This is a genomic window from Pseudomonas putida, assembly GCF_030159595.1.
Taxonomy (GTDB): domain Bacteria; phylum Pseudomonadota; class Gammaproteobacteria; order Pseudomonadales; family Pseudomonadaceae; genus Aquipseudomonas; species Aquipseudomonas putida_AC.
On sequence record NZ_BSKJ01000003.1, the window covers coordinates 1 to 449,298 of the forward strand.

Below are 449,298 nucleotides of genomic sequence, written 5' to 3' on the forward strand. Positions count from 1 at the left end.
TGAGAGTAGGTCATCGTCAAGATTCATTTCGCAAAACCCCTATCTGCGCATGCAGGTAGGGGTTTTGTCTTTGTGGGCCGAAAAAGATCCGCCGGATTCACGCAATCCCTGTAGGAGTGGCTACAGCCGCGAGCACCGGCCAAGCCGGTGCCATCCATCCACCGTGTCGCCCGCTCCTCCAGTTCATGAAATGTGCGTCATTTATGCCTGACGAATCGCGGAGCAATGCTACGCTCGCGGAAATACTCAGCACGGATATCCACCATGGAAATGAACTGGCACCAGGCCTTGCAAGAGAGCCTGAGCTGGCTGGCGATCGCCTCGTTCATCACCCTTCTCTGCTTCGCGGCAGCCGCCACATTGGCGGTGCGTTGCACGCGCTGGGGCAATCAGTTCTGGCAATTAGCCGGTCCCTACTTCAGTTTCAGGCGCAGTTGGCGACCGTTGTTGGTGTTTGCCCTGTTGCTGGTCCTTACCCTGTTCTCGGTTCGCCTGAACGTGCTGTTCTCGTTTTGGTACAACGGCTTCTACAGCGCCCTGCAGGGCCTTGACCAAGCCGCTTTCTGGTACCTGCTCGGCGTCTTTGCCGTGTTGGCCACCATCCATGTGCTGCGCTCGCTGTTCACCTTCTATGTAAGCCAGGCCTTCAGCATCAAGTGGCGGGTATGGCTGACCGAACGCCTGACCCACGACTGGATGCAGGGCGATGCCTACTACCGGGGCCAGTTCCTCGCCGAGCCGGTGGACAACCCCGACCAGCGTATCGAACTGGACATCAACGCCTTCGTCACCAACTCGGTGAGCCTGGCGCTGGGCGCGGTCAGTGCGCTGGTTTCGCTGGTGGCATTCACCGGCATCCTCTGGGGCCTGTCGGCACCGCTGGCGGTGGCCGGGGTGGAGATCCCCCGGGCGATGGTGTTTGCCGTTTACCTGTATGTCATCGTCGCCACCTGGGTCGCCTTCCGTCTCGGGCGCCCATTGATCCGCCTGAACTTCCTCAACGAAAAACTCACCGCGAACTTCCGTTATGCGCTGATGCGCTTGCGTGAGAACGCCGAGAACATCGCCTTCTATCAAGGTGCTCAGGTCGAGCGGGGCACCTTGCTGGGCCGCTTTGCTGCCTTGATCGTGAATGCCTGGGCCTTGGTGTTCCGAAACCTCAAGTTCAGTGGTTTCAACTTAGGTGTCAGCCAGGTCGCCGTGGTGTTCCCGTTCATTCTGCAGGCGCCGCGCTTCTTCAGTGGGGCGATCAAGTTGGGGGATGTCATGCAAACGTCCCAGGCCTTTGGCCAGGTACAGGATTCGTTATCGTTCTTCCGTGAGTCGTATGATGCGTTTGCCCAGTACCGGGCGACCCTCGACCGTCTGACCGGGTTTATCGATGCCAATGAGCAGGCGAGCGCATTGCCACGCGTTCTTACCGACGACCAGCCGCATGCGCTGCAGATCATCCGCCTGCAGGTGCTGCGTCCGGACGGGCACGCCCTCATTGCCGACCTGGACCTGAGCCTGCACGCGGGTCAGGCGCTGTTGATCAAAGGGCCATCGGGCAGTGGTAAAACCACGCTGCTGCGGGCCCTGGCGGGCCTTTGGCCGTATGCAGAAGGTGAGGTCAGGCGGCCAATGGGTCATCAGGCACTGTTCCTGTCACAGCGCCCGTACCTGCCACTGGGTGACTTGCGTGCTGTCATTGCCTACCCGGCAGCCAGCAAGCCTGAGGATGAGGCGCGCATGCAGCAGGCGTTGCGTCAGGTCAACCTGGCTCACCTGGCCGAGCGCCTGGACGTCAGTTGCGACTGGTCACACATCCTTTCGGTGGGTGAGCAACAGCGTCTGGCATTCGCTCGGGTGCTGTTCAACCGGCCGCAGGTGGTGTTCCTCGACGAGTCTACCTCGGCGATGGACGAGGGCCTCGAACATGCCTTGTATGCGTTGTTGCGCTCGGAAATGCCGGGGGCACTGCTGGTCAGTGTCGGCCACCGCAGCACGCTGACAGCGTTCCATACCCATCGGCTGGAAGTGGATGGGCATGGCGGTTGGTCGTTGCTGGAGCAGGAGGCTGCGCTGGCCTAGTCCGCGTCCGGGCGCTGATCTCCGTCCAGCATGGCGATCAGCCGGGCTCTTTCCAGGCTCAGCGCAGCAGTATCAACCCCACCAGGGTGGCGCCAGCGAACCCCGCGCCCACCAGAAAGGTTGCCTGAAATCCTGCACCATCCCATAGCAACCCAGCTACCACGCTGGCGGCCAGCAACGCCACGCCGGTCAGCAGGTTGAACAGGCCGAAGGCGGTACCACGCAGGTTGGCCGGGGCACTGTCGGCGATCATGGCCGCGAAGACACCTTGGCTGAAGCCCAGGTGCAGGCCCCAGGCTGTAACCCCCAGGGCCAGCCCGCCCCAGCCTGGTAGCAGGGCCAGCAGCAGGTCGGCTGCGACCAGCAAGCCCAACCCGGCCATCAGCACACCACGGCGCCCCACCCGGTCCGACAGCGCCCCGGCAGGGTAGGCCGACAGTGAGTAAGCCAGCGCCATCACGACCAGCACCGCCGGGGCCCACAGCGGTGCCAGGCCCATGTCCTGGGCACGCAGCAGCAGGAACGCTTCGCTGAAGCGGGCGAGGGTGAACAACGTGGCCAGGCCGATCAGTCGCCAATACGCCGACCCGAGGTGCACCATCTCGTGCAGTGCCAACGGTGTGCGTACCGGACGTGTTGCAGGCGGCGTTTCAGGTTCGCGAACGAAGGCGATGAGGATGTACACCGCTACAAATGCCGGGATCACCGCTACCCAGAATACGGTTTGGAAATGGCTCGCGGTCAGCCACATCAACGCGATTGCCAACAACGGTCCGAGGAAGGCGCCTACGGTATCGAGCGCCTGGCGCAGGCCGAACGCAGCGCCCCGCAACTCGGCGGGGGTGACATCGGCCACCAGTGCATCGCGCGGCGCCCCACGAATACCTTTGCCGATGCGGTCCACGAAACGTGCTGCGGTCAGCCACTCCAGCCCGGAGGCAATGGGGAATACCGGCTTGGTCAGCGCAGCCAGGCCATAGCCGAGCACCGTCAGCAGCTTGCGCTTGCCCAGCCGGTCGCTGAGGGCGCCGGAAAACACCTTGGTGATCGATGCAGTCGCTTCGGCAATGCCTTCGATAACGCCCACCGCTACGACCGACGTACCGAGCACGGTGACCATGTAAAGCGGCAGCAGGGCATGGATCATCTCCGAGGAAATGTCCATGAACATCGATACAAAGCCCAGTGCCCAGACGCTGCGAGGGATCTTGGGCAGGTTTCTGGTGGCACCTGCGGCGCTGCTTTCTTCATGTCTGCGCATGTGGGGTCCTGGCAGAGTTGCTACGTTCGAAACTGTAGGAGCCGGTGCGCAGGATGCAAGACTTCGCACGTTGCGAACAGCAACTGCTCTATCCCAGGTTGCAGCAAAGTTCCGTTACAAACATGTAAACTTCGTAAATAAGATTTACTCGCATTTGCATCTCTCTATATTTACCACCCCTGTTGGCCACCAAACTGTGTTTGTGGGGCCGGTGGGCGAGGGCTCCCGGTTTCCGACAGGGATGTGCCTTTTCGCTCATGAATCGCAGGAGATGTACCCATGCAGTGCAGAACTTCACCCAACAGCCTGGCCCTGGCGTTCGTCGCGCTGGCGTCGCCGGCCATGATGGCCACCGCGGCGGAAGCCGAGGAGCAGCGTGCGGGTGAGGTGCTGGAAGTGCCGGTCGCCGACAACGCGCTGGTGATCCAGGACACTCTGGTCACCGCCGAGCGCGAGGCGCGCCAGGCCTTGGGCTCGTCGATCATCACCGCCGAAGACATCAAACGCCACCCGCCGGCCAATGACCTGTCCGATATCATCCGCCGCGAGCCCGGTGTCAACCTGACCGGCAACAGCGCCAGTGGCGCGCGGGGCAACAACCGCCAGATCGACCTGCGTGGCATGGGCCCGGAAAACACCCTGATTCTCATCGATGGCAAGCCGTCCAGCGCACGCAACGCCGTGCGTTATGGCTGGAACGGTGACCGTGACACCCGTGGTGAAACCAACTGGGTGCCGGCCGAAGCGGTCGAGCGCATCGAGATCCTGCGCGGCCCGGCTGCCGCACGCTACGGTTCCGGCGCCATGGGCGGGGTGGTCAATATCATCACCAAACGCCCCACCGACGAACTCAAGGGCAGTGTCAGCCTGTACACGCAACTGCCGGAAGACAGCGCCGAAGGCGCCAGCCGCCGCGCCAACTTCAACCTGGGTGGAGGCCTTACCGACAACCTTGGGTTCCGCCTGTATGGCGGCGTGGCCAAGACCGACGCCGACGACCTCGATATCAACGCGAGCCACGCCAACAGTGCGCTGGTTGCCGGCCGTGAGGGCGTGCGCAACAAAGACATCAACGGCCTTCTGAGCTGGAAACTCAACGACGAGCATCGTCTCGAAGCCAGCGCAGGCTACAGCCGTCAGGGCAACCTCTACGCTGGCGACACCATGAACAGCAACGGCGGCAGCGATGTCGTGTTGATTTCCAGCCTGTATGGTCATGAAACCAACATCATGCAGCGCAGCACTTACGACCTGACCCACTTGGGCGACTTCACCTGGGGCACCAGCAAGACCACCCTGGCGTATGAATATGTGCGTAACTGGCGCCTCAACGAAGGCTTGGCGGGTGGCCCTGAAGGGGCGATCAACGACAGCGGCGCGGCGATGTCGCGGCTGCGCAACACGCGTTTGAGCAGTGAGGTCAACGTGCCGTTCGCCATGGGCAGCACTGAGCATGTGCTGACCTTGGGCGGCGAGTACCTGTACGAGTCGCTCAACGACCAGGGTTCGTTCCGCCCGCAAAGCTTCGATCCGAGTGAGTCGGGTAGTGACGCGATCAGCGGCTTCGACCGCAGCGAAACGAAGATGACGGCCAGAAGCTATGCCGTGTTCGTCGAGGACAATATTGTCCTGGGTGATACGACCGTGACGCCTGGCTTGCGTTTTGACCACCACGAGATGTTTGGCGACAACTTCAGCCCAAGCCTGAACCTGTCGCACAAACTGACCGAGGCGCTGTCGATCAAGGGAGGTATTGCGCGTGCCTACAAGGTGCCGAACCTGTACCAGTCGAACCCCAACTACCTGCTCTACAGTCGCGGTCAGGGCTGCAGTGTGCAGCAGACCAACTCCGGCGGCTGCTACCTGCAAGGTAATGCCGACCTCAAGCCGGAGATCAGCGTCAACAAGGAAATCGGCCTGCTGTACGACCGCGGCACATGGCGTACCAGCGCGACCTACTTCCGCAACGACTACAAGAACAAGATCATCGGCGGGACCGATGTGCTCTACGCCATCAACAGCGGTCGCCGCGTGACTCAGTGGGAGAACGCGGGCGAGGCGCGAGTGGAAGGTATCGAAGGCAACTTCTTCATCGAATTGACGCCGACCCTGGACTGGAACACCAACCTGACCTGGATGCTCGACAACGACAACCGCGAAACTGGCGAGCCGCTGTCGGTGATCCCGGAATACACCGTCAACACCACCCTCGACTGGCGTGCCACCGAGCAGCTGTCGTTCCAGGTGGCGGGCACCTACTTTGGCAAGCAGAAGTCGCCGACCTACAACTACCGCACCCAGCAGGACTACGACAAGACCGCGCAGCAGGACGTCGAGGCCTATGGCCTGGTGGATCTGAGTGCCGGGTACAAGTTCAACGCCAACTACGACGTGCGGGTCGGGGTGAACAACGTGTTCGACAAGCAGATCCTGCGGGGCGGCAACGCCAGCAGCTCGGGGGCCAACACCTATAACCAGCCGGGCAGGGCGGTGTTTGCTGCGCTGAATATCAACTTCTGATCCAAGGGGCCGCTTTGCGGCCCAATCGCCGGCAAGCCAGCTCCCACAGAATCTGCACAGTCATCGAGCCCTGTGCAGTCCCTGTGGGAGCTGGCTTGCCGGCGATTGGGCTGCGCAGCAGCCCTGGCCTCATCACTGGACTCAAGGAGCCCTCCGATGATCAAAGCCCCCGCCTGGCTACAGATTCTCTCCCGCAGCACCGCCGCGCTGCTGGGTGGTTATGCCCTCAGCTACGCCGCCAGCGCGTGCCTGGCCCGCATCATGCCGTTGGCTGCCACCGACGCGGTCATCGTCGCGACTCTGCCGACGTTCATCTTCTACACCGCCGCCATCCTCTGGGCCTTCGCCTGCCGGGATGCCCTGCGCGCCTGGGCGCCGCTGGTACTGGCCACGCCCCTTGCCCTGATCGGCTTCTGGCCACAGGTACTGGAGCGACTGGCATGAAGAACACCTTCACCCAATCGATGGCCTGGCTGCACACCTGGGCGGGGCTGGTCTTCGGCTGGCTGCTGTTCGCCATCTTCGTCACTGGCACCCTGGCGGTGTTCGACAAGGAACTCAACCACTGGATGCAGCCGGAAATCCCGGCCACCCAGGTGTCCCAGGCTGACGCAGCCCAGCGTGCCATCGCCTACCTGCAGGCCCATGAACCCAAGGCCGGCAACTGGGGCATCAGCCTGCCGAGCGAGCGTTCGCCCGGCCTGCGCGTGTCCACTGGCGAGCGTCGCCATGGTGGTGGCGTGCAACTCGACCCGCGCACCGGCGAAGCCATCGAGGTGCGTGACAGCGTTGGCGGCAACTTCTTCTTCCGCTTCCACTTCACCCTCGACCTGCCACGCAACTGGGGCATCTTCGTGGTCGGCGCGCTGGCGCTGGTGATGCTGGCTGCGTTGGTCACCGGTATCGTCATCCACAAGAAGATTTTCAAGGAGTTCTTCACCTTCCGACCGAACAAGGGCCAGCGCTCGTGGCTGGATTTCCACAACGCCAGCGCGGTGCTGTTGCTGCCGTTCCACCTGATGATCACCTATACCGGCCTGGTGATCTTCATGCTTATTTATATCCCTGCCGGGGTGGATGCACTCTTTGCCGGTGACACCCGCGCCTACTTCCAGGCACAGGGTAATGCCCGACTGGAACAGCCGCGTGGCCTGGCCAGGCAGCCGGCCACCCTGGTCGATGTGGCGCCGTTGCTGGCTCAGGCCGAGGCGCGGCTGGGGCCTATTGGCGGCTTGAACATCCGCAACCCCAACACCGCAGCGGCGCGTATCGAAATCCGCCCCGAACTGGGCAACCGCATCGCCCTCGCCAAGGGGCAGGCCATGGTCTTCGACGGCGTCAGCGGGGCGTTACTCAGCGATGTGCCTGAATGGCGTGCGGCACCGCTGACCCAACGGGTCATGGTCGGCCTGCACTTCGCCCAGTTCGGCGGCTACCCGATGCGCTGGCTGTACTTCATGTGCGGGTTGGTCAGTTGCCTGATGATCGCCAGCGGCCTGGTGCTGTTCTGCGTGAAGCGTGGGCGCAAATACGCCAGCGCCACCGCCGAGGCATCGGCACGGCGTTGGTATCGGGTGGCCGAAGTGTGCAACGTGGGCTTCATCAGCGGCCTCTTGCTGGCATGCGTCGGGCTGCTGTGGGCCAGCCGCTTGCTACCTGTGGAATGGGTGCACCGAGAGAGTTGGGAGGTGCGCGCGTTCTTTGGCGTATGGCTGCTGGCATTGTTGCATGCCGGCGTCAGGCCGGCACGGCGGGCCTGGGTCGAGCAACTGCTGCTGGCGGCATTGCTGTGCATCGGTCTGGGTGCATTTGGCGGCCTCGAAGACGCGATGCGCCTGGGTGTGGCGGGCTGTGCGCTGGCGCTGGGGGTGTTGCTGGGTCTGGTGGCCTGGCGGGTTTGGCACGCGCAGCCAGCGCAACAGAAGACCAGGCTAGGTCGGCAACAGGAGGCCAAGGCATGATGATGTGGATCATCGGCGGTGTGTTGTTCGCCTACGCCGGCATGTTCGGGCTGTGCCAAGGGCTGGAGCGGCATTACAAGCAGGTGTGGAACCGGGCCAGCCCACGGCTGTTGTGTATCGGCTTGCGCGGCGCTGGGTGGCTGGCATTGCTGGTCAGCCTGGTACTGTGTGCCCGGGCCTGGGGTTGGGCGATGGGGGCGGTGGCCTGGTTTGGCGCGATGTCGCTGGCGGGGATGGTGCTGGTGATGGTGCTGCCGTACTGGCCACGGCTGGCGGTGGGTTTGATGGCGGCGGTGCCAGTGTGGGGCTTGGTGTCGCTGCTGACCTGACTGTGCCTCATTGCTCTAAAGGCAACTGCCACATAGTTACAGCCAAATGCGACGCGGCGTGCTAAACCATGGGCCCCAGCCCGCTGCGAGAGAGCCCCGGTGAAAGCCGTCCGCCTGACCCTGATCTGCCATGCCCTGACCCAGGCCCAGAAGACCGGGCGCCTGCACTGTACTGATGACGACATCTTGCCGTTGGCCCACCGACCAGACGCTATCCTGCCCGGTACGAGGGTGCTGACCGCGCCAGAGCGGCGAGCCCGTGCGACAGCGGCGTGGTTATCGGGGCTGGCGCAGGTCGAGCCGGCGTTGGCCGATTGCGATCTGGGGCATTGGCAGGGGCTGGCGTTGAAGCAATTGCAGGCTGAGCAGCCTGAGGCGTTGGCACAATGGTTACGGGATCCGGCCAGTGCGCTGCATGGGGGGGAGTCGTTCGCCGCACTGTGCCAGCGCCTGGCCGCCTGGCTGGCAGCCTTCGACAGGCCGGGCGATTGGCTGGCGGTGACCCACCCCATGGTCATGCGCGCTGTGTTGGTACAGGTGCTGGGGTGCCCGATGAGTGCCAGTCAGTGTATCGACGTGTTGCCGCTGTCACGCCTGGAACTGAGCTTTACCGGGCAATGGCGACTGCGCCTGGGCTAAGGCTCAGAACGCCAGCTTGTAGCCGATCAACAGCAGCATCGCCGCCAGGCACGGCCGCAGCACGCGGTCGGAGATGCGCCCGGTGAGGTGGCTGCCCAGGTAGATGCCTGGCAGCGAGCCCAGCAGCAGGTAGCCCAGCAGCGACCAGTCCATATTGCCCATACCCGCGTGGCCAAGGCCTGCTACCAGGGTGAGTGGCACGGCGTGGGCGATCTCGGTACCGACCAGGCGGCGGGTGACCAGGAACGGGTACAGCAGGAACAGCGCCACGGTACCCAGGGCGCCAGCACCGATGGAGGTGAGGGTGACCATCACGCCCAGCACCACGCCGGTCAGCACCGTGAGGGTGTTCAGGCTGCGGTCGCTGAGGTGGTAGTGGTCACCGGCATGACGGCTGGCGAACGCCTGCAGGCGCGATTTGAACAGAATGGCCAGCGCGGTCAGGATCAGCACCACTGCCAGGCCTTGCTTGATGATGGCATTGAGTGCCGAGGTGTCGGTGTGCAGGGTGCTGAGAAACCACAGGGTCAGCGCCGCCGCAGGCACGCTGCCCAGGCTGAGCAGGCCGGTGATCTTCCAGTCGATGTTCTTCTGGCGCGCATGCACCCAGACGCCACTGGCCTTGGTGATCGCCGCATAGAGCAGGTCGGTGCCGACGGCCGTCGCCGGGTTGATGCCAAACCACAACAGGATAGGGGTCATCAGCGAGCCGCCACCGACGCCGGTCATGCCGACGATGAAACCCACGACCAGGCCAGCAATGGTGAAACCGAAAGAACCTACATCCATACGCTACTCGACTGCCCAACTTTGCCCGTTATCGGATGCAGCCAGCATATAGATTTTTTTATAGCCAAATAGACTTGTTCGTTATTAGGTTATAACCGGGTGCACCCTGCATGCTGCACCCGGTCAGCGATCGGTCATCACCACCATCACATGCGCATCGCCACCGTCCTCGCTTTCCGACAGGTAGATATGCCCCACCTGGCTATCGAAATACGCAGTCTCCTGAGGCCCGATACTCACGGCCTCACCGGTTTCGAACTCGATGCGCACGCGCCCGCTCAGCACCAGCGCGAACTCCTGCCCCGGGTGGCGGATAAAATCGTCGAACTGGCCGCGCTCGCGGGCAATGATGCGGGCATACGCCGGTGTCATGCGCCGTTCGGGGAAGTCGCCTGCGATGGGGTGGTAGTCGTAGGTACCGGTCGAGTAGCCCGCCGCCGCCGGCAATGAATCGACCACCACGGTCACCGGCACCGGGGCGCTGACCGTGCCGCTGGCGCGAAACAGCTGGGCAATGTCGACGTTCAGCGCCCGCGCAGCAGCGGCGAGTTTTTCGTAACTGACCGACACCTGCGCCAGCTCCATCTTCGACAAGGTGGACAGCGGTACGCCACTGGCTTCTGACAATTGCTTGAGGGTCATCTGGCGCGCCTTGCGCACCTGGCGCAGGCGCTGGCCGACTACGGCGCGGTCCAGCAGGGGTAGGGCAGCGGGCATTCAGGTTTCTCGGCATACGGCGTTGGTCGGGCATCTTACCTTGGACACTTGCGCATTTCTAAATTCTCATATATTAGAATTCTCATAAATGATAATTTTCCCGGCAGGAGCGTGCATGACCCCGACCTACGACACCCTGATCATCGGTGCCGGCATTGCCGGTGCCTCCTTGGGCTATCGCCTGGCAGGCCAGCAGCGGGTGCTGTTGCTCGAGCGCGAATCGCAGCCTGGCTACCATTCCACCGGGCGTTCGGCGGCCATGTTCATGGAGGCTTACGGCACCCCACAGATCCAAGCGCTGACCCGCGCCAGTCGGGCTTTCTACGAAACGCCGCCGCAAGGCTTCTGCGAGCACCCGCTGCTGGAGCCGCGTGGCTGCCTGTATGTGGCCAGCCTGGAGCAGCGGGAGCTGCTTGAGCACACCCACGCACAGAACCTGGCCAATGGCACTGAGGTCAGCCTGCTTGACCGTGACGCCGCGCTGGCACTGGTACCCAGCCTGCGCAGCGAAACCCTGGCTGGCGCAGTGCTGGAGCCGGGCGCGATGGACTTGGATGTGCACGCGCTGCATCAGGGCTTCTTGCGCGGTTACCGCGCTGCCGGTGGTGAGCTGCGCTGCAACGCCGAGCTGATCCAGGCCTGGTACCTGGACAACTTGTGGCAGGTGGAATTGGCTGATGGCAGCCGTCTGCAGGCACGCCAGCTGGTGAATGCCGCAGGCGCCTGGGCGGACCGTGTGGCCGAGCAGTGCGGCGTGGCGCGCATTGGCCTGCAACCGTGCCGGCGCAGCGCGTTCACCTTCCCTGGCCCGGCAGACCAGGACTTCGCCCGCTGGCCAGCGGTGATCGGCGTCGACGAAAGCTTCTACTTCAAACCCGACGCCGGCCAGCTGCTCGGTTCGCCTGCCAATGCCGACCCGGTCGAGCCGCAGGACGCCGCGCCGGAAGAGCTCGATGTGGCGTTGGGCATCTACAACATCGAAGCCATGACTACCTTGGCGATCCGCCGCCCCAGCCACACCTGGGCCGGTCTGCGCTCGTTCGTCGCTGACGGCGACCTGGTGATCGGGTTCGATGCGCACGCCCCCGCGTTTTTCTGGCTGGCGGCGCAAGGTGGCTATGGCATCCAGTCGGCCGCTGGCGCTTCGCGCCTGGCCGCCGACCTGCTGCTCGGTCAACCCCTGTGTTCTAGCCTTGTCAGCCAGGGCGTGGCGCCCGAACGCCTGTCCCCGGCCCGTTTCCAGCAACCTTGAAAGGAGCATCCCATGAGCAATGACATCCAGCGTTTCCCCAGCAGCCTGCCGTTCCCGTTTTCGCGTGCGGTGAAGGCAGGTGGTTTTCTGTTCCTCTCCGGCCAGGTGCCGATGAGCACCAGCGGTGAAGTGGTGCGCGGAGATATCCAGGCCCAGACCCGCGCTGCCTGTGAGCGCATTGCCGAAAGCCTGGCGGCTTGCGGTGCGCGTTTCGACCAGGTGGTGAAGGCCACGGTATGGCTGTCGGACATGAGCCACTTCGCCGGCTTCAACGAGGTCTACAAGGAATTCTTCGGCGCGGCGCTGCCGGTGCGCTCGACGGTGGCCTCGGCGTTGGCGCTGGGGGTGGATGTGGAAATTGAAGTGCAGGCGTTTGTCGGCGATTTGTGACCGAACAAAGCGCCCATGCGTGAGCGGCCTTGTGTCGTAAAGGGCCGCAAGGCCGCTCACACAAAAGCTATGCCGTGCCAGTGACACAACAATAATTCCAGAGGTTCACATGCAAGAGCAGCTGAAGATTGCCGGCGCATTTGTCGGCGTGATCGTGGGGGCGGGGTTCGCCTCGGGGCGGGAACTGTTGTTGTTTTTTGTCGATTTCGGTCTCTGGGGGCTGGTCGGCGCGCTGGTCAGCGCGGCCCTGTTCACCTTCCTCGGGATGGCCTTGGCAGGGTTGGGTAACCGCCAGCAGGCCACCTCGCACAAGGATGTGATTCAGGCCATTTGCGGCCGCCACTTGGGCCTGTTCGTCGACTGGCTGATCACCTTCTTCATGTTCGCCGTCACCGTGGTGATGCTGGCCGGTGGTGGTGCATTGCTGGAGCAGCAGTTCGGCGTTCCGGCACTGGCTGGTAGCGTGCTGGTAACGCTGGTGGTGGTGGCGATCGTGTGCCTGGACGTGCGCAAGGTGATCCTGGCCATTGGCGCCATTACCCCGCTGTTGATCCTGGTGGCTTCGGCCATTGCCTTGTATGCCGTGTTCACCCGCGAGCAGAGCTTCGCCGCGCTCGATCACCTGGCCAGCCAGCAGCAAGCCGGCACCCGCCACTGGCTGTTGGGGGCGTTCCTGTATGTGTCGTACAACATCGTCGCCGGAGCGCCGATCCTGGCCATTCTGGGTGGTTCGGCCACGGGCGAGAAAACGGCTGTATGGGGTGGCCTGCTCGGTGGTGCGGCGCTCGGTGGCCTGATGCTGGTAATGAGTGCCGGGCTGCTGTCGCGCCTGGACAACGTGGCCGACTTGCCGATGCCGATGCTGTCGATTGCCAACGAAGTGTCGCCGCTATTGGGGCTGGTCATGTGCCTGATCATCTTCGGCATGATCGTCAACACGGCGGTGGGTACGCTGTTTTCGTTCCTTTCGCGGCTGTTGCCGGCGGGCACGGCGAAGTTTCGTTGGGGCTCGGTGGTGACCGGCACGGTAGCGTTCGCCTGCAGCCTGGTGGGGTTCATCAGCCTGGTGGGGGAGGTGTACCCGTTGTTTGGCTACCTGGGGTTCGTGCTGATGGCGGCGGTGTTGCTGGCGTGGGTGCGGCGGAGCAGGGCAACGAAAGCGGCGGTGGCATGAAAAAGGGGCGCCAAGCGCCCCTCTTTGGGCCCATCAGATCCTGAAGCTGCCTACCAGCTGCTTCAAGCGCCCGGCCTGCTGGGCCAGCTGGTCGCAATGACGCAGGGTGTCGTTGAGGTTCTCCACCCCTTGCTGGTTCAGGGCGTTGATCTGGGTGATATCCAGGTTGAGGCTCTCGACCACGGCGGTCTGCTCTTCGGTCGCGGTCGCCACCGATTGGTTCATGCCATCGATTTCGCCGATGCGTTGGGTCACGCTGGCCAGGCGCTCGCCGGCCTGGTTGGCTACCTGCACGGTCTGCTCGCTGGACACCTGGCTGGTGTTCATGGTGTGTACCGCTTCACGTGAACCCACCTGCAGGCTGGTGATCATGCGGTGGATCTCTTCTGCCGATTCCTGGGTACGGTGCGCCAGGTTGCGCACTTCGTCGGCCACCACGGCAAAGCCTCGGCCGGCTTCACCGGCACGGGCCGCCTCGATCGCGGCGTTCAGTGCCAGCAGGTTGGTCTGCTGCGAAATACCCTTGATCACGTCGAGAATCTTGCCGATTTCGTCAGTGCTGGCGTTGAGTGTTTCGATCTGCGCGCAGGATTCGCTGATGCGCTGCGACAGGGCGGTCATGGCGCTGATCGCTTCTTCCACCACTTCACGGCCACCGTGGGCCTGCTCGCTGGCGCCGCTGGCGTGCTGCGAGGCATCGGCGGCGTTGCGGGCGATTTCCTGGGTGGCGGCGCCCAGTTCGTTGATGGCCGCAGCCACGCTGTTGGTGCGCATGCTTTGTTCTTCCGAGCCGCTGATCGACGCGTTGGACGCGCTGACCACCTTTTCCGACAGGTCATGCACCAGGCGGGTGGCCGAGGACACTTCGCTGATCGAGGCGTGGATGCGCTCGACAAAGCGGTTGAACGAGGTGGCCAGTTCGCCGAACTCGTCCTTGTTCTGCACGGTCAGGCGGCGGGTAAGGTCGCCTTCACCCTCGGCGATGTCGCGCATGGCGCGGCCCATGGTGGTCAGCGGGCTCATCAGCACCGGGATCAGCAGGCCAAGCAGACCGGCGATAGCGGCCACGGCAATCAGCATGGCGATGATTGCCGAGGTGCGGAACTGGCTGAGTGCGGCGTAAGCCTTGTCCTTGTCGATCGACAGGCCGATGTACCACTGCGCCGACGGCAGGCCGGCAACCGGGGCGAAGGAAATGATGCGGTCCTGGCCGTTGAGGGTGACATCCTGCATGCCAGCGGCAACCCGCAGGTTGCTGCCGGGGTAGATATCCTTGAGGTTCTTCATCACCTGGCCTTTGTCGGGGCTGACAATCACCTGACCATTGGCATCTGCCAGGAAGGCGTGGCCAATGCCGCCGAAGTCGACCGAGTTGATGATCTCGACCAGTGTATCGAGGGTCACGTCACCCCCGACCACACCGATCAGTTCGCCATTGCCCTTGCTCTTCACCGGGGTGGCGATGGTCACCATCAGGCCACCGACCGCGCCTTGGTACGGGGCGGTCAGCACGGTCTGCCCGGCGCTGGCGGCGGCGCCATACCAAGGGCGCTGGCGAGGGTCGTAACCGGCGGGCATCTGGGCGTCCGGGCGCTGGGTGAACGCACCGTTGGCCTGGCCCAGGTAAGTGAACAGGAAATTACGCGTGTAAGAAGGCTGCTCGATCAGCCCGGCCAGGGTCTCGCCGGCACCTTGCTGGCCAATGTCCTGGGCCAGGTTTTCCAGCACCAGGATGCGCCCGCTCATCCAGTTCTGCACGCTGCTGGCGGTCAGTGCGCCGGATTGCTGCACAGAGGCTTCGATGTTCTGGCGGATGGTGTTGCGTTGCAGGTAGTCGTTGTAGAGCGTGAACAGGGCAAATGCCAGGACCACGACGCCGCAGGCGCTGAGCAGGATCTTGTGGCGAAATTTCAGGTTCATGTTTCGAGACCTTGAGCCAATGAGGGGAGGGCGCAACGCGCTCATGACGCACTGCGGGGCCTGTCGACCGGGATATCGGCTAAAGGGGTAAAATATTGAAGCACTTACAGAAATTTCTTACGGCCGTTTCGACAGACGGTAATCAACGGCTACTCAGCCGCTCAATCAGCAGCCGTGCGGCTTGCTGCAGCGGTTGTTGCTTGCGCCACAAGATGTGCACCGGCAACTGCAACTCGTTGCGCGTATTGCGAAAGCCCAGGCGCACCAGGCGCCCACTGGCCAGTAGCGGCGCAACCCGCGACAACGGCAGGTCGCCCCAGCCCAGCCCGGCTTCCACCATTTGCAACGCCAGGTCGAAGCTGTCGGTGGACCAGTGCGTGGCACCGATCAGCGGGCGCGGGTCGGTCAGCGGTAAGTCGCGGCTGCGTACCAGGATCTGCCGAACTTGGGTCAGGTCTTCGAGGTACTGAATGCGCCCCTCGCGCAAGGCTGGGTGAGCCGGCGACAGGGTGGCTACCAGCGACTCCATGCCGATGTGCTGAAAGCCTCGGCGGGCGTCGACTTGCAGGCCGGCAAAGGCCACGCAGAGGTCGGCGCGGCCACTGTCCAGCAGGTGCAGGGCTTCTTCCTGCGGGGCGCTGAGCAGGGTGATGTCCAGCAGCGGGTGGCGCTCGCCCAGGTTGGCGATGGCTGCCAACAATGGCTGGTGGTCGATGTCCGGCACCACGGCCAGCGTCAGGCGGCTTTCCAGCCCTTGGGACAGCTCCAGGGCATGTACCTGCAGCAACCCCAGTTGTTCGCCAATCAGCCTGGCGTGTGGCTCCAGGGCCAGGGCCTGTGCAGTAGGGCGAACTTCTCGCGAGCCGCGTTCGAACAGGCTGTAGCCGAGTTCAGCTTCAAGGTTGCCGATGGCCATGCTTACGGCGGAAGGCACGCGTTTAAGGGCGCGCGCGGCGGCGGAAAATGAACCCCGGTCGAGCACGGCAAGAAACAGCTGGATGTTGTCGCTGGAAAAATTCATGGCAGCCTCCTGTCAATAGATCTGACAGCTGCTGACTTTTTCTGTCAAGTATGGTGAAGCATGATCGCGCCTCATCGCTTTTGTCATTGGAGGTAATCCCGGGTGCAGGGACTGAAACGCAAACTGGTCTATGTGACTTTCTATGAATTGATCGGGCTGTGCATGTCCACCCTCGGGCTGGCCTACCTGTCGGACACCCAGGCGTCACATACCGGGCCGCTGGCCGTGATGATCACCACCATCGCCATGCTCTGGAACCTGGTCTACAACACCTTGTTCGAGCGGTGGGAGAGCCGTCAGGTCAAGCGCGGGCGCAGCCTGGCGCGGCGGGTGGCGCATGCCATCGGCTTCCAGCTGACCCTGGTGGTGTACCTGATCCCGCTGATCGCCTGGTGGCTGGACATGTCGTTGCTGGAGGCGTTGCTGGTGGACATGGCATTCATCGTGCTGGTGCCTTGCTACACCTTTGCCTACAACTGGGCGTTTGATCGGATCTTCGGGTTGCCACGTTCTGCCATGGCTACTGCTTGATTCAACCTGTACTGACCTCTTCGCGGGTTTACCCGCGAAGAGGCCGGCACAGGCAACCCTTAAGGCGGCAGGCGAATGATCAAAGGCTCTTGCTGTTGTTTCACCTGCTGTTCTACCTGTTGCTCCACTGGCTGCGGCATACTGGCCAGCAAACTGTCCTCAACCTGCCCTGACAGGTAATACACCCCCGACATGGCCCCGCTCTGACGGTTTTCCATCAGTTCCTGCCATTCCTGGTTCAGCGCCACGTTGAGGATCACCCGCAGCTGCTCGACCATCTGCGGGTGTTCGCGATCGTGGGTCATCATGCCGTAGCCGGCGGCTGCGATTGAAATCATCGCCCCCGCCACCTTGCCCACTGCCGACGCCACGGCACTGGCGATGCCGCGCGGGGCCAGGGTAGCACCGAGTTTTTCGCTGGCCTGGGTGGCTACCGAGTTCAGCCCGACATCGGTCCTGCCGGGGCCTTTGCTGGCCTGCAGATGCAAGTGCTGGCGCAAGGCTTGCCAGGCCGGTTGCTGGTCCAGCGACTTTGCGCGTAGCAGTTGATACAGGCTGGCATTACGCGCGTCTGGTGGCCCCAGGTGGATGGCGGGGATGCGGTTGAGGCGCTGGCTGAGCTGCTCGGGCGGCGCGTTGTAGCGGCTGATGATGGCCGGCAGCTGCTGGCCGAGCAGTTGCAGGTACAGCTCGCAGGCGCGGTCGCGGATGCCCTCTGGGTTGATCTGTTCGGCCACCGGCTCGATCACCCGCTCGTGGTATTGCTCTTGCAGGTACAGGGCCAGGCGCTTTTCCGCCGGTTCACGGCCTTCGCGACTATCGAGCTTGTACCAGGCTACCTTGAGGGTCAGCCATTGCTGGGTCCAGTAGCCGGTGAACCAGGGGATGAAGTCGCTTTCGGTGCGCTGCTGTACCTGCTCCTTCCACACCCGCATGGAACGCCGGGCATAGTCGTTGGCCGAACCGGCGGCACCGACCGAGGCATCGATCAGTTCCTGGTCGATGCGTTGCCAGGCGGCGGGCGTCAGCACTGCGGGCGGTGGCGGGGCAGGCGGGCGCTTGCTCGCGCAGGCGGCGAGTGCCAGCAGGAGGCACAGCAACAGAAGGATTCGAGCACTCACGCAGCCGCCTCCCTGATAGAGGCTGGGGTGGTTCTCGCAGTATAGGGTGGGGTTGTTGGGGCTGCTGTGCAGCCCATCGCTCGCTCAGCACAGACATAAGTTTCTGTCGGGACGCGGTCTCTGTGGGAGCGGGCTTGCCCGCGAACACGGGCGAAGCCCGTGCCATCCACCGCGTCAGCTTCTTCGCGGGCAAGCCCGCTCCCACAGGGGAACGCTGATTCATTCCAGGTCGAGCTTTTCTTCCAGGCGGTCCAGGTGCTTGTGCATCAAACCCAGCGCTGCCTCGGCATCGCCTTGCTCCACGGCATCGATGATGGCCGCATGCTCTTCCCATGCACAGTGGTCGCAGCACGGTGATTCGTAGCGGGCGATGATCAGCGAGGTCATCGGCACCAAGCCATTGAGAAACCGCGCCAGCGGCGCATTGGCAGCCACCTGCGCCAGTTTCAGATGAAACTCGCCGCCCAGACGGATCGCCGCGCAACGTTCGCCGCTTTCATGGTGCTGGCGCTCACGTTCCACCAGCTGCCGCAACTGGCGCACTTGCGCCGGCCGGGCGCGCTGGGCGGCCAGGGTGATCAGTGTGGTTTCAGCCAGGCGCCGGGCGCTGAGCACCTGGCGCGCTTGATCCGGGTCGGGTGCGGCCAGGTGCGCGGTGTGGCTGGGGCGCTGCACCACCACCTGCTGGTCGGACAGGCGCCCAAGCACTCGGCGGATCACGGTGCGGCTGACACCAAAGGCATGGCCCAGCGCTTGCTCGGGCAACAGGGCGCCCGGCGGCAGGCGCTGCTCGAGAATGGCGTCGAACAGCCGGGGGTAGATCTGCTCGGCCGACAGGCGGGTTTCGCCAGCCGCAAGCAGGGCTGGCAGGTGGGGGGCGGCGTTCATGGTCGCTCTCCTGGGGTCATGGATGCGGGTGTTCGTCCGGAATGTTCAGCGAAATGCCCATGCGCTGGCCTTCGGCGAGGATGTGCTGGCGCATCTGGGCACTGGCCTGGGCGCTGTTGCGCTCACGTATGGCGCGTACCACCGCCTCGTTTTCCTTCAGCCGCGCCGCCAGGTGCTCTGGCGAGTTGCGCAGCATGTCGGCGCTCTGCTTCAGGGCATTGCCGGTCTGCTGCACCACGCTCTGGAAAATCGGGTTGGTGGTGAGGGCGAACAGCGCTTCGTGGAAGGCGATGTAGGCCTTCACCCCGGCTTCGCTGTCATCAGCCTCCAGCGCTTCGCGCATGTCCATCAGGGTCAGGCGCAACTGGCCGATGTCCTGGCTGTTGGCCGACTGCGCCACCAGGCCAACGATGAAGGGTTCCAGGGTGTAGCGCAGTTCCAGAACGTCGGCCAGGCTGGCTGCAGCGCTGGTGTCCATGCCCGGTTCCTGGCTGGCGGCATCGGCATCCAGTACCAGTACACCCTTGCCTGGCAACGAGCGCACCAGGCCCAGGGTTTCCAGTACGGTCACCGCTTCGCGCAGGCTGGGGCGGCTGATGCCCAGTTGTTCGGCCAGCTCGCGCTGGCCTGGCAGCATGTCGCCGGTTCGCCATTGGCCCCGGGCCAGGGCCTGGCGCAGTTTTTCCACCACTGAGTTGACGACGGTCGATGAGCTGATCACGGTTCGCTCCTGCAAGGGCCGGCGTTACCGCCGGCCACTTTGGTTCAGAATTCCTGTTGATGGTGCGTGTTGGGCTGCTTGCGCGGCGTGGGCGTGAAGCCCAGCTTGCCGTCAAGCACGTTCTGCGCACGCTCCAGGTCTATGTCCTTTTCCCAGCGGGCGATGGCCACGGTGGCCACGCAGTTGCCAATCAGGTTGGTCAATGCCCGGCCGATACCCATGAACCAGTCCACTGCCAGTACCAGCACCAGGCCTACCACCGGAATGGCTGGCACGGCGGTCAGGGTGGCGGCGAGGATTACCAGCGCCGAGCCTGGGATGCCGTGAGCGCCCTTGGAAGTCACCAGCGACACCAGCAGAATGGTCAGCAGGTCGGTCATTTCCAGCGGCGTGCCGGTGGCGTTGGCAATGAACACGATGGCCAGGGTCAGGTAGATGGAGAAACCATCGAGGTTGAACGAATAGCCGGTTGGGATCACCAGGCCAACGGTGGAGCTGCCAATGCCCAGATGCTCCAGCTTGCGCATGATCTGTGGCAGCACAGCGTCGGAAGAGGCAGTGCCCAGCACGATGGTCAGCTCTTCGCGCAGGTACTTGATCAACGGCAGCAGCTTCAGCCCCGACAGACGCATGACTGTACCCAACACGATCAGCACGAAACCGGCACAGGTCAGGTAGAACAGTGCGACCAGCCCGCCCAGGTGCTGCAGCGATTCCAGGCCGTATTTGCTGGTGGTGAAGGCGATGGCGCCGAATACGCCGATGGGTGCCAGGCGTACGATCATGCCCATGATGCGGAAGATCACATGGCTCAGTTCGTTGATCAGCCGCGAGATACCGGCTGCCGAGTCACCTACCAGGTTCAGCGCGCTGCCGAACAGCACCGAGAACAGCAGCACCTGGAGAATGTTGTTGTCGGCGAAGGCACCGATCACCGAAGTGGGGATCAGGTCCATGAAGAAGGCCGTGGCGCCATGGATGTGCTGGCCACGCTCTGCGAGGCCGTTGGCGTCGGCGCTGGACAGTTGGTCCAGGTGGATGTTGGCGCCGCTGCCAATGCCGCTGCTGAAGGCGAACACCAGGCCGATCACCAGTGCGAGGGTGGTCAGCACTTCGAAGTAGATCACGGACTTCAGGCCGATGCGCCCGACCTTTTTCAGGTCGCCAGCGCCCGAGATACCGCTGACCACCACGCAGAACACGATCAGGCCGATGAGCATCTTGATCAGCTTGATGAAGCCGTCGCCGAGGGGTTTGAGTTGCAGGGAAAGGTCGGGGAAGCTGAGACCGCAGGCGATGCCGAGGGCAAGGCCGAGTACGACTTGCAGGAAGATCGAACGCGAGCACCATTTGAGCATGGGATTATCTCTGATCGGTGTCCTTGCTTCGGTAGCCGCACGGGGCGAAAGAGCGCAGGACTTAATTATTGTGGTCTTACCGGTTTGTTCAGCGCGAGGCCATAAAAGCGCGAAAAATCCCTGATTGCAAGGGTTTTTGGCCTTACCGGTCTGACCAGTTATGGGGCAGTCTGGCCTGCCAGGCTCTAGTTCGGTGCGTGCCGTGAAATGGGTAGACGCGAATTTGTTCAGGGCTTGGCCAGTGCCTGCTCCACTGCTGCAATCAGCTTGCCAAGATCCTTGGGCGGGGCGTTGTGAATGACGCCGAACAGGTAGGCGCGCTGCTCCTCTTCGTCGTCCGGCTCGGCGAAGAAGTCCTTGGGTTTGACGCCCAGCACCTGAGCGAACTCCATGAGAGCATCGATGCTGGGGGTATAGGTGCTGGTTTCGAAGCGGCTGATGGTCTTGGGATCGAAGCCGGTCCGTTCGGCCAGTTGTGCCTGGGTCAGGCCCGCCAGCTTGCGGTAGCGGCGCAGGGCGGTACCCAAAGCTGATCTCGTCATCACTTAATTCCCATTTAGAATCAAGAACTTAACGATATCTATCAGCATGGCGCAACGCCATGATCGATCACCTTTGTTTTATTTATGTGATGAATTTCGTAGAATTCACGGCTTGACCGGTCAGTCATCGTCACCTTCCCTGCGTTGTTCGGCCTCGTGCCCTGACGGCGGGAAGCGCATTTGCCATTTGGAGCGGATCGCTACGGATCGGTTCCGATGGCTGTCGATGAGCTGAATGCCGGCACGTCAGTGAATGGAGTCTCATCGTGCGCCTCAACTTGCCGGTTACCCCGGTCGAGCAACGTTTCCCCCCCGATCAGCGGCTGATTTCCGCTACCGATACCGCGAGCCTGATCACCTACTGCAACCCCGAATTCGCTGCTATCAGCGGCTACAGCGAGGCCGAGCTGATCGGCAGCCCGCACAACCTGGTGCGCCACCCGGACATGCCGCCGGCGGTGTACGCGTTGATGTGGCGTTACCTGAAAGCTGGCAAGAGCTGGATGGGCATCGTCAAGAACCGCTGCCGTAATGGCGACTACTACTGGGTCAATGCTTACGTCACGCCCATCCTCGAAGGTGGGCGGGTGGTTGGCTACGAGTCGGTGCGGGTGTGCCCCACGCGTGAGCAGGTGGTCCGCGCCGAAGCCCTGTACGCGCGCCTGCGCAACGGCCAGGCGGCATTGTCGGCGCCGCGCCGTCTGAGCTTGCTGGCGCAGGCCCTGGCCTTGCCACTGGCGGGCGGGCTGCTGGCACTGGGCGCCAACCAGCTGTGGCCAGGCTTGGTGGGGCAGGGGCTGACCCTGGGTCTGTTCCTGGCCTACGGCCTGTGGGCACGCGATGCCCTTGGCCGGCAGCTGCAGCAGGTTGTGCAAGGCGCCGAAGGGGCCTTCGCCGACCCGGTTGCAGCCTTGACCTACAGCGACCTGCCCGGTGCCGCCGGGCAACTGCAACTGATGCTGATCAGCGAAGAGGCGCGCCTGAAAACCGCCTTGACGCGGCTGAGCGACCTAGCCGTGCAAATGGCTGTGGCCGCCCATGATGCCGGGCAGTTGTCGCGCAGCACCGAGGCGGCATTGCTGAAGCAGCGTGCCGAAACCGACCTGAGCGCCACGGCGATGAACCAGATGGCCGCCTCCATCGGCGAAGTGGCCAACCACGTCCAGTTGACCGCCGCCGAGGCACACACTGCGCACCTGCTGGCCGAGCAGGGTAGCCAGGTGGCTGACGCCAGCGGCGCAGCCATTCGTACCCTGGCCAGCACCGTGACGCAGATTAACCAGGCGGTCAGCCAGCTGGCCGGTCAGACCGGTGCCATCGCCGAGGCTACCGGAATGATCCGCGGCATTGCCGAGCAGACCAATCTGCTGGCCCTCAACGCCGCCATCGAGGCAGCGCGTGCGGGCGAGCAAGGGCGCGGCTTTGCCGTGGTCGCCGATGAAGTACGGGCGCTGGCCGACAAGACCCGCCAGTCGACCCTGCACATCCAGGCCATCATCGATGCCCTGCGCAGCGGCGCCGAAGAAGCCGTAGCGATCGCCAGCCAGGGCATCGACGGTGCCGAGCAAGGCGTTGCCCAGGTGCAGGAAGCCCGCCAGGCGCTGCATGGCATTCGCGACGCGGTGCAGCGCATCAGCGACATGAGTCAACAGATGGCGACCGCCTCGCAGCAACAGTCGGCGGTGGCTGAAGACGTTTCGCGGCAGATCAACGGCGTAGCCGGTATTGCCCAGCACAGCGCCCACAGCGCCAACGCCGCCGCCTCGCGCGGTGCCGAACTGGAACAGGTGTGCGCCGGATTGCGCGCCCTGGTGGAGCGCTTCAACCGCTAAGGCAGGATGCTTAATGGATGATATCTATCGCGCGGCCGTGGACGCGGCCGCGATTTTTTCGGAAACCGACCTGCGTGGGAACATCACCTACGTCAACCAGCAGTTTTGCAGCATCTCGGGCTACAGCCGCGAGGAGCTGCTGGGTGCCAACCACCGCATCCTCAATTCCGGCCTGCACGAGCCGGCGTTCTTTGTCGGTATGTGGCGGGCCCTGGCCGCCGGGCGGGTGTGGAAGGGCGAGATCTGCAACCGGGCCAAGGACGGTTCGTTGTACTGGGTCGACAGCACCATGGTGCCATTGGTCGACCCGCTGACCGGCCTGGTGCGCAAGTATGTGTCGATCCGCTTTGACGTCACCGAGAAGCGCCAACTGCTGCATACCTTGCAGTGGCGGGTGGGACACGATGTGCTCACTGGCCTGCCCAACCGCGCCTACCTGTCCGACCTGTTGAACCAGGCCCTGGCCTACTCGCGGCGCGAAGACATCCCGCTGGCGGTGTGCATGCTCGACCTGGATGGCTTCAAGGCGGTCAACGACGGCTACGGGCATGCCGTGGGCGACCTGCTGCTGGTGGAAGTGGCGCAGCGCCTGAAGCGCATCCTGCGCGGTGGTGACGCCGTGGCCCGGCTATCGGGCGACGAGTTCGTGCTGATCCTGCGCGATGTCGATGATGAGCGAAAGCTGCATGCCGCCCTGCGGCGGGTGTTGCGGGCATTGGCGGCCCCCTGTGCGGTACGGGGGCACACGCTGTCGCTCAGCGCCAGTATCGGCGTGACTCTGTACCCGCAGGATGACGAAGATGCCGACACCCTGGTGCGCCATGCCGACCAGGCCATGTATGTGGCCAAGCAGCGCGGACGCAACCGCTATCATGTGTTCGACGTGTCGCAGGAGCAGGAACTCAAGGCCACTCACCAGACGGTCGCGCGGGTGCGACGGGCCCTTGATAACCGTGAGCTGTGCCTTTACTACCAGCCTAAGGTCAACCTGCGCAGCGGCCAGGTGCTGGGCTTCGAGGGCTTGCTGCGCTGGCGCCGACCAGGCCGTGGCGTGGTGCCGCCCGGCGATTTCCTGCCTTGGGTAGAGCAGACCGACCTGATCGTCGAAATCGGCGAGTGGGTGCTCGGCCAGGCATTGAGCCAGTTGCAGGCCTGGCAGCAGCAGGGGCAGCCTTGGTCGTTGAGCGTGAACATCGCCGCGCGGCATTTACAGCGCAGTGACTTTGCTGAGCGCCTACAGCAGCTGCTGGCAGAGTACCCGGCGGTGGACCCGGCGCGGCTGGACCTGGAAATCGTCGAGTCAGTGGCCATCGACAACCTGCAGCACGTCAGCCGTTGCCTGGACGCCTGTCGTGCATTGGGCGTGCGCTTCTCACTGGACGATTTCGGCACCGGCTATTCGTCGTTGAGTTACCTGAAGCGCTTGCCGACCCAGACGATCAAGATCGACCAGTCGTTCGTGCGTGACATCCTCCATGACCAGGACGACCTGGCGCTGACTGCGGCGGTGATCGGCCTGGCGCGGGCGTTTGGCCGCGAGGTGATCGCCGAGGGGCTGGAAAGTGTCGAGCACGGGCGGGTGCTGATGGGGCTGGGCTGCGAGCTGGCGCAGGGGTACTGCATTGCCCGGCCGATGCCGGCCAGTGAAGTGCAAACCTGGGCACAGGCTTACCGGCAGCCGGTGCAGTGGCGTGATCCTTGAGCGGCCGTGCACCGCATCGGCCACGGGCTTCAAGGCAATAGATTCAACGCTCACGCAGTCGCTTGTAGAGGGTGGTCCGGCTGATCCCCAGGCCGCGCGCCACTGCTGACAGGTTGCCATTGGCTTGTTCAACCAGCGTTTGCAGGTCTACCGCTTCAGTCGCCACCCGCACGGGCACCTGCAACTCGGTCAGAAAACCCGCAGGCAGGTGCTCGACGCCGACTGGCCCGTTGCCCGCCAAGGCCAGTGCCACCTGCAGCACACTGACCAGTTCGCGCACATTGCCAGGCCAGGGGTGCTGATCGAGCAACTCGATAATGGCCGGGGGCAGCCGTGCCGGTTGCCCAGGCTCGCGGTAGCGGGCATGTACCTGATCGATCAACTGCCGCCGGTCCGCACGCTCGCGCAGCGGCGGCAGCACCACCGCCAGCCCTGCGATGCGGTAATACAGATCCTGACGAAAGCGCCCGGCACGCACCTCTTCGGCCAGGTCGCGGTTGCTCGCCGACACCACGCGGATATCCACCGGCACCGGTTCGCCGCTGCCCAGCGGCTGGATGCTGCGCGTTTGCAATACACGCAGCAGGCGGGCCTGAGTTGGCAACGGCATGTCGCCGACTTCATCGAGAAACAGGATGCCGTGGTCGGCCTTGCGGATCAGCCCAGGATTGCCTTTGTGGTGGGCGCCGGTGAACGCGCCTTTGTCGTAGCCGAACAGCTCCGACTCCACCAGTTCGGCCGGGATAGCCGCGCAGTTGACGGCGACCAGGGGCTGGTTGGCCCGGCTGCTGGTCCGATGCAGGGTTTCTACGAACACTTCTTTGCCCACACCGGTTTCACCCTGCACCAACACCGGGATGTCCTTTTCCAGCAGCAGGCCAGCCTGTACCCGCGCCTTTTCCAGGCGCGGCTCACCATTGCCGGGCTCGGCGCGGCGGGGCGCCTCGCGTGGCGGCTGCCACTGGCAATGAAAGCGGTTGCGCCCGGTGGCCTGGAGGGCGAAGGGCTGTTGCCGGGGATGGCTGAGCAACTGCTGCAGGGGCAACTGGAACAGCTGCTCGATGTTCTGCCGCAGCGGGTTACCGCCCAGCAGGCTGTCGGCCCGGTGATTGGCGGCCAGCACCTGCCCGCGCTCATCGAACACCAGCAGGCCGGCCCAAGGGCTGTCGAGGTTGTCGGAAGCGCTGTTGAACATCAGTTGCGCATGCTGGTCGGCATGTTCGGCGAGAATCAGGCGGTTTTCCAGGCTCTGGCTCATCATGCGCACCAGTCCCAGCGTCTGGCTGGCCGGCAGGTAGCCGTCGCTGGCCACGTCGAGCACTCCGACCAGCTGTCGCGCAGCGTTGAACAGGGGGGCGGCGGCGCTGGACATGTAGCGGTTCTGGCGCAGGAAGTGCTCGTCCTGGCCGACGTGAATGGCCTCGGCACAAATCAGCGTGGTGCCCAAGGCATTGGTGCCAACGCCGCGCTCATGCCAATGGGCCCCGGCGCTGAAACCGTGCTGCTGACGCGGTTCGATGAACCGCCGCGAGCCCCAGCTGTCGAGCAGGCAGCCGCTGGCATCGGCCAGCATCACCAGGTAGCTGGCGTTGCCGAGCAGATGTGCGTATTGCGGCAGCACTTCCTCTCGGGTGAGGCGCAGCAGGGCCTGGCGCCGCTCCAGCAAGGCGCTGAGTTCGGCGCGGGTCAGGCAGTCGAAGTCCGGTGCGTGCTGGGGGTGCAGGCCATGTTCGCGGCAACGGGCCCAGGAGGCCTGGATCAGTTGGGCATGGGTCGAAGCGGATGCGGCCATGGGCCTGTCCTGTGTGGTTGTTGTTATGGGCGGACCGCTGTTGAGTGTTGTTCACGGGTGTTCATTGTCAAACCGGCGAGTGTTCAGTTGTTCAGTGATTGTGTTCACTTGTGAACCCGCGATTTACCCAGGCTGCCGTCCGGGTCCCGGACCAGAGCATTGGGGCGCAGCTGGCACGGAACTGGCTGAGCACGGCAGACAACAACGACAAGAAGGACACGCCATGTCCCTGGTGTTGGAGCAGGTCAGCCGTAGCGTCGACAACCAGCCGTGGATCGTCGATGCTTCACTGCGATTCGAGCCCGGTTCGTTCAACGTGCTTCTGGGCCGCACCCTGGCCGGCAAGACCAGCCTGATGCGCCTGATGGCCGGGCTCGACCGCCCGGACCGGGGCCGGGTGCTGATGGATGGTCAGGATGTGACCGGCGTGCCGGTGCGTCAGCGCAACGTGTCGATGGTGTATCAGCAGTTCATCAATTACCCGACCTTGAGCGTGTACGAAAACATCGCCTCGCCGCTGCGCCAGGCGCGCATGGCCGAGCCGGAAATTCGCCGCCGGGTGCATGAAACCGCCGAAATGCTGCGCATCGAGCCCTACCTTGAGCGCCTGCCGCTGGAGCTGTCTGGTGGCCAGCAACAACGTACGGCGATGGCCCGTGCGTTGGTCAAGGATGCCTCGCTGATCCTCTTCGACGAGCCCTTGGTCAACCTCGACTACAAATTGCGCGAAGGCCTGCGCCAGGAGCTGCGCGCGCTGTTCGCGGCGCGCCATTGCATTGCCGTGTACGCCACCACCGAGCCCAACGAGGCGCTGGCGCTGGGCGGCACCACCACCCTTGTGCATGAGGGTCGCATCGTCCAGAGCGGGCCCACCACCGAGGTGTATCAGCGCCCAGGCAGCGTGCTGGCTGCCGAGCTGTTCTCCGAGCCGCCGATCAACCTGGTGCCTGGCCGTATCAGTGGCAATGAGGTGAGCCTGGCCCAGGCCGTGCACTTTGCCCGCAATGCCGACTTGCAGCCGCTTGCCGAGGGCGACTACCGCTTTGGCGTGCGCCCCAGCCATATCACCCTGGTGCCGGCCCATGACGATGACCTGGAGCTGGCGGTGCTGGTCGAGCTGGCCGAGATCAGTGGTTCGGAGACTTTTCTGCATGTGCGCAACGAACACTGGCGCATGATCCTGCACCTGCCCGGGGTGCACGAGTACCAGGTGGATACGCCGATCCGCGTATTTATCCCCACCCACAAGCTGTTCGTCTTCGACAGCGCCGGGGCGTTGGTGCAGGCCCCGGGGCTGCGCCAGGCAAGGAGAGGGTGATGGCCGAGATCCGCCTGCGCCAACTGGCGCACAGCTACAGCCGCCAGCCCGCCAGCGAGGCGGACTATGCCCTGCACGCGCTGGAGCATGTTTGGGAGCAGGGCGGCGCCTACGCGTTGCTTGGGCCGTCGGGCTGCGGCAAGTCGACCTTGCTCAACATCATTTCCGGGCTGCTGACGCCGTCCCATGGCGAAGTGCTGTTCGACGGCAAACCGGTCAACCAGCTGTCGCCACAGGCGCGCAACATCGCCCAGGTGTTCCAGTTCCCGGTGGTGTACGACACCATGACGGTGTTCGACAACCTGGCCTTCCCGTTGCGCAACCAGGGGCTGGGTGAAGCCCGTGTGCGGGCCCGGGTGGAAGAAATTGCCGAGGTGCTCGACCTGTCTGCCGTGCTGCGCAAGAAGGCGCACAACCTCAGCGCCGACGAAAAGCAGAAAGTCTCCATGGGCCGCGGCCTGGTGCGCGACGACGTGTCGGCGATCCTGTTCGACGAGCCGCTGACGGTAATCGACCCACACCTGAAGTGGAAGCTGCGGCGCAAGCTCAAGCAGATCCATGAGCAATTCAACATCACCATGATCTACGTCACCCACGACCAGCTGGAGGCATCGACCTTCGCTGACAAGATCGCGGTGATGCACGGTGGGCGCATCGTCCAGTTCGGCACCCCGCGTGAACTGTTCGAGCGGCCCCGGCATACCTTTGTCGGCTACTTCATCGGTAGCCCGGGCATGAACCTGATCGAGGTGCGCGCCGAAGCGGATGGGGTGGTGTTTGGCGATGTCCACCTGGCACTGCCCGACGGCCTGCGCGAACGCCTGGCGGCAACGGCGGGCGGGCGCTTGCAAGTAGGCATCCGGCCAGAATTCGTACAGTTGTGGGACAGCCCGTTCGATGGGGCTTACCCAGCACGCGTGCTGGATGTCGAAGACCTGGGCACCTACCGCATTGTCACCGTCGAACTGGGCGGTGTCGCGCTGAAGGCGCGCCTGGGCGAGGACCGCCCGTTGCCCGTGGATCAGGCCTGGGTCAGCCTGCCTTCGCAATGGCTGATGCTGTACGTCGACGATGTACTGCTGGAGACTGGCTGATGAACAAGGTCCAGAACAACAAGGCTTGGTGGCTGGTGCTGCCGGTGTTCCTGCTGGTGGCGTTCAGTGCGGTGGTGCCGATGATGACGGTGGTCAACTACTCGGTGCAGGACATTTTTGACCAGTCCAACCGCTACTTCGTCGGCGCCGACTGGTACCGCCAGGTGCTGCGTGATCCTGCCTTGCAGGATGCGCTGCTGCGCCAGTTCATCTACTCCGCCTGCGTGCTGCTGATCGAGATACCGTTGGGCATAGGCATTGCCTTGACCATGCCGACCAAGGGGCGCATGGCCTCGGTGTGCCTGATCGTCATGGCCATCCCGCTGCTGATTCCGTGGAACGTGGTGGGCACCATCTGGCAGATCTTCGGTCGTGCCGACATCGGCCTGCTCGGCGCTACCCTGGCCAAGCTCGGGGTCAGCTACAACTACGCTGGCGACCCGTTCGACGCGTGGCTTACGGTGCTGGTGATGGACGTATGGCACTGGACGTCGCTGGTGGCATTACTGTGCTATTCGGGCCTGCGCGCCATCCCCGACGTGTACTACCAGGCTGCGCGTATCGACCGCGCCTCAAGCTGGGCGGTGTTCCGCCATATCCAGCTGCCCAAGCTCAAGAACGTGCTGCTGATCGCGGTGATGCTGCGCTTCATGGACAGCTTCATGATCTACACCGAGCCGTTCGTGCTGACCGGTGGCGGGCCCGGCAATGCCACCACCTTCCTCAGCCAGACCCTCACGCGCATGGCCGTGGGGCAGTTCGACCTGGGCCCGGCGGCGGCGTTCTCGCTGGTGTACTTCCTGATCATCCTGCTGGTGTCGTGGCTGTTCTACACAGCCATGACCCATGCCGACAAGGAGTAGCCCATGAGTACGCGCAAAACGCTGGCCCTGCTGCTGTACTTCTTCTTCCTGCTGGTGCCGATCTATTGGCTGCTGAACATGTCGTTCAAGAGCAACACCGAGATCCTTGGCGGCCTGACCCTGTGGCCGCAGGCGTTTACCCTCGACAATTACCAGGTGATCTTTACCGATGCCAGCTGGTACAGCGGCTACATCAACTCGCTGTACTATGTGTGCCTGAATACGCTGATCTCGCTGCTGGTGGCGTTGCCGGCGGCCTATGCCTTCTCGCGCTACCGCTTCCTCGGCGACCGCCACCTGTTCTTCTGGCTGCTGACCAACCGCATGGCGCCCCCGGCGGTGTTCCTGCTGCCGTTCTTCCAGCTGTACTCGTCGATCGGCCTGTTCGACACCCATATCGCCGTGGCCCTGGCCCATTGCCTGTTCAACGTGCCGCTGGCGGTGTGGATCCTGGAAGGGTTCATGTCGGGCGTGCCGAAGGAAATCGACGAAACGGCCTACATCGACGGCTACAGCTTCCCGCGCTTCTTCGTGAAGATCTTCATTCCGCTGATCGGCTCTGGCATCGGCGTCACGGCGTTCTTCTGCTTCATGTTTTCCTGGGTGGAGTTGCTGCTGGCGCGCACCCTGACCTCGGTGAATGCCAAGCCGATAGCCGCGGTGATGACGCGCACCGTGTCGGCATCAGGCATCGACTGGGGTGTGCTGGCGGCGGCGGGGGTACTGACCATCTTGCCGGGCATGTTGGTGATCTGGTTCGTGCGCAACCATGTGGCCAAGGGCTTTGCCCTGGGCCGGGTGTGAGGAGGGCAACGCATGGAGTGGATGGCCTGGACCTTGCCGACGGCGCTGTTCTTCGTCGCCGTTGGCCTGCTGCTGCTGGGCATGAGCCTGCTTGAACTGCGCCGACCCTGCGTGGAACGACGGGGCTTCTTGCCGCTGGTCACCAGTCGCGGTGACCGCTTGTTCATCGGCCTGTTGGCCAGCGCCTACCTGCATTTGCTGGTGGTCGGTGTCAGCGACTGGCCATTGTGGGTGGCCTCGCTGTTGTCGCTGGCGTGGCTGGTGGTGGTGCTGCGCTGGGGCTGAGCGAGCGGCCCTGTGGAATAACTGAAACGGGAGATCACAATGTTCGATAACAAGCACAACACGCGACATTTGACCCTGGCCGCGTTGCTGGTACTGGCCAGCGTGCATGGCACAGCCTGGGCCGATCAGTACGAGGACGCGGCCAAGAAATGGCTTGGCAGCGAGTTCAAGCCTTCGACCCTTACCCCTGAGCAGCAGATGGCCGAGTTGAAGTGGTTCATCAAGGCGGCTGAGCCGTTCCGAGGCATGAAGATCAACGTGGTGTCGGAAACCATCACCACCCATGAGTACGAGTCCAAGGTGCTGGCCAAGGCCTTCAGCGAAATCACCGGCATCCAGCTGACCCACGACCTGCTGCAGGAAGGCGACGTCGTGGAGAAACTGCAGACGCAGATGCAATCGGACAAGAACATCTACGATGGCTGGGTCAACGACTCCGACTTGATCGGTACGCACTTTCGCTACGGCAAGGTGGAATCGATCACCGACCTGATGGCCAATGAGGGCAAGGACTACACCTCGCCGACCCTGGACCTGAAGGACTTCATCGGCATTTCCTTCACCACCGCGCCAGACGGCAAGGTCTACCAGCTGCCTGACCAGCAGTTCGCCAACCTGTACTGGTTCCGTGCCGACTGGTTCGAGCGGCCGGAACTGAAGGCCAAGTTCAAGGAGAAATACGGGTACGAGCTGGGTGTGCCGGTGAACTGGTCGGCCTACGAGGACATTGCCAAGTTCTTCACCGAAGACGTCAAGGAAATCGACGGCAAGCGCGTCTATGGTCACATGGACTATGGCAAGAAAGATCCATCGCTGGGCTGGCGCTTCACTGATGCCTGGTTCTCCATGGCTGGTGGTGGCGACAAGGGGCTGCCCAATGGCCTGCCGGTGGATGAATGGGGCATTCGCGTGGAGGACTGCCACCCGGTCGGCTCCAGCGTAACCCGTGGCGGTGACACCAATGGCCCGGCTGCCGTGTATGCCACGCAGAAGTACGTGGACTGGATGCGTGCCTACGCCCCCAAGGAAGCCCAGGGCATGACGTTCTCCGAAGCAGGCCCGGTGCCGGCGCAGGGCAACATAGCCCAGCAGATCTTCTGGTACACCGCGTTTACCGCCGACATGACCAAGCCCGGATTACCGGTGGTGAATGCCGACGGCACACCGAAGTGGCGCATGGCGCCCTCGCCGAAGGGGCCTTACTGGGAGGAGGGGATGAAGCTGGGCTACCAGGACACCGGCTCATGGACGTTCTTCAAGTCTACCCCCGAGAAGCAACGCCTGGCGGCGTGGCTGTATGCCCAGTTCGTCACGTCCAAGACCGTGTCGCTGAAAAAGACCATCGTCGGCCTGACGCCGATTCGTGAGTCTGACATCAACTCCCAGGCCATGACCGACCTGGCGCCCAAGCTTGGCGGGCTGGTGGAGTTCTACCGCAGCCCCGCGCGGGTGCAGTGGACGCCCACCGGCACCAATGTGCCGGATTACCCGCGCCTGGCGCAGCTGTGGTGGAGCCACATCGCCGAAGTGGCCAGCGGTGAGAAGACCCCGCAGGAAGCGCTGGATGGCCTGGCGCGGGACCAGGACCGCATGATGGAACGTTTGCAGCGTTCCAATGCCCAGGCCACCTGTGCGCCCAAGCTGAACCCTGAGAAGGATGCACAGTACTGGTTCGACCAGCCTGGCGCACCCAAGCCCAAGCTGGCCAACGAGAAGCCCAAGGGTGAGACGGTCAGCTACAACGAACTGCTGAAATCGTGGGAGGCGGCCAGGAAGTGATCGGCTGGGCACCGCGCTGGCTTCTTCGCGGGTAAACCTGCGAAGAGGCCGGCAAAGCCACTGCATAAACCACAGGCAAAAAAAACGGCACCTGCCAGAGGTGCCGTTTTCGCATTACGCCGTGTTACTTGTGCAGCTCTTCCGCCGCATACAGCGTGTTTTCCAGCAGGCAGGCGCGAGTCATCGGCCCGACGCCACCCGGCACTGGCGTGATCCAGCCAGCGCGTGGCAGGGCAGTCTCGTAGACCACGTCGCCAACCAGCTTGCCATCTTCCTGGCGGTTGATGCCCACGTCGATGACGATGGCGCCTTCCTTGACCCACTCACCCTTGACCAGGCCCGGCTTGCCAGCAGCCACGACCACCAGGTCGGCACGCCCGACGTGGCCAGCCAGGTCCTTGGTGAAGCGGTGGCAGACGGTGACGGTGCAGCCGGCCAGCAGCAGTTCCATGGCCATTGGGCGGCCCACGATGTTGGAGGCGCCGACGATCACCGCATCCATGCCGTACAGGTCCTGACCGGTACTTTCCAGCAGGGCCATGATGCCTTTTGGCGTGCACGGGCGCAGCAGCGGGATGCGCTGGGCCAGGCGGCCGATGTTGTAGGGGTGGAAACCGTCCACATCCTTGTCCGGGCGAATGCGCTCGAGCAGCAACGAGGCATCCAGGTGCGCCGGCAGCGGCAATTGCAGCAGGATGCCGTCGACAGCCGGGTCGTCATTGAGGCGGTCGATCAGCTCGGTCAGGGCCTGCTGCGTGGTTTCGCTGGGCAGGTCGAATGCCTGCGAAATGAAGCCGACCTCTTCACAGTCCTTGCGCTTGTGCGAGACATAGACTTGGGAGGCGGGGTCGGTGCCGACCAGGATCACTGCCAGGCCCGGCGTACGCAGGCCTTGCTGGCGACGCTCCACGACACGTTGAGCGATCTGCTTGCGCAGGTTGGCGGCGATCGCCTTGCCATCGATTAGGTGTGCAGTCATAGACGCGTGATTAACCATCGAGAAGGAAACAATAAAGAGGGCGCATTCTCGCACGACACGGCCCAAGGGCAAAGGCGGGTGGTCGGGCAAATCCCCTAACCCCTTAAATAATTTAAATTTTTTTGAAAAAGGTGTTGACGACATCCAGGGTCGACTATAAGATTCGCCGCACTTGTCGGGCACAGCCTAGCACTGGTTGGCTAAGTCGGGCAGAATGAGTGGTTTAACAGTTGCCTGTTAACTGTCTCGTTCGGTTAGGCTTCAAGCTTAAGCGCCCGTAGCTCAGCTGGATAGAGCATCCGCCTTCTAAGCGGATGGTCGCAGGTTCGAGTCCTGCCGGGTGCGCCATTAGGCAGCTTTGGCAAGCAAGTAGGCGGTAATGCAATATGGTGGGCGTAGCTCAGTTGGTAGAGCGCTGGATTGTGATTCCAGTTGTCGTGGGTTCGATTCCCATCGTCCACCCCATATTCTTCAAGGGCGCCTCGATAGCATCTGGCGCCTTTGTTTTAAGCGTTACGCGGACGTGGTGAAATTGGTAGACACACTGGATTTAGGTTCCAGCGGCGCAAGCTGTAAGAGTTCGAGTCTCTTCGTCCGCACCATGCTTCTGTAAGGCTGTACCGCAACACTGCAATATGGTGGGCGTAGCTCAGTTGGTAGAGCGCTGGATTGTGATTCCAGTTGTCGTGGGTTCGATTCCCATCGTCCACCCCATATTCTTGAAAAGGCGCCTTGATCGTGAGATCGGGCGCCTTTTTTGTTTTCGTGCTGTGTATTCCCCCTTGCAATCCTCTGGTGACACCCCAATAAAAGCTGTTAGATTTCAGCCGGTTGAAACACCGGCCCGTTTGGCCGGCAGAGGAACAACCCGATGATCGCAAAAGAAGCCCGTCAGGCCTTGGCGCTGCAGCGCTTTGCCGAAGCCAATCCGCAGATGCTCGAAGAAATCCGCGAGCTTGATGCACATGAGCAGGCTCAGCAGATCGAGTGGGCGTTCGAAGATGCAGCCGAGGAGCAGGGCATACAGCCCTGGGAGCTGGCGCTGCAATTGATCGCCGAAACCCCGGAGCAACTGCAGGCCATGCGCCTGGAGACGCACCGCGAGGTGGCTGAGGCGCTGGGGCTGGAGTGGGAAGAATACTGTCAGTACAACGAGATCGATCCTGAATAAAGGAAGCGAATTCGTCACTGGCAGTTGTTTGACGAGGTATTTCGGCTGCAGGGCGCCGCGGGTGTCGTGCAGCCCTTATTGAAACAGGCCTGGCGGTGCGCCGTGCGGGCCTTGAAAGTTAATCGACCGGCGTGGTTTCCCGTCGTCCCGAGTGGGGTGACTTCTGCCGCGCGACTCACTAGAATGCTTGCCCTTGATTCTGGAGTCGGGCTAACGCCGGCTAACGTCTGTGCAACGAGGAATATCCATGCAAGTTTCTGTTGAAAACACTTCCGCTCTCGAGCGCCGCATGACCATCGCCGTTCCGGCCGAGCGCGTCGAGAACGAAGTCAACAAGCGTCTGCAACAGACTGCCAAGCGCGCCAAGGTTGCCGGCTTCCGTCCAGGCAAGGTGCCAATGAGCGTGATTCGTCAGCGCTTCGAAGCCGATGCCCGTCAAGAGGCTTTCGGTGACCTGATTCAGGCTTCCTTCTACGAAGCCATCGTCGAGCAGAAGCTGAACCCGGCGGGTGCCCCGGCCGTAGAGCCGAAATCCTTCGAAAAGGGCAAGGACCTGGAGTTCGTCGCCATCTTCGAAGTGTTCCCAGAGTTCACCGTTGCCGGCCTGGAGTCGATCAACGTCGAGCGCCTGAGCGCCGAAGTGGCTGACGCCGACCTGGACAACATGCTGGAAGTGCTGCGCAAGCAGAACACCCGTTTCGAGGCTGTCGAGCGCGCTGCGCAGAACGATGACCAAGTCAACATCGACTTCGTTGGCAAGGTAGAGGGTGAAGTATTCGCGGGTGGTTCGGCCAAAGGCACTCAGCTGGTGCTGGGCTCCGGCCGCATGATCCCAGGCTTCGAAGATGGTCTGGTTGGCGCCAAGGCTGGCGAAGAGCGCGTTGTCAACGTGACCTTCCCAGAGGACTACCAGAACCTGGACCTGGCTGGCAAAGCTGCCGAGTTCACCATCACCGTCAACAGCGTTGCTGCCCCTGTGCTGCCAGAACTGAACGAAGAGTTCTTCGCCCAGTTCGGTATCAAGGAATCGACCCTGGAAGGCTTCCGCACCGAAGTTCGCAAGAACATGGAGCGTGAACTGCGCCAGGCGATCAAGACCAAGGTCAAGAACCAGGTCATGGACGGTCTGCTGGCTGCCAACCCGATCGAAGTGCCGAAGGCCCTGCTGGAAAACGAAGTCAACCGTCTGCGCGTGCAGGCTGTTCAGCAGTTTGGTGGCAACATCAAGCCTGAGCAACTGCCAGTCGAGCTGTTCGAAGAGCAAGCCAAGCGCCGCGTAGTGCTGGGCCTGATCGTGGCCGAAGTGGTCAAGCAGTTCGAGCTGAAGCCGGACGACGCCAAGGTTCGTGAAATGATCGAAGAAATGGCTTCGGCTTACCAAGAGCCTGAGCAGGTCATTTCCTGGTACTACAAAAACGACCAGCAACTGAACGAAGTGCGTTCGGTTGTGCTGGAAGAGCAAGTTGTAGATACTGTTCTGCAGAAAGCGACTGTGACCGACAAGTCGGTCTCGTACGAAGATGCCGTTAAACCAGCCCAGGCGCCTGCCGAAGCTGAGTAATACGGTTTTCTCGTAGGAAGCCCCCACAAGCCAGCCTTCGAGCTGGCTTGTGCGTTATCAAGCCATGACTTTTGGGAGTGAGCGCAGGACATGTCCCGCAATTCTTATATTCAGCAGAGCTCTGACATCCAGGCCGCAGGCGGCTTGGTCCCGATGGTTATCGAGCAGTCCGCCCGTGGCGAACGCGCCTATGACATCTACTCGCGCCTGTTGAAGGAGCGAGTGATCTTCCTGGTGGGTCCTGTAGAAGACTACATGGCCAACCTGGTAGTGGCGCAGATGCTGTTCCTCGAGGCGGAAAACCCGGACAAGGATATCCATCTTTACATCAACTCCCCGGGTGGCTCGGTGACTGCTGGCATGTCGATCTACGACACCATGCAGTTCATCAAACCGGACGTCTCGACCATCTGCATCGGCCAGGCCTGCAGCATGGGTGCCTTCCTGTTGACCGCTGGTGCCAAGGGCAAGCGTCACTGCCTGCCTAACTCGCGGGTGATGATTCACCAGCCGCTGGGCGGCTTCCAGGGCCAGGCTACCGATATCCAGATCCACGCCCAGGAAATCCTCAGCATCAAGGCGCGTCTCAACGAGCTGCTGGCCTACCACACCGGCCAGGACCTTGAGACCATTCAGCGTGATACTGAGCGTGACAACTTCATGAGCGCCTCGCGCGCGGCCGAGTACGGCCTGATCGACTCGGTCTACGACAAGCGGCAACTGGCCTCCTGAACCGGGGTGTCAGAGCAGGTAGGCGCGGAAAGCGCCTACCTGCGGACTTGAAAAAGCCCGCAATTGCCTTCATCTTGTGTTGCAAGCCTACCGGATTGGATCGATCGAATGACTGACACCCGTAACGGCGAGGACAGCGGCAAATTGCTCTATTGCTCCTTCTGCGGCAAAAGCCAGCACGAAGTGCGCAAATTGATTGCCGGGCCCTCGGTATTTATCTGCGACGAGTGCGTCGACCTGTGCAATGACATCATCCGTGAGGAGGTGCAGGAAGCCCAGGCCGAGAGCAGCGCGCACAAATTGCCTTCGCCGAAAGAAATCAGCGGCATCCTGGACCAGTACGTCATTGGTCAGGAGCGCGCGAAGAAGGTGCTGGCCGTAGCGGTGTACAACCACTACAAGCGCCTGAACCAGCGTGACAAGAAGGGCGACGAAGTCGAACTGGGCAAGAGCAACATCCTGCTCATCGGGCCGACCGGCTCGGGTAAGACCCTGCTCGCCGAAACCCTGGCACGCCTGTTGAACGTACCGTTCACCATTGCTGACGCCACCACCCTGACCGAAGCCGGTTATGTGGGTGAGGACGTCGAGAACATCATTCAGAAGCTGTTGCAGAAGTGCGACTACGACGTGGAAAAGGCCCAGATGGGCATTGTCTACATCGACGAAATCGACAAGATCTCGCGCAAGTCGGACAACCCGTCCATCACCCGTGACGTTTCGGGCGAGGGCGTGCAGCAGGCGCTGCTGAAGCTGATCGAAGGCACCGTGGCCTCGGTTCCGCCGCAAGGCGGCCGTAAGCACCCGCAACAGGAATTCCTGCAGGTTGATACCCGCAACATCCTGTTCATTTGCGGTGGCGCCTTCTCGGGCCTGGAAAAGGTCATCCAGGGCCGCTCCACCAAAGGTGGCATCGGTTTTGGCGCCGAAGTACGCAGCAAGGAAGAGGGCAAGAAGGTTGGTGAGTCCCTGCGTGAGGTCGAGCCGGACGATCTGGTCAAGTTTGGCCTGATTCCGGAGTTCGTCGGCCGTCTGCCGGTGCTGGCTACCCTCGACGAGCTGGATGAGGCTGCGCTGATGCAGATCCTTACCGAGCCGAAGAATGCCCTGACCAAGCAGTATGCCAAGCTGTTCGAGATGGAAAGCGTCGACCTGGAGTTCCGCAGCGATGCACTCAAGGCCGTTGCCCGCAAGGCCCTGGAGCGCAAGACTGGCGCCCGTGGCCTGCGTTCGATCCTCGAAGGCGTGCTGCTCGACACCATGTACGAGATCCCTTCGAAGAAGGATGTCAGCAAGGTGGTGATCGACGAAAGCGTCATCGAGGGTACCTCGCAGCCGCTGATGATCTACGAGAACAGCGAGCCGCAAGCCAAGGCCGCGCCAGACGCCTGATTCAGGCAAAGGCCGGTTGACGGTTGCAAGCAAGGAAGGGGCCTACGGGCCCCTTTCTGCTTTTCCTGCGCTAGCGCTTGTAATTTCCAAAGCGTGCCCCCACATTAGGTCCAAGCATCATTTCCACCGGTTTCCGGCCACAAGGCCGCTGTAGAGGCGAAATCATGAAGACCACCCTCGACTTGCCTCTTTTGCCATTGCGCGATGTCGTTGTTTACCCGCACATGGTTATCCCGCTGTTCGTGGGGCGCGAAAAGTCCATCGAAGCCCTTGAGGCGGCGATGACGGGCGAAAAGCAGATCCTCCTGCTGGCCCAGAAAAACCCGGCCGACGACGACCCGGGCGAGGACGCCCTGTACCGCGTCGGTACCGTTGCCACCGTGCTGCAACTGCTGAAGCTGCCTGATGGCACTGTCAAGGTGCTGGTCGAGGGCGAGCAGCGTGGCGCGGTCGAGCGTTTCACCGAAGTAGAAGGGCACATCCGTGCCGAAGTTTCCCTGATCGACGAAACCGACGCCGCCGAGCGCGAGTCGGAAGTGTTCGTGCGCACCTTGCTGTCGCAGTTCGAGCAGTATGTGCAACTGGGTAAGAAAGTTCCTGCTGAAGTGCTGTCCTCGTTGAACAGCATCGAAGAGCCAGGGCGACTGGTCGACACCATGGCCGCGCACATGGCCCTGAAGATCGAGCAGAAGCAGGAAATTCTCGAAATTGTCGACCTGACCACCCGTGTCGAGCATGTACTGGCGCTGCTGGATGCTGAAATCGACCTGCTGCAGGTCGAAAAGCGCATTCGTGGCCGAGTCAAGAAGCAGATGGAGCGCAGTCAGCGCGAGTACTACCTGAATGAGCAGATGAAGGCCATTCAGAAAGAACTCGGTGACGGTGACGAAGGCCACAACGAAGTCGAGGAGCTGAAAAAGCGCATCGAAGCCGCAGGCCTGCCCAAGGATGCCCTGGCCAAGGCCCAGGCCGAGCTGAACAAGCTCAAGCAGATGTCGCCGATGTCGGCCGAGGCCACCGTGGTGCGTTCGTACCTCGACTGGCTCGTGCAGGTGCCGTGGAAGGCCCAGAGCAAGGTGCGCCTGGATCTGGCCAAGGCCGAGGAAATTCTCGATGCCGACCACTATGGCCTGGAAGAGGTCAAGGAACGTATCCTTGAGTACCTTGCCGTGCAGAAGCGCGTCAAGAAAATCCGCGGCCCAGTGCTCTGCCTGGTCGGCCCGCCCGGCGTCGGCAAGACCTCGCTGGCTGAGTCGATCGCTGCAGCCACCAACCGCAAGTTCGTGCGCATGGCCTTGGGTGGCGTGCGTGATGAAGCCGAGATCCGGGGGCATCGCCGGACCTATATCGGCTCCATGCCTGGCCGTCTGATCCAGAAGATGACCAAGGTGGGTGTGCGCAACCCGCTGTTCCTGCTCGACGAAATCGACAAAATGGGCAGCGACATGCGTGGCGACCCGGCCTCGGCACTGCTGGAAGTGCTCGACCCGGAGCAGAACCACAACTTCAATGACCACTACCTGGAGGTCGACTACGATCTCTCGGACGTGATGTTCCTGTGCACCTCGAACTCGATGAACATCCCGCCAGCGCTGCTTGACCGGATGGAAGTCATCCGTCTGCCGGGTTACACCGAGGACGAGAAGATCAACATCGCGGTCAAGTACCTGGTGCCCAAGCAGGTCAAGGCCAACGGCTTGAAGAAGGAAGAGCTGGAGGTCGACGTTTCGGCGATCCGCGACATCATCCGCTACTACACCCGCGAAGCCGGTGTGCGTGGCCTGGAGCGGCAAATCGCCAAGGTCTGCCGCAAGGTGGTCAAGGAGCATACCGGGCAGAAGCAGGTCAAGGTCAAGGTGGCCAGCGAGCAGCTGGAGCAGCTGCTGGGCGTGCGCAAGTTCCGCTACGGCCTGGCCGAGCAGCAGGACCAGATTGGCCAGGTAACCGGCCTGGCCTGGACCCAGGTGGGCGGCGAACTGCTGACTATCGAAGCGGTGGTCATTCCCGGCAAGGGCCAGCTGATCAAGACCGGCTCGCTGGGCGATGTGATGGTCGAATCGATCACCGCCGCACAGACCGTGGTGCGCAGCCGCGCGCGTAGCCTGGGGATTGCCGCCGACTTCCACGAGAAGCGCGACGTGCATATCCACATGCCGGAAGGCGCTACGCCGAAGGACGGCCCGAGCGCGGGTGTCGGCATGTGCACCGCACTGGTGTCGGCGCTGACGCAGATTCCGGTTCGTGCCGATGTGGCCATGACCGGCGAAATCACCCTGCGTGGCCAGGTACTGGCCATTGGCGGGCTGAAGGAAAAACTGCTGGCGGCACACCGTGGCGGGATCAAGACGGTGATCATTCCAGAGGAGAATGTTCGCGATCTGAAGGAGATTCCTGAAAATATCAAACAGGATCTGCAGATCAAACCGGTCAAATGGATTGACGAAGTCCTGCAAATTGCGCTGCAATACGCCCCGGAGCCCTTGCCAGATGTGGCTCCGGAGATTGTCGCGAAAGATGAAAAGCGCGACGGCGATGCTAAGGAAAGAATCAGCACGCATTAGTAGTTTTTGGCTGGGGGGCTTTCCTTGACAGTTTTTTCGGGGCCTTGCTATAAAGCGGCACGCTATTGTCATCAGGCCACCCAGCGCACGTTTCATAAGCTTTTCATTACATACTTAGAAACAAACTCAATAGAGAAATAAGGGGACTTAGAGTGAACAAGTCGGAACTGATTGACGCTATCGCCGCATCTGCAGACATCCCGAAAGCTGTAGCCGGCCGTGCGCTGGACGCAGTCATCGAATCCGTCACCGGCGCCCTGAAGCAAGGTGACGATGTGGTACTGGTTGGTTTCGGTACCTTCTCGGTCAAGGAGCGCGCAGAGCGCACCGGCCGTAACCCGCAAACCGGTAAGGCGATCAAGATCGAAGCCGCCAAGGTTCCAGGTTTCAAGGCAGGCAAAGGCCTGAAAGACGCCGTCAACTAAGTCGTCTTTCAGCCGGACCCGGCCAGGCCTGGTCCGAGCACGGTGAAGGCGGGGCGCAAACGTTCCCGCCTGACACGTTTGCTAAGCAAAGGCGCATCCTCGGATGCGCCTTTCTTTTATCAGGATTCTACCCACGCTCCGCGGTTGTCGACGCAGTGGTACAGCCGTTTCTGGGGGACGCATGCTGCAAAATATCAGGGACAATTCACAAGGTTGGATTGCCAAGACCATCATCGGCCTTATCGTCGTCTTGATGGCATTGACCGGTTTCGAAGCCATTTTCCAGGCCGCCACCCATAGCCAGGACGCCGCCAAGGTGAACGGCCAGACCATCAGCCAGAACGAGCTGAGCCAGGCCGCCGACATGCAGCGCCGTCAGCTGATGCAACAGTTGGGCAAGGACTTCGACCCGGCGCTGCTGGATGACAAATTGCTGCGTGAAGAGGCTCTCAAGGGCCTGATCAGCCGCAAGTTGCTGCTGCAAGGCGCCGAAGATGCCAAGTTTGCCTTCTCCGAGGCTGCGCTGGATCAGGTGATCCTGCAAACGCCGGAATTCCAGGTGGACGGTAAGTTCAGTGCTGACCGTTTCGACCAGGTCATCCGCCAGATGGGCTACGGCCGCATGCAGTTCCGTGACATGCTCGCCGAAGAAATGCTCATCGGCCAGCTGCGCACCGGCCTGGCCGGCAGCAGCTTTGTGACCGACCAGCAGGTGGATGCTTTCGCCCGCCTGGAGAAGCAGACCCGTGACTTCGCCTCCCTGACCTTCAAGGCCGACCCGGCCTCGGTCAAGGTCAGCGAAGAAGAGGTCAAGGCGCACTACGACCAGCACGCCAAGGAGTTCATGTCGCCTGACCAGGTGGTGATCGACTACATCGAGCTGAAGAAGTCGGCGTTCTTCGACCAGGTCAAGGTGACCGACGAAGAGCTCAAGGCCCAGTACGAGAAGGAAATCGCCAACCTCGCGGAGCAGCGCCATGCCGCGCACATCCTCATCGAGGTCAACGACAAAGTCACCGACGCCCAGGCCAAGGCACGCGCTGAAGAGATCGAGCAGCGCCTGGCCAAGGGTGAAGACTTTGCCGCACTGGCCAAGGAGTTCTCGCAGGACCCAGGCTCGGCCAATAACGGTGGTGACCTCGGCTTCGCCGGCCCAGGCGTATACGACCCGGCCTTTGAAGAGGCGCTGTACAAACTGCAGGATGCTCAGGTATCGGCGCCGGTACGCACCGAGTTCGGCTACCACCTGATTAAACTGCTGGGCGTGCAAGCGCCAGAAGTGCCGAGCTTCGCCAGCCTGAAGGACAAGCTGACCCGCGACCTGAAGATCCCGCTGGTCGAGCAGCGTTACGTCGACGCCAGCAAGCAGTTGCAGGATGCTGCCTACGAGGCTTCCGACCTGGCCCAGCCGGCCCAGGACCTGAACCTCAAGGTGCAAACCTCCGCAGCCTTCGGCCGCGAGGGTGGCGAAGGCATCACTGCCAACCGTTCGGTGGTACAGGCTGCGTTCTCCGAAGAAGTGCTGGACGAGGCTGCCAACAGCACCGCCATCGAGCTCGACCCGGAAACCACCGTGGTACTGCGCGTCAAGGAACACCGCAAGCCGGAGCAGCTGCCGCTGGAGGCCGTGGCCAAGAACATCAGCGAGCACCTGGCCAAAGAGAAGGCGACTGCCGAACTCAAGGCCAAGGCGGACAAGCTGATTGCCGGCCTGCGTGACGGTTCCATCGCAGCAGGCAGCGTGCATGAAGGGCAAGGCTGGAAGGCCTATGAAGCCGTGACCCGTGGCGAGGACGGTATCGACCCGGTCGAACTGCAGGCACTGTTCCGCCTGGGCAAGCCGCAAGCCAAGGACAAGCCGGTGTATGGCAGCGTAGTGCTGCGTGACGGTAGCCTGGTCGTGCTGCAGCTCAAGGGTGTCAACGAAGGCGCCACCGCCACCGACGAAGAGAAGCAGCAGATCCGCCGCTACCTCGCGTCGCGTGCTGGCCAGCAGGACTTTGCGGCGTTCCGCAAGCAGCTGGAAGCCAATGCGGATATCACCCGTTACTAAGGTGATTGCAGCATGAAGAAACAGGCCGCCTCGTGCGGCCTGTTTCATTTCTGTCGCCTTTACCGGCCCTTTCGCGGGTAAACCCGCTCCCACAGGTACTGCACAAGACTGAAGAGATGTGCGGTCCCTGTGGGAGCGGGTTTACCCGCGAAGAGGCCAGCACAGGCGCTATGGAATCTACCGCTTCACCCCTTCGTAATTATCCAGCGTATCCCGCGCAATCTCCCGCCCCAGGGCAATCAGCTCCGGCGCCTTGTAAAACTCGAAAAACCGGCACACCCGCTTGGGCACGTTGATCAGCACATCAGGTGGATAGCCGGCGATCTTGTACTGTGCCAGCGAGGTCTGCATGACTTCGAAACTCTGGTTGATCAAATCCAGCAGCGACGCCGGCCCCACGTTGTCGATGATGAACGAGCCGGTCGCCGACTTCGGCGCGCCCTCGCGCTCGGGTGCTGCCGCCGGTTGCTGGGCCTCCGGGTTGGCGGCATCTGCCAGCCACGGGTTCGGCGGTGCCAGCCCTTCGGCAACGATTTCCTGTTCGATGCGCATCAGCTCTTCCGCCGGCTTGCGCCGGAACGGCAAGCGAGAGCCTAACGAGCTCAGCAGGGAGTCAAAACGCATCTTGAAGGCCGCCGGGCGCTCGATTACCGGCAATTGATACTGCTTCTGGTTGGTGGCGTTGAGGTTGACCGCAATGATCAGGTCACAATGGCTGGACACCACCGGCACGATCGGCAGCGGGTTGAGAATGCCGCCGTCGACCAGCATGCGGTTGCCTTGCATCACCGGCGTGAACAGGCTGGGGATGGCCGCCGAGGCTCGCATGGCCTGGTGCAGGCAACCTTCCTGGAACCAGATTTCCTGCTGGTTGGTGAGGTCGGCGGCAACCGCCGTGTAGGGGATGCGAAGTTGCTCGATGTTGATCTCGCCGACGATCTTGCGGATCTGCCCGAACACCTTGTCGCCACGAATGGCGCCGAGGCGAAAGCTCACGTCCACCAGGCGCAGTACATCCAGGTAGTCCAGGCTCTGGATCCAGTTGCGGTAGTCGTCCAGCTTGCCTGCGGCGTAGATGCCGCCAACGACCGCGCCCATGGAGCAGCCAGCGATGCAGGCGATGTCGTAGCCCCGACGCTCGATTTCCTCGATCACGCCAATGTGTGCATATCCCCGGGCGCCGCCCGATCCCAATACCAGTGCCACGCGCTTACTCATGAACTTTCCTCGGGCCGTGCAACCATGGTCCTACAATGCACCCTTAGCGGCCTGTGCTTCAATGTAGATCGCGCTGAGCTACTGTGATAATGCTGTCCACGCAAAGTTGGCTGGGCGGGGCACTTTTCAGTTGCCCGGGCGTCGAACAGCCACCCTTTTTTCCATTGAGGTCATACTGATGAAAGCCTGGATCTGCCTTCCATTGATTGCCCTGGCGCTTGCTGGCTGCGCGGGCAAGACGGCGTACCGTGACAGCTGCGCCACCCAGCTGGATGCCGCCTGGAAGGAACTGGACCTCGCCAAGGCCGAAGGCTTTGCCGGTGCCGTGAGCTACTCCAAAGCGTTGTCGTTGCTGACCGGAGCGAAGACCCAGCAGCAGTTCGAAGGCTACGAAAGCTGTACCCGTAAGGCTGAAAAGGCGCGGTTTTACATTCGTGAGTCTCGCGCCGGGCGCTGACCAAGGAGCGTCGTATGTCTGCCATGCTCGACCATGTAGTTGCCCAGATGCTGGCCGTGCAGGTTCGTCTGCTGGCCTGTCGCGAACGCCTGGCTGCCGATACCGACAGCGAGGCCCTGCACGACCTGCGTATCACCTTGCGACGCCTGCGCAGCCTGCTAAGGCCATTGCGCGGGCTGCCTGGCGTGGAGCAACTGGAGGATGCCGCCAGTGCCTTGGGTACCCTGACCACGCCGCTGCGAGACCGTGAGGTGCTGGCCGCCGAGTTGATCAGGCGCGGCCACGCTGCAGCCGGGCAGCGGCGACTGGAAGGGCGGGACAGAACCTTCGCCAGTGTCGCTGCCAGCCCGCAGCTGGCGCGTGTGCTGGCGATTGTCGACGCGTTTCCGTTGTTTCTGCGTGCAGCAGGTCGCGAGGGGTTGGCCAAGTCGCTGGACACGCGGATCGACAAGCGCCTGGTCAAGCAGTGGCGCCTGTTGCACCAAGCCTTGCAGGACCCGGCCCACGACCGCCACCGCCTGCGCTTGCTGATCAAGCGTGCGCGCTATGGCGACGAAGCGTACCCTCAGCTCGACCATGCCGGGAAGAAGCTGCAGCGCTTGTTGAAAACGGCGCAGGGTGATCTGGGCGACTGGCATGACCGCCTGCAGTGGTTGCTGCAGGCGCGCGACCATGCTGACTTGGTGCCCTGCAAGGTCGATTGGGAGCAGGAACTTCACGCAGCCGAACGCCAGTCGGACGTGACGCTGGATGCCTTGCAGCAGGCGCTGGCGCGTCGTTAGCCCGAAAAATGACCGATTTGCGGGCTGATTGCCCGGGGTTTGCTGGCTAGGATGGGCAGACCTTATTCGCTGTAGGCAGGAGCCGGCCAATGAACTTCAACCAACTGCTCGACGCTGTGCGGGCCAACCCTGACGCCGTCAGCATCCCGCCCAGCTGGGCCCAGGGCCGCGCGGCCTTTGGCGGGCTGATGGCGGCCATGGTCTATGAAGCCATGCGCCTGAAACTCACCGATGACCGTCCCGTACGCTCCCTGGCCATCAGCTTCGTCGCGCCCGCAGCAGCGGATGTGCCAATCCGTTTCGATGTGGAGGTGCTGCGTGAAGGCAAGGCGGTGAGCACCTTGCTGGGCCGCGCCGTTCAGGATGGCCAGGTGGTGACCCTGGTGCAGGGCAATTTCGGCGCGGGGCGGCCATCTGTCGTCGATGTGCCGGCGTTGCCGGGCATGGAGATGAAAGCACTTGAGGATGCTGCCCCCGAGCTGCCTTATATCAAGGGCATAACGCCCGAGTTCATGCGGCATGTGGCCTTGCGTTGGGCGGTGGGTGGGTTGCCGTTCAGTGGCAATCAGTCGCGCAGGATGGGCGGCTGGGTGCGGCTGCGGGATGTGGCAGAAGAACAGGTCAACGAGGCGCACTTGTTGGCGTTGGTCGATGCCTGGCCGCCGAGCCTGATGCCGTTTCTCAAGCAACCGGCAGCGGGCAGTACGCTGACCTGGACCATCGAGTTCATCCAGCCCACGGCGAAAGTGTCGACCCTGGACTGGTGCCGCTATTGCGTGGAAACCGAGCATGCACGGGACGGTTATGGGCATGCCGCCGCAGCCCTTTGGACGGCAGAGGGCGAGTTGCTGGCCCTGAGCCGGCAGACGGTCACCGTGTTCGCTTGATCGATCCTGGGAGCGCAAAACAGCCCCATGGCATCAAGGCCGGTGCTTGTGCCGCTCCCGCCACGCTTTCCACCACGCCCCGCTTAGCACAAAGCGCGGAAAGGTAATGAATTGCTCGGTCAGCAACCGCTGCACGGCATCCTGGCGATTGGCGAACGGCTCCGGTTGCTCGGCCTCCAGGCGGTGCCCCTGGCGCTGCAAGCCTAGGCCTGCAATCACGGATATCACGCCAACGGCAATCTGCCCCAGGTCCAGGGCGAACAGTCCGGACAGAACCAGTAGCGCCCCCAGAATGAACAACGGCACCGCAATCAGGTGCAGCACCAGGTTGGTTGGGTGGCGGTGGTTATGGTGGTAGCCACGCCATTGCCAGGCGGGCAGGTTGGGCAGGCGTTTGCTCATGGGCATTTCCTCACGGTCATGCCCAAAGCTTAGTGCGCCCCCCGGGCGGGGGCCAATCGAGGCTGGCTATGGTGACTATAGCTTGAGCTGGCCAATAGCCTTGCTGAGTTCGCCGGCCAGGGTCGCCAGCTCGCTGCTGGTGGTTGCCGACCCCACCGTCTGCTGCACAGTCTGCTCGGTGACATCGCGGATGCTCACCACGGCGCGGTTCATTTCCTCGGCCACCTGGCTTTGCTGTTCTGCGGCCACGGCAATCTGGGTATTGCTTTCGCGCATCTGCGCCACGGCGCCGGTAATCTCGGCCAGCGCTTCGCCGGCCTCCTGGGCCTGTCGCACGCAGTCGTCGGCTTTGTAAGAGCTTTCCTGCATGAACTCCACGGCGTCGCGGGTGCCCGACTGCAGGGCCGAGACCATGGTGGTGATCTCGTCGGTAGAGGTTTGCACGCGCTTGGCCAGGTTGCGCACCTCATCGGCCACCACGGCAAAGCCGCGGCCCAGGTCGCCGGCGCGGGCCGCTTCAATGGCGGCGTTGAGCGCCAGCAGGTTGGTCTGTTCGGCGATGCTGTGGATCACGCTGACTACGCCGTTGATCTTCTGGCTGTCGTCGGCCAGTTGGCGAATCATTTCGGCGGTTTGCTGCACACCGCTGGAAAGCCCGGAAATCGAGTCCTGTACCCGGCTGACCACTTCCTTGCCGCTGCCGGCCAGGGTGTCGGCGGTCTGCGACAGATCACGGGTGGCGCCGGCATGCTGTGCAATGTGATGCACCGTCGCCGACATTTCGTTGATGGCGGTGGCGGCCTGGTCGGTTTCGCTCTGCTGGCCGAGCATGCCGTGGCGCACGTCGCTCATGCTGGCGGCCAGGCGTGCGGCGCCTGAGTCCAGTTGTGCTGCCGTGTGGGCGACGGTGCTGACCACACGGTGGTAGGTGGCCTGCATGGCGTTGAACGCCCCGGCCATCTGGCCGACCTCGTCGCCACAGGCCAGCGGCACGCGGGCAGCCAGGTCGCCGGTTTTCTCCACATGCAGCATGACGTCTTTCAAGGTGTTGAGCTGGCTGAGCAGGAAGCGGATCAACAACTGCGAAGCGCCAAGCATGGCCAGCATCAGGATCAGCACGCACACCGCGTAATTGGTAAAGCGGTCGATGAATACCTGGCGCAAGCTGGGTGACTGGGCCAGCACGGCCATTTGCTGGTTACCGTTGCGCAGCACCTGTGCACCGCGCAGCGGGTTTTCTCCGAGGATCCAGGCGCTCGGCAGCTCGACCCAGCCCTGGGCGTTGCGCAGGGTATCGAGCGCCTCACCGGCGAACGTCGGCGTTTGCCCGGCCGACCAACTGATGACATTGGCTGAGCGTGGCAGTGCTTGCCCGCTTGGCCAGACAGCCAGCAATTGAGCTTGTACCGTCGCTTGGGCCTGCGCCGCCTCGGCCCGGGCGCGCTGCTCCAGGTGCACCGCGTAGAGCACCAGCAGCAAGGTCGTGATGAAGGCCACCGCGTTGACGGCCCAGAATTTGTATTTCAGGGAAACATTGCTAAGCCAGGCACCCATGGGCAGGTCTTCTCTGAGTTGAGCGGAAACAATATTGGCAAGGTGCCATCATTGTGCCTTCATCTGCTCAGCAATGTGTTGATGCATATCAAAAGCCAGCGCACAGGATTCAGGGGAGTTGAAAGAACGCCCGCGCCGTCGCTGTAGTATGTGCTGCCGTATGCTCGACTGATTCACCCCGGTGCAAGGCTACTTCACGCAACACCTCCGGTAAAAACGCCGGTTCGTTGCGCCCGTTCTTCGGTTTCGGCCGCAGGCTGCGTGGCAGCAGGTACGGCGCGTCGCTTTCCAGCATCAGTCGCCCTTCGGCAATGTTGCCCACCAGTGGGTGCAGGTGGGTGCCGCGGCGTTCGTCGCAGATCCAGCCGGTAATGCCGATGTGCAGGTCCATGTCCAGGTAGGCAAACAGCGCCTCGCGTTCGCCGGTAAAGCAGTGCACCACTGCGCCGGTCAGGTGGTCGCGGTAGTCCTTCAGGATCGCCAGCAAACGCTCGCTGGCATCGCGCTCGTGCAGGAACACCGGCAGGCGCAGTTCCGCAGCCAGTGCCAGCTGGGCTTCCAGGGCTTTTTCCTGCAGCGGGCGAGGGGAGAAGTCGCGATTGAAATCCAGGCCGCATTCGCCCACCGCACATACGCGCGGCTCATTCAGCAGTTGGCGCAACTGGCGCTCGCTGCCGGCATCCCAGGCCTTGGCATCGTGAGGGTGCACGCCCGCAGTGGCGAACAGGTGCGTCCCGTCGTTATCCAACTGCTGGCACAGCTCCAGCGCTTGCTCGCTGACCGCCAGGCTGGTGCCTGTCAGCACCATTTGCGTCACGCCGGCCTCAAGTGCGCGCTCGACAATGGCTGCCTGCTGGTCGTGGAAACTGCTGTTGGTCAGGTTGACGCCGATATCGATCAGTTGCATGGTGCTATCTCGTGCCGCGGGGCGGCCAGCATAGCAAAAACCGGGTTTTTCTGAAAAAAACCAAGAACTTCATCCTGTTGCCGCGGTCTTTTACCGTCATTTCTCACCTGGCGGTGCAACCCATGGATGCCGCCCACCGACCATGGACACTTTTTCGCATGCTGCGATGCTGGCTTGTTTTCCTGCTTACGCTCGGGCTGAGCTTTACCGGCCCCGCCCAGGCGCGCGCGCCTGGGCCGCAGCAGAACATACCGCCTGCCAAGGTCCGTGACCTGCAGCAGATTCGCGCCGCCAAGGTGCTGCGGGTACTGGTCAACCAAAGCCGCAACAGCTCCGGGGAGGTCAAGGGCGAGCCGGTGGGCATCGAGTACTATCGCCTGCGTGCTCTGGAGCATTACCTCAATGCCCGCACCGCCGACGACCAGCAAATCCAGCTTAAGCTCATCCCGCGGGCCAAGGAGCAATTGCTGGGCGCCTTGGCCCGAGGCGAGGGTGACCTGGCTGCGCCAGGCGAACTGCTGGACCCCAGCACGGTGCGTGGCGTCAGCAGCAGTGCGCCGATACTCGACCAGGTACCGCTGATGCTGGTTGGGCGCAAAGGCGAGCGAAGCTTCAGCAAGGTCGAACAGCTGTCCGGACGTACCGTGGCCTTGACCAGTGCCAGTGCGGCCGGGCCGCTGATCCAGCAAGTCAACCAGCAACTGGCCCTGCGCAAACGGCCGCCGATCAAGGTGGAATGGGTCGACTCGACGCTGGCAGTGGAGGATGTGCTGGAGATGGTACAGGCTGGCATCTACCACCTGACCGTGGTCGAACAGCCGATTGCCCGGCGCTGGGCGCGAGTAATGCCGCGCCTGCGCCTGGACAGCCGGGTTCATATGGGGACGCCGCAGGCCATGCGTTGGTATGTGGGGCGCGATGCACCGCAATTGCTCGTCACGGTTGACCGCTTTTTGCAGGGCTACCGCGCGCCAGACAACCAGGACGCCGCTTTCGAGCGCATCTATCGCCGCCAGTACCGGGTACACAACCCGCTGGCCAGCAAGGACCGCCAGCGGCTGGCATCGGTGCGGGCAGTGCTGCAGAAGCATGGCCAGGCACAGCAGATCGACTGGCTCAACCTGGCCGCGCTGGCCTTCAAGGAATCGACGCTCAACCCGGCAGCGCGCGGTACTGGCGGTGCCCACGGCCTGATGCAGATAACGCCCTCGGCGGCCCAGCGTGTCGGGGTAAGCAACACCGCCACGGTAGATGGCAATGTCCAGGCCAGCGCTCGCTACCTGGCCCTGATCCGGCGCAAGTTCTTTGCCAGCCCCAAGATCAACGAACGGGAGCGCATGGCGTTCGTGCTGGCAGCCTACAACCTTGGCCCCGAGCGGGTTCAGGCCATGCGCGCCGAGGCCAGGCGACGCGGCCTCAACGGCGACCAGTGGTTCTTCCAGACCGAGCGCATTGCCATGGAGCAGGTGGGCATGGGGCCGGTCAGCTTCGTCAACAGCGTCAACAAGTACTTCCTGGCGTTCAACCGCGAGCGCGCTGTGCTGGAGCGTGTGGCAAAGCGTTGATAAATCGATTTTATTGATTGTTATGTTGGGTTTTTTGCGATTTTCATATCTACAGAATTGATTATGATGGCGCCCATCCCAACACAACTTCTCTGCTTCAAGGACGCTTCGACATGAACAACACTACCCTCAACGCCCTGTTCTCCACCCGTGCCGGCGCTGGCCTCAGCGTGATACGTATTCTGGTTGGCATCATCTTCATGGCGCATGGTGCGCAAAAGCTGTTTGGGTTGTTCGGCGGTTATGGCCTTGAAGGTACCGGCCAGTGGATGGAAAGCATCGGCCTGGCCCCGGGCTACCTGATGGCGCTGCTGTCCGGTAGTGCCGAATTCTTCGGCGGCCTGGCCCTGGTGATTGGTCTGCTGGCCCGCCCGGCCGCCCTGGCGCTGACCGTGACCCTGGTGGTGGCGATCTTGTCGGTACACATCGGCAACGGCCTGTTCATGTCCAACAACGGCTATGAGTTTGCCCTGGCCCTCCTGGCCGGCACTGTCGCGGTCATGATCGAAGGCGCTGGCCGCTTCTCGCTGGACCGCCTGATCGCCCGCTGATACAACGCATGCGGCAAGATACAAGCCTTGAGCCGATCACTTTCAGCTTGAGGCTTGTATCTTGCCGCTCGTAGCTCTAGCATACCGCCTGCGCCGATTTAAACAGCTACTTGCGGGGCGCAGGAAAGCCCCCCCTCCGGGTTATCCGAAATACCGCTAAAGCGCTGGTTCGGTGACGCCTCCCACCGCTGCCCAGCGGGATTCGCGAGGCGGAGAGAAGCTCCATGAGTTGCCCACGTACCAGTGTCTGTTTAAGCCCTTTGCCTGCCAACCAGGCGTCCCGCACACCGCGCATTCTGCTCGGCGGCCAGCATCAGCCCACCCTTTTGCGTCACCTCGAAGGCCTGTCCCGGCGCAAGGGCCAGGCGCGTGCATTTTTGATCCAGTTCGCTGATACCGGCTGCCACCTCGCGCAGTACGGCAATGACCGTTTTGACCTTGCTGTCATCCAGGCCCCGGCAACGGACGAGGCCGCAGAGGTTATTGGCCACCTCACCCGAATCGCGCGCCAAGGCCTGATTACCCGCCGTTAAGGAGTGCGCTGTTGAGCACCAACATCATTACCACGGAAGGCCATGAGGCGCTGAAGAAAGAGCTGGACCACCTGTGGCGGGTGTATCGCCCGGAGATCACCCAGAAGGTGGCCTGGGCGGCATCCTTGGGTGACCGCAGCGAAAACGCCGACTACCAGTACAACAAGAAGCTGCTGCGCGAAATCGACCGCCGGGTGCGTTACCTGCGCAAGCGTCTTGAAGATGTGAAGGTGGTGGCTTATTCGCCACAGCAGGAAGGCAAGGTGTTTTTTGGCGCTTGGGTCGAGATCGAGAATGACGAGGGCGAGGCCATGAAGTTTCGCATTGTCGGCTACGACGAGATTTACGGGCGCAACGATTACATCTCGATCGACTCGCCCATGGCCCGTGCCTTGTTGAAGAAGGAGGAGGGCGATGAGGTGGTGGTGCAGACGCCGACGGGTGAAGCGACCTGGTATGTGAACAGCATCACCTATGGTCAGTGATTATGGGTTGCCTGTGCCGGCCTCTTCGCGGGTTTACCCGCGAAGAGGCCAGTGCATGTAACACTTAACTTTCACGCAGCACCGCCAAAGGGCTGGCATTCAACGCCCGCCGCGTCCCCAGCACCCCCGCGCCACCCACCAGCAGCGCCCCCACAAGCGGCAACATCAGCAGCCAAGGATGCGGGCTCCACTGCAAATCAAAGGCATAGCGATACAGCACCAAGGTAATCAGTTCACAACCCACGGCCGCTAACAGCCCACTGGCCGCGCCCAGCAAGCCGAACTCGATGCGCCGGGCCTTGACCAGCAATGGCCGCGCCGCGCCTAGTGCGCGCAGCAGCGCCCCTTGGCGGATGCGCTCGTCCAGCGTTGCCTGCAAGCCGGCGAACAGTACCGCAAGCCCGGCGGCCAGGACGAAGAGCAGCACATACTCCACAGCCAGTGTCACCTGAGCGAGGATGCTGCGTAGCTGGTCGAGCAAGGCATCCACCTGCAGGATGGTCACTGCCGGGAATGCCCGCGACAGCGCTACTACATCCAGGTCATGCCCCGGCGCCAGGTAGAAGCTGGTCAGGTAGGTGGTCGGCAGCCCTTGCAGCGTGCCGGGCTGGAAGATCATGTAGAAGTTGGGCTGGAAGCTGTCCCAATGCACGCTGCGCAGGCTGCTGACCCGGGCCTGGCGCTGCTGGCCGCCGATGTCGAAGGTCAGCAGGTCGCCCATTTGCAGTTTCAGGCTGGTGGCCAGCTCCGCTTCCACCGAAACACCTGGGATTTCGCGGTCGGCGGGTAAGGCTTGCCACCAGTTGCCAGCAGTAAGTTGATTGCCTTCAGGTACCTCGGCGGCCCAGGTCAGGCTAAGGTCTCGCTGCACGGCGCGTTCACCCGCCGAGTCCTTGCTGACGACCTGCTGTACCGGTTGTTCGTTGATTTGCACCAGGCGCCCGGGCGTTACCGGGTACAGCGGTGCTGAAGCGGCGTTGACCTCATGCAGGCGTTGCGCAAACGGTTCGCGGTCAGCCGGCAGGATGTTCAGGGCGAAATGGTTGGGCGCATCCTTGGGCAGCTGCGCTTGCCAGGTGTCGAGCAGTTCTGCGCGCAGCAGGGCGACCAGGGCCATGGCCAGCAGGATCAGGCCGAAGGCCAAGGCCTGGCCGACGGCTGCCGTGGGGTGGCGCAGCAACTGGCCCAGCCCCAGGCGCCAGGTCAGCGGCGCCCCGGCCAGCAACTGGCGCAGGCTGCGTAATCCGAGCAACAGCAGGCCGCCGAGCAGCAACGCGGCGACCAGGCCGCCACCGAGCAAAGCGAAGGTGAGCAGTAGGTCAAGGCTCAGGCGCCACATGATCAGGCCCAAAGCAAGCAGGGCGGTGCCATACACCAGCCAACTGCTGGGCGGTATCGGCAGCAGGTCGCGGCGCAGTACGCGCAGTGGCGGCACTTGGCCCAGTGCGGCAATCGGCGGCAGGGCGAAGCCGGCCAGCGCCACCAGCCCGGTACCGATACCCGCCAAGGCGGGAACGATACCACCGGCAGGTACCACACTGGGCAACAGGCCTTGCAGTAGGTGGAACAAACCCAGTTGGGCCAGCCAACCGAGCAGGGCGCCGGCCAGGGCGGCGACCAGGCCGAGCAGGGCCAGTTGCAGGCAATACAGGCCCAGTGCCTGGCGGCGCGACAGGCCCAGGCAACGCAGCAAGGCACTGGCATCCAGGCGGCGTGCAGCGTAGCGGCTGGCCGACAGGGCCACGGCAACGCCAGCCAGCAGCACCGCGACCAGGCTGGCCATGTTCAGGTAGCGTTCGGCCTTGCCCAAGGCGCCGCCGATCTGCTGGTTACCATCGCGGGTATCGCGCAGGCGCTGGTTGGCGGCCAGGTCTTTTTCCACGGCTTGGCGGTAGTGGGCCAGTGCCTCGGTATCGCCACGCCACAGGTCGCGGTAGGTCACCCGGCTACCCGGCTGGATGACGCCAGTGGCTTCGAGGTCAGCCAGGTTCATCATCACCCGCGGGGTAAGGCTGTAGAAATTGTTGGCGCGGTCAGGTTCGTAGGTCAGCACGCGGCTCATGCGCAGGGTTTTCATGCCCACGTCGATGCTGTCGCCTATCGTCAGCCCCAGCGCCGCCAGCAGGCGTGGCTCGACCCACGCTTCACCAGGTGCCGGGCCGCCGCCGGGCGTTTCTTCGGCATACGGCACCGGAGCGCTGCGTACCTGCCCGCGTAATGGGTAAGCGCCGTCAGTGGCCTTGACACTGGATAACTGGATGCCATTGTCACCGCCCACCACACTGGTGAACTCGACCACCTGTGCGTGGCGCAAGCCAAGTGCCTTACCAGTATCGATCTGCTGTTCGCGGGCCGGGGCGCTGCCTTGCAGTACCAGGTCGGCGCCGAGGAACTCGCTGGCGCGCAGCTGCATGGCGCCGTTGAGGCGGGCGCCGAAATAGCCGATGGCGGTGCTGGCAGCCACCGCCACCAGCAGGGCAAAAAACAGCACGCGCACTTCGCTGGCGCGACTGTCGCGCAGTAACTGGCGCAGGGCCAGGCCGCACAAGCGGGACAGCGGCATGTGGGTCATCAGGCCTCCACCGGCGCCACCAGGCGCCCCGCGTCCAGGCGGATCTGGCGGCGGCAGCGCCGGGCCAGGCGTTCGTCATGAGTGACCAGCACCAGGGTGGTACCACGCTCCTTGTTCAACTCGAACAACAAATCGCTGATGCGCTCGCCCGTGTGGCTGTCGAGGTTGCCGGTTGGCTCGTCGGCAAACAGCACCGCCGGTTGTGCGGCGAAGGCGCGGGCGATGGCCACCCGTTGCTGCTCACCGCCCGACAGTTGGCGCGGCGTGTGGCTCAGGCGCTTGCCGAGGCCGACCCGCTCGAGCAAGGTGCGCGCGTGTTCGCGGGCATCCCGGCGGCCGTCCAGCTCCAGTGGCAGCATCACGTTTTCCAAGGCGTTGAGGCTGTCGAGCAGCTGGAACGACTGGAACACGAAGCCCACATGTTCGGCGCGCACCCGGGCGCGCTGGTCTTCATCCAGGGGGGCCAGGTCGTGGCCGGCGAGGATGACCTTGCCCGCACTGGGCTGATCGAGGCCGGCGAGCAGGCCGAGCAGGGTCGACTTGCCCGAGCCCGAGGCGCCAACGATGGCCAGGCTGTCGCCCTGGGCCAGGTCGAGGGAGAGTGCGTGGAGGATGGTCAGGTCACCTTCCGCACTGGGGACCACTTTGCTAAGGTTCTGCGCAACGAGAATGCTGGGGCCCATGGAGAATCCGATGCGAGTGTGGTGGTTGAGTGCCGGTCTGGCCCTGTATTGCCTGGCCCAGAGCGCGGCGGCGGGAACACTGCTGGTTGTTGGCGATAGTATCAGCGCCGGTTTTGGCCTGGATACCCGTCAGGGTTGGGTGTCTCTCTTGCAGACCCGGCTCAAGGACGAAGGTTTCGACGACAAAGTGATCAATGCCTCGATCAGCGGCGACACCAGTGCAGGTGGCCAGGCGCGGCTGCCGGCGCTGCTTACAGCACATAAGCCGAGCCTGGTGGTGCTGGAGCTGGGCGGCAATGATGGCCTGCGCGGGCAGTCGCCTGCGCAATTGCAACAAAATCTTGCCTCGATGATCGAAAGCTCGCGCCAGGCGGGTGCCAAGGTAGTCCTGCTGGGCATGCGTCTGCCGCCCAATTACGGTGTGCGCTACACCACCGCGTTTGCGAAGGTGTATGAGCAGCTGGCGATGGACAAGCAGGTGCCTTTGGTACCTTTTTTCCTCGAAGGGGTAGGGGGTGTGCCTGAGCTGATGCAGGCCGATGGCATCCACCCGGCGCAAGGTGCCCAGCAGCGCTTGCTGGAAAATGCCTGGCCGGCGATAAAACCCTTGCTGTGACGCTTTAAACGGGGCCGGCTTTCGGCTAATGTTGCGCCCCCCGTTTCGAGTGCCCCTGATGCCGCGCCCTGCCTGGTCCCTGTATGCCTACCAACTGATCGAGCCCGATGAGCAGCTCGACCTGTTCGCCTGCCAGGAAATCCGCGTTCACCTGGTGGCCCGCCAGCTTGAGCTGGGCGTGCCGGTAGACCGCACCTTGTGCGGCGGCCTGCTGCCTGCGCAGCCGCGCTGGTCGGCCGTGCCACGCGCCATCTACCGTGACAGCCGCCTGTGCGACTTGTGCCGTGCCATTCTCGACGCCCAGCGGCGCGGCATGCGCCCGGTCTGGCCAGAGCTGCAGGCCAGCTGAACGGCAAGCACCTTTCATCATCTGAAACGCTTGCGTGGGCGCCAATGCCTCCCGCTTGCATCAAGGCGGGTGTACAATCGTTTCTCTTGACCTATCTTTCGAAGGATTTACCGGATGTTGCCGCGCTTTCCTGCCGTCACCCGTAGCCTGTCCCTGGCCGCCCTGCTGGTAGCGGGCCCCGCTGCTGCGCTGGAACTGCCACTGCCACCGCCTGGTGAAGACATCGTCGGCCAGGTGCATGTGATCAAGGCAAAGTACGAGGACACGTTCGCCGATATTGGCACCGCCAACGACCTCGGCTACCTGGAAATGATTGCCGCCAACCCGGGTGTCGACCCTTGGTTGCCGGGTGCCGGCACCGAGATCATCCTGCCGACCCGCTACATCCTGCCGCCGGGCCCGCGCGAAGGCGTTGTCATCAACCTGGCCGAGTACCGCCTGTACTACTTCCCGAAAGGGCAGAACGTGGTGCATACCTTCCCGCTGGGTATTGGTCGTGAGGGTTGGGGTTCGCCGATTGCCAACACCAAGATCACCGCCAAGACCCCCAATCCGACCTGGACGCCGCCCGCCTCCATCCGAAAGGAGCACGCGGCAGACGGTGACATCCTGCCGGCCGTGGTACCTGCTGGTCCGGATAACCCGCTGGGGCCGTTCAAGTTCACCTTGGGTGTGCCAGGCTACCTGATCCATGGGTCGAACAAGAAGTTCGGCATTGGCATGCGTACCAGCCACGGTTGCTTCCGCATGCTCAACAACAACGTGCTGGAGCTGTCGAAGATGGTGCCGGTAGGTACGCCGGTGCGCATCATCAACGAGCCTTACAAGTTCGGTATCAGTGGCGGCAAGGTCTATCTGGAGGCGCACACGCCGCTGGACGATCAGGGTAACCCGTCGGTGGTCGACAAACACACCGCCGTTATCAACGCCTTGCTCAAGCGAGAAGACCTGGCCAATAACCTGCGTATGAACTGGGACATGGTGCGTGATGTGGTGGCTGCCGAAGATGGCATGCCTGTAGAAATCGCCGTGCCGGTGGAAAACCAGGGCAATGCGCCGATGGTGACGAGCATACCGCCTGAACTGCAGTAAGGTATTTGCGACACACCCGGGCCCGCCTTAGTGCGGGCCTTTTCGTATCTGCGTGGCGCGTTTGCCTTGTTCGCAGGCAATAAAAAAGCCGACCCACAAGTGGGTCGGCTCCTTAACAATCCGTGAGGATTATTACTTGCGGCTGGCTTTGTCCAGCATACGCAGAGCGCGCTCGTTGGCTTCGTCAGCGGTCTGCTGAGCCTTCTGAGCGGCTGCCAGTGCGTCGTCAGCCTTACGGTAGGCTTCGTCAGCACGAGCTTGAGCGCGAGCTGCTGCGTCTTCAGTCGCAGTCAGACGAGCTTCGGTTTCTTTGGATACGCTGCTGCAACCGGTAGCCAGAACTGCGGCCAGAGCCAGAGCAGAGAATTTCAGAACGTTGTTCATCGTGTTCCCCTTCAAGGACTTTCTATTAAATAGCCATCTCTCAGGAAAGAGAAACTGGCCGGCGTACATAGTACCCATTACTTGTAGTAAGTAAACTGACTCAGCGCAAGAACTGCAAAAAAAATGTTGCTTGACGCCGTGCTGACAAGATTTGAGACGTGCGTGTGAAAAAAACGTGCAGGGTTCGCAAGCGATTGTAGTACAGGAACTTTTTTGTTGAACTAAGGGTGACTTTAACTGTCGTTCGACGTCTTAAGCCCTAGAACATCCGGCGGCTGTTGGGCGGGCTGGGGAAAGTCGCCCTCGCAGCGTTTTGGCCATTTTTAACCGCCACCACCTTGAGCAATCCCGCCTGCGGCGCCTACTATCTTGTGAATGTCACAGGATCCGAACGATTGCAATCGTCCAGTGGTCCAAGGGGCAACAGGTGGCGTAGAGGATTCTGTGCCGGATAAACCACTATCGGTTAAGGTATGGGTCTGCCAGAAGACCTACGAGGAGTAGTGATGAGCGAAGCGCTGACCATCCACCATGACCAGGCTGGTCATCAGTTCGAAACCAACGTGGACGGTCATCGTGCCTATCTGACGTACATGGATCTGGGCAAGCAGACGCTGGACATCTATCGCACCTTCGTACCCAACGCCTTGCGCGGCCGCGGGATTGCTGCTGCATTGACCGAGCAGGCCTTGGCGTACGCCGAGCAGATGGGCTACACGGTGATTCCGTCCTGCTCATATGTGGAACGCTACATGGAGCGCCAGCAACGGCATTCCAGCAAGGCCTGAGCTGCCGGCAGGCAGCAGACGCAAAAACGCCGGGCAATGCCCGGCGTTTTGGTTATGGCAATGCTTAGCCGCGCTTACGCTGCGGTAGCACATCCTTCAGCTTGGCGTGCATGCTGCGCAGGGTCTTTTCGGTCGCGGACCAGTCGATGCACGAGTCGGTGATCGACACGCCATACTGCAACTCGTCCAGGTTCTTCGGAATCGACTGGCAGCCCCAGTTCAGGTGGCTCTCGACCATCAGGCCGATGATCGACTGGTTGCCTTCGAGGATCTGGTTGGCGACGTTCTCCATCACCAGCGGTTGCAGGGCCGGGTCCTTGTTGGAGTTGGCGTGGCTGCAATCGACCATGATGTTGGCCTTGATCTTGGCTTTGGCCAGGTCCTGCTCGCACAAGGCGACGCTGACCGAATCGTAGTTCGGCTTGCCGTTGCCGCCGCGCAGTACCACATGGCCGTACGGGTTGCCCTTGGTGGTGACGATCGACACACCGCCTTCCTGGTTGATACCAAGGAAGCGGTGTGGCTTGGACACCGATTGCAGGGCGTTGATGGCAACGGTCAGGCCGCCGTCGGTGCCGTTCTTGAAGCCGACCGCCGAGGACAAGCCCGAGGCCATCTCGCGGTGGGTTTGCGATTCGGTGGTGCGGGCGCCGATGGCCGACCAGCTGATCAGGTCCTGCAGGTACTGCGGGGAAATCGGGTCGAGTGCTTCGGTGGCGGTCGGCAGGCCCATCTCGGCCAGGTCCAGCAGCAGCTGACGGCCAATGTGCAGGCCGTCCTGGATCTTGAACGAGTCATCCAGGTACGGGTCGTTGATCAGGCCTTTCCAGCCAACGGTGGTGCGTGGCTTTTCGAAGTACACGCGCATGACCAGGTACAGCGTATCGGACACTTCTTCGGCCAGCACCTTCAGGCGCTCGGCGTATTCGTGGGCGGCCTTGATGTCGTGGATGGAGCAAGGGCCGACCACGACGAACAGGCGATGGTCCTTGCCGTCGAGAATATTGCGCACCACTTCACGGCCGGCAGTCACGGTCTGCAGGGCCTTGGCGCTGAGGGGGATTTCCTTCTTGAGCTGATCGGGGGTGATCAGGGTCTCGTTGGAGGCAACGTTCAAGTCATCGATCGGTAAATCAGCCATCGTGTTACTCGTCAGGTCACGGGTGCCGGCCGCCAGCTATCCCCGTGCGGCCCAGCAGCAAGAATATTCGCAGCGGGGAGCCGAACCTTAGCGCGTTACAGGTGGCGCGACAATGGGCTTGGCCCAGTCATTGTGGGGTTTTTCCCTGATCGAGTGCGTTGAGCGCGAATGGGCTGCCCAGCGCTGCGTAACCTGTGTAAAAAGAGGGCTGACTTCATACTCGGAGATCGGCATGCATCCGCACACCCCTCGCATCGGTATCATCGGCAGTGGCGCCATCGGCGGCTTCTATGGGTTGATGCTGGCCCGGGCCGGCTTCGATGTGCATTTTCTGTTGCGCAGCGAGTACCAGGCCGTCAGTGAGCAAGGGCTGTCCCTGGACAGTGACGTGCATGGTGCGTTGCAGATGCAGGTACAAGCCTATGCCAGTACCGCCGACATGCCGCCTTGCGACTGGTTGCTGATCGGTGCCAAGGCCACCAGCAATGATCAGCTCGCACCGCTGATCGTGCAGGCTGCCGCACCCGGCGCCAAGGTCGTACTGCTGCAGAACGGCCTGGGCGTGGAGGAGCAATTGCGCCCGGCCTTGCGTAGCGACATGCATCTGCTGGGCGGCCTGTGCTTTATCTGCGTCAACCGTCATGCGCCAGGTGTGATCCGCCATCAGGCGCTCGGGGCTGTCAACCTGGGTTATCACAGTGGACCGGCCAGCGATGGCGGTGCCGCGCTGGTCAGCGAAGGGGTGGGGTTGTTCAAGGCCGCAGGCCTCGACTCGCAGGCCATGCCGAACCTGGAGTTGGCACGTTGGCAGAAACTGGTGTGGAACGTGCCTTACAACGGCCTGTCGGTACTGTTGGGCGAAGGTACTGCCAAGCTGATGGCCCACAGCCACAGCCGTGACTTGATCCAGGCCTTGATGGCTGAGGTGGTGCAAGGCGCTGCAGCCTGCGGCCATGTATTGCCTGAGGGCTATGCCGAGCATCTGTTCCAGATGACCGAGCGCATGCCCGACTATTGGCCAAGCATGTATCACGACTATGCCCTGATGCGCCCGCTGGAGCTGCAGGCGATTTATGCCGAGCCGCTGGCGCGTGCGCGCGCGGCAGGCTGCTGCTTGCCGCGCATGGAAATGCTCTACCAGGCGCTGAGTTTCCTCGACAGCAATGACCGGCCTTGCTGAGGGCAGCATTGGCCTCGGCTGGGTGCTTCAGCCCACGCCAGCAGCGCGCCGGACGGCAAAGCGTGCATCCGGCGCGCTGCTAAGCTGAAGCTTGCTCTGCCGTTGCGGCAGTCGAGGAGGTCGAATGATCCGCTCCATGCTGTACGCCACCGACCTCGGTGTCTACGCACCTTTCGTGATGCAACACGCGCTGGCCCTGGCGCGGACTTTCAATGCCGAGTTGTATGTGATTCATGCGGTGGAACCGATGGGCCAGTTCGCCGAATCCCTCCTGCAAAGTTACCTCGATGAGCAGACACTCGACCAGTTGCACAGCCAGGGGGTGAGCACGGTGATGGCCAACATCGAACAGCGTGTACTGGAAAACTTTCGTGATGAGCTGGGCGAGGAGGCCGACCTGGCAGTGATCAAGGCGGTGCGTGTACGCCAGGGCGACCCGGCGCAAGTGATCCTCGACCAGGCACAACGGCTGAGCGTCGACCTGTTGATTTTCGGCAGCCACAGCGCGGGTGCTGGCGCGGATGTACCCCTGGGCCGCACGGCGGTGAGGCTGCTGCAATTGTCACCGGTGCCGGTGTACATGGTGCCGCTGTCACAGCACTTGGGGCGTAGGAAAGCATGAAAATGGCTGTAGGCTATTTCCGGGGGCATGTAACAAAATAGTTCTAGATTTATTTCCAGAACCACTAATATAGTTATATATCGTCGCTGCCTGCTGCCGCGGACTCATCGCTGAACCGAGGGGAACCTATGAAGCTTCAACAACTGCGCTACATCTGGGAAGTGGCGCACCATGACCTCAACGTCTCCGCGACGGCGCAGAGCCTGTATACCTCCCAGCCAGGTATCAGCAAGCAGATCCGCCTGCTCGAAGATGAACTGGGTGTTGAAGTATTTGCACGTAGCGGCAAGCACCTGACCCGCGTGACGCCGGCCGGTGAGCGCATCATCAATACCGCTGGCGAAATCCTGCGCAAGGTCGAGAGCATCAAGCAGATTGCCCAAGAGTTCTCCAACGAGAAGAAGGGCACGCTGTCCATCGCCACCACCCACACCCAGGCGCGCTATGCCTTGCCGCCGGTGATCAGCAGCTTTATCAAGCAGTACCCGGAAGTGTCCCTGCACATGCACCAGGGTTCGCCCATGCAGATTGCCGAGATGGCAGCAGACGGTACGGTCGACTTCGCCATCGCCACCGAGGCGCTGGAGCTGTTCGGCGACTTGATCATGATGCCGTGCTACAAGTGGAACCGTTGCGTGGTGGTGCCACAAGGCCACCCGCTGGCCAAATTGCCAAAGCTGACCTTGGAAGCGGTTGCCGAATACCCGATCGTCACCTATGTGTTCGGCTTCACTGGGCGCTCGAAGCTGGACGAAGCCTTCAATCACCGCGGCCTTACGCCGAAAGTGGTGTTCACCGCGGCAGACGCCGACGTAATCAAGACTTATGTACGCCTGGGGCTGGGCGTGGGGATCGTCGCGGGCATGGCTGTGGACGCCAAGCTCGACAGTGACCTGGTGGCCCTGGATGCCAGTGAGCTGTTCGAAGCCAGCATCACCAAGATCGGCTTCCGCCGTGGCACTTTCCTGCGTGGCTTCATGTGCGACTTCATCGAGAAGTTCGCCCCGCACCTGACGCGTGAAGTGATGGCCAAGGCCATTCAGTGCCATAACAAGCAGGAGCTGGAAGAGCTGTTCGAAGGCGTCGAACTGCCAGTGCACTGATCCGGAAATGCTGGGGCTGCAAAGCAGCCCCGGCTATCTCAAGCCTTGCTGATCAGGTTGCCCGCGTGCAGCCCGCATTCCTTCTGCGTCGACTCTTCCCACCACCAGCGCCCTTCGCGCTCATGCTGGTTCGGCAGCACCGGTCGGGTGCAAGGCTCGCAGCCAATGCTGATGAAGCCGCGCTCATGCAGGCTGTTGTACGGCAGCTCAAGCATGCGGATATAGCCCCACACTTCCTCGCTGCTCATCTGCGCCAGCGGGTTGAACTTGTACAGCGTGCGCTCTGGCGTGGAGAAGGCGCTATCGATTTCCAGTGCTGCCACCTGGCTGCGGGTGCCCGGGCTCTGGTCACGGCGCTGGCCGGTGGCCCAGGCGCTCACGGTAGCCAGCTTGCGGCGCAGCGGCTCGATCTTGCGGATGCCGCAGCACTCGCCGTGGCCGTCCTTGTAAAAGCTGAACAGACCCTTTTCCTTGACGAACGGGTCGAGCTTGTCGCGGTCGGGGCTGAGGATTTCAATCGGCAGGTTGTACTGCTCGCGCACCTGATCGATGAACCGGTAGGTCTCCGGGTGCAGTCGACCGGTGTCGAGGCTGAACACCTTGACCTGCTTGTTCAGCTTCCAGGCCATGTCGACCAGCACCACGTCCTCGGCGCCGCTGAAGGAGATCCACAAGTCATCACCAAAGTGCTCGAAGGCGAGCTTGAGAATGTCCTGTGGGGACTTGTTGGCATAGGTCGCGGCCAGGGCGGCGACGTCGAAGGGTTGGCTCATCAGGCGGTTTCCATCTTGGCTGTGGCGCTGTGCGCTCGTAGTAAGGTGATGGTAACAAAAAAACGCGGGCTAGACGGACTCACAAGCCCTGCAAGGTCTGCATCAGTACCCGCACTTTGGCGATCGACTCTTCATATTCAGCCTGCCATTCGGAGTCGGCCACCACGGCGCCGCCGCCCCAGCAGCTGACCTGGCCGTCCTTGACCAGCAGGCTGCGAATGGCAATCGAGCTGTCCATCTCGCCGCGCACGTCCACATACAGCAGCGAGCCGCAGTACAGCGCCCGGCGCGCTGGTTCCAGCTCGTCGATGATCTGCATGGCGCGGATTTTCGGCGCGCCAGTGATCGAGCCGCCGGGGAAGCTGTCGCCGATCAGGTCCAGGGCGTCCTTGTCGCTGGCCAGTTGGCCGGTGATGCTGCTGACCAGGTGGTGGACGTTGGGGTAGCTTTCCAGGATGAACAGCTCCGGTACCTTCACCGAGCCGATCTCGCAGGTGCGCCCCAGGTCGTTGCGCAGCAGGTCGACGATCATCAGGTTCTCCGAGCGGTCCTTGGGGCTGCGTAGCAGCTCTTCGGCATTGCGCTTGTCTTCAACCGGGTCGCTGGCGCGTGGACGGGTGCCTTTGATTGGCCGGGTTTCCACCCGGCCCTGGCTGACGTGGATGAAACGCTCGGGCGAAAAGCTTAGCAAGGCGCTGCCGTCGGCCAGTTGTTGAAAGCCGGAAAACGGCGTAGGGCAGGCCTGGCGCAGGGCTTGGTAGGCCCGCCACGGGTCACCCTGGCAGGGCGCGCGAAAGCGTTGGGTGAGGTTGATCTGGTAGCAGTCACCGGCCTGAATGTAGCGCTGCACCTGGTCGAAGGCGGCTCGGTACTGTTCGGGCTGCAGGTCACCCGTCATCGGCGCGAGCAGCTGGAATTCGCCGCTTGTAGCGTTGCAGCTGCCTTCGAACAGCGCAATCAGGCGATCGCGTTCGCGGCCTGCCAGGCTGGGGTGAAATACCAGCTGGCTGGTGCCGTGCAGGTGATCGCTGACCAGTGCCCAGGCATACAGGCCCAGTTGTGCGTCGGGCAGGCCGAGGTCGTCTACGGCCAGGCTGGGCAGGTGTTCCAGGCGGCGGCCGAAGTCGTAGCTCAGGTAGCCGATCAGGCCGCCGGCGAAGGGCAGCTCAACGCTGTTGGGCAAGTCGGCGTGGCCCAGTTGTGCCAGGCCGGCGCGCAGGCGCTGGAGAAAGGTGCGGCCATCTTCATCGGGCTGCGCCTGCAGCTGTTGCAGCGGCCAAGCGCTGAGCAGGTCGAAGCGACCCCGTTCGGCACCGGGGCGGGCGCTGTCGAGCAGGATCGCGCCGGGAGCCTGGCGTAGGCGGGCGAAGTAGGCAGCAGGGTCGGGCTGGTAGGGCAGGGGGTGCAGCGTACAGGTCGGCATCAGTGTGGACGGCGATGTAAAAGCGAGGAGGGCGATTGTAGACCTGTGTAGGAAAAGCGCCTAGCACTGGGCGCGACATTCAACAGTGTGTTTTATGCAGGGGCCGCTATGCGGCCCCTGCAATTCAGCGGTTAGGCACATGCCCGAACAACCCCTGCGCTACACGAACGCGCTGTTCGGCATCTTCGGTAATGCCGTCCTTCGCCAGTGCTTCGATGTGCGCTTCGATGGCATGGGTGCGCTGGGTCAGGCCGCAGTCGTTGGCAATCTGGATGTTCAGGCCCGGGCGGGCGTTGAGTTCCAGAATCAGCGGGCCTTTGTCCTGGTCCAGCACCATGTCCACGCCAATGTAGCCCAGGCCGCACAGCTCATAGCAGCCGGCCGCCAGCTTCATGAAGCCGTCCCAGTTCGGCAGTTGCACGCCGTCCACCGCGTTGGTGGTGTCCGGGTGCTTGCTGATGATGTTGTTCAGCCAGGTGCCGCGCAGGGTCACGCCGGTGGCCAGGTCGACACCCACCCCGATGGCGCCCTGGTGCAGGTTGGCCTTGCCGCCGGACTGGCGGGTCGGCAGGCGCAGCATGGCCATGACCGGGTAGCCCATCAGTACGATGATGCGGATGTCCGGCACGCCTTCGTAGCTGATGCTCTTGAAGATCTGGTCAGGCGTGACGCGGTATTCGATCAGCGCGCGGTCGCGGTGGCCGCCGAGCGAGTACAGGCCGGTGAGGATGCTCGAGATCTGGTGCTCGATTTCTTCATGGCTGATGATCTTGCCCGACACCGTGCGGTAGCGGTCCTCGAAGCGGTCGGCAATCACCAGGATGCCATCACCGCCGGCGCCTTGCGCCGGCTTGATGACGAAATCGCTGCGCCCGCCAATGATCTGGTCGAGCTTCTCGATTTCCTTTTCGGTTTCGATGATGCCGTACATTTCCGGCACATGGATGCCGGCCGCCAGGGCGCGCTCCTTGGTGATGATCTTGTCGTCGACGATCGGGTACAGGTGGCGCTTGTTGTACTTCAACACATAGTCCGCGTTGCGCCGGTTGATACCCATGATGCCCCGGGCCTCCAGGGCTTTCCACGTCTTGATCAGGCCAAACATCAGGCGTCAGCCTTCTTCAGGAATGCCTTGAAGCGCACGAGCTCGGTCAGGCGGTAACCGCGGTAGCGGCCCATCGCCAGCATGAAGCCCACCAGGATCAACAGGACGGCCGGGAAGGTGAACACGAAGTAGACCAGCTCCGGCACCATCATCAGCAGGTGTGCCACGGAGGCGGCAAACAAGGTGCCGATGGCCACTTTCATGGCATGGCCACCGCCACGCTCCTCCCAGGTGATCGACAGGCGTTCGATGGTCATGGTCAGGATCACCATCGGGAACAGTGCCACCGACAGCCCGCGCTCAAGGCCAAGCTTGTGGCTGAACAGGCTGATAGCGGCGATCAGCACCACGACGAAGGTCAGCACCACCGACAGGCGCGGCAGCATCTGCAGCTTGAGGTGTTCCAGGTACGAGCGTAGCGACAGGCCCAGCGCCGTGATGACCGTGAACAGCACGATACCGAAGCCCAGTTGGGTCTCGCGGAAGGCCAGGGCGATCAGCACCGGGGTGAAGGTACCCAAGGTCTGCAGGCCGATCAGGTTGCGCAATACCAGGATCACCAGCACGCCGATCGGGATCATCACCATGATCATGAAGGTTTGCTGGGTCTGCAGCGGCAAGCCGTACAGCGAGTATTCGAGGAAGTCGGCGTCGGTGTTCTCGTCGGTCAGCTTGGCCAGGCGGATGGCGTTCATCTCGCTGTTGTTCATGCTGAAGGTGACGTTGGCTTTCTTGCCGCCATCGACGGTGATCAGGTTGTCGTCACCGGTCCACCACAGCAGGCGGTCGCTGGGCAGGCCCTGCTCGCCGGTGTCCGGGTTGAAGTACAGCCAGTCGTTACCGTTGAAGCTGCGCAGCCACAGCTCGGGGGTTTGCGGGGTATCGGCCACCAGGCGGATGGTGTGCACCTTCTCCATCGGCACATGGGCAATCGACAGCAGCAGGTCGATGATCTGGGCCTTTTTCATGGGCGAGGTGTCGCCGGCCAGCAGCAGCTTGACGTTGTCGTCGTTGAGGTTGTTGACCCGCTTGATGGTTTCGCTGACGAAGGTCTCGACGTCGGCGGAGTGCTGGCGAATCGGCGCCATCAGGGCTTCGGCGGCAATCTTCTCGGGGCCTTCGATCGCCAGGCTGTCACGGAAGGTTGGGCCTTTGACCGTGGTCTTCTCGTTGCTGTAGCGCTTGGTCAGCACCAGGCGGTAGTACAGGGTCTGGTTGCCGCTGGCGCGGCGGGCCGACCAGGTAACCTTGCGATTGCCGTCGGCGCGGTTGACGCTGACCCCGTAGTTGTTGGAGATGAAGCTCTCGTTGAGGCTGACGTAGTCGCGGTTCAGCGGTGGCACGAACATCTGCACCTTGACCGGGTCCTTGGTGCTGGCCACGAACTCGACCTTGGCGTCGATGTTCCACAGGTCGTCGGTTTCATCCTCGGTCACCGGGATACCGAGGAAGAAGATCTGATAAGCCGTGACCGCCACGCCCAGTAGCACCAGCACGGTGATCAGGACTTTCAGATGGAGGGTAAGAGAGCGCATCGGGATTACTCTGCTTTGGGAGCGTCGGTGGCACAGGCAGGTTTGCCGGCCGCATATTTAAGGCTTGGGTCGACCAGCGCGTCGAAGTGCTTGAGCGCCTCGGAGCCGATCAGCAGCGGGAACTGGAACGCGCTGCGGTCGGTGAGGTTGACTTCGATGGTGCGCATGGCCTGGCCCATGCAGATTTCGAGTTCGATGACCGGGCGGGCGGTATAGGCCTTGCCCGATTCGGCATCATAGTCGCCGGCCCGGCGCTTGATCTTGCTCACGCGTGCCAGTGGGCGTTCGATCGGGTGCGAGTGCGCCGCATCGATGGCCAGGTAGAAGCGCACCCAGCTTTCGCCGTTGCGCTTGAAGCGCTTGATGTCGCGGGCGCTGAGCGATGCGGTCTTGGCACCGGTGTCGAGCTTGGCGGCCACTTCCAGGTCCAGATCGCCCAGGCGGGCGTATTCGTTGAGACCGTACACGGTCTTGCCCGCCGCCTGGCCAAGGGCCGGCAGCAGGGTGAGGCATAGCAGCAATAAAACGGGTGTAAGTCTCATATTCCTGGCGCGGTGCAGTGCAAGGTTCGGGCTATGTTCAGGGCAAGGCGACTGGCAACGACTGCGCAAGCTTCCTCGTTCTTCTGTCAACAAGCATGAATGGATGACAGACAGGCTATCCATACCCCATCGGAGGCGCGGCATTCTATCACGCCGACGTCTTGACGCCAGCGGTGCGCGATCTGACAGCGCGGGGCCTGAGTTAGTTCGTTCTTAGACGATTGTCGACAATATTCATTTTGTCTTTGACTTGAAGGTCTCTGTTCGCTAATTTCTGGCGAAGAGTTTTTCAAGGTGTCGACAATATGCAGGACCTTTCCCTCCCCAGCCCGGTGCAGGCAGACGAAACGGAAACCTTGTCCGAAAACGTCTTTCGGCGCATCCAGGCGGCCATCGTCAAGGGTGAAATCGCCCCCGGCAGCAAGATTTCCGAGCCGGAGCTGGCGCGCACCTATGGCATCAGCCGCGGGCCGCTGCGCGAGGCCATTCACCGCCTCGAAGGCCAGCGCCTGCTGGTGCGCGTACCGCATGTTGGGGCACGCGTGGTTTCGCTGAACCACGCCGAGCTGATCGAGCTGTACGAAATTCGCGAGTCGCTGGAAGGCATGGCCTGCCGTCTGGCTGCCGAACGCATGAGCCAAGCCGACATCGACGAGCTGCGCCGGGTGCTCGACACCCACGAGCGCGATGCCGCATTCCAGGCCGGCCTGGGTTACTACCAGCAGGAAGGCGACTACGACTTCCATTACCGCATTATCCAGGGTAGTGGCAACCAGACCCTGGTCAAGATGCTGTGCGGCGAGCTGTACCAGCTTGTGCGCATGTACCGCATCCAGTTTTCTGCCACACCCAATCGACCACGCCAGGCCTTTGCCGAGCACCACCGCATTCTCGATGCCATCGCCGACCGTGACGGCGAGCTGGCCGAACTCCTGATGCGCCGTCACATCGGCGCGTCCAAGCGCAATATCGAGCGTCACTATCTGGACGCCCACAACAACAGCCCACGAGGTGAGAAATGACTGTGAAGAGCACCCCCGGTCAGCGATTCCGCGACGCCGTTGCCGCCGAACATCCACTGCAGGTGGTTGGCGCCATCAACGCCAACCATGCCCTGTTGGCCAAGCGCGCCGGCTTCAAGGCCATCTACCTGTCTGGTGGCGGCGTGGCCGCCGGCTCCCTGGGCCTGCCGGACCTGGGCATCACCGGCCTGGATGACGTGCTCACCGACGTGCGCCGCATTACCGATGTCTGCGACCTGCCGCTGCTGGTGGATGTCGACACCGGCTTCGGCGCCTCGGCCTTCAACGTCGCCCGCACCGTGCGCTCAATGAGCAAGTTCGGTGCTGCCGCCATCCATATCGAGGACCAGGTCGGCGCCAAGCGTTGCGGCCACCGCCCGAACAAGGAAATCGTCAGCCAGCAGGAAATGGTCGACCGCATCAAGGCCGCCGTCGATGCGCGTAGCGACGACAGCTTCGTGATCATGGCGCGTACCGACGCCCTGGCCGTCGAAGGCCTGAACGCTGCCCTTGACCGCGCCGAGGCCTGCATCGAGGCGGGGGCCGACATGATCTTCCCGGAAGCCATCACCGAACTGCAGATGTACAAGACGTTCGCTGATCGGGTGAAGGCACCGATTCTGGCCAACATCACCGAATTCGGCGCCACGCCGCTGTACACCACCGAAGAGCTGGCCTCGGTCGACGTGTCGCTGGTGCTGTACCCGCTGTCGGCCTTCCGTGCCATGAACAAGGCGGCCGAGAACGTCTACACCGCGCTGCGCCGTGATGGCACCCAGAAGAACGTGATCGACACCATGCAGACCCGCATGGAGCTCTACGATGCCATTGGTTACCACGCCTTCGAGCAGAGCCTCGATGCGCTGTTTGCCCAGAAAAAAGGGTAAGTGATGCTGCCTGTGCCGGCCTCTTCGCGGGTAAACCCGCTCCCACAGGTAAAACACAAGTTTCAAAAGCTGTGCTGTACCTGTGGGAGCGGGTTCACCCGCGAAGAGGCCGCCACAGACGAACCGAATTAGCCAGCAAGATATCCATAACAAATTCAAGAAAGGAGAAACACCATGGCCGAAGCGAAAGTACTCAGTGGCGCAGGCCTGCGTGGTCAGGTGGCCGGCCAGACCGCACTGTCGACCGTGGGCCAGGCCGGTGCCGGGCTGACCTACCGTGGTTATGACGTGCGTGACCTGGCAGCCGGTGCCGAGTTCGAAGAAGTCGCTTACCTGCTGCTGTACGGCGAGCTGCCAACCCAGGCCGAACTGGCGGATTACAAGCGCAAGCTCAAGGGCCTGCGTGACCTGCCGCAAGCACTGAAGGAAGTGCTGGAGCGCATCCCGCGTGACGCCCACCCGATGGACGTGATGCGCACGGGTTGCTCCGTGCTGGGCACCCTGGAGCCCGAGCTCACCTTCGAGGCCCAGCGCGACAAGACTGACCGCTTGCTGGCACTGTTCCCGACCGTGATGTGCTACTGGTACCGCTTCACGCACCATGGCGTGCGCATCGATTGCACCAGCGACGAAGACACCCTCGGTGGCCACTTCCTGCACCTGCTGCACGGCAAGAAGCCGAGCGCGCTGCACGTCAAGGTGATGAACGTGTCGCTGATCCTCTACGCCGAGCACGAGTTCAACGCCTCGACCTTCACTGCTCGCGTCTGTGCCTCGACCCTGTCCGACCTGTACTCCTGCGTCACCGCTGCCATCGGCTCGCTGCGCGGCCCACTGCACGGCGGTGCCAACGAGGCGGCCATGGAGCTGATCGAGCGTTTCCAGAGCCCGCAGGACGCCACCGCCGAGCTGCTGCGCATGCTGGAGCGCAAGGACAAGATCATGGGCTTTGGCCACGCGATCTACAAAGAGTCCGACCCGCGCAACGAGGTGATCAAGGGCTGGTCGAAGCAGTTGGCCGACGAAGTGGGCGACAAGGTGCTGTACCCGGTGTCCGAAGCCATCGACAAGACCATGTGGGAGCAGAAACGCCTGTTCCCCAACGCCGATTTCTACCATGCCTCGGCGTACCACTTCATGGGCATTCCGACCAAGCTGTTCACCCCGATCTTCGTCTGCTCGCGCCTGACCGGCTGGGCGGCGCACGTCTTCGAACAGCGTGCCAACAACCGCATCATCCGCCCGAGCGCCGAGTATGTCGGCGTCGAGCAGCGCCAGTTCGTACCGATCGAGCAGCGCTGATAAGTCGAACCTGTGGGGTGGCCTGTTCCGGCCTCATCGCCGGCAAGCCAGCTCCCACAGGTGTTGCACCGCCCATGAGGCCAGTGCTGTACCTGTGGGAGCTGGCTTGCCGGCGATGAGGCCGGAGCGGCCAGCACAGGACAGTAATTAGAAAGTTTTCCACGACCGTACCGTGACCGAGCCCGATAACCCTATGAACACTGCATTCCGCAAGCACCTGCCAGGCACCGACCTGGACTACTTCGATGCCCGTGCCGCGGTCGAGGCGATCATGCCCGGCGCCTACGACGGCCTGCCCTACACCTCCCGCGTGCTCGCCGAAAACCTGGTGCGCCGCTGCGACCCGGCCACCCTCGATGCCTCGCTGAGCCAGTTGATCGAGCGCAAGCGCGACCTCGACTTCCCATGGTTCCCGGCCCGCGTGGTGTGCCACGACATCCTCGGCCAGACAGCGCTGGTCGACCTGGCCGGCCTGCGTGACGCCATTGCCGACAAAGGCGGTGACCCGGCCGCGGTCAACCCGGTGGTGCCGGTGCAACTGATCGTCGACCACTCGCTGGCCGTCGAGTGTGGTGGCTTCGACCCACAGGCGTTCGAAAAGAACCGCGCCATTGAAGACCGCCGCAACGAAGACCGCTTCCACTTCATCAACTGGACCAAGAAGGCGTTCAAGAACGTCGATGTGATCCAGCCGGGCAACGGCATCATGCATCAGATCAACCTGGAGAAGATGTCGCCTGTCATCCACAGCGATCGCGGCGTAGCCTACCCGGACACTTGCGTCGGCACCGACAGCCACACCCCGCATGTCGACGCCCTGGGCGTGATCGCCATCGGCGTCGGTGGCCTTGAGGCTGAAAACGTGATGCTCGGCCGTGCCTCGTGGATGCGCCTGCCGGAAATCGTCGGCGTCGAGTTGACCGGTAAGCTGGCACCGAACATTACCGCTACTGACCTGGTGCTGGCCCTGACCGAGTTCCTGCGCAAGCAGAAAGTCGTTGGCGCGTACCTGGAGTTCCACGGCGAGGGTGCCCGCGCCCTGACCCTGGGCGATCGCGCCACCATTTCCAACATGGCCCCGGAATACGGCGCCACCGCAGCGATGTTCGCCATCGACCAGCAGACCATCGACTACCTGCGCTTGACCGGCCGCGAAGAACAACAGGTCAAGCTGGTGGAAACCTACGCCAAGGCCGCCGGCCTGTGGGCCGACAGCCTGGGTGCTGCCGTCTATGAGCGCACCCTGAACTTCGACTTGTCGGGCGTGGTGCGCAACATGGCCGGCCCGTCCAACCCGCACGCCCGCGTTGCCACCAGCGACCTGGCGGCCAAAGGCATCGCCGGCAGCTGGGAAGACGTGCCGGGGCAAATGCCTGACGGCGCGGTGATCATCGCGGCCATCACCAGTTGCACCAACACCAGCAACCCGCGCAACGTGATTGCCGCAGGCCTGATTGCACGCAATGCCAACAGACTGGGCCTGGCCCGCAAGCCGTGGGTCAAGTCGTCGCTGGCGCCGGGCTCGAAGGCTGTGCAGTTGTACCTGGAAGAGGCGGGGCTGGAGAAGGAGCTGGAGCAACTCGGCTTTGGCATCGTCGCCTTCGCCTGCACCACCTGCAACGGCATGTCCGGTGCCCTGGACCCTGTGATCCAGCAAGAAATCATCGACCGCGACCTGTACGCCACCGCTGTGCTTTCGGGTAACCGCAACTTCGACGGGCGTATCCACCCGTATGCCAAGCAGGCCTTCCTGGCTTCGCCGCCGCTGGTGGTGGCCTATGCCATTGCCGGTACCATCCGTTTCGACATCGAGAAGGACGTGCTGGGCGTGGTCGATGGCAAGGAAATTCGCCTCAAGGACATCTGGCCAAGTGATGAAGAGATCGACGCCGTGGTGCGTGCTGCGGTCAAGCCAGAGCAGTTCCGCAAGGTGTACATCCCGATGTTCGCCATCGAGGAAGACCGTGGGCCGAAGGTAGCACCGCTGTACGACTGGCGTCCGATGAGCACCTACATCCGCCGCCCGCCATACTGGGAAGGTGCCCTTGCCGGTGAGCGTACCCTGCGCGGCATGCGCCCGCTGGCGGTGCTGCCGGACAACATCACCACCGACCACCTGTCGCCGTCCAACGCCATCATGCTCGACAGCGCCGCCGGTGAGTACCTGGCTAAAATGGGCTTGCCGGAAGAGGACTTCAACTCCTACGCCACTCACCGTGGCGACCACCTGACCGCCCAGCGCGCCACCTTCGCCAACCCCAAGTTGTTCAACGAAATGGTGCGCAAGGAAGACGGCAGCGTGAAGCAGGGTTCGCTGGCGCGAATCGAGCCAGAAGGCAAGGTTACCCGCATGTGGGAGGCCATCGAGACCTACATGCAGCGCAAGCAGCCGCTGATCATCGTTGCCGGTGCCGACTACGGCCAGGGTTCGTCGCGTGATTGGGCGGCCAAGGGCGTGCGCCTGGCGGGTGTCGAGGCGATCGTCGCTGAAGGCTTCGAGCGCATTCACCGTACCAACCTGGTGGGCATGGGTGTACTGCCGCTGGAATTCAAGCCGGGCACCGACCGCAAGACCCTGGGCCTGGACGGTAGCGAGACGTATGACGTGCTGGGTGCGCGCACGCCAAGGGCGACATTGACCCTGGTGGTTACCCGCAGCAATGGCGAGCGCCTGGAAGTGCCGGTGACTTGCCGCCTGGATACCGCCGAGGAAGTGTCGATCTACGAGGCGGGTGGCGTGCTGCAGCGCTTTGCCCAGGACTTCCTCGAAGCGACCGCCTAACCAAGAGCAGCGCGGTCTCTTGTAGGAGCGGCTTTAGCCGCGAATGCGATAGCAGGTACAACACTGTTGCCTGATCGGACGCATTCGCGGGTGAACCCGCTCCTACAGGGGGCTGTGCAAGACAGGAATTGAACATGGCTCACGTACCGCAAGTGAAAATCCCCGCCACCTATATCCGTGGCGGCACCAGCAAAGGCGTGTTCTTCCGCCTTCAAGACCTGCCTGAGCAGGCGCAGATCCCAGGCCCGGCACGCGATGCACTGCTGCTGCGGGTAATCGGCAGCCCCGACCCCTACGGCAAGCAGATCGACGGCATGGGCGGTGCGACGTCCAGCACCAGCAAGACGGTGATCCTGTCGCAAAGCATCAAGCCTGGGCACGATGTCGACTACCTGTTCGGCCAGGTCAGCATCGACAAGGCCTTCGTCGACTGGAGCGGCAACTGTGGCAACCTGTCCGCAGCGGTCGGTTCGTTCGCCATCAGCAGTGGCCTGGTTGACTCAACGCGCATTCCGCGTAACGGCATCGCCACGGTGCGCATCTGGCAGGCCAACATCGGCAAGACCATCATCGCCCATGTTCCGATCACAGAAGGTGAAGTGCAGGAAACCGGCGATTTCGAGCTGGATGGGGTGACCTTCCCGGCGGCCGAGGTGCAGTTGGAGTTCCTCGACCCGGCGGCCGACGAAGACGGTGACGGCGGTTCAATGTTCCCGACCGGTAACCTGGTCGATGACCTGGAGGTGCCGGGCGTGGGTACCTTCAAGGCGACCCTGATCAATGCCGGCATTCCGACCATCTTCGTCAACGCGGCCGATATCGGCTACACCGGCGCCGAACTGCAGGACGCGATCAACGGCGACCCGCAGGCGCTGCTGCGTTTCGAGACCATTCGTGCTTACGGTGCCGTGCGCATGGGCCTGATTGAGAACGTCGACCAGGCAGCCGGACGTCAGCACACACCAAAAGTGGCGTTCGTTGCGCCGCCGAGCACCTACACTGCGTCCAGTGGCAAGGCGGTGCAAGCGGGTGATATCGACCTGCTGGTGCGCGCCTTGTCCATGGGTAAGCTGCACCATGCGATGATGGGGACGGCTGCGGTGGCGATTGGCACTGCGGCGGCCATTCCGGGCACGCTGGTCAACCTCGCGGCTGGCGGGGGTGAGCGTAGCGCCGTGCGTTTCGGCCACCCCTCGGGCACCTTGCGGGTCGGGGCCGAGGCGCGTCAGGTGAATGGTGAGTGGACAGTGACCAAGGCAATCATGAGCCGCAGTGCTCGCGTGCTGATGGAGGGCTGGGTTCGCGTGCCTGGCGATAGCTTCTAACGCACCACTGGCGCTCGGCTTCAAGAGGGGCCGCTGTGCGGCCCTTCGCGGGCAAGCCCGCTCCCACAGGGTAATCACAGGGTTTGAATGCTGTGTTATTCCTGTGGGAGCGGGCTTGCCCGCGAAGGGCTGCACAGCAGCCCCCTTCACAGGAGCTGGATATGAGCGCCAACGTTGACCTCAACGACCGCCCGGACTACGACCGGGTGCTGCAAACCCTGGCCGACTACGCCCTCGGCTACCCGGTCGATTCCGCCGAAGCCCTCGACACCGCACGCAACTGCCTGATGGACACCCTGGGCTGCGGTCTGCTGGCGCTGCGCTTCCCCGAGTGCACCAAACTGCTCGGCCCCCAGGTGGAAGGCACGCTGGTCCCCAATGGTGCCCGCGTCCCCGGCACCGCTTACCGCCTCGACCCGGTCAAGGCCGCCTGGGATATTGGCTGCACTGTGCGCTGGCTGGACTACAACGACACCTGGCTGGCCGCCGAATGGGCGCACCCCTCAGACAATCTCGGCGGCATCCTGGCTGTTGCTGATCACCTGTCACAGAAGCATGTTGCTGCAGGTGAAGCGCCGCTGCTGATGCGTGATGTGCTCGAAGCCATGGTCATGGCCCATGAGATCCAGGGCGTGCTTGCACTGGAAAACGCCTTCAATCGCGTCGGCCTCGATCATGTGATTCTGGTGAAGGTGGCCTCAACGGCTGTATGCGCCAAGTTGATGGGCGCCAACCGCGAACAGATGCTCTCGGCGTTGTCCCATGCCTTCGTCGATGGCCAGGCCCTGCGTACCTATCGGCACGCGCCCAATGCCGGCTCACGCAAGTCCTGGGCGGCTGGTGATGCGTCCAGCCGTGGCGTGCGCCTGGCCGATATCGCCCTGCGCGGTGAGATGGGCGTACCGGGTGTGCTCACGGCGCCACAATGGGGCTTCTACGACGTATCGTTCAGCCATACCAACAAGGACCTGGCGCTCAAGCCCGCCGGGCAGTACGAACTGCGTCTGCCTCAGGCCTTGGGCAGCTATGTGATGGAAAACGTGCTGTTCAAGGTCAGCTTCCCTGCCGAATTTCACGCCCAGACTGCCTGCGAAGCGGCGGTCACCCTGCACCCACGGGTACGTAACCGCCTGCATGAAATCGACCGCATCGTCATCACCACCCAGGAGTCGGCAATCCGCATCATTTCCAAGAGCGGCCCGCTGGCCAATGCCGCTGACCGTGACCACTGTTTGCAGTACATGGTGGCAGTGCCGTTGATCTTCGGGCATCTGGTGGCAGAGCACTATGAAGATGCCTTCCATGCCAGCCACCCCAGCATCGACCGCCTGCGCGAGAAGATGGAAGTGGTGGAAGACCCGCGCTTCAGCCGCGAGTACCTGGAGCCGGACAAACGTTCGATCGCCAATGCGCTGCAGGTGTTCTTCAAAGACGGCAGCAGTACTGAGCAGGTGGTGGTGGAGTACCCGATCGGGCACCGACGGCGGCGAGGGGAGGGTATACCCCTGCTGGAGGCAAAATTCAGGGCCAACCTGGCGACGCGGTTTGCGCGGCAGCGGTGTGGCGAGATTGTAGAGGTGTGCAAGGATCAGCAGAGGCTGGAGGGGATGGCTGTGCACCGGTTTGTGGATTTGTTCGTGATCTGAGGTTGTCTGTACTGGCCCTATCGCCGGCAAGCCAGCTCCCACAGGTACTCCACAGGCCTTGAGAGCTGTGGAGTACCTGTGGGAGCTGGCTTGCCGGTGATAGGGCCGGAGCAGGCATAACAAAGAAGCCCCGGCATTTCTGCCGGGGCTTCTTGTAGCTTGCAGCTTACAACTTGCCGCTCACCTTACGCCTGAACCACCGGGATCTTGGCGTTGGCTGCCGCTTCGCGGAACTCGGCGATCTGGTCGAAGCTCAGGTAGCGGTAAACGTCGGCAGCCATGCTGTCGATGTCTTTCGCGTACTGCATGTACTCTTCAACAGTCGGCAGCTTGCCGATGATCGAAGCGACAGCAGCCAGCTCGGCCGATGCCAGGTACACGTTGGTGGCGTCGCCCAGACGGTTCGGGAAGTTACGGGTCGAGGTGGAGACCACGGTCGAACCGGTCTGCACACGTGCCTGGTTACCCATGCACAGCGAGCAACCTGGCATTTCCATGCGCGCACCGGCCTTGCCGTAGATGCCGTAGTAGCCTTCTTCGGTCAGCTGGTGAGCATCCATCTTGGTTGGCGGAGCCAGCCACAGACGGGTCGGGATACCGCCCTTGACCTTGTCCAGCAGCTTGCCGGCAGCGCGGAAGTGACCGATGTTGGTCATGCACGAACCGATGAACACTTCGTCGATCTTCTCGCCCTGTACCGAAGACAGCAGGCGGGCATCGTCCGGGTCGTTCGGCGCGCAGAGCACAGGCTCTTTGACGTCGGCCAGGTCGATTTCGATGATTTCGGCGTACTCGGCATCGGCATCAGCCGACAGCAGCTCCGGCTTGGCCAGCCAGGCTTCCATGGCCTGGGCGCGACGCTCCAGGGTGCGTGGGTCGCCGTAGCCTTCGCCGATCATCCAGCGCAGCAGGGTGATGTTGGATTGCAGGTACTCGGCGATGGCCTTCTCTGGCAGCTTGATGGTGCAACCGGCAGCGGAACGCTCGGCCGAGGCGTCGGACAGCTCGAAAGCCTGCTCGACGGTCAGTTCGTCCAGGCCTTCGATTTCCAGGATGCGGCCGGAGAAGGCGTTTTTCTTGCCCTTCTTCTCGACGGTCAGCAGGCCTTTCTGGATGGCGTAGTAAGGGATGGCATGAACCAGGTCACGCAGGGTGATGCCAGGTTGCAGTTTGCCCTTGAAGCGCACCAGGATCGACTCTGGCATGTCCAGCGGCATGACGCCGGTGGCAGCCGCGAAGGCCACCAGGCCGGAACCGGCCGGGAACGAAATGCCGATCGGGAAGCGGGTGTGCGAGTCGCCACCGGTACCCACGGTGTCAGGCATCAGCATGCGGTTCAGCCAGCTGTGGATGATGCCGTCGCCTGGGCGCAGCGACACACCGCCACGCGTGCGGATGAAGTCTGGCAGGGTGTGGTGGGTGGTGACGTCGATCGGCTTCGGATAAGCCGCGGTGTGGCAGAACGACTGCATGACCAGGTCGGCGGAGAAGCCCAGGCACGCCAGGTCTTTCAGTTCGTCGCGGGTCATCGGGCCAGTGGTGTCCTGGGAACCGACGGTGGTCATCTTCGGCTCGCAGTAGGCACCTGGGCGCACGCCCTGGCCTTCTGGCAGGCCACAAGCACGGCCGACCATCTTCTGCGCCAGGGTGAAGCCCTTGCCGGAATCGGCAGGCTGCTCTGGCTTCTTGAACAGGTCGGAAGCACCCAGGTTCAGCTCTGCACGGGCTTTTTCGGTCAGGCCACGACCGACGATCAGCGGGATACGGCCGCCAGCGCGTACTTCGTCCAGCAGGACTTCAGTCTTCAGCGCGAAGCTGGTGACCAGCTCGTCGCTTTCGTGACGGCGCACTTCACCTTTGAACGGGTAAACGTCGATGACGTCGCCCATGGCCAGGTTGGTGCAGTCGAATTCGATCGGCAGGGCGCCGGCGTCTTCCATGGTGTTGTAGAAGATCGGGGCGATCTTGGTGCCGAAGCAGAAACCACCGGCGCGCTTGTTCGGCACGTACGGGATGTCGTCACCGAAGAACCACAGGACCGAGTTGGTGGCGGATTTACGCGACGAACCGGTACCGACCACGTCACCGACGTAGGCAACCGGGAAGCCCTTGGCCTTGACGGCTTCGATCTGGGCCAGCGGGCCGACCGAACCTGGCTGCGACGGCTCGATGCCGTCACGGGCCATTTTCAGCATGGCCAGGGCGTGCAGCGGGATGTCAGGGCGCGACCAGGCGTCCGGGGCAGGGGACAGGTCGTCGGTGTTGGTTTCGCCGGGCACCTTGAATACGGTCAGGGTGTACTTGTCGGCGATGGCCGGGCGCGAGGTGAACCACTCGCCGGCAGCCCAGGATTCCAGCACGGCCTTGGCGTGAACGTTGCCGGCCTTGGCTTTTTCGGCCACGTCGTGGAAGGCATCGAACATCAGCAGGGTGTGCTTGAGCTGTTCGGCCGCGACGGCGCCCAGTTCGGCGTCATCCAGCAGTGCGACCAGCGTTTCGATGTTGTAGCCGCCCTGCATGGTGCCGAGCAGTTCGGTGGCGTGCTTGCGGTCGATCAGTGGCGACGTGGCTTCGCCCTTGGCGATGGCAGAGAGGAAAGCGGCCTTGACGTAGGCAGCTTCGTCGACCCCTGGCGGTACGCGGTTGGTGATCAGGTCTACGAGGAAGGCTTCTTCGCCGGCCGGCGGGTTTTTCAGCAGCTCGACCAGGCCTGCAGTTTGTTCGGCGTTCAGCGGCTGGGGCACGATACCCAGGGCGGCACGCTCTTCGATGTGTTTGCGGTAGGCTTCAAGCACAGTTATTTCCCTCATCAGTGGTCCCTAAAGGGGGTCCGGGACGCTTATCCAGCATTCAATGCACCCATGCGCTGCCACGGCTTTGTGGGCCGCCCAGCCAGGGTCGCAAGGAATCCTTACAGAAGCTGCTTTCAAAGTTTTACGCCTGCAGAACGGGGAGCTGATGAGGGCTGGCGCGGGCATGCGAGGGATGCATGGCCCGGGCCAACGCCGTTCTACCGGATTAACTGTGCTCGTGACGCTTTGAAAACAGCTTCCAACGGACATTGTTGCCTTTGAAAAGGCGGGTTGATTCTACGGCAAAAAAAGCCCGAAGGTAAGGCGCCGAAGATGACTTTAACGAGTGACCCTGGTTAGACAAAGGGCTAACATGGGGCCGTGTTCCACCGCCAAGCTGTTGTTTTTCATGTCCAACAAGTCCATCAAGACCCCTTGCGTCGGCCTGTGCTCCACGGTGTACGGAGACACGGTGTGCCGTGGCTGCAAGCGTTTTCACCACGAAGTGATCAACTGGAACGGTTACGACGACGCGCAGAAGCGTGCGGTGTGGCTGCGTCTTGAACAGTTGCTGGTGCAGGTGATGATGGCCAAGCTGGAGGTGTTCGACAAAGGCTTGCTGCGCCAGCAACTGGAGCAGCGTTCCATCCGCTTTGTCGAGCAGCAGTCGGAATATTGCTGGGCGTACCAGCTGATTGCCCGCGGGGCGCGGATGATCCGTGACCTGGAGGCCTACGGCATGGTATTGCTGCCGGAGTTCCGCGACTGGGAACTGCCGCAATTGCGCGATGCCATCGACCGCGAATTTTTCCTGCTTTCAGAAGCGCATTACCAGCGCTACATCGCCCCCAGCTTCCTGCGCGATGCCTTGCAAACGGGGCAAGGCTGAAGCTATTCAATAACGCTACCAGCCTCTTCGCGGGCAAGCCCGCGAAGAGGCCAGTGAAGCGACCGAATCAGTCGCCGGTGTATTCACACCCGCTGGTGCAAGTTTCGTGGATGCGCACCTTCGACAGCTCCGGCATCAGCGGCTTGACCTGTTCCCAGATCCACTTGGCGATCACTTCGCTGGTCGGGTTTTCCAGGCCAGGGATGTCGTTCAGGTAGTTGTGGTCCAGTTGCTCGTAGATCGGCTTGAAGATCGCCTTGACCTCGGCGAAGTCGCGGATCCAGCCGGTGTGCGGGTCCAACGGGCCGGTCAGGTGCAGGCCGACCTTGAACGAATGACCATGCAGGCGGCCGCATTTGTGCCCTTCGGGAACGTGGGGCAGGCGGTGGGCCGATTCGAATGTGAATTCCTTGAAGATTTCCACTGGTGGACCTGTATAGCTGGTGGGATAAGGGTTTGAGCGGAAATTGGCGTTTCAATGTACTGCTCAATGTACTGATTGGTCGTCGCTGGGGCTAAGTGAGGCCATCCACTGGTTGATATCCGACTGGCGCCAGGCGACCGATTTGGGGCCTATCTTAACCTGTTTTGGGAATGCTCCTTCGTTTATTCGTCTGTACACCGTGTTGCGTCCCATGCCAGTGATGCGGAGCACATCGGGCAGGCGAAGCAGGTGATCAATTTGAATTTTTGAACGATCACGCTCTGGTGGCCGGGTCGATTATCAAGATGGAGCGACTGGCCTCGTTTACCTACCGGTTCACGGCAGGCTGAAATAACCCAATTACCTAACCCGCTTCGGCGGGTTTTTTTTGCCCGCAGGCAGGGCCTGCCCCAACGTCTCTGGGAGACAGCAATGACCTTGAAATTCCAACTGGAGAGCCTCGAAGGCGTCGAAGAGTCGGTAGCGGCCCTGTACGTCGAGAAGGACGGCAAGTTCGTCCTCGGCATTGATGGGCTCCCGCAGCAGGAAGGCGTCTCCGGCCTAAAGGCCGAGGTGGATGAACTGCTCGGCGAGAAGAGGGCGGCCGAGAAGGCGCGCAAAGAGGCTGAGGAAGCCGCTCACTGCCGGCCTGCTGGCGCGGTATGAAAAGCCCGGCGCTCGGCCGGGCTTCGATAAGGCATGAGGCTATGCGTGCGTTGCTTCTTGCTCTGGCACCAGCCTCACTTCAACGCGCTGGCCAAGGGCGCGAGCGGCGCTGGCCAAGGTCGCCAGCGTCATGCCTGGATCGTCTTGGTCCAGTGCGCGGTCCACTGCCGTGCGGCTGGTGCGCATGCGCGCAGCTAGGGCTTTCTTTGTTACCTTCTGGCTTTTCATAGCTTCAGCGATTTGCCAAGAGATGACTCGCTTGAGGGCAGCAGCAGACACTTCCTCTGCGAGACCTTGCTCTGCAAGGAAATCGTCGAAATCGGAGCCGATATGCTGGTTCATTGCTTGTTCCTCTCTAGTGTTGCTTTGCGTTGCCTGGCGGTTTCCAAATCAGACGCTGGTGTTTTCTGGCTCTTCTTGATGAAGCCGTGAAGCAGAACCATGACGTTCCCGTCTACGGTGAAGAGCACGCGGGCTATGGTGTCGACAAGGTTTACCCTGACTTCCCATAGGCCTTTCTCAAGCTTTCTGACAACCGGCATCCCGATAGGCCATCCGATCTGAACCGTTTTGATCTCGGTTCCGATCATCCGCTTGTGGTCGCGGGGAATTTCAGTCAGCCATTCGCGCACCGGTTCGTTGCCCGCTTCCGTGCGATAAAAGCTGACGCTCAAGGTTGGTGGCACTTTATCCATGCGCCTCAGTGTACCAAAAATGGTGCATTATTCAACTAGGAGTTGAATACGGAGAAGGATTCGCCGCCCGGTGGCGCGGTCTTGACCTGCGCTATCATGCTGCCAGCTGTTTTCAGGTTGAATTAAGGACCGGTGGTTAATCTTAACCGCGTAGACAACTTGCACAGTTCTCAGGAGAGAAGAACGATGAAACACATGACTGCCCTGTTCACCGTAGCCGCCGCCCTTGCCCTGGGTGCCCATTCCGCTATCGCCAAGGACGTGCAGCCCGACGAAGTGGTCAAGCTGGTCAATGCCAAGACCGTCAAGTCGCTGGACGAACTCAAGGCCGCCGCCGTGGCCAAGCACCCGGGTGCCACCGTCACCGACTCGGAGCTTGAAGACGAGTACGGCCGCTACATCTACAAGGTCGAGTTGCGCGACACGCAGAATGTTGAATGGGACGTGGCGCTGGACGCCAAGACGGGTGAGGTGCTGAAGGACGAGCGGGACAACTGATGATCCACTTACCGCGGCCAGCGCGCTACCTCGCGCTGGCGCTGCTGGCCGTATGCTCGCTGGCCGCTGCCCGCGACCTTGACCAGGATGAGGCCCTGAAGCTGCGCCAGAAGGGTGTCATCCTGCCGCTCGAACAATTGCTGGAAACCGCCCTGGGGCGTTACCCCGGGGCACGTTTGCTGGAGGCCGAGCTGGAAGAGGACGACGATCGCTACGAATATGAAGTCGAACTGCTGACGGCTGACGGTGTGGTGCGCGAGATCAAGCTCGATGCCAGCACCGGCGCCCTGCTCAAAGACGAGGAAGACGACTGAATGCGCCTGTTGCTTGTCGAGGACAATGTACCGCTGGCTGACGAATTGACCGCCGGTCTGCAGCGCCAGGGTTATGCCGTGGACTGGCTGGCGGACGGCCGCGACGCCGTTTACCAAGGCCAGAGCGAACCCTACGACCTGATCATCCTCGACCTTGGCCTGCCGGGTTTGCCGGGCCTGGACGTGCTTGCCCAGTGGCGCGCCGCCGGCCTGGCCACACCGGTTTTGATCCTTACCGCACGAGGTTCGTGGGCTGAGCGTATTGAAGGGCTCAAGGCCGGGGCCGATGACTACCTGAGCAAACCGTTCCACCCGGAAGAGTTGCAATTGCGCATCCAGTCGCTGCTACGTCGTGCGCGTGGCTTGGCCAACCAGCCAACGCTGGAAGCCGCCGGCTTGCACCTGGATGAAAGCCGCCAGTGCGTGAGCCGTGATGGCGTGGATGTCCAGCTGACCGCCGCCGAGTTCCGCCTGTTGCGCTACTTCATGCTGCACCCGCAGCAGATCCTGTCCAAGAGCCACCTGGCCGAGCACCTGTACGACGGTGAGACCGAGCGTGATTCCAACGTGCTGGAAGTCCACGTCAACCACTTGCGGCGCAAGCTGGGCCGCAGTGTCATCGAGACCCGCCGTGGGCAAGGCTACATCTACGCGGGGAGCACCGGGTGAAGTCGATCCAGGCGCGCTTGAGCCTGGGCCTGGTGGCGGTGCTGGTGGTGGTCGGCGTGGTGCTGGCGCAGCTGACGTTGTGGCTGTTCGAGGCCGGTCTGCAGCGCTACCTGGAAAACGGCCTGCGCAAGGAAAGCGAGAACCTGTTGGTGGCGCTGGTGCGCGGGCCTTCCGGTCTGCAGCTGGATGAGCGGCGCATCTCGGCGGCCTATCAGCGGCCGTTTTCTGGTTATTACTTCCGTATCGATTTCGACAAAGGCACCTGGCGCTCACGCTCGCTGTGGGATCTGGATATGCCCAAACCCGCCGCGCCCGGTCTTTCCGACAGCCATGAACTCGGTCCGGAAGGGCAGCAATTGCTCGCCCTGCGTGCGGACTACCGGCGTCTTGGCCAAGACATCTCGATCAGCGTGGCACAGGATTACTCGCCGGTGCGCGAGGGCTTCCGGCGTATGCAGCAGATTGGCCTGGGCATGGGCCTGGTGGCGCTGATTCTGGTGCTGGTGCTGCAGCGCATGACCGTAACGCGCTCGCTGCGGCCGTTGGAGCGGGCGCGTCAGCAGATCGCCCAACTGCAGCAGGGCCAGCGTTCACAACTGGACGCCGAGGTGCCCAGCGAGCTGGTCCCGCTGGTGGGGCAGATCAACCACTTGCTTAGCCATACCGAAGACAGCCTGCGCCGTTCGCGCAATGCCTTGGGTAACCTGGGGCATGCACTGAAGACACCGTTGGCGGTGCTGCTCAGCCTGGCGTCCAGCGAGCGCCTGAAGGATTTGCCCGAGGTGCGGGCGCAGATGCGTGAGCAACTGGAGCAGATTCAGCAGCGGTTGGCACGCGAACTGAATCGCGCGCGGTTGGCGGGCGATGCGTTGCCCGGTGCGCAATTCGATTGCGATGCCGAACTGCCGGGGTTGCTGAGCACGTTGGGCATGATCCACGGCGAGGGTTTGCTGCTGGCCAGCGATGTGTCGCCTGGGTTGCTGTTGCCGTGGGACCGTGAGGATTTTCTGGAGCTGCTGGGCAACCTGTTGGACAACGCCTGCAAGTGGGCCGACAGCGAAGTGCGCCTCGGCATTGGGTCGAATGCCGAGGGCTATCAGGTATGGGTCGATGATGACGGCCCGGGGATTCCCGAGGGCCAGCGGCAGCAGGTGCTGGAGCGCGGTTCGCGGCTTGACGAACAGGTTGACGGGCATGGCCTGGGGTTGGGCATCGTGCGCGATATCGTCGAGGCCTGGGGCGGGCAATTGTCGCTGCTGGAAAGCCCTCTGGGCGGGCTGCGGGTGAGTATCGAGTTGCCGCGCAAGGTTCGATAATGCCGGGGCCGCTGCGCAGCAGCCCCAGATCAGTACTGCAAAAAAATTGCAGTACAGCCGCATTTTTTTGAATTAGCCCAATCTCTCCCCGCCCGGCAAAATTCCCCTCACGAAACCCTGCGGTTTCCATCTCTCCACGGACGGAGCCCCTTGTGGTATTGCATGCGCAATACGAGGCCCAGGCCAGCTCGGCTGGGCTTTCTTTTTAATCAGAAAAACCAAAGATCCCGATTACTTAAATGTCTGCCTCGCGTTCCGAAAGTCGTCTGCAGCGGCTGTTGCCGGCGCCCCTGAATATCCCCCCCAAAGAATGGTTGCGTGCTGGTATTGGTGCGTTGCTCGGCCTGTTCCTCGCCGGCTGGCTGACCAGCATCGCTTATGGCCCCGGCATCGCCCTGCACCTGCTGGGCCCGCTGGCTGCCTCTGCAGTACTGGTGTTCGCCGTGCATTCCGGCCCATTGGCCCAGCCCTGGCCGGTGCTGGGTAGCTATGCCCTGGCGGGTGTGGTTGGCCTGGCCATGCGCGAAGGCTTTGGCCCGGAACTGTGGGTGGCCGCCGCTGCGCTGGGCATCTCGCTGCTGGTGATGTGCCTGCTGCGCTGCCTGCACCCGCCGGGTGGCGGGGTGGCGGTGAGTGCGGTGCTGGCCGACGCTGGGCTGACCGCCATGGGTGATCACCTGCTGGAACCGGTGCTGCTCAATGCGTTGATCCTGGTAGCGGTGGCGATCGTTTATAACCGCCTGACTGGCGTGCGTTACCCGAAAGGCGCCGTGCCGCGCAAAGACCTGCACCACACCCATGACCCGTTGCCCGGCGAGCGGGTGGGCATTCGCAGTGAAGACCTGGACCAGGCGCTGGAAGAGCTGGGCGAGTTCGTCGACGTCACCCGCGATGAGCTGGAGCGCATCATCCTGGCCACTGAGCAGCACGCCCTGCAGCGCAGCCTTGGCGGTATCACCGCAGCCTCGGTAATGTCCCGCGATGTGCAATTCGCCACACCTGATACCACGCTGGAGCAGGCCTGGAAAATGCTCACCAGCCATCATCTGAAGACCTTGCCGGTACTGCAGCAGGGCAAGCTGGTGGGCATCGTCAGTCTCAGCGATTTGGTCGGCCCGGCCATGCAGCGTGGCCGCTTCAGCTGGCGCGGGCTGTTCGGCCGCAGGGCCGTGCGCATGGAGCAGGTGATGAGCCGGCGGGTAGTGAGTGTCAGCAGCCGGCACCCGCTGGAGCGGCTGCTGCCGCTGCTGTGCGAACAAGGCCTGCATTGCCTGCCGGTACTCGATGCCGACCAACTGGTGGGGGTAATCACCCAGACCGACCTGATCGCCGGCCTCAAGCGTCAGTTACTCAGCGACGCCGAGGCTTCAGATAAGCGGGTCCCAGCGTTGTGACCAGTCGCTGGCGCCGGCAGCCACCAGCTGGCGCAGGATGGCGAAGGCTTGTTGCAGGGCCTCGCTGTCGCGCTTGCGCGGGTACACCAAGTAGGTCGGATAGGTGAACTCCGGCGCCTGCGGTACCCGCTCGAACACGCCGCTGTCCAGGTAAGCTTGCACCACGCGCGTGCGGAAGTAACCGCTGCCACCCTGGTCGAGGATGAACTGCAGTGCCAGCGGGCCCAGGTTGAAGCTGAGCGCCGGGCGCGCGCAATCGGGCAGGGCTGCATCGTGCTGGCGGCGGAAGGCCTCGCCCCAGTCGATGTAGATGTAGGGCTCCGGCTGGTCGACCCGGCGTACGCGGATCAGTTTTTCTTCCATCAACTGTTCCACCTGCAGGCCTGGTCCGTAAGTCGGCTGGTACACCAGCGCGGCATCCAGCAAGCCCATTTCCACCTTGCGCAATAGCGACTCACCGTCACTGACCTCGCTGCGGATGGCATGGCTGGGCAGCTCACGGTGCAGGGCAATGACCCAGTCGAGCAGCATCGGGTTGCCGAGGCTCACTTCTCCCCCCACATGCAGCACTTGCTGGCAGCCTTCAGGCAGCGGCAGGTCGCGCCGCGCCGCTTCCCAGGTTTGCACCAGCTGGTTGGCATAGCTGACGAATGCCTCGCCGTCGCTGGTCAGGCTGGCGCCATTGCGGCTGCGCACGAACAGCTGACAGCCCAGTTGTTGCTCCAGGCGCTGTACCCGCGCGGTAATGGCCGTCTGTGACACGAACAGGCGTTCGGCAGCGGCGACCAGGCTGCCGCAACGCACGATTTCCAGAAAGGTTCGGGCCTGTTCGATATCCATGGGCTGCTCGGTGACGGAAGGGAGGTCTATTCTAGAGGCTTTGCACCGTTATGGGGCGCTTTTGCGTTGTCTGCAAATTTGCAGGTCGGTTGTGACTTTAGTCCCATGGCGGCGCGGGTGTAGCGGTCCATACTCAGGTTTCGCCCTTCAATAACAACAAGTACCGGGTTCCCTTCGCTATGAGCTATCAGCACAGTTACGCCCATTCCATTTCCGACCCTGCCGCGTTCTGGGCGGAACAGGCCGCGCACCTGGCCTGGCACCGCACGCCTGCCCTTACCCTGCAAGACAACCCCGACGGTACCCACCGCTGGTTCGCCGATGGCCGCCTGAACAGTTGCTACCTGGCCCTCGATCACCAGATCGAGCAGGGCCGTGGCGAGCAGTTGGCGCTGATCTACGATTCGCCAGTCACCGGCGTGCAGCAGGCCTACACCTACAACGCGTTGCGCGACGAAGTGGCGCGCCTGGCCGGTTTGCTGCGCCAGCTCGGGGTGAATAAGGGCGATGGCGTAATCATCTACATGCCCATGGTGCCGCAAGCGGCCATGGCCATGCTGGCCTGTGCGCGGATTGGCGCGGTGCATTCGGTGGTGTTCGGCGGCTTTGCCGCCAACGAGCTGGCTTTGCGCATCGATGACGCCCGGCCTACGCTGCTGCTCACGGCATCTTGCGGGCTGGAATTCGACAAGATAATTGCCTACAAACCGTTGGTAGACCGGGCCCTGAAGTTGGCCCGGCACCCGCCTCGCAATGTGCTGGTGCTGCAACGGCCGCAGGCGCAGGCTGAACTGCAGCCAGGCCGCGATCTGGACTGGCAGGCAGCCTTGGCCGGCACCCAGCCGGTGGCCCCGGTCGAGCTGGATGCTGGCGATCCGCTTTACATCATGTACACCTCTGGCACTACCGGAAAACCCAAGGGCATCGTCCGCGAAAACGGCGGCAACGCGGTGGCACTGTGCTACGCCATGCGCCATATCTACGGCATGCAGGCCGGCGATGTGTGGTGGGGCATTTCCGACGTGGGTTGGGTGGTCGGACATTCGCTGATCGTTTATGGGCCACTGATGAGTGGCTGCACCACGGTGTTCTACGAGGGCAAGCCAATCCGTACCCCGGATGCCTCGGCCTACTGGCGGGTGGTGGAGCAATACAAGGTCAACGCGCTGTTCTGTGCCCCCACCGCCATGCGTGCCATCCGCAAGGAAGACCCGGAGGGTGAGCTGATCCGCAAGCATGACCTCAGCTCGTTGCGGCAGCTGTTTCTGGCGGGTGAGAAGCTCGATTCCAGCACCCATGAATGGCTGGAGCGGGTCAGTGGCAAGCCGGTGCACGACCACTGGTGGCAGACCGAAACCGGCTGGCCGGTCACCGCGCCCTGTGTGGGGCTGGAGGGCAGTGCGGCGAAGCCGGGGTCCAGCAACCGCGCCGTACCGGGCTATCATGTGCGTGTGGTGGATGACGAGGGCCACTTGCTGGGGCCCAACCACCAGGGTTCGATCGTCATTGCCTTGCCATTGCCGCCCGGGTGCAGCCAGACGCTATGGGGCGACCACGAGCGTTACTTGCAGGCCTACCTGCGTACCTACCCGGGCTTCTACCACACTGGCGATGGGGGCTATCTGGACGATGATGGCTTCGTCTACATCATGGGGCGCACGGACGACGTGATCAACGTCTCGGGGCACCGCCTGTCCACAGGCGAAATGGAGGACCTGGTGGCCTGCCATCCGGCAGTGGCCGAGTGCGCGGTCATTGGCGTGCATGACGAGATCAAGGGGCAGGTGCCGTTGGCGCTCGTTGTGCTCAAGGACGGCGAGGGCATTACCGAGGCGCAATTGCTGGTGGACCTGGTGGGCAGCGTGCGCGAGGCGATTGGCCCGCTGGCCTGTTTCAACCGGGTTCGGCTGGTGAAGCGCTTGCCGAAGACGCGGTCGGGAAAGATCTTGCGGGCGGTGTTGCGCAAGATCGCCGACGGGCAGGACTATGTGCCGCCTTCGACCCTGGATGACCCTGCTGTACTGGGGGAGATCGAGGCGGTGCTGGCAGATTTGCCCAGGGCTGGCTGAGGCCGGCAGCCGCTACAAGCGGCAAATGCAATCCGGGGCGCTCATCCATGAGCGCCCCGATCAGTCAGGCTACGGCCTGTGCGCCTGTGATCTCAACCAGCGAGCCGCACATGAAGGCCGCCTCGTCGGACGCCAGGAAGGCAACCAGTGCAGCGACTTCCTCAGGCTTGCCGATGCGTCCGAAGGGCACCATCTTATCCAGATCGGCAATGGTCCGGCCCGACTTGCGTACACCTGCTTCGAGCATCGGTGTGTGGATCTCGCCTGGGCAAACCGCGTTCACGCGGATGTTCTGAGGGGCGTAGTCGCGCGCCAGGTTCTGGGTGAACGAAGCGACGGCTGCCTTGGTTACGTTGTATGCGATGTGGCCAGGTGCGGGGTAAAGGCCCCACTGCGAGGCGGTGTTGACGATCGCGCCGGCACCCTGCTCGATCATGACGGGCAGTGCTGCGCGGCATAGGTGGAACATCGAGTCCAGATTGATGGCGAAGCTGGTGTGCCAATCGTCCTCGCTCAGTGCCAGAAGGCTCCCGCGACGGTTGATACCGGCATTGTTGACCAGGATGTCGATGCGCCCGAGTTTAGCGACAACCGACTCAACGAGCCCACGGCAAGCCTCGCCCGAACCTATGTCAGCTGCCAAGGCAATTGCCTTGCCACCGGTGCCCTCGATCGCACTGGCTACGTCCTGTGCTGCTGCCAGGTTGACGTCGCTGACCACAACGGTGGCGCCTTCGCTTGCAAGGCGTGTAGCGATGGCAGAGCCGATACCGCCAGCGCCTCCCGTCACGATCGCAACTTTGTTCTCGAATCTGTTCATTCCGGACTCCCGTTGAGCGGCGGTTGATGTATGTTTTGTTTTTGTGTGCAGTGCTGCGTGCAAAGCTATCGGCTCATGCAGCATCCTGTCAACTGACTCGAACAGGCGGAGTACGAACTGTTGGGTTGCCCAATGAAATGGCGGGCACCAGCGAGCCATCGACCAAATGATGATCAATCTGGGTGGAACGCCGGATAAATGCTGTGAGGGGCCGTGATAATTGTCGGTATGTACTTTAGAAGTGCGGGGCACCTATACATGACTTGGCCAAGACAGTTGCTTAAGCCACCGACATACGCGCAGTAAGATTCTGCTGCATGTAGTCCAGAAAACGCCGCTGGAACAGCATGGTGTGCTCATGCGCAGCTGCTTCTGCGGCATCGGCATCGCGTGCTGCTATGGCATCGATGATTTCGTCATGATCGCGCCCCAGTTTGTGGGTGCTGGCCGAACTTACGATATGGTCGAAGTGCAGGTGAAGCAGGCGCTGGCCTTCTCCCAGCAACCGCTCGTAGTAATTGATGAAGTAAGGGTTGCGTCCGGCGTGGGCAATGGCCATGTGGAAAGCCTTGTTCAACTCCGACATGGACTGGAAGTCGCCCGATGTTACGGCCTTGAGGTATTCGGCGTCGGCTTGGCGGATTTTCTCGAGGTCTTCCGGACGATGCTGAATCGCCGCCAGGCGAGTGACTGCACGTTGCATCAGGTCCAGCGCGGAGATGTAGTTTGGAAACTCTTCGATTTCGAAGGGTGTCACCAAGGTTGTACGGTTTGGCAGGATGACCACCAGGCCCTCAGTTATCAGCCGAGCCAGTGCATCCCGCACAGGGGAGCGGGACAGGCCGAATTGAGCGGCAAGGGACACTTCGTCCAGCTGTACCCCGGGTTTGAGTTTCAGGGTCAGAATCTGCTTGCGCAACTCTTCATAGATGTAGCGCCCACTGTGGCGACGCACGCCACTTTCTTTATCGTTATCTTTAGTCATCATCAGGTCTCATTAGCTCTGGCCTTTATCATACAGGCCGGGCCTTGTCATGTTGCAACTCCTGTCGCCGCCCGATGAGCCGGTATCGCAAGGGTAGCGGTCACTGCATTCAAAGAGCCGCGCCCAGCGTGTCCGGGCACGGCTGCAGGGGCACTGTGGTCAGCCTTCTCCCCAGGTGTCGCTGAGCATGAAGCCTGCGGCGAGCGGATCGTCTGGGTCGACGCCCAACTGCTGAAGGCCATACAACCAGGCCCGCCCGGTCACGCGTGGCAGCACCGCCGGCTTGCCGGCGACTTCGGTATGGCCGAGCAGGGCCACCTGGAACTGGCCGCCGATGGTCGAGCGTGACACCAGATGGTCCCCGGCCTGTACTTTGCCGCGTGCCGCCAATGTGGCCAGGTTGGCCGAGCTGCCGGTCCCGCAGGGCGAACGGTCGACCCGGCCCGGGGGCAGGGTGGTGCAGGTCTGGTAGGTGCGATCATCCAGGCGGTTGCGGAACATCACATACGCCACCTCGTTCACGGACGGAAGCAAGGGGTGCTGGATGTTCAGTTGCCGGTTGATCACTTCCCTCAGCGCTACGCCGGCATCAGCCAGTTGCCGGGCATTTTCCGGTGCGATCGAGAGCCCGACTTGCTCGACGTCGATCAGCGCGTAATACACACCGCCAAACGCCACATCGACCTTGATCGTGCCGAAGGCTTCGGTCTCGATCGCCAGGTCCAGGTGCTCGACAAAGGCTGGCACCATGTCCAGCGAAACGTTCAGGCATCGGCCGTCCGCGCACTGGGCGCGAGCGGTCACCAGGCCTGCTGGTGTATCGAGGACCACCGTGGTTTCTGGCTCCTGCATCGGCACCATGCCCAGTTCGAGCAGGACCGTGACCACACATATGCAGTTGCTGCCTGACATCGGATGGGCCTTGTCGGCTTGCAGCACGATGAAGCCGGCGTGGGCCTCGGGTCGAGTGGGCGGCAACAGCAAGTTGACCGACATCTGCAGGCAGCCGCGCGGCTCCAGGGTCACCAGGCGGCGCAGGCTGTCGTCGACTTCGTTGATGTAGTTCATCTTGTCGAGCATGGTGGCACCGGGGACGCCGATGACGCCCCCGGTGATGACCTTGCCGATCTCGCCTTCGCAGTGCACCTCAGCCAGCTGAAGCGTCTGTTTCCAACGCATGGGTGTTACCTCACTTGATGTACCAGCCCCAAGGCTGTTCGCTGTCGTAGCGGGTGATCTGCTTGGTTTCCAGGTAGTTGTTCAGGCCCCATTCGCCCAATTCGCGACCGATGCCGCTGGTCTTGTACCCGCCCCATGGTGCTTCAGTGAAGGTGGGTTGCGAGCAGTTGATCCATACGATACCCGCGCGGAACTTGCGCGCAACGCGCTCACAGCGCTCCAGGTCGTTGGACATGACCGCGGCACCCAGGCCGAAGCGCGAGTTGTTGGCCGACTTGACCGCTTCCTCTTCGCTGTCGAACGGGCGGATGCACACGACCGGCGCGAAGATTTCTTCGTTCCAGATCCAGCTGTCTTCCGGCACGTCGGCAAACACTGTCGGTTGCAGGTAGAAGCCTTTGTCCAGATGGGCAGGGCGTTCGCCGCCGCACACCAGGCGGGCGCCTTCTTCCAGACCAAGGGAGATGGCTTTCAGCGTACCTTCGTATTGGCTGCGGTTGACCAGCGGGCCGAGCAGCACGCCTTCTTCCATGCCATTGCCGATCTTGATCTTGCGGGTTTCTTCGGCCAGGCGGGCCAGCAGGGGTTCGTAGGCAGCACGTTCGACCAGCACACGGGAGGTGGCCGAGCAGACTTCGCCCTTGTTCCAGAAGATGCCGAACATGATCCACTCGACGGCTTTTTCGATATCGCTGTCGGCGAAGATCACGAATGGCGATTTGCCGCCCAGCTCCAGGGTCACGTTCTTGATGTCCTGGGCAGCGGCCTGCATGATGCGGCTACCGACCGGTACGCTACCGGTGAAGGCCAGCTTGTCCACGCCAGGGTGCGCGGTCAGCGCGGCGCCGACTTTCGAACCTGGGCCGGTGACGATGTTCAGCACGCCGGGTGGCAGGCCGGCTTCATCGGCGATGCGGGCCAGTTCCAGTGCGGTCAGCGAGGTCTGTTCGGCGGGCTTGAGGATGATGCTGCAACCCGCAGCCAAGGCAGGGGCGATTTTCCACGAAGCCATCAGCATCGGGAAGTTCCACGGCACGATAGCCCCGGCGACGCCGATCGGCTCCTTGCGGGCGATCGAGCTGAAGCGGTCGTCGGACAGCGCAACGTCCTTCTCGCGATTGCGGTCCAGCTCCTCGGCCAGCTTGGCGTAGAAGTCGAAGCAGCCGGCGGTGTCGCCGATATCCCACATCGCCTCCGGGAACGGCTTGCCGTTATCACGTACTTCCAGCTCGGCCAATTCTTCCTGGCGGGCACGGATGCCGTCGGCAATCTTGCGCAGGTACTCGCCACGCTCGGCGCCGCTCAGGCGTGGCCATGGGCCCTCGTCGAAGGCGGCACGGGCAGCCTTGACCGCGATATCGATGTCTTCTTCGGTACCGGAGGCCACGCGGGTGATCAGGCTCTCGTCGCTTGGGTCATATGAATTGAAGCTGCCGCCCTGGACAGGGCTGACCCATTGGCCATTGATGTAGAACTGGTCGTAGCGGTTCATGCAGTACCTCCAATAAGGGCGAAGCGACGAGCGCTGAATGCGGACAGGTTTTGTGCCGGTGTACGGTTGGCGGCCAAGTCTGCGACCAGGCGGCCGGTGGTGGCGCCAAGGGTCAAGCCGAGCTGGCCATGGCCGAAGGCCATGATCACGTTGCCAAGGCGGGGAGACCGGTCGATGACCGGTTTGGTGTCAGGCAGGAACGGCCGGTAGCCGACGCCGAACTCCATCCCTTGGGTATTCAGTTGTGGCAGCACGCGACGCGCCTTTTCCATGATGATTTCGGCGCGCTTGAAGTTGGGTTCGGCGCCGGGGGCGGCGAACTCGATGGTGCCGCCGATCTGCAGGCCGCGTGTCATCGGGGCGAAGCAGAAGCCGCCATCGGCGTAGATCACCGAGTGGCGAATTTCGACTTCAGGCGTTGGCAGCACGGCCTGGTAGCCAGCGATGCCGGCCAACGGGATGTTCACCCCGAGCGAGTCGAAGAACGGACGCGCACCAGTACCGGCGGCCACCACCACATGGTCGGCTGGCAGGCGGGTGCCGTCGGCCAGGGTCACACCGCAGGCGCGGTCGTGGTTTTCATCGATTCTCACGGCCTTCTGACGCAGGCGCACGCCACCCTGGGCGATGAAGCTTTCGGTCAGTGCGGCAATGAAACCTTCGGTGTCGCTGACGGCGCGCCAGTCAGGGAACACCAGCCCATGCTGGAACTTGCCGGCCAGGGCTGGCTCCAGATCGCCGATGGCGGCGCCGTTCAGCTCTTCGGACTTGAAGCCCAGCTGCTTGCGCAGCTCCAGGTGCGGGCGTTCGTGAGCCAGGCCAGCTGGCGAGTCGAACACTTCGAGGATGGGGCGATCACCGAGCAAGGATTTGTCCGGGCAGGCATCCAGCAGCGGGGCATAGTCGGTGTAGACATGTTGGGTCAGGCGCGCCATGTCCTCGGCGATCTCATGGATCTTCGACGAACGTGCGCAGGCCAGAAAACGCAGGAACCAGGGCAGGATGCCGGGCAGCGCGCTCGGGCGCAGTGCCAGGGGGCCTTTCTGGTCCAGCAGCCAGCCCGGGATTTTCATCAGAATGCCGGGCTTGGACAGTGGAATGACTTCACTGACCGCCATCTGACCGCAACTCCACTTGGCGGTACTGTCGCCCGGTGCGGCGGGGTCGATGAGCGTGACCTTGTGGCCTTCGCGCTGCAGGTACAACGCGCAGCAGACACCGACGATACCGCCGCCGATGACTACGGCGTTCTGCGATGACGATTGTGGGGTGTTCATGGGTCTGTCTCGTATCAAGAGAGGTAGCGAAGGGGCCGCAGGGCGGCCCCGTGTAGCCTTACTGCTGCGAAGCTTCGAACACCTTGCGGAACTCGGTTTTCTCTTCTTCGGTCAACGGCAGCAACGGTGCACGTGCGTTGCCGACCTTGAAGCCAGCCAGCTCGGTGCCGTACTTCACTTTCTGCACGAACTTGCCGCTTTCCAGGTTGGCCATGGCGGGGAACAGGCTGCGCATGACGGCCTGGGCGCCTTTGAGGTCGCCGCTGGTGAAGGCTTTGTGGAAGGCCACGACCTTCTCCGGGAAGATGTTGGCCGGGCCACAGATCCAGCTGCTGGCGCCCCACAGGTAGAAGTCCAGGGCCTGGTCGTCCGAGCCGCAGGACAGTTGGATGCCCTTGTATTTTTCACCGATCTCGATGGCGCGCAACAGGTTGCCGCTGCTTTCCTTGATGCCAATCACACGGGGGTGATCGTTGAGGGCGGCGATCACGTCCATGCCCACTTCGACGTTGGTGCGGATTGGGTAGTTGTAGAGCACAACATTGATCTCGGGGAAGGTCGCGAGAATGGTGTTGTAGTGGGCGAGCAGCTCTTCCTGGGAGGGTAGCGCGTAGTACGGCGGGGCGATCAGCAGGTTGGTGTAGCCAGCGTCGACGGTCTGCTTGATCTGCTCCAGCACTTCACGCGTACACGAACCGTTGGCACCGGCGATCAGGGTGCCGCGGTCAGCGACCACTTCCTTGACGGTAGCCAGGATCTGGCGGCGTTCTTCATTGGTCAGGGCGTAGTATTCACCAGTCGAACCCAGCGGAACAAAGCCGCTGACACCCGCGTTGAGTTGGTGCTCGAGGATCGAGGCCAGGGTGTCGTGGTCGACTTTGCCAGCAGCGTCGAACGGGGTGACCAGTGCGGGCAGGATGCCATTGAGTTTCATGGGTGTTCTCCAGGTTATCAAGGGAGTTTCAGTAGGCGTAGCGGCGCAGCAAGCGCCCTTCGACCACACCGACCAGACGGGTCAGCGGGAAGGCTACGAGGAAGTAAATGACCGCCACCGCCGAGAGGAACTCGACTGGGCGTGCGGTGCTGTTGGAAATGTTCTGGCCGACGAACATCAGGTCCGCGACGCCCACCGAGGAGATCAGCGCGCTCTCCTTGAACAGGCTGACCACGTTTGAAAGCAGTGGGGGTACGGCACGCAACAGGGCCTGAGGGAAGATCACATAAAGCACCTTGACCTTCGAAGTGAGCCCCAGGGCGGTGCAGGCGTCATGTTGTTCGCTGGCAATCGACTTGAGTGCGCCGCGGAACGTTTCGCTGGTGATCGCGCCCATGAACAGTGTCAGGGCGATCAGCACCGAGACGTACGGCGGGATATCCAGGCCGAACACGACCGGGAAGCAGAAGAACACCCAGAACAGCTGGATCAGCAGCGGCGTGCCGCGGAAAAACTCCACATAGAGCGTCAATGGCAGGCGCACTACCTTGAGCTTGACCTGGCGCAGCATGCTGACCACGAAGCCGAGCAGGCTACCCAGCAGCCCGCAGACGGCAGTGAACGCCAGGGTCAGGGCCAGGCCCTTGAGCAGTACTGGCCAGTAACCCAGTACAACCGAGAAATCGAGTGGCATGGTTATCTCCTCAGCGCTGTCCGGCCAGTTCCTGGCGACGCTCGAACCACTGCACCAACTGCGCGATCGGCAGCGACAAGGCGAAGTAGATGAGGGCGATCAGGGTGTAGGTTTCCAGCGGGCGGTAGGCCTCGGTGGCCAGGCTCTTGCCCATGTACATCAGGTCGGCGACTGCAACGATGGCGACCAGCGCGCTTTGTTGCAGGGTGCCGATACCGTTGGTGATCAACACCGGCAGGGCGCTGCGCAATGATTGCGGCAGAATCACATACAGCGTGCGCTGCCACGACTTCAGCCCCAGCGCGATGGAGGCATCGAGGTGCTCGCGTGGCACCGCTTGCACACCAGCCCGATAAGCCTCGGCGTTGAACGCGGTGAGGTTAAGCCCCAGGGCCAGGAAGCCCATGGCGATCGGGTCGATGAACACGTTGAACAGCATCGGCACGCAATAGAAGAACCAGACGATCTGCAGCAGTGCTGGCGTGCAGCGGAAAAACTCGATGAACAGCTGCGCCGGCCAGCGCACGAAGAACCAGCGGCTCAAGGTCATCAAACACAGCAGGAAGCCGCAGGTCAGGCCGATGAGGTTCGAGACCAGTGCCAGTTCCAGCGTTACCTTGAGCCCGTCGAGCAGCGCCGGGAGGCTGCCGCTGAGGAAGTGGAAGTCAAATTGGTAGTTCATGGCAGTGCCCTCAATCGAAATGCACGACCTTTTCCAGGAACTCGCGGGTGCGGGCTTCCTTGGGCTGGGTGAAGATCTGTTCGGGATGGCCCTGCTCGACGACCTTGCCGTTGGCGCAGAACACCACGCGGGTGGCGATGTGGCGGGCGAAGTGCATGTCGTGGGTGACGATGATCATCGCCATCTTCTGCTCGGCCAGTTGCATCATCACGTTCTGCACTTCGATGACCATTTCCGGGTCCAGCGCCGAGGTCACTTCATCGAACAGCATCAGGCGGGGTTCGAGCATCAGTGCACGGGCAATCGCCACGCGTTGCTTCTGGCCGCCTGAAAGTTGGGAAGGGTAAGCATGGAGCTTGCTTTCCAGGCCGAGACGGGCGAGGTAGGCGCGGGCTTTTTCAGTCGCTTCAGCCTTGCTCAGGCCATGGACCTTGACGGGGGCCAGGATCAGGTTGCCCAGTACCGACAGGTGCGGGAACAGTGTGTAGTGCTGGAACACCATGCCAATCTGCTTGTGCAAGGCCTCGTCCAGAGGCTTGCCTTGTTTGCGTGCGCCGTCGATGTAGGGTTTGCCCTGGAACTGGATGCTGCCGCCCTGGATGCCTTCCAGCCCCATCAAAACGCGCAGCAACGAACTTTTGCCGCTACCAGACGGGCCGATGATGACGAGGCGATCATCGGCACGCATGTCCAGGTTCATCTGGTCCATGACCACCAGCTGCTCGCTGTAGGCTTTGCGCACGCTGCGCAGTTGGATGAAATTGCCGTTCATGTCTGAATTCGGGATGAGCGAAGCCTGTGGCTGGGAAGCCACCAAATGAGGCGTGGTCATTACAGTCGTCTCCGGAGAGGCCCTCTGCCGGGCCCTCTGTCTGTCAGCTGGAGTTACTGGGCTTTGCCGCCCGCGATGATTTCGGCGGAGGCCTTGTCTACCAGTTTGTCGATCTCGCCCGACTCGCGACGCTGTGTCAGGTAGGCATCGAGCTGGGCAAGGTCTGCAGCAGGTGTGTCATGGGCGAGGGCGAAGGACACCCCTTGCTTGGCCATGGCGGGGACAGGGAGCACTTCCTTGACCCAGCTGTTGGCCATGGCGAACAGGTGGTTGGTGTCGTTGGCGTCGGCGAGCACGTCGGCGCGGCGGGACATCAGCGCCATGCGGGTCTCGTCGGAGCCGGGCAGGCGCATCAGCGTGGCGTTCTTGATGGCGGCGCTGACGGCCTTGTCGGCGGCGGTACCGGAGATGACCGCAATGGTGACGCCTGGTTTGTCGAAATCAGTGATGGCGTTACCGGCACCACTGAACTTCGGGTTCTTCTCGTTGATCAGCAACGAAACCTGGTAGTCAGTGGCCGGGGTCGAGAAGGCCACGGCTTTTGCACGCTCTGGCGTCATGTTGAGCGCCATGGCCATGTCCCACTTGCCGCTTTGCAGGCCGGCCACCTGGTTGTCCCAGCTGGTGTCGACGAATTGCGCTTTGACGTTGAGCACATTCTCGGCGAAGTCCCGGCACAGGTCGACGAAATAGCCGCTGTACTGGCCGGAGGCCGGGTCGCGCATCACATAGGGTGCCGCGACGGCTGCGCCGCAACGCAGTACGCCGGCTTTCTGGACGCTTTGCCAGGTTTGCGTGTCGGCGTGAGCCGCAGGTTGCGACAACAGCGCCAGGGCAGCAGCAAGGTATGCAACGCTGGCGCTGACTTTGCGTGAAAGGGACCGTGCCATGTTGAGTCTCTCCGGTAATTTGTTTTTGTAGGCAGAAGAGCAAGCAAACGAATCGCTGTATTTTTGTTTGAGTGCCGCAATGTGTGCAGCAATGCATTCAGGCTATTGCGACATCGCGCAACCTGTCAACACGCTGGAAAGAATTTTTTGAAGCAAAGCGTCCCCGCTCACCTGCCAAAGTGATTGGGGACGCTTTTGTGAAAAGAGGGGGAGGTAGTGCTAGGCGGGGCTGCCGGTCAGCTGCAATTCGTTGAGAAAGCGTTCGAGGATCATGTTGGGCCTGCGCCCTTTGCGGGTAGCGATGGCGAGCTTGGCGTCGAAGTACAGGCGGCCGGGGTCAAGCGGAGCCATCACCCCTTTTTCCACCCAACTCGCGGCGTAATGATCGGGCAGAAAACCGATGTAGCTGCCGGTGAGAATGAGGAACGCAATCCCCTCGCGGTCAGTCGCCGAAGCCGCGAAGTTGAGCAGTTGGTGCAGCCCGATTGCCTCGGCTGTCATGCGGTAGGTCGGGACGACTGCGTCGGCCTGCGCCAACTGCTCGTCAGTGACGCTGGCGGCATGTGCGAACAGTGGATGTTCGTGGCTGCAATACAGGTTCGAACGTTCCTCGTAGAGCAGGCTGTAGTCGAGGCCGGAAAGGGGCGAAATCAGCGGTACTGCGCCCACATGCAGGTGGCCATCCAGCAGCCCGCGTTCGATTTCGCCAGGGGTGCTCATGCTCAGGTTGATGCGCACGCCGCTGCCCTCGGCCCGCACGGCTTTGAGCGCATGAGTGATGCGCATCTTTGGCTGAGTGACCAGGTTGTTGACGATCGCGACGTTCAGGTCGCCACGCAGTTGCTGGTGCATCTGGTTCACTTCACTGCGAAAACCTTCGATGGCCACCAGCACGGTTTCACTGGCGCGCAGTACCTCGCGGCCTTCGTCGGTGAGGGCGAAGCCTGCTCGACCCCGCTGGCACAAGCGCATCCCCAGGCGTTTTTCCAGGTCGCCCATGTGCAAGCTGATGGCCGACCGGGTAATGCCCAGCGCGCTTTCGGCACCGGAAAAACTGCCGCATTCCGCGACGGTTTTGAATACCCGCAACAGCCTTAGATCAAAATCACTTACCTGATGCAGGGGTGTCTTCTTGGTCATGCGTGAGTTTTCCGATAACTGAATACAAGAAAATAGAGATTTATCGCACATGACAATCCAGCACAAGCTAGGCGCATCACTCCACGCTCAGGATTACCGTCATGAACCAGGCCTTGCAGACACCTCTCTCCTTGGCCAGCGGCCTCCAGCTGGAATCGCACTGGATGCCGTTTTCCTCCAACCGGAACTTCAAGAAAGACCCGCGCTTCATCGTAGGTGCCAAAGGTAATCGCCTGATCGATGAGCACGGCCGTGAAGTATTCGATAGCCTGTCAGGCTTGTGGACCTGCGGAGCGGGCCATTCCCGGCAGGAGATCGCTGACGCAGTCGCCAAGCAACTGGTATCACTGGATTACGCGCCAGCGTTTCAGTATGGCCACCCGCTGTCGTTTCAGCTGGCTGAGAAAATTGTCAGCCTCGTACCGGGCAAGCTCAACCATGTGTTCTTCACTGGCTCAGGTTCGGAGAGCGCCGACACCTCCATCAAGATGGCCCGCGCTTACTGGCGCCTGAAAGGTCAACCGCAGAAGACCAGACTGATTGGTCGCGCCCGTGGATACCATGGCGTGAACGTTGCCGGCACGTCGCTGGGTGGCATCGGTGGCAATCGCAAGATGTTTGGCCCTTTGATGGATGTCGACCACCTCCCACACACCTTGCAACCGGACCTGGCCTTCACCAAGGGGGCGGCAGAGACGGGCGGCGTGGCCTTGGCCAACGAAATGTTGAAGCTGATCGAGTTGCATGATGCCGCCAACATCGCCGCCGTCATCGTAGAGCCAATGTCTGGCTCGGCAGGCGTGATCGTACCGCCACAGGGCTACCTGCAGCGCCTGCGCGAAATTTGCGACCAGCACAACATCCTGCTGATCTTCGATGAGGTGATCACCGCCTTCGGGCGCATGGGGACCATGACCGGAGCCGAGTACTTCGGTGTCACCCCGGACCTGATGAACATCGCCAAGCAGGTCACCAACGGCGCCATCCCGATGGGGGCCGTGATTGCCTCCAGCGAGATCTACAACACCTTCATGTACCAGGCATCTCCCGAGTATGCGGTCGAGTTCGCCCATGGTTACACCTATTCCGCCCATCCGGTCGCTTGCGCAGCCGGCCTGGCTACCTTGGACCTGCTGGAAAAGGACAACCTGGTTCAGCAGTCGGCGGAACTGGCACCGCACTTCGAGAAAGCCATTCACGGCCTCAAGGGTGCCAAGCACATCGTCGACATCCGCAACTGCGGCTTGGCCGGCGCGTTGCAGATCGCGCCACGCGATGGCGATGCGCTGGTTCGCCCATTCGAGGCGGGCATGGCGTTGTGGAAGGCTGGTTTCTATGTGCGCTTTGGCGGCGACACCCTGCAGTTCGGCCCAACGTTCAATACCAAACCCCAGGAACTGGATCGTCTGTTCGATGCCGTGGGCCACGCCCTGCACGGCATCGACTGATCGGCACGCTCTCGCACGACGGGAGCTTCCTTAATACAGCAACTAGACAGCTTGTCACCAAGCTCGAGGAAAGAAGATGGCAACTATCAAGCATTTGATCCATGGTGAGCCTATCGCTGACGACGCGCGCACCACGGATGTGTTCAACCCGTCCACCGGCCAGGCCATCCACAAGCTGGGCCTCGCGAGCCGCGCCACCGTACAGAAGGCCATCGACTCTGCCCAGGCTGCCTTCCCGGCCTGGCGCAACACCCCACCTGCCAAGCGCGCGCAGGTGATGTTCCGCTTCAAGCAGCTGCTGGAGGCGAACGAGCAGCGTATCGCCCAGCTGATCAGCGAAGAGCACGGCAAAACCATCGAAGATGCCATCGGTGAGCTCAAACGCGGTATCGAGAACGTGGAGTTCGCCAGTGCCGCGCCCGAAATCCTCAAGGGCGAATACAGCCGCAACGTGGGCCCGAACATCGACGCCTGGAGCGACCTGCAGCCAATCGGCGTGGTCGCTGGCATCACCCCGTTCAACTTCCCGGCCATGGTGCCGCTGTGGATGTACCCACTGGCCATCGCCTGCGGCAACTGCTTCATCCTCAAGCCATCCGAGCGCGACCCAAGCTCGACCCTGCTGATCGCCGAACTGCTGCACGAAGCCGGCCTGCCCAAAGGCGTACTCAACGTGGTGCACGGTGACAAGGAAGCGGTGGACGCGCTGATCGAGGCGCCTGAAGTCAAGGCACTGAGCTTCGTTGGATCCACCCCGATCGCCGAGTACATCTACGCCGAAGGCACCAAGCGCGGCAAGCGCGTCCAGGCATTGGGCGGCGCCAAGAACCACGCGGTGCTGATGCCGGATGCCGAACTGGACAACGCCGTCAGCGCGCTGATGGGCGCCGCCTACGGTTCGTGCGGCGAGCGCTGCATGGCGATCTCTGTGGCCGTGTGCGTAGGTGACCAGGTGGCAGACGCCATGATCGCCAAACTCGAACCTCAGATCAAAGCGCTGAAGATCGGTGCCGGCACCTCCTGCGGTCTGGACATGGGCCCGCTGGTCACTGCTGCTGCGCGTGACAAGGTGCTGGGCTACATCGATGACGGCGTCGCTGCCGGTGCCAAAGTGGTCGTCGATGGCCGTGGTTTCAAAGTGGCTGGCAACGAAGACGGCTACTTCGTGGGCGGCACCTTGTTCGACCGTGTTACCCCGGAAATGCGCATCTATAAAGAAGAGATTTTCGGCCCGGTACTGTGCGTCGTGCGTGTGAACAGCCTGGAAGAGGCGATCAAGCTGATCAATGACCACGAGTACGGCAACGGCACCTGCATCTTCACCCGCGACGGTGAGTCGGCGCGCCTGTTCTGCGACGAGATCGAGGTCGGCATGGTGGGTGTCAACGTACCGCTGCCGGTCCCGGTGAGCTACCACAGCTTCGGCGGCTGGAAGCGTTCGCTGTTCGGCGACCTGCACGCCTACGGCCCGGACGGTGTGCGCTTCTACACCCGCAAGAAGGCGATCACCCAGCGTTGGCCAAAACGCACCAGCCATGAGGCCGCTCAATTCGCTTTCCCTAGCAACAGCTAAGGCAAGCCCCTGGTTCGAATGCCTGCGTCGTTCACTGTTCTGACGGAGAACCGCGATGGCGCAGGCGTTCGTCATCCTTCAAGCGTCTGGCTCACTTCATTAGCAGGTCGATAAGTATCATGGCGATTACCAATCAATACGTGAAAGATCTTGATCGTGAGTATGTATTCCACTCGTGGTCGACCCAAGGAACACTCAATCCCCTGGTCATTGCCGGCGGTGAGGGCAGCACGGTCTGGGACTACGACGGCAAGCGTTACCTGGACTTCTCCAGCCAGCTGATCAACACCAACCTGGGTCATCAGCACCCGGCGGTGATCGCGGCTATCCAGGAACAGGCCGGCGCACTGACCACCATCGCCCCGGCAACGGCTAACCTGATGCGCGGCGAAGCCGCCAAGCGCATCATCGAGCAGGCCCCAGCCGGCTTCAAGAAGGTCTTCTTCACCAACGGTGGCGCCGACGCCAACGAAAACGCGATCCGCATGGCGCGCCTGTTCACTGGCCGCGACAAGGTGCTGTCGTCCTACCGCTCCTACCACGGCAACACCGGTTCGGCCATCGTTGCCACCGGCGACCCGCGCCGCGTGCCGAACGAGTACGCCCGGGGCCATGTGCACTTCTTCACCCCGTACTTGTACCGCAGCGAGTTCAACGCCCAGACCGAGGCCGAAGAAACCGAGCGCGCCCTGCGTCACCTGCGTCGTGTGATCGAATGCGAAGGCGCGAACTCGATCGCCGCCATTCTGCTTGAGAGCCTGCCGGGTACTGCCGGTGTGCTGGTGACCCCGGCCGCCTACATGCAGGGGGTGCGCCAACTGGCCAGCGAATTCGGCATCATGCTGATCCTCGATGAAGTGATGGCCGGCTTCGGCCGCACTGGTAAGTGGTTCGCCTTCGAGCACTACGGCGTGGTGCCGGACCTGATCACCTTTGCCAAAGGCGTTAACTCCGGTTATGTGCCTGTGGGTGGCGTGGTGATCTCGGAGCAACTGAGCACCTATTTCGACACCCACTTCTTCCCGGGTGGCCTGACTTACTCCGGTCACCCGCTGGCCATGGCCTCGATCGTCGCGTCGATCGACACCATGCGCGCAGAGCGTGTGGTCGAGAACGCCCATGAAATTGGCGAGAAGCAGCTGGGCCCGCGTCTGCGTGAACTGCAGCAGCGTCATCCGGCCATTGGCGAAGTCCGTGGCGTTGGTGCTTTCTGGGCTCTGGAGTTCGTCAGCGACAAGGCCACCCGTGCACCGTTGGCTGCACAGACCATGCTTGCGCTGAAGAACAGATTGATGGAGCGCGGCCTGCTGCCGTTCGTGGTCGAGAACCGTATCCACGTCGCGCCGCCTTGCATCATTACCGCTGAAGAAGTCGAGGCCGGTATCGCCATACTGGATGAGGTCATCGGTTGCGTGCTGAGCTGACAGCTTCTCACCCCTGTCGAAGGCTTCGGCTTGAGACATTTGCCGCCTTCACGCTGGGCGGCCTTTTATTCCTGAAAGCCAAAGCCAGGCTTAGCCTGGCTTTGGCTTTTGCATCGGCGCCGCACCTTTCTGCTGCGCTTGCTTGGTAAAGTTCAGGGCGGCCATCAGGTGCGGGATAGCCAGTCCACTTGACGCTTCAGTACCGAGTCACTCGACTCGCCCACCAGTTTTTCGTAAACGCCAGGGGCCGTTGCACCCTCGGTACTGATCAGCAACACGCGCGATTGCTCATCCAGCCCGACGTCGGCAGCCAAACGGGGGGAGTGCATCAGTCGGGTCAGGGCAGAGAGGCCTGCTACCGCCGACTCACCCGCCACCAGCGGAATGTCTTCTTGGCTGCCTTGAGCCAGTTGCTTCATCGATGCCACGGCTTCGTCATCCTCGATGGTCATGAAGAAATCGACGCACGGCTGCAGGAACTGCCAAGCCAGAGGGGAGGTTTCACCGCAAGCCAGGCCTGCCATCACGGAATCCACCGAGCCGGTTGCCTTCGCTGCTTTGCCGGACGTTGCGCTTTGATAAAGACAGTCCGCTTGCGCCGGCTCGACAACGATGAAGGTAGGGCGTTGCTCAGCAAAGTGCTCCCACAGGTAGCTGGCAATACCCGCTGCCAGGCCGCCCACGCCGCCTTGGAGGAATACATGGGTAAACGGCGGCCGTGGGGTGCTTTGTGCTTGCAGGTCTTCAATGATCTCGGCGGGAATGGTGCCGTAGCCTTGCATTACATCCCTGGGGATATCCTGATAGCCCTCGTAGGCGGTATCAGATACGACCAGCCAGCCGTTGCGCTCTGCCAGGCTGGCCGCTTCCTCGACAGATTCGTCATAGTTGCCGGTGATGCGCACGATTTGTGCGCCATAGGCCGCGATGGCGGTTTCTCGCTCGACGCTGACGTGGGCATGCAGCACGATCACGCAGCGGCAGCCGATACTCTGGGCTGCGGCAGCCAATGCACGTCCGTGGTTGCCATCAGTAGCACTGATGACGGTGAAGTGGGCCAGTTCGGCTGCATGCTTGCCGGCAAACAGGTCTGTAGCGTTGAACTGGCGCTCGGCAAAGGTACGCATGATCAGGCGCACCAAGGCGATCGGGGCGCCGAGCGCCTTGAAGCTGCCCAGTTGCGAACGCACCGATTCATCTTTGACCAATACCTGGGCGACGCCCAGCTCACTGGCAAGGCTTGGCAGGTTATACAGCGGAGTGCCATTGGCATTGATGCTCGACCATTGGCCAAGCCACTGACGGCTTTCGTCGGCACTGGCAATGCTCATGATCTGCTTCAGATCATCAGGGTAGGGTTGGCGGGTTACGTTCGGGTTCGCTAACAACATTTCGGACTCCAATGGCAGGCAGCGTGGGGCCACTGCCGCGGGTAATCACCAGCAGACACAAGTAAATGCAAGCCAGGCACATTGCTCACTTTTATCTCCGCAGTGCGAAGGGCGGAGGTCGCAACTTCGCGTTCTTGTTCTGTGGTCACCCCAAAATGATATTCCGTTGAAGGTGCATGAAAGCTTGATTTTTTACCTGTTTGCGTATTTTTATTGCGTCTGATCGCTTGAACCGTTGGATCTATTACGAGCTGAACATGAGCCTTGATTCGTTTGACCGTGCCTTGCTGAAAGCAGTCCAGCGCGATGCAACAACATCACAGATCGATCTTGGCGAGCAGGTGAGTCTCTCCTCTGCGGCGGTCAATCGGCGATTGAAGAAGTTGGGCAGCGCAGGGGTCATTCAGCGCACGGTGGCGCAGGTGAATCCTGCGAGCCTGGGTTATGTGCTGACCGTCATAACTGAGGTCGAGGTAGAAAGTGAGCGGTTGGAGCTGCTGGACGAAATGAAAAGGACTTTCATGGCGTGTCCGCAGGTTCAACAGTGCTACTACGTGGCAGGGGAGTGCGATTTTGTGTTGATCATGCTGGTCAGGAATATGGAGCAGTACACGCAATTGACCCGGTCGCTCTTTTTTCAAAGCAACAACGTCAAGCGCTTCAAGACGCTGGTTTCAATGAGCAATGTCAAAACCGGGCTCGCTGTGCCGACCGATCTGGAAGGTTGAGCGTGGAATGAGGCGGGGGCAATTGTCGTTGCCCCTGTGCAGTGGTGCTGAACCTACCTGCTACCCGTTACCGCTGGTTCAGACCATGCTGCACGTTGCCCGTGATTTTAACCGCAGGGTATGGGTCCTTTTTTCGTGGATCACGCCAAGGCAGATGATCATCACGGCCAGCAGCCCAGTGGCTGTGATCTCCGATCGATAGGCCGGGATGAAGAACATGCTGATCAGTGCCCCGCCGATGAACAGGATCACTGCCCAGGTCAGCCACGGGAACAGCCACATGCGAAACGCTGGCAGCTTGCCTGCGGCCATCAGCTTCTTGCGCAGGCACAGCTGCGAGACGGCGATAACCAGGTAGACGAGCAGGGCAACTGCGCCGGACGTAGAAAGCAGGAACTTGAATACGTTTTCAGGTGCGAAGTAATTGATGAAGGTTGCCGCAATCCCGATCACCGTCGAGCCCGCCACCGCTGCGAGCGGGACGTTCGCTTTGGTGGTGTACTTGTACAGCCGCGGCGCATCACCGCGTTTGGCCAGCGAGTAGAGCATGCGCGAGGCGGTATATACCTGGGAGTTCATGCAGCTGGCGACCGCCAGCAAAACAACGATGTCGATCACCAGGTTGGCGTTTGGAATGTTCATGATCTCCAACGCGCGCTGGAACGAGCCAACTTCTGGCAGGCGCGGATCGTTCCAGGGTACGACAGACAGGATCATCAGGATCGACAGTAGGTAGAAGACGCAGATACGCCATACCACCGAGTTGGTGGCGCGCGTGATCTGGCGTGCGGGATTCTTCGACTCCGCGGCTGCGATGGTCACCACTTCGGCACCGATGAAACTGAACATGGTCGTCAACATGGCGCCGATGACTGCAGAGAATCCGTTCGGTGCGAAGCCGCCGTGCTCGGCCATGAGCTGCCCGATGCCACTGACTTCACGGTTGGGCAGCAGCCCCATCAGTGCAGCTGCACACAGCGTAATGAAGGCAATGATGGCGACAATCTTGATCAGGCCGAACCAGAACTCGAACTCACCGTAGCGGGCGACACTGAAGAAATTGGAGCAGGTCAGCAGCACAATGACGGCCAAGGCTGTGATCCAGGTATCGATGGCCGGCACCCAGGTGTGGACGATGTTCGCTGCCGCAATGGCTTCCAACGGAATGGCCAGTACCCAGAACCACCAGTAGAGCCAGCCGATGCTGAAGCCGGCCCAAGGACCAATAGCCCGGTCCGCATAGGTTGAGAAAGAGCCCGTATCGGGTGATGCGACCGCCATTTCGCCCAGCATTCTCATGACCAGCACGACCAGTGCGCCAGTAAAGATGTAGGCAAGGATGACGGCGGGACCTGCCTTGGCAATGGCATGTCCGGAGAAGACGAACAGGCCTGCACCGATGACGCCGGCAATCGACAGCATGGTGACATGGCGCTGCTTCAAACCTGGAGCGAGTGATGTATTTGACATGGATAGACTCATTATTTGTTCTTGGGGCGTTCTAATCCGTACAACAGGCGGGCTCCGACGCACTGAAAGCGTTCGTGCGGTGAGGGAAAGCGCTCGCGCCAAGCTTGGGGCGAAATAATTGTTGAGTTAAATCCATTTTTTCTCACGCTATGTTTTACAAACACTCACCAATATTTGACGCACCCTTTGAGTTTTCTGGCGCTTAGCACTTGAGGTGACGGAAGAATCTCAAATGGCTTGGTCGCTACAGTGCAGTGCTGTTGACAGCCTCCATCATAGTTTTTATTGTGAGTGCAGTCATGCACACAAGCAGGCATGCAAGAAAGTGCCGTACCTTCCTGCCAAAAAACAATGAATATCAGTGAGGTGTGAAATGGTTCTTCCGGTCCCGTCGTATCTGAAAGGTCTCTTCGTTGGCGCAAGCCTGTGTGGCGCGCTATTGGCCCAGTCCGCTGCACAGGCTGCGGAAACGTCTGTTTGGCAAGGTATTCAAAAGGCAGGAGAGTTGCGCTGTGGTGCGGCGGTAGCCGCGCCTTATGTGATGCGCGACGCCAAGACGGGTGAGTACAGCGGCTACTTTGTCGATCTGTGCCGAGACTTTGGGGAGAGGGTCCTGAAGGTGAAGGTAGCGTTCGTCGATACCAACTGGGACAACCTGGTGGCCGGCTTGCAGAGTAACAAGTGGGACCTGGCCATGGCGCTGAACCAGACGCCTGAGCGAGCCCTGGCTGTCGCCTTCACCGTACCGGCAACCGACTACCAGGTGTCGCTGCTGGTGAACAAGGACAATCCAAAACTTGCTGATGTGAAAGAGGACATCTCGGCCCTCGACAAGCCCGAAGTGACCTTCGCCGTCATGTCGGGCACCGCACAGGACAAAGCCATTTCCTCGGTGATCCATAACGGCAAGATCATGCGCTTGCCAGGCATGGATGAAGCTCGACTTGCAGTGATGTCCAAACGTGCAGACGTACTGGTAGACGCCAGCGATACCAACCACTTGTTTGCCATGGCCAACCCTACCTGGACGCGTGAGATTCTGCCTAAGCCGGCCTTGGCCAAACAGGGCGTATCGTTCGGTGTGCGGCGCGACATTTCGCCTGCTGACCTGGAAGTGCTGAATATCTACCTGCGCCAAAAACGCGATACCGGTGATATCCAGCAATTGGTCGATAAGGCTTCAAACGAGGCCAATGCTGCCAAATAGCATTCCCTGGCATGCTGTCCGCGATTCTGAAGCGGGCAGCATTTCCCGTTCTTGAAACAAGAAGGTGATAACAGATGTGTGACCCGACACGCCCCCTGGCAGGACAGACCGTACTGGTGACCGGTGCTTCTGGCGGCATTGGTGCCGCGATCGTGGAGCAGTTGGCAGCCGAGGGCGCACGCCCGATCATTCATTACAGTCGCGACGAGCAGGGCGCCCGCGCATTGCTCGAGCGCATTGGCGGTAATGGTTGGATCGTACAGGGCGACCTGAGTGATGAGGCTGGGCCAGAACAGCTTTGGCACGCAGCACTTGAGCTGAGTGGTGGCCGTATCCATGGCCTGGTGAACAACGCTGGCATCCGCACTGAAATTGCGCTGGAGGTCAACTCGGCACAGTGGCGCGCGGCTTGGCGTCGTGAGTTTCAGGTCAACTTCTTTGCTGCCGCCGATCTCAGCCGCGAAGCCGTCCAGCACTACCGTGCTCACGGCGGTGGACGAATCATCAACATGGCCAGTCGTGCGGCTCAGCGCGGCTACGCTGCGGATGCCTTGCCATATGGCAGCAGCAAAGCTGCGTTGATCAACCTGACGAAATCCCTTGCCCGCAGCGTGGCTGCTGATGGTGTGGTAGCGGTGGCTATCGCGCCAGGTTGGGTGCGTACCGACATGGCTGAGCAGTTCGTCGCACAACACGGTGAAGCAGCGGCAGTGTCGGATATTCCGGTGGGGCGAATGGCCGCTCCTGCAGAAGTGGCTGAGCTGGTTGCGTTTACGTTGCGTCCCTCCCAGGCGTCGCTAAATGGCGCAACGCTGGACGTCAACGGGGGCAGTTACATCCGATAACTGCGGTCAGGCATTTGACGGATTTGCCCGGGTTCGCTCAGGCAATACTGTGCTAAGGGCCTACCTGATGCAGTTGCCCCAACCGGCTGCGGGTACGCATCAGGTCGGCAAGCGGCCCGCCCAGGCTCTCTTCCAGCGGCCGTTTGCCAATCACCGTCACCTGTCGGTCCTGGTCATACAGCACATCCACCAAATTGACGAAGCGCTGTTGCGCCGCCAGTGAGCACTCCGCCAGATCATCCAGCCCATCGATGATCCATTCATCGTATTGTCCGGCCAGCACGAGGTAGTCAATGACCGCCGTGGCCTTCTCGCACAAATCGTCAAAGCCAAGCACCGCCCGCCGGCCATCAATGGCCAGCGCGCGCAGCGGACGTTTGTTCACTTCCAGCATTATCGGCTGCTGGTCCGGTACGTTTAGCGCCTGGCGCTGCTCCGCCGTCCCTGGCCATACATAGTGGCCTCGGGTAAAACGCTGGTGCTCGCGGTTGGCCGGCAGGCTGCGAAAGTCTGTATCGCCGCCAACTTCCAACACTTCCATTGAACTGTTTATCAGGCGGATCACTGGCAGGAAACGCTCGTGGTACAGCGGGTTAGGCAGCAAGCCTTCGGGGGCGTAGTTGGAGGTCACCAGCAGGAGCACGCCACGGGCGAACAAGGCGTTGAACAGCCGGGTGAGCAGCATGGCATCGCCAATGTCATGCACATGGAATTCATCAAAGCACAGCACCCGGCAATCGCCGACCAGTTCGTCGAGGGTGGCGCCCAGTGCATCGTCCAGCGCCAGGTGGCGGTGCATGCCTTGGTGCAGGCGGGCAAAGAAGTCATGAAAGTGCAGGCGTAGCTTTGCGTCTAGTGGCACCGCCTGGAAAAAGCCATCGAGCAGCCAGCTCTTGCCACGTCCCACCGAGCCGTACAGGTAAAGGCTGCGTGGTTGCCCGTGTTCGAGCTGCGCCAACTGCGCGGCCATGCAATGGATCACCCGTCGCTGGCCGTCACTCAGTTGGTAGCCCCGGTTACGGGCTTTATCCTCGAACCCGTCGAGCAGCTCGCTCTGGTTGGCTTCGGCACCACGCAGGCGCTGGCTAAGCTGGCGAAGTGGGGCGGGGATCCAGGCAGACAAATGCAAAGCTCCTTGGGCGATGGCAGGGCAGCGTGCAGCTTGCCCGAGGGCGGCCATTTTGACCAATACAGAAAGTGACGGGCAATGATCACTTCGTGCGATAGGTCTGGCATCAGCGCGGGTGAAAATGACTAACTCGCTGTTTTATGGCAATTTTTTTTCATCAGGGGCTTCACAGATCAAAACTTTGTTGTTAAAGTGCCGCGCATTCCAAGACAACAACCCAGTTGTCACTCAGTTGGAATTGTCAGAGCAGCAAACGCTGCATCCGATACAGGGGCGTCGCCAAGCGGTAAGGCAGCAGGTTTTGATCCTGCCATGCGTTGGTTCGAATCCAGCCGCCCCTGCCATTTTTCAGATTCAAACGTCTATCACCCGGTGCTTAGAGAGATGAGCGCTGGGTTTTTTCGTTTTCGTGTTTTTTGCGCGATGCCTGTAGAGCAGCCTTGTGCCGCTCTCAACTACTTTGCAATCCCAAGCATTTCATTCAGCACCCTGGCCAACGCATCCGCCTGCACGGGCTTCTGGATCACCACGCTGCCTGGTAACTCCAGCCCCTGCAACTCCGCGTAACCGGTAAGAAACACCACCGGCAGGTGCGGGTAGCGGTCACGGGCGGCCAGCGCCAACTGTGCGCCATTGAACTCAGGCATGGCGAAATCGGTAAGCAGCAGGTCGATCTCGCCATCCAGCAGGGCCAGGGCCTGTTCGCCGCTGTGCGCCTGGCGCACCTGGTAGCCGTACTGGCGCAACACATCGCCCAGCATGTCGCGCACCAGGTGGTCATCATCCACCAGCAGCACCGTGCGGTCGTGGCCGCTGTCGCTGACCGACTGGCTGAGCAACGGTACGACCGGTTCGCTCATGGCCTGCTCCTTGACCGCCGGCAGATACACCGCCACTTGCGTGCCACGGCCAGGTACGGTGTCGATGCGCACGCCGCCTCCGGACTGTTTGGCGAAGCCGAACACCTGGGCCAGGCCCAGGCCAGACCCCTTGCCGATGTCCTTGGTGGTAAAGAACGGTTCGAACACCTTGGCCAGCACGTCTTCGCTCATGCCGCAGCCGGTATCGCGAATGCTCAGCATCACATACTCACCCGGCTCCGGGTCTTCCGGGCGTTGCGGGCGAGTATCGATGCGGGTGTTGCGGGTTGTCAGGGTCAGTTGGCCGCCATCGGGCATGGCGTCGCGTGCATTGATCGCCAGGTTGAGGATGATCATCTCGGTTTGGGTAGGGTCGGTCAGGGCCTGCCACAGGGCCGGGTCCAGGTCCAGGCGTACCGAGACGTTACCGCCCAAGGTGCGGCGCAACAGCTCTTCCAGGCCGGCCAGGGTTCGGTTGAGGTTCAGCGGTACGGGTTCCAGGCGCTGACGGCGGGAAAATGCCAACAGCTGCGACGTCAGCTTGGCGCCACGCTCGCCGGCTTCGCGGATGTGTGTGAGGCGCGTGCGGGCTTTGTCCAGGTCAGCCTTGGCCAGGTCGCGCTCCAGAAAGCTGGCGCCGGTCAGAATCACCGTCAGCAGGTTGTTGAAGTCGTGGGCCACGCCGGCGGTCAGTTGGCCGACCGCTTCCAGCCGTTGCATTTGTTGCAGCGCCGCCTCGATGCGTTCGCGCTCGTTGATCTGCTCGCGCAGGCGGGTGTTGGCCTCCGCCAGGCCCAGAGCGGCTTCGCGCTCGCTTGTAATGTCGCGCGCCACCACATACAGCAGGGTGTCTTCGGGCACCACCACCCATGACAGCCAGCGCTGATTGCCACTGGCATGCAAAATTCGTCCGACGAAACGGGCACTGGTACGGCCATGGGAGAGGGCGGCCAGCTCGGTGAGCAGCAGCTCCTGGTCGGGCTCGGGTAGCAGATGCAGCAGGGACGACTGGCTCAGGCGTTCGCGGGAGAAGCCCAGGCTGGCTTCCCAGGCAGGGTTGAGCGCGACCGGGGTCAGGTCCTTGTTCAGCACCGCCAGCAAGTCCTGTGACAGCTCCCAGGCGCGGTCGCGCTCGCGGGTGCGGCGTTCGACTCGCTCACCCAGCATCTCGTTGAGCTGGCGCAGCGCCTGGGTGGCCAGGCGCTGCGTGTGGATGTCTTGCAGCACGCCCGAAAAGCGCACGCACCGGTCGTCGACGAACTGGCTCTGGCCGCTGCTGAGCAACCAGCGCGGCTCCAGGCCATTGGGCTGGGCGATGCGAAACTCGACCCGGTAGTGCCCACCGCTTTCCGGGCGCATGGCGTGCTCCACCGCCTCGCGCACCAGCGGCAGGTCGTCGGCGTAGATGCCGGCGTAGAACACGTCAAGGCTCATTTCGGTGCTGGTTGGCAGGCCGAACAACGTCTTGCAGCGGTCGTCCCACAGCAGCAGGCCCTCTTGTGGACGCAGGTCCCAGGTACCCATGCCGGCGGCGTCGATGGCGATACGTGCACGGGCCTCGACATCCGCCAGGGCCTCTTCGGCGCGGCGCCGGCGCTGGCGCTCCTGCACCTCGGTCAGCGCTCGGCGCACGGCCTTGGGCAGCAGTGGCAGGTTCTTCTTCAGCACATAGTCAGTGGCGCCGAGGCGGATCATTTCCACCGCGTGCTCTTCGCCGTAGATACCGGACAGGAAAATGAACGGCATGTCTGGCGCCAGGCGCTGGGCGATGGCCAGCACCTCGGTGCCGGACGAGCCCGGCAGCACGCAGTCGCACAGGGTCAGGTCATAGTGGGCCTCGCGCAGCGCATGTTCGACGCCCACATGGTCGAACACCAGCCGGTGCTGCACATTCAGCCCGCTGCGCTCCAGGCGCATCAGGGTCAGCTCGGCGTCCATCGAGCTGTCTTCGACCATCAGAATTTTCAACGGCGATTGCTGCATTGTTGCGGCGGCCTCAATTGCTACCGCGACGGTTCAGCCGCAGTGAGCCGGGTGGCGGTTCGTTAAGTACTGCCCAGAATACCCCGAGGTCGGAGATGGCGGCGACGAATTCCTTGAACTCCACCGGTTTGACCACATACGCGTTCACCCCCAACTCGTAGGCGCGCAGCAAGTCGGGCTCTTCCCGCGAGGAGGTCAACATCACGGTGGGGATGCTGCGCAGTTCGGCCGTGGCGCGAACTGCCTTGAGCACTTCCAGGCCATCGACCTTGGGCAGTTTCAAGTCAAGTAGCAGTACCGCAGGGTTACCGTCGTCGCGATCGGCATAGGCATTGCGGCGTAGCAGGTAGTCCAGGGCATCGGCGCCGTCGCGCAGCACGATGACTTCGTTGGCCAACTGGCTGCGCTCCAGGGCCAGCAGCGTCAGCTCCAGGTCCCTTGGGTTGTCTTCGACCAGCAGGATGGGTTTGAGCATGGTGATAGCGGTGCCTCAGGTGGTCGCAGGGTGGCGCGGCAGGGTGAAGTGGAAGCTGGCGCCCTGGTCGATCTGGCCATTGGCCCAGACCCGGCCGTCATGGCGCTCGATGATGCGGCGCACGCTCGCCAGGCCAATCCCGGTGCCTTCGAAGTCTTCCATGCGGTGCAGGCGCTGGAACACGCCGAACAGCTTGTTGGCATAGGCCATGTCGAAGCCCACGCCGTTGTCGCGGATGCAGATTTCGATCTCGCCAGGGTGCTGCACGGCGCTGATGCCGATGTGCGCAGGCGTACGGCCGCGCGTGTACTTGATGGCATTGGCGATCAGGTTGTGCAACGCCATGTTGATGAACGCCGGGTCGCCAATCACCTTGGGCAGCACCGCGATGTCCCAAACGATTGCGCGGCCTTCGTAGTCGGGGGCCAGTTCGCTGCGAATGGCGTCCACCAGTGCGTTGAGGTCGACATCGGACAGGCGTAACGCCGAGCGGCCCATTTGCGAGAAGTTGAGCAGGTTGTCCACCAGGCTGCCAGCAAAGTGCGCCGCTTCCCCGATATGCTGAAGGAAGCGCTTGCCGCGTTCGCTCAGGCCCTGGCCTTCGATTTCGCCAAGCAGTTCGGTGTAGCCGGCGATGTGCCGCAAGGGCGCGCGCAGATCGTGGGACACGCTGTAAGAAAATGCTTCAAGTTCCTTGTTCGAGCGGCGTAACTCGCCTGCCAGTTGCGCCAGCTCTTCGGCCTTGCGCAACACAATGCCAAGCACTGCGCTGCGCAGTTCCATCACGCCCTCTATCACCAGCGGGTCCCAGGGCTCGCAGTGGCCGCGCAGTTCCTCTTGCCAGCGTTCGAAGCTGTGCCGCGGGTCGAGGGTGCCTTGCGGCCCGGCCTGTTTGGTCGGCTGGCCAGCCCAATTCACTGTGCGCACCTGCTCGGGGCGGAACCACAGCAGATAGTGCGAGTGGATCTGCGAAATGGCCACCGCCAGCACACCGCCTGCATGGGCGGCCAGTTCAGGCAGGTCGGTGATGTCACGGCGCAGGTTATCACTGTGGAACACAGGGTCTGCGCCGCGCAGGCCAAGCCAGTGCACCAGCGCGGTCACTTGGGCCTCTGGCGGGGTCTTGCCGATCAGGTCGCAGCGTTCGGCCGAGATCACGGCGGCACCCTGGGCACCGGCAAAGGCCAGCAACACATGGGGCAGGTCGCGCAGGCCGTCGCTGACGCTGTCGTGGTCGGCCATGGACGAGATCATGCGCACGATGTGTTGGCGCAGTGCCAGCAGCTTGCGTGTGCTGGCATGGGCCTCGCGGGACTCGATCTGCAGCGACAGCACGCTGGCCAGCAGCTCGCTGGCTGTGCGGGTACGCAGGTCCACCGCACGCGGCTGCTGATGGTGGCAGGACACCAGCCCCCACAGCTCACCGTCGACCACGATCGACAACGACATCGAGGCCAGCGTGCCCATGTTGCGCATGTATTGCAGGTGCACCGGCGACACGCTGCGCAGTGCGGCAAAACTCATGTCCAGTGCCTTGCCGGTGTGCGGGTTGGTGGCTGGTAGCAGGGGGGAGGGTTGGTAGTTGGCGTCTTCAATCACGCGGATGCGGTTGACCCGGTACAGCTCGCGCGCCTGGCGTGGGATGTCTGCCGCCGGGAAGCATAGGCCCAGGTAACGGGGATAGCCCGGGTCGGCCACCTCGGCCAGCACCTGGCCATTGCCATCGGCATCGAAGCGGTACGCCTTGACCCGGCCAAAGCCGGTGATGCGCTTGAGTTGCAGCACGGTTTGCTGCAGCAGGTCTTCAAGGCTGCTGGCTAGCTGAAGGCTGCCGACGAAGCTGCGCACCAGTGGGTAGTAGTCGCCTTGCCCGGCCAGGTCCGGCGGCAGGCGTGGGGGTTCTAGCTCGGCGACCAATACGTCGTCGTGACAGTGCACCAGCAGGTGCAACGGGTTGCTGAACGGCGCGCCTTGGCGCAAGCGCACGTCACCGATGTGGAAAGGGAAGATCTCATCATCGGGTAACCGCGCGAGCTGTGCACGCAAGTCGAAGCCGTCGCTGACCAGGTGCGCGAAGTGGCAGCCGATCAGCTCCCGGGCCGGCAAGCCCAGCCAGTGCTCGACGTTTTCACTGGCCTGCAACACGCACAGGTCGGTGGCATCCAGCACCAGCAGGAAACCGTGGGGCTGAATGCTGCTCGGCACATGGATGGGTTCCCGGGCACAGCGTTCCATGGCTTCTGCCAGCGTGTTGTCTGCAGTCATCAATGAAACCGCTCCTGTCTTGTCCGTCCATGCATGACACAGGATGAGGTTGTTTCACCCTATCAGAATAGTAGGCAGTTTTACCGGCCTCTGGCCATTTGAGGCATTGGGTGGCGAGGGGTTCTACGCAGGGCTGATTTTTTTTGACGGGGCGGTATCGCTTTATCGCTAATACAAAAAAATGGCTTGATGCCACCACGGTTGGGCTGCCTCGCTGCTACGCTCAGATCAGGCAGTTTCAATAAGGATAATAAGGTGACGGAGCGCTTGGTGGCCGCGCTGTTGGGCCTGTTGTTCAGCGGCAGTACCGTGGCAGCGGATTTTCTCGTGGAAGTGCGGGTACTGGTGCAGCGCGGCTGCATGCTGGTCACCCAGACACGCGATGCGGGAGCTCAGGCGCTGGGGCGGATCGACTTGGGTGCGACCACGCGCCTGGACGGCCCTGGCACGCCCTTGAGCGGCGTACTGCTGAGCCAGCGCCCGCCGCGCCTGGAGTGCAACCCGGACACCCCTTATCAAGTGCGTGTCGATGGCGGCCAGCATGGCGGCGTTGGCGAGTTGCGTTACCTGGCCAGTGACGACCGTACGGCCCGGCCCATTCCTTACCGTCTATACCGCGATGCTGCCTGGCGCGAACCGCTGGTGGTGGGGGAGGCCCAGTCGGCACGGGTGCCAGGCAGCGGCTCGGTCGAGCTGCCGTTGTACGCGCGTATCGACAAACTGGCCTGGGTGCCGAATGCAGGGCTGTACGCCGACCTGCTCAAAGTCACGGTCACTTGGTAGGGATATCACCATGCACAAGGACGCGATGCCATGAACCGCACTTCGATCCTGTTGCTCACCCTAGGGCCACTGCTGGTACCTGGCGCAGCGCATGGCAGCACCACCGGTTTCATCCAGGCGCGGCTGGTGATCAGCGCGGCCTGCCAGATCAGCAGCAACGAGACGCAACCGGCCGTGCTGGGCAACCCGGGTGTACTGGACTTTGGCGAGCGCGGCCCTAACTGGGACCAGCCGCTGCGTAGCCGGGTTGACGAAGTGAGCGGCGAGGGCAGCCTGCAGATCAGCTGCACGCCCGAGGTACGGGCCTTCAACGTGCGGATCAATGGTGGCCTGAATGGCAATGATGGTATTCGCCGCCTGAGCAATGGTCGCGAGCTGATTCCTTATCAACTGGCCGTCGACCCGGGCGGCAATAGCCGCTACGTCATCGGCCAGGCGCGTGCCTTCACCATCAACAGCGCCCAGCAGATCCCGATTCCCATCTACGGTGTGGTAGTGGCGCAACCCCGCGCGCTGCCGGCCGGGCTGTACCGCGACACCCTCAGAGTGACCCTGGACTGGTAACCACGCAAGGAGACTCCGATGCGAACGAACCTTTCATGCTGCATGCTCGCAGGCCTCGGCCTGGCGCTGGCCTCTCAAGCCCAGGCCGCCACGGTGACCGGGAACATCACCTCGACGTTGACCCTGACTGCCGCGTGCCAGGTCAACGGCGGTTCGGCTACATCGGGGCTGAATTTCGGCGCTCTGAACTTCGGCACCGTGGATGCCCTGTTCACCAACGCCAATGCTCAGGTGCAGCGCAGTGGCGGCGGTGCCATGAGCATTCTGTGCTCGGCGGGTGCGATACCTGTGATCAAGGTGCGCGCAGGCCTGCATGATGGCCAGTCGAGCGGGGGGACGAGGGCCCTTGCCGATGGCGCGGGCAATTTTGTGCCCTACGACCTCTATACCGACGCTGGCGCTTCGAACTTGCTGGCGATCGACAGCACCATCACGTTGCCAACCAGCACTGGCGCGGCCCAGACGGTCAACCTTTACGGCAGGGCGGTGGGCAAGGCCGGTTTGCCACCCGGGACCTACACCGACACGATTTCGGTTGAGCTGTCGTTCTGAACCATGCGCCGCTGGTTGACGTGGGGCCTGACAGGTACCGGCTTGTTGCTGGCCACCCCGCTGAGTGCAGTGACTACCAGCACCTTCACCGTGACGGCACAAATCGTTGCCGGCTGCCTGGTGATGGGCGGCGTCACCACCTACGGGGCACTGGACTATGGCACGCAGTCAGCGTTGTCCACCAGCACCCTCAGCACCTCGCTGGGTGGCAACACGGTGACGTTCCAGTGCACGCCAGGCGTGGCCATGAGCATGAGCCTTGACGGGGGGCAGAACAGTGCCAGCGGCACACGCAACCTCAAGCGTGCGAGCGGGACACAGGTGCTGGCCTACCAGTTGTACCGGGACGCGGCCTTCAGCCAGAGCCTGGGGATCGGCCAGAGCGTGGCCGTGAGCTATTCCGACCCGACGGCGATCAAGCTGCCGGTGTACGGGCGGGTCCAGCTGACCGGCACGCTGCCGGCAGGGATCTACACCGATGTGGTGCAAGTGACGGTGACCTGGTAGACGCCAGCGCCAGCAACGACAAGTGTCTAAGGAGAGCTGCATGCGGGAAGGCGCGAAGTGGGCGCATGGATTGATCGGGTTGTTGTGGCTGGCCAGCTTGCCGGCAGGGGCGGCGACTTCGGTGCTGATCTGGCCGATCGACCCGGTGCTGGAGGCCGACCAGAAGGCCGGTGCCCTGTGGCTGGAAAATCGCGGCACAGCGCCGGCCAACTTGCAGGTACGCGTGTTCGCCTGGCGCCAGGGTGACTACCAGGAACAGTTCCAGGCGCAGCGCGAAATCATTGGCAGCCCGCCAGTGGCCAACATTGCCCCAGGGCAGAAGCAGCTGATCCGCCTGACGCGCACCGGCCCCTCGCCAGCCGGCCAGGAGCAGGCCTACCGCATCATCATCGATGAGATCCCGCCCGCCATCCCTGTCGACAAGGCTGAGCCCGGTGCTACTGCGGCCATCCGTCTGCAAATGCGTTATTCGGTGCCTTTGTTCGTCTACGGCGAGGGGCTGTGGGGCAAGGCTGACCCCGAGGGCAAGCGCAATGCCGAGGGCGTGGGCAAGCCGCAGCTCAGCTGGCGCTCGGTGACCGTGCAGGGCAAGCCCTACGTTGAGCTGCGCAACACGGGCCCGGTGCATGCGCGCCTGACTGATGTGGTGGTGCAGCAAGGTAGCCAGAGCAAACCCTTGGCCGAGGGCTTGCTGGGCTATGTGCTACCCGGTGCCAGCATGCGTTGGCCGGCACCGGTGGCGCCCGGCAGTGCCAGCGTGCTCAAGGGCAGGGTCAACGGCCAGGGCTCGGCGGACGCCATCCGCCAAGGCCAATGAGCCAACTGAATGCAGTGCAGGGGCCAGGGAGGACCCGGCAATGGTTGGAAACCGTGTGTGAAATGGCTATCGGCGATGACGTGCCGCTGGTGCCTGGGGCTGGCCATGGTCAGCCCTGGGCTGGCGCTGGCCGACGACCTGCCCCCGCCGCCCACGGAGATGTCCGCCATCGCCGACGCCACGCTGTACCTCGACCTGCTGGTAAACCAGATGCCCCGGGCTGAACTGGTGCCGGTGCAGCAGCGGGCCGGACAGTTGTACCTGGACAGCGAGGTATTGCGCGCGGCTGGCATCTCGCTGCCGGGCAACCCTCAGGGCGAGGTGGCACTGGAGAGCATCGTGGGGCTGCATACCGACTACGACAGCCAGAATCAGCGCTTGCTACTGCAGGTGCCGCCGGCCTGGCTGCCAGACCAGCAGTTGGGCGACCGCAGCCTGTACCCGCCCAGCGATGCCCGCAGCAGTTTCGGCGCGTTGTTCAACTATGACCTGTACCTTAACGACACCGATGATGGCGGCACCTACCTGGCCGCCTGGAACGAGCTGCGCCTGTTCGACAGCTGGGGCACTTTCTCCAGCACCGGGCAGTGGCGCCAGTCGTTCAATGGCGTACAGGCGGACGCTACGCGCCAAGGCTTCATGCGTTACGACACCACCTGGCGCTTCACCGACGAGCAGCGCCTGCTGACCTACGAAGCGGGTGATTTCGTGACGGGCGCCTTGCCCTGGAGCAGTTCGGTACGCGTGGGCGGCCTGCAGCTGTCACGTGATTTTGGTGCGCGCCCCGACCTGGTCACCTACCCGTTGCCAGCGTTTGCGGGCGAAGCGGCGGTGCCGACCTCGCTGGACTTGTTCATCAACGGTTACAAGTCCAGCACCACTGAACTGCAGCCAGGCCCGTACACCTTGACCAACGTGCCCTTCATCAATGGCGCGGGGGAGGCGGTGGTGGTCACTACCGATGCGCTGGGCCGGCAGGTGTCGACCACCTTGCCGTTCTATGTGACCAGTAGCCTGCTGCAGAAAGGTCTGTCGGATTATTCGGTGGCTGCGGGCAGTTTGCGACGTGATTACGCCGTCCGCGATTTTGCTTACGGACCCGGTGTTGCTTCGGCCAACCTGCGTTATGGCGTCAGTGACAGCTTCACCCTGGAAACCCACGCCGAAACCGCTGAGTCGCTGACATTGGGTGGCCTGGGCGGCAACATGCGGCTGGGCAACTTCGGTGTGCTGAACGCCGCCTTGGCGCAAAGCCGGTTCGACGGTGACAAGGGCCACCAGGTCGCCTTGGGGTATCAGTACAACAGCCAGCGCATTGGTTTCAGCTACCAGCGCCTGCAACGCCATGGTGACTATGCCGACCTGACCCGGGTGGACGCCCCGGACATGCAACTGAGCAAAAGCAGCGAACAGGTGACCCTCAGCCTCAACCTGAACGCGTACGGCAGCGTCGGTGCCGGCTACTTCGATGTGCGCGCCGGTGATGGCACGCGTACCCGGCTGATCAATTTGAGTTACAGCAGGCCACTGTGGGGCAACAGCAGTGTGTACCTGTCGGCCAACCGCGAAGTGGGTGACAGCCAGTGGGCGGTGCAGGCGCAGTTGGTCATCCCGTTCGACCTGCACGGCACCCTGGCGCTTGGCCTGGAACGCAGCAAGGAAGGCGAGAGCCTGCAAAGAGTCAACTACAGTCGTGCGGTCCCGGTAGGTGGCGGTGTTGGTTACAACCTGGGATATGCCGCAGGCAGTGACCGCGATGCCTACCGCCAGGCCGACGTCACCTGGCGCCTGCAATCGGTGCAGCTGCAGGCCGGGGTGTATGGCAGCAGCGGCGAAATGACCCGTTGGGCCGACGCCAGTGGCTCGCTGGTGTGGATGGATGCCGGGGTGTTCGCCGCCAACCGCATTGATGATGCCTTCGTGGTGGTCAGTACCACAGGTTACGCCGATGTCCCGGTGCGCTACGAAAACCAGGAGGTCGGTCGCACCGACGCCAACGGCCACCTGCTGGTGCCGTATAGCAGCGGCTATTACCGCGGCAAGTACGAAATCGACCCCATGGACCTGCCACCAGACGTGCTTGCAGCGGAAGTAGAGCAGCGCGTGGCGGTACGTCGGGGCAGCGGCTACTTGCTGGAGTTCCCGCTCAAGCGCGTGATGGCGGCCAGCGTCGAGTTGGTAGACGGCAACCAGCAGGCGCTCAAGCTGGGCAGCCGCGTTACCCACGAGCAAAGTGGCAGCCAGGCCGTGGTGGGCTGGGATGGTCTGGTGTACCTGGAGAACCTGTCGCCGCACAACCGCTTGCAGGTGGAGATCGAAGGAGGCGGGCATTGCCGGGTGGAGTTCGACCTGCCTGAGGCGCAAGGCTCGGTTCCCTTGATCGGCCCGTTGGTGTGTCGATGAACGCCTGGTTGCGTGGTATGTGGGGGAGTGCGCTGTTGCTGCAGGCTGGCTCGGCCTGGGCCCTGTGCTCGTCGGTGGCGACGTCACCGGCAGCATTTGGCAGCCTTAACTCGACGCAGGTTCGTTCTACGGTACAAACCTCTTCATCGTCGAACTCGGGGTTGCGGTGTTCAGGTTCATTGCTCAGCCTGCTCAGCAGCGGTGACCACTTCTACGCCACGATCACCCCGGCTTCGGGAGGGCTGGTCGGCCCGACCGGCGACGTCATCGCCTACACGCTGTATGCCGATAACAGCACCAACTACCCGATCGCACGGAATGTGGCTTACGACTTTGCCCGCAACGGTATCCTCGATGTGTTGGGGCTGCTCGGCAGCATCACGCCCAAAACGGTGCCGATCTACCTGCGCACCCAAATCGGCAGCAATGTCGCGGCAGGGCTGTATCAAGAGAACCTGACCGTGACCTGGAGCTGGGATTACTGCTCGGGGATCAGTGTGTTAGGGGGCTGCCTCGGGCGGGACATCGGTTCAGGCGTCCAGACCTTGAACGTGAGCCTGACGGTGACCAACGATTGCCAGATCACCACCCCTGACATCAGCTTCAGCAGTGCGCCGGTGGTGGCAGGGTTCGGTACGGTAAGCCAGAGCATGAGCGTGTCGTGCACCAAGGGCAGCAACTACACGGTGGGGCTGGATGACGGGCAGAACGTGTCAGGTGGACGGCGGCGAATGAAGTCATCGGCCAACAATTACCTGGCCTACGACATTTTCAAGAGTGCAGGGACGGTGCGCTGGGGCGCGTCGGGGGCGGCGCGACGTGCCAGTGCCGATGCGGACGTGAATCCAGGGGCGGGTACCGGCACTGGGAGCCAGGTGTTCAACTATAACGCCAAGGTCTACACGGACCAGGCTACGCCGCCAGCAGCGACCTATTCCGACAGTGTGATACTGGATGTGCAGTTCTGACAAAACCTGACGCGGTCCTGCAAGGGTGCCGCGTCAGTTGCAAGGGCAGGGCTCAGCGCAAATCGCCAACCATCCTGGCCAGTGTTTCCAACACCGCCCCGGCCAGTGCCTTCGAACGTGCGCCTGACCACCCGGTTAGCGCATCGGGTGCGTCGTCATGGTCCTTGAACGGCATCTCCAGCGTCAGTGACAGGCAGTCATGCGCCATGCCCACCGCGTTGCAGGCCAGCGTGGTATTGGCCTGCCCCGGCTCGTCACGCGTATAGCCATGTACGGTCTGGAAGTCCTGGGTCAGGCTGCACAAGGTGCTGCGGAACTGCTCCTCCAGCGTTGCCAGGCGTGGCGTGTAGCCCGGGTTGCCCTCGCAGGCGGCGGTGAATACATGGGGGATCTCTTCATCGCCGTGCACATCGACGAAGGCATCCACCCCGTACTGCTTCATCTGTGCCTGGGCAAAGAACACCTCCGGGGTCAGCTCGACGCTGGCGTCCTGCCAGGCGCGGTTGAGGTCCTTGCCTTTGAAGTTGGTGCGCAGGTGGCCGAGGAAGGCGCCGTCCGGGTTCATGTTGGGGATCAGGTACAGGTCGGCCTTGGTCAGCAACTGCTGGATCACCGCATCGTTGGCCTGCAGGCGATCGATCACACCTTCCATGAACCATTCGGCCATGTGCTCGCCCGGGTGCTGCTGGGCAATCAGCCACAGCTTGCGCTTGCCTGCGGCGCCATCGCCGGCGCGCAACAGCGGAATGTCGCGGCCCTGTACGCTACGGCCGCTGGCCAGCAACTCGACCCCTGGCAGCTGGCGAGCGCGTTCGATCAGTTGGTTGTGACGGGCGCGTGGGTAGGGCTCGAAGTAGGCGAACCAGATTTGCTCGTGTTCTGCTTTCACCTCGAACGACAGCGCCGTACCGTCGAACTGACTGGGGACGCGGAACCAGGTGTTCTGGTCGTAGCTGGCCACTGCGTTGTAGCCGCTCCAGGCATTTTTGTACGAGGAGCCCGATGCGTTGTCGAGGCTGAAGCGATGGACCTGGCCCGGTGTCAGCCCACTGACCTTGAAGTAGAACCACTGGTAGTGACCGCTGTGGGTGTCGGGGCGGATGGCCAGGTGCACCTGGGCCGGGTTGCTGGCGTCCAGCACCTGGATATTGCCGGAATCGAAAGCGCAGTCGATCTGCACGGGGGACAGCGTCACGGTCATGGGCCGGGCTCCTTATCGGGCGTTGTTGTAGGGGTACTGTACACGGCTTGGCCCGGTCGACGCCAAAATCGCACTGGCCACGCCACCGCATTGTGTTGATGCCTTGGCGGCCTGCAGGTTATTTGAAGAACTGGCTCGGTGTGGTGCCGAACTGGCGCTTGAACATGCTGGCGAAGGCACTGGGGCTGTCATACCCCAGCGCCCCCGCCACATCGATGATCCGCTCGCCCTGTGCGATCCGCTCAAGTGCCTGCATCAGCCGCGCCTGCTGGCGCCACTGGCCAAAGGTCATGCCGGTTTCCTTGCGGAACAGGCGCTGGATGGTCTTTTCATCTACGCCCAGTTGCAACCCCCAGTCAGCCACGGTGGCGTTGTCATCAGGCCTTTCGTGCAACGCCGAGCAGATGGCCTTCAAACGCCTGTCGCTGGGTTGCGACAGCTTCAACGGCAAGGTTGGCAGTACGCAGATTTCGTCGAGGATCAAGTGCATCACCCGGGCTTCACGCGAGTCCTCGGCAAAGGGTGCGGTAAAACCCACCGAGGCTTTGATCAGTTCGCTGAGCAGCGGCGAGATGCTGATGGCCTTGCTTTGCAGGGGCAGGCCTGCCGCCGCGTCGGTGCGCACGAACACACTGCGCATCTTCACGTCGCCAACACAGCGGATGGCGTGCACCTGGCCGCAGGGCATCCACACACCGCGGCTGGGCGGCACCGTCCAGCATTCGCTACCGGACTCGACGATCATCAAGCCTTTAATGGCGTAGATCAGTTGATGCTTGGCATGCCGGTGGGGTTCGATGAACCAGTCGGTAGGGTAGTCGGTCGCACGGCTACCCACTTCCCAGGTCCATTCATCGACCTCCACCAGCAATTCGCGCTGCGGCTTTACCATCGTGACCTCGTGTAGATGCAGCCAGGCAGCGCCACTTTAGCAGCAACGGCTAGGCCGGGCCTGCGAGCGGGTGGCCGGCAGCAGCGCGGTGGCCAGCCCGAGCAGCGGCAGGAACGCGATGGCCTGGTACACCCACTCGATGCCATGCCGGTCGGCCAGTTCGCCCAAGCCGGCGGCGCCGATGCCGCTAATGCCGAACATCAGCCCGAACATCACCCCGGAGACCATGCCGACCCGTCCTGGCACCGCCTCCTGGGCATACACCACCAGGGCCGCGAAGGCCGAGGACATTACCAGGCCGATGGCCACGGCCAGTGCGGCTGTCCAGGCCAGGTTGGCATGGGGCAGGGCCAGGGCGAAGGGGGCCACGCCGAGGAACGAGACCCAGATCACCGCCTTGCGCCCGATGCGGTCACCTACCGGGCCGCCGGCAAAGGTCCCCAGCGCCACGGCTGCGAGGAACACGAACAGGTACAGCTGGCTGTGTTGCACACTCAGGCCGAAATGCTCGATCAGGTAGAAGGTGAAGAAGTTGGTGAACGAGGCGATGTAAACGAACTTGGCGAACATCAGCACGGCCACCACGGCCACTGCGCGCCACATGGCACCCCGCGACAAACCGGGAGCCTGCTGACCGGCGAAGGTCTTGAGCCGGGCCTGGCCGTGGCGCGCGCTCCAGCCTGTTACGCGTAACAGCACCATTACCGCCAGTGCAGCCGCCAGCATGAACCAGGCAATGGCCGGCTGGCCGTGCGGAATGACGATGGCGGCGGTGAGCAGCGGGCCGAGGGCCGAGCCGGTATTGCCGCCGACCTGGAAGGTTGATTGCGCAGTGCCGAAGCGCCCGCCGGAGGCCATCCTGGCCACCCGCGAGGCTTCTGGGTGGAAGGTGGCCGAACCCACGCCAACCACAGCGGCGGCCAGCAGCAGCATTTCATAGCTGCCGGCAAAGGCGAGCAGGGCGATGCCCACCAGCGTCACCAGCATGCCGGCGGGCAACAGGAAGGGCTGTGGATGCTTGTCGGTGAACATGCCGACCCAGGGCTGCAGCAGGGAGGCGGTCACCTGGTAGACCAAGGCGATCCAGCCGATCTGGGCAAAGCTCAGCGCAAAGTCGCTTTTCAGCATGGGGTAGATCGATGGCAGCACCGCCTGGATCAGGTCGTTGAGCAGGTGGGCGAATGCAGCAGCACCGACGATGCGGACCACAAAGCCCTGAGGCTGGTCGGCAGGCGTGGTGGAGGCTACTGAGGCAGCGGAGGTTGTCATGGGCAAGGTTCTTCTGTGGCAAGGGAGCAAGGCATTGCCGCAGCAGGTTAGCCAGTGCCCGGGTTGCCTGTCTCACGCCGAACAGGCAGCCACTGCCGCGTTTCGGACATCCGTGCCCGCAAAGCCCTTTTAGCGGTCGTGCCTGGCCATCCAGCGCAGCAATGCCGCAATCGGTATGCTGCGGTGAGCCTCGTGTCGGTAGGGCTTGCCTTCGGCGGTGTAGCGCTCTCGATACCGACTAAGGACCAGGCTGCGGCCATCAGCAGACAGCCGCGCCTCCAGTTCATGCAGCAACAGGGGTTGCTGGGCGGCACCCTCCAGGCGCCTGAACAGCAGCATGGCAGCCTGGGCATCATTCATGGCCGGTTGCCTCCGGGCAATGGGCTTGCCACGTTCCGGGGTTGCCTGCCTTGCCTTCTGCCACCCGGTTGCTGCGCTGCTGGGCGGTGTAGTCGCGCATTGCCAAGTAGTAATCGGGCCACGTGTGCAGCAGATCGGTCAACGGCAGGGTGGCGGCGCGCCCATCCACGATATGCCCGGCAGTGGCCACGGTCGTCAGGGTGGCAACCGTATCGCTGTTATCGCCGAACGGGTCCACTGCCATGCCCAGCACCCTGCCGGTAGCGTCGCGCAGGTTGTGCGTGCCCAGCAGTGGCAATTCTACGATGGGACCGTTGGCGATGCCCCAGACCCCGAAGGTTTGGCCAAAGTCGGAGCGGTGTTGGCTCAGCCCCATTTTCCCGGACACATCGACCAGGCCCGCGACACCCAGGGTGGTGTTGAAGATGAAGCGTGAAAGGCTGGTCATGGCCCGTTCGCCGTTGCCCTGCAGCAGGTCGTTGACGAACACCTTGGGCTCACCGAAGTTGTTGGCAACGTTGTGCACGCCCTGCTGGGCATAGCCAGGCAGCGCGGTGTAGCCGCGGGCGACGGGTGTCAGCAGGTAGTCATCGACCGTGCGATTGAAGGCAAATACTGCGCGGTTGGCGGGCTCCGCCGGGTCGCTGGCTTGATAGGCCACAGGGCCGCAGGCCGAGGTGGCGGGGGCGCGCTGGCTGCAGCCTCCGGCTGCGAGCAGCGACAGTGCCAGCGCAGCGGAGCGCGCCGAACGGGAGACGGATGATGAGCGGGGCATAGGCACATTCCTGGCAAGAACTGGCGGCGATGCTGCCCGGCTTTTCTTGCCTGGTAATGTCGTGATTTTCTCGGTTCGGACACTTTGTTACCAGGTTGAAATATATGACGGCCGCAGGGTGATGGCCTTAAAGTACCGCTTGGTTACCTTGTTCGTGGTGCTTTTTCGTGAGCCATTTGCTGATCGTCGACGATGATGTCGAGGTGCTCGACCTGTTACAGAAGTTTCTTCGCCAGCATGGTTACGAGGTAGACGTCGCCTGCGATGGCAAAGCGCTGTGGCAGGCGCTTGAGCGGCGTGTGCCAGACCTGGTCATCCTCGACGTGATGCTGCCCGGTGACAGTGGCCTGGTGCTGTGCCAGCGCCTGTTGGCCGAACACAAGGTGGCAGTGATCATGCTGACCGCCATGGGCGAGCTGAGCGACCGTGTGGTGGGTTTGGAGCTGGGGGCAGACGACTACCTGACCAAACCGTTCGCCGCGCGTGAACTGCTGGCGCGGGTCAGGGCCGTGTTGCGCAGAGCCGGTGAGGGGGCTGCTGGCGCCACGAACCACCCCTCGGTCCTTGAGTTCGCCGGCTGGCAGCTGGACGTGGTGCGGCGCGAGTTGCGCTCGCCGGATAACGTCATGATCCCGTTGTCCAACGGTGAATTCGAGCTGTTGCTGGTGTTTGCCGAGCATCCACGTCGGGTGCTTAGCCGCCAGCAGTTGCTGGACCTGGCGCGTGGCCAAGCCTACGACGCCTACGACCGCAGCGTTGATGTACAGGTGAGCAGGTTGCGCCGCAAGCTTGAAGCCGACAATGGCAGTGAGCCGTTGATCCGCACCCTGCGTAATGCCGGCTACCTGTTCACGCCCACGGTCGCCAGGCGATGAAGCTGTTCACCCGGCTGCGACAGGCCCTGCCGCAGCCAAGAATCACCATTGCCCGCTGGATTGCGCTGACCACCTTGACGGCGATGCTGTTCCTGTTGCTGCTCAAGGGGCTGTTCAGCCTGCTGCTGAGTGTGTGGGCGCAGCCACCGCTGCTGGAGAGCGGGGTGATCGAGAAAGTGGCAGCGGTGACCCGCATCCTCGACGCGGCGCCCGTGTCGCAACGCAGCAACATCGCGGGCGCGGCGGGTGACGGCACCTATTCCGTACGCTGGTTGCAACGCCATGACGAAGCCGGTGTGCCCATGCTGGTCGATGCCGAGTTCCGCCAGGGCACGCCTATCCTGCGCGCCTTGCTCAAGCGCCCGGATGCCAGGGTCGAGGCATTCGAGCCTTCCGACATGCCGGAATATGCCCCTGAACGTGGCTATGCCCTGATGATCGAACTGAGCGACAAGTCCTGGGTGTTGTTTCGCGCCACCAGCCGCAGCTGGGGCCTGGATGAACTGCCGCGTAACCTGATCATCCTCGCCTTGATGCTGGTTTCCAGCCTTGCCGTCGCGTTGTTGGCCACACGCTACCTGGCCAAGCCCCTGGAGCGCTTTGCCGAAGGTGCGCGGCGCTTTGGCAAGGACTTCAACGCTCCCCCCATCCAGGTGGTCGGCCCGCACGACCTGCGCCAGGCCATCCAGGCCTTCAATGCCACCCAGGCACAGCTCAAGCATTACCTGAACGACCGCACGCAGATGCTCGCGGCCATCTCCCACGACCTGCGCGCACCACTGACGCGCATGCGCTTGCGCGCCGAGTTCATCGACGATGCCCAGTTGCAGGCCAAGTTGTTTCAGGACGTCGACGAGATGCAGGCGATGGTCGATGCCGCGCTGGCGTTTTTCCGTGATGACGCACGGCTTGAACCTACCACCGTATTCGACCTGGGCGAGCTGCTGCTGACCGTGGTGGACGACTTCAAGGATGCAGGCGTGGAGGTTGGCCTCAGCGGGCCGCGCCGCTGCGTGTACACCGGGCGGCCCGTGGGCATCAAGCGGGTGCTGGTCAACCTGATCGACAACGCGGCGAAGTACGGCTGCGAACCCGCGGTGGTGTTGGCGATAACCACCAGGCAGATAGAAATAACCGTACTGGATCGCGGGCCGGGTATCGCGGCGGAACTGCAGGAGCAAGTCTTCGTGCCGTTTTACCGTATTGAAGGCTCACGCAACCGCGACACGGGCGGTGTGGGGCTGGGCCTGCCCGCCGCGCGGGCCATCGTGCTGGAGCAAGGTGGCAGCCTGACCTTGAGCAACCGCCTCGAAGGCGGTTTGCAAGCCAGGGTCACGCTGCCGCTGGGTTGATCAGAGCCCCAGTTCGCTGAGCCCGGGGTGGTCATCCGGGCGTCGCCCCAACGGCCAGCGGAATTTGCGCTCGGCTTCGCTGATGGGGTGTTCGTTGATGCTCGAATGGCGGTGCTGCATCAGCCCGTCATCGGCAAACTCCCAGTTCTCGTTGCCATAGGCGCGGAACCACTGGCCGCTGTCGTCGTGGTACTCGTAGGCATAGCGCACGGCAATGCGGTTGCCCGTGAAGGCCCACAGCTCCTTGATCAGGCGGTATTCCAGTTCGTGGTTCCATTTGCGGGTCAGAAACGCTTCGACCTCGGCACGGCCACGCGGGAACTCGACGCGGTTACGCCAGACCGTGTCAGGGGTGTAGGCGAGCGCAACCTTGGCCGGGTCGCGGCCGTTCCAGCCATCTTCGGCCAGCCGGACTTTTTCGATGGCACTTTCGTGGGAGAAGGGCGGAAGAGGTGGGCGGGACATCGGGATACTCCTCGGGTCGTTTGGCTTGTAGCAGGTTAGCTGCCGCTGCCTGGACAGGGAATGGATGTGCCTGGCACTTCATAATTGCGGTGCGAGCAATAGTACTGAGGTGCCGTGCCCAAGTGCGGCCCTTGTGTAGGGCTACACAAGGGCGTACCCACATCAGTCCCAGGCCGGTGCCAGGCCGTCAGGGCTGACTTCGCGGCCATTGCGTTCGAGCGTGGCGATGCGTGCCATGTCGTCTGCGTCCAGCTTCAGGCCACGCGCAAGCAGGTTGCTGGCCAGGTTTTCACGCTTGGTCGACGACGGGATTACCGCATAGCCCAATTGCAAGGCCCAGGCCAGGGCAACCTGGGCGACGGTGGCCTTGTGCTTCGCGGCGATCTCGGCCAGTACCGGGTCCTTCAGCACCTTGCCGTAGGCCAAGGTCATGTACGAGGTGACGGTGATGCCCTGTTCTTTCAGGTATGCGGTCAGCTTGTCGTTTTGCAGGTAAGGGCTGAGTTCGATCTGGTTGGTAGCGATTTCGCCTTCGCCGACTGCATCGATGGCCTGGCGGGTCAGCTCGATGTTGAAATTGGACACACCGATGTGGCGTGTCAGGCCCAGCTTCTTCGCTTCGGCCAGCGCCGTCATGTATTCGCGCAGTTCCACCCCGTTGCCCGGCGCTGGCCAATGGATCAGCAGCAAATCGACGTAGTCGGTGCGCAGTTTGTTCAGGCTGTCGCGCAGGCTGGGGATGAGCTTGTCGGCGGCGTAGTTGTCCACCCAGATCTTGGTGGTGATGAACAGCTCGCTGCGCGGCACGCCGCTTTCGGCGATCGCCTGGCCCACCTCAGCCTCGTTTTTGTAGATCTGCGCGGTGTCGATGACTCGGTAGCCCAGCGCCAGGGCCGACTTGACCGAATCGATGACGGCCTGGCCGGTGAGGCGGAAGGTGCCGAGGCCGAAAGTTGGAATGCTCATGGATCTGCTCCTGGTGAGTGGGAAATCGAATTGAGCTTGGTCGCTCAACTTCGATCTCATTTCGAGTAGGTGCAGTGTGCGAGTTTTGGTGGGTTTGATTAAGGCGGAGCAGGGTCAAGGTCATTTGATTCACAGTCAAGAATCGTCGGCTGAGTTGTGACTGTGTCAGGGGGCTTTCAGGAAACAAAACGGCCCGCCTTGGAGGCGGGCCGTCAGGCATTGCAAATGACGATCAGCGGCGGCGGAACAACGGCAGCGGTTCGTCGGTGGCGGCCTGGTAGGTCACCGAGAAGTCCTTCAGGCTTTGCAGCGCGTCTTCCGGGTCCTTGTCGGCACGGATGGCGAATGCATCGAAACCGCAGCGGGCCATGAAGAACAGCTGGTCACGCAGCACGTCACCGATGGCGCGCAGTTCGCCCTTGAACTTGTAGCGGTCACGCAGCAGGCGCGCATTGGAGTAGCTGCGCCCGTCAGTGAACGCCGGGAAGTTCAGTGCGATGACCTGGAAGTGCTCCACGTCCTCGCCGATTTCTTCTGCCTCCTGGTCGCTGTCCAGCCACACACCCAGGCCGCCATCGCGGGCTTTGAGCACATGGGCATGGTCGCGCCACATCTGCAGCGGGACGATGTAGTCGTCGCAGTTGGTCAGCTCGTCAAAGGACGTTTCCTTGGGCAGCAGGTGCCAGGTTTCGTCGACGATCTGGTTGTTCTTAATGATTCGCTGCATAGACGCGTTCCTTGAAGGGGTCGATGCCGATACGCTGGTAGGTGTCGATGAAACGCTCTTCCTCGGTACGTTGTTCGACGTACACGGCGATCAGCTTCTCGATCACATCGGCCATGGCCTCCTGGGCGAAGGACGGGCCGAGGATCTTGCCCAGGCTCGCGCCGCGTGCGGCGTTGCCGCCCAGCGATACCTGGTAGAACTCCTCACCCTTCTTGTCCACGCCGAGGATGCCGATGTGGCCCACATGGTGGTGGCCGCAGGCGTTCATGCAGCCAGAGATGTTCAGGTCGATTTCGCCGATGTCGAACAGGTAGTCCAGGTCGTCGAAACGGCGCTGGATGGATTCGGCGATCGGGATCGACTTGGCGTTGGCCAGCGAGCAGTAGTCACCGCCCGGGCAGCAGATGATGTCGGTCAGCAGGCCGATGTTCGGGGTGGCGAAGCCACCTTCGCGCAGTTCCAGCCACAGCGCGTGCAACTGGCGCTGCTCGACGTCGGCGAGGATGATGTTCTGTTCGTGCGAGGTACGCAGGAAGCCGAAGCTGTAGCGCTCGGCCAGGTCGGCCACGGCGTCCAGCTGCTTGTCGGTCAGGTCACCTGGGGCAACGCCGGTAGGCTTGAGCGACAGGGTCACGGCCACATAGCCAGGGCGCTTGTGGGCGCGAGTGTTGCGCGAACGCCAGCGGGCGAAGCCTGGGTATTCGGCGTCCTGGTCGGCGTAGTCGACATTCTCGAGGGCCAGGTAGTCCGGGTCGACGAAGTGGCGCGACACGCGCTGCACTTCATCTTCGGTCAGGGTAGTGCTGCCGCCACGCAGGTGGACCATTTCGGCCTCGACCTTCTCGGCGAACACTTCCGGGGTAAGGGCCTTGACCAGGATCTTGATCCGCGCCTTGTACTTGTTGTCACGGCGACCGTAACGGTTGTACACGCGCAGAATGGCGTCCAGGTAGCTGATCAGGTCTTGCCACGGCAGGAATTCGTTGATGAACGAGCCCACCACCGGGGTACGGCCCAGGCCACCACCGACCAGCACACGGAAGCCCAGCTCGCCAGCAGCGTTGAGTACCGGCTCCAGGCCGATGTCGTGCACTTCGATGGCCGCGCGGTCTTCTTGCGAGCCGTTGATGGCGATCTTGAACTTGCGCGGCAGGTAGGCGAATTCCGGGTGGAAGGTGGTCCACTGGCGGACGATTTCGCACCACGGGCGTGGGTCGATGATTTCGTCTGCGGCCACACCGGCGAACTGGTCGGTGGTGGTGTTACGCAGGCAGTTGCCGCTGGTCTGGATCGCGTGCATCTGCACGGTGGCCAGCTCGGCGAGGATGTCCGGGATGTCTTCCAGCGCCGGCCAGTTGTACTGCACGTTCTGGCGGGTGGAAATGTGGGCATAGCCCTTGTCGTAGTCGCGAGCGATCTTGGCCAGGGTGCGGACCTGGGTGGCGTTCAGCTGGCCGTACGGCACGGCGACACGCAGCATCGGCGCGAAACGTTGGATGTAAAGGCCGTTCTGCAGGCGCAGAGGGCGGAATTCTTCTTCGCTCAGCTCACCGGCCAGGTAGCGGCGGGTCTGATCACGGAACTGCTTGACGCGGTCCTCGATGATCCGCTGATCGTACTCGTCGTATACGTACATAAAAGTCCTGTCTCAGGCATGCAGCTATTCGCGCGCACGGCCGCGCACTCCGGTACGGAGCCGGGGAACGATATCAGGTTGCGGTTATGCGCTAAAGTGATGTTTTAGCATATGAAAAGAACCAAATGGACTATGTGAGACTGACTGCCATTTGTGCCTCGGGTGAGGCAGGGCGTTTATAATCCGGGGTTTGCTTCGCAGAGATGTGACCCCATGCTCAAGGCCCTGTGCCAAAGCTTGTGTCTGGCCCTGCCGCTGGCGGCAAGCGCGCAGCCATCGGTGGTTTTCCTCAACCCAGGGCTGTCCACCGAGACGTTCTGGACCAGCTATACCCGCTTCATGCAGGCCGCCGCGGATGAGCTGGGCATGACCCTGCGGGTGGAATACAGCGAACGCCGCGCCGACTTGGCCCTGACCCAGGCCCGGGCGATCCTGAGTGGGCCGCAGCGGCCGGATTATTTGGTGCTGGTCAACGAGCAGTACGTCGCCCCCGAAGTACTGCGCCTTTCGCGTGGCACGGGGGTGAAGCTGCTGTTGGTCAACAACGGCCTGACGGCCAGCCAGGTTCGCAGCATTCAGGCCCAGCCCGACAAGTATGCCGAGCCACTGGGCACCTTGATGAGCAACGACGAGCAGGCGGGCTTCCAGATGTTGCACCAGATGGTCGCGCAACTGCCTCGCGACGTCGGGGCGGTGGACCTCGTGGCCTTTGCCGGGGTCAAGACCACCCCGGCCTCGCAGCTGCGCGAGGAGGGCATGCGCCGCGCGCTGGCCGACTTCCCTCAGGTGCGCCTGCGCCAGGTGGTGTATGGCGGCTGGAGCCGCCAGCGCGCCTACGAGCAGGCGCAGCAGTTACTGGAGCGCTACCCGGCCACGCGCCTGGTGTGGTCGGCCAATGACGAGATGGCCTTTGGCGCCATGCAGGCGTTCGAAGCCGCGGGGCGCAAGCCGGGGCGTGATGTGCTGTTCAGCGCCGTCAACAGTTCGCCTGAGGCCTTGCGCGCGCGTATCGACGGTCGCCTGAGTGTGTTGATGGGGGGGCACTTCACACTTGGCGGTTGGGCCATGGTGATGTTGCACGACGATGCCCAGGGGCTGAAGCTGAACCGCGATGGCCTGCGCGAGCACAGTGCCCCGGTATTGCAGACGATCGACCAGGCCAAGGCCAGGCGCTGGCTGAAACTCCTGGAACGGCCCGACTATGGCGTAGACTTTCTGCACTACAGCGCCGAAGGGCGGCCGGCCAGCTACCAGTATCCGTTCCTGACGTCACCGGTCGACTATTGAAAGACCCTGCTTGAGGGAAGGGCATTGCTCGTCTTAACTGCTGGTTGTGAAGTGCATTCCCATAACCACTACAAGAGGCAATGCAATGGGAAACTCAACCAAGGTCCGCAAAGCTGACAGCAGCGTCGATGCCTGGGCGATCCTCTGCCTGATCGTCCTGGTGGTGGTCACTGCCGTGTATTGGGTCAGCCACCAGTAGACCTGTTTTCAAGACCGTGAAGCAGCCAGAGCGCCTGCGGGAGGGAATCCCGCAGGCGTTTTCATTTCTAGCGGGCGGTAAGGTGCAGGGCCAGTTGCACCAGGCCGATCAGGACGGCAATGAACACCAGGGTGAACAGCGTCCCCAGTGCGATGAAATGGCTGGCTTTGCCGTGGGTAAAGTCGCGGGCGCGGTTCTTGCCGCTTTGCACGCCGAAGGCGGCGGCGAGGATGCTGTGCAGCATCTGCCAGAAGGTAGGCGGTTTGCCCTGGCTGGAATCGTCCATGGTGGCTCCTGAAGAATCAGAGGCAATCAGGGACAGTGTAGGCAATGAAAAAGCGGTTGCCTGGACTGGCTTCTTCGCGGGTAAACCCGCTCCCACAGGGACCGCACCGGTTTGAAACTTGTGCAGTACCTGTGGGAGCGGGTTTACCCGCGAAGAAGCCAACGCGGTCTTAGTTGTCGTACCCGAGGTTAGGCGCCAACCAGCGCTCGCTCACGCTCACATCCTGGCCTTTACGCGCGCTGTAGTTTTCGATCTGGTCCTTGTCGACCTTGCCCACGGCAAAGTACTGCGCTTGCGGGTGGGCAAAGTACCAGCCGCTGACTGCCGCCGCCGGGAACATCGCGAAGTGCTCGGTCAGGAACACGCCGCTCGGCCCGGTTTCGCCGATGGCGGTGCCATCGAGCAGGCGGAACAGGGTTTCCTTCTCGGTGTGGTCGGGGCAGGCCGGGTAGCCCGGGGCCGGGCGGATGCCGCTGTACTGCTCCTTGATCAGCGCTTCGTTGTCCAGGTGCTCGTCGCGGGCGTAGCCCCAGTGCTCTTTACGCACCTGTTCGTGCAGCCACTCGGCACACGCCTCGGCCAGGCGGTCGGCCAAGGCCTTGACCATGATCGAGCTGTAGTCGTCGCCTTTGTCCTGGTAAGCCTTGGCCACGTCTTCGGCACCGATGCCGGCGGTGGTGATGAACCCGCCTACATAGTCGGTGACGCCGCTGGTTTTTGGCGCGACGAAGTCGGCCAGCGACCAGTTGGGCTTGCCATCCGGCTTGATGGTCTGCTGGCGCAGGTGGTGCAGGGTGGCCAACGCCTGGCCGTCCTCGCCGTACACCTCGATGTCGTCATCGGCCACCTGGTTGGCTGGCCAGAAGCCGAACACGGCGCGTGCGCTGATCAGCTTCTCGTCGATCAGCTTGTCGAGCATCTCGCGGGCGTCCTTGTACAGCGCCGTGGCAGCTTCACCGACCACTTCGTCGGTGAGGATGCGCGGGAACTTGCCGGCCAGGTCCCAAGAAATGAAGAACGGGGTCCAGTCGATGTATTCGGCCAGGGTGCGCAGGTCGATGTCTTCCAGCACCTTGACGCCGGTGAAGGAGGGCACCGCTGGCTGGTAGCCGGCCCAGTCGTACTGCGGCTTGGCGGCGATGGCCTGGGCGTAGCTCAAACGTTCGGTGCGGGCACTGCGGTTGGCGGTGCGCTCGCGTACGTCGACGTACTCCAGGCGGGTTTTCTCGACGAAGCCTGGCTTGAGTTCCTTGGACAGCAACTGGGTGGCTACGCCGACCGCACGCGAGGCGTCGGTAACGTAGATGACCGCATCGTTGCTGTACTTCGGCTCGATCTTGACCGCAGTGTGCGCCTTGGAGGTGGTGGCGCCGCCGATCATGAGTGGCAGCTCGAAGCCCTGGCGCTGCATTTCGCGGGCAACGTGGACCATCTCGTCCAGCGACGGGGTGATCAGGCCGGACAAACCGATGATGTCGCACTTCTCGTCGCGGGCGGTTTGCAGGATTTTTTCGGCCGGCACCATCACGCCGAGGTCGACGATATCGTAGCCGTTGCAACCCAGTACCACGCCGACGATGTTCTTGCCGATGTCGTGCACGTCACCTTTTACCGTGGCCATCAGGATCTTGCCCTTGGCTTCTGGCTTGTCGCCTTTTTCGGCTTCGATGAACGGGATCAGGTGCGCCACCGCCTGCTTCATCACACGGGCCGACTTGACCACCTGGGGCAGGAACATCTTGCCTGCGCCGAACAGGTCACCGACCACGTTCATGCCGCTCATCAGCGGGCCTTCGATGACCTCGATGGGGCGGGCGCATTGCTGGCGGCACTCCTCGGTGTCCTCGACGATGTGCGCGGTGATGCCTTTGACCAGGGCGTGCTCCAGGCGCTTGCCGACGGGCAGCGAACGCCAGGCCTCGTTTTCGACTTCCTTGGCGGCGCCACCGCCTTTGTAGTCGTCGGCAATGGCCAGCAGGGCATCGGTGCCCTCTGGCGTGCGGTTGAGCACCACGTCCTCGACCTTGTTACGCAGGTCGGCCGGGATCTCGTCGTAGATCTCCAGCTGACCGGCGTTGACGATACCCATGGTCAGGCCGTTCTGGATCGCGTAGTAGAGGAATACCGAGTGGATCGCCTCACGCACCGGGTTGTTGCCACGGAACGAGAACGACACGTTGGAGACGCCGCCCGAGCTCAGCGCGTGCGGCAGGTGGTCACGGATATAGGCACAGGCCTCGATGAAGTCGACGGCGTAGTTGTTGTGCTCTTCGATACCGGTGGCGACGGCAAAGATGTTCGGGTCGAAGATGATGTCTTCCGGCGGGAAGCCCACCTCGTTGACCAGGATGTCGTAGCTGCGCTTGCAGATTTCCTTCTTGCGCGCGGCGGTGTCGGCCTGGCCGACCTCGTCGAAGGCCATCACCACCACGGCGGCGCCGTAGCGCTTGCACAGACGCGCGTGGTGCTTGAACTGCTCGACGCCTTCCTTCATGGAAATGGAGTTGACGATGCCCTTGCCCTGGATGCACTTCAGGCCGGCTTCGATCACTTCCCATTTGGAGGAGTCGATCATGATCGGCACGCGGGAGATGTCCGGCTCGCCAGCGATCATGTTGAGGAACCGGACCATGGCCGCCTGGGAATCGAGCATCCCTTCGTCCATGTTGATGTCGATCACCTGGGCGCCAGCCTCGACCTGCTGCAGGGCGACTTCCAGCGCTTCGGTGTAGTTCTCTTCACGGATCAGCCGGGCGAACTTGGCGGAACCGGTGATGTTGGTGCGCTCACCGACGTTGACGAACAGCGACTGGCGGTCGATGGTGAACGGCTCCAGGCCCGACAGGCGGCAGGCCTTGGCGATTTCCGGGATCTCGCGCGGCTTGTACTTGGCCACGGCTTCGGCGATGGCCTGGATGTGGCCCGGGGTGGTACCACAGCAGCCACCGATGATGTTCAGGAAACCGCTTGCAGCGAACTCCTCGACCACCGCAGCCATTTCGGCCGGGGTCTCGTCGTACTCACCGAAGGCGTTCGGCAGGCCGGCGTTGGGGTGGGCGGACACATGGGTGTCGGCTTTGGTCGACAATTCTTCCAGGTACGGGCGCAAGTCCTTGGCGCCGAGGGCGCAGTTCAAGCCTACGGAAATCGGCTTGGCGTGGCGGACCGAGTTCCAGAACGCTTCGGTGGTCTGGCCCGACAGGGTACGGCCGGAGGCGTCGGTGATGGTGCCGGAGATCATGATCGGCAGTTCGACGTTGTCGTCCTCGAACACTTGCTGCACGGCGAAGATCGCCGCCTTGGCGTTGAGGGTGTCGAAGATGGTTTCGATCAGGATCAGGTCGGCGCCGCCCTCGATCAGGCCGCGGGTGGCCTCGACGTAGTTTTCTACCAGCTCATCGAAGGTGACGTTGCGGTAGCCGGGGTCGTTGACGTCCGGGGAAATCGAGCAGGTGCGGCTGGTTGGGCCGAGCACACCCGCAACGAAGCGCGGCTTGTCGGGCGTTTCCAGCGTCTTGGCGTCGGCCACCTGGCGGGCAACGCGCGCGCCTTCGACGTTCAGCTCGTAGACCAGCGACTCCATGCCGTAGTCGGCTTGGGAAATCTGCGTGGCATTGAAGGTGTTGGTTTCGAGAATGTCCGCCCCGGCATCGAGGTAGGCTTTCTCGATGGCAGCGATCACGTCCGGGCGGCTGAGCAACAACAAGTCGTTGTTACCCTTTACATCGCTTGGCCAATCGGCGAAACGCGTGCCACGATAGTCGTGTTCCTCGAGGCGGTAGCTTTGGATCATAGTACCCATGCCGCCGTCGAGGATCAGGATGCGCTCTTTGAGTGCGTTCTGGAGTGCTTGGAGACGAGCGCTGCGGTCGGACATAGGAACTACCTGGTCGGGCAAATATCAGAAGGTGCGGAATCATATCAAAGTTGCGCGGTTCTTAGGCGCATCGCCCATTTGCATGAAAACTGCTCATGTTGGTGGGGCGGTTACCAGCACCCAAGGACGACCAGGCAACAATCGTGATGGCTTTCAAGAACCAGGACTTTTCGCACATGGTGCATCGTATCCTTGCCGGCGCCTTCGCCCTGCTCATCAGCGGCGCGGTGTTCGGGCAAGCCCCCCAGTCGAGCCCGGCTATTTCCTACACCCGGGACATTCAACCGATCTTCACCGAGAAGTGCGTGGCCTGCCACGCCTGCAACGACGCCGCCTGCCAGCTGAAGCTGGAAAGCCCGGAAGGTGCGGTACGCGGGGCCAGTAAAGTCCCGGTTTACGAGGGCGACCGCAGCAAGGCGGTGCCCACCACGCGGCTGTTCTACGATGCTCACAGCGAAGAGCAATGGCGCAAGAAAGGCTTCTACTCGGTGCTCGATAACCAGGGCAGCCAGGCCGCGCTGATGGCGCGCATGCTGGAGCTGGGGCACAAGACTCCGCTCACGCCCAATGCCAAGCTGCCCGAGGACATCGTCCTGGGCCTGAGCCGCAACAACATGTGCCCATTGCCCCATGAGTTCGACGCCTATGCCGGCGCCCACCCCAAGGAAGGCATGCCACTGGCGGTGACCGGGCTGACCGACAAGGAGTACGACACCATGCGCCGCTGGTTGGCGGCCGGTGCGCCGGTGGAGTACCAGCCGATCAAGCCGAGCGAAACCGAAGCCAGGCAGATCGCTGATTGGGAAGAGCTGCTCAACCGCCCGGGTTCCACCGAGGCGCTGGTCGGCCGCTGGCTGTACGAGCACCTGTTCCTGGCGCACATCTACTTCGTTGGCGGCGAGCAGGGCCACTTCTTCCAGTGGGTGCGTTCACGCACGCCGAGCGGCCAGCCGGCCGACATCATTGCCACGCGTCGCCCCAATGACCCGCCCGGCACTGACTTCTATTACCGCCTGATCCCGGTGCAGGGCGTGATCGTGCACAAGACGCACATCACCTACCCGATGGGGCCGCAGAAACTCAAGCGGGTGAAGCAGCTGTTCTACGCCGGCGACTGGCATGCCACCGCGTTGCCAGGCTACGGCCCGCGCCACCGGGCCAACCCGTTTGAAACCTTCGAAGCCATTCCGGCGGTGGCGCGCTACCAGTTCATGCTGGATAACGCCGAGTACTTCGTGCGTACCTTCATCCGCGGCCCGGTGTGCCGTGGGCAGATCGCTACCGACGTGATCCGCGACAACTTCTGGGCACTGTTCCAGGAGCCGGCCTTTGATCGCTACATCACCGATGCCGAGTACCGTGGAGAGGCCACGCCGCTGCTGGCGATGCCCGGGCAGATCGATGACGTGGGCAGTGTGCTGAGCCTGTGGCACGCCTACCGCGACAAGCGCAACGAGTACGAGAAGCTGCGCCGCGACGCCTATGCCGACATGCCGGCGCCGGGCTGGTCGACCTTGTGGGCCGGTAACGACAACGCGCTGCTGAGCATATTCCGCCACTTCGACAGCGCCTCGGTCACCAAGGGCCTGATCGGTGACGTGCCGCAGACCGTGTGGCTGTTCGACTACCCGCTGCTTGAACGCACCTATTACCAGCTGGCGGTCAACTTCGACGTGTTCGGCAACGTTTCGCACCAGTTGCAGACGCGTCTGTACTTCGACCTGATCCGCAACGGTGCCGAGGTCAACTTCCTGCGCCTGATGCCGGCCGACCAGCGCAAGGCAATCCTCGGCGACTGGTACCAGAACAGCGGCAAGGTGAAGATGTGGATGGATTATGAAGACATCGACACCGACACCCCGAGCGCGATCAAGCTCGACGCGCGCGATCCCAAGCGCGACTTCGGCCTGAAGCTGTTGCAGCGCACGGGTAGCCTGAATGCATCGCCCGACCCGATCAACCGCTGCCAGGGCGCGTTCTGCTCGCGGCCGCAGATGAGCGAAGAGTTCCGCAATGCCGAGCAATCACTGAGCCGTCTGGTGTCGCGCCCGGCTGCGGGGCTGAAGGTGATCAACCAGTTGCCCGAGGCAACCATGCTGCGCATCGAAGGGCAGGGCGGCCAGCGCCAGGTGTACAGCCTGCTGCGCAACCGCGCGCACAGCAACGTGGCGTTCCTGCTGGGTGAAGCGTACCGCTACCAGCCAGGGCTGGATACCTTGACCCTGGCCCCGGGTGTGCTCAGTAGCTACCCCAACTTCATCTTCAACATCCCGACCAAGGATGTGGCGGAGTTTGTCGAGGACATGGAGTATGCGAAGGATGACGCAGCCAGGTTCGAGCGCATCGTCATGCGCTGGGGTGTGCGTCGCAGTCACCCGGAGTTCTGGCGCTACTTCCATGACTTGAACAGTTTCATCAAGGAAACCCAGCCGGTCGAGGCGGGGGTGCTGGACATGAACCGCTACGAGAACCTCTGATCGGATAGGCTGACCTTTCGCAGTACCCTGCGGTCGGAAATGGTGGGTGGTCCGAGGGCTGCTATGCAGCCCAATCGCCGGCAAGCCAGCGCCCACAGGGGCTGCGTAGCTCTCAGGAAAGCGCAGTCCCAGGGGGAGCTGGCTTGCCGGCGATGGAGCGCAAAGCGCTCCCAAAGGCCTCAATGCACCGGCAAGCGCAGGGTACTTCATGCTGTATTCGCTTCAGGCACTGCGGGCGTTCGCCGCCTGGGTGGTGGTCTGCCACCATTTCATGCAGATCTTCTTCGACTTCCACGCCACCGGCCCCCTCGGCCAACTGCTCACCGACCGCGGCGCTGTCGGCGTCGACATCTTCTTCGTCATCAGCGGGCTGGTGATCTACCTGTCGACCCGCGACAAAACCCTCGAACCGCGCCAGTTCCTGCTCAACCGGGCGCTGCGCATCGTGCCTGCCTACTGGTTCTACACGGCGCTGATGGCCTTGCTGTTACTGGCCTTCAGCCAGTGGATGCCGCATCAGCAATTCGCCTGGCATCACCTGCTGCTGTCGCTGCTGTTCATCCCGGCGGAAAACCCTGGTGGCTATGGCCTCTACCCGACCCTGAACGTGGGCTGGACGCTGAACTTCGAGATGTTCTTCTACCTGCTGTTCGGCCTGGCCTTCCTGGTGCGCCAGCGTCATCAACGGCTGCTGGTTACCGCGGCCTTGTTGCTGGCCAGTGAGGTACTGGGCCGGCTGGGTGTGCTAAGCCGCTTCTACAATAACGACATCATCTACGAGTTCCTGCTCGGCATCGGCCTGGGCGTGTTGTACCGCCGTGGGCTGATCCGCCAAGGGCGGTGGTTGCCGCTGGGCGTACTGGGTGTGGCAGGCCTGGCCATCTATCACCTGGATGCGTCACAGCGCCTGCTGCACTGGGGCGTACCGAGCGCCATGATCGTGCTGGCGTTCATTGCCCTGGAGCCGTTGTTCCAGGGCAACCGGCTGCTCAAGGCCTTGGGTGACTGTTCCTATTCGGTGTACCTGATCCATGTGTTGGTACTGTACGCCGGCTGGTTCGCCAGCCAGCGCCTGCAGTTGAACCCGTACCTGGTGTTCGCGCTGTGCGTGCCGTCCATTGGACTAATGTCGTGGTTCAGCTACCAGTGGCTGGAGCGCGGCCTGTACCGGCGGATGCAGGCCTGGCTGGCGGCGCCACGCGGGCAGGCTGCGGAATATGCGCTTTCCCGAGTCAAATGCTAGGACTTTGTTCGAAGAGCGGGTTGGCGTACACTGGCGGCAAGTCTGTGAGGAACCTACATGAGCGCTATAACCATTACCGACGCCGCCCATGACTACCTGGCCGATCTGCTCTCCAAGCAGAACACGCCTGGCATCGGCATTCGTATTTTCATCACCCAGCCGGGCACCCAGTACGCAGAGACGTGCATTGCCTACTGCAAGCCGGGCGAAGAGAAGCCTGACGACACCGCCGTGGGTCTGAAGAGCTTCACCGCTTACCTGGATGCGGTCAGCGTACCGTTCCTGGAAGACGCACTGGTCGACTACGCCACCGACCGCATGGGTGGCCAGCTGACCATCAAGGCACCGAACGCCAAGGTGCCGATGGTCAACGACGACAGCCCGATCAACGAGCGCATCAACTATTACCTGCAGACCGAGATCAACCCGGGCTTGGCCAGCCACGGCGGCCAGGTCAGCCTGGTGGACGTGGTCGACGACGGCATCGCCGTGCTGCAGTTCGGTGGTGGTTGCCAGGGTTGCGGCCAGGCCGATGTAACCCTGAAGGAAGGTATTGAGCGTACCCTGCTTGAGCGTATTCCCGAATTGAAAGGCGTGCGTGACGTGACTGACCACACTCAGAAAGAAAACGCCTACTACTGATGCCTTAGCAACAAACTGTTACGGTTTCAATCCCTGCGACAACAGGCCGCAGCCCGTATTCAAAGGGCTGCAGGCCTTCCCCGCCTTGGTCGGGTAGAACCCCTTGGGGTGTCATGCCAGAATGCCCCGGTTTTTCAGCCGGCCCGTCCCGAGGGCCGGCACCTTCCCTGTAAAGGATGGTTTCATGAATGATCTATATACCCGGCGCGCAGTTGTCGCCGGGATGGGCGTTCTCGGGCTTGGCCTGCTGGCAGGCTGTAGCCCGGCCCGGGGGCTCGAGTTCAAGTACGGCAAGAACATGAGCAACGAAATCCTTGGGCGCAAGTTCAGCCTCAAGGACCCCCAAGGCAACGTGCGCACCCTGTCGAGCTTCTACGGCAGCATGCCGATGGTGTTCTTCGGTTTCACCCAGTGCCCGGCGGTTTGCCCGACCACCCTGGCGCGCGCGGCGCAAATCCGCAAGCTGCTGAGGGGCCGTGACCGCGACCTGTTCCAGGTGGTGTTCATCACCCTGGACCCGGAGCGCGACACCCCCGAGGTGCTGGATGCCTACGTCAAGGCCTTCGACCCTACGTTCACCGCGCTGACCGGCACCCCCGAGGAAATTGCCGCAGTGGCCAAGGAATTCAAGGTGTTCTACGAAAAGGTTCCGGCCGGTGACACCTATACCATCTCTCACTCGTCCACCAGCTACGTCTACGATACGCGTGGCACCCTGCGCCTGAGCCTGGGCCATTCCCTGAACGCCAAGGAATGCGCCGAAGACCTGGTCACCCTGATGGAGATCTGCTGAATGTCGATGCAACCGATCAAACGCGGTTTGGCCGCCCTGGTCCTGATGGGCCTGGCCCTGCCGGCGCTGGCCCAGACCACCGTCAGCGATGCCTGGGTGCGTGCCAGCGTGCCGCACCAGCAGTCCACCGGCGCCTTCATGACCCTGACCGCCAGCAGCGACAGCAAGCTGGTGAGCGTAGCGTCGCCCGTGGCCAAGATCGTGCAGGTGCACGAGATGACCATGAATGGCGACGTGATGGGCATGCGTGAGGTGAAGTCTGTCGAGCTGCCGGCTGGCAAGGCAGTAACCCTCGACCCGAATGGCCTGCATGTGATGCTGATGGGCCTGAACAATCAGGTGAAGGAAGGCGAAAAAGTACCACTGACCCTGACCATCGAAGATGCCAAGGGCGCCAAGGAAACATTAGAGGTGCAGGCTGAAGTCCGTGCGCTCAACGCCGAGGCCGGCGGTGGGCATGACCACATGCACATGAAGCACTGACCGATCGAAGGGCCGCAATTAGCGGCCCTTTTCTTTTTCAGCTGCGCTCATCAGCTACGAAAGCGCGGCAGCGGCCTGTCGAGGGTTAGCGAGGTCAAGGTCTTGCGGACCTGGGCTTCGTCGGCCTCCAGGGCCTTGAGGCTTGCGCGAATCTTGCCGGCGGCGGGCACATCGCCCTGCCGGTCGATCCAGTCGGCAATCTCCTTGCAGGCACTGCTCAGGCAGGCCTGGCGCTGGTTCATCAGCGACAGAAGGGTGGTGAGCTCTCTTTCGGACATGGCAGGATCCTCCAAATCAGCCTTGTCAGTGTAGCAGTGACCGGCCGGCTTGCCTGGGGCTGGGTGACGCAGTTCAAACCGGAAGGCAAGCACTACGATACGCCCCCGGCGTCACTCCATACGCCTGCTTGAACTGCCGGCTCAGGTGGCTCTGGTCGGCAAACCCCAGGTCAAACGCCACCTCCGAAGCGACCAGGCCGCTCCTCAACATTTCCCGGGCGCGGGCCAGGCGCCGTTGCTTCAGCCAGGCATGCGGTGGCAGGCCGGTGGCCTGGCGGAACACCCGTGCGAAGTGGAACGGCGACAGGTTGACTGCGGCGGCCAGCGCTTCGAGCGAGGGTGGGTCGGCCAGTTGGCTTTCCAGCAGTTCGCGGGCGCGAGCCACGGCCAGTGGCTCGTGACCGGGGGGCGAGGGTTCGGCGCATTGACCGTGCCGTTGTACCAGGGCCAGCACCGCCTGACGCCAGGCGGTCTGTTGCTGCAGCGCGCTGGCGCCGGCTTCGGACAGTTGGTGCAGTTGGCTGAAGGCGTTGGCCAGGGCCGGGTCGTGGATCACGCTGTCTTTGAAACTGGGCATGCCGTGGCGACCCAGTTCCAGCTCTTCGAGCACGCCGGTGACCCGCTCGTGTTCGGGGTAGAAGCCACGGTAGCGCCAGCCCGCCTCGTGGGCAGTGGCGCCGGTATGCAGCTCGTCAGGGTTGATCAGCACCATGCTGCCGACCGGCGCCAGGTGCTCGCTGCCTCGGTGCCAGAAGCGCTGGGCCCCGGACTCGATCACGGTGAACACATAGCCTTCGTGCACATGCGGGGCGAAGCGCTGCTGGAAATAGCGCGCGTGCAGCATCTCGACGTCGCCCAGGGCTGGCGCCTGCCAAAGGTGTGTCTGCTCGCGCAGGGGCGTGCTCATGCCAGCCAGCTGCGCAGGAAGAAGAAGATCAACATGCTCACCAGCATGCTTAGCAACACGCTGCGGGTCAACAGCACCAGAGCGATGGCCACCAGTGAGCCCAGCAGGTAAGGGTTGAGCAGGCTCAGGTTCAACTGGTGGTCGGGCATGAAGATGATCGGGCCGCAGATGGCGGTGAGCATGCCCGGCACGGCAAAGCCAAGGAACTGCCGGGCGTTAGAGCTGAGGCGAAGAGGCAGGCGTGGTTCCAGAAACGCATAGCGGTTGAGGAACACGATGGCACCCATGGCGAAAATCAGAATCCAGGTCATGGGCGGGCTCCGGCGAACTTCTGGCAGATGAAACCGGCGGCCATGCCCAGCAAGCCTGCGGCCACCAGGGCGGTTTCCCAGTGCCAGTGGCTGAACAGCACCGAGCAGAACAGCGAGACCGCTACGCACACCACTGTGGACAGGTTGCGCACCAGCGGTGCGATCAGGGCGACGAAGGTGGCGACGATGGAGAAGTCCAGGCCGAGCTGGTCCAGGTGAGGAATGTTCTGGCCCAGCAGGATACCGGCCAGGGTAAACAGGTTCCAGGCAACGTAGAAGGTCAGGCCGACCCCGAGCGCATACCAGCGGTTGAACTGCTGCTGGTCGTACTGGCTGGTCAAGGCGAAGAACTCGTCGGTCAGCAGGAAGCCCAGGCCCAGGCGCCAGCGCAGTGGCTGGCTGGAAAGCACCGGGCGCATCGACAGGCCATACAGCAGGTGCTGAGACGTCAGCAGCAGCGTGGTGAGCAAGATCGACGCCAGGTTGGCGCCGCCTTTGAGCATGCCGATGGCGACCAGCTGCGCGGCACCGGCGAAGACAATGGCCGATAGCCCTTGCCCCTGCCAGGCGCTGAGGTTGGCTTCGATGGCCATTGAGCCGGCCAGCAAACCCCAGGGGGCGACGGCCAGGGACAACGGCATGATGGCGATGGCGCCATGGAGAAAGGCTTGGCGAGCGATGTGGGGCATGGTGGCTGCAATGCAAGTACATGGCAGGCCAGCATGCCAGACGGGGCAGGGGATGGCTTGAACGATCTTGCTAGTCGGCGCAGTCCTTTGTGGGACCGTGCCTGGTCACGCGCTACGGATGGCTGCTCAAGTGTTGTTGCGCCGTCACGCAGCCGTTGATGTCCACGGCTTTCTGCAACAGGCTCAGGCGGTGCTGTGGGTCAAGGTCACCGAGCAGGCGGTAGACCTCGGCCTGGTAGTCGCGCTGGCGCCCCCACAACATTTCCAGGCCTTGTGGCCGGCTGCGGTTGCAGGCCAGCCGGGTGGCCGGTTGTGGGTAGTAGGGGGCGTACACGGTGGCCATGCTGGGGATGGCCTCCAACGCATCGCGGTACTCGCTGCTGGTGTTGTAGGGCCGGCACCAGGTGGCAATGGCTGGCGCAGGCGCGGCAAAACCCTGCTTGAGGCTGGCTTCGAGCAACGGGCAGGCGGCATCCGGAATTTGCGCGGCGGGCAGATAAGTCATGTAGTACAGCGCCAGGCGGTATTGCGCGACCGGGTGGCCCAGCTCGACCGACTTTTTCAGCAGGGCAACCGCTGTCGGCAGGGTGTGGGCCAGGGCCTGACCCTGACGGCTAAGCTCGGGGTCGCCGCCTACGGCGGTGCGCAGCGTACTGGTGCCGTCGTCCTGGTTGTCGGCCTGCTCCAGCAGCGGCAAGGCCTGGCGGTAGAGCAGGTCGGCATGAGGGTCGATGCGCACCTCCAGCGCGTGCGCAACCAGCGGCATCAGGGCGATCAACAGCGGGGGCAGGCGTCGCATGCGGCTCACAGGCAAGCCCCATGGGCGGCCAGGCAAGGATGGACGGCTTCGATGTTCATGGCGGTCAAGCGTGCGCCTCGGGCAAATCGGAACGACGACGTATTCTAGCCACCCAAGCGGGCGGCCGGAAGACCACCCGGTAACTGTCAGACGAGCTTGATTGGCGTGACCTTGCGCTGGGCGTGTTTTTCCTGGGCCAGGCCGAGCTTGGCGGTGATGACCTTGGCCAGGGCATTGTTGCCCAGATCGTTCAGGTGCAGGCGGTCGATGAACAGGTCGGCGCCGAACACGGGCGAGCTATTGAGCATGCAGTTCATGTCGTAGCAGGGCACCGGGTCGGCCTGGCTCTTGATGCGGCGGAAAAACGCCGAATGCAGCTGGCTGTCGAATGCCCCATCCAGCAGTCGGTCGAAGTTTGCCGGTTGTTGCTGCAGCGCAGTCAGCATGGCCTGTTCGCCGGCAGGCAGGGTATCCCGGCACCAGGGCAGCAACGGCTGCAGGATGAAGGTGAGGGTGGCGTGGCTGTCTGCCAGCAGCCGGTCCCATTGGCGTAAGGTACGGCCAATGTTGTCAGCCGCGCGGGCCAGGCGCTTTTCCGGGGGCGAGAGTGGCCAGTTGACCGGCGTTGCGACCGCAGGGGGGGCTAACGCCTGGCTGATGCGTTGCCACAGCGACTGCCGACGGGGTGGTGTGGCGGGCTGCATGCCTTCGCTGAAGCTGTTGAGAAAGTCCTGGTAGGCCTTGGCGTGTTGCGGGTCGTTGAGGCTGGCGAGGACTTCGCTCAGGGCTTCGTGGGCCAGGCTGTTGAGGCCGCTGAGTACCACCACATGGCGGAGCTGGCCAAGGCGGTGCTGGTGGGTCAGGAACATCAGCAACTCCTGGCTGGCATTGAGCCCGCAGCCGGCCAGGCTCAGCCAGACTTCGCCGGTGAGCATCGACAGGTGCGAGGCTACTGTGTGCTCGTCGGAGCTGGCGCCGATACCCAGGGCCGTGGAGCCGCCGACCAGCAGGTTGATACGCGAAGCACCGCCGCGTTCGGCTGCGGAAAAGCGCTTGCCGGCACAATGGCTGTAGCGTAGGCCGAGCGCATCGGTGTTGATGGTGCCAGACCGGTAGCCGGTTTCGTGCACATGCACGGTGTGCGGGGCACGCCGGCTGCCCAGCAGCAGAAAACGCTGGTAGTCCTGTTGCAATGGCGAAGGAGACGAGCGCGTGTCAGTCGCGGTCATGATCGCTCCTTCGCAAGCACCGAGTGTTGCGCTTCACGTTCAGGCCGCCAGTTCCTTGAGGTTGTACAGCAGGCCACCGGCGGCGATCAGCAGCAGGGCCGCACCGGAAGCCAGGCTTATCATGCGGTTGCTTCGCTGCGAGGCAATCTTGCCGATGGCGAAGATGTACAGGCTGAGCACGGCAAAATCGATGGCCACCCAGAGCAGCGACAGTACCACCATGCTTTTGCCGAACGATTCGGTGATCTGGATGAACTGCGGGAAGAAGGCGATGAAGAAAATGATGTCCTTCGGGTTGGAAATACCCACCATGAAGCCTTGCAGCAGCCCGCCACGCCCGGCCTTGGGGGCTTCGCTCGCCGCTTCCGGGGCCGGCGCCTTCAGGGCTTCCCTCAGCGTGCCCACGGCGATGTAGCCGATGAACAGGCAGCCCAGCAGGCTCATGGCGCTGAGCCAGGCCTTGTCGATGGCGGCGCTGGTGAGAATGATCCAGGCCGCTGCGCCGATCAGCACCAGTGACGCCCAGTTGGTGCCAACGGCGGTGAACATGGCCTTGCGCGAACCAGAGGCGGCCGCAGTGTTGACGATCAGTGCCACCACCGGGCCGGGGGTGGCGATCAGCAGCAGGACAGTGAGGGCATAGGTGGCGGTAAGTGCGGTATTCACGGTCAGTTCTCGATCAGTAAGTCGGGTGTCGGCTGGAGTGCGGCATGGGCGTGGAACGGGCAGCGTGACGGGTTGAGCGAGCCGGCCTCCTGCAGTTGATACTGCTTCCATTCGTAGTTGTCGGTATCGCCGAAAAAGCCAAGGGTGTCGGGCACGACGCCGTCGTTGTAGTGATGCACGCGCTCGCGAATGCGCTCACGGATGCGTTTGCCACTTTCAGTGTTGGCGTTGGCCACTTCGTCGAAGTTCGCCCGCGGGTTGATGACGAACGTGATGTGGTGCCCAAGGTTGCGGCTTTTCATGTGCTGGTGGCCGGGGAAGTTCATGTTGATGAACAGCGGCATGCCGGCATAGCAGAATGACCAGCCGTTGTCGTCGGGGTCGGTCGGGATGCCCTGGGGCCATGGGTGCGGGTCGCGCGCATGCACGCCACGCAGCACCTTCCAGGCCAGTGCCTGCTGCTCGGCCAGGGTGTAATCGGCGGCGGTTTCAAGAAACACCACCAGTGGGCTGCCGATGCGCTGCTTCGCTGGAATAGGGGCGACGGTGCGCACATAGTCGGCCAGGCCTTGGGCGATGTCATCGGCCAATTGCTCGGCGCGGGCAAAGAGTATGTGGCACGTTTCGCCGTTTACCGCCTTGCGGCCAAACAGGCAGGGAAAGTCGGGGTTGGCGAGGATGCTGCGAAAATGTTCTATGGTTTTGTAAGTCCAGTGTTGCATATTGCGACCATGTTCAGCGGCTAGCTCCAGCGCATCCAGGCGATAGCAATTTCCATATCCCGTAAACATGATTTCCCCAGGCGTTAATTAAGTGAACGTTCCAGTCACATGCAGGCAGGATCTTGGTTATGTTTGTTATTTACCTGCATTTTCCGAGACGCTCTTGACGTTGTAAAACGCGTGGAACTATGACCTACTATTAGTCTTACTCATGCTCGGGACGTCGCCATGTCGGAACGGATTCAGGCCTTGCACGCCCTGCGTGCCTTCGAGGTGGCCTCTCGCTATGGCTCCTTTACCCGCGCAGCGGAGGAACTCGCCCTGACCCAGGGCGCGGTCAGTCATCACATCAAGACCCTGGAGGCCATGTTCGGCTGCGACCTGTTCGAACGCCGTGGCCCCAAGCTCAGCCTGACCGAGCACGGCCGGTTGCTGGCGCAAGAACTGAAAGTGGGCTTCAAGATCATTGAAAATGCCTGCGCATTGCTGCGCCAGGATCGTTACGGCCTGCGGCTGAAGGCGCCGTCTACGCTTACCGTGCGTTGGCTGCTGAGGGCGCTGGATGCGTTCAAGAAGGCCGAAGACACCTGTAGCGTGCAGTTGTCGAGCGTGTGGATGGACATCGACAGCGTGGACTTCTACTCAGAGCCCTACGACTGCGCCATTCTTCTGGCCAACGGGCGTTTCCCGGCCGATATCGAGAGCTTCAAGCTGTTCGATGAATGGTTGATCCCGGTGTGCCATCCGGATTACATGACGCAAGCGCAACCGGCCTTGGCCGACCTGACGCAGTGCGAGTTCCTGCACCCGTCCCCGGACCGCCGCGACTGGCGGCGCTGGCTGGCGCGGATGGACGCGCTGGATATCAGCATCGATCAGGGGCAAGTGTTCGATACCCTCGACCAGGGTATTTCGGCTGCCCAGCAAGGCCTGGGTATTTCGGTGGTCGATCTGGTACTGGCCAGTGCCGACCTGGCGGCCGGGCGTCTGGTCACACCGTTCAAGCATGCGGTGGCCACCGGCGACGGGTATTACATGACCTGGCTCAAGGCCAGCCCCAAGGCGCGGCAAATGCACAAGCTGCGCGACTTCCTGCTCGGCCATGTGCCACCGCTGGCCTACAAGGACATCAACTACCTGTACGGTTGAACACCCGCTCGAGCATGAAGTCGATGAACACCCGCAACTTCGGCGGCATCTGCCGCCCGGACGGCCACAGCAAGTAGAAGCTGCCGCGTCGCTCCATGAAGTTATCGAGCACGCTGACCAACGAGCCGTTGCCCAGTTCGCGGTGCACATTGAAGTCGGGCAGGCAGGTGATGCCGCGATGGTTCACAGCAAAGCAGGCGCGTGTCTCGACGTGGTTGCAGACCATCGAGATGGGGATGTCGTAGGCTTGCTCGGGGTGCTCCTGGCGCAATGGCCAGGTTTCCAGCTTGCCATTGCTGGGGAAGCGGTAATGCAGGCAGGTGTGCGCCGCCAGGTCGCGTGGGTGCAACGGTGTGCCACGCTCGCGCAGGTACTCCGGCGAGGCCACCAGGCGGTGCTGGAAGTGCCCCAGAAACTTGGCATTGAGCCGTGAATCCACCGGCTGCCCGCCGCGCATCACCACATCGAAACCTTCGCCGACGATATCCACCATGCGGTCGGAAAAGTCCAGGTCCAGTTCTATTTGTGGGTAAAGCGCCATGAACTCGGCCAGTGCTGGCATCACCAGCCTGGTGACCTGCGGCATGCTCACCCGCAGGCGTCCGCGTGGGGTTTCGCTGGCGTGTGACAGTTCCTGCTCGGTGGCCTCGATTTCGGCGAGGATGCGCCGGCTGCGCTCAAGGAACAGCGTGCCCTCGGCGGTGAGGGTGATGCTGCGTGTGCTGCGGTGGAACAGGCGTACGCCCAGGCGGCTTTCCAGGCGCGCCACGCGCTTGCCCACTGCCGAGGCGCTGATCCCCAGCGATTGGCCGGCGGCGACGAAGCTGCGGGTTTCGGCCACCCGATTGAAGACCACGAAACCGCTGAGGCTATCCATGCTGCGTTCCTGATTGCGGACGTGGATGTCCGAGGTGAACGGCATTGTAACCGTCTTTTTCCGCAATGGCCTCGCCTTGCAGACTGTTCGCCTCGTTTCCTACTCAAGGCTTCTGCAATGTCCCAGACATCCTCCGCCCCGTTGCTGGCGGCCAGTCACGAACGTTTGCCGCATAGCGGGCTGCTGGCGTTGGCCATGACCGGCTTCATCGCCATCCTCAGCGAAACGTTACCGGCCGGTTTGCTCGACCAGATCGCCGACGGCATGCACATCAGCCAGGCCATGGCCGGGCAATGGGTCACGGCGTATGCCTTGGGCTCGTTACTGACGGCCATCCCGCTGGTGACCCTGACCCAAGGCTGGTATCGGCGCCGGGCGCTGTTGCTGGCGATCGTCGGCTTCGTACTGTTCAACGGGCTGACGGCCTTGTCGAACGTCAACAGCCTGACCTTGGTGCTGCGCTTTTTCACTGGCGCGGCAGCCGGGCTGGCCTGGGGGCTGATAGCCGGCCACGCCCGGCGCATGGTGCCGGTGGCGCAGCAGGGGCGGGCCATGGCACTGGCCATGCTCGGCCAGCCGATTGCCTTGTCGCTCGGCTTGCCGATCGCGACCTGGCTGGGTGCGGGCTTGGGCTGGCGCGCGACGTTCGTGGTGATCACCCTGGTGGCAATGCTACTGGTGGTGTGGGTGTTGCGTTCGGTGCCGGATTACCCCGGGCATGCTGGCACCAAGCGCCCGGCGGCCATGCAGGTATTGCGTACGCCGGGGGTGTTGCCTGTGCTGCTGGTGATCCTCAGCTGGATCCTTGGCCACAACATTCTCTACACCTATATCGTGCCGCTGCTGGCAGCGGCCGGCATGGCAGCGGACATTGGCACCGTGTTGATGGTGTTTGGCTTGTCGGCCCTGGCCGGGATTGGTTTGGTGGGGCTGCTGGTCGACCGGCATCTGCGCACGCTGGTGCTTTTGAGCCTGGCGGGTTTTGCCCTGGCTACGCTGGCCTTGGGGCAAGCGTCGTCCTGGCTGATGTACCTGAGCATCGCCTTGTGGGGGGTGACCTACGGCGGCGCACCGACCTTGCTGCAGACGGCCTGTGCAGACGCGGCGGGCGAAGGCGGGGATGTGGCGCAATCGATGCTGGTGACGGTGTGGAACAGCGCCATTGCCCTGGGCGGAATCATTGGCGGGTTGTTACTGGCCGGGACCGGGGTGGAGGGGTTTGGTGGCGTGGTGCTTGCGCTGATAGCGGTGGCCTGGTTGTTGGCCTGGGCCGCGCGCAGAAGCGGCTTCGTGGCGGGGGCACGCTAGCGTAGAATCATGCTTTTCAGCAGAGGTCGACGCAGTGGAGTTGCAGCAGGGCTTTGTCCTGACCCGGCATTGGCATGACACACCAGATGGCACCTGCGTGGAACTCTGGCTGGCCACCGATCAGGGGCCACGGCTGCTACGCCTGGCACCCCAGGTATCGGTGGCGTTCATCCCGCAAGCGCAAGCGGCGCACGCGCAGGTGTTGCTGGCGAACGAACCTGGCGCCGAACTGCGGCCCTTGCAGCTAAAGGATTTCGACCAACGCCCGGTCATGGGCCTTTACTGCCGGCAGCACCGGCAACTGATGCAGCTGGAACAACGCCTGCGCTCGGCAGGCATCGAGGTGTTCGAAGCGGATATCCGCCCACCTGAGCGCTATCTGATGGAGCGCTTCGTCACCGCGCCGGTGCAGTTCGCCGGACAACCCGATGACCAGGGCGTGATCTGCGATGCCCAGCTCAAGCCCCTGCCGGGTTATCGCCCACCACTGCGCCTGGTGTCGCTGGATATCGAAACCAGTGAACGTGGCGAACTGTACAGCATTGCGCTGGAAGGCTGCGGCCAGCGTCAGGTGTACATGCTTGGGCCCGCCAACGGCGACCCTGAGGGCCTCGACTTCGACCTGCATTATTGCGATGACCGTGCGGGGCTGCTCGCTTGCCTCAACCAGTGGATGGCGATGCACGACCCGGATGCAATCATCGGCTGGAACCTGATCCAGTTCGACCTGCGCCTGTTGCATGAGCACGCCAAGCTGCTGCAGGTGCCGCTGGCACTGGGCCGCAACGGCGCCCCCATGACCTTGCGCAGCCACGCCGGTGGTGGCCATGTATTCGCCGACGCGCCGGGGCGGCTGTTGATCGACGGCATCGAAGCACTGCGCTCGGCAACCTGGAGCTTTCCGTCGTTCAGCCTGGAGAATGTCGCGCAAACCTTGCTCGGTGAAGGCAAGGCCATCGATACGCCGTACCAGCGCATGGACGAAATCAACCGCCGTTTCGCCGAAGACAAACCCGCCCTGGCACGCTACAACCTCAAGGATTGCGAGCTGGTCACGCGCATCTTCGCCCATGCCCGCCTGCTCGAATTCCTGCTGGAGCGCGCGTCTGTCACCGGGTTGGCGGTAGACCGCAGCGGTGGTTCGGTGGCCGCCTTCTGCCATCTGTACATCCCGCAAATGCACCGCCTGGGCTTCGTCGCCCCCAGCCTGGGCAGCCGCCCTGACGAAGCCAGCCCGGGTGGTTTCGTGATGGATTCGCGCCCAGGCCTTTACGACTCGGTGCTGGTGCTGGACTACAAGAGCCTCTACCCGTCGATCATTCGTACCTTCCTGATTGACCCGGTAGGGTTGGTCGAGGGCCTGCGTTTGCCCGACGATGAGCACTCGGTAGAAGGCTTCCGTGGCGGGCGTTTTTCGCGCAGCCAGCATTGCCTGCCGGCCATCGTCGAGCGTGTGTGGCAAGGCCGGGAGGCGGCCAAGCGTGAAGGTAACGCACCGCTGTCGCAGGCGCTGAAGATCATCATGAATGCCTTTTACGGGGTGCTGGGCTCGAGCGGTTGCCGTTTCTTCGACCCGCGCCTGGCCTCGTCGATCACCATGCGCGGCCACCAGATCATGCGCCAGACCCGGGCGTTGATCGAGGCCAAGGGCTATGAGGTCATCTATGGCGATACCGACTCCACCTTCGTCTGGTTGAAGGGGGCCCATGGTGAAGCGGCGGCGGCGCAAATCGGCCGAGAACTGGTGGCCCATGTCAATCAGTGGTGGCGCGAGCACTTGCGCCAACAGATGAACCTGGAAAGCGCGCTAGAACTGCAGTACGAAGTGCATTACCAGCGTTTTCTGATGCCGACCATCCGGGGTGCCGACGAGGGTAGCAAGAAGCGTTATGCCGGGTTGGTGCAGCGCGCCGATGGCAGCGAGAATGTGGTCTACAAGGGCCTGGAGTCGGTGCGCACCGATTGGTCGCCACTGGCACAGCAGTTTCAGCAGGAATTGTACGGTCGGATCTTTCGTGGCCAGCCGTATCGCGACTATGTGCGCGACTATGTGAAGCAGACCCTGGCGGGCGAACTCGATGACCTGCTGGTGTACCGCAAGCGCCTGCGCCGGCCGTTGGCCGATTACCAGCGCAACGTGCCACCCCATGTGCGTGCTGCGCGCCAGGCCGATGAATACAACAGCCGGCTCGGTCGCCCTCGCCAGTACCAGCGCGGCGGCTGGATCAGTTACGTCATCACTACCGCCGGCCCCGAGCCGATGGAAAACCTGCAATCGCCGATCGATTACGAGCACTACCTCAGCCGGCAGTTGCAGCCGGTTGCCGACGCCATCCTGCCGTTCGTTGGCGATGATTTCTCCACCCTGACCGGTCGCCAGTTGCAGTTGTTCTGAGCGCAGGCGTTAGCTATCTAGTACCGGGCACTGAACATGCTCCCTAGTCTGGCTTCTTTTCATGAAGAGGCCTCGAGCAATGGACACTACTCCGCCATCAAGCGCACAGGCAGCCATCGATGCGTTCCAGGACGGCATCATCGGCAAGCGCCTGCCGCCGTGGTTGCGCCAGACACCCCCAGGGCAGTTGCCTGAGGTCGGCAAGGCGTTGGCAAACAGCCTTCGCAGTCGTGAGCAAGTCAATGCGCTGCTGCGGGGTATCGAAGGTATCGACAGTTTTGTTGCGGCGGGCCTGGAAAAGGCCCTTGAGGCGCGTTACGGGCTTGGCCGTAACGCGCGCGCGCTGAAGTTTCTGGAGGGCCGTCGCGAACCTGTGATCAACAGCCAGCCGGTAGGTGCGCACCTCACCGAGGTGGTTTATGAAGAAAAGCCGCTGCTCGAGGTGGCATTGCGCAACTTCACTGCCGAGCAGGCCCAAGCCGGTGGCCAGCCGCGCGGTAATCGGCTGCTGGTTCCACGCCAGGGCAGGGTTACACCGCCCACAGGCATCGAGCTTGCCACGCTTTGCCGTGAGCTGGATTTGGGTGAACGTTATCAACGTCACCTGGACTCCATTCTGAAGCCCACTGGTGATGCAAGGCGCGTGGAGTCCTGCCTTGTAGATGCCAGTCGCCACGCCATGCTGGTGGACGCTTACAAAGCCAGGCAGGAAGGGACGCTGGATGACAGCGAGCTCAAGTGGATGGTGGCTATGTGCGAGGATGGCAAGCTGCTGCGCCTGGCGGGTGACCTTGTGGAGGCCAGGCAACTGAAGTTGCTGGGTTGCCGGATTGAGCAGGTGATCGTGTTCGAGGTCATTGACCAGGGTGTCCTTCTCAACACCACGCGCCGTGTGTTGCTCTATGTGCCAGGCGATCCTGTGTCGCCATGGCGCGCATTCGAGAGCATCGACAAGCTGAACCGCGAGTTGGGTCGTCGCCTGCGAGACAAGGCCTACCAGCGTTTTTTCAGCCGCTTCGTGCTACGACGTGACAGCCAGGCTTTCTTTGCCCAGGTTTCGGCGCTGTTCGATGACCTGGCGGACTGGGCGTTTCGCGATCTCGAACCGCATTTGCAGGGTTATTCGCAACCGTTGTTCAACGGCCTGGCACAGGCATGTATTCGCCAGATCAAGGAGGATGCGGCGATGATTGCGGTGCCTGTGGCCAGGCTGGACCGTGAGGTGCAGCGCCAGCATGACCAGCGCCTGGCCGCCGAGGGGTGGGCGCTGCTCAACCTGGCCAGTTTCTTTGTGCCAGGCCTTGGCCTGGCGCTGCTTGCCGTGACGGCCTGGGAGCTGCTGGGCGAGGTTTACCATGGCTTTGAAGCCTGGCATGAGGGGGATCGCCGAGAGGCACTCGACCATTTGACCCATGTTGCCACCGACCTTGCCGTGCTTGCGACCACGGTGGCGGGGGTGGGTGTGGCCCGACGGCTTTGGGCGCGTTCCACGCAGGTCGATGCCATGTTGCCGGCTCGGCTGGAAGACGGCACCGTCAAACTCTGGCAACAAGATTTGGCCCCGTTTCAAAGCCTGGCCCCCGATGCTGCCGCGAGCCGGGACGCCTTGGGGATCCGGCATCTGGACGGGCAGGCGTGGATCGAGATGGACGCCCATCATTATCGCGTGACCGAATCGGCCGGCGACGGTCAATGGCAACTGTGCCCCGTCGCCGGCCATGGACCCATCCTGCGTCACAATGGTGCTGGCGCCTGGCGGTTATGGAATGAACAACCGGCCCTGTGGCGGGATAGACATCGCATGTTTCGTCGCCTGGGCGAACCCTTCAACAGGCTGGATGACGAAGAGATCGATCAGGTCCTGCTGTTCCACGGGCTCGATGGCGATGACGTGCGAGGCTTGCATGTGCATGCCCAGGCGCCCAGCCCGGGCATGCTGGACAGCGTGCAGCGGGTCAGGCTCGACCAGCGCATCCGCAGCATGATTGGCCGCTTGCGCAGTGGCGAGCCGGTAGAAGATACGACAGTGCTTGATCACGCACGGCGGTTGCCAGGTGCGAATGGCTTGCCCGATCAAGCACTGGCTGAGTTGGCGTGGGCGCAGCGCCGAACGTTGCTGCAGTACCTGTACGAGGCGCTGCAGCCCACCGACAGCCCTGGCAGCACAGCGCTGCGCCGGGTCTTCCCCGGGCTGGATACACGCACCGCGCAAGCGTTGGTAAAGGCCGCCAGCGGCGCTGATCGCAGGCGCCTGCTGACCCGCGGCAGGGTCGCACTCGATTTGGCCGAAGCGGCCAGGGCCAGTCTGCTGGGTATCCGCCAGACGCGGGTTCTGGAAGCCTTGTACCTGGATACGCCGCAGAATGCAGACCTGGCTCGGGTGGCCTTGGGCCTGTTGCAGTATCTGCCTGGGGGCGAACAAGGTGTGCGCTGGCGCTTGTATGAAGGCTATCTGGGCGGGCCGATGCTGGCGCAGTGCGGTCAAGGCAGGCAAGCATTTGACCTGGTGCACCTGAACGGCGTGTTCCAGCTGCTTGATGATCAGGGTGGGGCGATCGGTGAGGCAGGTGAGTTGTTCGAAGTCATCGCGCCAGCTTATGCCCAGGCGCAGCGTGAAACGATGGGAATCGGTGACCCGTTCTCGCACAACCTCCGGGTGATGCTTGCGCGCGAAGCGGTGCGACGTCGTGACGAGATCAGCCGTCTGCTGGGCGTGGTACGCCCAGGGGCTGTTCGAGCGCCCATGCGCTTGGCCGACGGGCGTTTGGGCTACCCGTTGGGGGGCGGTGGAGTAAGTGGTTTCGGGTCAAGAGGCCGTGCCCTGAGGGCGGCGCTGCGAGATATCTTCCCTTGGTTGAGCGACGAGCAGATTGACACCTTGGCCGATGACGCCAGACGTTCAGGGCGTCAACTTCAACAGGTACTGACGGACCTGAACAATGAACTTACGGTTCTTCGCAATACCCTGGATGCCTGGGTGGCACAGGAACGGGGCGATGTCCGGGAGGACCGGGACGCCTTGCGCCAGACGTTGTTCAATTGCTGGAGACGGTCGGTGGGGGTCGGCGATCTGCACATCGACGCACACGAAAACCTGCATGTCATGTTTTGCAACTTCAGATCGGGCGGTTTGCCCAGCCTGCCCGCGCAGGTCAGCTTCAGAGGTGTGAGCAGCCTGTCGTTGCTGCACCTTGACCTTCTGGACGTACCCAACAGCTTCCTGCTGGCCTTCCCTAACCTGCGAACCCTTGATCTGGGCGGCAACCTGCTGACGCGCCTGCCGCAACCGTTGCTGCAGTTCACGCAGCTACGGCACCTGAGCCTTACCAACAACCGGATTGGCCTGAACATGCAGCAAACCGCCACACTGGCCTGCTGCACTGGCCTGGAATCCCTCGACCTGTCCCACAATCCACTGCGGCGTGGGTTCACGCTGGCCGGTTTGACCGAATTGCGCTGGCTGAGCCTGCGCGACACACAACTCACGCAGCTTCCCCCGGGCATATTCGACCGCGATCAGCTGGTGGCTGTCGACTTGAGGGAAAACCGGATCCGGCAGGTTCCGGAGCATTACTACCAGTTGCCCGTATGGCGCCGGCGAAGGATCCGCCTGAGCGACAACCCCTTGGGCGAGGCTCAGACACAACGTTTGCAGGCTTCGCTGAGGAGCGAGCATCCTGTCGTCGACGAGGAGCAAGCGCTTCTGCGGCTGGATCACGCGCGTGAGGTGTGGGGGGATGCGGTGGCCCCGGAGCATCGCGGCTTGATGCTTGCGGCCTGGGACTCCCTGGATACAGGGCCGGACTCCGAGCGGCTTTTCCGTGTCCTCAGGCAGCTGTTGCTGTCCGAGGACTTTCGCGTCAATGCGCGGGCGATGGGTAATCGGGTGATGGCGGTGTTGCAAGCGATGGCCATCACGCCGGAATTGCGGGAGAACCTGTTGTCCGTGGCCAATGATGAATGGGGGTGCCAGGATGGTGCAGCCTGGTGCTTGAGCAATATAGAACTGAACCTGCTGGTGTGGCAGGTTGAACATGCCGCTCAAGGAAAAGACGAACGCGCTCTGCTGCGCCTGGGAAGACGTTTATGGCGCCAGGATGCAGTCGACAGGTTCGCTACCCAATGGGCTGTTGAACATGGCAGGGAGCAAGAGGGAAGTGAAGTCGGGTTGGCCTTCAGGGTCGGGCTGAGGGAACGGCTCGACTTGCCCCTGCAGGTGGGCGATATGAGCTTCCATGCGATTTCAGGTGTTCTGGAGGCGGATCTGGCAGCGGCGGAAACGGCGGTGTGGGGTGCGGAAACCTGGGATGAGCTCGCCCGCTCGATGGTTGACCGTGAATTTTGGCAGGTGCATCTGGAGCGTACTCATCCTGACCGGTTCACCGAAGTTGACCGACCGTTCAGACGGCAGCTTGAAACGGTACTCGACGATGCAACGCTCAGCGAAGGCGCAATGCTCGAGCAGGCAGATGCCATTCGTGACGCCCAACGTGCTGCACGCAGGGGGCTGATGCTGGACTTGACGATTCGTGCCATGGAAGTGGGGCCAGAAGACCCAGGCATTCATGTGCGCTGATGGCGGCTTGATGCAGGGGTTGCCTGCCCCTGTGCAAAGCTGCTTTGGGCTATGCTCAGTCAGGGTGACAGTGGCTTTGCCCGCGCTGTCGCCTTGGCTTCAGAACGCTTGGAAATCGACAGTTACTTTTCCACGGCCCGTTACTGAGTGAAGTGGTTTAGGCTCCATGTCGGATTTTTCTCCGTGATCTGTAGTCATTGGTATATCGAGACAATAAGGAGATACGCATGCTCGTCCGGTCACTGACCCTCGCTACCTTGCTGGCTGTTGCCGGCCCCCTGTTTGCCGCAGACAGTGACGCGCCTTTAGCCAAGGAACTGGGCAAGGCCAGGCCATTGGTGGTGATTGCTCCGAGCAGTGCTGACCCGACCTTGCGCGGGCTGAACAAGGCACTGGAAGACCCGGCCACCCAGGCCGCCTTCAAGGAGCGCAACCTGGTGCTTTACAGCGTCGCCAACATGATGGGCAAGCGCGAAGACAAGAACCTCGAACAGCAGACCACCATGGCCCTGATCCGTGAGCTCAAGCTGGGCGCGAGCAAGGGCACCAAGGTGATCCTGGTGGGCAAGGATGGCGAACGGCATATGCTCAAGGATGACGAAAGCGGAGAACCCATCGACCCGCAGGCGATTTTCAAGGCGGTCGATGAACTGCCCGCCAGCGAAAAAGCTGTGACCGCCCCCGAACCTGTGGCAGCGGCGCCGGAAGCCAAGACCAAGGACAGCAAACCGGCCAAGCCAGCCAAACCGGCGGCCCCGCCCAAACCGCTGGAAGACTGAACACGCGTCATGGCCCCAAGGTGGCTTGGGGCCCGCTACCAGGCGTTGTGTATCCCACTGTATCTGCCAGCGCTGCAGACCTACTCCCATACAAAAGCGCGCCTTGCGCGATACATTCACGACAAACCGCAACGGCCTAATGGCTCCACTTTCCAACCACAGTGGAGCGACATCATGACTCAAGCAAAAACGACCCTCGGCCTGCTCGGCGCCGCCCTGATCGGCAGCATGGCATTGACCAGCAGTGCGTTTGCCGTTGAGCCGCTGGCACACGGTTACCAACTGGCTTCGGCCAAGGTGGCCGGCGAGGGCAAGTGTGGTGAAGGCAAATGCGGCGGCAGCGGCAAGGCCACCCAGAGTGAAGGCAAATGCGGTGAGGGCAAGTGTGGTGCCAGCGCCAAGGCCGGGGCTGAAGGCAAATGCGGCGAGGGTAGGTGCGGCGATGCCTCGTTCGCCAGCACCGACAGCAACCACGATGGCAAGGTCTCGCGGGATGAGTTTCTGGCGGTGGCCAAGGACCGTGCCGGCGACTTCGACACGATCGACAGCAACCATGATGGCTTCATCTCCGAGCAAGAAGCGGCGGACCATCTGAAGGCGATCTATCAGGCCAATGGCAAGGCCATGCCCGAGGGGCTGTTCAGCCACCTGGCTGGCAAATCCTGATCCTTACCCTTTGAAGTGACGCAACGCCCCTCCTGCTGGTCAGGCGGGGCGTTGTGCCTGTTGGAGAGCTGCTTATGCGTGCTGCGACGTTGAACACCGGGCTTGGCTTGCGCCGTGGCCTGCTGCCGGAACTGCTGGCCATGGACGCTGGTGCAATAGACTTCCTTGAATGCGCGCCGGAAAACTGGATAGCAGTTGGCGGTGCCTACGGCAAAGGCTTGGCCCAGTTGGCCGAGCGTTTTCCCATGACTTGCCACGGGTTGTCGTTGTCGCTGGGCGGCAGCGAGCCACTCGACCTGCATTTCCTCGACCAGACCCGCCATTTTCTCGATCGCCACCAGGTGCGCCTATACAGTGAGCACTTGAGCTATTGCAGTGACGACGGGCACCTGTACGACCTGATGCCCATTCCGTTCACCGACGAAGCCGTGCACCATGTGGCTGCGCGCATACGCCAGGCGCAGGAGCAATTGGGTCGGCGTATTGCCGTGGAAAACATCAGCTACTACGCCGCGCCTTACCCGGCGATGAGCGAGCTCGATTTTATCCGTGCGGTACTCGATGAAGCCGATTGCGACTTGCTGCTGGACGTCAACAACGTTTTCGTCAACGCCTGCAACCACGGCTACGAAGCCCGGGCATTTCTTGAAGGCTTGCCCCAGGCACGGGTGACCGGCATGCACATAGCCGGCCATTACGATGAAGCACCGGACCTCAAGGTCGACACCCATGGGGCACCGGTCAAGGAAGACGTGTGGGCGCTGTACACCCTCGCTTGTGCGCGCTTTGGCGTGCAGCCGACCGTGCTCGAACGTGATTTCAACTATCCCCCGCTGGCCGAACTGTTGGCCGAGACAGCGCGTATCCGCAGCGTGCAACTGGCTTCGGGAGGGCAGCGTGATGAATGAGACTTTGCGCGAGCAGCAATACACGTTGGCCCGTCACTTGCGCGACCCGCAGCGCAACGCCCCGCCGCCGGGCGTGGAGGCGCGTCGCCTGAAGGTTTACCGCGAGTTGTTCTATGGTGCTATCGAAGGCTTGCTGGCAGGCAGTTTCCCGGTGATGCGCCAGGCCTTGGGTGAGCCGCGTTGGCATGCTCGTGTACATGATTTCTATGCCAACTACCGTAGCCAGACCCCCTTGTTTACCGAGGTTGGCGAAACGTTTGTCAATTATCTGCAAGGTATTGAGCTGGATGAGCCCTGGCAGTTGGAGTTGGCGCATTATGAGTGGGTCGAGGCGCAGTTGTACTTGAGCGATGCCGAGGACCCGGCCCATGACCCGGCGGGCGATTTGCTGGAGGGGGTGCCGTTGCTGTCCTGCGTGGCGCGGGTGCTGGCTTATGAGTGGCCGGTGGAGCGCATCGGGGTGGATTGTCAGCCAACGGTTGCGCCCGAGGCGCCGACGTTGCTGCTGGTGTATCGCGATGCTGCGTTGACGGTGCGCTTTGCGCGCCTGGCGCCGATGGCGTATCGGTTGCTGGCGCTGGAGCAGGGTACCGGGCGGGCGCGGCTGGAGGCGTTGGGAGGGGATGTGCAGCAGGGGCTGGCATTGCTGGAGGGATTGCGCGAACAGGGTGTCATTGTCGGAACAGTTTGAGGGCCTTAGGGGGCGCTTTACGCTCCATCGCCGGCAAGCCAGCTTACAGGGTCGGCGCAAGCTGCTCTTTGTGGGAGCTGGCTTGCCGGCGATGGGCTGCAAAGCAGCCCCGGCAATTTCACCTGCTGAACCGCTTTCTCAGCCAATGGTCCACGCTCAACCGCCCAGCCCCTTTGAGCAGCAGCGGCAGCAACGCCACCAGATAGATCAGCGGCAACTTGAAGTTGCCAAAGCCCTGGTCAGTAATGGCATACCCTTGTGCCAACTCGGCCAGGCTCGACCAGTGCGCCGGCCAATGCACCGCAGCAATTGCCACCACAGTCACCACCATCAGCCCCAGCGATGCCAGTCGCGTCCCCAGGCCCAGCAACAGCAGCAATGGCAGCACCAGCTCGGCCCACATCGACAACTGCCAGTTCAGCTCGGCGGGCAGCCGGTTGAAGGGGAACGGAAAGCTGCCTTGCAGGTCGGCGAACCAGTTGTTGCCATTCAACTTCTCAAGGCCGGACTCGAAAAATTCCCAGGCCAGGAACAGCCGCAGCGGCAGGTCGGCGCTCCAGGTGCCGAAGCGGTCGAAGGTGGTCAAAGTAAGTGCTTTCATCAAGGGGCTCCCAGGATCAGGTTATGTGGCTGGGAGTGTGTGGGGGTGGGGTATCTGCAGTGTGTCGGGGGTGATGGGGTTGTGTATCGGTTTGTACCGAAGCCTCAGGCGACACCCGCCCCCACCAAAGCCAGTCATTTCAGTTCGATCTGCGCGCACAATCCGCCACGTTCTCGGTTGCTCAAGGTCAGCCGGCCCCCCATGGCCTGGATCAACTGGTGGGCAATGGCCAACCCCAGCCCGGTCCCCCCCGTACTGCGATTGCGTGAACCCTCTACCCGGTAGAACGGCTTGAGCACTTCGTCCAGTTCGCCGCCGGGAATCCCCGGCCCGTTGTCGAGCACACGGATTACGGTCGTGCCGCCCTCACGGCACACTTCCAGTTCGGCGGCGCCGGCAAACTTGAGGGCGTTGTCCACCAGGTTCACCAACACCCGGCGCAGTGCATGCGGGCGGATTTCCAGCAGGCTGCCAGTGCTGCCGTGGCGCTCGACCTGGGCGCCGCTGTCCTGGTAGTCGAACACCAGGCTATCAAGAAAGGCATCGAGGTTGACCCGGCAGGGTGCTTCGGTGCTGGTGTCCATGCTGCGGGCATAGGCCACGCCTTCGCGCACCAGATGCTCCATTTCACCCAGGTCGCTCCACAGCTTGTCTTTCTCGACCCCATCGTCCATCACTTCAACGCGTAGTTTCATGCGTGTGATCGGCGTTTGCAGGTCGTGAGAAATGGCGGCCAGCAGTTGCATGCGCTCCTTAAGGTGGGCGGCGATGCGTGCCTGCAAGGCGTTGAAGGCCACGGCGGCGTACTTGACCTCGCGCGGGCCGCTTTCATCCAGCTGCACGCCGGGCTTGTCCGGGTCGAGGTTGTCCACGGCCTGGGCCAGGCGGGTGAGGGGGCCGATCGCCAGGCGCACTGCCAGCCAGGTGCACAGCAGCAACACGGCCAGCTGAATCAGCAGTACCACGGGCAACCAGCGGGCCACCGGGACCGGCGACGGGGTCACGTCGATGGTCAGCGGTGCACCGTCGGCCAGGCTCAGGTGCGCCTGGAAGTGCGCATTCGGCCCGGGTATTTCCTGGAAGGTCAGGCGGTAGTCGCTGCCAATGGCCTTCACGATCGACTCGGCAGCCATGGGCGGGTCGCTGCTGGGCATCGCCTCGCCGGACAGGCCGTGGTCCAGGCGGTAGCGGTAGGTACGCCGCTCCAGGCGTGGCAGCCAGGCGGCACGTTCAGCTGCGGGCAGGCGGTCGAGGATGGCGACCGACGTGGCCACATCCTGTTCCAGGTTGCTGAGCATCATCGAGCGGCTGCTGATATAGCGTTCGTAGGCCTGCAGGCCGAACGACAGGCCGTAGGCCAGCACCAGGCCGGTGAAGAAGATCAGCGCCAGGCGCGAGGCGAGGGTGCGTGGCCACTTCATGACGGCGACTCGAGCAGTTGCACCGGCAGCGAGAACACATAGCCCTCGCTGCGCACGGTCTTGATGCAGCTGGGTTCGCGGGCGTCGTCGCCCAGGCGCTGGCGCAGGCGGCTGACCAGCAGGTCGATGGAGCGGTCGAAGAGGTCAGCTTCGCGGCCCTGGGTCAGGTTGAGCAGTTGTTCGCGGCTGAGCACCCGCTGCGGGTGGTCGAGAAACACCCTTAGCAGGCGGTACTCGGCGCCACTCAGGGCCACCAGGGTGCCTTCGTTGTCGAGCAGGTGGCGCGCGGTGGTGTCCAGGCGCCACTGGCCGAAGCGGAGCAGGCGGCTGCTTTCGCTGATGGTGAGGTTGGGTGGCAGCATGCGCGTGCGCCGCAGCACGGCATTGATACGGGCGAGCAGTTCGCGGGCCGAGAACGGCTTGGTCAGGTAATCGTCGGCGCCCATCTCCAGGCCGATGATGCGGTCGGTTTCATCGTTGCGGGCAGTCAGCATCAACACAGGCGTGTTGCGGTGCTTGCCGGCGCGCAGTTCGCGGCACAGCAGCAGGCCATCGTCGCCGGGCATCATGATGTCGAGGACGATCAGGTCGACGCTGTTGGCTTCGAGGAAGGCGCGCATCTGCCGGCCGTCGGCGACGATGCTGGTGCGCAGGCCGTTCTTCTTCAGGTAGTTGCCGACCAGTTCGCGGATCTCGCGGTCGTCGTCGACGATCAGGATGTGATCGACGTGTTCCATGCGCAGGGTTCCTGTTCAAATGGGGTTGGCGCAGTGTACCCGGCGCCTTCGCGCTTGCCTGCGGGGTTTGTATTGCAGTGTATCTGGCCGGGAAATCGGACGCTGCATGAGGCGGATTGAAGTGGCTCGGGCCAGGCAGCGAAACGCTGAGCATTGACCGCCTGGCCGATAAATGCCGGGTTTTGCTCCGGCGCAGCCTCCGATCGCAGCACAGAGCGTACAATGACGTCTCGGGTAACTGTATTTCAGTGGCTCATTACCGAGTAGCCTACATGTACCAGACATACCCCAGCGCAGCCCATAGAGCCCATGACCGCCTCTGCGAGCAGATCGAAGCGTTCCTCCAGCAAGGCGGCCATATCCAGCAAGTCGCACGCGGTGTTACCGGGTCCCCGGATGGCGTATCCAAAGTTCAGTGGCACAAAGAGCGTACAGCCAAGCCCTGATGGCCGGCTTTGCTTTCTGAACGCACCACCTTCGAGCGCTTCAGTACCCACTTTGAGGGGGTAGGCCTGTGACCGAAGAACCGAGCGACAGCGTGATCGCCATTTGCATAGGTATTTCTGAACAACAAGTGACTCAATACCGGCGGGAGAGTTTTCTGCTCGGGGACGGGGCATGGCTTGTGCATTTTGCTTTCATCATGCCCAAAGAGCTTCGTCATCAGCTCACCGGAAGTTTTACATTATTGTTGAAGGCCTCACGGGCACCTGGTGATACCCGTCAGGCCGATGAGCTTGAATCATGAAGAACGTTGTTATTGTTCAGGCTTTTACAAGGAGGAAGGTAGAGCGTGTCCGGTGGTCCGAGCGTGCCTCGAGGGCTGAGTTATATAGCCGTCATGATAAGGTTGAACCTGGGCGTGACAAGAAGCGCTAGTTTCTTGCGCTGGCGAAGTCGGTGTTCCGTTTCTTCTGATGCACCCGGGTGATGAGTGATGCGACTTCGGTTGATTTGACATTGTTTAGAATAACTTGTCAGTTTGTTCGGAGCGCTGCGACAGATTCCTGGCCTGCATCCGCAAACGCATGAGCCGATTGTATCCGTTTGTACAAGCAGGGCGCCCTTCGTGGGCGCCTTCTTTGTTTATAACTACCTGCTTGCAAAGGGCTTTCAATGATTTCATTGGGTTTGGCCGACAGGGATTCAGCTACAGGAGGAGGCACAGCACAGCGTTGAGCGACACAGAAGGGATACTTGGCAGGCGTCAAATGGCTCTCGACCGGGGACAACAAACCCCAACGCCAAGCGATACACAGGAGAGATGCCATGAACTTCAAGACTTTCGCCAGCGCCAGCCTGCTCGCCGTGCTCAGCTTCGGCGCTATCGCCGCCCAGGCCGCCACCGCCCCCATGGGCGATGCCGGTGCCATGCAGTACCGCTACGGTGACCACCTGGATGTGAAAAAAGTGCTCTCGGTGCAGGATGACCAGAGCAACGCCTGCGGCCTGGTGAATACCCGCATGGACTACCTCGACTCCAAGGGCCAGCAGCAAAGCGTGCAGTACCGCACCTACGCCACCGGCGGTTGCCATGAGAATTGATCGTCGCCTGATGCTGACGGTGGGTGGAATTGCCCTGGCACTGACGGGGCTTGGCCTGGCCGGGCACCTGATGGCCCGCGACAGCTACGGTGCGATGCCGTCGCTGTCGGGGGCCAGCCAGTGGATCAACTCGACACCGCTGGATGGACCGGCACTCAAGGGCAAGGTGGTGCTGGTGGACTTCTGGACCTGGGACTGCATCAACTGCCAGCGCAGCCTGCCGCATGTGAACGACTGGGCGCGGCGGTATGCCGACCAGGGGCTGGTGGTGGTGGGCGTGCATACGCCGGAGTACGACTACGAGCATGATGTGGGCACCTTGCGGGACAAGGTGGCCGGGCTGGGGATCGGTTACCCGGTGGCGGTGGACAACGACTACAAGGTGTGGACTGCCTGGGGCAACCAGTTCTGGCCGGCGCATTACTTTGTCGACCGCAAGGGGCAGGTGCGCCATGTGCACTTTGGCGAAGGGGATTATGGCGGGCAGGAACAGGTGATACAGGCACTGCTGGATGAGAAAGGGTGATTGCCTGTACCGGCCTCTTCGCGGGTGAACCCGCTCCTACACTGGTTTCAGTAATACCTGTAGGAGCGGGTTCACCCGCGAAGAAGCCAGCACTGTCTGTCAGGTGAAACTGGCAAAGTGCGCCTGCATCCGCGCCGCATCCGCCTCGCGCCCGCTGAACAGCTCGAACGCCTTCACCGCCTGGAACACTGCCATGTTGCTGCCATCGAGCGTGCGGCAACCCAGCGCCCGGGCTGCGCGCAGCAGTTCGGTTTCCAGCGGGAAGTAGATGATCTCCGCCACCCACAGGCGTGCATGCAGCAGCCCTACCGGCAGTGGCGTACCCGGCAGCTTGGCCATGCCCACCGGCGTGGTATTGACCAACCCGTCTGCCTCGACCAACGCCGTGGCCAGGTCGGTGCCAACCACGGCGCGCCCTGCGCCAAAATGGGCATTCAGGTTGTCCACCAATGCCTGCGCACGGGCCGCGTCCACTTCGAACAGCACCAACCGCTCGACCCCTTCACCCAGCAGGGCATGGGCCACCGCCGAACCGGCGCCGCCGGCGCCCATCTGCACCACCTGGCGGCGTGCCACGTCGGGCAGGCCACGGCGCAAGCCTTCGGCAAAGCCCAGGCAGTCGGTGTTGTGGCCGACCCGCTTGCCGTCCTTGAGCACCACGGTGTTCACCGCGCCGATGCCACGGGCTTCGTCCGACAGCTCGTCGAGCAGCGGCAGGATCGCCTGTTTGAACGGGTAGGTGATGTTGAGCCCGGTGAAACCGGTGCGCTGCGCGGCGTCGAGCAGGCCGGGCAGGGCGCTGTCGTCCAGTTGCAACTGGTCGGCGTCGATCAGCCGGTACAAGTAGCGTAAAGCCTGGGCATCACCTTCGTGTTCGTGCAGGGCAGGGGTACGCGACAGCTGGATGCCGCGGCCGATCAGGCCGGCGAGGATGGCGTGCTGGCTCATGCCGTGCGCTCCTGGAACAGTTCGGCGAAGTGGCTGAGGGCCATGCGGTAGCCATGGCTGCCCAGGCCGCAGATGACACCGACGGCGATGGACGATACGAACGACAGGTGGCGGAACGGCTCGCGCTTGTGCACGTTGGACAAGTGCACTTCGATAACGGGCAGTTCGCTGGCCACCAGGGCGTCGCGGATGGCTACCGAGGTGTGGGTCCAGGCGCCGGGGTTGATCACGATACCGGCGCAGCGGTTACGTGCGGCGTGGATCCAGTCGATCAGTTCGCCTTCGTGGTTGGTTTGGCGGAACTCAAGTTCCAGGCCGTGGGCATGGGCAGTATCGGCGCAACTTTGTGCCAGGTCCGCAAGGGTTTCGTGGCCATATTGCGCAGGCTCGCGGGTGCCCAGCATGTTCAGGTTAGGGCCGTTGAGCACAAGAATAAGGGGCTTCATGACGGGCATCGCTTTGTTGTTGTTGGATGCGCGTAGTTTTGTACTGACTGGTTAGTTCCGTCAATTGGACTGGAGCGTCGTACCGGGAAAGTGGGCGATTATCGAACGCAGCACGACCTTACAAAATTGTAATCTTCCCGACACCGCCCCGATAAGCGCGGCTTTCTACAGTCCCTCGCCTACACGCGTCGACGAGGATTTGTTCGTGCCCATCCCCCGCAAGATCGCCTTGCTCTGCCTGTTGCTGGGCAGCGCCACCAGCGCCCAGGCCAGCCAGAGCCTGAGCCTGCCCCAGGCGCTTGCCGCCGCCTTTGCCCAGAACCCGGAGCTTGCTGCAGCCGGTCGCGAAATCGGCATTGCCGACGGCGAGCGGCGCCAGGCAGGGTTGATCCCTAACCCTGAGTTGTCCTGGGAGGTCGAGGACACTCGCCGCGACACCAGCACCACCACCGTCACCCTCAGCCAGCCGCTGGAACTGGGCGGCAAGCGCGGCGCACGTATCGCTGTGGCCGGCACCGGCCAGGCCATTGCCCAACTCGACCTGGAGCGCCAGCGCAATGGCCTGCGGGCTGATGTGGTACAGGCCTTCCACGCTGCCTTGCGCGCGCAGACCGCGCTGGAACTGGCGCAGCAGTCGCAGGCATTGACCGAGCGCGGGCTGCGGGTGGTACAGGGGCGGGTCACTGCGGGCCAGTCATCACCTGTGGAAGCCACCCGTGCCCAGGTGCAACTGGCCCAGGCCCAGGCCGAAGTGCGGCGTGCGCAAACTCAGCGCGGCGTGGCCTACCAGGCCTTGGCACGCCTGACCGGCAGCCCGTTGGCAGGTTTCGACCAGTTGCAAGCGGCCAACCTTTCGCCTGGCGTTGCGCCCAGTGCCGACACCTTGCTCGACCAGGTCGAGCAAACGGTCGAGTGGCGCCTGGCCGCCGCCCAGGTCGAGCGTGGTGAGGCGTCCTTGGGATCGGAAAAGGCCCAGCGCATCCCCAACCTCACCGTCAGCCTCGGCAGCCAGTACAGCCGCGAAGACCGCGAGCGCGTCAACGTGGTCGGTCTGTCGATGCCCTTGCCATTGTTCGACCGCAACCAGGGCAACGTGATGGCCGCCGCGCGCCGTGCCGACCAGGCGCGTGACTTGCGTAACGCCGTGGAGCTGCGTCTGCGCAGTGAAACGCGTAGCGCTGTCAGCCAGTGGCACACGGCGATGCAAGAGGTGGACGCCTACGACCGCACCATTCTGCCGGCTGCGCAGCAGGCTGTGGACACCGCCACCCGTGGTTTCGAAATGGGCAAGTTCGCCTTCCTCGATGTACTCGATGCCCAGCGCACGCTGATCGAGGCCCGTGGGTTGTACCTGGAGGCACTGGCCTCGGCGACCGACGCGCGGGCGCAGGTCGAGCGGATCTATGGCGACCTCGATGGCCCGAGCACACAATTGAACAGCAGGAGCAACAATGACTAACCCACGCAAGATAGCCCTTCTGGTTGCCGCCATGGCTGCGCTCGGCCTGGGTGGCCTGGCCTGGACCGGCAACCTTGGACTGGCGTCGAAAACTGAAGCCCGTCACGACGACCACGGCGAAGACGGCCATGGCCATGGTGCCGAGAAAGCCGCCGAAGGCCATGAAGAGGAGGGACACGCGGAACAAGAGGGCCAGTTGCACCTGTCCATCGCCCAGATCGAGGCCGCCGGTGTGCAGTTGGCTGCCGCCGGCCCTCGTGAGCTGGGTACCGCCATCAGTTTCCCGGGGGAAATCCGCTTCGACGAGGACCGCACAGCTCACGTCGTGCCGCGCGTGCCCGGCGTGGTCGAGGCCGTGCAAGCCGAGCTGGGCCAGGCAGTGAAGCGCGGCCAGGTACTGGCGGTGATCGTCAGCCAGCAGATTTCGGACCTGCGCAGCGAGCAGCAGGCCGCCCAGCGCCGTCTGGAGCTAGCGCGTCTGACCTTCCAGCGCGAACAGCAGCTGTGGCAGGAACGCATCAGCGCCGAACAGGATTACCTGCAGGCACGCCAGGCGCTGCAGGAGGCAGAGATCGCCTTGGCCAATGCCCGGCAGAAGGTCGCCGCCGTGGGCCCGGCGGGCGCTGGCAACCGCTATGAGCTGCGCGCACCGTTCGATGCGGTGGTGGTGGAAAAGCACCTGACGGTGGGCGAGGTGGTCGACGAGACCAGCAATGCCTTCACGTTGTCTGACCTGAGCCGGGTGTGGGCCACTTTCGCTGTGGCCCCGCGTGACCTGGACAAGGTGATGACCGGCCGTCATGTCACGGTCAGCGCACCCGACCTGGGTGCCCAGGTCGAGGGCAAGGTCAACTACGTTGGCAGCCTGCTTGGCGAGCAGAACCGCGCCGCCACCGTGCGCGCCACCCTTGCCAACCCCAACGGTGCGTGGCGCCCCGGGCTGTTCGTCAATGTTGCGGTCAGCGTTGAACGCTTCAATGCCGCTGTCGTGGTGCCGGAAAGCGCCCTGCAAACCTGGGAAGAGCAGACCGTAGTGTTTGCCCGCACTGAAGAAGGCTTCGAGGTCCGCCAGGTGAAAGCCGGCCGACGCGACGCTGGCCAGGTAGAAATCACCACCGGTCTTGCCGCCGGTACCCAGGTGGCCGCCGCCGGCAGCTTTGTCCTCAAGTCGGAACTGGGCAAGGGCTCGGCCGAGCACAGCCATTGATCACGGGGACACCTGCATGTTCGAACGCCTGATCCAATTCGCCATCGAGCAGCGCCTGGTGGTGATGCTGGCCGTGGTCCTGATGGCCGCGGTGGGTATCCACAGCTACCAGAAATTGCCAATCGACGCTGTACCGGACATCACCAACGTCCAGGTACAGATCAACACCGCCGCGCCGGGCTATTCGCCGCTGGAGACCGAGCAGCGCATCACTTTTGCCATCGAAACCGCCATGGCCGGCCTGCCCGGGCTCAAACAGACCCGGTCGCTGTCGCGTTCAGGCCTGTCGCAGGTCACGGTCATTTTCGATGACGGCACCGACCTGTTCTTCGCCCGCCAGTTGGTCAACGAGCGCCTGCAAGTGGCACGCGAGCAATTGCCCGAGGGCATCGAGGCGGGCATGGGCCCGATTTCCACCGGGCTGGGCGAGATCTTCCTATGGACCGTGGAAGCCGAACAGGGTGCCTTGAAGGAGGATGGCACGCCTTACACCCCGACCGACCTGCGGGTGATCCAGGACTGGATCATCAAACCGCAGCTGCGCAATGTGCCGGGGGTGGCCGAGGTGAACAGCATCGGCGGCCATGCCAAACAGTACCTGATTGCACCCGAACCCAAGCGCCTGGCGGCCTACAAGCTCACCCTCAACGACCTGATCGCAGCGCTGGAACGCAATAACGCCAACGTGGGGGCCGGTTACATCGAGCGCAATGGCGAGCAGTTGCTGATCCGGGCACCGGGCCAGGTGGCCTCGGCCGCAGACATCGCCAATATCGTCATTTCCAGCGTGGACGGTACGCCGATCCGCGTCAGCCATGTGGCCGAGGTAGGCCTGGGGGAAGAGCTGCGCTCGGGCGCGGCCACCGAAAACGGCCGTGAAGTGGTGTTGGGCACGGTGTTCATGTTGATCGGCGAAAACAGCCGCACGGTGTCCCAGGCGGTGGCCGCCAAACTGGTCGACATCAACCGGAACCTGCCCAAGGGTGTGGTCGCAGTGACTGTTTACGACCGCACCAACCTCGTGGAAAAAGCCATTGCCACGGTGAAGAAAAACCTGGTTGAAGGCGCCATCCTGGTCATCGCCGTGCTGTTCCTGTTCTTGGGCAACATCCGCGCTGCGCTGATCACGGCCATGGTTATCCCGCTGTCGATGCTGTTCACCTTCACCGGCATGTTCAGCAACAAGGTCAGCGCCAACCTGATGAGCCTGGGCGCGCTGGATTTCGGCATCATCGTCGACGGTGCGGTGGTGATCGTGGAAAACGCCATCCGCCGGCTGGCCCATGCCCAGCAGCGCCACGGCCGCATGCTGACCCGTGCCGAACGCTTCCATGAAGTGTTTGCCGCCGCCCGCGAAGCGCGCCGGCCGTTAATCTACGGGCAGCTGATCATCATGGTGGTGTACCTGCCGATCTTTGCCTTGACCGGGGTCGAGGGCAAGATGTTCCACCCCATGGCCTTTACTGTGGTCTTGGCCCTACTGGGTGCGATGATCCTCTCGGTCACCTTCGTGCCGGCGGCCATTGCCCTGTTCGTTACCGGCAAGGTCAAGGAAGAGGAAGGCCTGGTGATGCGCACGGCGCGCCAGCGCTATGCCCCGGTACTGGCCTGGGTGCTGGGCCGACGCAAGCTGGCGTTTGCGGCGGCTGGCACCTTGGTGCTGCTCTCCGGCGTAATGGCCAGCCGCATGGGCAGCGAGTTCATCCCCAGCCTCAGCGAGGGCGACTTTGCCTTGCAGGCCCTGCGCGTGCCGGGTACCAGCCTGTCGCAGTCGGTGGACATGCAACAGCGCCTGGAGCAGGCAATCATCGCCCAAGTGCCGGAAGTGGAGCGGGTGTTCGCGCGTACCGGCACCGCCGAGATCGCGTCCGACCCGATGCCGCCGAACATTTCCGACGCCTACGTCATGTTGCGCCCGCGTGAGCAATGGGTGGACCCGGGCAAGCCGCGTGACGAACTCATCGCCGAGGTACAGCGTGCGGCGGCCAGCGTGCCGGGCAGCAATTACGAGCTGTCGCAGCCGATCCAGTTGCGTTTCAACGAGCTGATTTCTGGTGTGCGCAGTGATGTGGCGGTGAAGTTGTTCGGTGATGACATGGACGTGCTCAACCGCACCGCTGCGCAAATCGCCAGCAGCCTGCAGCGTGTGCCGGGTGCATCCGAGGTCAAGGTGGAACAGACCACCGGCCTGCCGGTGCTGACCATCGACATCGACCGCGACAAGGCCGCCCGCTATGGCCTGAACGTAGGCGACGTGCAGGATGCCATTGCCATCGCTGTAGGGGGGCGCACGGCCGGCACGCTGTATGAAGGTGACCGCCGCTTCGACATGGTGGTGCGCTTGCCCGAAACCTTGCGCACCGATGTGGACGGGTTGGGCAGCCTGCTGATTCCGGTGCCGGCCAGTACCGCCGCTGGCGCTGCGCAAATCGGCTTTATCCCGCTGTCGCAGGTGGCCACGCTGAACCTGCAATTGGGGCCGAATCAGGTCAGCCGCGAGGATGGCAAACGCGTGGTGGTGGTCAGCGCCAACGTGCGTGGGCGCGACCTGGGCTCGTTTGTCGAAGAGGCTGAGCAGACGCTCATTGGCCAGGTTCAGATCCCGCCGGGCTACTGGACGCGCTGGGGTGGCCAGTTCGAACAGCTGCAGTCGGCGGCCGAGCGCTTGCAGGTGGTGGTGCCGGTGGCTTTGCTGCTGGTCATGGCGCTGTTGCTGATGATGTTCAACAACCTCAGGGATGGCCTGCTGGTGTTCACCGGCATCCCGTTTGCCCTGACCGGCGGGGTACTGGCGCTGTGGTTGCGGGACATTCCGCTGTCCATTTCGGCGGGTGTGGGGTTCATTGCGCTGTCGGGTGTGGCAGTGCTCAACGGGCTGGTGATGATTGCCTTTATCCGTGGTTTGCGCGAAGAAGGCCGTACCCTGCGAGCGGCAGTGGAAGAGGGCGCACTGACGCGCTTGCGGCCGGTTTTGATGACGGCGTTGGTGGCGTCGCTGGGCTTCATTCCGATGGCCTTGGCTACCGGGACCGGGGCGGAGGTACAGCGACCGCTGGCGACGGTGGTGATTGGTGGGATTCTGTCCTCTACAGCGCTGACGTTGCTGGTGTTGCCGGCGTTGTATCAGTGGGCGTACCGGCGCGAAGAGGTGCAGGAGGGCTGAGACCCTGGGGCCGCTTTGCGGCCCATCGCAGGCAAGCCAGCTCCCCAAGGATCGCGCCATTTTCCGGCTGACGCGGTCCTTGTGGGAGCTGGCTTGCCTGCGATGGGCTGCAAAGCAGCCCCAAAGATCTCAAACGGTACTACGGGCTCCAGGCTGCACGCGGTCCGCCCCCACCTCATCATGCAACGAAATCCGCGAAGTCTCCGGCAACGCCAACCCCCCAACCAACGCCACCAGCGCAATCACCACCAGGTAAAACGCCGGTGCCAGGCTGCTGCCGGTCTGCCCGATCAGCCAGGTCGCCACCAGCGGCGCGGTGCCGCCAAACAGCGTGTAGGCCACGTTGTAGGTAATCGCCGAAGCGGTATAGCGGGTGCGGGTAGGGAAGCTCTCCGAGAGCAACGCCGCCGTGACCACGCCACTGCACAACGCCCCCACCGCCAGCAGGATCACCCCAAGCAGCGCGCCGGACATTGAGCCCGAGCTCGCCAGCCAGTACGCCGGGAACACGCACAACATCACCCACAGGCAGGTGAAAGCGATGGTTTTGCGCCGTCCTACCCGGTCCGAGAACGCCCCGGCCAGCGGGCAGCCGATGGCGGCGAACAGCAAGGCCACGGTGGTGACCAGCAGCGATTGCGCGCGGGTCAGGTTGCCCACCAGTTGCAGGTAGGTGGCGAAGTAGGTGGTGAACATGTAGAACGACAGCGCGGTCAGCGAAATGAACGCCCCCAGGTTGCGAATTGCCCGGCCATGATTGCGCAGGGTTTCCTTCAGCGGTGAATGCTCGTGCTCCTTGCCTTGGGTGACGGCTTCGCGGAACGCCGGGGTTTCTTCCATGCGCCAGCGCAGGTACAGGCCGACCAGCCCCAGCGGTGCGGCGATCAGGAACGGAATGCGCCAGCCCCAGGCGTTCATGGCCTCGGCCGACAGGCTGGCTTCCAGCCCGTAGGCGATTACCGCTGCACAGGCAAAGGCAGAAAAGGTCGAGACCGGCACGAAGCTGCCATAGAAGGCGCGCTTGTCGTTGGGCGCGTGTTCCATCAGGTAGGCGCAGGCCCCGGCATATTCGCCGCCGGCAGAAAAACCCTGCAGGCAGCGCGCCAGGGTGAGCAGCACAGGGGCCGCCAGGCCGATGCTGGCGTAGGTCGGCAGCAGGCCGATCAAGGTGGTGGAGCCTGCCATCAGCAGGATGGTCAACGACAGGATGCGCTTGCGTCCCAGGCGGTCGCCCAACGCGCCGAACACGATCCCGCCCAACGGACGCAGGGCAAATGCCACGGCGAATACCGCGAAGGTCTTGAGCAAGGCCACGCTGGCGTCTTCGCTGGCAAAGAACTGGCTGGCGATAAGGGTGGCGAGAAAGCCATAGACGGCGAAGTCGAACCACTCGACGAAATTGCCGATGGCCGAGGCGGCGATCACCCGGCGCAGGGTGGCGGGGGATACCTCATGAGGTGCGGACATGCGGGTGCTCTCCGGTTCCATTGGCAGGCATGATGAACGTGGCGCGGTCGGGCCGCGCCATCATTGTTGTGCTTACCAGTAGATCGCCGGGCGCTGGAGGGGGCTTTGTCGAGGGCGACCTCGGGATACCTGATTCAACCGCCGTTGTGGTTTACAGCCGGCCTACTTTCCAGGGAGCGTATTCCAGCTCGCTGTAACCCTTGGCCTGGCCGTGCGCGTCGGTGCTGAAGCCCGGCAGCTGGCGCAGGTTCAGCGCCATGCAGCGGCTGTTCAGTTCGGCCTGCAGCTTGCCATCAAGACGGAAGTCGTCCGGCCGGTTCGGGTGGGGATAAATCTGCACCAGGCAGCCTTGGACGTTGCCTTGTGCGTTTGCTTCGTAGTAGAGCGAGGCCCTGCCGATGCTGTCTACCGGCTGATCGCGGAACAGGTGCTGCCAGAAGAATTCCCGCTGTGCATTGGCCTGGCGCCGTGCGGTATCAGGTGCCTGGGCGTAAGACGGCAGCACCACGAACAGGGGCGCGCGTACTTCTGCCGTACCGTCCTTGTCGCGCAGCGACTTGGGCACTACGGGATAGATGGTCTTCCAGCATTGCGCCTCGACCATGCTGGCCAATGCCTTGAAGTCCGAGCGGACCAGGTCGGCAGGCAATACCGTTTCGTACCTCATCGGTGCCTTGCTGGCTTTGCAGCTGACGGGCGCCGAGTTCTGGTCGAGTTTGACGTCCAGCATGACCACGCCAATCTGCTTGCCCGTGTCGGCGGTGGCAATGCCCAGCTTCAGGACTTGCTGCATGTCGCTGACGAATGTCTTGCGCGCCTGTTTATCTTCTTCGGAGGCAGGCCGGTTCTGGCAGCCCGCTAAAGCTATTAGAGCGGCAGCCATGATTGCCGGAGACAACGATCTGTACACGGAAACTTCCTTGATGTGGTAGCGCCGGCCTTCATGCCGGCGATATTGAGAACCAGTATTATCACTTGAAATGCGTGGGGGCTGTGTGTGATTTGTGTGGAGAATGTGGGAGTGGGCGTGCCCGCGAAGCAGGCCACGCGGAGGATGGCACCGGCTTTGCCGGTGTTCGCGGCTAAAGCCGCTCCTACAGGTACTGCGCATGCCTTGAGGCAAACACTGAACCTGTGGGAGCGGCTTTAGCCGCGAAGAGGCCGGCACAAGCAGCACAAGACTGAGGTTAGAAGCGCATGTCCAGCGCCAGTTCGAAGGAGCGCGGCGGCCCCATGTAGTACTGGCTGTTGTAGGCCTGCTTGGCATACACCTCGTCGGTCAGGTTGCGCACCCGCCCGGTCAGCGTGGTGTGCTCGTCCAGCCGGTAGCGGGCGAACGCGCCGAACAGGGTGTAGGCCGGGGCCTTGAGGCTGTTGGCGTTGTCGGCATACACCGATCCCACATAGCGCCCGTCCGCGCCCACCGACCATGCCGACGACAGGCTGTAGGTCAGCCACAGGTTGGTGACATTGGCCGGTACGTTGGTGGGTGCATTGCCCTTACGCGAGACCGATACCCCATTGACGGCTTCGTTGAATTCGTCGTACTGCGCATCGACGTAGGCATAGTTGGCTTCGGCCAGCAGTTTTGGCGTTACCTGCAGGCGCCCGGACAGCTCCACTCCGCGTGAGGTCTGCTGCCCGGCCTGGACCGTGAGGTTGGCATCGTTCGAGTCACGCACGGCAAAGTCCTTGCGCACGATCTGGTACAGGGCCAGCGTGGCCGCACCGCGCCCATCGAGGAAGTCGAACTTGCTGCCCACTTCCCATTGCTCGCCCTTGGACAGGTCGAACAGCCCCACATTGGAGTAGGTCGCGGCCGCCAGCGAGCCGGCGGGCAGGTCGGCCGAGGTACTGTACTGCGCATACAGGCTGGCCGACGGCGTCAGCGTGTAGGTCAGGCCGATGCGCCCGGACAAGGGTTCCCAGCGCCGTTCGAAGTACGCCGGCGAAGTGGGCGTCACGGCGCCGTAGTTGGTGACGTCCATGTCCAGGTAGTCGTAGCGCAAGGCGGTCAGCAGGGCCAGGCGCTCGGTGAGTTGCAGGCGGTTTTCGGCAAACACTGCACGGTTGGTCACTTCGTGGCGGCGTTGCTTGGTCAGGCCGGCGTTCACCCCGGGGATGTCATCGAAACTGCCAGGGTCGAAGTGCTCGGCATCGACCACGTCAGTCCAGCTGCCCGAAGTGGGGTAGAGGGTCTGGCGCATGCGTGAGTATTCCAGCCCCAGTGACCACTGGCTGGCCAGGCCGAATAACTGGTTGTCGTGGCGCAGTTCGATGCGGTCGCCCAGCAGGTTCTGGTCGTGGCGCTGCAGGTAAGGGCTGCTGCGTTGCACCTGGCCATTGCGGGTGTAGGCGTAGCGTTCAAGGTTGCGGTAGTCGCGCTGGGCATTGTAGTGGTACAGCGTGTTCTGCACGCTGGTGCTGTCGCTGACCTGGTAGTCGAGGATAGAGCGTAGCCAGCGTACCCGCTGCTCATAGCGCCCGTCCCCGACGTTGTAGTTCTCGAAGCGGCGGCTGTTGTCGATTTTCATCGTGCTGCGCCCGGGCAGGATAGGCGAACCCCAGTACGGACTGTCTTCGCGGTCTTCCTGGTACTCCAGCGCCAGGGTGTGGGTGAGGTTGGGGGCCAGGTCGCTGAGCAGCGAAAAGGCCAGGCTGTCGGTGTGCCGTTCGTTGCGGTCGACGTAGCCGTTGCCCTGCCCGCGGCTGAAGTCCAGACGCATGAAATGCCGGGCATCGGCGGGGTTGCTGGCCAGCGCCTGATTGATTCCGAACGCCACCTCGCTTTCGTCGAAACTGCCATAGCGGATACGCCCGTCAAGGGTCTGCTGGTCGCGGCTGGCAAGCTTGGTGATGTAGTTGATCGAGCCGCCTACGGCTCCTGCGCCATGCAGGAACGAGGATGGGCCGCCAATCAGTTCGACGCGGTCGAGCACCCAGGCATCCACTGGCCGGGTGGCGCTGCTGTAGCCCAGGTTGATGCCGTTGTACAACTGGGTGACCTGGTTCTGGGTAAACCCACGGTAGGCAACGAAGCCGCCAAAGCCTGGGTTGGCCGAGGCGTTCACGCCGGTCATGGCGTTGATTACATCCTGGCTGTCTTTGGCGCCGCGTTCTTCGATCAGGCGGCGGTCCGAGACGCTGACCGAGGCGGGTGTTTCCCGCGCGGTGAGGCCCAGGCGCGATCCGGTGCGGATCGGCTCGTCCAGTTGCACGCCGCTGGCAGCGTCGCGTTCGCCGTCGATGGTGGTGGCGCCCAGCTCCACGGGGGCGCTTTCGGCGCAGGCGAAGCTGCAGGTGCCCATCAGGAGCACCAGGGAGGTTTTGCGAAGCATGTTGGTGTGTCTTCCACGCAAAGGTCATGGCTGACGGCGAGCGCGCACGCAGGCGTGCCCGGCTAAAGTCAGGCGAAATGAAGTACGGCTGCGGGGAAGGGGGTGGGGGAGGCGCGGGGGTTGAGGGCGGGGCGTTGATAGCGCGGCGGTGGTTGCGCCCAGCTGCGCACGACGATGGGCGAGGTGGCCACGGCTTGCGCTGGGGTGAATGACCAGCCGCCGCTGCTGAGTGGTACGGCCAGGCCGAACGAGGAGCACACCGGGCAGTCCAGCTGGGCCATGTGCTGGTCACCGCCAGCGCCATCGAGGTCGATGGCCACGCCGTGTTCGCTGTTCACCGAGCAGAAGCCACCTTCCAGCCCGGCCAGGCGCAGCCCGCCCATCTGGCCATGGTGCAGGCCGCACAGCAACAGGCTGAACAGGACGCTGGCGTAGAGCGTCCAGGCCGTCAGCGTGCGAGTGTGCCGGGTGGTTTTCATGGCGGCGAATCTACCATCCGGATGAACGGTCGGGTAGTGCTTTTGCTACAAGATTTCGGGACTGCAAAGCAGGCCCTCCGGCTCTGTCAGGCCGCCCGCTCCAGCATATCCAGCAAGTCGACAAACTCCAGCGCCAGTTTGTGCCGTGGCGCCAGGTGCACCAACGGCACCGACGCCTGATGCGACTCACGCATCTTGATCGAACTGCTGAGGTACACAGGTAGCACGGGCAGGCCTTCGCTGCGCAGTTGGTCGACCAGGGTTTGGTGCAGGGCGGTGCGCCCGGCGAACTGGTTGACCACCACACCCTCCACCTTCAGTGCCGGGTTATGGTCCTGACGCAGTTCTTCGACCTCGGCCATGACACAGTGCAAGGCCTGTCGTGAAAAGCTGTCGCAGTCGAACGGGATCAGCAGGCGTTCGGCCGCCACCAGCGCACTGAAGGTGAAGAAATTGAGCGCCGGCGGGGTGTCGATGTAGATCCGCTCGTAATCCTCGCCAAGCTCTACCAGCAGCTTGCGCAGCTTGTTGATCTTGAACTTGCTCTCCAGCTTGCTTTGCAGGTCGCTGAGGTCGGGGCTGGCAGTTACCAGGTGCAGGTTGCTGTAGCGGGTTTCAGTGATTGCCACGCGGTGCTTCTTGCCAGCGGCAGTGACCGGTGACAAGGTCTGGCGAAAGAAGTCGGCAATGCCGGCAGGAATGGCGTCATTGACCAGGCCGGTCAGGTAGTAGGTGGCATTGGCCTGCGGGTCGAGGTCGACCAGCAATGTCTGGTAGCCTTCGGCGGCACTGGCAGCCGCGAGGTTGCAGGCGATGCTGGATTTGCCGACGCCACCTTTCTGATTGAAAACCACACGACGCATGAGACGCTCATCCATGAAATGAAAATGTCAGGTTGGGGTCAATCCTATGACTGAAACACGACAGTTTTATGACAGACATTGTTACAACTGCACGTTTCATCTTTGCCTGTGCCGCGGATCAGGCTATGACCACCCGATTGCGCCCCTCCTGCTTGGCCCGGTAAAGCGCCCGGTCAGCTTCGCTCAGTGTTTCCGCAGGCTCACTGCCTACCTCGCCATCGCAGCGCGCCACCCCCAGTGAAATGGTCACCGCCCCCACAGGCTCCAGTGGCGTGTCCTGCACCGTCACCCGCAACCGCTCGGCCACCACCGCCGCCACCTCCAGGCTGGCCCCTGGCAGCAGCATCAGGAACTCTTCACCGCCGGTGCGGCACAGCAGGTCGCCCTCGCGGCAACAACGGCGCATCAGTTCCGCCAGCTGGCGCAGCACCTGGTCGCCGACCTCGTGCCCATGGCTGTCATTGACCCGCTTGAAATGGTCGATGTCCAGCGCGATGGCCGCAAATGCCCGCCCTTCGGCCTCCAGCAACGACAGGCTGAGCTCCAGGCTGCGGCGGTTGCCCAGGCCGGTCAGCGGGTCGGTCTGGGCGTCACGGTCAAGCCTGCCGATGCGCTCTTGCAGCAGGTTCAGCCCGAAGAGCAGTGCCCGCTTGAGCTCGGCCGCTTCGAAGTACCAGGCTGGCACCCGGTGCAAGCGTTCGGCGGTACCGGCACGGTCCATCGAACGGGCGCCGGCGGCCAGTTGCCAGAGTGGCCGGGCAATGGTCAGGGCCAGCCACCACAGCAGCAGGCTGCCCAGCAGCGCCAGGGGCGCCGAAGTGCCGACAACGCTCAGTACCAGGTGGCTCAGAGGCGTTACCGTCTGCGCCAATGGCTGTTGCGCGACCACGCCCCAGCCGGCACTGGGTATGGTGGCGAACCCGGCCAGCATTTCTACGCCCAGGCTGTTGGTCAGTTGCCGAGTACCGCTGTCCAGTGTCGCCAATTGGTCGACCAGCGCGTTGCCCTCCACCACTGTGCCTACCCGCTCGCTGTTGGGGTGGTACAGCAGGCGGCGGTTGCGGTCGACCACATACAGGTACGAACCGTCCTTGTAGAAGTGCTCGCCCAACAGGCTGTTGAGGATGTTGCGTTCTCGCAGGTACAGGCTGCCACCCACATACCCGAGGTAGCGGCCATTGCTGTCGAAAATGGGGTGCGACAATGTCACCACCAGGTTGTTGGCCGCCGACAGGTAGGGTGTGGAAACCAGTGGGCGACGTTCGTGCAGTGCTTCCTGTGCACCGGGCGACTGCATGCGGGTGCCGACCAGGTGGCGTAGCGGGGCGGGAGAAATCGCCAGCAGCACGCCATTGGCATCGATCACGAACGTGGAGTTGAAGGCCATGCTCTGGCCCAGCACACGGTCGGTCTCCACCTGCAGTGCTGCTGCGTTGTTCAACTGGCGGCCCTGTATGCCGGCGCTGAATGAAAGCTGCTGCAAGGTGCTGCCGATGAAGGTCTCGGTGATGGTTGCCAGCTTCGTCGCATACACCCGGTTGGCTTCCAGGGCGTGGTCGATCAGCAGCTGGCGTTGTACCTGGTAGCTGGCGAAATAGCTGGCACACAGCATGACCAGGGCAGTAAGGGCGCAGAGCACCAGAATGAGTGTACGTAGATCCAGGCGCAATCCGTGCTTGGCGTGTGGCAATCCTGACCTCGGGTTTGAATAATAGCTAAGAAACGGGAACAACCTTACACGCTAGAGCGTGGAGGGGAACGGCGTTCAGGAACCTGCCCTGTCCAGCGCATTCAGCTCGTCCTCCACCTGTTGCATGCGCCGCTCGACCAGCGCTTGCACCTTCACATCGCGGGCGGTTTCACGCATCAGGGCGGTGAGCTTTTCGCTCAGGCGCCTGCCGGCGTCGGTGTCTTCCAGCGCGCGGGCCTTGGCCGGGTCCTGGGTGGCTTCGACAAGGGTGGCGAACTCGGCATCGCTGAAGTTTTTTTCGCTGTACAGCCGGAACAGGTCCTGGTGCTGGTCCTCGACGGTCAGGTATTTGCGCAGTACGTCCTGGATGGTGGCTTGCGACAGCCGCGGGTGAGTGCGGCCGAGCAGCGTGGCCATGCGCTCGATATTGTGCGTGTAGGCGTCCTGCAGCGGTAGCTGGGCGAGGATCTGCTCTTCACGCGTAGGCTTCTGGTCACAGGCGGTGAGGGCGGCAGTCAGCAGCAGGGGCAACAGCAACTTCTGGAGGCGGGGCATGGCGTTGTCTGGTCGGGCAGTGAAGACTGCCGATTATACCGATGTCCGCATGGCCACGACGAGCCCCGTGATTTGCCTTGATCGGCACGCTGGTGTAGAAACCCTGTCCTCCAACCCTTGCCAACAGCCCCATGCCGAACTGGACCCTGCAACCTGTAGCGCGTGTCGCTATTGCCGAAGTCGTGGCGTTTGTCGAAAGCGCTCGCCGCGAGCTGTTCCCGATGCTGGTCGCGGTGCCATTGCCGCATGACCTTGCGCATTTTGCCGAAACCTACCTGGACGGCGCGGGGTGCTTTCTCGAAGCCCGCGATGACGGTCGGCTGGTCGCTGTGATCGGCTATGTGCCCTATGACCATCGCTTTGCCCAGCTTGACTATCGCGCTGAGCGGGTAGTGGAAGTGGTACGCCTGTTCGTGCTGCCGGCCTACCGCAGGGAGGGGCTGGCCGGTGCGTTGTTCAGCGCATTGCGCGAGCAAGCGGCGCAGGCCGGTATCGACTGCCTGTACCTGCATACGCATCCGTTTCTCCCCGGTGCGATTGCGTTCTGGGAGCGGCAAGGGTTTGCGGTGGTGGACGTGGAGCAAGACCCGGTCTGGCAGACCACGCACATGCAGCTGCGGCTGGGCTGATTTGTGGGAAAGCGCCTACAACGGACGTTTCGGCGTGATCGACGCGTTCATTTTCAGGGCGGCCCGGCTTGCTTACCTTCCCTCCTGTATGGCTTTTTCACTGCACCCGAGGGAGACTCACGATGCCGCACATGGCCCTGTACAAACTTAAACTGCTGGACGAGTTCGAGGACCGCAGAGACTTGTGGACCTTCGGCGATTTCGAGAACAGGTTGATGGATTTGTGGCGTGGCGCGACGCGGCATGATGCCAAAGGCATCATCAATGCGGCGCACAAGGAACGGCGCTGGCCGAGGGCGGTGAAGCGCTACCTGCTGACCAATTACCGGGCATTTGGCAATGTCAGTTCGGAACTGCAGCAGACGTTTGCCGAAGTGGTGGCGATGATGAGTGAACCGGAAAGGGTGGAGTGGGGGTTGCTGCCTGCAGGCAGCTCGGTTGCCTGAAAGTCACTGGGGCCGCTATGCGGCCCCCATCCAGGCAACACCGTACCTCAGAAACTACCCGAAAGTGGCCATTCCACCGCCAAGCGAATTTGGTCCCCGTCCAGCTCCGCCTGCGCCGTATTTCCCCGGTGCGCATTGTGTCTCACCGAGAATGTCGTCCCCTTGGCCTTGCCACTCTGCACCACATACCGCGCCTCCAGGTCGCGTTCCCAATGCTTGCCGCCCTTGCCATACCCCAGGTACGCATACCCGCCATTGGGGTCGACATGCGTGCCGTCGATATCAAACCCGCGCACATACAACGCCGTCAGGTTCAGCCCTGGCACCCCATAGGCCCCCATGTTCAGGTCATAGCGTGCCTGCCATGACTTTTCGTTCGGTGCGTTGAAGTCCGACATCTGCACCGCGTTGGCAATGAAGATCGCGCCCCGCGTCACATAGTCGAAGGGCGTGTTGCCGTCCACTTGTTGCCAGCCCAGGCTGAAACCGTGCGGCCCTTGGTTGTAACGCGAGACCAGGCTCCAGGTAGTATTGTCGATACGCCCGGACAGCGCCTTGCCGGTGTCGGTGGTGCGGTACAGGTTGAGGTCCAGGCTGACGCTGCGGCGGTTATCCAGCGCATGGCTGAAGGTACTGCCCAGGTAATGCTGGTTCCAGCTGTCCTCGTAGCGCGAGAGGTACAGGCTGCCGCTTAAGGCGGCGCCCGGGTTCCAGACCACGCCGGCCAGGTCGAAGCTGTTGCCCTGCTTGCTGTTGGAGTAGTTCACCACAAACCCCTGGTCGTGGCTTGAGGCATTGCGGTCGGTGCTTTCGTTGAAGTGCCCGGCCACCAGCTTGAGCGTGTCGAATTCGTTGCTGGTGAGGAAGAAGCCTGTGGCGGTCTCGGGCAGCAGGCGGCTGTCGGAGGAGCTGAACACTGGGGTTTTGACCCGTTGCTCACCGTAGGACAACACGGTATTGGACATGCGCAACTTCAACGCCGCACCGGCACGGCTGTATTCGTTTTTCGGGTGCCCGTCGTTGTCGACCCCCAGCAAGCGCGCCTTGCCCGCACGGCCGCCGCCACTGTCAAGTTGTACGCCCAGATACGCGTGGGCATCGACCCCGACACCGATCAAGCCTTGGCTGAAGCCGGACTGGAAGGTGCCCATCAAACCGTAGGCCCATTCTTCGGCTATACCGTTACGTTCGCTGCGCGGCTTGTAGGCATTGCGCGCTGCGCTGTTACGCCCACCGTGCTTGTAATCGCGTTGGTCGAATACGCTACGGTTGAGCAGGCTCCAACTGCTGTCTTCGAGAAGGCCACGACTTTGCGCCTGCGCAGAATCGGCCAAGGCGCACGGCGCAAGCCCCAGCCCCAGCAGTGGCAGGGCCAGCCAGAAGCGACTCATTGGCCGGCCTCTAGTTTCTGCAGCTGGGTTGCAAAGCGGGCCTTGGCCCTTGGCGGCAAGCTGGGGGGCAGTTCGGCTGCTGCCGCGTCACCCACCTGGATGACCATCACCATGCCCATCGCCAGGTGCGGAATGCACTGGATGCCGTACACGCCCGGCACGCTGAAGGTCTGTTCGAACGGCTGGTTCAGCTTGCTCTTGAAGGGCTCGGCCCCGGCGGGCAGCAGGCCTGTCACGCTGGCCGCATTGTGCCCGCTCTGGGTTGGCAGGAAGCGGACGGTGTCGCCGGGTGCAATGCGCAAGTGGTCCGGCTCGTACACCATCGCACCCTCGTTGCCACGGTTGAGCATTTTCACTTCATGCACTTCGGCCAGCGCGGCCGGGGCAAGCAGGGTGCTGGCAAGCAGCAGGGCGACAGGGCGCAACGGCATGGGGAGAACTTCCTGGTTCAAGGGGCGCGAAAGCGCAGGATGCGCGCGCCGTCGAAGGGGTCGGTGAGGTAATGGGCGTGGACGCCAAAGGTATTCAGCAGGCGCTCGGGGGTGAGCACTTCAAGGGGTTTGCCCAAGGCGATCAGGTGGCCTTTGTCGAGCACTGCCACACGGTCGCAGGTGAGCGCTTGGTTGAGGTCGTGCAGCGCTACCAGCGTGGTGACCGGCAGGGCTTGAACCTGTTGCAGCAGGCTTAGCTGGTGCTGGATATCCAGGTGGTTGGTCGGTTCGTCCAGCAACAGCACCTGCGGTCGCTGCGCCAAGGCGCGGGCGATATGGACGCGCTGGCGTTCGCCACCCGACAGCGAACCCCACAGGCGCGTGCGCAGGTGCAGGGCATCGAGGTCAGTCAGGGCCTGCTCGACGATGGCGCGGTCTTCTTGGGAGAACGGTGCCAGTGCTGATAGCCAAGGTGTACGGCCCAAGGCCACGGCATCGAACACACGGATTGCATCGAGGGTGTCGGCCTGTTGCTCGACCAGTGCCAGGGCCTGCGCAACACGGCGGCGGGGCAGCTGTGCCAGTGGTTCACCCAGCAGGTGCACGCTGCCGCTGGCCGGCTTGCGCAGCCCGGCCAGCAACTTGAGCAGTGAGGACTTGCCTGAGCCGTTGGGACCGACGATGCCCAGCGTTTCGCCCGCGACAACGCTCAGCTCGATACTGCTGAGCACGGTATTGCCGGCCAGTTGCAGCCCCAGGCCCCGGCAACTCAAGGGCGGAATCTGTACGGCGGTCATGACCGTCATGAGCGCCCCCGGCGGCTGACCAGGATCAGCGCGAAGACCGGTGCGCCGATCAGCGCGGTGACCACGCCCACAGGGATCACCTGGCCCACAATCAAGGTGCGCGAAAGCACGTCGGCGGCAATCAGGAACAGCGCGCCGCCCAGTGCGCTGGCGGGCAACAGGCGGCTGTGCCCGGGGCCGAGCAGCAGGCGCAGGGCATGGGGAATCACCAGCCCGACAAAACCGATGGCGCCGACGATGGACACCATCACGGCCGTCACCAGTGCCGCGCAGCTGATCAGCAGTAGCTGGGTGCGCCGCACCGGGATGCCCAACGATGCAGCCGAATCGGCGCCGAAGGTAAAGGCATCTAGCGCGCGGCGGTGCAACAGGCACACCACCAGGCCGAACAGCGCCACCGGCACGGCCAGCCACACCGACGGCCAACGCACCCCGCTGAGGTTGCCCATCAGCCAGAACAGGATGCCGCGAGCCTGTTCGGCAGTGGCCGACTTGGTGATAAGAAAGGCGGTAAGCGCATTGAACAGTTGCGAGCCGGCGATGCCAGCGAGGATGACCTGGGCGTTGTTGCTGCTGGGGCCGGCCGCGCGGGCCAATACCAGCACCAGGGCGAATGCGGCCAGCGCACCGATGAATGCCCCGGCGGACATGCTCAATGCCAGGCTACCCAGCCCCAGCAGGCCGACCAGTACGGCGCCGGTCGAGGCGCCCGCAGACAGCCCCAGCAGATAAGGCTCGGCCAGTGGGTTGCGCAGCAACGCCTGGAGGATCACGCCACATGTCGCCAAGCCGGCACCGCAAGCAGCGGCGACCAGGGTGCGGGTAAGGCGGTAGTTCCAGACGATGCCGGCGTCGATCGGGTCCACCGGGTAGCCGGCCTGCCACAGGTGGTTGGCCAGCACCTGGCCAACCACACTGGGTGAGAGGTTGGTTTCGCCAATGGCAGTGCCGGCCAGCAAGGCGGCCAGCAGAGCTGCAAGGGCGACCGCGATGCACGGTAACAGGCGAATCATCACTGGGCCGCTTTACCGCTGGCAAAGGCTGCAGACAACGTCTGCAGGCCGCTGAACAGGCGGATGCCGGCCTGCATGGCGTCGGCATCGAGGATGATGATGCGGTCGTGCTTCACCGCGTCCATGTTGCGGGTTACCGGGTCGTTACGCAGGAATTCGAGCTTTTTCTGGTAGTCGTCGGCAGGGAAGCGGCGACGGTCCATGCGGGCAATGATCAGCCAGGTGGGGTTGGCCTTGGCCAAGGTTTCCCAGCCTACGGTAGGCCATTCCTCCGTGGACTCGACCACGTTGCGCACGCCCAGGGTGCGCAGCATGAAGTCGGCGACGCCCTGGCGGCCGGCCACATACGGGTCGATGTCGAGGTCGGCGCTGGAGAACCAGAACAGTGCCGAGGTGGCGGACAGGTCCTTGCCCGCCAGTTGTGCCTTGGCACTGTCCAGGCGGCCTTTGAGCTCGGCATTCAGGGCAGTGCCGTGGTCTTGCACATCGAAGATCTCAGCCAGCTGGCTGACGCTCTTGTAGATGCTGCCTACCTGGAACGCTTGCAGGCGAGTACCGTCGGCGCCGACCAGGTTGTCCTTGCCTTCGCAGTCCGAAGGCAGCAGGTAGGTGGGTATCTTCAGTTCGTCGAACTGTTCGCGGGTGCCGACCACGCCCTGTGCGCCGACCATCCATTCGAACTGTACCGCGACCAGTTGCGGGCGCTTGCCCACTACGGCCTCGAAGCTGGGGTCGTTGTCGGCCAGGCGCGGCACCTTGTCGTTCTGCGCCTTGTATTCGGGCAGCACGTTGTTGAACCACAACGAGGTGCCAGACAGTTTGTCACCCAGGCCCAGTGCATAGAGCATTTCGGTGCCGGCCTGTCCGATGGTGACGGCGCGTTGTGGCGCCTGGGCGAACGTCTGCGGCTTGCCGCAATTCTCGATCGTAAGCGGGTAGTGGGTGGCGGCGGCCTGGGCCAGGCCAGTGAGGCCGAGGCCGGCGAGCAGGGTGACGAAACGGGGCAGCATGCTGGGCGATCTCCTATCGGACAGTTCGGGTGAGGAACGCACGGACAGGCATCGCCGAGCCCCCGCCGCTGGCAGGGACAACACTGATGGCCAATCCCGGACACCCCGCCGGTTGGTATAAGTAGGCCGGCAGGTCTCCTGACTGGTGCGTCATGGCCCGGCTCCAGCCTTCCCGGGCAATTACGCCCAGTGGCATCGATGGAGCAGGCTCGGCACCTACAGTTGCGGGGGCAGTTCCGTTTGGCCCGTGTTGGCGGGCCTGGGATTCCCTATTAATTCCGTGGTGGAAACCGGCGGCCCGCATGGTAGACCATCATGCCGCCGGGTGAAAACGCTTTTCAGAAGTACTTCAGCCAGGTGATGTCGCGGCGTCGCGCTTTCAGGCGGGCGAACCCGCGCACCGGCAGGTACAGCGAAACGGCCAGCAGGATGGCGCTCAGCCACACTGCCGCGATGCCATCGAAACCGAAATAGTCGCCATGGTTGAGGCCGAACAGCGCCACGCTGGCCAGGTACAGCAGCTTCAGCACATACAGGTGCAGCAGGTAGAAGAACATTGGTGCTGCGCCAAACACCGCCAGCACGTTGATCCAACGGGCCTGGCCGGCGCGTTCGAAGGCGCGCAGCAACAGCAGGCCGCAGCCCAGGGTCAGGGCCAGGAACAGCAGTGACGGCGGGTATTTGGTGATGTTGAAGAAGCTCATCACGGTTTGCGTAAAGGTTGGGTAGCCACTCCATGGCGCCTCGCCATAGCCGTTGAATATGCGCAACACCACAAAGCCCAGCAACGCGACCAGCCCGGCCAGCAGCAGGCGGTGTTGACGTTGGCCGGCCTCGCTGCCCCGGGCGAACCAGGGGCCAAGGCCGTAGCCCAGGGCGATGACGCCGATCCACGGCAGCACCGGGTAGGACGTGCGCAGGCGCAGGCTCTCGGAAAACGCCAGCCAGCCGCGGTCATGCAAGATCGCCCATGGCACATGCATTGCCGATTCCACGCCAAAGTGCAGGCCGTCGAGCAGGTTGTGGCCGGCGACGATGATTGCGCCCAGGGTTAGCAGGGCGGCGCGTGGCAGCCATACCAGCAGCGACAGGGCGATCATGCTGACGCCGATGGCCCAGATGACCTGCAGGTAGATCACGCTGGGCGGCAGCTGGAAGGTCCAGGCGAAGTTGACCAGGGTGAACTCCAGCGCCACCAGAAACAGCCCGCGTTTGAACAGGAACGCCGACACATCGCCACGGCCCTGATGCTTTTCGCCGTACAGCCAGGCTGAAAGGCCGGTCAGCAAGACGAATACCGGCGCGCACAGGTGGGCCAACGTGCGGCTGATGAAGAGCGAAGGCTCGGTGGTGTCGATGGCCATCGGGTCGCTAACCTGACGGTGCAGGAAGAAGGTTTCGCGGACGTGATCCAGGAGCATGAACAGGATCACCAGGCCGCGCAGGGCGTCGATGCTCTGCAGGCGCTGGGTGAGCAGGGTGGGGGTGGCGCTGGCGCTTGTCATGGAGGGTCGCTGATAGGAATGAATGTCATGTGAAACGTTATCTTATAACTAATTGATTGTCGGTTGGTAGAGGTTTTTGTGTTACCTGTGCGGGCCTCTTCGCGGGTAAACCCGCTCCCACAGGTACAGCACAGCTCTCAGGGGCAGTGATATCCCTGTGGGAGCGGGTTTACCCGCGAAGAGGCCCGCACAGGCAATTCACATCAGAAGCTGTAATCCACCGTCGCAAAATAAGACCGTGGCATCCCCATCAACCACTGCTGCCCACTGAACGCCGACTGCACATACTCACGGTCGAACAGGTTGTTCAACTGCAACCCCAGCCGCACATCCGGCAGCACCTGCCAGGCGACGTTGGCATCGACCACGGTGTACCCAGGCGCGCTCTGGGTATTGGCAGTATTGGCAAAGCGCTCATCCACATAACGCGCACCAATGCCGGCCTCCACCTGCTGCCCGAAGCCTTTGCTCAGCCACAGGTTGGCGGTACGCCGTGGCACATTGGCCGGCCGATTGCCCGCACGGTCCTGCGCTGTGCCGCCGACCACTTCGTCGAAGTCATCATACTTGGCGCGCACCAGCGAAGCGTTCGCCGACACCTGCCACTGATGCGCCAGCGCCAGCTCCAGGGTCGCCTCCAGCCCGTCGGAAGTCTGCTGGCCAGCCTGTTGTTTCTCGTGGGTGATCGGGTCGTCCACCAGCAGCTTCTTCTTGACGATGTGGTAGGCCGCCAACGTCCATTCGCCGCGACCGTCCCAGAAGCGTTGCTTCAGGCCCACCTCGGTCTGCTTCGCTTCGGTCAGGTCATAGTGCATCTGGGTCGGGCTGAGGCTGATGAGGTTGTTCACCCCGTCCTCGCTGGTGGAGTACTGGCCGTACAGCGACAGGTCGTCGGTAAACGCATACACCAGGCCGACGCGCCAGTTGCCACCTTGCAGGCTGTGGTCGCTGCGGCTGCCATCGACCAGGTTGTCGCGGTCGATGTGGTTCTGGTCGCGGCGCACGCCCGTGACCAACGACAGCCGATCGCTCAGCTGCAGGCGGTTCTCGACGAACAAGGCGAAGGTGTGGGTGGTGGACAAGGTTTGCGGGCGCAGGGGCGAGGCGCTGTGGAACCACCCAGGCTGCGGCTGCCACGCGTCGATGTAGTCGCCGCCCACATCGTTGTAGGGGGCATTGCTGTCGACGTTGAAGCGCACCTTGTTGTATTCGGTGCCGACCACGGTCTTGCTGGCCAGGCCGAACAGGGTGTGGTCAACGGTGAAGGTCTGGCGGTCGCCGAACTGCTCCTGGTTGTGCTTGATCTCCAGGTAGCTGCCGCGTTGCAACTGCTGGCGTTCGGCGTCCCAACTGTAGTCTTCGGCGTTGCGCCAGTGGCGGCGGCTCTTGATGTAGTACAGCTGGTTGCTGGCGCTGATGTGGTCGTTCAGTGTCCAGTCGGTAGTCAACCGGGTCCATTCATCGACGTAGTGCTGCACGTCGTTCTGCACGTTGTAGTTTTTTTTGCGCAGGCTGCTGCGGTAGTGGCCATCGATCAGTGGCGTGCCGTAGTAGTTGGCTGGTTCCGCATCGCCACGGTCGTGGGCGAGGGTGAAACTGAGGTCGTCGCTGGCATCGAAACGCAGCGCGGCGCTCAGGGCCAGGCTGCGCGAAGGGGTGCGGTCGACCCAGCCGTTGCCCCCTTGCTGGTTCAGGGTCAGGCGGTAGCTCAGGCGGTCGCTGAGGCTGCCACCGCTGTCCAGGCCGAGTTGCTGGCGGTCCCACGAACCGTAACCCAGGCGCAGGTGGTTACGCACTTCGCCGGCAAACGGCTTTTTCGGGATCACGTTGACCACCGCACCGGTGGCGCCTTCGCCATGCAGCACCGAAGCCGGGCCGCGAATTACGTCGATGCGCTCGACCATCCACGGGTCCACGGGGAAGGTCTGGGTGCCGGCGCCGGTGTACAGACGTGCGCCGTCGAACAGGGTCATCACCGAGCTGTGCCCGGCAAAGCCGCGAGCAGAAAGGCCGGTGCCGCCGTCGCCTGGGGAACCGACGAAAGTAATGCCTGGTGAGCGGGTCACGGCGTCCTGCACAGTGAGGTTGTTGCGCTGCTGAATCTGCTTGGCGCTGATGCTGCTGGTGCTGGCTGGTGTTTCCAGGGCGCTCAGGCCTAGGCGCGAACCGGCCTGTGTCGGCGTGGCCAGGTCGATGCCATGGCTGTCGAGGGTGTCGGTGATGGCCGTGGAGGGCAAGGCCAGAGGCTGTTGACCACGGTCATCGGCCAGGGCTGGCAGGGCGACGGCCAGGCAGGCCGCCAAGGGGTGAAGCTTGAACATACGGGACATGTCGTTCCACTGCTGCAGGAATGAATGGATCCCGGTGGAAAACACGCAAAGGCGCACCGTGCAGGCAGGCGCGCGCACGGATACCGGCCTGCGCCCGCCCACCGCGGGTTGCCAAGTGAAGCTTCAGGCCGGTCTCCGGGCTTGCGAGGGGCATGAAACCTTCACCTTCCCATGCTCATGCACAGTGGTATGTCGAAGGGTTCGCTCGCTTACCGTTGCGGGGGCAGCGCCGGACTTGTCGTGGGCAACACGACGCACCGGCTTCCCGTTTCACCCTGCGCGCGGCGGCACAGGGCACCTGAAACTGGCGCGCATCTGACCACTGAAATGCGGGTGCGTCAAATGCGCGGTGTGGGTGAGGGCGCGGTTGGCAGATCAGCGCCCGCGCCGGCGCGACACCCGTGCCTCGATATTCTTGCGCCCGATCAGCAGCGGCGGCTTCTCCACCACCGGCTCGTCCGCCAGCCATTTGTACATCACCAGGCAGTCCACCAGCCCCAGGCGGGCATGGCGATAGGCCTTGGGCAAGCGGCCAACGGTTTCGAAGCCCAGCTTGTGCCACAGCGCCACGGCCACTTCATTGCTGGCCACCACCGAGTTGAACTGCAGGGCCAGAAAGCCCTCTTGGCGTGCCAGTTTCTGCGAGTGCTCGCACATCAGGCGCGCCACGCCACGGCCGCGCGCCTGTTCGCAGACCATGTAGCCGCAATTGCCCACATGCGCGCCAGGCCCGGCAGCATTGGCCTTCAGGTAATACGAACCCAGCAGCTCGCCATCATCTTCGGCCAGCAGCGTGTGCAGGGGCAGCTCCAGCCACAACTGGCGGGCTTGTTCGAAGCTCAGGGCTGGTTCGAAGGCATAGGTTTCACGGGCCTGGACAATGGCCTGGAAGGTGGGCCAGAAGCGATCGAAATCGTCGGGCGTCATGGGGCGAATGTGGATCATGCGGGTTCCTGCGCGGGCTAAGCCGCCCAGTCTGGGTGGCGCGGCGCCGACGCGCAAGGGCGGCGGCGCCGTTTGTGCTCAGCCGTTGGCCTTGCCGACGGCATCCATGGCCCGCGCCGAGTAGACCAGCGCGGCACCGGCATTCATCGCCACGGCCACGCCCAGCGCCTCTGCAATTTCCTCGCGGCTGGCGCCATGCTTGACCGCCTGCTGCGAATGCACGGCGATGCAGCCATCGCAGCGGGTGGTCACGGCCACCGCCAGAGAGATCAGTTCGCGGGTCTTGGCGTCCAGGTGGTTGGTCTTGGCCCCCGCACCACTGGCGGTCATGTAGCCGGCCACGGTGTCGGGGGAGAGTTGCTTGAGATCGCCGATGCCGGCCATCAACTGCTTACGGTAGGCGTCCCAGTCCATCATGCTCATCGTCTTCACCTTGGGGTGGTTGCGAGTGGAGCTTTCAGGCTAGTCGAAGTGTGGCAAGTGTGAGGCTTGTACTTTGGTGGGTGTTTACTGGGTTTTTTGTGGGAGCGGGCTTGTCCCGCAAAGGAGGCCACGCGGTGCATGGCACCGGCTTTGCCGGTGTTCGCGGGACAAGCCCGCTCCCACATCGGTCAGATGTAGATGAACACCAGCACCAATGCCGCGACCACTGCCCACTTCTCCAGGTAGTAGCGCATGCGGTTGCGCTTTTTCAGCGCCTTGCCGCGCTCACGGATCTTGTAGATGCGCGTGAACAGCCGGTTGATTCCACCCGTCTTGTCGCCAGCACCGTTGGGCGCGGCGGCGGCGGCCATGACGTTACGGCTGAACCAGCGGTTGAATGCGGTTGCCCAGCGGTACTTGAGCGGGCGCTCGACGTCACAGAACAGGATGATGCGGTTGTGTTCGGTCGTATTGGCCGCGTAATGGATGTAGGTTTCGTCGAAGATCACCCCCTCACCATCGCGCCACGAGTACTTCTCGCCGTCCACGTCGATGTAGCAACCGTCGTCGTTTGGCGTATCCAGGCCCAGGTGATAGCGGTAAGAGCCGGCATACGGGTCACGGTGGCGTACCAGCTTGGCGCCCGGCGGCAGGGTGGCGAACATGGCGGCCTTGACCGTGCCGATGCCTTGCAGCAGCTCGGTGGTACGTGGGCACAGGGCCATCGCCGATGGGTGGCTTTCGCCATACCACTTCAGGTAAAAGCGCTTCCAGCCGGTTTTGAAGAACGAGTTGAAACCGACGTCATCGTAATTTTCGGACTTTTTGATTTCGCCCACATGCAGCAACTGGCGGCCCTCTTCACGGATTTCCTGCCAGTGGTCTTGCAGCGGCTTCAGTTCGGGAAAAGCCTCGACCGGCAGGTAAGGCTTGGCCGGGAGCTTGGAAAACAGGTACAGGAAGCTGTTGACCGGGGCCAGGAAACTGGAGTGGTCGCCCAGCTGGCGAGTCAGCTTGTGACGAACCCGACCGCGCAGGTGAACATAGGCGATCGAGAGGACGAAAATAAGTACGAGTGCAATTTTCATGGACGTTTACTTGTCGAAAAATGGCCATGCGCCATGGCATAAGCCAGCCAGCATAAACAATCATGGGGGCAGTTTGTACTTATTGTTACGAAACGACGGGGCGACATTGGTGGAATGCCCTACAGTCTTGCGCAAACGTTTCATGTCCGGGAGTTTGTATGGTTCAGGATGCACGCCCCAGCGGTAGCCCCTTCAAACGGCTGTTTTTTGCCATGCCGGTCACCGATGTACAGCGTCGTGCCTTGGCCCAGTGGCGCCGGAGTTTGAACCTGCGCAGCGGCAAACCGGTGCCGGCGGCCAACTTCCATGTCACGTTGCTGTTTCTTGGCGATGTGGATACCGCGCAGGTGCCTGCGATCTGTGCGGCGGTCGATCAACTGGCGCTACCGGCTGCGGCGCCACGGCTGTTGCTCGACCGCTTGCAGGTGTGGCAACGGGCCAGCGCTTTGGTGCTGGAGGCACAGCAAACACCGCCGGCTCTGTTGCAACTGGTGTACGGGTTGCAGCAGGCGTTGCTGCCGCTGGGGGTGGAGGCAGCCAGCCGTGAGTATCGCCCGCACTTGACGCTGTCCAGGGATTTTCGCGGCCAGCCACCCGAGGCCAGCAGCGCGCCGGAGTTCTACCTCACGGCACGCCACTTCACGCTATACGAGTCGCGCAAGGGCGCTTACTGGCCCTTGGCGCAGTGGCCGCTGGCGGACTGACCCGGAGTCAGAGTTCCGGGGTGTACTTGACCGTCAGCATGAAGTTGCGCGGCTCGCCGTAGTTGTTGCTGCCATTGAGCTGGTTGAAACCTGCAACCCAGTACTTCTTGTCGAACAGGTTGTTGGCGTTGACGGCAAGGTTCACTTCCGGGGTCAGCTGGTAGGCCAGGCGTGCACTCCACACGGTATAGCCAGGCACGGTGTAGGTGCTCTCGTAGCCCAAGGTGTGGCTCTGGGTGGTGAAGCCAAGGCCGGTGCTCCAACGCTGCCCGTCAAGCGGCAGGGTGTAATCGGCCCATGCGCGCAGCATGTGCTTGGGTGTCCACTGGCTGAACGTGCGGCCTTTGTTTTCAGGGTCTTCGAGGAACTTGGTGGTGTTATAGGTGTAGCCTGCGAACAGTTGCAGGCCACTGAGTACTTCGCCGCTGATCTCGGCCTCTACACCCTGGCTGCGCACCTTGCCCGAGGCGGTGGAGCAGTACCCGTCAGCGCAGGCGAAACCCGCAGCCACATCGGTGATGGCGCGGTTTTCCTGATCGTAACGGAACAGCGCGAGCGAGGCGTTGACCCGGCCGTCAAGCAGTTCGCCCTTCAGGCCTGTTTCATAGTTACTGCCGATCACCGGCTTGAGCGGCGTATTGCCAACGGCGAGCTCTGTTTGTGGTACGAACACGTCGGTGTAGCTGGCGTACCAGGCCCATTCGCGGGTCAGGTCGTAGACAAAGCCTGCGTACGGGGTGACTTCACCTGTTTCAGTCATACGGCTGGTTCGGTTGGCCTGGCCTGGATTCAGTCCACGGTATGTGGTGCTTGCGTAGCTGTAGTCGAACCAGCTGACGCGGGCCCCGAGAATCAGCGTCAACCGGTCGGTCGGTTTGACTCGCCAGGCGCCGTACAGGCCCTTCTGGCGAATATCATAGCCACTGCTTTCGTGGCGCCCGAAGGGAGCAGCAAGCAGGCTGTCACGGCTAGGCTCGGGGCGGTCGTGGTCGATGTCGAAGATGCTGTCATTGCCACCAAAGGTGCGCCAGTAACCATCATCGCTGGTGAGCTTGGAATAGTTGCCGCCAACGGTCACTTCATGGGCCACGGAGCCGGTGTCGAAGTGGCCGACCACGTTCGTGTCCAGGCCCAGCTTGGTGGAGTGGAAGTCGGTGATCCAGTCTGCATACTCAAGGCCGCTGCCGTCAGGCTCCAGGCCTTCACCAACGGTCTGGGTGCGTTGGTGGGTCGACGTATTGGTCTCGTCCATACGCACGGCCGCGGCCTTGAAGGCCCAGTCGTCGTTGAAGCGGTGCTCCAGGTCCAGATAATAAGTGGTGACGTCGGTTTCGGCACGGTTCCAGCGAGCACCGGAGTAAGTCGAGCGCGGTATGTCGACCGGCTTGCCCGTGGCGTATCGTGGGAGGCCGCGCAGCATCGGTCGCGACTGTTGACGGTTGTAGCTGATACCGCCGCCCACTGTGGTCGCATCGTTCAGGTCGATGTCCAGCGCACCGTACAGCGAATGGCTTTTGCTCCAGACATAATCGATGAAGCTGTCGCTCTGGTCTTCGTCAGCGACAAGCCGACCGCGCACCCGGCCATCGGTGGTCAGCGGCCCGCCGGCATCCAGCTGAAGGCCATAATGGTCCCAGGAACCGGCTTTACCTGTCAGCGTGACAGTCGGCGCGGTTTGTCCGCGCTTGCGTACCAGGTTGATCGCGCCGCCAGGGCTACCGGTGCCCTGCAGCAGACCTGAAGCGCCGCGCAAGATCTCCACGCGGTCGAAGAACACCAGGTCCTGGGTTGCCCAGTTGCCCAGCGAATAATTGTTTCGCGGAATCGGCACACCGTCGTATTGCCAGTCATCAATCTGGAAACCACGCGAGGTCACGACCACGCCAGGGCCAATGCCCTGTGCGCCGACAATGCCCGTGGTGTGGTTGAGTGCGTCCTGCAAGTCGGTGATGCCCTGGTCATCGAGTTGCTTGCGCGTGATGACGGTAACCGACTGGGGAATCTCTTTGAGCGTGTGCATACCTTTGCCCAGGGTTACCGCGCGGGCGGCATAGGAGCCTGTACCTTCGCTGGTTGCATCCACATAGTTGTCGGTGATGCTGGTGCTGCCCAGCTCCATCACATCGTTGCCCAAGCTGGCGGGGGCCACACTGAAATGCCCTTCACCGGATACCCGCAACTGCAAGCCGCTACCGACCAGCGCGGCTTGCATGGCTTGTTCGGCACTCATCCGGCCGACCACTGCAGGCGCCTGCCTGCCGCGCACCAGTTCAGGCTCCAGCGCAATGATGTGGCCGCTCTGGCTGGCGATGCGGTTGAGCGTGTGAGCCAGGCTGGCGGCTGGCAGGTCGAACATCTGGCTTTGCGCTTGGGCGAGCACGTTGAAGCTGGCCAGGGCAGCGACCAGAGGCAGGGCGCGGGGCAAGGGGTTGTACACGGATTACTCCCGAATGAAGTGGCTGTCAGGAGGTATGTGGGACGAGCAAAAAAAACTTGCCACGATTGCGAATGATTTTTAGAAATATTTTTATCAAGCGCTTTTCAGGTCGATCAACATCAACCACGGGCCGTAATGCTCCACGCTGATTGGCAGGGCCTCGGCCAATGCCTTCAACGCTTGCAGTGGCTGATCCAGAGGGAATACGCCTTGTACCCGCAGATCGCGTGCCGCGGGGGAGAGCCGGATGTAGCCGCGCTGGTAGGGACGCAGCGCGTCGACAACCACATGAAGAGGCTGGTCGAGGACCTCCAGGCGGCCCTCCAGCCAGGCCGCCCGTTGCTGTTGTTCGCCCGCCAGCCGCTCGATGGAATTATTGCGTAGCAGCGCCGCCTGCCCTTGTTGCAGATCGGTCCATTGCCCATCGGCCAAGCTGGCGCGGACGCTGTGTTGCAGCACCACGACTCGGGTGGCGTCCTCTTCCTGGCTGACCAGAAAACGCGTCCCTAACGCCTGCACTTGCCCTTGCGCGGTTCGCACCCGCAGGGGGCGCAGCGGATCGCGCGCAACCTGGATCAACAACTCGCCGTGGCGCAGCAGCAGAAGCCGTTGCCTGGCATCGAACTGCACGTCGACCGCACTGGCGCTGTTCAGGCTCAGGCGGCTGCCGTCGGCCAAGGTAAAACTACGTCGCTCACCACTGGCTGTATGCAAGTCGGCCAGCCACCCTTGGGTAGTGTCGCTGCGCCATCCTCCCCACAATGCCGTACCGAACAGCCCGATGCTTGCCATGGCGCCGAGTACGTCACGCCGTGTGCGAGTGGGCTGCATCAACAAACGACGCGCCTCTGCGGCTTGGCCAGGGGCCCGTTGATCCAGTGCGTGCAGCGCGGCCAGTGGATGGCCAAGGCGTTGCTCCAGGCGGCTCCAGGCTTGTTGGTGAGCGGAGGCCTGCTGCAGCCACAGACTGAACCTTTGCAGTTGCGCTTCGTCAGGCGTGGCGGCCCTGAGCTCGACCATCCAGTCGATGGCTTGCTCGCTGACGGGGTCGAGGGCTGGCCGGCTCATGCCTGCACCTCGCACAGGTAACATTGGCGCAGCGCCTGTTTCATGTAGCGGCTGACAGAGCGTTCGCTGATCTGCAGTTTTGCGGCGATGTCGGCGTAGTGCATGCCGTCGAGCTGGCTATACAGGAAGGTGGCTTTGACGACTGCCGGCAGGCCGTCCAGTGCCTGGTCGATGGCCACCAGGGCCTCGACCAGCAGCAGTTGCTCCTCGACCGATGGGGCTACAGCCTCCGGCAGCCGCGCCAAGTGCTCCAGGTAGGCGTGTTCGAGCTGGCGACGGCGATGGCGGTCGAAGATCAGCCGGCGGGCGATGATGGTGAGGTAGGCGCGAGGTTGCTGAATGCTGTCTGGGTCGACACGCGCGCCGAGCATCTGGCAGAACGTTTCGGCGGCAGTGTCCTCGGCATCGGCGTGGTTACGCAGGCGTTTCTGGATGTGCTGGAGCAACCAGCGATGGTGGTCGCTGAAGAAAAAGCCCAGTTTACGGGTCGATGAGCTGTCCAACGCCTGGCATCCGCATGTGAGTGTGAATCGTTCTCAATGGTAGCCGGGTCGTTCGTCGTCTCGCAATGGGGCAGCGCACAGAACCGAGAGTGCCGCTATCTGGGAATGTTCTGCTACACCGGCAAGCTCTGATACGGCAGTTCATCCCCCGGGCTACGCTCGAACTGGCGCTTGTACTCGCGGCTGAACTGCGATGTGCTCTGGTAGCCCACCCGGTGAGCAGCCTGCGCCACCCCCAAGCCTTCGCCAACGAGCATCTGCTGCGCCTTTAGCAGTCGCAAGCGCTTGAGGTACTGCATCGGCGCCATGTCGGTGCAGCGCTTGAAGTGCTCATGAAAGGTCGAGACGCTCATGTTGGCGCGTGCGGCCAGTGCTTCCACGCTCAGCGGTTCGGTGTAGTGCTCGCGCAAGTGGGCGAGGGCGGCGCCGATGCGGGCGAAGTGCCCCTGTTGCTCCACCAGTGCCCGCAACACCCCGGCCTGTGGGCCGCGCAAGGCGGTGTACAGCACCTCGCGTATTCGCGCCGGGCCCAGCACTTTGGCATCCATCGGGTCCTGCAGGCAGTGCAGCAGCCGCTCCACACTGTCGCGCATCGGCGCATCCAGCGCTGCCGAAGTCATGGATTGCGGGGTTTGTGCCTGTACTGCAGCGTCCGGTGCCAGGTCCATGCTCTGCACCAGTTCACCCAGCACGCCACGGTCGATGTCTACCGCCACGCCCAGCAAGGGCGCTTCACGCGTAGCGAAGGTTTCACACATGAACGGTACCGACAACGCCTGCACAAGGTAATGCCCAGCGCCATATTCCAGGGTACGCGGCCCCAGGCGCGCCAGCTTGCTGCCCTGGGCCAGGATCATCAGGCTTGGCTCGTAGATCTGAGGGCTGCTGGCCACATAGTGGTCCCAGCTCAGCACTTGCACCTGGGGCAGGTGCGTGGGTACGAAGCCAGGGCGCGTGGCGAGGCTGCGGATCAGCGCGCAGAGCGGCGCGTTGGCGTCGACGTGGCGGGTCAGGTGCATGATGAACCAGGGGGCAGAGAATTGGACAGCCTAATCATCGCAGATTGAAGGTTTGGCGCCAGATGCTGGCTGGCATCTCCGGAGAATCAGGCATGCATGCCGGAGAATCAGCCGTGTGCGAGGCAGCAAACGGCGCGCAAAATGCGCCGCCTGAATCGTTTCACTTTACTGCGAGGCCCTGCATGTATACCGCCATCGGTTACGCCGCCCAAACCCCCACCAGCCCCCTGGCCCCTGTCACCTTCGAGCGCCGCAGCCCACGCCCAGACGATGTCGCCATCGAAATCCTCTACTGCGGCGTGTGCCACTCCGACATCCACCAGGCGCGCAACGAATGGGGCATTGCCGTGTACCCGCTGATGCCCGGCCACGAAATCATCGGCCGCGTCACGGCGGTGGGCGGCCAGGTGACTGCGCACAAGGTCGGCGACCTGGTGGGTGTCGGCTGCATGGTCGACTCGTGCCGCCACTGTGAAGCCTGCGCCAAGGACCTGGAGCAATATTGCCTGGAAGGCCCGACCATGACCTACGCCACCCCGGACCGGGTCGACGGCAGCAACACCATGGGCGGTTACTCCAGCAGCATCGTGGTCAGCGAGCACTTCGTGGTGCGCATTCCGGCCGGCATGGACTTGCCCAGCGCGGCGCCTATCCTGTGCGCCGGCATCACCACCTATTCGCCGCTCAAGCACCACGGCGTCGGCCCGGGCCACAAAATCGGCATTCTTGGCATGGGTGGCCTGGGCCACATGGGCATCAAGCTGGCCAAGGCCCTGGGGGCCGAGGTGACCCTGTTCACCCGCTCTCAGGCCAAGGCCGAGGAAGCCCGCCGTCAAGGTGCCGACCATGTGATCGTGTCCACCGATGCCGAGCAGATGCGCGCCGCTGCCGGCCGGTTCGATTTCCTGCTGGACACCATTCCGGTGCAGCACGACCTCAACCCGTACCTTGAAACGCTGAAGTTCGACGGTGTGCACATTCTGGTCGGCCTGATCGAACCGATTGACCCGGCGGTGCACGCGGCCAACCTGGTGATGAAGCGCCGGGTGCTGGCGGGGTCGCTGATCGGGGGCATTGCCGAGACTCAGGAAGTGCTGGACTTCTGTGCCGAGCACAACATCCGTTGCGATATCGAGATGCTGGATATCCGCAATATCAACCAAGCGTATGAGCGGATGATTGCCGGTGATGTGAAGTACCGGTTCGTGATCGACATGGCCACGCTTCAAGGCTGATTGTGCGATTGCCTGTACCGGCCTCTTCGCGGGTACAGGCAACAAAGAGGCTGAATCTGTTACCAGACCATCGCCTTGTCCAACCCCTTCCAGAACAACCACCGCCGCACCTCGCCATGCGCCCCGGTGCCGATCTGCCATTCAGGCCGTCCGTTCTCCAGCGCAATCACCGAAACAATCCCCGCATGGCTCGCCGCCACCAGCGTGCGTCCATCGGCGCTGATATCCAACGCACTGATGGTCGATCCCAGGTAATGCTGCCAATGCTCGGAGCCATCCTCGCCGAACGCCCGCAGGTAGCCATAGGCATCCCCCACAATGTACTCGCCATCGCGCGCCACCCCCGCATATACCCTGGCGCCATCCTGCACCAGCGGGGTACGCGGATCCTGGCTGTAGTAATCGGTATCCAGCCCAGGCAAGTCCGCCACCCGTACTGCCAGCGTGGCACCGCTATAGAAATGGCAGGCATTGACGATCAACTGGTCCCCCGCGCGGTTGAACAACGCAAAGTGCGGGTACTCGCTGCCTGGGCCGATTTCGGCAACCGGCCTGAGCTGGGCGTCCAGCACCTGGTGGCGGGTGCCTTGTTCGCCCACCACGATCAGCCGGCCATCTGCCGACACCGCGCCATGTTCCATGCTCAGCCCCAGGCTGATGTCGTCCGGTTCGGTGCCTTCGGCCAGCTCATCGAGCACCCGCGTTTGCTGCGGCAGCAGGCGAGTCGCACCTTGAGTGCTCAGCACGAAGATCCCTTCGGCGCTCACCAGCAGCACGCGCTGGCCATCGGGGAAGGGAATCAGCGTGGTCGGCGTGGGCGGCAGGTCGAACGGTTCGAACGGGTACCCTGACGGCAAACCCTCCAGCCCGGTGGGCCAGGCCAGACGCTGCACATGCGGGCCGCCCCAGCCGTCGGTCACCCGCACGCCTTCGGCGTTGGCCAAGGCGAAGTAGCGCCGGGCCGGGCAGCGGCCGAAGTGCTCGACGCCGATGACCGGGGTCACCCCATGTCGGTCGATACGCACCACTTGGCCCTTTTCATAAGGCATGCCGATGCGGGCCAGCAGGCTGCCATCGTCCAGTAGCAGGACGTTGCTTACACCTTGGCCGTGGTCGTCAAGCAGCGGTATCAAGGGGTGATGCGCAGGTGGCCAGGCCTCGCGGAAGGCCTGGCGTTGCAGTTCGTCGACGTCAGGGCGATTGGCTGCTTGCAAAGCGAGCAGCCAGGCGTCGAGCAGGTGTCTGGTGGCTGGCACCTGCGGCTCTTCAAGGTTGTCCCAGCCTTGCGAGCGGCCCTGCGCGACGTAGTCGTTGACGGCCTGGGCATAGGCGGTCACCGCCTGCTGCCACTGTTGCTGGGGGGGCTGCTTGTCCATGAGCGGATCGGGCTCCTTGTTGCACACGCGTTTCACACAAAACGCGCATGGTACTCCTTCTGCCTGCCACGCGGTTGTGAGGCTCCGGCTTGACGCGTACCATGCCGGGCATTCCTATCAATAACAAAGCGTGCGTCGGCGCCCCTGCAAGCGGGTGGCTGGCGTGCGACCTGTTGCCTTGTCTGCGGAGAAGCGGTTTGCACCCATGAACGGACCCATACCCACCCATCAGCCACCCACGGCGGGCAGCGGCAGCTGGCTGAGCGTCATCGCCCTGGCCCTGGCAGCCTTCATCTTCAACACCACCGAGTTCGTCCCGGTGGCGCTGCTGAGTGACATTGGCCGCAGCTTCGACATGAGCACCGCCCAGGTCGGCCTGATGCTGACCATCTATGCGTGGGTGGTGGCATTGGCCTCGCTGCCGATGATGCTGCTGACCCGTAACGTCGAACGGCGGCGCTTGTTACTGTTCGTGTTCCTGGTATTCATTGTCAGCCACTTGTTGTCGTGGCTGTCGCAGAGCTTTGCCATGTTGCTGGTCAGCCGTATCGGTATTGCCTTGGCGCATGCAGTGTTCTGGGCCATCACCGCCTCGCTGGCGGTGCGCGTGGCACCACCGGGCCAGCAGGCCAAGGCGTTGGGCCTGCTGGCCACCGGCACCACCCTGGCGATGGTGCTGGGCATTCCGCTGGGCCGTGTGGTGGGCGAGGCGCTGGGTTGGCGCATCACCTTCCTGAGCATTGCCGGGGTGGCGTTGGCTACCATGCTGTGCCTGATGAAATCGCTGCCGCTGCTGCCCAGCCAGAACTCGGGTTCGTTGCGCAGCTTGCCGATTCTGTTCAAACGCCCGGCACTGGTCATTACCTATGTGCTGGTGACGCTGGTGATTACCGCTCAGTTCACCGCATACAGTTACATCGAGCCGTTCGCCCTGCATGTGGCGCAGATCGGTGGTGAGCGCACTACGTTGCTGCTGTTGCTGTTCGGTGGCGCTGGGGTATTCGGCTCGTTGCTGTTCAGCCGCTACAGCGACCGCTTCCCCCATGGCTTCCTGGTGGGGTCGATCGGCCTGTTGGCGGCGTGCCTGCTGCTGTTGCTGCCACTGTCAGGCAACTTCTATGCGTTCGCGGTACTGAGCATGTTCTGGGGTGTGGCGATTCTCAGCTTCAGCCTGTCGTTGCAGTCGAAGACGTTGAAGCTGGCGTCGGATGCCACCGATGTGGCCATGGCGCTGTTCTCGGGCATCTATAACATCGGTATTGGTGGTGGTGCGCTGCTGGGCAGTATCGTCAGCAGCCAGAGGGACGTGGCGGATATCGGCCTTGTGGGCGGCAGTGTGGCGGTAATCGGGCTGGTACTGGCCGTTGCCAGCACCCGGCGGTTCCGCGAGGCGCTGGCACACTGACCCGAGTCTGGCGCGGATGTGTGTCGCGAAGGGGCGCATGACGCGCCCCTGCATTCAAACCGCCAACCGGGAAGTCGACCCGATCACACGCTCCAGCACCCGAAAATCAATCCACGCCCGCACATCGAAACGGCGCGGTATGAACCCCCACCTGAACAAGAACTCGGTAAAGTCCTGCAGCGCCTCGATCGAACGGCTGTCCAGCGTCGTGCGCAAACGCCGGTGCGCATCGTCGCCATAGGCCGCCGCCACCCAGTACTCGCTGGTGTTCAGCTCACGTGCCAGAAAGCGCCGGGTTTCTTCCGGGTTAGCCCAGGCCCACTGTTCGGTGCGCAGCACCGTATCGACCAAGGTACAGCTGGCATCGAAATGGTTTTCCAGCAAGTGCCGGTCCACGGTCAGCGTGCGCGGGGTGCCGTTGTTGCTGCGGATCAGCGGGTCGGGGTGGCTGCCGGTGTCGACCACCACGCGCAGGCCGAACTCGTGGGCCAGGTGCACGGCATGTGCGCCCTTGAGGAAAATGGCGTCGATATCGCCACGCAACAGGCCGATCAGCTCGTTGTTGCGGCGGCTGAAGCGGCTGGTATCCAGGCTCACTTCAGCACCATACAGGTGCTGCTTGGCATCGTCGCTGTAGGTGCCGCCGTAGGGGTAGTCGACCAGCTCCACATCGGCTACCGCCAGGCCTTCCAGCTTCAGGGCATTCTCCAGCCCGCGCAGGGCCTGGGCGCGGGTGAAGTCGATCTGCACATTGGCCCATTTGGGCAGGCCGAAGCGGCGGTTCTTGAGGTCGCGAATGCTGCGCACGCCGCTTTCTTCGGTGGTGAGGATCAACTGCACTTCATCGCTCCACGACAGCCCCAGCACGCGGGTCTCGACGCCGCTGGCGTAGGCCCAGATCGCCGGGATGTTGCCACCATGGCGTACCGAGTTCTGCAGGTGGTGGTCGTAGTGGGCTTCGCGCACCTCGCGTTCGCTGGACTCACGCAACGACTGGATATTGGTGCCGAACGGCGTAAAGGCCTCGGCCAGTCGCCCCGACTGCACGGCGATGCCGAGGCCGGTGGGCACGGGGCTGTGGGTGTACCAGAGGGTTTCCAGGGGCTTGGTCATGGGGTCGCGGGTTTCCTGTCCATGGGAATGGGGGCCAGCAGTTGGTCCAGAGGTTGGCGGGCGATCCAGTCGCGCACCTCGAAGCGGGCCGGGATGAAGCGCCAGCGCTTGAGGAACTCGACAAAGTCCTGCAAGGCATCGATGGCCTGCTCGTCCAGGCGAGTGCTCAGGCGCAGGTGGGCGTCAGCGCCGTAGGCCACTTGCACCCAGTACTCGCTGCTGTTGGTTTCCCGCGCCAGGTAGCGGCGGGTTTCATCCGGGTGCTGGTGGGCCCAATGTTCGGCGCGCAGTACCGAGCCGAGCAGGGTGCGCACCACCTGCGGATGCTGCTCAAGCAGGTGGCTGTCTACCGCCAGCGTGCGCGGCGTGCCGTTGTTGCTGCGGATCAGCGGGTCGGGGTGGCTGCCGGTGTCGATCACCGTGCGCAGGGCAAAGGCGTGGGCCAGTTGCACGGCACTGGCGCCCTTGAGGAAGATCGCGTCCACCTCGCCGCGCAGCAGGCCGGCCAGTTCCAGGTTGCGGCCTTCGCTCTGGGTGCTGGACACCGGCGTACCGGCCACGTTGCGCACCGGGCGGTCGCTGAACGTGCCGTCGTAGCGGTAGTTCACCAGCGCCACGTCGCCCACTTGCAGGCCTTCGAGCTTCAGGGCGTTTTCCAGCCCGCGCAGGGCCTGGGCACGGGTGAAGTCGATCTGTGCCGAGGCCCAGTCAGGCAGGCCAAAGCGGCGGCCTTTGAGGTCTTTTACAGTGTGGATGCCGCTGTCTGGCCGGGCCAGGATCAACTGCGCTTCGTCGGCCCACGACAGGCCGATCACGCGGGTGTCACGGCCTTGGGCACGGGCCCAGATGGCCGGGATGCTGCCGCCGTGGCGTACCGAATTGAGCAGGCTGTGGTCGAAGTGCGATTCGCGCACGGCCTGCTGGTCGGCTTCACGCAAGGACTGCACCTGGGTGCCGAGGCTGGCCAGGTCGTCCTGCAGCCAGCCTTGCTGCACGGCGATGCCCAGGCCGGTGGGCACCGGACAGCGGGTGTACCACAGGGTATCGAGGGGTTGGCTCATGGTGTGCTCCGGTCGGTTCAGGCGCTGGCCTGCAAAGGGGCTGAGGTGGTTTGCTGCACCAGCGGCAGCACTTCCTGGCCGATGCGCAGGGCCTCTTCCAGGTGCGGGTTGGCGGCGAGGATGAAGGTGCTGAAACCGGCATCGCGGTATTCGGCCAGGCGTTCGGCGATGTGCTGGTGGCTGCCCACCAGGCCCACGGTGGGGCCGGGCTTGGCCTTGGCGAAACCGGCCCACAGGTTGCGTGCCAGGACCAGTTCGTCAAAGCCCTGCAAGCCCTGGTGATAGGCCGCCTGACGTGCGCCGCCGACGGAGTCCGAGCCGGTCACGAAGCTTTTGGCCGAGGCGCTGGCCTTGCCTTCCAGGCGCGCGAATTGCTGGCGCAGTTCGCGCCAGGCTTGTTCCTCGGTCTCGCGGGCGAACAGGTCTACGCGCAGGCCGAAGCGCACGGTGCGGCCCTGCTTGTCGGCCAGCTCGCGCACGCGCTCGATGTGCGGCTTGAGCGTGTCGATCGGCTCGGCCCAGTTCAGGTACACATCGGCATGGCGCGCAGCTACCTCCAACGCGGCATCGGAAAAACCGGAGAAGTACACGCCCGGTTTGCGCTCGTGTTGCAGGCCCGGCGGCAGGCTGCCGTTTTCCAGGCGGTAGATATCGCCTTCGTAGGAATAGGTGTCCTGTGTCCACAGGCCTTGGATCACGTCGAGGAATTCGCCGGTGCGCTTGTAGCGCAGGTCATGTTCCAGGAAGTCGCCATTGGCCCGTTGATTGGCCGGGTTGCCGCCGGTGATGATGTTCCAGTCCAGCCGACCTCCGCTCAGGTTCTGCAGGATCGCTGCCTGTTGGGCGGCATAGGCGGGCAGGGTCCAGGTGGCCTGGAAGGCGATCAGGAAGCGGATGCGCCGGGTTTCACGGGCCAGTGCTGCAGCCGCGATCCACGGCTCCGGGCCGGTGGGCAGCAGCGCGCCTTCGAAGCCAGCCAGCTCGGCCGCTTTGGCCACTTGGGCGATGTAGTCGATGTAGGTGAAACCATCGGCTTGGCCATCGGGCCGCCGGCCGGGGGCGATGTTGCCGGGGCGGAACACAGGGTTTCCGCGGTTGTGGCGGTCGGTGGACAGCTGCGGGCCGTCGGTGCCCAAGGGCAGGCGCCAGAAGAACTCGGTGGTCATGGGGGCTCCTGAAGGGGGAGGGTGTGCAAGTGGGGAGGGTGGTGCAACGGCTGTGCCATGGACGGCGCAGGGCCGGTGGGGTGGGGGTTTGCGGGGTCGGCTGGGGGAGGGGTGCTGCTGTGGCAGCAATCGGGCAGCAGTGGATGTTGAAACAGCAGCAGGGTTAGCCTGCACTGGCCCTATCGCCGGCAAGCCAGCTCCCACAGGATCTCCACTGAACCTGAGGCCTGTGGGGTCCTGTGGGAGCTGGCTTGCCGGCGATAAGGCCCTCAGATCATGCCTCGGTCACAGCCTCCCCGGCACTGCGCAGATACGCGTCGTACAGCGCCGCATAAGCACCACTTCGCCCGATCAACTCGGTATGCGGCCCTTGCTCCACCACCTTCCCGTGCCGTACCACGGCAATCCGGTCAGCATCGCGTATAGTCGCCAACCGATGCGCAATGATGATCGCCGTGCGCCCCTGGCACAGCCGGCGCAGCGCACGCTGTATGCGCCGTTCGGTGTGCACGTCCACCGCCGAGGTGGCTTCGTCCAGCACCAGCACCGCCGGGTCGGCGAGGTACGCCCGTACCAGGCACACCAGTTGGCGCTGGCCATGGCTCAGGTGCGCGCCCAGCGGGCCGACTTCGGTGTGGTAGCGCTGCGGCAGGCGCTCCAGCACTTCGTCGGCGCCCAACTCGCGGGCGGCGACTATCAACTGCGTATCGTCGGCAGCCGGTGCGGCCAGGCGCAGGTTGTCGAGGATGCTGCCGCTGAACAATACATTGTCCTGCAGCACCACACCCACGTTGCGCCGCAGGTCGTGCTGGGCCAGCGCACGCAGGTCGATGCCGTCCAGCTTCACGGCGCCGCGCTGCACTTCGTAGAAGCGCGTCAGCAGTTGCACCAGGGTGCTCTTTCCATGCCCCGAGGGGCCGACGATGGCCAGCACTTCACCGGCGCGGATATGCAGGTCGAGCCCGTCGATCACCGGGCGCGAGCCGTTCGGCGTATAGGCAAAGCCGACCGCGTCGAAGTCCACCTGGCCGCGCGCCCTGTTCAGGACGTGTGGCGCGGGCGGGTCGAGCACCTGTGGTCGTGTATCGAGCAACAGGAAGATACGCTGGGCGGATGCGCTGCCGGTGGCATAGCGCTCGAACAGGTCCGACAGCTCCTGCAGCGGGCCAAGGAACAGGAACACATAGAACAGGCTCTCGGCCACCTGGCCGACCGTGACCTTGCCCTCCGCCAGGCCATGGGCGCCGACCAGCAACAGCACGGCCATGCCGGCGGTGCTCAGCAACGCGGTGAACGGCGCGAACCAGCCAGCGCGCAGGCTGCCGCGTATCAGTGCCTGGTTGAAGTCTTCCAGCAGGCGGCGATAGCGTGCCTGGTTGGTCTGCTCCTGGCCGCATTGCTGAATCAGCCGCACGCCACTGACACTCTCCACCAGGTGCGCGGTGAAGCGGCTGCGTTGCTCGGCCACCTTGGCCCAGTTGCGCTGCGACACCCGCTTGAAGCGCCAGGTGGCTACGACCAGCAGCGGTACCGTGGCTGCCAGGCTGTAGAAGAAGCTGGGTTCGATTCGCCATAGCATCACCGCCGCCAGGCCGCAGCGCAGCAGGGCGCCGAGCAGCTCGGGCGGGCCCTGTACCAGCAAGGGCTCCAGCGCGTCTACGTCACGGTCGGCACGGGAAATGATGCGCCCGGCACGCGTCTGGTCGAAGTAGCTCACCGACAGCGCCTGCACATGGGCGAATACCTTCACCCGCAGGTCGTTGAGCACGCCGATGGCCGCGCGCCCGGCAATGAACTGCGACACACCCGCCAGTAGAAAGCGCCCCAGCCAGCTGGCCACCAGCCCCAGGCCCAGCCACAGCACCAGGCGTTCGTCGAGCAGCCAGTGGTCGGCGCTGGGCACCAGGCCCTTGTCCAGCAGCTCGCGCACGAACCACGGGCGTAGGAAAACGGTGAATACCAGCAGCAGCTCGATGCCGATCACCGCCAGGATTTGCCGGCGAATGGGCCGCAATAGTGGCAGCAGGCGGTGGAACATGCCCCGGTCCAGCGCCTGTCGAGCCAGGCGTTGCTCGATGTCGATATCGCTGGCAGGGGGGTGCTGTGCATCAGTCATGGTCGATCCCCAGCAGGTCGCGATAATGGGCATTGTGTGCGCTCAGCTCGGCATGGCTGCCGCTGGCGCTGATGCGGCCGTTTTCCAGCATCAGCACGCGGTCGGCCAGCAGCAAGGTGGACAGGCGGCTGGTAATCAGCAGCAAGGTCGGGCCCTGGCTGCCTGTGTTGTGCAGGCGGCGGATGTTGTGCAACACCTGGCGTTCGCTCAGGGCATCCAGGGCGCTGGTGGCGTCGTCCAGGCAGAGGATGTCGGGCGTGCCAAGCAGTGCCCGGGCCAGGCACAAGCGCTGGCGCTGGCCGCCAGACAAGGTCACGCCGCGATCACCCAACGGCGTGTCGAGACCGTGGGGCAGGCGCTCCAGCACGTCCTCGGCAGCGGCCAGGCGCAAAGCTTCACGCAACTGGGTGTCGCTGGCCTGCGGCGCCGCCAGGCGCAAATTGGTGGCCAGGCTGTCGGAGAACAGAAAGCTTTCCTGCGGCAGCACTTGCACGCGGCGGCGCAGGTTGGCCAGTTCGAGGTCACGCACGTCGTACCAACCGCCGGCATCGCTGCCAACCTGCACGTTGCCGTGCTGAACATCGGTCAGGCGCGGCAGCAGGCTGGCCAGCAGGCTTTTGCCGGTGCCGGTGGCGCCTACCAGCGCCACCACTTCACCTGGCAGCAGGGTCAGTGAGCAGCCTTGCAGGACAGGTCGGCCAGCTTCAACGGCGCCCACCTGCACCTGGTTCAGCTTCAAGCCCAACGGCCCGGCAGGCAGGTTGGCGTGGCCGCCAAGGATGGCCGGGCGTTCGTCCAGCAGCTGCCAGATGCGCTCGGCACTGGCCCGGGCATCGGCGAAGGTCTGCATCACCCGGCCAATGCCCTCGATGCGGAACACCAGCGTGGTCGCTACCAGCAGCGAGGTCACCAGCTCGCCGATGCCCAGCGTGCCGGCGGCCACACGGTGGGCGCCGTAGACGAGGATCCACACATGCCCCAGCGCCACTACGGCCTGTGGCAGCGGAATACGCGAACTGGCGTAGGCGAGGGCGGCGCGGGCGTGGCCGCTAAATACGTCGACCTGGCTGGCGAAACGGGCGATGCGTTGTTGTTCCAGGCCAAACGCCTTGATCACCCGCACGCCGCCGATGCCTTCGGCCAGGTCCTGGCTGACCTGGTCGTAGGCGGCGCCCACGGCGCGGTCCAGTGTGACCAAGCGGTCGGTCTGTACCACGAACAGCCACAACCCGGCACCGGTCAGCATCAAGGGCACCAGGCCCAGCAGCGGGTCGTACCAGCCAAGCAGGCCAACGGCGGCAATCACCACCAGCGGGGTTTCGATGATCTGCCGCCAGAAGGTGATCAGCGCGTCGCGCACCTTGTCGGCATCGCGAGTGGTGCGGGTGACCAGTTCGCCCATGCCGTGTTGCCAGTGGTAGCCCAGGTGCAGGCGCTGCACCTGGTTGAGAATACGCTCACGCAGGCGCGTGAGCAGGGCCTGGCTGAGTACCAGCGACAGCACGGCGGCGGCATATTGCAGCAAGCCTCGGCCCAGGGCGATGGCCAGCAGCAACCACAGCCAGTGCCAGCCCACGCTGGCGTCCAGACTACCGTCGGCCAGGCGCTGCACGGCGCGGCCGGTGCTGACGTCATCGACCGCATGGCCGATCAGCCACTGCTGCCAGGCCAGGCCGAGGTTGCCGGCGATGTACAAGGCCGTGACCAGCGCGAAACGCCAAGGCATTTCGCGGTAGATGGCCAATGCCCGAAGAAGCGGGTGGTTCATGTAGATCACTCAAAGGGGGCTGCTTCACAGCCCATCGCCGGCAAGCCAGCTCCCGCAGTGATAGCGGTGCCCTTGAGCCTGGTGCCATCCTGAGAGCATTTCCTTAGGTACAGCGCTGGCCCTGGGCCTGGTGCGGTCCTGTGGGAGCTGGCTTGCCGGCGATTGGGCCGTATGGGGTTCAACGTCGTGTGGCGCCCTGGGTTTCCTTGGCATTGAGCACCGCCGTGTACTCCCCCGGGTCAGCCCCGTTCAGGTAGTAGTTGCCCACGTTGTGCAGCCGCCAGCGGATCGGGTCATGGGTGGTGTGCACCCGGGCATTGCGCCAGAAGCGGTCGAGGTTCCACTTGCTCAGCGAAGCGCTGGCCCCCAGCAGCGAGAACAGATCACTGGAAATTTTTAGCGATGCGGCATCGGAATGTGCCCGGGCAGTTGCTACCGACAAGATCAGCTCATCCTGCAGCGCCTTGTTCTCTGGATCGCGCTCGTGGTCGTCGAACACCCGCGCAGCCTCGCGCAACACCGACTCGGCACCGCGTAGCGCCACGGCATATTCGCCAATCTGGCGAATCACATGCGGCTCGTCACTGGCGCGCTCGACGCCGCTCTCCACCCAGGCCCGGGCATGCTCGCGCAGGTACTCGACAGCGGCCTGCAAGGCGCCTGCGGCGATGCCGGTATCGATGGCGGCGTGGAGGATCTGCGGGAAAGTGAGGCCGGTGCGCTTCATCGGCCCGCTGCGGCGGGTCAGGTAACGCTCGTCGAGCACGATGTTGTCGAAGATCACGGTGCCGCTTACCGAGTTTTGCTGCCCGAAGGCCTGCCAGTCATCGACCAGGGTCAGCCCCGGGGTATCGCGGTGCAGCAGCACGCCCACGCCACCGTCTTCGCTGGCCGCGGTCAGCGAGATCCACTCGGCCAGGTAGGAACCGGTGGAGTAGAACTTGCTGCCGTTGAGCACCCACCGGCCATCGGCGCGGCGCTCGACGCGGGTTTTGAGGGCGAACTTGTTCTTGCCACCGACTTCGGCCAAGGCATTGCCGAAGCGCTTGCCTGCCAGCACATCGGCAATCAGCCGGTCGCGTACGTCGTCCGGGTAGCCGGTAAAGATGCCCCGCAGCATCACGTTGTGGATCTGCAGCAGTTGGCCGACGCCGCCGTCGGCGGTGGAGACCAGGCGTACGGTTTCGACAAGGGTCTGCACCGAGGCACCGAGGCCGCCGAACTGGGAGGGCACCGCGATGGCGGTCAGGCCGCTGCTGGACAACAGCTCGGCCTGGCGGCGGGGGAGCTGGCCATTGTTGCGTGGGTCGGCGGCCAGTTCGGCGATTTGCGCGGCGACCTGGCGGGCTACTTCGATGGCCTCGGTCTCGCTGGTCAGGCGGCGGGCGGGGGAGGGTTCTAGGGCGCTCATTGAGGGGTCTCGGGTTTGTCTGAGGGGGCCAGTGCGCCTGCTTCGCGGGTAAACCCGCTCCCACAGGGACCGCGTTGCCTGAGCGTTGCGCGATCCCTGTGGGAGCGGGTTTACCCGCGAATGGCTACACCGCGGTCCCAAGCCCTTGAGCAATATCTTTGCCACCGCTCTGCAGGCCCCATCCTCTGCGGCTTCCGCTGCCTTTTGCTGCCCCAGCAACACCACCGTTGCTGATCTGGCAGCACCCCGCCCGCAATCCTGCTCCCAGCCCAGCAAACGGCGCCCACAACCAAAGGCAAACCCCGCGTAAATCAAGGCTTCCAGCGGTTGGCACGCACACTGCAATGGTGCTTCCACGACGCCCAAGGAGCCACCCCATGTCCCTCGTAACCCCTACCGCAAAGCGCCTGGCAGACGATCCGTCCGCCCTGGAGCGTATCTGGTTCACCCGCTGCCCGGTGCCCACCGCCTCGGGTATCGCCTACAAGCTTGGCTGGCTGGAGCAGGAATTCGCCGCTGACGGCCTGCCGGTCTCGACCCTGCAGGAGGCTCGCCAGCTTGGCCATCACCACTACGATCACCAGTTGCCTGGGCTGTTCCGCGAAGGCGGCAATGTGCCGGCGCTGGCTGCACGTGCTTCAGGCTCGCCCAGCCGGCTCATCGGCCTGACCTGGATCGAGGAGTGGCAAACCATCCTGGTTCGTCCGGACTCGGGCATTCGCAGCGCCGCCGACCTGCGTGGCAAGCGTCTGGCGCTGCCGGCCTGGGGCGATAGCCGCCCTGGCAGCATCGCTCGGGCCATGAGTCTGCAGGGTTACAAAGGCGCCCTGGCTTCGGTGGGCCTGCACCTGGATGACGTGCAGCTGGTGGAAGTCGCGCTGCTCGACCAGGCCGATGCCGCCACCCCGCAGCTGGGCTTGCAGCGGCTGTGGTCGGGGCTGGAGTACCTGGCACGCGGCGAAGTCGATGCGGTGTATGTGAAGGGCGCGGCAGCCGCCGACGCCGCACGCCGGCTGGGCCTGGTGGTTGGCGTCGACCTCGACCGGCTAGCCGACCCGCGCCACCGCATCAACAACGGCACACCGCGGCCTATCACCGTGCACCAGCGCCTGCTCGACAACCACTTCGACCTGGTGGTGCGTTTCCTTGCGCAGACGTTGCGTGCCGCCGAGTGGGCAGCGGGCAACCGCGCCGCGCTCACTGGCATCCTCGAAGAAGAAACCCGCGCCGGCAGCCAAGGTGTAGCCGAGGCCTATCGCGGCGACTTCCACACCACCCTGGCACCGGACCTGTCCGCACAACGCCTGGCCTTCCTCGGCACGCAAAAGGACTTCCTGTACCTGCACGGCTTCCTCGAAGCCGACTTCGACATCGCCGACTGGGTCGATCCGCGCCCTCTGCAAGCTGCCCATGAACTGCTGGCCCAGCGCCGTGCCTGACCTGACTGGAGATTGAACATGACCGTACTGATCAACGAACGCCCCGTCACTGCCGAACTGCAAGCCTTCATCGACCAGGTGGTGGCCGAAGCCGAAGCGGCCTTCAGCGTATTCCGCGAAACCAACACCATCACCGCCAATGGCACCGTCGGCTTCATCGAGCGCGTGCCGGGTGAAGCGCTGCTGGTATCCGTGAACTACGGCGGGCCATGGAACCACCGCAACCCGTTGCAGGCCACCGTCACCGACTTTGCCGGCAACGTCATCGTTGGCAAGGGTAAAGGCGGTCTTGGCCGTTACACCAAGCTGTTCCAGGCCCACCCCGACGTTACCACCGTGTCGCATGTGCACAGCCCGTACCTGGGCGCCTGGGCGCAGACCCACCGCACGTTGCCGTTCCACTATGTGCCGGTACAGCGCTACCAACTGGCCCGCGAGCTGCCGGTGTACATCGACCGGCGTCAGGCCGAGGTGGATTTCATCCTCGACAAGATTGCCGAGAACCCGTTCAACCTGGCGATTCTGGAGGCCAACGGCGGCTCCACGGTATGGGGCAAGCAGGGGCTGCGAGCCACGGCGGAGTTCATCCTGTTGCTGGAGGAGGGGGCGCAGATCCAGTTGCTGGCCGATGCCCTGGGCGGGTCGCGGCCTTACGGGCCGGGGGTGCTGACCCAGCAATGGAAGATGAGCGGGTTGTATGACCGTGCTACCGAGTTGGGCCTGGTGCCTGGCATCGATCGGCGCGGTTGATTTTTGGGGCGCTGTGCGCCCCTGCACCCCACCCCAAGACAAGGATCCCACCCCATGGCAGTAAAAATCCTCTGGTACCTCACCACCCCCGACGGCCCCTACCCTTGGGAGCCCGAAGGCCGCTGGCACACCGATTTCGAACACCTCAAGCAACTGGCCATCGCCGCCGACCGCCTGGGGTTCTACGGCTCGCTGCTCGGCTCCAGCCCCAACGAAAGCCTGGCCGTGTCGGCAGCGTTGATCGACGCGACCAAGCGCCTGCGCTTCCTGGTCGCCCAACACCCCGGCGAGCTGTCGCCAGCAGTGCTGGCCAAGTGGGCGCTCACCTTCGACCAGTTCTCCAATGGCCGCCTGCTGTTCAACGTGGTCAACGGCAACGACGCCGGGCTGGCCACCCTGGGCGTGCATTACCCGCACGATGAACGCTACGACTTCAGCCTGGAATACTGGCGTGCCTTCCAAAGCTTCTACGCGGGCGAAACGGCCGGCTACGACGGTCGCTACGTCAAGCTGTCGCCACGCTCGCCGGCTGCCGCCCATCACCCACTGGGCGGTTGGCACCCACCGAAGCAAAAGCCTGGCATCCCGTTGTGGGGGGCTGGCACTTCGGCACCGGGGGTTGCCCATTCCGTGCAGTTGCTGGACGTGTACCTGAGCTTCGCCGACACCCCGCAAAAGCTGGGTGACAAGTTCCGCCGGGTGGCGGGCGAGGCGGCGAAGATCGACCGCGAGCTGACGTACGGCACGCGCCTGCAAGTGATCGTGCGCGAGACCGAGGAAGAAGCCTGGGCCCACGCCGAGCGCCTGTTGCAGCGCACCTCGCTGGCCACCGCGCGCGCGGCCATCGAACGCCAGTTGCCTCCTGGTCAAACCATCGACAGCTACGTCAGCGATGACCCGCGCATTCAGCGCAACCTCGACAGCATTCGCGCCGGGCGCCTGCCAACGGCCCGCGAGCTGGAGATCTACCCCAACGTCTGGCTGGGCCCCAGCCTGTTCGGCTTCAACATCCTCGGCCCGGCTGCCGGCACTTACCTGGTCGGCAGCGCCGAGCAGGTGGCCGAGCGTATTCGTGAATACGAAGCCCAGGGCACCTCGGCGTTCATCCTGTCGGGCTTCCCGCTGATCGACGAGGCGCACAGGGTGGCCGACCTGCTGTTCCCGTTGCTGGACCTGGACCACGGCTTCGACGTACCGCGCCTGGGTGCGGCGAGCAAACCGGCTGCCGTGCAGCCGGCATAAGGAGAAGGTAATGAGCGAGCTGTTTTCGCGCCGGGTGTTTCTCGGCAATAGCCTGGCTGTCGGTGGCGGCCTGCTGCTCGGCGGCGGGCTGCTCAGCGGCTGTGACAGTGGCACACCGGCAGTGGCCAGTGCGGCGCTGCCAGGTACGCCAGTGCGCGGTGGGCGCTTGCGGGTGGGCATTATCGACGGCGACCAGGCCGGCAACCTCGATGCGCACAAGCCGATAGGCGGCGGCATCATTCGCGGCTGGGCACTTTACGCCAAGTTCTGGGAGTGGAATGCCGATGTCAGCACACGCCTGGCACTGGCCGAGTTCGCCGAGCCGAATGCCGATGCCAGCGCCTGGACTATCCGCCTCAAGCCGGGGCTGGAGTTCCACCACGGCAAAAGCATCACGGCCGACGACATGCTGTTTTCGATCCTGCGTCTGACCGACCCGCAACTGGCTTCGCCGTTCGCAGGGCTGGTCGGCGCAATCGACCGCCAGGCCTTGCGCAAGCTGGACGAGCGCACCCTCGAGATCCGTTTCAAGCAAGGGCAAAGCTTCTACCCGCTCGATGAAACGTTGATCAGCTTCGGCGGCATCGTGCCCACCGACTACCACCCGGTGACCAACCCGGTGGGCGCAGGGCCGTACCGGCTGAAAAGCTTCATCCCGGGCCAGCGCTCGCTTTACACCCGTTTTGAAAACTACTACAAGCCCAACCGCCCCTATGCGGACGAGCTGGAAATCATCGAGTTCAAGGACCAGGTCTCGCGGGCCGCGGCCCTGCGCGCCGGGCAGATCGACGTGGCCAGTGGCGTGCAGGCCGAGCACAGTGCGTTGCTCAAGGCCGATCCACGGCTGCGTCTGTATGCCTCGCCCACCACCTCGTTCACCGGCTTCAACCTGAACCTGGCCAAGGCACCGTTCCAGGATGTGCGCGTGCGCCAGGCGTTCCGCCTGCTGGCTGACCGGCAGGAACTGGTGGCGCGTGGGCTCAATGGCTTTGGCCGGGTGGCCAACGACCTGTATTCGCCCCACGACCCCACTTACAACCACGCCATTGCCCAGCGTCCGTACGACCTGGAGCAGGCCCGTTCGCTGCTGCGCCAGGCGGGGCAGGACGACTTACGCGTCGAACTGACCACCACGCCTGGGGCCGGCGTCAACGCCGCGCTGGTGTTTGCCCAGCAGGCGCTGAAGGCCGGTGTGCAAGTGAAGGTCAATCAGGTGGACGGGTCCGTCTTCAATGGCCCGCAACGTGAGCAATGGCAACTGTCACCGGGCTCGACCCCAGCGCGCGGCTTTCTCGCCTCGGCACTGCACAACGATGCGCCGCAGGCCATCTACAACCGCAGCAACTTCCACGATCCGCGCTTCACCGAACTGTACCAGCAGGCGCTGGCCCAGCCCGACCTGGCGCAGCGCAAGGCCCTGGTGCATGAGGCCCAGGCCATCCAGCACGAACGTGGCGGGCTGCTGATCTGGGGCTTCTCCGACGTGCTCGATGCCGCGTCGGCCAAGGTTGGCGGACTTACGCCGGAACAGACCACTTTCGCCTCCTGGCGCTTCGACGAACTTTGGTTGAATCCCAATGCCTGATACCCGACACACGCCCCGCACGCCGGCCTGGCTTGCCTGGTTCATCGGCCGCCTCGGTTACGGGCTGCTGACCGCCTGGGTGATCAGCCTGGTGGTGTTCATCGCCACCCAGGCGCTGCCCTCGGACCCTGCACGGGTGATTCTTGGCCCGGATGCGCCGCTGGAAAGCATCCTCACCCTGCAACGGCAACTGGGCCTCGACCAGCCGATCCTGGTGCAGTACCTACGCTGGCTGGGCGCTGCGCTACGCGGGGACCTGGGGATATCGCTGGATTCCCAGGTCCCGGTGGCGCAGCTGTTGTTCGGCCGCCTGGGCCACACCCTGGCTTTGCTGGCCGGGGTGCTCGCCCTGGTGGTGCCGTTGGCCCTGTTGCTGGGCGTGAGCCTGGCCCTGCGCCGCGACAGCCGGCTGGACCGCTGGAGCCTGTCGGCGTTGATCCTGCTCAAGGCCACACCGGGCTTTCTGCTGGCCATTGGCCTGGTGCTGTTGTTCTCCATGCCCGGCATGGGCTGGCTGCCAGCGGTGTCGATCCTCGACCCGCAGCTGCCGCTGTGGCGGCAGTGGCCGTCGCTGGTGCTACCTGTGCTGGCCCTGAGCCTGACGGCACTGCCGTACCTCACGCGCCTGGTGCGCGCCTCGATGATCGAGGCGCTGGAGTCCGAGTATGTGATTGCGGCTCGCCTGCGCGGTATCCCCGAGCGCCGCATCGTCTGGCGGCACACGTTGCCCAATGCCCTGACCCCGGCCATTCAAGGTGTGGCGCTGACCCTGCGCACGCTGGTCGGTGGTGCGCTGCTGGCCGAGGTCATCTTCAGTTTCCCGGGCATTGGCACCGCGCTGAACGCGGCGATCCAGATGCGCGACCTGCCGATGGTCCAGGGGGTGGTTCTGGTCATCACCTTGGCGGTGGTGCTGATCAACCTGCTGGCCGACCTGCTGACGGTATTGCTTACCCCCAAGCTGCGCACTGCACGCCGGGTGCGGATGATCCGCCGTGTTCGGCGTGGTATCCGCCCGTGGTGGCGCCGCGCGCGCAGCACCCCTGCCCAGGAGGCGACCCATGACTGAATTCCGCTGGCTGGCCGACGCGCAGGTGCGGCGTGGCGCTGTGATTACTGTGTTGGTGGTGCTGCTGGCAGCACTCGGCCCTTGGTTGGCGCCGTATGCCCCCACGGCGATGGTTGGGCCGGTGTACGGCCCGCCGGCTGGCGGGGCACCGCTGGGGCATGACTTTCTGGGCCATGACCTGTTGTCGCGGTTGCTCAGCGGCGGCCTTTCGGTGCTGTGGATGTCGGTGGCGGCGGCCACCCTCGCGTTACTGGTCGGCGGCAGCCTGGGCCTGTTGGCCGGGTTCTCGCGCAGGCGCCTGGACCAGGCAATCAGCTGGGCGGCCGACGTGTCGCTGGCGTTTCCGGACCTGATTCTGGTGCTGCTGATCGTGTCCATGCTCGGCCGGGCGCCGTGGCTGATCGTGCTGACCGTGGCCATCGCCTTCACGCCCGGCGTCATCCGCCTGGCCCGTGGCAGCGCGGTGGCGGTGGCGGGGCAGGAGTTCGTCGAGGCGGCGCAGATGATGGGATACCCGCGTTGGCGCATCCTGTTTCAGGAAATCCTGCCAAACATTCTCACGCCGATGCTGGTGCACTTCGGCAACATGCTGACCTGGGCGGTGGGCATGCTCTCGGGCCTGAGTTTCCTGGGCTATGGGGTGGCACCACCCGCTGCCGACTGGGGGCTGATGATCAACGAAAACCAGGCCGGCCTGCTGGTGCAGCCATGGGCCGTACTGGCACCTGCATTGCTCATCGGGGTGTTTGCCTATGGCACCAACATCCTGGCCGAAGGTATTGGCCGGGCCAGTGCACGGATTGGGGAGAAGCAGCCATGAACGCGCCGTTGAACGTTGCGAGTGAAGTGTTGCGGGTCAGTGACCTGCGGGTAGAGCTGGCCGGGCAGGTCGATGTGCTGGCCGAGGTTTCCTTCAGCCTGGCGGCTGGGGAAATCGTTGGCCTGGTTGGCGAGTCCGGCTCGGGCAAGACCACGTTGGCCACGGCCTTGCTGCGCCATGCCCGGCAGGGCGCACGCATTGTGGGTGGGCATGTGACGGTGGCCGGGCAATCGTTGCTCGAACTTGAAGGCGAGGCGTTGCGCCTGGCCCGGGGCGGGCTGGTCGGTTATGTGGCCCAGGACCCGGCCACGGCGCTGAACCCGGCGCTGCGCATCGGTGCCTTGCTGGGTGAAACCCTGCTGGCGCATCAGCCTGCACTGCCGCGTGATGCCGTGCGCCAGCGTGTCGGCGAAACGTTGCTGAATGTGGGCCTGCCCGATGAAGACGCCTTCCTGCGGCGTTTCCCGCACCAACTGTCTGGCGGGCAGCAACAGCGGGTCATGCTGGCCCTCGCGTTCGTCTTGAAACCGAAGCTGATCGTGCTTGACGAGCCCACCACCGCACTGGACGTCACCACACAGGCCCATGTGCTGCAAACCCTCAAGCGACTGTGCCGTGGCCAGGGCGTTGCGGCGCTGTATGTGACCCATGACCTGGCGGTGGTGCGTGGCCTGGTCGACCGGGTGATGGTGATGTACGCCGGGCGGCTGGTGGAAGTCGCCGGGCGTGAGGCGCTGTTCCGCGCCCCCGCGCACCCGTACACCCGCGCCTTGCTCGCAGCCATTCCCGACATTGCCCGGCGCCAGCCGTTGCAGGCGATTGCCGGGCATGCACCGGCACCGGGGCAGCGCCCGGATGGCTGTGCGTTTGCGCCGCGCTGCGCCCGGCGTCGTGCTGAGTGTTCAGTGATTGAACCGTCGCTACTGGCGCATACGGACAGCCATCAGGTCGCGTGCCTGGTACCCGAGCAGGAAAACAAGGCCTTGGGCGAGGTACCGGTCGAAGCACTGGCAGCACCCGGTGATGTGTTGCTTGAGGTGCAGGGCCTGGACGTTGCCTATGATCGCCAGGTGCTGTTCGATGTGTCGCTGCAGGTACGGCAAGGTGAATGCCTAGCATTGGTCGGTGAGTCCGGTTCGGGCAAGACCAGCCTGGCCCGCGCCATTGCCGGGTTGGGCGAGAACGTGCAGGGGCAATTGCGCTATGCCGGGCAACCGCTGGCCTTTGCCGCCCGCCAGCGTGATGCGCGTTTGCGCCACCAGATTCAGTATGTATTCCAGAACCCTTACCGGGCATTGAACCCACGGCAGACGGTCGGGCAAACCTTGAGCGCGCCATTGACGCACTTTTTTGGCGTGCGCGGTGCCGAGGCCCGGCAGCGGGTCGAGGCGGTGCTGGCGCGGGTGTCGTTGCCAGCCCGTGTGGCGGACCTTTACCCGCAGGGGCTTTCCGGCGGCGAGCGTCAGCGCGTGGCCATTGCCCGAGCGTTGATCTGCGAGCCGAAGTTGCTGGTGTGTGACGAGGTTACCTCGGCGCTGGATGTGTCGGTGCAGGCCTCGATCCTGGCCCTGCTGCGGCGCTTGCAGGGCGAGGGGCTGACGTTGCTGTTCGTGACCCATGACCTAGGGGTGGTGCGGGCGATTGCCGACCGGGTGCTGGTGCTGCGTCAGGGGCGGGTGGTAGAGCAGGGGGGGACCGGGCAGGTGTTGGATCGACCGGCTGATGCCTATACCCAGAACTTGGTGGCGCATTCGCCGAGCCTTGCCGGGTTGTGATCTCTTTTGAGTGCTGGCGGATAGCGGGAGGTTGGAGCAGGTCATGTGGGCGCGACCTTGTGTCGCGAAGGGGCTGCAAAGCAGCCCCCCTGCAATCTATCAGTGGCTCACTGCCTGAACGCTGCTTTTACGGCTAGCCTCATACGCTGCTTTTTCCATCGGCTTGGCGTCTGGGTTGCCCAGGTCTTCCATCGCCAGGCGATGGGTTTCCGGAGCAATGTAGGCCGCCAGGGCGCACACGCAGGTGATGAAGAACGCGAGACTACCCACCACCAGCGGGATGTTGTCCGAGCCAGGCGGTGCAACCAGGGCGAACAGCGCCGGCAGCATGGCGGTCAGCATGGTGCCGATGTTCTGCGCGATGGCCATCGCCGAAACACGGTAGCGGGTGTGGAACAGCTCCGGGTAGAAGCTTGGGAACACGGCGTTATAGCCTTGGTAAACCATGCCCCACATGACGATCGATGCGGCGAACGCCATGGGCACGTTCTGGATGCTGATCGCATACAGGTAGACGAAGGCCAGCAGGCCCGAGCCCAGGCAACCGGCGATCATGGTCGGGCGACGGCCGATCTTGTCCGACAGGTTACCCACGAACGGGATCACCAGCACCGCGACGATGTTGCCGACCACCGGGATCCACAGGTACACGCTCTTGTCGAAGCCGATGCCATAGGCGGGCTGCACCGCATAGGCTGCACCGAAGATGGTGGCCACCACCGGGATCACGTTCATCAGGGCCATGAACATCACCAGCACCATGTGTTTCCAGCTGTGGCGGAACGCTTCGCTGATCGGCGACTTGGCCACTTTGTCCTGCTTCTCTTCCTTCACGAAGGCCGGGGTTTCGTGCACTTCCTTACGGATGATGAAGCCGGCAATCAGCACGATGGCGCTCATCAGGAACGGAATGCGCCAGCCCCAATCGGTGAAGGCTTCGCTAGGCATGAAGTAAGCCAGTGGCAGGAACACCGCCGCTGCCAGTACCTGGCCGGCCTGCACGCCTTGCAGGGTAAAGCTGGCGTAATAGCCTCTTCGACCGAACGGCGCGTGCTCCATGATCATGGAACTGGCACCGGAAATTTCCCCGGCCACGGCAAAGCCCTGGATCAGGCGCAACACCACCAGCAAGGCTGGGGCGAGGTAACCGATGTCGTGGTAGGTGGGCAGCAGGCCGACGGCCATGGTCGACAGGCCCATCAGGAACATGCACAGCAGCAGCACGTTCTTGCGACCGCGGGTGTCACCCCAGTGGCCCAGTACGAAGGCGCCGACCGGGCGCGCCAGGTAGCCCACGCCGTAGGTAGCCAGCGAGGCAATGATGGCCATTTTCGGGTCGGTATTGGGGAAGAAGATCTGCGGGAAAATCAGCGCAGCGGCCTGGGCGTAGATGAAGAAGTCGTAGTACTCGAGTGCCGAGCCTATCCATCCACTGGCGGTCGCTTTTTTGGCTTGTGAGCTGGAGTGAGCCATCGTTGTCTCCGTTGTTATTGTTGTTTGCGCAGGTTCCGCCGTTGGTTCGCCAAGGCAGGAGGCGGTGGTCGGTGTGCCTGCGTCTGTGGTTCATGTTGACCACGGGCCAGCGGTCTAGCAATTCGTTAAAACGGGTTTTGTGCGATAATCGAACGCAAAACTAACCATTCCGTACAAAGAGATTGAAGCGACGACTTTACCTGCGAATAATTGATCGTGCCATAAACTGTGACAGGGGTTTTTACCTGACTGGCACCGTCATTTTCTAACAACAAGGAACTCCCGCCATGCAGCGTTCGATCGCTACCGTGTCCTTGAGCGGCACCCTGCCGGAAAAGCTCGAAGCCATCGCCGCCGCCGGTTTTGACGGCGTCGAGATCTTCGAAAACGACCTGCTCTATTACGCCGGTAGCCCGCGTCAGGTGCGCCAGATGTGCGCTGACCTGGGTATTGCCATCACCTTGTTCCAGCCGTTCCGCGATTTTGAAGGCTGCCGCCGCGACCGCCTGCAGAAAAACCTCGACCGCGCCGAGCGCAAGTTCGACCTGATGCAAGAGCTGGGTACCGACCTGGTGCTGGTGTGCAGCAACGTCCAGGCCGATGCCCTGGGTGATGAACAACTGCTGGTCGATGACCTGCGCCTATTGGCTGAGCATGCCGGCAAGCGTGGCCTGCGCATTGGCTACGAAGCCTTGGCCTGGGGCCGCCACGTCAACACCTACCAGCAAGTCTGGAACCTGGTGCGTCAGGCCGACCACCCGGCGCTCGGGGTGATCCTCGACAGCTTCCACACCTTGTCGCTCAAAGGCGACCCGAGTGCGATCCGCGATATTCCTGGCGACAAGATCTTTTTCGTGCAGATGGCTGACGCGCCAATCCTGGCCATGGACGTATTGGAGTGGAGCCGCCACTTCCGCTGCTTCCCGGGGCAGGGCGAAATGGACATGGCCGGTTTCCTGGCGCCGATCCTGGCCACCGGTTACCGTGGGCCGCTTTCCCTGGAAATCTTCAACGACGGCTTCCGCGCCGCGCCGCCCCGGCAGAATGCCGCCGACGGCCTGCGTTCGCTGTTGTATCTTGAGGAACACACGCGTCTGCGCCTGGAGCAGGAAGGGTCGCCGATCGAACCTGGCGTGTTGTTCACCCCGCCGGCGGCCAGTGCCTATGACGGTGTGGAATTCCTCGAATTCGCGGTCGACGAGGCCGTTGGCGCCCGCCTGGGTAGCTGGCTGAAGCGCCTGGGCTTTGCCGAAGCTGGCAAGCACCGCAGCAAGGACGTGCAGTTGCTGCGCCAGGGTGATATCAACATTGTCCTGAATGCCGAACCTTACTCCTTCGGCCACAACTTCTTCGAGGCCCACGGCCCGTCGCTGTGCGCCACGGCGCTTCGGGTCAAGGACCAGCAGGCCGCGTTGAAGCGTGCCACTGCCTACCGTGGCCAGCCGTTCCGCGGCCTGGTTGGCCCCAACGAATGTGAAGTACCGGCAGTCCGTGCACCGGACGGCAGCCTGCTGTACCTGGTGGAGCAGGGCACTGCCGGCCAGACGCTGTACGACACTGACTTCAGCCTGGACAAGAACGCCACCGCCACTGGCGGCCTGCGCCGTATCGACCACATGGCCCTGGCCCTGCCGGCCGAGTCGCTGGACAGCTGGGTACTGTTCTACAAGAGCCTGTTCGATTTCGCCGCCGATGACGAAGTGGTGCTGCCCGACCCGTATGGTCTGGTCAAGAGCCGCGCCCTGCGTAGCCAGTGCGGCACTTTGCGCCTGCCGCTGAACATTTCGGAAAACCGCAACACGGCTATCGCCCATGCGCTGTCCAGCTATCGCGGCTCCGGTGTGCATCACATCGCCTTCGACTGTGACGACATCTTCCGCGAAGTGGCGCGTGCCAAGCTGGCTGGGGTGCCGTTGCTGGAGATCCCGCTGAACTACTACGACGACCTGGCAGCACGCTTCGACTTTGATGATGAGTTTCTCAGCGAGCTGGCGTATTACAACGTGCTGTACGACCGCGACGCCCAGGGCGGTGAACTCTTCCATGTGTACACCGAGCCGTTCGAGGAGCGCTTCTTCTTCGAGATCATCCAGCGCAAGGGTGGCTATGCCGGTTACGGCGCGGCCAACGTCGCGGTGCGTCTGGCCGCCATGGCCAAAGCGCGTAGCGGGGCGGCGCGTAAGCCGGTGCTCTGAAGTTTAAGCTGTGGGGGGCTTGAGCGTCTCAAGGGCGCTCAGCCACCATCAACAACGACTGCGGCACTGCGCTTTGCGGGTGCTGCGGCTCCTGCAGGCTGACCAACCGCAACCCCGCCATGTCCAGCGCATTCAGCCAGCTGGCCAGGGTACGGAAATACCACGGCATCGTCTGCCAGTCCCCGGCAAGCCCGGCAAATGACTCCTCCCTCCAGCCATCCTGATAATCCCCGCCCGCCACGCTCCAGGGGTGGAGCGTCTGGATCACCAGTGCGCCTCCAGGTGCCAGCAGGTCACGCATCGCCACCAGCAGCGGGATGATGTCCTGGTGCAGCAACGCAAAATTGGCGCAGATCAGGTCATAGCCTTTGCCAACGCAGGCCTGGGCTTCGGCCAACTGCGCATAGCTGGCCAGGTGTACCTCGGCCGAGCCCGCAGCCCGCGCGGCATCCACCAATGTTCTGTCACCGTCGACGCCCACGGCCTCAATCCCACGATCACCCAGTGCACGCAGCAGCCAGCCCTCACCACAGCCAAGGTCCAGCACCCGTTCGGGCTGGCGGGCAAGAATGGCCAGCAGGATGGCCTGGTCGGTGACCTGGCGGCGGCTTTCGATGGCACCGCTACGCACGGCGTCGATCCAGGCTTGAGCGTTGTGCTGCCAACTGTCGAGCAGGGTATTTTCAGGATTGATCATGGTGGTCTCCCGGTCGTTGAACGTGCGTTGCATGGAAACGCTACCTGATTGTTGAAAGCAGTTCTCACTTGCGTAGACAGAATCGCCCCCATGAGCGACGTGCTACCCGGCTCCGACAATCACCTGCGCAATCGCGAATACTGGTCGGGTGTGGCATCGTACGGCGCAATCTCGCCGGGTTACCCGAGAGCCTTGCAGCTGTCGGCCACTGTCGACTTCTGAGGCAGAGCCCGCACAGAGGCGGGGGGATCGTTACCCGGTTGCAGTGTGTTTTCGCTTGACCCGGTACATATCCCCATCGGCATGTCGCAGCAGCATGTCGGCATCGTGGCCGTCCTGCGGGAAACAGGCCAAGCCGATGCTGCAGGACAGTGTGTCGATATCGGGTACTTCTGCGCCGAGCGGTTCGGCCATGGCCGCCAGGATATTCGCCATGTGTTCGGCAATGGCTTCCGGCGACGGGACGTCGGTCAACAGGACAGTGAACTCGTCACCGCCCATGCGCGCTACCGTGTCGCCCGCACCCACGCAGCGTTCCAGGCGCCGGGCCAGGGTGCACAGTACCCGGTCGCCCACGCTGTGCCCGTGGTTATCGTTGATGTCCTTGAAGTCATTGATATCGAGAAACAGCAGTGCCAGTGGGCGGTTGTGTCGCTGGGCTGCGGCAAGGGCATTGTCGAGCCGTTCGTTGAACATGGCCCGGTTGGCCAGCCGGGTCAACGGGTCGTGATGGGCCAGGAAGCGCAGTTCTTCTTCTGCCTGGTGCAGTGCCGTCACATCCCGTGCAACCCCGATTCGGGCTTCGGCTTCTTCAGACCAGGAGGCCGCCCACAGGATATGTACGATACCGCCATCCTTGCGTACATAGCGGTTGCGGAAGTCGTAGTGTGGCTGCCCGTTCATCACCCTCACAATCGACGCGCGGGTGATCGCCAGATCGTCAGGGTGCATGTAGTCGGTGATCGGCGTGCCAACAAGTTCGCAGGCTGGGTAACCCAGCAGCGCCTCGCAGGCATCGCTGACAAATACGATCTGGTTATCCCTGTCGACCACGAACACCGTGTCCAGCATCAGGTGGATCAGCCTGGGGTACAAGGCTTGCAGGTCTACGGGCATGGGGCAGGGTGTCCACGGCAGGGTGACCGATCATAGCCTGACGCCAACAAACCGGCCACCACCACCACGCATGCCCCGATCAGTTGCTTACCATCAGTTCCGGCCCCAGGTAATCGTTGATCTGCTCGATATCGTCATCCCCCAGGCTGCCCACCGACGAGGCCAGCCGCAGGCGCGACATCAGGTAGTTCAACTTCGCCTCGAACAGGTCGTGGCGGGCGTCATACAGCAATTCTTCGGCATTGAGTACATCCGAGTTGGTGCTGGTGCCGCCTTCCTTGAAACCCTTGCGGGTCGAGGTAAGCGAGCGCTCGTTGGAGGCCACGGCCTTTTCCAGCGCGTGAATGCGCAACGCGCCGCTCTGCACGCCGCGGTACTCGCGGGTGGTGCCGGAAATCACCTCTTCACGGGTGGCGTCGAGTTCGTCCAGGGCCTTGGAACTGTTGGCGCTGGCCTGGCGGGTGAGGGCGCTGGTGCTGCCACCGCTGTACAGCGGGATGTTCAGCTCCAGGCCGATCGAACTGTAGTGGTTGCGCTGGTTCAGTTCGGAAATCGACTGGCTGCTGCCGGCGTTATAGCCTGCCACGAAATCCAGGGTAGGCCAGTGTCCGGCGCGGGCACGTTTCACTTCTTCTTCGGCCAGCTCGTAGCTGTGCCGGCGTGCATGAATCAACGGGCTGTCTGCCTGGGCCTTGACCAGCCAGTCCTGTAGGTTGCCTGGCATCAACGGCGGTGTACTGAAGCCTGGCTGCAAGGTGGTCAGCGACTGCGGGGTTTCACCGATGTACTCCTCCAGCTTGCGGCGGGCATTGACCAGGTTGTCCTGGGCTTCGATCAGGTCGGCCTCGGCCAGGTCGCGGCGGGCCACTGATTCGTCGACGTCGGTGATGGTGCCGGCACCCAGCTCCTTGCGCCGTTTCGCCGATGCCAGCTGCTCTTCGAAGGCGTTCAGCTTGGCCTTGGCCAGGGTGATGGTTTCGCTGGCCAGCAGCACGTCGAAGTAGGCGTCGGCCAGGCGCACCGCTGCGTCCTGGCTCTTGGCATCGAACACCGCCACGCTGTAGTCGGCCCGTTGCTGGCCCTGGCGGTACTCGGCCATCTTCTGCTTGTTGAACAGCGGTTGGCGCAGGCGTACGTTGGCACCTTTGGAGTCATAGTCCAGGTCGTTGTCCTGGCCATTCTGGCGCTGGCTGCCATTGACCCTGTTGAAGTAGGCCGACGCGTTGATCTGTGGCAGCAGGCCGGCCTCGCCGATGGCGCGGTTCTCGCTGCCGGCTTGTTTCTCATGCACGGCGGCCTGGTAGATCGGGCCTTGGTACTGCAACAGGTCCCAGGCTTGCTTCAGGTCCATGGCACTGGCCTGTACGGCAACCCCCAGCAGGCACAACATCAGGCACGGGCGTTTCATGTCATTGCTCCTTGAACGCGGCGTCGACGCGTTCGAGCATGGGTTTGAGCAGGTAGCTGAGCAGGTTGCGCTCGCCGGTCTTGATGGTGACGGTGGCGGGCATGCCGGGGCGGATGTGGTTGCTGCCCAGCAGGCTCATGCCGGCCGGCGTCACGTCCACCTGGGCCAGGTAGAACGGCTGCTTGCTTTCTTCGTCGAGCAGGCGGTCGGCGGAGATGGTCTTCACCCGCCCGGGAATGTTCGGCGTCTGCGCGTGGTTGAAGGCCGGGAAGGCGATGTCCACGTCCAGGCCCGGGACCATCTTGTCGATGGCCTGCACCGGGATCATCGCATCTACCTGCAGGGGCTGGTCGAGCGGTACGACTTCCATGATCTTGGCGCCGGGCTGGATGATGCCGCCGACCGTGGCGATGCTCAGGCCCTGGACCATGCCGTCGATCGGCGAGCGGATCACCGTGTGGGTCACCTCGTAGTCCAGCGCACGCAAGCGGTCGGCCAAGGTGGTGTTTTCCTTGGCGGTGTCGGTCAGTTGCGATTCCACTTCCTTCAGGTAATCGTGCTGGCGCTGCAGGATGCGCAGCTTGATCTCGGTGGCCTGGCTGCGTGCCCGGGCTATGTTGTTGAGGTTTTCTGCCTGGCCGGCGGACAGGTCGGCATTGCTGCGCTCCAGCTCCAGCAGGCGGTTGCGCGGCACATACCCTTCGGCGGCCAGCACCCGGGTACCTTGCAGCTCCTGGTTGAGGAAGCCGATTTGCGAGGCGCGGGCGCCGTACACCTGTTGCAGGCCCTTGAGTTGCACCGCCGAGGCGGTGAGGTTTTCCTCAAGGATGCTCAGTTCACCCGCCAGCCCGGCGCGGCGGGTGTCGAGCAGGCGCTGTTGCAGGTCCATGGCCGCCAGCAGGCGTGGATCACTGGCGTAGTGCTGGAGCAGGACAGGGTCGAAGGTGACCGTGTCGCGGCCGTCGCGCTCGGCTTCCAGACGGTTCTCCACGGTCTTGCTGACGATGTACTGGGCGCTGAGCGCACCTTGCTCGGCCACGGCGCGCAGCGCGTCCAGGCGCACCACCTCCTGGCCTTTTTTAACCACATCGCCTTCGCGCACCAGAATCGCCTCGACCGTACCGCCGGTCAGGTGCTGCACGGCCTTGCGGTTGCTGGTGACCTTGACCGTGCCGGTGGCCACAACGCCTGCGTCCAGTGGCGCCAGGCAAGACCACAGCAGGAAACCGCCAAAGCCGGCGATCACCATCCACACGCCCCAGCGTACCGGCCGGGCCGCATCCAGGTCGATCAGGTTCCTGGCTTCGGCCGGGATCAGTTCGGAATGTTGAGTCATCTGCATGATGGGTTACTCCCGTACCTTGACCGAAGCCAGCGGCGCCGCTGTGGCCGCCGGGATCACGCTGGCCTTGCGCAGCGCCGCGAACACTTCGTCACGGCTGCCAAGCATGTGCACAGCGCCGTCGCGTAGCATCAGTATCTTGTCCACGGCGCACAGTACATTGGGCCGGTGGGAAATCAGGATCACCGTCGCGCCGCGCGCCTTCAGCTCGGCCAGCGCATCGACCAGCGCTTTCTCGCCGACGTCATCGAGGTTGGCGTTGGGCTCGTCCAGTACCACCAGGTTGGGCTCGCCATACAGTGCACGGGCCAGGGCGATGCGTTGCTTCTGGCCGCCGGACAGCGGGCTGCCGTCGGCCGCCAGGCGGGTGTCGTAGCCCAGTGGGAACTGCAGGATCATGTCGTGCACGCCACTGCTGCGGGCCGCGCGGATCACCGCGTCGCTGTCCACTTCGGCAAAGCGTGCGATGTTCTCGGCGATGGTGCCTTCGAACAACTCCACGTCTTGCGGCAGGTAGCCCAGCCAAGGGCCCAGTTCGGCCTTGTTCCAGGTGAAGATATCCGCGCCATCAAGGCGTACCTTGCCGGCCTGGGCCGGCCACACGCCCACCAGCAGGCGGGCGAGGGTGGACTTGCCCGAAGCCGAAGGGCCTATGATGCCCAGGCTTTCACCCGGGACCAGGCTGAAGCTCACCCCGCGCACGATGCTGGTGTTGGTACCCGGGGCACCGGCGATCACGTTTTCCACGGCCAGCATGCCCACCGGTCGTTGCAGCGACATGCTCGGTGGCCGCTGCGGGTAGTCCTGCAGCAGGTCATTGAGCCGGCCCCAGGCCAAGCGGCAACCGAGCAACTGCTTCCATGAGGCAATCACCTGTTCCACCGGGCCCAGGGCGCGACCGGTCAGGATCGAGCAGGCGATCATCATGCCGGGGGTGATCTTGCCCTCGATCGCCAGCAGTGCACCGGTACCGAGAATCAACGACTGCAAGGTGATGCGCACGAAGCGCCCTGTGCTGCTGATCAGCGCCGCGCGGTCGGAGGCCAGGGTCTGCATCTGCAGGATGCGCAAGTGGCCCTGGTACCAGCGTTTGCCGATTGACGGCAGCATGCCCATGGCCTCGATCACTTCGGCGTTGCGCAGGTTGTTGTTGGCGTAGCTGGCCGACGACATGGCGGCCTGGTTGGCCTCGGCCAAGGGTTTTTGCGTGGCCTTTTCAGTGAGGTAGGCCAAGCCCACCAGGATCAGCGAACCGATCATCGTGACCAGCCCGAGCCACGGGTGGATCAGGTAGCAGACCAGCAGGTAGATCGGCGTCCACGGCGCATCGAAGAAGGCGAACAGGCCGTTGCCGGTCAGAAATTGCCGCACTTGCGCCAGGTCCTGCAGGGCCTGGGCCGGGTTGCCGCCGGCGCGGCTCAGGTTGCGCTCGAACGCGGCGCTGAAGATGCGTCGGTTGAGGTCCATGTCCAGGCAGTTACCCACCCGGATCAGCACGCGGGTACGCGTCATCTCCAGCGCCGACATCAGCAGGAACAACCCGACCACCAGCACGGTGAGCATGCCCAGGGTAGTGACGTTACGGCTGACCAGCGCACGGTCGTACACCTGCAGCATATAAATAGCTGGCGTCAACATCATGACGTTTATCACGCCGCTGAAGGCGGCCAGGGCATAGAAGCTACGGCGCAAGCGAAACAATACGTCGGCCAGCTCGGAGCGGGTGCGTGGTGGCTTTGGCATCGGGGGCCTCCCTTATTACAAGTCGGGAAGCCCTTGCGGCGCCCCGTACAACGGTAGTTGTGGCTACTTGGTTGGCTCGCAGACGGGTCGCTCTTATGGCGGATAGCCCATTACGCTGCGTTGCTCCCACATGCTGGAGCGTAGGTTGCAACGAAACATTCAGTAATATCATTTTGCTCTATTAACACTTTGAACTTTTTATAAGTGTCAAGAAAACAGCTAGTTGCATCGCATTATCATCATTGAACGATTTTTTTGACGGGATATTGACAAGCTTTTGCCCTGCGACTTTAGTCTGAAGTATTCGGGCCCTGTGCGAGCTGGGGTCGATGCATGTGCGTTACACCTGTATCGCACGATTAACAGGGTTCCCACCCGGAACGGTGGGAGCCGGTTTGCCAGCAATGAGGCCGTGGCGCCAGCAAAAAAGCGTTGTGCCACCGAGCCCCGAAAATGAACCAGATACTGCGCACGTCAACACTGACTGGGCGCGGGAAGGACCCTGTTGCCCTGTGATTTCTCTTGAAAGATCGAGGGCAATTGAAATGGCCAATTTCAGTAAGTCAGACCTGGAATTCATCCTCAAACAGATCTTCATCGCCGAAGCCCACGCCGATGGCGCCAGCCTGATCGACCTGCTGCCCAACAGCCAGGTGCCGTTCGGCCTGCGCACCGTGGACGGCAGCTTCAACAACCTGGTTGCCGGGCAAAGCGAGTTCGGTGCTGCCGACAACGCGTTCCTGCGTCTGCTCGATGCCTCTTACCGCGCCAATTATGTGGGCACCGGCAATGTCGTCGATTCGCAACCGCGCACCATCAGTAACCTGATCGTCGACCAGACGGCGAACAACCCCGCTGCGGTGGAGGCCAATGGCGGCGCAGCCCCGGTGATGAGCCCCGGTATCGACGGGGTGTTCGGCACCGCTGACGACAAGCCGGTGTTTTTCATCCCTAACGTCTCGCCCGACGTAGGCCTGACCGCAGGCTTCAACGCCTGGATGACCTTCTTTGGCCAGTTCTTCGACCACGGCCTGGACCTGGTCACCAAAAGCAGCACCGATACCGTGTTCATTCCGCTGCGCCCGGACGACCCGCTGTTCGTGGCAGGGAGCCCGACCAACTTCATGGTGCTTTCACGCGCTGTACGTACCGCCGGTGCCGATGGTGTGGTGGGTACGGCCGACGACAGCCAGACCAACACCACCTCGCCGTTCGTCGACCAGAGCCAGACCTACAGCTCGCACCCCTCGCATCAGGTGTTCCTGCGCGAATATGCGTTGAATGCCGCAGGCGACCCGGTGGCCACCGGGCGGTTGATCACTAACCGCGACCTGGGCGCGGACGGCAAGTTCGGCACCGCCGACGATGGCAACAGCGAAAACGGCGGTATGGCCACCTGGGCGGTAGTCAAGGCCCAGGCCCGCGATCTGCTGGGTATCAACCTGACTGACGCCGACGTGCACAGCGTGCCGCTGCTGGCCACCGATGCCTATGGCAACTTCGTGCGCGGGCCAAACGGTATGCCGCAGGTGGTGATGCGGGTGAGCAATGGCGCCGATAACATTGCCGGCACCGCCGATGACGTCACCCAACTGGTCGAAGGCAACCTCGCCGCGCCCATCAGCTTGGCCAATGCCGTGAGCACCGGGCATGGCTTCCTTGACGACATTGCCCATAACGCCGCGCCCGTGGTGGTCGGCGGCGTGTTGCAGGCCGATGCCGACTCGGCGGTAGGTAACGCGCAGCCTGTGGGCCCAGGCGGCAACAACCTGACCTACGACAACGAACTGCTCGACGCCCACTACATCGCCGGTGACGGCCGGGTGAACGAAAACATCGGCCTCACTGCCGTCCACCATGTGTTCCACTCCGAGCACAACCGCCTGGTGCAGCAGACCAAAGACACCCTGCTGGCTTCGGGCGACCTGGCGTTCCTCAACGAGTGGCTGATCGACGATGTCACCGCCATCCCCACCACGCCTGCCGGCATCGCCGCGCTGGTATGGGACGGCGAGCGGCTGTTCCAGGCCGCCAAGTTCGGCACCGAGATGCAGTACCAGCACCTGGTGTTCGAAGAGTTCGCGCGCACCATCCAGCCGCAGATCGACGAGTTCCTGGCCCCCAACGGCTACGACACATCGATCAACCCGGCGATCCTCGCCGAGTTCGCCCATGTGGTGTACCGCTTCGGCCACTCGATGTTGACCGAAACCGTCGACCGCTTCGACCCCAACTTCAACCCGGTGTCGGGCGACCCGAACAACCCGGACCAGCAACTGGGCCTGATCGCCGCCTTCCTCAACCCGCTGGCGTTCGCCGGCAGCGGTGCCACCGCCGATGAAGCGGCCGGTGCGATTATCCGCGGCGTGACCCGCCAATTGGGCAACGAAATCGACGAATTCGTCACCGAAGCCCTGCGCAACAACCTGCTCGGCCTGCCGCTGGACCTGCCCGCGCTCAACATTGCGCGTGGCCGTGACACCGGCATCCCCAGCCTGAACGAGGCGCGCCGCGAGTTCTATGCCGCAACCGGCGATAGCCAACTCAAGGCCTACATCAGCTGGGCCGACTTTGCCGACCACCTCAAGCATCCGGCGTCGCTGATCAACTTCATCGCCGCCTACGGCACTCACTCCACCATCACCGGGGCCACCACCGAGGCGGACAAACGCGCCGCCGCCGTGGCGCTGGTGCTGGGTGGTAGCGGCTCACCGCTCGACCGCCTGGACTTCCTCAACGGCACCGGCGCCTATGCCAACGTGACACTGGCCGGCAAAGACGGCATCGCCGGTACGGCCGACGACATTGCCGGCGTGACGGTGACGGGTGTCGATGCCATCGACTTCTGGGTTGGCGGCTTGGCCGAGAAGAAAATGCCCTTTGGCGGCATGCTCGGCTCCAGCTTCAACTTCGTCTTCGAGACCCAACTGGAAGCGCTGCAGAACGGCGACCGCTTCTACTACCTGTCGCGCACGGCGGGCATGAACTTCGGTACGGAGCTGGAGAACAACTCCTTTGCCAAGTTGATCATGGCCAACTCCGACGTCACCCACCTGTCCAACACCGTGTTCCTCACGCCTACCTTCACCCTGGAAGTGAACCAGGCCAACCAGTTCACCGGGCTGGGCGCTGACGGCAAAGCCGACCCAACGGGCGGCATCGAGATCAACGGCGTTGAAATCGTGCCGCTGGTGATTCGCGACAACCCCGATACCGTGGGGCCAGACAGCAACTTCCTGCACTACACCGGTGAAGACCATGTGGTGCTGGGTGGCACCTCTGGCAACGACATCATCATCTCTGGTGATGGCGACGATACCGTTTACGGCGATGCCGGCAACGACGTCCTTGAAGGCGGCGCAGGCAACGACGCCGTGCTGGGTGGCGCAGGTGACGACATCATCACCGACTCGTTCGGCGACAACCGCCTGGAGGGCAACGCCGGGAACGATGTGATCGTCGCTGGCAGCATGCTGGTGGCCGGCAACTTGATCCTGGGTGGCGACGGCCAGGACTTCATCATCACCACCGAGGACATTTCCACCACCTTCGGTGGCCAGGGCGATGACTTCATCCTCGGCGCCAAGACCAACCTGCCGCCCACCGGCAACGAGGGCGATGACTGGATCGAGAAGGGCACCCAGGACGGTGCGCCTGGCGACAACTTTGCGCCGCTGCTGGGTGACGAAGTGGTCGGCAACGACATCTTCGTTGGCGGCGGTGGCTTTGACGAAATGATCGGCGAGGGCGGGGACGACATCTTTGTCGGCAGCGATGCCCAGGACAAGATGGACGGCATGTCCGGCTTTGACTGGGTCACCAACAAGAACGACCAGGTTGGCGTCACCGTTGACCTGAGCCTGGCCGCGCTGGCCCAGCCCCATGGCAATGCACCGAACCAGAACGCCGGGGTATTCAACCCGGTCGGCGCCTCGCCGGCCAGTATCCTCGACCGCTTCGCCGAGGTGGAAGGGGTGTCCGGCTCGAACTACGCCGATGTGCTCAAGGGCGATGACGTCGATGCCGTGACCATCCTCAACCATGGCGGTGCCACCGGCAGCGCGTTGACCAACGTCGCGCTGATCCGCGGGCTGCAGCAATTCCTGGCCGATGCCGGGCTGCCGACCACGGGCTTTGCCACCGGCAACATCATGCTCGGCGGCAATGGCAGCGATCTGATCGAAGGCCGTGGCGGCGATGACCTGATCGATGGCGACAAATGGCTGAACGTGCGCATTGCGGTGTATGCCCCAGGCGACGTCAACCACACCGGGCCAGAGATCGCCAGCTTCGACAGCATGGTCGACATGATCCCGTTCATGCTTGACCGCACCTATAACCCAGGCCAGCTGAAAGCCGTGCGGGAAATCCTGCCCGGTACCTCGACGGGCGGCGCGGCCTTTGACACCGCCATATTCTCGGGGGTGCAAAGCGAATATGTGGTGACCCAGAACACCAAAGGCACGGCCGACGTTGCCGATGATGTGTGGACGGTGACCGATACTGTGGCCGGCCGCGATGGCGTCGATACCTTGCTGCACATAGAGCGCTTGCAGTTTGCCGACAGCCAGCGCGTGCTGGTGGAAGGGGTGAACGCGCAACCCACCGGCAGCCCGGCCGTGCTCGATGGCAACGGTGGCGCGATTACCGTGGGCGACATGCTGACGGTGAGCGTGGCAGGTGTACTCGATGCCGACAACATCAGCGCGGGCAATCCGACAGGCACACTTGCCGACCGTTCGGTGTCGTACTACTGGCAATTCGAGGCCGACCCAGGCAGCGGCGTGTTCCAGGACATCATCCTGCTGCCGGCGGGTGACCTGGCGTTCCAGAGCGCCGATGGTACCTCGTTCAAGGTTTCGCCGGACCTGGCCGGGTTGAGCCTGCGGGTCAAGGCGATCTACCAGGACGCCCATGGCACCACTGAAGTGCTGTTCTCGCAGCCCACGGCCGTGGTGCAGCCGGGCGCACCTGTGGTGCCGACCCCGGTCACCCCGGTCGTGGATGCTACTGCTGGCGGGGAGGGGCTGCACATGGTGCGCTCCGACCTCAACTTCATCCTGGCCCAGATCAAGATCGCCGAGGCCGATGCCGCCGGGCAGGACATTCTGTCGCTGATCCCCAACATCCGCGCACCTTTGGGCCTGAGGGCGGTTGACGGTTCGAACAACAACCTGATGAACCTCAACGGCATCAACAACACGGAGTTCGGTGCTGCCGACAACGTCTTCCCGCGTCTTACCGACCCGGTGTTCAACCCGGCAGAAGGTGCCCCGGCCGGCTTCTTTGGCCCAGGCTCGCCGGCCATCCCCGGTTCTTCGTACCAGCAGACCAGCGGCCCGGTGTTCGACTCGCAGCCGCGTACCATCAGTAACCTGGTGGTCGACCAGACCTCCAACAACCCGGCGGCCTATGCCACCGCGTATGACCCGGGCGTGGACGGCGTGCTCAACTTCGGTACACCTGGTAACGACGACGTGCTCAAGGATGGCGTGCGCATCGTTGCCAGCCCAGGCCTTGATGGCCAGTTCGGCACCACCGACGACCACGATGTGTACCTGTTTGAAAACACCGCCGCCGATGCCGGGTTGTCCGCGCCGTTCAACGCGTGGATGACCTTCTTCGGGCAGTTCTTCGACCATGGCCTGGACCTGGTCACCAAGGGTGGCTCGGGCACCATCTACATCCCGCTGCAGCCGGATGACCCGCTGTATGTGGAAGGTGGTTTCACCAACTTCATGGTAGTGACCCGTGCCACCAACCTGCCAGGGCCGGATGGCATCCTTGGCAACGCCGATGACATCCACGAGCACACCAACACCACCACGCCGTTCGTGGACCAGAACCAGACCTACAGCTCGCACCCCTCGCACCAGGTGTTCCTGCGCGCCTATGTATTGACCGACGACGGCCCCATTGCCACTGGCCGCCTGATTACCAACCGTGACTTGGGCCTCGATGGCAAGTACGGCACCGCAGACGACACCGAAATCGGCGGCATGGCGACCTGGAAGGTGGTCAAGGCTCAGGCCCGTGACGTACTCGGCATCAACCTTACCGACGCTGACGTGGATAACGGGCCGCTCCTGGCAACCGATGCCTACGGCAATTTCATCAAGGGGCCGAACGGCTTCCCGATGGTAGTGATGAAAGGCCTCGACGGCATTGCCGGCACTGCCGATGACCAGCAGGTTGAAGGTAACCCGCTGGCGCCAATCAGCCTCACGAACGCTGTGCGCACAGGGCACCAGTTCCTTGCCGACATCGCGCACAATGCCGTGCCGGTGTTCAGCGGTGGCGTGCTGGCGCCGGATGACGACAACGTGGCCGGCAACGCCGTGCCCGTCAACCCGCAGACCGGTGCCAACCTGGCCTACGACAACGAACTGCTGGATGCGCACTACATCGCCGGTGATGGCCGGGTCAACGAGAACATCGGCCTGACCGCCGTGCATGCGATCTTCCATGCCGAGCACAACCGGCTGGTGGCGCAGACCATGGACACCGTGCTCGATTCGGGCGACCTGGCCTTCCTCAACGAGTGGTTGCTGAACCCGGTCACCGCCTTGCCGGTTACCCCGGCCGAGATCGATGCCCTGGTGTGGAACGGCGAGCGGCTGTTCCAGGCCGCCAAGTTCGGTACCGAGATGCAGTACCAGCACCTGGTGTTCGAGGAGTTCGCCCGTACCGTGCAGCCGCGGGTGGACCTGTTCTTTGCGCCGACCCAGGTGTATGACGTCGACCTCGATGCGTCGATCGTGGCCGAGTTCGCCCACACCGTGTACCGCTTCGGCCACTCGATGCTGACCGAAACCGTCGACCGCTTCGACGTCGACTTCAACGTCATCAAGGACCCGGCCAGCGCCAACCCTGACCAGCAACTGGGCCTGATCGCGGCGTTCCTCAACCCGCTGGCCTATGCCGCCAGTGGCGTCACCCCCGAGGATGCCACCAGTGCCATCGTGCGCGGGGTCACCCGCCAGGCCGGTAACGAAATCGACGAGTTCGTCACCGAGGCGCTGCGCAACAACCTGCTCGGCCTGCCGCTGGACCTGCCGGCGATCAACATTGCGCGTGGCCGTGACGTCGGCATTCCCTCGCTGAACGCTGTGCGCCGCGACATCTACGCGCAAACCGGCGATACCCAGCTCAAGCCGTACACCAGTTGGGTCGACCTGGTAGAACACCTGAAGCATCCGGAGTCGCTGATCAACTTCATCGCCGCCTACGGCACCCACAGCAGCATTACCGGTGCCACCACGTTGCTGGAAAAACGTGCTGCGGCCATGGCCCTGGTATTCGGCGGCGATGGCGCGCCGACCGACCGGCTGGACTTCCTCAACAGCAGTGGCGCCTGGGCCAATGTGACCCTGCCGGGCAAGGATGGCGTGCTGGGCACCGCCGATGACCTGAAGGCAGTCACCATCACCGGTGTCGATGCCATCGACTTGTGGATCGGCGGCCTGGCCGAAGAGAAGACCCCGTTCGGCGGCATGCTCGGCAGCACCTTCAACTTCGTGTTCGAAAACCAGATGGAGAAACTGCAGGACGGCGACCGCTTCTACTACCTGGAGCGCACCTCTGGCCTGTCGATGAACGCCGAGCTGGAAAGCAACTCGTTCGCCAAGCTGATCATGGCCAACACCTCGGCCACCCACCTGCCGGGCCTGGTGTTCTCCGACCCGGGCTTCTACCTGGAACTGGACCAGACCAAGCAATACAACGACGGCTTGGGCAACGCCGACCCGTTGGGTGAAAACGGCGAGCAGGTGGTGTTCCGCGACAGCCCGCTGACGGTTGGCCCGGACACCAACTACATCCGCTATGCCGGTGCCGAGCACATCGTGCTGGGCGGCACCAACGGTGACGACATCCTGGTGTCCAGCGAGGGTGACGACACGGTCTGGGGCGATGGCGGCAACGACCGCATCGAGGGTGGCGACGGCAACGACCAGCTGCGCGGTGGCGCCGGCGACGACATCATCAGCGACATGGGCGGTGACGACAACATCCAGGGCGGCGACGGCAACGATGTGCTGCACGGCGGTAATGGCGTCAACCTGATCATCGGCGGTTTCGGCAACGACTTCATCGTCACCGGTGAGGACGCTTCCGAAGCCATTGGCGGCCAGGGCAACGACTTTATCCTGGGCAGCAAGGCCAACGAACAGGACATGGGTAACGAAGGCGACGACTGGATCGAGAAAGGCACCTCGGACGGTGCGCCTGGCGACAACTTCGACCCACTCGGCAACGACCCGATCATCGGCAACGACGTGTTCATCGGCGGCAACGAGAACGACAAGTTCAACGGTGAAGGCGGCGACGACATCATGGTCGGCAGCCTGGGCTTCGGCGACCGCTATATCGGCGGCTCCGGCTACGACTGGGCGACCTTCAAGGACCTGGCCCAGGGCGTGACCGTCGACTACAGCGACCGCTTCTTCGATGTGCCGCCGGTACCGGGCTCGGGCGCTTCGGCGCTGGTACGCTTCGATATCATGGAAGGCCTGTCGGGCTCGTCCCATGGCGACTTCCTGCGCGGTGACAACGAAGACGCCGCCAGCCTGCCGACCAATGGCGCCACGGGCAGCGTGCTGACCAACATCAACCTGATCAACGGCCTGTCCAGCCTGCTGGCTGCCGGGGCGACGTTCTACGATGGCGGCAACATCATCCTCGGCGGCAGCGGCAGCGACCTGATCGAAGGCCGTGGTGGCGACGACATCCTCGACGGTGACAAGTGGCTGAACGTGCGCATCAGCGTGCGCGCCAACAGCGACGGCACCGGCCCGGAAATCGCCAGTTTCGACAGCATGGAGCCGATGGTGCCGTTCATGCTCAATGGCACCTACAATCCGGGCCAGCTGGTGATCATCCGGGAGATCCTCAATGGCACCGACAGCTACGACACGGCGGTGTTCTCGGGGGTGGCCACCGACTACAGCGTGGTGGTCGATGGCAACGCGGTGATCGTCACCGACCTGGTGGCCGGGCGTGATGGTGTCGACCGCCTGACCGGTATCGAGCGCCTGCAGTTCTCTGACCGCTCGCAGGCGTCTGGTGTGGGCACTGCCGTGAACGCCGGCCCCACGGGGCACCTGGCGATCCTCGACGCTGCCTCCGGGGTGCGTGACGACACGCCAGTCAGTGGCCAGTTGCTGCGTGTATCGCCGCTGGCGGTACATGATGCGGACAACGTCAGCGCGTCCAACCTGACCGGTGCGGTCAATGGCCCTGTGGCGTACTACTGGCAAGTTGAGACCCTGCCGGGTTCGGGGGTATACGACGACATTACCTTTGTCGCTGCAGGTGAGGTCCAGCGGGCGACAGGCACTACCTACCGGGTCACGGATGATGTGGCTGGCCTGAGCATCCGCGTACGCGCGGTGTACCAGGATGCCAAGGGTACGCTGGAAATCGTCGACTCGTCGGCCAATAGTGCCCCGAGCGCCGGCCCGGCTGTGACCGGTCTGCTGGTGCAGAACCAGACGCTGACGGCCAACACGGCAACCATTGTCGATGCCGATGGCCTGAGCAACCCGCAGTTCACCTTCCAGTGGCAGTCCAACCGAGGGCTTGGTTGGGTCAACATTGCTGGCGCCATCAGCAGCACCTTTGTCCTGACCCAGGCGCAAGTCGGGCAGAACATGCGCGTGGTGGTGAACTATGTGGATGACTTCGGTGTGCAGGAAAGTGTTGCCTCCGACATCCTCGACCAGGTGGCCAACGTCAATGATGCCCCGACGGGTGCGGTGTTGATCAGCGACACCACGCCAGACATCGGGCAGACGCTGACGGCACTTACCGGCAGTATTGCCGACCTGGACGGGCTGGGGGCGTTCAGCTTCCAGTGGCAACAAGGTACTGGCGGCGTCTTCAGCGACATCGTGGGTGCCACTGGGGCCACTTTCACCCCGGGCCTCAACCAAGGTGGTCAGCAATTGCAGGTGATCGTGCGCTACACCGACGCCTTCGGCGCCCAGGAGTCACTCACCTCGGCGGTGACTGCTGCAGTGCCAGGGTTGACGCTGGTCGGCACCAACGGTGCCGATATCCTGGTCGGGAGCGCGGGCAATGACGTGATCTCTGGCCTGGATGGCGCCGACCAGCTGTTTGGCGGACTTGGCAACGACTTCCTCGACGGCGGGCTTGGCGCGGATGCCATGACCGGCGGTGGAGGCAACGACACCTTTGTGGTCGACAACGTCGGCGACACGGTGAGCGAAGCGCTCAACGGTGGCGTCGACCTGGTGCAGACCAGCCTGGCCAGCTACATCCTGGGTGCCAACGTCGAAAACCTGACCTATACCGGCGCGGGCAACTTCATCGGTGGTGGTAACGCGCTGGCCAACACCATTACCGGCGGCGCTGGCAACGATCGGCTCAATGGCGGTGCAGGTGCGGACCGACTGGTGGGGGGGCTTGGCAACGACACCTATGTGGTGGATGACGCTGGGGATCTGGTGTTCGAAAATACGGGAGGCGGTACGGATGACGTGCGTACCACGCTGACCAGCTACATCCTGCGTTCCAACGTCGAAAACCTGACTTACATCGGGGTGGGCAACTTCATCGGTGGTGGCAATACGCAGGACAACATCCTCTTCGGTGGTGCTGGCAACGATCGGCTCAATGGCGGTGAAGGTGCCGACCGCTTGGTAGGTGGTCTCGGCAACGACACCTATGTGGTGGATAACGTTGGGGATCTGGTGTTCGAGGATGCGGGGGCCGGTACGGATGACGTGCGTACTACGCTGACCAGCTACATCCTGCGTTCCAACGTCGAAAACCTGACCTATACCGGGGTCGGCAACTTCATCGGTGGTGGTAACGCGCTGGACAACATCCTCTTCGGCGGCACTGGCAACGACCTGCTCAATGGCGCTGAAGGGGCCGACCGCCTGGTGGGTGGTCTCGGTAACGACACCTATGTGGTGGATAACGTTGGAGATCTGGTGTTCGAAAATACGGGAGGCGGTACGGATGATGTGCGTACCACGCTGACCAGCTACATACTGCGCTCCAATGTCGAAAACCTGACCTATACCGGGGTGGGCAACTTCATCGGTGGTGGCAACACGCTGGACAACATCCTCTTCGGCGGCGCTGGCAACGACCTGCTCAATGGCGCTGAAGGGGCCGACCGCCTGGTCGGTGGTCTCGGCAATGACACTTATGTGGTGGATAACGCTGGGGATCTGGTCTTCGAGTCCACGGGGGCCGGTACTGACAGCGTGCGTACCACCCTAGGCAGCTACACCCTGGGTGCCAATGTCGAAAACCTGACCTATACCGGGGTTGGCAATTTCGTCGGTGGCGGTAACACGCTGGACAACATCATCACCGCAGGTGCGGGCAACGACCAACTCAACGGTGGCGCGGGTAGCGACCAACTGTTGGGTGGCAGTGGCAACGATACCCTGAACGGCGGCGACGACAACGACAGCCTCGATGGTGGCCTTGGCAACGACATCCTGAACGGTGGTGCAGGCAGCGACACACTGTTCGGTGATGCTGGCAACGACATCCTGTCGGGTGGTAGCGGTAGTGACTTCCTCAACGGTGCGGCTGGCGACGATACAGTCAACGGCGGCGCCGGGGATGACACGATGATGGCCACTGACGGCAATGATGTCTTCCAGTTCGCCGCTGGCTTCGGCAATGACCTGATCATCAACTTCGACAGCAACGCGGCGGGTGGTCAGGACCGGCTGGATATCACCGCCTTCAACATCACGGCGGCCACCTTTGCCGCCAGCGTCACCATCGCCGATGTTGGCGACGATACGCTGGTCAGCATTGGCGCCACCGACTCCATCCGCCTGGTAGGGGTGGCGGATGCAACTACAGTAACGGCAGCGGACTTCACCTTGGCGGGTTGAGGAGCCCAGGGGTAAGGTGTTGTCTTCAAATACCGGGGCTGCTGTGCAGCCCCGGTTTATTTGCCGGCCAAACTGGCATGCACGCTCAACTCTTCATCGATGAACGCTGCAATCATCGCCCGATAAACCCGCTCCACCACCTCTGGCGAAGCCCCCGTTTCTTCGGCAATCCCCCTCACCTTGGCAATTACCTGCTCGACCCGCGCCGGTGCGCGCACGTCATCGGTGGTCTTTTTGAAAGCGGCCGCCTGGGCCACCAACTGGCCGCGTTGGGCGAGCAGGGCGACCAGGTTCTGATCGATGTGGTCGATGCGCGCGCGAACGTCTTCAATCGATGTGCAGCGTACGTCCATGTGTGAAGCTCCTTGGGGGGATGCTGGACAGTACCACAGGTGCTGAGCCTTAGAAGTCGTAGCGCACGTTCAACGTAGCGTTCCTGGGGGCCCCGTAATGCCCGTAGTTCCCCGCCAGGCCAGCACAGTACTTCTGCCCGGTTGCGGGCTGGCACCGGGCTCAACGTGCTCAGGAAGCACGATCACCCGGTCACCAAGGTACAGCGCCTCTTCACTATCGTGGGACACCATGATCACCGCAGGGCGGCGGTTTCAGATCAGAAATCGTAACTCACACTGGTGTAGTAGAATGCCCCCTGCGCCCCCTCCGGGCTGGTGATGGAGTACTTCGGCACGCCATACAACTGTGCGCCCTTGAGCTTGTCTGGGTGGCTGTCGAACAGGTTGATCGCACCCGCCGACAAGGTCAGACCCAGGTCGAAGCGGTACGACACATCCAGGTCGGTTACCCACTGTGGGCTGAAGGTCTGGTCCAGCGTGGGGTTGGCGGCGTTGCGATTCTTCCATTCGCCATAACGGCGCTGAGCCACGGTGACGCTCCAGCTGTCATACAGCCAGTTGGCGCTGAGCGTGAGCTTGCCCTTGGGCGTGCCATCCTCGATCAGCCCTTGGGTGTTGCGGCCGATGATCTGGTTGCCGGGGATGTTGCCCACATCATCCAGCCCGGTGATGCGGGTATTGTTGCGCGCATAGCCGCCGTTGAAGTCCACGCGCCCCCAGCGGCCCACGTCCAGCTGATAATGGCCCGCCAACTCGAAACCGTCGGTGCGGGTATCGGCGATGTTGGTATAGAACGCCGCACTCTGGATGTTGGCGTAGGGAGTGCCAGCGAAGATCGGGCCCACCACCGATGCCGGCAACTGGTCGGACAGGGTGATGCGGTTGTCGATGTCGATGCGGTAAGCGTCGAGGGTGACCGAGGCATTGGGCAACGGTCGCCAGACCAGGCCCACGGAGAAGTTGGTCGACTCCTCCGGCTTCAGCGCCTTGCCGCCCAGCAAGGCAGCTTCCGGGCTGTCGGCGCGCAGGGTGCGCTGCTGCACCTCGACCCAGTTGCCACTGCCCGGCGGCTGCTCCACCACTTGCACACTGAACGACGACAGCCCGCTCTGCACCAGCGAAGGCGCACGGTAGCCGGTGCTGGCGCTGGCCCGTGCGGCGATCTGCGGAGTGAAGTCGTAGCGCAGCGACAGCTTGCCGTTGGTGGTGTCACCAAAGTCCGAATAGTGCTCGCTGCGCACCGCCACGCCGGCCTGGAATTTTTCTGTCAATTGGGCTTCGACATCGATATAGGCGCCGATCACGCGACGGTCCAGCGACACGGCATCGACCTGGGTGATGCCCGAGTAATAGCCGGGGATGCGTCGGCCAGAGGCCGGGTCAACGGTGTTGAACAGCGGGCCGTTGGACCAGCCGGCGGCGTCGCCCTCGGTCAGGTCGTAGTTTTCCTGACGCCAGGCCAGCCCGGCAGAGACTGTAAGGGGTTTGAACAACCAGTCGTTGGCAAAGTCGCGGGTCCAGTCCAGGGTCAGGTTGGTCTGGTCGGCTTCGCGGCGGCCGGTGTAGATCGTCGAGGGGCTCGCTGTACCCCAGCTGGGGTTGATGGCGTTGCGGTCGGTGGAGTCGACCTGGTTGTTGCCGTAGTTCAACGCCAGGTCGAATTTGCCCAGGGCCTGGTCTTCGAAACGCAGGCCACCTGTGACGGCAAAGTCTTCCAGGCCATAGCGGGTGACCGGCAGGCGGCCGTCCGGGTAGCGCGCCAGCGCCACGCTGCCGTAGTTGCTGCGCAGGGTGGTGGGCGGGTCGAAGAAGTTCTCGGCGTCGGTATTCTTGTGCGCGTAGGTGGCAAAGCCGTAGGCGCTAAGGCCGTCGCTCAAGCCCATTTCGGCGTTGGCGGTGAAGTTGTACTGGTCCGAGACATTGCCCGAACCCCAGCGCCAGTTACGGTAGCGGTTGTTTTGCTCGCGCGCGCTGTCGATGCTGGTGGAGCCGGGGTAGAACAGCCGGTTGTCGTCGCGGGTGTCGCTGGCCGGGTCCTGGCTGCCGGCGTCGAAGGCCAGGGTCACGAAGCCGTCATTGGGCAAGGCAAAGCCTTTCCAGCCGCTGAGCTTGCGTTGCAGGCCGTCGCCTTTCTTGTAACCGCCGAAGCGGTAGCCGGCGTTGCCACCTTCGTCGCGCTCCTTGAGCACGATGTTGATCACCCCGGCAATGGCATCAGAGCCGTACTGGGCGGCGGCGCCGTCACGGAGGATTTCCACGCGTTCGATGGCCGACAGTGGAATCAGGCTGAGGTCCACCGCTGCCGCGCCACGGGCGTTGACCAGGCCCTGACGGGTAACGTTGGCGCTGGTGTGCCGGCGTTTGCCGTTGACCAGTACCAGCACTTGGTCGGAAGCCAGGCCGCGTAGCGAGGCGCCCTGGGCGATGGAACCTGCGAAAGCACCTTGTGGTGATTGCGGGAAGCTGAACGAGGGCGACAGTGCTGTAAGTGCGGCGGACAGGTCGCTGGCGCCAGTCTCCTGGAGTTTTTCGCCGCTCAGTACATCGACCGGGGCCGCGCTTTGCAGGGCGGTGACGTCGCTGCGGTGGGTGCCGACCACGACCACGGTGTCGAGGCGGTCATTGGGTTCGGCGGCGAAGGCGGGCGCGGCGAGGCTTGCGATGGCCAGGGCGATGGCGCTGGCCAAGGGGGTGTTGTGGGGCATGGGGTGTTCCTGCTGAATGATGTATTGGCAGTGCTGGCCCTATCGCCGGCAAGCCAGCTCCCACAGGTACAGCAATGGACCTGAGATCTGCGGGGACTTGTGGGCGCTGGCTTGGCGGCGATAGGGCCCGGAAGAGCAACCTAGAATCGGCTGGTAACGCTGAGCCCAACGGTGCGCGGGTCGCCGTAGGTGATCACGTACTGCCCGGCAGTGCCGTTGGGCCGGCCATGCACCTGGTAGCGGCGGTCGGTGAGGTTGTTGACGAAGCCGGTCACGCTTAGCTTGTCGTCGTGGCTGAACCAGCTCAGGCGGGCGTTGGCCAGGGTGTAGTGGGGCTGGCTGAGGGTGGCGTCGGCGCTGCTCTGGCGGTCGGCCAGGAAGTACTCCTTGTCACGGAAGCTCACGTCGCCACCGGCCACCAGCTTGCCGCCCACTTCCAGCGGGATGGTGTAGTCCGCGCCCAGCGACACCACGTTGCGCGGGGAGCGCACGAAGCTGTTGCCGCTGTAGTCGCCGGTCACCGCGCCGGTGGTAGGGTTGGTGTTCTTGAAGTCGGTGTATTCGGTGTCGAGGAACGACACCGCCGCGCGCAAGTGCAGGCGCTCGGTCGGCTGGCCTTCGATTTCCAGTTCCGCGCCTTTGACCTTGCCCTTGGCGCCGTTGGTCAGCGCGGTGGTGAGCACGCCGTTGTTCACCGTCAGCAGGTTCACCTGGATGTCGGAGTAGTCGTAGTAAAAGACGTTGGCGTTGACCGTCAGGCGGCGGTCGAACCACTCCGACTTCAGCCCCAGTTCGTAGGCATCCAGCTGTTCCGGGTCGACCGTTGTCAGCTGCGCCAAGCTGGTTGACAGCCCAGTGTTGAAGCCGCCCGAGCGGAAGCCGTGGGCGTAGCGGAAGAACACCCGCAGGTTGTCGTTGATGCGGTACTCGGGGGTGAGGTCGTAGGTCCAGGCTTCCCAGGTCTTGTCTTCCTGGCGGTTACCGTTGGTGCCCACTCCGCCCAGCGGGATCAGCGGGCCGCTGGCGGTGGCGCGGGTCAGTTGCACCAGGTCCAGGTCGATGTCTTTCTTCTCCTGGGTCCAGCGCAGGCCGCCGGTGACGCTGAAGTCGTCGGTGAAGTCGTAGGTCAGGTTGCCAAACAGCGCATAGCTGTCGGTACGGTGGTCGTAACCCAGGTCGCGGAACGCGGTGGTGCCCACCTGGTTCGAGCCGGTGCCGTTGGGCGTCGGCCCCGGGGTGACGATGCGTTGCGCCGAGCTGTCCAGGTCTTCATGGAAGTAGTGCGCACCCACCAGCCAGTGCAGTGGGCGATCTTCCGGCGAGGCCAGACGCAGCTCTTGCGACCACTGGCGGTAGCTGTTGTCGGTGATGGCCGCGCCGTTGACCTCGTAGGGGGTGTAGTCGGCATCGCTGGTGGAGCGGTTGCGGAGGTAGTCGTAGGCGCTGATCGAGGTCAGGGTGTAATCGCCGAGGTACCAGTTGAAGGTCAGTGAGGCGCCGTCGTGGTCAAGGCGATAGTCTTCGTTGACGTTCAGCGAGATATCGCGGCCGTGCGGGCGTTCGTAGCCGACGTTGTAGTAGCGGCCAACCGGCAGCGAGCCGTTGCTGCCATCGCCTTTGAACTGGCGGCTGTGCAGCTTGAGCAGGGCGTCCAGGTCGGGGTTGAGCTGGGCCAGGAACTGCAGGCGGATGGCTTTCTTGTTCACATCACCGTAGGTGTTGCCGTCGAAGTCGTTGTTCTGGAAACCGTCACGCTCTTCGGAATACAGCGCTACTCGCCCGGCCAGTTTTTCATCGACCAGCGCACCGCCGATGGCACCGGTGACAATACGCTCGTTCTTGCTGCCGAAGCCGACAGTGCCATAGCCGTCGGTGTCGAAGGTGGGCTTCTTCGAGATCACGTTCACGGCGCCGGCCGTGGTGTTCTTGCCATACAGGGTGCCTTGCGGCCCGCGCAGGATTTCGATGCGTTCCAGGTCGAACAGCGGCCCGCCACCGGCGATGGGCGCGTTGAGGTAGACGTCGTCCGCGTAGATGCCCACCGGGAAGACGGTTGCCGCGCCGGTATCGCCGGTGCCCAGACCGCGGATATACCAACGCGGGCGACCGTCGCCATCGGGGTTCTTGGCCGAGGCGTTGGGCACGAAGGTGGTGATGTCGCCCATCGAGCGCACGCCATCGGCGGTGATGCTGGTGCCCTTGATGGCCGACACGGCAACCGGTACTTCCTGCAAGGTCTGCTCTCGGTGCTGAGCGGTGACCGTTACGGTTTCAAGGGCGGGTTCGTTCTTGTTGTCTTCGTCGGCGGCGATGGCCTGGCTGCCGGTACCGGCCAACAGCAGCGCAAGGCTGATCTGGCGGGCCAGTGGATTGAGCGGATGCATGGTGGATCTCCCCGTATGTAAAGCGTTGTTGGGGAGGGCTAGAGCAGGGACTGTGCCATGTCTCTAACGTATTGTTTCATATGGTTTTTTTGGGTTTGCTCAGGCGGTGTTGCAGGTTGGGCAGCAGTTGGGTGCTGGGCGGGTGCTGCTGGGGCAGCAGTGGTGGTGTGCGGCTTGTTGCGGGCGCTTTGGCACCCTGCTCGTTGCTTGCCGGCACTCAGTCTGGAACGATTGTGCAACCGTTGTTCAGTGCCCGGGCGCGCAGTGCCTCGAAGTGGTCACGCAGCCACAGGTGCAGTTGCGACACCGCAGGCGTGAGTTGTTTGCGGTGCGGGCAAACCAGGGTAACAGGCACGGACTCACCCAGGTATTCGGGCAGGATGATCTGCAGCTCGCCGGCAGCAATGTTGGCGCTCACGTCCAGCCACGATTTGTAGACGATGCCTTCACCTTGCAGGGCCAGGCGGCGGATCACGTCGGCATCGTCGCTGACCAACGGCCCGCTGACCTGCACGGTGCGGTTGCCCACCCGCCACTTGTCGTAGACCCGGTTGTGCTGCATGTACAGCAGGCAGGCATGCTCCTGCAGGGCTTCCGGCGTGACGGGGTGGCCGTGGCGGGCCAGGTAGTCGGGCGAGGCCACCAGCACCCGGCGGTTCCAACTGGCCAAGGGCAGGGCGATGTAATTGGCGTCCTGGTTGAGACCATAGCGGATGGCCACGTCCACCGGGTCACGGTTCAGGTCGGCAATCTGGTCAGACAGAAAGAAGCGCAGGTGCAGGGCCGGGTGCTCGCGGCGAAAGGCGCTCAGCCATGGCAACAGCATGTTGCGGCCCAGGTCGGAGGGTGCCGACACCTGCAGGGTGCCACGCAGGGTGCTGGGGTTGCCATGCAGGTCTTCGTGCCCCTGACGAAGGCTATCCAGCACATTCAGGGCGGTCGGCAGGTAACGCTCGCCTTCGGCGGTAAGGCGCAGGCTGCGGGTGGTACGGGCGAACAGGCGCACATCAAGGTCGCGCTCGAGGCGTTTGATCGCAGCGGCCACCTGTCCAGGTAGCAGGCCGGCTTCGTGGGCGGCGGCCGTGAAGCTGCCCAGTACGCTGCTACGCACGAACAGTTCGAGGTCAGTGATGCGCAGCATCTTCACTCCAGGCGTGAAAGTGTTGCTGCATTGTGCCGGTTTTTCTTTGCGGCAGGAAAGATAAGATGCCCGGCAAATCCCCTGTACATTCCGGAGTTGTTGCATGGATACCGTCTCGCTGGCCAAGCGCCGCTACACCACCAAAGCCTACGATGCCTCGCGCCGCATTCCCCAGGCCACTGTCGACGCCCTGCTCGAACAACTGCGCCACAGCCCGTCCTCGGTCAATTCCCAGCCCTGGCACTTCATCGTCGCCGACAGTGCCGAAGGCAAGGCCCGTCTGGCCAAGAGCACCGCAGAGCGTTTTGCTTACAACACGCCGAAGCTCGTTGATGCTTCGCATGTGATTGTGTTCTGTACCCGTACTGAAATGACCGAGGCACACCTCAATGCTGTGCTCGAACAGGAAGCTGCCGATGGCCGTTTTCGCGATGAGCAAGCACGCGCTGCGCAGAACCAGAGCCGCCGTCACTACGTCGACCTGCATCGCTATGACCAGAAGGATGTGCAGCACTGGATGGAAAAGCAGACCTACCTGGCGTTGGGGACCGCGTTGCTGGGTGCTGCGGCACATGGCCTGGACGCCACGCCGATCGAGGGCTTCGACAGCAAGATCCTGGATGCCGAACTGGGGCTGCGTGAGCGTGGCTTTACCAGCGTGGTAATCCTCAGCCTGGGCTATCGTGCTGAAACGGACTTCAACGCTGGGCTGAACAAGTCGCGCTTGCCGGTGTCGCAGGTGTTCACTTTCCTGTGAGGTGACTGGGGCGCAGGGCGCCCCAGTCACGCCGTGCAGCAGGCCGTTCGAGGGCCCGGCTTACCACAACGCTGCAGATGCTGCAGTCAGTATCCGGGCAAACACTTCGATCGCTTTGTCCACTTCGGCCTCGGTGCTGTAGCGCCCGATGCTCAAGCGCACACTGTTGCGTGCCTGGCGTTCGTCCAGCCCCAGTGCCAGCAGCACATGTGAGGCGGCATTGCTGGCGGAGTTGCAAGCCGAGGTGGTCGACAACGCCAGCTCGCTGGCCAGCGCCGCACTGTTGAAGCCCTTGCTGTCGATGCACAGGTTCAAGGTATGGGGAATGCGTTGGCTGACGCAGCCGTTCAGGCTGACGCCGGGCAAGGCCAGCAGGCCTTCGCGCAGGCGCCTTGCCAGTTGCTCCAGGCGCAGGTGCTCACTGTCGCCGGGCTGGCCTGCCAAGGCAAAAGCGCTACCCATGCCCGCGATCTGGTGGGTCGCCAGGGTGCCGGAGCGCAGGCCCTGTTCGTGGCCGCCGCCGTGCATCTGCGCGCGCATCAGCGCTCGGGCGCGTGGCCCGACGTACAGCGCGCCAATGCCTTTTGGCCCGTAAACCTTGTGCGCCGAAAACGACATCAGGTCCACGGCCATCGCGTTCAGGTCGATGGTCAGCTTACCCACGGCCTGCGCCGCATCCACATGCAGCAAGGCACCGTGGGCACGCACCCGCTCGCCAATGGCGGCAAAATCGGTGACTGTGCCCAGCTCGTTGTTGACCGCCATCAGCGATACCAGGCGGGTATCGGCACGCAACGCTGCCTGGACGCTGGCGGGCTGTATCAGGCCGGCGGCATCCGGTGCCAGGCGGGTAACAGCCCAGCCCTGGCGCTCCAGTTCGGCCACGGTGTCGAGCACGGCCTTGTGCTCCAGCTGGCTGGTAATCAGGTGGCCGGGCTGGCCTAGGCCTTGGGCAATGCCTTTGAGTGCCAGGTTGTTGGACTCGGTCGCGCCCGAGGTCCAGATCAGGTTGTCGGCCTGCGCGCCGATGCACTCGGCCACTTGCTGGCGGGCTTGCTCCACGGTTTGTCGGGCAGATTGGCCGTAGGCATGGCCACTGGACGCCGGGTTGCCGAAGTTGGCCTGGCTGCCAAGGCAGGCAAGCATGGTTTCGATAACCCGGTCGTCGACGGGGGTGGTGGCGGCGTAATCGAAGTAGAGCGGGGCGCTAGGCATTGGGGCAGGTCCATGTCTGTTGCCGTGAAGTCGGCGATTGATGGGATAAGGTTACCCGCCACCTGTGAGACATTTTTTGCCTAGCGCAGCCTTTTTTTCAATTTTCGCGAGAAAAATTTCTCTCTATCGATTTATTTGTAGGATTATTTTCCTCTTCCATCCAAGGGCCGATGGGCAAGCCCCTCGCAGATGACTTCAGGCAGGCTCCAGGGCCTTCTCTTCTTCGGCTACCACGCGTTCGCACAATTCTGTGATCTGCTCACGCATCCAGCGGTTTGCCGGGTCCTGGTCGGTGCTTTCATGCCAGTACAGGTGCGTTTCAAGCGCAGGCACCTCCACCGGCAGTGGCTGGTAACGCAACTGATGGCGGCGGGCGAAGCGCTCGGGAACCGTCATCGCCATGTCGGTCTGCTGCAACACCTGCGAAGCCATCAGGTAATGCTGCGAACGCAAGGCCACCTTGCGCTGTACACCCATCTTGCCCAGGGCCAGGTCGACATAGCCCAGCCCGTTGCGGCGGCTGGAGATATGGATGTGGGTCATGCCCAGGTAGCTGTCGAGGGTCAGCTTGCTGTCGGCTTGCGGGTGGCCCTGGCGCAGGGCGCAGACATAGCGGTCTTGCATCAGCTTGACATGGCGCACCTGCGGGTCGGTATTCAGGGGCGCGTCGATGGCGAAATCCAGGCGGCCGGCGGCGAGCTCCTTGGTGGTCTCGCGGCGCTTGCACAGAAAGCTTTCGATCAACACCGCTGGCGCCAGACGGCGCAGGCGCTGGAACAGCGGCGGCAGGATCACCGCCTCGGTCAGGTCGGTCATGCTGATGCGGAAGGTCTTGTTGGCCTGTTGCGGGTTGAAGATGCGGCTTTCCTGCACCGAGGTACGCAGCAGTGCCAAGGCGTTGCGCACCGGGCCGATGATGTTCTGTGCCATGGGCGTGGGTACCATGCCCTGCGCGGTGCGCACGAACAGCGGGTCGTTGAAGGTTTCGCGCAACCGCGACAGGGCGTTGGACACCGCTGGCTGGGTAATGCCGACGATCTGCCCGGCGCGGGTCAGGTTGGCTTCTGTGTAGATCGCGTCGAACACGATGAACAGATTGAGGTCGACCTTGCTAAGGTTCATGGGCGCCGCTCTTTGTTGGAATTATCAGCCGATCATATATCGGTTATGAATGTTTATACACGCCGAAAATAGACTAGGTGGATGGGCATGTGCTGCTCTAGGCTCTGGCCCATGTACTCCGAACCGTGAAGGTAGCCCCGATGGATTTCGCCTATTCGCCCAAGGTCCAGGCACTGCGCGAACGCGTCACCGCGTTCATGGATGCCTATGTCTACCCCGCTGAAGCGGTGTTCGAGCGCCAGGTCGTCGAGGGCGACCGCTGGCAACCCACCGCAATCATGGAGGAGCTCAAGGTCAAGGCCCGTGCCGAAGGGCTATGGAACCTGTTCTTGCCTGAATCGGAATACGGCGCCGGTCTGAACAACCTGGAATACGCCCCGCTGGCGGAAATCATGGGCCGCTCGTTGCTTGGCCCGGAGCCGTTCAACTGCTCGGCGCCGGACACCGGCAATATGGAAGTGCTGGTGCGCTATGGCAGCGAAGCACAGAAACGCCAGTGGCTGGAGCCGTTGCTGTCTGGCGAGATCCGCTCGGCATTCGCCATGACCGAGCCGGACGTGGCCTCCTCGGACGCCACCAACATGGCCGCCACGGCTGTGTGTGACGGTGACGAATGGGTGATCAACGGCCGTAAGTGGTGGACCTCCGGCGCCTGCGACCCGCGTTGCAAGGTGATGATCTTCATGGGCCTGTCCGACCCAGAAGGGCCGCGCCACCAGCAACACTCGATGGTGTTGGTGCCCACCGATACGCCCGGTGTGAAGATCGTCCGCCCGCTGCCGGTGTTCGGCTATGACGATGCCCCTCATGGCCATGCCGAAGTTCTGTTCGAGAATGTGCGGGTGCCGTATGAAAACGTGATCCTTGGCGAAGGCCGAGGCTTCGAAATTGCACAGGGCCGCTTGGGCCCAGGGCGCATCCACCACTGCATGCGCTCGGTAGGCATGGCCGAGCGTGCGCTGGAGCTGATGTGCAAGCGCTCAGTCGAGCGGACTGCCTTTGGCCGGCCACTGGCACGGCTGGGCGGCAACGTCGACAAGATTGCCGACTCGCGCATGGAGATCGACATGGCCCGGCTGCTGACGTTGAAAGCGGCGTACATGATGGACACCGTCGGCAACAAGGTGGCCCGCAGCGAGATCGCGCAGATCAAGGTGGTGGCGCCGAACGTGGCGTTGAAGGTGATCGACCGGGCGATCCAGATACATGGCGGGGCAGGGGTGAGCGGCGATTTCCCGCTGGCCTACATGTATGCCATGCAGCGCACCCTGCGCTTGGCTGACGGGCCGGATGAAGTGCACCGGGCGGCGATTGGCAAATATGAAATTGGCAAGTATGTGCCCGTGGAGATGTTGCGCAGTGGGCGGTGATTCCCTCGTCACTTGCTACATACCTGTTCGTGGGCGTGTTCGTGAACAGGTATTTTAAGTAAAGCTCGGGTAACTTGTAGGACGCTTCTGATTCTCTGTGCCAAGCGCTTGAGGCCGCCCCGTGGGTGTTAGGTTTCTAACCCTATCCACCCACAGGGAGCTTGAGGATGCGCGTCAGTCTAGAGGGAAAAGGTCAGGCGGTAGATGGCGATGTGACCACAACGGGAGCTATCTGTATCGCGACGGGGGCCGGCTATCTCGACGAGGGCCGAATGGTGCTCCGTGAAGGCGACCAGACCACGCCATGCCCTCTTTGTGGGCAGGTGGGAATGGTCGCCGAAGGTGTGGATCACTTCATTTCCGATGGCCAGCGGGTGGCCATGGACGGTGCGCTGGTTGTCTGTGGTTGTTCGCCGGGCAGCAATCGAGTGGTCGCACCGCTGTATCAAGCACCGCCACCCATGCAGCCCCTAGCAGGGCTTGCCAATGCTCACTTTGCCGAACCGGCAACCGCCGTCTACCCGGAGCGTTTCTCCCAACCTGTAATAGGTGCACTGCCCGGTACGCTGGAGCCGGGCTTCTACGTTGTTCCTCGACGCATGTCGTTCTCACAGGTGCTGCTGCAGTTGGCTGAGCACGACGCCACATTGCCGATCTCCCGGTTGCAGCGGCTCAACCCGACGTTTACACAAGGCTTCAAAGCAGGGGAAATCTTCGTCATCGGTGATCCTGACAACGGTAATGCCTGCACGCGCGAGGAGGGAGAACTGATGGCAGCGGCGCAGCATGCGCGGCGTGCGCTGGAGGTGCTCGACTACGCCGAAGCGGACTTCATGATGGAGCACCAGGCCGAGATCGCCGGCTTGCTCAGCGATGCAAGCTTGTCCATGGGCGTGGGTAAGGACATGCTGGATCAAGGTTTGAAACAGGTCAGTCATACATTGACGCGTATCGAGCAACTCCACCAGCGGGAGTTCATGCGCCACGGCCATCTGAACAGCCCAGGCTTCTTCGCCGAACGACGGCGGCTTCTGCAGCAACTGGATGGACAGCTGAAAACAGCATTTCTGAACAAGCAGCTGAACCTTGGGAATTATGAGCGCTTGAGGAAGAGTTTGAATATCTCGACCAAGAGCCTGGTGCATCATTGGTCGAAAGCGGGTGGGCCGGGGCAGATTCCGGGGTATGCGACGCATCTGGAGAAGGTGGCGAAGCTTAGCAATTACCTCAAATATGGCGGACATGCTGCAGTAGGGGTGGGCGGCGCTTCGTCTTACTTGAACGTGCAGGAGGTGTGTCGGGCCGGTGAGTCTGGAGCTTGCAAGAAGGTTCGTTTTACCGAAACGGGTAGCTTCGCCGGTGGTCTGGGAGGCGGCTTGCTTGGAGCTTGGGGAGGAGGTGGTGCTGCAACAGCTCTATGCGGTGTTTTCGCGGTCGGTACTGGTGGGCTTGGCGTTCCGGTATGCGGGATTGTCATCGTTGGCGCCAGCTCTGCGGCAGGCTCTATTGGCCTTGGCGCATTCGGAGAAAAGGCTGGAGAGGTACTTTATGAGGTGATAGATGATTAACTTCGACAGTTGGTCGCCGCTGCTTAAACTAGCCTTTCTGATTGTCCCGTTTCTCACTGGTTTTTCAGGTCTTGCTATAAATGTGCGAATTGCAATGTCCCGTGATTTTCAAGTCGCCTTGTCAGCTATCACAAGCAACCCCTATCTGGAGCAGATGAAACCCGTTTGGAGTGGAGGAAGCCTGAGGTCTCGCTGTCTGCTGATGAGTGCGGTGAGCGCTTTGGTCACGTTTCCTAGGCTACATCTGCATATGGGTTGGTTGGATGAAGAGGAACTTAAGCATTTCCCGCCGTACTTGAAGCGAAAAATGGCTATCGCGCTATGGCTCATTTTCATCGCGTTGCTTTGGTCGTTGATGGGTTACTTTATAATTAAAAAGTAATACTGGGTCAGGCCCGCAATTGCGGGTCTTCATCCTTTTGCACATTCGAAACATTTCCTTGCTGGGTGGACTCTACAGCCGCCTTCTGCCCCCTTGTCTTTACCAACGAAACCACCACCCCACCCAGCAACAGCCCGAACGTCACCCCCAGCGACAGCAACGCCGGCACCTTGCCCACCATGCCGTGGTAGAAAATCTTGCAGCCAATAAAGATCAGCACCAGCGCCAGCGCGTACTTCAGGTAAACAAACCGGTGCATCAACGCCGACAGCGCAAAGTACAGCGAGCGCAACCCAAGAATGGCGAAGATGTTCGAGGTGTAAACGATGAACGGGTCCTGGGTGATGGCGAAGATGGCCGGCACGCTGTCGACGGCGAACACCAGATCGGCCAGTTCGATCAGCACCAGCGCCAGAAACAACGGGGTGGCATAACGCAGGGCCTTGCTGTGCCCGGGCGGGGTTTGGCGTATGAAGAAGTGCGAGCCGTGAATCTGGTCGGTGACCCGCATGTGCCGGCGCACGAACTTGATGATCGGGTTGTTGGCCAGGTCCGGGTGGCTGTCTTCTCTCGACAGCGCCATCTTCACCCCGGTGAACAGCAGGAAGGCGCCGAAGAGGTACAGCACCCAGGCAAAGTTCTGCACCAGCGCCGCGCCCACGCCGATCATGATCGCCCGCAGGAACACCACCCCAAGGATGCCCCAGAACAGCACGCGGTGCTGGTAGCGGCGGGGGATGGCGAAGTAGCTGAAGATCATCGCCATCACGAACACGTTGTCCATCGACAGCGACTGCTCGACCAGGAAACCGGTGTAGAACTCCAGCGCTGACTGTGAGCCCAATTGATACCAGACCCCGGCGCCGAACAGTACACCGACGCTGAAATAGCCCGAATACAGCAGCAGGCTTTCGCGCATTTCGATTTCCCGGTCGTGGCGGTGCAGCACACCCAGGTCGAGTACCAGCAAACCGATGACGATCGCCACGAACGCCAGCCATAACCAGGCGCTGGTTCCGAGAACGGGGGTGGTGAGGAATGCGTGCAGAGCTGTCATGAGCCCCTCCTTGAATGTCGACGTTGCTTGGCAACAGTGATCCGACATGGCGGCTTGGCAGCCGTCAGAGGGGCCCGGTATCACATGGGCTTGAGCCTAGACCCGTTTACCACGGATGCCGAATGAGGAGCTGTTACATTTCTTTGCCAAGGCCGTTCCTCAGGCTTCAAGTCAGTACACCCACACCTCGACCCGGCGATTACGCAAGCGCCCTTGTTCCAGCTCATTCCCGGCCACTGGCAGTTCATCGCCCATCCCCGTCACTTCAAGCACCTCCACGCCCTCGCGCGCCAGCTCGCGACGCACCGCCTGGGCGCGCAGTCGGGAGAGCAGGGCGGCCCGGCCTGGCGTTTCCTTGGGGTCACCGAACCCGACCAGTACCGCTTTGCTCTGCAGCTTGCCGGCCTGGCGCAGGTACTCGGCCACCCGTTGCACATCGCGCAGGGCTTTGTTATCGAGGCTGGCGCTGCCTTCCTGGAAACGGAAGTTCACGCTTAGCCGTTGCGCTTGCTGGGTCAGGGTGCGATAGCGTGGCGGCATGTCCGCCTGGGGCGGTACAGGCTGGGCCTTGATCTGCTGCGACACGAAACCCTGTTGGGCGACGATCGCCTGGCCTGCCGGGCTTTGGGCGAAATCGGCCAGGGCTCTGGCCTGGGGCTTGGGGTTGGTCGGCAGGTAGAAGTACAGGCGCCGCGACAACGGGTAGTCCTCGCTCGCTACTCGCGCACGCGCTGGCAGCATGGCCGGCGCGTCGCCCTCGGCCACCGCCAGCACCTTGGCCCCATGAACGGCGGCCAGGCTACTGAAGCCGATGGCCTGGCGGTCGGAGGCCACACGCGAAGCCAGTTCGTCACTGGACTCGAAGCGCCGTGCCTTGGCCGACAGTTCATCATGCCGGGGTTCCAGCACGAGCGCCTTGAACGTTTCAAAGGTGCCGGAGCGGTCGTCACGGGCGTACAGGTGGATGGCCCCGCCGGAGACGCCCAGTTGCTCCCAGCGCTGGACCTTGCCCGAGAAAATGTGCGCCAGTTGCCGGAGGGTGAGTTGTGGCAATGGGTTGTTGGGGTGGACGATGACCGCCACGCCGTCCAGGCCGATGACTTGTTCGGCATCGGCGGCGCGCAGGTCGCCCACCGCCTGCAACTGGCGTAATTCGCTGTCGTTGATCGGACGCGAGGCAGCTGCCAGGTCGGCATCGCCACGTCCGAGGGCGACGAAGCCGGTGCTGGAACCGTGGGCGGCGATGTCGATGCGCACCGGCTGCCCGTGTGCGTCGCGGGCGGTGATCACGGTCTCGTTGGCGACGTTGCCGGGGTGTTGTTCGATAACGGTGGCTTGCTGCGCGCGCAATTGCCCCTGCACCAGCGCCGGCAGCAAGGCCGCGCCAATCGTGTTGGAGCCTTGCACGCGCAGGTGCAGGGGCTCTGCCAGTGTCGCCAGCGGTAGCAGGGTGAGCAGCAAGACGAGCAGGCGGGGCATGCCGGGTGGCCTATGGCATAGAGTTGGCCGGCAGATTACGACAGTGGCGTGATGATCATGTGACAGTGCGTAGGGGCCGCAAAGCGGCCCCGGCGGTCTCAGTGCGCCCCGGCAGATTTGCTCAGGTCGCTCTCTGCCCATTCGGTATAGATGCACGCATCAGCCACCGCCCAGCGCACCTTCACGGTATCGCCCGGCTGCATTGGCAAGCCGGCAGCCGACAACGCTTTTACTGTCAACTCCGTGCCACCCGCAGTCACCACATGGCAGGTCTGGCTCTCGCCCAGAAACAGCACTTCGCCAACCTTGGCACTGACCTCGTTCCAGCCCGCCGGCAGCGGCTCGCGCGCAGCCTGTTCGGCGGTCAAAGCCAGGGCCTTTTCCGGGCGTACCATGATCAGCGCATCCTGCGAAGCTGCCAGTCCCGGGGTCAAGCGGATGGCCACCGGCTGTCCCTCGAAGCTGCCCGCGCCGTTGCTGCTGGCCTTGATGCGCAGGAAGTTCGAGTTGCCGAGGAACGAGGCGACAAAGGCATTCGGCGGGTTCTGGTACAGGTCGTAACCGGTGCCCAGGCCGACGATCTTGCCGTGGCTGAAAATGGCGATGCGCTGGGACAGGCGCATGGCTTCTTCTTGATCGTGGGTGACGTAGACGATGGTAATGCCCAGCCGGCGATGCAGTTGGCGCAGCTCATCCTGCAGGTCTTCGCGCAGTTTCTTGTCCAGCGCGCCAAGCGGTTCGTCCATCAGCAGGATACGTGGTTCGTATACCAGCGCCCGGGCAATCGCCACGCGTTGCTGCTGCCCGCCGGACATCTGCGAGGGCTTGCGGTGGGCGAACTTCTCCAGTTGCACCAGCTTGAGCATGGCGTCGACGCGCTTGGCGGTTTCGGCCGCGTTGAGCTTGCGAATGGCCAGCGGGAAGGCGATGTTGTCGCGTACGTTCAGGTGCGGGAACAGCGAGTAGCGCTGGAACACCATGCCGATATCACGCTTGTGCGGCGGCACGTTCACCAGCGACTGGCCATCGACCAGGATCTCGCCGCTGCTCGGCGTCTCGAAGCCGGCCAGCATCGACAGGGTGGTGGACTTGCCCGAGCCGCTGGAGCCGAGGAAGGTCAGGAACTCGCCGTCCTGGATTTCCAGGTCGAGGTTGTCCACGGCGGTGAAGTCGCCGTAGTGCTTGTTCAGGCCGCGCAGGCTGACCAGGGTCTTGCCTGGCGCGTTGTCTTTGATCACTGCACTCATTGTTGTTTTCTCCGCGCGCTCAGGCGTTTGTTTCGGTGCGCCGGCGCAAGGCGGCGGCAATGAACATGACAAGCAGCGACAGGCCGATCAGCAGGGTCGAGGCGACGGCGATGACCGGGCTGAGGTCCTGGCGCAGGGTGGTCCACATTTTCACTGGCAGTGTCTGCAGGTCGGGGCTGGCCATCATCACGCTCAGCACCACCTCATCCCACGACACCAGGAAAGCGAACAGGCCGCCGGCGATCATCCCCGGGCGAATGGCCGGGAAGGTGACCTTGAAGATGGCTTGCAGGCGCGAAGCACCGCAGATCACCGCAGCATCCTCGATCGACTGGTCGAACAGCTTCAGCGAGTTGATGATCGAGATGATGGTGAAGGGCAGGGCGACGATCACATGGCTGACCACGAAGGCAAACAGCGTGCCGGTGTAGCCGAGCTTGAGGAACAGCGCATACACCGCCACGGCAATGATCACCAGTGGCACGATCATCGGCATGGTGAACAACCCGTACAGCAGCTCGCGACCCGGGAAACGGCCCCGCACCAGGGCGAATGCGCTGGGCAGGCCCAGCAGCACGGCGGCAATGGTGGTCAGCACGGCCACCTTGAGGCTGGCCAGTGCGGCGTCCATCCACTCCGGGTTGGAGAAGAACTGGCCGTACCATTTGAAGGTCCAGCCCGGCGGCGGGAATACCAGCCACTGGGATGAGCCGAAGGACAGCAACACGATGAACACCACCGGCAGCAGCAGGAAGGCCGCAATGACCCCGGTGGTCAGGTACAGGCCCGTGCGCAGCGGGCGGCCCATGGCATTGGGAGACAGGAGCATGGCAGTTTACCTCGCATTGCCAACCGGGGATTCCGGCTGCAGCTTCAGGTACAGGTAGAAGAGCACCAGGGTGATCACCACCAGCAGTGCGGCGGCGGCGCTGGCCAGGCCCCAGTTGAGGAACGACTGCACCTGCTGGATGATGAATTCGGGCAGCATCATGTTCTGCGCACCGCCCAGCAGTGCCGGGGTGACGTAGTAACCGAGCGACATCACGAACACCATCAGCGCCCCGGAGAACAGCCCCGAGCGGCACAGCGGCAGGAACACCTTCCAGAAGTTGGTCCACGGGCTGGCGCCGCAGATGGAGCCGGCCTGCAGCACCATCGGATCGATGGCGTGCATGGTCGCCTGCAGCGGCAGCACGATGAACGGGATCATGATGTAGCTCATGCCGATCACCACGCCGGTGAGGTTATGCACCATTTCCAGCGGGGTATCGATGATACCCATGGCCATCAACGCCTTGTTGATCACCCCCGAGCTTTGCAGCAACACCAGCCACGAATAGGTGCGCGCCAGCAGGCTGGTCCACATCGACAGCAGCACGATGTTCAGCAGCCAGCGGCCCCAGCCCTTGGGCACCAGGGTGATCGCCCAGGCCAGCGGGAAGCCCAGCAACACGCTGATCAGGGTAACCACGCCGGCCACCGAGAAGGTGTTGAACAGCACCCGTGCGTAGGCCGAGTTGGCGAACAGCTGCTCGTAGTTGCCCAGCCCCGGCGTTGGCTCCAGCACCCCGCGCAGCAACAGGCCGACCAGCGGGGCGAAGAAGAACAGGCCAAGGAACAACAGGGCCGGCAGCAGGTTGCGGCTGCCCTTCCAGCGCTGGCTCAGGCTGGCGCGGCGGGGTGCCGTACCCGGGGCGCCGGTGCCCGTGGGGGCACCTTGCGCGTTATGCAGGGCGTTGATGGCGACTTTCATTTGACCAACCACTCATTCCAGCGAGCCGCGATGGCCTGGCCGTTCTTGGCCCAGTAGGCGAAGTCGAGGGTGACCTGGTCTTGGGCGTAGGCAGTCGGCAGGTTGGGCGCAAGGTCTTTGTCCAGCTTGGCCACGCTGTCGACGTTTACAGGGGCGTAGGCGGTCTTGTTGGCGAACTCGGCCTGGCCTTCGGCGCTGCTGGCGTTGGCCAGGAACTTCATCGCCGCATCCTTGTTCTTGGCGCCTTTGGGGATGACCAGGAAGTCGGCCATGACCAGGTTCTGCTTCCAGCTCACGCCGACAGGGGCGCCGTCTTGTTGCAGGGCATACACACGGCCGTTCCAGAACTGGCCGAGCGAGGCTTCACCCGAGGCCAGGAGCTGCTGCGACTGGGCGCCACCGCCCCACCAGACGATGTCTTTCTTGATGGTGTCGAGTTTCTTGAAGGCGCGGTCCAGGTCCAGCGGGTACAGCTTGTCTGGCGCTACGCCGTCGGCCAGCAGGGCCAGCTCCAGCACGCCAGGGCTTGGCCATTTGTACAGGGCGCGTTTGCCGGGGTAGGTCTTGGTGTCGAACAGTGCGGTCCAGTCCACCGGCTTGTTGGCACCGAGCTTGCCTTCGTTGTAGCCCAGCACGAAGGAGAAGAAGAACGAGCCGACGCCATGGTCGGAGACAAAGCGCGGGTCGATCTTGTCGCGTTTGATCTGGCTGAAATCGAGGGGCTCCAGCAGGCCCTCGCTGGCGGCGCGCAGGGCAAAATCGGCTTCCACATCGACCACATCCCATTGCACGTTGCCGCTCTCGACCATGGCCTTGAGCTTGCCGTAGTCGGTGGGGCCGTCCTGCACGACTTTGATGTCGGTGGCTTTGGTGAAGGGGACTGCCCATGCTTCTTTCTGGGCGTCCTGGGTGGTACCGCCCCAACTGACGAAATTCAGGCTGTCAGCGGCCTGGGCGGCCTGACAGGCCAGGGTCAGCAGGCTGGCGGACAGCACTGCGGTTACACGTTTGCTCAACAGCATGGTTACGCCCTCGTTGCTTTTGTTATTCGAGGCGGGGCTTGTGGTGCGCCCGCCAACAGTGTTCGGGGAGCAGCTAAAACAAAGTGTCTGGGTGGCCGTTTGTAATTGTAGGTGCCGGCCTGCAGATTCAAGGTCTACGGGATATCATATTATGGTATTCCAAACTTTTGGCAAGAGGCATGAGGCGACCGGCCATCACTCTGTCCTTTCAGAAACGCGGCGGGGCCCCACAGGGCCCCGCCAAATCAAATGCTTATGTGTTTTCAGCCGATTATTCCGGGCTCAAAGGGAATGCTCTGCACCACTTCCAGCTCGTACCCCGCCAGCCCTGCATACTTCAGTGGAGGCCCCAGGTGACGCAGCTTGCCCACGCCCAGGTCCTGCAGAATCTGCGCCCCGGTGCCGACTTCGGAATACACCTTCGATTGCCCACGCTGATAAGGCCGTAGCGGCTGCGTCAACTGCGGTACGCGCTCCAGCAAGGCCTGGGAGGATTCGTGGTTGGCCAGGATCACCACGACACCAGCACCTTCCTCGGCCACCTTCTGCAAGGCCGCCCACAACGTCCAGTTGGCCGGGCCGGCGTATTCGGCACCCACCAGGTCGCGCAGCGGGTCGATCACATGCACCCGCACCAGGGTTGGCTGCTCGCGGCGGATGTCACCCATGACCATGGCCATGTGCACGCCGCCTTCGATGCGGTCTTCATAGGTGACCAGGCGGAAGGTACCGTGCACGGTAGGCAGTTCGCGTTCGCCGATGCGCTTGATGGTCTGCTCGGTGCTCAGGCGGTAATGGATCAGGTCGGCGATGGTGCCGATCTTGATGCCATGCCGGGCGGCGAATACTTCAAGGTCCGGGCGGCGGGCCATGGTGCCGTCGTCGTTGAGCACTTCGACAATCACCGAGGCCGGGCTGAAGCCGGCCAGGCGGGCCAGGTCGCAGCCGGCTTCGGTGTGGCCGGCGCGGGTCAGCACGCCGCCTTCACGGGCGCGCAGGGGGAAAATGTGGCCGGGTTGCACCAGGTCTGCGGGGCGGGCGTTGGGGGCCATGGCGGCGGCTACGGTACGCGCCCGGTCGGCGGCGGAAATACCAGTGGTGACGCCGGTGGCCGCTTCGATAGACACGGTGAAGGCAGTACTGAACACGCTGCCGTTGGCCGGTACCATCTGCTCCAGGCCCAGGCGCTGGCAGTGTTCGTCGGTCAGTGTCAGGCAGATCAGGCCACGCGCTTCGCGGGCCATGAAGTTGATGGCCTGGGCGTCGCAACGCTCGGCGGCGATCAGCAGGTCGCCTTCGTTTTCCCGGTCCTCGTCATCCACCAGCAGGACCATCTTGCCTTGCCGGTAGTCCTCGAGAAGTTCTTCGATGGTGTTGAAAGCCATGTTGCACGCTCACTGTGGCGGGGTGATTATTATGGTATACCATCATACACAAATATCGCCGTAACAGGAGAGCAGCGCATGAAGGCCTATTGGATCGCCCATGTGGACGTGACCGACCCCGAGCAATACCAGCAGTACACCCAGCGCGCCCCGGCTGCCTTCAAGGCGTTCGGCGGTCGCTTCCTGGCCCGTGGCGGGCGCAGCGAAGCAATGGAAGGGCGGCCTACCCCTCAGCGTAGCGTGGTGATCGAGTTCGACTCGTACGCGCAGGCGGTGGCGTGCTACCGGTCCGCGCTGTACCAGGAGGCGTGCAGCCATCGCCAGGGTGTCGCGAAGGCTGAAGTGATCATCGTCGAAGGGTTCGAACCTTGAGGTAGTTGCCGATGGCCCCATCGCCGGCAAGCCAGCTACCACAGGTACTGCACAGATTTCAGAACCTGTGCAGTACCTGTGGTAGCTGGCTTGCCGGCGATAGGGCCATCATTGTCAAAGCAGAAACTCAAGGCATACCTGGCAATTCATGTGGCCGCAGGTCAAACACCAGCACCTCGGCATCCACCCCATTGCCCAGTTCCAGCATCTGTTCCTGCCTTACCCGCACCCCGTCCCCTTCATTCAGCACCCGTCCATTGAGCTCGATGCTGCCCCGGGCCACATGCACATAGGCATGGCGGTTTTCCGGCAAGGTCAGGCTGGCGCGCTCGTCACCGTCGAACAGGCCCGCATACACCCGCGCATTCTGCCGCACCTGCAACGACCCTTCGGCGCCATCCGGCGAGATGATCAGGCGCAGCTTGCCGCGCTTTTCCTCGGCACTGAAATGCTGTTGCTGGTAACGCGGCGTAGCGCCTTGCACGTTCGGCACGATCCAGATTTGCAAAAAGTGCACCGGCTGCGCCTGGCTGTGGTTGAACTCGCTGTGCGCCACGCCGTGCCCGGCGCTCATCAGTTGCACATCGCCCGGCCGGATCACCGAACCGGTGCCTAGCGTGTCCTTGTGCTCCAGCGCGCCTTCCAGCACATAGGAGAAAATCTCCATGTCGCGGTGCGGGTGTTCACCAAAGCCCTTGCCGGGGATGACGCGGTCGTCGTTGATCACCAGCAAGTCAGAGAATCCTTGCTCGTCCGGGTTGCGGTAATGGCCGAACGAGAAGGTATGGAAGGATTTCAACCAGCCATGGAAGGCCAGGCCGCGGTCTTGGGCGTTACGGACGGTGAGCATGGTGATTCTCCTTGAATGCCGGGGCCGTGAGGGCTGCCGTGCGGTCGATGGAGATAACTTTACTGTCACCTGAATGTTTGAAAAATACCGTTAGCATGGAATGACTGTCTTGTTTTAAGTGACAGTTGATCCAAGCTTTTGTAGGGCAATTCTGAATTTTCAGCCGCTCGGTCTCTGTCCGTTTACCGGTGATAGCGTCGGTATTTCCATACAGGGAGTTGCTCATGACACGCATATCGATACATGGCAAAGGACAGGCACTCGATGGTGACCTCACTACCACTGGGGCGGTCTGCATAGCCAGCAGTACCCACTATCGGGGGAACAACCAGCGTGCCCTGCGCCTAGGGGACGCCACGACAGAGTGCCCGGGATGCAAGAAGCCCGGTGTAATCGTTGAAGGGCTTCATTTCTTCAACATCGAAGGAAAACCAGCTGTGGTAGATGGGGCGCTGGTCAAGTGTGGCTGTCCAGAGGGCAGTAACCGTGTCGTGGCCATGGGGGGACGTGGTTTGGCGGCAAGCCCCTCGGCGGCACAGCAGACAAGCCAGGCGGCAACATCAGGCCAAGCCGGCTCCACTTCCCCCTTGAAAGCTTCGCTATCAGAAGCAAAACCGCAGCCTGTAATCTGCAAACATCCTGACATGATGGAGCAGGTTGCCAGCTACATCGCTGGAGAAATGAATCGCAACATCACACACCCATCCGTGCTGAAAAGGCGGAAGCTAACCAGCTTTGACGCGACAGAGGAACATGCAAAATTTCAAAAGCTGCCTTGGTATGCACGTCTTTTACCGCCTGACTTTCAAGCAATGATGATTGGCAACACTGCTGCCGCGATGGCGCTTTGGACAGAGAGGGTTGGTCAGAACAGGCCATGTGATCACAAGGTGGCGATTGCACAACGGTTCGGCAGGGTTTGGTATAAGCAAGGTGAAGTCGACTACTTCTACGACATCTGGTCGAACATACACTATGGCTATGTGGGACGGGCGGGGGGCCTTTCAGAAAGTGTTCTTCTGGATGGTGCCGGGCTTGAGCAGGTTGCATCAGACACCATTCGGAAGGTTCAAGATTGGGATGAGCAAGATGGACCTCGTCGCTACGCAGACATCGACGGGATGCGGGCTTGGGATGATATAGGCGATCGTGTCTCTATCAGTATTGGCATCAAACAGTATAAGCAGCAATCAAACGGTGGGATTACGGTAAAGGTGCTCATGGATGAGGTATTAGCATTGCCACTTTCAAGTTGGGGAGGCAGCGTACGTGATCATGTCTGCAACTAAACCGAAACGGCATTTTTGGCGCTGGGTGGTCGCGATAATGCTCGCCCCAATCGTCTTTTGGTATGTCGCTACACCCCGTGTAAGTTTTCATTTTTCTGACAAAGGCCAGGGTCGCCTTGGCTATATCTTGAATGTTCAGCACGACATATCAAAAGGTGAAATCTACCCAGGCGAAACCACAGGCGGCGGTGGGCATATCTTCCCGAACGACCAATTTTTCATGCAGCTCGATTGGAGCAACCGTGGAAAGTGGCACTGCATTCGGGCCAAACCCAAGTGGCCCAGGATCGATATCTACATCGGGGCGGACGGTGGCATAGATAGCCGCACTGATGGCAGATTCATTGAAGCCTGTGGGCCATTTCCGCAATAGAAGCAAAAGACCCGCCTGGACGGGTCTTTTAGTCATCGACTCTGCACAAGCTGCACCCAAATGGTGGGATCACGGTAAAGATGCTCATGGCCGGAGTGTCAGCATTGCCACGCTCAAGCTGGGGAGGTGCCATAGTTGATCACGCCTGCGAATAAGCCGAAACGGCATATCTGGCGCTGGGTAGTGGTGATATTGCTTTCGCCTATCATTTTTTGGTATTTCGCCACACCTCAGGTGAGTTTTCATTTTTCTGACAAAGGCCAAGGGCGCCTCGGCTACATCTTGAATGTCCAGCACGACATATCAAAAGGCGAGATCTACCCGGGTGAAGCCACCGGCGGCGCTGGCCACATTTTCCCGAACGACCAATTTTTCATGCAGCTTGATTGGAACAACCGTGGGAAATCGCACTGCATCCGTGTCAAACCCAGATGGCCAAGTATCGATATCTATATCGGGGCAGACGGTGCCATAGATAGCCGCACCGATGGCAGATTCATTGAAGCCTGCGGGCCATTTCCGAAATAGAAGCAAAAGACCCGCCTAGGCGGGTCTTTTGATTATCGACTCACTGCAAATGCACTTTAAGTTCGGTGCCCGCCTGCCTCATCGCTGCCTTCACCGCTGGCACCTGGCTCAAAGGGTTCAACAGCCCATAGTCATGAATCATCCCGTTGTACCGCACCGAGGTCACTGTCACGCCGGCCGCATTCAACTTGCGGGCATACGCCTCACCCTCATCCCGCAGCACATCGAATTCGGCCGTCTGCACCAGCGCTGGCGGCAACCCTTTCAACTGTTCACTGCTGGCCCGCAGCGGCGAGGTATAGATCTGTTCCCGCGCTTTGGCATCGGTGGTGTAGTTGTCCCAGAACCACTTCATCATCCGCGTGGTCAGGAAGTGCCCTTCGGCAAACTGTTTGTATGACACAGTCTCGAAGCTGGCATCGGTCACCGGCCACAGCAGCAACTGGAAGCGCAGGGCAGGGGTACCGGCCTCTTTGGCCTTGAGTGCAACCACCGCTGCCATGTTGCCGCCGACGCTGTTGCCGGCTACAGCCAAGCGCTTGCCGTCCACACCGATTTCCTTGCCATGCTCGGCTACCCAGCGGGTTGCGGCATACGCCTGGTTGATCGCCGTTGGGTAGTGCGCTTCTGGTGATGGGGTGTAGTCCACATAAACCGCCACCGCACCGGAGCCGACCACCAGGTCGTGGATCAGCCGCTGGTGGGTTGGGAAGTCGCCCAGCACCCAACCGCCACCGTGGAAGAACATGAACACCGGCAGGTCACCCTTGACGTTGGCCGGGCGCACCACCTGCAGCTTGATCGATTCGCCGTTGGCCTGGATGGTGCGTGCCTTCACCTCGATACCGGAGAGGTCGACCTTGACCGAAGCCTGTGCGCCAGTCAGCACCGCACGGGCGTCTTTCGGGCTGAGTTGCTCCAGTGGCTTGCCGCCGCCTTTTTCCAGGGCTTCGAGGAAGGCCTGGGTATGTTGTTCGACACCTGGGCTGCCCGCAGCAAAGGCGCTGGAAACGGACAGGGTCAGAAGGGACGCGGTAAGGGCTTTGTGGACAATGTTCATGAGCGAATCCTTTTCTATGTAAGTGTTGGTAGTAGGCGTCTTGCCTGGCCTGGTGGGCCATCGCTGCGACTTGTGCGTAGATTAGGCAGATGCACTCGCGGGAAAAAGCCGCTATAAAGCGTTTGACTGTCACTATGAGCGAGACAATGAACCCTTACGAAGACATGCGCATTTTTGCCCAGGTCATGGAGGCCGGCAGTTTCACCGCTGCCGCTGACCGCCTGGGCATGTCCAAGCAATCGGTCAGCCGGCGCCTGATGCAGCTCGAAGAGCGCCTGGGTGTGCGCCTGCTCAACCGCTCCACCCGGCGCCTGGACGCCACGCCGCTAGGCCAGCACTACTACCAGTCGGCGCTGCGTTTGCTGGGTGAAGTGCAGCAGGTGGAGCACGACATCAGCGGCCAGGCCCAGGCCTTGCGCGGCACCTTGCGCCTGAGCGCGCCACTGTCATTTGCCATGGCGCATCTGGGTTGCCTGCTGACAGAGTTCCTGCAATTGCACCCGCAAGTGGATGTGGAGGTGGACCTTAGTGACCGGGCCGTAGACCTGATCGGCGAGGGTTACGACCTGGCACTGCGCATTGGCGCGCTGGAGGATTCCAGCCTGATTGCACGGCGTATTGCCAGTGTCGAGCGGGTCTACTGTGCGAGCCCGGATTACTTGCAAGCGCGAGGCGTGCCGACAGCACCGGATGAACTGGCCGGCCATGACTGCCTGCCTTATGGGCATTCGCGTCAGGTGCAGTGGCAGTTTCGCCAGGGCGGCAAGGCGCAGGCGATTCAGGTGGCCGGGCGGATGCGTGCGAACAACGGCGAGTTGCTCCGTGATGCAGCCATCGCCGGGATGGGGGTTACCTATCTGCCGACCTTCATCGTTGGGCAGGCGTTGGCGGACGGGCGGCTGCTCAGTGTGCTTGAAACGTGGACGCCTCCGTCATTGCAGCTGTCGGCGGTGTACCCGCAGCACCGGCAGGTGGCGCGGCCGGTGCAGGGGTTTGTCGACTTCCTGCGTGAACGGTTGGTGCAGCTTTAGGCTTGCGCCAGCACTTCACCCAGCAACGCGTCCAACTCGATCAGCCCACCCTCGAATTCATCCATCGCATCCAGTACTGCCTCACGGAAATACGCCAACGACGCCCGATCAAACAACAGCTGCAACCCCGGCCGCTCTTCAGTCCCCACATTCACCACGATCACATTGAGCCGCGCCGCCGAGGTCTGCGCCACGGCGCCGATAGGAAATGCCTGTAAACGCAGATCAACGCCGCACAACTTGGCCATCACCGCACTGCCATGTGCCCCTGACAGCTGCAGCCAGGCATGGCTGTCCTGACGCGGCAGCAGGTAGTTGCGCTGGCCATCCTGCACCCACTCGGCCTCTATGGCAGCCACTTGCGCGCCTTTGTCAGCCAGGCTGCCCAGCAGCAGGTACTCGGTCTGCGACAACCGCGCTACCCAGCCGCCGTCGTCCTGGCGCACGGCCTGGTTCGGCTGCTGCGGCAAGTGGTAGCCACGTTGCAGCAGATAGGCAGCACTGTCGCCGCCGCGAAACCCGACCCGCGCCACATCGGTCAGGTCGGTCAATGCACAGGTAGGCAACAGCTCGGCCCGCGGGCGGCGAGGGACAAACACGTTGGCTTGCAAACTGGTCATGGTTCAGAGCTCCTGGCGCAGGTTGTCGGGGTCGTGGAACGGCAGCTGCACTACCTTGGCGTGCACCATCGCACCGCCCTCCACGCGGATCGGGATGTGCATACCCGGGGTGGCCTGATGGGCGCCGGCATAGGCCAGGCCGATGATCTGCCCGAGGGTTTGCGAGTACTCGCAGGAAGTGACGTTGCCGCTGATGTCTGGCCCGTCCAGCACCAGGTGTCCCTCCAGCGGCTGAGGGCTGCCCTTGGGCAGGGTGAAACCGACCAGCTTGCGCTTGAGCGGCTGCGCTTCAAGGATTTCGATGGAGCGCTTGCCGACGAAGAACGGCTTCTTGCGGCCGATGGCCCACTGCATGTCGATCTCTGCCGGGTGGGTCATGCCGTCGGTGTCCTGGCTGATGATCACATGGCCTTTTTCCAGGCGCAGCAGGCGTTGCGTCTCGACGCCGAAGGGGCGAATGCCCAGGCCCGCACCAGCCTGCATCAGGGCGTCCCACAGGTGTTCGGCATGGCGCGCCGGCACATGCACTTCATAGCCCAACTCACCGACGAAACCGACCCGCAGGATGCGCGCGGGGATACCGGCCACCTTGCCCAGGCGCACGCCCAGGTACGGGAAGGCCTCGGCCGACAACTCGACATCGTCACACACTTTGGCCAGCACCTGGCGTGACAGCGGCCCGGCCAGGTTAACGGCAGCCAGGGCGGCGGTGACGTTGGTGATGTCCACGTCCAGGCGCCACTGCGCGTTCCACTTCAGCATCTGCTGGTAGATGCGGTCGACGCCGCTGGTGGTGGCGGTGACATAGAAGTGTTGCTCGCCCAGGCGCGCGCAGACGCCATCGTCGATCACCACGCCGTGCTCGTTGGTCATCAGCGCGTATCGGGTGCGGCCGATGGGCAGCTTGGCAAAGCCAAAGGTGTACAGGCGCTCCAGCAGTTCGGCGGCGTCCGGACCGCGTACGTCCAGGCCACCCAGGGTGGAAACGTCGATCAGGCCGACCTTCTCGCGCACATGGCGAGCTTCTTCCTGCATGCAACGCTCGCGGTCTTCGGGTTTGCCGTAGTAGGCCGGGCGTTGCCAGATACCCGCGGGCATCATCTTCGCGCCAGCTTGCAGGTGACGACGATGCATCGGTGTTTGCCGGTAGGGGTCGAAGGCGCGCCCTGCGACGTGTGCCAGCTTTTCGGCCTGGAACGGTGGCCGGGCGGTGGTCACCCCGGTTTCGCTGATGCTGCGACGGGTGGCATCGGCCACCAGGCGTGCAGTGGGCAGCGCCGAGTGGCGGCCCTGGGACGGGCCCATGCCGACGGTGGAGAAGCGCTTGACCAGCTGCACGTCTTGGTAGCCGCTGCGGGTGGCGTTGACGATATCGCGCACTTGCAAGTCTTCGTCGAAGTCGACGAAATCCTTGCCCTTGGGGTGGGGGAAGATCGGCCAGGGGAAATTGACCTTGGCTTCGGCGCTGAGCACCGATTGCGCTGGCGTTTGCAGACCTAGCGCGGCCACCGCTTCAGCGGCCCCGCGTGTGGCATCGGCCAGCACGTTGGCCAGTGCGTGACGGCCGTTCGCGGAGCCTACGACATCCAGCCCGGCCGGCAGGTTGCTGATGGCGAACTCATCACGGTTGACGTCATAGGCCAGTTTACCTCCGGCCTGGCACAGCAACTGGTACACCGGCATGTAGCCCGCCGACATGCACAGCAGGTCGCAAGCCAGGCGCAGCCCGTGCGGGCCGACCTTGCCCTGGCCGGTGATCGGGCGAATGTCCACGCCGCTGACGTGGCGCATGCCCGCTTCGTGCTGCGCTTCATACACGGTGCTGCCCAGGTGCACGGGGATATCGCGGCGCTTCAGTTCAGCGGCCAGCGCGGCATCGGCCGGCGCCGCGCGCATGTCGACCACGGCGGCCACGGCCACGCCTTGCTCTTGCAGGTCCAGGGCGGCGAGGTAGCCGTCGTCGTGGCCGGTGAGGATCACCGCGCGCTGCCCTGGTTTGACCGCGTACAGCTTCATCAGCCGCTGGGCTGCGCTGGTCAGCATCACCCCCGGTAGGTCGTTGTTGCGGAACACCACCGGCTGGTCGAACGAACCGGCCGCCACCAGGCAGCGGCTGGCGCGCACCTTGTACAGGCGTTTGTGCTGGATCACCGGCAGGTAGTTGTCGGTGAACCAGCCATTGCAGGTGGCCTCCAGCAGCACCTGGATATTCGGGTGGCCCTCGATGGCGGCCAGCAGTTCCTGACGCAGGCTGGCGGCACGGGTGCCGGCGATGTCGAAGCGGGCGTAGGTGAGCGAGCCGCCCAGCACCGGCTGTTGTTCGATCAGCAGCACCTTGGCCCCGGCATTGGCCGCGTCCAGCGCGGCGCGCAGGCCGGCGGGGCCGCCGCCGATGACTGCCACATCAACAAACAGATAGGCTTTGTCGTAGTACTGCGGCTTGAATCCCAGGTCGAGCACGCCCAGGCCGGCCTTCTTGCGAATCAGCGGCTCCCACACTTTCCACATGCCCTTGGGCTTGTAGAACGAGCGGTAGTAGAAGCCCACCGGCATGAAGCGCGAGAACTTGCCCAGGTAGGCGTCGCGGTCATGCTCCAGGCTGCCGTTGAAGTTCTGCCCCTCGACCACCTGGCCGTCGCGGACGGGCTCCAGGTCGGCCAGCACGTTGGGCTCTTCAGGCAACTGCACCAGGGTGTTGGCATCCTGCCCGGCCATGCTCAGCGGGCCGCGTGGGCGATGGTATTTGAACGAACGCGACAGCAACCAGCGGCCGTTGCCGAGCAGGGCGCTGGCAATGGTGTCACCGGCAAAACCCAGGCATGCCTGGCCGTCGAACTGGAAGCGCACGGGCTGCTCGCGGTCGATCAGCAGGCCCATGGGCGCGGGGAGGCGAGTGTGGCTGTTCATCCGGCGATCTCCGGGGTGGCGGCGGGGGTGAAGTCGACGCGGCGGTCGAACAGTGCTTTCGGGTCGAAGGTGCGCAGCACCTGGTCGCTTACCGTGTGACGCTCAGCCAGGAACCAGTAGCTGGAAGCGTTGTGCAGCCACCACTCGGTCACCACCCCGGCCAGGTTGTCGCTGTTGAACACATAGTCGGCCCACTCGGCATCGCTGCAGGCGGCCGGGTCGGGCATGTGCTTGAATTCGCCGCCGTAGGTGAACTCGCTGATGTTGCGCGGGCCATTCAAGGGGCAGGTCAGGATCTTCATCGTCGTTGCTCCTAGTGGCTGGCCGCAGTGGCGCCCATTTCATTGACTTGCTGAAAGCGGCTGAAGCGCTCCAGGGCGAAGGGGGCGATCATTTCGGGTACCTTGCCGCCGCTGGCGACCAGCTCGGCCATGGTCTTGCCGCAAATCGGCGTGGCCTTGAAGCCCCAGGTGCCCCAGCCGGCATCCAGGTAATAGTTGTCGACCGGCGACAGGCCCATGATCGGACTGTAGTCGGGGGTCATGTCGGTGCTGCCGGCCCACTGGCGCATCAGCTTGGCGTTGGCCATGAACGGGAACATCTCGATGGCGTGAGCCAGCAAGCTTTCCTTGAGGTCGAGGGTGGAGCGGGTGTTGTAGAGCGGATAAGGGTCGGAGCCGCCGCCAAAGACGATTTCGCCACGGCTAGTCTGCTGCACATAGCAGTGCAGCGCCGAAGAGCTCACCAGCGGGTCCAGGAACGGTTTGAACGGCTGGGTAACCATGGCCTGCAACGGGTAGGTGTGGATCGGCGCACGGATGCCGGCCTTGGCCATCAACAGCGAACTGGCGCCGGCTACTGCTTGCACCACGCAGCCGCACTGTACGGTGCCGCGATTGGTCTTGACTGCTTCGATGCGGCCATTGCGAATCAGCAGGTCTTGTACTTCGGTCAGCGGGTGGATCTCCACACCGCGCTTGGCCGCCTGCTTGGCGTAGCCCCAGGCCACCGCGTCATGGCGTGCAGTGGCACCGTCGATGTGCCACAGGCCAGCCAGCACCGGCAGGTGGCCGGGGTCGAGGTTGAGGCTGGGCACCAGTTCGCGAATCTGTTGGCGGTCGATCATTTCGGTGCGCCCGCCAAAGTGCTTGTTGACCTCTGCACGCTGGCGGAAGGCGCGCACGGTGGCATCGGTGTGCGCCAGGGTCAGCTGGCCGCGCTCGGAATACATGATGTTGAAGTCGAACTCGTTCGACAGGTTCTGGAACATGCGCACCGACTCGGCGTAAAAGCGCACGCCCTCGCTGGTGAGGTAGTTGGAGCGGATCACCGCCGTGTTGCGTGCGGTGTTGCCACCGCCCAGATAGGCCTTTTCCAACACGGCGACGTTGGTCACGCCGTGGTATTTGGCCAGGTAATAGGCAATGGCCAGGCCGTGGCCGCCGCCGCCAATGATCACCACGTCATAGCGTGGCTTGAGTTCGCACGGTGGCGGCAGGTCGACCTCCACCGGGTAATCGGCGCTCAGGCCGTATTTCAGCAGGGCGAAAGGCATGCGGTGCGCTCCTGGTGGGCGGCCTGTTGCTGCAGGTCGAGGGCGATCAGGGTGTTTTTCATCAGGTAGGCGATGGTCATCGGGCCGACGCCACCCGGTACCGGAGTAATGCCGGCCACCTGGGGCAGGGCGGCGGCGAAGTCGACATCGCCGACCAGGCGGCTGTGGCCGCCTTCATCAATGCGGTTGATGCCGACGTCGATCACCACCGCGCCGGGTTTCAACCAGTCGGCGCCGATCAAGCGCGGTTTTCCTACTGCTGCCACCAGAATGTCGGCCTGGCGGCACAGCGCCGGCAGGTCGTGGCTGCGCGAATGCACCACCGTCACTGTGCAGTCGGCCTGCAGCAGCAGGGCAGCCATGGGTTTTCCGACGATGTTCGAGCGGCCCACCACCACCGCATGTTTGCCACGCAGGTCGCCACAGGCGTCGCGCAGCAGGCGCATGCAGCCGCTTGGCGTGCACGGGGTGAGCACATCGCGGCCCTGGGCCAGGCCGCCGACGTTTTCGCTGTGGAAGCCGTCCACGTCTTTAAGCGGGCGGATGGCCTGCAATACACGGTGCTCGTCGATGTGCGCGGGCAGCGGCAGTTGCACGAGGATGCCGTTCACTTCGGTGTCGCGGTTCAGGCGATCAATCAGTGTCAGTAACTCGGCCTGGGTGGTATCGGCGGGCAGGCGATGTTCCAGCGAGCGGATGCCCACTTCCTCGGCGCGCAGCACTTTATTACGCACATACACCTGGCTGGCGGCATCGGCACCCACCAGCACCACGGCCAAGCCCGGCTGCACACCGCCCTGGCGCAGCTCCTGCACCTGCTCGCGCACCTCGGCCAGCACCCGCGCGGCGGTGGCCTTGCCGTCGATCAGCTTGACGCTGGGAATAGTGTTCATTTGAAGATCACCGTGCGGTCGTGGTTCAGGAACACCCGGTGCTCGAGGTGGTACTTCACAGCGCGGGACAGGGCGATGGTTTCGGTGTCGCGACCGATGGCTACCAGGGCGTCCGGGGCGTAGGCGTGGTCCACGCGCTGCACTTCCTGCTCGATGATCGGGCCTTCGTCCAGGTCGCTGGTCACATAGTGGGCGGTGGCTCCGATCAGCTTGACCCCGCGCTGGTAGGCTTGGTGGTAGGGCTTGGCGCCTTTGAAACCGGGCAGGAAGGAGTGATGGATGTTGATCGCCCGGCCTGACAGCTGGCGGCACAGGTCGTCGGAGAGGATCTGCATGTAGCGCGCCAGCACCACCAGTTCGGTGCCGGTGTCCTCGACGATGCGTAGCAGCGCAGCTTCCTGCTCGGCCTTGGTTTCCTTGGTAACCGGCAGGTAGACGAAGCGAATGCCCTGGCGCTCGGCCATAGGGCGCAGGTCCAGGTGGTTGGAGACCACGGCGGTGATCTGCATGTCCAGCTCGCCCTTGGCGTGGCGGTACAGCAGGTCGGACAGGCAGTGATCGAACTTGCTCACCATCAGCAGCACGCGCATCGGTCGGGCGCTGCTGTGCAGGCTCCACTGCATATCGAAGCGTTTGGCCACGTCGGCAAAGCCGGCCTCCAGCTGCGGCGTGTCCCCCGTGGTGCCGGTGTTGTAGCGGAACACGGCGCGCATGAAAAAGCGCCCGTTGTCCTCGTCGTCGAACTGCGCCATCTCGCTGATGTAGCAACCGTGCTCGGCCAGGTAAGTGGTCACCGCAGCGACGATGCCGGACACGGCCGGGCAACTGACGCGCAGGATGAAGTGATCGGGAGCGGGGTGCATGTCGGATAGGCCTCGTGATGGAGTGGGGCAGGTCGGGCACAAGGGCAAAAGAAGCTTCGCGAGAAGGCGAAGTGGTGTTTCTTGGTAGGAATATAAATTTCCTTTAGGCGATTTATAGGCGAAGTGAGGGGTGCCGGTCTAGGGGTTTGTGAAATTTTTTATCCTGACAGGAAAGTTTTTTGAGGGGGCTTTGTAGGTCTATGCTTGCTCCATGACCACTCCACCCCCTTTGCGCCAACCATGCCCCCCTGGTGCCTGCGACTGCGGCCGCGAACATCTGGCCGAGCATCCACAGGCTGCACAGCGCATCCTGCTACTGACCCGTCAGGAAGAGAAACGCCTGCTCGAACGCCTGGAAAACCTAAAGGATCTGGAGGACCTGCAACGCCTGCAGCAACGGATGTTCGACAATCTTGGCATCCGCGTGCACATCGCACCCGGGTTCAACGAAGTGCGCACCATGCGCGGCATTGTCATCGAACTGGATGATCAGCCAGGGCTGTGCCGCAGGACCCGGCAATCGATCCCGGCAGCGATCCGGCGTGGGCTGGAACGCAATCCGCAAGTGGCCTTCCGCCTGCTCGACACATACGACCTGTTGCGTGATGCCTGAAACGTTAATTTTTCGGCGGCTGGTTACGTCTACTTGAAAGCCCCCCTGCGCCAGGCGCGCAGCGGCACCCATCATTCAAGGAGACAGGCAATGACTTCCGTTTTCGACCGCGACGATATCCAGTTCCAGGTAGTGGTCAACCACGAAGAGCAATACTCGATCTGGCCCGACTACAAGGCCATCCCCAACGGTTGGCGTGCCGTGGGCAAGAGCGGCCTGAAGAAGGACTGCCTGGCTTACATCGATGAGGTGTGGACCGACATGCGCCCGCTGAGCCTGCGCCAGAAAATGGCCGAAGCCGCCGCCCAGTGACGGCACTGAACCTGCTGTGCCTGCCGTATTCCGGGGCCAGTGCGATGGTTTACAGCCGCTGGCGGCGCAAGCTGCCAGCGTGGTTGCAGGTGCGCCCGGTAGAGCTGCCCGGGCGTGGCGCGCGCATGGCTGAACCGTTGTACACCGACATGCAGGCGCTGGCCCGGCAACTGGCCGCCGAGCAACGCCTGGCGGCCAATGGGCCCTATGCGTTGCTCGGCCATAGCCTGGGTGCGTTGCTGGCCTTCGAGCTGGCCCATGAACTGCAAGCGCTGGGCTGCCCGCCGCCACTGGCGTTGTTCGCCTGCGGTACAGCAGCGCCGACCCGGCGTGAGGATTACGACGGCAAGAACTGGCGCGAGCCCAAGAGTGATGACGAGCTGATCAGCGAGTTGCGCGAGCTTCAGGGCACGCCCGAGGAAGTGTTGGCCAACGCCGAGCTGATGAGCCTGACCTTGCCAACCTTGCGCGCGGACTTTTTGCTCTGCGGCACCTACGCCTACCGCCAGCGACCGGCGTTGCAGTGCCCATTGCATGTGCTGGGCGGAGCGGACGACCGCGCCAACGACGACCAACTGCAGGCCTGGGGCAAGGAAACCCACGGCACGTTTTCGCTGCGGATGTTCCCGGGTGGCCACTTCTTCATCCATGAGCACGAAGACGCCGTGCTCGACGCGCTGACCGCATCGCTGCAGCCGCTTCGGCTGTCTGCCTGATTGACGTCACCCCTTGCCTGAGGGAGGCTAGGCCTTTTTCAGGCAGGAGGCAGACAATGCTGATCAATCCACACAAGGCCGCACTGCTGGTCGGTGAGCAGCCCTGAACGGCCGGTTACTGGCTGCCGGGTTGATGACCCTGGCGCTGCTGCAAGGCTGCGTCGGGCACCGTGAGGAAGCGCCCGAGGCGGACCCGGCCAAGGTCCGTGCGCAACTGTTGCGGCTATTGCCGGCTCAGACCAAGGACCGCGAGGGCTGGGCCAGGGACATTCAGGTGGCGTTCGAAGCCCAGCGCATTACCCCAAGCAAAAGCAACCTGTGCGCGGTGCTGGCCGTGACTGAACAGGAGTCCACTTTCAGCGCCGACCCGCGGGTACCCAACCTGGGGCGTATCGCCCGCGAGGAAATCGACCGCCGCGCCGCGCGCCTGCATATCCCCAAGCCGTTGGTCGATGGTGCACTGAAGACACCGTCGGGAAACGGCCAAAGCTACCAGCAGCGCTTGCAGGCAGTGCGCAGCGAGAAGCAGTTGAGCGAGCTGTATGACGAGGTGATAGCCCGTGTGCCGTTGGGCAAGACGTTACTGGGCGGGCTCAACCCGGTGCATACCGGTGGGCCGATGCAGGTCAGCATCGACTTTGCTGAAAAGCACGCACAGGGTTACCCCTACAGCCACGATGGCAGCATTCGTCAGGAGGTGTTCAGCCGGCGCGGTGGCATGTACTTCGGTATTGCCCACCTGTTGGGCTACCCGGTCAACTACGAGCGCCAGCTTTACCGTTTTGCCGACTTCAACGCCGGTTGGTACGCCAGCCGTAACGCGGCCTTCCAGGCGGCACTGAGCAAGGCGACTGGCGTGACGCTGGCCTTGGATGGCGACCTTATTGCGCCGGGGGCGATCATGCCGGGGAGTACTGAACTGGCTGCGCGCAAGCTGGGGGTGAAGCTGGGGCTGCGTAATCCGCAGATTCGCAGCCAGCTCGAAGAGGGCGACAGTTTGGCGTTCGAGGACAGCAAGCTGTACAGCGGAGTGTTTGCCTTGGCAGATGCCAAGGCTGGCAAGCCGGTGCCACGGGCGGTGTTGCCGGGGATCGAGCTGAAGAGCCCGAAGATCACCCGCAAGCTGACCACGGCGTGGTTTGCCGGGCGGGTTGATGAGCGCTACCAGCGGTGTATGAAGCGGTAGCTGGGTATTGGCTGTACCGGCCTCTTCGCGGCTAAAGCCGCTCCCACAGGAATTTCACCGGGCCATAACGCTGCACGGTCTCTGTGGGAGCGGCTTTAGCCGCGAAGAGGCCAGCACAGGCGGCATCAGCTCTCGCCCAGTGCCCCAACCACCTGGTCGACACTGGCCTTCAACCCGGCAAACGCATCCTCAGGGTCACTCTCCACCACCACCAGCTTCGCGCCGGCAGCCTTGATCACCTCGGCCACTGCCGCATCAGGCTGCCGATGGTCCAGCACCAGTGCCACATCTTGCGCCTTCAGGTTATCCCCCAGCGCCTTGAGCGCGGTAGCGTCCCATTCGGCCGGCAGTGGCTGCTCCACCACATCCAGGTTCAACCCGCTGGCCAGGTAACCCAGCCGCTCGGACAAGCTCACCACTGTCAGGTTGTCGACCTTGGCCAGGCGTGTCTGGCTGCTGGCCGAAAGCTCCAGCAACTGGCGCTTGAGCCCCGCCAGGTTACCCTGGATCTTCGCTTTGTCATCCGGCGCCAGCCGCTCCAGGTCATTGGCCACCACATCGGCCATGCGCCCGAGGTTGGTCGGGTTGAGCCAGGGGTAGGCGCCGTAGGCATCATCACCCGTGACCGCGATGCCTGGAAGCGCGCCATCCACCGGCCGTGCGGCATCGATTTCGACGATGCGGATGTTGCTGCGCCGGGCCATCGGGTACAGCGGGTCGTCACGCCAGATCGAACGCACGCCGATCACCGCGTCGGCCTGCTGTGCGGCCTTGGCCAGGGCTTCGCCACCACGGCTGCTGAAGTACGACGGCTGGCGGCTGGCCGGCAGGTTGGCTGGCGCGGCACGTTCGAGCTGCACGCGGGTGCCGGCGAGCAGTGCACTGGCCAGGCTGTGGGTGACGGGCAGGGTGGTCAGCACTTGCGTGGCCGAGGCGAGCGCGGGCAGGCCGGCGAGAGCAACGGCCAGGGTCAGGCGTTTCAGGTTCATGCCGGGTTTCCTTGCAGGCGGGGGACGAGGGCGCGGGCCAGGGCGGCCAGGGCGAAGCAGATACCAGCGACCAAGATGATCGCGGCGCCCGACGGCACGGGCAGGTCGAAGACAATCGGCAGCAGGATGCCGAGCAGGGTGCTCAAGGTGGCGATCAGTACCGAGACGAAGAAAAAGCCCTTGAGCGACTGGCTGACCAAGCGTGCCGACGCGGCGGGGATGACCAGCAGTGCACCGACCAGGATGGCCCCGATCACCTTCACTGCTGCCACGGTTACCAGGGTTACCAGCACCACGAACAGGTAATCCAGGGTTTTCACCGCTACCCCGCGTACAGCCGCCAGTTGCGGGTTGAAGCTGGCCAGCATGATGCGGTTGTACAGCGGCAGGGCCAGCGCCAGCACCAGCACCGCAACGATGCCCAGTACCACCAGGTCCTGGCCGCTGACGGTCAGCACCGAGCCGAACAGCACGTTTTCGAGGATGTGCACGTTGATCTTGCCGGCCAGCATCAGCAGCAGGCTGGCGCCCAGCGCCAGCGACACCGACAGGAACACGCCGATCAGCGTGTCGGGTGAAAGACCGGTGCGGTTGCGCAGGAAGTTGAGCAAGATGCCGAACAGCAGGCAGTAGCCGAACAGGCTGCCATAAGGGCCGGTGTAGGGCTCGCCGAGCAGGATACCGATGGCTACGCCAGTCAGTGCGGCATGGCCCACGGCCTCGGAGAAGAACGCAAAGCGCTTGACCACCACCAGGGTACCCAGGCCGCCCAGCACCGGGCCAATCATCAGCCCAGCCAGCAAGGCATTGACCACGAAGCCGTAGGCGAGTGCCTCAGGCAAGTAACCAGCGGTGGCCCAGTCCTGGACCAGTTGGCGAAACGCTTCAAAACTCATGAGGCAAGGCTCTCACTGCGCGGGTGAACGGAGAACAGGCCGAGCAGGCGCTCTGGCGTGAGGGCCTGGGCGGGGGGGGCGTCGAACAGCACCTGGCGGCTCAGGCCAGTGACCCGGTCGGCCAGGCGCAGCACGGCCTCCAGGTCGTGTTCTATCCACAGCACCGTGGTGCCGGCCTGGCGCCAGCCCTGCAGTAATTGCTCGAACACCTGGATACCGGCTTCATCGAGCGCCGACATCGGTTCGTCCAATACCAGCAACTGCGGCTCGGGGATCAGGCCCTGGGCCAGCAGCACGCGCTGGCGTTCGCCGCCAGACAATGCGCCCATGCGCCGTTTGCGCTTGTCGAGCATGCCGACTCGCGCCAAGGCCGCATCGATGGCCGGCTGAACGCGACGTGACAGGCCGAGGAAGGCAGGGCGGCGCTGGCACATGGCGGCCATGAAGTCGTCCACGGTCATTGGCAGACCACGGTCGAACTCCAGCGCTTGTGGTACATAGCCGATCACCTCGCGCTCACCCGGCCAATGCAGGGTCAGTTGGCCCTGGTGCGGCATCTGCCCGAGCAGGGTCTTGATCAGTGAACTCTTGCCGCCGCCGTTGGGGCCGACGATGGCATGCACGCTGCCAGCAGCAACGCCGAAGGTGACGTGTTCAAGGATGCGTGTGCGGCCCAGGGTCAGGTCGACGTCAGCGAACTCGATGCGTGGTCCGCAGGCCGTCACCCGGTTGGCGAGGGCGGTCATGCGCGGTTCTCCTGGATGGCGCGCACTACGGTGTCGAGGTTGCGCTTCATCTCCACTTCGTACTTGTCCTTGGTGTATTCGCCGTAGGAAATGTGAGTCAGTGGGTACAGGCGCACGCCGGACTCACGCTGGATGGTTTCGACATACGCCGACGGGAAGTCCATTTCCGAGAAGATCACCCGCACGTCCAGGGCCTTGAGCTGGTCGATGGTCTTCTTCAGCTGTGCCGGGCTGGGCTCGATACCATGGGCCGGTTCGACCACCGCGGTCACTTCCAGGCCAAAGTCGCGTACCAGGTAATCGTAGGCGGCATGGATGGTTGCAACCCGGAAGGTGGCGCTGGGCGCCTCTGTTACCTTGGCCAGCGCCTCGGCACGCAGGGCGCGCAGGCGCTTGGCGTAGGCACGGGCGTTTTGCGTGTACAACCTGGCGTTGTCCGGGTCGAGCTTGCCCAGTTCACGGGCGATGTTGTTGACCTGGGCGATGGTGGTGCTGATGGACAGGAACGTGTGCGGGTTGACCACCTTGCCGGCGCCGCGTGCTGCAATGCCCGTGGCCGCCAGCAACGGTACGTTCTGGTTGGCCTCGATGGTCGCGATGTCGGGCTTTTCGCTGGCGGCGATCATGCGGTCGGCGAAGTCGTCATGGCCGACGCCGTTGAGCACCACCACGTCCAGCGTGCCGATGCGCTTGATGTCCTCGGCGCGTGGCTCGTAGGCATGCGGGTTGAAGCCCGCCGGAATCAGCGGCACCACTTCGGCCTTGTCGCCGACGATGTTGGTCACATAGCTGTAGTAGGGGTGCAGGGTGATGCCAATACGCAGCGGCTTGCCGTTATCGGCCAGGGCCAGTGCCGGCAGGGCAAAGGCCAGGAGCATGGCGAGGGCGGAGCGGAACATGGGCGGAGTCCTTGGGTTCAGTGACGGTGTTCGCGGGTAACCCCGGCGTCGTAATGGCTGACTATTTGCTGCCAGCCGGCGGCGATCAGGGCGGCCTGGCCGAGGTCGTCCGGGATCACGGCGGCGCTGTCGCGGCGTAACCAGACATCGGCCTGGCCGGTGCTGTCGAGCGGCAGGATCAGCAGCAGGCTCCCGGCGACTTCAGGGGCCTGGCTGCGGCCCAGGTAGGCACCCGGCTCCAGCAACGACCACTGGTGGCTGCCACGGCTCTGGCTGCCAGCGTCGACCACGAACGGCGGCAGGCCTTCTTCGGCCAGGGCCTGCACGCTGGGCACGGCGGCGTTTTCTTCACGCAGCAGCTGGATCTCGTCGAAGGCCACTCGCAGGTCGGTGTACAGGCCTTGCTCGGCGGCGGTGAGGTCGCGGCGGGCATCGATCTGGTGGCTGGCGATGACCTGTTCGTCCTTGCGTTCGCCACGCAGCAGTACCACGCTGGCGGCGAGCACCACGATCAGCAGGCTGGCCAGCAGCACGTAAAGGGTTTCGTGCCCGGCGCCGGCCGGGCGAATCAATTGGGCGCGGCTCATGGCTGGGCGATATCGGCGTGGTCGACTTCCACCACATGCCCGGGGCCGGCATCGAACAGCACATAGAACTCGCCGTCCGGGCGCTTGAAGGTGAGCGTCGAGTCGTCGCCCAGCTTGCCGCCAACCAGCACCTGTTCGTCATAACCAATCACATCCAGGGTCACCCCGGGGGCTCCGCTGCCGTCCGAGAAACCACCGGTGCACTTGACCTGGCCGCTGGCCAGTTCTTCGCATTCGCACATCGGGTTGTGCGCCAGGGCGGGGCTGGCAGCCAGTACCAGCACGGGCAGGGCGAGGGTGCGCATCAGGTGTTTCATTTCTTGCCTCCTTGTTTCTCAAGCCAGGCCACGGTGGCTGGCGATGCCTTGGCCAGTGGGACCGACGCCTGGTGCATGCTGCCGTCCCAGCCTTCGAGGGTGACCCAGATTTGCGCGTCGGGTTTGGTGCGGGGCGGGATCGGCAAGTTGGTGCCCATGCGGTAGGGCGCGCCGAAAAAGATGGTGCCGGCGGCGCGCAGGCTGCGTGGTTTGCCAATGCGCAGGTAAACGGCCTTGACGTCCTTTATGCAGGCTTTGCACAGGGACGCGCTGAAGGATTTGAAGTGGCCGGCGGGGCCGTCTTCACGTGGCGCTTCGTCACGCAATTCAGCCAGGTCCAACGTATAAGGGCCGGCCTGGATGCCGCTGACCACGTTCGCCCCCAAGCCTGCGTCGCCACGGAACAGCTTGGCTTCGTTGAAATACTTGGGCATGAAGCCCAACGGGACGAGGATCAGCAGGATATTCAGATGAAAGCGCCATTTCAGCCACCACTGCTTCAGCGGGCTGGCGGGCACGGCTTGGGCGTGGCTCATGATTGGGTCTCCAGTGGGGTCTGGCTGCGAGCAGCACGGGGTGCACGGTCGCCGCGCTTGAGGGCCGCTGCGGTGGCCTGGGCGGTACGCTTGGTCCAGATCAGCAGGCCGCTGAACACCATCAAGGTGAGTATCAGGCCGAAGAAGAACCAGATCAGCTTGATGGGCAGGCCGCCAAAGTCACCCGTGTGCAAGGGGCGCATGGACTCGGTGATGAACTCCAGCGTGGAGCGGTCGCTGAGCAGGAACTGGCTGTCGACGTTGCGGGTGTAAGGGTTGACCGCAGCGCTCTGGAACATCAGCGGATACCAGCCGCGCCCGCCCATGGAGACGTGGCTGTAGGCGGTGGCCGGCAACGAAATGAAGGTGATTTCCAGGCCCGGAATTGCCAGGCCGGCGATGCGTGCCGCCTCATCGAGATCGATGCGCGGCGCTGGGGTGCCATCCGGGGTTTGCGGTACATCTTCGCGGGCGATCACCGGCGCGATGGGCCGGCTGGAGATGGTGATGTGGTTGTCCGAAAGCAGTGCCTGGATCAGGAACCAGGTGCCGGTGATGGAAATGACCGCAATGAACCAGATCGACCACACCCCGGCCAGGCGATGCAGGTCGCCCCAGAAGATGCGTGAACCGTGCCCGGTGCGCACCGGTTTGAAGAAGCCCTTCCAGAACTTCTTGTACACCACCAGCCCGGTCACCAGAGAGGCCAGCATGGGCAGGCCGAGAATCGAAACCAGGTACCAGCCCCAGCTGAAACCATTGGTGAACGGCACCAGCCACCAGCCGTGCAGCGCACGGGTAAAGGCTTCGAAATTGAAGTCAGGGGACTTGCCCTGGATGACACCGGTGTAGGGGTTGACGTACAGCGTCGGGCTGGTGCCGTCGGGGTATGTGACATCGGCCAGCAGGGCAAAATGCGAGCCATCGGGCTGCACGAGCGACTCCACGGCCATGTCTGGCTCCGCTTTGTGCATGGCGTCCAGTACCTGCTGGAAACTCAGGCGCTCGGCATCACCGTCGGGCTTGCTCGCGCGCACGTCCGGGTTGGCCAGCCAGACGATTTCCTGGCTGACCACGGCGAGCATGCCGGTGAAGCACACGATCAGCACAAAGAACCAGATCGGCAAGGCGAGCCAGCTATGGACCAGGAACCACAGCCTGGATTTGGATTTTTTCGGTGATTTGGCCATCAGACGGTCTTCTGCAATGGGTGGTCGAGCGTGTGCCCAACCAAAGAGGGCTGTACTGATAAGGACGAATGAGAATTGAAAACCTGCCGATTTAAATGCAAGCAAATGTTTCAGAAGGCACAAGGTCGGCCTGCGCGCGAGGCGACAGGCCGACCTTGAGGGTGCGTAGCATGGGGATCAGGCGCGGGTCAGGGCCGCGGCGGGTTGCGCTTTGCCGTGCAATTGCGCCAGGTCCTGATACAGCGCTCGGCCAATTTCCGCAGCGCGGGCCGGCAGTACCGAGAGCAGGGTGTCACTCAGGCCGTGGCTGTTCTCGCAGAAGCCCTGCAGGTACACCGAGGCCTGCAGGTCGGGGCTGGCCAGCACGCGGTAGTTGCGGTTGACGCTGAAGTCGTCCAGGTAACCTGCCAGTGGCGCCAGCAGGTCACGGTGCGAGCGGCGCTCGTAGCCGGTGGCGAGGATCACGGCGTCGTAGCGGTGGGTTTGCTGCTGGCCGGTGGCGAGGTCGCGCAGGGTCAGCTCCACGCCTTCGCGGGTGGCCACCACGGCTTCCACCTGGCGCCGGCACAGCACGTTGTGGCGGTGCTGGTGGGCGACCTTCTGCCGGTAGAGGATGCCGTAGATGCGTTCGATCAGGTTGAGGTCGACCACCGAATAGTTGGTGTTGTGGTACTCGCCCAGCAACTTGCTGCGCTGGTCGGCCGGTTCGTTGTAGACCAGGTCGGTGTAGTCTGGCGAGAAGATCTCATTGACGAACGGGCTGTCGTCGGCCGGCTTGAGGGCCGAGCCGCGCAGGACCATGTCGACCTTGACGGTCGGGTAGCTGTCGTTCAGGTCGATAAATGCCTCGGCGGCGCTCTGGCCGGAACCGATCACGGCGATGCGCATCGGTTTGCCGTCGGTGCACGGCAACTTGTTCAGGCTGCTCAGGTACTGGGAATGGTGGAATACCCGTGGGTCATCCTTGAAGGCGCCGAACTTTTCCGGGATTTTCGGCGTGCCGCCGCTGCCGACCACTACCGAACGGGTGCGGCGGCTGTATTCGCGGCCCTGTGCATCGCGCGCGATCACGCGCAGGTGCTCGACCCGACCATCCTGCAGTTCCGGTTCGATGCGCAGCACTTCCTGGCCATACACCGCCTGGGTGGCGAAGTGCTCGGCGGCCCAGCGCAGGTAGTCGTTGTACTCCAGGCGGCAGGGGTAGAAGGTACCGAGGTTGATGAAGTCGGCCAGGCGTTGCTTCTGGTGCAGGTAGTTGACGAAGCTGTAGGGGCTGGTGGGGTTGCGCAGCGACACCAGGTCTTTCAGGAATGAGATCTGCAGCTCACTCTGGGTGGCCAGGGTTTCGCCGTGCCAACGGTAGTCCTGTTGCTTGTCGATGAACAGCGCATCGAGGGCATGGCCCTGGGACTCGGCGAGTTCTTCCAGGGCGATGGCCAAGGCCAGGTTGGAGGGGCCGAAGCCCACGCCGATCAGGTCCTTGATAGTTTCCGGGTTTGCAGACTGGCTCATGGCTGCGGTTCCATAATGGTCGAATGTGGACGCCGCCGAGAGGGGGCCGGCGCCTGCGTTTGTTCATTGGGTGGAACGAGCCGAACGAAGGGGAATTTACTGGCAGGCGGCCGCCCCTTTGCTAAAGGGGGCTAAAGACCTACGCCCTGCGGCCGATAGGGAGAACCATGCAAGGACCCATTTTGCAACGCAGGGAGACAAACATGACAGGTATTGCAGCAGTCAGCATCAACACCACGGCCCAGGCGTTGAGCACGGCCCAGACTGCCGACAGCGAAAACGCGCAAAAGGCTGAAGAGGGTGGAGCAGTCGCGCAGGCCGATACATCCAAGGCGAACGGCGGCAGCCAGGCCCAAGGTGCCCAGGGCAGTAGTGAAAGCTCGGAGCCTGCGCACATCAAGCAATTGCGCGAGATGATCAAGAAGCTGCAAAAGCAATTGGCCGACGAACAGAAACAATTGGCCCAACTGATGGCGCAGAAGATGGAAGAAACAGCCAAGATGGCAGCTGTGAGTGCCAAGCAGGCGAGCATCGCGACCATCAATGGTGAAATCCTGCAGGCTACCGCGCAGTTGCTCGAAGCGCTGCAGAAGTCAGGTGGCAGCAGTGCCGGCGGGATTGTCGATACACAGGCCTGATACCACTGGGGCCGGTAAAGGCCCCATTACATCCCTCTCAGGTTACTCGGAAGCCAAGCGCCCCTTGATCTGCCTGTCCGCCTTGTACTGCATGGCCACTGCTGGCGCCGGCTTGGCGGCGCCGGTTTCCAGCCACTGGCGCATGCGGCTGGCATCGGCGAAGTGGGTGTACTTGCCGAACGCATCAAGAATGACCATCGCCACCGGGCGGTTGTCCATGCGGGTCAGCAGTACCAGGCAGTGCCCGGCCTCGTTGGTGAAGCCGGTCTTGGTCAGCTTGATGTCCCAATTGCTCTTGTTCACCAGGTGGTCGGTATTGCGGAAGCCCAGGGTGTAGTTGGGTTTGCGGAAGGCCACGGTTTTTTCGCGTGTGGTCGACAGCTCGCTCAGCATCGGGTACTTGCGCGAGGCCATCAGCAGCTTGGCCAGGTCGCGGGCGGTGGACACGTTCTGCGTCGACAGGCCAGTCGGCTCGACATACCTGGTATGTGCCATGCCCAGGCTGCGGGCCTTGGCATTCATCGCCTTGATGAACGCCGGGTAGCCACCTGGGTAGGCGTTGGCCAGGGAGTTGGCTGCACGGTTTTCCGACGACATCAGGGTAATCAGCAGGGTTTCGCGGCGGTCAAGCTGGCTGCCCAGGCGCACGCGCGAATACACGCCCCTCATTTCCGGGTTGTTGGCAATGGTCATGGTGAGCATCTCATCCATGGGCAGCTTGGCATCCAGTACCACCATCGCTGTCATCAGCTTGGTCACCGAGGCGATAGGCACTACACGGTCGGCGTGGCTGGAATACAACTCCTGGTTGGTATTCAGGTCGATCAGCAGGGCACTGCCAGAAGCCAGGTGCAGCTTGGACGGGTCACGTTGAACCTGGGCCGGGGGTTGTGCAGCAGCGGTCGACGGAAGGGTCGCGGTTCCTGTGAGCAACAGCAGCAGGCTGAGGATAGACAGGGATGTTTTCACGTTGAGGCTCACTAAAAGTTGGTATGTCGTTGGCTGTGCAAGGGTTTTCCCCCTAAACCGCTGCATTGTGGAGTATGGCCCAAACGCTGTCGAATGCCTTATGACTAAAGGGCGCAAGGTGAACGATATTTAATGCTGTACCAATTCTGTACCAATTACGTTCGTTTCCAGCTTCGCCAGTTCTGCCCAGTCGTTAGCTGAATTCAACCACTTGGCGTAGGTCGTAAGGAGCACCTGGACTGAGTGCCCGAGCTGGCCAGCGATGAAGGCAGGGTTCATGCCCGACATAAGGCACATCGTGGCATAGGTATGCCTGCAGTTGTACTGCGGTCGGGCAGGAATTTTCAGGGCCTTGATCGCCTCATTGAAGTGGTGCGCAGGCGTTTCAGGCCTCATCATGTGGAGAGACTTCCCCGCAGGCTGGAAGATGAACGGCGACTCCGTAGACACCCGACGCGTTTGCTTGGACCGATAGTGCGCTACCTCTTGCGCTCTGGCCAGGGCGCCGAGGGCTCGGCTGTTCAGCATCACGGTTCGGGTGTATTTGGTCTTGGTGCGATCAACTACCTGATTCTCGACCACGATCCGACAGACGTGGGCCGTCTTTTTCTCAAAGTCGATCTCATCCCAGCGCAGCGCCATGATTTCTCCGGTACGCATGCCGGTAAACAGAGCGAACTCGTAGAAAGCCGCGAACACCTGGTTGCTTCGGGAGAAGTTTGCGTACATCCACTGGATCAGCGCGTCAGCCTCTTCAACAGTGAAGGGGTCAATCTGCTTTCTGTTTTTCTGCGGCAACTGGATTGATGCCGCTGGGTTCCTGTCCACTACTTCGTCGTAGACCGCTGCACGAAACATTGCCTTAACCCGGGCAATCGCGGCGCGCTTGACTGTCGAACTCTTCCACTTGGTCTTTGCGACCACCTCCCTCAGCACCATCGGCGTGACCGCCTTGATCGGCAGTGTCGCCAGATGTGGCATCCAGTAGTTGTTCATCAAGCCCTTGTAGTTGACCCGGGTGTCGTGCACCACTTCTAGGCTGTTCAACCAGCTTTGCGCATACTCGCCAAACATGAGCTCATTAGTTGGAGCGTTGTAGCTCGAAGTCGGGAACAGTTCGGCGTACCGCTTTTCGCCCAGAACCCCGTGCTTGGCCAGGCTGATTACTTGAGCGCGTAGATCGGCTGCCGCTTTGATCCCCTTGGCGGTCTGGGGGTATGCGAGAGTTTCGGTCCGACGTTCACCGTTGCAAGTAAAACGGATCCGGATTGATTTGCCGATGAATTCGACTCCAGTGGGTAACCCCAGCTTCCTTCCAGCCACGCTTCGTATCTCCTGATGCTGTAAAAAATACGGCCGTCGATTTTCTTCCAGACCCCCTCGGGGATCACGCCGCGGCTTCGCTTGCCTTCCAGGGCGCGCTTGGTTGTACCGACCAGCTCGGCCATTTTTTCCTCAGGGACCTTGTCGGATACATAGGTCACCGGCTGGCGCTCTTCGTCTTGCATGATGGTCTCCACGCCGCCGGTGGCGGCAGGTTGGTGGTCAGGCCGGAATTTTTTCGAGCACCGCGTCAGCCGTCTTGATAGCGGCTTGGGCGTCGTTGACGTAGGCAGGGTCGAAGCCACCGGCGTAATGGATAGCGCGTTGGCAGGCGTCCAGCTCTTTGCGAGCCAGGCGCAGCGCACCTGCCAGTTCCTCCTGCAGGGCGCCTTCGGCCCGGCCGATGTCCCAGAACTCCTGCCCCCAGTGGCCTTCCGGGGCAGGGTTGCTGTTCTGCTTACCGCATGCCATGGCCCCAACGACTGCATCGCAGATGAGTCGTTTGTAGATGTTCTCGCCATCCAGGCTCAGCCCGCCGCGGTGTCGTAGGGTGCTCACGACCTCGTCGACGTTCAGGCCGCTATCCTTGAGGACGATATCGAGCTCGGGTTTGTCCGAGGTGTAGATGACCAGAGCCAGCTTGGCGTCTGGCCAGAGTGCATCAGCCAGGCGTTCCAGGCAGTCGTTCGCGGTGTGGTGAAAGCGTTCTGTTGCGGGCATAGGGAATCCTCGCCCGCGCATGTCGGCGGGCTTGAGTTGTAGGGGGAGGGGTCAGGCTTTGTACTGCTGGCGAATACGGCGAGCGATGGCGCGTAGGTCGTAGTCCATCTCGAATATCTCGTTGTTGTCACTACGCGAGACGCCCCCGGACCTGGTGACGTGGCGGCCGCCCAGGATCCAGGCAGTCAGGAGAATCAGGGCTGATTCGACCTGTCGCCGCAGCCAGCCTTTGCGCGGAATCATCGCTGCCCCCTCTAGATCAGTGGGCCATGTAGGCGAGGGTGCCAGTAGGTGGCCTGGGCCCTAGCTTCAGTGCTGTTAAGATGCCAGTTTTCTAGGTTGTGAGAGCTTGTGGAATGAAGGTTGAGAATCGTTTTGGCGCAGCCGTTTTGTGCGCTCTGCTCAGTGCCTGTGACATAGGTGTCGCTGCCGTTGCGCCCTCTGATGCAGAAATTCAGGACACTGCATCGGCTAAACCGGAAGAATGGAAGCTGATTAAGTCAACAGTCCATGAGTTTGAAACCATGGCCCCCGTGCCGGTGGAAAAACTCGGGACGGTAATAAAGACTTTGCAGACGACGTTGTGCCTGGGACTCTCCCCTCAACTCAGCACAGAGCTAGCCGTGAACAAGTTGAAATACGAGGCGTATCGCCTCGGTGCGACCGGCTTAACTCATGTGGAAATTCATCTTCTACCTTGGGGCAAAAATCGTCCGCCCCATCATCGATGTGGGTACGGGATAGTGAAGGCTAGCGGCTTGGCTTTGGCTTTGGACAAGTCCCAATTTCCCAACCTCTACCCTCAGTAACTAAGTGGGCTATAAGGCCCAAAGCTGGGCGGCCCCAGTCAACTGCCCGTTGTTGCCTATTACTTGGTTGGTTGCCCTGTCCGCTGGTTATGAACTACTAGTAGACCTCGTCTCTCCCAAAGGTTTTCTTATACCTCCATGCAGACCCACCAGCGTCGACCTTGCGTTATAGCTCGCCGAGGATCTTCCTGACGTAGCAGTCGATCACGTTCATGGGCGCGGCCCCCTGTAAATCAGGTAGGCCATGTAGGCGAGGGCGATCATGGCATCAGCTCCTTCGGCACCTGGACGGTATCGCCGAGCTTGGCTTTGACAAGGCCTCGGCAGAAGGCGATGAGCGCAGTTGGGCCGTAGCACCAGAAACCGGCTCTGCCTGGCCCAGAGCTGTAGCGGAAGTTCGCGTCGGCCAGGTGGGCCTCGTAGTGCAGCCCGCCGTTGTGCTTGTCGATCAGCGGGCCGCCCTGGTCCCAGTTAGTGGATGGTCGAAACCCGAAGCCTTCGGATGCGCCGCGAATGCTCACACTGGTGAAGACGCCCCAGGGGCTGATGATCGTCAGGTGGTTCTCGGTGTCCTGCTTGTAGCCTTCGGCCATGGCTACCGCCCAGTCCAGGGCCGCACCGACCAGGTTGGATACTCTCACTTCGATCAGATCGGTCATGACTGCACCGCCTGCCAGAATGGCCCCTTGTTGGTCACCAGACCCTTTCGCTTCAGTCGCTGGCATGCTTTGCTGATCTCTTCACGAGATTCGCGGATGGCGCTGCGCATGGCGTGGGCAGTTGAGCCCTCAATGCCAATCAAGTGCCCCAGAACTCGCTCATCTGTCCCGCCGACGAGCATGCCCTGGCCAAACTTGGCAGCCACTGTTGCCACTGCCAAGCGCAGTGCGTTCATCCGGGCTCCGGGTTCGTCGGCATGCGACACCTCACTTTGCTTAAAGCCGACATACGGCACATGGGCTGTTGCGCGAGCGAGGTGGTGCAAGCAGCAGATGTCCATCCTGAGCTTTGCGATGATGAGCACCGTCTGCCGGTCATCCTGCATCGGCAGCCAAACCTCCCGACCTGACTCGGGGTCGTCGTAGTAGAAGGAGTCACTGCCGCGTCGGTACTCCAGCTCAAAACCCATGGCCTTGGCCGAAAGCTTGATGATGTCGTCTTCTTTCACAGCTGATACCTCTCATCAATCCAACGCCCAGGCGCCAGAGCGGGTGTAGGTTCGGGTTGGGTTTCGTGCGGGGAGAGCTGGCGCTCGTTGCCGGCCTGCAGCTGGCTGTCGGGGATGCAGCTGATGCCGCCGCGCCAGTCAAAGCCGAAGGTCCAGCAGGTTGCGCCGCGCTCGTCGTCATGGAAGACGCTAACACCTTTGGGCAATTGTTCTGCGCTGGCGCCGGTGGCCAGCAGCAGGAGGCAGAGGGCGAGGCGGGTCATGGTTGGCTCACCTTTTCGAAGTGGAAGACGACCTCGGCCCCGGTCTCGGCGATCAAGCCGTAGGCCTTGGCCAGGCGGTAGATGGGGTGGTACTGGTTGAGGCTGTTCACATGGCCGGCCAGCCAGTGGCGCCAGTCCTCCAGCTGCATGCGTGACTTGCTCAGGTTGCATGGCACGCAGGCCGGCATCATGTTGGCCAGGTTGTGGTTCTGCATCTGCTCGGCCACCCGGTCATCAGGCAGTCGAATCACAGGGGCGAAGTGGTCGGCGTGCCAGCGCTCGCCCAGGTCGTTGCCGCAGTAGGAACAGTGGCCGCCGTACTTCATGCGGACCTGCTCGCGCTCAGCTTTCTTTAGGCGCACGGGCGCTCCTTGGCCGCCATATCGCGGCAGTGAATAGAGGGGAGAGGGGATACAGCGTCAGGAGTACGGATGTGCTCTAGTGTTAGGAGCTGGCACCGGGGCGTGCGCAAGCGTTGTCGGCCATTGCGCGGCACTCGACTTGGCGCAGGCCGTCGAACTTGCCGCAGTCGGCATGTGCGCAATGGTTGCAGCCAAGCGGATCAGGCAGCTTGCTGGGCTCTGCGCTGGCGGATAGGGCTGCCTCAATCTTGGCTGCCACCCGCAGCGGAATGTCATCGGCAAGCAGCTCTCGCAGCATCGCATCCCGCTCGGCCAGCTGGGCGCACGTGTTGAACTCATTGCGCCGCGACTCTTGCAGCTCAAGGCGCAGGATGTTGGCATCCCCTATATGGACAGGATCGCCAATGGTTCGCCTCTCGATGAAATCAACAATGTCAGACAGGTAGCCGGTGGCCACGGACTGCTGGCCTGCGGAGCCCGAGACAAGACGCTCGACGAACGCCTTTATGTCGCCGATAGCATTCTTTGCATGGCGGTGGTTAAGGACGTTGGTGTCTGCGCGGGACTTCTGGCGCTCAACCTCGGCGGTATCGACCATCGGCCCGACCGGAATCATCGGCAGCCCAGCAGCCGCCGCATCCCTCTCTGCCTCTTCTTTGGTCCACCAGAAGGCAGTACCAACCATCCAGGCTATAGGCTCGGGGTGGGGCTGTCCCGGGTGCGATGGCAGTGCCCCCGGCATCCGTCGCAGGCATGGATGTGCCTGTTCTCGACGCCCTTGATCAACCCGCTACCGTGCCACGGGTGGTAGTCGGGGGTGATTTCGCAGTAGTCGCACGGCGGGTAGCTGGCTGGCTCGGGGTGGGGCTGGTGGGCTGGCGCCTGTCCAGCGATCTGCGCGACTCCAATCCGCAGGTGCTGGCGAGCTTGGGCGTGTGCCATTTCGTGGGCTGTGGCTTCACGAACCGAGTAGGGCAGGCCGCCATCAACTTTCCTGAACACCCAGCCGTAATGGCTGAGGTTCTTGTCCATCTGGATCAGGTGTAAGCCGTCGTCGCAGGCTATCCATCCGTCGGCGTCGTTGGATCGGTTTTCTGTGGGCATGGGGATACCTTTCAGTTTTCGGAAACCCAGATCGGAACTGCCGCGTATTTTGTGTTACGCGCGAGGAAATCTCCGGGCTTACGGAAAAATGGGAAAGTCGAAGAAATTGGGAGCTCTGGAGTGATGCATGCTGGGAGCTTGGACAGACCGCTCAAAGGAGAGCGCAAATGCAAACGCCGGTATTACAAGCAAGTGGCATTCGTTACGACATCGAGATGACCTGTACTGACTGCCAATGGAGGGCGGTCATATGGTTTCACGGGTATTCATCTGGGCTTGGTATCCCATTCGGAGTATCTCAGTGCCTTCAGGGGTTATTTCCAAGCGAATCTGAATGCGCCCGCGCGGCGCACTCTCATGCCGTCAATCAACTTTCAGGTCGCCAGCGTTCGCTAAGCCTGGGGATCTAGGTTGATTATGTAGCTCAGGCGGCTACAGCCTTTAGCTCGGCGATCCTCCATGGATCATTTGCCCGAGCCAGCGCCGCCATCGGTGGCGGGCTTACGCTGTTGCCGCACATGTGCACCTGCTCGGTCTTGGTGAACGGCTTGCCGTCTGCGCCCTTGTCGATGATGTAGCTGGCCGGGAAACCTTGCGCTCGATAGAGCTCGTGCGGCTGCAGCATCCGCAGGCAGATGTCGACGATCACATAGGGTGTACCCTTGACGAAGACAGTGACCAGTCCCAGGCGGTCCTTGGTAGTCACTGTCGGTGCCGGTGCATCGCAGGCGCTGATGTTTTCCGTGCCGTAGTAGCTGATCAGGAACGCAGCGACGCGTAGGGCGCCTTCTTCATGCTCCGGTGACAGCTTGTACTCGACCAGGGCGTGATGCTCGGCGCCGGCAGTCATGGTCGGCACCGGCTCATCAACTGCTCGTCCGATGCAATTTCGTCGGAGCGTGGCCAGGCTGGCGCTCACCAACTGCTGTTGGCTGCCGGTGTTGGTCACCGTTGTCATGGGTTCGCCCATACCCTTGGCATGGGTGGTGTTGAATCCACCATTTGCCTGGGCCATGAAGGCAGTAGCCAATGCATGACCGCCGCTGGCAGTTACCGTGCCGAGTGGCATTGCTGAGTCTTTGCACCCGTCCCCCCAGCGCTGCACGCCACCCGGGCGACCTTGCCCGTGTGCTGCAGTGATCATCACCGGACCGGCCATCATCAATTCGCCTCGGTTGGCTGCGGTCACCGTAGGCAGTGGTTCACCCGGGGCGTTCACCCGCACAGCGCCCTGATGGGTTGCTGGCAGAATCACCGCGCTCGACAGCGCATGCTTCACGCCGCCAGCTACGACTGTGCCAAGCGGCTGATCCAGACCAGGCACGCGCGGCTGCTGACCTGTGCGCTCTCCGTATCCGGTCTGCACCAGGGTAGGGCTGGCCACAGCGAATGATCCGCCGCGTGGCCACGAGGTGATAGTGCGCAGAGGCTCATGAGCTGACTGGGTCAGCTCGCCCGACCAGTTCGCGATCGGCACGATGAATGGCTGCGGGTTGTCCAGCACGAACTTCTTCATGCCCTTGGCCACCCGGCGCAGGGTGGCGGCTGCTAGCTCCTTCTTACGGCCGAAAATGCTCTTGCTCGGCACGCTCCAGTCGATGCAGTCGGCGGCTGTGCGCCACTTCTGCTGGCCCTTGGCTGGATTCTTGGCATGGGTCGGCTCTGGCCACACGATTGGCTGTCCATCGCAACGGGCGATCATGAACAGGCGTTCCCGGCTGGTCGGGGCGCCGAAGTCGCAGGCCTTGATGATCCGCCATTCCACCTGGTAGCCCATGCCCTCAAGCAGCTGCACGAAGCGCCGCCAGGTGATGCCGCGTCGTTTCGGGTCGGGTACAAGGAACTGCTGCTGCACCGGTACCCGCTCACCGACGGCGGCCAAGGTGCCGTCCAGTCTCATCACCCGGCCGGTCGCCTTGTCCCGCTTCGCCATCAGCGGCCCCCACTGCAAAATCTGCTTCACGTTCTCGAGGCTGATGACCCGTGGCTTCTTCTTTCCCGCCCACTTCAGGCCGATCCACGACAGGTTGCGGATCTCGCGCTTTCGCGGCTGTCCGCCGGCTGCCTGGCTGTGGTGTGTGCAGTCCGGGCTCATGTGGAACCAGCCCACGGCCCGACCCTGGCATTCTTCGTCCGGGTCGCCCTCGAACACGTCAGTGGTGAAGTGGCGCGCCGCTGGGTGGTTGGCGGTGTGCATGCTGATGGCCGCCGGGCTGTGGTTTTTGGCCACCGTCACCGGCCGGCCAAGGCCCATTTCCAGCCCGGTACCGGCGCCGCCGCCACCGCAGAAGAAGTCGACCACGATCTCATCGTCTTGCTGATCGAAGCCTAGGCCGTACTGGGTTTTGAAGTCGAGGTGGTTCTTTTTCTGAAACGCAGACATGGGCGGTCCTCGCCTGGGGGGCGGAAAGAATTTGGAAGTTGGGGGGTTAACTGCCGAACAGGCTGAATTGGCTGCTCGATCGTTGGCAGGCAGGGTTTAGCCAGAGGCATTCGGTGCGGCAGGCTGTGCCCCGGCCTGCGGATATACGGGCTGAAGTGGTGTGCCTGTTCCAGCCGGTCAAGGTGTCGTCATAGAGCTCGCTGGGGTACCCAGACAGAACGACCATTCCGTCTAGATCGAGCAACGATTTAAGTAGGTCGGCGTGCTGGTCGTCGTCCATTTCGTGGCGGTAGTACCGGCCGCTTTGTGCGTTCTTGTATCTGGTCTCGTGCACATACGGGGGATCCATGTAGTGCAGGGTCGTCCTGGCGTCATGTGCCTGCATGACCTCGATCGCCGGTCGGTTTTCGATTAGAACGCCTGTGAGGCGCTGCCCGATCGTTGCGATCGACTCCGGATACTCGAGCCAGAGTGATTGGGCGGTGCCGTATTTGCGCTTGGTGTCTATCCGAAACCCGGTGATTCCTTTGGTGGCGCCGGCAGAGCCAAACCCCATTTGCGCTCTGATGATGGTCCGCCGTGCTCGCTCTACAGGTTCGTCAGCAGGTTCCCAGGCTCGCTCGAATTCTTGCCTGGCGTAGGGCGTCAGTAAGACCACTTCAAACAGCTCCAATCGTCTTTGCGGGTCCTGCAGCACGCGGAACAAGTTGACGATGTCTCCGTCCAGGTCGTTATAAACCTCGGCGTAGGAGCGGGGCTTTTGCATCAGAACGCCGGCGGCACCGCCGAAGGGCTCGACGTAGCATGTGTGTCGCGGGAAGTACTGGGTGACCCACGACGCGAGCCGGAACTTTGAGCCGTGGTACCGGATCACCGGCGCTGAGATGGTCATGGAACACTCCATTGCAGGCGCCGCCCTCGCCGGGGAGGCGTGATTGGTTTTGGTCTAGAGTTGAGGTTCTTGCGGAGGGCTTCACATGCTGAAAGCTGGAGCGAGCACGGAATGGATGTGCGACTTCTACCGATACATCACCGATGGTGAGGTAAGGGAGGCTTTTGCTCTGCTGGTGGGGAGCCTGGCCTGCGCCGAGGGCGTCACCTGTGCCCGGAGGGATCAAGGTGAAGTCAGGTCCGTAGGTATCGAGGTCGACGGTGAGTTCTGGTTCGCGCTCATCGTTGCCAAGGAATGGCTGACATTCCAATGGCGACCGCCGGTGACCCGGAGAAGCCGGTACCGGTCGGCTCATCTGCGATCTCAATTCCCGGACAGTTTTACCGATACCGCGCAGGCCGATCATTGGTCGATCAAGATCACTTCGCTTGATGAGGCCTTGCGACTGCTGCTGATTCTAGACATCGACACGCCTTGATCTTGCGGCGTTATCGTTGAATAGGGGAAGGCGCTGGCGGGCAGCGCCGGGTGATCAGGCCCGGCGAACCTTGAAGCCGAACATGCACTCGATGTCGTGGTACTCGCAGCGCTCGTAGGTCTTGTACTTGGCCTGAGACGGCGTGCTGGCGAACACATCGACAATTGTTCGATTGGTGATGTCCCACCAATCCCAGCCGGCGACGAGTACCTGGTAACGCTTCAGCGGAAGCTTCTCGGCCATCTCTCCGTACTGCATTTCCCAGGTGGGGTGGTAGTTGCGGATGCGCTTCTTCGGGGCGCTGTCGAGGATGACACCGATGTAGTGGCCTCGGTCGGCCATGATGACGCCTGGCTCACCGTTGGCAATCACGCGGCGCCCGACCTCGGCCGGCACGCCGTAATGCTCCCGCACATAGGCGCAGTTGTAGTTGCTCATGGCTTTCTCCATGCATGCGCCGCCCTCCGTGGCCGGATGCGGCATGGTGGCAATTTAATCGCAACTGCGTTATTGATTAACTAAGAAATCAATGGAGCGGAGCTGTCAAAATTGGACGTATGGCAACAGTTGGAACGATCTAGGCCGATGTTACTGGCATGCAGTGGGCGGGTAAGATCTGCAGCCTTAAACTCTCTTGATCACATGGTAAAGGCCCGAGCGCTAGCTGAGGTCGATCCGCAGATGGCATGTTTCCGTGCGATATGTGCAGAGGAAGAGGCCGCAACCAGTTTACTAGCATCGCTTCGAGATCAAGGTTATCCCTTAAGCGATCAATACCACCTGTGGTCTCATGAAAATAAAATGGGAGTCGCCTTCTGTATTCAGTCTGTCGTCGAGTGGTTTAACTCGTATTTTGATTTCGATCATCTACCCCTCGAGGAACCTAGGTTTGTTACAACAGATGAGCCCGGACGTCCCGCGATCGAGCTTATGTTCGGGATTAAGGGGCTCGATAAATGCCTTAGGCCTCGACCGCCGCTCCATGTCGAAACCCAAGGGCCAGTTCCTTTCTCGAAAATAATCGGCGATCAATTGAGAGCCATTGTTAAAAAGAAACTGCACTCTGAGGTTAAGGGCGTAATAAAGTCAAAAGCAAACGAACGAAACATGTTGCTATATGCATCAGATGACAGCTTGCCAGGGTGTATGAGAGATGTGCCGGGTTATCTGCTGAACCAAGCCGCTATTGTTAACGCTGTTATTATGGTAATTGGTCTTGTGGATCCATGGCGTAAACCAGATTACAGATTTTCGGGTTTGGTCGAGGCCGTATTAGAGGAATACGTTGCTGTGATGAAATCAGGTCGGCAGAAAAAGTAACGAGTGTTAAGTGCCACTTTTCACAAATCGACAGGAGTGCGCTTGAGTTGATTTATGAGCTGCGTCGGCAGGTTCTTGATGGTCAGGCTGGCGCTGGCCTGGTCGAACTCGACGCGCTCACCCAGAAGGTGCGCTTCGAAGCTGATCGACATGCCTTCGGCGCGTCCGGTGTAGCGACGATATTGGGTCAGGGTGCGCTTGTCGGCGGCAAAGCTCTCGGACATCCCGTAGTCACCGGCCCGGATGAAGTCGGCGAAGGTCTTCGGCCTGTCTTCGTCAAGCGCCTCGGACAGGTCGTCCAGGCTGACCGGCTCGCCGATCTTGTCCTGCGCTTGGGCATAGGCCACCAGGTGTTGACTCTTCTCGCTGGCAGTTTCGGTAGGAAGCTCTTCGGCCTCTACGAAATCTTTGAAGGCCTTGAGCAGCGTGCGCGTTTCGCCTGGACTGTCGATCCCTTCCTGGCAGCCGATGAAGTCTTGGAAGTAGTGCGAAAGCCGCTTGCCGTTCTTGCTCTTGATGAACGAGATGTACTGCCGAGATGCCGGGTTGTTTCTCCACTCGCTCAGGTTGATCCGGGCGGCGAAGTGCAGGGCGCTGGTATCGAGGTGGCGCGACACCGCGACGGTGAGGTCATCGGCAACCGAGATCGCCTCTGCTTGGTGCAGGATGGCGATGGTCAGGTAGTCGGTCAGGCCCTGTTGGTACAGGGCGAAAAGGACATGCCCGCCGACTGCCAGATTGGATTCCTCCATGAGGCGCGTCAGGTGCTCAACCGCCGTGCGGGTGAATTCGATGAATTGCATGTCGCCGCTGACGACCTTGGCCAGCCACCCGCTGAGAGGATAGGCGCCGGATTCGCTGTGGAAGAAGCCCCACGCCTTGCCGGTCTTGGCGTTGTAGCCGTCGTTTACATCGTTCACCAGGTTCTCGATGGCGCCGCTTTCCGGCAGGCTGGCGCTGGCCATGTGTAGGGCCGCTGGGCTCCCGTCCGGCTTCTTGTCGATTAAGTGCATCACTGCGTGTCGAATGGGCATGGGTGATCCTCCGTGGCCGGCTGGCGGCATGGTGGCAATTTGGTTTGGGATGGGGTATTACGGGTGACCGGCACGGGGCCGGATCAAGGAGCGATTAATGAGCCGTACCGAAACCATTGAAGAAAACGGGATCCGAGTTGTTGTTTCGAACCATGGTCTTTCCTCTGGCTGGGACATAGTTTCCCTGCTGGTTGATGGAATGGATCCGCAGTCTGGGCGAGCAGGTGAGTTTGCTACGGACAAGGACGCTATACGAGCCGCATTTGAGCGTGGCGAAGCAGAGCGCCAGAAGCGTCAGGCGAAGTCTTCTGGGGCCTGATACTCATCGCCAGGATTCCGTTTCAGCTCAGCCATGCTTGCCGCTTTAAACTGACGCGCTAGTTTTGGCGAGATGTAAAAAGCTGGCGCGTCAGGTCGTTCAAGCCGGCGCGCACGCTCTTCAGGATCTTGCGCAATCCACGACAAGGCCAGGTCCTGCCACAGCTCCTGCACCTGCTTGTAGCCGTGGCGCTTGATCTCGGCAGCCATGGCAGTCTTGATGCCATCCGGCATGTTGAAGAACACCTTCTCGATACCTAGCCTCTCGGCTTCTTCCTTCTGTCGATCCCGGTAGTCCGCAGAGTGTTTGGCTGCCCCGGTCTTCTGCTTGGCCACGGCCGGTACCTCCCAAGCCGCTGGGCGGCAGATTGATGTGCTGCTGGCGCCGGCGTTGCCGGGCGCGGTGTGATGGGGTCAAGGTCTGTCCCCATAGAGCGGGAAGTCGATGCCGTGCTCTTCAATCAGCCGTCTCAAGTAGTGAGGGCTGATCCCGAGCCGTTTGGCCACGAAGTGGCGGCTGAGGCCTTTGCCGCTGTTCGCTTTGATAAGGGTTACCAGCTTGGCGGATTCCTCGGCCTTGGCCCGGCGTCCGATTTCACGCCTCAGGCGCTCCTTGTCCTTACTCTTGAAGCAGAAGTCGTGTGCCTTCGACATGCGGTGCAGCTCGGAGCGGCCCATCCCCAGTTCGTGAACAGCTTCGGCAAGGGTCAAGGTCTGCGCAGCTTCCTTGACTCGCTGCACCAGATCCCTCTCAGCCTGGAAGCGTTCTGCGATCGATTTAAGGCTGCTTGATTGCTCTGGCGCTTGATGAGGTCAAGGTGGTACGGGCTCGAATCCGCGCAGCACCTGCACGGTGCCACCCCCACGAAAGTAACTCTCGATACTCGCATTGAGCTGGAGTGTCGCGGCTGCACGCGGGTCGGGAATCAGTTCTCCGATCATGGCGTTGCATCTCGTTTACTTGCCGCGCCTGCCTCCATCGCATCCACGAAGCTCATGGCAGCGCGGTAGGTGAAGGTGAATCCCTGGACGGCGCCGGTGGCGATCTCCACCACATCCCACGTACCGCCCTTGCTCGACGCTTGGTATCGCGGTGCATGCGTGATCTTGGCATGCGCCTCCGCTCTAACTAACTTGCTGCGCTCGAGCAGGGCCGCGAGCACGGCAATCTTCTGCTCGAAAGCAGGATGAATTGCTGTCTGCATGGGATGTTCCTCGTGTGTGTCAGGCGTGGAGCTCGAAGGCCTCGGCCTTGCGAACTATTCGAACTTGGGCGGTGCGGCGCTCCGGCGCGCGGCGATCGCGGCGCATGGGGTCGCTGTCGTTGATCGCCGCGTGCATGGCGAAGAGGCAGGAGAGGGCGATACAGAGCGGGCTGATGATCTGTTGGCGCATGGCCTTGGTAACTGCCTCGATGCGGCGGCCGGCCTCCAGTTTGAACAGAGCGGCCTCAATTCGGTTGGCCACGGTGCCGGGGCTGACCGCCATCTCGCGGGCAATTTCTTTGGTGGTGAGGCCTTGGGCCACCCACAGCAATGCTTCGAGTTCACGGGGAGCCAGCGCCTTACCGAGCTGGCCAATCCATGAGCCGCAGGTGATCGTTTCCATGAGCTGTTATCTCGGCTTGGCACCGTCCAAGGCTTCACGCAGCTGCAGGACGAGCGCAGTGGGAATGGTGAGAGAGCGACTGTCCTCGTCGATCGAGTCCAGCGATGCAATTAGATTGCGTGATGCGGTGTGCACTGCTTCAAGCCTGGGTTTCGGTATCGAGGGCCCCTTCATCGAGCCTGCCGTTACTCGCTTCTTGCCGGTCGCCTGGGCTCTCACAAGCTCGGCGCCGAGCACTTTCCCGGCACCGTCGCCGTGTTCTCGAACGACCTGTGCAGCCGTCGTCGCTGAAACGTGGCCGGCGGCTACCAGGTTCTGCACATCCGTATTTGCGTTGCCGATAGTGAGCACCTGCTCAACGTGCTGCCGCGTCTTGCCGACCTTTACGGCTATCTGCTCAACCGACCAGCCAAAGGCACGGAGGCGCTTGTAGCCTTCAGCCAACTCAAGCGGCGAGAGCTTTTCGTTTTCCTGGCTGGTGATGATGCGTGCTACCCGATCGGCATCACTACCTTCGAACGCGATCACGGGCACCCAAGCTTCCAGCACTTCGGGTCTGTGTTTGTTGGGCGTCCGAGGAAGCCGGCCTTCTGCATCGAGCTTCAGCAGCGCCCGGCGTCGGCGGTGGCCATCGACAAGCCAAACACCGCCTTCCGCCCTCGGGCGAACTTCCAGCGGAGGAATTTGGCCGCCCGCCGCGACGAACTCAGCGAGAGAGTTGATGCTCGCCTCGAGCGCGTCGCCTTCTGTGCGGAGGTTGAAACCAGGCTCTTCGTGCAGGTCCTCGAGTTGAACCTTCATGGCGTCGGCGCGGCGCACCTCGCCATCCTTGATCATTTGCTTGAACGACTTCGCCATTTGAGTTCACTTCCGTTGGGCTGCATTGGTCGTGACGCTCGCTGCCGTGTACCTCCCGGACCGGGGGGGCGCGAACGTCACGACCGATACAGCCTGGTGATGGGGAACCAGGTGGATCGGGCCGGCTTTCCGGCTGTCAGGGAATCAAATAACTGCCTTCAGCGAGCGGGTGCCATCGGCGTGCTGTGTGGTGATGCTCATGCCGATGTGATGCGGCGCGCTTCGTTGAATCGCCACGGCGGCCTTGCTGAATCGCTCATCGAAAGCGCCTTCACCATCAGGCAGATGAGAGGTGCAGGTCAGGCGGGAGCAGTCTTCGCCGTTCGGGCCTTCATCATCGTGGGCGATGTTGAAGCTGGCGATCATTGCAATGCCGTGCTCACGGCAAACGGCGATGATGTTCTGCATCAGCGGGCTGATTTGTTCGTCGTAGATTTCTTCTTTGTTCACGGTGATGCCCTCGGGTTGATTTCCCGTCTGGCCCTGTCGCCAAGGACAGCCAGTGAAATCGCGCTCTGCCGCCGACGGCTTTGCGCTGCGCTTGTTTGGCCTTGAGCTTCCCTATCACCTCGCGTCGGTCGGCCTCGGCGGTGTGGTCATGGGGTCAGGTGTTCGCTACACGACAGTCAACTGCAGCTCTGCGGCACGTTGGGTGGGGCAGTCCGTCGTGGGTTGCCGGTCCGTACTCCGGCTGGGCTTACTACTTCATTGGAATGTTCCTCCTGTGGTTTTTGGTCCGCTCCATGCTCGGCGCCGGGTTTCCCCACCTCTGCCTGCTGCAGCTACTGGCTACACATCAGGTGGCTCGCATGGTTTGGCGTCCTCCCATGAGGGGAGTCCGGCAGCTATCCAGAGGCTGCGTGGTCGACGACTTAGCTTGTCCCGACCCAGGTAATGGCCTGGGTGCGTCGAGGTGGTCACGTCTGGTTGTGTAAAGAGCGGTCGACCCTAGGGTCTCCAGAGGACTTCGCAGTGCCTCGATGGGTGGAATATGCACCAGTGCAATTGAAGTGTCAATGCACTGGTGCATAAATCATTTTCAACCGATTGGGCTCCTCCGATATCTGGCGCTAGGGATTAACTTTTCCTACATGCTTGGTTATGCTCTGGATATACTGTATGTATATACAGTAAAAGGGGTAGCGACATGACCAAGCAGAAAAAGTCGACAGCACAAGCACGCCAAGAGATGACCGCCTTGGAACGCCTGGGCCTGAGAGTCTCATCGATGATCAATCACCCGATCGCGCAGGCTCAGCGTTGGGTGACGATCCATCGCCTGGACACGGATGGAGACATGGAGTGGGAGGAGGTGGTGGGACTGCTGGCCGAAACGCCGGAATTAGACCTGACGTTCAATGACGATGAAAGCGTGACGGTTCGGTGGGAGCCGCAGAGCGCCGAGGATCGTGACGACCTGGTCGTTGAAAAGGATAGGGAGGAGGGAAGGGTAGAGGAGGAGGCGCCTTTCTAGCGGCCGGAATCTATAGCCTGCCCACCCATCCAGCATGGATGGAAATCCAGTAGCGACTTCTATGGTGGCGTAGTACGGTCCGCCTTCAACAACCCACCCGGTTCGTTGCCTCCAATCCCACGGACCGGGACTCTCATGACCTGGGAGGTCGAATGGAAGTCGCTCGAAAGATCAGCCAACAAGAATTGGATAACGCCCTAGTAGCCTTCGCTCGCTACAAAATCGGAGAAATCAAAATCTTCGACTTGGAGCAGGCGATGAGCTTTGAAGCTGGCGAAGCCTTATCCCAAAGCGGGCTGGTCCGGTTCTCGATAGCCAAGATGGTATCCGGACGGTACCGCATTAGCGATGAAGGGGAGAACGCCATCACACCGGCTGGTCGGGATCGCCTGGAGGTGATCCGCGCCTGATTAGAGGCAAGCTTGGCAACGGCCGCAGATAGCTCCTGCGGCTATCTGCAAAACACAGGCAAAGAAAAGCCCGCACTGCTATGCGGGCTAACGTAGGGAAGCGGATGAGTTTCAACTTTGCAGAGTGGGGCGTGAAAAAAACGTGAAGGTATGAAAAAGCCCGCCGAGGCGGGCTGTTTGCGGCGGTGGCAGATAACAGCGAGGTCGCGTGGGGGAGGGTAGTCAAGATCAAATAGTCATCACTACCAAGGCAAAACGGCGACCCGATTCGTAGGCATACAAAAGGCTCAGGGCCAGCAAGAAAGCAATGGCTGTGCCAACTATATTCATCCAGCTGGCAGCAGTGACAAGTGCTGCGCAACTAATGCCTAGCGTAAGAAGCAGCATCGCGCAGGTAAGGAATGTATCCCTCATCAGCACCCTGTAATGCCCAGTTTTTCGCATGTTCGCGATCAATGTCTTGTCTACCAAGGCTGTCACAATTGCTATGGCCGTTACCAGAAAACCGAGCAGCGTAGCGCAAACGCCCGCAATAACTCCACTGGCACTGTAGAGCTGGGTAGTGTCTACGCCAGGCCAGCGATAAAAAGAGTATGCCACGAGGGCTGCGCCTAGGCCTCTAGGCAACAGAGTCTTCCATTGAGCCAAAATAGTCATCGATCTGTCCTTGGCATTCGTGCATGGCGGAGTCGATCGCTTGGTACATCGTACCCGCCGGAGGGTACTTGGCGTTGGTCACAATCTCTTGGACTGAAAAAATTCGGTCCGCTATCAAATCAATTGGGTGCTCGATTCCGTCATCATACACCACGGCTTTGGCTGTCGATGCTCCGAGGCTGGCTGCTTCCGCCAGGGCTCGTTTGAGGCGTTCTGCCAGAGAACCTCTGGTATCGCTTCTGCGGGCATCGATTCCCATCTCAATGTGAATGGAGTCGGCATCTGCACCGCTCATCATGCTCATCAATCCTTTGTTGAATTCATTTTCATTGTACATATCAGGATTGGCCGGCCGCGGAATAACCAGCTTGATTTTTTTTAGCGAGATCTCGTTACCCATCAAGCGCCTTGCGGCGTCTGGTAGCAGAATCGGACCTGCTTGAAGTTTAGTGGACCACAGATTTGACAGGAATCGAGCAAATTGGTTTGGGGTGTTTCCGTGGGCGTTGCGGCACCACGCAAGTACCTGTCGCTGAGGGTAAAATACGAAGAAGTTTCTCTCCACGAGGCCTTGGTTAGCTTCAAGCTCCAGCTCGGCAGCATCCTCTCCTGCGGCGCCAATTTCTGGTAGGTCGCTGGTCCGGAATTTTCGAAATTGCCCGGCGAAAGATCTGCTCGTATCAGCCCCCCTTTCTAACGGCTTCCAGATCTCTCTGGTGTATCCATTGACTGCAAGGGACCTGCTGGAGTCGCTTTTTACAAGAGACTTTAACCCATCCACAATCGATGGCACTGTAGCTGTTGGCTGGAAGGAAAGAGCAAAGAAGTCGATGACATACTTCTTCTCCTGAACCGCATCTACCATGAAATAGAACTCCCCGGGAACCAAGTCTGGATCTGATTGAGAATACGTTTCGCTTCTAAAGAGCGATACGCGAGTCATTGCAACAAGATAAACAGGAGCCGTGCTCGCTGGCAGATCCTGATAGGTAGCTCATCGCTTTTCTTTTAGATCTCCCCAGCCTCCATCACCTGTCCAGGCGCAGCTGCTACCTGGGCATGGTTAGGGGCATGGCAAGGTATCAGCCTATCGGCAAGCTTCTGCGCCGACGTAGTCGGCGATGGAACCGGACACAATGGAACCCATTCGAGGATCAGGCTGGGAGGCCTTCATCTGCTCTAGGGTTTCACCGCTGCCGAGGTACTTTACAGTGCGATCTGCGCAATTGTAGAGGCGGCGAGAATAGGAGGTGCCACTCGATCCGACACGCTTAGTGGTGATCGTACGCTCATTGCCCGAGGTATCCCGGGCCAAGATAGTGTAGGTAGCCTTAGAGTCAGACGGCACATGTAGAGTTGCGGCCCCAGAAACCGCAGGCATCAGAGCTAAGGCCAAAAAGGCCGTAATCATTCTCGACATATCTTTTCCTTGATGGCGGTGCTGGTCTCTGTGAAGCACTGCTCGCTAAATCCTTGCCAATCATCGGGAGGACGTTTCGATGGATCACACCAGATGGGCATTCCACACCAGCAGTACCCGGGCCTGGATGTAGGTCTCATCAACCCGAATGTCCTCAGGGGGATGATTCGTGTTGTCCGAGATCATCTTGAAATGGTCGCGACCTTTCTTCTGCAGGCGCTTGATGTACTGATGGCCCTGGTGGGAGAAGTAGTAGATCCCATCGCCCACGAACTCACGGATGCTAATGTCAACGACCAACGGGTCGCGGCTCTTGATGGTTGGGGCCATGGACTGACCGACCCCCGTTATGAGCTTCAGATGGAAATGCTCTTTGAACTCGACCCCCATCTCTCGCAGGTGAGTAGGGCTCACGCGGATGTCCTGAAGCATTTCAGGGAAGTCGTGAGCCACCTCACCATCGCCCATTGCTCCGCGCACGTCGTAGTGAGCGATCCAAACTTCGTCCCCAACCTGTCCGGGGCGATCGAAGTCGACGGCAATGACATTGGAAGCGGCTTGCTCGGCAGACTTCTCCTCAATGGCTTCAGCAATTTTCTGCCGAGCATCGAGAGAAAGGCCTTTGCCATGCTTTGCGAGCATCTGCTTAACGATCTCGGCAGTAGACAGGTTTTTGCGGTCTCGGGCATCAGGCTCGACCTCGCCTAAAGGCTCGTATCCTCGCAACTGATCTGTGGTGATTCCAAAAAAATCGGCAAGAGGTCGCACCTGCTTGTCAGTCGGCTCTTTGATCCCTTTTGGGCCTTGCGGCTTGAGAATTCGGGAAATGGTCGACTGCCCGACGCTAGTCCGGCTCGACAGCTCAATCTGGGTGATGCCGTCTCTGGCCATCAGTTGAGCAAGGATTTTATCTATCGATTTATGCATAGGTGCAATGCTGCCTCCCAGCAGTGCATAGAGCAATACAGCGGATCGTTGACATGTATGCACTGGTGCATGATTATGTGCATATCTACAAAGGAGGCAGCCATGAGTGCTACCGATCTTCCGAAAAAACTGGATGCATTGCTTGGCTCTGGCATGACCTACAAAGCCATCGCAGAGCGTGCCAAATGCGACATATCGACAGTCTTTCGCATTCGCAATGGGCAGATCAGCAACCCGAGCTACTTAGCCGGTACCGCGATAGACCAAATGCACACTGAGCTGACCGAAAGTGGCAAGCACAGCCCAAAGAAATCCGTCGCTTAACCATCCCAACCGCAAGGAGCAGCACCCGTTGGGCCCGTGAAAGCGGAAACCAGATGTTGCTTGGAGTGGTTTAGGCCTCGACTGGTCGTGAGTCGAATTATCCGCTAACCGGCATTGCGCCAGTAGATGACCGAAACACCTGCGAATCCATCCAGTACTGGACAGGCAGGCGAAAAAAAACCGCCTGGCAGGGCGGCTTCTCTACAACAAAGATCGAGGTCGATTATGCACCGCATGGCCGATGCAGGCAATACCACGCATTCCAAGTCAGGTTTTTGCATTTCGCCAAATCTGACGCGTCAGGCTGTAAGTCATGGAGGGCGTTCGTAATGGCACGTATCCGCACCATCAAGCCTGAGTTCTGGACCAGTGAACAGATCATGGAGTGCTCGGCGATGGCTCGACTCCTGTTCATCGGGATCTGGAACTTCTGCGACGACGCTGGCAACCATCCGATGTCCCCCAAGACCATCAAAGCTCTCGTTTTCCCTGGCGACGACATCACTGCGTTAGCGGTGGAAGGGCTGCTCTCTGAGCTGGTATCGAACCGACTCATCACCATCTACGAGGCGGCATCGAAGCAGTACCTGCACGTCAACGGATGGCACCACCAGAAGATCGATAGACCTACTGTCAAGCACCCTGAATTCGTTGAGCCTTCGCCGAGCGCACCCCGAGAAGTCGGCGAAGGCTCGTCTAGCGGTGATCGAGTCCTCACCCCCGGAAGGGAAGGTAAGGGGAGTAATACACACTCTCCGCGTGAGCCGTTCGCGATGTTCCTCGACTGGATTCCCGACCAGGTTCAGCTTGAGGCTTACGCCAAGCGTTCCGGGGTAGCTATCGAGGAGTTCTCGGAAAAAGCCATTTCGGGTTTTGTCGTCCATCACGACGCGAAGGGGCTGGCCAAAACCGAGAGCCAGTGGATCGCCGACTTGGTCGGCTGGAGAAAGCGCGACCTTGCGAATGCCGCGAAGGTCGTTCCTCTGCGGGCAGGATCTGGTGGCCAGCAGCTCGACGACAGTGATACGTCGTGGATCGAGCAAGGAAGCGCCCAATGAACCCAGTCGCAGTTGTAACTCATGGTCTATGGGCCAAGGTTCAGTCCGGCCAGCACGTCTCTGCTGGATACGAGCTGCCCGATGACGTGAAGGCAGAGCTCAACCGGAAGACAGCGAAGGTGATCAACGATCTGTTCCGTGATCTGCGATCGATCTGCACCGCCTGGAAGCAGGCTTGGCCAGACCAGGCCACATACGACGCGTCCAAGCAGCAATGGCTGACCGCTTTTCTTGAAGCCGGCATCTGCAATCCCGAGCAGTTGCAGTTTGGGCTGATGCGCTGCCGCCAGTCTGGTGCGGCGTTCATTCCTCCGCCCGGTGAGTTCATCCAGTGGTGCCAGCCGTCGCCCGAAATGCTCGGACTCCCAGCATTGGCGACCGCTTTCCGAGAAGCGACTCGCAATGCTCATCCTGCTATGGCAGGCCGGGGCAAGTGGAGTCATGACGCGGTCTGGCATGCAGCCAAGGAGTGCGGCTTCGAGAACCTCAACAAGCTGCCATCCGATGCCGGCTCGAAGCTGTTCGAGCGCAACTACACCATCGCGGTTCGGCGGCTAATGGCCGGTGAGCCGTTGCAGAAGATGCCCCTGGCACTTCCCGCTGAGGTTGCCGCCCGCCGTACCCCGCAAGTCGGAAATTCTGCCCTGGCAGCCCTGCGCTCCCGCTTGGCGGGGCGCTGATCAATCAACCTGCAAGGAGGCGACCCTGTGCGCCAAACAAAACTGACCAAGGCCGCGCGCGGGCGGGAATGCCAGGTGCGTATCCCAGGCGTGTGCAACGGCAACCCGGAGACCACCCTGCTCGCGCACTATCGCTTGGCCGGAACCTGCGGCATTGGCATCAAGCCGAACGACCTGCAGGGTGCTTGGGCTTGCAGCGCCTGCCATAACGCCATCGATTCGCGCAGTAAAACCACTTTCAGCCACGAAGAGCTGCGGTTCATGCATCTGGCAGGCGTGGTTCGAACGCTCGATATCCTCGTGAGCGAAGGGAAGGTGGCCGCATGATGAATCCCACCATGACACTTGCCGGCATCCCGGTCTACGTCAGCGAGCATCTGCCGAAGACCAAGACCGTTCGCTGGAAGACAGAGCGGAAGTGGTGCCACTGGAAGAACGCCCCGGCCCTACGTTATCGCCAGCGCGCCAAAGAAGTCCCTTGCGACACGATGATCATGCTCGGCGGCCGAGTGTTCATCTCCCCTGAAGGCCTAGCAAAGATTAAAGCCCAGCAGAGGAGGCTAGAAAAGTGAAGCAGGCGATCATGAAGCCCGTCCGGCTCAAGAAGCCGAGAGCTAAGCGCGTTGACCGCGAGGGCCAGGAGCAGGCCGCGCTGATGAAGGAAATTGAGCTCCGCTACCCCGACGTGTTCGCGAATCTGCATCACACACCAAACGGTGGTTACCGGAGCAAAGCCGAGGCTGGGCGACTCAAGGCCCAGGGCACCAAGGCAGGCATTCCTGATCTCCAGCTGACCATGGCACGAGGCGGTTATTTCGGCCTGTTCATTGAATTCAAGGCCACCGTGAAACCAGCGGATGTATCCCTCGAACAGCAGGCCTGTATTGGCCGGCTGAACGAGCAAGGCTACCTGGCCGTTGTGTGCCGGGGGCATTTCGACGCCATGGAATGCCTGAGGGCGTACATGGCCCTGCCAAAAACGGAGGTTGCTGCATGACCAACACCGCCGCTGTGAAAATCAGCGATGCAGAGATTCGCCGGCAGGCCGCCGGCCAGGTGCGTGATCTGCGTGCCCTGGGCAACCATGGCCTGTACTTCCGGTTTCACCGGTCCCGCGAGCGCGGGTCTTGGTACCTGATCCATAAGGGCAAGTGGAACCTGATCGGGTCTTACCCAGAACTGAGCGCTGCCAAGGTGGCCGCGGCACTGCCGGATATCCGCCTGCGTCTGGAGGCGGGCGAGGGATCGAGCTTGTCGAGCTGGGTACTGACCGGTGAGCTGCTGGCTTGGTTCGCTGAGCGCATGTCCCGTGACCGCAGCCTGTCGGCAAAGCGCAAAAGCACGGCGGCTTCGGCGATCAAGCAGCACCTGGTGCCGCGCCTTGGCCAAGTGCCTTTGGCTGAGATCGACAAGGCGCTGCTCGACCGCGAGCTGATGTGGCCGCTGCAGGAAGGCCTGTCGATTGACTACGTCCGCTTGGTGTTCCAACTGCTGGCCCTGGCGTTCCGGCAGGCTCTGAAGCTCGGGCTGATCAGCACCAACCCCATGGCCGGCATCCGGTTTGGCGACTTCTCTAAGGCCAAGGTCACGGTCAAACCGTCGCGGCTGCGCGGCGTCCATCTGGGTGAGTTGCTCGCGCATCTGGCCAAGGTGAAAGCCATGCGTGTGGCTGATGGCGTGCTGGCCGTGCTGATGCTCTGCCACGGCACCCGACTGGGCGAAACGCGCCTGGCCCGTTGGAGCCATATCAGCTTGGCCGGGCGGGAGTGGTTCATTCCGGCTGAGCACACCAAGACCGGCGTCGAGCATCGCCTGCCGCTGACTGAGCAGGTGTGTCAGCTGCTGGTCGACTATCGCGAGAGCCAGCAGAAGCAGGGGTACAGCGGCGTCTACCTGTTCCCGGCCAAGTGCGGTCAGCCCATCAGCAGCTCGATGGCCTGTGCCGTGTTCGCCGCTCTGGGGCAGGGGGAATGGACCAGTCACGACCTGCGCAAGCTGGCCCGTACTGGCTGGGCTGACCTGGGGATCGATCACCTGGTGGGCGAACTGCTGATCAACCACGCGATGGGCCACAACGTGAAGGTGTACATCCAGTCCGGCGTCATGGTCCGCAAGCGCGAGGCCTTGGAGGCGTGGCACGCACACCTTGACCAGCATGGATTCGGACTGATTCACGGCTTGACCGGTATTAGATCCGGAGATTCTGGTAATTCCGCCGAGCCCGCGCATGGTAAGGGCTGCAACGACATTGCGGGACCAACCATAAGCGAGGATTCGAAATGACCATTGGCGAATTCGCATACCAGGCCGCGGGCCTGCTGCTGGCCTACTACATCGGCTGGGTTCGCGCTCACTACACGGTCGCCGCCGAGTGCGAGCGCTTGGGCGGCTTCTATGTGGGTAATAAGACCTTCCGTTGCGTGAAGACTGAGGATCCGAAGGAATGAAGAAGAGCCACGGCCCAGCCTTCAAGAAGGCCGTGATCGAGCTGGACAAGTGCCCTTTGTGCCGTGGGAGAGCGGTCACTCAGGGTGTGTTTCACGAACTGCCATGCGGCAACTGCCATGCCTCTGGCTTTGTGGCGGCTGCTACCGGCCAAGCCCTGGCCCTGGATGAACTGGTGACCCAACTCAGCATCAGGCTGCAGGCTGCGACACGGCAGATCGAGCAGTTGAAGAACCCTCAGGCATCCGGGCCTGAGGCGACATATCAGGGAAGCAACCGGCGCGGCGCCGGCGGCACCAACTACACCGGGGATTGATGGGGGAAGGACATGAAAAAACGAACCTACGTAGACAAGGCCCTTGGAGACACAGCGTACATGCTCGAGCAATGGGGCTGGTGGCGCATGGATGGCATGGGCGTGCCGCAGTATGTCTGCCCGCTGTATGCGCTTATGAAGGAACACGCCCCAGCGGAAGGCGGGCTCAAGCAATATGTAATCACGGACGACCTAGCGCTTGCGGTGGACGGCGCCGTAGCCAGGCTGAACAAGCGCAACCTGCAGATGGGAGGCTTCGTCTGGCTGTACTTCGGCGCTAAGTGGCCGGCGCTGCGGATCGCTCACGAGCACAAGATGAGTGAAGCCAAGGCACGCGAGCTGATCAACACAGGAGTGGCCTGGATCGATTGCGCTTTGGAGCAATTGCGCGAGGCCGCATAAAAAGCTTTCCGCGCGGATAAACACCTGTTTTCATAGCAGCGTGTCCAGCTTGCAAGCAACGCGACACATACGAACCCCGGTCAGTGAGCCGGGTTTTTGCGTTTTGGGTTACGACAGATCATTCTCTAGGCTCAATGGAACGAGTGCCTATAGATGAATCACGGAATTGCAGACGAAGTCCATACGCTCTTTGACGCGCTTACGGCGATGTTAGAAGGTGGAGAGTTGGAAGGGGTTACGAAAGGGCTTCCTCTTTGCTCTATCTCTCTCACGGCTGAGCAGACCGAAGAAATCCGAGTGAGGCTTCAGGATAAGCTCCTTGCCGTTGCAAGGGGGGCGGTGCCAGTAGTCTCGGTGGGTAGAGAAGCGGATGCTGGTCAGGCTGGTGATCTACATGTGCACTTCCTCAAACGCTACCAGGCAGAGGAAACCGCGCTTGGGTGGTTTGTAGATGTAGAGGGTGAGTCTTGCTGGTATTTCAAAGTCGCAAATGAGCGGTCTGGCCACAGATTGGCCGAGCTCTTCAACCAGCCAGAGAACCGTCGGAAGCTGGACGCTCATCGATCTGAGGTGGGCGTTGAGGTAGCCTCGTTGACGCTCTGGTTAAACCATATCCGCGATTCTCATGTTGATGTTCTTCAATTTGGGTACAAGAGCACAGGCCAGCTACACCCTGCAGTGCCTGAAATGCAAGACCTGTGTTAACAATCGACGTATTGAAAGGAAGCCCAGCTATTGCGCTGGGCTTTTTCGTATATGCGGATGACGCGCCCAGGCAGCTGGGCTAAGTCGGTAGTGGCGTTCAGTCAAACCCGTGCGGTCACTGATGGACAACGCGATGAGAGTCTGGGGTATGTGACCCAGCGATCCAGACCAGCAAGCCGGGAAAGCTCCGGCCCTCCGCACCCATTCAAGGGCTCGCCATTTCGGTGGGCCTTTTTCGTTTCTGGTAGGCGAAGCACATGAATGCTTTCCACGAATATCGACGCCGCCACAAGTACCTCCTGTGCTTGATCGACGAGCTGCATGGCCAGCTCAGTCTCGCGGAGCCAGTTGAAGGGGCGCGTGTCAGACCTGCCCGCAAGATGTATTTGATCAAGCTTTTCAAGTACAAGCGCCGCGGCAAGGGCATCAGCCTTTTGCGCGCTTGACCCTACACACCCAGCCCTGGCCTTCGCCGGGGCTTTTCGTTTTCGGCTCCACCACACCCATCGCTCCGAGCTGGGAGTGCTGTTGGGGCCGAACCTATTCCGCTCCCCAAAAGGGAGGAATCGAGATGCCAAACATGCCCGAGAAGGATCCTGGCCTGTGGGCCGCTGTACTCACCTGGGTGCTGGCCCATCAGCCTCAGCTGTATGCCGCTGGCTTGTCAGTCGCGATCGCCGTCCTCCGGGTAGTGTATGGCGGCGGCACTCGGCGGCAGATGTTCTTGGAGGGCGCACTTTGCGGCCTCATTACCCTGGCCCTTGTGCCGCTGCTCGAATGGATGGGGCTGCCGCAGGGCATGGCCACCTTTGCTGGCGGCATGGTCGGCTTCATGGGTGTGGAGAAGCTTCGCGGCTACTCCGACCTGTTCCTGTCTCGAAAGGCTCAAGGCTGATGGCCAGGCTCAAGACGCTCGGCTCACGCATCAAGGAGAGCGCAGGGGCGCGGGTCAAGGTGGTCACACTTGGCAGCTGGCGGAGTGGCAGGACCAGCTCCCAGCGTGGCTACGACTACCGGTGGCAGAAGGCGCGAGAGCAGTACCTCCGTGAGAACCCGCTGTGCATCTACTGCGAGCGGAACGGCCGCACAACTGCGGCCAAGGTTGTCGACCACATCATTGCTCACCGTGGAGACACGGTTCTCTTCTGGGATCAGACCAACTGGCAAAGCCTCTGCAAGCCTTGCCACGATTCCGTCAAGCAAGCCGAGGAGGCGGCGGGGCTGGGAGGCTGATACGTCAGCGGATCGCCGAAACCCAGTGCGACGACCTAGATGCACGACAGTGACGTGCTTCGAAAGGGGTAGGGGGGCAAAAGCTAGGGATTCTCATCTAGCTAGACCGCCACCGACCCCATGTAGACATTTTTCTCCCCCCTAAAGGTTTTTGTTAATGGTGTTAACAGACAAACAGCGACAGTTTGTTGACGCTAAGGCCCGGGGCGCGTCAAACAAGGAAGCGGCGGAAGCCGCAGGCAGCAAGCCCTCGACGGCTGCTGCAGCCGGTTCTCGATGGTCCAAAGATCCGAAGATTGCCTCGGCAATCCTGGCTCGCCGGGCAGAGCTCAGTGTTAACCCTGAGCCGAAAAAACGCAGAGGCAAAGCGAGTGTTGGTGAGCCTGCAGAGGACATTGCCGAGCTCAACGAAGCCGACGGCGAGTTCCTAAGCTGCCTGCCATCCACTGATGATCCGCTGGTCTGGTTGCTTGCGTTGATGAACGAGCCCCGGGCGAAAGTCTTCGACCGGCGCAACGCTGCGCAGACCGCTGTGCCCTATATCCACGGCAAGAAGGCTGAGGCGGGCAAGAAGGAGCAGAAGGCGGAGGCCGCGAAGGAGGCGAGCAAAGGCAAGTACTCTCAGAGCAAACCACCCCTCACTGTCGTCAAGAGGTGACACATGCTTTGGACTACGGCCTGCCCAGACTGGTGGCGGCGCCTGGCTGCCAGCGAATCAATCATCCCTGAACCGCTTTTCCCCCAGGAAGCCGAAGAGAGTCTTGAGGTTTTCAAGGGGCTTCGCATTGTCGATGCCCCAGGCAGCCCAACCATTGAAAGCGCATGTGCTCCGTGGGTACTGGCTTTCGCAGGGGCTGTGTTCGGCAGCTACAACAGCGAGACCGGTGAGCGCCTCATTCGGGAGTTCATGCTTTGCATCCCGAAGAAGAACAGCAAGTCGACCATCGCCGCCGCGATCATGCTGACGGCCCTGGTCCGAAATTGGCGCATGTCAGCCGAGTTCATCATCCTCGCCCCGACTAAAGAGATTGCCGACAACGCCTTCGTGCCGGCGAAGGACATGGTCAACAACGACGATGAGCTGAAGGACCTGCTGCATGTGCAGCCCCATCTTCGGTTGATCACTCACCGTGAGACCGGCGCCACGCTGAAGGTGGTCGCCGCCGACAGTGACGTGGTGGGTGGCAAGAAGGCCGTTGGCGTGCTGATCGATGAGGCCTGGCTGTTCGGCAAAAACCCGAAAGCTGCTGACATGATTCGAGAGGCCACTGGCGGCCTGCTGTCCAGGCCTGAAGGCTTCGTCATCTGGCTGACCACGCAATCGAACGAGCCTCCGGCTGGAGTGTTCCGGTCGAAGCTGAACTATGCCCGCGGCGTGCGCGATGGTCGCATCAACGACAATCGCTTCTTGCCGATCATCTACGAATTCTCGAAGGAGATGATCGACAGCGGTGCAGCCCGCAGGCCGGAGAACTTTCACCTGGTGAATCCCAACATGGGGTTCTCGGTGGATCGACCAACGCTTGAGCGGTTGTTCATGCAGGCGGAGATCGACGGTGAAGCAGAGCTGCGTGGCTTTCTGGCTAAGCACCTGAACATTGAGATCGGCCTTGCCCTGATGTCCGACGCTTGGGTCGGTGCTGAGTTCTGGGAGCCCCAAGGCGCTACTTGGCTCAGTCTGGACGAAATACTGAAGCGGTGTGAGGTGATCGATGTTGGCGGTGACGGTGGAGGTCTTGACGATTTGCTTGGCCTAGCAGTCCTAGGGCGGGAGACGGGGTCGCGTAGGTGGTTCCACTGGGCTCATGCCTGGGCCCACCCTTCAGTGCTTGAACGGCGCAAGTCGGAAGCACCACGACTGAAAGACCTCGAGTCAGCTGGTGATCTGACCATCGTGAAAAGGATCGGCGACGACGTTGAGCAGTTCGCAGCCATCGTGGCACGCATCAATGAGACGGGCCTACTGGACAAGGTTGGGCTCGACCCGGCTGGCATCGGGTCTGTGCTGGACGCCTTGGCTGATGTCGGTGTCGAGGAAGACAAGATCGTCGGTATCTCACAGGGCTGGAAGCTCACTGGTGCAATCAAGACGACAGAGAGAAAACTGGCGGAAGGCACCCTATTGCATTGCGGTCAGCCGCTCATGGCCTGGTCATGCGGTAATGCCAAAGGCGTGCCGTCGGCTAACGCCTTCCTGATCAACAAACAGGCCTCGGGCACCGCCAAGATTGACCCATTGATGGCCACATTCAACGCCGTTTCACTGCTCAGCCTCAATCCAGAAGGTCGCGGGGGAATGGACAACTTCATGGCTGGTATTCGGGACCCACTGATCGCATGAACGCATTCCATATTTTCATCGGCTGCGCAGTGGTCGCTTTCTGCCTTGCATGCGGCGGGGTCTGGCTGTTGGCTGGTACCGGGTGGGCTTTGCTGGCGGGATCACTGAGCTTCTTCTGCATCGCCGGCTTCATCCGCAGAGGGCTTGTCAGTGATTAAAACCCTATCCCAGGCATTAGGCGCTGCTGCTACCAAGCCCTCAGCCAGTATGAGTGAATGGCTGGGCAAGACTATCAAGCTTTCGGATGGAGGTTTCTGGAGTGCCTTTAACGGCGCCCAGTCCAGTAGTGGTAAGTCAGTCAGCGTCGACAAGGCCATGCGCTTGTCCACCGTGTGGGCATGTGTCCGCATCATCTCGACCTCGGTAGCCGGTTTGCCGTTGAGCATCTACCGGCGGATGCCCGATGGTAGCCGAGAGAGTGCCCGCGATTTCCCGCTCTACGATGTGGTGCACAACAGCCCCAACGAAGACATGGCTGCCTTCCATTTCTGGCAGGCAGTCGTCGCCTCGATGCTGCTGTGGGGTAACGCCTACTGCGAGATCCATCGCTCTGCCGGGCGCGTCATCGCCCTGGACTTCCTGATGCCGTCGAGAGTCGACCTTGAGTTCGACGACGATGGACGACTCAGGTATTTCTTTAGGCCCCGAAAGGGAGCCCGCCGAGAGATCCAGCGGCAGGACATGCTGCACATCCCAGCCTTCACCCTGGATGGGCGAGTCGGCCTTTCTGCTATTCGGTACGGCGCAGATGTGTTCGGTTCTGCGATGTCTGCAGACGATGCCGCCAACAGTACGTTCCGCAACGGCATGATGCCCACAGTCGCGTTTTCGGTCGACAAGACGCTAAACCCCGCTCAGCGCGTCGAGTTTCGTGAGTACGTGAAGACGATCTCCGGGGCGTTGAATGCCGGCAAGAGCCCTGTGCTTGAGCAAGGTGTGAAGCCTGAAATGATCGGTATCAACCCTGCTGATGCGCAGCTGCTGGAGTCGAGAGGGCACAGCATCGAGGAAATCTGCCGCTGGTTCGGCGTCCCACCTTGGATGGTGATGAAGACCGACAAGGGCAGCAACTGGGGCACCGGCCTGGAGCAGCAGCAGATTGCGTTTCTCACGTACTGCATCATGTCCTTCACGGCGCCGATCGAGCAGTGCGTGAACAAGTGGTGCATGACGGCGGTTGACCGGATCAAGTTTTACGCCGAGTACTCACTTGAAGCGTTCCTGCGTGCGGACAGCGCCGGTCGGGCGGCCTATCTCAGCACGATGGGGCAGAACGGCTACATGACCCGAAACGAGGGTCGGCGGAAAGAAAACCTTCCGAGCATGCCGGGTGGCGATGTACTGACCGTGCAATCCAACCTGGTGCCACTTGACCAGCTGGGCAAGCAAAACGATAGCCAGGCCGCAAGGGCCGCTCTGATGAACTGGCTCCAACAGCCGGAAAAGTAAATCACGGGAGTAATCCATGAAGCACAAGATCCAGTCTCGCGGCCTGCGCAGCGAGATGAGCCCGCGCGCGCTCGACAAATGGAATCCCGCGATCCAGGCGGCCGTTGAAAACACCTCGGACACCATCACGGTGTACGGGGTGATTGGTGAAGACTGGTACGGCGAGGGCGTCACGCTGAAACGAATCGATGCCGCTCTGCGGGCCATCGGTGAGCGAGATGTGACCGTCTACATCAACTCGCCAGGCGGCGACATGTTCGAAGGCATTGCCATTTACAACCGACTGCAAGAGCACAGCCATCAGGTCACCACCAAGGTGCTCGGCATGGCGGCCAGCGCTGCTTCGATTGTTTTCCTCGCTGGGACGAAGCGAGAGGTGGCCACCAGCGCCTTCCTCATGATCCACAACTGCTGGACTTGGCTCGCCGGCAATCGCAACTACCTCCGCGACATTGCCAACGACATGGAGGAGTTCGATGCGGCGATGGCTGACCTCTATGCCGAGACCAGCGGGCAGTCGACTGAAGACATGGCCGAGCTGATGGACGACGAGACTTACATCCGCGGCAAGCGTGCCGTAGAGCTTGGTCTGGCCACTGGGCTGTTGTCGTCCACTGAGGTTACCGAGCGCGAAACCGAAGACTCCGCCCAGGCCAATGCGCTCAAGGCCATGGATGTAGCCCTGGCCAAGGGCGGCATGACTCGCTCCGAGCGCCGCGAGTTGTTCGCCAATTTCAAGTCCGGCATGCCTCGCGCTGCCGGCGGGGGCACGCATAACGCTGCCCCGTCCGATAAGCCCAGCGCTTTCGCGCCAGACCTCTCCGCCTCTCTGAGCGCGGCAACCAATCTCCTCAATTCTTTGGATGGAAAATGACCATGAGCTACGAAGCCCAAGTCGAAGAACTCAACAAAAACCTGAAGGCTATTGGCGACAAGATCAAAGCCCAAGGCGAGGCGGCCGAGAAACAGATCAAGGCCTCCGGCGAGATGAACGCCGAAACCCGCGCCAAGGTCGACGAGCTGCTGACCAAGCAGGGCGAGCTGAACGCCCGCCTCGGCGAGGCCGAGCAGAAGCTGGTGAACGCAAGCCGGGATCGCAACCATCAGGAGGAACCGCAGAAATCGGTAGGTGCCCTCGTGATCGAAAGCGAGGAAATGAAGGACATGAACTCGTCCTTCCGCGGCTCTCGTCGTGTCTCCGTGCCGCGCGCGGCGATCACCACCGCAACCGGCGGTGACCTGGTGCAGACTCAGCGCTTGCCGGGGATCATTGCCCCGCCTCAACGCCGACTGACCGTACGCGACCTGGTTGCACCGGGCACCACCGAATCGAACTCCATCGAGTACGTGCGTGAAACCGGCTTCACCAACAACGCCCGTACTGTGGCGGAGACCACGGCCAAGCCGTATTCCGACCTGACGTTCGGCCTGACCACTGCGAACGTGCGGACCATCGCCCACTTGTTCAAAGCCAGCCGCCAGATGCTGGACGATGCCAAGGCACTCCAGAGCTATATCGACGGTCGTGCACGCTATGGCCTCAACATGGCGGAAGAAGCTCAGCTGCTTTATGGCAATGGCACCGGCGTGAACCTGCAAGGCCTTATGACCGTTGCTCAACTGTACGCCGCCCCGGCTGGCGTAGCCGTAGTGGGCGAGCAGCGCATTGACCGCCTGCGCCTGGCGCTGCTGCAGGCCGAACTGGCCGAATTCCCATCCGACGGCATCGTGCTCAACCCGATCGACTGGGCCGCTATTGAGCTGACCAAGGACGGAGAAGGCCGCTACATCATCGGCCAGCCTCAGGAAGGCACCAGCGCGAAGCTCTGGAATCGCCCTGTGGTTTCTACCCAGGCCATGACACAGAACGACTTCCTCGTCGGTGCGTTCAAGCTTGGCGCCCAGATCTTCGACCGCATGGAAATCGAAGTGCTGATCTCGACCGAGAACAGTGATGACTTCGAGAAAAATATGGCAACGATTCGTGCTGAAGAGCGCCTGGCCTTCGCCATCTACCGCGATGAAGCGTTCGTTACTGGTCCGCTGATCACTCCTTAATTCCTTGCGCTGGGGCGTCAGGAATGGCGCCCTACAGGAGTATTCCCATGGCACGTAAACAGGAAAAACCAGAGTCCACGGTTGAGCCGAAGGATACTGCCTCGACCACTGAATCGAGCGGCAGCCAGCCTCAAGATGGAGCATTGTCCCTTTCGCCTGGTGAAGTCGCCTCGCCAAATCCTGGCGAGGCGGGCGCCTCCGCAGCTGACTCAGGCTTGGGCGCAGAGCAGACACCGCCAGAAGCACCGGAAGAGTCGGGGGCCGGATCTGGCGTCGCTGCAGGCGACCTGGGCGCCAGTGCCGGAGCTGCTGCTACGGAAGCGGGGCCATCGGTCGGTGAAGGCCAGGGCGGGCCGACGGTGATCGAGGCTGGCGACGATACCGACCAGCCAGCTGCAGAGGATCTGGTTGCAGCTAACCCAAATCCAGTGACTCTTCAGATTTACCCGATGCGGTCCTACATGGATGAGGGCGAGCTGCGCCGCCGGGGCGGTCCGGCCTATGTGGTGCCACGCAGGCACGCAGAGGAGCTTGTGCGGCGAAAGTTGGCATCGCTCGAACCGCTGAAGGAGTGAAGACATGCCGGTGATCAGTTTGACCACTGCCCGTCATCACCTGCGAGACCCTGACGATGATGACGAGTACCTGGAGCTTCTGATCGAGGCAGCAGAGGGGCAGGCCATGGACTATCTGAACCGCCACTTTTACGTCGACCAGCAGGCGCTGGATGAGGCAGTCGCCACCGGGGATGCTGGCGAGTCTCCCATGGTCTGCAACAAGCAGATCAAGGCAGCCTGTTTGCTGATCCTCGGCCACCTTTATGCCAACCGTGAGGACGTTGTGACCGGGACCATCGCCACTGAAATTCCGAGAGGATCGGTGGCACTCCTGATTCCACATCGGATTGGGTGGGGGGTATGAGGGCCGGACCGCTGCGTCATCTGTTCAAGGTGTCCTTCCCTCAGGAGGAACGCAACAAATCAGGGGGCGCCACGGTGACGTGGCTGCCAGCAGTACGCCCTGACATGTGGGGCGAACTCCGAACTCCCACCGGTCGAGTCGCGCCGATTGCTGAAAAGCTGCAGGCCGTCGTCACTGCCGAGATCATTGCCCGACCCCGGGCCGATATTGTGGCTGGCTGGCGTGTTACTCGGCGCGGGGTCACCTACAAGGTAGAAGCGGTTCTGCCTGATAACGAAAACACGCTGATGAGACTTCTGTGCTCATCCGTCCCAAATCCATGAGGTGGAACATGAAAATCCGAGCATTGGGCCCGTTGACGGGCGCATCTGGTGAGCGCGAGAAGGGCGAAGAGTTCGAAGTGACCAAGGAGCAGGGCGAGGGCCTGATTGCCCGCGGTTACGCCGAAGCCGTCACCGACAAGGCTGCGAAGCCCGCGAAGGCTGATCCGGCCAAGGAGTAGGGTATGGCCCGCCGGTCGAGCATTCGCGGCGATATCCGGCTGCGCCGGACGCTTCGCAACATTCACAAGACGATGGATAACGAGTTGCAGCCCGCGATGCTGGAGGCCGCGAACCGCATCCTCGAAACCCAGCGAGAGTTGATGCCCAAGGACACCGGAGCGGCCGCTGCAGCGCTCAGGGTTTACGTTTCGCCCAGCGGTTTAGATGCCCAGATCGGCATTCGTGGCAAGCGCGACAACCGGCGGTTCTTTTACCTGCGCTTCATCGAGTACGGCACCAAGGGCTATACCGGCGGCAAGCGGGCCGGTGATCGCAACCGGCGTGTCACCAACAAAAGCGACGGCACCCACTTCTTCGGCAAGTTCCCGGATATCCCGGCCAGGCCGGCCCATCCATGGCTGCGTCCATCTATCCAGGTCAACCGGGAGTATGTCATGGCTGACATCGAGGCCGCCGTGAGCCGCACGCTGCGCAAGGCAAGCCAGGGGGTAGGCAATGGCTGATCCATCACTGGCCTTGCAGGAGGCCATCTTTGCCAGGCTCCAGGCCGAGGTCAGCTGCCCGATCTACGACGGCGCGCCGCTGAACGCCGAGATGCCGTACGTCTCAATCGACCGGGAGGTCTCAGTCAACAGAAGCCCGATCTCGGGCCGCAAGCGCGAAACACGGCTGCTGTACCTGTCCGTCTGGTCCGATGCAGTGGGTCAAGCTGAGGTCAAACGCATCAACGGCGAGGTTATCGCCGCCCTGGATGAGCGCCGGCTGCCGCTGGAAGTCGGCCGCGCCGTCTCCGTTCGGGTCGAGCAGGCCGACGCCCAGCGTGATGCCGACGGCATCACCTATCAGGGCTCGATCACCGTCCGCGTGATCACCACCCACTAAATCAACCACTGGCCGCGCTGCGGCTTCTATCCAACATGGCTTTGGAGGATCACCCATGCCCGCAGAAGACAACCTCAATACAGCCGCCGGCTGCCGCCTCTTCATTGGCGGAAAGACCGGTGCGACTACCAAAACCGAGTTCGAGGCCGACACCTATGTGCGCGTTGGTGAAATCGAAGACCTCGGCGAGTTCGGCGACACCTTCAGCAGCGTGACCTTCACGTCGCTCGAGGATGGCCGTGTGCGCAAGTACAAGGGTACGGCTGACGCCGGCGACATGACCCTCACAGTGGGCCTGGATAACGGTGACGCCGGCCAGAACGCGGTGAAGACCGCTCACAAAGACCGCAGCAAGGGTGACTACAACATCAAGGTGACCCTGAATGACGGCGACCCTGATGCCTCGCCGGCCATCAGCCCGACCACGTTCTACTACCGGGCAAAGGTCATGAACAACACCGTGGCCGCCGGTGCCGCTGACAATGTGGTCCGCCGCAACATCACCCTGGGCATCAACTCGGAAATCCTCGAGCTGCTGCCGGCCCCTGTAACCCCATAAGTGCCCGGGGCTACGGCCCCGGCCTCACAGGACCTGCCTAATGAACAACACGTTGCACGGTACCGTTACCGTCAAGCTGGGTGATGAAGAGTTCACCCTGACCCCAACCCTGAAGGCTGTGCGGGCGATCGAGAGCCGCTTTGGTGGCCTGCGCGGTGCTTCCCAGGCGATCAACTCGCTCAGCGTCGACGGTTGCGCTGCCATCCTGGTGGCCGGCGCCGGCCTTGACGAGAAGGCCGCCAAGGCAGTGCCAGAGCAAGTCTGGCAGCACGGCGTTCTCGATGTGTCGACGCAGCTGAACGCCTACCTGGTTGCGCTGTACAACCCACGCGGCAAAGAGCCGGGAAACGACCAAGCCGGGACGGCGTAAGCGTCATCGAAGACGGAAGTTACGTTGACCGGCTTTATTCGATCGCTACGGGTTGGCTGGGCTGGGCGCCGGATATTGCTTGGTGCACGCCGCTGCCTGAGCTTTTCATGGCACTTGATGCCCGGCTCGAATGGTCGCAAATGACCAACCCTTTCGGCAAAGGGAAAGCCCAAGGCGCCAAGCAGAAACCTGGCGCCTCGGCAGTTGCCGACAAGCTGCGCCAGGCACTTACGGGCCGAGGCAAGTAACTCAATTCCCGCTCCGGCGGGTTTTTCGTTCTGGAGAATTACATGGCCGACCAACAGGTCCAGGGAATGCTGGTCCAGATCGAGGCGACCACCGCCCAGCTGCGTCGGGAGTTGGCCAATGCGGATCAGTTGGTCGCGCGGTCATCCCAGGCGATTAACCAGAGTCTGGCTAAGGTCGATTCAGCTTTTGATCGGGCAGGCGCAGCAGCGCAGCAAGCCGGTACTCTCATGCGCGGCGCTTTTGCGGCAGTGGCCGGCGCCGGTCTGATCGGCGGCATCATCCAGCAAGTTGATGCCTACGGGCAGATGTCTGACCGGATGAAGGCTGCAGCTGGTAGCGCAAGTGAGTACCAGCTGGTTCAGGATCACCTGCTACAAACTGCGCAGGAAACCTACCGTCCTCTGGCTGAGGCGCAAGAGCTGTACATCCGCACTGCTGACGTTATGCGTAGCCTGGGCTTTAACACCCAAGAGGCGTTGGATATCACGGATAGCTTCAGCTTTCTGCTGGTGACCAACGCCGCTGCTGCAGATAAAGCCGGGTCGGCCTTGGATGCCTATTCGAAGGCGCTGCAGACCGGCAAGGTAGAGGCGGATGGCTGGGTTTCCATTCAGGACGCCATGCCGACCATCGTCACTGCGATTGCCACCGCCACCGGCAAGAGCGCCGAGGAAATCCGAAAGCTCGGCGTGCAGGGCAAGCTGTCGCTCGAAGACATCAACACTGGCCTGCTGCGCACCGTGGAGGTCAACCGCAAGGCTGCGGCCGACATGTCCACCAGCGTGCAGGACGCGATGGTGAACATCAGCAACGCCATTCAGGCGTTCTTGGGCGGCATGGAGGAGCAAACCGGCATAGTCGCAGGCTTTGCGAACGTGCTGATTGCGTTGGCTGACAACGTGGACCTTGTGGCCGTGGCCATGGGCGGCGTCGGTGCAGCTGCGCTGACCAACTACGTTGTGAAAACTGGGCTGGCCGTGCAGGCAGCGCGGGCTGACCGGGCCGCACGAGTTGCCCAGGCTGAGGCAACACTGCAGGCGGCGATAGCAGATCAGCGGAAGGCTCAGACGGCTACCATTCTCGCTGAGCGGGAAGCGATTGCGGCGCGAGGCACCGCAGTTCAGACCCAAATGTCCATTCAGCTAGCGACCGCGCGGACAAAGGAGGCCGCAGCAACCACCGCTGTAGCAACCGCTCAGTCTGGCTTGAAGGCTGCTTCGGCAGGTCTGCTTGCAGGCCTGGGAGGTCCGATGGGGCTGGCAATCCTCGCCGGCACCGCAGCGGCAAGCTTCCTCTTGCTTCGTGACAACGCGGACCAGGCTGGGGTCAGTCTGGAGGACATGCAAAAGCCCGTATCCCAACTGCGGGAGGAGTTCCAGAAGCTCAACCAGGACCAGCGCGAAGCTGCCCTGGTGAAATGGCATCAGGAGCAGATCAACGCTACGGACAAGGTCAAGGATGCCTACGGAGATCTTGCCCAGGCTATACGCTCTGCGACAGTGACAGCTCCTGTTCGCGACTCGGGCGGCCAGTACAACAAGCAGCTTGCCGAATACCAGGGGATCATCGATCGGCTGAACGAGGCTCGTTCCTCTGGTGCCAACCTTGCCCCGATCCTCAAGGAAGTGGGTAATCGCCTGCAGTTACCGGCGGCTACGTTGCAGAGCTGGATCACGCAGGCCGGCGCCGTCAGCGATGCAGATCAGCGCTCAGGCCTGATTGCCGAGACCTTGCGTGTCCTCACTGGGGTCACCAAAGAAAACACAGTCGCGACCGAAGCGAACAATGCCGCGAAGAGCGGCATGAGCAGCGCTGGCCAGACTTACCTGGAAACCCTGCAGAAGCAGCTCGGCGGCCTGCAAGACAACAATGACGCGATCAAGATCGCGAACCGCTACATCGCCGAGAATGCGGACCTCACCGAAACAGATCGCCAGGCCATCCTGTCGGCAGCTAACGCCATCGAGGCGCAGAAAAAGGCCAATGACAAGGCGAACAAGTCCAAGCGCGAGGGGGAATCAAAGTCTGAGCAGGCTGCCAAGAAGCAGCTGACGGATTTCAAGGCGGCGGAAGAGGGCTACAAGCGCCAGATCGAGCTGATCAACACCACTGGTGACAAGCAGAAGAACGCCACGGAAGTTGCGAAACTCTCCTTCGAGCTTCAGGAGGGCAAGCTCGGCAATCTGTCGAAAGCCCAGCAAAAGCGTCTGCTTGAGTTGGCCGCCGAGCTGGACACCCTGAACAAGATCAAGAAGGCCAACGAAGACGATCTAAAGCTCAGCGCTTTCAAGGCTGCTCAGCAGGCCGGCACGCAGTCGGCGGTAAATGGCTATACCCAAGAGCTGGCCGGTGTTGGCCTGGGGGACAAGGCCCGCGACCGTATGCGGTCTGAGTTGGCATTGCGTCAGAAGTATGTCGAAGACCTCCAGTCCCTGAATGAGCAGCGGAACACCGGGCAGATTGAGCCGGAGCTGTATGCGAGCGAAACACAGGTCCTCCAGGAGGAACTCGACAAGAGGCTGCAAGCTCAGCAGAACTACTATGCGGCGATCGACGAGCAGCAGTCCAACTGGATAAACGGCGTTCGCGAAGCGTGGGCGAACTTTGCCGACGAGGCACAGAACTACTCAGCCCAGGCTGCCGATTTGACCAACAGCGCCCTCGGCAGCGCCAGGGGTGAACTGAGCACGTTCCTCAAGGATGTTGCCACCGGAGCGGAAGATGCTGGCGATGCACTGAACAACATGTTGGGCGGGTTCGCAGAATCTGTCCTCAACGCGCTGGCCGACATGGCGGCGCAATGGCTGGTTTACCAGGGCGTGCAGATGCTCGTCGGGAAAACGACCCAGCTCAGTGCTGCTGGGATGATGAGCGCGAATGCCCAGGCAACCGCGTTACAGGCCGGCCTCGCTGCCTTTGCATCTACCGCCGCCATTCCAATTGTCGGTCCCGCCTTGGCGCCTGGCGCAATGGCGACTGCCCTGACTATTGCTAACCCGCTGGCTGCGGCTGTGGGGATGACAGCGATGTCTGGGGCGGGGTTCATGGAGGGTGGTTATACCGGGAACGGTCGTCGAGACGAAGTCGCAGGCCCGGTCCACCGGGGGGAATACGTCTTTGACGCAGAAGCAACCGCCCGGATAGGAGTTGGCACTCTTGAGGCCATCAGCAATGGGCGTGCTGCTTTTATCGGCGGTCCAGGCAGTTCTTCGGTCGGCTCTGCCGATGGAGGTGATTCTGTCGGCGGTGCTCAGCCCCAGGCGCAGCTGCCCCCGAACGTCAACTTGTACGAGGACGCCAGCCGCGCGGGGCAGGTTCAGCACTCCACTGGCCCTGATGGCCGTCAGATCTTGGATATCTGCGTGGCGAACATCAGGCAGGGTGGTCAGTTGGCCAAGGCATATGAGCAGTATTACGGGGCGAAAAGGGTAGGGCGATGACAGCAATTGCAACGTTGTATGCCTCCGGGGGCAGGGCTTGGATTATCCCTACCATTGAGCTCCGCTGCGTTTCCTGGCCTGGCCCCGTGTACATCTGTTCAGCGTTTGAAGATCTGGTGGCCACGACCGAGGACGGCGTTCTGGCGACGTTCACAGCGGCTGCCTTCGACGCTGCGTTGCCCAAGCGTGACAACAGCGGCAACCAGTCGCTGACTTTCGCGATCGATAACGTGACTGGCGTTGCTCAGCAACTTATCGATCAGGCGCTGGAAGCCAGGCAAAAGATCAACATGATCTTCCGCACTTACCTGTCATCTGACTTGTCAGCGCCGGCTGAGAAGCCATACCGCATGAACGTGCTGAGCGGCTTCATGGAAGGGGCCACCGTTCAGCTGCAAGCCGGCTACTTCGACTTCGTCAACTTGGCTTGGCCAAGGCGTAAGTACACCTTGGATTTCGTGCCAGCGCTCCGCTACACCTGATTTGCAGGCGTGCTTCAGATGATGGCGTTTTGTTATAGTTCCGCGCTTCTGAACGGAGCAAGCCATGAAAAAAGCGTTGTTTGTTGCATTGATGGGCGCTGTACTCGCGTCTGGTTGTACCGTGCGCGTCGCAGATATGACAGTTGCCAGCACCAAAAACTACAACCTGAACTCGTCCAAGTTCGTGAAGGGTAAGCGGGTCATTGGCGAGGATAACTACCCGGTGATCCTCTTCCCGTTGGGCTTTCCCAACATTAAAACCGCTATGGATGACGCTATCCAGAAAGACCGATGCGCTGTCGGCCTGAGCGATGTGGTTATGACTTCAGTCAACCACTCCTTCATTTTCGGCATGATCGGTTATCGGGTCGAAGGTGATCTGATCATCGACCAGACGCAGCCTGGATGTGCATCCAAAGCCTAGGTCGAAACTACTCCAAATAGCCCAGCCATCGTGCTGGGCTTTTTATTGGGTGTTGGAAATGTTCGATAAGTACCTAGAGGCCACCTACGAAGATGGCGGGCGCGGCCCTGCGTGCTTCGATTGCTGGGGCATGACCAGGCTAGTACGTCATCAGGTCTATGGTTTGCCGCTGCTGCCGAGCTGGGGGTATGTCCGTAACACCATGCCCAAAGAATTCACCCGGGCCGTAAATATTGAGTCATCGGCCATGGAACGCTGCGAACCGGAAGTAGGGGCTATTGCCTGCATCTGGCGAGGGGAAATCTGCATCCACGTTGCGCTAATCGTTGAGGTTGAAGGTCGGTTGCACGGCCTGGAGATGAAGCCCAGCGGGGCAACCATCAAACCGCTACGGCGTTTTCAAGACCAGTATCTGAAAGTGAGCTACCACCGTGATCGAATTTTACCCGAGCAAGCTTGAGGGTTCTCCCCTGGAGCGTCACCGGACTGATCAGGTTATGACCATTGAGGGTTGGCTTTTTCAGAACGTTCCAGGCTATACGCCCCGGCAGTCACCGCCTATAAGCGTCGAGCTGAACGGGGTGTTCATCAATCCTGAGCGCTGGGCGAAAACCGAATTTTTACCCCAAGACACCGTGAGGATCTACCCGGAACCGAAAGGTACCGGCTTGGAGGTCGCAGTGTGGGCCGTTGTTGCCGCAGTGGTTGCTGTCGGCGTGGTCATGATGACGCAGAGGCCATTGTCTACCCCGCGCAATCGGGGGCGGTCGGGGCAGAATCTGAACCTGGCCAAGACCACGGGCAACCAGGTCAAAGTGGGCGATGTTATACGCGAGGTTGCAGGCAGGACTCGCATCTTTCCGGACTACCTGGTCCCGCCTCGGCATTACTTCGTCAACGAGACGGAACAATGGGTTGAGCTACTGCTGTGCGTTGGCGTCGGCGAGTTCGAGATCAACGCCACTGACGTCAAGTTCAGCGACACCACCCTGGCTTCGCTCGGCAGCACTGCGCGATACAAGGTATACGGACCTGGTGAGTCACTGGCCGACGAGTCAGCCCGGTTGTGGTGGCATAACTCGACCGAAGTCGGTGCGACAAATACTGGATCTGGTGGACTTACCCTCACCAACACCACTCAAGTAGCACAGCAGTTCAGCGGAAATGCTTTGCTGGCGGCTGATCTGGTGCTGAGCGTTCCAGAGGGTGCGGGATGGTTCCCGTTTGGCTGGGATAGCGGCATGATTGCGCGCGTCGAGCTGACCTATCCGTACACCTTCACCGCCCCGGTTGATGGTAGTGCGACCATCGTCAGCGGCCCGCATCTCCCCATGCTTCAAGCATTCGTTGGTATGCGGATCGAGATCGCGGGCGCCAATGCTGGAAACTATATTGTTGCGAGCTACGAGCCTGAGGTGCCCGGTACTCCAGCCGTGCCTGGTAACGCATCCATGGTCACCGGAAGCGCGGCGCCTGCTCGTTTCAACTTCGATGTGGTGTCGCTGAGCTTCACCGTATCGCGAGGAGTGAGCAGCTTTCCGGTATCGCTGAATACCAACGTTGCAAACCTTGCCGGCCTGGTTTCTGCGGTCAGCGCGTCCCTGTCCGGTACCGGTCTGGTGGCCAGTGCTTCCTCCGGGAGGCTGCGCATTGCTGAGCAGGCAGCGCCTTTCACTGGTTCGCCTTTATCTGTCACTGGCTCTGTCACTGACATTCTCGGCTCGATCCCTGCGTTCGTCACGGGCGTAAAGACAGAGACGGCCACGGATGGGCAGTACGCCCGAATGACCATGGCTTACGACGGTGGCGCTCCGGCGGTGGGGCTGCAGCCAGGATCGTTGCTTGCCACGATTGGCTATAGAGGGCTGCGTTACCGGATAACTGAAGTCTCCGATGACTCAGTGGAGGATGATGGCAACACTCCAGCGGATGAGAGCCACGGGCCATCGGCAATCACGGTCGTTCGGCTGACTGACACTGGGGCAGTGGACGATGACTGGCTGGGCTTCGACGCCATGCAAACCAGTGATGTATCGGTTGTGCTGGACTCTTCCACAACTGAAGGCGACTGGGCCGGCTCGTTCGCAGTCTGCCCGGAGAATGAGGTTGTCCGTCGCGTTGAATTGGACTTCTTCTTCCCGGCAGGGCTGATTGCCTACTCGAAGAAGGGACGTCAGGTTGAAGTAACCGTCAAGGTCGAGGCCCAGTATCGCGACATCAACACAGCCGGGGAGTGGACAAGCGTTTTCTGGACCTTCAAGGCGGCTCGCCGAGATCAGATCGCGTTCACCCGGGCAATCAACTTTCCTACCTACATGAGGGGGGAGATAAGGGTTCGTCGAATCGGTGAGGAATCGTCGGACAGCAATCAGCAAGACCGTGTGCAGTGGTATGGGCTTAGGGCTCGCATTGATAAAGCTCCGCTGCGCTATGAGGGAGTCACCACGATAGCGGTGTACGCGTGCGGCGGCACCAAGCTGTCGGCTCAGTCCGAGAGCCAAGTGTCACTGATAGCCACTCGCAAGCTTCCTGTCCTGGTCAATGGCGCCTGGTCGGAGCCAACGGCTACCCGCGATATCGCGCCGTGGGCGTCCTATGTTTCGAAGTCGGTTGGCGCCACAGATGATGATGTAGATATAGAAGAGTTCGTGCGGTATGGCGCCATTTGGCACAGTCGTGGGGACTACTTCGACTTTTCCGTGGAGGAGGCTGGGACGGTCAAGGAGGCGCTAAACGATGCGCTCAAGGCAGGTTTTGCAGAGTTCACGCTTGAGCGAGGCCGGATAACTCCGGTACGAGATGAGCCGCGCAGCCAGATCAAGAACATGTACACGCCACAGAACATGACGGGACCGCTCAAGCGCTCATTCACCTTGCCAGCGCCTGATGATTTTGATGGCGTTTCTATCAAGTTCCGGGACCAGAGGACCTGGGCTGAAGAAACGGTGAAGTGCAGACTTCCAGGTGACGCCTTTCAGACGGTCAAGGAAATCACGCTCGACGGGGTCACAGATCGTGACCGTGCTTGGCGCTACGGCATGCGTCAGCGGCGGGCCCAGGTCTATCAGAACAAAAGCTATAGCTGGGGTACTGAGCTCTCCGCGCTGAACAGCGGTTATCTCAACTATGACGCGGTGGCCGATGACATTCCTGGCTATGCGCAGTCATCCATCATGACGGACTTCTCCGTAGGAGAGGGTCCGGTAGTGATCGAAAGCAGCGAGGCTTTTACTTGGAGTGAAGGGCAGACACATGTTCTTGCAGTGCGCCGGCCAGACGGTTCGATCAGCGGCCCGTGGGCTGCCTATCGAATAGATGACTACCGCATCGCGATCCAATCTATCGACTTTGTGCCGGATCTTTCCCAGCAGATTGCGCCTCCTCACTTGTTGTTCGGGACTTCGACACGGTGGTGCTACCCGGTTCTGGTGACCTCAATAGAGCCAGGTGACTACTCGGCGGAAATGGAGGCCATCAACTATGACGTTCGCGTCTACGCAGACGATGACAATTTTGCTCCCGAGGATGCTTGAGGATGCTGTTACTTCCTGATGGTCTTCCGTTGCCAGTTGCTGACGGCTACGGCTTCAAGCCAGTCAGCCCAATAGTTCGAACAACGATGGCGAGTGGCAGGGCAATGCAGCGTCGTCGGTTTGGCAGTGTTCCAACCATCCTGCGAGTAAGTTGGATCTTGTCGACCGAAGAAGCCAAGTTGTTTGAGGGGTGGTGTAAGTGGGAGATCGGCTGGGTAGACTGGTTTCTTTGTCCCATCAGAACACCCTTAGGGCTTAAGCCGACCCGTTCCAGATTCACCGATATTTATGAGGGGCCAGAGTTTGTCAGTGACGATCTGTGGCGATACACGGCTTCCTTGGAGCTGTTTGAGTTGCCCATTGTCGATGAGGATGCCCTCGCAGAGTTGCTCCTTGGGATGCCTTTGCCGGTCATGAACGCAGCTCTAACCGCCGAGCTTATGCGTTGGTACACCAAGTCTTGGCCTGGAGCCCAGATCAATTGAATGCTCGCCCGCTGATGCGGGTTTTTTTTCGCCTGGAGTTTCTATGAGCGTAGCTGCCGACAAACAGCTGTTCCATGACTTGGTCACCACTGCCAACGCGCTGTTCGTGTCCGACGCTGACTTCGTCACGATCAACGGCATCACCAAGCCAACCCTGAAAAAGATCTATGCCGAGTTCCTGGCCAGCATTGGCACCTACCCAACTGTTGCCGACGGCCTGACGAAGACCAACGGCACCGGGACTGACAACCGTTTCTTCACGGTACCGTCCACGGGTGACAAGGCCGAGACCCGTTACCGTAACGACGCTGGTGTCGCCGTTGAAATCAACTCGATTCTCTCGTTCGTAGCAGACGGCTTAACCATAAACCGGGGTAAGGGATACCCGCTGCGTCAAAAAACTCGAGCTGGCGTGACGTCTGCGCAGAGCACCTCCTGGAATAAGTTGATTCTGGATGTGGTCGTGGTGAACGCCCGGCAAGGCGAGTACTACCGCCTTTCTTACCAGGGGAACGAAAGTGGTGTGAATGGCTTCAACTGGATCATCGAGAAATACGACTCGGCTACCTACGCGACAACTGCAGCAGGTCGGATTGAGTTGATCCCGCTTACTGGGACGCAGCCGCAAATTATCCGGGCTGGTGGCATTCAAACAGTGGTACTGGTTCCGACTTCCCGGCCGGAAATGCAGTTCAAGATTACGGTCGACCCCGCCGGCCTGCCTGCTGCTGGAACGCCAATCAACTCCAATTCGAACTCAGGGTTCGATGCCTGGTCCTGGATCATTGACGAGAGCTGCTACACCTACGCCTCCGAATACAAGTCGCCGCAGGTGGATACGCTTTCAGTCAACGCAGGAAAAATCTTCCCGCTTAACGCCACGCTGCCGCGCGGGGGCGTTATCAACGGAGACTACCAGGCATTTCGCGACTTGTTCGTTGATCTGGAAATCTTCGGCGCCGAGGCAGGGAAACTCTACCGGGTGTCGTATGTGGTGGCTAGTGAGGTGGTGCCGGATCACCCGGGAACTCCAGTAGATCCAAACAAGGCTTCACTGGGATTTCGTATTGAAGAGTTTGAGCGGTCTGTTTATGAGGCTTCCGGAAACGCCACTACCATCCACGAATATGTAATCAACGTAGGCGTAGTAAGCCGAACTGGGGGCTTTCAAACGCTGACCTTTGAGTGTTCCAAGAAGTCTGCGGTGGTGGTCAAGATCACCCTGGACGGCGCGAAAATCCCCGCTAATGGAGCATTTTTCGCTTCGGTCAACCCCAACTTCCCAGCCCGCAACTGGATCATCGACGAGAGCCGATACAAGCGAGCTCCCGCTGCAACGCCTTCGGGCGAAATCGTTAAGACCGGCGTCTATTTCACATGGGATCCCTTTGTTAAGAAATTGACCTACGCCTACAACTCCAAAAACAACGCCTACCGTGTCACGTTGAAGCCTGCCGCGATCAACCAACTGCCAGATATCAACACTGTGGAAATCGCGGCGAAGGTTGCAGATCTGTCGAAAGCGGTATGGGGGCCGATCACTGGGGCGACCGAAATTGTGACGGACTATCTGCCGCCGATGCAGATCGAGGCGGTAAACAACGGCGACGGTCATGCGCAGATGTACACCGGGGGTGCGCACGGCAATGACGGCAACACAGCGGGCTCGCCAACTGCAAGAAACGCTTCGTTCACTCTGTTCGCTGACGGCCAGATCATTGAGTCCCCATCGTCTGGTTTCGCCAACGTTCTGCAAGGCATGATCTGGAACGAGCTCATGGCCTACAACACCACTACCGAAGGAAGGTATGTGGCCGACCAGGTGTTCTCCCTTGATTTTTCCGGTAGCGGGGCGAGGGTCCACGCCGACATCATCGCCAAGGAAGACATCATCGTCCGCACAGATAACGGCCCCCAGCACTACTTCGGTGGGTTCGACGTGTCGCAAATGATGCCTGAATCCCAGACACCAGCGAGGATTGCGAAGGATACAACGGTAAGCAGTGGGGCGAGGACCAGCTACCCGAGAGCGTGGATTCTGCTGACAAAGTCCACATACGGGACAATGGCGAGCTGGATGGATAGATCGTATGGAGTAGGCAATGGCGAATACGTTCACCCTACCGCGCCATTCATCCGTGGGCCGGGACCGGATCGAGCCAAGTTTTATCACGCAGCGGTGGCTTCGATCGCGGTCCCCCTTGCGCCAGGGGGAAGCTACAGGTGGCGCGGAGGGTTCCACTTCTTCTCCGATACGGCCTTCGCGGAGTTCGACTCGCGGCTCTCGATCAAGATGCCGACGGAGAAGGTCGTGGCAGTAAAGACTAGTGGCGCGAGCCTCGTCAGCTAACAGAGCCGCTGGCAAGGGCGGTCCTCTTGAAAAATGAATGCCAATAACAGAGCAGCAACTGCTGCAGATCCTTCTCAATGCCCGCTCAGCGCGGGCTTTTTTTTGCCTGGAGAAAACCCAATGCGTACATCGCAACGTGGCTTGAGCCTCATCAAGTCGTTCGAGGGCCTGCGCCTGCAGGCCTATCAGGATTCAGTTGGTGTCTGGACCATTGGCTACGGCGCCACCCGAAGCGTGAAGGCTGGCATGAAAATCAGCAAGGAGCAGGCCGAACGCATGCTGCTGAACGACGTGAAGCGCTTCGAGCCGGAAGTTGAGCGCCTCATCACGTCGCCGCTGAACCAGAACCAGTGGGACGCCCTGATGAGCTTCACCTACAACTTGGGAGCGGCCAACCTTGAGTCGTCCACGCTCCGCCGATTGCTCAATGCTGGCAGCTACCCAGCCGCTGCCGACCAGCTCCCTCGCTGGAACAAGGCGGGAGGCAAGGTGCTGCCTGGGCTGGTCCGTCGACGTGCAGCCGAGCGCGAGCTGTTCTTGGAGACGGCGTGAACTGGCTCGGCGCGGTACCGGCTTGGTGCTGGTGGTTGACCGGGCTGGCGCTGGTGGCGGGAGGCCAGGAGATTCGCGTAGGAGCGGGAAAAGTGGAGGCCTCGGCCGCAAGGCTCGAGTTGTCCGACTACCGGCTGTAGGTGGCTGAGCGAGACCGGCGCGCCGCCGCCCAAGCCCGCACCGAGGAACAGCGCCGCCAAGCCGTGGCGGACGAGGAGGGTGAGAGTGCACGACAGAAATTGGAACTGGCCCAAGGCCGCGCCGCTGCTGCTGAGTCTGCTGCTGGCGGGCTGCGCGGCGAAATCGCCCGACTGCGGGATGGCCGCCGAGCCACCTGTGATGCCATCGCTGCCCAGCAGAGCCAGGCAGGAACCTCTGCCGTCGTGGTGCTCGGGGGATTGCTTGAAGAAGCTGACCGAATGGCGAGCAGCTGCGCAGCAGCGCTTGAGCGAAGTGGAATAGCAGGACTAAGTTGTGAAAGGATTAATGATGAGATGAGTCCGAGTAAGAAGAAGCCTCAACTCTTCTGATGGTCTGGTTGTTTGGTCTTGCTGTGTTTGATGTAGAGCTTTTCCATTATGTAGTAGGTGGCTATGACTAGCATCAAGTATATGAAGGTGTGTTTTTCTGGTAATAGGAAGCTTCCAGTAGCAAGATTTATAATTCGCACTAATGCAGCTGACGCAATGAAGAGGCTGAACTCTGCTAAAAGGCTGATTCGGTTATTTCTTGTTGGTATTTCTTCGTAAAGTGTAGATCTTGATATTTTGGAAATAAATACAAAGAAGAAGTATAGTGCTGTGTAGGCGAACAGCATGCTCGGCTTTTGCTTGTCAGTGTTGTCGGCTTGACCTACCCATGTGAGGATGCAGTATAGCAAAATTGTCCCGCTGAAATCTTCAATAAAATACACTATCGCCGGAGCTCGCTTTCCAAGCCATGTGATAACGGAATGAAGCGCTAACGATATCAAAAGTATGGCTATTACTGCCCCCATATCAAACTCCTTTCAATAGTTTTGGGTGTGGAGTCGTTATCGGCATGCGTGATAATAACTTTAATTGCGCCTAATAACGGCAAGTAGCTATAGCAGGGCTATGAAAAAGCGGGCCTTCATAGGGATGAATGAGGCCGGCGAGCCACTGATCCAGCAGGCCGTCGATGCCCTGCGTGAGTACCATCAAGCCCAGGACCGGAGCGCGCCGCCAGAAGAAGTGGAGCGCCTGCATCAGCTTGCTGAATCTCTGTTCCAAGTGGTATCGGATTACCAGCTTCGGGTCATTGCCAAGGCGCGCGGCAAGGATTTGCCACCGCTGCACTAGACCACCCGTTGCCGGATAACTGTTGTAGGTAGTGTCTGGCAGCCACCCGCACCGCCATGATGCTCTCCGACCTGCTCGTACAGGCTGACAAACGAGCGGGAGAACTGGCTAAAGCTTATGACCGCCGCCATTATCGGCGGTCAACAGTGCGAACGCGGATATGACGCTTTAACTCACCTAATAGCAAGTTTGGCCCTTAGGTTACCGTTTTGATAAGTGGCAGTAGCATCGGGCTGGTGTAAGCGACTAGAGCGGTCGCATTCTGCCAGCCTGAGACAAGCTCGTTCGCATGCCCGAGCATCTCCATAAACCTGCAAATAATTCCTTCGTTTCCTGGAGATGCTTCTTTGATTGAGTCTGATCGTCGATAAAGCGAGCCATAAATAGCGTCGAGGGTTTCCTCAATAGTTTCTGTGCCATTGACTCGCATGCTTGTGAGGGCCGCACTCAGCGCATGTAAATGTTTGGCGAAAAGATTTTTAACCTCATCAGGAAGATCTGAGCTAAGGAATTCCTCAAGTAAATCGTCGATTCTTTTGACGTAATCCCTGATGCTTGAGGATTTCTCAGGCTGAGCACCAGGGTAGAATTGGTTAATTGCATATATGCCGTACTTAAGGCCGGTCATTGTAGCGCCGTCTAAATAGGCGGCGCTATTTTGCCAAGCATTACTTATATTCTGGTTTTTCATCATTTCTTGCACGCGGGATAAGGGCTGCAGGAAAAGATCTTTATCACCTGGAATATGCTGTGCGGCAACTTTACAGCGCTCAATCAATGAGAGCACTTCTGCTAATGCAGTAATCGCATCGTGCGTGTTGGAGTTGCTGAATTTCAGAGCCTTAGCCCACACATTCAGGCAGCTGTCGGCTGAATTGTGCTGAAGCATCAACTCTAGTAAATCAAACAGCTCTTTAATCGGGTTTTCTATTTCGTCCATGAGACGATTGCTCCAGCGACGCCGTAAAGTGTTGTAGGTCCGGCTGCCGGATTCGCACGCGACCGGCGGCCTAGCTTTACACCTTCGCTAAAACGATAGCGGCGATGAGACCCAGTACAACAGCGGTTACCGGGTCGAGCCCGAAGGTGCAAAGACCCCAGACTACGCCGCCAAACGCCGTGAGGCGTTTGGGTAAAGCTGCTGAACCAGCCTGATTCAAAACACCCATTGGGCGCCCTCCTCTAGCTGTTTCTCCCGGTCTCATGTAGCAGTTGGCGAGGAGGTCCAGACTTCGCCGCTATTTCCCTGTTTCCCAGCTACGATGGGTTCTTCCAGCGAGGGTTGGCACGGCGGCCCAACTGGCTTGTTGTGGCCCGGTAGGATCGGGCCAGCATCTCGAAGTGGCCGAACGATAGCACTTCCTTCGGATGGTCTGCCACAGCAAAGATGTGGGGGAATTTTGGAGGGCCGGCAAATCCTCCGGCAGGAGGCTAAGATTCGCAGAGTAACTGGTTTGGGGCAGGGTAATGGACAAGCGCACCTTCATTGGGATGGTCGAGGCCGGCGAGCCGCTGATCCAGCAGGCTATCGACGCCATGCGTCAGTATCATCAGGCTCAGGACCGTGGTGCGCCACCTGAAGAGGTCGAGCGCCTACGCTTGCTGGCTGAGTCGCTGTTCCAAGTCGTGTCCGACTATCAGCTTCGGGTGATTGCTAAAGCCCGGGGAAAGAATTTGCCGCCTCTTCACTGAGTCGGCCATATCAACTCGGCTCCCTGATTGCGTACATTCCCCACGGCCTTGCCCACCGGGTACCACCTGACGTCCTCAGCCGGGCGGCATCCCGTCTCCACGATCGCAGCAGCGCGCTCAGGCGACGTGGTATGGTCCAGCCACTCTAGAGTGGTCTCTGGCGTGAGCACTAAGGGCTTTCTGTCATCGATGTCGATCAGCCCCTGGTCTGCCGCCGCTGTGATAATCACGAACCCGTCGCGCTCGTCCGGCTCAGTGCCCTGGTGCACATCTGCAAGGGCAGCGAAGTAAAGCGGGGCACCATCCACGCTCGTGATGTAATACGGTTGTTTTCGCTTTGGGTCTACTGGGTCGGGTATCCATTCGAACCATCCGTTCGCTGGCGCCAGAGCTCTGCCACCTGGCCACAGGCCTTTGAAGAATTCCCCTGTTACAACCGTTTCGGCCCGAGCATTAATCGGGTCCGGCCTCTTCCCCTTCGCCCAAAATGGCGACCATCCCCATTTGACCCGATCCACGTTCAGTCCACCACCTACCTGGCGTATGACCTCGACTCGGGTAGACGGCGCCACGTTGTAGCGGCTGATTGGCTCGTGGTCGTAGCCATTAATCACGATCAGGTCCAGTGACAGTTGCCGCAGGTAGTCATCCATCGACTCGTAGATCGAGTACCTTCCGCACATACTTCACCTCTCGTCCGTCAGAATTTTTAACGGCCTGGATTGACCGGGCAGGCGATGCCATATCTACTGTATATACATACAGTTCGCATTGGACCTTCTATCATGACCATCACATTCCTGGGTACGCCAACCGGCGGCACCGAGCCGCTGCCGCTCTATTCGTTTCACGTTCCGGCCGGATTCCCCTCGCCTGCAGCGGACCATCTCGAAGGCCATATCTCCCTTGATGAGCTATTCGACCTCCGTGCGCCCCATGTGTATCTGGTGAAAGTGGAGGGCGATAGCATGCAAGGGGCTGGGATTTATTCAGGTGACATCGTCATCGTAGACCGCGGGCGTGAAGCGGAGCATGGGGACATTGTCATCGCTGCGGTCAACAGCGAGCCCGTTTGCAAGCGTCTGTATCGCCGTGAAGGGGTGGTGATTCTCAAGTCGGAAAATCCGGCATATCCACCGCGGTACATCATGGAAGGCGATGAGCTCGTCGTTTGGGGCGTTGTCCGTTACAGCGTTCGCGACCATGCGCAGTGACCAGGTCTTCGCGCTGATTGATTGCAACTCGTTCTACGCGAGCTGCGAGCGCGTGTTCCGGCCCGACCTGGCCAAGACGCCGATCATCGTGTTGAGCAACAACGACGGTTGCGTGATCGCCAGGTCGTACGATGCAAAGCCATTCGTGAAGATGGGCGAGCCGTACTTCCAGGCGAAGGACAAGCTGCGCCGCCATGGCGTCATGGCCTTCAGCAGTAATTACGCGCTGTACGGCGACATGAGTGAACGCGTCATGACTTTGATCGAATCAATGGTGCCTGCCACCGAAATCTACAGCATCGATGAATGCTTCGCTGACTTGTCCGGAGTACAGGAAAACCTAACCCAGTTCGGGCGGAAGCTGCGGTCCAGGATCTTCCAGTGCACCGGCATCCCCGTGGGAGTCGGTATAGCTGGCACGAAGACGCTCGCCAAGTTGGCCAACCACACGGCCAAGCGCCTGCAGGCGCAGACTGGCGGTGTGGTGGACATTACCGATCCGTTCAAGCGCGATTGGGTGCTGCGCAATACCGAAGTGAAGGAAGTATGGGGTGTTGGCCGGCGGATGACTGCTCACCTCGAGGCAATGGGCATTCACACTGCGATGGATCTGGCCAAGGCTGATGTCTGGACCTTGCGACAGAAGTTCAGTGTGGTGGTCGAGAAGACTGCTCGCGAACTGGCTGGCACGCCGTGCTTGGAGCTTGACGAGGCCGAGCCCCCGAAACAGGAAATCTGCTGTAGCCGGATGTTCGGCAAGCGCCTCACTGAGCTGGAGCCCATCAAGCAGGCGGTGGCCACCTATGTTGGTCGGGCAGCAGAAAAGCTTCGGGCCCAGGGCTCAGTGTGCAAGCGCATGCGCGTGAGCATCCGCACCGGAATGTTTAACCCGGACGAGGCGCACCACGCTCAGGGTGCCCTGGTTGAACTGCCATATCCTACCTGCGACACGCTGCTGATGACTCGATTGGCCACAGAAGCGGTCGACCGCATCTTCAGGCCCGGATTTCGGTACAGCAAGGCAGAGGTGCTGCTGATGGAGTTGCGGCAACCAGGTGAGTTTTCAGAGGATTTGTTTGCGCTCAAGCAATCGGCTGCATGTGACCGACTGATGCAGGTGATGGATGACATCAACGAGCGCTGGGGGAGGGGGACTATGCGGGCCGCCAGCGTGCCGACCACGCCGGACTGGGGAATGAGGAGGGAGATGATGAGCCAATCCTATACGACGCGGGTTGATCAACTGTGGACGGTCAAGTGTTGAGCCTGCCAGTGGCCTGGTTGGCCGAACCCAATGACCAGTCGGCATTAGTGGCGGATCCCGACGAGCGGGCGGCTGTGCTTGCCGAGCTCGCGATTTCCGCGCACAGACGCAGCGACATTGATGCAGACCAACTCGTCGACATGCTGGAGTTTGCCGAGTCTGCGCGGCTATGGGCGCTTGAGAGCGAGGTGGGCGGCCACCTCTATAATGATCTGTCGCTACAAGCGTGATTCATGTCACCACAATAGATGCTGGATGGATGGAAAGATCGGTTCGGAAAACTTCACCATTTCATCTACGGTTTGCACGACAAGTCGGTCGATAGGTCTGTTCTCAGTTGGAGGCCACAGCCGTTCGGCCAACATATCCCGGGAACCGACTTCAACCAGAAGTTTCGAGATGGTGGCTTGAGATTTGGCTCCCAACACGTAGAAAACAGCGCGGCCTATGCTCAAGGTATAGAGGTAGAAAGGCATCTCTGGTGCTGACGGGACATTTCCCCGCAGGTACCTCATGAAGCTGTTGTGGCTGAATCCACTCTGACAAAGCCAGACATAGGTAAGCGGGGGAGGGTCTTGGCTGTTCCGCAGGTGAGGAAAATGCTCATCCGGAAAACCAGGCAGGGCATCCCTGTGAAGAAGTGAATAGACGCCCGCTGTCTTGACTGCCCAGCGAGCTAGTGCCAATCGCCCATTTTGGGGCGGACTGATCGTTCTTCCGTGCAGTAGATCCAAGAGGTTGTGCTCGACCTCATCCTCAAGAGCGTTCATCCAGCTCTCATTGCATTGCTTGCAGACAGAGTTAACGGTTCGATCAAACGGCCCTTGTGGAATCCGGCGCCTAGTCAGCGATACCGTTCCGTCGGGTTTGGAAACTCTGTTCGCCCATTCAACACTTTTCTCAATCGGCGGGAAGGTTTCGTTTAGTTTGTCACGCAGGACATGTTCATTACTGAACTTTATGTCAGGCGGCGATCTGAGGCAGAAGGGACAAGCATTAGGCATTAGAGGGGCCGTCCGGATCGGGGGTGTCAGAAATCAAGCCAGCGTAGGATAGACCCATAGGTACGCAAGCTGTAAGTACTGATTGGCGATACCAATTCTGATACCACTGACTGGGGAATGAGGGGGGGGTGGGGCGTTTGAACCAATGAAATCAACCCCTTGTCACCGCTAAACACCCCCTAAAAAACTGCATGGTGATGTTGGCGGTAAGGATGAGGATAGGTCGCGAAAACTGCTGTATGTATGTACAGACAGCTCGTACCAATTTTTGTACCAATGGCTGTGTTTTCCAGTGGGGAGCAGTGTGACGGGATGGGCTGGAGGGCCCGTAAACACGGGCTTTCCTCCCTCTCGAAAACTCGTCAAACCCCAAAAAACATCTGTGGAGTATGGCCCAAACGCTGTCGAATGCCTTATGACTAAAGGGCGCAAGGTGAAGGAAATTTAATCCTGTACCCATTACGCTCGTTTCCAGCTTCGCCAGTTCAGCCCAGTCGTTGGCGGAATTCAACCACTTGGCGTAGGTCGTCACGAGCATCGCGATCAGCGCGGCTTCTGACAGTATGGGCAACAACGTGGCCGCTGCGAACGCCGCCAGAAACAGCCTAAGGTAGCCGGTGAGTTCGAACACAGCCCTACAGGTACTTGGTGATTTGCTTGAATTCGTCGAGGGCTGAACGATCGCCCTTGCTTAAGGCCGCAACCGAATCTTCCAGGCAATGGTCGATATGGTCCTGAATGAGTGTGCGCTTGGCCTGGCAAACCGCCTTTTCAACCGCATGCAGTTGCTGGGCAATGTCTACACACTCACGTCCGCCCTCGATCATGGCGATGATGCTGCGCAGATGACCGTCTGCCCGTTTCAGGCGCTTGATGATCGCCTCATGGCTCTGGTGAGTATGGGCATGACCCTGCTCGGCATCGTGTTGGTGATCATGGGAGTGATCGGACATATCTTGAGTCTCTGTCGGCGATACATTACGCTGGCGATGCTATCCCCCCCGGGGGGTTAGGTCAAACGTGCAGCTTTGCTGTTGGATCAGCCTCATAGGCACCTGGATGTCTCGTCGTTTCCTGTCATCGACCATGATCGTGGCTTTGGCTATGGCCTTTATGCTGGCCTGGACGGGGCACGCCTATTCGTTGGCAGTACCGCCTCAAGCCGCTGCTCAAGAGGCCTCGGCCTTGAAGCATGGGCATGACCACAGCAAGGACTCGTGGAGCTGCACGCACTGCGCTGACCACTACCACGCGCCGCTCACGCCCGACCATCAGCACGAGACGCCTCAGCTTTCTTCTACCGTGCAGCTAATGCCGATCTTCGGCCCGCCCACGCCGTTGGCCTGGTCAGGCGACTCGTTACCACACCCGCCAATCTTCCGGATCGAACGTCCACCTCGTCCTGCTTTTGCTTCCTGACCCTGGCCGCTTTGCGGCTCTTGATCACTGCAAAAAGGATTGAACCATGCGTTTACACTCCATTCCGGGTGGGAGCTTGCTCGCCGTGCGCGCACGCCATCCTATCTTCCTCGTGCTCCTGTTCGTCGCGTCATTGCTCATCGGCATGCCTGAAGCATTGGCACACGCCGTAGCGGAAGGCGACAAGGGATTCATCCAGGAAAGTTCTGGAGTCATGCTGATCCCGTTCATCTACATGGGCGCCAAGCACATGATGACGGGCTATGACCACCTGCTGTTCCTGTTCGGCGTCATCTTCTTCCTCTACCGCCTCAAGGACGTGGGCCTCTACGTCACGCTGTTTGCTGTCGGGCATTCGATCACGCTGCTGTTTGGCGTGCTCACGGAGATCAGCATCAGCTCCTACATCATCGACGCGATCATCGGTTTCTCGGTGGTCTACAAGGCGATGGATAACCTGGGTGCCTTCAAGCGCTGGTTCAGTTACCAGCCGAACACCAAAGCCGCGACGCTCGCCTTCGGCCTGCTGCATGGCTTTGGCTTGGCAACAAAGATCCAGGAGTACGAAATCTCGGCCGACGGTCTGATCCCCAACCTCATTGCTTTCAATATCGGGGTTGAGATCGGTCAACTGCTCGCGCTGAGCGCCATCCTGATCGTGATGGGCTTCTGGAGAAGAATCGGTGGTTTCTGGCGTCACGCCTATACCGCCAACGTTGCCATGATGAGTGCCGGTTTCCTGCTGATGGGTTACCAGCTGACCGGCCTGATTGTTACCGCTTGAGGATTCTGAACATGTTCAACTCTCCACTTCCTTCGGCAAGCGAACTGCCGAGCAGCCGTCAGCTCATCCGATCGACCGCAATCGCGTTCGCGGTCGCGATGGGGCTTCTGGTCACCGTGGTCATGCCGTCGGAGTATGCCGTCGACCCAACTGGCCTGGGCCGAGCCATGGGGCTTACCCAGATGGGCGAGATCAAGATCTCCCTCGCACAAGAGGCCTTGGCCGATGAGGCTGCTACAAAAGCACCTGCACCTGCTACGCCGGCTCCCTCAGCTGCTCCCGCCCCGGTACCACCAGTTGCAGCGGTGCAGCCTGCCAAGCTAGCAGTGCTGCCAGCGGCAAAAAACGATGAGGTCAGTTTGACCCTCGAGCCCGGCGAAGGGCGCGAGATCAAGCTCGAAATGCGTAAGGGAACTGTCGTTACCTATGAGTGGAATGCTTCGGGGCCGGTTAACCACGACACCCACGGCGAAACCTATGACGCGGCCCAGGGCGACTTCCACAGCTACAGCAAGGGTCGCCAGGTGAAGGGTGACAAGGGTGAGCTGACCGCCCTGTTCGACGGTACCCATGGCTGGTTCTGGCGTAACCGTACCTCGGGCAACGTCACCATCGTGCTGAACACGACTGGCGACTACCTCAACCTCAAGAAATGAAAACAGGTCAGGGCTCGCTTGGTGCGAGCCTTGATCCCTTTCACGACACCTCTGTGGAATCTACGAAATGTCTACCAAACTGCTGCGCTCACTTGCGATAGTCGGACTGTTCAGCCTGCTCGTCGCTTGTGGCGATGCCGAGCCTGAGATCTCGAACGACAACGCGGGCCATGGGCACGCCCACGACTGATGACCCAACCAGAGCCAGGGACGGCTCATCGCCGAGGCCACCTCCGATGGTGCTCATCGATGACAAACGAATGAGCGTGAGATTTGCCACCCGCGACATGAGGATGGTCATCAGATAGATCGTCGTGCTGATGCGCCACAACCTCATGATCGTAATCAGGATGCCAAATCCACTTGCTCAGTACCCATGCAACCCCAGCGAGCAGACCTAGACCGACGAACGCAGCGGTGAGGTTGACGCTGGCTCCCAGCCACCCGGCCAACGGGTAGGTAATCAGCCAACAGGCATGCGACAGGGCAAACTGAGCAGCGAACAACGCTGGTCTATCCTGGGCCGAAGACGACCGACGCAAGATCCGCCCCGATGGCGTTTGTGCCAAGGAATATCCAGCGCCCAGCACCACCCACAGAGCGACCAGGGCCGAATAGCTGGAGACGAAGGCCCCAACCAACAATCCGGCCAACAGAACCGCACCGCCGGCAAGCATGGCCTTACGATCATCGAGGCGCTCCAGAAGTCGCGGAAGCAGCAGCGCCACCACCATCGAGCCTCCTCCGAAGGCCATCAACGCCATGGCCATCGCGCTCTGATTCAGCCCAAGCTTCGCCTGAACCAGCACGACCGTATTCACGATCACCATCGCGCTGGCTGCAGCAATGGCCAGGTTCAGGGCCAGCAGGCCGCGCAGGCGCGGGGTATGCAGGAATATCCGCAGGCCTTTTGTCGTGCGCTCGTAGATGCTCCGTTTGGGCCCGCGAACGACTACCGGCAATACTGCTGAAACCACCATGGCCGCTGACACGAGAAAACCCACGACGGTGCCCCCGAACAGGCTGTGAAAGCTGACCACGGTCAACAGGGCTGCCGCGAGCATCGGGCTGATAACGCTCTCTAGGTCATAAGCCAGGCGCGAAAGTGATAGCGCCCGGGTGTACTCACGCTCGTCAGGGAGGATGTCGGGGATGGTGGCCTGAAACGTTGGGGTAAACGCGGCAGATGCAGACTGCAGCACGAAAATCAGCACATAGACCTGCCAGATTTCGGTTACAAATGGGAGCGACAGCGCCACGGCTGCCCTGACCAGGTCGAGGGAGACCAGCATGGCTTTTCTGGGCAGGTGTTCGGCAAACGCACCGGCAATCGGCGCCACACCAATGTAGGCCACCATCTTGATCGCGAGCGCAGTACCCAGGACGGCGCCGGCCTGTGCGCCGGCCAGATCATAGGCCAGCAGACCAAGCGCCACGGTCGCCAGGCCGGTGCCGATCAAGGCAATCACCTGAGCAATAAACAGGTGCCTGTAAGTGCGGTTTTTCAGGACAGATAACATGGCACCTCTATGCGCGGCTGGAGGCGATCTCTATCGCCTGGACCTCATCAGATCGACAACAGCGTATCCCCCCTGGGGGGATATGGTCAACGCGATTCCATGCTGTTCAGCACGCTCAATGAATACCCGTTGCGTTTGGCTAGATTTAGCTTAATGTAGATGTAGATACATTTTACGTTGAGTCTTCTACATGATTGATTGGTCGCTACTGATCCTTGGGCTGCCGACGGCCAATGCCACCGAGCGTATGCGCGCCTGGAGAACCCTAAAGGCCTCTGGTGCAGCTGCGCTGCGGGATGGTGTGTACCTGTTGCCGGAAAAAAGCGTGGGCCGCGAAACGTTCGAAGCCGTGGAGCGAGATGTGCAGGCCATCAACGGCACGGCATTTCTGCTATCGCTGCCTGAACGCGAGGAGCGCTTCAGTGGGCTATTCGACAGAAGCGATGAGTACGCCAAGCTGATGGAGGAAATTGCAGGCTGCCGAGCTGACCTGTCCCCGGATAATGCGCTGCAGACAGCCCGGCAGGTGCGCAAGCTCAGGAAGGCCTTCGGTCAGTTGGCGGCGATCGACTTCTTCCCTGGCGTGCTCAAGATCCAAGCCGACTCGGCCCTGCAGGAGCTTGAGACCGCGATTGGTCGTGCACTGTCCTTTGATGAGCCGAGTGCGCACGATGAGGCCATCAACCAGCTGGAGCGCAGCGAATACCAAGGTCGCCGATGGGCAACGCGAAAACGCCCGTGGGTGGATCGGTTGGCATGTGCCTGGCTGATCCGTCGCTTCATCGATGCCGACGCCCAATTCATTTGGTTGGACAGTCCCAGCGACTGCCCAAGCGATGCGCTCGGCTTTGATTTTGATGGGGCCCGGTTCAGCCACGTTGGCCTGCGGGTTTCCTTCGAAACCCTCATCGAGAGCTTTGCCCTTCAGCAGCCAGGCATGGCACGTCTGGCAGGCGTCATCCACTACCTGGATGTAGGGGGCAACCAACCTTCCGAAGCACCAGGTATCGAGCGTGTCCTCGCCGGCTTGAGAGAGAGCATCGGCGATGACGATCAACTGACAATGGTCGCCGGAGGCATCTTCGATGGCCTGCTGACGGCTTTCGCAAGTGAGGAAGCCCAAAATGGTTGATACCACCTCCGCAGTGAGCGAGCAGCCGCCATCGCAAGCGACTCAGCAGCCGATTGGCCTCTATGAAGCCTTCCTGTTCTGGCTCAAGTTGGGCTTTATCAGCTTTGGCGGGCCCGCCGGGCAGATCTCGATCATGCACCAAGAGCTGGTTGAGCGCCGGCGCTGGATTAGCGAAAAGCGGTTTCTGCACGCGCTGAACTACTGCATGTTGCTGCCAGGCCCTGAAGCTCAGCAGCTAGCCACCTACATCGGCTGGCTCATGCACCGCACTTGGGGCGGGGTAATTGCCGGCGCATTGTTCGTGCTGCCTTCGCTGTTCATCCTGATCGGTTTGTCGTGGGTCTACGTCGCCTTTGGCGAGGTACCGGTAGTCGCAGGGATTTTCTATGGCATCAAACCGGCGGTCACGGCGATTGTCGTCCACGCAGCCCACCGGATTGGCTCGCGAGCCCTGAAAAATGGCTGGCTGTGGGCTATGGCCGGCGCCTCGTTCGTGGCGATCTTCGCCCTCAACGTGCCGTTCCCGCTGATCGTGCTGGTGGCCGCCATTATCGGCTATGTGGGTGGTCGCTTCGCCCCAAGCAAATTCGTGATCGGTGGCGGTCATGGGGCCGCGAAGAACAGCTATGGCCCGGCTCTGATCGATGACGACACCCCACCCCCTGAGCATGCCCATTTCAACTGGGGGCATCTGGTACGCCTGCTGCTGGTCGGTGCAGGGCTTTGGGCCCTGCCCATGGGGCTGCTGACGCTGTCGTTTGGCTGGGACGGCACCCTGACGCAAATGGGCTGGTTCTTCACCAAGGCCGCGCTGATGACCTTTGGTGGTGCGTACGCTGTGCTGCCCTATGTCTACCAGGGCGCTGTCGGGCACTACGGGTGGCTGACGCCAACCCAGATGATCGATGGCCTCGCCTTGGGGGAAACCACGCCGGGGCCATTGATCATGGTGGTTGCTTTCGTCGGCTTCGTCGGTGGCTATGTGCATCCGATGTTTGGTGCGGAACACCCATTCCTTGCCGGCGCAGTCGCGGCGAGCCTCGTCACCTGGTTCACCTTCTTACCGTCGTTCATCTTCATCCTTGCCGGGGGGCCGATGGTGGAGTCGACTCACAACGAGATGAAATTCACCGCACCCCTGACGGGCATCACCGCTGCTGTGGTGGGGGTGATCCTGAACCTCGCCATGTTCTTCGGCTACCATGTGCTTTGGCCAAAGGGATTCAATGGGGCGTTTGACTGGCCTTCAGCTGTGATCGCGGTTGCTGCAGCAATTGCCCTGTTCCGTTTCAAGCGGGGTGTGATCCAGGTTCTAGTCGCTTGCGCTCTGGCAGGCATGGCAGTCCACATGTTGCGTGTTTGATCCCAGCCAGTTGCCGGCCGTCTTTTCATGACCCATCGCCTGCCGGCACCTTGGCTAGGCTCTGTACGAAAAGAGATGTCGCAAACACCGCATGGAACACGCCATTGAAACCATGGCGGCGTAGCTTTTCGCGAGCTTGTCGAAGCGCGTCACGATGCGGCGGTTCTCTTTCAGCCAACCGAACATGCGCTCGATGATGCTGCACTGTCGGTATTTGGGCCGATCAAACAGTCCGGGTAAGCCAGGCTTGGGTTTCGCTCTCAGGTGCAAGCGTTTAAGCATCTGATCGAATGTCCCCTGGTTTCGCCAACCCCGAAAGCGTTGATACACCGTTGACCACGGGCCAAAGCGCTCGGGCATATCTCGCCACGCAGCACCCGAGCAGAGCACCCAGAGCACGCCATCAAGCATCAGGCGGTCGTTCAGCCGGAGTCGCCCCCGACCATGGGTTTCAGTAAAGAGATCAGCAACCACAATCCAGGCTTCATCCGAGAGTTCGTAACGCTTTGCCATCACAGAGTTCCTTTCCGTAGATGGCGGGGAACCCTACAGAATTTCAGCTTCCGAGGGGCGCCGATTCAGTTTCTCGGGATTTCGTACAGAACCTGATTAGTGTCTTGGATAAATAGTTGCTGAACTGTATTGATGGTTCGTCTATGAATCGGGTGAACAAGTAGGATGCCCCTACTGTTATAGGGAGTAGAAGGGTCATGGCTACTATGAGTGATGTGCCGTAGCCGAGTGGTGAAAGGCTAATGATGATGAATGATCCGAGGAATCCGATAAGGGTGAAGTGAATTAGATACATGGAGTACGAAATTCGTCCAAGGAAGGCGCAGGTCTTGGTCGTCAGTGCGCGCTGGAGTGATGGCAACCCAGAAAGCGCAATAATGCACAGGAAAGCACCTGTGATATGGGAAATGACAAAAAGATTTTTTAGGGGGATTGAGGATATTGGGCGCCATATCAGTAATTCTTGTCCAACATATGGAAATGCGCCTAAATACAGGCCTGCCGTTAGCGCGATAATCGATGTCGTTCGACTTAAAGAAACGCGATATCCAATGACGAGATCTGCCGCTAAGGTGCCGAGTACAAAGCCGAGTAGGTAGGAATCTTTCAGGATGACCACGAGGGCCGCATAGGCAATGATTCTCGCTCGGTATCTACCCAGTATTGGCAGGAGCGCGAAAACCCCAAATGAACCTATGAGCTCAGTGCGAATTGTCCAAAGGACTCGATTGTAGTCTTGCTCTGCGAACAGAAACGTCCCTATTAGCCCTTGCCAAACAGCTGTTGTAATGCTGTCAAAGCCTGAGAAATATTCCTTTTTCGTATACCCAGATAATTCGGTGGTGGCTGCAAAATTTGAGCCGAATGAAATGTATATGAGGCATGGTATTAACGTAGAGGCCAGGGCTGGTATTGCCAGCCTGGGGTATCTCTTGATTGCTGCTTTCAGATACCAGGTTGAGCTATTTTTATTGAAGAAAGGTGCCGCCAGAACAAAACCGCTGAGCACGAAAAATATGGCTACCGCAAAGTTGCCATTGAATATAAGGTTGAGCGGGGAGGCCGATATCAGCGACTCACCGAAATGGTCAGGTGCTGCTCGGAAAAAAGCAGCAGGCAGATACAGCTGTACAAAGTGGCAAAATACTACAACCAGCGCTGCCAATCCGCGCAGCCCATCAAGATGTGAGTAGCGTTCGTTCATCGGTAAGCCTTCCTTTTGACCGCGCGATTGTATTCGCAACACCTGGATTTTCCCAATACTTCGTTCACCGCAATCAAAAAATTCGATGGAATGGGAGGCAGCATGGAACAACTGGTAATCCGCACCATCGGTGCTGGCCTGTTGATCCTGCTGGGCATTGCGCTCAAGCCGGCGCCGAGAAGGCCGTGAGCGATGCCAAGGCCAGCGCTGATGTCGACTACGCCGCGGCAAACCGGCTACAGCAGGAGCGCAATGAGGCGATTTTTTCGTGTGGCATGAATGGTCAAAATATGAATGTGCAGGCATGCTTTAAGGATTCTGCCTTTAAGCTCACGACTCAAGAAGGCGGCAAGCTCTACAATATTTATAATATTTTACAGGCTGGCTCGATGGAGAACGATGGTCTTCATATCGACTTGCCTAAGAGCTTTGAGGTGGCAGCCCGGAATAGCCACACTATTTTGGTGCTTGCGGTTACCATTAAGGACTCAGACGGGAAAACACTTTACTGCTGATCTGCAGGGGCAATAGGGTGCCGTATGCCTGGGTGGGGGTGTTGAGGCTGTCTGAAACGGCCCGAAAGCATCTCGGTTTTACTGGGTGAACGTCGTTGTAACTGGACGAACTGTATTAGAGCGGACGCTTTGTTCAAGGCCCAGATCCTGGTCCTGGCGGTTGTGGCGCATCGCCAGTACGCTGGGTATCATCTTGAGTTGCCAGACTCGCGCAACCAATCAAGGATGAAACCGGCATGTCCGACGCACTTCCCAAGGACCTCTTCAAGCGCTATCGGCGCCCGGGAAAGCTCAAGGCTTTGCCCGGGCTGATCAAACAACGGCTGATGACACACGAACCCAAAGCGCGCGGCTTGTGGCTTTTAACCGCTGTCACGCTGTGTTACCTGTTTGTCGAATTCGCTTTCAGTGCCACGCTGCTGGGCGTCATGGCGGGTAACGATAGCCACGATATAGAAAGAGCCGAGCAGTTCGGGCGGGTGCTGTCAGGGTTTGCCGTAGCACTGCTGTTCTGGCCTGTTGTCTTCGCGCGTTCGCGTGACTGGGGGCTCATCGGAGGGATACTGGTTTTGGGTTCGGCTGCGGTCATTTACGCGGTTGCCCAAGGCGAGCGAAAACTGATCGATACGCTGGTTGAGCGGTCGACGGCCGAGAGCCGTGCTGCTGCCGTAACCGGCACACTGCTTCGCCAGGGCCTGGCTACAAACACCATCAACGCCGACATGCTTGAGGGCCTGTGGTCTGGGGCGACGTCGCAATCGACAGCCGGTAAGGCCTTTGTCAGCGTAGTGGCCTACATTGCCACGGAATCTGACTCGGCACTTGCTCAGACGCTGGTACTTGCACCCGATGTAGTCCGGGGGGTAATTGAGCAGGACACGGGTGGTCTCGACAGCGAGTATCAACGTTACCTTGAAAGCCAGGCCAGCATCCGCGATCGCTACAATTACCGCTATGTGCAAGGCTTGGCGGATTTCCGCAAGGAGATGAACAAGGTCCCGGCCCGCGCGAACCGCATGTGGGAGGATTACCTGGACCGCCTGGACGCCAAGAACCGCGACTGGGGGCGGGCCCGGATCGGGCGCGCGCGAACAGGCAACGAGCTGGTGCCGGCCTTTGTTGCCCCGCGGGTTCGTGCCGAGGTGCGCAAGATGGGGCTCGACGTGAAGGACTCGTGGCGCACGGGCGACAAGGCGACTTTCGTGCGCCTGGCCGAGTCGAAGCTGCGCAAGCACATGCAAGAATCGCTGGCTAAGGAGCTGGACGGCTTGCCCTACAACCTGTCGCTGGCGGCCTTTGCTGCTCACCCGACCGTGCAACGCAAATGGCGACTGCAACTGCATTATCCCGAGAACGTCAGCGGTTTGTCCTTGGCCGGCCTGAGCCGTGAACAATTCGAGCAACGCTATTACCAGCGCGCGCTCAGCGGCCGTACCCGCGACGGGCTGGAAAAGTACGCCGGCCAGGTTGCCGACTACCGTGACGGTGGCCCGCGTGAGGCCGAGGGCAAGAAGGCCTATGAAGCCATGATTGCGCCGGTGTTCGCCCTGACCCTGTCTTTGCTTGGCGCGATGGTTCACCTGGGCAAGTCAGCCTTGCTGCTGATTCAGGTGAAGTCCGGGTGGCGCTTCAAGAATGCGCTGATCAAGTCATGTTGCCTGGGGAGCGGGATACTGCTGGTGCTGCTGCTGGGGCGGGTGTTCATCAGTACCGACCTGACCTCGCACCCGACATACCAGGCCTGGATCCGAGCGGGCGGCCAGCAGAGCGCCGGTGCTTATGCCCTCGATACCATGATCAAAGTGGAGACGCTGGCTTATCCGGTGCTCAATGTGCCCCGGCAGATGATTCTGTTCGTGGTCAAGGCGGTCGACGAGCGAGCACGCGCTCAAAGGGCGCAAGCGCGCTTGAACATGGGGTCTTAAGTGCACGGCCCCGGAATGTAATGGTTGGACGTACAGCTTGCTCGTACCCGTTTTTGTACCAGAGGCTGTGTTTTTGAGGGGGGTGCAACGTTTTGTCGAGGGCTGGAAGGCGCGTAAATATAGGCGTTCTCCACTTTCGGAAACTCGCCTGAAAAATGCATACAACGCGCGGCGAAGAAACGCATCAAGAGGCCATGAGGTATGCCGCTACGCCCTTGGCCAAGCGCCAAGGCTTCCAAAGTGAAAGATGATCGAACCATCGGCCAGCGTTGCCGGCCAGCCCTGCAACCGCGATGTAGACGAACCACTTTCGCAGCACTCTGGACAACTTTCTTTTCATGAATCGCAACAATCGGCACACCATTGAAAAATGGTCCTGTCACAAAAACGAAAAAGCCCAACATCGTGTTGGGCTTCAGCGTCACTCCTCAACACCAGCAGGAATGACAGGATCGGGCAAATCTACGACACGGCGCCCTGATACTGCAAGCCCTATCGAGCGCCTCTTTCATGCAACGGCGCAATGCGGACCGAGCCGCTGCTGGCGCTAGCCTTCAGGAGGCGTGATGCCGCATACGAACTCATTCGAGCCAAGGCGATGTGAACCGTACTCCACGACATAGCCCGCTCCGAGGCGCTCAGCCTCCGCGTTGGCTGTCACCTGGTCGGCATAGACGTCGACAAAATGCCATGGATGTCTATCCCGGAGGACACCCCATCCAAGTACCCAGCCCTCCTTGCCGGGATCTGGAGGCAGGTTTCTCGCCATGCTACGAATAACCATCAATCTGTCCGTAATATGGGGAACTGCTCCGCTGGATTGCGTGATTCGGCGTTCATCAAGTCGCACGCAGCTGCAGCCTGGGACTTATTGACAAAGCCGCGCCTGAGTCGTTGTTTCTCCTGGTTGTCGTAGATGTCGAAGCCGCCCGACGTGGTAGTGGCATAGAACCGGTTGCCAATGCGGAAGGACTCGCCTTCCACTGGCACAGCAGGAACGATCACGAATCTTGGTTGCATGTTTCACGCCTCCCCAGGCAGATAGCTAATTATTAGTCTGATACCGGGAAGGCAACAATATGACTCATCGAGACTAATCAATGGCGTGGCGTGTCACGCCTGTTCGCCATTAGCTGCGGGCAGTCGGTATCCCGATGCAACCTGTGACGGGGTGGGGCATCGGGATCTCTTGCCGGCTTTCGACGCTCAGCGGTGGATCAGCGACAACTCGCTGATAATACAGATCGAACCGTCATCGGCGGGTGTCGAGTCGGTGTAGTCCACCTGGTTGTAGATGCCGCCGTGGAACTCGAACAGGCGTGACGCCCAGGTATTGTCCAGCTGCAAATCACCCGACGAGCCTGATACGCCATTGCATTTGGCCGTTACGTTGACCATGCCATCTGACGTGGTGTGGATGCTCACATTGAACGTCGCCCCCAGTGGCACCCCTTTCAGCACTGTCGAGTTCACCGGGTCGGCCTGGTTGTAGGTGCGCCGAAACCCCAACGTGATGTTGCCCTTGTTCCAGAACACTTTCACGGGCGGGCTATCGTCCCCACGCACGTGCATCTGGGCAATGACCACCTTTTGCGCCGAGTTGACCTTGGTCAACGTCATTGCCTGGCGGTTCCAGTGATCCTGGGCACTGGCCAGTGTCCAGTCTTCAGTTTCTGTCCATTCGCAGCGGGTCCTGCGGGTGCTTTTGCTTGAAGCACCTTTGGTGGGGGCTGAGAACTGGATCGAACCGTCGCTGAGCACTTTCACGATATCCGGAAACCGGACAATCGCTTCGGCGCCGTTGAGTTCGAGGGCTACGCGATTGGTCGAGGATACGGCTACTGGCGTGGCGATGGTCAGGTTACTGATGTCTACCGTCATGAGAACTCCTGGCAAAAAGCTGGGGTTGGGTGGGGTGTGCTCTGGCTGCCGGGGTGGTGGCTGCTGGAATGAAGTTAGCGGCAAGCTAAATTATGCTCAATAGCTTTCGGCTAAATAAATTTCGCTTTGCGACAAATTACCCGTTAGCGAAATTTTTCAGCGCCAGGGCTTTACGCTGGATTTGGCGGTAAGATAAGCTCTCCTCGAATACTGTACGAATATACAGCTATCGGGATGAGAGTATGCCTATGCACATGAAATCAGCACCCCACCCGCCCCAGGCGATGACCGGAATAGAACGGCTTAGCCTGAGGGTCTCGTCGATGATCAACCACCCGCTTGCGCAGACGCAGCGTTGGGTCTTGGTGCATCGCCTGGATACCGACGGTGATGCGGAATGGGAGGAAGTCATGGGTCTGCTGTCCGACACGCCCGAGTTGGACCTGACCTTCAACGACGACGAGAGCGTTACCGTGCGTTGGGCGCGCAGCAGCCTGGAACAGCGCGACGACTTTATCGTTGAGCAGGACAGCAAGCAGGAGGTGGAAGAGGAGGCGCCTTTCTGAGCATCATGAAAAGCCCGCCTGTGGGCGGGCTTCGACATTAAACCAGGTGCGCGTTCCACACCAGCAGCACCCGGGCCTGGATGTAGGTTTCGTCCCGGCGAATCATGCGGTCCTTGTGCCGTGAGTTGTCGGAGATCATCTCGAAGTGGTCTTCATCCGCGATCTGCAACCGCTTGATGTAGATGTGGTCACCCCAGGAAAAGAAGTAGATCCCGTCGCCCACGAACTCGCGGATACTCACGTCCACGATCAGTGGGTCGCGGTGCTTGATGGTCGGCTCCATCGACTGGCCCCAGCCGGTCACCATTTTCAGGTGGTGATGCTCACTGAACGTCACGCCCAGCTCGCGCAGATGGCTGGGGCTGACGCGGATGTCCTTGAACATCTCGGGGTAGTCGTGGGCAATCTGACCTCCGCCCATGGCGGCCCGTACGTCATAGTGAGCAATCCATACTTCGTCACCCACCAGGCCGGGGCGAACAAGCTCAGCCTTCACCAACGTGGCATCCTGCGGTTCTTCGGCAGCGGCCAGCAACCTTTGCCGTGTCTCTTCGGGGATGCCCCTGCCGCTTCTGGCAAGCATCTGCCTGACCAGGTCGGCCGCAGAAAGCTTGCTGTCGCCAGCTTCCGCTGGCACCTGCGCGGGTTCACCTGCCGAGAGTGCGTCGAACCAACCGTGTGGCAAGCCTTCGATGCCCTCGATTCTGCGGGCTACGTCATCGCCCAGGTTTTTCGCGGTCTTGTCAGAAAGGATCTGGCTAAGGTGTGCAGGTGCCATCCCCCAGCGCTCTGCGCAGGATCCTTTTCTCTGGCTGCCGATCAGCTTGACCAGGTTGTGCTTGCGAATGTCGTAGATGTCCATGGGGCAAAGCATGCCAGTGTTTAGCTTGCTGCTAAATGTGCGCATGGCTAAATTGCCTCTTGTGATGATATTAGCTGTAGGCTAAATTAAAATGGCAAACAAGAAAAGCCAGCGAGACATTTTTCTCAAGGGCTCATCACATCATCATTTGTAATGAGGTTCACATGGATCCGACCGACCTTGGCCCGGGCACAGTCACTTGGCTGAGCGGTACGGGCACGGTGTTGCTGGGTGCATTTCTGTGGCTGCGCAAGTGGTTGTCCAGGGATGCAGCCGAGCGTGCGATGGACAGCGCAGACATTGCAGCTATCCGCCGCCTGATCGAGCTGCTGGATATCGAGCGGGATGCCCGCCGAGAGGCCGAAACCAAAGCGGAGCAGTTGGCCAAAGAGCGCAACGAACTGGTGATGACTGTAGGGCGGCTGCAGGGCAAGGTCATGGCGCTGAGCAGCCAGCTGGGCCGTAGCGCGCAACGCTGAGCTGGCGGTCGGGGCAAAAAAAAGCCCGCCAGATTGGCGGGCCATAAGGGCGTAGGGAGCAACGCACAACAAATTCGGTCAGGCAACCAGGGTGCCTGGTTGCAACTGTTCCACCAGCGCCTGGGCTGAGGCCAGTGTCGGCATCGGGCCGCTCACGGCTTCACCGTTGCTTACCAGGTACCAGCAAGCCAGTAGGCCCTTCTCACGCAGTGAGGCGGGGACGGCGCTGCCGACGACGGACATGATATGGATAGTGGCCATGGGGACCTCCTGCAAGACATGGCACTACCATACGCAGCAGCCGGGGCGGTTTGAAATCAACATGCTCAATAGTGGTCATTAGTTCTATCAACCCTTACCAGCGTGGCGGGCCGTAATACACCGGCGGCGGACCGTAGTAGGTGCGGTAGCCCGGGGGCGGTGGCGCGGGTGCGTAGTACGGCTGGTAGTACACAGGCTGCGGTGGCGGTTGCACATAGACCGGTGGCGGCCCGTAATAGACTGGCTGGCGTTCGACATACACGGTACGGTCACGCCCGCCATACACCGTCGCCCCGACCACCGCGCCGACCACCGCCGCGCCCAGGAGCGGGCCCGGCCCATACCAACCACCGCCGCCATGGCCGCCGTGCGCAGCAGCAGGCCCGCTGACAGCCAAGGCACCGACCAGCAGGGCGATGCCGGGAATGAGACGGTTCATAAAACAACCTCGCAGGGAAACCCCTCGTTCGGGGCCTTAATACTATGACTCCAGTGTTCGTCAGCTGAGCACAGGGGAACGGTAAAGGTTATGTAAGGGACGACCAGTGGTTGCCTCTGGTACGCTGCATAAACGTTTCAGTTATGACAAAGGAGCAGGTTATGTCGACAACTCCCAGCAGGGACACTGTATTGTGCATCTCTCTGGCCGGGCGCCCCGGCACCTTCGGCGTGCGTTTTCACAACCACCTGTACCAGCAACTGGGCCTGGACTTCTATTACAAGGCCATGCGCACTGATGACCTGCCTGCGGCGGTGGCGGGTATCCGTGCGTTGGGTATCCGCGGTTGCGGTGTGTCGATGCCGTACAAGGAGGCCTGCATGGCCCTGGTCGACGAAATCGACCCGTCGGCGGCGGCTATCGAATCGGTCAATACCCTGGTCAACACCGATGGTCATCTGAAGGCGTACAACACCGACTACCTGGCCGTGCGCCAGTTGCTGGCGGAACATCAGGTCGACCCGGGCACCGCTTTTGCCCTGCGCGGCAGTGGTGGCATGGCCAAGGCCGTGGCCAGTGCCTTGCGCGATGCCGGCTTTGCCGAGGGCATCATCGTTGCGCGCAACGAGCAGGCCGGGCGCCAGCTGGCGGATGTGTGTGGCTATCGTTGGCTACCTGAGCTGGGAGACATCTGCCCGCCGATGCTGGTGAACGTGACGCCGATCGGGATGGCGGGTGGGCCGGAGGCCGAGGAGCTGGCGTTTTCCGAAAATGCCATTGCGACGGCGGAGCGGGTGTTCGATGTGGTGGCGATGCCGGCGCAGACGCCGTTGATCCGCCGGGCGCAGGCGTTGGGCAAACCAGTCATTACCGGGTTGGAGGTGATTGCGTTGCAGGCGCTGGAGCAGTTTGTGCTGTACACCGGCGTGAGGCCGACGCGGGCGCAGGTGGATGCGGCAGTGGCGTACGCCCGGGATATCTAGTTACTCCTGTACCGGCCCTTTCGCGGCTTTAGCCGCGAAAGGGCCGGTACAGGCTAAAAGGAGGTCAGAACACCTTGTGCCCTTCATCCAGTTGCTGATCCACCAAAGCCCGGCCATGCGCCAGCGACACATGCTGCGCATTCTCAAGGTCGGAGAAAAACTTCATCGGCATCGACATGCGCCTGCTGGTATGCCCGTCAGGGGCAGTGATCAGGCAGCCGGCGGCATAGGGCAGGGGGGAGTCGGGGTGGGGCATCACGCTGGCGGTGATGGTGTGCTTGCGGTATTCACAGTGAAGAGATTGCATCGTCCTTACCTCGCTGTGGCATGTGAAGCAGTTACCTTCATATACCACAGCAAGGGGCCGGGAGTTCCCGGCCCGACGAGCGCACGGCGATGAACGCTTAGCCGTTGAGCTCGGTTGGCTGGATCACTTCCACCCAGTAACCGTCCGGGTCCTTGACGAAGGCCAGGTGGTTCATGCGCCCGTCCTGCAGGCGTTTCTGGAACGGTACGTCCAGTGCTTCGAAGCGCGCACAGGCGGCGCGCACGTCCGGCACCGAAATGCAGATGTGGCCAAACCCGCGCGGGTCGGTGTTGCCGTTGTGGTAGGCGAACTCGGCATCGTTTTCGGTGCCGTGGTTGTGGGTCAGCTCCAGTACGCCAGGGATCGACTTCATCCACTGGTGGCGTGCGGCGTCATCGGCGGGGATCTGTGCCGGGTCGACCAGTGCCAGGAAGTACAGGCTGAATGCGGCTTCAGGGAAGTCACGCTTGTCTACCAGGCGGAAGCCCAGCACGCGGGTGTAGAAGTCCAGCGACTTCTCGATGTCCTTGACCCGCAGCATGGTGTGGTTGAAGACGAACTGGGCGGTGGCGGCGTCAGGTTGCGCGGTGACGCCAGGCAAGGTTTGCAGATCGTGCAGGCTCATGGGAGCTCCTGAGACGGGGCCGGGCGCAAGGCACCGGCAAAACAGACAGGCTGGCCATGATACGGCAGTGCGCCGATTGCGCAAATGAAAGCGCCCTGCACAAGGCAGGGCGCTGGAATTAGAGGCCCGCATGTGCGGGCGCGTGGGGTCGCTAGTCCTTTAGCTGTCTCGATACTGAGCCAGCCCTTGTGAAAAAAGTGTGAAGTACGCGTGGACGTTTCATCAGCGCACCCAGCTTTCTACCGTCGCGGCACCGTACTGTTCTTTCCAGGCCTTCAGCCCGCGGTGGTTGCCGCCTTTGGTCTCGATTCGCTCGCCGGTGTGCGGGTTTTGATAAACCTTCACCACGCGCGGGCGGCGCTGTTGCTTGGGCGCGGCGCTGGAAACCCGGGTCACGGCTTTCGGGTCGAGGATGGCGATGATATCGCGCAGGCTCTTGTCATAGCTTTTCATCAGGCCGACTAGTTTCTGCTCGAATTCGATTTCGCGTTTTAGGCCGGCATCCTTTTTCAACGCTTCCAGTTGCGCCATCTGTTCCTGGAGCGCTTTTTCGGCAGCACGAAACTCTGCAAGTCTGGACACTGTAATCACTCCTGTACGTCGGTCGTGGCAGGGCGTGACGAACATTGAAGAAGAGTAAAACGCCGGCCACGCAGGTGGGTTACGCTGTTCGCTGATATCGAGTGTAGTCATTCATTGGGGCTGGGTAAACTGCAAACTTTTTGTAAGTAATGCGGGAACTTTCCTAGTTTTGCGTGCGGTATTTCCAGTTTTTATGGCATTGGTCTTGCGGTGTGCTTAGACCATGGTCCAATGGCCCGCGCCAGAGCCTTTGCGCGATCATTTCAGATGATGGCCGGTGCCTGTTCGGCCTTTACGCAGTGCCGTGGCCAGTTCGTGCCACAGTGTGTTAACTCGCCTTTGATTCTGGATGTTTCCTCGCATGTTTGCCCCTTTCCCTCTCGCCCCCGGGCGCCGTGTTGCCGGCCTGTTCCTGTTGTGTGCCGGCGTCAATGCCCAGGCCACCGGTTTTCTGGAAGACAGCAGTGCCAAGCTTGAAGCACGCAATGTCTATTTCAACCGGGATTTTCGTGACGGCCACAGCACTTCCAGCCAGGGGGCGTCCAAGCGCGAAGAATGGGCGCAAGGCTTCATCCTCAATGTGCAGTCGGGTTATACCCAAGGCCGGGTGGGTTTTGGTGTGGATGCACTGGGCATGTTCGGCTTCAAACTTGACTCCAGCCCGGCCGACAGTAACAGTGGTTTGCTGCCGTCTTCCGGTCACGACCCACGGCATTCGGCCGACCAGTACGCGAAGATGGGCCTGGCGGCAAAGGTCAAGGTCTCCAGCACCGTGCTCAAGTACGGTTCGATGATGCCGGATGTGCCGTTGCTCAAGTACAACGATGGCCGCCTGCTGCCGACCCTGTTCCATGGCGCCATGCTCACCTCCGAAGAACTGCATGACCTGAAGTTCACCCTGGCCCGCCTGGACAAATACACCGCTCGGGACTCCACCGACCGTCAGGACATTCGCGTGCACTGCAAGAACAAGCGCTATGCCTGCGATATCGAAGCCGACCACTTTGACCTGGCCGGTGTCGATTACCGTTTCAACGAACGCTTCAGCGCCCAGTACCAGGTGGCCAAGCTGGAGAACATCTACCGCCAGCACTTCCTCGGCCTGGTGGCCAACCAGCCGTTAGCAGTGGGCAGCCTGTCGGCCGACGTGCGCCTGATCAAGAGCGATGACATCGGCAATGCCCGCGCCGGGGCAATCGACCACCGCGCTTTCAGTGGCATGCTCGGCTACAACCTGGGTGGCCACAAGTTCAGCGCCGGCTGGCAGCGCATGTATGGCGACAGCGCCATGCCGTACCTGGATGGCAGCAACCCGTACCTGGTCAACTACGCTCAGGTCAACGACTTCGCCGCCGCCCAGGAGCGTTCCTGGCAGGTGCGCTATGACTATGACTTCAAGGCGCTGGGTGTGCCTGGCCTGACCTTCTTCACCCGTTACATCAACGGCGACAATATCAAGGTGCCGGGCAGCACGGCCGAAGGCAAGGAATGGGAACGCGACACCGAGTTCAAGTACCAGGTGCAAAGTGGCACGTTCAAGGATGTCAGTGTACGCCTGCGTAATTCCACTTACCGCAGTAACTACGAGAAGTGGGCGCGTGACATGGACGAGACACGGGTTATTGTCAGCTATAACTTCTCGATCTTCTAAGTAACCGCTTTGCCAAATACCAGCAGCCCACTGACAATGGCGGCTGGTTCCCGCAAAGGGCAGAGCAATGAAAAACCTGTTGTTGATCGGCATCGGCCCGGGTGACCCGCGCCAGATCACCTACGAGGCAGTCGATGCGCTGCGAAAGGCCAGTGTGTTCTTCGTGCTCGACAAAGGTACCGACAGGGATGAACTGGTGCGTCTGCGCAAGGCCATTCTGCAACGCTACCTGCCTGAGGGCGGTTATCGCCTGCTACAGGTAGGCGACCCTTTGCGCGATGGCCGGGCGGAGGATTACCTGGCTGCGGTGCAGGACTGGCACCGGCAGCGTGCTGCGTTGTATGCGCAGTTGATCGAGCAGGAAATTGGCGACGGGGACACCGGCGCTTTTCTGCTGTGGGGCGAGCCGACCCTGTACGACAGCACCTTGCGCATTCTCGATCTGGTCCGCGAACGCGGCGTGACGCTGCGCCTGCAGGTAATCCCTGGCATCAGCAGTGTGCAGGCGCTGGCGGCGCGTCACCAGATGCCACTCAACCGTGTCGGCGAGCCATTGACCGTGCTGCCCGGGCGGCGCCTGGCAGGGCAGGGGCCTATCGACAACGTGGTGGTGATGCTCGACGGGCAGTGCGCGTTTGCGCAGCTTGATGATCCGGAGTTGGTCATCTACTGGGGCGCATACCTGGGGACCGAGGATGAAGTGTTGATTGCCGGGCCGTTACAGGCGGTCAAGGCGCAGATTCTGGAAGTGCGGGAGCGGGAGCGTCGGCGCAAGGGGTGGATCATGGATACCTACCTGTTGCGCAGGCAGTCGTGAGGTGGATTGCCTGTGCCCGCGAAGAGGCCGGTACAGGCAACCCCATCCTCAAACCGGGCCGAGAATGGCCACCACTTTGTCTCGCAACTGGTCGATACTGAACGGCTTGCCGATCATGTGCATGCCCTCGGGCACATTGAAGCTGTCGGCATAACCACTGGCAAACAGCACAGGCAGCAGCGGCCGCAATTCGCGCGCTTTACCCGCCAGTACTTCGCCCCGCATGTCCGGCAAACCCACATCGGTCATCATCAGTGCCAGTGTCTGGCTCGGGTCTTCGAGCACCCGCAGGGCGGCTGCGGCGTCTTCTGCCTCGATGACCTCATAGCCCAGCTCGTCGAGCACTTCGACCATCAGCATACGAACGATGTCGTCGTCTTCGACTACCAGAAGGTGCATGGTTCGGGTCCTGTGCAATGAATGTCTTTAATCTGTGCTCCGGGCGGCACCAGAAGTTCCCGAGGATACCGATCCATGCAATCAGATGGAACGATTGGCGCACATCACCTTCAAATACTGGCTAAATGCCCTGCCAGACCCGCTAAAGCTGGTTAGACTCGCTTAACAGGACGGTGCAGTGGCAGATAACAACAGTGCTTGATCCGCCACGCTTTTCAATGGACTTTTCTTGCTCGGGCCCTTTCACATGACTCAATCAGCCTCGATGGACCAACGAAGCTTTCGCAAGCTGTTGAGCCGTAACGTCGGCCTCCCCCTGGGCGTAGGCCTGCTGGGCGCAGTAGCCTTTGTCGCGGTGATCAACTACCTGCTGTCGGCCATGCAGTGGGTCGAGCACACCGACCGGGTGATCGGCAATGCCAACGAGACGCTCAAGCTGTCGATCGACATGGAAACCGGCATGCGCGGCTTCCTGATTACCGGCGACGAGCGTTTCCTCGACCCCTACGAGGTGGCCAAGCCGCGTATTCTCAGCAGCCTGCAAAGCCTGCGCGGCATGGTCGAGGACAACCCACAGCAGGTTGACCGCATCGACCGTCTGATCGCCTTGCAGCAAGCCTGGAACAACTTCGGCAGCGAGATGATTGCCCTGCGCCGCAGCCAGGGCGACTACCAGGCGTCGGTCGGCAATGGCCGGGGCAAGCGCCTGACCGACGAAGTCCGCAAGGAGTTCGACGCCCTTATCGGCACCGAGCAGCAATTGCGCATGGCCCGTAACGAAAAGGTCAGTAGCGTCACTGTTACGGCTATTTCGGCGTTCGTGCTGTTCATTGTTGGTCTCAGCGCCTTGCTGGCCTACTTGGGCCGGCGCGACCTGCTGGCGTTGTCGAACAACTACGAAGAAAACTTCAAGGCCCAGCAGCGCGCGGCTGAGCGGCTGGAGCATCAGGCCTGGCTGCGCAATGGCCAGACGCAACTGGCCGAGAAAGTGCTGGGCCAACTGACCCTGCCCATGCTGGGTGACAACATCCTGCGCTTCTTCGCCAGCTACCTGGGCAGCGTGGTGGGGGCGATGTATGTGCGTGACGAGCACGGGCGCCTGGTGCGTGTGGCCACCTACGGCCTGGACGCCGAGGAGCAAGCCCGCGAACAGGTGAAGGGCGATCATGACGGCCTGTTGGCTCAGGCTGTACGCGAAGGCCGTCTGCTTTGCCTTGAGGAACTGCCCGAAGACTATTACCGCTTGAGTTCTGGCCTGGGCAGCGGCCTGCCACGCAATGCCTTGCTGATGCCGGCGATTGATGACGGCCAGATCAACGGTGTGGTCGAGCTGGGCTTCCTGCGCCCCCTGGAGGCGCGTGATTACGAAATGATGGAGCGCCTGGGCGGCAACCTCGGCATTTCCATCGAGAGTGCCCGCTACCGCCAGCGCCTGCAGGAAGTGCTGGCCGAAACCCAACAGCTGAACGAAGAGCTGCAAGTGCAGCAGGAAGAACTGAAAACCGCCAACGAAGAGCTGGAAGAACAATCCCGCGTGCTCAAGGAGTCTCAGGCTTACCTTGAAACCCAACAGGCGGAGCTGGAGCAGACCAACGAGCAGTTATCCGAACGCACAGAGGCGTTGGACCTGAAGAACGACGAACTGATGCAGGCTCAGGACGAACTGCAGGCGCGCGCCGACGAGCTGCAGCGATCGAGCAAGTACAAGTCCGAGTTCCTGGCCAACATGTCCCACGAGCTGCGCACGCCGCTGAACAGTTCGCTGATCCTGGCCAAGCTGTTGTCGGAAAACGCCGAAGGCAACCTGAGCGATGAACAGGTCAAGTTCGCTGATTCGATCTACTCGGCTGGCAATGACCTGCTCAACCTGATCAACGACATCCTCGACATCGCCAAGGTCGAGGCCGGCAAGCTTGAAGTGCGCCCTGAAAATACCCAGGTAGAACGCCTGGTCGAAGGCTTGCGCGGCATGTTCGAACCGTTGGCCGGGCACAAGGGCCTGGCATTCGAAGTCACGTCCGAGGCGCAGGTGCCGGCCACCCTGTTCACCGACCGCCAGCGCCTGGAGCAGATCCTCAAGAACTTGCTGTCCAATGCCATCAAGTTCACCGAGCGTGGCCAGGTCAGCCTGAACATTGGCTACCAGCCTGGCACTGGCATTGTCTTCGCCGTGCGCGATACTGGCATCGGCATTGCCGCCGACCAGCAGCAGGCCATTTTCGGTGCCTTCCACCAAGTCGACGGTACCAGCAACCGCCGTTATGGTGGCACCGGCCTGGGCCTGTCGATCTCCCGCGACCTGGCGCATTTGCTGGGCGGGCAGATCAACGTCGACAGCAGCCCTGGAAAAGGCAGTGTGTTCAGCCTGATCCTGCCAGAGCGCTACGAAAGTGTGGGGCATAGCGTGGAGCCCCTCAGCCTGCGCCCGGCGGTCGACACCCTGCCACCCGCCCCACAGGTGCCGGTGGCGGCTGCGCCGAAGCGCCCGCTGCCGGCGTTTGACGACGACCGTGAGCGCGCGCCGTTCGGCAACCGCTGCATCCTGGTGATCGAGGACGAACCCAACTTCGCCCGCATCCTCTTCGACCTGGCCCATGAACTGGGTTACAGCTGCCTGGTGGCGCAGGGGGCCGACGAAGGGTTCGAGCTGGCTGCCCAGTACATCCCCGATGCGATCCTGCTGGACATGCGCCTGCCCGACCATTCTGGCCTGACGGTGCTGCAGCGCCTTAAAGAACAGGCCAGTACCCGGCACATCCCGGTGCATATCATTTCCGTGGAAGACCGGGTTGAGGCCGCCATGCACATGGGCGCCGTCGGTTACGCCGTCAAGCCCACCAGCCGCGACGAGCTGAAAGAAGTGTTCGCCCGCCTGGAGGCCAAGCTGACCCAGAAGCTCAAGCACATCCTGCTGGTGGAAGACGACGATTTGCAGCGCGAGAGCATTGCCCGCCTGATTGGCGATGACGATGTGGAGATCACCGCCGTGGCCATGGCCCAGGACGCTTTGGAGCTGCTGCGCGAGAACATCTACGACTGCATGATCATCGACCTCAAGCTGCCCGACATGCTTGGTAACGAACTGCTCAAGCGCATGACGGCCGAGGATATCCGTTCGTTCCCGCCGGTGATCGTGTACACCGGTCGCAACCTGACCCGAGAAGAAGAAGCCGACCTGCTCAAGTATTCACGCTCGATCATCATCAAGGGCGCACGTTCGCCGGAGCGTCTGCTGGATGAAGTGACGCTGTTCCTGCACAAAGTCGAGTCGAAACTGTCCAACGAACGCCAGCGCATGCTCAAGACCGCACGCAGCCGCGACAAGGTGTTCGAAGGCCGCAAGGTACTGTTGGTGGACGACGATGTGCGTAACATCTTTGCCCTCACCAGTGCGTTGGAGCACAAGGGTGCGATCGTCGAAATCGGCCGCAACGGGCGTGAAGCGATCGAGCGCCTGGAGCAGCATGACGACATCGACCTGGTGCTGATGGACGTGATGATGCCGGAGATGGACGGTTTCGAGGCCACTCGCCTGATCCGTCAACAACCGCGCTGGCGCAAGCTGCCGATCATCGCCGTGACCGCCAAGGCCATGAAGGATGACCAACAGCGTTGCTTGCAGGCCGGGGCCAATGATTACCTGGCCAAACCGATCGACCTGGACCGCTTGTTCTCGCTGATCCGTGTATGGTTGCCGCAACTGGAGCGAATTTGACTAGCGAACGTAACACCGACATCGAGATCCGCTTGCTGATCGAGGCCATCTACCTCAAGTACAGCTACGATTTTCGCAACTATTCCGGCGCTTCGATCAAGCGCCGGATCCTGCACGCGCTGCGTCAGTTCGACTGCCTGACGGTGTCGGCGCTGCAGGAGCGCGTGCTGCACGACCCGGGCATGTTCATGCAGTTGCTGCAGTACCTGACGATTCCGGTCAGCGAGATGTTCCGCGACCCGGGGCACTTCCTGGCGCTGCGCAACGAAGTGGTGCCGCTGTTGCGCACCTGGCCGTCGATCAAGGTGTGGATTGCCGGCTGCAGCACGGGTGAGGAGGTGTATTCCATGGCCATCCTGCTGCGCGAAGAGGGCCTGCTGGAGCGCACCATCATCTATGCCACCGACATCAACCCGCATTCGCTGGACAAGGCCAAGCAGGGCATCTACTCGATGCAGAGCATGCGCGACTACGCCGAAAACTACCGCATAGCGGGTGGGCGCCGGGACTTCTCCGAGTACTACACGGCGGCCTATGGCAACGCCATCATGGACAGTACCTTGCGCGACAACGTGACCTTTGCCGACCACAGCCTGGCCACCGACAGCGTGTTTTCCGAAACCCAGCTGGTGTCGTGCCGCAACGTACTCATCTATTTCAACAAAGAGCTGCAGGACCGCGCCCTGGGCCTGTTCCATGAGTCGCTGTGCCATCGCGGCTTTCTGGTGCTGGGCAGCAAGGAGTCGGTGGATTTTTCTGCCTACGGCGACCGTTTCGAGCCGCTGGTCAAGCCTGAACGGATCTACCGCAAATCATGAACGGTTTGCGCGCAGTGGTCATCGGTGCTTCGGCTGGCGGCGTGTCGGCGCTGTTCACGGTGTTGGGCGCGTTGCCGGCGGGCTTCGCCATTCCGGTGCTGTGCGTGCTGCATCTGCCGGATAACCGCCACAGTCAACTGGCCGAAGTGTTGCAGCGTCGCCTGCTCCGGCCAGTGCACGAAGCACGCGATAAGGAACCCGTGCGGGCAGGGCAGATCTACGTTGCCGGGCCGCGCTACCACCTGTCGGTGGAGCGCGATTTCACCCTGTCGCTGAGCCAGGAGCCGCCGGTGCATTTTTCCAGGCCGGCAATCGACTACTTGTTCATGTCTGCTGCCGACGCCTACGGCGATGGCCTGCTTGGCGTGCTGCTCACCGGTGCCAATGAAGATGGTGCCCAAGGGCTTGCCTATATCAAGAACAATGGGGGCCGAACCATCGTTCAGGACCCCCGTGACGCACAGGTGGCGCTGATGCCGGAAGCCGCCCTGGCTCTGCATCGTCCCGACCATATTCTTTCTCTGAGTGGCATCGAGCAATTGCTCGCTGCCCTGGAACCTAGCACATGCTAAGCCACACCATCGCCAAACTGCTGATCGTCGACGACCTGCCGGAGAACCTGCTGGCCCTCGACGCCCTGATCCAGGGTGTGGACCGCGAGGTGCACCAGGCCCAGTCTGCCGAGGCCGCATTGTCGCTGCTGCTGGAGCACGAGTTTGCCTTGGCCATTCTCGATGTGCAGATGCCAGGCATGAACGGTTTCGAGCTGGCCGAGCTGATGCGCGGCACGGAAAAGACCCGTAATATCCCCATCGTTTTCGTCACCGCTGCCGGGCGCGAGATGAACTATGCCTTCAAGGGCTACGAAAGCGGCGCAGTGGACTTTCTGCACAAACCGCTCGACACCTTGGCGGTGAAGAGCAAGGTGTCGGTGTTCGTCGACCTGTACCGCCAGCGCAAGGTACTCGACCGCCAGTTGCAGGCACTGGAGCGCAGCCGTCAGGAGCAGGAGCAACTGCTGGCCCAGTTGCAGACGGCGCGGGGCGAGCTGGAGCATGCCGTGCGCATGCGTGATGATTTCATGTCGATCGTCTCCCACGAGGTGCGCACGCCGCTCAATGGGCTGATCCTGGAAACCCAGTTGCGCAAGATGCACTTGGCGCGTGGCAACCTCGCTGCATTCAGCGGCGATAAGTTGCAGGCCATGGTCGAGCGCGACGAGCGGCAGATCAACAGCCTGATTCGCCTGGTCGAAGACATGCTCGATGTGTCGCGTATCCGTACCGGCAAGTTGTCGCTGCGGCCCAAGGCCTTTGACCTGAGTCAGCTGGTACATGGCCTGGTGGAGAATTTCGCTGCACAGGCGACGGCGCTGGATACGCATATCGAATTGCAACCCTGCGAGCCGCTGCCGGGAGAGTGGGACGAGTTTCGTATTGAACAAGTGGTGGCCAATTTGCTGTCTAATGCTTTGCGTTATGGTGAGCGCAAGCCGGTGAAGGTGCGTGTGTTCGAGCAGGATGGCCTGGCGTGCGTGCAGGTGCAGGACCAGGGCATCGGTATTGGCAGGGCCAACCAGCAACGCATTTTTCAGCAGTTCGAGCGGCTCGCCACTCAGCAAGCCAGCGGCGGGCTTGGGCTGGGGTTATATATCTCGGAGCAGATCGTGCAGGCCCATGGCGGGCGTTTACGGGTTGAAAGTGAAGAGGGCAAAGGCGCCACCTTCACCTTGCAGCTGCCGCGGGCTACATTCGAACAACAAAACGACCAGGCGCGGGCAACCTCTGCGTGAGCCTGGGGTCTGATGGCCAACTGTAAGTATTTCAAGGCGTTAACATGAGTGAAGATGCACAAGATGTGGTTCTCGTCGTCGAGGATGAGCCGGCGATTCGCATGATCTTGCGTGACTACCTGGCGGGTGAGGGGTACCACGTGCTGGTGGCAGAGGACGGCGAGCAGGCGTTCGCGATCCTGGCCAGCAAGCCGCACCTGGACTTGATGGTGACGGACTTCCGCTTGCCGGGGGGGATCTCCGGGGTGGAGATTGCCGAGCCTGCGGTGAAGTTGCGGCCGGACCTGAAGGTGATCTTCATCAGTGGCTACCCGGCTGAAATTCTCGAATCGGGCAGCCCGATCACCCGCAAGGCACCGATCCTGGCCAAGCCGTTTGACCTGGATACCTTGCATGAGCAGATCCAGGCACTCCTGCGTTGAGGTCTGCAGGTAAAGCGCTATTCCTGTGGGAGCGGCTCAAACCGGTCCCATAAGGGCCGTGCCTACCGTAGGGTTCTTTCGATCCCGCCTACCAGCATGCTTTCCATCAACCCCAACCCTTGTTCCTCGGGAAGCGCCTTCAACATCCCCGGCAACTGGTTCAGCAGCGTCGCCACCACATGCGCCGTCGCCACCAGCGCTTCCCCTTGCAGCTTCGCCTGCGGCGCAATCAGTCTCAACAACCCCGCCTCATAACGCGAACGCAACAAAGCCAGGCGCGCCCGCTGCTCGTCGCTCAGGCAGCACAAGTCCCGCTCGGCCAGCCGGAACTGCATCGGCCGCTCGGCATGCAGCTGCCAGTGCGCCGCAATCAGGCAGCTCAAGACCGACGCCCCGCGGGCCATGGCCCGACGGCCCTGGTCCAGGGTGGCCTGCAGTTCCTCGTACAATTCCTCGATCAGGTCGTACAGCAGGTCCTGTTTGCTGGGGAAGTGATGGTATAGCGAGCCTGCGGTCAGCCCCACATGGGCCGCCAGTTCGCGCATGCTGACTTGGCCAAAGCCCTTTTCGGCAAACAGCGCCATGGCCTGGTCACGTCGCTCTTCAAAGCTGGCACAGCGCATTGCAGCATTGACCGCGGGCATGGCACTCGCTCCTCAATAGGTGAAGAAGCCGCGGCCGCTCTTGCGCCCCAGCCAACCGGCCGCGACCATTTCTTTGAGCAGCGGGGCAGGGCGGTACTTGCTGTCGTTGAAGCCTTCATGGAAGGCCTCCATGATCGCCAGCAGCGTGTCCAGGCCAATCAGGTCGGCCAAGGCCAGCGGGCCGATGGGTTGATTGCAGCCCAGGCGCATGCCGGTGTCGATGTCCTCGGCACTGGCCAGGCCTTCCTGGCGCACGAAGATGGCTTCGTTGATCATCGGCACCAGGATGCGGTTCACCACGAAGCCCGGGCGGTTGCCGGCGGTGATGGGGGTCTTGCCGACCTTTTCGGTCACCACCAGAGCCTGGGCGTAGGTGCTGTCGCTGGTCTGCAGGCCGCGAATGATCTCCACCAGCGCCATCATCGGTACCGGATTGAAGAAGTGCACGCCAATGAAACGTTCGGGGTGTTCGATGCTGGCGGCCAACTGGGTGACCGACAGCGACGAGGTGTTGGTGGCGATCAGGCAGTCTGTGGCGACGTTGGCGGCCACTTGCTGCAGGATGCGCTGCTTGAGCTGCAGGTTCTCGGTGGCGGCCTCGATCACCAGCTGTGCGTCGTTGAGCTGGGTGTAGTCGGTACTGGTGCGAATGCGGGTCTTGGCGGCTGCCGCCTTGTCCGCCTCCAGGGTGCCCTTGCTCACCTGGCGCTCGAGGTTCTTGCTCAAGGTGGCCACGCCACGTTCCAGCGCCGCGTCGGAAACATCCACCAACAGCACCTGGTAGCCAGCCACGGCGCACACCTGGGCAATGCCGTTGCCCATGGTGCCGGCGCCGATCACGGCGATTTGTTCAATGCTCATGTGTCCGTCTCCCTCAGACGCGCTCGAAGACTAAGGCGATGCCTTGGCCGCCACCGATGCACATGGTGGCCAGGGCATAGCGGCCCTGAATGCGCTGCAGTTCATGGATGGCTTTGGTGGCGATGATCGCGCCCGTGGCGCCCACTGGGTGGCCCAGGGAAATGCCCGAGCCGTTGGGGTTGACCTTTTCCGGATCGAAACCCAGCTCGCGGGCCACGGCGCAGGCTTGGGCGGCGAAGGCTTCGTTGGACTCGATCACATCCAGGTCCTGTACCTTCAGGCCAGTCTTTTCCAGCACTTTGCGGGTGGCCGGGATCGGGCCCAGGCCCATCAGCTCGGGTTCGACGCCGGCATGGGCGTAACCCACAAGGCGTGCCAACGGCTTCAGGCCCAGACGGCGGACTGCATCACCTGTGGCCAGCACCAGGCCGGCGGCACCATCGTTGATGCCGCTGGCGTTGCCGGCGGTGACGGTGCCGTCCTTCTTGAAGACCGGTTTCATGCCGGCCAGTTGCTCGGCGGTCACTTCGCCACGCACATGCTCGTCGACGCTGAACTGCACGCTGCCTTTACGCGTTTTCAGTTCCAGCGGCACGATCTGGCTATCGAAGCGGCCTTCGGCGATGGCGCGGGCGGCGCGGCGCTGGCTGGTCAGGGCCAGTTCGTCCTGCATTTCGCGTGTGATGCCATGTTTGGCCGAGACGTTTTCGGCGGTGATGCCCATGTGGAAGTGCTGGAACGGGTCCTGCAGCACGCCAACGGTGTAGTCGATGCCTTGCAGGTCACCCATGCGTGCGCCCCAGCGTGCTTGCGGTAGCAGGTACGGGCCACGGCTCATGGATTCGGCGCCCGCTGCGACGGCCACGTCGGTGTCCCCCAGCAGCAGGCCCTGGGCCGCCGAAACGATGGCCTGCAGGCCCGAGCCGCACAGGCGGTTGACGTTGAAGGCCGGGGTTTCCTTGGGAATGCCGGCGTTCATGGCCGCCACCCGGGCCAGGTAGGCATCGCGCGGTTCGGTCGGGATCACCGTGCCCATCACCAGATGGCCGACGTGTTCGGCGGCCAGGCCCGAACGCTCGATGGCGACGCGGGTAATGGTGCTGGCCAGGTCGGCCAGCGGCAGGTCCTTGAGGGAGCCGCCAAAGCCACCAATGGCTGAACGGACGGCACTGACGACGTAGATTTCTGCGTTGCTCATAGGGGCTCCGATTGCGAAGGCATGGCGGGAACGGGCCAGGCTCTGCGAGAATGGCCGGCGGTCCCGAAGTGGGATCGAGTCTAGGCAAAGGCTCTGTTGCAGCCTATGCCGGAACTGTTCAAACAACCTGGCACTTTTTGCCACTCAGCATAGACAGCGAAAACCGCCATGCGCGATAGCGATTCGGTCGCCGTGTACTTCCTCAATGCCATGCTGCATGCCCTGCGCGACTGCCCTGCCGAGCGCGATGCGCAGTTGCGCGCCGTGGGCATCGACCCGCAACTGCTTGATCAGCCCCAGGCGCGGGTGCCGGCCAAGGCGTTCGCACAGCTGTGGCTGGCGCTGATCCAGCGCCTGGACGATGAATTCTTCCGCCTCGACAGCCATGGCATGCCGCTGGGCAGTTTTGCCCTGATTTGCCGGGGCCTGATTCTTGAGCCCAACCTGGAAAAGGCCTTGCGCCAGTGCATGGGCGGCTTCGGCCTGTTCCTGCGCGACCTGCGCGGCAGCCTGACGGTGCGTGGTGGGCGGGCGTTGATCAGCGTGCAGTCGAACATTGCCGACCCGCTGACTCGGGTGTATGCCGAGGAAACCTACCTGGTGCTGATGATCGGCATGCTGTGCTGGCTGGCCGGGCGGCGGATTGCCATCGACCGCACCGAGCTGGCGGAGTGGCGCCCGGCTCAGGAGGACGACCTGCTGCTGTGGGGGCCAGACTTGCGCCTGGGCAGTGGGCGTACCGAAGTGGAATTCGATAGCGCCTACTTGCGCCTGCCTGTGGTGCAGGACCTGGCGGCTTTGAAGACTTTCTTGCGCAGTGCGCCACAAGGGCTGGTGATTCGCTTCCGCAACCAGAACGGGCTGGTGGCCGAGGTGTACCGGCATTTGCGCGCGCGATGCTACGGTCAGTGGCCGACATTGGCGGCGCTGGCGCAGCAGCAGGGGGTCAGTGCCAGTACCTTCCGCCGGCAGCTGGAGCGAGAGGGGCGCTCGTATCAGCAGATCAAGGATGAGGTGCGCCGGGCGATGGCCTTCGAGCGGTTGCGCGAAGGTGAGTTGAGCATTGCCGAAATTGCCGAGCAGGCGGGGTTTCAGGAGCCCAGTGCGTTCCACCGGGCGTTCAAGAAATGGACCGGGCAGAGCCCCGGCAGCTATCGATCAATGATCAGGCCGGCACCATCGCAAACCCGACACCAAAACGGTTCCAGGCATTGATGGTGGCAATTGCCAAGGTCAGGTTGGCGACTTCGGCTGGCTCGAAGTATCCCTGCAAGGCTTCATAGTCATCCTGCGGCGCCCCACGCTCTGGCAAGCGGGTCAGGCTCTCGACCCAGGCCAGCGCCGCACGTTCACGCGGGGTGAAGTAAGCGGTTTCGCGCCACACGCTCAAGGTCTGCAAGCGTGCCTCGGTCTCACCGGCCTTGCGCGCATCATTGGCGTGCAAGTTGACGCAGTAGGCGCAGCCGTTGATCTGCGAAGCCCGCAGGCGCACCAGCTCCAGCAGGGAGCTCTCCAGGCCGCTCTTGACCAGGGCCTGTTCCAGGCCGACCATGGCTTTGTAGGCTTCCGGGGCGTGCTTGGCCCATTCGATACGGTTGTGCATGACTGTCTCCAAAGGGGGTGGGGGGGGAATGGCTCTACTGTAGCGCTGCCCTTTGGCCTCCCCGATAGCCAATTGCACACATAAGCGGGAGGCCAATCGTCCATTCAGGTGGCCACTGACAAGCATCCAATCTCTTCATTTCTGCCAGGCCCGCCAAGCCGGGATAATGGCCAGGTCTTGCTACCCGAGAACCGATGCACAATGAGAGCTGCTTTGAACCTGTTGCTGGTGATTCTGCTGGCGCTGAACCTACGGCCGATCCTGACCAGTATCGGCCCGCTACTCGAACCCATGCGCGCCAGCACCGGCCTGGGCTACCAGCAGGCAGCCCTGCTGACGGCGTTGCCGGTACTGTGCATGGGCCTGGTGCCGTTGCTGCAGCCGTGGCTGCGGCGCTGGATCAGCGAGCATGGCGGCATGCTTGGTGGCCTGGCTGCAATTGCCCTGGCCTGCCTGTGGCGCCTGCAACTGGACAGCGCCTGGGCGTTGATTGCCAGTGCGGTGGTCGCCGGCTTGGGCGTGGCGGTGGTGCAGGGCATGATGCCCGGCCTGGTCAACCGCTGGTTCCCCGGGCGTCTGGCCGGGGCGATGGGCCTGTATTCGGCGGCGTTGATGAGTGGCGGTGGCATGGCGGCGGTGCTTGGCCCGCATATCAGCGGCCACTTCGGCCACTGGCAGGTCGGCCTGGGCCTGTGGGCGGTTCCGGCGCTGCTGGCGTTGCTGGCCTGGGCCGTACTGCGGCCTCGGCAGGGGGCACCAAAGCTGGCCGGCGCCACTGGCGGGCACTGGTTCAGCACGCGCCGGGCGTGGTTGCTGGCGTTGTACTTCGGCCTGATCAACGGCGGCTACACCAGCATGGTGGCCTGGCTGCCGGCGTACCACATCGAGCACGGCGGCAGTGCGCAGGGTGGCGCGGACCTGGTTGGCCTGATGACGGTCTTCCAGGTGGCCGGCGCACTGGGGTTGCCGCTGTTGCTGCGGCGTTGGGCTGACCGCCGTCCAGGCCTGTGGTTGGCACTGGCGGTCCAGCTGGCCGGTTTCCTCGGCCTGTTGCTGGCACCCACGCTGGCTTCCGGGCTGTGGGTCGCGATGATCGGTTTCGGCCTGGGCGCCTGCTTCAGCCAGAGCCTGACGCTGACCCTGGAACACCTGAAGACGCCCGCCGAGGCCGGCAGCCTGGCGGCGTTCGTGCAGGGCATCGGTTTCATCATCACCGGTATCGTGCCGTATATCACCGGTTGGTTGCGTGACGTGAGTGGCGACTTCCAGGCGTCGTGGACGCTGCTCACCGTGACCGTACTGGGCATGCTGCTGGTGACCAGCTGCTTCCATCCGCGTGGCTATGCTGCGGCCATCGCGCGCCCGGTCGCGCCAGGCAAGGCCGCGCCGGTCAGCTGAGGCGCTGCAGGGTATCGCGTACCCGGTCCAGTGCCGGGTCGATGTCCAGCAGTTCGATGGCGCCGAAGCCCAGTAACAGCCCCGGGCGTACCGGCGCTTCGCTGAAGAACGGCGCCAGCGAATACAGGCCGACTTCCACCTTGCGTGCGAGGTTGGCCAGCAACTCGACATCGACTCCGGGCTTGGCCAGTGCACTGAGGTGAAAGCCCGCACTGGCGGGGATGGCGTTGAGCCACGGCGACAGGTCACCGCCCAGGCGCGTCAGGATGCGTTCGCGCCGGGCGCTATAGACTTCGTGGCAACGGCGGATGTGCTTGTTCAGGTGGCCCTCGCCCAAAAAACGCGCCAGCGCCCACTGCAGCAACGTCGGGCTGTGCCAGTCACTGAGGTGCTTGGCCACGCAGGCGGCCTGCAGTACGGCAGGTGGCAGCACGGCATAGCCCAGGCGCAACTCGGGGAGCAGTGTTTTGGAAAAGGTCCCCACATAGGCCACCAGGCCATGCCGGTCAAGGCGCTGCAGTGCATCCGAGGCCGGGCCGTGGTAGCGGAACTCGCAGTCGTAATCGTCTTCGATGATCAGTGCACCCAGTTCGGCGGCCCGTGCCAGCAGCGCGTGTCGGCGTGGCTCGCTCATCGGCATGCCCAGCGGAAACTGGTGCGAGGGTGTTACATAGATCAGCCGGGTGCCATCGGCGATCTGCTCCACGCACAGGCCTTCGTCATCCACCTGTACGGACTGCAGGCGCGCGCCCAGGGCCAGGAACAGTTGCCGTGCCGGCGGGTAGCCGGGGTCTTCCATGGCCACCTGGCAACCTGGCTCGACCAGTACCCGGGCGATCAGGTCAAGCGCTTGCTGGGCACCGTTGCATACCAGCAGGTCGGTCGCACTGCAGTGCACGCCACGGGCGTAGGCGATGTGGTGGGCAATGGCCTCGCGCAACTCCGGCAGACCCTGGGCCGTGAACTGCCGCTCGGGATGGCGCTGGCTGCGGCGCAAGGCGTAGTTCAGGCAGCTGCGCCACTGGTCGAACGGGAACTGCGCCTTGCTCGACGCACCACCGACGAAGTCATAGCGCGATGGCGCTTGTAACTGGCGCTGGCCGAGCACGGTGGCGCGCTGCTGCCAGCGTTCAAGGGACGCCGCGCCGGCGAGGGGGATGATGGCTGATTCATTGCTGCGCAGTGGTTGGCGCGGCGCGATGAAGGTGCCACGGCCGACCACACCGCTGAGCAGGTTGTCGTAGGTCAGCCGCGAATAGGCCTCGGCTACGGTCTTGCGCGATACGCCCAGTTGCTCGGCCAGCAGGCGGGTTGGCGGCAGCTGCGTGCCGGCGGCGAGGTGGCCACTGTCAATACCGGCGCGCAGTTGCTGGTAAAGCTGATCGGCCAGGCCTTTGCGGCCTTCCAGGCGAATGTGCAGTTCCATGGGGCGGTCCGGAGCGGGGGAGTGCTCAGGATAGCGGATTGGACAGGGGAGGGCATGGGCTGCAAAGCAGCCCCAGACAGCTCAGAACCGGGCAGTGCTCACGGTGATATAGCCCTTGTCCGCCACCGCGATGCGTATCACGGTCTCGTCCGATGGCGCCTTGCGGTTGCGCTTGATACGCACGCCATCCACTGCGGCAGCTTTCAGGTGTTCGGTGATGGCCCGCCCGCTCGGGTCGAAAAACACCTCGCTGGCCAGCAACTCGATACGTTCGATCAGTTGCCGGGAATGTTCGTCGGTGGCGCAGAAGAACATCACCCCTGACAGGTGGGGGTCTTCATCGGGGTTGCTGATGTCATGGGTCAGCATTTCGCGCAGGCTGCTGCGCAGTTCGGCAATGGAGCGGGCGTACAGGTGCATACGAAGCCTCCTCTGGATCGCGACCTTGCGTTTTCCAGTGCCGATCTTGTTTTCTGCGCGCAGAGGCGGCAAGTAGGATGCTTCCGAGAGCGTCGTGGGAAATTTCTGAAAGCGCCGGAATACCACCCCTGACACAAGGCCGCTCCTGCAAGCACCGTGCAGCTTGGGTTAGCGTTGAACCTCCTGCTTGAACCGCAAGCGCCAGCCATGCAACAACGGTTCGGTATAGCCACTGGGCTGCTCCCGCCCCTTGAACACCAGCTCACGCGCAGCGCGCAAGGCATGCGATGCCTCGAACCCGCTCGCCATTGGCCGGTACGCCGGGTCCCCGGCATTCTGCTGGTCCACCACCCTGGCCATGCGCTGCAGGGTCGCTTCGACCTGCTCGGCACCCACCACACCATGATGCAGCCAGTTGGCGATGTGCTGCGCCGAAATGCGCAGGGTGGCACGGTCTTCCATCAGGCCCACATCGTGAATGTCAGGTACTTTTGAGCAGCCGACCCCTTGCTCGACCCAGCGCACCACATAACCGAGGATGCCCTGGCAGTTGTTGTCCAGTTCAGCCTGGATATCGTCGGCGCTCCAGGGCCGCTCGGGGCTGACCGGCACGCTGAGCAGGCCGTTCAGCAACGCGTGGCGTTGGGCGTCCAGATCAACTGCTTCCAGTGCCTGCTGTACCGATGCCACGTCCACCTGGTGGTAGTGCAGCGCATGCAGGGTCGCGGCCGTCGGCGAGGGCACCCAGGCGGTGTTGGCACCGGCCTTGGGCTGGGCAACTTTCTGTTCGAGCATGGCCGCCATCAGGTCGGGCATGGCCCACATGCCCTTGCCGATCTGCGCCTTGCCGCGCAAGCCACAGGCTAGCCCCACCAGCACGTTGCTGCGTTCGTAGGCCTGAATCCAGGCGCTGCCTTTCATGTCGCCCTTGCGCAGCATGGCGCCGGCTTCCATGGCGCTATGCATCTCGTCCCCGGTGCGGTCGAGGAAACCGGTGTTGATGAACACCACCCGTGATGCGGCACTGGCGATGCAGGCCTTGAGGTTGACGCTGGTACGCCGCTCCTCGTCCATGATGCCCATCTTCAGCGTATGCGCGGGCAGCCCCAACAGGGCCTCGACGCGACCGAACAGCTGGTCGGCAAAGGCCACTTCGGCCGGCCCGTGCATTTTCGGTTTGACGATGTACAGGCTGCCCTCGCGCGAATTGCCGCGGCGTTTGAGGTCGTGCAGGCCGATCAGGCTGGTGACCACGGCATCGAGGATACCTTCCGGTATTTCCCGGCCATCGCGGTCGTGGATGGCAGGGTTGGTCATCAGGTGGCCGACGTTGCGAATGAACAGCAGCGAGCGGCCCGGCAAGGTCAGTGGCTGGCCGTTTGCACCGTGATACTGGCGGTCGGCGGCCAGGGTGCGGCTGAAGGTTTTGCCGCCCTTGCTGACCTGTTCGCTGAGGTCGCCTTTCATCAGGCCCAGCCAGTTGCGATAGACATTGACCTTGTCGTCGGCGTCGACGGCCGCCACTGAGTCTTCACAGTCGATGATGGTGGTCAGTGCGGCTTCCAGAAGGATGTCCTTGACCCCGGCCAGGTCCTGCTGGCCGATGGCGTTGGTCGGGTCGATCTGGATTTCGAAATGCAGCTGATGATGCTGAAGCAGGATCGCGGTTGGCGTGTTCGGCTCGCCCTGGTAGCCACGCAGTTGTTCAGGGTTCTGCAAGCCGGCCTGCCTGCCGTCGGCCAGGGTGACCTTTAGTGTGCCCTGGCTGATCGTGTAGGCCTTGGCCTCGCTGTGTGAAGCACCGTGGAGGGGGGCCGAGGCATCGAGGAAATGCCGACCATAGGCAATCACGTTGGCGCCGCGTACCGGGTTGTAGCCCTGGCCGCGCTCGGCACCTGCGGTTTCAGCGATGGCATCGGTGCCGTACAGCGCGTCGTACAGTGAACCCCAGCGGGCGTTGGCGGCGTTGAGCGCGTAACGGGCGTTGCTTAACGGTACGACCAGTTGCGGGCCTGCTTGTACGGCGATTTCGCGGTCGACGTTACGGGTGCTGATCTGCACGTTTTCGGGGATGTCGACCAAGTAGCCAATGCCGTGCAGGAAGTGCTGGTAGGCGGCCATGTCGTTGATCGGGCCGGGGTGCTGGCGGTGCCAGCTGTCCAGTTCGGCTTGCAGGCGCTCGCGTTCGGCGAGCAGGGCGCGGTTTTGCGGGGCGAGGTCGTGGACCAGGGTGCTGAAGCCTTGCCAGAAGGTGGCGGCTTCGATGCCGGTGCCGGGGAGGACCTCGTCTTCGATGAAGCGCTGGAGGGTGGGGGCGATCTGGAGCTGGTGGTTTGGCATTGTCTGTCCGCTCGATGTTCAGTCTGCTCGATATGTGTTGCCTGTGCTGGCCTCTTCGCGGGCAAGCCCGCTCCCACAGGTATTGCACTGGACTTGAGGCTTGTGTGGTCCCTGTGGGAGCGGGCTTGCCCGCGAAGAGGCCGGTGCAGGATTTACAAGGCAGCCGCCCCTACTTTGGCCACCTGGGCGTCCTGCTCGGACTTGACCCCGGACACGCCAATGGCCCCCACTACCTGGCCCTCCACCCGCAACGGCACGCCACCTTCCAGGCTGGTGAGCAGCGGTGCGGTGACGAATGCAGTGCGGCCACCATTGACCATCTCTTCGTAATCCCGCGTTTCCTTGCGCCCGAGCGCAGAGGTCCGGGCCTTTTCCACGGCAATGTAGGCACTGGCCGGCGCACAGCCATCCATGCGCTCCAGGGCCAAGGGGTGGCCGCCGTCGTCGACCACCGCGATGGTCACGTTCCAGTGCTGGGCCAGGGCTTCCTGGCGGGCGGCGGCCAATACGCGGGCGACTTCGGCCTGGCCGATCACGAACTTGCTATGCATGGGGGTTCTCCGGGTTCAAGGCTGCTTCGACGATTTCGATCCAGTGCCGTACCGGCGTACGCCCGGCCCCGTCGAGGTGGGTCTGGCAGCCGATGTTGGCGGTGGCGATGACATGCGGTTTGCCGCTTTCCAGTGCGTTGAGGCGGTTGTCACGCAGTTGCAGCGACAGTTCAGGCTGGGTCAGCGAATAAGTGCCAGCCGAGCCGCAGCACAGGTGGCCGTCCGGCACCGAGGTCAGGGTAAAGCCCAGGCGCGTCAGCAGTGCTTCTACCGCGCCGCCCAGCTTCAGGGCATGTTGCAGGGTGCACGGGCAATGGAAGGCCAGGCGCTGTTCGGCGCACAGCCCCAGTTGCTCGACGGGCTCATCACGCACTACTTCTACCAGATCGCGGGATAGAGCGCTGACCCGCGCGGCCTTGGCGGCGTAACGAGGGTCTTTTTCCAGCAGGTGGCCGTAGTCGCGCACAAACGCGCCGCAGCCGCTGGCGGTTTGCACAATGGCCTCGGCTCCCGCTTCGATGGCAGGCCACCAAGCGTCGATATTGCGCCGTGCACGTTGCAGGCCTTGCTCTTGGGCATTGAGGTGGTAGTCCACCGCGCCACAGCAGCCGGCCTGGTGGATCGGCTGCACGCTGATGCCCAGGTGGTCCAGCAGGCGCGCTGCGGCGGCGTTGGTGTTGGGCGACAAGGCCGGTTGCACGCAGCCTTCCAGCATCAGCACCCGGCGTGCATGGCGGGGTGCCGGGCGCTGGCCGGGTGGGGTCACCCGCGCCGGCAGTTTGCGTTTGAGCGTGGCCGGCAGCAGCGGGCGCAGGGCCTGGCCGCTACGCGTAAGGGCCTTGAACAGCGCCGGGTGCGGCACCACGGCTCGCAGGCCCTGACGCAGCAGGCGCTGACCGAGCGGGCGCGGCACCTGCTGTTCGACCACAGCGCGGCCGATGTCCAGCAGGTCGTGGTACTTCACCCCGGATGGGCAGGTGGTTTCGCAATTGCGGCAGGTCAGGCAGCGGTCAAGGTGCAGTTGCGTGCTGGCCGTGATCGGCTCGCCTTCGAGCATCTGCTTGATCAGGTAAATGCGCCCGCGCGGGCTGTCCAGTTCATCGCCCAGCAACTGGTAGGTGGGGCAGGTGGCGGTGCAAAAACCACAGTGCACGCAGGAACGCAGGATGCTTTCGGCCTCGTCGGCGCGGGCCAGGCGTCGGGATGCTTCGCTCAGGTTGGTTTGCATGGTCTGGCCTCACAGGTCCGGGTACAGGCGACCAGGGTTGAATACACCCTGGGGGTCGAGCTGCTGCTTGAGGGTGCGGTGGTAGCGCATCAGCGCAGCGGGCAGCGGCGGGCTGCTGTCCGCTCCAGGTGCGTAGCAGGTGGCGTGGCCGCCCACGTTGGCGACCAGGTCGCGAATGGCCTGTGCCGGTGCGCTGGACGTGAGCCAGCGCTGGGCGCCACCCCAGTCGATCAGTTGCTGACCGGGCAGGTCCAGCTCGCCGGTGGCGTTGGGCAGCGACAGGCGCCACAGCGGTGCAGGGCCGTTGAAGAACGCCAGGCGCTGTTCGCGCAGGTCGCTCCAGAAACGGCTGTCCAGGGTTTCGCCTCCCAGTCGCTGGCGTGCCGATTGCACCGAACCTTCGCCGCCCTCCAGGCGCAGGTACAACGCTTCGCCGTCATGGCAAGCGGCGCTGATCGGCAGTGGCTGCTGGCCCCATTCGGCCAACTCGGCCAGCGCTTCATGCCGGCCCATCGGCAGGCTCAGGCTCAGGCACTGGCGTGGCCGAGGCAGCACTTTCAATGAAACCTCGGTCAGCAACCCCAGGCAACCGAAGCTGCCCACCATCAGCCGTGATACGTCGTAACCGGCCACGTTTTTCATCACTTCGCCACCAAAGCGCAGCAACTTGCCGTGGCCGGTGATCACCCGTGTGCCCAGCACATAGTCACGTACCGACCCGGCCCATGGCCGCCGGGGGCCAGACAACCCGGCTGCGACCATGCCGCCCAAGGTGGCGTCCGGGCCCAGGTGTGGCGGTTCGCAGGGAAGCATCTGGCCGGCTTCGTGCAGCGCCGCCTCGATCTCGCGCAGCGGTGTGCCGGCGCGGGCAGTAAGCACCAGCTCGGTCGGGTCGTAGCTGACGATGCCACGGTGGCTACGCGTGTCGAGTACTTCGCCGGTTATCAGGTTGCCCAGCATGGCTTTGCTGTTGCTGCCCTGGATGCGCAGCGGTGCGCCTTGGTTCAGCGCCTGGCTGACCTGCTCCAGCAGGGCCTGGCTGTTGTCGCGGTCCATGCTCATCAGAAGCGCTCCAGCTCGGGGAAAGGCAGGTGCCCATGGCGCACATGCATGGCGCCGAACTCGGCACAGCGGTGCAGGGTGGGGATGTTCTTGCCGGGGTTGAGCAGGCCCCGCGGGTCGAAGGCAGCCTTTACCGCGTGGAACAGGGTTATTTCGTCGCTGTTGAACTGCGCGCACATCTGGTTGATTTTCTCGCGGCCTACGCCGTGCTCGCCAGTAATGCTGCCGCCCACCGCCACGCACAGTTCGAGGATCTTGCCGCCAATGGCTTCGGCGCGCTCCAGTTCGCCGGGCAGGTTCGCATCGAACAGAATCAGCGGGTGCATGTTGCCGTCGCCGGCATGGAACACGTTGGCCACGCGCAGGCCGTATTCCGTGGACAGGTCACTGATGCCCTTGAGCACCCGTGGCAGTTCGCGACGCGGGATGGTGCCGTCCATGCAGTAGTAATCCGGGGAGATGCGCCCCACCGCCGGGAAGGCGTTCTTGCGTCCGGCCCAGAAACGCACGCGTTCGGCTTCGTCGCAGGCCAGCCGCACCTCGCGGGCCCCGGCGTGCGCCAGGACGGCGGCCACCCGTTCGCAATCGTCATGCACATCGGCCTCGACGCCATCCAGTTCGCACAACAGGATGGCCGCCGCGTCCACCGGGTAGCCGGCATGAATGAAGTCTTCAGCGGCGCGAATCGCCAGGTTGTCCATCATCTCCAGACCGCCGGGAATGATACCGGCAGCGATGATTTCAGCGACTGCCCGGCCGGCATCCTCGACGCTGTCGAAACTGGCCAAAAGCACCCGCGCCACCTGAGGCTTGGGTAGCAGTTTGACGGTGACTTCCGTGACGATGCCGAGCATGCCTTCGGAGCCCGTGAACAGTGCCAGCAGGTCGAAACCTGGGCTGTCCAGGGCATCGCTGCCGAGGGTCAGGCGCTCCCCCTCGACCGTGAGGATTTCCACCTTGAGCAGGTTGTGCACGGTCAGGCCGTATTTCAGGCAATGCACGCCACCGGCGTTTTCGGCGACGTTGCCACCGATGGAACAGGCAATTTGCGAAGACGGGTCTGGCGCGTAGTACATACCATGAGGTGCGGCGGCCTGGGAGATGGCCAGGTTGCGCACGCCGGGCTGCACGCGGGCGTAACGGCCTTGTGGGTTGACCTCGAGGATGCGGTTGAAGCGTGCCATCACCAGCAGGATCCCCTTGGCCAGCGGCAGGGCGCCGCCCGACAGGCCGGTGCCGGCACCTCGCGCCACCACGGGCACGCCGCGTTGGTGGCAGAGCCTGAGCAAGGCCTGCACCTGCTCCAGGCGCTCGGGCAGGACCACCAGCAGGGGGACTGTGCGATAGGCCGACAGGCCGTCGCATTCGTAAGGTTTAAGGTCCTCTTCGCGGTGCAGGATATCGAGGTCTGGCAGGGCATCGCGCAGCGCCTGCAACAGGTCTGCCTGGTCCACGGTGGGCAGCGCGCCATCGACGCGTTCGTCGTACAGGATGTTCATTGGCTCACTCGGCAACGGTTTTTGTTGTTGTTGGCAAAGCGGTCACCGTTGCAGCGTGCGCGTGCCGGCGGCCGGGGTCGAGTAGGGTGGGTACTGGTCCGACCAGTTTTTCTCGCGGGTACTGGTTATTGGTGGGTTTACCCGGCTAGATTGGAGCAGGTTGTCAAACTGGTCCTACCAGCAGGAGGGTGCGCAGTGGGTAATGACGGCAAGGCCAAGGTCGCCGACCAGGTGGCCGAGCGGGTCGAGCGGCTGATCGTCGATGGCGTACTCAAAGTGGGCCAGGCACTGCCGTCGGAGCGGCGGCTGGTAAATAAGCTGGGTTGCTCACGTTCGGCCCTGCGCGAAGGGCTACGCATCTTGCGTGGGCGCGGCATCATCGACACCGAACAGGGGCGGGGCTCGTTCGTCGCCGACCTGACCGGGCAGGCGGGCGCCACACCGTTGATGCACCTTTTCAGCTCGCAGCCGCGCACGCTGTTCGACCTGCTGGAGGTGCGGGCGTTGCTGGAGGCTGAATCGGCGCGGCTGGCAGCGCTGCGGGCCACCGAGGTCGACCGCTTGCTGATCCGCCGGCGCTACGAGGAAATGTTGGCAGCGCATGATGCCCCTGAAGCGATTCATGCCCGTGAGCACGCACGTCGCGACCATGCCTTCCACCGTGCGATCAGCGAAGCGTCACACAACCCGGTGCTGGTGCATACCCTGCAATCGCTCAGCGACCTCACCTTGAGCACGGTGTTTGCCTCGGTCAACAACCTGTATTGCCGGCCGGCGCAGAAGCGCCAGATCGACCGTCAGCATGCACGGTTGTATCAGGCGGTGATGGAGCAGCTGCCTGAGCAGGCGCAGCGGGCGGCGCGGGAGCATATCAACGGGATACGCGACAGTTTGCGGGAGATCGAGCAGGAAGAGCAGCGCCTGGTGCGGGCGACCATGCGTATGGATGGGTGGGGGTGATGTAAACCTGTATCGGCCTCTTCGCGGGCTTGCCCGCGAAGAGGCCGATACAGGCCTACCTCAATGATCAGCTATCCGGTCATCCTGCGAGAGAATGGCCCGGGCCAGCTCTTCATCATTGGCTTGCAGCCCAGGGTGGTCCTTGCGGACCTGTTCCAGCGCCGACTCCACATAGGCGCCACGGATTGCACCGCCGCTGGCGACGAACGCAGAAAGTTCGTCACGGGCCGGGATGATCCGTTTATCGTCCTTGAAGGTCGAGTAAAGCGAAGCGGAAACACCGGCCGAGGTGGCGACGTCGCCCGCATCGACGCGGGCCAGGGCAGCACCGGCAGGCAGCAGGAGCAGCAACGCAGGGGCGAGGAGTAGGTGGCGCATGTCGTGTTCTCCAGTAGCGTGAAGCCCAAGGGAATAAACCACTCAGTGTTTAAGAAAGCACGCAGGTGGTGGTAGTTCCCTTGGGGGTTCCACGAAAAGGATCGATCAAGCCAACTGGTAGGTGGTCTTGACCCGGGTAAAGAACTGCCGCGCATGGGTGCCTTGTTCCCGCGAACCCAGGCTCGATGCCCCATTCCCCCCAAATGGCACATGGTAATCCACCCCGGCCGTCGGCAGGTTGACCATCACCATCCCCGCCGAACTGTTGCGCTTGAAATGCTCGGCCTGGCGTGCGATGAAGGCGTCGTGAATGCCTTCGGTCACGATCACCCGCGAGCTGGCGGTGCAGCGCTGGCCTGTGCTGTAGAACGAGCCGTTCAAGGCCACTTCTACCGCTTGCTCCAGGTCGGCATCGTCCAGCACGATCAGCGGGTTCTTGCCGCCGATCTCCAGCTGCGCTTTCTTCATGCCTTCGGCGGCCAGCCGGGCAATTTGCCGGCCGGTGTGCTCGGAGCTGGCGCGCTCGAAGCGTTCGACCACTTCACCCGGGTTGGACGGGTTGCGGTTTTCAAGAATGTCGATGTTGCCGACCAGTGGGACGAAGGCGCCATCGACGTAGCTGCTTTTGGTGACAAGGGTCATGCGCTGCGAATCCTTTTTTCAGAAACCTGGCGGGCGACGAAGTCGCTGATGTTGTCCACGGCGCTGTCCATCAACTGCTGCATGGCGTCTTCGCTGCTCCAGGCGATGTGTGGGTTAAGCAGGAAGTCATCGCGGTCGATCAGCTGGAACAGTGGGTTGCTGGGGTGAAGCGGCTCCACTTCCACCACATCCAGTGCCACCCCGCCCAAGCGGCCTTGCTGCAGCGCCTGGATCAACGCCGCTTCGTTGACCACGCCACCACGGCCGGTGTTGACCACCACGGCGTCGGGCTTCATCAGTGCCAGTTGTGCGGCATCGATGAGGTTGTGGGTCTCTGGCGTAAGCGGGCAATTGATCGACAGTACGTCGCAGCTTTTCAGCAGCTCGGCCAGTGGGCGGCAGTCCGGGCCTTTGCGTTTGCCACCTCGGTCTTCGAACAGCACTTGCATGCCGAACGCCCGCGCCAGGTGCGCCAGGCGCAGGGCGATCGGCCCGCTGCCGATGATCGCCAGCTGCTTGTCGCGCACATCGCGGATACGGTGGTTGAAGTAGATGTTCTGGTACGGTTTTTCGCCGGCATGCACCTGGCGCATCAGGCGGGTGAAGGCGGCCGGGCGGCGGAACAGTTCGAGGATCATCGCCAGGCAGTGTTCGGCCACGGTGTTGGCGGCATAGCCCGGTACGCTCGACACTTCGATGCCGTGGGCTTCGCAGTAGCCGACGTCGACGATATCGCGACCGGTGAGGGCCAGCGAGATCATCTTCAGCCTGGGCAACTGACGCAGGTGCTCTTCGCGCAGCGGCACGCTGCAGGTCAGCGCCACTGTCGCGTCCTTCAGGTGCTCCAGGACCTGCTCTGGCTGGGTGTAGGCGAACTGCTGCCAGCTGTGCTTGCAGTCAGGGCGCTTGAGGCGGGTGGAAGGTGCCAGGCCTTCGTCGTCAAGGAGGACGATATGTTCGCTCACGTTATTGTCCTTATTTTTTCTGCGCGGGTACGTAGCCGGCAGGCGCCATGCCCACCAACTGGCGGGTGATGAAACCGGCATCCTGGTCGTGGTCTTCCAGCGATTCCTTGCGCACCAGTGCATCGCGTACCAGGTGTGCGCCAAAGAAGCGGAAAGGCTCTGGCGGCAGCAGCTTCATCTTCTGGTCGACCAGGCCACAGTTGGCCCACTCGTCGTTGGCATGGGTGGCCAGCGACTTGATGATGCGGCTGGCGAACACCGTGGTGGCCACGCCGTTGCCGGAAAAACCGATGCCGTAGCTGACGGTCTGGTGTTGGTCGAGGTAGCCGAAATTGGGCAGGCCCTTCATGGCCCGGTCGATTGGCCCGGTCCAGCTGCTGACCACAGGTACATCCTGCAATTGCGGGTACAGCCGGCGCAGTTCGGCGGCCACCTTGTCGGCGGCCGGCGAGGGTTTTTCATACAGGTTGCCAATGCGTCCGGCAAAGGCGAACTGGCCCAGCGGCTTGCCGAATACCACACGCCCGTCGGGGGTGTTGCGCCAGTAGTTGAGCACGGTGCGCGAGTCGGTCATGCACTCGCCGCCGCTGAAACCGATGGCGTCAAGTTTGGCCTTGACCGGCGCGGTGGCGACCATGTCGCTGGACATGATCGCGATCATGCGGCGCAGCTCGGGGAATTGCGCGCCCCAGGCGTTGAGCGCCAGCACCACATGGTTGGCCTTCACATGGCCCTTGGCTGTGTGCACCACGGGGTGCTTGCCGCGTTCCAGGTGGGTGAACGGCGATTTCTCGAATATCTGCACACCCAGTTTCAGCGCCACGCGGCGCAGGCCGCGGGCCAGCATGGCGGGCTGCACGGTGGCGGCGTTTGGGTCGAAGATGCCGCCCAGCACCAGGGGCGAGCCAACGCGGCCACGGATGGTCTGGCGGTCCAACTCCTGAAACGGGTTGACGTCGAGCCTCTGCAGGCCGTCGGTGAGCACGCGCCACGCGTTCATCTGGCGCTGGTTGGTGGCCGTCCACAGCCAGCCGTCCTTGCGGTATTGGGCGTCGATGCCGTGTTGCTGGCAGAAGCTGCCGATCTCGTCGATGGCCGACTCGGCCGCCTCGCAGATGCGCCGTGCTTCGACATCGCCGCAGATGGTGCGCACTGACAGGTACTTGCCCCACCAGTTGGTGGCCACGCCACCATTGCGCCCGCTGGCGCCCGAGCCACAACGGTCGCGCTCGACGATGACGATGGTTTTTTCCGGGTGTGCCTGTTTCAGGCGGATGGCCGACCACAGGCCAAGGAAACCACCACCGACGATACAGACATCGGCTTGAATCGAGTCCTGCAGTGCAGGGGCCAGGTCGTTGTCCAGGTCAAGCGCCTGGGCATACCAGAATCCACGGTACATGAGGGGGGCCTCTGAGCATGTTTGTCTTGTGCCTACATGATGCTCAGCCGGGCCGGGGGGCTGATATTACAGCCATGACAATTGATAGAACGGCGCCGCCTTTTGTCATGGACTTCCTATTTGTGGGGACGCATATGATATGACGGACGCAGGGCGCGTTTTAGAATGGCGCCATTGCGCATGTCATGAGGCCAGCGTCGATGTTTGCCGAACAACAAGAAGAACCGCTACAAGCCACCGTCGCCACCGCGCAGGTCAAGCCCGAACTGCGTGTGGGGTTCGTGCTGATGAACCATTTCACCTTGGTGCCAGTGGCGGGGCTGGTGGATTCGCTGCGCTTTGCGGCGGACAAGTCATTCCGTAGCCAGCAGGTGTATTGCCAGTGGGACTGGATGACCTTGGACGACCAGCCGATCACCGCCAGTTGCGGCATGCCCATTTCGCCGACCAAGCCCCTGAACCTGTTTGCCCAGTACGACTACATCGTGCTTGCAGGCGGCTTGCTGGACGAAACCCGCAATCCGCCGGCCTGGCTGTTGGACGCATTGCGTGAGGTGCATGCGGCGAATATCCCGATCATCGCGCTGTGCTCTGGGTCGTTTGTGCTGGGCAAGGCCGGGCTGCTCGATGGCCGGCGCTGCGCGCTGCATTTCACCTTGCGCGATGAGTTCAAGGAACGCTTTCCGCTTACCACGGCGGTGATCGACAAGAGTTATGTGGACGACCGCGGCATCATCACCTGCCCTGGCGGTACGGCCATTGATTTGGCGGCCAACCTGATTCGCCGGCATTGCGGCGCAGTGCGGGCGCAGAAGGGCCTGGAATACCTGCTGGTGGATGAGCGCGCTGATGAGCCGCAAGACAAGGCGGCCAGCGAGTGCGTGTACCAGAACGACCGCGTGCAACGGGCGATCAGCTTCATGCGTGCCAACCTGGATGCGTCGATGACCCTCAAGGCCGTGGCTGAGGCGGTAGGTACGCACCCACGCCAGTTGCACCGCGAGTTCGTCGCCAATACCCAGGAACCGCCCGCCAACTACTGGCGCAAGTTGCGTCTGGATCATGCCCGGCGGCTACTGGTGAATACCAGCCAGAACATCACCACCATTGCCTTGGCGTGCGGGTTTTCCGATGCTTCGCACTTTATCTTGTGGTTCCGCAAGCAGTATGGCGAGACGCCTTACAGCTTTCGCAAGCGCCGGCATGAGGTGGAGCGGTTTGACTGGCATGGTGACAAGGTGGGGTTGGACCCGGAGCTTTAGCAGGCTTTACCCATTTTTGCTGTGTATCGCGGACACTGTAGGCGCAACTGTCTTGTGTTGCCTGTGCCGGCCCCTTCGCGGGTTCACCCGCGAAGGGGCCGGCACAGGCAACAGCACCCACAGGGATTGCACTGGGTCATCAGAGCTGGCCGAAGGCCTGGATCTCGATGCGATATTCAGGGGCTGCCAGCGCAGCCCCTACACAGGCCCGCACCGGTGGATGATCACCCACCCAGGCGTCATACACTTCATTCATTGCCGCAAACTCGCTCATGTCGGCCAGCCAAATCTGCACGCGGGTAAGGTTGCCCTTGCTCGCGCCGACCTGCGCCAGCCACTGCTCCAGCTGCGCCATTACGCAGCGGGTTTGCGCAGCGATGTCGCCCGGTTGCAGGGCAACGATGCCAGAGGTCTCGATACGGCCGTCCACCAGCACCATCTGGCTGGCCCGTTTGCCTGGGTTGATACGTTCGATCATCGACTGGGTCCTTAAAACAGAACGTAGGTCTTGCGCAGGGTTTCGCGAATGTCCCACACCCCTTCGCAGTTCTCCGGGAACAGCACCGCATCCCCAGCGCGCAGCTCTACTGGCTCGCCGCCGTCGGGGGTGAAGGTGCACCAGCCGCTGACGATATGGCTGAACTCGCGGTTTTTCAGGTAGCGGCGGAACACCCCCGGGCTGCTTTCCCATACCCCGATGCTGGCGCCGACGGTTTCGTCGGTCTGGTCCTGGGCGCTGGCGGCCTGGGCGATGGGTTCACCGATCGGCAGTCGGGCCGGAGCAGCAGTGCCCAGCGGCGAGGCGGGGGCATTGCGCACGACAGTCAGTACTTGGCTCACGAAGAGGCTCCTTCAGGCTTTACGAACAATGGGTTTGGCGGTGGGGGTGGTGCTGCTGTGGTTACCGAGCGCGGCTGCCTGCTGCAGGTCGAGCTTGCTGGTTTCAGGGGCCAGCCACCATGAGATCAACGCGCCGAACAGCGAAATCAGGGCGGCAGCAAACATGGTGTTGGCAATGCCGTAGCTGGCCAGGGACATCGGCACCAGGTACGTTCCAACGGCCGCGCCAATGCGCGACAGCGAGGTGGCCAGGCCTACTGCCGACGCACGGATTTCGGTTGGGAACAGTTCGTTGGGGTAGACGTATTCAAGCACCTGGGCGCCGCCGATCAACACCGCATAGGCACCGAACAGCACCAGTACGGTAGTGGGCGAGGCATCCGGAAACACGCCCAGCATGACCAGCGACATGCCCGACCAGAGGAAGCTGTGGATCAGCATGTTGCGACGGCCCAGGCGGTTGATCAGCTTGGTGGCCAGCAGGCAGCCCAGGGTGAACAGCAAGGTGATGGCGATGGAGCCGAAGGCAGCCCAGTCACCGGTCAATTGCAGAGCCTGCAGCACTTTTGGGGCAAACGAGTAGATGGCGAACAACGGGACGATGGCGCAGGTCCAGAACAGCGTGACGAACGCCATGCGCTTGCCGTAGCCCGAGTGGAACAGCGACCACACGGAAACGGGCGTGTCGGTGGTCTGCTCCGGCAGGTCGGCAATGGAGTAGTCGGGGCCGTAGACCTTCTTGATCACGGCATCGGCTTCGGCAGTGCGGCCTTTGCTCAGCAGCCAACGGGGTGATTCCGGAGTGCCACTGCGGGCGACCAGGAACAGCGCCCCGGGTATCAGGGCACTGGCCAATACATACCGCCAGCCGTCTTCACCGCCCACGCGCAGCAGCAGCTCGCCGACCATGTAGGCCACAGCGGCACCGGCAAACCACATCAGTACCATGGCTGCCAGCAGTGGGCCGCGTTGCTTGCGTGGCAGGAACTCGGCCAGCAGCGACGTGGCGATCGGGTAGTCGGCGCCCACCGCGATACCGATCAGCAGCCGCCAGACAAACAGTGCCCAGGCTGATTCCACCCAGAACTGCGCCACCGAGAAACCGACGATGGCGACCAGGTCGACCAGGTACAGCACCTTGCGCCCGTACTTGTCGGTGAACCAGCCACCGAGAAAACCACCCAGGAAAACCCCGATCAATGCCGACGCCGCAATCAACCCCTCCCAGAAGGCTGACAGTTGCAGGGCATTGGTGATTTGCAGCATGGCGACGCCGATGATGCTCAGGACGTAGCCATCGAGAAAAGGCCCGCCAGCTGAGTAGACCGTCAGCTTGCGGTGAAACGCGTTGAGCGGCGCATCTTCGACGGAGCGTTTGGAAACGGACATGCGACTTACCTCTTGTTGTTATTCGCTGCACTAGCGTCGCGGCACTATCGCACCGGCCTGTGAGGGCGCCCTATAACGGCTCGGACGAGTCATGGAATGTGCTGACCGGGTGTGCCGAGGCCTTATGCAAGTTGTCATGGATGTTCTAGGGGTGGTGCTGGGGGCTTTTCTAATGTGTGGGGGCCGGCTTGCCGGTACTGAGGCTTTCAGCACAATTACAACTACCTGGAATTCGAACCATGACCCGCCCCTTACTCGACTCCCTCGATGGCGAACATTACGACGTGGTGGTCATCGGTGCCGGTGCGGTCGGCTGTGCCGCTGCCCGGCAACTGGCCGCCCGCAACTTCCGCACCTTGCTGGTGGACCGTGGCGATATCGGCGCCGGTACTTCCTCACGCTCCAGCCGCATGCTCTATTCGGGGCTGGGCTACCTGGCGGCGCGCTACCCGCTGTGGCAGATTCCGTTCCGGCCGATGGATATGTGGCAGCGGCTGCGCTACACCCGCCAGGTGATGCGCTGCCGGGCCGAACTGGTCAAGGAGATGCCCGGCCACCTGACCCGACACCGCTTCCATTACCCGTTCCGCCGTGGCGACCGTTACCCGCCATGGCTGGTGGACATGGGTTTTCGCCTGGTCGAAGCGCTGGGTGGCTGGAAGGTGCCGCTGGTCTACCGGCGCCAGTCGCAGCAGCAGGCGGCGGGCGACAGCGCCATGGCAGCGGGGCTGGGTGGGCCGCTGCGCGGGGTGGGCGTGTTCGAGGAATACATGTATGCCTGGCCTGAGCGCATTTGTGTCGACACGGCGCTGGACGCGCAATGGCGTGGAGCTACGGTGCGGACCTACACCCGCGTCAGCCAGTTGCAACGCCAGGATGCCCAGTGGCGGCTGACCCTGGACGAGCAGGCCCCTGAGACCAAGGGCCAGGCCCAGGTGACCGCCAAAGTGGTGATCAACGCCGCAGGCCCCTGGGTGGACCGCGTGTCGGGTGCGGCTGACGCTGGCCCAAGGGTGCTGGGGATCAAGGGCGTGAACGTGATGGTGCGCCTGCCAGAGGCGTATCGCGGGCAGGGCCTGGAGGCGTTCTCCAGTAAGGGTGAGCCTTACTATGTGTTCCCTTGGCGCGAATTCCACTTCATCGGCCCGACCGAATCGGAGTTCCATGACGACCCGGACACCGTGCGGGTAGAGGACAGCGAAATCGACTACATCCTCAGCGAAGCCAATCAGCTGTTCCCCGACCTGCAACTGACCCGCAACGATGTGCAGCACTGCTGGTGTGGCGTGCGCCCGACCTCGACGCTGGATGGCCGCAGCACGCACTTGCCGGTACGCCTGAGCGAAGCGGCGGGTAAGCCGGGCCTGCTGACCTTGACCGGCTCCACCATCATGCTGCACCGCCACGCTGCGCGGGTGATTGCCCGTGGCGTTGAGGCGCGGTTGGGCAAGCGTGGCAAGGCGCCTGAAGGCATGCTGGAGCGCGGGCGGGTCGACAGTGACGACATCGCTGCAGTGGTGCGGCGCGAGCATGTGGTGCGGCTGGTGGATGTGGTGCGCAGGCGCCTGCCCTGGGGGTTGGACCCGGACCTGGGGCGGGCACGGGTAGAGCAGCTGTCGCAGCAGGTGGCGTTGGTGCTGGGCTGGTCGGAAGCTCGGCGGCAGGCGGAGCTGAAGCATTTCGAGGAGGATACGGCGCGGGTGTATCGGCAGCTGTAGCGGTAGGCGGGGCCGACGATGCGCTCGTTGGCCCTGTAACGCTTATTGCTCGGTCAGCCCCGCGCGCGTCAACAACCCGTCCAGCACTACCTCGCATGCCGCGCCCCAGGTAGCGCTTACCGGCTGATGCATCAGCACCGCCAGCCCATCTGCGGTAAAGGTACCTGGTGTGGCAATGGCCTGGCCCAGTGCCTTGAGTGTGTACTCAGGCTGTTGGCCAGCGCTGGCCACGCAGTCTTGCAGGTTGCCCAGCACCAGCGCCCGCGCCTCTGTGGCGGGCAGGCCTTTGTCCATCAGCCACTGCTGCAGGTCGTGCATCAGGAAGTAGAACCAGCCATTCATGCACGCCGCCACGGTGGCCAGTTCGAATTCCGGCTCCGCGTGCAGCACCACCAGTTTGCCCAGTGGCCCCAGGTACTGTGTGGTGAGCGTATCGGGCGGGCAGACCACTACCGTGGACTGGTTGTACTGCGCCGCATACGACAGCATCGCACGCACACAGCGGGCACCAGGGAACGCGGTGGACAGGTGCGCAAGGTTGACCCCGGCGGCTAGCGAGACCAGGCGCTGGCCGGGGCGCAGGTGTACGTCATCTGCCAGTTCGGCAAGCGAATGCGGGCGCACGCCAAGTATTATCAGTTCCGCCTGGTCGACCACTGCCTGGTTGCTCGTCAACACCTGGCAACCGTGCTCCTGGGCCAGCAGGGCGGCCCGCTGCGCATTGCGCGGTGAAAGCAGGATGGGGCCCTCGAACCCGCTGCGGCGCAGGCCGATGACCACTTTTTCGGTGAGCTCGCCCACCCCGAGAATACCCAGGCTATGCATGGTGCCTCCTTTTCAGCTTTCCAGGCCGGCTCGGCGCTGGCCCCAATGCAGGTTCAGGTTGATGCCCGCGCTGAGCAGCGGCTCAGGCGGGTTGCGGTTGGGGCCTGCGCTGCCGAGCAAAAAGTCGGTCAGCTCGTCGCGCTCGCCGCTCAGCCAGTCCGCCAGCAGGGTGCCCGTAGCCGTGCCACGCGTAATGCCCAGGCCGTTGCAGCACAGCGCCGCGTGCACATTAGGCGCGAGGGTGCCGAAGTGCGACAGGTGGTTGCGCGACAGGCACATCGAACCGCCCCAGGTGTATTCGAACGCCATGCCCGACAACATCGGGAAGCGTCGCTCGAATGACTCGCGGTGCTGGCGCCCGGCGCGGGCGATGTGGCGTGGGTTGGCACGGCCGTCGGCATTGAAGCTGAAACTGTTGCGCACCAGCAGGCGTTGGTCTGGGGTGCGCCGCAGGGTGCTGCCGAACGGGTCGGCCGGGATGATGCCCCAGGTGTTCTTGCCACCCAGGCGGGCTTGTTCCTCCTCGGTCAGCGGGCGGGTCATGCTGGCGTAGGTGAAGATCGGCAGCAGGCGGCCAGGCAGGAAGCCGAAGTGCGAGGCGAAGGCGTTGTTGGTCAACAGTAACTGGTCGGCGACGATCTCACCGTTGCTGTGCTTGAGGGTGATGCGCCGGCCCTGCTCGATGCGGGTAATGGTGGTGCGCTCGTGTAGGGTCACGTTGGCCGGCAGGCTTTCGGCCAGGCCCTTGGCCAGGGCGGCCGGTTGCAGCAGTTGAGTGCCCGGGGTGTAAAGCGCTTTGCGGTAGAAGGCGGTGCCAAAATGCTCGGGCAGGTCGCGGGCTTCGATCATCTGGTAGGGCTGGCCGAGTTTTTCCAGGCCGCTGCGGTAGGCTTCGAGCACCGCCAGGCCTTTGTCTTCGACGGCCGCCTGGTACTTGCCGTCCGGGCGGATCTGGCAGTCAATGCCGTGCTGGTTGATGAGCTTGCGCAAAATCGCCTGTGCGCGCAGGTTGAGCTTGAGGTTCATCCGCGCCGTGGGCAGGTCGCCGATGTAGTCGGCGGCGCCAATGTCGTGGGGCAGGTCGATGGCGAACCCGGAGTTGCGCCCCGAGGCGCCGAAGCCGACTTCCTGGGCTTCGACCAGGACCACCTCGTCGTCAGGGTGATGCAGGGCTAGCTGCCGCGCGGCAGCCAGGCCGGTGAAGCCCGCACCAAGCACTACCCAGCGCGCCTCGCTCCGCCCCCGGTGCGCGGTGCGTGGCTGGCGCGGCGGGCTGAGGTGGAACCAGCCGCAACCGTTGTCGTCCGCGGGGGTAGAGGTGTTTCTGTACATGGTTTTTATCCGTGTTGTTTTCTTCACTATGGCATTGGCGGTTGGGCGGGGACTATGACGGGAGGGACGGGGAATGGGATGTTTTGGCTGAGGGCATTGACCGTTCCGGGCCGGGCGTGATTTGCTCGGGCTACATGATCATTCAAAGGAAATTGAAGGTCCCGCCATGCCCGACTACACGCTGCACTGCTTCGCCGAATCCGGCAACGCCTACAAGGCCGCGCTCATGCTCGAACTCACCGGCCAGGACTGGCAACCGGTGTTCGTCGACTTCTTCCATGGCCAGACCCGTGAGCAAACGTGGCGTGACGAGGTGAACGAGCAGGGCGAGGTGCCGGTGCTGGAGCACGCGGGCAAAACCTTCACCCAGTCAGCACTGATCCTGGACTACCTTGCCGAACAGACCGGCCAGTTCGGCCCGCGTGATGAAGATGAAAAGCGCGAGATCTGGCGCTGGATGCTGTTCGACAACCACAAGTTCACCAGCTATTACGCCGCGCTGCGCTTTCTGTTCTGCCTGAAGAAAACGGGGGAAACGGACGTGACGCGGTTCCTGCGTGAGCGTGCTACGGCGGCTTACCGTATTGTCGATGCGCACCTGGCAAAGACGTCGTTCATGGTCGGCGGCCGGCTGACCATCGCTGACCTGTCGTTGGCGGGGTATGTGTTCATGCCCGAAGATACCGGGATCCCTTTGGCGGAGTTTACTCACATTGAGGCGTGGAAGGCACGGATTCAGGCGCAGCCGGGGTGGAAACATCCGTATGAGCTGATGCCGCGTACGGCATCCTGACGCCTTCGCGGCACCGCAAGGTTCAGATGGACAACCGCACCACCCGGTTATCCAGTACCTGCTGTTCCTGCCCCCGCCGCTTGTTCACCACCAGCTCGCCAATCGCAATCAGCCGCGTGCGCGTGATGTTGCGCGACAGTCCCAGCAACTGCGCGGTATGTACCTGGTTGTAATGGCAGAACCGGTAGGCCGAGCGCAACAGGGCATTTTCCACTTTCTCGTACAGGTCGCCCGACTGCTCCTCGTACAACCGGCTGAACGCTCGCTGCAGTAAGTCTTCCACACCATTGCCTGTCGGCTCTTCCTCTTGTCGCTCGAGGCGCAGGTTGGACAAACGCAGGTCCTGCGCTTGTACCGTACCATCGCCGCAGGTGAGCAAACTGTGGTGAATCACGTTTTCCAGCTCGCGAATATTGCCTGGCCAGCTGTATTCCACCAGCTTGGCCTGGGCTGTGGGGCCAAGCTCTACCGGTCCGTAACCCAAGCGATCGCTGTAGCTGCGAATGAAGTGCCGGGCCAGCGGCAGAATATCGCCCGGGCGATCGCGCAGCGGGTGCAGCTGCAAGGTCACCACATTCAGCCGGTAGTACAGGTCTTCGCGGAAATGCCCGGCGTTGATGGCCTTTTCCAGCTGTACGTTGGTCGCCGCCAGTACCCGCACGTTGATCGGAATGCTCTTGCGCGAGCCCAGTCGCACCACTTCGCGCTCTTGCAGCACGCGCAGCAGCTTGACCTGGATCGGCAGGGGCAAGTCGCCGATTTCGTCGAGGAACAGCGTGCCGCCATTGGCCTCCTCGAACCAGCCAGCCTTGGCCGCCAGTGCGCCGGTGAAGGCGCCTTTTTCATGGCCGAACAGTTCGGCCTCCACCAGCGACTCGGAAAACGCGCCGCAGTTGACGGCGACGAACGGGCCGTTGCGCCGGCCGCTGAGGTTGTGAATGTGGCGGGCGACCAGCTCCTTGCCCGTACCGGTTTCGCCGATGATCAGGACGCTGGCCTCGCTGGGGGCGACCTGTTGCAAGTGGGCGAGCAGCGCCTGCGACCTGGGGTCTTCGAAGACCTGTGCGGTCGCCCTGATCGAGGTAGCCAGTGTCGGTGACGGGGGGAGGGTCAGCAGTTGCATGGGCAATCCTCAGGAATAGAAGGAGGGGGCAGGGCGCTTGTCGTTGAGGGCCCACTCGCCGAGCTCGTGGATGCGGTAGTCCACCGGGTCGTGCAGGGTTTGCGTGCGCAGGTTGCGCCAATGGCGGTCGAAGCGCAGCGAGGCATGGGTGGCGCGGGCGCCGGTGACTTCGAACAGGCGGTTGCAGATGTCCAGGCCGTGGCGGCTGGCGGCGACCTTGGCGGTACCGATGGCCAGGGCCAGGTCGCCACGCTCTTCAGCCGTGAGGGCGTGCTCCTTGGCCCAGGCGGCATCCAGCTGGCGCGCGGCCCGTTCGATCAGCAGGCGCACGCTTTCCAGGCCGACCCAGAACTCGCCGTAATGGCGAAGCACATAAGGGTCTTCGGCACTGCTGGCGGCGGTGGAGCGGAACCACGGCCGGCTTTCCTTGAGGGTGTAGTGGCGGGCTTCTTCGAAGGCGCCTTCGGCAATGCCGAGGAACAGGTTGGCGAAGTGCAGCTGGGCAATCAGCGGGCGTAGCGCGGCGAACGGGGTGCTGAGCGGGCCAGGGTCAAGCAGCAGTTCGTTGTGCTCTACCCGCACCCGCTCGAACGTGGCGCTGCCGCTGTCGGTCTGGCGTTGGCCGATGTTGTTCCAGTCGCTGTGCAGGCTGATGCCGGTGCGGCCACTGGGGATGGCGGCAATCAGCAGCTTGCCGCCAGCACGTTCGTCCACCGCCGAGGCAATGAGCATTTCCGAGTCGCTGGCGCCGGAGCAGAAGCTTTTCTTGCCCGAGAATTCGCACCAGCCATCGAAGTGCTTGACCACGGTACGTGTGTCCAGCGGGTTCAGGGCATTGCCCCAAAACCATTGTTTGCGGGCGGTCTGTTCGAACCAGGGCTGCCATTGGTCGGGGCGCGAGAATAGGCGCACGGTGGCCAGCATCAGGTGGTGAAAGCCAAACACATGGGCGAGGGAGCTGTCGACCCGGGCGAACTCGCGCACCACCGCGAAGGTGTCGTGCCAGTTGGCGCCCTGGCCACCGAACGCCTGCGGGATCACCAGCGACAGCAAGCCGCTGTCACGCAGGGCATCGCGCTCGGCTTTCGGCGTGCCGCCGCGCTCGTCGCGTTCGACGGCCGTCTGGGCAAACTGCCCGGCCAGTTCACGCGCAATCGCCAGGGCCGGGCGCAGGGGGGTATTCACAGGTGCATTCATGGCCGCTCCTCAGGCGCTTTTACGCAGTGCGTGGTGGGCGCCGAACAGCGGCACGGCACGTTCGGCGGCCAGGCGGATACGGGCGGCGAGGGCATCGCTGGAAACACGGTAGTCGGCCAACTCTGCCTGGCTGGCGAACACGCCGATGGGCAGGGTAAGGGCCTGCAGGAAGCTGAACAGCGGGCGCAACTGGTGGTCGAGCACCAGCGCATGGCGTTCGCTGCCGCCGGTGGCGGCGAGTAATACCGGGGTGTCGACCAGGGCGTCCTGGCCGATCAGGTCGAACAGGTGCTTGAAGTGGCCGGTAAAGCTGCCGCGGTACACGGGGGTGGTCACCACCAGCAGGTCGGCCTTTTCCACCAGGCGCAGTTGCTGTTCGACGGTGTCGGGCAGTTCGCTGCGCCACAGGGCGCTACCCAGCGGGCGGGCGATGTCGCCCAGTTCGATCAAGTGCGGCTTGATGTGCAGGTGCTCGGCCAGTTCGGCGAGGATCGCCTCGGTCAGGGCGAGGGTGCGCGAAGGGCGGGAAGTGCCGCCGGACAGGGCTACGACGTTCAGTGGGGTGCTCATGGGCAGGTCTCCGGTTCTGGTTGAGCGGGACTTTGCTTGAGCAATCGTCGTGCCGGGTTGTAATATTCTTATAAATCAACAAGTTAGCATTTTCGCAAAGGTGCGATGCTGTTGCCGGATGGGCGTTTCGTGTTGATTGGGTGTTGCGCTGCAAACAGTTGGCCAGGTGTTGGCGGCTGTGCAGTGGGGAGAGTTATAGAGGATTACTTACCGGTTAAAAAAGAATAAGAATTTATATTCTTATTCCATTATCTTTATCGGCACCCGTTTGTCCGGGTTGGCCTGGTGTGTTCGGCTTGTGTCGCGATGGGGCGCGAAGCGGCCCCGAACGCTCAAATGTGTGGCACGTTCCGGCCACTTGCACCGCCCGCATACTCAGGCTTCAGGTGCCCCTGTTCATCCAGCAGGTAGGCATCCATCACCTCTCGCACCACCGGCCCCGCCACCCGGCCCCCAGCCTCGCCGTTCTCGATCATCACCGCCACCACCACACTCGGGTGGTCGGCCGGTGCAAAGCCGACAAACAGGGCATTGTCACGGTGTCGCTCCAGGGTCTTGTTGCGGTTGTAGCGCTCACCTTGCTTGATCGCCACCACCTGCGCGGTTCCGCTCTTGCCGGCAATCCGGTACTGCGCACCCGCCGCCGCCGCACGGGCGATGCCGCGCGGGTCGTGCATGACCATCTGCATACCTTGGCTGACCTGGTCCCAGGCATGTTTGTCGTGCAGCACGATGTTGGGCATCGGGTTGGGGTCGACCGGCGCGTCGCCGCCCACGGTCATGGCCAGGTGCGGGCGGTGCCACACGCCTTTGCTTGCCAGCAGACTGGTGGCCTGGGCCAGTTGCAGCGGGGTGACCTGCATGTAGCCCTGGCCGATGCCCAGAATCAGCGTTTCACCCGGGAACCAGGCCTGGCGCCGGGTGGCGCGCTTCCACTCGGCCGACGGCATCAGCCCGGACGCTTCCTCGAACATGTCCAGCGACACCTTCTGGCCCAGGCCAAATTCAGCCATGTAGTCATGCAGGCGGTCGATGCCCAGCTTGTGCGCCAGGTCGTAGAAGTAGGTGTCGTTGGAACGCATGATGGCGGTGTACATGTCCACCCAGCCGTCACCGCTGCGGTTCCAGTTACGGTACTTGTGGTCGTAGTTGGGCAGCTCGTAGTAGCCCGGGTCGAACACCCGGCTGCCTGGGGTGATCACGCCACTGTCGAGGCCGGCAATGGCCACTTCCGGTTTTACTGTCGAGCCTGGGGCATACAGGCCGCGCAGCACGCGGTTGAACAGCGGGCGGTCGATGGAATCTCGTAGCTCGGCGTACTGCTTGAAGCTGATGCCTTTGACGAACAGGTTGGGGTCGAAGCTGGGGTTGCTGACCATGGCCAGCACGTCGCCATTGGCCGGGTCCAGTACCACCACCGAGCCACGGCGGTCGCCCAGCGCTTTTTCTGCGGCCACCTGCAAGTGGGCGTCCAGGGTCAGGACGATGTCCTGCCCCGGGGTCGGGTCCTTGTGGTTGAGCACGCGCATCACCCGGCCTTGTGCGTTGGTCTCGACCTCTTCGTAGCCCACATGGCCATGGAGCTGGCTTTCGTAGAAGTGTTCGATACCGGTCTTGCCGATCGACTGGGTGCCACGGTACTCGGTGCTGTCGAGGACCTTGGCCTCTTTCTCGTTGATGCGCCCCACATAGCCCACCGAGTGGGCGAAATGCTCGGCAAGGGGATATTCGCGGATGAACTGCGGTTCCACCTCCAGGCCCGGCAGGCGGAACTGGTTCACCGCCACCAGAGCGATCTGCTCCTCGCTCAGGCCCACCATCAGGGTCACCGGCTCGAATGGCTTGCGGCCACGGCGCAGGTCCTTGTCGAACTGCTTGCGGTCGTCTTCGCTCAGGCCCAGCACTTGGGTCAGGGTATCGAGCACCTTGGCCGAGTCACCGCCGGCCCGCTCGCGGGTCATGGTCAGGTCGAAGCTGGGTTTGTTGTCGGCCAGCACCACGCCGTTGCGGTCGTAGATCAGCCCGCGTTCAGGGGCGATGGGCAGCACATGCACACGGTTGTTTTCCGACACGGCGGTCTGCTGGTCGTGCTGCAGCACCTGCAAGACATACAGACGCCCCACCAGCACGGCGACCAGGCTGAAGACCAGGATGGCGCAGGCCAGGAGCCGGCGATTGACCAGGTGCTTTTCCTTTTCGTGGTCCTTGAGGGGGATGGGTTGTGGCATCAGTAGCTCTTTGTGCAGGTATCGCAGTGGCTTTGCGGGCGCGCGATCGGGCCGGGGATGCTACGCAACCCCTACCGCACCCTCAAGGCGAGCGGCGACTGGCAGTGGGTGGGTAATGGCTGCTCGCCGCGTAATCAGGGCGCTGGCGGGGAACATGAAGATTTGTTCATGGCGGCGGTGTCATGAACGGTCAGGCATGGATTTTTTGCGCTCTCATGGATCCATAATTGAAGTAGTGTTCGGTAAACGAACGAAAATTGAATATGATAGTAAATGTGTAACCACTTGATAAAAAATGAAAAAATTAAAAATACCCCGAAATCTGTTCTTGGTTCTGAACGATTTTTCTGCGAGGCTCAAGCATCGATTGTTGTTTATGGATCCATTATCTGGTTGATTAGCGCCTGACAACGGCCGGAGCCCTCCTGCCGTAGCGGTATTTGCGCCAGCCCTGATGCAGCAGGGTATGCAGGCGATGGTTGAAGAAGTTGAAGTACGCCGGGCGCAAGCCGATGCCATGGGCATTTTCGTAGGCGATTTCGTCGAGGTAGTAGGTGGGCAGCGGCGAGTCGGTGCCATGCAGGCCGAGGAAGCTGGCCTCGATACGGTAGCGATCACTTCCCAGGCGATCAGCGCGCAGCACGTCGGCGACAGGGAAGGACAGGCGAGGGGACACTTCCAGGCGCAATCGGCGGCGCGTCTCGCGAGAAGGTGGCCGCTGCTCCAGGTCATCACCATGCAGTTAGTACAGTAATTCAAGCAGTTGAAAATAGTTGTACTGGTGGGCGCCCTTCAAAACAGTATCGACCTTGCCCGTCGCATGCTGCTTGTCTGAGTCTTCCATGGCTGAACCTCTTGCCGGGACAACGAAGTAAAGGTTGATCCTAGACCAATGGTTTTGTTTCAGGTCATTGATTTCATGTCAAAAAGTTAGTGTCTATAAATCAAGTAATAATCTGTAGGAAGTTTCCTTTATTGTTTTTTGGCGATTAAAAATGTTGTTTATTGTCGGCGTCGATGAGTTTGGCGTTGATAGCGGTTTTTGGGGCTGTTGGTCTGAGCGCCACCTATCAAGGCAGCGGGTTATCTGTCGCGAGAGCTGGACGAGTGTTCGGGTGTATTTCCTCGAACCTGCTATTCCTGAAAGGACACCCAACCCACCAAGGCCCGTCGATGCTCGCCATCGAACAGCTCCACAAATCATTCCCCACCCCCCAAGGCCTGCTCCCCGTCCTGCAGGGCGTCGACCTGCGCCTGGCACGCGGCAGCAGCCTGGCGCTGATGGGTGAGTCGGGCAGCGGCAAGAGCACGTTGCTGCACCTGATTGCCGGCCTGGACCGTGCCGACAGCGGCCGCATCCTGATCGACGATGTCCCGCTCGACAGCCGTTCGGAGGCGTCGCTGGCGCAGTGGCGACGGGAGGGGATTGGCCTGGTGTTCCAGCAGTACAACCTGATCAGCAGCCTGGACGTGGCGGCAAACCTCGCCTTTCAGGCCAGGCTGGCCGGCAGGCATGACCCGCAGTGGGTGGCTTACCTGGCAGAGCGGTTGGGCCTGGCTGGGTTGCTGGCGCGCTACCCTGAGCAGTTGTCTGGTGGCCAGCAGCAACGGGTCGCCATCGGCCGCGCCCTGGCTGGGCGCCCGGCATGGCTGTTGGCCGACGAGCCCACCGGCAGCCTTGACGAAGCCAGCAGCGATGAGGTGCTGGGCTTGTTGCTGCAATTGGTCGCCGAGGCCGGCGGCGGTGTGCTGATGGTGACCCACAGCCCCCGGTTGGCGGCACGCTTGCAGCGGCGTTGCCAGCTGCAGGCCGGTCGCGTTCAGCCAGCGCTGGGGGGATGAGGCTTTTGTCGCTGGCCCTGTTGGCGTTGCTCAGCCATTGGCGGCGCCATCGTGTTCAGTTTTTCAGCCTCTTCACCGGGCTGTGGCTGGCAACGGCGCTATGGACGGGCGTGCAGGCGCTGAACAGTCAGGCGCGCAGCGACTATGCTCGGGCCAGTGCCGTGCTGGCCGGGCCGCTGCAGGTGCAGTTAGTGCCGCGCCAGGGTGAGCGCTTCGACCAAGGGCTTTACCTGCAGTTGCGCAAGCAGGGGTGGCCAGTGACGCCGGTGCTGGAAGGGCGCTTGCGTTTGCCTGGGGAGCCCGCGCGCAGCGTACGCCTGCTAGGCATCGACCCCTTGAGCCTGCTGCCGGCCAGCAGCATTGCCGGTGTGCAGCCGCAAGCATTCGACGTGCAGGCGTTTATCGGCACCCCTGGGCAAGCGTGGGTCGGGCCAGACACCTTGCGGCAACTGGGCGCAGAGCTTGGGGCTTCAGTGCGCGACAGCGAAGGGCGACTGCTCCCGCCCATGCGCCTGCAGCCGGCACTGGCGCCTGGGGTGATCGTGGTCGATATCGGCCATGCCCAGCGATTGCTGCACGCACCTGGGCAGTTGTCGCGATTGCTGGTGGCCGGCAAGCCAGGACCGCTGCCTGCTGATATCGCGGTTTACCTCGAACTGCAGCCTCAACAGGACGACGGCGGGTTGCAGCGGCTGACCGAGAGCTTTCACCTCAACCTGACCGCCCTCGGCCTGCTGGCGTTCGTCGTCGGCCTGTTTATCGCCCATGCCGCAATCGGTCTGGCGCTGGAACAGCGGCGTGGTTTGATCCGCAATCTGCGCGCCTGTGGTGTCAGTTTGAACACCCTGCTGTGTGCCTTGATGCTGGAACTGGGCCTGTTCGCCGTCCTGGGCGGGCTGGCCGGCGTGGCTAGCGGGTATGTGCTGGCCGCGTGGTTGCTGCCCGATGTGGCCGCCAGTTTGCGCGGCCTGTATGGCGCCCAGGTTGCCGGTACCCTGAGCCTGCCCGCGTGGTGGTGGCTGGTGGGGGTGCTTGTGAGTGTACTGGGGGCATTGCTGGCAGGGCTGGGCAGCGTGTTGCGTGCAGCCCGGTTGCCGTTGCTGGCGCTGGCGCAGCCTCAGGCCTGGCAGTTGGCGCAGGGGCCATGGTTGAGGCGCCAGGCCTGCGCAGCAGGCGTTTTGTTGCTGCTGGCCTTGGGTTGTGGTGTGCTGGGTACCAGCCTGGCCAGCGCGTTTGCCATGCTGGCTGGGCTGTTGCTGGCGGCGGCGCTGTTGTTGCCGGCCTTGCTCGACCGGGTGCTGGCCTTGCTGACCCGGTACTGCCTGCGACCCTTGGCGCAATGGTTCGTCGCCGATTGCCGTCAGCAACTGCCGGCCCTGAGCCTGGCGCTGATGGCACTGTTGCTGGCGCTGGCTGCCAGTGTCGGTGTGGGCAGCATGACCGAGGGCTTTCGCAAGACCTTTGTCGGCTGGCTGGACCTGCGCCTGTCTGCCGACCTGTATGTCACCCCTCGGGATACCGCCCAAGGCCTGGAGATCGCACAATGGCTAGGGCAGCAATCAGCAACCCGCGTGGTCCTGCCCGGCTGGCGTGTGGAAACGCAGTTGCAGGGCTGGCCGGTGCAGTTTCAGGGCATTGTCGATCATCCGGTCTACCTCAAGCGTTGGCCGTTGCTACAGCAGCAGCCTCACGCTTGGGAAGCGCTGGCCAGCGGGCATGCCGTGATGCTCAGTGAACAGCTGGCCAGGCGTCTGAAGCTGCGACTGGGCGACCGTCTGGCGCTGCCTTCAGAGGCGATGACGGTGGTGGGGATCTATGCCGATTACGGCAACCCCAAGGGCCATGTGCTGGTCAATGTCGGTTGGTTACGCAGGCAATGGCCACAGGCAACGCTGACCGGATTGAGCGTTGATCTGCCCACCGAACAGGTGCCTGTCATCAAGGCCGCGTTGCAACAGCACTTCGCCCTGGACGACAGCCGCGTGGTCGAGCAGGCACGCCTGAAACGCTGGTCCACCGAGGTGTTCAACCGTACCTTTGCCGCCACCGCTGCGCTCAACGGCCTCACGCTTGGCGTGGCCGGCGTGGCGCTGTTCATCAACCTGCTGACGTTGGGCCAAACGCGGCTGAGCCAGCTGGCACCCCTGTGGGCGCTGGGTGTACAGCGCAGGCAATTGGTGTGGCTGAGTTTGGGGCAGACACTGATGCTGAGCACCTTCACGGTACTGCTGGCAATCCCATTGGGGGTGTTGTTGGCCTGGTGCCTGGTGGCGGTCGTCAACGTGCAAGCGTTCGGCTGGCGCCTGCCACTCTACGTCTTCCCTGTGCAGCTGTTGCAACTGGCCGCGCTGGGGGTGCTCACCAGCCTGCTGGCCAGTGCCTGGCCGCTGTGGCAATTGGCGCGCCGCCAACCCCGCGAACTGTTGAGGCCGTTTGCCGATGAAGCGTAACGCGTGGCTGTTGCTGTACTGCCTGCTATGCGCTTGTGACCCGCCGGCGCCGCAAGGCTATGCCGGGCTTGGGCAGCAGGCGGACGGGTTCAGCCAGGTGGCGCGCGCGCATCGACTGGAATTCCCGCGTGACCACGGCCCACACGATGGCTTTCGCATCGAATGGTGGTATGTCACCGCCAACCTCAATGACACCCAAGGGCGCGACTGGGGCGCGCAGTGGACGCTGTTCCGCTCGGCCCTGCGCCCCGGCCCTGAAACCACCGACTGGAACAGCCCCAACCTGTGGATGGGGCACGCGGCCCTGACCGGTCCGGGCGGTCACCAGTCTGGCGAAACCCTGGCGCGCGGTGGTATCGGCCAGGCCGGTGTGCAGGCCCAGCCATTCCGGGCGTGGATCAATGATTGGTCGTTGCAGGGCAGTGGGGGTATCGAAAGCCTGCAAATGGCTGCCGGTGGCGAAGGTTTTCGCTACGACTTGCGTTTGCGCAGTGATCGGCCCTTGGTGCTGCACGGCGATCAGGGTTACAGCGAGAAATCTGGCAAGGGGCAGGCCTCTTACTATTACAGCCAGCCGTTTTACCGTGTGCACGGGGAAGTGGAACGTGATGGGATGTGTATCGCCGTCACCGGCCAGGCCTGGCTGGACCGGGAATGGAGCAGTCAGCCGCTGACGGCCGGGCAAACGGGGTGGGACTGGTTTTCCCTGCACCTGGACAGCGGTGCCAAGCTGATGCTGTTCCAGGTGCGTCAGGTTAAGGGCGAGGCGTATCGCGCCGGCACTTGGGTTGGCCCGCAAGGTGAAGTGGTAGCGCTGCAAGGCGCGCAGGTCCAACTACAGGCCCTGGCATGGGCCGAGCAGAAGAATGGCAAGCAGGTACCGACCCGATGGAGGGTGCAGGTGCCGGGGCATGGGGTTGATGTGCAGGTTGATGCAGTGGAGCCGCAGGCCTGGATGGATACCCGGTTCCCGTATTGGGAAGGGCCGGTGCGCATGAGCGGGAGTGCAGGTGGGCGCGGGTATCTGGAGATGACGGGGTATTGACCCGCCATGTCCTGGGCATCACGCGCGCCAAAAGCCGCGTCATTTCAATCCTTGATCAGCCCTCGCAGCACGGCCCGTGCTTCTTCGGTGCGCAAGCATTCGATGAACAGCCGGCTTTCCCGCGCCACTGTTTCCTCCAGCGCCGCCCGCTGGCTGTCCTTGATCAGCCGCTTGCTGATGCGCAGCGCCGCCTGGGGGTAGCTTTGCAGTTGCCGCGCCAGCTTGCGCGCTGCGGCCAGGCACTGTTCGCCATCTTCATGCAGCTCATTGGCCAGCCCCCAGGCCACCGCCTGTTCGCCATCCAGCGACGCGTTGCCCAGCAGCAGGCGGGCTGCCCGGGCCTGGCCAAGCATACGCGGCAGCAGCAGGCTGGAACCAAACTCCGGGCACACACCCAAGGGTGCGAAAGGCATGCGCAGCTTGGTCGAACGGCTGACCAGCACCTGGTCGCAGTGCAGCAGCAAGGTGGCGCCGATGCCGATGGCGGCGCCACTGACTGCCGCGATCAGCGGCTTGTCCAGGCCCATGACCACCCGCATCAGGCGGAACACCGGGCTGTCCAGGTCAGTGGGCGGGTTGTCGAGAAAGTCGTGCAGGTCGTTGCCAGCGGTGAAACAGTGCGGACTACCGGTAATGATGATGGCATCGACGCCGGGGTCTTCGCCCGCCGCCAGCAGCAAGTCGCCCAGTTGCTGGTACATGGCCGTGTTCAGGGCATTGAGCTTGTCGGGGCGGTTGAAGGCCAGGGTCAGCAGGCCTTGGTCCAGCTCGCGGGTGATCAGGTCGTTCATGGCAGCCGCTTTTGTTGTTGTGGGCAGGGGCAAGGGTTTATCACGCGCTCCGGCTTGTTGTACAGTCGTTCAGTCCAGCCCCTGAACCGAGAGCCGCCGATGACCCAGGAAGCCCGCTACCACCGCATGCTGCCGGAATTGCGCAAAGCCAACCTGGTCGAAGCGACCCTGGTGTGCCTCAAGCGCCATGGCTTCCAGGGGGCTTCGATCCGCAAGATCTCGGCCGAGGCCGGTGTCTCGGTAGGGCTGATCAGCCACCACTACGCCGGCAAGGACGAACTGGTGGCCGAAGCCTATCTGGCCGTTACCGGGCGGGTGATGGGCCTGTTGCGCGAAGCCATGGCGCAGGCCGCGCCTAATGCTCGCGAGCGGTTGTCGGCGTTTTTCCGCGCGTCGTTCTGCGCAGAGTTGCTCGACCCGCAACTGCTCGACGCCTGGCTGGCGTTCTGGGGGGCCGTGAAGACGGCCGATGCAATCAACCAGGTGCATGACCATTCCTATGGCGAGTACCGCAAGGAACTGAGCCAGCTGCTGGCCGAGTTGGCAGGGGAGGAGGGTTGGCAGGGCTTCGATGCCGACCTTGCAGCCATTAGCCTCAGTGCCTTGCTCGACGGCCTTTGGCTGGAATCCGGGCTCAACCCCGGCACCTTCACCCCCGAGCAGGGCGTGATCATCTGCGAGGCCTGGGTCGATGGCCTGCAGGCCGGCGGTCGGCGCCGTTTCAGCCTGCCCGAGGGCTGTTGATCGCCTGTTCAGTAACGAGTACGCTGCTGGCGCGAGTGTGTAGAACAACACCAATAAAAAGAGACAACACGCAATGACGCCTCGGGTATTGATCGTCGATGACGATCCGCTTATTCGTGACTTGCTGCAGGCCTATCTGTCCCAGGAAGGCTATGACGTGCACTGCGCCGACACGGCAGAAATGGCCGAAGCCCTGCTTGGCAGTCAGCCTGTCGACCTGGTGCTGCTGGACATCCGCCTGCCGGGCAAGGACGGCCTTACCCTGACCCGCGAGCTGCGGGTGCGCTCGGAGGTAGGCATCATCCTCATCACCGGCCGCAACGACGACATCGACCGCATCGTCGGCCTGGAATGCGGCGCCGACGACTATGTGATCAAACCGCTCAATCCGCGTGAGCTGGTGTCCCGCGCCAAAAACCTGATCCGCCGCGTACGCCATGCCCGCGAGCAGCCCCCGGCACCGGTCTGCGCGCAGTCGTTGAAGCAGTTTGCCGGCTGGTCACTGGATATCGACCGCCGCCGTCTGATCGACGCCGGCGGCGGGCAAACCTTGCTGACCCACGGTGAGTTCCAGTTGCTCAGTGTGTTCTTGCGCAACAGCGGCCATACCCTGAGTCGCGATCAGCTGATGGACCAGATACGCAACCGCGAATGGGTGCCCAACGACCGCTCCATCGACGTGCTGGTCGGCCGCCTGCGGCGCAAGCTGCACGACGACCCGGCCGAGCCGCAGCTGATCATCACCATTCACGGCACCGGCTACCTGTTCACGGCCAGCGTGGCGGCATGACCCGCCGCGCCTGGGGGATGGCGCTGGCGTTGCTCAGCGTGCAGGCCGGCGCGGCACAGACGGTGCGCTATTGCGACTACCCGGTATACCCGCCCATTTCCTGGAGCGATGGCCACCAGGTGCGCGGCCTTGCGCCGATGGTGGTACGCGAGTTGTTCGCCCGCATGGGCTACGACGTGCAGACCGTTGTGCTGGGCAACTGGAAGCGCTGCCTGATGGATGCCGCCGCCGGGCGGGTGGACGTGGTGCTGGCCTACAACAGCGACCAGCGTGATCAGCGCATGCGTTTTTCCCTGGAGCCGGTAGTGCGCGAAGAAGTGGCCGTGTTCTACAACCGCAAGCGGCCGGTGCAGTTCCAGCAGTTGGAGGACCTGGCCGGTTACCGCGGCGGCTTGTTGTACGGCGAAAGCTACGGCGCCGAATTCGACCGCTTCGTCGCCCGCTACCAGAACATCGAGCGGGTGTCGTCCAGCCAGCAGAACTTCGGCAAGCTGATCCGCGGTCGCATCGACTATGTGATCCAGGAGCGGCGCACTGGGCAGCTGTTCATCGAGCACCTGCCCGGGGCGCAGGACATCCGCGTATTGCCCCGCGCACTGAGCGTGGACTACTTGCGCGTTGCCGTGTCGCGGCAATCACCCTTGAACCAGCACATGGACGAAATCGACGCGCAACTGCGGCGCATGAACGAGGCTGGCGAGATCGCGCGCTGGCTGGAGCAGAGCGAGGTCACCTACCGCGACATGATCAACCTGCCGGCAAATGCCCGATGATTCGCCTGCACACCGATGGCCTGCTGCGCCGCCTGATGCGGTTCATCCTGCTGTTCAGCCTGTGCTTTACCGTACTGGCCAGTAGCGTGCAGCTGTATTTTGAATACCGGCGCGAGATGCGCGACATCGAGGCGCGCATGGCGTTGATCCGCGCCGGCTACCTGGCCAGCCTGGAGCGCAGCCTGTGGGATTTGGACGAGGCGCAGCTGGATACCCAATTGCGCGGCCTGGTGGACTTTTCCGACGTAGCCCGGGTGCGCCTGGTCAGCGACGATTTTCAACGGCTGCGAGGGGAGGCCGCCCCCAAAGGGCCGCTGCGCATCGAGCGCTTCCCCCTGGATTATCAGCCCCCCTCGGGGCCAGCCCGGCACCTGGGTGAGCTGGAAGTCAGTATCGATCTGGGGGCTGTGCACCGTCGGCTGTACGCCACGGGCCTTGCCAGCCTGCTGTGGATGGGCGTGTTCCTGTGTGGCCTGGCGGTGGCGCTGTCGGGGCTGTTCTATCGCCTGGTCACCCGCCACCTGCAAGTGATGGCCGAGTTCGCCCGGCGTATTGGCGCCGGCCAATGGCAGGAGCCGTTGCGTCTGGACCGCCGCCGTTCATCGCGCCCTGACGAAATCGACACGGTGGCCAATGCCCTGGACGACATGCGCCGTGCCATCCTCAGCGACATCGAACGCCGCGAGCGCGACCGCCTGGCGTTGCAAGACAAGCGCGACGAACTGCAGGCCATGGTCGAGCGACGTACAGCCAGCCTGGCCCGGGCCAAGGATGATGCGGAGGCCGCCAACCTGGCCAAGTCGCGCTTCCTGGCGACCATGAGCCACGAGCTGCGCACCCCGCTCAACGGCATCCTGGGCATGGCCGAGCTGCTACGCGGTGGCCGGCTGGAAGCGGCCGACCGTCAGCGCCTGGAAGCCTTGTACAAGGCCGGCGAGGGGCTGCTGGCGATTCTCAACGAAGTGCTGTATTTCGCCCGGCTCGAAGAAGGTGAGAGCCGCGCCGAGCGGGTCGGTTTTTCGCTGCGCCAACTGTGCCAGGAAGTGCTGGTGCTGCTCGAACCCATGGCCGTGGACAATGGCGACACACTGCATCTGGAGATTGATGAGCAATTGGCCGAGTACCAGCACGGTGCCGAGCAGTACCTGCGCCAGGTGCTCAGTAACCTGCTGGCCAATGCCATCAAATTCACCGAGCACGGCCAGGTGCGGCTGAGGGTGCAGGTGTTGGCCAGCGCTGCGACCACGCAGCGTCTACGGCTGTCGGTCAGTGACAATGGCATCGGCATCGAGCCAGCCGTACAGGCAAAAATCTTCGATCGCTTCGTCCAGGCCAGCGAGGCCGTGGCACGCCGCTACGGCGGCACCGGTCTGGGCCTGGCGATCTGCAAGCACCTGGTGGAAAAGCTGGGAGGCTGCATTGGCCTGGACAGTGAGCAAGGGCAGGGCAGCTGCTTCTGGTTCGAACTCGACATTGCCCCTGGACAGCCGGTTTCGGCCAATACCCCGGCTCAGTCGATCAGCGCCAGCCTGGATATTCTGGTGGTCGAGGACGTCGCGCTGAACCGCGAAGTGGCGGGCGGCTTGCTGGTGCGTGATGGCCACCAGGTGAGCTTTGCCGAGGATGCCGGGCAGGCCCTGCAACTGTGCGCACAGCGGCGCTTCGACCTGATCCTGCTCGACGTTCATCTGCCCGGCATGAGCGGGGTGGAACTGTGTCGGCAGATTCGCGCCACGCCCGGGCCGAACCACCACAGCCGGATAGTGGCGCTGACCGCAGGCGTGCAACCGGGGCAAGTGTCGGGTTACCTGGATGCCGGCATGCAGGGTGTGCTGGCCAAGCCACTGCGGCTGGCCTGCCTGCGCCAGGCGCTGGCCGACGCAACGCCGACCGAAGAGGCCGGTATGGACGCGAACATGGACTGGTCGCTGCTGGCCACCCACCGCTCCCTGCTGGGCGAGCAGAAGCTGCAAGGCCTGCTGAACGTGTTGCGCCAGTCTCTGGAGCAGCACGCCACGGCGTTGGCCGAGGCGCTGCCGGCCCGGGACTTCACCGAAGTGCTCCACCTGGCCCATCGCCTGGCCGGCAGTTGCGATTCCCTGGGTTTTTCTGGCCTGGCTGCGCTGTTGCGACGCCTGGAAGACGCAGCCCGCCAGCATGACGAGCAGGCGCTGAGCGCACTCGCCGAACCATTGGCAAGCCAGCTCGGCAAGGCCCGTGCGACCCTGAAACAGTTGATCCAGCGCTGACGTACAAAAAGCTTACGACTTTTTACATCTTCGATCCGTTCGTACAACGGCACCTTACATCCGTTTCCAATAATCCATGGCAACCGTGTTGCACGCGGTCCATGAGGCTTATTGGAGACAAGAATAATGACATGCCCTAGCACTCAGCCCCTTCCTCGCACTACCCCGCGCACCTGCCGCACTGGCGAGGTGCGCCATGACTGACACCCATGAAAAAATCCAGCTCACCCGCGCACTGAAAAGCCGGCACATCTTCATGCTGTCGCTGGGCGGGGTGATCGGCACCGGCCTGTTCATGGGCTCGGGCGTGACCATCAACCAGGGCGGGCCGGTGGGCGCGATCCTGGCCTACCTGGTGGCCGGCCTGCTGATGTACCTGGTGATGGTCTGCCTGGGCGAACTGTCGGTGCAGATGCCGGTGTCCGGCTCGTTTCAGGCCCATGCCACGAAGTTCATCGGCCCGGCCACCGGCTTCATGATCGGCTGGGTGTACTGGATGAGCTGGGCCACTACTGTGGGCCTGGAGTTCACCGCCGCCGGCATGCTGATGACCCGTTGGTTCCCCGAGGTACCGATCTGGTACTGGTCGGCATTGTTCGTGGTCGTGCTGTTTGGTCTCAACGCTCTGACCACCCGCGCGTTTGGCGAGGCTGAGTACTGGTTCTCGGGCATCAAGGTGGCGACCATCGTTGGCTTCATCATCATCGGCCTGCTGGTGATCTTCGGCGCCATTCCGCTGAGCAGCGGGGCGCCGGCGCCGATGCTGGACAACCTGGTGGGCGAGTCGCTGTTCCCCCACGGGCTGTCGGCGGTGTTTGCGGTGATGATGACCGTGGTCTATGCGTTCCAGGGTTGTGAAATCATGGGCGTGGCGGCCGGTGAAACCGAGCACCCGGAAAAGAGCATTCCGCGGGCTGTACGCAACGTGGTGTTCCGCGTGCTGATTTTCTATGTGCTGGCGATAGCCGTGCTGTCGGCCATTGTGCCGTTCGAGCAGGCCGGCCTGATGGAAAGCCCGTTCGTGCAGGTGTTCGACATGGTCGGCATCCCCTTTGCTGCCGATGTGATGAACTTCGTCATCCTCACCGCCATCCTTTCGGTGGGCAACTCCGGGCTGTATGCCTCCACGCGCATTCTCTGGGCGATGTCCAAGAGCGGCATGGCGCCGAAAAGCCTGGCGCCGCTGAGCAAGCGTGGCGTACCGCTGCGGGCACTGAGCATCACCCTGTGCTTTGCCTTGGTATCGCTGATGACCAGCTTCATTGCCGCCGACACCCTGTTCATGGTGCTGATGGCGGTGAGCGGCATGTCCGGCACCGTGACCTGGATCGTCATCGCCCTGGCGCAGTACCGCTTCCGCAAGGCCTACCTGCGTGAAGGTGGGCAACTGCACGACCTGAAGTACAGGGCGCCGCTGTACCCACTGGTGCCGCTGCTGTGCATCACCCTGTGCAGCTCGCTGTTCGTGTTCCTGGCGCTGGATGAAACCCAGCGGCCGTCGCTGTATTGGGGCTTTGGCTTTATTGCCCTGTGCTACGCGGCGTACTTCTTCGTCAACCGCCGTCGCCAAGGTGCTTTCGAGCCAAGCGCGCCCGGCGTATGAGCCGACAGGCCATGCAGCGCACCCCCTGTAATTACGGGGGGTGTGTAACACCAAGAACCGAGTTGTGCGAAGTTGTAACAGCCCATCCCGCCTTGCTGAACACTCGTTTAGTATCTCCCTCGTCAAGCCCTCTCAAAACCATCACAACAACACCGAGGCCCCCCATGACCACCCCGTCGTCGTCACTGTTGAGCAAGGTCGAAGCCGGCGTTGCCTGGATCACCCTCAACCGCCCAGAGCAACGCAACGCGCTGGACATCCCCACCCTCAAGCAACTGCACGCCTTGCTCGACAGCCACAACGGTGACCCGGCCGTGCGCGTGGTGGTGCTCACCGGCAGCGGCCGCAGCTTCTGCGCTGGCGCCGACCTGGCCGAATGGGCTGCCGCCGAAGCCGCTGGCACCCTGGAAAGCTACGGCTGGACCGAAACCGCCCACGCCCTGATGTTGCGCCTGCACAGCCTCGACAAGCCCACCATCGCCGCCATCAACGGTACCGCCGTGGGCGGTGGCATGGACCTCAGCCTGTGCTGTGACCTGCGTATCGCCGCTGCTTCTGCGCGTTTCAAGGCCGGCTACACCAGCATGGGCTACAGCCCCGATGCCGGGGCCAGCTGGCACCTGCCGCGGCTGATTGGGCGCGAGCAGGCCAAGCGCCTGTTGTTCCTCGATGAGCTGTGGGGCGCAGAGCGCGCCCTGTCAGCCGGGCTGGTCAGCGAAGTGTGCGCCGACGAGCAACTGCCCGCCGTTGCGGCCGAGTTGGCCGGGCGCCTGGCCAATGGCCCGACGTTCGCCTACGCGCAGACCAAGCAGCTGATCCGCGACGGCGCCCACCGCACCCTGGCCGAGCAGCTGGAAGCCGAGCGCCAGGCCGGCCTGCTGTGCGGTCGTAGCCAGGACGGCGTCGAGGCGCTGCAAGCCTCGGTGGAACGCCGCGCCCCTCGTTTTACCGGCCAGTAACCCGATACCGACCCTGACCAGGACTTTCGCAGATGAATTTCCAACTGACCCAAGAACAAGAAATGTTGGTGGAAGCGGTACGCAGCTTTGTTGCCAAGGAGCTGCTGCCTCATGAGGAAGCGGTGGACCGCGCCGATGCCGTGTCCCCGGAGCTGGCCGCGCAGATCCGGGGCAAGGCCATCGCCGCCGGCTTCTACGCCTTCAACATGCCCGAGGAAGTGGGTGGCGGCGGCCTGGACTACCTGTCCCAGGCGCTGATCGAACGGGAGCTGTCCAAGGTGTCCTGGGCGCTGCATGTATTCGTTGCACGCCCGTCGAAAATCCTCATGGCCTGCAAGGACGAGCAGATCAACGACTACCTGCTGCCGTGCGTTCAAGGCGAGAAAACCGACTGCTTCGCCCTGACCGAACCGGGCGCCGGCTCCGATGCCAACGCCATCAAGACCCGCGCCGTGCGCCAGGGCGACGACTTTGTCATCAATGGCAGCAAGCACTTCATCAGCCACGCTGGCCACGCCGATTTCGCCATCGTCTTTGCCGTCACCGACACCTACGAGCACAACGGGCGCAAGCGCAATGCGGTCACGGCCTTCCTGGTGGACCGTGGCACGATGGGCATGACCATCCGCCGTGGTCCGAAGTGCGTAAGCAACCGGGGTTACCACACTTACGAACTGTTCTTCGACGATTGCCGGGTGCCGGCCAGCAAGGTGCTGGGCGAGGTCGGTAAAGGCTGGGAAGTAGCCAATGCCTGGCTCACTGCCGGCCGGGTGATGGTCGCCGCCAACTGCGTGGGCCAGGCCCAGCGCGCCCTCGACCTGTCGCTGCAATGGGCCGCTGACCGCAAGCAGTTCGGCCAGGCTATCGGCAGCTACCAGGGCGTGTCGTTCAAGCTGGCCGACATGGCCACGCAGATCCGCGCCGCCGAAATGCTCACCCTGCACACCGCCTGGAAGATGGACCAGGGGAGCATGACCGACGGTGAGGCTGGCATGGCCAAGTTGTTCGCCAGTGAAGTGTTGGGCAAGGTCGCTGATGAGGCCGTGCAGATTTTCGGTGGCATGGGCCTGATGGATGAAGGGCCGGTCGAGCGTATCTGGCGTAACGCGCGCATCGAGCGCATCTGGGAAGGCACTTCGGAAATCCAGCGGCACATCATCGCCCGCGAACTGCTGCGCCCGCTGCTGCGCTGACCGGCCTGGAGAAAGCACATGTCGCAAACGATTCGTGAGAACCTCAAGCGCCTGCTGGCGCCACGGCACCTGGCCTTCGTTGGCGGGCGTAGCATGGCGCGGGCGCTCAAGCGCTGCGCCGAAGGGGGCTTTGGCGGCGAGCTGTGGCTGGTCAATCCGCAGCACGAAAGCCTGGAAGGCATCCCGTGCGTGGCGCGGGTGGCTGACTTGCCCTGTGCCCCGGACGCGGTGTTCATCGCCACCAACCGCGAGCTCACCTTGCAGTGTGTGGCCGAGTTGGCCGCACGCGGGGCCGGTGGCGCCATCTGCTATGCCTCGGGCTTTGCCGAATGTGGCGAGGAGGGCCACCAGTTGCAGCAGTGCCTGCTTGACGCTGCCGGCGACATGGCCTTGCTCGGCCCCAACTGCTACGGCCTGCTCGATTACCTGCACAGCGCCGCGCTATGGCCGGTGGCCCATGGTGGTCAGCGGGTGGAGAAGGGCGTGGCGATCCTTACTCAGAGTGGCAACTTCGCCTACAACCTGTCCATGAGCGACCGCTCGCTGCCGGTGGCCTACATGGCCTCGGTTGGTAACCAGGCGCAATTGGGCATGGCCGAGCTGATGGACGTGTTGCTCGACGACCCACGGGTGACGGCCATCGGCCTGCACCTGGAAGGCCTGAAGAATGTGCCGGGCTTCGCCCGCGCGGCCTTCAAGGCGCTGCAGCAGGGTACGCCGATCATTGCCCTGAAGACGGGCGTGTCGCAGATCGGCGCTGAACTGGCGCTCAGCCACACCAGTTCGTTGTCCGGCTCAGATGCCCTGTACGACAGTTTGTTCCAGCGCCTGGGCGTGATTCGTGTCAGTGGCCCGGTCAGTTTTGTCGAAACCCTCAAAGCCGCTGCCTGTGGACACTTGCCGGTCGATGGCGAGCTGATCGCGCTGGCCTGTTCGGGCGGTGATGCCGGCCTGATTGCCGACTATGCCGAGCGCAACCAGTTGAGCCTGCCAACACTTGAGAAAGAACAGGTGACGGCACTGGCCAGCGTGCTGCCAGCCTATGCCAACCTGGTCAACCCGCTGGATTTCACCACGGCCATCTGGGGCGATGAAGCCGCGCTGCAACGCATGCTCGATAACACGCTGAACGGGGCGGCCGACGCCGCCATGCTGGTACTGGATTACCCGGCGGCATTTACCGGCGAACGCAAGGAGTGCGACCTGTTGTTGGGGCTGTACTGCGATGCGCTGGAGCGTCACGGCAAGATTGGTTTCGTCACCTCGGCCTTTCCGGAGTTGCTGCCTGCCAGCGCGCGAGAGCGCCTGCATGCGCGTGGCATCGCGGCCTTGCAGGGTGTCGAGGACGGCCTGGCGGCCTGGGGTCGCATCGTCGCCTATCAGCGCAACCGCCAGCGTCTGCTGGACCAGGGCGAGGCCGCACGGCTACCGTTGTGCCCGCAAGCGCTTACGGGTGAAAGCCGGTTGCTGGACGAATGGCAATCCAAGCAAGCCCTGCGCGCTTTCGGCCTGGCGGTGCCGGCCGGGGTGCTAAGCACGCCCGAGCGCGCCGTGGCAGATGCCGCCTGTGTGGGTTACCCGCTGGTACTGAAGGCCGTCAGCACGCAGTTGCCGCACAAGACCGAAGCGGGCGCGGTGGCGCTGAACCTGCGCGATGCATCTGCGCTGGAAACCGCACTGATGCAGATGCGTCAGTGCATCGCTGCCTACGCTCCGCAGGTAGCGTTCGACCAGATACTGCTCGAACCCATGGCCGAGCCACCGCTGGCCGAGCTGATCGTCGGTATCAAGCGCGAGCACGACTTCGCCCTGGCCCTGGTGATTGGCGCCGGTGGCGTGCTGGTGGAATTGCTCAAGGATAGCGTAAGCCTGTTGCTGCCCACCACCGACAGCGCCATCCGTGCTGCATTGCTGAGCCTGCGTAGTGCCAGTGTGCTGCAAGGCTTCCGTGGTCGACCGGCCGCCGACCTTGATGCCGTGGTCGCCGCCATCCGCGCGGTGGCCGACTACGCCTGCGAAAACGCGGGGCAATTGCTGGAGCTGGATGTGAACCCGTTGATGGTCGGTGCCCACGGCACCACTGCGGTCGATGCGCTGATCCGCCTCGGCCAGGCGCAAGGAGAACGACATGAATGAGCTTACCCTGACTGCCGGCCAGGCACTGGTGCGGCTGTTGGCCAACTACGGCGTGGAGACCGTGTTCGGCATCCCGGGTGTGCACACCCTTGAGCTGTACAGGGGCCTGCCGGGCAGTGGTATCCGCCATGTGCTGACCCGTCACGAGCAAGGTGCCGGTTTCATGGCTGACGGCTATGCGCGGGTCAGCGGCAAGCCGGGGGTGTGCTTTGTCATCACCGGCCCGGGGGTGACCAACGCCGCCACCGCCATCGGCCAGGCCTATGCCGATTCCGTCCCGATGCTGGTGATATCCAGCGTCAACCACACCGCCAGCCTGGGCAAAGGCTGGGGGTGCCTGCACGAAACCCAGGACCAGCGCGCCATGACCGCCCCGATCACTGCGTTTTCTGCCGTGGCCCTGCGCGGCGAAGACCTGCCCGAGCTGATCGCCCGCGCCTGGGCCGTGTTCGACAGTGAACGGCCGCGCCCGGTGCACATTTCGGTACCGCTGGACGTGCTTGCCGCACCTGTCTCCCGCGATTGGAGCGCTGAGGTGGTGCGCCGCCCAGGAAGGGGCCAGCCGTGCCGCGAAACCCTCGACCAGGCCGCCCTGAAGCTGGCAGCGGCCAAGCGGCCGATGATCATCGCCGGTGGGGGGGCGCTGCATGCGGCCGAGCAACTGACGCAGTTGAGCGCCCGGCTGGCGGCACCGGTGTTCACCAGCGTGGCCGGCAAGGGCCTGCTGCCACCCGAAGCGCCACTGAATGCTGGGGCGAGCCTGTGCGTGGAGCCAGGCTGGCAGTTGATCAACCAGGCCGATGTAGTGCTGGCCGTGGGCACCGAAATGGCCGACACCGACTGCTGGCGCGAGCGCCTGCCGATCACGGGCGAGTTGTTGCGCGTGGACATCGACCCACGCAAGTTCAACGACGTCTACCCCTGTGCCATTGCCCTGCACGGGGATGCCCGGCAAACCCTGGCCGGCTTGCTCGATCACTTGCCACAACTCGACCGCGATCCGGCCCAGGCCAGTGAAGCGGTGGCCAACCTACGCCTGGCCATCCGCAACGGGCATGCGCCCTTGCAGGCCACGCACCAGGCCATTCTTGACCGCATTGCCGCCGTGCTGCCCGACGACGCGTTCATCAGCAGCGACATGACCCAGCTGGCCTACACCGGCAACTACGCCTTCGCCAGCCGGGCGCCGCGTAGCTGGCTGCATCCCACCGGCTACGGCACCCTCGGCTACGGCCTGCCGGCCGGCATCGGCGGCATGCTCGCCACTGATCATCGCCCAGGCCTGGTGCTGGTGGGTGACGGCGGTTTTCTTTATACCTCCCAGGAACTGGCCACTGCGGTCGAAGAACTGGACCGCCCGCTGGTCGTGCTGCTGTGGAACAATGACGCGCTCGGCCAGATCCGTGACGACATGCTCGGCCTGGACATCGAACCGGTCGGCGTACTGCCGCGTAACCCGGACTTCATCGGCTTGGCCCGCGCCTTTGGTTGCGCAGTGCGCCAGCCGCGTGACCTGGACGCGCTGCAGGCCGACCTGGCCAGTGGCTTCGCCACCTCCGGCGTGACCTTTATCGAACTCAAACACACCTGCGTCTGTTAAGCCGCGCACACCACGAACAACAAGAGAAACCACCATGCCATTTCGCCGTACCCTTCTGGCCGCTTCCCTGGCCCTGTTGATCACTGGCCAGGCCCCGCTGTACGCCGCGCCGCCGCTGTCGATGGACAACGGCACCACCGCCCTGACCGTGCAGAACAGCAACGCCTGGGTCGAAGTCAGCGCCAGCGCCCTGCAACACAATATCCGCACCCTGCAGGCCGAACTGGCTGGCAAGTCCAAGCTGTGCGCCGTGCTCAAGGCCGATGCCTATGGCCACGGTGTTGGCCTGGTGATGCCGTCGATCATCGCTCAAGGCGTGCCGTGCGTGGCGGTGGCCAGCAACGAGGAAGCCCGCGTGGTCCGCGCCAGTGGCTTCACCGGGCAACTGGTGCGGGTACGCCTGGCCAGCCTCAGCGAGGTGGAAGACGCCTTGCAGTACGACATGGAAGAGCTGGTCGGCAGCGCCGAATTCGCCCGCCAACTCGACGCCATCGCCCAGCGCCATGGCAAGCCCTTGCGCATCCACCTCGCGCTCAATTCCAGCGGCATGAGCCGTAACGGGGTGGAGATGAGCACCTGGTCCGGCCGTGGCGAAGCGCTGCAGATCACCGACCAGAAGCACCTCAAGCTGGTCGCGCTGATGACCCACTTCGCCGTGGAAGACAAGGACGATGTGCGCAAGGGCCTGGCGGCGTTCAACGAGCAAACCGACTGGCTGATCAAGCACGCCAAGCTCGACCGCAGCAAGCTCACCCTGCACGCCGCCAACTCGTTCGCTACGCTGGAGGTGCCGGAAGCGCGCCTGGACATGGTGCGCACTGGTGGCGCGCTGTTCGGTGACACGGTGCCGAGCCACACCGAGTACCAGCGTGCGATGCAGTTCAAGTCGCGCGTGGCCGCTGTGCATAGCTACCCGGCTGGCAACACCGTCGGCTACGACCGCACCTTTACCTTGGCCCGTGACTCTCGGCTGGCCAATATCACTGTCGGCTATTCCGACGGTTATCGCCGGGCGTTTACCAACAAGGGCCATGTGCTGATCAATGGCCACCGTGTGCCGGTAGTGGGCAAGGTGTCGATGAACACGCTGATGGTGGACGTTACCGACTTCCCGGATGTGAAGGGGGGCAATGAAGTGGTGCTGTTCGGCAAGCAGGCTGGTGGCGAAATCACCCAGGCCGAAATGGAAGACATCAACGGCGCCTTGCTCGCCGATTTGTACACCGTGTGGGGCAGTTCCAACCCGAAGATCCTCGTCGACTGAAACCGCCATTGAAGGGAGATTGCCATGCGCTACGCCAAGCTCACCCAACGCATCGCCGGCGACGGGGCTGCGGCCTGGGACATCCATTACCGCGCCCTGGCGTTGCAGGCCGAGGGCAAGGACATCCTGCTGCTCTCGGTAGGCGACCCGGACTTCGACACACCCGCGCCGATCGTTGACGCGGCCATCGACAGCCTGCGTGCGGGCCACACCCATTACGCCGATGTGCGCGGCAAGCTGGCCCTGCGCCAGGCCATTGCCAACCGCCACCGTCAGCGCAGCGGCCAGGCGGTCAGCGCAGACCAGGTGACCGTATTGGCGGGTGCTCAGTGCGCGCTGTACTGCGTGGCCCAGTGCGTGCTGGACCCGGGCGACGAGGTGATCGTTGCCGAGCCCATGTATGTCACTTACGAGGCCGTGTTCGGTGCTTGTGGTGCCAAGGTGGTACCGGTGCCGGTCAAGCCGGAGAACGGCTTTCGCGTCTGCCCGCGGGACGTGGCCGAGCGCATCACGCCGCGCACCCGTGCGTTGGCCCTGAACAGTCCGCACAACCCCTCGGGCGCAAGCCTGCCCCGTGCGACCTGGGAAGCACTCGCCGAATTGTGCATCGCCCATGACCTGTGGCTGATCTCCGACGAGGTGTACAGCGAGCTGCTGTACGAGGGGGAACATGTGAGCCCAGCCAGCCTGCCGGGTATGGCCGAACGTACCGCCACCCTCAACAGCCTGTCGAAGTCGCATGCCATGACGGGCTGGCGGGTGGGCTGGGTAGTCGGTTCGGCTGAACTGGCCACGCACCTGGAAAACCTCGCCTTGTGCATGCTGTATGGCTCGCCAGACTTCATTCAGGACGCTGCGGTGGTGGCGCTGGAGCAGCAGTTGCCCGAACTGGACGCCATGCGCGAGGCCTACCGCCAGCGCCGTGACCTGGTGTGCGAGCAACTGGCTGGCTGCCCGGGCCTCAAGGCGTTGAAGCCCGATGGTGGCATGTTCGTGATGGTTGATATCCGCGAAACCGGCCTCAGTGCCCAGGCCTTTGCCAACCGCCTGCTGGACAGCCAGGGCGTGTCGGTACTGGCCGGCGAAGCCTTTGGCCCCAGCGCCGCCGGGCATATTCGCCTGGGTCTGGTGCTGGGCAACGATGCGCTGGTCGATGCCTGCCAGCGCATCGCCCGCTGTGCCGGCGCGCTGATGCAAGGCTAAGCGACGGCGGCAAAACAACCTGTTTTGTGCAAGGAGAACACGAGTGAATGTACTGATCGTCCACGCTCACCCCGAGCCACAATCGTTTACCGCCGCACTGCGCGACCAGGCTGTGGAAACCTTCCGCGCCCAGGGGCACCAGGTGCAGGTCAGCGACCTGTACGCCATGGGCTGGAACCCGGTGGCCAGTGCCGAAGATTTTACCCCGCGTGAGAACCCGGAGTACCTGGTGTATGCCCTTGAGCAACGTCAGGGCGTCAAGCGCGGCGCCATTGCCGAGGATATCCAGCAGGAGCTGGACAAGCTGCTGTGGGCTGATTTGCTGGTGCTGAACTTCCCGATCTTCTGGTTCTCGGCGCCGGCCATGCTCAAGGGCTGGATCGACCGGGTGCTGGTGTCGGGGGTGTGTTATGGCGGCAAGCGCTTCTACGACCAGGGTGGGTTGGCGGGCAAGAGGGCGCTGGTGACCGTGACCCTCGGCGGGCGCGAGCACATGTTTGGCGAGGGGGCGATTCATGGGCCGTTGGAGGACATGTTGCGGCCCATCTTGCGCGGTACGCTGGCCTATGTGGGGTTCGAGGTGCTGCCGCCGTTCGTGGCTTGGCATGTGCCGTATATCAGCGATGAGGCGCGGCAGGGCTTCTTGCAGCAGTACCGGCAGCGGCTGGAGCAGCTCTCAGATGATCAGCCGCTGGTGTTTCCGCGGTTGGCGCAGTTCGATGAGGCGCTGTACCCGCTGACCTGATCGTTCTCCTGTACCAACCCTTGGGGCCGCAACGCGGCCCCAACCTGTTATCGGCATACGAGATTCCGCAAACCTGGCAATGCCGTCTGCCAAAAACGACCACCCACACATTCGGGGTATGTCCCCCCTCGGCAAATCCCTCGATAGTGCACCCATCGGCTCGATCCGGAGCATTCACACGATGGAGTTGCCATGCGCAAGGTACTGAAGGTGATGGGTGGTCTGCTGCTGGTGTCTGGCGCCAGCCTGGCCCAGGCGGCAGAGGTGGACAGCGGTAACACGTTGCGGTTGTACAACTGGACCGACTACATCGGCGAAACCACCCTGGCCGACTTCGAGAAGGCCACCGGCATCAAGGTCATCTACGACACCTTCGACGGCTACGAAACGGTGCAGACCAAACTGCTCACCGGCCGCTCCGGCTACGACCTGGTCATGCTCAACGCATCCTTGGTACCGCCACTGATCAGCGCCGGGGTGTTCCAGGCGCTGGACAAGCAGCAACTGCCCAGCTGGCAAAACCTCGATCAGCAGGTGGTCAACAACCTGCAGGGCTACGACCCTGGCCTCAAGTACTCGGCGCCCTACACCTGGGGCAGCTCGGGGGTAACCTACAACGTCGACAAGATCACCGCGCGCATGCCCGACGCGCCGATCGGTTCGCTGGCCATGCTGTTCGACCCCAAGGTTGTCTCGCGCTTCGCCGACTGCGGCGTCACCCTGATGGACGCGCCTACCGAGGTCATCCCGCTGGCCCTGCAGTACTTGGGCAAGGACCCGCGCAGCGCGTCGCCTGCCGACCTCAAGGCGGCCGAACAACTGCTGCTGGGCATCCGCCCCTACATTCGCAAGTTCGACTCGGTCAACTACCTCACCAGCCTGCCCAACGGCGATGTCTGCCTGGCGCTGACCTGGTCCGGTGACTACGCCACCGCCCAGGCCCGCGCGGTGGAGGCGAAGAAGGACATCAAACTGTCGTTCTTCATCCCCCGGGAAGGTTCGCTGATCTGGTTCGACAACCTGTACATCCCCAAGGATGCGCCTCACGCGGCCAACGCACACCGTTTCATCGAGTTCCTGCTGCAGCCGCAGACCATGGCCAAGGTCACCGACTACATCCACTACGCCAACAGCAACGCCGCTGCCACCGCGCTGGTGCGTGACGACATCCGCCAGGACCCGGCCATCTACCCCGACGCACAAACCCGTGAGCGCCTGTTCGCGCAGAAAGCCCAGAGCCCCAGGGACATGCGCGCCATCACCCGGGTCTGGAGTACGGTCAAGACCGGTTTCTGAACACTGCCCAACGATTCCCGCCAAGGAGCTGCCCATGGCCACCCCAAGCAAAGCATTCGCCATCGCCCACGACCCGCTGGTGGAAGCCGACAAGGCCCACTACATGCATGGCTACCATGTGTTCGACGAGCACCGCGAGCAAGGCGCGCTGAACATCATCGCAGGTGAGGGCGCGTACATCCGCGACACCCACGGCAACCGCTTCCTCGATGCCGTCGGCGGCATGTGGTGCACCAACATCGGCCTGGGGCGCGAAGAAATGGCCCTGGCCATCGCCGATCAGGTGCGCCAGTTGGCGTATTCCAACCCGTTCTCCGACATGGCCAACGACGTGGCCATCGAACTGTGCCAGAAGCTTGCGCAGCTGGCGCCGGGCGACCTGAACCATGTGTTCCTCACCACGGGTGGCTCGACTGCTGTCGACACCGCCTACCGGCTGATCCAGTACTACCAGAACTGCCGGGGCAAGCCTCACAAGAAGCACATCATCGCCCGCTACAACGCCTACCACGGCTCCACCACCCTGACCATGTCGATCGGCAACAAGGCTGCCGACCGGGTGCCGGAGTTCGATTATCACCACGACCTGATCCACCACGTCTCCAACCCTAACCCGTACCGCGCGCCGGACGACATGGACGAGGCCGAGTTCCTCGACTTCCTGGTGGCCGAGTTCGAGGACAAGGTCCTTTCGTTGGGCGCTGACAACGTGGCAGCGTTCTTCGCCGAGCCGATCATGGGGTCGGGCGGGGTGATCATTCCGCCCAAGGGCTACTTCCAGCGCATGTGGCAGCTCTGCCAGACCTACGACATCCTGTTCGTTGCCGATGAAGTGGTGACCTCGTTCGGGCGCCTGGGCACCTTCTTCGCCAGCGAGGAGCTGTTTGGCGTTACCCCCGACATCATCACTACCGCCAAAGGCCTGACCTCGGCCTACCTGCCGCTGGGGGCGTGCATTTTCTCTGAGCGCATCTGGCAGGTTATCGCTGAACCGGGCAAGGGCCGTTGCTTCACCCATGGTTTCACTTACAGCGGTCACCCGGTGTGCTGCACGGCGGCGCTGAAGAACATCGAGATCATCGAACGCGAGCAGTTGCTGGATCACGTCAAGAACGTTGGCGGTTACCTTGAGCAACGCCTGCAAAGCCTGCGCGAGTTGCCGTTGGTGGGGGATGTGCGCTGCATGAAGTTGATGGCCTGTGTCGAGTTCGTGGCCGACAAGGCCAGCAAGGCGCTGTTCCCGGACGAGGTGAACATTGGTGAGCGCATCCACAGCAAGGCCCAGGCGAAAGGGCTACTGGTGCGCCCGATCATGCACCTGAACGTGATGTCGCCGCCGTTGATCGTTACCCATGCGCAGGTGGATGAGATCGTCGAAACCTTGCGCCAGTGCATCATCGAAACCGCGCGCGAACTGAGCGCGCTTGGCCTGTATCAGGGCCGATGAACCTGGCGCACAGGGCTGTGCGGGGGCGTGCCTGGCAGGCTAGACTGCCGGGCATGACCCAGGCCACTCCCGACACCCCGCTTACCCTGACAATGGGCGCGCTGCAGCAATGGCATGCAGCGTTGCAGCGTGCATTGGCCAATAGCGAAACCCCCGAGGCGCTGGCGTATGTGGCCGCCGCCATCGGCCAGCTGGTGCAGGTGGAATCGATGATGATCAGCCTGGAATGCCAGGGGTGTGCGCCGCAGCTGTTATACCAGCAAGGCATTCCCGAACTGCACCGGGCCGCTGTGTTGGAGCGCTACTTCAGCGCTGGCTACTTGCTCGACCCGTTCTGTCTGGCTGTGCAAGGCGGCTTGGCCGAAGGCTTTTATCACCTGCTGGAAATCGCCCCCGACAATTTCTTCGACAGCGACTACTACAAGGCCTATTACCTGGGCACCGGTTGCAGCGAAGACAGCTACTACATCGTCGACCTCAGCGCTGGCCGCAAGTTGTCGCTGAGCCTGTTCCAAGGTTGCAGCGGCACGCCCCTGAGTGCCGGGCAGGTCGATCTGCTGCGGGCGCTGGAGCCCATGGTGCGCGAACTGCTGGGACGCTATGCCCGGCATAACCTGGAGCCTGGCACCGCATCGGTTGAGCGCGGCGGTTTGCAGGCGGCGTTCGACAGCTTTGGCTGCCAGGTGCTGACCGACCGCGAGCGCGAGGTGGCACACATGATTCTGCGCGGACACTCGGTAAAATCCACCGCACTGGAGCTGGGTATCTCGCCTGAGACGGTGCGTATGCACCGCAAGAACTTGTACCTGAAGCTTGAGATCAACTCGCAGTCCGAGTTGTTTGCACGGTTTATCGACTGGTTGCGCAGCGATCACCTCGAAAATTAGAGCCTGATCTCGGTCAGTCTAGGTTGCAGGGGGCTGCTGCGCAGCCCATCGCCGGTAGCCCTATCACAAAGCGGCCAGTCTAGCCTCCAGTGCGGCAATGTGCGCCTGCAGCCGTTCATGTTCCTGGCGCTCGGCGCTGATGTCTTCGAACACGCTGATCAGGTGCTCCGGCTCGCCATTGGCATGGCGCTGCAGCGAGGTGCGGGCGCGTACCCAGATGTACTCGCCGTTCTTGTGACGCACACGCTTTTCCACCTCGTAACGCTCGGTTTCCCCGGCCAGCATGCGCTGCAACATTTGCAGGTTCTGCGCCAGGTCGTCGGCGTGGGTGATCTGCTGGAAGGTCATGCCGTAGAGTTCTTCGGCGCGGTAGCCCAGCAGCTCGCACAGGCTGTTGTTGACCCGCTGCCAGGTGCCGTCCGGGTCGATGTAGGCGAGGGCCCCCCAGGCCAGCTCGAAGATCGCCCGGAAGCGTTCCTCGCTCTGGCTCAGTGCCTGCTGGGCCACCTGGCGTTCAGTGTTGTCCATGCTGATGCCGACCATTTTCACCGAGCGCCCGGCGCTGTCGCGCACCACCGTGGCACGGGAGGAAATCCAGCGTACCTCGCCGTTGGGGCGGGTAATGCGGAAGTCGCACTCGCAGCCGGTGCCGTCGGCCACCGCTTTGGCATACATCGCCTGCATGCGTTGCACGTCTTCGTCGGGCAGGTGTTTCCAGAAGTCTTCGTTGTGGTGCACCGGCCAGCCGTATACTTGCTCGACGTTGGGGGAGTAGGTGACTTCGTCGCTGATCAGGTTCCATTCCCAGGTGACGATGCGTGCGCCTTCCTGGGCCAGCTTCATGCGTGTTTCGCTTTCCATGATCTCGGCGGTCAGGCGCCGGCGCAGGTCGGTCATCGGCAGCTCGACCACCTGGGGTTGCTGGATGTTCTGCAGGGCTTCGTCGCCATAGCGTAGCCAGATCCAGTTGACCTTGAGAAAGTCGGCCAGCTTGCGCAGGTTGTCGTAGTCGATCTCGCCGCCACGGGTCCACTTGTGCACCGCGGTGCGCGAAATGCCCAAGGCCGTGCCCACGGCTTGCAGGGTCAGCTTGTGATGCTCAAGCAGTTCCTTGAGGCGGAAGGCGAAGCTGTTTTCCAACATCGGCAGGGTGTCCTGATCTGGGCCAAGAGCCTGCCAGTATACGCAAGCCGTCAACTTTTGGTTGACGGCCGTTGCCGAGGTTACAGATCCAGCACCAGCCGCGCCGTACGGGCGCGAGAGACGCACAGCATGATGCTCTGCTGGGCGGCCTTCTCGTCGTCGCTCAGGTACTGGTCGTAATGCTCGGCTTCACCTTCGAGGATCGCGGTTTCGCACGTTCCGCACACGCCTTCGCGGCACAGGCACTCGACCTTGGCAGCCTTGGACTTCTCGATGGCCTGCAGAATGGTCATGCCTTCTTCCACCTGCAACTCCACCCCCGACTGCGCCAGTACCACGGTAAAGGCAGTGCCGGTGACCGGCGTGGCGGCAAACTGTTCCCAATGCACGCGCTGCTCGGCAATGCCGGCCTTGGCGGCGCAGGCGATGACCGCGTCGATCAGCGGTTTGGGGCCGCATACATACAGGTGCGCATGTTCGTCCAGGCCCGCGCACAGGGCGGCGAGGTCGAGCTTGCGGTCAAGGCTGTCGATGTAGAACCGCGTGTTGGCGGCATGCGGGCCCTTGGCCAACTGGTCCTGGAACGCGCCGTGCTCCGGTGCGCGGAAGGCATAGTGCAGCTCGTAGTCGGTGCTGCCGCCTTCCAGCTCATGCAGTTGCGCCAGGAACGGGGTAATGCCGATGCCGCCGGCAATCAGTACATGACGGCCAGCCGAAGGGTCCAAGGCAAACAGGTTGTTGGGCGAAGAAATGGTCAGGCGCGTGCCCACTTGCACCTGCTGGTGCATGAATGCCGAGCCGCCCTTGGACTGCTCTTCCAGGCGCACGCCAATCTGGTAGCTGCGGGTGTCGCGCGGGTCGCTCATCAGCGAGTAGGCGTTGCTGAACTGGGTGCCGTCGGCGCCCTGCATCTGCACGATGACGTGGCTGCCACCGGTGAAGGCGGGCATGGCCGCGCCGTCTTCGCGGGCCAGGGTAAAGCGCTTGATCAGCGGCGTGGCGTGTTCCACATCGGTTACGCGGACGCTGAACATTTCATAAGTGTTGGCCATGGTTCACCTCGACTGCCTGGGTGCGCGGCAGGCCCTGCCGCGCACCTTTTACGTGCATATAAACGTGGAGCGGTTGCCATCAATCGTCGAGGTGGGCCACGGCGATCAGGTTGTGGAAGTGGGCAATGCCGTGCTCGCTCATGCCGCTGCGTTCGCGGTCGGCCATGATGCGGCCCTGGCCGCGGTAGCCACGCGACTTCAGGCCCTTCTGCACGCTTTCGACCAGACGCAGGTCTTCGGGGCGGAACACTTCGCGGTACCAGTCGATCAGCTTCTGCTGCTCTTCGCTGATGTCCTTGTTGAGGAAGTAGATGTCGTAGTGCTGCAGGGTGGTTTCGGCATCGACCGGGAACTCGTAGATCACGGTCATGAAGTTGGCCCCTGGCGGCACATTGAACATGGTGCACGGCCAGGCCCAGAAGCCGGCGAACGACGGGTCTTTCACGTTTTCGTCAAATTTGAACGACTGCTCCGAAGGCTTGGCCAGGCCGTATTGCAGGGTCCAGTTGCCGTGTAGGCTGTGGCTGTACTGGCCAACGTCCACCGAGTCGGAGAAACCAGGGTGGGCAGGGGCGCAGTGGTAGCACTCCAGGTAGTTGTCGACGATCGACTTCCAGTTGGCCGGGGTGTCACTGACAAAGCGCGCTGCCAGGTGCAGGTCGTCGATCACCGCGCAGGCTTCACGCATGCGCGCTTGCATGCCTGGCAACTGGTCTTCGACGGAACCTGCGTCCATGTCCATATTGATGAAGATGAACCCGGCGTATTCTTCTACGCGCAGCTGCACCAGGGTGGAGTTTTCCTTGTCGAAGTTGACCACGTTGTCGCAGTTGCGGGCGTGGGCCAGTTCGCCGTCTAGCTTGAAGGTCCAGGCGTGGTACGGGCAGGTGATGACGTTCTTGGCTTTGCCGCTGCCGCTGAGCAGCTGGTGGCCACGGTGCGGGCAGACGTTGTAGAACGCACGCAGCACGCTGTCACGGCCGCGCACGACAATGATGCTTTCGCCAATCACTTCGCGGGTGATGTAGGCGTTGTTGTCTGCCACTTCGCTGCGGTGGCCTACGCAGATCCAGCTGCGGGCGAAGATGGCTTCTTTCTCGTGCTCGAACACCGCAGCCTGGGTGTAGAAGGTGGCCGGGATGGTGAAGGCCTCGTCGGCATTCGCGCAGAAATCGGCGGGCAGGCGTTTGAAGTCGTTCATGACAGGTATCTCACAAGCTCGGTTTATAGTTGTTGGTTAACGCGTATCTGTTGGTTAACAGATCAGGCAAAAAAATTTGCAGCGCTTCGAGGGGGCCGCAGTGCAGCCCCCTTTGATTTAATCAATGCACGGCAGCAGCGCTGCGCGGGGCCTGATCGGTGGGTTCTTCACCGGCCATGCGCGCAGCTTCCTCCTCGATGACATGGGCCGGTACCTGGCCGTAGTCGGCGATCATCCACTTGAAGAAGCCGTAGATCTTCACCAGCAGAATCACCATGAACGGGATTGCAGTCAGCACCACGGCGGTCTTCATGGTCGACAGCGAGGCCTTGGCGAACAGCATGGCCAGCGGCACCAAAGTCAGCACCACGCACCAGAACAGGCGGTGGGTTGGCGTCGGGTCGTCGCCCTCACGCAGGTTGCGGGTGCTGGTCGCCGCCACCGCGTAGGCTGCGGCATCCATGTGCGAAGCACAGAAGATGGCCATGATGAACAGGTACACACCGAGGAACACCTGGCCCCACGGCAACGCCAGCAGCAAGTGCGTCACGGCCGATTCGCCACCTTGCTCGGCGAGCATCTTCGGTACATCCACCGCGCCGGTGATGAACTGGTGCATGCTGTAGCTTTCCAGCGCACCGAAGAAGAACCAGCAACCGAAGCTGCCACCCAGCAGCAGGGCCAGCACCACTTCCTTGATCTGGCGGCCACGCGAAACGCGGGTGACGAACATGGCCACGCCCGGTGCGTACGACACCCACCACAACCAGTAGAACACCGTCCAGTTGCGGGTGAAGGCACCGTCGCCGGCCGGGTCGGTGAACAGGCTCATGTGCACATAGTTCTGGATCATCAGGCCAATCGAGTTGGCGGTGTTGTTGAGGGTGAACTGGGTCGGGCCCACCAGCAGCACGACCGCGGCAAACACCAGCGCGCCGATGCACACCATCTTGCTCAGGCGCTGCAGGCCGCCATCGATGCCGATGTAGGAGCTGAGCGAGAACATCACCGCCACGCCGCCGATCACCATCAATTGCACGGTGAACGTATCCGGGGTGCCGGTCAGGTCGTGCAGGCCCCGCGTCAGGGTGGAGGCGGTGAGGGCCAGCGACACGGTCAGTGCGCCCATCATGGTCAGCAGGAAGATCAGGTCGACGGTACGGCCTACCGGCCCGGTGGCCTTGAAACCTGTCACCGCTTCGATGACCGAAGCCAGATTCAGGCCGCTCTTCTTGCGTACATGGAAGTGGTAGGCCATGGCCAGCGAGGCCAGGGCGTAGATCGACCAGGCGCTGATACCCCAATGGAAGAACGAGTAGCCCACGCTGTATTCCAGCGCCTTGGGCGTGGCGGCGGCGATGTTCAGGCCTGGGGTCTGGTAGTAGTAGGCCCACTCCATCACACCCCAGTAGAGGGTCGACGACCCCATGCCGGCGCAGATGAACATGAACACCCAGGTGGCGGTGGCATATTCAGGCTTGCCGCTGCCCAGGCGGATATTGCCGTACTTGCTGAAGGCCAGGTACAGCACGGCCAGGGTACTGGCGAACACCAGTACCTGCACGCTGGTACCGAAGGTGCGGGTGGACAGTTCGAACAACTGGTTGGCGGCGCTTTCAGCCTGGGAGGGGAAGGCTGCAAGGCCGATCACGGTGAGCAGTACGGCAATCAGGCTCACGGTAATCAGGAACACATCAATCTTTTTATTCTTGTGCGACATCATCGTCTCCTGGACGTTGGCGTACTTGTTATACCCGGCAGGCATCCGGGGTGCTGCGGTACTGCTCCTTCCTTGGTGGTTAACCAGTGGTTTACGAGAATCTAATGGTTAACAGATTTTGCATACAATCCACACCGCTCGCAAGAGGCAAGGGGCCGATTGTCAGACACTTCTGACAATCGGCCCCTGTGCATCAGGCTTCGACCAGCGCGGTAATGGCCTGGCCCACTTGTTGGGTGGACTGCTGGCCGCCCATGTCGCGGGTTACGTCACCGGCGGCGATGACCTGCTCGATGGCCTTGAGGATGTCGTCGTGGGCAGCCCGGTAACGTGGGTCGGTGCCGTCGTTGCCGAGGAAGTCGAGCATCAGCGCGCCGGACCAGATCATCGCGATCGGGTTGGCGATGTTCTTGCCGTAGATGTCTGGCGCCGAGCCGTGCACCGGCTCGAACAGCGACGGGAACTTGCGCTCGGGGTTCAGGTTGGCCGAGGGCGCGATGCCGATGGTGCCGGCGCAGGCCGGGCCGAGGTCGGACAGGATGTCGCCGAACAGGTTCGAGGCCACGACCACGTCGAAGCGGTCTGGCTGCAGCACGAAGCGGGCGCAGAGGATATCAATGTGCTGCTTGTCCCAGCTGATTTCCGGATAATTGGCTGCCATGGCGGCGGTGCGCTCGTCCCAGTACGGCATGCTCACGGCCATGCCGTTGGACTTGGTGGCCGAGGTGACGTGCTTGCGCTCGCGGGTCTGGGCCACCTCGAAGGCGTATTTGAGAATGCGGTCGACGCCACGGCGGGTGAACACCGATTCCTGCAGCACGAACTCGTTCTCGGTGCCTTCGAACATGCGTCCGCCCAGCGACGAGTACTCGCCCTCGGTGTTTTCGCGGATGACCACGAAGTCGATGTCACCGGGTTCACGGCCAGCCAGCGGGCACGGTACACCCGGGAACAGGCGCACCGGGCGGATGTTCACATACTGATCGAAATCGCGGCGGAACTTGAGCAGCGAACCCCACAGCGAGATGTGGTCCGGCACCTTGTCTGGCCAGCCCACGGCACCGAAGTACAGGGCGTCAAAATCCTTGAGCTGTTCGAACCAGTCGTCCGGCATCATCTTGCCGTGGGCCAGGTAGTAGTCGCAGCTGGCCCATTCGAAGAACTCGAAGCTGATGTCCAGGCCGTGCTTGCGCGCAGCGGCCTCGACCACGCGAATGCCTTCTGGCAGTACTTCGTTGCCGATGCCGTCGCCAGGGATTGCCGCGATTCTGAACGTCTTGCTCATGGGGGTGCACTCGTTGTCTAGGGAACAGGTGCTGGCCATGCTATAAGGGCTTGGCTTGGAGATAATCTGGCCAATCATTGATTCTTGGAACACGCTACGTGAATAATCTGCCCAGCCTCGACGACCTCAACATCTTCCTGCAGGTGGCCAAACGTGCCAGCTTCGCGGCCGTGGCCGACGAGTTGGGCATGTCGGCGGCGTACATCAGCAAGCGCATTCGCATACTCGAGCAAACCCTGGAGGTACGCCTGCTGCATCGCACTACGCGAAGGGTGACGGTGAGCGAGGAGGGCGAGCGGGTATATCAATGGGCATTGCAGATATTCGATGCCGTGCAGCGCATGGGTGATGACATCAGTGCCCAGCACCGCGAACCGGCCGGGCAGCTGCGCATTGCCAGCAGCCTGGGACTGGGCCGGCGCTTCGTGGCGCCGGCGTTGTCCGAATTGGCCGAGCGCTATCCACGGCTGGATGTTCGCCTGGATGTGCACGACCGCCTGGTGGACCTGATTGCAGAAGGCGTGGATCTGGACATTCGTGTGGGCAACGCCATTGCCCCCAACCTGATCGCCAAGCCGCTGGCGCGCAACCGTCGGGTGCTATGCGCCGCGCCGGCTTACCTGGCGCGGCGCGGTACGCCCAAAGTGCTGGGCGACCTTGCCAGCCACGACTGTCTGGTGATCAAGGAGCGCGACCACCCGTTTGGCGTGTGGCAACTGATGGGGCCGGACGGCGAAGAAGGCGTGCGGGTGACCGGCGGCCTGTCGACCAACCATGGCGAAGTGGCGCACCAGTGGTGCCTGGACGGGCGGGGGATACTGCTGCGTTCATGGTGGGATGTGCACGATAGCCTGCAGGACGGGCGGCTGGTTCAAGTGCTCGAGGACTATCACCAGCCGGCGGATATCTGGGCGGTGTATACTTCGCCGCTGGCCAGTTCGGCCAAGGTGCGGGTGGCGGTGGACTTTTTCCGGCAGTATTTTGCCGAGCGTTACAGTTTGCCGGAATAGCCACCGATCAGCCTTCAGGACACGGGTATCCGCGACACCGCCTTCACTTCCCGCAACGCCAGGCTCGACTGGATCGAGGCAATGCCCGGCTGCCGGCGCAAAACCTCTTCCACAAACCGGCCATAGCTCTCCAGATCAGTCGCCAGCACCGTCAGCACATAATCAGCCTCGCCGGTCACCTTGTGGCAGGACAGCACCTGCGGCAGCTTCAGGATCACTTGCTCGAAATCATCCGGCGCATTGGCCGAGTGATTACCAAAGCGCACCTGGGCAAACGCCATCACGTCGTACCCCAGCTTCCTGCGGTCGAGGTTGGCCTGGTAATCCTTGATGATACCGAGCTCCTCCAGCCGTTTGCGCCGGCGCCAGCAGGGCGTCACGGTCATCGACAGGCGCTCGCCCAGCGCAGCGCTCGACAGGGTGCCGTCCTCCTGCAAAAGGCGCAGCAGCTCGCGGTCGGTTTCGTCCAGTTCTTCAATAGCAAAAGTTTTGCTCATGGATTGTCATTACCGTTAATACTTTGCTCAAGCATCGGGTTTATCTGAGCATAAAGCAAAGCATTTTCAGGGCTATCTCGCGAAAATTGGTTATCTGGTAACCCCTTGAAAAAGGACATTCGCGTGCTGACAGTCTTTAGCAACAACCACCGCTTGCACCACGGCTCGGAACTCAAGGATGGCGCCATCACGCCATCGTTCGAAAACCCCCGCCGCGCCGACACCGTACTGGCCCGTGTGCACAGCACCGCATTGGGCGATGTGATCGCCGAACAGGCCTTCGACCGTGCCTGCTATGTGGCGGCGCACAGTGAACGGTATGTAACCTTCCTGGAAAACGCCTGGTCGGAATGGGCCGCCACCGGCAAGACCCACGATGCACTGCCGCTGGTGTGGCCGGTGCGCGACCTAGCCATCGACCGTGAACCCGGCTTCATCGACGGCAAGCTGGGCTTCTACGCCATGGATGCCGGAGCACCGATCACGGCGGGTACCTGGGAGGCCGTGCGCAGCAGCGCCAACGTTGCCCTCACCGGCATGCAGCGCATCATCGACGGTGCCAACAGTGCTTTCGCCCTGTGCCGCCCACCGGGGCATCATGCCGCCCGCGAATACATGGGCGGCTATTGCTACCTGAACAACGCCGCCATCGCCGCCGAGCGCTGCCTGAGCCAGGGCGCCAAGCGCGTAGCCGTGCTGGACGTGGACTTCCACCACGGCAACGGCACACAGAACATCTTCTATGACCGCCCCGATGTGTTCTTCGCCTCCCTGCATGGCGACCCGCATGTCTCCTACCCGTACTTCTCTGGCTATGCCCATGAAAAGGGCGCAGGTGCAGGCGAGGGCTTCAATGCCAACTTCCCAATGGGCAAGGGCACTGTCTGGGCGCAGTACCAGGTGGCCCTGCAGGCCGCGCTCAAGCGCATCGTCGCGCACAAGCCCGAATTCCTGGTCGTGTCGCTAGGTGTCGACACCTTTGAAGATGACCCGATCAGCCATTTCAAACTCACCAGTGATGACTTCCTGCGCATGGGCGCCGAGATCGCCAGTGCCGGCATCCCGACCCTGTTCGTGATGGAGGGTGGCTACATGGTCGACGAAATCGGCATCAATGCGGTGAACACCCTGCAAGGGTTCGAAAGCGCGCGCTAACCCGCGCACAAAGCGCTGGCGAGGCTGGTAAAGGGCCTTGCCGCAGCGCTGCACCATGTGACAGACCAACAATAACAAGAGGTCGCCATGCAAGACATGCCCGCAAGCCTTGAGCAAAGCAAACCGGTAACGCCCGACCGTGACGGGCACCTGCAACGCACGCTGGAAAACCGCCACATCCAGCTGATTTCCATCGGTGGCGCAATCGGCACCGGCCTGTTCATGGGCTCGGGCAAGGTCATTGCGCTGTCCGGCACCTCAATCCTGCTGGTTTACGCCATCCTCGGGTTCTTTGTGTTCTTCGTCATGCGCGCCATGGGCGAGCTGCTGTTGTCCGACCTACGCTTCAAGTCGTTCGCCGATATCGTCGCCCATTACCTGGGCCCGCGCGCCGGCTTTGTGCTGAGCTGGTCTTACTGGCTGAGCTGGAGCGTGGCGGTGGTTGGTGACGTGGTCGTGGTGGCTGGGTTCTTCCAGTACTGGTATCCCGATGCACCGGCCTGGTTACCCGCGTTCTTCACCCTGTTCGTGCTGTTGGGGTTGAACATGCTGGCGGTGCGGATATTTGGCGAGGTGGAATTCTGGTTCGGCATCATCAAGATCGTTGCCATCGTGCTGTTGATCATCACGGCGGTGGTGATGATCGCCACTTCCTACACCTCACCCAATGGCGTGGTAGCGTCGCTGTCCAACGTGGTCGCACCGGGTGCGGTGCTGCCCCATGGCATCAGTGGCTTCTTCGCCGGGTTCCAGATTGCCGTGTTTTCCTTTGCAGGCACCGAACTGATAGGCACCACCGCCGCCGAGGCGAAGAACCCGCATCGTTCACTGCCCAAGGCCATCAACACCATCCCCTTGCGTATTCTGCTGTTCTACATCCTGGCGCTGGTGTGCATCATCAGCGTGGTGTCGTGGGCCGAGGTGCCGGCCAACCGCAGCCCCTTCGTCGAACTGTTCCTGCTGGCCGGCTTCCCGGCGGCGGCCGGCATGATCAATTTCGTAGTGCTGACCTCGGCAGCCTCTTCGGCCAACAGCGGGGTCTATTCGGGCTGCCGGATGCTGTTCGGTTTGGCCGAGCGGCGTAACGCGCCGGCCCTGTTCGCCAGGCTTTCGGCGCTCAGCGTACCGGTGTACAGCCTGGTTTTTTCCGGTGTGTGCATGCTGATCGGGTTGAGCCTGCTGTTCATCATTCCCGAGGTGATGACGGTGTTCACGCTGATCTCGACGGTTTCGGCGATTCTGGTGATCTTTACCTGGTCGATGATCCTTGCAGCGTACCTTGCCTATCGCAAACGCAACCCGGCTGCGCACCAGGCTTCGCAGTTCAAGCTGCCGGGCGGGGTGCCGATGGCCGTCACGACCTTAGGCTTCCTTGGCTTTGTGCTGGTGCTGCTGGCGTTGCAGCCGGATACACGGTTGGCGCTGTGCGTGATGCCGTTGTGGTTCGTGTTTTTGCTGGTGGCCTACCGTCGCCGTACTGAACCACATTGAATGTGGTTTTGCTCATCCAACCTGCCGTTCGATCAACGCCATGCACCGTTGCACGACCGGGCTCACATCCCCCTTGCGGCGGCTAAGAATGATCGGGCTGACCGCGCCGCTATCCAGCAAGCCGACATACTCGATATCGGTGCGGTGCTGTTGTTGAACCGATGCCGGCACCAGGGTCACCCCCACGCCGACCGCCACAAGGCCGATGGCCGTCTGCAGTTCGTTGGCCCACTGGCTGACGCGAATGCTCATGCCGTGCTGGGCGAACAACGCCAGCACATGGTCGGCATAACTGGGCCGAGGGTTGGCCGGATAGAGGATGAACGCTTCGCCTGCCAATTGAGCCAGGGTAAGTGGGGGGCCCGCCAGCGGGTGGCCCTTGGGCAGCACGGCCACCAGCGGGTCTTCACGCAGAACCTGCTGGTGGATGGCGGGATCATCGATACGAATGCGCCCAAAAGCGATATCGATACGCCCGCTCTTCAGCGCTTCCACCTGCTGCAGCGTGGTCATTTCACTCAACCCCAATTCCAGCTCGCTGTCCTGGCGTAGTTCGCGGATCAGCTCCGGCAGCACGTTGTACAGGGTCGAGGGGGCAAAACCGATACCCAGCCACTGGCGATGGCCCTGGCCAATGCGGCGGGTGTTGTCGCTGATATTCTGCAATTGCTGCAACACGGTGCAGGTCTGCTCGTAAAAGAAGCGACCCGCCTCGGTCAGCCGTAGTGGGCGTTCGCGCACTACCAGCAGGGTGCCGAGCTGGTCCTCCAGTTGGCTGATCTGCCGGCTCAACGGGGGTTGGGCGATGTGCAGCAGCTCGGCGGCGCGGGTGAAGTTCAGGGTCTCGGCCAGGACCTTGAAATAACGAAGGTGGCGCAGCTCCACAAGACCTCCAGGGTATGGTGGGAGATTCATTTGATATTGGACGGTCATCAGGGTCTCGCGCAATCCTTGAACAATCAAGTAAATGCACCATTCGGGTTCGCCACTGGCAGCCCTACCTGACGGGACCTGGCAACAATGACAAGCGCGCTGATTGAACGCATAGAAGCAATTATCGTCGACCTGCCGACCATTCGCCCACACAAACTGGCGATGCACACCATGCAGCAGCAGACCCTGGTGGTATTGCGCGTGCGCTGCAGCGATGGCGTGGAAGGTATCGGCGAGGCCACCACCATTGGCGGCCTTGCCTACGGCTACGAAAGCCCCGAAGGCATCAAGGCCAACATTGATGCGCACCTGGCCCCAGCGCTGATTGGCCTGCCGGCAGACAACATCAACGCCGCCATGCTCAAGCTGGACAAGCTGGCCAAGGGCAATACCTTTGCCAAGTCGGGCATCGAAAGCGCCTTGCTCGACGCTCAGGGCAAGCGCCTGGGCCTGCCGGTGAGCGAACTGCTGGGTGGCCGTGTGCGTGACAGCCTGGAAGTGGCCTGGACCCTGGCCAGCGGCGATACCGCCCGCGACATCGCCGAAGCCCAGCATATGCTGGAAATCCGCCGCCACCGGGTTTTCAAGCTGAAGATCGGCGCCAACCCGGTGGAGCAAGACCTCAAGCATGTGGTGGCAATCAAGCGCGAACTGGGCGACAGCGCCAGTGTGCGCGTAGACGTCAACCAGTACTGGGACGAATCCCAGGCCATCCGAGCCTGCCAGGTACTGGGCGACAACGGCATCGACCTGATCGAGCAACCGATTTCGCGCATCAACCGGGGTGGCCAGGTGCGCCTGAACCAGCGCAGTCCGGCACCGATCATGGCCGACGAGTCGATCGAAAGCGTCGAGGATGCCTTCAGCCTGGCGGCTGACGGTGCAGCCAGCATCTTCGCCTTGAAAATTGCCAAGAACGGTGGTCCGCGTGCCGTGCTGCGCACCGCGCAAATCGCCGAGGCTGCCGGCATTGCCCTGTATGGCGGCACCATGCTCGAAGGCTCGATCGGCACGCTGGCTTCGGCCCATGCCTTCCTTACCCTGCGCCAGCTGACGTGGGGTACCGAGCTGTTCGGCCCGCTGCTGCTGACCGAAGAGATCGTCAACGAGCCGCCACAATACCGCGACTTCCAGCTGCACATTTCCCGTACCCCAGGCCTGGGCCTGACCCTGGACGAACAGCGCCTGGCGCGCTTCGCCCGTCGCTGATCAGCAAGCAAGGAGATAACCATGCTGTTCCACGTGAAGATGACCGTGAAGCTGCCGGTCGATATGGACCCGGTCAAGGCCGCCCAGCTCAAGGCCGACGAAAAGGAACTGGCCCAGCGCCTTCAGCGCGAAGGCACCTGGCGCCACCTGTGGCGCATTGCCGGCCACTACGCTAACTACAGCGTGTTTGATGTGCCCAGCGTCGAGGCGTTGCACGATACCTTGATGCAACTGCCGCTGTTCCCGTACATGGATATCGAGGTAAACGGCCTGTGCCGGCACCCTTCGTCGATCCATGGCGACGACCGCTGATTCGCACCTGACTACCCGACAAGAACAATATGAGGTAAGCAAGATGACCGTGAAAATTTCCCACACTGCCGACGTTCAAGCGTTCTTCAACAAGGTGGCTGGCCTGGACCATGCCGAAGGCAACCCGCGCTTCAAACAGATCATCCTGCGTGTGCTGCAGGACACTGCGCGCCTGGTCGAAGACCTGGAAATCACCGAGGACGAGTTCTGGCACGCCATTGATTACCTCAACCGCCTGGGCGGGCGTAACGAGGCGGGCCTGCTGGCCGCCGGCCTGGGTATCGAGCACTTCCTCGACCTGCTGCAGGACGCCAAGGACGCCGAAGCCGGCCTGGGTGGCGGCACTCCGCGTACCATCGAAGGCCCGCTGTATGTGGCCGGTGCGCCGCTGGCACAAGGCGAAGCGCGCATGGACGACGGCACTGACCCAGGTGTGGTGATGTTCCTCCAAGGTCAGGTGTTCGATGCCGACGGCAAGCCGCTGGCCGGTGCCACCGTGGACCTTTGGCACGCCAACACCCAGGGCACCTATTCGTACTTCGATTCGACCCAGTCCGAGTACAACCTGCGCCGCCGCATCATCACCGATGCCGAAGGCCGCTACCGTGCGCGCTCCATCGTGCCGTCGGGGTATGGCTGCGACCCGCAGGGCCCGACCCAGGAATGCCTGGACCTGCTCGGCCGCCACGGCCAGCGCCCGGCGCATGTGCACTTCTTCATCTCGGCACCGGGGTACCGCCACCTGACCACGCAAATCAATTTCGAGGGTGACAAGTACTTGTGGGACGATTTTGCCTACGCCACGCGTGACGGGCTGATTGGCGAGCTGCGCTTTGTCGACGATGCCGCTGCCGCGCGTGATCGCGGTGTGCAGGGCGAGCGCTTTGCCGAGCTTGCGTTCGACTTCCACCTGCAGGCGGCCACGGCGCCGGAGGCCGAAGCGCGCAGCCATCGGCCGCGTGCGTTGCAGGAAGGCTGAGTTCGAGCCTGGATTCACCGTGTTTTGGCCTGGGCCTTTCCGTGCGGGGAGGGCCTGGGCTTTTTGCTGTCAGGCGCTTGTCATCTAGAATCGGCTTTTTACCCGAGCCTGCGCCATGCTCCCGATCGAACTGATACCCACCACCGCCGACCAGGCCCCGCTCATCCGCAACCTTTACCAGTTCTATTCCTACGACTCCTCCGACTGGGAGCAGGAAGACGTCGAGGTGGACGGCCGTTTCTACATCCACGACGAGTACCTGCAGCGCTACTGGCAGGACGACGGTTGGGGGGCCTACCTGGTGCTGGCGGACGGCTTCATCGCCGGTTTCGTACTGGTGGAACGCAGCGAACTGCCGGGCATCGATGCCCTCGAACTGGCCGACCTGTTCATCCTGAAAAAGTACCGCCGCCAAGGCATCGGCCAGGCGGTGGCGTTGCAGCTGTTGAGCGGTGAGGGCGACTGGCTGTTGCGCTGTTACGCACAAGACCCGCCCGCCGTGGCGTTCTGCAACGCCGTACTGGCCAACCTGTCGCGCCCGGCGCAGGCCCTTGCCCTGCCTGATGAACCGGACCTGCTCAATTTCCTGGTGAGCGGCGCCCGCCATTGACGGTTTGCCAGCCTTCGCTCGTCCTTGTAGTGGATAGCGACTTTTTTGTGAGCCACTTCACAAAATCGTCATGAGCGGCATAATGCCATCAGGATTGTCCATCACCCGGCCGCTGCTTGCCGGGCTTCCTTTTCTTGCCCTTCGAAGGTTCAGGTAAAGTTCATGTCGTTAGTCGCAAGCCCCGACATCATGTACCGGCTGTTGATCCAGAGCGTGGTGGACTATGCCATCTACATGCTCACCCCCGAAGGTATCGTTGCCAACTGGAACCCAGGCGCTCAACGCGCCAAGGGGTACCTGGCCGAGGAAATTGTCGGCCAACATTACTCGCTGTTCTACACCGATGCCGAGCGTGCCGCCGGGTTGCCTGCGCATAACCTGGAGCAGGCGCGCAGCACCGGGCGATTTGAAGAAGTCGGTTCGCGCCTGCGCAAGGACGGCTCGGCCTTCCATGCCCATGTGGTGATCGATGCGGTGTACGACGATGCCGGTCAACTGGTGGGGTTCGCCAAGGTCACCCGCGATATTTCCGAACGCCGGCGCCAGGAGCTGGAGCTGCTGCAGGCCAAGGAACTGGCCGAGCAGTACAGCCAGGAAATGGCCAATCTGTCGCAGTTCCTGGATTCGGTCATTGCCAACATCCCCGCCAGCGTCATCGTCCAGGACCTGGCAAGCCAGCGCATCCTGCTGGCCAACCAGCAGGCCGAGCGCCTGTTCGGCGGGCCGGGGCGCAGCATGATCGGCCAGTTGCCGGGTGAGTGCCTGAACCCGGTGGCGGCTGATTATCTGGAGCAGCAACTGGCCCGTGGTGCCCGTAGCACCAAGGGACATGCCGCCGAGACAAGGGTCGACACCGCCCGAGGCCCACGCACTTTGCGCAGCCGAGCCTTGCTCAGCCAGAACCGTGAGGGCCAGGCTGACTATGTGCTGTTCGTGGCCGAAGATGCCACTGAAGAGTTGGCCGCCCATGCGCAGATCCACCACATGGCACACCATGACGCGCTCACCGGGCTGCCCAACCGAACCCTGTTCAACGAACGCCTGCGCCAGGCACTGGTGCGTGGCAGCGAAAAGACCAAGCTGACCGCGGCGTTGTGCCTGGACCTGGACAACTTCAAGAACATCAACGACTCGCTGGGCCATGCCTTTGGCGACAAGCTGCTGCGCGAGTTGGGCAAGCGCCTGCGCCGTGAGCTGCGCGAGCACGATACCCTGGCCCGCCTGGGCGGTGACGAGTTTGCCGTGGTGCTCAATGGCCTGGATGGCCGCGATGCTGCGTGCAACACCGCGCAGCGCCTGATCAACGCCATTTGCCCGCCGTTCCAGATCGAAGGGCATCAGTTCACGGTCGGGGTGAGCATTGGCATCGCCATCGCCCCGGATGACAACGACCAGGCCGAGCAGTTGCTCGGTTATGCCGACATGGCGCTGTACGAGGCCAAGCGCAACGGGCGAAACCGCTATGAGTGTTTCGACGTGGAACTGGATGTCGCCGCCCGCCAGCGGCGCCTGGTGGAAACCGACCTGCGCACCGCGCTGCACCTGGGGCAGTTGCAGCTGCACTACCAGCCGGTGGTCGATCAGCAGACCAGCACGATCACCGGCTATGAGGCGCTGCTGCGTTGGGAGCATCCAACCCGCGGCATGGTCATGCCTATGGACTTCATACCTATCGCTGAAGAAACCGGGTTGATTCACGAACTGGGCATCCGGGCGTTGAACCTGGCCTGCCAGGAGGCGGTCAGCTGGGACAGCGAGCAGACAGTGTCGGTCAACCTGTCGCCGGTGCAATTCAAGAACGCCAACCTCGTGCACGTTGTGACCCTGGCCCTGGCCGACTCGGGCTTGCCCGCGAAGCGGTTGGAGCTGGAAATCACCGAATCGGTGCTGCTGGGCAACAGCGAGGAAAACGTGCGCACCTTGCGTGCGCTGAAGGACTTGGGCGTGTCCATTTCGCTGGACGATTTCGGCACGGGTTATTCATCGCTGGGTTACCTGCGGTCGTTCCCGTTCGACCGGATCAAGATCGACAAGTCGTTCGTGCATGACATGTGTGAGAGCCGCGAAGCGATGTCGATCATCCGCGCCATTACCGACCTGTCCAACAGCCTGATGATCAAGACGACGGCCGAGGGGGTGGAGTCGGAAGAGCAGATGCGCCGGCTGGCGGCGGAAGGGTGTTCGCACTTTCAGGGGTACCTGTACGGGCGGCCGGCGCCGGCGAGCGAGCGGTTGAAGCAGGTGGTGACGCCGGAATAGAAAGCCAGTCTGCCAAACCAGTGGGGCCGCAAAGCAGCCCCACTGGGGTCAGATGATCGCCTCAGCTACTCCAGTCCGGTGCAAACGCCGGGCTCACCACGCGCTGATCCTTCGGCAGCCCGGCAATCGCCGCGCGGTCTTCGTCGTCCAGCTGCACGTCCAGCGCTGCCAGGTTGGCCAGTTGGTTTTCGCGGCTACTGGCCTTGGGGATCGCCGCTACGCCGTCCTGGTCCAGCAGCCATTTCAGCGCCACCTGGCTAGGCAGCACACCATGCTTACGGGCAACGTCCTGGATTACCGGCTGCGCCGCTGCCTGGCCACGGGCCAGCGGGGTGTAGGCGGTGAGCAGCAGGTCATGGCGGCGCGCGTAATCAAGCAGCGGTTGTTGGCCAAGTAGCACATGGTATTCCACCTGGATCGCCGACAACGGTGCGCCCAGGGTTTCCACCACCTGGCGCAGCAGCCCCAGTGGGAAGTTGGCCACGCCGATGTGGCGCGTCTTGCCTTCGTCGCGCAGTGCTACCAGGGTCTCGATGCTGCGGGCCAAGTCCCAGTCCTGGCCAGGCCAGTGGATGTGGAACAGGTCGACCTGCTCGGTGCCCAGGGCGCGCAGGCTGTCTTCCAGTGACTGGCGCATGGCTTTGGGCTCCAGACGGTCCCACCACACTTTGGTGGTCAGGTGGATCTGCTCGCGCGGGACGTCGCTGTCGCGCAGGGCCTGGCCGACGGCCGCTTCGTTGTTGTAGGCGGTGGCGGTGTCGATGTGCCGGTAACCCACATCCAGCGCCTGGTGCACGGCCTGAGTGCACTCGGTGCCAGTCATCGGCCAGGTGCCCAGGCCGATCGCAGGCAGGGCCAGGCCGTTACGGGTGGTGAGCCTTTGCATGTAAATTCCTTGTAGGGTGTGCAGGGTTCAGTGTCGATGGTCGACGATCAGCACGGCACGGGCCATGCGCGCAGCGCACAAAGTGGTCGATCAGCGAACAGAAATTGCAGTCGGTGTGGACAGGCGGCAATTGAACTTCCTTATGCTGCGCCATCTCTTCTAGAATCCGAACTGTTGCACCCGCCAGGCCATGCCTGTGCGGCCTTCCCTGGGCGCTGTCAGCTGCCGCGCCGTCATCGAGAGAGCCATGAGTTCCAGCACACCGCTGTCCGGCGTCAACCAACCCCTGCGTGGCATCGCCTTGGTAGTGGTGGCAACGTTCCTGTTTGCCAGCCACGATGCCTTGTCCAAGTTTCTTGGGGGCCTATACCCGATCATCATGGTGGTGTGGGCGCGCTATCTGGTGCATACGCTGCTGATGGCCGGCATCTTCCTGCCCAAGTCAGGCCTGAACGTGCTGCGTACTCGGCGGCCGCTGTTGCAGACGTTGCGAGCCCTGAGCCTGCTCAGCACCAGCCTGCTGTTTACCGCTGGCCTGCAATACCTGCCGCTGGCCGAGGCCACGGCAGTCAACTTCCTTGCCCCGGTGCTGGTCACCGCGCTGTCGGCGCCGCTACTGAAAGAGCGGGTGACGGTGGGGCAGTGGGTGGCGGTGGTGATGGGCTTTATCGGTGTGCTGGTAGTGGTACACCCGGGGGGGGCGATGTTTACCCCTGCCATTCTGTACCCGTTCGGCTCGGCGCTGGGTTTCTGCTTTTACCAGCTGCTGACGCGCATCCTGGCGGCCCACGACAGCCCGACCACCAGCAACTTCTATGCGGGGCTGTGCAACACCCTGGCGTTGAGTGCGCTGGTGCCGTTCTTCTGGGAAATGCCGCGTTGGGACCATGCGCTGCTGATGCTGGCGCTGGGGGGCTTTGGCATGACGGCGCACCTGCTGCTGACCCAGGCCTTCCGCCATGCAGCGCCAGCGCTGCTGGCACCGTTCAGCTATTGCCAGATCGTGTTTGCCGGGATGCTTGGGTTCGTGGCCTACAGCCAGGTGCCGGATACCCTGAGCCTGGTTGGCATTTCGGTGATCTGCCTCAGTGGGCTGGGC

The 449,298-nt window shown here is 62.3% G+C and carries 427 protein-coding genes, 5 tRNA genes, 10 pseudogenes and 2 riboswitches (1 of these 444 only partly in view); of the genes and pseudogenes, 225 read left to right on the forward strand and 217 right to left on the reverse strand.

Features of this window, described 5'->3' with window-relative positions; genetic code table 11:
• Positions 1-264: 264 nt before the first annotated feature.
• A complete protein-coding gene (locus QQL85_RS07325) occupies positions 265-2,073 on the forward strand; it encodes an ABC transporter ATP-binding protein/permease (RefSeq protein ID WP_284355824.1) in 1,809 nt (602 codons plus the stop codon).
• Between the two features lie 58 nt (positions 2,074-2,131).
• Here QQL85_RS07325 and QQL85_RS07330 read toward each other — a convergent pair whose 3' ends face one another.
• Positions 2,132-3,334 carry an MFS transporter gene (locus tag QQL85_RS07330; RefSeq protein WP_284355825.1) on the reverse strand — a complete coding sequence of 401 codons (1,203 nt, stop codon included), beginning with the start codon at positions 3,332-3,334 and terminating at the stop codon, positions 2,132-2,134.
• Positions 3,335-3,613: 279 nt separating this feature from the next.
• On the opposite strand from QQL85_RS07330, the gene QQL85_RS07335 reads away from it, so the two are divergent.
• The 5 genes from QQL85_RS07335 (at position 3,614) to QQL85_RS07355 (ending at position 8,783) form a co-directional block, all read left to right on the forward strand.
• Positions 3,614-5,854 carry a TonB-dependent siderophore receptor gene (locus QQL85_RS07335; RefSeq protein WP_284355826.1) on the forward strand — a complete coding sequence of 747 codons (2,241 nt, stop codon included), beginning with the start codon at positions 3,614-3,616 and terminating at the stop codon, positions 5,852-5,854.
• Positions 5,855-6,010: 156 nt separating this feature from the next.
• Positions 6,011-6,298 carry an iron transporter gene (locus QQL85_RS07340; protein ID WP_284355827.1) on the forward strand — a complete coding sequence of 96 codons (288 nt, stop codon included), beginning with the start codon at positions 6,011-6,013 and terminating at the stop codon, positions 6,296-6,298.
• The gene (locus QQL85_RS07345) at positions 6,295-7,815 is read left to right on the forward strand and encodes a PepSY-associated TM helix domain-containing protein (protein ID WP_284355828.1); all 1,521 of its coding nucleotides are present in this window, start codon (positions 6,295-6,297) and stop codon (positions 7,813-7,815) included. Before QQL85_RS07340 ends, QQL85_RS07345 begins: the two co-directional genes overlap by 4 nt.
• Complete coding sequence (locus QQL85_RS07350; RefSeq protein WP_284355829.1) at positions 7,812-8,144, forward strand: DUF3325 domain-containing protein; 333 nt, start codon at positions 7,812-7,814, stop codon at positions 8,142-8,144. The genes QQL85_RS07345 and QQL85_RS07350 overlap by 4 nt, the downstream gene beginning before the upstream one ends.
• 99 nt (positions 8,145-8,243) lie before the next feature.
• The gene (locus tag QQL85_RS07355; protein WP_284355830.1) at positions 8,244-8,783 is read left to right on the forward strand and encodes a histidine phosphatase family protein; all 540 of its coding nucleotides are present in this window, start codon (positions 8,244-8,246) and stop codon (positions 8,781-8,783) included.
• Positions 8,784-8,786: 3 nt separating this feature from the next.
• On the opposite strand, the gene QQL85_RS07360 is transcribed toward QQL85_RS07355, so the two are convergent.
• Together QQL85_RS07360 and QQL85_RS07365 are read right to left on the reverse strand one after the other, a co-directional pair.
• A complete protein-coding gene (locus QQL85_RS07360) occupies positions 8,787-9,572 on the reverse strand; it encodes a sulfite exporter TauE/SafE family protein (RefSeq protein ID WP_086977816.1) in 786 nt (261 codons plus the stop codon).
• Between the two features lie 123 nt (positions 9,573-9,695).
• Positions 9,696-10,289: a helix-turn-helix domain-containing protein gene (locus tag QQL85_RS07365; protein WP_284355831.1), complete on the reverse strand. Its 594-nt coding sequence runs from the start codon at positions 10,287-10,289 to the stop codon at positions 9,696-9,698.
• Between the two features lie 115 nt (positions 10,290-10,404).
• Between QQL85_RS07365 and QQL85_RS07370 the strand changes: the two genes are divergently transcribed.
• From QQL85_RS07370 to QQL85_RS07380, 3 genes are all read left to right on the forward strand, one after another.
• The gene (locus QQL85_RS07370; RefSeq protein ID WP_284355832.1) at positions 10,405-11,541 is read left to right on the forward strand and encodes an NAD(P)/FAD-dependent oxidoreductase; all 1,137 of its coding nucleotides are present in this window, start codon (positions 10,405-10,407) and stop codon (positions 11,539-11,541) included.
• A 12-nt stretch (positions 11,542-11,553) separates the two neighbouring features.
• Positions 11,554-11,931, forward strand: coding sequence for a RidA family protein (locus QQL85_RS07375; protein WP_284355833.1), 378 nt, complete (start codon positions 11,554-11,556; stop codon positions 11,929-11,931).
• 109 nt (positions 11,932-12,040) lie between these two features.
• A complete protein-coding gene (locus QQL85_RS07380; RefSeq protein WP_284355834.1) occupies positions 12,041-13,105 on the forward strand; it encodes a YkvI family membrane protein in 1,065 nt (354 codons plus the stop codon).
• Positions 13,106-13,138: 33 nt separating this feature from the next.
• On the opposite strand, the gene QQL85_RS26725 is transcribed toward QQL85_RS07380, so the two are convergent.
• From QQL85_RS26725 to QQL85_RS07390, 3 genes and pseudogenes are all read right to left on the reverse strand, one after another.
• Positions 13,139-13,879: a methyl-accepting chemotaxis protein gene (locus tag QQL85_RS26725; RefSeq protein WP_371040093.1), complete on the reverse strand. Its 741-nt coding sequence runs from the start codon at positions 13,877-13,879 to the stop codon at positions 13,139-13,141.
• A gap of 114 nt (positions 13,880-13,993) precedes the next feature.
• Positions 13,994-15,070, reverse strand: a pseudogene (gene mcpA, locus QQL85_RS26730) (methyl-accepting chemotaxis protein McpA); the annotation flags it as partial.
• A 97-nt stretch (positions 15,071-15,167) separates the two neighbouring features.
• Positions 15,168-16,046 carry a LysR family transcriptional regulator gene (locus QQL85_RS07390; RefSeq protein WP_284355836.1) on the reverse strand — a complete coding sequence of 293 codons (879 nt, stop codon included), beginning with the start codon at positions 16,044-16,046 and terminating at the stop codon, positions 15,168-15,170.
• Between the two features lie 102 nt (positions 16,047-16,148).
• Between QQL85_RS07390 and QQL85_RS07395 the strand changes: the two genes are divergently transcribed.
• Positions 16,149-16,577, forward strand: a complete 429-nt coding sequence (locus QQL85_RS07395; protein ID WP_284355837.1) for a PACE efflux transporter — start codon at positions 16,149-16,151, stop codon at positions 16,575-16,577.
• A 59-nt stretch (positions 16,578-16,636) separates the two neighbouring features.
• Here QQL85_RS07395 and QQL85_RS07400 read toward each other — a convergent pair whose 3' ends face one another.
• From QQL85_RS07400 to QQL85_RS07420, 5 genes are all read right to left on the reverse strand, one after another.
• Positions 16,637-17,698 carry a hypothetical protein gene (locus tag QQL85_RS07400; RefSeq protein ID WP_284355838.1) on the reverse strand — a complete coding sequence of 354 codons (1,062 nt, stop codon included), beginning with the start codon at positions 17,696-17,698 and terminating at the stop codon, positions 16,637-16,639.
• Positions 17,699-17,917: 219 nt separating this feature from the next.
• On the reverse strand, positions 17,918-18,586 hold the full coding sequence (locus tag QQL85_RS07405; RefSeq protein ID WP_284355839.1) for a GntR family transcriptional regulator: 669 nt from the start codon (positions 18,584-18,586) through the stop codon (positions 17,918-17,920).
• A 16-nt stretch (positions 18,587-18,602) separates the two neighbouring features.
• Positions 18,603-19,307, reverse strand: coding sequence for a FadR/GntR family transcriptional regulator (locus tag QQL85_RS07410; protein WP_284355840.1), 705 nt, complete (start codon positions 19,305-19,307; stop codon positions 18,603-18,605).
• A gap of 44 nt (positions 19,308-19,351) precedes the next feature.
• The gene (locus tag QQL85_RS07415) at positions 19,352-20,665 is read right to left on the reverse strand and encodes a C4-dicarboxylate transporter DctA (protein WP_284355841.1); all 1,314 of its coding nucleotides are present in this window, start codon (positions 20,663-20,665) and stop codon (positions 19,352-19,354) included.
• 227 nt (positions 20,666-20,892) lie between these two features.
• The gene (locus QQL85_RS07420) at positions 20,893-21,207 is read right to left on the reverse strand and encodes a helix-turn-helix domain-containing protein (RefSeq protein WP_025754409.1); all 315 of its coding nucleotides are present in this window, start codon (positions 21,205-21,207) and stop codon (positions 20,893-20,895) included.
• Between the two features lie 266 nt (positions 21,208-21,473).
• Between QQL85_RS07420 and QQL85_RS26735 the strand changes: the two are divergent.
• The 3 genes and pseudogenes from QQL85_RS26735 to QQL85_RS07430 form a co-directional block, all read left to right on the forward strand.
• Positions 21,474-21,803, forward strand: a pseudogene (locus tag QQL85_RS26735) (PAS domain-containing protein); the annotation flags it as partial.
• A 36-nt stretch (positions 21,804-21,839) separates the two neighbouring features.
• Positions 21,840-23,039: a methyl-accepting chemotaxis protein gene (locus QQL85_RS07425; protein WP_434482154.1), complete on the forward strand. Its 1,200-nt coding sequence runs from the start codon at positions 21,840-21,842 to the stop codon at positions 23,037-23,039.
• Between the two features lie 13 nt (positions 23,040-23,052).
• Complete coding sequence (locus tag QQL85_RS07430; protein WP_284355843.1) at positions 23,053-24,741, forward strand: putative bifunctional diguanylate cyclase/phosphodiesterase; 1,689 nt, start codon at positions 23,053-23,055, stop codon at positions 24,739-24,741.
• Between the two features lie 43 nt (positions 24,742-24,784).
• On the opposite strand, the gene QQL85_RS07435 is transcribed toward QQL85_RS07430, so the two are convergent.
• Positions 24,785-26,533, reverse strand: coding sequence for a sigma-54-dependent Fis family transcriptional regulator (locus QQL85_RS07435; RefSeq protein WP_284355844.1), 1,749 nt, complete (start codon positions 26,531-26,533; stop codon positions 24,785-24,787).
• Between the two features lie 223 nt (positions 26,534-26,756).
• Between QQL85_RS07435 and QQL85_RS07440 the strand changes: the two genes are divergently transcribed.
• Genes QQL85_RS07440 through QQL85_RS07465 form a run of 6 tightly spaced genes read left to right on the forward strand, consistent with a single transcriptional unit; the run spans position 26,757 to position 32,676 of the window.
• Complete coding sequence (locus tag QQL85_RS07440; protein ID WP_284355845.1) at positions 26,757-27,851, forward strand: ABC transporter ATP-binding protein; 1,095 nt, start codon at positions 26,757-26,759, stop codon at positions 27,849-27,851.
• Positions 27,851-28,945: an ABC transporter ATP-binding protein gene (locus QQL85_RS07445; protein ID WP_284355846.1), complete on the forward strand. Its 1,095-nt coding sequence runs from the start codon at positions 27,851-27,853 to the stop codon at positions 28,943-28,945. The genes QQL85_RS07440 and QQL85_RS07445 overlap by 1 nt, the downstream gene beginning before the upstream one ends.
• Positions 28,945-29,808, forward strand: a complete 864-nt coding sequence (locus QQL85_RS07450; protein ID WP_284355847.1) for a carbohydrate ABC transporter permease — start codon at positions 28,945-28,947, stop codon at positions 29,806-29,808. Before QQL85_RS07445 ends, QQL85_RS07450 begins: the two co-directional genes overlap by 1 nt.
• A gap of 3 nt (positions 29,809-29,811) precedes the next feature.
• Positions 29,812-30,612 (forward strand): carbohydrate ABC transporter permease, encoded by an 801-nt coding sequence (locus QQL85_RS07455; RefSeq protein ID WP_284355848.1) that lies wholly within the window; start codon positions 29,812-29,814, stop codon positions 30,610-30,612.
• 12 nt (positions 30,613-30,624) lie between these two features.
• Positions 30,625-30,897, forward strand: coding sequence for a DUF2160 domain-containing protein (locus QQL85_RS07460; RefSeq protein WP_284355849.1), 273 nt, complete (start codon positions 30,625-30,627; stop codon positions 30,895-30,897).
• A 39-nt stretch (positions 30,898-30,936) separates the two neighbouring features.
• Entirely contained in the window at positions 30,937-32,676 is a 1,740-nt protein-coding gene (locus QQL85_RS07465) for an ABC transporter substrate-binding protein (protein WP_284355850.1), read from the forward strand.
• Between the two features lie 124 nt (positions 32,677-32,800).
• Here QQL85_RS07465 and folD (QQL85_RS07470) read toward each other — a convergent pair whose 3' ends face one another.
• Positions 32,801-33,655 (reverse strand): bifunctional methylenetetrahydrofolate dehydrogenase/methenyltetrahydrofolate cyclohydrolase FolD, encoded by an 855-nt coding sequence (folD, locus tag QQL85_RS07470; RefSeq protein ID WP_284355851.1) that lies wholly within the window; start codon positions 33,653-33,655, stop codon positions 32,801-32,803.
• Positions 33,656-33,926: 271 nt separating this feature from the next.
• Between folD (QQL85_RS07470) and QQL85_RS07475 the strand changes: the two genes are divergently transcribed.
• The 11 genes from QQL85_RS07475 (at position 33,927) to QQL85_RS07525 (ending at position 43,550) form a co-directional block, all read left to right on the forward strand.
• Positions 33,927-34,003: transfer RNA gene (locus QQL85_RS07475), tRNA-Arg, on the forward strand.
• A 41-nt stretch (positions 34,004-34,044) separates the two neighbouring features.
• Positions 34,045-34,120, forward strand: a tRNA-His gene (locus tag QQL85_RS07480).
• A gap of 52 nt (positions 34,121-34,172) precedes the next feature.
• Positions 34,173-34,257 (forward strand) — tRNA-Leu (locus QQL85_RS07485).
• 36 nt (positions 34,258-34,293) lie between these two features.
• Positions 34,294-34,369 (forward strand) — tRNA-His (locus tag QQL85_RS07490).
• Positions 34,370-34,526: 157 nt separating this feature from the next.
• The gene (locus tag QQL85_RS07495) at positions 34,527-34,826 is read left to right on the forward strand and encodes a DUF6388 family protein (protein WP_284355852.1); all 300 of its coding nucleotides are present in this window, start codon (positions 34,527-34,529) and stop codon (positions 34,824-34,826) included.
• A 247-nt stretch (positions 34,827-35,073) separates the two neighbouring features.
• A complete protein-coding gene (gene tig, locus QQL85_RS07500; RefSeq protein ID WP_284355853.1) occupies positions 35,074-36,387 on the forward strand; it encodes a trigger factor in 1,314 nt (437 codons plus the stop codon).
• Between the two features lie 90 nt (positions 36,388-36,477).
• Entirely contained in the window at positions 36,478-37,119 is a 642-nt protein-coding gene (gene clpP, locus QQL85_RS07505; protein WP_012271562.1) for an ATP-dependent Clp endopeptidase proteolytic subunit ClpP, read from the forward strand.
• A gap of 108 nt (positions 37,120-37,227) precedes the next feature.
• Positions 37,228-38,511, forward strand: a complete 1,284-nt coding sequence (clpX, locus tag QQL85_RS07510; RefSeq protein ID WP_016485885.1) for an ATP-dependent Clp protease ATP-binding subunit ClpX — start codon at positions 37,228-37,230, stop codon at positions 38,509-38,511.
• Between the two features lie 164 nt (positions 38,512-38,675).
• Positions 38,676-41,072 carry an endopeptidase La gene (lon, locus tag QQL85_RS07515; RefSeq protein ID WP_284355854.1) on the forward strand — a complete coding sequence of 799 codons (2,397 nt, stop codon included), beginning with the start codon at positions 38,676-38,678 and terminating at the stop codon, positions 41,070-41,072.
• Between the two features lie 152 nt (positions 41,073-41,224).
• A complete protein-coding gene (gene hupB / locus QQL85_RS07520; RefSeq protein WP_003250246.1) occupies positions 41,225-41,497 on the forward strand; it encodes a nucleoid-associated protein HU-beta in 273 nt (90 codons plus the stop codon).
• Between the two features lie 181 nt (positions 41,498-41,678).
• Positions 41,679-43,550, forward strand: coding sequence for a SurA N-terminal domain-containing protein (locus QQL85_RS07525; protein ID WP_284355855.1), 1,872 nt, complete (start codon positions 41,679-41,681; stop codon positions 43,548-43,550).
• A gap of 177 nt (positions 43,551-43,727) precedes the next feature.
• On the opposite strand, the gene QQL85_RS07530 is transcribed toward QQL85_RS07525, so the two are convergent.
• Entirely contained in the window at positions 43,728-44,768 is a 1,041-nt protein-coding gene (locus tag QQL85_RS07530; protein WP_284355856.1) for a patatin-like phospholipase family protein, read from the reverse strand.
• 178 nt (positions 44,769-44,946) lie between these two features.
• On the opposite strand from QQL85_RS07530, the gene QQL85_RS07535 reads away from it, so the two are divergent.
• From QQL85_RS07535 to QQL85_RS07545, 3 genes are all read left to right on the forward strand, one after another.
• Complete coding sequence (locus QQL85_RS07535; protein ID WP_003250254.1) at positions 44,947-45,225, forward strand: lipoprotein; 279 nt, start codon at positions 44,947-44,949, stop codon at positions 45,223-45,225.
• 14 nt (positions 45,226-45,239) lie between these two features.
• Positions 45,240-46,007, forward strand: a complete 768-nt coding sequence (locus QQL85_RS07540) for a CHAD domain-containing protein (RefSeq protein ID WP_284355857.1) — start codon at positions 45,240-45,242, stop codon at positions 46,005-46,007.
• A gap of 89 nt (positions 46,008-46,096) precedes the next feature.
• Positions 46,097-46,894, forward strand: a complete 798-nt coding sequence (locus QQL85_RS07545) for an acyl-CoA thioesterase (protein WP_284355858.1) — start codon at positions 46,097-46,099, stop codon at positions 46,892-46,894.
• Between the two features lie 33 nt (positions 46,895-46,927).
• Here QQL85_RS07545 and QQL85_RS07550 read toward each other — a convergent pair whose 3' ends face one another.
• From QQL85_RS07550 to QQL85_RS07560, 3 genes are all read right to left on the reverse strand, one after another.
• A complete protein-coding gene (locus QQL85_RS07550) occupies positions 46,928-47,296 on the reverse strand; it encodes an Mpo1-like protein (RefSeq protein ID WP_284355859.1) in 369 nt (122 codons plus the stop codon).
• Between the two features lie 75 nt (positions 47,297-47,371).
• Positions 47,372-48,850 carry a methyl-accepting chemotaxis protein gene (locus QQL85_RS07555; protein ID WP_284355860.1) on the reverse strand — a complete coding sequence of 493 codons (1,479 nt, stop codon included), beginning with the start codon at positions 48,848-48,850 and terminating at the stop codon, positions 47,372-47,374.
• 109 nt (positions 48,851-48,959) lie between these two features.
• Positions 48,960-49,757 carry a TatD family hydrolase gene (locus QQL85_RS07560; protein ID WP_284355861.1) on the reverse strand — a complete coding sequence of 266 codons (798 nt, stop codon included), beginning with the start codon at positions 49,755-49,757 and terminating at the stop codon, positions 48,960-48,962.
• A 158-nt stretch (positions 49,758-49,915) separates the two neighbouring features.
• Here QQL85_RS07560 and QQL85_RS07565 point away from each other — a divergent pair, with 158 nt between their 5' ends.
• The 4 genes from QQL85_RS07565 to greB all read left to right on the forward strand — a co-directional run bounded on the left by QQL85_RS07565 (position 49,916) and on the right by greB (position 52,891).
• Positions 49,916-51,322 (forward strand): transglycosylase SLT domain-containing protein, encoded by a 1,407-nt coding sequence (locus QQL85_RS07565; RefSeq protein WP_284355862.1) that lies wholly within the window; start codon positions 49,916-49,918, stop codon positions 51,320-51,322.
• A gap of 113 nt (positions 51,323-51,435) precedes the next feature.
• Complete coding sequence (locus tag QQL85_RS07570) at positions 51,436-51,873, forward strand: DoxX family protein (protein WP_284355863.1); 438 nt, start codon at positions 51,436-51,438, stop codon at positions 51,871-51,873.
• Between the two features lie 224 nt (positions 51,874-52,097).
• The gene (locus QQL85_RS07575; protein ID WP_284355864.1) at positions 52,098-52,406 is read left to right on the forward strand and encodes a hypothetical protein; all 309 of its coding nucleotides are present in this window, start codon (positions 52,098-52,100) and stop codon (positions 52,404-52,406) included.
• An 11-nt stretch (positions 52,407-52,417) separates the two neighbouring features.
• Positions 52,418-52,891 (forward strand): transcription elongation factor GreB, encoded by a 474-nt coding sequence (gene greB, locus QQL85_RS07580; RefSeq protein ID WP_284355865.1) that lies wholly within the window; start codon positions 52,418-52,420, stop codon positions 52,889-52,891.
• 64 nt (positions 52,892-52,955) lie between these two features.
• Here the strand turns inward: greB and QQL85_RS07585 are convergent, their stop codons facing one another.
• Both QQL85_RS07585 and QQL85_RS07590 read right to left on the reverse strand, forming a co-directional pair.
• Positions 52,956-55,463, reverse strand: a complete 2,508-nt coding sequence (locus QQL85_RS07585) for an ABC transporter permease (protein ID WP_284355866.1) — start codon at positions 55,461-55,463, stop codon at positions 52,956-52,958.
• Positions 55,463-56,146 carry an ABC transporter ATP-binding protein gene (locus QQL85_RS07590; protein ID WP_025754398.1) on the reverse strand — a complete coding sequence of 228 codons (684 nt, stop codon included), beginning with the start codon at positions 56,144-56,146 and terminating at the stop codon, positions 55,463-55,465. Before QQL85_RS07590 ends, QQL85_RS07585 begins: the two co-directional genes overlap by 1 nt.
• Positions 56,147-56,156: 10 nt before the next feature.
• Between QQL85_RS07590 and QQL85_RS07595 the strand changes: the two genes are divergently transcribed.
• The 3 genes from QQL85_RS07595 (at position 56,157) to QQL85_RS07605 (ending at position 58,203) form a co-directional block, all read left to right on the forward strand.
• Positions 56,157-56,762 (forward strand): arylesterase, encoded by a 606-nt coding sequence (locus QQL85_RS07595; protein ID WP_284355867.1) that lies wholly within the window; start codon positions 56,157-56,159, stop codon positions 56,760-56,762.
• 58 nt (positions 56,763-56,820) lie between these two features.
• Positions 56,821-57,111, forward strand: a complete 291-nt coding sequence (locus QQL85_RS07600) for a hypothetical protein (RefSeq protein WP_016714754.1) — start codon at positions 56,821-56,823, stop codon at positions 57,109-57,111.
• Positions 57,112-57,225: 114 nt separating this feature from the next.
• Positions 57,226-58,203, forward strand: coding sequence for a L,D-transpeptidase family protein (locus QQL85_RS07605; protein WP_284355868.1), 978 nt, complete (start codon positions 57,226-57,228; stop codon positions 58,201-58,203).
• Between the two features lie 132 nt (positions 58,204-58,335).
• Here QQL85_RS07605 and oprI read toward each other — a convergent pair whose 3' ends face one another.
• Positions 58,336-58,587, reverse strand: a complete 252-nt coding sequence (gene oprI / locus QQL85_RS07610; RefSeq protein WP_003259780.1) for an outer membrane lipoprotei OprI — start codon at positions 58,585-58,587, stop codon at positions 58,336-58,338.
• 506 nt (positions 58,588-59,093) lie between these two features.
• Here oprI and QQL85_RS07615 point away from each other — a divergent pair.
• Positions 59,094-59,375: a GNAT family N-acetyltransferase gene (locus QQL85_RS07615; protein ID WP_016714752.1), complete on the forward strand. Its 282-nt coding sequence runs from the start codon at positions 59,094-59,096 to the stop codon at positions 59,373-59,375.
• A 64-nt stretch (positions 59,376-59,439) separates the two neighbouring features.
• Here QQL85_RS07615 and QQL85_RS07620 read toward each other — a convergent pair whose 3' ends face one another.
• The gene (locus QQL85_RS07620) at positions 59,440-60,516 is read right to left on the reverse strand and encodes a 3-deoxy-7-phosphoheptulonate synthase (RefSeq protein WP_284355869.1); all 1,077 of its coding nucleotides are present in this window, start codon (positions 60,514-60,516) and stop codon (positions 59,440-59,442) included.
• 232 nt (positions 60,517-60,748) lie between these two features.
• Here QQL85_RS07620 and QQL85_RS07625 point away from each other — a divergent pair, with 232 nt between their 5' ends.
• The 3 genes from QQL85_RS07625 to cysB all read left to right on the forward strand — a co-directional run bounded on the left by QQL85_RS07625 (position 60,749) and on the right by cysB (position 63,421).
• Positions 60,749-61,696: a putative 2-dehydropantoate 2-reductase gene (locus QQL85_RS07625; RefSeq protein WP_284355870.1), complete on the forward strand. Its 948-nt coding sequence runs from the start codon at positions 60,749-60,751 to the stop codon at positions 61,694-61,696.
• Between the two features lie 124 nt (positions 61,697-61,820).
• Complete coding sequence (locus tag QQL85_RS07630; protein WP_284355871.1) at positions 61,821-62,318, forward strand: universal stress protein; 498 nt, start codon at positions 61,821-61,823, stop codon at positions 62,316-62,318.
• A 128-nt stretch (positions 62,319-62,446) separates the two neighbouring features.
• The gene (cysB, locus tag QQL85_RS07635) at positions 62,447-63,421 is read left to right on the forward strand and encodes an HTH-type transcriptional regulator CysB (protein WP_010953293.1); all 975 of its coding nucleotides are present in this window, start codon (positions 62,447-62,449) and stop codon (positions 63,419-63,421) included.
• A 38-nt stretch (positions 63,422-63,459) separates the two neighbouring features.
• On the opposite strand, the gene QQL85_RS07640 is transcribed toward cysB, so the two are convergent.
• The 5 genes from QQL85_RS07640 to QQL85_RS07660 form a co-directional block, all read right to left on the reverse strand.
• Positions 63,460-64,194: a phosphoadenylyl-sulfate reductase gene (locus tag QQL85_RS07640; RefSeq protein ID WP_110741530.1), complete on the reverse strand. Its 735-nt coding sequence runs from the start codon at positions 64,192-64,194 to the stop codon at positions 63,460-63,462.
• A gap of 79 nt (positions 64,195-64,273) precedes the next feature.
• Positions 64,274-65,617, reverse strand: coding sequence for an aminodeoxychorismate synthase component I (pabB, locus tag QQL85_RS07645; RefSeq protein ID WP_284355872.1), 1,344 nt, complete (start codon positions 65,615-65,617; stop codon positions 64,274-64,276).
• A gap of 124 nt (positions 65,618-65,741) precedes the next feature.
• Positions 65,742-66,722 carry an alpha-L-glutamate ligase-like protein gene (locus QQL85_RS07650; protein ID WP_016714746.1) on the reverse strand — a complete coding sequence of 327 codons (981 nt, stop codon included), beginning with the start codon at positions 66,720-66,722 and terminating at the stop codon, positions 65,742-65,744.
• Positions 66,722-68,257 carry an inactive transglutaminase family protein gene (locus QQL85_RS07655; RefSeq protein ID WP_284355873.1) on the reverse strand — a complete coding sequence of 512 codons (1,536 nt, stop codon included), beginning with the start codon at positions 68,255-68,257 and terminating at the stop codon, positions 66,722-66,724. The genes QQL85_RS07650 and QQL85_RS07655 overlap by 1 nt, the downstream gene beginning before the upstream one ends.
• Positions 68,258-68,262: 5 nt before the next feature.
• Positions 68,263-68,799, reverse strand: coding sequence for an ATP-dependent zinc protease family protein (locus QQL85_RS07660; protein ID WP_016485910.1), 537 nt, complete (start codon positions 68,797-68,799; stop codon positions 68,263-68,265).
• Between the two features lie 305 nt (positions 68,800-69,104).
• Here QQL85_RS07660 and QQL85_RS07665 point away from each other — a divergent pair, with 305 nt between their 5' ends.
• The 6 genes from QQL85_RS07665 (at position 69,105) to prpD (ending at position 77,763) form a co-directional block, all read left to right on the forward strand.
• A complete protein-coding gene (locus QQL85_RS07665) occupies positions 69,105-69,821 on the forward strand; it encodes a GntR family transcriptional regulator (RefSeq protein WP_284355874.1) in 717 nt (238 codons plus the stop codon).
• Entirely contained in the window at positions 69,818-70,708 is an 891-nt protein-coding gene (gene prpB / locus QQL85_RS07670) for a methylisocitrate lyase (RefSeq protein WP_284355875.1), read from the forward strand. Before QQL85_RS07665 ends, prpB begins: the two co-directional genes overlap by 4 nt.
• A gap of 174 nt (positions 70,709-70,882) precedes the next feature.
• Positions 70,883-72,010: a bifunctional 2-methylcitrate synthase/citrate synthase gene (gene prpC / locus QQL85_RS07675; protein ID WP_284355876.1), complete on the forward strand. Its 1,128-nt coding sequence runs from the start codon at positions 70,883-70,885 to the stop codon at positions 72,008-72,010.
• Between the two features lie 193 nt (positions 72,011-72,203).
• Positions 72,204-74,792 carry a Fe/S-dependent 2-methylisocitrate dehydratase AcnD gene (gene acnD / locus QQL85_RS07680; RefSeq protein ID WP_284355877.1) on the forward strand — a complete coding sequence of 863 codons (2,589 nt, stop codon included), beginning with the start codon at positions 72,204-72,206 and terminating at the stop codon, positions 74,790-74,792.
• 134 nt (positions 74,793-74,926) lie between these two features.
• Entirely contained in the window at positions 74,927-76,117 is a 1,191-nt protein-coding gene (gene prpF, locus QQL85_RS07685) for a 2-methylaconitate cis-trans isomerase PrpF (RefSeq protein WP_284355878.1), read from the forward strand.
• Between the two features lie 161 nt (positions 76,118-76,278).
• The gene (gene prpD / locus QQL85_RS07690; RefSeq protein ID WP_284355879.1) at positions 76,279-77,763 is read left to right on the forward strand and encodes a 2-methylcitrate dehydratase; all 1,485 of its coding nucleotides are present in this window, start codon (positions 76,279-76,281) and stop codon (positions 77,761-77,763) included.
• A 185-nt stretch (positions 77,764-77,948) separates the two neighbouring features.
• On the opposite strand, the gene acnB is transcribed toward prpD, so the two are convergent.
• Complete coding sequence (gene acnB, locus QQL85_RS07695; protein ID WP_284356010.1) at positions 77,949-80,558, reverse strand: bifunctional aconitate hydratase 2/2-methylisocitrate dehydratase; 2,610 nt, start codon at positions 80,556-80,558, stop codon at positions 77,949-77,951.
• A gap of 406 nt (positions 80,559-80,964) precedes the next feature.
• Between acnB and QQL85_RS07700 the strand changes: the two genes are divergently transcribed.
• Positions 80,965-81,444, forward strand: a complete 480-nt coding sequence (locus QQL85_RS07700; protein WP_284355880.1) for a DUF1289 domain-containing protein — start codon at positions 80,965-80,967, stop codon at positions 81,442-81,444.
• Positions 81,445-81,511: 67 nt separating this feature from the next.
• On the opposite strand, the gene queD is transcribed toward QQL85_RS07700, so the two are convergent.
• Together queD and QQL85_RS07710 are read right to left on the reverse strand one after the other, a co-directional pair.
• On the reverse strand, positions 81,512-81,868 hold the full coding sequence (gene queD / locus QQL85_RS07705) for a 6-carboxytetrahydropterin synthase QueD (RefSeq protein WP_043202104.1): 357 nt from the start codon (positions 81,866-81,868) through the stop codon (positions 81,512-81,514).
• Between the two features lie 63 nt (positions 81,869-81,931).
• Complete coding sequence (locus QQL85_RS07710) at positions 81,932-82,132, reverse strand: helix-turn-helix transcriptional regulator (RefSeq protein ID WP_284356011.1); 201 nt, start codon at positions 82,130-82,132, stop codon at positions 81,932-81,934.
• 168 nt (positions 82,133-82,300) lie between these two features.
• On the opposite strand from QQL85_RS07710, the pseudogene QQL85_RS07715 reads away from it, so the two are divergent.
• Positions 82,301-82,507 (forward strand): annotated as a pseudogene (locus QQL85_RS07715) (hypothetical protein); the annotation flags it as partial.
• A 66-nt stretch (positions 82,508-82,573) separates the two neighbouring features.
• Here QQL85_RS07715 and QQL85_RS07720 read toward each other — a convergent pair.
• Together QQL85_RS07720 and QQL85_RS07725 are read right to left on the reverse strand one after the other, a co-directional pair.
• Positions 82,574-82,876 carry a Fis family transcriptional regulator gene (locus QQL85_RS07720; protein ID WP_284355881.1) on the reverse strand — a complete coding sequence of 101 codons (303 nt, stop codon included), beginning with the start codon at positions 82,874-82,876 and terminating at the stop codon, positions 82,574-82,576.
• A complete protein-coding gene (locus QQL85_RS07725) occupies positions 82,873-83,229 on the reverse strand; it encodes a type II toxin-antitoxin system RelE/ParE family toxin (RefSeq protein WP_284355882.1) in 357 nt (118 codons plus the stop codon). Before QQL85_RS07725 ends, QQL85_RS07720 begins: the two co-directional genes overlap by 4 nt.
• Positions 83,230-83,415: 186 nt before the next feature.
• Here QQL85_RS07725 and QQL85_RS07730 point away from each other — a divergent pair, with 186 nt between their 5' ends.
• The 5 genes from QQL85_RS07730 (at position 83,416) to QQL85_RS07750 (ending at position 87,420) form a co-directional block, all read left to right on the forward strand.
• Positions 83,416-83,727, forward strand: coding sequence for a PepSY domain-containing protein (locus QQL85_RS07730; protein WP_025338449.1), 312 nt, complete (start codon positions 83,416-83,418; stop codon positions 83,725-83,727).
• On the forward strand, positions 83,727-84,041 hold the full coding sequence (locus QQL85_RS07735; protein WP_019097599.1) for a PepSY domain-containing protein: 315 nt from the start codon (positions 83,727-83,729) through the stop codon (positions 84,039-84,041). The genes QQL85_RS07730 and QQL85_RS07735 overlap by 1 nt, the downstream gene beginning before the upstream one ends.
• Positions 84,042-84,710, forward strand: a complete 669-nt coding sequence (locus tag QQL85_RS07740) for a response regulator transcription factor (protein WP_284355883.1) — start codon at positions 84,042-84,044, stop codon at positions 84,708-84,710.
• The gene (locus QQL85_RS07745) at positions 84,707-86,026 is read left to right on the forward strand and encodes an ATP-binding protein (protein ID WP_284355884.1); all 1,320 of its coding nucleotides are present in this window, start codon (positions 84,707-84,709) and stop codon (positions 86,024-86,026) included. Before QQL85_RS07740 ends, QQL85_RS07745 begins: the two co-directional genes overlap by 4 nt.
• Positions 86,027-86,265: 239 nt before the next feature.
• Positions 86,266-87,420, forward strand: a complete 1,155-nt coding sequence (locus tag QQL85_RS07750; protein ID WP_284355885.1) for an HPP family protein — start codon at positions 86,266-86,268, stop codon at positions 87,418-87,420.
• Here the strand turns inward: QQL85_RS07750 and QQL85_RS07755 are convergent.
• Entirely contained in the window at positions 87,394-88,260 is an 867-nt protein-coding gene (locus QQL85_RS07755; RefSeq protein ID WP_284355886.1) for a LysR family transcriptional regulator, read from the reverse strand. The genes QQL85_RS07750 and QQL85_RS07755 overlap by 27 nt on opposite strands.
• Before the next feature lie 179 nt (positions 88,261-88,439).
• Here QQL85_RS07755 and QQL85_RS07760 point away from each other — a divergent pair, with 179 nt between their 5' ends.
• A complete protein-coding gene (locus tag QQL85_RS07760) occupies positions 88,440-90,329 on the forward strand; it encodes a propionyl-CoA synthetase (RefSeq protein ID WP_284355887.1) in 1,890 nt (629 codons plus the stop codon).
• Positions 90,330-90,393: 64 nt separating this feature from the next.
• Here QQL85_RS07760 and QQL85_RS07765 read toward each other — a convergent pair whose 3' ends face one another.
• From QQL85_RS07765 to QQL85_RS07815, 11 genes are all read right to left on the reverse strand, one after another.
• A complete protein-coding gene (locus tag QQL85_RS07765) occupies positions 90,394-91,149 on the reverse strand; it encodes an SDR family NAD(P)-dependent oxidoreductase (RefSeq protein ID WP_284355888.1) in 756 nt (251 codons plus the stop codon).
• A 280-nt stretch (positions 91,150-91,429) separates the two neighbouring features.
• A complete protein-coding gene (locus QQL85_RS07770; RefSeq protein ID WP_284355889.1) occupies positions 91,430-92,134 on the reverse strand; it encodes a GntR family transcriptional regulator in 705 nt (234 codons plus the stop codon).
• Between the two features lie 159 nt (positions 92,135-92,293).
• Entirely contained in the window at positions 92,294-93,313 is a 1,020-nt protein-coding gene (locus QQL85_RS07775) for a proline racemase family protein (RefSeq protein WP_284355890.1), read from the reverse strand.
• Between the two features lie 10 nt (positions 93,314-93,323).
• Positions 93,324-94,805 (reverse strand): aldehyde dehydrogenase family protein, encoded by a 1,482-nt coding sequence (locus QQL85_RS07780; RefSeq protein ID WP_284355891.1) that lies wholly within the window; start codon positions 94,803-94,805, stop codon positions 93,324-93,326.
• A complete protein-coding gene (locus tag QQL85_RS07785) occupies positions 94,802-96,082 on the reverse strand; it encodes an NAD(P)/FAD-dependent oxidoreductase (RefSeq protein ID WP_284355892.1) in 1,281 nt (426 codons plus the stop codon). Before QQL85_RS07785 ends, QQL85_RS07780 begins: the two co-directional genes overlap by 4 nt.
• A 58-nt stretch (positions 96,083-96,140) precedes the next feature.
• On the reverse strand, positions 96,141-97,016 hold the full coding sequence (gene dapA, locus QQL85_RS07790; protein ID WP_284355893.1) for a 4-hydroxy-tetrahydrodipicolinate synthase: 876 nt from the start codon (positions 97,014-97,016) through the stop codon (positions 96,141-96,143).
• A 28-nt stretch (positions 97,017-97,044) separates the two neighbouring features.
• Positions 97,045-97,710, reverse strand: coding sequence for an amino acid ABC transporter permease (locus tag QQL85_RS07795; protein ID WP_284355894.1), 666 nt, complete (start codon positions 97,708-97,710; stop codon positions 97,045-97,047).
• 10 nt (positions 97,711-97,720) lie between these two features.
• Positions 97,721-98,392 carry an amino acid ABC transporter permease gene (locus QQL85_RS07800; protein WP_284355895.1) on the reverse strand — a complete coding sequence of 224 codons (672 nt, stop codon included), beginning with the start codon at positions 98,390-98,392 and terminating at the stop codon, positions 97,721-97,723.
• A gap of 10 nt (positions 98,393-98,402) precedes the next feature.
• The gene (locus QQL85_RS07805; protein WP_284355896.1) at positions 98,403-99,224 is read right to left on the reverse strand and encodes an amino acid ABC transporter ATP-binding protein; all 822 of its coding nucleotides are present in this window, start codon (positions 99,222-99,224) and stop codon (positions 98,403-98,405) included.
• A 53-nt stretch (positions 99,225-99,277) separates the two neighbouring features.
• Complete coding sequence (locus QQL85_RS07810; RefSeq protein ID WP_284355897.1) at positions 99,278-100,114, reverse strand: transporter substrate-binding domain-containing protein; 837 nt, start codon at positions 100,112-100,114, stop codon at positions 99,278-99,280.
• Positions 100,115-100,333: 219 nt separating this feature from the next.
• Complete coding sequence (locus QQL85_RS07815) at positions 100,334-101,254, reverse strand: LysR family transcriptional regulator (RefSeq protein WP_284355898.1); 921 nt, start codon at positions 101,252-101,254, stop codon at positions 100,334-100,336.
• Positions 101,255-101,355: 101 nt separating this feature from the next.
• Here QQL85_RS07815 and QQL85_RS07820 point away from each other — a divergent pair, with 101 nt between their 5' ends.
• The 3 genes from QQL85_RS07820 to QQL85_RS07830 all read left to right on the forward strand — a co-directional run bounded on the left by QQL85_RS07820 (position 101,356) and on the right by QQL85_RS07830 (position 105,699).
• Positions 101,356-102,702 carry an aspartate aminotransferase family protein gene (locus QQL85_RS07820; protein ID WP_284355899.1) on the forward strand — a complete coding sequence of 449 codons (1,347 nt, stop codon included), beginning with the start codon at positions 101,356-101,358 and terminating at the stop codon, positions 102,700-102,702.
• Positions 102,703-102,778: 76 nt separating this feature from the next.
• On the forward strand, positions 102,779-104,275 hold the full coding sequence (locus tag QQL85_RS07825) for a CoA-acylating methylmalonate-semialdehyde dehydrogenase (protein WP_284355900.1): 1,497 nt from the start codon (positions 102,779-102,781) through the stop codon (positions 104,273-104,275).
• Between the two features lie 119 nt (positions 104,276-104,394).
• Complete coding sequence (locus QQL85_RS07830) at positions 104,395-105,699, forward strand: aspartate aminotransferase family protein (protein ID WP_284355901.1); 1,305 nt, start codon at positions 104,395-104,397, stop codon at positions 105,697-105,699.
• A gap of 164 nt (positions 105,700-105,863) precedes the next feature.
• Here the strand turns inward: QQL85_RS07830 and QQL85_RS07835 are convergent, their stop codons facing one another.
• A complete protein-coding gene (locus QQL85_RS07835) occupies positions 105,864-107,090 on the reverse strand; it encodes a diaminopropionate ammonia-lyase (protein ID WP_284355902.1) in 1,227 nt (408 codons plus the stop codon).
• A 257-nt stretch (positions 107,091-107,347) separates the two neighbouring features.
• Here QQL85_RS07835 and QQL85_RS07840 point away from each other — a divergent pair, with 257 nt between their 5' ends.
• On the forward strand, positions 107,348-107,818 hold the full coding sequence (locus QQL85_RS07840) for an Lrp/AsnC family transcriptional regulator (protein WP_284355903.1): 471 nt from the start codon (positions 107,348-107,350) through the stop codon (positions 107,816-107,818).
• A 78-nt stretch (positions 107,819-107,896) separates the two neighbouring features.
• Here the strand turns inward: QQL85_RS07840 and gabP are convergent, their stop codons facing one another.
• Positions 107,897-109,288 carry a GABA permease gene (gabP, locus tag QQL85_RS07845; protein WP_284355904.1) on the reverse strand — a complete coding sequence of 464 codons (1,392 nt, stop codon included), beginning with the start codon at positions 109,286-109,288 and terminating at the stop codon, positions 107,897-107,899.
• 505 nt (positions 109,289-109,793) lie between these two features.
• Here gabP and QQL85_RS07850 point away from each other — a divergent pair.
• Both QQL85_RS07850 and QQL85_RS07855 read left to right on the forward strand, forming a co-directional pair.
• Complete coding sequence (locus QQL85_RS07850; protein WP_284355905.1) at positions 109,794-110,495, forward strand: transporter substrate-binding domain-containing protein; 702 nt, start codon at positions 109,794-109,796, stop codon at positions 110,493-110,495.
• Between the two features lie 74 nt (positions 110,496-110,569).
• Complete coding sequence (locus QQL85_RS07855) at positions 110,570-111,340, forward strand: SDR family NAD(P)-dependent oxidoreductase (RefSeq protein ID WP_284355906.1); 771 nt, start codon at positions 110,570-110,572, stop codon at positions 111,338-111,340.
• Between the two features lie 52 nt (positions 111,341-111,392).
• Here QQL85_RS07855 and zapE read toward each other — a convergent pair whose 3' ends face one another.
• Entirely contained in the window at positions 111,393-112,463 is a 1,071-nt protein-coding gene (gene zapE, locus QQL85_RS07860) for a cell division protein ZapE (RefSeq protein ID WP_284355907.1), read from the reverse strand.
• 275 nt (positions 112,464-112,738) lie between these two features.
• On the opposite strand from zapE, the gene QQL85_RS07865 reads away from it, so the two are divergent.
• Positions 112,739-112,813 (forward strand) — tRNA-Gln (locus tag QQL85_RS07865).
• 111 nt (positions 112,814-112,924) lie between these two features.
• On the opposite strand, the gene QQL85_RS07870 is transcribed toward QQL85_RS07865, so the two are convergent.
• Genes QQL85_RS07870 through QQL85_RS07880 form a run of 3 tightly spaced genes read right to left on the reverse strand, consistent with a single transcriptional unit; the run spans position 112,925 to position 118,052 of the window.
• The gene (locus QQL85_RS07870; RefSeq protein ID WP_284355908.1) at positions 112,925-115,312 is read right to left on the reverse strand and encodes a response regulator; all 2,388 of its coding nucleotides are present in this window, start codon (positions 115,310-115,312) and stop codon (positions 112,925-112,927) included.
• 13 nt (positions 115,313-115,325) lie between these two features.
• Positions 115,326-115,787, reverse strand: a complete 462-nt coding sequence (locus tag QQL85_RS07875) for a response regulator (protein ID WP_284355909.1) — start codon at positions 115,785-115,787, stop codon at positions 115,326-115,328.
• Positions 115,788-115,802: 15 nt separating this feature from the next.
• Complete coding sequence (locus QQL85_RS07880; protein WP_284355910.1) at positions 115,803-118,052, reverse strand: ATP-binding protein; 2,250 nt, start codon at positions 118,050-118,052, stop codon at positions 115,803-115,805.
• 255 nt (positions 118,053-118,307) lie between these two features.
• Between QQL85_RS07880 and QQL85_RS07885 the strand changes: the two genes are divergently transcribed.
• The 7 genes from QQL85_RS07885 (at position 118,308) to QQL85_RS07915 (ending at position 124,646) form a co-directional block, all read left to right on the forward strand.
• Complete coding sequence (locus QQL85_RS07885; protein ID WP_284355911.1) at positions 118,308-118,835, forward strand: Csu type fimbrial protein; 528 nt, start codon at positions 118,308-118,310, stop codon at positions 118,833-118,835.
• A 30-nt stretch (positions 118,836-118,865) separates the two neighbouring features.
• Positions 118,866-119,399: a Csu type fimbrial protein gene (locus QQL85_RS07890; protein WP_284355912.1), complete on the forward strand. Its 534-nt coding sequence runs from the start codon at positions 118,866-118,868 to the stop codon at positions 119,397-119,399.
• Positions 119,400-119,417: 18 nt separating this feature from the next.
• A complete protein-coding gene (locus tag QQL85_RS07895; RefSeq protein ID WP_284355913.1) occupies positions 119,418-119,951 on the forward strand; it encodes a Csu type fimbrial protein in 534 nt (177 codons plus the stop codon).
• Positions 119,952-119,954: 3 nt separating this feature from the next.
• Positions 119,955-120,458 (forward strand): Csu type fimbrial protein, encoded by a 504-nt coding sequence (locus QQL85_RS07900; RefSeq protein ID WP_284355914.1) that lies wholly within the window; start codon positions 119,955-119,957, stop codon positions 120,456-120,458.
• Between the two features lie 40 nt (positions 120,459-120,498).
• Positions 120,499-121,275, forward strand: coding sequence for a fimbrial biogenesis chaperone (locus QQL85_RS07905; RefSeq protein ID WP_284355915.1), 777 nt, complete (start codon positions 120,499-120,501; stop codon positions 121,273-121,275).
• A 105-nt stretch (positions 121,276-121,380) separates the two neighbouring features.
• Positions 121,381-123,678 carry a fimbria/pilus outer membrane usher protein gene (locus QQL85_RS07910; RefSeq protein WP_284356012.1) on the forward strand — a complete coding sequence of 766 codons (2,298 nt, stop codon included), beginning with the start codon at positions 121,381-121,383 and terminating at the stop codon, positions 123,676-123,678.
• Positions 123,675-124,646, forward strand: coding sequence for a Csu type fimbrial protein (locus QQL85_RS07915; protein ID WP_284355916.1), 972 nt, complete (start codon positions 123,675-123,677; stop codon positions 124,644-124,646). Before QQL85_RS07910 ends, QQL85_RS07915 begins: the two co-directional genes overlap by 4 nt.
• Positions 124,647-124,698: 52 nt before the next feature.
• Here QQL85_RS07915 and QQL85_RS07920 read toward each other — a convergent pair whose 3' ends face one another.
• From QQL85_RS07920 to QQL85_RS07940, 5 genes are all read right to left on the reverse strand, one after another.
• Positions 124,699-125,847: a M14 family metallopeptidase gene (locus tag QQL85_RS07920; protein WP_284355917.1), complete on the reverse strand. Its 1,149-nt coding sequence runs from the start codon at positions 125,845-125,847 to the stop codon at positions 124,699-124,701.
• Positions 125,848-125,965: 118 nt separating this feature from the next.
• On the reverse strand, positions 125,966-126,739 hold the full coding sequence (locus QQL85_RS07925) for an AraC family transcriptional regulator (RefSeq protein ID WP_284355918.1): 774 nt from the start codon (positions 126,737-126,739) through the stop codon (positions 125,966-125,968).
• Positions 126,740-126,775: 36 nt separating this feature from the next.
• On the reverse strand, positions 126,776-128,008 hold the full coding sequence (locus QQL85_RS07930) for an MFS transporter (RefSeq protein WP_284355919.1): 1,233 nt from the start codon (positions 128,006-128,008) through the stop codon (positions 126,776-126,778).
• 129 nt (positions 128,009-128,137) lie between these two features.
• Entirely contained in the window at positions 128,138-128,368 is a 231-nt protein-coding gene (locus tag QQL85_RS07935; RefSeq protein ID WP_284355920.1) for a hypothetical protein, read from the reverse strand.
• Entirely contained in the window at positions 128,361-129,143 is a 783-nt protein-coding gene (locus QQL85_RS07940) for an MlaA family lipoprotein (RefSeq protein WP_284355921.1), read from the reverse strand. Before QQL85_RS07940 ends, QQL85_RS07935 begins: the two co-directional genes overlap by 8 nt.
• Before the next feature lie 167 nt (positions 129,144-129,310).
• Between QQL85_RS07940 and QQL85_RS07945 the strand changes: the two genes are divergently transcribed.
• Both QQL85_RS07945 and QQL85_RS07950 read left to right on the forward strand, forming a co-directional pair.
• A complete protein-coding gene (locus QQL85_RS07945; protein WP_284355922.1) occupies positions 129,311-130,018 on the forward strand; it encodes a response regulator in 708 nt (235 codons plus the stop codon).
• Positions 130,015-131,370 (forward strand): ATP-binding protein, encoded by a 1,356-nt coding sequence (locus tag QQL85_RS07950; RefSeq protein WP_284355923.1) that lies wholly within the window; start codon positions 130,015-130,017, stop codon positions 131,368-131,370. The genes QQL85_RS07945 and QQL85_RS07950 overlap by 4 nt, the downstream gene beginning before the upstream one ends.
• Here the strand turns inward: QQL85_RS07950 and QQL85_RS07955 are convergent, their stop codons facing one another.
• The 4 genes from QQL85_RS07955 to QQL85_RS07970 form a co-directional block, all read right to left on the reverse strand.
• Complete coding sequence (locus QQL85_RS07955; RefSeq protein WP_284355924.1) at positions 131,371-131,835, reverse strand: DUF1348 family protein; 465 nt, start codon at positions 131,833-131,835, stop codon at positions 131,371-131,373.
• Positions 131,836-131,997: 162 nt separating this feature from the next.
• On the reverse strand, positions 131,998-132,801 hold the full coding sequence (dkgB, locus tag QQL85_RS07960) for a 2,5-didehydrogluconate reductase DkgB (protein ID WP_284355925.1): 804 nt from the start codon (positions 132,799-132,801) through the stop codon (positions 131,998-132,000).
• A 232-nt stretch (positions 132,802-133,033) separates the two neighbouring features.
• Positions 133,034-133,528 carry a DUF934 domain-containing protein gene (locus QQL85_RS07965; RefSeq protein ID WP_284355926.1) on the reverse strand — a complete coding sequence of 165 codons (495 nt, stop codon included), beginning with the start codon at positions 133,526-133,528 and terminating at the stop codon, positions 133,034-133,036.
• Positions 133,512-135,164, reverse strand: a complete 1,653-nt coding sequence (locus QQL85_RS07970; RefSeq protein WP_284355927.1) for a nitrite/sulfite reductase — start codon at positions 135,162-135,164, stop codon at positions 133,512-133,514. The genes QQL85_RS07965 and QQL85_RS07970 overlap by 17 nt, the downstream gene beginning before the upstream one ends.
• A 213-nt stretch (positions 135,165-135,377) precedes the next feature.
• On the opposite strand from QQL85_RS07970, the gene QQL85_RS07975 reads away from it, so the two are divergent.
• Complete coding sequence (locus QQL85_RS07975; RefSeq protein ID WP_284355928.1) at positions 135,378-136,451, forward strand: ABC transporter substrate-binding protein; 1,074 nt, start codon at positions 135,378-135,380, stop codon at positions 136,449-136,451.
• Positions 136,452-136,717: 266 nt separating this feature from the next.
• Here the strand turns inward: QQL85_RS07975 and QQL85_RS07980 are convergent, their stop codons facing one another.
• On the reverse strand, positions 136,718-136,936 hold the full coding sequence (locus QQL85_RS07980) for a DUF2970 domain-containing protein (protein ID WP_012271636.1): 219 nt from the start codon (positions 136,934-136,936) through the stop codon (positions 136,718-136,720).
• Positions 136,937-137,105: 169 nt separating this feature from the next.
• A complete protein-coding gene (gene metH / locus QQL85_RS07985; RefSeq protein WP_284355929.1) occupies positions 137,106-140,813 on the reverse strand; it encodes a methionine synthase in 3,708 nt (1,235 codons plus the stop codon).
• Between the two features lie 176 nt (positions 140,814-140,989).
• Here metH and QQL85_RS07990 point away from each other — a divergent pair, with 176 nt between their 5' ends.
• The 5 genes from QQL85_RS07990 to QQL85_RS08010 all read left to right on the forward strand — a co-directional run bounded on the left by QQL85_RS07990 (position 140,990) and on the right by QQL85_RS08010 (position 146,451).
• On the forward strand, positions 140,990-143,290 hold the full coding sequence (locus tag QQL85_RS07990) for a fatty acid cis/trans isomerase (protein ID WP_284356013.1): 2,301 nt from the start codon (positions 140,990-140,992) through the stop codon (positions 143,288-143,290).
• A 208-nt stretch (positions 143,291-143,498) separates the two neighbouring features.
• Positions 143,499-144,533: an acyltransferase family protein gene (locus QQL85_RS07995; RefSeq protein ID WP_284355930.1), complete on the forward strand. Its 1,035-nt coding sequence runs from the start codon at positions 143,499-143,501 to the stop codon at positions 144,531-144,533.
• 57 nt (positions 144,534-144,590) lie between these two features.
• The gene (gene nfuA / locus QQL85_RS08000; RefSeq protein WP_284355931.1) at positions 144,591-145,175 is read left to right on the forward strand and encodes a Fe-S biogenesis protein NfuA; all 585 of its coding nucleotides are present in this window, start codon (positions 144,591-144,593) and stop codon (positions 145,173-145,175) included.
• A 184-nt stretch (positions 145,176-145,359) separates the two neighbouring features.
• Positions 145,360-145,968 carry an SCO family protein gene (locus tag QQL85_RS08005; RefSeq protein ID WP_016714700.1) on the forward strand — a complete coding sequence of 203 codons (609 nt, stop codon included), beginning with the start codon at positions 145,360-145,362 and terminating at the stop codon, positions 145,966-145,968.
• Complete coding sequence (locus QQL85_RS08010) at positions 145,969-146,451, forward strand: copper chaperone PCu(A)C (protein WP_284355932.1); 483 nt, start codon at positions 145,969-145,971, stop codon at positions 146,449-146,451.
• Between the two features lie 50 nt (positions 146,452-146,501).
• Here the strand turns inward: QQL85_RS08010 and QQL85_RS08015 are convergent, their stop codons facing one another.
• The 8 genes from QQL85_RS08015 to QQL85_RS08050 form a co-directional block, all read right to left on the reverse strand.
• A complete protein-coding gene (locus QQL85_RS08015; protein WP_003250422.1) occupies positions 146,502-146,729 on the reverse strand; it encodes a hypothetical protein in 228 nt (75 codons plus the stop codon).
• A 73-nt stretch (positions 146,730-146,802) separates the two neighbouring features.
• Positions 146,803-147,636 carry an AraC family transcriptional regulator gene (locus tag QQL85_RS08020; protein ID WP_284355933.1) on the reverse strand — a complete coding sequence of 278 codons (834 nt, stop codon included), beginning with the start codon at positions 147,634-147,636 and terminating at the stop codon, positions 146,803-146,805.
• Complete coding sequence (locus QQL85_RS08025) at positions 147,633-147,947, reverse strand: AzlD domain-containing protein (protein WP_016714697.1); 315 nt, start codon at positions 147,945-147,947, stop codon at positions 147,633-147,635. The genes QQL85_RS08020 and QQL85_RS08025 overlap by 4 nt, the downstream gene beginning before the upstream one ends.
• Positions 147,944-148,636, reverse strand: coding sequence for an AzlC family ABC transporter permease (locus tag QQL85_RS08030; protein ID WP_284355934.1), 693 nt, complete (start codon positions 148,634-148,636; stop codon positions 147,944-147,946). Before QQL85_RS08030 ends, QQL85_RS08025 begins: the two co-directional genes overlap by 4 nt.
• Positions 148,637-148,748: 112 nt before the next feature.
• Positions 148,749-149,444 carry a sel1 repeat family protein gene (locus tag QQL85_RS08035; RefSeq protein WP_284355935.1) on the reverse strand — a complete coding sequence of 232 codons (696 nt, stop codon included), beginning with the start codon at positions 149,442-149,444 and terminating at the stop codon, positions 148,749-148,751.
• Between the two features lie 137 nt (positions 149,445-149,581).
• Entirely contained in the window at positions 149,582-150,664 is a 1,083-nt protein-coding gene (locus QQL85_RS08040) for a hypothetical protein (RefSeq protein ID WP_284355936.1), read from the reverse strand.
• 39 nt (positions 150,665-150,703) lie between these two features.
• Entirely contained in the window at positions 150,704-151,330 is a 627-nt protein-coding gene (locus tag QQL85_RS08045) for a LysE family translocator (RefSeq protein ID WP_284355937.1), read from the reverse strand.
• Positions 151,331-151,332: 2 nt separating this feature from the next.
• Positions 151,333-152,121, reverse strand: a complete 789-nt coding sequence (locus QQL85_RS08050; RefSeq protein WP_284355938.1) for a YqcI/YcgG family protein — start codon at positions 152,119-152,121, stop codon at positions 151,333-151,335.
• A gap of 159 nt (positions 152,122-152,280) precedes the next feature.
• On the opposite strand from QQL85_RS08050, the gene QQL85_RS08055 reads away from it, so the two are divergent.
• Positions 152,281-153,201, forward strand: coding sequence for a LysR substrate-binding domain-containing protein (locus QQL85_RS08055; protein ID WP_284355939.1), 921 nt, complete (start codon positions 152,281-152,283; stop codon positions 153,199-153,201).
• Here the strand turns inward: QQL85_RS08055 and QQL85_RS08060 are convergent.
• Positions 153,182-154,078: a LysR family transcriptional regulator gene (locus QQL85_RS08060; RefSeq protein ID WP_284355940.1), complete on the reverse strand. Its 897-nt coding sequence runs from the start codon at positions 154,076-154,078 to the stop codon at positions 153,182-153,184. The genes QQL85_RS08055 and QQL85_RS08060 overlap by 20 nt on opposite strands.
• Before the next feature lie 117 nt (positions 154,079-154,195).
• Between QQL85_RS08060 and QQL85_RS08065 the strand changes: the two genes are divergently transcribed.
• From QQL85_RS08065 to QQL85_RS08095, 7 genes are all read left to right on the forward strand, one after another.
• Positions 154,196-155,386 carry an MFS transporter gene (locus QQL85_RS08065; RefSeq protein ID WP_284355941.1) on the forward strand — a complete coding sequence of 397 codons (1,191 nt, stop codon included), beginning with the start codon at positions 154,196-154,198 and terminating at the stop codon, positions 155,384-155,386.
• Between the two features lie 34 nt (positions 155,387-155,420).
• Positions 155,421-157,781, forward strand: a complete 2,361-nt coding sequence (locus QQL85_RS08070) for a DNA polymerase II (protein ID WP_284355942.1) — start codon at positions 155,421-155,423, stop codon at positions 157,779-157,781.
• Between the two features lie 79 nt (positions 157,782-157,860).
• The gene (locus QQL85_RS08075) at positions 157,861-162,357 is read left to right on the forward strand and encodes an NEL-type E3 ubiquitin ligase domain-containing protein (RefSeq protein WP_284355943.1); all 4,497 of its coding nucleotides are present in this window, start codon (positions 157,861-157,863) and stop codon (positions 162,355-162,357) included.
• Positions 162,358-162,584: 227 nt separating this feature from the next.
• The gene (locus QQL85_RS08080) at positions 162,585-163,136 is read left to right on the forward strand and encodes a DUF4174 domain-containing protein (RefSeq protein ID WP_284355944.1); all 552 of its coding nucleotides are present in this window, start codon (positions 162,585-162,587) and stop codon (positions 163,134-163,136) included.
• 174 nt (positions 163,137-163,310) lie between these two features.
• A complete protein-coding gene (locus QQL85_RS08085) occupies positions 163,311-163,802 on the forward strand; it encodes an HvfA family oxazolone/thioamide-modified RiPP metallophore (protein WP_284355945.1) in 492 nt (163 codons plus the stop codon).
• 74 nt (positions 163,803-163,876) lie between these two features.
• The gene (locus QQL85_RS08090) at positions 163,877-164,710 is read left to right on the forward strand and encodes an HvfB family MNIO-type RiPP peptide maturase (RefSeq protein WP_284355946.1); all 834 of its coding nucleotides are present in this window, start codon (positions 163,877-163,879) and stop codon (positions 164,708-164,710) included.
• Positions 164,703-165,401 carry an HvfC family RiPP maturation protein gene (locus QQL85_RS08095; RefSeq protein ID WP_284355947.1) on the forward strand — a complete coding sequence of 233 codons (699 nt, stop codon included), beginning with the start codon at positions 164,703-164,705 and terminating at the stop codon, positions 165,399-165,401. The genes QQL85_RS08090 and QQL85_RS08095 overlap by 8 nt, the downstream gene beginning before the upstream one ends.
• Before the next feature lie 118 nt (positions 165,402-165,519).
• Here the strand turns inward: QQL85_RS08095 and QQL85_RS08100 are convergent, their stop codons facing one another.
• From QQL85_RS08100 to QQL85_RS08110, 3 genes are all read right to left on the reverse strand, one after another.
• Entirely contained in the window at positions 165,520-166,002 is a 483-nt protein-coding gene (locus QQL85_RS08100; RefSeq protein WP_284355948.1) for an HvfX family Cu-binding RiPP maturation protein, read from the reverse strand.
• A gap of 134 nt (positions 166,003-166,136) precedes the next feature.
• A complete protein-coding gene (locus tag QQL85_RS08105) occupies positions 166,137-167,423 on the reverse strand; it encodes a sensor histidine kinase (protein ID WP_284355949.1) in 1,287 nt (428 codons plus the stop codon).
• The gene (locus QQL85_RS08110; protein WP_019471113.1) at positions 167,420-168,160 is read right to left on the reverse strand and encodes a response regulator; all 741 of its coding nucleotides are present in this window, start codon (positions 168,158-168,160) and stop codon (positions 167,420-167,422) included. The genes QQL85_RS08105 and QQL85_RS08110 overlap by 4 nt, the downstream gene beginning before the upstream one ends.
• 272 nt (positions 168,161-168,432) lie before the next feature.
• On the opposite strand from QQL85_RS08110, the gene QQL85_RS26630 reads away from it, so the two are divergent.
• From QQL85_RS26630 to QQL85_RS08125, 4 genes are all read left to right on the forward strand, one after another.
• Positions 168,433-168,606: a hypothetical protein gene (locus tag QQL85_RS26630; protein ID WP_349816503.1), complete on the forward strand. Its 174-nt coding sequence runs from the start codon at positions 168,433-168,435 to the stop codon at positions 168,604-168,606.
• A gap of 68 nt (positions 168,607-168,674) precedes the next feature.
• On the forward strand, positions 168,675-168,908 hold the full coding sequence (locus QQL85_RS08115) for a hypothetical protein (RefSeq protein ID WP_284355950.1): 234 nt from the start codon (positions 168,675-168,677) through the stop codon (positions 168,906-168,908).
• Positions 168,909-169,429: 521 nt separating this feature from the next.
• Positions 169,430-169,705: a DUF2790 domain-containing protein gene (locus QQL85_RS08120; protein WP_284355951.1), complete on the forward strand. Its 276-nt coding sequence runs from the start codon at positions 169,430-169,432 to the stop codon at positions 169,703-169,705.
• A gap of 10 nt (positions 169,706-169,715) precedes the next feature.
• Positions 169,716-170,231, forward strand: a complete 516-nt coding sequence (locus QQL85_RS08125; RefSeq protein ID WP_284356014.1) for a thioredoxin family protein — start codon at positions 169,716-169,718, stop codon at positions 170,229-170,231.
• A gap of 99 nt (positions 170,232-170,330) precedes the next feature.
• On the opposite strand, the gene QQL85_RS08130 is transcribed toward QQL85_RS08125, so the two are convergent.
• A complete protein-coding gene (locus tag QQL85_RS08130; protein ID WP_284355952.1) occupies positions 170,331-171,179 on the reverse strand; it encodes a shikimate dehydrogenase in 849 nt (282 codons plus the stop codon).
• Positions 171,176-171,625 carry a type II 3-dehydroquinate dehydratase gene (aroQ, locus tag QQL85_RS08135; RefSeq protein WP_016714675.1) on the reverse strand — a complete coding sequence of 150 codons (450 nt, stop codon included), beginning with the start codon at positions 171,623-171,625 and terminating at the stop codon, positions 171,176-171,178. Before aroQ ends, QQL85_RS08130 begins: the two co-directional genes overlap by 4 nt.
• Before the next feature lie 205 nt (positions 171,626-171,830).
• Here aroQ and QQL85_RS08140 point away from each other — a divergent pair, with 205 nt between their 5' ends.
• Genes QQL85_RS08140 through QQL85_RS08150 form a run of 3 tightly spaced genes read left to right on the forward strand, consistent with a single transcriptional unit; the run spans position 171,831 to position 177,454 of the window.
• Entirely contained in the window at positions 171,831-173,084 is a 1,254-nt protein-coding gene (locus QQL85_RS08140) for a TolC family protein (protein ID WP_284355953.1), read from the forward strand.
• Positions 173,077-174,291 (forward strand): efflux RND transporter periplasmic adaptor subunit, encoded by a 1,215-nt coding sequence (locus QQL85_RS08145; RefSeq protein ID WP_284355954.1) that lies wholly within the window; start codon positions 173,077-173,079, stop codon positions 174,289-174,291. Before QQL85_RS08140 ends, QQL85_RS08145 begins: the two co-directional genes overlap by 8 nt.
• 16 nt (positions 174,292-174,307) lie before the next feature.
• Complete coding sequence (locus QQL85_RS08150; protein ID WP_284355955.1) at positions 174,308-177,454, forward strand: efflux RND transporter permease subunit; 3,147 nt, start codon at positions 174,308-174,310, stop codon at positions 177,452-177,454.
• Between the two features lie 129 nt (positions 177,455-177,583).
• Here the strand turns inward: QQL85_RS08150 and QQL85_RS08155 are convergent, their stop codons facing one another.
• From QQL85_RS08155 to QQL85_RS08185, 7 genes are all read right to left on the reverse strand, one after another.
• Positions 177,584-178,921: an MFS transporter gene (locus QQL85_RS08155; protein ID WP_284355956.1), complete on the reverse strand. Its 1,338-nt coding sequence runs from the start codon at positions 178,919-178,921 to the stop codon at positions 177,584-177,586.
• Between the two features lie 151 nt (positions 178,922-179,072).
• Positions 179,073-179,831: a hypothetical protein gene (locus QQL85_RS08160; RefSeq protein ID WP_284355957.1), complete on the reverse strand. Its 759-nt coding sequence runs from the start codon at positions 179,829-179,831 to the stop codon at positions 179,073-179,075.
• Positions 179,832-180,108: 277 nt separating this feature from the next.
• Positions 180,109-182,259: a TonB-dependent receptor gene (locus tag QQL85_RS08165; RefSeq protein ID WP_284355958.1), complete on the reverse strand. Its 2,151-nt coding sequence runs from the start codon at positions 182,257-182,259 to the stop codon at positions 180,109-180,111.
• A 68-nt stretch (positions 182,260-182,327) separates the two neighbouring features.
• Entirely contained in the window at positions 182,328-182,738 is a 411-nt protein-coding gene (locus tag QQL85_RS08170; RefSeq protein ID WP_284355959.1) for a DUF2946 family protein, read from the reverse strand.
• A gap of 86 nt (positions 182,739-182,824) precedes the next feature.
• Entirely contained in the window at positions 182,825-183,601 is a 777-nt protein-coding gene (locus QQL85_RS08175; RefSeq protein WP_284355960.1) for a ParA family protein, read from the reverse strand.
• Positions 183,602-183,719: 118 nt separating this feature from the next.
• On the reverse strand, positions 183,720-185,291 hold the full coding sequence (locus QQL85_RS08180; RefSeq protein ID WP_284355961.1) for a sensor domain-containing diguanylate cyclase: 1,572 nt from the start codon (positions 185,289-185,291) through the stop codon (positions 183,720-183,722).
• A 75-nt stretch (positions 185,292-185,366) separates the two neighbouring features.
• A complete protein-coding gene (locus QQL85_RS08185; protein ID WP_284355962.1) occupies positions 185,367-185,846 on the reverse strand; it encodes a hypothetical protein in 480 nt (159 codons plus the stop codon).
• Between the two features lie 131 nt (positions 185,847-185,977).
• On the opposite strand from QQL85_RS08185, the gene QQL85_RS08190 reads away from it, so the two are divergent.
• Together QQL85_RS08190 and QQL85_RS08195 are read left to right on the forward strand one after the other, a co-directional pair.
• Positions 185,978-186,475, forward strand: a complete 498-nt coding sequence (locus QQL85_RS08190) for a GNAT family N-acetyltransferase (RefSeq protein ID WP_284355963.1) — start codon at positions 185,978-185,980, stop codon at positions 186,473-186,475.
• Positions 186,476-186,597: 122 nt separating this feature from the next.
• A complete protein-coding gene (locus QQL85_RS08195; protein ID WP_349816504.1) occupies positions 186,598-186,921 on the forward strand; it encodes a hypothetical protein in 324 nt (107 codons plus the stop codon).
• Between the two features lie 47 nt (positions 186,922-186,968).
• Here the strand turns inward: QQL85_RS08195 and QQL85_RS08200 are convergent, their stop codons facing one another.
• The 10 genes from QQL85_RS08200 to lpxO all read right to left on the reverse strand — a co-directional run bounded on the left by QQL85_RS08200 (position 186,969) and on the right by lpxO (position 197,863).
• Positions 186,969-188,312 (reverse strand): OprD family porin, encoded by a 1,344-nt coding sequence (locus QQL85_RS08200; RefSeq protein WP_284355965.1) that lies wholly within the window; start codon positions 188,310-188,312, stop codon positions 186,969-186,971.
• Positions 188,309-188,743, reverse strand: coding sequence for a pseudoazurin (locus tag QQL85_RS08205; protein ID WP_284355966.1), 435 nt, complete (start codon positions 188,741-188,743; stop codon positions 188,309-188,311). Before QQL85_RS08205 ends, QQL85_RS08200 begins: the two co-directional genes overlap by 4 nt.
• A gap of 17 nt (positions 188,744-188,760) precedes the next feature.
• Entirely contained in the window at positions 188,761-189,549 is a 789-nt protein-coding gene (locus tag QQL85_RS08210; RefSeq protein ID WP_284355967.1) for an ABC transporter ATP-binding protein, read from the reverse strand.
• Positions 189,546-190,562 carry a FecCD family ABC transporter permease gene (locus tag QQL85_RS08215; RefSeq protein ID WP_284355968.1) on the reverse strand — a complete coding sequence of 339 codons (1,017 nt, stop codon included), beginning with the start codon at positions 190,560-190,562 and terminating at the stop codon, positions 189,546-189,548. The genes QQL85_RS08210 and QQL85_RS08215 overlap by 4 nt, the downstream gene beginning before the upstream one ends.
• Positions 190,562-191,572, reverse strand: a complete 1,011-nt coding sequence (locus QQL85_RS08220) for an ABC transporter substrate-binding protein (protein WP_284355969.1) — start codon at positions 191,570-191,572, stop codon at positions 190,562-190,564. Before QQL85_RS08220 ends, QQL85_RS08215 begins: the two co-directional genes overlap by 1 nt.
• A 111-nt stretch (positions 191,573-191,683) precedes the next feature.
• Positions 191,684-191,882, reverse strand: a riboswitch (cobalamin riboswitch).
• Positions 191,883-191,910: 28 nt separating this feature from the next.
• Positions 191,911-193,077, reverse strand: coding sequence for a DUF1624 domain-containing protein (locus tag QQL85_RS08225; protein ID WP_284355970.1), 1,167 nt, complete (start codon positions 193,075-193,077; stop codon positions 191,911-191,913).
• Positions 193,078-193,280: 203 nt separating this feature from the next.
• Positions 193,281-195,407: a TonB-dependent receptor gene (locus QQL85_RS08230; RefSeq protein WP_284355971.1), complete on the reverse strand. Its 2,127-nt coding sequence runs from the start codon at positions 195,405-195,407 to the stop codon at positions 193,281-193,283.
• A gap of 109 nt (positions 195,408-195,516) precedes the next feature.
• Positions 195,517-195,724: riboswitch (cobalamin riboswitch) on the reverse strand.
• Between the two features lie 58 nt (positions 195,725-195,782).
• Positions 195,783-196,352 (reverse strand): GNAT family N-acetyltransferase, encoded by a 570-nt coding sequence (locus QQL85_RS08235; protein ID WP_284355972.1) that lies wholly within the window; start codon positions 196,350-196,352, stop codon positions 195,783-195,785.
• A 78-nt stretch (positions 196,353-196,430) separates the two neighbouring features.
• Positions 196,431-196,775, reverse strand: coding sequence for a carboxymuconolactone decarboxylase family protein (locus tag QQL85_RS08240; RefSeq protein ID WP_013973174.1), 345 nt, complete (start codon positions 196,773-196,775; stop codon positions 196,431-196,433).
• Between the two features lie 188 nt (positions 196,776-196,963).
• A complete protein-coding gene (lpxO, locus tag QQL85_RS08245) occupies positions 196,964-197,863 on the reverse strand; it encodes a lipid A hydroxylase LpxO (RefSeq protein WP_284355973.1) in 900 nt (299 codons plus the stop codon).
• A gap of 158 nt (positions 197,864-198,021) precedes the next feature.
• Here lpxO and thpR point away from each other — a divergent pair, with 158 nt between their 5' ends.
• Positions 198,022-198,567 carry an RNA 2',3'-cyclic phosphodiesterase gene (gene thpR, locus QQL85_RS08250; protein WP_284355974.1) on the forward strand — a complete coding sequence of 182 codons (546 nt, stop codon included), beginning with the start codon at positions 198,022-198,024 and terminating at the stop codon, positions 198,565-198,567.
• A gap of 7 nt (positions 198,568-198,574) precedes the next feature.
• Here thpR and QQL85_RS08255 read toward each other — a convergent pair whose 3' ends face one another.
• The 4 genes from QQL85_RS08255 to QQL85_RS08270 form a co-directional block, all read right to left on the reverse strand.
• Positions 198,575-201,004 (reverse strand): TonB-dependent siderophore receptor, encoded by a 2,430-nt coding sequence (locus QQL85_RS08255; RefSeq protein ID WP_284355975.1) that lies wholly within the window; start codon positions 201,002-201,004, stop codon positions 198,575-198,577.
• A gap of 93 nt (positions 201,005-201,097) precedes the next feature.
• Positions 201,098-202,072 carry a FecR domain-containing protein gene (locus QQL85_RS08260; protein ID WP_284355976.1) on the reverse strand — a complete coding sequence of 325 codons (975 nt, stop codon included), beginning with the start codon at positions 202,070-202,072 and terminating at the stop codon, positions 201,098-201,100.
• Positions 202,069-202,575, reverse strand: coding sequence for a sigma-70 family RNA polymerase sigma factor (locus QQL85_RS08265; RefSeq protein ID WP_019098436.1), 507 nt, complete (start codon positions 202,573-202,575; stop codon positions 202,069-202,071). Before QQL85_RS08265 ends, QQL85_RS08260 begins: the two co-directional genes overlap by 4 nt.
• A gap of 113 nt (positions 202,576-202,688) precedes the next feature.
• A complete protein-coding gene (locus QQL85_RS08270; RefSeq protein WP_284355977.1) occupies positions 202,689-203,594 on the reverse strand; it encodes an AraC family transcriptional regulator in 906 nt (301 codons plus the stop codon).
• A 182-nt stretch (positions 203,595-203,776) separates the two neighbouring features.
• Between QQL85_RS08270 and calA the strand changes: the two genes are divergently transcribed.
• Entirely contained in the window at positions 203,777-204,829 is a 1,053-nt protein-coding gene (gene calA, locus QQL85_RS08275) for a vanillin reductase (protein WP_016714652.1), read from the forward strand.
• A 59-nt stretch (positions 204,830-204,888) separates the two neighbouring features.
• Here the strand turns inward: calA and QQL85_RS08280 are convergent, their stop codons facing one another.
• Positions 204,889-206,205, reverse strand: a complete 1,317-nt coding sequence (locus tag QQL85_RS08280) for a hypothetical protein (RefSeq protein WP_284355978.1) — start codon at positions 206,203-206,205, stop codon at positions 204,889-204,891.
• A 205-nt stretch (positions 206,206-206,410) separates the two neighbouring features.
• Between QQL85_RS08280 and QQL85_RS08285 the strand changes: the two genes are divergently transcribed.
• Positions 206,411-207,610, forward strand: a complete 1,200-nt coding sequence (locus tag QQL85_RS08285) for a sugar transporter (protein ID WP_284355979.1) — start codon at positions 206,411-206,413, stop codon at positions 207,608-207,610.
• Positions 207,611-207,664: 54 nt separating this feature from the next.
• Here the strand turns inward: QQL85_RS08285 and QQL85_RS08290 are convergent, their stop codons facing one another.
• From QQL85_RS08290 to QQL85_RS08315, 6 genes are all read right to left on the reverse strand, one after another.
• The gene (locus QQL85_RS08290) at positions 207,665-208,723 is read right to left on the reverse strand and encodes an ABC transporter substrate-binding protein (RefSeq protein WP_284355980.1); all 1,059 of its coding nucleotides are present in this window, start codon (positions 208,721-208,723) and stop codon (positions 207,665-207,667) included.
• The gene (locus QQL85_RS08295; RefSeq protein WP_284355981.1) at positions 208,720-209,784 is read right to left on the reverse strand and encodes an ABC transporter substrate-binding protein; all 1,065 of its coding nucleotides are present in this window, start codon (positions 209,782-209,784) and stop codon (positions 208,720-208,722) included. The genes QQL85_RS08290 and QQL85_RS08295 overlap by 4 nt, the downstream gene beginning before the upstream one ends.
• Positions 209,785-209,801: 17 nt before the next feature.
• The gene (locus tag QQL85_RS08300) at positions 209,802-210,950 is read right to left on the reverse strand and encodes an LLM class flavin-dependent oxidoreductase (RefSeq protein WP_284355982.1); all 1,149 of its coding nucleotides are present in this window, start codon (positions 210,948-210,950) and stop codon (positions 209,802-209,804) included.
• 274 nt (positions 210,951-211,224) lie between these two features.
• Entirely contained in the window at positions 211,225-213,066 is a 1,842-nt protein-coding gene (locus QQL85_RS08305; RefSeq protein ID WP_284355983.1) for an ABC transporter ATP-binding protein, read from the reverse strand.
• Complete coding sequence (locus tag QQL85_RS08310; RefSeq protein WP_284355984.1) at positions 213,059-214,834, reverse strand: ABC transporter ATP-binding protein; 1,776 nt, start codon at positions 214,832-214,834, stop codon at positions 213,059-213,061. The genes QQL85_RS08305 and QQL85_RS08310 overlap by 8 nt, the downstream gene beginning before the upstream one ends.
• 178 nt (positions 214,835-215,012) lie before the next feature.
• Positions 215,013-216,245 (reverse strand): acyl-CoA dehydrogenase family protein, encoded by a 1,233-nt coding sequence (locus QQL85_RS08315; RefSeq protein ID WP_284355985.1) that lies wholly within the window; start codon positions 216,243-216,245, stop codon positions 215,013-215,015.
• A gap of 377 nt (positions 216,246-216,622) precedes the next feature.
• On the opposite strand from QQL85_RS08315, the gene QQL85_RS08320 reads away from it, so the two are divergent.
• The 7 genes from QQL85_RS08320 to QQL85_RS08350 are packed head-to-tail and all read left to right on the forward strand — an operon-like array spanning position 216,623 to position 224,925.
• The gene (locus tag QQL85_RS08320) at positions 216,623-217,684 is read left to right on the forward strand and encodes an ABC transporter substrate-binding protein (protein ID WP_284355986.1); all 1,062 of its coding nucleotides are present in this window, start codon (positions 216,623-216,625) and stop codon (positions 217,682-217,684) included.
• 18 nt (positions 217,685-217,702) lie between these two features.
• Positions 217,703-218,434, forward strand: a complete 732-nt coding sequence (locus QQL85_RS08325; protein WP_284355987.1) for a class II aldolase/adducin family protein — start codon at positions 217,703-217,705, stop codon at positions 218,432-218,434.
• Positions 218,435-218,488: 54 nt separating this feature from the next.
• The gene (locus QQL85_RS08330; protein ID WP_284355988.1) at positions 218,489-219,676 is read left to right on the forward strand and encodes an LLM class flavin-dependent oxidoreductase; all 1,188 of its coding nucleotides are present in this window, start codon (positions 218,489-218,491) and stop codon (positions 219,674-219,676) included.
• A gap of 10 nt (positions 219,677-219,686) precedes the next feature.
• On the forward strand, positions 219,687-221,261 hold the full coding sequence (locus QQL85_RS08335; protein ID WP_284355989.1) for an ABC transporter substrate-binding protein: 1,575 nt from the start codon (positions 219,687-219,689) through the stop codon (positions 221,259-221,261).
• Entirely contained in the window at positions 221,254-222,330 is a 1,077-nt protein-coding gene (locus tag QQL85_RS08340) for an ABC transporter permease (RefSeq protein ID WP_284355990.1), read from the forward strand. Before QQL85_RS08335 ends, QQL85_RS08340 begins: the two co-directional genes overlap by 8 nt.
• Positions 222,323-223,150, forward strand: coding sequence for an ABC transporter permease (locus QQL85_RS08345; protein ID WP_284355991.1), 828 nt, complete (start codon positions 222,323-222,325; stop codon positions 223,148-223,150). The genes QQL85_RS08340 and QQL85_RS08345 overlap by 8 nt, the downstream gene beginning before the upstream one ends.
• Positions 223,147-224,925 carry a dipeptide ABC transporter ATP-binding protein gene (locus QQL85_RS08350; protein WP_284355992.1) on the forward strand — a complete coding sequence of 593 codons (1,779 nt, stop codon included), beginning with the start codon at positions 223,147-223,149 and terminating at the stop codon, positions 224,923-224,925. Before QQL85_RS08345 ends, QQL85_RS08350 begins: the two co-directional genes overlap by 4 nt.
• A gap of 99 nt (positions 224,926-225,024) precedes the next feature.
• On the opposite strand, the gene QQL85_RS08355 is transcribed toward QQL85_RS08350, so the two are convergent.
• Positions 225,025-226,398 carry an MFS transporter gene (locus QQL85_RS08355; RefSeq protein ID WP_284355993.1) on the reverse strand — a complete coding sequence of 458 codons (1,374 nt, stop codon included), beginning with the start codon at positions 226,396-226,398 and terminating at the stop codon, positions 225,025-225,027.
• A 287-nt stretch (positions 226,399-226,685) separates the two neighbouring features.
• On the opposite strand from QQL85_RS08355, the gene quiC reads away from it, so the two are divergent.
• A complete protein-coding gene (gene quiC, locus QQL85_RS08360; protein ID WP_284355994.1) occupies positions 226,686-228,593 on the forward strand; it encodes a 3-dehydroshikimate dehydratase QuiC in 1,908 nt (635 codons plus the stop codon).
• Between the two features lie 28 nt (positions 228,594-228,621).
• Here the strand turns inward: quiC and QQL85_RS08365 are convergent, their stop codons facing one another.
• The gene (locus QQL85_RS08365; RefSeq protein WP_284356015.1) at positions 228,622-229,290 is read right to left on the reverse strand and encodes a class I SAM-dependent methyltransferase; all 669 of its coding nucleotides are present in this window, start codon (positions 229,288-229,290) and stop codon (positions 228,622-228,624) included.
• 129 nt (positions 229,291-229,419) lie between these two features.
• Here QQL85_RS08365 and QQL85_RS08370 point away from each other — a divergent pair.
• A pseudogene (locus tag QQL85_RS08370) lies at positions 229,420-229,512 on the forward strand (ferric siderophore receptor protein); the annotation flags it as partial.
• 30 nt (positions 229,513-229,542) lie between these two features.
• Here QQL85_RS08370 and QQL85_RS08375 read toward each other — a convergent pair.
• The 4 genes from QQL85_RS08375 to QQL85_RS08390 form a co-directional block, all read right to left on the reverse strand.
• Positions 229,543-230,406: a sensor domain-containing diguanylate cyclase gene (locus QQL85_RS08375; protein ID WP_284355996.1), complete on the reverse strand. Its 864-nt coding sequence runs from the start codon at positions 230,404-230,406 to the stop codon at positions 229,543-229,545.
• 79 nt (positions 230,407-230,485) lie between these two features.
• Positions 230,486-231,814 (reverse strand): TolC family outer membrane protein, encoded by a 1,329-nt coding sequence (locus QQL85_RS08380; protein ID WP_284355997.1) that lies wholly within the window; start codon positions 231,812-231,814, stop codon positions 230,486-230,488.
• A gap of 1 nt (position 231,815) precedes the next feature.
• A complete protein-coding gene (locus tag QQL85_RS08385) occupies positions 231,816-233,156 on the reverse strand; it encodes an HlyD family type I secretion periplasmic adaptor subunit (protein WP_284355998.1) in 1,341 nt (446 codons plus the stop codon).
• A 6-nt stretch (positions 233,157-233,162) separates the two neighbouring features.
• Positions 233,163-234,899 (reverse strand): type I secretion system permease/ATPase, encoded by a 1,737-nt coding sequence (locus QQL85_RS08390; RefSeq protein WP_284355999.1) that lies wholly within the window; start codon positions 234,897-234,899, stop codon positions 233,163-233,165.
• A 545-nt stretch (positions 234,900-235,444) separates the two neighbouring features.
• On the opposite strand from QQL85_RS08390, the gene QQL85_RS08395 reads away from it, so the two are divergent.
• Positions 235,445-246,784, forward strand: coding sequence for a peroxidase family protein (locus QQL85_RS08395; RefSeq protein WP_284356000.1), 11,340 nt, complete (start codon positions 235,445-235,447; stop codon positions 246,782-246,784).
• A 56-nt stretch (positions 246,785-246,840) separates the two neighbouring features.
• Here the strand turns inward: QQL85_RS08395 and QQL85_RS08400 are convergent, their stop codons facing one another.
• The 5 genes and pseudogenes from QQL85_RS08400 to QQL85_RS08415 form a co-directional block, all read right to left on the reverse strand.
• Positions 246,841-247,137 carry a chorismate mutase gene (locus tag QQL85_RS08400; protein ID WP_284356001.1) on the reverse strand — a complete coding sequence of 99 codons (297 nt, stop codon included), beginning with the start codon at positions 247,135-247,137 and terminating at the stop codon, positions 246,841-246,843.
• A gap of 165 nt (positions 247,138-247,302) precedes the next feature.
• Positions 247,303-247,386: pseudogene (locus QQL85_RS26740) on the reverse strand (ABC transporter ATP-binding protein); the annotation flags it as partial.
• Positions 247,387-247,394: 8 nt separating this feature from the next.
• Entirely contained in the window at positions 247,395-249,842 is a 2,448-nt protein-coding gene (locus QQL85_RS08405) for a TonB-dependent receptor plug domain-containing protein (RefSeq protein ID WP_284356002.1), read from the reverse strand.
• A gap of 140 nt (positions 249,843-249,982) precedes the next feature.
• On the reverse strand, positions 249,983-252,226 hold the full coding sequence (locus QQL85_RS08410; protein WP_284356003.1) for a TonB-dependent receptor: 2,244 nt from the start codon (positions 252,224-252,226) through the stop codon (positions 249,983-249,985).
• Positions 252,227-252,443: 217 nt separating this feature from the next.
• The gene (locus QQL85_RS08415; protein WP_284356004.1) at positions 252,444-253,367 is read right to left on the reverse strand and encodes a LysR family transcriptional regulator; all 924 of its coding nucleotides are present in this window, start codon (positions 253,365-253,367) and stop codon (positions 252,444-252,446) included.
• A gap of 103 nt (positions 253,368-253,470) precedes the next feature.
• Here QQL85_RS08415 and nfsB point away from each other — a divergent pair, with 103 nt between their 5' ends.
• Positions 253,471-254,124: an oxygen-insensitive NAD(P)H nitroreductase gene (gene nfsB / locus QQL85_RS08420; RefSeq protein WP_284356005.1), complete on the forward strand. Its 654-nt coding sequence runs from the start codon at positions 253,471-253,473 to the stop codon at positions 254,122-254,124.
• 60 nt (positions 254,125-254,184) lie between these two features.
• Here the strand turns inward: nfsB and QQL85_RS08425 are convergent, their stop codons facing one another.
• Positions 254,185-255,339, reverse strand: coding sequence for a cysteine desulfurase family protein (locus QQL85_RS08425; RefSeq protein ID WP_284356006.1), 1,155 nt, complete (start codon positions 255,337-255,339; stop codon positions 254,185-254,187).
• A 195-nt stretch (positions 255,340-255,534) separates the two neighbouring features.
• Positions 255,535-256,461, reverse strand: a complete 927-nt coding sequence (locus QQL85_RS08430) for a LysR family transcriptional regulator (RefSeq protein ID WP_284356007.1) — start codon at positions 256,459-256,461, stop codon at positions 255,535-255,537.
• A 140-nt stretch (positions 256,462-256,601) separates the two neighbouring features.
• Between QQL85_RS08430 and QQL85_RS08435 the strand changes: the two genes are divergently transcribed.
• The 3 genes from QQL85_RS08435 to QQL85_RS08445 all read left to right on the forward strand — a co-directional run bounded on the left by QQL85_RS08435 (position 256,602) and on the right by QQL85_RS08445 (position 259,781).
• Positions 256,602-257,831 carry an acyl-CoA dehydrogenase gene (locus QQL85_RS08435; protein WP_284356008.1) on the forward strand — a complete coding sequence of 410 codons (1,230 nt, stop codon included), beginning with the start codon at positions 256,602-256,604 and terminating at the stop codon, positions 257,829-257,831.
• A 167-nt stretch (positions 257,832-257,998) separates the two neighbouring features.
• Positions 257,999-259,399 carry a PAAR domain-containing protein gene (locus tag QQL85_RS08440; protein ID WP_284368765.1) on the forward strand — a complete coding sequence of 467 codons (1,401 nt, stop codon included), beginning with the start codon at positions 257,999-258,001 and terminating at the stop codon, positions 259,397-259,399.
• Positions 259,392-259,781 (forward strand): hypothetical protein, encoded by a 390-nt coding sequence (locus tag QQL85_RS08445; RefSeq protein WP_284355815.1) that lies wholly within the window; start codon positions 259,392-259,394, stop codon positions 259,779-259,781. The genes QQL85_RS08440 and QQL85_RS08445 overlap by 8 nt, the downstream gene beginning before the upstream one ends.
• Before the next feature lie 7 nt (positions 259,782-259,788).
• Here the strand turns inward: QQL85_RS08445 and QQL85_RS08450 are convergent, their stop codons facing one another.
• The 7 genes from QQL85_RS08450 to ribBA form a co-directional block, all read right to left on the reverse strand.
• Positions 259,789-260,838, reverse strand: coding sequence for a TerC family protein (locus QQL85_RS08450; protein WP_284355814.1), 1,050 nt, complete (start codon positions 260,836-260,838; stop codon positions 259,789-259,791).
• Between the two features lie 171 nt (positions 260,839-261,009).
• The gene (locus QQL85_RS08455) at positions 261,010-262,317 is read right to left on the reverse strand and encodes a substrate-binding domain-containing protein (protein ID WP_284355813.1); all 1,308 of its coding nucleotides are present in this window, start codon (positions 262,315-262,317) and stop codon (positions 261,010-261,012) included.
• 98 nt (positions 262,318-262,415) lie between these two features.
• Entirely contained in the window at positions 262,416-263,564 is a 1,149-nt protein-coding gene (locus tag QQL85_RS08460) for an ABC transporter ATP-binding protein (protein ID WP_284355812.1), read from the reverse strand.
• Between the two features lie 19 nt (positions 263,565-263,583).
• Positions 263,584-264,393 (reverse strand): ABC transporter permease, encoded by an 810-nt coding sequence (locus QQL85_RS08465; RefSeq protein WP_010954645.1) that lies wholly within the window; start codon positions 264,391-264,393, stop codon positions 263,584-263,586.
• A gap of 6 nt (positions 264,394-264,399) precedes the next feature.
• Positions 264,400-265,317, reverse strand: a complete 918-nt coding sequence (locus QQL85_RS08470) for an ABC transporter permease (protein ID WP_060479151.1) — start codon at positions 265,315-265,317, stop codon at positions 264,400-264,402.
• Entirely contained in the window at positions 265,314-266,339 is a 1,026-nt protein-coding gene (locus QQL85_RS08475; protein WP_284355811.1) for an ABC transporter substrate-binding protein, read from the reverse strand. The genes QQL85_RS08470 and QQL85_RS08475 overlap by 4 nt, the downstream gene beginning before the upstream one ends.
• A 263-nt stretch (positions 266,340-266,602) precedes the next feature.
• Positions 266,603-267,724, reverse strand: a complete 1,122-nt coding sequence (gene ribBA, locus QQL85_RS08480) for a bifunctional 3,4-dihydroxy-2-butanone-4-phosphate synthase/GTP cyclohydrolase II (RefSeq protein ID WP_284355810.1) — start codon at positions 267,722-267,724, stop codon at positions 266,603-266,605.
• 78 nt (positions 267,725-267,802) lie between these two features.
• Between ribBA and QQL85_RS08485 the strand changes: the two genes are divergently transcribed.
• The gene (locus QQL85_RS08485) at positions 267,803-268,096 is read left to right on the forward strand and encodes a DUF1330 domain-containing protein (protein ID WP_284355809.1); all 294 of its coding nucleotides are present in this window, start codon (positions 267,803-267,805) and stop codon (positions 268,094-268,096) included.
• A gap of 127 nt (positions 268,097-268,223) precedes the next feature.
• Here QQL85_RS08485 and QQL85_RS08490 read toward each other — a convergent pair whose 3' ends face one another.
• Complete coding sequence (locus tag QQL85_RS08490; RefSeq protein WP_284355808.1) at positions 268,224-268,946, reverse strand: pirin family protein; 723 nt, start codon at positions 268,944-268,946, stop codon at positions 268,224-268,226.
• Complete coding sequence (locus QQL85_RS08495) at positions 268,930-269,172, reverse strand: hypothetical protein (RefSeq protein ID WP_284355807.1); 243 nt, start codon at positions 269,170-269,172, stop codon at positions 268,930-268,932. The genes QQL85_RS08490 and QQL85_RS08495 overlap by 17 nt, the downstream gene beginning before the upstream one ends.
• On the opposite strand from QQL85_RS08495, the gene QQL85_RS08500 reads away from it, so the two are divergent.
• The 3 genes from QQL85_RS08500 to QQL85_RS08510 all read left to right on the forward strand — a co-directional run bounded on the left by QQL85_RS08500 (position 269,171) and on the right by QQL85_RS08510 (position 271,136).
• Entirely contained in the window at positions 269,171-270,235 is a 1,065-nt protein-coding gene (locus QQL85_RS08500; RefSeq protein ID WP_284355806.1) for a polymorphic toxin type 44 domain-containing protein, read from the forward strand. The two genes, QQL85_RS08495 and QQL85_RS08500, sit on opposite strands and share 2 nt — an antisense overlap.
• Positions 270,222-270,608: a hypothetical protein gene (locus QQL85_RS08505; protein WP_284355805.1), complete on the forward strand. Its 387-nt coding sequence runs from the start codon at positions 270,222-270,224 to the stop codon at positions 270,606-270,608. The genes QQL85_RS08500 and QQL85_RS08505 overlap by 14 nt, the downstream gene beginning before the upstream one ends.
• A 135-nt stretch (positions 270,609-270,743) precedes the next feature.
• Positions 270,744-271,136 (forward strand): hypothetical protein, encoded by a 393-nt coding sequence (locus QQL85_RS08510; RefSeq protein WP_284355804.1) that lies wholly within the window; start codon positions 270,744-270,746, stop codon positions 271,134-271,136.
• A 40-nt stretch (positions 271,137-271,176) separates the two neighbouring features.
• Here QQL85_RS08510 and QQL85_RS08515 read toward each other — a convergent pair whose 3' ends face one another.
• Positions 271,177-272,196, reverse strand: coding sequence for an alpha/beta hydrolase (locus QQL85_RS08515; RefSeq protein ID WP_284355803.1), 1,020 nt, complete (start codon positions 272,194-272,196; stop codon positions 271,177-271,179).
• 146 nt (positions 272,197-272,342) lie between these two features.
• Between QQL85_RS08515 and QQL85_RS08520 the strand changes: the two genes are divergently transcribed.
• On the forward strand, positions 272,343-273,227 hold the full coding sequence (locus QQL85_RS08520) for a LysR family transcriptional regulator (RefSeq protein WP_284355802.1): 885 nt from the start codon (positions 272,343-272,345) through the stop codon (positions 273,225-273,227).
• Here the strand turns inward: QQL85_RS08520 and QQL85_RS08525 are convergent.
• The 6 genes from QQL85_RS08525 to purU are packed head-to-tail and all read right to left on the reverse strand — an operon-like array spanning position 273,224 to position 280,065.
• Entirely contained in the window at positions 273,224-273,847 is a 624-nt protein-coding gene (locus QQL85_RS08525) for a sarcosine oxidase (RefSeq protein ID WP_284355801.1), read from the reverse strand. The two genes, QQL85_RS08520 and QQL85_RS08525, sit on opposite strands and share 4 nt — an antisense overlap.
• A 3-nt stretch (positions 273,848-273,850) precedes the next feature.
• Entirely contained in the window at positions 273,851-276,754 is a 2,904-nt protein-coding gene (locus QQL85_RS08530) for a 2Fe-2S iron-sulfur cluster-binding protein (RefSeq protein ID WP_284355800.1), read from the reverse strand.
• Complete coding sequence (locus tag QQL85_RS08535; protein ID WP_238211221.1) at positions 276,751-277,056, reverse strand: sarcosine oxidase subunit delta; 306 nt, start codon at positions 277,054-277,056, stop codon at positions 276,751-276,753. Before QQL85_RS08535 ends, QQL85_RS08530 begins: the two co-directional genes overlap by 4 nt.
• 11 nt (positions 277,057-277,067) lie before the next feature.
• Positions 277,068-278,309 (reverse strand): FAD-dependent oxidoreductase, encoded by a 1,242-nt coding sequence (locus tag QQL85_RS08540; protein WP_284355799.1) that lies wholly within the window; start codon positions 278,307-278,309, stop codon positions 277,068-277,070.
• Positions 278,291-279,202: a bifunctional methylenetetrahydrofolate dehydrogenase/methenyltetrahydrofolate cyclohydrolase FolD gene (gene folD / locus QQL85_RS08545; protein WP_284355798.1), complete on the reverse strand. Its 912-nt coding sequence runs from the start codon at positions 279,200-279,202 to the stop codon at positions 278,291-278,293. The genes QQL85_RS08540 and folD (QQL85_RS08545) overlap by 19 nt, the downstream gene beginning before the upstream one ends.
• Positions 279,199-280,065 (reverse strand): formyltetrahydrofolate deformylase, encoded by an 867-nt coding sequence (gene purU / locus QQL85_RS08550; RefSeq protein ID WP_284355797.1) that lies wholly within the window; start codon positions 280,063-280,065, stop codon positions 279,199-279,201. Before purU ends, folD (QQL85_RS08545) begins: the two co-directional genes overlap by 4 nt.
• Before the next feature lie 211 nt (positions 280,066-280,276).
• Between purU and QQL85_RS08555 the strand changes: the two genes are divergently transcribed.
• From QQL85_RS08555 to QQL85_RS08570, 4 genes are all read left to right on the forward strand, one after another.
• Positions 280,277-280,678: a hypothetical protein gene (locus QQL85_RS08555; protein ID WP_284355796.1), complete on the forward strand. Its 402-nt coding sequence runs from the start codon at positions 280,277-280,279 to the stop codon at positions 280,676-280,678.
• A gap of 90 nt (positions 280,679-280,768) precedes the next feature.
• The gene (locus tag QQL85_RS08560) at positions 280,769-280,990 is read left to right on the forward strand and encodes an MbtH family protein (RefSeq protein WP_003256222.1); all 222 of its coding nucleotides are present in this window, start codon (positions 280,769-280,771) and stop codon (positions 280,988-280,990) included.
• Entirely contained in the window at positions 280,987-281,706 is a 720-nt protein-coding gene (locus QQL85_RS08565) for a thioesterase II family protein (protein ID WP_284355795.1), read from the forward strand. The genes QQL85_RS08560 and QQL85_RS08565 overlap by 4 nt, the downstream gene beginning before the upstream one ends.
• A 133-nt stretch (positions 281,707-281,839) precedes the next feature.
• Positions 281,840-282,892: a DUF1615 domain-containing protein gene (locus QQL85_RS08570; protein WP_284355794.1), complete on the forward strand. Its 1,053-nt coding sequence runs from the start codon at positions 281,840-281,842 to the stop codon at positions 282,890-282,892.
• A 125-nt stretch (positions 282,893-283,017) separates the two neighbouring features.
• Here the strand turns inward: QQL85_RS08570 and QQL85_RS08575 are convergent, their stop codons facing one another.
• The 9 genes from QQL85_RS08575 to QQL85_RS08615 all read right to left on the reverse strand — a co-directional run bounded on the left by QQL85_RS08575 (position 283,018) and on the right by QQL85_RS08615 (position 290,564).
• The gene (locus QQL85_RS08575; RefSeq protein WP_284355793.1) at positions 283,018-283,881 is read right to left on the reverse strand and encodes a metal ABC transporter substrate-binding protein; all 864 of its coding nucleotides are present in this window, start codon (positions 283,879-283,881) and stop codon (positions 283,018-283,020) included.
• Positions 283,878-284,777 carry a metal ABC transporter permease gene (locus QQL85_RS08580; protein ID WP_284355792.1) on the reverse strand — a complete coding sequence of 300 codons (900 nt, stop codon included), beginning with the start codon at positions 284,775-284,777 and terminating at the stop codon, positions 283,878-283,880. Before QQL85_RS08580 ends, QQL85_RS08575 begins: the two co-directional genes overlap by 4 nt.
• Positions 284,774-285,523 carry a metal ABC transporter ATP-binding protein gene (locus tag QQL85_RS08585; protein WP_284355791.1) on the reverse strand — a complete coding sequence of 250 codons (750 nt, stop codon included), beginning with the start codon at positions 285,521-285,523 and terminating at the stop codon, positions 284,774-284,776. The genes QQL85_RS08580 and QQL85_RS08585 overlap by 4 nt, the downstream gene beginning before the upstream one ends.
• Positions 285,520-286,422 (reverse strand): metal ABC transporter substrate-binding protein, encoded by a 903-nt coding sequence (locus tag QQL85_RS08590; RefSeq protein ID WP_284355790.1) that lies wholly within the window; start codon positions 286,420-286,422, stop codon positions 285,520-285,522. Before QQL85_RS08590 ends, QQL85_RS08585 begins: the two co-directional genes overlap by 4 nt.
• 17 nt (positions 286,423-286,439) lie before the next feature.
• Entirely contained in the window at positions 286,440-287,009 is a 570-nt protein-coding gene (locus QQL85_RS08595) for a DUF6162 family protein (RefSeq protein ID WP_284355789.1), read from the reverse strand.
• Positions 287,006-287,326 carry a hypothetical protein gene (locus QQL85_RS08600; RefSeq protein WP_284355788.1) on the reverse strand — a complete coding sequence of 107 codons (321 nt, stop codon included), beginning with the start codon at positions 287,324-287,326 and terminating at the stop codon, positions 287,006-287,008. The genes QQL85_RS08595 and QQL85_RS08600 overlap by 4 nt, the downstream gene beginning before the upstream one ends.
• Positions 287,323-287,862 (reverse strand): thiamine pyrophosphate-binding protein, encoded by a 540-nt coding sequence (locus QQL85_RS08605; RefSeq protein ID WP_284355787.1) that lies wholly within the window; start codon positions 287,860-287,862, stop codon positions 287,323-287,325. Before QQL85_RS08605 ends, QQL85_RS08600 begins: the two co-directional genes overlap by 4 nt.
• Positions 287,859-289,052 carry a PepSY-associated TM helix domain-containing protein gene (locus QQL85_RS08610; protein ID WP_284355786.1) on the reverse strand — a complete coding sequence of 398 codons (1,194 nt, stop codon included), beginning with the start codon at positions 289,050-289,052 and terminating at the stop codon, positions 287,859-287,861. The genes QQL85_RS08605 and QQL85_RS08610 overlap by 4 nt, the downstream gene beginning before the upstream one ends.
• 177 nt (positions 289,053-289,229) lie before the next feature.
• Complete coding sequence (locus QQL85_RS08615; protein ID WP_284355785.1) at positions 289,230-290,564, reverse strand: lysine N(6)-hydroxylase/L-ornithine N(5)-oxygenase family protein; 1,335 nt, start codon at positions 290,562-290,564, stop codon at positions 289,230-289,232.
• A 203-nt stretch (positions 290,565-290,767) separates the two neighbouring features.
• Here QQL85_RS08615 and QQL85_RS08620 point away from each other — a divergent pair, with 203 nt between their 5' ends.
• A complete protein-coding gene (locus QQL85_RS08620) occupies positions 290,768-291,202 on the forward strand; it encodes a hypothetical protein (RefSeq protein ID WP_284355784.1) in 435 nt (144 codons plus the stop codon).
• 42 nt (positions 291,203-291,244) lie between these two features.
• Here the strand turns inward: QQL85_RS08620 and pbpG are convergent, their stop codons facing one another.
• The 5 genes and pseudogenes from pbpG to QQL85_RS08645 form a co-directional block, all read right to left on the reverse strand.
• Positions 291,245-292,171: a D-alanyl-D-alanine endopeptidase gene (gene pbpG, locus QQL85_RS08625; protein ID WP_284355783.1), complete on the reverse strand. Its 927-nt coding sequence runs from the start codon at positions 292,169-292,171 to the stop codon at positions 291,245-291,247.
• Positions 292,172-292,300: 129 nt separating this feature from the next.
• Positions 292,301-293,245, reverse strand: coding sequence for a tyrosine-type recombinase/integrase (locus QQL85_RS08630; protein WP_332880014.1), 945 nt, complete (start codon positions 293,243-293,245; stop codon positions 292,301-292,303).
• Positions 293,246-293,329: 84 nt separating this feature from the next.
• A pseudogene (locus tag QQL85_RS26635) lies at positions 293,330-293,494 on the reverse strand (Arm DNA-binding domain-containing protein); the annotation flags it as partial.
• Positions 293,495-293,716: 222 nt separating this feature from the next.
• Positions 293,717-294,214, reverse strand: coding sequence for a hypothetical protein (locus QQL85_RS08640; RefSeq protein WP_284355782.1), 498 nt, complete (start codon positions 294,212-294,214; stop codon positions 293,717-293,719).
• A gap of 51 nt (positions 294,215-294,265) precedes the next feature.
• The gene (locus QQL85_RS08645) at positions 294,266-294,457 is read right to left on the reverse strand and encodes a hypothetical protein (RefSeq protein WP_284355781.1); all 192 of its coding nucleotides are present in this window, start codon (positions 294,455-294,457) and stop codon (positions 294,266-294,268) included.
• A gap of 113 nt (positions 294,458-294,570) precedes the next feature.
• Between QQL85_RS08645 and QQL85_RS08650 the strand changes: the two genes are divergently transcribed.
• Positions 294,571-295,023: a hypothetical protein gene (locus tag QQL85_RS08650; RefSeq protein ID WP_284355780.1), complete on the forward strand. Its 453-nt coding sequence runs from the start codon at positions 294,571-294,573 to the stop codon at positions 295,021-295,023.
• A gap of 260 nt (positions 295,024-295,283) precedes the next feature.
• Here QQL85_RS08650 and QQL85_RS08655 read toward each other — a convergent pair whose 3' ends face one another.
• The 8 genes from QQL85_RS08655 to QQL85_RS08690 form a co-directional block, all read right to left on the reverse strand.
• Complete coding sequence (locus QQL85_RS08655) at positions 295,284-295,682, reverse strand: phage protein NinX family protein (RefSeq protein WP_284355779.1); 399 nt, start codon at positions 295,680-295,682, stop codon at positions 295,284-295,286.
• The gene (locus QQL85_RS08660; RefSeq protein WP_284355778.1) at positions 295,679-296,191 is read right to left on the reverse strand and encodes a hypothetical protein; all 513 of its coding nucleotides are present in this window, start codon (positions 296,189-296,191) and stop codon (positions 295,679-295,681) included. Before QQL85_RS08660 ends, QQL85_RS08655 begins: the two co-directional genes overlap by 4 nt.
• A complete protein-coding gene (locus QQL85_RS08665) occupies positions 296,188-296,454 on the reverse strand; it encodes a hypothetical protein (RefSeq protein WP_284355777.1) in 267 nt (88 codons plus the stop codon). Before QQL85_RS08665 ends, QQL85_RS08660 begins: the two co-directional genes overlap by 4 nt.
• Positions 296,451-296,816, reverse strand: a complete 366-nt coding sequence (locus tag QQL85_RS08670) for an HNH endonuclease (protein WP_284355776.1) — start codon at positions 296,814-296,816, stop codon at positions 296,451-296,453. Before QQL85_RS08670 ends, QQL85_RS08665 begins: the two co-directional genes overlap by 4 nt.
• An 82-nt stretch (positions 296,817-296,898) precedes the next feature.
• Positions 296,899-297,501, reverse strand: coding sequence for a hypothetical protein (locus QQL85_RS08675; protein WP_284355775.1), 603 nt, complete (start codon positions 297,499-297,501; stop codon positions 296,899-296,901).
• Between the two features lie 5 nt (positions 297,502-297,506).
• On the reverse strand, positions 297,507-297,920 hold the full coding sequence (locus QQL85_RS08680) for a hypothetical protein (protein WP_284355774.1): 414 nt from the start codon (positions 297,918-297,920) through the stop codon (positions 297,507-297,509).
• A gap of 424 nt (positions 297,921-298,344) precedes the next feature.
• Positions 298,345-300,303 carry a DNA cytosine methyltransferase gene (locus tag QQL85_RS08685; RefSeq protein ID WP_284355773.1) on the reverse strand — a complete coding sequence of 653 codons (1,959 nt, stop codon included), beginning with the start codon at positions 300,301-300,303 and terminating at the stop codon, positions 298,345-298,347.
• A gap of 46 nt (positions 300,304-300,349) precedes the next feature.
• Entirely contained in the window at positions 300,350-301,195 is an 846-nt protein-coding gene (locus tag QQL85_RS08690; RefSeq protein WP_284355772.1) for a DNA adenine methylase, read from the reverse strand.
• Positions 301,196-301,280: 85 nt separating this feature from the next.
• Here QQL85_RS08690 and QQL85_RS08695 point away from each other — a divergent pair, with 85 nt between their 5' ends.
• Positions 301,281-301,673 (forward strand): hypothetical protein, encoded by a 393-nt coding sequence (locus tag QQL85_RS08695; protein ID WP_284355771.1) that lies wholly within the window; start codon positions 301,281-301,283, stop codon positions 301,671-301,673.
• A gap of 54 nt (positions 301,674-301,727) precedes the next feature.
• Here QQL85_RS08695 and QQL85_RS08700 read toward each other — a convergent pair whose 3' ends face one another.
• Positions 301,728-302,111 carry a hypothetical protein gene (locus QQL85_RS08700; RefSeq protein WP_284355770.1) on the reverse strand — a complete coding sequence of 128 codons (384 nt, stop codon included), beginning with the start codon at positions 302,109-302,111 and terminating at the stop codon, positions 301,728-301,730.
• Between the two features lie 363 nt (positions 302,112-302,474).
• Here QQL85_RS08700 and QQL85_RS08705 point away from each other — a divergent pair, with 363 nt between their 5' ends.
• Complete coding sequence (locus QQL85_RS08705) at positions 302,475-302,993, forward strand: hypothetical protein (protein WP_284355769.1); 519 nt, start codon at positions 302,475-302,477, stop codon at positions 302,991-302,993.
• A 20-nt stretch (positions 302,994-303,013) separates the two neighbouring features.
• Here QQL85_RS08705 and yejK read toward each other — a convergent pair whose 3' ends face one another.
• Positions 303,014-304,027, reverse strand: coding sequence for a nucleoid-associated protein YejK (gene yejK / locus QQL85_RS08710; protein WP_284355768.1), 1,014 nt, complete (start codon positions 304,025-304,027; stop codon positions 303,014-303,016).
• Positions 304,028-304,124: 97 nt separating this feature from the next.
• On the opposite strand from yejK, the gene QQL85_RS08715 reads away from it, so the two are divergent.
• Complete coding sequence (locus tag QQL85_RS08715) at positions 304,125-304,346, forward strand: hypothetical protein (protein ID WP_284355767.1); 222 nt, start codon at positions 304,125-304,127, stop codon at positions 304,344-304,346.
• Here QQL85_RS08715 and QQL85_RS08720 read toward each other — a convergent pair.
• The 6 genes from QQL85_RS08720 to QQL85_RS08745 form a co-directional block, all read right to left on the reverse strand.
• Positions 304,322-304,681, reverse strand: coding sequence for a hypothetical protein (locus tag QQL85_RS08720; protein ID WP_284355766.1), 360 nt, complete (start codon positions 304,679-304,681; stop codon positions 304,322-304,324). The genes QQL85_RS08715 and QQL85_RS08720 overlap by 25 nt on opposite strands.
• A 78-nt stretch (positions 304,682-304,759) precedes the next feature.
• Positions 304,760-305,056 (reverse strand): hypothetical protein, encoded by a 297-nt coding sequence (locus tag QQL85_RS08725; RefSeq protein ID WP_284355765.1) that lies wholly within the window; start codon positions 305,054-305,056, stop codon positions 304,760-304,762.
• Positions 305,057-305,283: 227 nt separating this feature from the next.
• Positions 305,284-305,550, reverse strand: a complete 267-nt coding sequence (locus QQL85_RS08730) for a hypothetical protein (RefSeq protein WP_284355764.1) — start codon at positions 305,548-305,550, stop codon at positions 305,284-305,286.
• Between the two features lie 19 nt (positions 305,551-305,569).
• A complete protein-coding gene (locus QQL85_RS08735; protein ID WP_284355763.1) occupies positions 305,570-305,953 on the reverse strand; it encodes a response regulator transcription factor in 384 nt (127 codons plus the stop codon).
• A 6-nt stretch (positions 305,954-305,959) separates the two neighbouring features.
• Positions 305,960-306,811 carry a ParB/RepB/Spo0J family partition protein gene (locus tag QQL85_RS08740; protein ID WP_284355762.1) on the reverse strand — a complete coding sequence of 284 codons (852 nt, stop codon included), beginning with the start codon at positions 306,809-306,811 and terminating at the stop codon, positions 305,960-305,962.
• 144 nt (positions 306,812-306,955) lie between these two features.
• Complete coding sequence (locus QQL85_RS08745) at positions 306,956-307,261, reverse strand: hypothetical protein (protein ID WP_284355761.1); 306 nt, start codon at positions 307,259-307,261, stop codon at positions 306,956-306,958.
• Positions 307,262-307,958: 697 nt separating this feature from the next.
• Between QQL85_RS08745 and QQL85_RS08750 the strand changes: the two genes are divergently transcribed.
• A complete protein-coding gene (locus QQL85_RS08750; RefSeq protein WP_284355760.1) occupies positions 307,959-308,285 on the forward strand; it encodes a DUF1654 domain-containing protein in 327 nt (108 codons plus the stop codon).
• A gap of 152 nt (positions 308,286-308,437) precedes the next feature.
• Entirely contained in the window at positions 308,438-308,695 is a 258-nt protein-coding gene (locus QQL85_RS08755) for a hypothetical protein (RefSeq protein WP_284355759.1), read from the forward strand.
• 228 nt (positions 308,696-308,923) lie between these two features.
• Here the strand turns inward: QQL85_RS08755 and QQL85_RS08760 are convergent, their stop codons facing one another.
• The 3 genes from QQL85_RS08760 to QQL85_RS08770 form a co-directional block, all read right to left on the reverse strand.
• Positions 308,924-309,352 carry a hypothetical protein gene (locus QQL85_RS08760; protein ID WP_284355758.1) on the reverse strand — a complete coding sequence of 143 codons (429 nt, stop codon included), beginning with the start codon at positions 309,350-309,352 and terminating at the stop codon, positions 308,924-308,926.
• Positions 309,315-310,217: a DUF6731 family protein gene (locus QQL85_RS08765; protein WP_284355757.1), complete on the reverse strand. Its 903-nt coding sequence runs from the start codon at positions 310,215-310,217 to the stop codon at positions 309,315-309,317. Before QQL85_RS08765 ends, QQL85_RS08760 begins: the two co-directional genes overlap by 38 nt.
• 639 nt (positions 310,218-310,856) lie before the next feature.
• Complete coding sequence (locus QQL85_RS08770) at positions 310,857-311,699, reverse strand: LexA family transcriptional regulator (protein ID WP_284355821.1); 843 nt, start codon at positions 311,697-311,699, stop codon at positions 310,857-310,859.
• 102 nt (positions 311,700-311,801) lie between these two features.
• Here QQL85_RS08770 and QQL85_RS08775 point away from each other — a divergent pair, with 102 nt between their 5' ends.
• The 38 genes and pseudogenes from QQL85_RS08775 to QQL85_RS08960 all read left to right on the forward strand — a co-directional run bounded on the left by QQL85_RS08775 (position 311,802) and on the right by QQL85_RS08960 (position 339,990).
• On the forward strand, positions 311,802-312,023 hold the full coding sequence (locus QQL85_RS08775; protein WP_284355756.1) for a hypothetical protein: 222 nt from the start codon (positions 311,802-311,804) through the stop codon (positions 312,021-312,023).
• A gap of 329 nt (positions 312,024-312,352) precedes the next feature.
• A complete protein-coding gene (locus QQL85_RS08780; protein ID WP_284355755.1) occupies positions 312,353-313,081 on the forward strand; it encodes a DnaT-like ssDNA-binding domain-containing protein in 729 nt (242 codons plus the stop codon).
• Positions 313,078-313,761 (forward strand): replication protein P, encoded by a 684-nt coding sequence (locus QQL85_RS08785; RefSeq protein ID WP_284355754.1) that lies wholly within the window; start codon positions 313,078-313,080, stop codon positions 313,759-313,761. Before QQL85_RS08780 ends, QQL85_RS08785 begins: the two co-directional genes overlap by 4 nt.
• A 27-nt stretch (positions 313,762-313,788) precedes the next feature.
• Positions 313,789-314,088 (forward strand): DUF1364 domain-containing protein, encoded by a 300-nt coding sequence (locus QQL85_RS08790; RefSeq protein ID WP_284355753.1) that lies wholly within the window; start codon positions 313,789-313,791, stop codon positions 314,086-314,088.
• Positions 314,085-314,333: a hypothetical protein gene (locus QQL85_RS08795; protein ID WP_284355752.1), complete on the forward strand. Its 249-nt coding sequence runs from the start codon at positions 314,085-314,087 to the stop codon at positions 314,331-314,333. The genes QQL85_RS08790 and QQL85_RS08795 overlap by 4 nt, the downstream gene beginning before the upstream one ends.
• Entirely contained in the window at positions 314,330-314,758 is a 429-nt protein-coding gene (locus tag QQL85_RS08800) for a VRR-NUC domain-containing protein (protein WP_284355751.1), read from the forward strand. The genes QQL85_RS08795 and QQL85_RS08800 overlap by 4 nt, the downstream gene beginning before the upstream one ends.
• Positions 314,755-316,044 carry a tyrosine-type recombinase/integrase gene (locus tag QQL85_RS08805; RefSeq protein WP_284355750.1) on the forward strand — a complete coding sequence of 430 codons (1,290 nt, stop codon included), beginning with the start codon at positions 314,755-314,757 and terminating at the stop codon, positions 316,042-316,044. The genes QQL85_RS08800 and QQL85_RS08805 overlap by 4 nt, the downstream gene beginning before the upstream one ends.
• Positions 316,041-316,208 carry a hypothetical protein gene (locus tag QQL85_RS08810; protein ID WP_284355749.1) on the forward strand — a complete coding sequence of 56 codons (168 nt, stop codon included), beginning with the start codon at positions 316,041-316,043 and terminating at the stop codon, positions 316,206-316,208. Before QQL85_RS08805 ends, QQL85_RS08810 begins: the two co-directional genes overlap by 4 nt.
• Positions 316,205-316,522, forward strand: coding sequence for a hypothetical protein (locus tag QQL85_RS08815; RefSeq protein ID WP_284355748.1), 318 nt, complete (start codon positions 316,205-316,207; stop codon positions 316,520-316,522). Before QQL85_RS08810 ends, QQL85_RS08815 begins: the two co-directional genes overlap by 4 nt.
• Before the next feature lie 12 nt (positions 316,523-316,534).
• A complete protein-coding gene (locus QQL85_RS08820; RefSeq protein ID WP_284355747.1) occupies positions 316,535-316,924 on the forward strand; it encodes an antiterminator Q family protein in 390 nt (129 codons plus the stop codon).
• 153 nt (positions 316,925-317,077) lie between these two features.
• Positions 317,078-317,629: a hypothetical protein gene (locus tag QQL85_RS08825; protein WP_284355746.1), complete on the forward strand. Its 552-nt coding sequence runs from the start codon at positions 317,078-317,080 to the stop codon at positions 317,627-317,629.
• A 257-nt stretch (positions 317,630-317,886) separates the two neighbouring features.
• Positions 317,887-318,075 (forward strand): hypothetical protein, encoded by a 189-nt coding sequence (locus tag QQL85_RS08830; protein WP_284355745.1) that lies wholly within the window; start codon positions 317,887-317,889, stop codon positions 318,073-318,075.
• A 125-nt stretch (positions 318,076-318,200) separates the two neighbouring features.
• Positions 318,201-318,524, forward strand: a complete 324-nt coding sequence (locus tag QQL85_RS08835; protein WP_010952643.1) for a phage holin, lambda family — start codon at positions 318,201-318,203, stop codon at positions 318,522-318,524.
• The gene (locus QQL85_RS08840) at positions 318,524-318,862 is read left to right on the forward strand and encodes an HNH endonuclease (RefSeq protein ID WP_284355744.1); all 339 of its coding nucleotides are present in this window, start codon (positions 318,524-318,526) and stop codon (positions 318,860-318,862) included. The genes QQL85_RS08835 and QQL85_RS08840 overlap by 1 nt, the downstream gene beginning before the upstream one ends.
• 157 nt (positions 318,863-319,019) lie before the next feature.
• Positions 319,020-319,520 carry a terminase small subunit gene (locus tag QQL85_RS08845; protein ID WP_284355743.1) on the forward strand — a complete coding sequence of 167 codons (501 nt, stop codon included), beginning with the start codon at positions 319,020-319,022 and terminating at the stop codon, positions 319,518-319,520.
• Between the two features lie 3 nt (positions 319,521-319,523).
• The gene (locus tag QQL85_RS08850; protein WP_284355742.1) at positions 319,524-321,203 is read left to right on the forward strand and encodes a terminase large subunit; all 1,680 of its coding nucleotides are present in this window, start codon (positions 319,524-319,526) and stop codon (positions 321,201-321,203) included.
• The gene (locus tag QQL85_RS08855) at positions 321,200-321,361 is read left to right on the forward strand and encodes a hypothetical protein (protein WP_284355741.1); all 162 of its coding nucleotides are present in this window, start codon (positions 321,200-321,202) and stop codon (positions 321,359-321,361) included. The genes QQL85_RS08850 and QQL85_RS08855 overlap by 4 nt, the downstream gene beginning before the upstream one ends.
• Positions 321,354-322,652: a phage portal protein gene (locus QQL85_RS08860; protein WP_086975819.1), complete on the forward strand. Its 1,299-nt coding sequence runs from the start codon at positions 321,354-321,356 to the stop codon at positions 322,650-322,652. The genes QQL85_RS08855 and QQL85_RS08860 overlap by 8 nt, the downstream gene beginning before the upstream one ends.
• A gap of 16 nt (positions 322,653-322,668) precedes the next feature.
• A complete protein-coding gene (locus tag QQL85_RS08865; RefSeq protein ID WP_284355740.1) occupies positions 322,669-323,526 on the forward strand; it encodes a head maturation protease, ClpP-related in 858 nt (285 codons plus the stop codon).
• Positions 323,527-323,528: 2 nt separating this feature from the next.
• Positions 323,529-324,710, forward strand: coding sequence for a phage major capsid protein (locus tag QQL85_RS08870; RefSeq protein WP_284355739.1), 1,182 nt, complete (start codon positions 323,529-323,531; stop codon positions 324,708-324,710).
• A 47-nt stretch (positions 324,711-324,757) separates the two neighbouring features.
• Complete coding sequence (locus QQL85_RS08875; protein ID WP_284355738.1) at positions 324,758-325,285, forward strand: hypothetical protein; 528 nt, start codon at positions 324,758-324,760, stop codon at positions 325,283-325,285.
• 4 nt (positions 325,286-325,289) lie between these two features.
• Complete coding sequence (locus QQL85_RS08880) at positions 325,290-325,631, forward strand: head-tail connector protein (RefSeq protein WP_284355737.1); 342 nt, start codon at positions 325,290-325,292, stop codon at positions 325,629-325,631.
• A complete protein-coding gene (locus tag QQL85_RS08885) occupies positions 325,628-325,954 on the forward strand; it encodes a phage head closure protein (protein ID WP_284355736.1) in 327 nt (108 codons plus the stop codon). The genes QQL85_RS08880 and QQL85_RS08885 overlap by 4 nt, the downstream gene beginning before the upstream one ends.
• 8 nt (positions 325,955-325,962) lie before the next feature.
• Complete coding sequence (locus QQL85_RS08890) at positions 325,963-326,133, forward strand: hypothetical protein (protein WP_019471621.1); 171 nt, start codon at positions 325,963-325,965, stop codon at positions 326,131-326,133.
• 3 nt (positions 326,134-326,136) lie between these two features.
• The gene (locus QQL85_RS08895; protein ID WP_284355735.1) at positions 326,137-326,637 is read left to right on the forward strand and encodes an HK97 gp10 family phage protein; all 501 of its coding nucleotides are present in this window, start codon (positions 326,137-326,139) and stop codon (positions 326,635-326,637) included.
• A complete protein-coding gene (locus tag QQL85_RS08900) occupies positions 326,630-327,016 on the forward strand; it encodes a DUF3168 domain-containing protein (protein WP_284355734.1) in 387 nt (128 codons plus the stop codon). Before QQL85_RS08895 ends, QQL85_RS08900 begins: the two co-directional genes overlap by 8 nt.
• Positions 327,017-327,071: 55 nt before the next feature.
• Entirely contained in the window at positions 327,072-327,575 is a 504-nt protein-coding gene (locus QQL85_RS08905; RefSeq protein ID WP_105948376.1) for a hypothetical protein, read from the forward strand.
• Positions 327,576-327,615: 40 nt separating this feature from the next.
• Positions 327,616-327,945, forward strand: a complete 330-nt coding sequence (locus tag QQL85_RS08910) for a hypothetical protein (protein ID WP_033698153.1) — start codon at positions 327,616-327,618, stop codon at positions 327,943-327,945.
• A gap of 107 nt (positions 327,946-328,052) precedes the next feature.
• Positions 328,053-328,193 (forward strand): hypothetical protein, encoded by a 141-nt coding sequence (locus QQL85_RS26640; RefSeq protein WP_349816500.1) that lies wholly within the window; start codon positions 328,053-328,055, stop codon positions 328,191-328,193.
• A gap of 42 nt (positions 328,194-328,235) precedes the next feature.
• Positions 328,236-331,634: a phage tail tape measure protein gene (locus tag QQL85_RS08920; RefSeq protein WP_284355733.1), complete on the forward strand. Its 3,399-nt coding sequence runs from the start codon at positions 328,236-328,238 to the stop codon at positions 331,632-331,634.
• The gene (locus tag QQL85_RS08925) at positions 331,631-332,116 is read left to right on the forward strand and encodes a DUF1833 family protein (RefSeq protein ID WP_284355732.1); all 486 of its coding nucleotides are present in this window, start codon (positions 331,631-331,633) and stop codon (positions 332,114-332,116) included. The genes QQL85_RS08920 and QQL85_RS08925 overlap by 4 nt, the downstream gene beginning before the upstream one ends.
• Before the next feature lie 64 nt (positions 332,117-332,180).
• Positions 332,181-332,540, forward strand: a complete 360-nt coding sequence (locus QQL85_RS08930) for a hypothetical protein (RefSeq protein WP_105948381.1) — start codon at positions 332,181-332,183, stop codon at positions 332,538-332,540.
• 58 nt (positions 332,541-332,598) lie between these two features.
• Positions 332,599-333,000, forward strand: a complete 402-nt coding sequence (locus QQL85_RS08935; RefSeq protein ID WP_105948382.1) for a hypothetical protein — start codon at positions 332,599-332,601, stop codon at positions 332,998-333,000.
• Entirely contained in the window at positions 332,972-336,073 is a 3,102-nt protein-coding gene (locus QQL85_RS08940; RefSeq protein ID WP_284355731.1) for a host specificity factor TipJ family phage tail protein, read from the forward strand. Before QQL85_RS08935 ends, QQL85_RS08940 begins: the two co-directional genes overlap by 29 nt.
• Before the next feature lie 2 nt (positions 336,074-336,075).
• The gene (locus QQL85_RS08945; protein WP_284355730.1) at positions 336,076-336,558 is read left to right on the forward strand and encodes a hypothetical protein; all 483 of its coding nucleotides are present in this window, start codon (positions 336,076-336,078) and stop codon (positions 336,556-336,558) included.
• A 43-nt stretch (positions 336,559-336,601) separates the two neighbouring features.
• A complete protein-coding gene (locus QQL85_RS08950; RefSeq protein ID WP_284355729.1) occupies positions 336,602-338,908 on the forward strand; it encodes a hypothetical protein in 2,307 nt (768 codons plus the stop codon).
• 120 nt (positions 338,909-339,028) lie between these two features.
• On the forward strand, positions 339,029-339,460 hold the full coding sequence (locus QQL85_RS08955) for a lysozyme (protein WP_284355728.1): 432 nt from the start codon (positions 339,029-339,031) through the stop codon (positions 339,458-339,460).
• A pseudogene (locus tag QQL85_RS08960) lies at positions 339,457-339,990 on the forward strand (DUF2514 family protein). The gene QQL85_RS08955 and the pseudogene QQL85_RS08960 overlap by 4 nt, the downstream one beginning before the upstream one ends.
• Here the strand turns inward: QQL85_RS08960 and QQL85_RS08965 are convergent.
• On the reverse strand, positions 339,978-340,457 hold the full coding sequence (locus QQL85_RS08965; RefSeq protein ID WP_284355727.1) for a hypothetical protein: 480 nt from the start codon (positions 340,455-340,457) through the stop codon (positions 339,978-339,980). The pseudogene QQL85_RS08960 and the gene QQL85_RS08965 sit on opposite strands and share 13 nt — an antisense overlap.
• A gap of 100 nt (positions 340,458-340,557) precedes the next feature.
• Here QQL85_RS08965 and QQL85_RS08970 point away from each other — a divergent pair, with 100 nt between their 5' ends.
• Together QQL85_RS08970 and QQL85_RS08975 are read left to right on the forward strand one after the other, a co-directional pair.
• Positions 340,558-340,782 (forward strand): hypothetical protein, encoded by a 225-nt coding sequence (locus tag QQL85_RS08970; RefSeq protein WP_284355726.1) that lies wholly within the window; start codon positions 340,558-340,560, stop codon positions 340,780-340,782.
• 38 nt (positions 340,783-340,820) lie between these two features.
• A pseudogene (locus tag QQL85_RS08975) lies at positions 340,821-340,995 on the forward strand (DUF2514 family protein); the annotation flags it as partial.
• On the opposite strand, the gene QQL85_RS08980 reads toward QQL85_RS08975, so the two are convergent.
• The gene (locus tag QQL85_RS08980; RefSeq protein ID WP_284355725.1) at positions 340,979-341,722 is read right to left on the reverse strand and encodes a hypothetical protein; all 744 of its coding nucleotides are present in this window, start codon (positions 341,720-341,722) and stop codon (positions 340,979-340,981) included. The pseudogene QQL85_RS08975 and the gene QQL85_RS08980 sit on opposite strands and share 17 nt — an antisense overlap.
• 527 nt (positions 341,723-342,249) lie before the next feature.
• Here QQL85_RS08980 and QQL85_RS08985 point away from each other — a divergent pair.
• Positions 342,250-342,474: a hypothetical protein gene (locus QQL85_RS08985; RefSeq protein WP_284355724.1), complete on the forward strand. Its 225-nt coding sequence runs from the start codon at positions 342,250-342,252 to the stop codon at positions 342,472-342,474.
• On the opposite strand, the gene QQL85_RS08990 is transcribed toward QQL85_RS08985, so the two are convergent.
• Positions 342,468-343,157 (reverse strand): SOS response-associated peptidase family protein, encoded by a 690-nt coding sequence (locus QQL85_RS08990; RefSeq protein WP_284355723.1) that lies wholly within the window; start codon positions 343,155-343,157, stop codon positions 342,468-342,470. The two genes, QQL85_RS08985 and QQL85_RS08990, sit on opposite strands and share 7 nt — an antisense overlap.
• 102 nt (positions 343,158-343,259) lie before the next feature.
• Between QQL85_RS08990 and QQL85_RS08995 the strand changes: the two genes are divergently transcribed.
• From QQL85_RS08995 to QQL85_RS09005, 3 genes are read left to right on the forward strand one after another with little or no spacing between them, the layout of a single operon-like run.
• Positions 343,260-343,688: a LexA family protein gene (locus tag QQL85_RS08995; RefSeq protein ID WP_284355722.1), complete on the forward strand. Its 429-nt coding sequence runs from the start codon at positions 343,260-343,262 to the stop codon at positions 343,686-343,688.
• Positions 343,678-344,952, forward strand: a complete 1,275-nt coding sequence (gene umuC, locus QQL85_RS09000; RefSeq protein ID WP_284355819.1) for a translesion error-prone DNA polymerase V subunit UmuC — start codon at positions 343,678-343,680, stop codon at positions 344,950-344,952. The genes QQL85_RS08995 and umuC overlap by 11 nt, the downstream gene beginning before the upstream one ends.
• Positions 344,946-345,182 (forward strand): hypothetical protein, encoded by a 237-nt coding sequence (locus tag QQL85_RS09005; protein WP_284355721.1) that lies wholly within the window; start codon positions 344,946-344,948, stop codon positions 345,180-345,182. Before umuC ends, QQL85_RS09005 begins: the two co-directional genes overlap by 7 nt.
• Before the next feature lie 6 nt (positions 345,183-345,188).
• On the opposite strand, the gene QQL85_RS09010 is transcribed toward QQL85_RS09005, so the two are convergent.
• Complete coding sequence (locus QQL85_RS09010) at positions 345,189-345,722, reverse strand: hypothetical protein (protein ID WP_284355720.1); 534 nt, start codon at positions 345,720-345,722, stop codon at positions 345,189-345,191.
• Between the two features lie 869 nt (positions 345,723-346,591).
• Positions 346,592-346,909 (reverse strand): metal-sensing transcriptional repressor, encoded by a 318-nt coding sequence (locus QQL85_RS09020; RefSeq protein ID WP_284355719.1) that lies wholly within the window; start codon positions 346,907-346,909, stop codon positions 346,592-346,594.
• A 512-nt stretch (positions 346,910-347,421) separates the two neighbouring features.
• On the opposite strand from QQL85_RS09020, the gene QQL85_RS09025 reads away from it, so the two are divergent.
• From QQL85_RS09025 to QQL85_RS09035, 3 genes are all read left to right on the forward strand, one after another.
• Positions 347,422-348,159 (forward strand): HupE/UreJ family protein, encoded by a 738-nt coding sequence (locus tag QQL85_RS09025; RefSeq protein ID WP_284355718.1) that lies wholly within the window; start codon positions 347,422-347,424, stop codon positions 348,157-348,159.
• Between the two features lie 11 nt (positions 348,160-348,170).
• On the forward strand, positions 348,171-348,815 hold the full coding sequence (locus tag QQL85_RS09030; protein ID WP_284355717.1) for a hypothetical protein: 645 nt from the start codon (positions 348,171-348,173) through the stop codon (positions 348,813-348,815).
• 67 nt (positions 348,816-348,882) lie between these two features.
• Positions 348,883-349,005 carry a hypothetical protein gene (locus QQL85_RS09035; protein ID WP_284355716.1) on the forward strand — a complete coding sequence of 41 codons (123 nt, stop codon included), beginning with the start codon at positions 348,883-348,885 and terminating at the stop codon, positions 349,003-349,005.
• Between the two features lie 25 nt (positions 349,006-349,030).
• Here the strand turns inward: QQL85_RS09035 and QQL85_RS09040 are convergent, their stop codons facing one another.
• A complete protein-coding gene (locus QQL85_RS09040; RefSeq protein WP_284355715.1) occupies positions 349,031-350,335 on the reverse strand; it encodes an MFS transporter in 1,305 nt (434 codons plus the stop codon).
• A gap of 190 nt (positions 350,336-350,525) precedes the next feature.
• Here QQL85_RS09040 and QQL85_RS09045 point away from each other — a divergent pair, with 190 nt between their 5' ends.
• On the forward strand, positions 350,526-351,467 hold the full coding sequence (locus tag QQL85_RS09045) for a chromate resistance protein ChrB domain-containing protein (RefSeq protein WP_284355714.1): 942 nt from the start codon (positions 350,526-350,528) through the stop codon (positions 351,465-351,467).
• Positions 351,460-352,830: a chromate efflux transporter gene (chrA, locus tag QQL85_RS09050; RefSeq protein WP_284355713.1), complete on the forward strand. Its 1,371-nt coding sequence runs from the start codon at positions 351,460-351,462 to the stop codon at positions 352,828-352,830. Before QQL85_RS09045 ends, chrA begins: the two co-directional genes overlap by 8 nt.
• Before the next feature lie 54 nt (positions 352,831-352,884).
• Here chrA and QQL85_RS09055 read toward each other — a convergent pair whose 3' ends face one another.
• Both QQL85_RS09055 and QQL85_RS09060 read right to left on the reverse strand, forming a co-directional pair.
• A complete protein-coding gene (locus QQL85_RS09055; protein WP_284355712.1) occupies positions 352,885-353,343 on the reverse strand; it encodes a transposase in 459 nt (152 codons plus the stop codon).
• Between the two features lie 43 nt (positions 353,344-353,386).
• Positions 353,387-354,547, reverse strand: a complete 1,161-nt coding sequence (locus QQL85_RS09060) for an acyltransferase family protein (RefSeq protein ID WP_284355711.1) — start codon at positions 354,545-354,547, stop codon at positions 353,387-353,389.
• 185 nt (positions 354,548-354,732) lie between these two features.
• On the opposite strand from QQL85_RS09060, the gene QQL85_RS09065 reads away from it, so the two are divergent.
• Positions 354,733-355,062, forward strand: a complete 330-nt coding sequence (locus tag QQL85_RS09065; protein WP_284355823.1) for a hypothetical protein — start codon at positions 354,733-354,735, stop codon at positions 355,060-355,062.
• A 236-nt stretch (positions 355,063-355,298) separates the two neighbouring features.
• Complete coding sequence (locus QQL85_RS09070; RefSeq protein ID WP_284355710.1) at positions 355,299-356,987, forward strand: hypothetical protein; 1,689 nt, start codon at positions 355,299-355,301, stop codon at positions 356,985-356,987.
• On the opposite strand, the gene QQL85_RS09075 is transcribed toward QQL85_RS09070, so the two are convergent.
• The 4 genes from QQL85_RS09075 to QQL85_RS09090 all read right to left on the reverse strand — a co-directional run bounded on the left by QQL85_RS09075 (position 356,984) and on the right by QQL85_RS09090 (position 358,868).
• The gene (locus tag QQL85_RS09075) at positions 356,984-357,412 is read right to left on the reverse strand and encodes a hypothetical protein (protein WP_284355709.1); all 429 of its coding nucleotides are present in this window, start codon (positions 357,410-357,412) and stop codon (positions 356,984-356,986) included. The genes QQL85_RS09070 and QQL85_RS09075 overlap by 4 nt on opposite strands.
• Positions 357,413-357,534: 122 nt before the next feature.
• Positions 357,535-357,771 (reverse strand): hypothetical protein, encoded by a 237-nt coding sequence (locus QQL85_RS09080; RefSeq protein ID WP_284355708.1) that lies wholly within the window; start codon positions 357,769-357,771, stop codon positions 357,535-357,537.
• Positions 357,771-358,007, reverse strand: coding sequence for a hypothetical protein (locus QQL85_RS09085; protein ID WP_284355707.1), 237 nt, complete (start codon positions 358,005-358,007; stop codon positions 357,771-357,773). Before QQL85_RS09085 ends, QQL85_RS09080 begins: the two co-directional genes overlap by 1 nt.
• 186 nt (positions 358,008-358,193) lie before the next feature.
• A complete protein-coding gene (locus QQL85_RS09090) occupies positions 358,194-358,868 on the reverse strand; it encodes a polysaccharide lyase family 7 protein (RefSeq protein WP_284355706.1) in 675 nt (224 codons plus the stop codon).
• A 242-nt stretch (positions 358,869-359,110) separates the two neighbouring features.
• Here QQL85_RS09090 and QQL85_RS09095 point away from each other — a divergent pair, with 242 nt between their 5' ends.
• On the forward strand, positions 359,111-359,434 hold the full coding sequence (locus QQL85_RS09095) for a DUF1654 domain-containing protein (protein ID WP_284355705.1): 324 nt from the start codon (positions 359,111-359,113) through the stop codon (positions 359,432-359,434).
• A 37-nt stretch (positions 359,435-359,471) separates the two neighbouring features.
• On the opposite strand, the gene QQL85_RS09100 is transcribed toward QQL85_RS09095, so the two are convergent.
• The gene (locus QQL85_RS09100) at positions 359,472-360,296 is read right to left on the reverse strand and encodes a S24 family peptidase (protein WP_284355818.1); all 825 of its coding nucleotides are present in this window, start codon (positions 360,294-360,296) and stop codon (positions 359,472-359,474) included.
• A 164-nt stretch (positions 360,297-360,460) separates the two neighbouring features.
• Here QQL85_RS09100 and QQL85_RS09105 point away from each other — a divergent pair, with 164 nt between their 5' ends.
• Complete coding sequence (locus QQL85_RS09105; RefSeq protein ID WP_284355704.1) at positions 360,461-360,775, forward strand: chemotaxis protein; 315 nt, start codon at positions 360,461-360,463, stop codon at positions 360,773-360,775.
• Positions 360,776-360,853: 78 nt separating this feature from the next.
• Here QQL85_RS09105 and QQL85_RS09110 read toward each other — a convergent pair whose 3' ends face one another.
• The gene (locus tag QQL85_RS09110; protein ID WP_284355703.1) at positions 360,854-361,036 is read right to left on the reverse strand and encodes a hypothetical protein; all 183 of its coding nucleotides are present in this window, start codon (positions 361,034-361,036) and stop codon (positions 360,854-360,856) included.
• Between the two features lie 94 nt (positions 361,037-361,130).
• Positions 361,131-361,475, reverse strand: coding sequence for a hypothetical protein (locus QQL85_RS09115; RefSeq protein ID WP_284355702.1), 345 nt, complete (start codon positions 361,473-361,475; stop codon positions 361,131-361,133).
• A gap of 161 nt (positions 361,476-361,636) precedes the next feature.
• Here QQL85_RS09115 and QQL85_RS09120 point away from each other — a divergent pair, with 161 nt between their 5' ends.
• Positions 361,637-362,458: a shikimate 5-dehydrogenase gene (locus QQL85_RS09120; RefSeq protein ID WP_284355701.1), complete on the forward strand. Its 822-nt coding sequence runs from the start codon at positions 361,637-361,639 to the stop codon at positions 362,456-362,458.
• A 64-nt stretch (positions 362,459-362,522) separates the two neighbouring features.
• Here the strand turns inward: QQL85_RS09120 and QQL85_RS09125 are convergent, their stop codons facing one another.
• The 3 genes from QQL85_RS09125 to QQL85_RS09135 form a co-directional block, all read right to left on the reverse strand.
• On the reverse strand, positions 362,523-362,765 hold the full coding sequence (locus QQL85_RS09125) for a hypothetical protein (protein WP_019099472.1): 243 nt from the start codon (positions 362,763-362,765) through the stop codon (positions 362,523-362,525).
• 97 nt (positions 362,766-362,862) lie between these two features.
• Positions 362,863-363,390 (reverse strand): lactoylglutathione lyase, encoded by a 528-nt coding sequence (gloA, locus tag QQL85_RS09130; RefSeq protein ID WP_284355700.1) that lies wholly within the window; start codon positions 363,388-363,390, stop codon positions 362,863-362,865.
• 222 nt (positions 363,391-363,612) lie between these two features.
• The gene (locus tag QQL85_RS09135; protein WP_284355817.1) at positions 363,613-363,972 is read right to left on the reverse strand and encodes a histone-like nucleoid-structuring protein, MvaT/MvaU family; all 360 of its coding nucleotides are present in this window, start codon (positions 363,970-363,972) and stop codon (positions 363,613-363,615) included.
• Between the two features lie 361 nt (positions 363,973-364,333).
• Here QQL85_RS09135 and QQL85_RS09140 point away from each other — a divergent pair, with 361 nt between their 5' ends.
• The gene (locus QQL85_RS09140; RefSeq protein ID WP_284355699.1) at positions 364,334-365,623 is read left to right on the forward strand and encodes an OprD family porin; all 1,290 of its coding nucleotides are present in this window, start codon (positions 364,334-364,336) and stop codon (positions 365,621-365,623) included.
• A gap of 67 nt (positions 365,624-365,690) precedes the next feature.
• The gene (gene cobF / locus QQL85_RS09145) at positions 365,691-366,440 is read left to right on the forward strand and encodes a precorrin-6A synthase (deacetylating) (protein WP_284355698.1); all 750 of its coding nucleotides are present in this window, start codon (positions 365,691-365,693) and stop codon (positions 366,438-366,440) included.
• 48 nt (positions 366,441-366,488) lie between these two features.
• Here cobF and QQL85_RS09150 read toward each other — a convergent pair whose 3' ends face one another.
• Entirely contained in the window at positions 366,489-366,839 is a 351-nt protein-coding gene (locus QQL85_RS09150) for a response regulator (RefSeq protein WP_284355697.1), read from the reverse strand.
• 247 nt (positions 366,840-367,086) lie between these two features.
• On the opposite strand from QQL85_RS09150, the gene QQL85_RS09155 reads away from it, so the two are divergent.
• The 5 genes from QQL85_RS09155 to QQL85_RS09175 are packed head-to-tail and all read left to right on the forward strand — an operon-like array spanning position 367,087 to position 373,586.
• Complete coding sequence (locus QQL85_RS09155; protein WP_284355696.1) at positions 367,087-370,554, forward strand: response regulator; 3,468 nt, start codon at positions 367,087-367,089, stop codon at positions 370,552-370,554.
• Positions 370,551-371,372 (forward strand): CheR family methyltransferase, encoded by an 822-nt coding sequence (locus tag QQL85_RS09160; RefSeq protein ID WP_284355695.1) that lies wholly within the window; start codon positions 370,551-370,553, stop codon positions 371,370-371,372. The genes QQL85_RS09155 and QQL85_RS09160 overlap by 4 nt, the downstream gene beginning before the upstream one ends.
• Positions 371,369-371,944, forward strand: coding sequence for a chemotaxis protein CheB (locus QQL85_RS09165; protein ID WP_284355694.1), 576 nt, complete (start codon positions 371,369-371,371; stop codon positions 371,942-371,944). Before QQL85_RS09160 ends, QQL85_RS09165 begins: the two co-directional genes overlap by 4 nt.
• The gene (locus QQL85_RS09170; protein WP_284355693.1) at positions 371,938-373,164 is read left to right on the forward strand and encodes a hybrid sensor histidine kinase/response regulator; all 1,227 of its coding nucleotides are present in this window, start codon (positions 371,938-371,940) and stop codon (positions 373,162-373,164) included. Before QQL85_RS09165 ends, QQL85_RS09170 begins: the two co-directional genes overlap by 7 nt.
• A 44-nt stretch (positions 373,165-373,208) precedes the next feature.
• Positions 373,209-373,586, forward strand: a complete 378-nt coding sequence (locus QQL85_RS09175) for a response regulator (RefSeq protein ID WP_009686481.1) — start codon at positions 373,209-373,211, stop codon at positions 373,584-373,586.
• 62 nt (positions 373,587-373,648) lie between these two features.
• Here the strand turns inward: QQL85_RS09175 and QQL85_RS09180 are convergent, their stop codons facing one another.
• The 3 genes from QQL85_RS09180 to QQL85_RS09190 are packed head-to-tail and all read right to left on the reverse strand — an operon-like array spanning position 373,649 to position 376,289.
• Complete coding sequence (locus QQL85_RS09180; RefSeq protein ID WP_284355692.1) at positions 373,649-374,230, reverse strand: TetR/AcrR family transcriptional regulator; 582 nt, start codon at positions 374,228-374,230, stop codon at positions 373,649-373,651.
• Between the two features lie 12 nt (positions 374,231-374,242).
• The gene (locus QQL85_RS09185) at positions 374,243-375,091 is read right to left on the reverse strand and encodes a 3-hydroxybutyryl-CoA dehydrogenase (RefSeq protein ID WP_284355691.1); all 849 of its coding nucleotides are present in this window, start codon (positions 375,089-375,091) and stop codon (positions 374,243-374,245) included.
• Positions 375,092-375,104: 13 nt separating this feature from the next.
• The gene (locus QQL85_RS09190; protein ID WP_284355690.1) at positions 375,105-376,289 is read right to left on the reverse strand and encodes an acetyl-CoA C-acyltransferase family protein; all 1,185 of its coding nucleotides are present in this window, start codon (positions 376,287-376,289) and stop codon (positions 375,105-375,107) included.
• Positions 376,290-376,457: 168 nt separating this feature from the next.
• On the opposite strand from QQL85_RS09190, the gene QQL85_RS09195 reads away from it, so the two are divergent.
• Entirely contained in the window at positions 376,458-377,504 is a 1,047-nt protein-coding gene (locus QQL85_RS09195; RefSeq protein WP_284355689.1) for an AraC family transcriptional regulator, read from the forward strand.
• On the opposite strand, the gene QQL85_RS09200 is transcribed toward QQL85_RS09195, so the two are convergent.
• Positions 377,455-377,892 carry a carboxymuconolactone decarboxylase family protein gene (locus tag QQL85_RS09200; RefSeq protein WP_284355688.1) on the reverse strand — a complete coding sequence of 146 codons (438 nt, stop codon included), beginning with the start codon at positions 377,890-377,892 and terminating at the stop codon, positions 377,455-377,457. The two genes, QQL85_RS09195 and QQL85_RS09200, sit on opposite strands and share 50 nt — an antisense overlap.
• Before the next feature lie 201 nt (positions 377,893-378,093).
• Between QQL85_RS09200 and QQL85_RS09205 the strand changes: the two genes are divergently transcribed.
• The gene (locus QQL85_RS09205; protein WP_284355687.1) at positions 378,094-379,290 is read left to right on the forward strand and encodes a cyanate transporter; all 1,197 of its coding nucleotides are present in this window, start codon (positions 378,094-378,096) and stop codon (positions 379,288-379,290) included.
• Here the strand turns inward: QQL85_RS09205 and QQL85_RS09210 are convergent.
• From QQL85_RS09210 to glcD, 7 genes are all read right to left on the reverse strand, one after another.
• Positions 379,283-380,716: a PLP-dependent aminotransferase family protein gene (locus tag QQL85_RS09210; RefSeq protein ID WP_284355686.1), complete on the reverse strand. Its 1,434-nt coding sequence runs from the start codon at positions 380,714-380,716 to the stop codon at positions 379,283-379,285. The two genes, QQL85_RS09205 and QQL85_RS09210, sit on opposite strands and share 8 nt — an antisense overlap.
• Positions 380,717-380,797: 81 nt before the next feature.
• Positions 380,798-381,136 carry a hypothetical protein gene (locus QQL85_RS09215; RefSeq protein WP_284355685.1) on the reverse strand — a complete coding sequence of 113 codons (339 nt, stop codon included), beginning with the start codon at positions 381,134-381,136 and terminating at the stop codon, positions 380,798-380,800.
• A gap of 168 nt (positions 381,137-381,304) precedes the next feature.
• Positions 381,305-383,476, reverse strand: a complete 2,172-nt coding sequence (locus QQL85_RS09220) for a malate synthase G (RefSeq protein ID WP_284355684.1) — start codon at positions 383,474-383,476, stop codon at positions 381,305-381,307.
• 152 nt (positions 383,477-383,628) lie between these two features.
• The gene (locus tag QQL85_RS09225; protein ID WP_110742276.1) at positions 383,629-384,027 is read right to left on the reverse strand and encodes a heme-binding protein; all 399 of its coding nucleotides are present in this window, start codon (positions 384,025-384,027) and stop codon (positions 383,629-383,631) included.
• Positions 384,020-385,255 carry a glycolate oxidase subunit GlcF gene (glcF, locus tag QQL85_RS09230; protein WP_284355683.1) on the reverse strand — a complete coding sequence of 412 codons (1,236 nt, stop codon included), beginning with the start codon at positions 385,253-385,255 and terminating at the stop codon, positions 384,020-384,022. The genes QQL85_RS09225 and glcF overlap by 8 nt, the downstream gene beginning before the upstream one ends.
• Positions 385,256-385,264: 9 nt before the next feature.
• The gene (gene glcE / locus QQL85_RS09235; protein WP_284355682.1) at positions 385,265-386,317 is read right to left on the reverse strand and encodes a glycolate oxidase subunit GlcE; all 1,053 of its coding nucleotides are present in this window, start codon (positions 386,315-386,317) and stop codon (positions 385,265-385,267) included.
• The gene (gene glcD, locus QQL85_RS09240; RefSeq protein ID WP_284355681.1) at positions 386,317-387,816 is read right to left on the reverse strand and encodes a glycolate oxidase subunit GlcD; all 1,500 of its coding nucleotides are present in this window, start codon (positions 387,814-387,816) and stop codon (positions 386,317-386,319) included. The genes glcE and glcD overlap by 1 nt, the downstream gene beginning before the upstream one ends.
• Before the next feature lie 195 nt (positions 387,817-388,011).
• On the opposite strand from glcD, the gene glcC reads away from it, so the two are divergent.
• Positions 388,012-388,776 carry a transcriptional regulator GlcC gene (glcC, locus tag QQL85_RS09245; protein ID WP_284355680.1) on the forward strand — a complete coding sequence of 255 codons (765 nt, stop codon included), beginning with the start codon at positions 388,012-388,014 and terminating at the stop codon, positions 388,774-388,776.
• Between the two features lie 60 nt (positions 388,777-388,836).
• Here glcC and QQL85_RS09250 read toward each other — a convergent pair whose 3' ends face one another.
• From QQL85_RS09250 to QQL85_RS09265, 4 genes and pseudogenes are all read right to left on the reverse strand, one after another.
• On the reverse strand, positions 388,837-389,154 hold the full coding sequence (locus tag QQL85_RS09250) for a DUF2388 domain-containing protein (protein ID WP_028613195.1): 318 nt from the start codon (positions 389,152-389,154) through the stop codon (positions 388,837-388,839).
• A 105-nt stretch (positions 389,155-389,259) separates the two neighbouring features.
• Positions 389,260-389,655: pseudogene (locus QQL85_RS09255) on the reverse strand (aldehyde dehydrogenase family protein); the annotation flags it as partial.
• 137 nt (positions 389,656-389,792) lie between these two features.
• Positions 389,793-390,761, reverse strand: coding sequence for an NAD(P)-dependent oxidoreductase (locus QQL85_RS09260; protein WP_284355679.1), 969 nt, complete (start codon positions 390,759-390,761; stop codon positions 389,793-389,795).
• A 10-nt stretch (positions 390,762-390,771) separates the two neighbouring features.
• Positions 390,772-392,163, reverse strand: a complete 1,392-nt coding sequence (locus QQL85_RS09265; protein ID WP_284355678.1) for an NAD(P)/FAD-dependent oxidoreductase — start codon at positions 392,161-392,163, stop codon at positions 390,772-390,774.
• Between the two features lie 200 nt (positions 392,164-392,363).
• On the opposite strand from QQL85_RS09265, the gene QQL85_RS09270 reads away from it, so the two are divergent.
• Entirely contained in the window at positions 392,364-393,425 is a 1,062-nt protein-coding gene (locus tag QQL85_RS09270) for a GlxA family transcriptional regulator (RefSeq protein WP_284355677.1), read from the forward strand.
• Between the two features lie 139 nt (positions 393,426-393,564).
• On the opposite strand, the gene QQL85_RS09275 is transcribed toward QQL85_RS09270, so the two are convergent.
• The 3 genes from QQL85_RS09275 to QQL85_RS09285 are packed head-to-tail and all read right to left on the reverse strand — an operon-like array spanning position 393,565 to position 395,654.
• Entirely contained in the window at positions 393,565-393,903 is a 339-nt protein-coding gene (locus QQL85_RS09275; RefSeq protein ID WP_284355676.1) for a RidA family protein, read from the reverse strand.
• An 11-nt stretch (positions 393,904-393,914) separates the two neighbouring features.
• Positions 393,915-394,265, reverse strand: a complete 351-nt coding sequence (locus QQL85_RS09280; protein WP_284355675.1) for a cupin domain-containing protein — start codon at positions 394,263-394,265, stop codon at positions 393,915-393,917.
• A 12-nt stretch (positions 394,266-394,277) separates the two neighbouring features.
• Entirely contained in the window at positions 394,278-395,654 is a 1,377-nt protein-coding gene (locus QQL85_RS09285; protein WP_284355674.1) for an MFS transporter, read from the reverse strand.
• Between the two features lie 239 nt (positions 395,655-395,893).
• Here QQL85_RS09285 and QQL85_RS09290 point away from each other — a divergent pair, with 239 nt between their 5' ends.
• Positions 395,894-397,372: an FAD-dependent oxidoreductase gene (locus QQL85_RS09290; RefSeq protein WP_284355673.1), complete on the forward strand. Its 1,479-nt coding sequence runs from the start codon at positions 395,894-395,896 to the stop codon at positions 397,370-397,372.
• 42 nt (positions 397,373-397,414) lie between these two features.
• On the opposite strand, the gene QQL85_RS09295 is transcribed toward QQL85_RS09290, so the two are convergent.
• The gene (locus QQL85_RS09295) at positions 397,415-398,197 is read right to left on the reverse strand and encodes an NAD(P)-binding domain-containing protein (RefSeq protein WP_284355672.1); all 783 of its coding nucleotides are present in this window, start codon (positions 398,195-398,197) and stop codon (positions 397,415-397,417) included.
• Between the two features lie 12 nt (positions 398,198-398,209).
• Complete coding sequence (locus QQL85_RS09300; protein ID WP_284355671.1) at positions 398,210-399,529, reverse strand: NAD(P)/FAD-dependent oxidoreductase; 1,320 nt, start codon at positions 399,527-399,529, stop codon at positions 398,210-398,212.
• 166 nt (positions 399,530-399,695) lie between these two features.
• On the opposite strand from QQL85_RS09300, the gene QQL85_RS09305 reads away from it, so the two are divergent.
• Complete coding sequence (locus QQL85_RS09305) at positions 399,696-400,322, forward strand: glutathione S-transferase family protein (protein ID WP_284355670.1); 627 nt, start codon at positions 399,696-399,698, stop codon at positions 400,320-400,322.
• A gap of 22 nt (positions 400,323-400,344) precedes the next feature.
• Here QQL85_RS09305 and sfnR read toward each other — a convergent pair whose 3' ends face one another.
• The 4 genes from sfnR to mrdA form a co-directional block, all read right to left on the reverse strand.
• Positions 400,345-401,445 (reverse strand): sigma54-dependent transcriptional activator SfnR, encoded by a 1,101-nt coding sequence (sfnR, locus tag QQL85_RS09310; RefSeq protein ID WP_284355669.1) that lies wholly within the window; start codon positions 401,443-401,445, stop codon positions 400,345-400,347.
• A gap of 9 nt (positions 401,446-401,454) precedes the next feature.
• A complete protein-coding gene (locus QQL85_RS09315) occupies positions 401,455-402,642 on the reverse strand; it encodes an acyl-CoA dehydrogenase family protein (RefSeq protein ID WP_284355668.1) in 1,188 nt (395 codons plus the stop codon).
• Between the two features lie 9 nt (positions 402,643-402,651).
• Positions 402,652-403,212: an FMN reductase gene (gene msuE / locus QQL85_RS09320; protein WP_016711107.1), complete on the reverse strand. Its 561-nt coding sequence runs from the start codon at positions 403,210-403,212 to the stop codon at positions 402,652-402,654.
• Positions 403,213-403,544: 332 nt separating this feature from the next.
• Complete coding sequence (mrdA, locus tag QQL85_RS09325; RefSeq protein ID WP_284355667.1) at positions 403,545-405,440, reverse strand: penicillin-binding protein 2; 1,896 nt, start codon at positions 405,438-405,440, stop codon at positions 403,545-403,547.
• A gap of 57 nt (positions 405,441-405,497) precedes the next feature.
• Between mrdA and QQL85_RS09330 the strand changes: the two genes are divergently transcribed.
• Positions 405,498-405,626: a hypothetical protein gene (locus QQL85_RS09330; RefSeq protein ID WP_284355666.1), complete on the forward strand. Its 129-nt coding sequence runs from the start codon at positions 405,498-405,500 to the stop codon at positions 405,624-405,626.
• A gap of 244 nt (positions 405,627-405,870) precedes the next feature.
• On the opposite strand, the pseudogene QQL85_RS09335 reads toward QQL85_RS09330, so the two are convergent.
• Positions 405,871-406,182, reverse strand: a pseudogene (locus QQL85_RS09335) (type VI secretion system baseplate subunit TssG); the annotation flags it as partial.
• Between the two features lie 431 nt (positions 406,183-406,613).
• On the opposite strand from QQL85_RS09335, the gene QQL85_RS09340 reads away from it, so the two are divergent.
• Genes QQL85_RS09340 through QQL85_RS09350 form a run of 3 tightly spaced genes read left to right on the forward strand, consistent with a single transcriptional unit; the run spans position 406,614 to position 410,777 of the window.
• Positions 406,614-407,282, forward strand: coding sequence for an ABC transporter ATP-binding protein (locus QQL85_RS09340; RefSeq protein WP_284355665.1), 669 nt, complete (start codon positions 406,614-406,616; stop codon positions 407,280-407,282).
• A complete protein-coding gene (locus tag QQL85_RS09345; protein ID WP_284355664.1) occupies positions 407,279-409,732 on the forward strand; it encodes an ABC transporter permease in 2,454 nt (817 codons plus the stop codon). Before QQL85_RS09340 ends, QQL85_RS09345 begins: the two co-directional genes overlap by 4 nt.
• Complete coding sequence (locus QQL85_RS09350; protein ID WP_284355663.1) at positions 409,722-410,777, forward strand: lipocalin-like domain-containing protein; 1,056 nt, start codon at positions 409,722-409,724, stop codon at positions 410,775-410,777. Before QQL85_RS09345 ends, QQL85_RS09350 begins: the two co-directional genes overlap by 11 nt.
• A gap of 44 nt (positions 410,778-410,821) precedes the next feature.
• On the opposite strand, the gene QQL85_RS09355 is transcribed toward QQL85_RS09350, so the two are convergent.
• Positions 410,822-411,568 carry an enoyl-CoA hydratase gene (locus QQL85_RS09355; protein WP_284355662.1) on the reverse strand — a complete coding sequence of 249 codons (747 nt, stop codon included), beginning with the start codon at positions 411,566-411,568 and terminating at the stop codon, positions 410,822-410,824.
• A gap of 99 nt (positions 411,569-411,667) precedes the next feature.
• On the opposite strand from QQL85_RS09355, the gene QQL85_RS09360 reads away from it, so the two are divergent.
• From QQL85_RS09360 to QQL85_RS09430, 15 genes are all read left to right on the forward strand, one after another.
• A complete protein-coding gene (locus tag QQL85_RS09360; protein WP_284355661.1) occupies positions 411,668-412,312 on the forward strand; it encodes a TetR family transcriptional regulator C-terminal domain-containing protein in 645 nt (214 codons plus the stop codon).
• Between the two features lie 73 nt (positions 412,313-412,385).
• A complete protein-coding gene (locus QQL85_RS09365) occupies positions 412,386-413,102 on the forward strand; it encodes a response regulator (RefSeq protein ID WP_284355660.1) in 717 nt (238 codons plus the stop codon).
• The gene (locus QQL85_RS09370; protein ID WP_284355659.1) at positions 413,099-413,875 is read left to right on the forward strand and encodes a substrate-binding periplasmic protein; all 777 of its coding nucleotides are present in this window, start codon (positions 413,099-413,101) and stop codon (positions 413,873-413,875) included. The genes QQL85_RS09365 and QQL85_RS09370 overlap by 4 nt, the downstream gene beginning before the upstream one ends.
• Complete coding sequence (locus tag QQL85_RS09375; RefSeq protein ID WP_284355658.1) at positions 413,872-416,124, forward strand: ATP-binding protein; 2,253 nt, start codon at positions 413,872-413,874, stop codon at positions 416,122-416,124. Before QQL85_RS09370 ends, QQL85_RS09375 begins: the two co-directional genes overlap by 4 nt.
• Positions 416,125-416,320: 196 nt before the next feature.
• Positions 416,321-417,727: an amino acid permease gene (locus QQL85_RS09380; protein ID WP_284355657.1), complete on the forward strand. Its 1,407-nt coding sequence runs from the start codon at positions 416,321-416,323 to the stop codon at positions 417,725-417,727.
• Positions 417,728-417,891: 164 nt separating this feature from the next.
• Positions 417,892-418,686, forward strand: coding sequence for an enoyl-CoA hydratase/isomerase family protein (locus QQL85_RS09385; RefSeq protein ID WP_284355656.1), 795 nt, complete (start codon positions 417,892-417,894; stop codon positions 418,684-418,686).
• Between the two features lie 32 nt (positions 418,687-418,718).
• A complete protein-coding gene (locus QQL85_RS09390) occupies positions 418,719-419,879 on the forward strand; it encodes an acyl-CoA dehydrogenase family protein (protein WP_284355655.1) in 1,161 nt (386 codons plus the stop codon).
• An 18-nt stretch (positions 419,880-419,897) separates the two neighbouring features.
• A complete protein-coding gene (locus tag QQL85_RS09395; protein WP_284355654.1) occupies positions 419,898-422,015 on the forward strand; it encodes an acetate--CoA ligase family protein in 2,118 nt (705 codons plus the stop codon).
• The gene (locus tag QQL85_RS09400) at positions 422,008-423,615 is read left to right on the forward strand and encodes a 5-guanidino-2-oxopentanoate decarboxylase (RefSeq protein ID WP_284355653.1); all 1,608 of its coding nucleotides are present in this window, start codon (positions 422,008-422,010) and stop codon (positions 423,613-423,615) included. Before QQL85_RS09395 ends, QQL85_RS09400 begins: the two co-directional genes overlap by 8 nt.
• Before the next feature lie 34 nt (positions 423,616-423,649).
• A complete protein-coding gene (gene alr / locus QQL85_RS09405) occupies positions 423,650-424,879 on the forward strand; it encodes an alanine racemase (RefSeq protein ID WP_284355652.1) in 1,230 nt (409 codons plus the stop codon).
• Positions 424,880-424,903: 24 nt separating this feature from the next.
• Positions 424,904-426,082: a pyridoxal phosphate-dependent aminotransferase gene (locus QQL85_RS09410; RefSeq protein WP_284355651.1), complete on the forward strand. Its 1,179-nt coding sequence runs from the start codon at positions 424,904-424,906 to the stop codon at positions 426,080-426,082.
• A 43-nt stretch (positions 426,083-426,125) separates the two neighbouring features.
• Entirely contained in the window at positions 426,126-426,827 is a 702-nt protein-coding gene (locus tag QQL85_RS09415; protein WP_284355650.1) for an NAD(P)H-dependent oxidoreductase, read from the forward strand.
• Positions 426,828-427,019: 192 nt separating this feature from the next.
• Positions 427,020-428,123: a polyamine ABC transporter substrate-binding protein gene (locus QQL85_RS09420; RefSeq protein ID WP_284355649.1), complete on the forward strand. Its 1,104-nt coding sequence runs from the start codon at positions 427,020-427,022 to the stop codon at positions 428,121-428,123.
• A 34-nt stretch (positions 428,124-428,157) separates the two neighbouring features.
• Entirely contained in the window at positions 428,158-429,570 is a 1,413-nt protein-coding gene (locus QQL85_RS09425) for an aminotransferase (RefSeq protein ID WP_284355648.1), read from the forward strand.
• Between the two features lie 53 nt (positions 429,571-429,623).
• Positions 429,624-430,457, forward strand: coding sequence for a helix-turn-helix domain-containing protein (locus QQL85_RS09430; protein ID WP_284355647.1), 834 nt, complete (start codon positions 429,624-429,626; stop codon positions 430,455-430,457).
• A gap of 63 nt (positions 430,458-430,520) precedes the next feature.
• On the opposite strand, the gene QQL85_RS09435 is transcribed toward QQL85_RS09430, so the two are convergent.
• From QQL85_RS09435 to QQL85_RS09455, 5 genes are all read right to left on the reverse strand, one after another.
• Positions 430,521-431,600, reverse strand: coding sequence for a PAS domain S-box protein (locus tag QQL85_RS09435; RefSeq protein ID WP_284355646.1), 1,080 nt, complete (start codon positions 431,598-431,600; stop codon positions 430,521-430,523).
• Positions 431,601-431,680: 80 nt separating this feature from the next.
• Positions 431,681-432,652, reverse strand: coding sequence for a PDR/VanB family oxidoreductase (locus QQL85_RS09440; RefSeq protein WP_284355645.1), 972 nt, complete (start codon positions 432,650-432,652; stop codon positions 431,681-431,683).
• Between the two features lie 79 nt (positions 432,653-432,731).
• Positions 432,732-433,853 carry an aromatic ring-hydroxylating oxygenase subunit alpha gene (locus tag QQL85_RS09445; protein WP_019097878.1) on the reverse strand — a complete coding sequence of 374 codons (1,122 nt, stop codon included), beginning with the start codon at positions 433,851-433,853 and terminating at the stop codon, positions 432,732-432,734.
• A gap of 121 nt (positions 433,854-433,974) precedes the next feature.
• Positions 433,975-435,573: a BCCT family transporter gene (locus QQL85_RS09450; protein WP_284355644.1), complete on the reverse strand. Its 1,599-nt coding sequence runs from the start codon at positions 435,571-435,573 to the stop codon at positions 433,975-433,977.
• Between the two features lie 193 nt (positions 435,574-435,766).
• Entirely contained in the window at positions 435,767-436,858 is a 1,092-nt protein-coding gene (locus tag QQL85_RS09455) for a tartrate dehydrogenase (RefSeq protein WP_019097876.1), read from the reverse strand.
• A gap of 98 nt (positions 436,859-436,956) precedes the next feature.
• Between QQL85_RS09455 and QQL85_RS09460 the strand changes: the two genes are divergently transcribed.
• Positions 436,957-437,868, forward strand: a complete 912-nt coding sequence (locus tag QQL85_RS09460; RefSeq protein WP_284355643.1) for a LysR substrate-binding domain-containing protein — start codon at positions 436,957-436,959, stop codon at positions 437,866-437,868.
• A 14-nt stretch (positions 437,869-437,882) separates the two neighbouring features.
• Here QQL85_RS09460 and QQL85_RS09465 read toward each other — a convergent pair whose 3' ends face one another.
• The gene (locus tag QQL85_RS09465) at positions 437,883-438,365 is read right to left on the reverse strand and encodes an Lrp/AsnC family transcriptional regulator (RefSeq protein ID WP_284355642.1); all 483 of its coding nucleotides are present in this window, start codon (positions 438,363-438,365) and stop codon (positions 437,883-437,885) included.
• A 123-nt stretch (positions 438,366-438,488) separates the two neighbouring features.
• On the opposite strand from QQL85_RS09465, the gene QQL85_RS09470 reads away from it, so the two are divergent.
• The gene (locus tag QQL85_RS09470) at positions 438,489-439,520 is read left to right on the forward strand and encodes a histone deacetylase family protein (RefSeq protein WP_284355641.1); all 1,032 of its coding nucleotides are present in this window, start codon (positions 438,489-438,491) and stop codon (positions 439,518-439,520) included.
• An 87-nt stretch (positions 439,521-439,607) separates the two neighbouring features.
• Positions 439,608-441,011: an amino acid permease gene (locus tag QQL85_RS09475; RefSeq protein ID WP_284355640.1), complete on the forward strand. Its 1,404-nt coding sequence runs from the start codon at positions 439,608-439,610 to the stop codon at positions 441,009-441,011.
• A gap of 12 nt (positions 441,012-441,023) precedes the next feature.
• Here the strand turns inward: QQL85_RS09475 and catR are convergent, their stop codons facing one another.
• On the reverse strand, positions 441,024-441,896 hold the full coding sequence (gene catR, locus QQL85_RS09480) for an HTH-type transcriptional regulator CatR (protein WP_284355639.1): 873 nt from the start codon (positions 441,894-441,896) through the stop codon (positions 441,024-441,026).
• Positions 441,897-442,031: 135 nt separating this feature from the next.
• Between catR and QQL85_RS09485 the strand changes: the two genes are divergently transcribed.
• The 5 genes from QQL85_RS09485 to QQL85_RS09505 all read left to right on the forward strand — a co-directional run bounded on the left by QQL85_RS09485 (position 442,032) and on the right by QQL85_RS09505 (position 447,313).
• Positions 442,032-443,153 (forward strand): muconate cycloisomerase family protein, encoded by a 1,122-nt coding sequence (locus tag QQL85_RS09485; RefSeq protein ID WP_284355638.1) that lies wholly within the window; start codon positions 442,032-442,034, stop codon positions 443,151-443,153.
• Between the two features lie 21 nt (positions 443,154-443,174).
• Positions 443,175-443,465, forward strand: a complete 291-nt coding sequence (gene catC / locus QQL85_RS09490) for a muconolactone Delta-isomerase (protein ID WP_284355637.1) — start codon at positions 443,175-443,177, stop codon at positions 443,463-443,465.
• Between the two features lie 43 nt (positions 443,466-443,508).
• Positions 443,509-444,444 (forward strand): catechol 1,2-dioxygenase, encoded by a 936-nt coding sequence (catA, locus tag QQL85_RS09495; protein WP_284355636.1) that lies wholly within the window; start codon positions 443,509-443,511, stop codon positions 444,442-444,444.
• Positions 444,445-444,559: 115 nt separating this feature from the next.
• Positions 444,560-445,054, forward strand: a complete 495-nt coding sequence (locus QQL85_RS09500) for a GNAT family N-acetyltransferase (protein WP_284355635.1) — start codon at positions 444,560-444,562, stop codon at positions 445,052-445,054.
• 162 nt (positions 445,055-445,216) lie between these two features.
• Entirely contained in the window at positions 445,217-447,313 is a 2,097-nt protein-coding gene (locus tag QQL85_RS09505) for a putative bifunctional diguanylate cyclase/phosphodiesterase (RefSeq protein ID WP_284355634.1), read from the forward strand.
• A gap of 61 nt (positions 447,314-447,374) precedes the next feature.
• Here QQL85_RS09505 and QQL85_RS09510 read toward each other — a convergent pair whose 3' ends face one another.
• Positions 447,375-448,199 (reverse strand): aldo/keto reductase, encoded by an 825-nt coding sequence (locus tag QQL85_RS09510; RefSeq protein WP_284355633.1) that lies wholly within the window; start codon positions 448,197-448,199, stop codon positions 447,375-447,377.
• 247 nt (positions 448,200-448,446) lie between these two features.
• Between QQL85_RS09510 and QQL85_RS09515 the strand changes: the two genes are divergently transcribed.
• Positions 448,447-449,298: the 5' portion of a DMT family transporter gene (locus QQL85_RS09515; protein WP_284355632.1), read on the forward strand. It continues 27 nt past the right edge of the window; the window shows 852 of its 879 coding nt (coding positions 1-852); the start codon lies at positions 448,447-448,449; its stop codon lies off the right edge, out of view.

Coding starts and splice junctions, on each gene's coding strand:
- QQL85_RS07325 (WP_284355824.1), top strand. CDS start 265: ATGGAAATGAACTGGCACCAGGCCTTGCAAGAGAGCCTGAGCTGGCTG.
- QQL85_RS07330 (WP_284355825.1), bottom strand. CDS start 3,334: ATGCGCAGACATGAAGAAAGCAGCGCCGCAGGTGCCACCAGAAACCTG.
- QQL85_RS07335 (WP_284355826.1), top strand. CDS start 3,614: ATGCAGTGCAGAACTTCACCCAACAGCCTGGCCCTGGCGTTCGTCGCG.
- QQL85_RS07340 (WP_284355827.1), top strand. CDS start 6,011: ATGATCAAAGCCCCCGCCTGGCTACAGATTCTCTCCCGCAGCACCGCC.
- QQL85_RS07345 (WP_284355828.1), top strand. CDS start 6,295: ATGAAGAACACCTTCACCCAATCGATGGCCTGGCTGCACACCTGGGCG.
- QQL85_RS07350 (WP_284355829.1), top strand. CDS start 7,812: ATGATGATGTGGATCATCGGCGGTGTGTTGTTCGCCTACGCCGGCATG.
- QQL85_RS07360 (WP_086977816.1), bottom strand. CDS start 9,572: ATGGATGTAGGTTCTTTCGGTTTCACCATTGCTGGCCTGGTCGTGGGT.
- QQL85_RS07365 (WP_284355831.1), bottom strand. CDS start 10,289: ATGCCCGCTGCCCTACCCCTGCTGGACCGCGCCGTAGTCGGCCAGCGC.
- QQL85_RS07370 (WP_284355832.1), top strand. CDS start 10,405: ATGACCCCGACCTACGACACCCTGATCATCGGTGCCGGCATTGCCGGT.
- QQL85_RS07375 (WP_284355833.1), top strand. CDS start 11,554: ATGAGCAATGACATCCAGCGTTTCCCCAGCAGCCTGCCGTTCCCGTTT.
- QQL85_RS07380 (WP_284355834.1), top strand. CDS start 12,041: ATGCAAGAGCAGCTGAAGATTGCCGGCGCATTTGTCGGCGTGATCGTG.
- QQL85_RS26725 (WP_371040093.1), bottom strand. CDS start 13,879: ATGCGCACCAACAGCGTGGCTGCGGCCATCAACGAACTGGGCGCCGCC.
- QQL85_RS07390 (WP_284355836.1), bottom strand. CDS start 16,046: ATGAATTTTTCCAGCGACAACATCCAGCTGTTTCTTGCCGTGCTCGAC.
- QQL85_RS07405 (WP_284355839.1), bottom strand. CDS start 18,586: ATGAACGCCGCCCCCCACCTGCCAGCCCTGCTTGCGGCTGGCGAAACC.
- QQL85_RS07415 (WP_284355841.1), bottom strand. CDS start 20,665: ATGCTCAAATGGTGCTCGCGTTCGATCTTCCTGCAAGTCGTACTCGGC.
- QQL85_RS07420 (WP_025754409.1), bottom strand. CDS start 21,207: ATGACGAGATCAGCTTTGGGTACCGCCCTGCGCCGCTACCGCAAGCTG.
- QQL85_RS07430 (WP_284355843.1), top strand. CDS start 23,053: ATGGATGATATCTATCGCGCGGCCGTGGACGCGGCCGCGATTTTTTCG.
- QQL85_RS07435 (WP_284355844.1), bottom strand. CDS start 26,533: ATGGCCGCATCCGCTTCGACCCATGCCCAACTGATCCAGGCCTCCTGG.
- QQL85_RS07440 (WP_284355845.1), top strand. CDS start 26,757: ATGTCCCTGGTGTTGGAGCAGGTCAGCCGTAGCGTCGACAACCAGCCG.
- QQL85_RS07445 (WP_284355846.1), top strand. CDS start 27,851: ATGGCCGAGATCCGCCTGCGCCAACTGGCGCACAGCTACAGCCGCCAG.
- QQL85_RS07450 (WP_284355847.1), top strand. CDS start 28,945: ATGAACAAGGTCCAGAACAACAAGGCTTGGTGGCTGGTGCTGCCGGTG.
- QQL85_RS07455 (WP_284355848.1), top strand. CDS start 29,812: ATGAGTACGCGCAAAACGCTGGCCCTGCTGCTGTACTTCTTCTTCCTG.
- QQL85_RS07460 (WP_284355849.1), top strand. CDS start 30,625: ATGGAGTGGATGGCCTGGACCTTGCCGACGGCGCTGTTCTTCGTCGCC.
- QQL85_RS07465 (WP_284355850.1), top strand. CDS start 30,937: ATGTTCGATAACAAGCACAACACGCGACATTTGACCCTGGCCGCGTTG.
- folD (WP_284355851.1), bottom strand. CDS start 33,655: ATGACTGCACACCTAATCGATGGCAAGGCGATCGCCGCCAACCTGCGC.
- QQL85_RS07495 (WP_284355852.1), top strand. CDS start 34,527: ATGATCGCAAAAGAAGCCCGTCAGGCCTTGGCGCTGCAGCGCTTTGCC.
- tig (WP_284355853.1), top strand. CDS start 35,074: ATGCAAGTTTCTGTTGAAAACACTTCCGCTCTCGAGCGCCGCATGACC.
- clpP (WP_012271562.1), top strand. CDS start 36,478: ATGTCCCGCAATTCTTATATTCAGCAGAGCTCTGACATCCAGGCCGCA.
- clpX (WP_016485885.1), top strand. CDS start 37,228: ATGACTGACACCCGTAACGGCGAGGACAGCGGCAAATTGCTCTATTGC.
- lon (WP_284355854.1), top strand. CDS start 38,676: ATGAAGACCACCCTCGACTTGCCTCTTTTGCCATTGCGCGATGTCGTT.
- QQL85_RS07525 (WP_284355855.1), top strand. CDS start 41,679: ATGCTGCAAAATATCAGGGACAATTCACAAGGTTGGATTGCCAAGACC.
- QQL85_RS07530 (WP_284355856.1), bottom strand. CDS start 44,768: ATGAGTAAGCGCGTGGCACTGGTATTGGGATCGGGCGGCGCCCGGGGA.
- QQL85_RS07535 (WP_003250254.1), top strand. CDS start 44,947: ATGAAAGCCTGGATCTGCCTTCCATTGATTGCCCTGGCGCTTGCTGGC.
- QQL85_RS07540 (WP_284355857.1), top strand. CDS start 45,240: ATGTCTGCCATGCTCGACCATGTAGTTGCCCAGATGCTGGCCGTGCAG.
- QQL85_RS07545 (WP_284355858.1), top strand. CDS start 46,097: ATGAACTTCAACCAACTGCTCGACGCTGTGCGGGCCAACCCTGACGCC.
- QQL85_RS07550 (WP_284355859.1), bottom strand. CDS start 47,296: ATGAGCAAACGCCTGCCCAACCTGCCCGCCTGGCAATGGCGTGGCTAC.
- QQL85_RS07555 (WP_284355860.1), bottom strand. CDS start 48,850: ATGGGTGCCTGGCTTAGCAATGTTTCCCTGAAATACAAATTCTGGGCC.
- QQL85_RS07560 (WP_284355861.1), bottom strand. CDS start 49,757: ATGCAACTGATCGATATCGGCGTCAACCTGACCAACAGCAGTTTCCAC.
- QQL85_RS07565 (WP_284355862.1), top strand. CDS start 49,916: ATGCTGCGATGCTGGCTTGTTTTCCTGCTTACGCTCGGGCTGAGCTTT.
- QQL85_RS07570 (WP_284355863.1), top strand. CDS start 51,436: ATGAACAACACTACCCTCAACGCCCTGTTCTCCACCCGTGCCGGCGCT.
- QQL85_RS07575 (WP_284355864.1), top strand. CDS start 52,098: ATGAGTTGCCCACGTACCAGTGTCTGTTTAAGCCCTTTGCCTGCCAAC.
- QQL85_RS07585 (WP_284355866.1), bottom strand. CDS start 55,463: ATGACCCACATGCCGCTGTCCCGCTTGTGCGGCCTGGCCCTGCGCCAG.
- QQL85_RS07590 (WP_025754398.1), bottom strand. CDS start 56,146: ATGGGCCCCAGCATTCTCGTTGCGCAGAACCTTAGCAAAGTGGTCCCC.
- QQL85_RS07595 (WP_284355867.1), top strand. CDS start 56,157: ATGCGAGTGTGGTGGTTGAGTGCCGGTCTGGCCCTGTATTGCCTGGCC.
- QQL85_RS07600 (WP_016714754.1), top strand. CDS start 56,821: ATGCCGCGCCCTGCCTGGTCCCTGTATGCCTACCAACTGATCGAGCCC.
- QQL85_RS07605 (WP_284355868.1), top strand. CDS start 57,226: ATGTTGCCGCGCTTTCCTGCCGTCACCCGTAGCCTGTCCCTGGCCGCC.
- oprI (WP_003259780.1), bottom strand. CDS start 58,587: ATGAACAACGTTCTGAAATTCTCTGCTCTGGCTCTGGCCGCAGTTCTG.
- QQL85_RS07615 (WP_016714752.1), top strand. CDS start 59,094: ATGAGCGAAGCGCTGACCATCCACCATGACCAGGCTGGTCATCAGTTC.
- QQL85_RS07620 (WP_284355869.1), bottom strand. CDS start 60,516: ATGGCTGATTTACCGATCGATGACTTGAACGTTGCCTCCAACGAGACC.
- QQL85_RS07625 (WP_284355870.1), top strand. CDS start 60,749: ATGCATCCGCACACCCCTCGCATCGGTATCATCGGCAGTGGCGCCATC.
- QQL85_RS07630 (WP_284355871.1), top strand. CDS start 61,821: ATGATCCGCTCCATGCTGTACGCCACCGACCTCGGTGTCTACGCACCT.
- cysB (WP_010953293.1), top strand. CDS start 62,447: ATGAAGCTTCAACAACTGCGCTACATCTGGGAAGTGGCGCACCATGAC.
- QQL85_RS07640 (WP_110741530.1), bottom strand. CDS start 64,194: ATGAGCCAACCCTTCGACGTCGCCGCCCTGGCCGCGACCTATGCCAAC.
- pabB (WP_284355872.1), bottom strand. CDS start 65,617: ATGCCGACCTGTACGCTGCACCCCCTGCCCTACCAGCCCGACCCTGCT.
- QQL85_RS07650 (WP_016714746.1), bottom strand. CDS start 66,722: ATGTTTGGCCTGATCAAGACGTGGAAAGCCCTGGAGGCCCGGGGCATC.
- QQL85_RS07655 (WP_284355873.1), bottom strand. CDS start 68,257: ATGCGCTCTCTTACCCTCCATCTGAAAGTCCTGATCACCGTGCTGGTG.
- QQL85_RS07660 (WP_016485910.1), bottom strand. CDS start 68,799: ATGAGACTTACACCCGTTTTATTGCTGCTATGCCTCACCCTGCTGCCG.
- QQL85_RS07665 (WP_284355874.1), top strand. CDS start 69,105: ATGCAGGACCTTTCCCTCCCCAGCCCGGTGCAGGCAGACGAAACGGAA.
- prpB (WP_284355875.1), top strand. CDS start 69,818: ATGACTGTGAAGAGCACCCCCGGTCAGCGATTCCGCGACGCCGTTGCC.
- prpC (WP_284355876.1), top strand. CDS start 70,883: ATGGCCGAAGCGAAAGTACTCAGTGGCGCAGGCCTGCGTGGTCAGGTG.
- acnD (WP_284355877.1), top strand. CDS start 72,204: ATGAACACTGCATTCCGCAAGCACCTGCCAGGCACCGACCTGGACTAC.
- prpF (WP_284355878.1), top strand. CDS start 74,927: ATGGCTCACGTACCGCAAGTGAAAATCCCCGCCACCTATATCCGTGGC.
- prpD (WP_284355879.1), top strand. CDS start 76,279: ATGAGCGCCAACGTTGACCTCAACGACCGCCCGGACTACGACCGGGTG.
- QQL85_RS07700 (WP_284355880.1), top strand. CDS start 80,965: ATGTCCAACAAGTCCATCAAGACCCCTTGCGTCGGCCTGTGCTCCACG.
- QQL85_RS07720 (WP_284355881.1), bottom strand. CDS start 82,876: ATGAACCAGCATATCGGCTCCGATTTCGACGATTTCCTTGCAGAGCAA.
- QQL85_RS07725 (WP_284355882.1), bottom strand. CDS start 83,229: ATGGATAAAGTGCCACCAACCTTGAGCGTCAGCTTTTATCGCACGGAA.
- QQL85_RS07730 (WP_025338449.1), top strand. CDS start 83,416: ATGAAACACATGACTGCCCTGTTCACCGTAGCCGCCGCCCTTGCCCTG.
- QQL85_RS07735 (WP_019097599.1), top strand. CDS start 83,727: ATGATCCACTTACCGCGGCCAGCGCGCTACCTCGCGCTGGCGCTGCTG.
- QQL85_RS07740 (WP_284355883.1), top strand. CDS start 84,042: ATGCGCCTGTTGCTTGTCGAGGACAATGTACCGCTGGCTGACGAATTG.
- QQL85_RS07750 (WP_284355885.1), top strand. CDS start 86,266: ATGTCTGCCTCGCGTTCCGAAAGTCGTCTGCAGCGGCTGTTGCCGGCG.
- QQL85_RS07755 (WP_284355886.1), bottom strand. CDS start 88,260: ATGGATATCGAACAGGCCCGAACCTTTCTGGAAATCGTGCGTTGCGGC.
- QQL85_RS07760 (WP_284355887.1), top strand. CDS start 88,440: ATGAGCTATCAGCACAGTTACGCCCATTCCATTTCCGACCCTGCCGCG.
- QQL85_RS07765 (WP_284355888.1), bottom strand. CDS start 91,149: ATGAACAGATTCGAGAACAAAGTTGCGATCGTGACGGGAGGCGCTGGC.
- QQL85_RS07770 (WP_284355889.1), bottom strand. CDS start 92,134: ATGACTAAAGATAACGATAAAGAAAGTGGCGTGCGTCGCCACAGTGGG.
- QQL85_RS07775 (WP_284355890.1), bottom strand. CDS start 93,313: ATGCGTTGGAAACAGACGCTTCAGCTGGCTGAGGTGCACTGCGAAGGC.
- QQL85_RS07780 (WP_284355891.1), bottom strand. CDS start 94,805: ATGAACCGCTACGACCAGTTCTACATCAATGGCCAATGGGTCAGCCCT.
- QQL85_RS07785 (WP_284355892.1), bottom strand. CDS start 96,082: ATGAACACCCCACAATCGTCATCGCAGAACGCCGTAGTCATCGGCGGC.
- dapA (WP_284355893.1), bottom strand. CDS start 97,016: ATGAAACTCAATGGCATCCTGCCCGCACTGGTCACCCCGTTCGACGCT.
- QQL85_RS07795 (WP_284355894.1), bottom strand. CDS start 97,710: ATGCCACTCGATTTCTCGGTTGTACTGGGTTACTGGCCAGTACTGCTC.
- QQL85_RS07800 (WP_284355895.1), bottom strand. CDS start 98,392: ATGAACTACCAATTTGACTTCCACTTCCTCAGCGGCAGCCTCCCGGCG.
- QQL85_RS07805 (WP_284355896.1), bottom strand. CDS start 99,224: ATGACCACGCCTCATTTGGTGGCTTCCCAGCCACAGGCTTCGCTCATC.
- QQL85_RS07810 (WP_284355897.1), bottom strand. CDS start 100,114: ATGGCACGGTCCCTTTCACGCAAAGTCAGCGCCAGCGTTGCATACCTT.
- QQL85_RS07815 (WP_284355898.1), bottom strand. CDS start 101,254: ATGACCAAGAAGACACCCCTGCATCAGGTAAGTGATTTTGATCTAAGG.
- QQL85_RS07820 (WP_284355899.1), top strand. CDS start 101,356: ATGAACCAGGCCTTGCAGACACCTCTCTCCTTGGCCAGCGGCCTCCAG.
- QQL85_RS07825 (WP_284355900.1), top strand. CDS start 102,779: ATGGCAACTATCAAGCATTTGATCCATGGTGAGCCTATCGCTGACGAC.
- QQL85_RS07830 (WP_284355901.1), top strand. CDS start 104,395: ATGGCGATTACCAATCAATACGTGAAAGATCTTGATCGTGAGTATGTA.
- QQL85_RS07835 (WP_284355902.1), bottom strand. CDS start 107,090: ATGTTGTTAGCGAACCCGAACGTAACCCGCCAACCCTACCCTGATGAT.
- QQL85_RS07840 (WP_284355903.1), top strand. CDS start 107,348: ATGAGCCTTGATTCGTTTGACCGTGCCTTGCTGAAAGCAGTCCAGCGC.
- gabP (WP_284355904.1), bottom strand. CDS start 109,288: ATGTCAAATACATCACTCGCTCCAGGTTTGAAGCAGCGCCATGTCACC.
- QQL85_RS07855 (WP_284355906.1), top strand. CDS start 110,570: ATGTGTGACCCGACACGCCCCCTGGCAGGACAGACCGTACTGGTGACC.
- QQL85_RS07870 (WP_284355908.1), bottom strand. CDS start 115,312: ATGCAGCAATCGCCGTTGAAAATTCTGATGGTCGAAGACAGCTCGATG.
- QQL85_RS07875 (WP_284355909.1), bottom strand. CDS start 115,787: ATGCTCAAACCCATCCTGCTGGTCGAAGACAACCCAAGGGACCTGGAG.
- QQL85_RS07880 (WP_284355910.1), bottom strand. CDS start 118,052: ATGACTGCAGACAACACGCTGGCAGAAGCCATGGAACGCTGTGCCCGG.
- QQL85_RS07890 (WP_284355912.1), top strand. CDS start 118,866: ATGAACCGCACTTCGATCCTGTTGCTCACCCTAGGGCCACTGCTGGTA.
- QQL85_RS07895 (WP_284355913.1), top strand. CDS start 119,418: ATGCGAACGAACCTTTCATGCTGCATGCTCGCAGGCCTCGGCCTGGCG.
- QQL85_RS07900 (WP_284355914.1), top strand. CDS start 119,955: ATGCGCCGCTGGTTGACGTGGGGCCTGACAGGTACCGGCTTGTTGCTG.
- QQL85_RS07905 (WP_284355915.1), top strand. CDS start 120,499: ATGCGGGAAGGCGCGAAGTGGGCGCATGGATTGATCGGGTTGTTGTGG.
- QQL85_RS07910 (WP_284356012.1), top strand. CDS start 121,381: ATGGTCAGCCCTGGGCTGGCGCTGGCCGACGACCTGCCCCCGCCGCCC.
- QQL85_RS07915 (WP_284355916.1), top strand. CDS start 123,675: ATGAACGCCTGGTTGCGTGGTATGTGGGGGAGTGCGCTGTTGCTGCAG.
- QQL85_RS07920 (WP_284355917.1), bottom strand. CDS start 125,847: ATGACCGTGACGCTGTCCCCCGTGCAGATCGACTGCGCTTTCGATTCC.
- QQL85_RS07925 (WP_284355918.1), bottom strand. CDS start 126,739: ATGGTAAAGCCGCAGCGCGAATTGCTGGTGGAGGTCGATGAATGGACC.
- QQL85_RS07930 (WP_284355919.1), bottom strand. CDS start 128,008: ATGACAACCTCCGCTGCCTCAGTAGCCTCCACCACGCCTGCCGACCAG.
- QQL85_RS07935 (WP_284355920.1), bottom strand. CDS start 128,368: ATGAATGATGCCCAGGCTGCCATGCTGCTGTTCAGGCGCCTGGAGGGT.
- QQL85_RS07940 (WP_284355921.1), bottom strand. CDS start 129,143: ATGCCCCGCTCATCATCCGTCTCCCGTTCGGCGCGCTCCGCTGCGCTG.
- QQL85_RS07950 (WP_284355923.1), top strand. CDS start 130,015: ATGAAGCTGTTCACCCGGCTGCGACAGGCCCTGCCGCAGCCAAGAATC.
- QQL85_RS07955 (WP_284355924.1), bottom strand. CDS start 131,835: ATGTCCCGCCCACCTCTTCCGCCCTTCTCCCACGAAAGTGCCATCGAA.
- dkgB (WP_284355925.1), bottom strand. CDS start 132,801: ATGAGCATTCCAACTTTCGGCCTCGGCACCTTCCGCCTCACCGGCCAG.
- QQL85_RS07965 (WP_284355926.1), bottom strand. CDS start 133,528: ATGCAGCGAATCATTAAGAACAACCAGATCGTCGACGAAACCTGGCAC.
- QQL85_RS07970 (WP_284355927.1), bottom strand. CDS start 135,164: ATGTACGTATACGACGAGTACGATCAGCGGATCATCGAGGACCGCGTC.
- QQL85_RS07975 (WP_284355928.1), top strand. CDS start 135,378: ATGCTCAAGGCCCTGTGCCAAAGCTTGTGTCTGGCCCTGCCGCTGGCG.
- QQL85_RS07980 (WP_012271636.1), bottom strand. CDS start 136,936: ATGGACGATTCCAGCCAGGGCAAACCGCCTACCTTCTGGCAGATGCTG.
- metH (WP_284355929.1), bottom strand. CDS start 140,813: ATGTCCGACCGCAGCGCTCGTCTCCAAGCACTCCAGAACGCACTCAAA.
- QQL85_RS07990 (WP_284356013.1), top strand. CDS start 140,990: ATGGTGCATCGTATCCTTGCCGGCGCCTTCGCCCTGCTCATCAGCGGC.
- QQL85_RS07995 (WP_284355930.1), top strand. CDS start 143,499: ATGCTGTATTCGCTTCAGGCACTGCGGGCGTTCGCCGCCTGGGTGGTG.
- nfuA (WP_284355931.1), top strand. CDS start 144,591: ATGAGCGCTATAACCATTACCGACGCCGCCCATGACTACCTGGCCGAT.
- QQL85_RS08005 (WP_016714700.1), top strand. CDS start 145,360: ATGAATGATCTATATACCCGGCGCGCAGTTGTCGCCGGGATGGGCGTT.
- QQL85_RS08010 (WP_284355932.1), top strand. CDS start 145,969: ATGTCGATGCAACCGATCAAACGCGGTTTGGCCGCCCTGGTCCTGATG.
- QQL85_RS08015 (WP_003250422.1), bottom strand. CDS start 146,729: ATGTCCGAAAGAGAGCTCACCACCCTTCTGTCGCTGATGAACCAGCGC.
- QQL85_RS08020 (WP_284355933.1), bottom strand. CDS start 147,636: ATGAGCACGCCCCTGCGCGAGCAGACACACCTTTGGCAGGCGCCAGCC.
- QQL85_RS08025 (WP_016714697.1), bottom strand. CDS start 147,947: ATGACCTGGATTCTGATTTTCGCCATGGGTGCCATCGTGTTCCTCAAC.
- QQL85_RS08030 (WP_284355934.1), bottom strand. CDS start 148,636: ATGCCCCACATCGCTCGCCAAGCCTTTCTCCATGGCGCCATCGCCATC.
- QQL85_RS08040 (WP_284355936.1), bottom strand. CDS start 150,664: ATGACCGCGACTGACACGCGCTCGTCTCCTTCGCCATTGCAACAGGAC.
- QQL85_RS08050 (WP_284355938.1), bottom strand. CDS start 152,121: ATGTTTACGGGATATGGAAATTGCTATCGCCTGGATGCGCTGGAGCTA.
- QQL85_RS08055 (WP_284355939.1), top strand. CDS start 152,281: ATGTCGGAACGGATTCAGGCCTTGCACGCCCTGCGTGCCTTCGAGGTG.
- QQL85_RS08060 (WP_284355940.1), bottom strand. CDS start 154,078: ATGGATAGCCTCAGCGGTTTCGTGGTCTTCAATCGGGTGGCCGAAACC.
- QQL85_RS08065 (WP_284355941.1), top strand. CDS start 154,196: ATGTCCCAGACATCCTCCGCCCCGTTGCTGGCGGCCAGTCACGAACGT.
- QQL85_RS08075 (WP_284355943.1), top strand. CDS start 157,861: ATGGACACTACTCCGCCATCAAGCGCACAGGCAGCCATCGATGCGTTC.
- QQL85_RS08080 (WP_284355944.1), top strand. CDS start 162,585: ATGCTCGTCCGGTCACTGACCCTCGCTACCTTGCTGGCTGTTGCCGGC.
- QQL85_RS08085 (WP_284355945.1), top strand. CDS start 163,311: ATGACTCAAGCAAAAACGACCCTCGGCCTGCTCGGCGCCGCCCTGATC.
- QQL85_RS08090 (WP_284355946.1), top strand. CDS start 163,877: ATGCGTGCTGCGACGTTGAACACCGGGCTTGGCTTGCGCCGTGGCCTG.
- QQL85_RS08095 (WP_284355947.1), top strand. CDS start 164,703: ATGAATGAGACTTTGCGCGAGCAGCAATACACGTTGGCCCGTCACTTG.
- QQL85_RS08100 (WP_284355948.1), bottom strand. CDS start 166,002: ATGAAAGCACTTACTTTGACCACCTTCGACCGCTTCGGCACCTGGAGC.
- QQL85_RS08105 (WP_284355949.1), bottom strand. CDS start 167,423: ATGAAGTGGCCACGCACCCTCGCCTCGCGCCTGGCGCTGATCTTCTTC.
- QQL85_RS08110 (WP_019471113.1), bottom strand. CDS start 168,160: ATGGAACACGTCGATCACATCCTGATCGTCGACGACGACCGCGAGATC.
- QQL85_RS26630 (WP_349816503.1), top strand. CDS start 168,433: ATGTACCAGACATACCCCAGCGCAGCCCATAGAGCCCATGACCGCCTC.
- QQL85_RS08120 (WP_284355951.1), top strand. CDS start 169,430: ATGAACTTCAAGACTTTCGCCAGCGCCAGCCTGCTCGCCGTGCTCAGC.
- QQL85_RS08125 (WP_284356014.1), top strand. CDS start 169,716: ATGCTGACGGTGGGTGGAATTGCCCTGGCACTGACGGGGCTTGGCCTG.
- QQL85_RS08130 (WP_284355952.1), bottom strand. CDS start 171,179: ATGAGCCAGCACGCCATCCTCGCCGGCCTGATCGGCCGCGGCATCCAG.
- aroQ (WP_016714675.1), bottom strand. CDS start 171,625: ATGAAGCCCCTTATTCTTGTGCTCAACGGCCCTAACCTGAACATGCTG.
- QQL85_RS08145 (WP_284355954.1), top strand. CDS start 173,077: ATGACTAACCCACGCAAGATAGCCCTTCTGGTTGCCGCCATGGCTGCG.
- QQL85_RS08150 (WP_284355955.1), top strand. CDS start 174,308: ATGTTCGAACGCCTGATCCAATTCGCCATCGAGCAGCGCCTGGTGGTG.
- QQL85_RS08155 (WP_284355956.1), bottom strand. CDS start 178,921: ATGTCCGCACCTCATGAGGTATCCCCCGCCACCCTGCGCCGGGTGATC.
- QQL85_RS08165 (WP_284355958.1), bottom strand. CDS start 182,259: ATGCTTCGCAAAACCTCCCTGGTGCTCCTGATGGGCACCTGCAGCTTC.
- QQL85_RS08170 (WP_284355959.1), bottom strand. CDS start 182,738: ATGAAAACCACCCGGCACACTCGCACGCTGACGGCCTGGACGCTCTAC.
- QQL85_RS08175 (WP_284355960.1), bottom strand. CDS start 183,601: ATGCGTCGTGTGGTTTTCAATCAGAAAGGTGGCGTCGGCAAATCCAGC.
- QQL85_RS08185 (WP_284355962.1), bottom strand. CDS start 185,846: ATGCCCCGCCTCCAGAAGTTGCTGTTGCCCCTGCTGCTGACTGCCGCC.
- QQL85_RS08190 (WP_284355963.1), top strand. CDS start 185,978: ATGCCGAACTGGACCCTGCAACCTGTAGCGCGTGTCGCTATTGCCGAA.
- QQL85_RS08195 (WP_349816504.1), top strand. CDS start 186,598: ATGCCGCACATGGCCCTGTACAAACTTAAACTGCTGGACGAGTTCGAG.
- QQL85_RS08200 (WP_284355965.1), bottom strand. CDS start 188,312: ATGAGTCGCTTCTGGCTGGCCCTGCCACTGCTGGGGCTGGGGCTTGCG.
- QQL85_RS08205 (WP_284355966.1), bottom strand. CDS start 188,743: ATGCCGTTGCGCCCTGTCGCCCTGCTGCTTGCCAGCACCCTGCTTGCC.
- QQL85_RS08210 (WP_284355967.1), bottom strand. CDS start 189,549: ATGACGGTCATGACCGCCGTACAGATTCCGCCCTTGAGTTGCCGGGGC.
- QQL85_RS08215 (WP_284355968.1), bottom strand. CDS start 190,562: ATGATTCGCCTGTTACCGTGCATCGCGGTCGCCCTTGCAGCTCTGCTG.
- QQL85_RS08220 (WP_284355969.1), bottom strand. CDS start 191,572: ATGCTGCCCCGTTTCGTCACCCTGCTCGCCGGCCTCGGCCTCACTGGC.
- QQL85_RS08225 (WP_284355970.1), bottom strand. CDS start 193,077: ATGACAAGCGCCAGCGCCACCCCCACCCTGCTCACCCAGCGCCTGCAG.
- QQL85_RS08230 (WP_284355971.1), bottom strand. CDS start 195,407: ATGTCCCGTATGTTCAAGCTTCACCCCTTGGCGGCCTGCCTGGCCGTC.
- QQL85_RS08235 (WP_284355972.1), bottom strand. CDS start 196,352: ATGATCCACATTCGCCCCATGACGCCCGACGATTTCGATCGCTTCTGG.
- QQL85_RS08240 (WP_013973174.1), bottom strand. CDS start 196,775: ATGAGCATGATGGACTGGGACGCCTACCGTAAGCAGTTGATGGCCGGC.
- lpxO (WP_284355973.1), bottom strand. CDS start 197,863: ATGAAAATTGCACTCGTACTTATTTTCGTCCTCTCGATCGCCTATGTT.
- thpR (WP_284355974.1), top strand. CDS start 198,022: ATGGTTCAGGATGCACGCCCCAGCGGTAGCCCCTTCAAACGGCTGTTT.
- QQL85_RS08260 (WP_284355976.1), bottom strand. CDS start 202,072: ATGAGCCGGCCAGCCCTCGACCCCGTCAGCGAGCAAGCCATCGACTGG.
- QQL85_RS08270 (WP_284355977.1), bottom strand. CDS start 203,594: ATGCACCTGACCCGCCACGTCGACGCCAACGCGCCGCTCTGCGCGCTG.
- calA (WP_016714652.1), top strand. CDS start 203,777: ATGTATACCGCCATCGGTTACGCCGCCCAAACCCCCACCAGCCCCCTG.
- QQL85_RS08280 (WP_284355978.1), bottom strand. CDS start 206,205: ATGGACAAGCAGCCCCCCCAGCAACAGTGGCAGCAGGCGGTGACCGCC.
- QQL85_RS08285 (WP_284355979.1), top strand. CDS start 206,411: ATGAACGGACCCATACCCACCCATCAGCCACCCACGGCGGGCAGCGGC.
- QQL85_RS08290 (WP_284355980.1), bottom strand. CDS start 208,723: ATGACCAAGCCCCTGGAAACCCTCTGGTACACCCACAGCCCCGTGCCC.
- QQL85_RS08295 (WP_284355981.1), bottom strand. CDS start 209,784: ATGAGCCAACCCCTCGATACCCTGTGGTACACCCGCTGTCCGGTGCCC.
- QQL85_RS08300 (WP_284355982.1), bottom strand. CDS start 210,950: ATGACCACCGAGTTCTTCTGGCGCCTGCCCTTGGGCACCGACGGCCCG.
- QQL85_RS08305 (WP_284355983.1), bottom strand. CDS start 213,066: ATGACTGATGCACAGCACCCCCCTGCCAGCGATATCGACATCGAGCAA.
- QQL85_RS08310 (WP_284355984.1), bottom strand. CDS start 214,834: ATGAACCACCCGCTTCTTCGGGCATTGGCCATCTACCGCGAAATGCCT.
- QQL85_RS08315 (WP_284355985.1), bottom strand. CDS start 216,245: ATGAGCGCCCTAGAACCCTCCCCCGCCCGCCGCCTGACCAGCGAGACC.
- QQL85_RS08320 (WP_284355986.1), top strand. CDS start 216,623: ATGTCCCTCGTAACCCCTACCGCAAAGCGCCTGGCAGACGATCCGTCC.
- QQL85_RS08325 (WP_284355987.1), top strand. CDS start 217,703: ATGACCGTACTGATCAACGAACGCCCCGTCACTGCCGAACTGCAAGCC.
- QQL85_RS08330 (WP_284355988.1), top strand. CDS start 218,489: ATGGCAGTAAAAATCCTCTGGTACCTCACCACCCCCGACGGCCCCTAC.
- QQL85_RS08335 (WP_284355989.1), top strand. CDS start 219,687: ATGAGCGAGCTGTTTTCGCGCCGGGTGTTTCTCGGCAATAGCCTGGCT.
- QQL85_RS08340 (WP_284355990.1), top strand. CDS start 221,254: ATGCCTGATACCCGACACACGCCCCGCACGCCGGCCTGGCTTGCCTGG.
- QQL85_RS08345 (WP_284355991.1), top strand. CDS start 222,323: ATGACTGAATTCCGCTGGCTGGCCGACGCGCAGGTGCGGCGTGGCGCT.
- QQL85_RS08350 (WP_284355992.1), top strand. CDS start 223,147: ATGAACGCGCCGTTGAACGTTGCGAGTGAAGTGTTGCGGGTCAGTGAC.
- QQL85_RS08355 (WP_284355993.1), bottom strand. CDS start 226,398: ATGGCTCACTCCAGCTCACAAGCCAAAAAAGCGACCGCCAGTGGATGG.
- quiC (WP_284355994.1), top strand. CDS start 226,686: ATGCAGCGTTCGATCGCTACCGTGTCCTTGAGCGGCACCCTGCCGGAA.
- QQL85_RS08365 (WP_284356015.1), bottom strand. CDS start 229,290: ATGATCAATCCTGAAAATACCCTGCTCGACAGTTGGCAGCACAACGCT.
- QQL85_RS08375 (WP_284355996.1), bottom strand. CDS start 230,406: ATGCCCGTAGACCTGCAAGCCTTGTACCCCAGGCTGATCCACCTGATG.
- QQL85_RS08380 (WP_284355997.1), bottom strand. CDS start 231,814: ATGAAACGCCCGTGCCTGATGTTGTGCCTGCTGGGGGTTGCCGTACAG.
- QQL85_RS08385 (WP_284355998.1), bottom strand. CDS start 233,156: ATGCAGATGACTCAACATTCCGAACTGATCCCGGCCGAAGCCAGGAAC.
- QQL85_RS08390 (WP_284355999.1), bottom strand. CDS start 234,899: ATGCCAAAGCCACCACGCACCCGCTCCGAGCTGGCCGACGTATTGTTT.
- QQL85_RS08395 (WP_284356000.1), top strand. CDS start 235,445: ATGGCCAATTTCAGTAAGTCAGACCTGGAATTCATCCTCAAACAGATC.
- QQL85_RS08400 (WP_284356001.1), bottom strand. CDS start 247,137: ATGGACGTACGCTGCACATCGATTGAAGACGTTCGCGCGCGCATCGAC.
- QQL85_RS08405 (WP_284356002.1), bottom strand. CDS start 249,842: ATGCCCCACAACACCCCCTTGGCCAGCGCCATCGCCCTGGCCATCGCA.
- QQL85_RS08410 (WP_284356003.1), bottom strand. CDS start 252,226: ATGCATCCGCTCAATCCACTGGCCCGCCAGATCAGCCTTGCGCTGCTG.
- QQL85_RS08415 (WP_284356004.1), bottom strand. CDS start 253,367: ATGCTGCGCATCACTGACCTCGAACTGTTCGTGCGTAGCAGCGTACTG.
- nfsB (WP_284356005.1), top strand. CDS start 253,471: ATGGATACCGTCTCGCTGGCCAAGCGCCGCTACACCACCAAAGCCTAC.
- QQL85_RS08425 (WP_284356006.1), bottom strand. CDS start 255,339: ATGCCTAGCGCCCCGCTCTACTTCGATTACGCCGCCACCACCCCCGTC.
- QQL85_RS08430 (WP_284356007.1), bottom strand. CDS start 256,461: ATGAACCTTAGCAAGGTCGACCTCAATCTGTTCATCGTGTTCGACGCG.
- QQL85_RS08435 (WP_284356008.1), top strand. CDS start 256,602: ATGGATTTCGCCTATTCGCCCAAGGTCCAGGCACTGCGCGAACGCGTC.
- QQL85_RS08440 (WP_284368765.1), top strand. CDS start 257,999: ATGCGCGTCAGTCTAGAGGGAAAAGGTCAGGCGGTAGATGGCGATGTG.
- QQL85_RS08445 (WP_284355815.1), top strand. CDS start 259,392: ATGATTAACTTCGACAGTTGGTCGCCGCTGCTTAAACTAGCCTTTCTG.
- QQL85_RS08450 (WP_284355814.1), bottom strand. CDS start 260,838: ATGACAGCTCTGCACGCATTCCTCACCACCCCCGTTCTCGGAACCAGC.
- QQL85_RS08455 (WP_284355813.1), bottom strand. CDS start 262,317: ATGCCCCGCCTGCTCGTCTTGCTGCTCACCCTGCTACCGCTGGCGACA.
- QQL85_RS08460 (WP_284355812.1), bottom strand. CDS start 263,564: ATGAGTGCAGTGATCAAAGACAACGCGCCAGGCAAGACCCTGGTCAGC.
- QQL85_RS08465 (WP_010954645.1), bottom strand. CDS start 264,393: ATGCTCCTGTCTCCCAATGCCATGGGCCGCCCGCTGCGCACGGGCCTG.
- QQL85_RS08470 (WP_060479151.1), bottom strand. CDS start 265,317: ATGAAAGTCGCCATCAACGCCCTGCATAACGCGCAAGGTGCCCCCACG.
- QQL85_RS08475 (WP_284355811.1), bottom strand. CDS start 266,339: ATGCTGTTGAGCAAACGTGTAACCGCAGTGCTGTCCGCCAGCCTGCTG.
- ribBA (WP_284355810.1), bottom strand. CDS start 267,724: ATGGCTTTCAACACCATCGAAGAACTTCTCGAGGACTACCGGCAAGGC.
- QQL85_RS08485 (WP_284355809.1), top strand. CDS start 267,803: ATGAAGGCCTATTGGATCGCCCATGTGGACGTGACCGACCCCGAGCAA.
- QQL85_RS08490 (WP_284355808.1), bottom strand. CDS start 268,946: ATGCTCACCGTCCGTAACGCCCAAGACCGCGGCCTGGCCTTCCATGGC.
- QQL85_RS08500 (WP_284355806.1), top strand. CDS start 269,171: ATGACACGCATATCGATACATGGCAAAGGACAGGCACTCGATGGTGAC.
- QQL85_RS08495 (WP_284355807.1), bottom strand. CDS start 269,172: ATGAGCAACTCCCTGTATGGAAATACCGACGCTATCACCGGTAAACGG.
- QQL85_RS08505 (WP_284355805.1), top strand. CDS start 270,222: ATGTCTGCAACTAAACCGAAACGGCATTTTTGGCGCTGGGTGGTCGCG.
- QQL85_RS08515 (WP_284355803.1), bottom strand. CDS start 272,196: ATGAACATTGTCCACAAAGCCCTTACCGCGTCCCTTCTGACCCTGTCC.
- QQL85_RS08520 (WP_284355802.1), top strand. CDS start 272,343: ATGAACCCTTACGAAGACATGCGCATTTTTGCCCAGGTCATGGAGGCC.
- QQL85_RS08525 (WP_284355801.1), bottom strand. CDS start 273,847: ATGACCAGTTTGCAAGCCAACGTGTTTGTCCCTCGCCGCCCGCGGGCC.
- QQL85_RS08530 (WP_284355800.1), bottom strand. CDS start 276,754: ATGAACAGCCACACTCGCCTCCCCGCGCCCATGGGCCTGCTGATCGAC.
- QQL85_RS08535 (WP_238211221.1), bottom strand. CDS start 277,056: ATGAAGATCCTGACCTGCCCCTTGAATGGCCCGCGCAACATCAGCGAG.
- QQL85_RS08540 (WP_284355799.1), bottom strand. CDS start 278,309: ATGCCTTTCGCCCTGCTGAAATACGGCCTGAGCGCCGATTACCCGGTG.
- folD (WP_284355798.1), bottom strand. CDS start 279,202: ATGAACACTATTCCCAGCGTCAAGCTGATCGACGGCAAGGCCACCGCC.
- purU (WP_284355797.1), bottom strand. CDS start 280,065: ATGCACCCCGCTCCCGATCACTTCATCCTGCGCGTCAGTTGCCCGGCC.
- QQL85_RS08555 (WP_284355796.1), top strand. CDS start 280,277: ATGACCACTCCACCCCCTTTGCGCCAACCATGCCCCCCTGGTGCCTGC.
- QQL85_RS08560 (WP_003256222.1), top strand. CDS start 280,769: ATGACTTCCGTTTTCGACCGCGACGATATCCAGTTCCAGGTAGTGGTC.
- QQL85_RS08570 (WP_284355794.1), top strand. CDS start 281,840: ATGACCCTGGCGCTGCTGCAAGGCTGCGTCGGGCACCGTGAGGAAGCG.
- QQL85_RS08575 (WP_284355793.1), bottom strand. CDS start 283,881: ATGAACCTGAAACGCCTGACCCTGGCCGTTGCTCTCGCCGGCCTGCCC.
- QQL85_RS08580 (WP_284355792.1), bottom strand. CDS start 284,777: ATGAGTTTTGAAGCGTTTCGCCAACTGGTCCAGGACTGGGCCACCGCT.
- QQL85_RS08585 (WP_284355791.1), bottom strand. CDS start 285,523: ATGACCGCCCTCGCCAACCGGGTGACGGCCTGCGGACCACGCATCGAG.
- QQL85_RS08590 (WP_284355790.1), bottom strand. CDS start 286,422: ATGTTCCGCTCCGCCCTCGCCATGCTCCTGGCCTTTGCCCTGCCGGCA.
- QQL85_RS08595 (WP_284355789.1), bottom strand. CDS start 287,009: ATGAGCCGCGCCCAATTGATTCGCCCGGCCGGCGCCGGGCACGAAACC.
- QQL85_RS08600 (WP_284355788.1), bottom strand. CDS start 287,326: ATGAAACACCTGATGCGCACCCTCGCCCTGCCCGTGCTGGTACTGGCT.
- QQL85_RS08605 (WP_284355787.1), bottom strand. CDS start 287,862: ATGAGCCACGCCCAAGCCGTGCCCGCCAGCCCGCTGAAGCAGTGGTGG.
- QQL85_RS08610 (WP_284355786.1), bottom strand. CDS start 289,052: ATGGCCAAATCACCGAAAAAATCCAAATCCAGGCTGTGGTTCCTGGTC.
- QQL85_RS08615 (WP_284355785.1), bottom strand. CDS start 290,564: ATGAGCCAGTCTGCAAACCCGGAAACTATCAAGGACCTGATCGGCGTG.
- QQL85_RS08620 (WP_284355784.1), top strand. CDS start 290,768: ATGACAGGTATTGCAGCAGTCAGCATCAACACCACGGCCCAGGCGTTG.
- QQL85_RS08630 (WP_332880014.1), bottom strand. CDS start 293,245: ATGTTTGGCGAGTATGCGCAAAGCTGGTTGAACAGCCTAGAAGTGGTG.
- QQL85_RS08640 (WP_284355782.1), bottom strand. CDS start 294,214: ATGCCCGCAACAGAACGCTTTCACCACACCGCGAACGACTGCCTGGAA.
- QQL85_RS08645 (WP_284355781.1), bottom strand. CDS start 294,457: ATGATTCCGCGCAAAGGCTGGCTGCGGCGACAGGTCGAATCAGCCCTG.
- QQL85_RS08650 (WP_284355780.1), top strand. CDS start 294,571: ATGAAGGTTGAGAATCGTTTTGGCGCAGCCGTTTTGTGCGCTCTGCTC.
- QQL85_RS08655 (WP_284355779.1), bottom strand. CDS start 295,682: ATGACCGATCTGATCGAAGTGAGAGTATCCAACCTGGTCGGTGCGGCC.
- QQL85_RS08665 (WP_284355777.1), bottom strand. CDS start 296,454: ATGACCCGCCTCGCCCTCTGCCTCCTGCTGCTGGCCACCGGCGCCAGC.
- QQL85_RS08675 (WP_284355775.1), bottom strand. CDS start 297,501: ATGGTTGGTACTGCCTTCTGGTGGACCAAAGAAGAGGCAGAGAGGGAT.
- QQL85_RS08680 (WP_284355774.1), bottom strand. CDS start 297,920: ATGCCCACAGAAAACCGATCCAACGACGCCGACGGATGGATAGCCTGC.
- QQL85_RS08685 (WP_284355773.1), bottom strand. CDS start 300,303: ATGTCTGCGTTTCAGAAAAAGAACCACCTCGACTTCAAAACCCAGTAC.
- QQL85_RS08690 (WP_284355772.1), bottom strand. CDS start 301,195: ATGACCATCTCAGCGCCGGTGATCCGGTACCACGGCTCAAAGTTCCGG.
- QQL85_RS08695 (WP_284355771.1), top strand. CDS start 301,281: ATGCTGAAAGCTGGAGCGAGCACGGAATGGATGTGCGACTTCTACCGA.
- QQL85_RS08700 (WP_284355770.1), bottom strand. CDS start 302,111: ATGAGCAACTACAACTGCGCCTATGTGCGGGAGCATTACGGCGTGCCG.
- QQL85_RS08705 (WP_284355769.1), top strand. CDS start 302,475: ATGGGAGTCGCCTTCTGTATTCAGTCTGTCGTCGAGTGGTTTAACTCG.
- yejK (WP_284355768.1), bottom strand. CDS start 304,027: ATGCCCATTCGACACGCAGTGATGCACTTAATCGACAAGAAGCCGGAC.
- QQL85_RS08715 (WP_284355767.1), top strand. CDS start 304,125: ATGAGCCGTACCGAAACCATTGAAGAAAACGGGATCCGAGTTGTTGTT.
- QQL85_RS08730 (WP_284355764.1), bottom strand. CDS start 305,550: ATGCAGACAGCAATTCATCCTGCTTTCGAGCAGAAGATTGCCGTGCTC.
- QQL85_RS08735 (WP_284355763.1), bottom strand. CDS start 305,953: ATGGAAACGATCACCTGCGGCTCATGGATTGGCCAGCTCGGTAAGGCG.
- QQL85_RS08740 (WP_284355762.1), bottom strand. CDS start 306,811: ATGGCGAAGTCGTTCAAGCAAATGATCAAGGATGGCGAGGTGCGCCGC.
- QQL85_RS08750 (WP_284355760.1), top strand. CDS start 307,959: ATGACCAAGCAGAAAAAGTCGACAGCACAAGCACGCCAAGAGATGACC.
- QQL85_RS08755 (WP_284355759.1), top strand. CDS start 308,438: ATGGAAGTCGCTCGAAAGATCAGCCAACAAGAATTGGATAACGCCCTA.
- QQL85_RS08760 (WP_284355758.1), bottom strand. CDS start 309,352: ATGACTATTTTGGCTCAATGGAAGACTCTGTTGCCTAGAGGCCTAGGC.
- QQL85_RS08765 (WP_284355757.1), bottom strand. CDS start 310,217: ATGGTAGATGCGGTTCAGGAGAAGAAGTATGTCATCGACTTCTTTGCT.
- QQL85_RS08770 (WP_284355821.1), bottom strand. CDS start 311,699: ATGCATAAATCGATAGATAAAATCCTTGCTCAACTGATGGCCAGAGAC.
- QQL85_RS08775 (WP_284355756.1), top strand. CDS start 311,802: ATGAGTGCTACCGATCTTCCGAAAAAACTGGATGCATTGCTTGGCTCT.
- QQL85_RS08780 (WP_284355755.1), top strand. CDS start 312,353: ATGGCACGTATCCGCACCATCAAGCCTGAGTTCTGGACCAGTGAACAG.
- QQL85_RS08785 (WP_284355754.1), top strand. CDS start 313,078: ATGAACCCAGTCGCAGTTGTAACTCATGGTCTATGGGCCAAGGTTCAG.
- QQL85_RS08795 (WP_284355752.1), top strand. CDS start 314,085: ATGATGAATCCCACCATGACACTTGCCGGCATCCCGGTCTACGTCAGC.
- QQL85_RS08805 (WP_284355750.1), top strand. CDS start 314,755: ATGACCAACACCGCCGCTGTGAAAATCAGCGATGCAGAGATTCGCCGG.
- QQL85_RS08810 (WP_284355749.1), top strand. CDS start 316,041: ATGACCATTGGCGAATTCGCATACCAGGCCGCGGGCCTGCTGCTGGCC.
- QQL85_RS08815 (WP_284355748.1), top strand. CDS start 316,205: ATGAAGAAGAGCCACGGCCCAGCCTTCAAGAAGGCCGTGATCGAGCTG.
- QQL85_RS08820 (WP_284355747.1), top strand. CDS start 316,535: ATGAAAAAACGAACCTACGTAGACAAGGCCCTTGGAGACACAGCGTAC.
- QQL85_RS08825 (WP_284355746.1), top strand. CDS start 317,078: ATGAATCACGGAATTGCAGACGAAGTCCATACGCTCTTTGACGCGCTT.
- QQL85_RS08830 (WP_284355745.1), top strand. CDS start 317,887: ATGAATGCTTTCCACGAATATCGACGCCGCCACAAGTACCTCCTGTGC.
- QQL85_RS08835 (WP_010952643.1), top strand. CDS start 318,201: ATGCCAAACATGCCCGAGAAGGATCCTGGCCTGTGGGCCGCTGTACTC.
- QQL85_RS08840 (WP_284355744.1), top strand. CDS start 318,524: ATGGCCAGGCTCAAGACGCTCGGCTCACGCATCAAGGAGAGCGCAGGG.
- QQL85_RS08845 (WP_284355743.1), top strand. CDS start 319,020: ATGGTGTTAACAGACAAACAGCGACAGTTTGTTGACGCTAAGGCCCGG.
- QQL85_RS08850 (WP_284355742.1), top strand. CDS start 319,524: ATGCTTTGGACTACGGCCTGCCCAGACTGGTGGCGGCGCCTGGCTGCC.
- QQL85_RS08855 (WP_284355741.1), top strand. CDS start 321,200: ATGAACGCATTCCATATTTTCATCGGCTGCGCAGTGGTCGCTTTCTGC.
- QQL85_RS08865 (WP_284355740.1), top strand. CDS start 322,669: ATGAAGCACAAGATCCAGTCTCGCGGCCTGCGCAGCGAGATGAGCCCG.
- QQL85_RS08870 (WP_284355739.1), top strand. CDS start 323,529: ATGAGCTACGAAGCCCAAGTCGAAGAACTCAACAAAAACCTGAAGGCT.
- QQL85_RS08875 (WP_284355738.1), top strand. CDS start 324,758: ATGGCACGTAAACAGGAAAAACCAGAGTCCACGGTTGAGCCGAAGGAT.
- QQL85_RS08880 (WP_284355737.1), top strand. CDS start 325,290: ATGCCGGTGATCAGTTTGACCACTGCCCGTCATCACCTGCGAGACCCT.
- QQL85_RS08885 (WP_284355736.1), top strand. CDS start 325,628: ATGAGGGCCGGACCGCTGCGTCATCTGTTCAAGGTGTCCTTCCCTCAG.
- QQL85_RS08890 (WP_019471621.1), top strand. CDS start 325,963: ATGAAAATCCGAGCATTGGGCCCGTTGACGGGCGCATCTGGTGAGCGC.
- QQL85_RS08895 (WP_284355735.1), top strand. CDS start 326,137: ATGGCCCGCCGGTCGAGCATTCGCGGCGATATCCGGCTGCGCCGGACG.
- QQL85_RS08900 (WP_284355734.1), top strand. CDS start 326,630: ATGGCTGATCCATCACTGGCCTTGCAGGAGGCCATCTTTGCCAGGCTC.
- QQL85_RS08905 (WP_105948376.1), top strand. CDS start 327,072: ATGCCCGCAGAAGACAACCTCAATACAGCCGCCGGCTGCCGCCTCTTC.
- QQL85_RS08910 (WP_033698153.1), top strand. CDS start 327,616: ATGAACAACACGTTGCACGGTACCGTTACCGTCAAGCTGGGTGATGAA.
- QQL85_RS26640 (WP_349816500.1), top strand. CDS start 328,053: ATGGCACTTGATGCCCGGCTCGAATGGTCGCAAATGACCAACCCTTTC.
- QQL85_RS08920 (WP_284355733.1), top strand. CDS start 328,236: ATGGCCGACCAACAGGTCCAGGGAATGCTGGTCCAGATCGAGGCGACC.
- QQL85_RS08925 (WP_284355732.1), top strand. CDS start 331,631: ATGACAGCAATTGCAACGTTGTATGCCTCCGGGGGCAGGGCTTGGATT.
- QQL85_RS08930 (WP_105948381.1), top strand. CDS start 332,181: ATGAAAAAAGCGTTGTTTGTTGCATTGATGGGCGCTGTACTCGCGTCT.
- QQL85_RS08935 (WP_105948382.1), top strand. CDS start 332,599: ATGTTCGATAAGTACCTAGAGGCCACCTACGAAGATGGCGGGCGCGGC.
- QQL85_RS08945 (WP_284355730.1), top strand. CDS start 336,076: ATGCTGTTACTTCCTGATGGTCTTCCGTTGCCAGTTGCTGACGGCTAC.
- QQL85_RS08950 (WP_284355729.1), top strand. CDS start 336,602: ATGAGCGTAGCTGCCGACAAACAGCTGTTCCATGACTTGGTCACCACT.
- QQL85_RS08955 (WP_284355728.1), top strand. CDS start 339,029: ATGCGTACATCGCAACGTGGCTTGAGCCTCATCAAGTCGTTCGAGGGC.
- QQL85_RS08965 (WP_284355727.1), bottom strand. CDS start 340,457: ATGGGGGCAGTAATAGCCATACTTTTGATATCGTTAGCGCTTCATTCC.
- QQL85_RS08970 (WP_284355726.1), top strand. CDS start 340,558: ATGAAAAAGCGGGCCTTCATAGGGATGAATGAGGCCGGCGAGCCACTG.
- QQL85_RS08980 (WP_284355725.1), bottom strand. CDS start 341,722: ATGGACGAAATAGAAAACCCGATTAAAGAGCTGTTTGATTTACTAGAG.
- QQL85_RS08985 (WP_284355724.1), top strand. CDS start 342,250: ATGGACAAGCGCACCTTCATTGGGATGGTCGAGGCCGGCGAGCCGCTG.
- QQL85_RS08990 (WP_284355723.1), bottom strand. CDS start 343,157: ATGTGCGGAAGGTACTCGATCTACGAGTCGATGGATGACTACCTGCGG.
- QQL85_RS08995 (WP_284355722.1), top strand. CDS start 343,260: ATGACCATCACATTCCTGGGTACGCCAACCGGCGGCACCGAGCCGCTG.
- umuC (WP_284355819.1), top strand. CDS start 343,678: ATGCGCAGTGACCAGGTCTTCGCGCTGATTGATTGCAACTCGTTCTAC.
- QQL85_RS09010 (WP_284355720.1), bottom strand. CDS start 345,722: ATGAACGCTCTTGAGGATGAGGTCGAGCACAACCTCTTGGATCTACTG.
- QQL85_RS09020 (WP_284355719.1), bottom strand. CDS start 346,909: ATGTCCGATCACTCCCATGATCACCAACACGATGCCGAGCAGGGTCAT.
- QQL85_RS09025 (WP_284355718.1), top strand. CDS start 347,422: ATGCGTTTACACTCCATTCCGGGTGGGAGCTTGCTCGCCGTGCGCGCA.
- QQL85_RS09030 (WP_284355717.1), top strand. CDS start 348,171: ATGTTCAACTCTCCACTTCCTTCGGCAAGCGAACTGCCGAGCAGCCGT.
- QQL85_RS09035 (WP_284355716.1), top strand. CDS start 348,883: ATGTCTACCAAACTGCTGCGCTCACTTGCGATAGTCGGACTGTTCAGC.
- QQL85_RS09040 (WP_284355715.1), bottom strand. CDS start 350,335: ATGTTATCTGTCCTGAAAAACCGCACTTACAGGCACCTGTTTATTGCT.
- QQL85_RS09045 (WP_284355714.1), top strand. CDS start 350,526: ATGATTGATTGGTCGCTACTGATCCTTGGGCTGCCGACGGCCAATGCC.
- chrA (WP_284355713.1), top strand. CDS start 351,460: ATGGTTGATACCACCTCCGCAGTGAGCGAGCAGCCGCCATCGCAAGCG.
- QQL85_RS09055 (WP_284355712.1), bottom strand. CDS start 353,343: ATGGCAAAGCGTTACGAACTCTCGGATGAAGCCTGGATTGTGGTTGCT.
- QQL85_RS09060 (WP_284355711.1), bottom strand. CDS start 354,547: ATGAACGAACGCTACTCACATCTTGATGGGCTGCGCGGATTGGCAGCG.
- QQL85_RS09070 (WP_284355710.1), top strand. CDS start 355,299: ATGTCCGACGCACTTCCCAAGGACCTCTTCAAGCGCTATCGGCGCCCG.
- QQL85_RS09080 (WP_284355708.1), bottom strand. CDS start 357,771: ATGGTTATTCGTAGCATGGCGAGAAACCTGCCTCCAGATCCCGGCAAG.
- QQL85_RS09085 (WP_284355707.1), bottom strand. CDS start 358,007: ATGCAACCAAGATTCGTGATCGTTCCTGCTGTGCCAGTGGAAGGCGAG.
- QQL85_RS09090 (WP_284355706.1), bottom strand. CDS start 358,868: ATGACGGTAGACATCAGTAACCTGACCATCGCCACGCCAGTAGCCGTA.
- QQL85_RS09095 (WP_284355705.1), top strand. CDS start 359,111: ATGCCTATGCACATGAAATCAGCACCCCACCCGCCCCAGGCGATGACC.
- QQL85_RS09100 (WP_284355818.1), bottom strand. CDS start 360,296: ATGGACATCTACGACATTCGCAAGCACAACCTGGTCAAGCTGATCGGC.
- QQL85_RS09105 (WP_284355704.1), top strand. CDS start 360,461: ATGGATCCGACCGACCTTGGCCCGGGCACAGTCACTTGGCTGAGCGGT.
- QQL85_RS09110 (WP_284355703.1), bottom strand. CDS start 361,036: ATGGCCACTATCCATATCATGTCCGTCGTCGGCAGCGCCGTCCCCGCC.
- QQL85_RS09115 (WP_284355702.1), bottom strand. CDS start 361,475: ATGAACCGTCTCATTCCCGGCATCGCCCTGCTGGTCGGTGCCTTGGCT.
- QQL85_RS09120 (WP_284355701.1), top strand. CDS start 361,637: ATGTCGACAACTCCCAGCAGGGACACTGTATTGTGCATCTCTCTGGCC.
- QQL85_RS09125 (WP_019099472.1), bottom strand. CDS start 362,765: ATGCAATCTCTTCACTGTGAATACCGCAAGCACACCATCACCGCCAGC.
- gloA (WP_284355700.1), bottom strand. CDS start 363,390: ATGAGCCTGCACGATCTGCAAACCTTGCCTGGCGTCACCGCGCAACCT.
- QQL85_RS09140 (WP_284355699.1), top strand. CDS start 364,334: ATGTTTGCCCCTTTCCCTCTCGCCCCCGGGCGCCGTGTTGCCGGCCTG.
- cobF (WP_284355698.1), top strand. CDS start 365,691: ATGAAAAACCTGTTGTTGATCGGCATCGGCCCGGGTGACCCGCGCCAG.
- QQL85_RS09150 (WP_284355697.1), bottom strand. CDS start 366,839: ATGCACCTTCTGGTAGTCGAAGACGACGACATCGTTCGTATGCTGATG.
- QQL85_RS09155 (WP_284355696.1), top strand. CDS start 367,087: ATGACTCAATCAGCCTCGATGGACCAACGAAGCTTTCGCAAGCTGTTG.
- QQL85_RS09165 (WP_284355694.1), top strand. CDS start 371,369: ATGAACGGTTTGCGCGCAGTGGTCATCGGTGCTTCGGCTGGCGGCGTG.
- QQL85_RS09170 (WP_284355693.1), top strand. CDS start 371,938: ATGCTAAGCCACACCATCGCCAAACTGCTGATCGTCGACGACCTGCCG.
- QQL85_RS09175 (WP_009686481.1), top strand. CDS start 373,209: ATGAGTGAAGATGCACAAGATGTGGTTCTCGTCGTCGAGGATGAGCCG.
- QQL85_RS09180 (WP_284355692.1), bottom strand. CDS start 374,230: ATGCCCGCGGTCAATGCTGCAATGCGCTGTGCCAGCTTTGAAGAGCGA.
- QQL85_RS09185 (WP_284355691.1), bottom strand. CDS start 375,091: ATGAGCATTGAACAAATCGCCGTGATCGGCGCCGGCACCATGGGCAAC.
- QQL85_RS09190 (WP_284355690.1), bottom strand. CDS start 376,289: ATGAGCAACGCAGAAATCTACGTCGTCAGTGCCGTCCGTTCAGCCATT.
- QQL85_RS09195 (WP_284355689.1), top strand. CDS start 376,458: ATGCGCGATAGCGATTCGGTCGCCGTGTACTTCCTCAATGCCATGCTG.
- QQL85_RS09200 (WP_284355688.1), bottom strand. CDS start 377,892: ATGCACAACCGTATCGAATGGGCCAAGCACGCCCCGGAAGCCTACAAA.
- QQL85_RS09205 (WP_284355687.1), top strand. CDS start 378,094: ATGAGAGCTGCTTTGAACCTGTTGCTGGTGATTCTGCTGGCGCTGAAC.
- QQL85_RS09210 (WP_284355686.1), bottom strand. CDS start 380,716: ATGGAACTGCACATTCGCCTGGAAGGCCGCAAAGGCCTGGCCGATCAG.
- QQL85_RS09215 (WP_284355685.1), bottom strand. CDS start 381,136: ATGCACCTGTACGCCCGCTCCATTGCCGAACTGCGCAGCAGCCTGCGC.
- QQL85_RS09220 (WP_284355684.1), bottom strand. CDS start 383,476: ATGCCAAACCACCAGCTCCAGATCGCCCCCACCCTCCAGCGCTTCATC.
- QQL85_RS09225 (WP_110742276.1), bottom strand. CDS start 384,027: ATGCATAGCAAGTTCGTGATCGGCCAGGCCGAAGTCGCCCGCGTATTG.
- glcF (WP_284355683.1), bottom strand. CDS start 385,255: ATGCAAACCAACCTGAGCGAAGCATCCCGACGCCTGGCCCGCGCCGAC.
- glcE (WP_284355682.1), bottom strand. CDS start 386,317: ATGAGCATGGACCGCGACAACAGCCAGGCCCTGCTGGAGCAGGTCAGC.
- glcD (WP_284355681.1), bottom strand. CDS start 387,816: ATGAACATCCTGTACGACGAACGCGTCGATGGCGCGCTGCCCACCGTG.
- QQL85_RS09250 (WP_028613195.1), bottom strand. CDS start 389,154: ATGCGCCACCTACTCCTCGCCCCTGCGTTGCTGCTCCTGCTGCCTGCC.
- QQL85_RS09265 (WP_284355678.1), bottom strand. CDS start 392,163: ATGTACCGTGGATTCTGGTATGCCCAGGCGCTTGACCTGGACAACGAC.
- QQL85_RS09270 (WP_284355677.1), top strand. CDS start 392,364: ATGTTTGCCGAACAACAAGAAGAACCGCTACAAGCCACCGTCGCCACC.
- QQL85_RS09275 (WP_284355676.1), bottom strand. CDS start 393,903: ATGATCGAACGTATCAACCCAGGCAAACGGGCCAGCCAGATGGTGCTG.
- QQL85_RS09285 (WP_284355674.1), bottom strand. CDS start 395,654: ATGTCCGTTTCCAAACGCTCCGTCGAAGATGCGCCGCTCAACGCGTTT.
- QQL85_RS09290 (WP_284355673.1), top strand. CDS start 395,894: ATGACCCGCCCCTTACTCGACTCCCTCGATGGCGAACATTACGACGTG.
- QQL85_RS09295 (WP_284355672.1), bottom strand. CDS start 398,197: ATGCATAGCCTGGGTATTCTCGGGGTGGGCGAGCTCACCGAAAAAGTG.
- QQL85_RS09300 (WP_284355671.1), bottom strand. CDS start 399,529: ATGTACAGAAACACCTCTACCCCCGCGGACGACAACGGTTGCGGCTGG.
- QQL85_RS09305 (WP_284355670.1), top strand. CDS start 399,696: ATGCCCGACTACACGCTGCACTGCTTCGCCGAATCCGGCAACGCCTAC.
- sfnR (WP_284355669.1), bottom strand. CDS start 401,445: ATGCAACTGCTGACCCTCCCCCCGTCACCGACACTGGCTACCTCGATC.
- QQL85_RS09315 (WP_284355668.1), bottom strand. CDS start 402,642: ATGAATGCACCTGTGAATACCCCCCTGCGCCCGGCCCTGGCGATTGCG.
- msuE (WP_016711107.1), bottom strand. CDS start 403,212: ATGAGCACCCCACTGAACGTCGTAGCCCTGTCCGGCGGCACTTCCCGC.
- mrdA (WP_284355667.1), bottom strand. CDS start 405,440: ATGCCACAACCCATCCCCCTCAAGGACCACGAAAAGGAAAAGCACCTG.
- QQL85_RS09330 (WP_284355666.1), top strand. CDS start 405,498: ATGCTACGCAACCCCTACCGCACCCTCAAGGCGAGCGGCGACTGGCAG.
- QQL85_RS09340 (WP_284355665.1), top strand. CDS start 406,614: ATGCTCGCCATCGAACAGCTCCACAAATCATTCCCCACCCCCCAAGGC.
- QQL85_RS09345 (WP_284355664.1), top strand. CDS start 407,279: ATGAGGCTTTTGTCGCTGGCCCTGTTGGCGTTGCTCAGCCATTGGCGG.
- QQL85_RS09350 (WP_284355663.1), top strand. CDS start 409,722: ATGAAGCGTAACGCGTGGCTGTTGCTGTACTGCCTGCTATGCGCTTGT.
- QQL85_RS09355 (WP_284355662.1), bottom strand. CDS start 411,568: ATGAACGACCTGATCACCCGCGAGCTGGACCAAGGCCTGCTGACCCTG.
- QQL85_RS09360 (WP_284355661.1), top strand. CDS start 411,668: ATGACCCAGGAAGCCCGCTACCACCGCATGCTGCCGGAATTGCGCAAA.
- QQL85_RS09365 (WP_284355660.1), top strand. CDS start 412,386: ATGACGCCTCGGGTATTGATCGTCGATGACGATCCGCTTATTCGTGAC.
- QQL85_RS09370 (WP_284355659.1), top strand. CDS start 413,099: ATGACCCGCCGCGCCTGGGGGATGGCGCTGGCGTTGCTCAGCGTGCAG.
- QQL85_RS09375 (WP_284355658.1), top strand. CDS start 413,872: ATGATTCGCCTGCACACCGATGGCCTGCTGCGCCGCCTGATGCGGTTC.
- QQL85_RS09380 (WP_284355657.1), top strand. CDS start 416,321: ATGACTGACACCCATGAAAAAATCCAGCTCACCCGCGCACTGAAAAGC.
- QQL85_RS09385 (WP_284355656.1), top strand. CDS start 417,892: ATGACCACCCCGTCGTCGTCACTGTTGAGCAAGGTCGAAGCCGGCGTT.
- QQL85_RS09390 (WP_284355655.1), top strand. CDS start 418,719: ATGAATTTCCAACTGACCCAAGAACAAGAAATGTTGGTGGAAGCGGTA.
- QQL85_RS09395 (WP_284355654.1), top strand. CDS start 419,898: ATGTCGCAAACGATTCGTGAGAACCTCAAGCGCCTGCTGGCGCCACGG.
- QQL85_RS09400 (WP_284355653.1), top strand. CDS start 422,008: ATGAATGAGCTTACCCTGACTGCCGGCCAGGCACTGGTGCGGCTGTTG.
- alr (WP_284355652.1), top strand. CDS start 423,650: ATGCCATTTCGCCGTACCCTTCTGGCCGCTTCCCTGGCCCTGTTGATC.
- QQL85_RS09410 (WP_284355651.1), top strand. CDS start 424,904: ATGCGCTACGCCAAGCTCACCCAACGCATCGCCGGCGACGGGGCTGCG.
- QQL85_RS09420 (WP_284355649.1), top strand. CDS start 427,020: ATGCGCAAGGTACTGAAGGTGATGGGTGGTCTGCTGCTGGTGTCTGGC.
- QQL85_RS09425 (WP_284355648.1), top strand. CDS start 428,158: ATGGCCACCCCAAGCAAAGCATTCGCCATCGCCCACGACCCGCTGGTG.
- QQL85_RS09430 (WP_284355647.1), top strand. CDS start 429,624: ATGACCCAGGCCACTCCCGACACCCCGCTTACCCTGACAATGGGCGCG.
- QQL85_RS09435 (WP_284355646.1), bottom strand. CDS start 431,600: ATGTTGGAAAACAGCTTCGCCTTCCGCCTCAAGGAACTGCTTGAGCAT.
- QQL85_RS09440 (WP_284355645.1), bottom strand. CDS start 432,652: ATGGCCAACACTTATGAAATGTTCAGCGTCCGCGTAACCGATGTGGAA.
- QQL85_RS09445 (WP_019097878.1), bottom strand. CDS start 433,853: ATGAACGACTTCAAACGCCTGCCCGCCGATTTCTGCGCGAATGCCGAC.
- QQL85_RS09450 (WP_284355644.1), bottom strand. CDS start 435,573: ATGTCGCACAAGAATAAAAAGATTGATGTGTTCCTGATTACCGTGAGC.
- QQL85_RS09455 (WP_019097876.1), bottom strand. CDS start 436,858: ATGAGCAAGACGTTCAGAATCGCGGCAATCCCTGGCGACGGCATCGGC.
- QQL85_RS09465 (WP_284355642.1), bottom strand. CDS start 438,365: ATGAGCAAAACTTTTGCTATTGAAGAACTGGACGAAACCGACCGCGAG.
- QQL85_RS09475 (WP_284355640.1), top strand. CDS start 439,608: ATGCAAGACATGCCCGCAAGCCTTGAGCAAAGCAAACCGGTAACGCCC.
- QQL85_RS09485 (WP_284355638.1), top strand. CDS start 442,032: ATGACAAGCGCGCTGATTGAACGCATAGAAGCAATTATCGTCGACCTG.
- catC (WP_284355637.1), top strand. CDS start 443,175: ATGCTGTTCCACGTGAAGATGACCGTGAAGCTGCCGGTCGATATGGAC.
- catA (WP_284355636.1), top strand. CDS start 443,509: ATGACCGTGAAAATTTCCCACACTGCCGACGTTCAAGCGTTCTTCAAC.
- QQL85_RS09500 (WP_284355635.1), top strand. CDS start 444,560: ATGCTCCCGATCGAACTGATACCCACCACCGCCGACCAGGCCCCGCTC.
- QQL85_RS09505 (WP_284355634.1), top strand. CDS start 445,217: ATGTCGTTAGTCGCAAGCCCCGACATCATGTACCGGCTGTTGATCCAG.
- QQL85_RS09510 (WP_284355633.1), bottom strand. CDS start 448,199: ATGCAAAGGCTCACCACCCGTAACGGCCTGGCCCTGCCTGCGATCGGC.